Source organism: Pseudofrankia sp. EUN1h, from assembly GCF_001854645.1.
GTDB classification, from domain to species: domain Bacteria; phylum Actinomycetota; class Actinomycetes; order Frankiales; family Frankiaceae; genus Pseudofrankia; species Pseudofrankia saprophytica.
Map to the genome: position 1 here is coordinate 172,665 of NZ_MBLN01000002.1, position 433,198 is coordinate 605,862.

At 72.3% G+C, this 433,198-nt stretch carries 363 protein-coding genes, 5 tRNA genes and 3 pseudogenes (1 of these 371 running past the window's edge); 227 read left to right on the top strand and 144 right to left on the bottom strand.

Annotated elements, in window-relative coordinates; genetic code table 11:
* The 12 genes from BCD49_RS01340 to BCD49_RS01395 form a co-directional block, all read right to left on the bottom strand.
* Positions 1 to 138: the 5' portion of a TetR/AcrR family transcriptional regulator gene (locus BCD49_RS01340; protein WP_007514401.1), read on the bottom strand. 495 nt of this gene lie to the left of the window's left edge; the window shows 138 of its 633 coding nt (coding positions 1-138); the start codon lies at positions 136 to 138; the stop codon falls past the left edge of the window.
* Between the two features lie 120 nt (positions 139 to 258).
* Complete coding sequence (locus BCD49_RS01345; protein ID WP_007514400.1) at positions 259 to 852, bottom strand: carboxymuconolactone decarboxylase family protein; 594 nt, start codon at positions 850 to 852, stop codon at positions 259 to 261.
* A 137-nt stretch (positions 853 to 989) separates the two neighbouring features.
* Complete coding sequence (locus BCD49_RS01350) at positions 990 to 1,841, bottom strand: mycofactocin-coupled SDR family oxidoreductase (protein WP_007514398.1); 852 nt, start codon at positions 1,839 to 1,841, stop codon at positions 990 to 992.
* Positions 1,842 to 1,989: 148 nt separating this feature from the next.
* On the bottom strand, positions 1,990 to 2,547 hold the full coding sequence (locus BCD49_RS01355; RefSeq protein ID WP_007514396.1) for a nuclear transport factor 2 family protein: 558 nt from the start codon (positions 2,545 to 2,547) through the stop codon (positions 1,990 to 1,992).
* A gap of 39 nt (positions 2,548 to 2,586) precedes the next feature.
* Positions 2,587 to 3,855: an acyl-CoA dehydrogenase family protein gene (locus BCD49_RS01360; protein ID WP_007514394.1), complete on the bottom strand. Its 1,269-nt coding sequence runs from the start codon at positions 3,853 to 3,855 to the stop codon at positions 2,587 to 2,589.
* Positions 3,852 to 4,985 carry an acyl-CoA dehydrogenase family protein gene (locus tag BCD49_RS01365; protein ID WP_007514392.1) on the bottom strand — a complete coding sequence of 378 codons (1,134 nt, stop codon included), beginning with the start codon at positions 4,983 to 4,985 and terminating at the stop codon, positions 3,852 to 3,854. Before BCD49_RS01365 ends, BCD49_RS01360 begins: the two co-directional genes overlap by 4 nt.
* Positions 4,986 to 5,098: 113 nt before the next feature.
* A complete protein-coding gene (locus BCD49_RS01370; RefSeq protein ID WP_007514390.1) occupies positions 5,099 to 5,569 on the bottom strand; it encodes a VOC family protein in 471 nt (156 codons plus the stop codon).
* 33 nt (positions 5,570 to 5,602) lie between these two features.
* Entirely contained in the window at positions 5,603 to 6,790 is a 1,188-nt protein-coding gene (locus BCD49_RS01375) for a cytochrome P450 (protein ID WP_007514388.1), read from the bottom strand.
* Entirely contained in the window at positions 6,790 to 7,755 is a 966-nt protein-coding gene (locus tag BCD49_RS01380) for a TIGR03621 family F420-dependent LLM class oxidoreductase (RefSeq protein WP_071041028.1), read from the bottom strand. Before BCD49_RS01380 ends, BCD49_RS01375 begins: the two co-directional genes overlap by 1 nt.
* Before the next feature lie 79 nt (positions 7,756 to 7,834).
* Positions 7,835 to 8,605, bottom strand: coding sequence for an SDR family NAD(P)-dependent oxidoreductase (locus tag BCD49_RS01385; RefSeq protein ID WP_007514385.1), 771 nt, complete (start codon positions 8,603 to 8,605; stop codon positions 7,835 to 7,837).
* The gene (locus BCD49_RS01390) at positions 8,602 to 9,345 is read right to left on the bottom strand and encodes an SDR family NAD(P)-dependent oxidoreductase (RefSeq protein WP_007514383.1); all 744 of its coding nucleotides are present in this window, start codon (positions 9,343 to 9,345) and stop codon (positions 8,602 to 8,604) included. Before BCD49_RS01390 ends, BCD49_RS01385 begins: the two co-directional genes overlap by 4 nt.
* Before the next feature lie 133 nt (positions 9,346 to 9,478).
* Entirely contained in the window at positions 9,479 to 10,678 is a 1,200-nt protein-coding gene (locus BCD49_RS01395) for a cytochrome P450 (protein WP_071041029.1), read from the bottom strand.
* A gap of 256 nt (positions 10,679 to 10,934) precedes the next feature.
* Here BCD49_RS01395 and BCD49_RS01400 point away from each other — a divergent pair, with 256 nt between their 5' ends.
* The 4 genes from BCD49_RS01400 (at position 10,935) to BCD49_RS01415 (ending at position 15,140) form a co-directional block, all read left to right on the top strand.
* Positions 10,935 to 12,152 (top strand): CaiB/BaiF CoA transferase family protein, encoded by a 1,218-nt coding sequence (locus BCD49_RS01400; protein ID WP_007514379.1) that lies wholly within the window; start codon positions 10,935 to 10,937, stop codon positions 12,150 to 12,152.
* A 125-nt stretch (positions 12,153 to 12,277) separates the two neighbouring features.
* Positions 12,278 to 13,570, top strand: a complete 1,293-nt coding sequence (locus BCD49_RS01405; protein ID WP_007514377.1) for an amidohydrolase family protein — start codon at positions 12,278 to 12,280, stop codon at positions 13,568 to 13,570.
* Between the two features lie 378 nt (positions 13,571 to 13,948).
* Entirely contained in the window at positions 13,949 to 14,689 is a 741-nt protein-coding gene (locus BCD49_RS01410; protein WP_007514375.1) for an SDR family NAD(P)-dependent oxidoreductase, read from the top strand.
* Between the two features lie 13 nt (positions 14,690 to 14,702).
* Entirely contained in the window at positions 14,703 to 15,140 is a 438-nt protein-coding gene (locus BCD49_RS01415) for a nuclear transport factor 2 family protein (protein WP_083401182.1), read from the top strand.
* A gap of 639 nt (positions 15,141 to 15,779) precedes the next feature.
* On the opposite strand, the gene BCD49_RS01420 is transcribed toward BCD49_RS01415, so the two are convergent.
* Both BCD49_RS01420 and BCD49_RS01425 read right to left on the bottom strand, forming a co-directional pair.
* Positions 15,780 to 15,855 (bottom strand) — tRNA-Arg (locus BCD49_RS01420).
* Between the two features lie 188 nt (positions 15,856 to 16,043).
* Positions 16,044 to 16,733 (bottom strand): metal-dependent transcriptional regulator, encoded by a 690-nt coding sequence (locus BCD49_RS01425; protein WP_007514373.1) that lies wholly within the window; start codon positions 16,731 to 16,733, stop codon positions 16,044 to 16,046.
* A 169-nt stretch (positions 16,734 to 16,902) separates the two neighbouring features.
* Between BCD49_RS01425 and BCD49_RS01430 the strand changes: the two genes are divergently transcribed.
* Complete coding sequence (locus tag BCD49_RS01430; RefSeq protein ID WP_071041030.1) at positions 16,903 to 17,127, top strand: DUF3039 domain-containing protein; 225 nt, start codon at positions 16,903 to 16,905, stop codon at positions 17,125 to 17,127.
* Positions 17,128 to 17,208: 81 nt separating this feature from the next.
* Here the strand turns inward: BCD49_RS01430 and BCD49_RS01435 are convergent, their stop codons facing one another.
* Complete coding sequence (locus tag BCD49_RS01435; RefSeq protein ID WP_083401183.1) at positions 17,209 to 18,429, bottom strand: C40 family peptidase; 1,221 nt, start codon at positions 18,427 to 18,429, stop codon at positions 17,209 to 17,211.
* A 402-nt stretch (positions 18,430 to 18,831) separates the two neighbouring features.
* Between BCD49_RS01435 and BCD49_RS01440 the strand changes: the two genes are divergently transcribed.
* The 4 genes from BCD49_RS01440 to BCD49_RS01455 all read left to right on the top strand — a co-directional run bounded on the left by BCD49_RS01440 (position 18,832) and on the right by BCD49_RS01455 (position 25,079).
* Positions 18,832 to 20,175, top strand: coding sequence for an ammonium transporter (locus BCD49_RS01440; RefSeq protein ID WP_007514370.1), 1,344 nt, complete (start codon positions 18,832 to 18,834; stop codon positions 20,173 to 20,175).
* A gap of 268 nt (positions 20,176 to 20,443) precedes the next feature.
* A complete protein-coding gene (locus BCD49_RS01445) occupies positions 20,444 to 22,000 on the top strand; it encodes an ammonium transporter (protein WP_083401212.1) in 1,557 nt (518 codons plus the stop codon).
* Between the two features lie 40 nt (positions 22,001 to 22,040).
* Positions 22,041 to 22,382, top strand: coding sequence for a P-II family nitrogen regulator (locus BCD49_RS01450; RefSeq protein WP_007514368.1), 342 nt, complete (start codon positions 22,041 to 22,043; stop codon positions 22,380 to 22,382).
* Between the two features lie 231 nt (positions 22,383 to 22,613).
* Positions 22,614 to 25,079, top strand: coding sequence for a [protein-PII] uridylyltransferase (locus BCD49_RS01455; protein ID WP_007514367.1), 2,466 nt, complete (start codon positions 22,614 to 22,616; stop codon positions 25,077 to 25,079).
* Positions 25,080 to 25,143: 64 nt separating this feature from the next.
* Here the strand turns inward: BCD49_RS01455 and BCD49_RS01460 are convergent, their stop codons facing one another.
* Together BCD49_RS01460 and BCD49_RS01465 are read right to left on the bottom strand one after the other, a co-directional pair.
* Positions 25,144 to 25,977 (bottom strand): SDR family NAD(P)-dependent oxidoreductase, encoded by an 834-nt coding sequence (locus BCD49_RS01460; protein ID WP_007514366.1) that lies wholly within the window; start codon positions 25,975 to 25,977, stop codon positions 25,144 to 25,146.
* Between the two features lie 212 nt (positions 25,978 to 26,189).
* The gene (locus BCD49_RS01465) at positions 26,190 to 26,672 is read right to left on the bottom strand and encodes a DUF1003 domain-containing protein (RefSeq protein ID WP_035924249.1); all 483 of its coding nucleotides are present in this window, start codon (positions 26,670 to 26,672) and stop codon (positions 26,190 to 26,192) included.
* An 84-nt stretch (positions 26,673 to 26,756) separates the two neighbouring features.
* On the opposite strand from BCD49_RS01465, the gene BCD49_RS01470 reads away from it, so the two are divergent.
* Complete coding sequence (locus tag BCD49_RS01470; protein WP_007514364.1) at positions 26,757 to 27,392, top strand: DUF6328 family protein; 636 nt, start codon at positions 26,757 to 26,759, stop codon at positions 27,390 to 27,392.
* On the opposite strand, the gene BCD49_RS45765 is transcribed toward BCD49_RS01470, so the two are convergent.
* From BCD49_RS45765 to BCD49_RS01505, 6 genes are all read right to left on the bottom strand, one after another.
* Positions 27,330 to 28,058 (bottom strand): helix-turn-helix domain-containing protein, encoded by a 729-nt coding sequence (locus tag BCD49_RS45765; RefSeq protein ID WP_007514363.1) that lies wholly within the window; start codon positions 28,056 to 28,058, stop codon positions 27,330 to 27,332. The two genes, BCD49_RS01470 and BCD49_RS45765, sit on opposite strands and share 63 nt — an antisense overlap.
* 348 nt (positions 28,059 to 28,406) lie before the next feature.
* Positions 28,407 to 28,769: a cupin domain-containing protein gene (locus BCD49_RS01480; protein ID WP_007514362.1), complete on the bottom strand. Its 363-nt coding sequence runs from the start codon at positions 28,767 to 28,769 to the stop codon at positions 28,407 to 28,409.
* 5 nt (positions 28,770 to 28,774) lie between these two features.
* Complete coding sequence (locus tag BCD49_RS01485; protein WP_007514361.1) at positions 28,775 to 29,221, bottom strand: MerR family transcriptional regulator; 447 nt, start codon at positions 29,219 to 29,221, stop codon at positions 28,775 to 28,777.
* A 132-nt stretch (positions 29,222 to 29,353) separates the two neighbouring features.
* A complete protein-coding gene (locus tag BCD49_RS46280; protein ID WP_442960455.1) occupies positions 29,354 to 30,100 on the bottom strand; it encodes a MerR family transcriptional regulator in 747 nt (248 codons plus the stop codon).
* A gap of 201 nt (positions 30,101 to 30,301) precedes the next feature.
* The gene (locus tag BCD49_RS01495) at positions 30,302 to 33,451 is read right to left on the bottom strand and encodes a WD40 repeat domain-containing protein (RefSeq protein ID WP_158072922.1); all 3,150 of its coding nucleotides are present in this window, start codon (positions 33,449 to 33,451) and stop codon (positions 30,302 to 30,304) included.
* 120 nt (positions 33,452 to 33,571) lie between these two features.
* A complete protein-coding gene (locus BCD49_RS01505) occupies positions 33,572 to 35,023 on the bottom strand; it encodes a dipeptidase (protein WP_083401184.1) in 1,452 nt (483 codons plus the stop codon).
* A gap of 61 nt (positions 35,024 to 35,084) precedes the next feature.
* Between BCD49_RS01505 and BCD49_RS01510 the strand changes: the two genes are divergently transcribed.
* A complete protein-coding gene (locus BCD49_RS01510; protein WP_035924245.1) occupies positions 35,085 to 36,782 on the top strand; it encodes a hydantoinase B/oxoprolinase family protein in 1,698 nt (565 codons plus the stop codon).
* 130 nt (positions 36,783 to 36,912) lie between these two features.
* On the opposite strand, the gene BCD49_RS01515 is transcribed toward BCD49_RS01510, so the two are convergent.
* Positions 36,913 to 37,167 (bottom strand): hypothetical protein, encoded by a 255-nt coding sequence (locus tag BCD49_RS01515; protein ID WP_131803354.1) that lies wholly within the window; start codon positions 37,165 to 37,167, stop codon positions 36,913 to 36,915.
* Between the two features lie 328 nt (positions 37,168 to 37,495).
* On the opposite strand from BCD49_RS01515, the gene efeO reads away from it, so the two are divergent.
* Positions 37,496 to 39,724: an iron uptake system protein EfeO gene (gene efeO, locus BCD49_RS43360; RefSeq protein WP_241832228.1), complete on the top strand. Its 2,229-nt coding sequence runs from the start codon at positions 37,496 to 37,498 to the stop codon at positions 39,722 to 39,724.
* 161 nt (positions 39,725 to 39,885) lie between these two features.
* The gene (gene efeB / locus BCD49_RS01525; protein WP_007514351.1) at positions 39,886 to 41,169 is read left to right on the top strand and encodes an iron uptake transporter deferrochelatase/peroxidase subunit; all 1,284 of its coding nucleotides are present in this window, start codon (positions 39,886 to 39,888) and stop codon (positions 41,167 to 41,169) included.
* A gap of 93 nt (positions 41,170 to 41,262) precedes the next feature.
* On the opposite strand, the gene BCD49_RS01530 is transcribed toward efeB, so the two are convergent.
* Complete coding sequence (locus tag BCD49_RS01530) at positions 41,263 to 42,117, bottom strand: TylF/MycF/NovP-related O-methyltransferase (RefSeq protein WP_007514350.1); 855 nt, start codon at positions 42,115 to 42,117, stop codon at positions 41,263 to 41,265.
* A gap of 584 nt (positions 42,118 to 42,701) precedes the next feature.
* Here BCD49_RS01530 and BCD49_RS01535 point away from each other — a divergent pair.
* The 3 genes from BCD49_RS01535 (at position 42,702) to BCD49_RS01545 (ending at position 44,775) form a co-directional block, all read left to right on the top strand.
* Positions 42,702 to 43,397, top strand: a complete 696-nt coding sequence (locus BCD49_RS01535; protein ID WP_007514348.1) for a TMEM165/GDT1 family protein — start codon at positions 42,702 to 42,704, stop codon at positions 43,395 to 43,397.
* Positions 43,398 to 43,453: 56 nt separating this feature from the next.
* Positions 43,454 to 44,161 carry a pentapeptide repeat-containing protein gene (locus BCD49_RS01540; RefSeq protein WP_035924243.1) on the top strand — a complete coding sequence of 236 codons (708 nt, stop codon included), beginning with the start codon at positions 43,454 to 43,456 and terminating at the stop codon, positions 44,159 to 44,161.
* Positions 44,162 to 44,367: 206 nt separating this feature from the next.
* Positions 44,368 to 44,775 carry a hypothetical protein gene (locus BCD49_RS01545; RefSeq protein WP_007514344.1) on the top strand — a complete coding sequence of 136 codons (408 nt, stop codon included), beginning with the start codon at positions 44,368 to 44,370 and terminating at the stop codon, positions 44,773 to 44,775.
* 112 nt (positions 44,776 to 44,887) lie between these two features.
* Here BCD49_RS01545 and BCD49_RS44700 read toward each other — a convergent pair whose 3' ends face one another.
* Positions 44,888 to 45,481 carry a hypothetical protein gene (locus tag BCD49_RS44700; protein ID WP_007514343.1) on the bottom strand — a complete coding sequence of 198 codons (594 nt, stop codon included), beginning with the start codon at positions 45,479 to 45,481 and terminating at the stop codon, positions 44,888 to 44,890.
* A gap of 467 nt (positions 45,482 to 45,948) precedes the next feature.
* On the opposite strand from BCD49_RS44700, the gene BCD49_RS01555 reads away from it, so the two are divergent.
* On the top strand, positions 45,949 to 46,329 hold the full coding sequence (locus BCD49_RS01555; protein ID WP_007514341.1) for an STAS domain-containing protein: 381 nt from the start codon (positions 45,949 to 45,951) through the stop codon (positions 46,327 to 46,329).
* A gap of 127 nt (positions 46,330 to 46,456) precedes the next feature.
* Here the strand turns inward: BCD49_RS01555 and mshD are convergent, their stop codons facing one another.
* A complete protein-coding gene (mshD, locus tag BCD49_RS01560; protein WP_007514339.1) occupies positions 46,457 to 47,509 on the bottom strand; it encodes a mycothiol synthase in 1,053 nt (350 codons plus the stop codon).
* Positions 47,510 to 47,641: 132 nt separating this feature from the next.
* Positions 47,642 to 48,388: a winged helix-turn-helix transcriptional regulator gene (locus BCD49_RS01565; protein ID WP_007514337.1), complete on the bottom strand. Its 747-nt coding sequence runs from the start codon at positions 48,386 to 48,388 to the stop codon at positions 47,642 to 47,644.
* Between the two features lie 131 nt (positions 48,389 to 48,519).
* On the opposite strand from BCD49_RS01565, the gene BCD49_RS01570 reads away from it, so the two are divergent.
* From BCD49_RS01570 to BCD49_RS01590, 5 genes are all read left to right on the top strand, one after another.
* On the top strand, positions 48,520 to 49,470 hold the full coding sequence (locus BCD49_RS01570; RefSeq protein WP_007514335.1) for an alpha/beta fold hydrolase: 951 nt from the start codon (positions 48,520 to 48,522) through the stop codon (positions 49,468 to 49,470).
* Positions 49,463 to 49,741, top strand: a complete 279-nt coding sequence (locus BCD49_RS01575) for a MoaD/ThiS family protein (RefSeq protein WP_083401185.1) — start codon at positions 49,463 to 49,465, stop codon at positions 49,739 to 49,741. Before BCD49_RS01570 ends, BCD49_RS01575 begins: the two co-directional genes overlap by 8 nt.
* Before the next feature lie 230 nt (positions 49,742 to 49,971).
* Positions 49,972 to 50,988 carry a hypothetical protein gene (locus BCD49_RS01580; protein ID WP_071041033.1) on the top strand — a complete coding sequence of 339 codons (1,017 nt, stop codon included), beginning with the start codon at positions 49,972 to 49,974 and terminating at the stop codon, positions 50,986 to 50,988.
* A gap of 10 nt (positions 50,989 to 50,998) precedes the next feature.
* Positions 50,999 to 51,763, top strand: a complete 765-nt coding sequence (locus BCD49_RS01585; RefSeq protein ID WP_007514329.1) for an LmeA family phospholipid-binding protein — start codon at positions 50,999 to 51,001, stop codon at positions 51,761 to 51,763.
* Positions 51,764 to 51,810: 47 nt separating this feature from the next.
* Positions 51,811 to 52,173, top strand: coding sequence for a DsrE family protein (locus tag BCD49_RS01590; protein ID WP_027140184.1), 363 nt, complete (start codon positions 51,811 to 51,813; stop codon positions 52,171 to 52,173).
* Positions 52,174 to 52,743: 570 nt separating this feature from the next.
* On the opposite strand, the gene BCD49_RS01600 is transcribed toward BCD49_RS01590, so the two are convergent.
* The 5 genes from BCD49_RS01600 to BCD49_RS01615 form a co-directional block, all read right to left on the bottom strand.
* Entirely contained in the window at positions 52,744 to 53,043 is a 300-nt protein-coding gene (locus BCD49_RS01600) for a DUF1416 domain-containing protein (RefSeq protein WP_007514324.1), read from the bottom strand.
* A gap of 2 nt (positions 53,044 to 53,045) precedes the next feature.
* Positions 53,046 to 53,879: a sulfurtransferase gene (locus tag BCD49_RS01605; protein ID WP_007514322.1), complete on the bottom strand. Its 834-nt coding sequence runs from the start codon at positions 53,877 to 53,879 to the stop codon at positions 53,046 to 53,048.
* On the bottom strand, positions 53,876 to 54,295 hold the full coding sequence (locus BCD49_RS01610) for a DUF4395 domain-containing protein (RefSeq protein ID WP_007514321.1): 420 nt from the start codon (positions 54,293 to 54,295) through the stop codon (positions 53,876 to 53,878). The genes BCD49_RS01605 and BCD49_RS01610 overlap by 4 nt, the downstream gene beginning before the upstream one ends.
* Positions 54,296 to 54,411: 116 nt before the next feature.
* On the bottom strand, positions 54,412 to 54,489 hold the full coding sequence (locus BCD49_RS46285; RefSeq protein WP_425343331.1) for an Ms5788A family Cys-rich leader peptide: 78 nt from the start codon (positions 54,487 to 54,489) through the stop codon (positions 54,412 to 54,414).
* Between the two features lie 112 nt (positions 54,490 to 54,601).
* Complete coding sequence (locus BCD49_RS01615) at positions 54,602 to 55,231, bottom strand: thioredoxin family protein (protein ID WP_007514320.1); 630 nt, start codon at positions 55,229 to 55,231, stop codon at positions 54,602 to 54,604.
* Between the two features lie 875 nt (positions 55,232 to 56,106).
* On the opposite strand from BCD49_RS01615, the gene BCD49_RS01620 reads away from it, so the two are divergent.
* Positions 56,107 to 56,661, top strand: coding sequence for an FABP family protein (locus BCD49_RS01620; protein ID WP_007514319.1), 555 nt, complete (start codon positions 56,107 to 56,109; stop codon positions 56,659 to 56,661).
* A 13-nt stretch (positions 56,662 to 56,674) separates the two neighbouring features.
* Here BCD49_RS01620 and BCD49_RS01625 read toward each other — a convergent pair whose 3' ends face one another.
* Entirely contained in the window at positions 56,675 to 57,190 is a 516-nt protein-coding gene (locus BCD49_RS01625; RefSeq protein WP_027140183.1) for a YbjN domain-containing protein, read from the bottom strand.
* Between the two features lie 121 nt (positions 57,191 to 57,311).
* Positions 57,312 to 58,688, bottom strand: coding sequence for a D-inositol-3-phosphate glycosyltransferase (gene mshA, locus BCD49_RS01630; RefSeq protein ID WP_007514317.1), 1,377 nt, complete (start codon positions 58,686 to 58,688; stop codon positions 57,312 to 57,314).
* A gap of 394 nt (positions 58,689 to 59,082) precedes the next feature.
* Here mshA and BCD49_RS01635 point away from each other — a divergent pair, with 394 nt between their 5' ends.
* Positions 59,083 to 59,907 carry a class I SAM-dependent methyltransferase gene (locus tag BCD49_RS01635; protein ID WP_007514316.1) on the top strand — a complete coding sequence of 275 codons (825 nt, stop codon included), beginning with the start codon at positions 59,083 to 59,085 and terminating at the stop codon, positions 59,905 to 59,907.
* Positions 59,908 to 59,962: 55 nt separating this feature from the next.
* Here BCD49_RS01635 and BCD49_RS01640 read toward each other — a convergent pair whose 3' ends face one another.
* The 5 genes from BCD49_RS01640 to BCD49_RS01660 all read right to left on the bottom strand — a co-directional run bounded on the left by BCD49_RS01640 (position 59,963) and on the right by BCD49_RS01660 (position 65,071).
* Complete coding sequence (locus BCD49_RS01640; protein ID WP_071041034.1) at positions 59,963 to 60,520, bottom strand: O-acetyl-ADP-ribose deacetylase; 558 nt, start codon at positions 60,518 to 60,520, stop codon at positions 59,963 to 59,965.
* A 307-nt stretch (positions 60,521 to 60,827) separates the two neighbouring features.
* Entirely contained in the window at positions 60,828 to 61,775 is a 948-nt protein-coding gene (locus BCD49_RS01645; protein ID WP_027140182.1) for an aldo/keto reductase, read from the bottom strand.
* Positions 61,776 to 61,940: 165 nt separating this feature from the next.
* Complete coding sequence (locus BCD49_RS01650; protein WP_007514313.1) at positions 61,941 to 62,591, bottom strand: hypothetical protein; 651 nt, start codon at positions 62,589 to 62,591, stop codon at positions 61,941 to 61,943.
* A gap of 145 nt (positions 62,592 to 62,736) precedes the next feature.
* The gene (locus BCD49_RS45770; protein WP_083401186.1) at positions 62,737 to 63,549 is read right to left on the bottom strand and encodes a helix-turn-helix domain-containing protein; all 813 of its coding nucleotides are present in this window, start codon (positions 63,547 to 63,549) and stop codon (positions 62,737 to 62,739) included.
* A gap of 319 nt (positions 63,550 to 63,868) precedes the next feature.
* Positions 63,869 to 65,071 carry a DUF349 domain-containing protein gene (locus BCD49_RS01660; RefSeq protein WP_071041035.1) on the bottom strand — a complete coding sequence of 401 codons (1,203 nt, stop codon included), beginning with the start codon at positions 65,069 to 65,071 and terminating at the stop codon, positions 63,869 to 63,871.
* A gap of 244 nt (positions 65,072 to 65,315) precedes the next feature.
* Here BCD49_RS01660 and BCD49_RS01665 point away from each other — a divergent pair, with 244 nt between their 5' ends.
* From BCD49_RS01665 to BCD49_RS01680, 4 genes are all read left to right on the top strand, one after another.
* Positions 65,316 to 66,332: a carbohydrate ABC transporter permease gene (locus BCD49_RS01665; protein WP_007518484.1), complete on the top strand. Its 1,017-nt coding sequence runs from the start codon at positions 65,316 to 65,318 to the stop codon at positions 66,330 to 66,332.
* On the top strand, positions 66,329 to 67,294 hold the full coding sequence (locus tag BCD49_RS01670; RefSeq protein ID WP_007518486.1) for a carbohydrate ABC transporter permease: 966 nt from the start codon (positions 66,329 to 66,331) through the stop codon (positions 67,292 to 67,294). The genes BCD49_RS01665 and BCD49_RS01670 overlap by 4 nt, the downstream gene beginning before the upstream one ends.
* A 216-nt stretch (positions 67,295 to 67,510) precedes the next feature.
* Positions 67,511 to 68,860 carry an extracellular solute-binding protein gene (locus BCD49_RS01675; protein WP_035925895.1) on the top strand — a complete coding sequence of 450 codons (1,350 nt, stop codon included), beginning with the start codon at positions 67,511 to 67,513 and terminating at the stop codon, positions 68,858 to 68,860.
* A gap of 70 nt (positions 68,861 to 68,930) precedes the next feature.
* Complete coding sequence (locus BCD49_RS01680) at positions 68,931 to 70,145, top strand: ATP-binding cassette domain-containing protein (protein ID WP_007518491.1); 1,215 nt, start codon at positions 68,931 to 68,933, stop codon at positions 70,143 to 70,145.
* On the opposite strand, the gene BCD49_RS01685 is transcribed toward BCD49_RS01680, so the two are convergent.
* The gene (locus BCD49_RS01685) at positions 70,142 to 70,735 is read right to left on the bottom strand and encodes a TetR family transcriptional regulator (protein WP_007518492.1); all 594 of its coding nucleotides are present in this window, start codon (positions 70,733 to 70,735) and stop codon (positions 70,142 to 70,144) included. The genes BCD49_RS01680 and BCD49_RS01685 overlap by 4 nt on opposite strands.
* A gap of 359 nt (positions 70,736 to 71,094) precedes the next feature.
* Here BCD49_RS01685 and BCD49_RS01690 point away from each other — a divergent pair, with 359 nt between their 5' ends.
* Complete coding sequence (locus BCD49_RS01690; RefSeq protein ID WP_007518494.1) at positions 71,095 to 71,814, top strand: alpha/beta hydrolase; 720 nt, start codon at positions 71,095 to 71,097, stop codon at positions 71,812 to 71,814.
* Between the two features lie 439 nt (positions 71,815 to 72,253).
* Here the strand turns inward: BCD49_RS01690 and BCD49_RS01695 are convergent, their stop codons facing one another.
* The 3 genes from BCD49_RS01695 to BCD49_RS01705 form a co-directional block, all read right to left on the bottom strand.
* Positions 72,254 to 73,603: a transcriptional regulator gene (locus BCD49_RS01695; RefSeq protein WP_071041036.1), complete on the bottom strand. Its 1,350-nt coding sequence runs from the start codon at positions 73,601 to 73,603 to the stop codon at positions 72,254 to 72,256.
* A gap of 703 nt (positions 73,604 to 74,306) precedes the next feature.
* A complete protein-coding gene (ygfZ, locus tag BCD49_RS01700; protein WP_007518497.1) occupies positions 74,307 to 75,557 on the bottom strand; it encodes a CAF17-like 4Fe-4S cluster assembly/insertion protein YgfZ in 1,251 nt (416 codons plus the stop codon).
* Positions 75,558 to 75,565: 8 nt separating this feature from the next.
* Positions 75,566 to 76,111, bottom strand: a complete 546-nt coding sequence (locus BCD49_RS01705) for a Fur family transcriptional regulator (protein WP_007518499.1) — start codon at positions 76,109 to 76,111, stop codon at positions 75,566 to 75,568.
* Between the two features lie 435 nt (positions 76,112 to 76,546).
* Here BCD49_RS01705 and BCD49_RS01710 point away from each other — a divergent pair, with 435 nt between their 5' ends.
* Entirely contained in the window at positions 76,547 to 77,284 is a 738-nt protein-coding gene (locus BCD49_RS01710) for a phosphoglyceromutase (RefSeq protein ID WP_007518501.1), read from the top strand.
* 58 nt (positions 77,285 to 77,342) lie between these two features.
* Here the strand turns inward: BCD49_RS01710 and phoU are convergent, their stop codons facing one another.
* Entirely contained in the window at positions 77,343 to 77,984 is a 642-nt protein-coding gene (gene phoU, locus BCD49_RS01715; protein ID WP_007518503.1) for a phosphate signaling complex protein PhoU, read from the bottom strand.
* Positions 77,985 to 78,463: 479 nt separating this feature from the next.
* Between phoU and BCD49_RS01720 the strand changes: the two genes are divergently transcribed.
* The 10 genes from BCD49_RS01720 to BCD49_RS44710 all read left to right on the top strand — a co-directional run bounded on the left by BCD49_RS01720 (position 78,464) and on the right by BCD49_RS44710 (position 89,176).
* On the top strand, positions 78,464 to 79,765 hold the full coding sequence (locus BCD49_RS01720; RefSeq protein WP_007518504.1) for a sensor histidine kinase: 1,302 nt from the start codon (positions 78,464 to 78,466) through the stop codon (positions 79,763 to 79,765).
* A 79-nt stretch (positions 79,766 to 79,844) separates the two neighbouring features.
* Positions 79,845 to 80,528: a response regulator transcription factor gene (locus BCD49_RS01725; protein WP_007518506.1), complete on the top strand. Its 684-nt coding sequence runs from the start codon at positions 79,845 to 79,847 to the stop codon at positions 80,526 to 80,528.
* 185 nt (positions 80,529 to 80,713) lie between these two features.
* Complete coding sequence (locus BCD49_RS01730; RefSeq protein ID WP_007518508.1) at positions 80,714 to 81,922, top strand: Ppx/GppA phosphatase family protein; 1,209 nt, start codon at positions 80,714 to 80,716, stop codon at positions 81,920 to 81,922.
* Between the two features lie 400 nt (positions 81,923 to 82,322).
* Positions 82,323 to 83,183: a sugar phosphate isomerase/epimerase family protein gene (locus BCD49_RS01735; RefSeq protein WP_051466555.1), complete on the top strand. Its 861-nt coding sequence runs from the start codon at positions 82,323 to 82,325 to the stop codon at positions 83,181 to 83,183.
* 74 nt (positions 83,184 to 83,257) lie between these two features.
* Positions 83,258 to 84,007, top strand: a complete 750-nt coding sequence (locus BCD49_RS01740) for a class I SAM-dependent methyltransferase (RefSeq protein ID WP_007518512.1) — start codon at positions 83,258 to 83,260, stop codon at positions 84,005 to 84,007.
* A 58-nt stretch (positions 84,008 to 84,065) separates the two neighbouring features.
* Positions 84,066 to 84,866: a pyrroline-5-carboxylate reductase gene (proC, locus tag BCD49_RS01745; RefSeq protein WP_007518514.1), complete on the top strand. Its 801-nt coding sequence runs from the start codon at positions 84,066 to 84,068 to the stop codon at positions 84,864 to 84,866.
* Positions 84,867 to 85,107: 241 nt separating this feature from the next.
* Positions 85,108 to 85,206 carry a 30S ribosomal protein bS22 gene (locus tag BCD49_RS40130; protein WP_003948845.1) on the top strand — a complete coding sequence of 33 codons (99 nt, stop codon included), beginning with the start codon at positions 85,108 to 85,110 and terminating at the stop codon, positions 85,204 to 85,206.
* A 227-nt stretch (positions 85,207 to 85,433) separates the two neighbouring features.
* The gene (locus tag BCD49_RS01750) at positions 85,434 to 86,423 is read left to right on the top strand and encodes an SAM hydrolase/SAM-dependent halogenase family protein (RefSeq protein ID WP_007518516.1); all 990 of its coding nucleotides are present in this window, start codon (positions 85,434 to 85,436) and stop codon (positions 86,421 to 86,423) included.
* 132 nt (positions 86,424 to 86,555) lie between these two features.
* Positions 86,556 to 87,596 carry an NAD-dependent epimerase/dehydratase family protein gene (locus tag BCD49_RS01755; protein ID WP_007518518.1) on the top strand — a complete coding sequence of 347 codons (1,041 nt, stop codon included), beginning with the start codon at positions 86,556 to 86,558 and terminating at the stop codon, positions 87,594 to 87,596.
* Entirely contained in the window at positions 87,593 to 89,176 is a 1,584-nt protein-coding gene (locus BCD49_RS44710; protein WP_241832230.1) for a 1-acyl-sn-glycerol-3-phosphate acyltransferase, read from the top strand. Before BCD49_RS01755 ends, BCD49_RS44710 begins: the two co-directional genes overlap by 4 nt.
* 29 nt (positions 89,177 to 89,205) lie before the next feature.
* Here BCD49_RS44710 and BCD49_RS01770 read toward each other — a convergent pair whose 3' ends face one another.
* Positions 89,206 to 90,096: an HAD family hydrolase gene (locus BCD49_RS01770; RefSeq protein WP_007516856.1), complete on the bottom strand. Its 891-nt coding sequence runs from the start codon at positions 90,094 to 90,096 to the stop codon at positions 89,206 to 89,208.
* A gap of 394 nt (positions 90,097 to 90,490) precedes the next feature.
* On the opposite strand from BCD49_RS01770, the gene BCD49_RS01775 reads away from it, so the two are divergent.
* The 13 genes from BCD49_RS01775 to BCD49_RS01835 all read left to right on the top strand — a co-directional run bounded on the left by BCD49_RS01775 (position 90,491) and on the right by BCD49_RS01835 (position 108,653).
* Positions 90,491 to 90,784, top strand: coding sequence for a glutaredoxin family protein (locus BCD49_RS01775; RefSeq protein WP_007516854.1), 294 nt, complete (start codon positions 90,491 to 90,493; stop codon positions 90,782 to 90,784).
* 241 nt (positions 90,785 to 91,025) lie between these two features.
* On the top strand, positions 91,026 to 91,991 hold the full coding sequence (locus tag BCD49_RS01780) for a redox-sensing transcriptional repressor Rex (protein WP_007516852.1): 966 nt from the start codon (positions 91,026 to 91,028) through the stop codon (positions 91,989 to 91,991).
* Positions 91,988 to 93,403: a glutamyl-tRNA reductase gene (locus tag BCD49_RS01785; RefSeq protein ID WP_071041037.1), complete on the top strand. Its 1,416-nt coding sequence runs from the start codon at positions 91,988 to 91,990 to the stop codon at positions 93,401 to 93,403. Before BCD49_RS01780 ends, BCD49_RS01785 begins: the two co-directional genes overlap by 4 nt.
* Complete coding sequence (gene hemC / locus BCD49_RS01790) at positions 93,400 to 94,578, top strand: hydroxymethylbilane synthase (RefSeq protein ID WP_007516850.1); 1,179 nt, start codon at positions 93,400 to 93,402, stop codon at positions 94,576 to 94,578. The genes BCD49_RS01785 and hemC overlap by 4 nt, the downstream gene beginning before the upstream one ends.
* Positions 94,579 to 94,582: 4 nt before the next feature.
* On the top strand, positions 94,583 to 96,439 hold the full coding sequence (locus BCD49_RS01795) for a uroporphyrinogen-III synthase (RefSeq protein ID WP_071041038.1): 1,857 nt from the start codon (positions 94,583 to 94,585) through the stop codon (positions 96,437 to 96,439).
* Positions 96,436 to 97,461 carry a porphobilinogen synthase gene (gene hemB, locus BCD49_RS01800; RefSeq protein ID WP_007516847.1) on the top strand — a complete coding sequence of 342 codons (1,026 nt, stop codon included), beginning with the start codon at positions 96,436 to 96,438 and terminating at the stop codon, positions 97,459 to 97,461. Before BCD49_RS01795 ends, hemB begins: the two co-directional genes overlap by 4 nt.
* A 160-nt stretch (positions 97,462 to 97,621) precedes the next feature.
* Entirely contained in the window at positions 97,622 to 97,825 is a 204-nt protein-coding gene (locus BCD49_RS01805) for a heavy-metal-associated domain-containing protein (RefSeq protein WP_071041039.1), read from the top strand.
* 57 nt (positions 97,826 to 97,882) lie between these two features.
* Positions 97,883 to 100,432 carry a heavy metal translocating P-type ATPase gene (locus BCD49_RS01810; protein WP_071041040.1) on the top strand — a complete coding sequence of 850 codons (2,550 nt, stop codon included), beginning with the start codon at positions 97,883 to 97,885 and terminating at the stop codon, positions 100,430 to 100,432.
* A 336-nt stretch (positions 100,433 to 100,768) separates the two neighbouring features.
* Positions 100,769 to 101,962, top strand: a complete 1,194-nt coding sequence (locus BCD49_RS01815) for an ATP-binding cassette domain-containing protein (protein ID WP_007516841.1) — start codon at positions 100,769 to 100,771, stop codon at positions 101,960 to 101,962.
* Positions 101,962 to 102,996, top strand: a complete 1,035-nt coding sequence (locus BCD49_RS01820; protein ID WP_083401188.1) for an ABC transporter permease — start codon at positions 101,962 to 101,964, stop codon at positions 102,994 to 102,996. Before BCD49_RS01815 ends, BCD49_RS01820 begins: the two co-directional genes overlap by 1 nt.
* A gap of 402 nt (positions 102,997 to 103,398) precedes the next feature.
* Entirely contained in the window at positions 103,399 to 104,994 is a 1,596-nt protein-coding gene (locus tag BCD49_RS01825; protein ID WP_241832231.1) for a glycosyltransferase, read from the top strand.
* A 594-nt stretch (positions 104,995 to 105,588) separates the two neighbouring features.
* Positions 105,589 to 107,889 (top strand): hypothetical protein, encoded by a 2,301-nt coding sequence (locus tag BCD49_RS01830; RefSeq protein ID WP_232793892.1) that lies wholly within the window; start codon positions 105,589 to 105,591, stop codon positions 107,887 to 107,889.
* 53 nt (positions 107,890 to 107,942) lie between these two features.
* Positions 107,943 to 108,653 (top strand): hypothetical protein, encoded by a 711-nt coding sequence (locus BCD49_RS01835; protein WP_007516831.1) that lies wholly within the window; start codon positions 107,943 to 107,945, stop codon positions 108,651 to 108,653.
* A 9-nt stretch (positions 108,654 to 108,662) separates the two neighbouring features.
* Here the strand turns inward: BCD49_RS01835 and BCD49_RS01840 are convergent, their stop codons facing one another.
* Positions 108,663 to 109,583 (bottom strand): LLM class F420-dependent oxidoreductase, encoded by a 921-nt coding sequence (locus tag BCD49_RS01840; RefSeq protein ID WP_007516829.1) that lies wholly within the window; start codon positions 109,581 to 109,583, stop codon positions 108,663 to 108,665.
* Positions 109,584 to 109,782: 199 nt separating this feature from the next.
* Here BCD49_RS01840 and hemL point away from each other — a divergent pair, with 199 nt between their 5' ends.
* From hemL to BCD49_RS01855, 3 genes are all read left to right on the top strand, one after another.
* Positions 109,783 to 111,162: a glutamate-1-semialdehyde 2,1-aminomutase gene (gene hemL / locus BCD49_RS01845; RefSeq protein ID WP_007516828.1), complete on the top strand. Its 1,380-nt coding sequence runs from the start codon at positions 109,783 to 109,785 to the stop codon at positions 111,160 to 111,162.
* A gap of 92 nt (positions 111,163 to 111,254) precedes the next feature.
* Positions 111,255 to 111,902: a histidine phosphatase family protein gene (locus BCD49_RS01850; RefSeq protein WP_027140176.1), complete on the top strand. Its 648-nt coding sequence runs from the start codon at positions 111,255 to 111,257 to the stop codon at positions 111,900 to 111,902.
* A gap of 288 nt (positions 111,903 to 112,190) precedes the next feature.
* Entirely contained in the window at positions 112,191 to 112,997 is an 807-nt protein-coding gene (locus BCD49_RS01855; protein ID WP_007516825.1) for an SDR family oxidoreductase, read from the top strand.
* A gap of 108 nt (positions 112,998 to 113,105) precedes the next feature.
* On the opposite strand, the gene BCD49_RS01860 is transcribed toward BCD49_RS01855, so the two are convergent.
* From BCD49_RS01860 to BCD49_RS01880, 5 genes are all read right to left on the bottom strand, one after another.
* Positions 113,106 to 114,389: an MFS transporter gene (locus BCD49_RS01860; RefSeq protein ID WP_071041041.1), complete on the bottom strand. Its 1,284-nt coding sequence runs from the start codon at positions 114,387 to 114,389 to the stop codon at positions 113,106 to 113,108.
* Positions 114,390 to 114,402: 13 nt separating this feature from the next.
* The gene (locus BCD49_RS01865) at positions 114,403 to 115,122 is read right to left on the bottom strand and encodes an HAD family hydrolase (RefSeq protein ID WP_083401189.1); all 720 of its coding nucleotides are present in this window, start codon (positions 115,120 to 115,122) and stop codon (positions 114,403 to 114,405) included.
* A gap of 48 nt (positions 115,123 to 115,170) precedes the next feature.
* Positions 115,171 to 115,761 carry a DJ-1/PfpI family protein gene (locus BCD49_RS01870; protein WP_007516820.1) on the bottom strand — a complete coding sequence of 197 codons (591 nt, stop codon included), beginning with the start codon at positions 115,759 to 115,761 and terminating at the stop codon, positions 115,171 to 115,173.
* Between the two features lie 149 nt (positions 115,762 to 115,910).
* Positions 115,911 to 116,672 (bottom strand): cupin domain-containing protein, encoded by a 762-nt coding sequence (locus tag BCD49_RS01875; RefSeq protein ID WP_051466109.1) that lies wholly within the window; start codon positions 116,670 to 116,672, stop codon positions 115,911 to 115,913.
* Positions 116,673 to 116,982: 310 nt separating this feature from the next.
* Positions 116,983 to 117,894 carry a LysR family transcriptional regulator gene (locus BCD49_RS01880; protein ID WP_007516818.1) on the bottom strand — a complete coding sequence of 304 codons (912 nt, stop codon included), beginning with the start codon at positions 117,892 to 117,894 and terminating at the stop codon, positions 116,983 to 116,985.
* A gap of 394 nt (positions 117,895 to 118,288) precedes the next feature.
* Here BCD49_RS01880 and BCD49_RS01885 point away from each other — a divergent pair, with 394 nt between their 5' ends.
* Both BCD49_RS01885 and BCD49_RS01890 read left to right on the top strand, forming a co-directional pair.
* Positions 118,289 to 119,041 (top strand): type 1 glutamine amidotransferase domain-containing protein, encoded by a 753-nt coding sequence (locus BCD49_RS01885; protein ID WP_007516817.1) that lies wholly within the window; start codon positions 118,289 to 118,291, stop codon positions 119,039 to 119,041.
* An 88-nt stretch (positions 119,042 to 119,129) separates the two neighbouring features.
* Positions 119,130 to 119,819 (top strand): type 1 glutamine amidotransferase domain-containing protein, encoded by a 690-nt coding sequence (locus BCD49_RS01890; RefSeq protein ID WP_007516816.1) that lies wholly within the window; start codon positions 119,130 to 119,132, stop codon positions 119,817 to 119,819.
* 8 nt (positions 119,820 to 119,827) lie between these two features.
* Here the strand turns inward: BCD49_RS01890 and BCD49_RS01895 are convergent, their stop codons facing one another.
* Together BCD49_RS01895 and BCD49_RS01900 are read right to left on the bottom strand one after the other, a co-directional pair.
* Entirely contained in the window at positions 119,828 to 120,778 is a 951-nt protein-coding gene (locus BCD49_RS01895; protein WP_027140173.1) for a PfkB family carbohydrate kinase, read from the bottom strand.
* Positions 120,779 to 120,917: 139 nt separating this feature from the next.
* A complete protein-coding gene (locus BCD49_RS01900) occupies positions 120,918 to 121,385 on the bottom strand; it encodes a VOC family protein (protein WP_007516812.1) in 468 nt (155 codons plus the stop codon).
* 205 nt (positions 121,386 to 121,590) lie between these two features.
* On the opposite strand from BCD49_RS01900, the gene BCD49_RS01905 reads away from it, so the two are divergent.
* A complete protein-coding gene (locus BCD49_RS01905; RefSeq protein WP_027140172.1) occupies positions 121,591 to 122,556 on the top strand; it encodes a helix-turn-helix transcriptional regulator in 966 nt (321 codons plus the stop codon).
* Here BCD49_RS01905 and BCD49_RS01910 read toward each other — a convergent pair.
* The 5 genes from BCD49_RS01910 to BCD49_RS01930 form a co-directional block, all read right to left on the bottom strand.
* Positions 122,543 to 123,199: a response regulator gene (locus BCD49_RS01910; RefSeq protein ID WP_071041089.1), complete on the bottom strand. Its 657-nt coding sequence runs from the start codon at positions 123,197 to 123,199 to the stop codon at positions 122,543 to 122,545. The two genes, BCD49_RS01905 and BCD49_RS01910, sit on opposite strands and share 14 nt — an antisense overlap.
* A gap of 73 nt (positions 123,200 to 123,272) precedes the next feature.
* Complete coding sequence (locus BCD49_RS01915) at positions 123,273 to 124,631, bottom strand: sensor histidine kinase (protein ID WP_083401191.1); 1,359 nt, start codon at positions 124,629 to 124,631, stop codon at positions 123,273 to 123,275.
* A gap of 128 nt (positions 124,632 to 124,759) precedes the next feature.
* Positions 124,760 to 125,611, bottom strand: a complete 852-nt coding sequence (locus BCD49_RS01920) for an ABC transporter permease (RefSeq protein ID WP_007516805.1) — start codon at positions 125,609 to 125,611, stop codon at positions 124,760 to 124,762.
* Positions 125,608 to 126,558: an ABC transporter ATP-binding protein gene (locus BCD49_RS01925; protein WP_007516804.1), complete on the bottom strand. Its 951-nt coding sequence runs from the start codon at positions 126,556 to 126,558 to the stop codon at positions 125,608 to 125,610. Before BCD49_RS01925 ends, BCD49_RS01920 begins: the two co-directional genes overlap by 4 nt.
* Positions 126,559 to 126,715: 157 nt before the next feature.
* The gene (locus BCD49_RS01930) at positions 126,716 to 127,681 is read right to left on the bottom strand and encodes a hypothetical protein (RefSeq protein WP_232793891.1); all 966 of its coding nucleotides are present in this window, start codon (positions 127,679 to 127,681) and stop codon (positions 126,716 to 126,718) included.
* A gap of 530 nt (positions 127,682 to 128,211) precedes the next feature.
* Between BCD49_RS01930 and BCD49_RS01935 the strand changes: the two genes are divergently transcribed.
* The 4 genes from BCD49_RS01935 to ccsB are packed head-to-tail and all read left to right on the top strand — an operon-like array spanning position 128,212 to position 133,142.
* Positions 128,212 to 128,820 carry a TlpA family protein disulfide reductase gene (locus BCD49_RS01935; RefSeq protein WP_232793890.1) on the top strand — a complete coding sequence of 203 codons (609 nt, stop codon included), beginning with the start codon at positions 128,212 to 128,214 and terminating at the stop codon, positions 128,818 to 128,820.
* Between the two features lie 46 nt (positions 128,821 to 128,866).
* Entirely contained in the window at positions 128,867 to 129,919 is a 1,053-nt protein-coding gene (locus BCD49_RS01940; protein WP_007516798.1) for a cytochrome c biogenesis CcdA family protein, read from the top strand.
* The gene (gene resB / locus BCD49_RS01945) at positions 129,916 to 131,985 is read left to right on the top strand and encodes a cytochrome c biogenesis protein ResB (RefSeq protein ID WP_007516796.1); all 2,070 of its coding nucleotides are present in this window, start codon (positions 129,916 to 129,918) and stop codon (positions 131,983 to 131,985) included. The genes BCD49_RS01940 and resB overlap by 4 nt, the downstream gene beginning before the upstream one ends.
* Positions 131,985 to 133,142, top strand: a complete 1,158-nt coding sequence (gene ccsB / locus BCD49_RS01950; protein WP_027140171.1) for a c-type cytochrome biogenesis protein CcsB — start codon at positions 131,985 to 131,987, stop codon at positions 133,140 to 133,142. The genes resB and ccsB overlap by 1 nt, the downstream gene beginning before the upstream one ends.
* 79 nt (positions 133,143 to 133,221) lie before the next feature.
* Here ccsB and BCD49_RS01955 read toward each other — a convergent pair whose 3' ends face one another.
* Positions 133,222 to 133,650: a PLDc N-terminal domain-containing protein gene (locus BCD49_RS01955; RefSeq protein ID WP_007520289.1), complete on the bottom strand. Its 429-nt coding sequence runs from the start codon at positions 133,648 to 133,650 to the stop codon at positions 133,222 to 133,224.
* Between the two features lie 393 nt (positions 133,651 to 134,043).
* Between BCD49_RS01955 and BCD49_RS01960 the strand changes: the two genes are divergently transcribed.
* The 8 genes from BCD49_RS01960 (at position 134,044) to BCD49_RS01995 (ending at position 140,542) form a co-directional block, all read left to right on the top strand.
* On the top strand, positions 134,044 to 135,495 hold the full coding sequence (locus tag BCD49_RS01960; RefSeq protein WP_007520291.1) for a menaquinone biosynthesis decarboxylase: 1,452 nt from the start codon (positions 134,044 to 134,046) through the stop codon (positions 135,493 to 135,495).
* Positions 135,495 to 136,397, top strand: a complete 903-nt coding sequence (gene mqnP / locus BCD49_RS01965; protein ID WP_071041042.1) for a menaquinone biosynthesis prenyltransferase MqnP — start codon at positions 135,495 to 135,497, stop codon at positions 136,395 to 136,397. The genes BCD49_RS01960 and mqnP overlap by 1 nt, the downstream gene beginning before the upstream one ends.
* On the top strand, positions 136,394 to 137,275 hold the full coding sequence (locus BCD49_RS01970) for a UbiX family flavin prenyltransferase (protein ID WP_007520294.1): 882 nt from the start codon (positions 136,394 to 136,396) through the stop codon (positions 137,273 to 137,275). The genes mqnP and BCD49_RS01970 overlap by 4 nt, the downstream gene beginning before the upstream one ends.
* Before the next feature lie 11 nt (positions 137,276 to 137,286).
* Positions 137,287 to 137,634 (top strand): hypothetical protein, encoded by a 348-nt coding sequence (locus BCD49_RS01975; protein WP_007520295.1) that lies wholly within the window; start codon positions 137,287 to 137,289, stop codon positions 137,632 to 137,634.
* 115 nt (positions 137,635 to 137,749) lie between these two features.
* A complete protein-coding gene (gene mqnE, locus BCD49_RS01980; RefSeq protein ID WP_007520297.1) occupies positions 137,750 to 138,898 on the top strand; it encodes an aminofutalosine synthase MqnE in 1,149 nt (382 codons plus the stop codon).
* Positions 138,899 to 138,910: 12 nt separating this feature from the next.
* On the top strand, positions 138,911 to 139,270 hold the full coding sequence (locus tag BCD49_RS44715) for a hypothetical protein (protein ID WP_232793889.1): 360 nt from the start codon (positions 138,911 to 138,913) through the stop codon (positions 139,268 to 139,270).
* Positions 139,271 to 139,325: 55 nt separating this feature from the next.
* A complete protein-coding gene (locus BCD49_RS01990) occupies positions 139,326 to 139,595 on the top strand; it encodes a DUF4229 domain-containing protein (RefSeq protein ID WP_007519675.1) in 270 nt (89 codons plus the stop codon).
* A complete protein-coding gene (locus BCD49_RS01995; RefSeq protein WP_007519677.1) occupies positions 139,592 to 140,542 on the top strand; it encodes a menaquinone biosynthesis protein in 951 nt (316 codons plus the stop codon). Before BCD49_RS01990 ends, BCD49_RS01995 begins: the two co-directional genes overlap by 4 nt.
* Positions 140,543 to 140,594: 52 nt before the next feature.
* Here BCD49_RS01995 and BCD49_RS02000 read toward each other — a convergent pair whose 3' ends face one another.
* Positions 140,595 to 141,776 (bottom strand): helix-turn-helix domain-containing protein, encoded by a 1,182-nt coding sequence (locus tag BCD49_RS02000; protein ID WP_007519678.1) that lies wholly within the window; start codon positions 141,774 to 141,776, stop codon positions 140,595 to 140,597.
* 651 nt (positions 141,777 to 142,427) lie between these two features.
* Between BCD49_RS02000 and BCD49_RS02005 the strand changes: the two genes are divergently transcribed.
* The 8 genes from BCD49_RS02005 (at position 142,428) to cobA (ending at position 149,753) form a co-directional block, all read left to right on the top strand.
* A complete protein-coding gene (locus tag BCD49_RS02005) occupies positions 142,428 to 142,799 on the top strand; it encodes a response regulator transcription factor (RefSeq protein WP_232794255.1) in 372 nt (123 codons plus the stop codon).
* A gap of 178 nt (positions 142,800 to 142,977) precedes the next feature.
* Positions 142,978 to 143,073, top strand: coding sequence for a putative leader peptide (locus BCD49_RS46290; RefSeq protein ID WP_442960456.1), 96 nt, complete (start codon positions 142,978 to 142,980; stop codon positions 143,071 to 143,073).
* A 126-nt stretch (positions 143,074 to 143,199) separates the two neighbouring features.
* Positions 143,200 to 144,984 (top strand): nitrite/sulfite reductase, encoded by a 1,785-nt coding sequence (locus BCD49_RS02010; RefSeq protein ID WP_007519680.1) that lies wholly within the window; start codon positions 143,200 to 143,202, stop codon positions 144,982 to 144,984.
* A 1-nt stretch (position 144,985) separates the two neighbouring features.
* Positions 144,986 to 145,222 (top strand): hypothetical protein, encoded by a 237-nt coding sequence (locus BCD49_RS02015; RefSeq protein WP_007519681.1) that lies wholly within the window; start codon positions 144,986 to 144,988, stop codon positions 145,220 to 145,222.
* On the top strand, positions 145,222 to 145,893 hold the full coding sequence (locus BCD49_RS02020) for a phosphoadenylyl-sulfate reductase (protein ID WP_007519682.1): 672 nt from the start codon (positions 145,222 to 145,224) through the stop codon (positions 145,891 to 145,893). The genes BCD49_RS02015 and BCD49_RS02020 overlap by 1 nt, the downstream gene beginning before the upstream one ends.
* Before the next feature lie 319 nt (positions 145,894 to 146,212).
* On the top strand, positions 146,213 to 147,661 hold the full coding sequence (locus BCD49_RS02025) for a serine/threonine-protein kinase (protein ID WP_083401192.1): 1,449 nt from the start codon (positions 146,213 to 146,215) through the stop codon (positions 147,659 to 147,661).
* A gap of 18 nt (positions 147,662 to 147,679) precedes the next feature.
* Positions 147,680 to 147,961: a hypothetical protein gene (locus BCD49_RS02030; protein ID WP_007519684.1), complete on the top strand. Its 282-nt coding sequence runs from the start codon at positions 147,680 to 147,682 to the stop codon at positions 147,959 to 147,961.
* A gap of 10 nt (positions 147,962 to 147,971) precedes the next feature.
* On the top strand, positions 147,972 to 149,753 hold the full coding sequence (gene cobA, locus BCD49_RS02035) for a uroporphyrinogen-III C-methyltransferase (RefSeq protein WP_007519685.1): 1,782 nt from the start codon (positions 147,972 to 147,974) through the stop codon (positions 149,751 to 149,753).
* A gap of 1 nt (position 149,754) precedes the next feature.
* On the opposite strand, the gene BCD49_RS02040 is transcribed toward cobA, so the two are convergent.
* Positions 149,755 to 150,150, bottom strand: coding sequence for a sirohydrochlorin chelatase (locus BCD49_RS02040; protein ID WP_027140169.1), 396 nt, complete (start codon positions 150,148 to 150,150; stop codon positions 149,755 to 149,757).
* 187 nt (positions 150,151 to 150,337) lie between these two features.
* Positions 150,338 to 151,339, bottom strand: coding sequence for an NAD(P)/FAD-dependent oxidoreductase (locus tag BCD49_RS02045; RefSeq protein WP_007519687.1), 1,002 nt, complete (start codon positions 151,337 to 151,339; stop codon positions 150,338 to 150,340).
* Positions 151,340 to 152,005: 666 nt separating this feature from the next.
* Here BCD49_RS02045 and BCD49_RS02050 point away from each other — a divergent pair.
* The 20 genes from BCD49_RS02050 (at position 152,006) to BCD49_RS02145 (ending at position 175,458) form a co-directional block, all read left to right on the top strand.
* Positions 152,006 to 153,760, top strand: coding sequence for a serine/threonine-protein kinase (locus BCD49_RS02050; protein ID WP_442960457.1), 1,755 nt, complete (start codon positions 152,006 to 152,008; stop codon positions 153,758 to 153,760).
* A 51-nt stretch (positions 153,761 to 153,811) separates the two neighbouring features.
* Entirely contained in the window at positions 153,812 to 154,024 is a 213-nt protein-coding gene (locus BCD49_RS02055) for a hypothetical protein (RefSeq protein WP_007519876.1), read from the top strand.
* A gap of 186 nt (positions 154,025 to 154,210) precedes the next feature.
* Positions 154,211 to 155,347: a cyclic dehypoxanthinyl futalosine synthase gene (gene mqnC, locus BCD49_RS02060; protein ID WP_007519874.1), complete on the top strand. Its 1,137-nt coding sequence runs from the start codon at positions 154,211 to 154,213 to the stop codon at positions 155,345 to 155,347.
* Between the two features lie 24 nt (positions 155,348 to 155,371).
* Positions 155,372 to 156,124, top strand: a complete 753-nt coding sequence (locus BCD49_RS02065; protein WP_027140167.1) for a demethylmenaquinone methyltransferase — start codon at positions 155,372 to 155,374, stop codon at positions 156,122 to 156,124.
* A gap of 451 nt (positions 156,125 to 156,575) precedes the next feature.
* Positions 156,576 to 157,904 (top strand): geranylgeranyl reductase family protein, encoded by a 1,329-nt coding sequence (locus tag BCD49_RS02070; protein WP_007519872.1) that lies wholly within the window; start codon positions 156,576 to 156,578, stop codon positions 157,902 to 157,904.
* 187 nt (positions 157,905 to 158,091) lie between these two features.
* Complete coding sequence (locus tag BCD49_RS02075) at positions 158,092 to 158,454, top strand: NADH-quinone oxidoreductase subunit A (protein WP_007519871.1); 363 nt, start codon at positions 158,092 to 158,094, stop codon at positions 158,452 to 158,454.
* On the top strand, positions 158,445 to 159,278 hold the full coding sequence (locus BCD49_RS46295; protein WP_007519870.1) for a NuoB/complex I 20 kDa subunit family protein: 834 nt from the start codon (positions 158,445 to 158,447) through the stop codon (positions 159,276 to 159,278). Before BCD49_RS02075 ends, BCD49_RS46295 begins: the two co-directional genes overlap by 10 nt.
* Complete coding sequence (locus BCD49_RS02085) at positions 159,278 to 159,958, top strand: NADH-quinone oxidoreductase subunit C (RefSeq protein WP_007519869.1); 681 nt, start codon at positions 159,278 to 159,280, stop codon at positions 159,956 to 159,958. The genes BCD49_RS46295 and BCD49_RS02085 overlap by 1 nt, the downstream gene beginning before the upstream one ends.
* Before the next feature lie 40 nt (positions 159,959 to 159,998).
* Complete coding sequence (locus BCD49_RS02090) at positions 159,999 to 161,357, top strand: NADH-quinone oxidoreductase subunit D (RefSeq protein WP_007519868.1); 1,359 nt, start codon at positions 159,999 to 160,001, stop codon at positions 161,355 to 161,357.
* On the top strand, positions 161,357 to 162,178 hold the full coding sequence (nuoE, locus tag BCD49_RS02095; RefSeq protein ID WP_071041044.1) for an NADH-quinone oxidoreductase subunit NuoE: 822 nt from the start codon (positions 161,357 to 161,359) through the stop codon (positions 162,176 to 162,178). The genes BCD49_RS02090 and nuoE overlap by 1 nt, the downstream gene beginning before the upstream one ends.
* A gap of 2 nt (positions 162,179 to 162,180) precedes the next feature.
* Entirely contained in the window at positions 162,181 to 163,497 is a 1,317-nt protein-coding gene (gene nuoF, locus BCD49_RS02100; RefSeq protein ID WP_007519866.1) for an NADH-quinone oxidoreductase subunit NuoF, read from the top strand.
* A 36-nt stretch (positions 163,498 to 163,533) separates the two neighbouring features.
* Positions 163,534 to 166,002, top strand: coding sequence for an NADH-quinone oxidoreductase subunit G (locus BCD49_RS02105; RefSeq protein WP_071041045.1), 2,469 nt, complete (start codon positions 163,534 to 163,536; stop codon positions 166,000 to 166,002).
* Positions 165,999 to 167,321, top strand: coding sequence for an NADH-quinone oxidoreductase subunit NuoH (gene nuoH / locus BCD49_RS02110; RefSeq protein ID WP_007514765.1), 1,323 nt, complete (start codon positions 165,999 to 166,001; stop codon positions 167,319 to 167,321). The genes BCD49_RS02105 and nuoH overlap by 4 nt, the downstream gene beginning before the upstream one ends.
* 3 nt (positions 167,322 to 167,324) lie before the next feature.
* Complete coding sequence (nuoI, locus tag BCD49_RS02115) at positions 167,325 to 167,882, top strand: NADH-quinone oxidoreductase subunit NuoI (RefSeq protein ID WP_007514766.1); 558 nt, start codon at positions 167,325 to 167,327, stop codon at positions 167,880 to 167,882.
* A complete protein-coding gene (locus BCD49_RS02120; RefSeq protein ID WP_071041046.1) occupies positions 167,882 to 168,739 on the top strand; it encodes an NADH-quinone oxidoreductase subunit J in 858 nt (285 codons plus the stop codon). The genes nuoI and BCD49_RS02120 overlap by 1 nt, the downstream gene beginning before the upstream one ends.
* Positions 168,736 to 169,035, top strand: a complete 300-nt coding sequence (gene nuoK / locus BCD49_RS02125) for an NADH-quinone oxidoreductase subunit NuoK (protein WP_007514768.1) — start codon at positions 168,736 to 168,738, stop codon at positions 169,033 to 169,035. The genes BCD49_RS02120 and nuoK overlap by 4 nt, the downstream gene beginning before the upstream one ends.
* Positions 169,036 to 169,328: 293 nt before the next feature.
* Positions 169,329 to 171,302, top strand: coding sequence for an NADH-quinone oxidoreductase subunit L (gene nuoL, locus BCD49_RS02130; RefSeq protein ID WP_007514769.1), 1,974 nt, complete (start codon positions 169,329 to 169,331; stop codon positions 171,300 to 171,302).
* Position 171,303: 1 nt separating this feature from the next.
* Positions 171,304 to 172,863 carry an NADH-quinone oxidoreductase subunit M gene (locus BCD49_RS02135; protein WP_071041047.1) on the top strand — a complete coding sequence of 520 codons (1,560 nt, stop codon included), beginning with the start codon at positions 171,304 to 171,306 and terminating at the stop codon, positions 172,861 to 172,863.
* Positions 172,863 to 174,449 carry an NADH-quinone oxidoreductase subunit NuoN gene (gene nuoN, locus BCD49_RS02140; RefSeq protein WP_007514771.1) on the top strand — a complete coding sequence of 529 codons (1,587 nt, stop codon included), beginning with the start codon at positions 172,863 to 172,865 and terminating at the stop codon, positions 174,447 to 174,449. The genes BCD49_RS02135 and nuoN overlap by 1 nt, the downstream gene beginning before the upstream one ends.
* A 7-nt stretch (positions 174,450 to 174,456) precedes the next feature.
* On the top strand, positions 174,457 to 175,458 hold the full coding sequence (locus BCD49_RS02145) for a polyprenyl synthetase family protein (RefSeq protein WP_071041048.1): 1,002 nt from the start codon (positions 174,457 to 174,459) through the stop codon (positions 175,456 to 175,458).
* 140 nt (positions 175,459 to 175,598) lie between these two features.
* On the opposite strand, the gene BCD49_RS02150 is transcribed toward BCD49_RS02145, so the two are convergent.
* From BCD49_RS02150 to BCD49_RS02165, 4 genes are all read right to left on the bottom strand, one after another.
* The gene (locus BCD49_RS02150) at positions 175,599 to 177,221 is read right to left on the bottom strand and encodes a hypothetical protein (protein ID WP_071041049.1); all 1,623 of its coding nucleotides are present in this window, start codon (positions 177,219 to 177,221) and stop codon (positions 175,599 to 175,601) included.
* A gap of 280 nt (positions 177,222 to 177,501) precedes the next feature.
* Positions 177,502 to 179,415, bottom strand: a complete 1,914-nt coding sequence (locus BCD49_RS02155; protein WP_007514775.1) for a hypothetical protein — start codon at positions 179,413 to 179,415, stop codon at positions 177,502 to 177,504.
* 338 nt (positions 179,416 to 179,753) lie between these two features.
* Complete coding sequence (locus BCD49_RS02160) at positions 179,754 to 180,827, bottom strand: 2-oxoacid:ferredoxin oxidoreductase subunit beta (protein WP_071041050.1); 1,074 nt, start codon at positions 180,825 to 180,827, stop codon at positions 179,754 to 179,756.
* Positions 180,824 to 182,710 carry a 2-oxoacid:acceptor oxidoreductase subunit alpha gene (locus BCD49_RS02165; RefSeq protein ID WP_007514777.1) on the bottom strand — a complete coding sequence of 629 codons (1,887 nt, stop codon included), beginning with the start codon at positions 182,708 to 182,710 and terminating at the stop codon, positions 180,824 to 180,826. The genes BCD49_RS02160 and BCD49_RS02165 overlap by 4 nt, the downstream gene beginning before the upstream one ends.
* Before the next feature lie 574 nt (positions 182,711 to 183,284).
* Between BCD49_RS02165 and BCD49_RS02170 the strand changes: the two genes are divergently transcribed.
* From BCD49_RS02170 to pyrE, 3 genes are all read left to right on the top strand, one after another.
* Complete coding sequence (locus BCD49_RS02170) at positions 183,285 to 184,358, top strand: Rossmann-like and DUF2520 domain-containing protein (protein ID WP_007514778.1); 1,074 nt, start codon at positions 183,285 to 183,287, stop codon at positions 184,356 to 184,358.
* A 190-nt stretch (positions 184,359 to 184,548) separates the two neighbouring features.
* Positions 184,549 to 185,415: a zinc metalloprotease HtpX gene (gene htpX / locus BCD49_RS02175; RefSeq protein WP_007514779.1), complete on the top strand. Its 867-nt coding sequence runs from the start codon at positions 184,549 to 184,551 to the stop codon at positions 185,413 to 185,415.
* Between the two features lie 166 nt (positions 185,416 to 185,581).
* Positions 185,582 to 186,124, top strand: coding sequence for an orotate phosphoribosyltransferase (pyrE, locus tag BCD49_RS02180; protein WP_071041051.1), 543 nt, complete (start codon positions 185,582 to 185,584; stop codon positions 186,122 to 186,124).
* A gap of 173 nt (positions 186,125 to 186,297) precedes the next feature.
* Here pyrE and BCD49_RS02185 read toward each other — a convergent pair whose 3' ends face one another.
* The gene (locus BCD49_RS02185; protein WP_007514781.1) at positions 186,298 to 186,786 is read right to left on the bottom strand and encodes a YajQ family cyclic di-GMP-binding protein; all 489 of its coding nucleotides are present in this window, start codon (positions 186,784 to 186,786) and stop codon (positions 186,298 to 186,300) included.
* A 127-nt stretch (positions 186,787 to 186,913) separates the two neighbouring features.
* On the opposite strand from BCD49_RS02185, the gene BCD49_RS02190 reads away from it, so the two are divergent.
* Positions 186,914 to 186,998 (top strand) — tRNA-Tyr (locus tag BCD49_RS02190).
* A 397-nt stretch (positions 186,999 to 187,395) separates the two neighbouring features.
* Here BCD49_RS02190 and BCD49_RS02195 read toward each other — a convergent pair.
* A complete protein-coding gene (locus BCD49_RS02195) occupies positions 187,396 to 188,415 on the bottom strand; it encodes a hypothetical protein (protein ID WP_051466107.1) in 1,020 nt (339 codons plus the stop codon).
* A gap of 351 nt (positions 188,416 to 188,766) precedes the next feature.
* On the opposite strand from BCD49_RS02195, the gene BCD49_RS02200 reads away from it, so the two are divergent.
* Entirely contained in the window at positions 188,767 to 189,549 is a 783-nt protein-coding gene (locus BCD49_RS02200; protein ID WP_071041052.1) for a TIGR01458 family HAD-type hydrolase, read from the top strand.
* A 41-nt stretch (positions 189,550 to 189,590) separates the two neighbouring features.
* Positions 189,591 to 190,139, top strand: coding sequence for a gamma-glutamylcyclotransferase family protein (locus BCD49_RS02205; RefSeq protein WP_007514784.1), 549 nt, complete (start codon positions 189,591 to 189,593; stop codon positions 190,137 to 190,139).
* Positions 190,140 to 190,345: 206 nt separating this feature from the next.
* On the opposite strand, the gene BCD49_RS02210 is transcribed toward BCD49_RS02205, so the two are convergent.
* Positions 190,346 to 191,989, bottom strand: coding sequence for a GH25 family lysozyme (locus BCD49_RS02210; RefSeq protein WP_007514785.1), 1,644 nt, complete (start codon positions 191,987 to 191,989; stop codon positions 190,346 to 190,348).
* A 560-nt stretch (positions 191,990 to 192,549) separates the two neighbouring features.
* On the opposite strand from BCD49_RS02210, the gene BCD49_RS02220 reads away from it, so the two are divergent.
* The 3 genes from BCD49_RS02220 to rpmG all read left to right on the top strand — a co-directional run bounded on the left by BCD49_RS02220 (position 192,550) and on the right by rpmG (position 193,430).
* Positions 192,550 to 192,622: transfer RNA gene (locus BCD49_RS02220), tRNA-Thr, on the top strand.
* Between the two features lie 90 nt (positions 192,623 to 192,712).
* Positions 192,713 to 192,786, top strand: a tRNA-Met gene (locus BCD49_RS02225).
* A gap of 512 nt (positions 192,787 to 193,298) precedes the next feature.
* Positions 193,299 to 193,430, top strand: coding sequence for a 50S ribosomal protein L33 (gene rpmG / locus BCD49_RS02230; RefSeq protein WP_232794253.1), 132 nt, complete (start codon positions 193,299 to 193,301; stop codon positions 193,428 to 193,430).
* Positions 193,431 to 193,622: 192 nt separating this feature from the next.
* Here rpmG and BCD49_RS02235 read toward each other — a convergent pair whose 3' ends face one another.
* Entirely contained in the window at positions 193,623 to 194,039 is a 417-nt protein-coding gene (locus BCD49_RS02235; RefSeq protein ID WP_027140162.1) for a VOC family protein, read from the bottom strand.
* A 230-nt stretch (positions 194,040 to 194,269) separates the two neighbouring features.
* Here BCD49_RS02235 and BCD49_RS44720 point away from each other — a divergent pair.
* Together BCD49_RS44720 and BCD49_RS44725 are read left to right on the top strand one after the other, a co-directional pair.
* Positions 194,270 to 194,719: pseudogene (locus tag BCD49_RS44720) on the top strand (FAS1-like dehydratase domain-containing protein); the annotation flags it as partial.
* A gap of 54 nt (positions 194,720 to 194,773) precedes the next feature.
* Complete coding sequence (locus BCD49_RS44725) at positions 194,774 to 195,220, top strand: MaoC family dehydratase (RefSeq protein ID WP_063630202.1); 447 nt, start codon at positions 194,774 to 194,776, stop codon at positions 195,218 to 195,220.
* 122 nt (positions 195,221 to 195,342) lie between these two features.
* Here BCD49_RS44725 and BCD49_RS02250 read toward each other — a convergent pair whose 3' ends face one another.
* Positions 195,343 to 196,551: a pyridoxal phosphate-dependent aminotransferase gene (locus BCD49_RS02250; RefSeq protein ID WP_071041053.1), complete on the bottom strand. Its 1,209-nt coding sequence runs from the start codon at positions 196,549 to 196,551 to the stop codon at positions 195,343 to 195,345.
* Positions 196,552 to 196,729: 178 nt separating this feature from the next.
* On the opposite strand from BCD49_RS02250, the gene BCD49_RS02255 reads away from it, so the two are divergent.
* The 9 genes from BCD49_RS02255 to BCD49_RS02295 all read left to right on the top strand — a co-directional run bounded on the left by BCD49_RS02255 (position 196,730) and on the right by BCD49_RS02295 (position 210,923).
* Positions 196,730 to 196,802: transfer RNA gene (locus BCD49_RS02255), tRNA-Trp, on the top strand.
* Positions 196,803 to 196,835: 33 nt separating this feature from the next.
* Positions 196,836 to 197,084, top strand: coding sequence for a preprotein translocase subunit SecE (gene secE / locus BCD49_RS02260; RefSeq protein WP_071041054.1), 249 nt, complete (start codon positions 196,836 to 196,838; stop codon positions 197,082 to 197,084).
* Positions 197,085 to 197,384: 300 nt separating this feature from the next.
* The gene (nusG, locus tag BCD49_RS02265) at positions 197,385 to 198,167 is read left to right on the top strand and encodes a transcription termination/antitermination protein NusG (protein WP_007514793.1); all 783 of its coding nucleotides are present in this window, start codon (positions 197,385 to 197,387) and stop codon (positions 198,165 to 198,167) included.
* A 52-nt stretch (positions 198,168 to 198,219) separates the two neighbouring features.
* The gene (rplK, locus tag BCD49_RS02270) at positions 198,220 to 198,654 is read left to right on the top strand and encodes a 50S ribosomal protein L11 (protein ID WP_007514794.1); all 435 of its coding nucleotides are present in this window, start codon (positions 198,220 to 198,222) and stop codon (positions 198,652 to 198,654) included.
* Positions 198,655 to 198,756: 102 nt separating this feature from the next.
* Positions 198,757 to 199,473 (top strand): 50S ribosomal protein L1, encoded by a 717-nt coding sequence (gene rplA / locus BCD49_RS02275; RefSeq protein ID WP_007514795.1) that lies wholly within the window; start codon positions 198,757 to 198,759, stop codon positions 199,471 to 199,473.
* A gap of 734 nt (positions 199,474 to 200,207) precedes the next feature.
* Entirely contained in the window at positions 200,208 to 200,783 is a 576-nt protein-coding gene (gene rplJ, locus BCD49_RS02280) for a 50S ribosomal protein L10 (RefSeq protein WP_007514796.1), read from the top strand.
* 119 nt (positions 200,784 to 200,902) lie between these two features.
* Entirely contained in the window at positions 200,903 to 201,295 is a 393-nt protein-coding gene (rplL, locus tag BCD49_RS02285) for a 50S ribosomal protein L7/L12 (protein ID WP_007514797.1), read from the top strand.
* Positions 201,296 to 203,512: 2,217 nt separating this feature from the next.
* Positions 203,513 to 206,935 (top strand): DNA-directed RNA polymerase subunit beta, encoded by a 3,423-nt coding sequence (gene rpoB / locus BCD49_RS02290; protein WP_071041055.1) that lies wholly within the window; start codon positions 203,513 to 203,515, stop codon positions 206,933 to 206,935.
* Positions 206,936 to 207,032: 97 nt separating this feature from the next.
* The gene (locus tag BCD49_RS02295) at positions 207,033 to 210,923 is read left to right on the top strand and encodes a DNA-directed RNA polymerase subunit beta' (RefSeq protein WP_007514800.1); all 3,891 of its coding nucleotides are present in this window, start codon (positions 207,033 to 207,035) and stop codon (positions 210,921 to 210,923) included.
* A gap of 81 nt (positions 210,924 to 211,004) precedes the next feature.
* Here the strand turns inward: BCD49_RS02295 and BCD49_RS02300 are convergent, their stop codons facing one another.
* Positions 211,005 to 211,826 carry a MerR family transcriptional regulator gene (locus BCD49_RS02300; RefSeq protein ID WP_007514802.1) on the bottom strand — a complete coding sequence of 274 codons (822 nt, stop codon included), beginning with the start codon at positions 211,824 to 211,826 and terminating at the stop codon, positions 211,005 to 211,007.
* A 228-nt stretch (positions 211,827 to 212,054) separates the two neighbouring features.
* Here BCD49_RS02300 and BCD49_RS02305 point away from each other — a divergent pair, with 228 nt between their 5' ends.
* From BCD49_RS02305 to BCD49_RS02315, 3 genes are all read left to right on the top strand, one after another.
* Positions 212,055 to 212,858 (top strand): SDR family oxidoreductase, encoded by an 804-nt coding sequence (locus BCD49_RS02305; RefSeq protein ID WP_198939416.1) that lies wholly within the window; start codon positions 212,055 to 212,057, stop codon positions 212,856 to 212,858.
* Between the two features lie 174 nt (positions 212,859 to 213,032).
* Entirely contained in the window at positions 213,033 to 213,341 is a 309-nt protein-coding gene (locus BCD49_RS02310; RefSeq protein ID WP_083401193.1) for a type II toxin-antitoxin system CcdA family antitoxin, read from the top strand.
* Positions 213,338 to 213,757, top strand: coding sequence for a PIN domain-containing protein (locus BCD49_RS02315; RefSeq protein WP_007514805.1), 420 nt, complete (start codon positions 213,338 to 213,340; stop codon positions 213,755 to 213,757). The genes BCD49_RS02310 and BCD49_RS02315 overlap by 4 nt, the downstream gene beginning before the upstream one ends.
* A gap of 105 nt (positions 213,758 to 213,862) precedes the next feature.
* Here the strand turns inward: BCD49_RS02315 and BCD49_RS02320 are convergent, their stop codons facing one another.
* On the bottom strand, positions 213,863 to 214,591 hold the full coding sequence (locus BCD49_RS02320; protein ID WP_071041056.1) for an SDR family NAD(P)-dependent oxidoreductase: 729 nt from the start codon (positions 214,589 to 214,591) through the stop codon (positions 213,863 to 213,865).
* Positions 214,592 to 214,663: 72 nt separating this feature from the next.
* Here BCD49_RS02320 and BCD49_RS02325 point away from each other — a divergent pair, with 72 nt between their 5' ends.
* Complete coding sequence (locus BCD49_RS02325; RefSeq protein WP_071041057.1) at positions 214,664 to 215,053, top strand: winged helix-turn-helix transcriptional regulator; 390 nt, start codon at positions 214,664 to 214,666, stop codon at positions 215,051 to 215,053.
* 47 nt (positions 215,054 to 215,100) lie between these two features.
* Here the strand turns inward: BCD49_RS02325 and mug are convergent, their stop codons facing one another.
* Positions 215,101 to 215,742, bottom strand: coding sequence for a G/U mismatch-specific DNA glycosylase (gene mug / locus BCD49_RS02330; protein ID WP_007514808.1), 642 nt, complete (start codon positions 215,740 to 215,742; stop codon positions 215,101 to 215,103).
* An 827-nt stretch (positions 215,743 to 216,569) separates the two neighbouring features.
* On the opposite strand from mug, the gene rpsL reads away from it, so the two are divergent.
* The 36 genes from rpsL (at position 216,570) to truA (ending at position 241,146) form a co-directional block, all read left to right on the top strand.
* Positions 216,570 to 216,944 carry a 30S ribosomal protein S12 gene (gene rpsL / locus BCD49_RS02335; protein ID WP_007514810.1) on the top strand — a complete coding sequence of 125 codons (375 nt, stop codon included), beginning with the start codon at positions 216,570 to 216,572 and terminating at the stop codon, positions 216,942 to 216,944.
* A complete protein-coding gene (gene rpsG / locus BCD49_RS02340; RefSeq protein ID WP_007514811.1) occupies positions 216,944 to 217,414 on the top strand; it encodes a 30S ribosomal protein S7 in 471 nt (156 codons plus the stop codon). The genes rpsL and rpsG overlap by 1 nt, the downstream gene beginning before the upstream one ends.
* Before the next feature lie 6 nt (positions 217,415 to 217,420).
* Positions 217,421 to 219,514, top strand: a complete 2,094-nt coding sequence (gene fusA, locus BCD49_RS02345; protein ID WP_071041058.1) for an elongation factor G — start codon at positions 217,421 to 217,423, stop codon at positions 219,512 to 219,514.
* A gap of 123 nt (positions 219,515 to 219,637) precedes the next feature.
* Positions 219,638 to 220,831: an elongation factor Tu gene (tuf, locus tag BCD49_RS02350; RefSeq protein ID WP_007514813.1), complete on the top strand. Its 1,194-nt coding sequence runs from the start codon at positions 219,638 to 219,640 to the stop codon at positions 220,829 to 220,831.
* A 240-nt stretch (positions 220,832 to 221,071) separates the two neighbouring features.
* Complete coding sequence (gene rpsJ / locus BCD49_RS02355; protein WP_007514815.1) at positions 221,072 to 221,380, top strand: 30S ribosomal protein S10; 309 nt, start codon at positions 221,072 to 221,074, stop codon at positions 221,378 to 221,380.
* 16 nt (positions 221,381 to 221,396) lie between these two features.
* Positions 221,397 to 222,095, top strand: a complete 699-nt coding sequence (gene rplC / locus BCD49_RS02360; RefSeq protein ID WP_007514816.1) for a 50S ribosomal protein L3 — start codon at positions 221,397 to 221,399, stop codon at positions 222,093 to 222,095.
* Entirely contained in the window at positions 222,092 to 222,784 is a 693-nt protein-coding gene (rplD, locus tag BCD49_RS02365) for a 50S ribosomal protein L4 (RefSeq protein WP_007514818.1), read from the top strand. The genes rplC and rplD overlap by 4 nt, the downstream gene beginning before the upstream one ends.
* Positions 222,781 to 223,077 (top strand): 50S ribosomal protein L23, encoded by a 297-nt coding sequence (rplW, locus tag BCD49_RS02370; RefSeq protein WP_007514820.1) that lies wholly within the window; start codon positions 222,781 to 222,783, stop codon positions 223,075 to 223,077. The genes rplD and rplW overlap by 4 nt, the downstream gene beginning before the upstream one ends.
* A gap of 18 nt (positions 223,078 to 223,095) precedes the next feature.
* Complete coding sequence (gene rplB / locus BCD49_RS02375) at positions 223,096 to 223,929, top strand: 50S ribosomal protein L2 (protein WP_007514822.1); 834 nt, start codon at positions 223,096 to 223,098, stop codon at positions 223,927 to 223,929.
* Between the two features lie 87 nt (positions 223,930 to 224,016).
* A complete protein-coding gene (rpsS, locus tag BCD49_RS02380; RefSeq protein ID WP_007514823.1) occupies positions 224,017 to 224,298 on the top strand; it encodes a 30S ribosomal protein S19 in 282 nt (93 codons plus the stop codon).
* A complete protein-coding gene (gene rplV / locus BCD49_RS02385) occupies positions 224,291 to 224,701 on the top strand; it encodes a 50S ribosomal protein L22 (protein WP_007514825.1) in 411 nt (136 codons plus the stop codon). The genes rpsS and rplV overlap by 8 nt, the downstream gene beginning before the upstream one ends.
* Positions 224,701 to 225,699 carry a 30S ribosomal protein S3 gene (gene rpsC / locus BCD49_RS02390; RefSeq protein ID WP_007514826.1) on the top strand — a complete coding sequence of 333 codons (999 nt, stop codon included), beginning with the start codon at positions 224,701 to 224,703 and terminating at the stop codon, positions 225,697 to 225,699. The genes rplV and rpsC overlap by 1 nt, the downstream gene beginning before the upstream one ends.
* A gap of 4 nt (positions 225,700 to 225,703) precedes the next feature.
* Positions 225,704 to 226,120: a 50S ribosomal protein L16 gene (gene rplP / locus BCD49_RS02395; RefSeq protein WP_007514827.1), complete on the top strand. Its 417-nt coding sequence runs from the start codon at positions 225,704 to 225,706 to the stop codon at positions 226,118 to 226,120.
* A complete protein-coding gene (rpmC, locus tag BCD49_RS02400) occupies positions 226,120 to 226,362 on the top strand; it encodes a 50S ribosomal protein L29 (RefSeq protein ID WP_007514828.1) in 243 nt (80 codons plus the stop codon). Before rplP ends, rpmC begins: the two co-directional genes overlap by 1 nt.
* Positions 226,359 to 226,664 carry a 30S ribosomal protein S17 gene (gene rpsQ / locus BCD49_RS02405; protein WP_027140160.1) on the top strand — a complete coding sequence of 102 codons (306 nt, stop codon included), beginning with the start codon at positions 226,359 to 226,361 and terminating at the stop codon, positions 226,662 to 226,664. The genes rpmC and rpsQ overlap by 4 nt, the downstream gene beginning before the upstream one ends.
* 128 nt (positions 226,665 to 226,792) lie before the next feature.
* Positions 226,793 to 227,161, top strand: coding sequence for a 50S ribosomal protein L14 (gene rplN / locus BCD49_RS02410; protein ID WP_007514830.1), 369 nt, complete (start codon positions 226,793 to 226,795; stop codon positions 227,159 to 227,161).
* Positions 227,162 to 227,173: 12 nt separating this feature from the next.
* Positions 227,174 to 227,491, top strand: coding sequence for a 50S ribosomal protein L24 (rplX, locus tag BCD49_RS02415; protein ID WP_027140159.1), 318 nt, complete (start codon positions 227,174 to 227,176; stop codon positions 227,489 to 227,491).
* 9 nt (positions 227,492 to 227,500) lie between these two features.
* Complete coding sequence (gene rplE, locus BCD49_RS02420; RefSeq protein WP_007514832.1) at positions 227,501 to 228,070, top strand: 50S ribosomal protein L5; 570 nt, start codon at positions 227,501 to 227,503, stop codon at positions 228,068 to 228,070.
* Between the two features lie 4 nt (positions 228,071 to 228,074).
* Positions 228,075 to 228,260: a type Z 30S ribosomal protein S14 gene (locus tag BCD49_RS02425; protein ID WP_006539145.1), complete on the top strand. Its 186-nt coding sequence runs from the start codon at positions 228,075 to 228,077 to the stop codon at positions 228,258 to 228,260.
* Between the two features lie 115 nt (positions 228,261 to 228,375).
* Positions 228,376 to 228,783 carry a 30S ribosomal protein S8 gene (rpsH, locus tag BCD49_RS02430; RefSeq protein WP_007514834.1) on the top strand — a complete coding sequence of 136 codons (408 nt, stop codon included), beginning with the start codon at positions 228,376 to 228,378 and terminating at the stop codon, positions 228,781 to 228,783.
* Between the two features lie 12 nt (positions 228,784 to 228,795).
* The gene (rplF, locus tag BCD49_RS02435; RefSeq protein ID WP_007514835.1) at positions 228,796 to 229,332 is read left to right on the top strand and encodes a 50S ribosomal protein L6; all 537 of its coding nucleotides are present in this window, start codon (positions 228,796 to 228,798) and stop codon (positions 229,330 to 229,332) included.
* A gap of 10 nt (positions 229,333 to 229,342) precedes the next feature.
* Positions 229,343 to 229,717: a 50S ribosomal protein L18 gene (gene rplR, locus BCD49_RS02440; RefSeq protein WP_007514836.1), complete on the top strand. Its 375-nt coding sequence runs from the start codon at positions 229,343 to 229,345 to the stop codon at positions 229,715 to 229,717.
* A gap of 28 nt (positions 229,718 to 229,745) precedes the next feature.
* Positions 229,746 to 230,357, top strand: coding sequence for a 30S ribosomal protein S5 (gene rpsE, locus BCD49_RS02445; protein WP_007514837.1), 612 nt, complete (start codon positions 229,746 to 229,748; stop codon positions 230,355 to 230,357).
* Entirely contained in the window at positions 230,357 to 230,539 is a 183-nt protein-coding gene (gene rpmD, locus BCD49_RS02450) for a 50S ribosomal protein L30 (protein WP_007514838.1), read from the top strand. The genes rpsE and rpmD overlap by 1 nt, the downstream gene beginning before the upstream one ends.
* A gap of 2 nt (positions 230,540 to 230,541) precedes the next feature.
* Positions 230,542 to 231,048 (top strand): 50S ribosomal protein L15, encoded by a 507-nt coding sequence (gene rplO / locus BCD49_RS02455; protein ID WP_071041059.1) that lies wholly within the window; start codon positions 230,542 to 230,544, stop codon positions 231,046 to 231,048.
* Positions 231,049 to 231,311: 263 nt separating this feature from the next.
* Positions 231,312 to 232,604, top strand: a complete 1,293-nt coding sequence (secY, locus tag BCD49_RS02460; RefSeq protein ID WP_007514840.1) for a preprotein translocase subunit SecY — start codon at positions 231,312 to 231,314, stop codon at positions 232,602 to 232,604.
* On the top strand, positions 232,604 to 233,257 hold the full coding sequence (locus tag BCD49_RS02465) for an adenylate kinase (RefSeq protein ID WP_007514841.1): 654 nt from the start codon (positions 232,604 to 232,606) through the stop codon (positions 233,255 to 233,257). Before secY ends, BCD49_RS02465 begins: the two co-directional genes overlap by 1 nt.
* Positions 233,258 to 233,661: 404 nt before the next feature.
* Positions 233,662 to 234,498: a type I methionyl aminopeptidase gene (gene map / locus BCD49_RS02470; protein WP_007514842.1), complete on the top strand. Its 837-nt coding sequence runs from the start codon at positions 233,662 to 233,664 to the stop codon at positions 234,496 to 234,498.
* A gap of 370 nt (positions 234,499 to 234,868) precedes the next feature.
* Positions 234,869 to 235,090 carry a translation initiation factor IF-1 gene (gene infA / locus BCD49_RS02475; protein ID WP_006541558.1) on the top strand — a complete coding sequence of 74 codons (222 nt, stop codon included), beginning with the start codon at positions 234,869 to 234,871 and terminating at the stop codon, positions 235,088 to 235,090.
* 330 nt (positions 235,091 to 235,420) lie between these two features.
* Entirely contained in the window at positions 235,421 to 235,534 is a 114-nt protein-coding gene (gene rpmJ, locus BCD49_RS40140; RefSeq protein WP_003956441.1) for a 50S ribosomal protein L36, read from the top strand.
* A 310-nt stretch (positions 235,535 to 235,844) separates the two neighbouring features.
* Positions 235,845 to 236,225, top strand: a complete 381-nt coding sequence (gene rpsM / locus BCD49_RS02480; RefSeq protein WP_007514844.1) for a 30S ribosomal protein S13 — start codon at positions 235,845 to 235,847, stop codon at positions 236,223 to 236,225.
* A gap of 87 nt (positions 236,226 to 236,312) precedes the next feature.
* Positions 236,313 to 236,723, top strand: coding sequence for a 30S ribosomal protein S11 (rpsK, locus tag BCD49_RS02485; protein WP_007514845.1), 411 nt, complete (start codon positions 236,313 to 236,315; stop codon positions 236,721 to 236,723).
* Positions 236,724 to 236,761: 38 nt separating this feature from the next.
* On the top strand, positions 236,762 to 237,388 hold the full coding sequence (gene rpsD, locus BCD49_RS02490) for a 30S ribosomal protein S4 (protein WP_007514846.1): 627 nt from the start codon (positions 236,762 to 236,764) through the stop codon (positions 237,386 to 237,388).
* Between the two features lie 253 nt (positions 237,389 to 237,641).
* On the top strand, positions 237,642 to 238,694 hold the full coding sequence (locus BCD49_RS02495; RefSeq protein ID WP_007514847.1) for a DNA-directed RNA polymerase subunit alpha: 1,053 nt from the start codon (positions 237,642 to 237,644) through the stop codon (positions 238,692 to 238,694).
* A 589-nt stretch (positions 238,695 to 239,283) separates the two neighbouring features.
* Entirely contained in the window at positions 239,284 to 239,901 is a 618-nt protein-coding gene (gene rplQ / locus BCD49_RS02500) for a 50S ribosomal protein L17 (RefSeq protein WP_007514849.1), read from the top strand.
* Between the two features lie 408 nt (positions 239,902 to 240,309).
* Entirely contained in the window at positions 240,310 to 241,146 is an 837-nt protein-coding gene (gene truA / locus BCD49_RS02505) for a tRNA pseudouridine(38-40) synthase TruA (protein WP_083401194.1), read from the top strand.
* A gap of 31 nt (positions 241,147 to 241,177) precedes the next feature.
* Here the strand turns inward: truA and BCD49_RS02510 are convergent, their stop codons facing one another.
* On the bottom strand, positions 241,178 to 242,569 hold the full coding sequence (locus tag BCD49_RS02510; RefSeq protein ID WP_206744924.1) for a hypothetical protein: 1,392 nt from the start codon (positions 242,567 to 242,569) through the stop codon (positions 241,178 to 241,180).
* Positions 242,570 to 243,138: 569 nt separating this feature from the next.
* On the opposite strand from BCD49_RS02510, the gene rplM reads away from it, so the two are divergent.
* The 4 genes from rplM (at position 243,139) to glmS (ending at position 248,091) form a co-directional block, all read left to right on the top strand.
* Positions 243,139 to 243,582 carry a 50S ribosomal protein L13 gene (rplM, locus tag BCD49_RS02515; protein ID WP_007514852.1) on the top strand — a complete coding sequence of 148 codons (444 nt, stop codon included), beginning with the start codon at positions 243,139 to 243,141 and terminating at the stop codon, positions 243,580 to 243,582.
* A gap of 212 nt (positions 243,583 to 243,794) precedes the next feature.
* Positions 243,795 to 244,202: a 30S ribosomal protein S9 gene (gene rpsI / locus BCD49_RS02520; RefSeq protein ID WP_007514853.1), complete on the top strand. Its 408-nt coding sequence runs from the start codon at positions 243,795 to 243,797 to the stop codon at positions 244,200 to 244,202.
* Between the two features lie 393 nt (positions 244,203 to 244,595).
* Entirely contained in the window at positions 244,596 to 245,969 is a 1,374-nt protein-coding gene (glmM, locus tag BCD49_RS02525) for a phosphoglucosamine mutase (protein ID WP_027140156.1), read from the top strand.
* A 142-nt stretch (positions 245,970 to 246,111) separates the two neighbouring features.
* Positions 246,112 to 248,091: a glutamine--fructose-6-phosphate transaminase (isomerizing) gene (gene glmS / locus BCD49_RS02530; RefSeq protein ID WP_007514855.1), complete on the top strand. Its 1,980-nt coding sequence runs from the start codon at positions 246,112 to 246,114 to the stop codon at positions 248,089 to 248,091.
* 71 nt (positions 248,092 to 248,162) lie between these two features.
* On the opposite strand, the gene BCD49_RS02535 is transcribed toward glmS, so the two are convergent.
* Positions 248,163 to 248,687 (bottom strand): SWIM zinc finger family protein, encoded by a 525-nt coding sequence (locus BCD49_RS02535; protein WP_007514857.1) that lies wholly within the window; start codon positions 248,685 to 248,687, stop codon positions 248,163 to 248,165.
* 245 nt (positions 248,688 to 248,932) lie between these two features.
* Here BCD49_RS02535 and alr point away from each other — a divergent pair, with 245 nt between their 5' ends.
* Positions 248,933 to 250,081 carry an alanine racemase gene (gene alr / locus BCD49_RS02540; protein WP_007514859.1) on the top strand — a complete coding sequence of 383 codons (1,149 nt, stop codon included), beginning with the start codon at positions 248,933 to 248,935 and terminating at the stop codon, positions 250,079 to 250,081.
* 78 nt (positions 250,082 to 250,159) lie between these two features.
* Here the strand turns inward: alr and BCD49_RS41875 are convergent, their stop codons facing one another.
* Positions 250,160 to 251,755 carry a hypothetical protein gene (locus BCD49_RS41875; RefSeq protein WP_027140155.1) on the bottom strand — a complete coding sequence of 532 codons (1,596 nt, stop codon included), beginning with the start codon at positions 251,753 to 251,755 and terminating at the stop codon, positions 250,160 to 250,162.
* A gap of 237 nt (positions 251,756 to 251,992) precedes the next feature.
* On the opposite strand from BCD49_RS41875, the gene BCD49_RS43365 reads away from it, so the two are divergent.
* From BCD49_RS43365 to tsaD, 5 genes are all read left to right on the top strand, one after another.
* On the top strand, positions 251,993 to 252,325 hold the full coding sequence (locus tag BCD49_RS43365; protein WP_007518691.1) for a hypothetical protein: 333 nt from the start codon (positions 251,993 to 251,995) through the stop codon (positions 252,323 to 252,325).
* Between the two features lie 87 nt (positions 252,326 to 252,412).
* Positions 252,413 to 252,916, top strand: coding sequence for a tRNA (adenosine(37)-N6)-threonylcarbamoyltransferase complex ATPase subunit type 1 TsaE (gene tsaE, locus BCD49_RS02555; protein WP_035925798.1), 504 nt, complete (start codon positions 252,413 to 252,415; stop codon positions 252,914 to 252,916).
* 123 nt (positions 252,917 to 253,039) lie between these two features.
* Positions 253,040 to 253,744 (top strand): tRNA (adenosine(37)-N6)-threonylcarbamoyltransferase complex dimerization subunit type 1 TsaB, encoded by a 705-nt coding sequence (gene tsaB, locus BCD49_RS02560; RefSeq protein ID WP_007518687.1) that lies wholly within the window; start codon positions 253,040 to 253,042, stop codon positions 253,742 to 253,744.
* Positions 253,741 to 254,367: a ribosomal protein S18-alanine N-acetyltransferase gene (gene rimI / locus BCD49_RS02565; protein WP_007518684.1), complete on the top strand. Its 627-nt coding sequence runs from the start codon at positions 253,741 to 253,743 to the stop codon at positions 254,365 to 254,367. Before tsaB ends, rimI begins: the two co-directional genes overlap by 4 nt.
* Positions 254,364 to 255,443, top strand: coding sequence for a tRNA (adenosine(37)-N6)-threonylcarbamoyltransferase complex transferase subunit TsaD (gene tsaD / locus BCD49_RS02570; RefSeq protein ID WP_007518682.1), 1,080 nt, complete (start codon positions 254,364 to 254,366; stop codon positions 255,441 to 255,443). Before rimI ends, tsaD begins: the two co-directional genes overlap by 4 nt.
* Here tsaD and BCD49_RS02575 read toward each other — a convergent pair.
* The 3 genes from BCD49_RS02575 to BCD49_RS02585 all read right to left on the bottom strand — a co-directional run bounded on the left by BCD49_RS02575 (position 255,426) and on the right by BCD49_RS02585 (position 259,499).
* The gene (locus tag BCD49_RS02575; protein WP_007518680.1) at positions 255,426 to 256,811 is read right to left on the bottom strand and encodes an alpha/beta fold hydrolase; all 1,386 of its coding nucleotides are present in this window, start codon (positions 256,809 to 256,811) and stop codon (positions 255,426 to 255,428) included. The genes tsaD and BCD49_RS02575 overlap by 18 nt on opposite strands.
* A gap of 130 nt (positions 256,812 to 256,941) precedes the next feature.
* Positions 256,942 to 258,588: an NAD(P)H-hydrate dehydratase gene (locus BCD49_RS02580; protein ID WP_071041094.1), complete on the bottom strand. Its 1,647-nt coding sequence runs from the start codon at positions 258,586 to 258,588 to the stop codon at positions 256,942 to 256,944.
* Between the two features lie 41 nt (positions 258,589 to 258,629).
* Positions 258,630 to 259,499: a hypothetical protein gene (locus BCD49_RS02585; RefSeq protein ID WP_007518676.1), complete on the bottom strand. Its 870-nt coding sequence runs from the start codon at positions 259,497 to 259,499 to the stop codon at positions 258,630 to 258,632.
* Positions 259,500 to 259,631: 132 nt separating this feature from the next.
* Here BCD49_RS02585 and BCD49_RS02590 point away from each other — a divergent pair, with 132 nt between their 5' ends.
* Positions 259,632 to 260,336: a DNA alkylation repair protein gene (locus tag BCD49_RS02590; RefSeq protein ID WP_007518674.1), complete on the top strand. Its 705-nt coding sequence runs from the start codon at positions 259,632 to 259,634 to the stop codon at positions 260,334 to 260,336.
* 268 nt (positions 260,337 to 260,604) lie between these two features.
* Positions 260,605 to 263,112 carry a DNA helicase PcrA gene (pcrA, locus tag BCD49_RS02595; RefSeq protein ID WP_071041060.1) on the top strand — a complete coding sequence of 836 codons (2,508 nt, stop codon included), beginning with the start codon at positions 260,605 to 260,607 and terminating at the stop codon, positions 263,110 to 263,112.
* 51 nt (positions 263,113 to 263,163) lie between these two features.
* On the opposite strand, the gene BCD49_RS02600 is transcribed toward pcrA, so the two are convergent.
* From BCD49_RS02600 to guaA, 4 genes are all read right to left on the bottom strand, one after another.
* Positions 263,164 to 264,405: a threonine ammonia-lyase gene (locus BCD49_RS02600; protein ID WP_007518671.1), complete on the bottom strand. Its 1,242-nt coding sequence runs from the start codon at positions 264,403 to 264,405 to the stop codon at positions 263,164 to 263,166.
* 350 nt (positions 264,406 to 264,755) lie between these two features.
* Positions 264,756 to 265,205 (bottom strand): PIN domain-containing protein, encoded by a 450-nt coding sequence (locus tag BCD49_RS02605; protein ID WP_071041061.1) that lies wholly within the window; start codon positions 265,203 to 265,205, stop codon positions 264,756 to 264,758.
* Complete coding sequence (locus BCD49_RS02610) at positions 265,202 to 265,507, bottom strand: type II toxin-antitoxin system Phd/YefM family antitoxin (protein WP_007518667.1); 306 nt, start codon at positions 265,505 to 265,507, stop codon at positions 265,202 to 265,204. Before BCD49_RS02610 ends, BCD49_RS02605 begins: the two co-directional genes overlap by 4 nt.
* 66 nt (positions 265,508 to 265,573) lie before the next feature.
* On the bottom strand, positions 265,574 to 267,157 hold the full coding sequence (guaA, locus tag BCD49_RS02615; protein WP_007518666.1) for a glutamine-hydrolyzing GMP synthase: 1,584 nt from the start codon (positions 267,155 to 267,157) through the stop codon (positions 265,574 to 265,576).
* 524 nt (positions 267,158 to 267,681) lie between these two features.
* Here guaA and BCD49_RS02620 point away from each other — a divergent pair.
* The 4 genes from BCD49_RS02620 to BCD49_RS02635 all read left to right on the top strand — a co-directional run bounded on the left by BCD49_RS02620 (position 267,682) and on the right by BCD49_RS02635 (position 272,995).
* Complete coding sequence (locus BCD49_RS02620) at positions 267,682 to 271,524, top strand: sensor histidine kinase (RefSeq protein WP_071041062.1); 3,843 nt, start codon at positions 267,682 to 267,684, stop codon at positions 271,522 to 271,524.
* Positions 271,521 to 271,943: a roadblock/LC7 domain-containing protein gene (locus BCD49_RS02625; protein WP_007518662.1), complete on the top strand. Its 423-nt coding sequence runs from the start codon at positions 271,521 to 271,523 to the stop codon at positions 271,941 to 271,943. Before BCD49_RS02620 ends, BCD49_RS02625 begins: the two co-directional genes overlap by 4 nt.
* A gap of 127 nt (positions 271,944 to 272,070) precedes the next feature.
* The gene (locus tag BCD49_RS02630) at positions 272,071 to 272,418 is read left to right on the top strand and encodes a DUF742 domain-containing protein (RefSeq protein WP_035925779.1); all 348 of its coding nucleotides are present in this window, start codon (positions 272,071 to 272,073) and stop codon (positions 272,416 to 272,418) included.
* The gene (locus BCD49_RS02635; RefSeq protein WP_007518658.1) at positions 272,399 to 272,995 is read left to right on the top strand and encodes a GTP-binding protein; all 597 of its coding nucleotides are present in this window, start codon (positions 272,399 to 272,401) and stop codon (positions 272,993 to 272,995) included. The genes BCD49_RS02630 and BCD49_RS02635 overlap by 20 nt, the downstream gene beginning before the upstream one ends.
* 168 nt (positions 272,996 to 273,163) lie before the next feature.
* Here BCD49_RS02635 and BCD49_RS02640 read toward each other — a convergent pair whose 3' ends face one another.
* From BCD49_RS02640 to BCD49_RS02665, 6 genes are all read right to left on the bottom strand, one after another.
* Positions 273,164 to 274,720 carry an ABC transporter substrate-binding protein gene (locus BCD49_RS02640; RefSeq protein ID WP_071041064.1) on the bottom strand — a complete coding sequence of 519 codons (1,557 nt, stop codon included), beginning with the start codon at positions 274,718 to 274,720 and terminating at the stop codon, positions 273,164 to 273,166.
* Between the two features lie 165 nt (positions 274,721 to 274,885).
* The gene (locus tag BCD49_RS02645) at positions 274,886 to 278,545 is read right to left on the bottom strand and encodes a hypothetical protein (RefSeq protein WP_131803355.1); all 3,660 of its coding nucleotides are present in this window, start codon (positions 278,543 to 278,545) and stop codon (positions 274,886 to 274,888) included.
* A 201-nt stretch (positions 278,546 to 278,746) separates the two neighbouring features.
* The gene (locus BCD49_RS02650) at positions 278,747 to 280,468 is read right to left on the bottom strand and encodes a hypothetical protein (protein WP_071041065.1); all 1,722 of its coding nucleotides are present in this window, start codon (positions 280,466 to 280,468) and stop codon (positions 278,747 to 278,749) included.
* Positions 280,469 to 280,699: 231 nt separating this feature from the next.
* On the bottom strand, positions 280,700 to 281,824 hold the full coding sequence (locus tag BCD49_RS02655; protein ID WP_071041066.1) for a GuaB3 family IMP dehydrogenase-related protein: 1,125 nt from the start codon (positions 281,822 to 281,824) through the stop codon (positions 280,700 to 280,702).
* Positions 281,825 to 282,194: 370 nt separating this feature from the next.
* Complete coding sequence (gene guaB / locus BCD49_RS02660; protein ID WP_071041067.1) at positions 282,195 to 283,832, bottom strand: IMP dehydrogenase; 1,638 nt, start codon at positions 283,830 to 283,832, stop codon at positions 282,195 to 282,197.
* Positions 283,833 to 284,101: 269 nt separating this feature from the next.
* The gene (locus BCD49_RS02665) at positions 284,102 to 284,509 is read right to left on the bottom strand and encodes a DUF5319 domain-containing protein (RefSeq protein ID WP_007517143.1); all 408 of its coding nucleotides are present in this window, start codon (positions 284,507 to 284,509) and stop codon (positions 284,102 to 284,104) included.
* Positions 284,510 to 284,915: 406 nt separating this feature from the next.
* Between BCD49_RS02665 and BCD49_RS45775 the strand changes: the two are divergent.
* Positions 284,916 to 285,236: pseudogene (locus BCD49_RS45775) on the top strand (WhiB family transcriptional regulator); the annotation flags it as partial.
* A gap of 541 nt (positions 285,237 to 285,777) precedes the next feature.
* Here the strand turns inward: BCD49_RS45775 and groL are convergent.
* From groL to BCD49_RS02690, 4 genes are all read right to left on the bottom strand, one after another.
* Positions 285,778 to 287,421, bottom strand: coding sequence for a chaperonin GroEL (groL, locus tag BCD49_RS02675; RefSeq protein ID WP_007517141.1), 1,644 nt, complete (start codon positions 287,419 to 287,421; stop codon positions 285,778 to 285,780).
* 221 nt (positions 287,422 to 287,642) lie between these two features.
* Positions 287,643 to 287,951 (bottom strand): co-chaperone GroES, encoded by a 309-nt coding sequence (groES, locus tag BCD49_RS02680; RefSeq protein WP_035925775.1) that lies wholly within the window; start codon positions 287,949 to 287,951, stop codon positions 287,643 to 287,645.
* Between the two features lie 256 nt (positions 287,952 to 288,207).
* Positions 288,208 to 289,206, bottom strand: a complete 999-nt coding sequence (locus BCD49_RS02685) for an alpha/beta fold hydrolase (RefSeq protein WP_007517138.1) — start codon at positions 289,204 to 289,206, stop codon at positions 288,208 to 288,210.
* A gap of 100 nt (positions 289,207 to 289,306) precedes the next feature.
* Positions 289,307 to 290,857, bottom strand: a complete 1,551-nt coding sequence (locus tag BCD49_RS02690; RefSeq protein WP_083401197.1) for a carboxyl transferase domain-containing protein — start codon at positions 290,855 to 290,857, stop codon at positions 289,307 to 289,309.
* Positions 290,858 to 291,322: 465 nt separating this feature from the next.
* On the opposite strand from BCD49_RS02690, the gene BCD49_RS02695 reads away from it, so the two are divergent.
* The 8 genes from BCD49_RS02695 (at position 291,323) to purH (ending at position 301,753) form a co-directional block, all read left to right on the top strand.
* A complete protein-coding gene (locus BCD49_RS02695; protein WP_071041068.1) occupies positions 291,323 to 293,161 on the top strand; it encodes a protein kinase domain-containing protein in 1,839 nt (612 codons plus the stop codon).
* 423 nt (positions 293,162 to 293,584) lie between these two features.
* Complete coding sequence (gene sucC / locus BCD49_RS02700) at positions 293,585 to 294,751, top strand: ADP-forming succinate--CoA ligase subunit beta (RefSeq protein WP_007517135.1); 1,167 nt, start codon at positions 293,585 to 293,587, stop codon at positions 294,749 to 294,751.
* Positions 294,752 to 294,830: 79 nt separating this feature from the next.
* Positions 294,831 to 295,703, top strand: a complete 873-nt coding sequence (gene sucD / locus BCD49_RS02705; RefSeq protein ID WP_007517134.1) for a succinate--CoA ligase subunit alpha — start codon at positions 294,831 to 294,833, stop codon at positions 295,701 to 295,703.
* A 204-nt stretch (positions 295,704 to 295,907) separates the two neighbouring features.
* The gene (locus BCD49_RS02710) at positions 295,908 to 296,714 is read left to right on the top strand and encodes a hypothetical protein (protein ID WP_007517133.1); all 807 of its coding nucleotides are present in this window, start codon (positions 295,908 to 295,910) and stop codon (positions 296,712 to 296,714) included.
* A gap of 220 nt (positions 296,715 to 296,934) precedes the next feature.
* Positions 296,935 to 298,296: a cell division protein PerM gene (locus tag BCD49_RS02715; protein WP_071041069.1), complete on the top strand. Its 1,362-nt coding sequence runs from the start codon at positions 296,935 to 296,937 to the stop codon at positions 298,294 to 298,296.
* A gap of 91 nt (positions 298,297 to 298,387) precedes the next feature.
* Positions 298,388 to 299,077, top strand: coding sequence for a helix-turn-helix domain-containing protein (locus tag BCD49_RS44730; protein ID WP_007517131.1), 690 nt, complete (start codon positions 298,388 to 298,390; stop codon positions 299,075 to 299,077).
* Between the two features lie 328 nt (positions 299,078 to 299,405).
* Complete coding sequence (purN, locus tag BCD49_RS02725) at positions 299,406 to 299,993, top strand: phosphoribosylglycinamide formyltransferase (protein ID WP_007517130.1); 588 nt, start codon at positions 299,406 to 299,408, stop codon at positions 299,991 to 299,993.
* 86 nt (positions 299,994 to 300,079) lie between these two features.
* Positions 300,080 to 301,753 carry a bifunctional phosphoribosylaminoimidazolecarboxamide formyltransferase/IMP cyclohydrolase gene (gene purH, locus BCD49_RS02730; protein ID WP_007517129.1) on the top strand — a complete coding sequence of 558 codons (1,674 nt, stop codon included), beginning with the start codon at positions 300,080 to 300,082 and terminating at the stop codon, positions 301,751 to 301,753.
* A 456-nt stretch (positions 301,754 to 302,209) separates the two neighbouring features.
* On the opposite strand, the gene BCD49_RS02735 is transcribed toward purH, so the two are convergent.
* Entirely contained in the window at positions 302,210 to 302,557 is a 348-nt protein-coding gene (locus BCD49_RS02735; protein ID WP_007517128.1) for a hypothetical protein, read from the bottom strand.
* A 342-nt stretch (positions 302,558 to 302,899) separates the two neighbouring features.
* Between BCD49_RS02735 and BCD49_RS44735 the strand changes: the two genes are divergently transcribed.
* Together BCD49_RS44735 and BCD49_RS02745 are read left to right on the top strand one after the other, a co-directional pair.
* The gene (locus tag BCD49_RS44735) at positions 302,900 to 303,157 is read left to right on the top strand and encodes a DUF3017 domain-containing protein (RefSeq protein WP_051466105.1); all 258 of its coding nucleotides are present in this window, start codon (positions 302,900 to 302,902) and stop codon (positions 303,155 to 303,157) included.
* 101 nt (positions 303,158 to 303,258) lie between these two features.
* Positions 303,259 to 305,481 carry an NADP-dependent isocitrate dehydrogenase gene (locus BCD49_RS02745; RefSeq protein ID WP_007517126.1) on the top strand — a complete coding sequence of 741 codons (2,223 nt, stop codon included), beginning with the start codon at positions 303,259 to 303,261 and terminating at the stop codon, positions 305,479 to 305,481.
* A gap of 7 nt (positions 305,482 to 305,488) precedes the next feature.
* On the opposite strand, the gene BCD49_RS02750 is transcribed toward BCD49_RS02745, so the two are convergent.
* Both BCD49_RS02750 and BCD49_RS02755 read right to left on the bottom strand, forming a co-directional pair.
* Complete coding sequence (locus BCD49_RS02750; RefSeq protein WP_007517125.1) at positions 305,489 to 306,859, bottom strand: YihY/virulence factor BrkB family protein; 1,371 nt, start codon at positions 306,857 to 306,859, stop codon at positions 305,489 to 305,491.
* A 124-nt stretch (positions 306,860 to 306,983) separates the two neighbouring features.
* Positions 306,984 to 307,814, bottom strand: a complete 831-nt coding sequence (locus tag BCD49_RS02755) for a serine hydrolase domain-containing protein (RefSeq protein ID WP_027140144.1) — start codon at positions 307,812 to 307,814, stop codon at positions 306,984 to 306,986.
* Between the two features lie 306 nt (positions 307,815 to 308,120).
* Here BCD49_RS02755 and BCD49_RS02760 point away from each other — a divergent pair, with 306 nt between their 5' ends.
* The 4 genes from BCD49_RS02760 (at position 308,121) to BCD49_RS44740 (ending at position 312,734) form a co-directional block, all read left to right on the top strand.
* Positions 308,121 to 309,512, top strand: a complete 1,392-nt coding sequence (locus BCD49_RS02760) for an NAD(P)/FAD-dependent oxidoreductase (protein WP_007517123.1) — start codon at positions 308,121 to 308,123, stop codon at positions 309,510 to 309,512.
* Positions 309,513 to 310,000: 488 nt separating this feature from the next.
* Positions 310,001 to 310,816: a DUF1003 domain-containing protein gene (locus tag BCD49_RS02765; RefSeq protein ID WP_007517122.1), complete on the top strand. Its 816-nt coding sequence runs from the start codon at positions 310,001 to 310,003 to the stop codon at positions 310,814 to 310,816.
* A gap of 108 nt (positions 310,817 to 310,924) precedes the next feature.
* On the top strand, positions 310,925 to 312,355 hold the full coding sequence (locus tag BCD49_RS02770) for a D-alanyl-D-alanine carboxypeptidase family protein (protein WP_071041070.1): 1,431 nt from the start codon (positions 310,925 to 310,927) through the stop codon (positions 312,353 to 312,355).
* 55 nt (positions 312,356 to 312,410) lie between these two features.
* Positions 312,411 to 312,734: an SCO4848 family membrane protein gene (locus tag BCD49_RS44740; RefSeq protein ID WP_007517120.1), complete on the top strand. Its 324-nt coding sequence runs from the start codon at positions 312,411 to 312,413 to the stop codon at positions 312,732 to 312,734.
* Here BCD49_RS44740 and BCD49_RS02780 read toward each other — a convergent pair.
* Positions 312,706 to 313,329 (bottom strand): LysE family translocator, encoded by a 624-nt coding sequence (locus BCD49_RS02780; RefSeq protein WP_007517119.1) that lies wholly within the window; start codon positions 313,327 to 313,329, stop codon positions 312,706 to 312,708. The genes BCD49_RS44740 and BCD49_RS02780 overlap by 29 nt on opposite strands.
* 168 nt (positions 313,330 to 313,497) lie before the next feature.
* On the opposite strand from BCD49_RS02780, the gene BCD49_RS02785 reads away from it, so the two are divergent.
* The 3 genes from BCD49_RS02785 (at position 313,498) to BCD49_RS02795 (ending at position 317,912) form a co-directional block, all read left to right on the top strand.
* Positions 313,498 to 316,116 carry a RecQ family ATP-dependent DNA helicase gene (locus tag BCD49_RS02785; RefSeq protein ID WP_007517118.1) on the top strand — a complete coding sequence of 873 codons (2,619 nt, stop codon included), beginning with the start codon at positions 313,498 to 313,500 and terminating at the stop codon, positions 316,114 to 316,116.
* Between the two features lie 51 nt (positions 316,117 to 316,167).
* The gene (locus BCD49_RS02790; RefSeq protein ID WP_007517117.1) at positions 316,168 to 316,668 is read left to right on the top strand and encodes a GNAT family N-acetyltransferase; all 501 of its coding nucleotides are present in this window, start codon (positions 316,168 to 316,170) and stop codon (positions 316,666 to 316,668) included.
* A gap of 875 nt (positions 316,669 to 317,543) precedes the next feature.
* Positions 317,544 to 317,912, top strand: coding sequence for a hypothetical protein (locus BCD49_RS02795; protein ID WP_071041071.1), 369 nt, complete (start codon positions 317,544 to 317,546; stop codon positions 317,910 to 317,912).
* A 377-nt stretch (positions 317,913 to 318,289) separates the two neighbouring features.
* Here BCD49_RS02795 and BCD49_RS02800 read toward each other — a convergent pair whose 3' ends face one another.
* Together BCD49_RS02800 and BCD49_RS02805 are read right to left on the bottom strand one after the other, a co-directional pair.
* Positions 318,290 to 319,753: a protein kinase domain-containing protein gene (locus BCD49_RS02800; protein WP_007517115.1), complete on the bottom strand. Its 1,464-nt coding sequence runs from the start codon at positions 319,751 to 319,753 to the stop codon at positions 318,290 to 318,292.
* A 300-nt stretch (positions 319,754 to 320,053) separates the two neighbouring features.
* A complete protein-coding gene (locus tag BCD49_RS02805) occupies positions 320,054 to 322,507 on the bottom strand; it encodes a serine/threonine-protein kinase (RefSeq protein ID WP_071041095.1) in 2,454 nt (817 codons plus the stop codon).
* A gap of 214 nt (positions 322,508 to 322,721) precedes the next feature.
* Between BCD49_RS02805 and BCD49_RS02810 the strand changes: the two genes are divergently transcribed.
* The gene (locus tag BCD49_RS02810; protein ID WP_007519645.1) at positions 322,722 to 323,825 is read left to right on the top strand and encodes an adenosine deaminase; all 1,104 of its coding nucleotides are present in this window, start codon (positions 322,722 to 322,724) and stop codon (positions 323,823 to 323,825) included.
* A 122-nt stretch (positions 323,826 to 323,947) separates the two neighbouring features.
* On the top strand, positions 323,948 to 324,568 hold the full coding sequence (locus BCD49_RS02815) for a DNA-3-methyladenine glycosylase I (RefSeq protein WP_051466520.1): 621 nt from the start codon (positions 323,948 to 323,950) through the stop codon (positions 324,566 to 324,568).
* Between the two features lie 26 nt (positions 324,569 to 324,594).
* Here BCD49_RS02815 and BCD49_RS02820 read toward each other — a convergent pair whose 3' ends face one another.
* A complete protein-coding gene (locus tag BCD49_RS02820; RefSeq protein WP_007519649.1) occupies positions 324,595 to 325,110 on the bottom strand; it encodes a GNAT family N-acetyltransferase in 516 nt (171 codons plus the stop codon).
* 54 nt (positions 325,111 to 325,164) lie between these two features.
* Between BCD49_RS02820 and BCD49_RS02825 the strand changes: the two genes are divergently transcribed.
* Complete coding sequence (locus tag BCD49_RS02825; RefSeq protein ID WP_007519651.1) at positions 325,165 to 325,749, top strand: TetR/AcrR family transcriptional regulator; 585 nt, start codon at positions 325,165 to 325,167, stop codon at positions 325,747 to 325,749.
* A gap of 40 nt (positions 325,750 to 325,789) precedes the next feature.
* Here BCD49_RS02825 and BCD49_RS02830 read toward each other — a convergent pair whose 3' ends face one another.
* Both BCD49_RS02830 and BCD49_RS02835 read right to left on the bottom strand, forming a co-directional pair.
* A complete protein-coding gene (locus BCD49_RS02830; protein ID WP_007519653.1) occupies positions 325,790 to 326,443 on the bottom strand; it encodes a response regulator transcription factor in 654 nt (217 codons plus the stop codon).
* Positions 326,443 to 328,737, bottom strand: a complete 2,295-nt coding sequence (locus tag BCD49_RS02835) for a sensor histidine kinase (protein ID WP_083401199.1) — start codon at positions 328,735 to 328,737, stop codon at positions 326,443 to 326,445. The genes BCD49_RS02830 and BCD49_RS02835 overlap by 1 nt, the downstream gene beginning before the upstream one ends.
* A 177-nt stretch (positions 328,738 to 328,914) precedes the next feature.
* Between BCD49_RS02835 and BCD49_RS02840 the strand changes: the two genes are divergently transcribed.
* Positions 328,915 to 329,610, top strand: coding sequence for a hypothetical protein (locus tag BCD49_RS02840; RefSeq protein ID WP_007519657.1), 696 nt, complete (start codon positions 328,915 to 328,917; stop codon positions 329,608 to 329,610).
* Positions 329,611 to 329,690: 80 nt separating this feature from the next.
* Here BCD49_RS02840 and deoC read toward each other — a convergent pair whose 3' ends face one another.
* Complete coding sequence (gene deoC / locus BCD49_RS02845; RefSeq protein WP_007519658.1) at positions 329,691 to 330,494, bottom strand: deoxyribose-phosphate aldolase; 804 nt, start codon at positions 330,492 to 330,494, stop codon at positions 329,691 to 329,693.
* 146 nt (positions 330,495 to 330,640) lie between these two features.
* On the opposite strand from deoC, the gene upp reads away from it, so the two are divergent.
* A complete protein-coding gene (gene upp, locus BCD49_RS02850) occupies positions 330,641 to 331,264 on the top strand; it encodes a uracil phosphoribosyltransferase (protein WP_007519659.1) in 624 nt (207 codons plus the stop codon).
* A gap of 47 nt (positions 331,265 to 331,311) precedes the next feature.
* Here upp and BCD49_RS02855 read toward each other — a convergent pair whose 3' ends face one another.
* A complete protein-coding gene (locus BCD49_RS02855; protein WP_007519661.1) occupies positions 331,312 to 333,048 on the bottom strand; it encodes a serine/threonine-protein kinase in 1,737 nt (578 codons plus the stop codon).
* A 409-nt stretch (positions 333,049 to 333,457) separates the two neighbouring features.
* Here BCD49_RS02855 and BCD49_RS02860 point away from each other — a divergent pair, with 409 nt between their 5' ends.
* The 5 genes from BCD49_RS02860 to BCD49_RS02880 are packed head-to-tail and all read left to right on the top strand — an operon-like array spanning position 333,458 to position 340,801.
* Complete coding sequence (locus BCD49_RS02860; RefSeq protein ID WP_071041072.1) at positions 333,458 to 334,864, top strand: serine/threonine-protein kinase; 1,407 nt, start codon at positions 333,458 to 333,460, stop codon at positions 334,862 to 334,864.
* Between the two features lies 1 nt (position 334,865).
* The gene (locus tag BCD49_RS02865; RefSeq protein ID WP_035924184.1) at positions 334,866 to 336,632 is read left to right on the top strand and encodes a hypothetical protein; all 1,767 of its coding nucleotides are present in this window, start codon (positions 334,866 to 334,868) and stop codon (positions 336,630 to 336,632) included.
* Entirely contained in the window at positions 336,632 to 337,327 is a 696-nt protein-coding gene (locus BCD49_RS02870; RefSeq protein WP_007518032.1) for a hypothetical protein, read from the top strand. Before BCD49_RS02865 ends, BCD49_RS02870 begins: the two co-directional genes overlap by 1 nt.
* Entirely contained in the window at positions 337,327 to 339,822 is a 2,496-nt protein-coding gene (locus BCD49_RS02875) for an Hsp70 family protein (RefSeq protein WP_007518030.1), read from the top strand. The genes BCD49_RS02870 and BCD49_RS02875 overlap by 1 nt, the downstream gene beginning before the upstream one ends.
* The gene (locus BCD49_RS02880; RefSeq protein WP_007518028.1) at positions 339,794 to 340,801 is read left to right on the top strand and encodes an OmpA/MotB family protein; all 1,008 of its coding nucleotides are present in this window, start codon (positions 339,794 to 339,796) and stop codon (positions 340,799 to 340,801) included. Before BCD49_RS02875 ends, BCD49_RS02880 begins: the two co-directional genes overlap by 29 nt.
* Before the next feature lie 76 nt (positions 340,802 to 340,877).
* Here BCD49_RS02880 and BCD49_RS02885 read toward each other — a convergent pair whose 3' ends face one another.
* Positions 340,878 to 342,728: a phospho-sugar mutase gene (locus tag BCD49_RS02885; RefSeq protein WP_442960458.1), complete on the bottom strand. Its 1,851-nt coding sequence runs from the start codon at positions 342,726 to 342,728 to the stop codon at positions 340,878 to 340,880.
* A gap of 218 nt (positions 342,729 to 342,946) precedes the next feature.
* Between BCD49_RS02885 and BCD49_RS02890 the strand changes: the two genes are divergently transcribed.
* The gene (locus BCD49_RS02890; protein ID WP_007518025.1) at positions 342,947 to 343,747 is read left to right on the top strand and encodes an SDR family NAD(P)-dependent oxidoreductase; all 801 of its coding nucleotides are present in this window, start codon (positions 342,947 to 342,949) and stop codon (positions 343,745 to 343,747) included.
* Positions 343,748 to 344,047: 300 nt separating this feature from the next.
* Here the strand turns inward: BCD49_RS02890 and BCD49_RS02895 are convergent, their stop codons facing one another.
* Complete coding sequence (locus BCD49_RS02895) at positions 344,048 to 344,887, bottom strand: purine-nucleoside phosphorylase (RefSeq protein ID WP_051466102.1); 840 nt, start codon at positions 344,885 to 344,887, stop codon at positions 344,048 to 344,050.
* Positions 344,888 to 345,462: 575 nt separating this feature from the next.
* Positions 345,463 to 345,966 (bottom strand): annotated as a pseudogene (locus BCD49_RS46300) (alkaline phosphatase D family protein); the annotation flags it as partial.
* Between the two features lie 504 nt (positions 345,967 to 346,470).
* On the opposite strand from BCD49_RS46300, the gene BCD49_RS02905 reads away from it, so the two are divergent.
* From BCD49_RS02905 to BCD49_RS02920, 4 genes are all read left to right on the top strand, one after another.
* Positions 346,471 to 346,857: a hypothetical protein gene (locus tag BCD49_RS02905; protein WP_007518019.1), complete on the top strand. Its 387-nt coding sequence runs from the start codon at positions 346,471 to 346,473 to the stop codon at positions 346,855 to 346,857.
* A gap of 179 nt (positions 346,858 to 347,036) precedes the next feature.
* A complete protein-coding gene (gene aspS / locus BCD49_RS02910; RefSeq protein WP_007518018.1) occupies positions 347,037 to 348,827 on the top strand; it encodes an aspartate--tRNA ligase in 1,791 nt (596 codons plus the stop codon).
* A 418-nt stretch (positions 348,828 to 349,245) separates the two neighbouring features.
* A complete protein-coding gene (locus BCD49_RS02915) occupies positions 349,246 to 350,406 on the top strand; it encodes a glutamate--cysteine ligase (protein ID WP_007518016.1) in 1,161 nt (386 codons plus the stop codon).
* 80 nt (positions 350,407 to 350,486) lie between these two features.
* Complete coding sequence (locus BCD49_RS02920) at positions 350,487 to 351,854, top strand: amidohydrolase (protein WP_007518014.1); 1,368 nt, start codon at positions 350,487 to 350,489, stop codon at positions 351,852 to 351,854.
* Here the strand turns inward: BCD49_RS02920 and BCD49_RS02925 are convergent.
* Together BCD49_RS02925 and BCD49_RS02930 are read right to left on the bottom strand one after the other, a co-directional pair.
* Positions 351,835 to 352,254, bottom strand: a complete 420-nt coding sequence (locus BCD49_RS02925) for a hypothetical protein (RefSeq protein WP_051466101.1) — start codon at positions 352,252 to 352,254, stop codon at positions 351,835 to 351,837. The two genes, BCD49_RS02920 and BCD49_RS02925, sit on opposite strands and share 20 nt — an antisense overlap.
* A 30-nt stretch (positions 352,255 to 352,284) precedes the next feature.
* Complete coding sequence (locus BCD49_RS02930; RefSeq protein WP_007518011.1) at positions 352,285 to 353,733, bottom strand: NAD(P)H-quinone dehydrogenase; 1,449 nt, start codon at positions 353,731 to 353,733, stop codon at positions 352,285 to 352,287.
* A gap of 581 nt (positions 353,734 to 354,314) precedes the next feature.
* Here BCD49_RS02930 and BCD49_RS02935 point away from each other — a divergent pair.
* Positions 354,315 to 354,755 carry a gamma-glutamylcyclotransferase gene (locus tag BCD49_RS02935; RefSeq protein WP_007518010.1) on the top strand — a complete coding sequence of 147 codons (441 nt, stop codon included), beginning with the start codon at positions 354,315 to 354,317 and terminating at the stop codon, positions 354,753 to 354,755.
* Between the two features lie 63 nt (positions 354,756 to 354,818).
* On the opposite strand, the gene BCD49_RS02940 is transcribed toward BCD49_RS02935, so the two are convergent.
* The 4 genes from BCD49_RS02940 to BCD49_RS02955 all read right to left on the bottom strand — a co-directional run bounded on the left by BCD49_RS02940 (position 354,819) and on the right by BCD49_RS02955 (position 359,707).
* Positions 354,819 to 355,412, bottom strand: coding sequence for a DUF5313 family protein (locus BCD49_RS02940; RefSeq protein ID WP_007518008.1), 594 nt, complete (start codon positions 355,410 to 355,412; stop codon positions 354,819 to 354,821).
* Positions 355,413 to 355,777: 365 nt separating this feature from the next.
* The gene (locus BCD49_RS02945) at positions 355,778 to 357,547 is read right to left on the bottom strand and encodes an acetyl/propionyl/methylcrotonyl-CoA carboxylase subunit alpha (RefSeq protein ID WP_007518007.1); all 1,770 of its coding nucleotides are present in this window, start codon (positions 357,545 to 357,547) and stop codon (positions 355,778 to 355,780) included.
* 216 nt (positions 357,548 to 357,763) lie between these two features.
* Positions 357,764 to 358,015, bottom strand: coding sequence for an acyl-CoA carboxylase epsilon subunit (locus tag BCD49_RS02950; protein WP_007518006.1), 252 nt, complete (start codon positions 358,013 to 358,015; stop codon positions 357,764 to 357,766).
* Between the two features lie 96 nt (positions 358,016 to 358,111).
* A complete protein-coding gene (locus BCD49_RS02955; RefSeq protein WP_007518004.1) occupies positions 358,112 to 359,707 on the bottom strand; it encodes an acyl-CoA carboxylase subunit beta in 1,596 nt (531 codons plus the stop codon).
* Between the two features lie 121 nt (positions 359,708 to 359,828).
* Between BCD49_RS02955 and BCD49_RS02960 the strand changes: the two genes are divergently transcribed.
* Positions 359,829 to 360,722, top strand: a complete 894-nt coding sequence (locus BCD49_RS02960) for a biotin--[acetyl-CoA-carboxylase] ligase (protein ID WP_442960459.1) — start codon at positions 359,829 to 359,831, stop codon at positions 360,720 to 360,722.
* Between the two features lie 56 nt (positions 360,723 to 360,778).
* Positions 360,779 to 361,282, top strand: a complete 504-nt coding sequence (locus tag BCD49_RS02965; protein ID WP_007518000.1) for a PH domain-containing protein — start codon at positions 360,779 to 360,781, stop codon at positions 361,280 to 361,282.
* Positions 361,283 to 361,339: 57 nt separating this feature from the next.
* Here BCD49_RS02965 and fahA read toward each other — a convergent pair whose 3' ends face one another.
* The 13 genes from fahA to rfbD all read right to left on the bottom strand — a co-directional run bounded on the left by fahA (position 361,340) and on the right by rfbD (position 380,162).
* A complete protein-coding gene (gene fahA / locus BCD49_RS02970; RefSeq protein WP_007517998.1) occupies positions 361,340 to 362,593 on the bottom strand; it encodes a fumarylacetoacetase in 1,254 nt (417 codons plus the stop codon).
* Positions 362,590 to 363,918, bottom strand: a complete 1,329-nt coding sequence (locus BCD49_RS02975; RefSeq protein ID WP_007517997.1) for a homogentisate 1,2-dioxygenase — start codon at positions 363,916 to 363,918, stop codon at positions 362,590 to 362,592. Before BCD49_RS02975 ends, fahA begins: the two co-directional genes overlap by 4 nt.
* Positions 363,919 to 363,986: 68 nt before the next feature.
* Complete coding sequence (gene hppD, locus BCD49_RS02980; protein ID WP_071041074.1) at positions 363,987 to 365,222, bottom strand: 4-hydroxyphenylpyruvate dioxygenase; 1,236 nt, start codon at positions 365,220 to 365,222, stop codon at positions 363,987 to 363,989.
* A gap of 167 nt (positions 365,223 to 365,389) precedes the next feature.
* Positions 365,390 to 366,043 (bottom strand): hypothetical protein, encoded by a 654-nt coding sequence (locus BCD49_RS02990; protein WP_071041076.1) that lies wholly within the window; start codon positions 366,041 to 366,043, stop codon positions 365,390 to 365,392.
* A gap of 185 nt (positions 366,044 to 366,228) precedes the next feature.
* Positions 366,229 to 367,461, bottom strand: coding sequence for a hypothetical protein (locus BCD49_RS43370; RefSeq protein WP_071041077.1), 1,233 nt, complete (start codon positions 367,459 to 367,461; stop codon positions 366,229 to 366,231).
* 332 nt (positions 367,462 to 367,793) lie between these two features.
* Complete coding sequence (locus BCD49_RS43375) at positions 367,794 to 369,119, bottom strand: hypothetical protein (protein WP_007519623.1); 1,326 nt, start codon at positions 369,117 to 369,119, stop codon at positions 367,794 to 367,796.
* 596 nt (positions 369,120 to 369,715) lie between these two features.
* Positions 369,716 to 370,216: a GtrA family protein gene (locus BCD49_RS03005; protein WP_035924180.1), complete on the bottom strand. Its 501-nt coding sequence runs from the start codon at positions 370,214 to 370,216 to the stop codon at positions 369,716 to 369,718.
* Between the two features lie 526 nt (positions 370,217 to 370,742).
* The gene (locus BCD49_RS03010; protein ID WP_007519628.1) at positions 370,743 to 372,185 is read right to left on the bottom strand and encodes a UDP-glucose dehydrogenase family protein; all 1,443 of its coding nucleotides are present in this window, start codon (positions 372,183 to 372,185) and stop codon (positions 370,743 to 370,745) included.
* Between the two features lie 302 nt (positions 372,186 to 372,487).
* Complete coding sequence (locus BCD49_RS03015) at positions 372,488 to 373,438, bottom strand: TIGR03089 family protein (protein WP_007519630.1); 951 nt, start codon at positions 373,436 to 373,438, stop codon at positions 372,488 to 372,490.
* Complete coding sequence (locus BCD49_RS03020) at positions 373,438 to 374,988, bottom strand: LCP family protein (RefSeq protein ID WP_007519632.1); 1,551 nt, start codon at positions 374,986 to 374,988, stop codon at positions 373,438 to 373,440. Before BCD49_RS03020 ends, BCD49_RS03015 begins: the two co-directional genes overlap by 1 nt.
* 584 nt (positions 374,989 to 375,572) lie before the next feature.
* The gene (locus BCD49_RS03025) at positions 375,573 to 377,138 is read right to left on the bottom strand and encodes an LCP family protein (RefSeq protein ID WP_071041078.1); all 1,566 of its coding nucleotides are present in this window, start codon (positions 377,136 to 377,138) and stop codon (positions 375,573 to 375,575) included.
* A 341-nt stretch (positions 377,139 to 377,479) separates the two neighbouring features.
* Positions 377,480 to 379,186, bottom strand: coding sequence for a methionine--tRNA ligase (metG, locus tag BCD49_RS03030; protein ID WP_083401202.1), 1,707 nt, complete (start codon positions 379,184 to 379,186; stop codon positions 377,480 to 377,482).
* Positions 379,187 to 379,283: 97 nt separating this feature from the next.
* Positions 379,284 to 380,162, bottom strand: a complete 879-nt coding sequence (gene rfbD / locus BCD49_RS03035) for a dTDP-4-dehydrorhamnose reductase (RefSeq protein WP_071041079.1) — start codon at positions 380,160 to 380,162, stop codon at positions 379,284 to 379,286.
* A gap of 382 nt (positions 380,163 to 380,544) precedes the next feature.
* Here rfbD and BCD49_RS03040 point away from each other — a divergent pair, with 382 nt between their 5' ends.
* Entirely contained in the window at positions 380,545 to 382,560 is a 2,016-nt protein-coding gene (locus tag BCD49_RS03040) for an ArnT family glycosyltransferase (protein ID WP_335341669.1), read from the top strand.
* 377 nt (positions 382,561 to 382,937) lie between these two features.
* Here the strand turns inward: BCD49_RS03040 and BCD49_RS03045 are convergent, their stop codons facing one another.
* The 3 genes from BCD49_RS03045 to BCD49_RS03055 form a co-directional block, all read right to left on the bottom strand.
* On the bottom strand, positions 382,938 to 384,668 hold the full coding sequence (locus tag BCD49_RS03045; protein ID WP_007517715.1) for an MDR family MFS transporter: 1,731 nt from the start codon (positions 384,666 to 384,668) through the stop codon (positions 382,938 to 382,940).
* Between the two features lie 155 nt (positions 384,669 to 384,823).
* Positions 384,824 to 385,516: a TetR/AcrR family transcriptional regulator gene (locus BCD49_RS03050; protein WP_007517716.1), complete on the bottom strand. Its 693-nt coding sequence runs from the start codon at positions 385,514 to 385,516 to the stop codon at positions 384,824 to 384,826.
* 116 nt (positions 385,517 to 385,632) lie between these two features.
* Complete coding sequence (locus BCD49_RS03055; RefSeq protein WP_007517718.1) at positions 385,633 to 387,345, bottom strand: MDR family MFS transporter; 1,713 nt, start codon at positions 387,343 to 387,345, stop codon at positions 385,633 to 385,635.
* Between the two features lie 373 nt (positions 387,346 to 387,718).
* On the opposite strand from BCD49_RS03055, the gene BCD49_RS03060 reads away from it, so the two are divergent.
* Together BCD49_RS03060 and BCD49_RS03065 are read left to right on the top strand one after the other, a co-directional pair.
* Positions 387,719 to 389,350 carry a hypothetical protein gene (locus BCD49_RS03060; protein ID WP_232793880.1) on the top strand — a complete coding sequence of 544 codons (1,632 nt, stop codon included), beginning with the start codon at positions 387,719 to 387,721 and terminating at the stop codon, positions 389,348 to 389,350.
* 147 nt (positions 389,351 to 389,497) lie between these two features.
* Positions 389,498 to 390,424 carry an NAD(P)-dependent oxidoreductase gene (locus tag BCD49_RS03065; protein ID WP_083401204.1) on the top strand — a complete coding sequence of 309 codons (927 nt, stop codon included), beginning with the start codon at positions 389,498 to 389,500 and terminating at the stop codon, positions 390,422 to 390,424.
* Positions 390,425 to 392,724: 2,300 nt separating this feature from the next.
* Here BCD49_RS03065 and BCD49_RS03070 read toward each other — a convergent pair.
* On the bottom strand, positions 392,725 to 393,504 hold the full coding sequence (locus BCD49_RS03070; RefSeq protein WP_007517725.1) for an SDR family NAD(P)-dependent oxidoreductase: 780 nt from the start codon (positions 393,502 to 393,504) through the stop codon (positions 392,725 to 392,727).
* Positions 393,505 to 393,715: 211 nt separating this feature from the next.
* On the opposite strand from BCD49_RS03070, the gene BCD49_RS03075 reads away from it, so the two are divergent.
* Positions 393,716 to 394,276 (top strand): DUF6578 domain-containing protein, encoded by a 561-nt coding sequence (locus BCD49_RS03075; protein ID WP_007517728.1) that lies wholly within the window; start codon positions 393,716 to 393,718, stop codon positions 394,274 to 394,276.
* On the opposite strand, the gene BCD49_RS03080 is transcribed toward BCD49_RS03075, so the two are convergent.
* Positions 394,273 to 394,905 (bottom strand): TetR/AcrR family transcriptional regulator, encoded by a 633-nt coding sequence (locus BCD49_RS03080; RefSeq protein WP_007517729.1) that lies wholly within the window; start codon positions 394,903 to 394,905, stop codon positions 394,273 to 394,275. The two genes, BCD49_RS03075 and BCD49_RS03080, sit on opposite strands and share 4 nt — an antisense overlap.
* Positions 394,906 to 395,033: 128 nt before the next feature.
* On the opposite strand from BCD49_RS03080, the gene BCD49_RS03085 reads away from it, so the two are divergent.
* On the top strand, positions 395,034 to 395,627 hold the full coding sequence (locus BCD49_RS03085) for a peroxiredoxin-like family protein (protein WP_007517731.1): 594 nt from the start codon (positions 395,034 to 395,036) through the stop codon (positions 395,625 to 395,627).
* Between the two features lie 56 nt (positions 395,628 to 395,683).
* Here the strand turns inward: BCD49_RS03085 and BCD49_RS03090 are convergent, their stop codons facing one another.
* Positions 395,684 to 397,024: an RNA polymerase sigma factor gene (locus tag BCD49_RS03090; RefSeq protein WP_007517732.1), complete on the bottom strand. Its 1,341-nt coding sequence runs from the start codon at positions 397,022 to 397,024 to the stop codon at positions 395,684 to 395,686.
* A gap of 54 nt (positions 397,025 to 397,078) precedes the next feature.
* Positions 397,079 to 397,426, bottom strand: coding sequence for a YciI family protein (locus BCD49_RS03095; protein WP_007517734.1), 348 nt, complete (start codon positions 397,424 to 397,426; stop codon positions 397,079 to 397,081).
* Between the two features lie 349 nt (positions 397,427 to 397,775).
* On the opposite strand from BCD49_RS03095, the gene BCD49_RS03100 reads away from it, so the two are divergent.
* Positions 397,776 to 399,647, top strand: a complete 1,872-nt coding sequence (locus tag BCD49_RS03100) for an MFS transporter (RefSeq protein WP_007517736.1) — start codon at positions 397,776 to 397,778, stop codon at positions 399,645 to 399,647.
* A 77-nt stretch (positions 399,648 to 399,724) separates the two neighbouring features.
* On the opposite strand, the gene BCD49_RS03105 is transcribed toward BCD49_RS03100, so the two are convergent.
* The 5 genes from BCD49_RS03105 to BCD49_RS03125 all read right to left on the bottom strand — a co-directional run bounded on the left by BCD49_RS03105 (position 399,725) and on the right by BCD49_RS03125 (position 409,132).
* A complete protein-coding gene (locus BCD49_RS03105) occupies positions 399,725 to 400,915 on the bottom strand; it encodes a glycosyltransferase family 4 protein (protein WP_071041098.1) in 1,191 nt (396 codons plus the stop codon).
* Between the two features lie 63 nt (positions 400,916 to 400,978).
* Entirely contained in the window at positions 400,979 to 402,550 is a 1,572-nt protein-coding gene (locus tag BCD49_RS03110; RefSeq protein ID WP_035925686.1) for a glycosyltransferase family 4 protein, read from the bottom strand.
* Between the two features lie 2,444 nt (positions 402,551 to 404,994).
* The gene (locus tag BCD49_RS03115) at positions 404,995 to 406,662 is read right to left on the bottom strand and encodes a glycosyltransferase (RefSeq protein ID WP_007517742.1); all 1,668 of its coding nucleotides are present in this window, start codon (positions 406,660 to 406,662) and stop codon (positions 404,995 to 404,997) included.
* A complete protein-coding gene (locus BCD49_RS03120; protein WP_116439364.1) occupies positions 406,659 to 407,981 on the bottom strand; it encodes an ABC transporter ATP-binding protein in 1,323 nt (440 codons plus the stop codon). Before BCD49_RS03120 ends, BCD49_RS03115 begins: the two co-directional genes overlap by 4 nt.
* The gene (locus BCD49_RS03125; RefSeq protein WP_007517746.1) at positions 407,981 to 409,132 is read right to left on the bottom strand and encodes an ABC transporter permease; all 1,152 of its coding nucleotides are present in this window, start codon (positions 409,130 to 409,132) and stop codon (positions 407,981 to 407,983) included. The genes BCD49_RS03120 and BCD49_RS03125 overlap by 1 nt, the downstream gene beginning before the upstream one ends.
* Positions 409,133 to 409,639: 507 nt before the next feature.
* On the opposite strand from BCD49_RS03125, the gene BCD49_RS03130 reads away from it, so the two are divergent.
* Together BCD49_RS03130 and BCD49_RS45780 are read left to right on the top strand one after the other, a co-directional pair.
* Entirely contained in the window at positions 409,640 to 412,609 is a 2,970-nt protein-coding gene (locus BCD49_RS03130; protein ID WP_007517748.1) for a hypothetical protein, read from the top strand.
* Positions 412,610 to 412,697: 88 nt separating this feature from the next.
* Positions 412,698 to 415,124 (top strand): hypothetical protein, encoded by a 2,427-nt coding sequence (locus BCD49_RS45780; protein WP_007517750.1) that lies wholly within the window; start codon positions 412,698 to 412,700, stop codon positions 415,122 to 415,124.
* A 208-nt stretch (positions 415,125 to 415,332) separates the two neighbouring features.
* On the opposite strand, the gene BCD49_RS03140 is transcribed toward BCD49_RS45780, so the two are convergent.
* The 4 genes from BCD49_RS03140 to BCD49_RS03155 all read right to left on the bottom strand — a co-directional run bounded on the left by BCD49_RS03140 (position 415,333) and on the right by BCD49_RS03155 (position 423,200).
* Positions 415,333 to 416,814, bottom strand: a complete 1,482-nt coding sequence (locus BCD49_RS03140) for an HNH endonuclease signature motif containing protein (RefSeq protein ID WP_007517752.1) — start codon at positions 416,812 to 416,814, stop codon at positions 415,333 to 415,335.
* 536 nt (positions 416,815 to 417,350) lie between these two features.
* Positions 417,351 to 419,996, bottom strand: coding sequence for a WD40 repeat domain-containing serine/threonine protein kinase (locus tag BCD49_RS03145; protein ID WP_442960460.1), 2,646 nt, complete (start codon positions 419,994 to 419,996; stop codon positions 417,351 to 417,353).
* Between the two features lie 249 nt (positions 419,997 to 420,245).
* Positions 420,246 to 422,390 (bottom strand): ArnT family glycosyltransferase, encoded by a 2,145-nt coding sequence (locus BCD49_RS03150; protein WP_007518576.1) that lies wholly within the window; start codon positions 422,388 to 422,390, stop codon positions 420,246 to 420,248.
* A gap of 135 nt (positions 422,391 to 422,525) precedes the next feature.
* Positions 422,526 to 423,200 (bottom strand): acyltransferase, encoded by a 675-nt coding sequence (locus tag BCD49_RS03155; RefSeq protein WP_007518578.1) that lies wholly within the window; start codon positions 423,198 to 423,200, stop codon positions 422,526 to 422,528.
* 293 nt (positions 423,201 to 423,493) lie between these two features.
* Here BCD49_RS03155 and BCD49_RS03160 point away from each other — a divergent pair, with 293 nt between their 5' ends.
* The 8 genes from BCD49_RS03160 (at position 423,494) to BCD49_RS03200 (ending at position 433,074) form a co-directional block, all read left to right on the top strand.
* Positions 423,494 to 424,474, top strand: a complete 981-nt coding sequence (locus tag BCD49_RS03160; protein WP_007518580.1) for a glycosyltransferase family 2 protein — start codon at positions 423,494 to 423,496, stop codon at positions 424,472 to 424,474.
* Positions 424,461 to 425,792: a glycosyltransferase family 4 protein gene (locus tag BCD49_RS03165; RefSeq protein WP_071041081.1), complete on the top strand. Its 1,332-nt coding sequence runs from the start codon at positions 424,461 to 424,463 to the stop codon at positions 425,790 to 425,792. Before BCD49_RS03160 ends, BCD49_RS03165 begins: the two co-directional genes overlap by 14 nt.
* Positions 425,793 to 425,849: 57 nt before the next feature.
* A complete protein-coding gene (locus BCD49_RS03170; RefSeq protein WP_083401206.1) occupies positions 425,850 to 426,818 on the top strand; it encodes a class I SAM-dependent methyltransferase in 969 nt (322 codons plus the stop codon).
* 111 nt (positions 426,819 to 426,929) lie between these two features.
* Entirely contained in the window at positions 426,930 to 427,640 is a 711-nt protein-coding gene (locus BCD49_RS03175; RefSeq protein WP_071041082.1) for a class I SAM-dependent methyltransferase, read from the top strand.
* A gap of 446 nt (positions 427,641 to 428,086) precedes the next feature.
* Complete coding sequence (locus tag BCD49_RS03185) at positions 428,087 to 429,328, top strand: glycosyltransferase family 4 protein (protein ID WP_007518586.1); 1,242 nt, start codon at positions 428,087 to 428,089, stop codon at positions 429,326 to 429,328.
* 177 nt (positions 429,329 to 429,505) lie between these two features.
* A complete protein-coding gene (locus BCD49_RS03190; RefSeq protein WP_007518587.1) occupies positions 429,506 to 430,636 on the top strand; it encodes a glycosyltransferase family 4 protein in 1,131 nt (376 codons plus the stop codon).
* 143 nt (positions 430,637 to 430,779) lie between these two features.
* On the top strand, positions 430,780 to 431,712 hold the full coding sequence (locus BCD49_RS03195) for a glycosyltransferase (RefSeq protein WP_071041083.1): 933 nt from the start codon (positions 430,780 to 430,782) through the stop codon (positions 431,710 to 431,712).
* Positions 431,713 to 432,000: 288 nt separating this feature from the next.
* On the top strand, positions 432,001 to 433,074 hold the full coding sequence (locus BCD49_RS03200; RefSeq protein ID WP_035924174.1) for a sugar phosphate nucleotidyltransferase: 1,074 nt from the start codon (positions 432,001 to 432,003) through the stop codon (positions 433,072 to 433,074).
* Positions 433,075 to 433,198 lie beyond the last annotated feature (124 nt).

A 433,198-nucleotide genomic window follows, 5' to 3' on the forward strand; every position in this document is an offset into this window, starting at 1 on the left:
CGTCACTCCGGCCTTCGCGGCGAGGCCACGGTAGGTGACGGCGGCGTACCCCTCGTCGAGCATGAGCCGTTCGGCGCTCTCCAACAGGAGAGCGCGCGTCTTCGAGGTCTCCGCGCCGACCCGGCGAGGTGTCGTCATCTGGCGCCTTTCAGGAGCGACTTTCGGAAGATCGCCACGTCCGCTGTGAGATCCAGCCCTGGATGATTCCCGATCCACCATGCTACGCGGCGGTCGCGTATGGCTCCCGATCCATGGCCGTCAGGGCAACGGCAAGATCTTCAGATACTCCGGGATGCGCGGGTCGGGCTCGAGGTCGAGCGAGTTCATTACCCAGGCCATGGTTTCGTAGCAGCCGGTGACGAACAGGATGTCGAGCAGTCTTCTCTCGTCGAGTTCGGTCGCCAACGCCGACCAGGTGTCGTCCGAGATGACACCGTCGTCGATCAGTTCGTCGACCGCCCGCAGCAGGACGCTGTCGAGCGGCGGGAGGAACGGCGCGTTCGGCCCATAGGCCACGCGGGCGATCTCCTCGTCGGTGAGTCCGGCTGCCCGCCCGGCGAAGATGTGCTGGCCCCACAGGTAGCGGGACTGGCGTCGCGCCGCGACGCGCAGGATGAGGATCTCCACCTCGCGGATCGGCAGTTCGGTGTCCAGCAGGGCGTACCCGTTGAACGGCAGGAAGGCCTTCGCGAGCTCCGGGTGGCGAGCGAGCGAGGCGATCGCGTCCCGCCCGGACGGGCGGCCGTCCCTGTTGGGCGCGGGCAGGCCACGGGTGGTCGGGTCGATCGCGGACAATGCCGCGACCACCTCGGCAGGCCACTGTTTCGGGTGCAGAGGTGGGATTCGCGCCATCAAGCTGCTCCTTCACGAGTTGTGTCGCGGTCGGCGGGGACGCAGCCACCCCGGATACCGAGTTGGGGCCGGTAACCGGCCGGTGGCCGGCTGCCAGGATGTGATGCCTCTCGTCCGGTGATGTCCGCGATTCCGGTTCAGAACGAGGGGGGAGCCTTGAGCATCGCGCCGGCGTCGATCCGGAGGTTGAGCCCCGTCATGTAGCGGGACTCATCGCTGGCCAGATACACGACGAGTGCCGAGACATCCTCCGGCTCGATGTACGGGATTGGCATCGCCTGCATCACGGGGAAGGCCAGTTCGGCGTCTGCCCTGGTCGGGTTCTCCAGGTCCGGCCGGAACGCCCGGTACACGTTGTCGTTGTGCAGCAGCGTGGTGTTGACGTTCGTCGGGTGGATCGCGTTCAACCGGACGGAGTGCGGGGCGAGCTGCAACGCGAGCACCTCGACGTACCTGGCGACCAGCTGCTTCGCCAGCGAGTAGCCGACCCCGCCCGGCGCGCCCATCGCGTCCGTCGTCCCCTTGATCATGCCCGCGGTCGACCCGGTCACGATGATCGAGGCGCCGGCGCCCAGGTGCGGCAGGGCCACCGCCACGGTGTTCTGCACGCCGCCGAGGTCGACGTCCATGGCGTCGACGAAACTGCTGCACAGCGACTCGTCCGTCAGCGGGCAGATGCCGGCGTTGGCGCAGACGACGTCGAGCCGGCCGAGTTCGGTGAGGCCGGCGTCGAGGGCGGCTCGCAACTGCCCGCGGTCGCGGACGTCGGCCGGCGTCGCCACGATGCGCCGGCCCAGGGCCTCGACCTCCTTCACCGTCACGGCAAGGTCGTCAGGGGTGGCCAGCGGGTAGGGCACGCTGGCGATCTGCTGGCAGATGTCGACGGCGATGATGTCGGCGCCTTCGGCCGCGAGCCGCACCGCGTGGCTGCGCCCCTGGCCGCGCGCGGCCCCGGTGATGAAGGCGACCTTGCCCCCTAGCTTGCCCATGCGCGTCCTCTCTCCTTCATTGACGGGCTCCCCATCTCGGGGTGTTCTGGCCGCCGCCGCTGGCGGGCCGACGCGTCGGCCCGCCAGCGGCGGCAGATCTTCTGGCGTCCGACGGAGGTCTTGGCCGGCCTGGGTGGGCGGCGCGGTGTCACCAGCGGACGGCGGGCTCCGTGTCGAGGTTCAGCGGACGGGCATACGAGAGGTCGCTGGTGTCCCACGTGCCCTTCAGGAATCCCTTGAAGGCGCCCGAGTGCAGGAAGGACGCGTCGGCGGTGAAGGCCCACTCGATCGTGCAGCGCCGCAGGACGATCTTCCACGCGCCGTCGCGGCGTTCGAGGCGGTCGAGGTAGCGGCCGCCCATGAAGGCGAGCGTCTTGCCGTCCTTGCCGACCATGGTGCCGATGACGTAGCTCTCCGCGTGCGCCTCGTCGCCGTCGATCTCGCAGGTGTGGGTCGTGATGTTGTGCAGGTGGTCGGCGAACACCAGGGAGTGCCGCGCGTTGGCCCATTCCCCGTAGGCGGCGCCGGGGTTCACGTCGGGGCCGTGCTCGTCGATCCCGTCGGCGGCGTAGACGCTCGCCATCAGGTCCGCGTCGTGCCGGTCGTGGCCGCGGGACTGCTTGTTGACGCAGTCGAGGATCTCGATCCGGTCCTTCACGTACCGGATCTCGCGGCGTAGTTCCTCGAGCTCGGTCTCGGCGGTCATGCTGGTCTCCTGCGGTCGACGTGTGGATGGGATGGCGTGTCAGGTGCGGGTGGCCGGGCCGCGGGGGACGTCACGGAAGGGCCGGTCGCGGTCGAGGGCGGGTTCCCGGGGCATGCCGAGGAGCCGCTCGCTGACGACGTTGCGGGCCATCTCCGTGGTGCCGCCGCCGATGCAGGTCGCCTGGCGAACCAGGTAGGCCAGACCGCTGCCGGCGGCCTCGCCGTCCTGCTCGGTCCAGGTGCCGCCCAAGGGGCCGGCGATGTCGAAGGCGATCTCGGTGCGGCGGCTGGTGGCGACGCCGGTGAACAGCCGGGCCACGGCGGCGGCCTGGTCGGACAGCCGGCCCGTGGCGAGGCCCAGCGCGACCCGGCGTTGCAGGGCGTGGGCCGCCAGGTCGAGCATGTGCGCCTCACCGACGAGGCCACGCACGTGCGGGTCGCCCAGCCGGGCAGCGTCACGGGCGACGCCGGACACCCAGCCGGCACCGAAACCGTCGGACAGGCCGGCCGGCATCGTGATGTAGGGCGAGTTGTAGAGCATCTTCTCGTGGAACATCCAGCGGGTACCCACGGTCCAGCCGCCGTCGACCTCGCCGATCCGGTCCGAGTCCGGCACCCGGACGTCGGTCAGGTACTCCTGGCAGAACTCCCGGTTCCCGTTGACCATCTCGATACGCGTCAGCTCGACGCCGTCGCGCAGCAGCGGAAGGATGAACACCGTCAGCCCGCGGTGCTTGGGCACGTCCCAGTTGGTCCTCGCCAGGCACAGCGCCCAGTCGGAGTACCAGGCGCCGGTCGTCCAGATCTTCGAGCCGTTGAGCACCCACTCGTCGCCGTCGCGCACAGCGCTGGTCAGCGCCCCGGCCACGTCCGAGCCCCCGGACGGTTCGGACAGGAACTGCATCCAGATCTCGTCGCCGCGCAGGATGGCGGGGACATGCTGGCGCTTCTGCTCCTCGGTGCCGAACTCCAGCAGCACCGCGAGGCACGGGTTGAACGTCGGCGACTGCAGGTCCATCGGGAACTCGTAGCCGGCGATCTCCTCGTTGAACGCCCGCTGGTGCGCCGGCGTGAGGCCCTGCCCGCCGTACTCACGGGGCACACAGATACCCGCGAACCCGCCGTCGAAGAACACGCGCTGGAGCTGGCGCTGACGGGTGATCTCGGCCAGTTCCTCGTCCTCGCTGCGCCCGAGCCCGTCGAGGTTGTGGGTCGGCGGCCCGCTGACAGCGCGGAGGTTCCCCCGCATCCAGGCGGCGGCGCGCCGCCGGAAGCTCTCGACGTCTTCGACGCCGGCGTCGGCCGTCATGAACGCTCCTTCTCGACGAGGTCCGCGAGGCGGCGGCGGTGCTCGACCGGCGTGCCGAACAGCGTCCGGTTCAGCGCGATCCGGCGCAGGTAGAGGTGCAGGTCGTGCTCGAAGGTCAGGCCGATCCCGCCGTGCAGCTGCACGCAGTCCTGAGCCAGCTCGGAGCCGTACTCACCGGTGAAGGCCTTCGCGGCGCTCACCAGCCTCGCCGCGTCGGACGAGCCCGAGGCGACGGCGACGACGGCCGCGTCGTTGATCGCGTGTGCGGCCTCCAGCCACGACAACAGGTCCGCGACCCGGTGCTTGATCTCCTGGTAGGAGGCAAGCGGCCGGCCGAAGGAGTAGCGGTCGAACGTCCAGCGCAGCGTGAGGTCGAACGCGGCCTGCATCGCGCCCACCGTGTCCGCGCCCGCCAGGACCGCTGCGAGACGCAGCTGATGCTCCACCTGCTCGGCGGCACCGCCCAGCTCCCCCACGACGGCGCCGGCCGGGACCCTGACCTTGTCGAAGCGGACCGTGGCGAACCGGCGGGTCAGGTCGAGACTCCGCATGGGCTCGATTGACAGGCCGGCGGCGTCGGCGGGGACTAGGACCTGTGTCAGCCCATCCCCGGTTCGCCCGGTGACTAGCAGATGGCCTGCCTGGGCGGCGGACTCCACCGGGCGTTTGACACCGGTCAGCACGACGTCGCCGCCGTCGGTCGCGCAGCGCAGGTCGACCTGGCCCAGGCCGTCGGCCGGGGGCGGCTCCGCGAAGCACCAGGAGGCGAGAGCGTCGCCGGCGAGCAGGGACTCCAGCACCGGCGCATGGGTGTCGTCGCCGGCGGCGCCGAGCGCGGCGGCGACGACGTTGGTGACCGCGAGTGGCCCGGGTGCCGCGTGCGCGCCGAACTCATGGGCGAGCAGCGACAGGTCCGCCAGCCCGGACTCGCTCACGGCACCGCCTCCGGACGCCTCCGGCGCGAGCAGCGATGTCCAGCCGAGCTCGGCGCCGCGACGCCACAAATCCAGGTCGAACCCGGCGTCGTCGTCCCGGAGACAGCGAATCTTGTCGACAGGAACCTCGCTCGCGAGGAACCGAGCGGTGGTGTCACGAAGGACCTCCTGCTCGGAGCTGCGCTCCAGCAGCATGGGCCGCTCCTCTCTCCGGCGTGCCCGGGCACCTCGGACCGGGCACGAGGCCGAGGCCGGGACCCCAGGGCGGCAGCGCCCGCGCGCGGGCTTAGAGCGAAGTACGCGCGGGCTTAGAACGGTGGGAACGGTTTGGTGGTGTCCTGGACCAGTTCGATGCGGGTGCCGTCGGGGTCGGCGAGAAACACCATGTCCATCGCCCCGCCGGGCACGTCGATGTGGACCCGGGTGTCCTCCGGCAACGTGGCGCCGAGTGAGACCAGATGCCCCGCGACGGCCGCCAGGTCGTCGACGTAGAACGAGAGGTGCGTGAGCCCGTTCTGGTTCCTGCGCTGCAGTGGCGTTCCACCCGCGGCCGGGGTCGTCCAGCCGATGATCTCCAGCCGGGTCGCCCCCTTCCGGCTGATCTGGGTCCGGGCCTTCATCGGCGGGCTGACCTCGGCGAGCGGGGCGAATACGTCGCCCACCGGCCATCCCTCGGCGAGCTCGAATCCGAGCCCTTCGGTGTAGAAGCGCAGTGACTTCTCGTAGTCGGACACGCAGATGCCGACGTGGGAGAACACAGCGCCGTCGATCACGGCCATTGCTGACTCCTCGGTTCGCTGGGGTGGGGGCGCTCAGCCGACGACGGCCGGCATGCTGTCCCAGCCGCGTACGGTCGATGCCGGGGACCGGACGGCGCTGTCGAGATCGATCTCCCAGTCGGGCCAGCGGTTGAGCACCTCGTCGAGCGCGATACGGGCCTCGAGCCGGGCGAGTGCCGCGCCGAGGCAGTAGTGCGCGCCCTGGCTGAAGGCGAGGTGCTTGTCGATGGCACGGTGGATGTCGTAGCGACCGGGATCGTCGAAGTGCCGCTCGTCGCGGTTCGCGGCGGACAGCATGAGCAGCAGCCGGCTGCCGGCGGGAACCTTCCGGCCATGGAAGGTGAGGTCCTCGGTGACGTAGCGCGCGACGTTCGGCGAGGAGGTCTCGAAACGCAGGAGCTCCTCGATCGCGTTCGGAATGAGGGAACGGTCGGCGACGAGCTCGCGGCGCGCGCCGGGATGCTCGCCGAGGACCTTCCCCATCCAGCCGAACAGACGTCCGGTCGTGTCCACGCCGGCTGCGGAGATGACCGCGAGGAAGATCTGCAGCTCGTCGCGGTGCAGGCGGCGGACCCGGCCGTCGACGTTCTCGAACTCGACCTGGAGCAGCTCGGTGATCAGGTCGTCCGACGGGTTCTTCTCCCGCCACGACACATACTCCGCGAAGCCGCCGCCGGAGAAGTACCGGTCCTTCCGCACGGCCAGCGGCTCGCCGGGGGTGTTGCGCAGCGAGCGGTGGGCCTTGTCCCGCACGACCGGCTGGTCGGAGTCGGGAATGCCGACCAGCATGCCGATGACCCGCATTGGCAGTTGGGCGCCGAGGTCGAGGAAGAAGTCGAACCGGTCGCCGCCGACCAACGGGTCCAGGCAGGCCTGGCAGAAGGCGCGCACCCGGTTTTCGAGCGCCTTCATCTTCCGCGGGGTGAATGCCCGGGAGACCAGCGCGCGGTGCACGGTGTGCAGGGGCGGATCCTCATTGATGAACACGCCGTGCGGCATTGTCGGGTCCGCCTTGATGACCTCGAGGATGTTGCCCTTGCCCGAGATGAGCCGCCGGTGGTCGCGCACCGCGGCCTCGACGTCGTCGAACCGGCTCAGCGCGTAAAAGTCGTGGCGCTCGTTGTAGTACAGCGGTGCCTCGTCCCGAAGCCGCTGGTAGACGGGATAGGGATCCTTCGCGATCTCCTGGTCGTACGGGTCGAAGTACAGCGCGTCGGTCATCACTTGCCCTGTAACCGGCCGACGAGAGGCGCGAAGGTGTCCATCGCGTTTTGGGGCACCGTGACGTAGCTGGTGCCGAAGTTCTCGCGGTTGTCCCGCAGCCGCTGTTCCATCTCGTCGAGCGTTCCCACCAGCACGTTGGGATGGTCGGGCAGGACGTCCGCGTCAACGGAGATCCAGCCGGCGATGTCCTTGTAGGCCGCCGCCGGGTTGTCAGTGAGAATCGTGAAGTAGGGCGAGCCCTCGATCTCCAGATCGGGCAGCCGCCCGCCCGCCGCCGCCCGCACGAGCCCGTACCGGTGGGCGGCCTCCTGCTTGGGGGTGAGCCCGGCCGCGTTGACTGGGTCGAACGGCACGTTCGAGATGCTGACGATCTCGGCCTCCCTGGCCGCCAGCGAGAGCATCCGCTTCCGGTTCCCGCCGATCATCAGCGGCGGTCGCGGCTTCTGCGCGGGCAGCGGCAGCCCTCGGTAGCCGCTGACGTTCACGTGCTCGCCGTGCAGGTCGATCGGCTCGCCCGACCAGTGGGCCTTCAGCAGTGCGATCACCTCCTCCAGCTTGTCGACCCGCGTCCTGCCGGGTGCGAAGGGGAGGCCGAGAGCCTTGTACTCGTTCTMCTGCAGACCGGCGCCGATGCCCATCTCGAGCCGGCCCTCGGAGAGCAGGTCGATGGTCGCGGCCTCCTTCACCAGGGCCGCGGGCACGTGGTAGTCGATGCAGAACACCCGGCACCCGATCCGCAAGGTCGACGTGACCGCCGCGGCCCCCGCCATCGCCGCGATCGGCGCGAGGTGCTGAGGTGGCAGGCTGCACGCTCGGGCCGCCGGGCCGGGCCCGACGTAGTGGTCGGCGACGAACAGCGTCGAGTATCCGAGGTCCTCGATCTTGCGGGCGAGGTCGTACCACTCGCGCGCGGACGTCGCCCGCGTCCCCTGGACGGCGAAACGAAACGGTCTTGTGGTCATTGCCCTCACCTGGGTGGTCGCCCCATGGGCCGGAGGCCGTCGCTCTCCGGCTCGGCGCGGTGTGTGCCGGACGGTCGTGTCAGATGCCTGCGGGTCCGGGGCCGCCGTGGACGTAGAGGGTCTGGCCGGAGCAGAAGCTGGCGGCGTCGGAGGCGAAGAACAGCACGGCGCTGCCGATCTCCTCGGGTTCACCGAGCCGGCCGGAGCCGTTCATCAGGCCGATCGCCTCCGGGTCCAGCCCGTAGCGGGCCGCGTCGTCGGTCAGTGTCGCGGCCCGGACCGCTCCGACGGCGATGCAGTTGACGCGGATGCCCTTGCGGGTCCAGGCGGCGGCCATCGAGGCCGTCAGGTTGTTCACCCCGGCCTTGGCCGCGCCGTAGGGCGCGGCCTGCGGCATGCCGAGCAGGCTCGCACCTGAGGAGATGTTCACGATCGCGCCCCTACCGGCCGCGAGCATCGGGACGGACGCGGCGCGGGACAGGAACCAGACGGAGCCGAGGTTGAGCGCCAGGACTTGGTGCCACTCGTCCTCGGTCCACTTTCTGATCGATTTGGTCTCCGCGCCGCCGGCGCAGTTGACGAGGATGTCGAGCCGGCCGAACTCGGCGACGGTGGCGTCGACGATCCGCTGGCACTCCTCGGCGCTCGTCACGTCGGCCGGCAGGGCGATGGCGCGCCGGCCCAGTGCTTCGATCTCCTTCGCGGTCGACTCCAACGGTTCCAGGCGGCGGGCGGACAGCACGACGTCCGCGCCGTGCTCGGCCAGCGCCAGCGCCGAGCCGCGGCCGATCCCGGTGCCGCCGCCGGTCACGACGGCGACCTTTCCCGCCAGCGAGAACCTGTCGTTCACAGGACCGCACCTCCATTGGCGGCGATGACCTGGCCGGTGATGTAGCCAGCGGCCTCCGAGCACAGGAAGGCGCACGTCGCGCCGATGTCGTCAGGCGTCCCCACCCGGCCCGCTGGGATCATCCGGGCGATGACCTCGGTCTTCGGCAGATTCCGACCACTTTGCTGGCCGCGCAGCAGCGGGGTGTCCACGGCGAACGGCGGAATCGTGTTCACTGTGATCCCCTTGGCCGCGTACTCAAGTGCGACGGTCTTGGTGAGGGCGATCACGCCGCCCTTGGTGGCCGAGTAGTGGCCCTGTCGGGCGGTGCCCGTCTGGCCCGCCGCCGACGAGATCGTCACGATGCGGCCCCAGGAGGCCGCCGCCATGTCCGGGATCGCGGACTGGATGCAGTGGAAGGTGCCGGTGAGGTTCACCGCCACGAACCGGTCCCACAGCTCGAGGGAGATCTCCTCGAACGGGGTGAACCCGGAGATCGCCGCGCTGGTCACGAGGACCCCGACAGGCCCGAGCTTGGCGCGCACCCGGTCGAACGCCGCGTCGACCGACGCGCGGTCCGCGACGTCGACCTCGACCGCGGTCGCCGACGCTCCCACGGCGCGCAGTCGTTCCGCCACCTCCTTGGCAGCGGCGCCGTCCAGGTCAAGGACCGCCACCCGGTGCCCGGCATTCGCCAGGTGCTGGCAGATCGCCAGGCCAAGCCCCGATCCGCCGCCGGTGACGACAGCCACTCGTGTCATGTAACCGTTCCCTTTCAGTACAGGGCTTCCCGCCGGCCCGCGTAGGCAGCAGGATCAGCGATCGCAAAGTCATCCGCCGGCACGCGCCGCTCCGGTAGCAGGCGCGCCGACGAGTTCGGGCGGTGGACCCTGATCACACTGATCTGCCGATGAGGGCGGGCATGGAGTCCCAGCCCCGGACCGTCGAGGTGGGCGCGCGGCGGGCGGCGGACAGGTCGACCTCCCAGTCAGGCCACCGCTTGAGGACCTCCTCGAGGGCGATGCGCCCCTCCAAGCGAGCCAGCCCCGAACCGAGGCAGAAATGCGCGCCGTGGCCGAACGTCACGTGCTGACCGAAGTCGCGATGGATGTCGAACCGCTCGGAGTCGGGGAACTGCCGCTCGTCGTGGTTGGCCGACGAGAGCATGAGCAGCAGCGCGCTGCCTGCCGGGACCGTCTGCCCGTGGAATTCGGCGTCCTCGGTGACGTAGCGGGCCACATGCGGACCGGGCGGCTCGTAGCGCAGCAGCTCCTCGACCGCGCGCGGGATGAGCGTCGGGTCGGCGACCAGTTCGGCGCGCTGGTCGGGATGCTCGGCCAGCACCTTGCCTATCCAGCCGAACAGGCGGCCGGTCGTCTCGACGCCAGCCCCCGCGATGACGCCGACGAAGATCTGAACCTCCTTCCGGGTCAGCGTGCGCACCGTCCCCGACAGGTCGGTGAACTCCAGCGTGAGCAGCTCCGTGATGATGTCGTCCGACGGGTTGTCGACCCGCCACTTCACGTACTCGCCGTAGTTCCCGCCGTCGAAGTACTTCTCCTTGGTGACCGGCAGCGGCTTGCCCGGCTGGTTGCGCAGGGCCCGCTGGGCGGTCGACCGTAGCGACGGCTGCTCCGAGTCGGGAATGCCGAACAGCATTCCGATCGTGYGCATCGGCAGCTCGGCACCGAGGTYGAGCACGAAGTCGAACCTGTCCCCACCCACCAACGGGTCCAGGCAGGCCGCGCAGAAAGCCCGGATCTTCTCCTCCAGCGCCTTGATCTTCTTCGGCGTGAACATCCGGGAGACCAGGGCGCGGTGGATCGTGTGCAGCGGYGGGTCCTCGTTGATGAAGATTCCCGGCGGCATGACGGGCGCGGCCATGACGACCTCGAGGATGTCGCCCTTCGTCGAGGTCAGGCGKTTGAGGTCTTTGAGGGCCGCGACGACGTCCTCGTAGCGGCTGAGGCCCCAGAAGCCGAGGCGCTCGTTGTGGTACAGCGGCGCCTCGTCGCGCAGCCGCCGGTAGACGGGGTACGGATCCGCGTCGATCTCGACGTCGTACGGGTCGTAGTAGAGGTCGCCTGCGCCCACTGCCTGGCCTCCCTGGACATCTCTGTACGAACGTATAGCATCGTGCCCTACGTTCGTACAGGTCGGAGTTCCGAGGAGCAAGCGGACCTTCGCCCGCTCCTCAAGGGCGGAGGAGGCCCATGGGCTGGGGAAGCTCCGTTTTGCTTGACGCCACCACCCGAGCACAGCGCGCACACGCGTCCACGACGGCTCCCGACCGCCGGTAGCCGAGCTCACCCGAGCGGGATCTCATCAGTCGCAGAGCGGAGAAATCGCGATGACCGCGGTGATGCAGGGCGTCCGCGTCCTGGAGGTAGCCGAGCACACGTTCGTCCCGGCGGCGTCCGCGCTGCTGGCCGACTGGGGCGCGGACGTCGTCAAGATCGAGCACGTCGAGCGGGGTGACGCGATGCGCGCCCTCGGGTCCACCGGCGTCGCGACCATCTCCTCCGACGTCCATGTGCTGCTCGAGCACTCGAACCGGGGCAAGCGCAGCCTGGGTCTCGACCTCACCTCCCAGGAGGGCCTGGATGTCCTCTACCGGCTGGCGGCGCAGTCGGATGTGTTCCTGACCAACAAGCTGCCGGGCGTCCGAGCCAAGCTGAAGATCGACCTTGAGGACATCCGCGCGGCCAACCCGAACATCATCTACGTCCGTGGGACCGGTCAGGGCGAGCGCGGACCGGACGCGGACAAGGGCTCGTACGACTCGCTGGCTTTCTGGTCCCGCGCCGGCCTCGCCGTCGGCGTCATGCAGCCGGAGTACGGCCACGTTCCGGTGCCACCGGGACCGGCGTTCGGGGACTCGCTCGGCGCGATGACCATCGCCGGCGGCATCATGGGCGCGCTGTACCACCGGGAACGCACCGGTGAGGCCACCGTCGTCGACGTCTCCCTGCTGGGCACCGGGATGTGGGCCATGGGCGCCGCGATCGCGCTGTCCATGCAACTGAACATGCCGTGGAAGCCGCCACCGGTCGCGGCCACCCGCGCCAACCCGCTGGTGATGAACTACCGGACCAAGGACGGCACCTGGCTGGCCTTGTGCTGCCTGCAGGCGACCAGGTACTGGCCGCCGCTGTGCGACGTCATCGGCCGACCGGAACTCGCGGCGGACCCCCGGTTCGCCGACCACGAGTCCCTGGCGGCCAACAGCGGCGCGGCGATCGACATCCTCACCGAGGCGTTCGCCAGCCGCACGCTAGACGAGTGGCGGGTCGCACTCGCCGACTTCGCGGGCCAGTGGACGGTCGTCCAGGACACCCTGCAGGCGGTCGACGACCCACAGACCGTCGCCAACGGCTACATCCAGGAGTGCCACACGGCGGCCGGCGCGCCGTTCCGGCTCGTCGCCGCGCCCGTCCACTTCGACGAACAGCCCACACCCGCGAAGCGGGCACCCCAGTTCAACGAGCACGGCGACGACCTCCTCGCCGCGCTCGGCCTCGACTGGGACACCGTCATCGACCTGAAGGTCCGCGGAGTCGTCGCCTGAGCACGGCCGAAAGAACGACGCACGGCCCGCGGGCCGCCGCCCCGACATCTCCAGGGCTTCGCGATCCCGGGACATCGCGGACGGCGACCCACGGGCCCGGGCGACCCACGACGGAGAGGACCGCCATGAACAAGGACGACCTGATTCTGATCAGCGTCGACGACCACGTCATCGAGCCCCCGGACATGTTCACGGGCCGGCTCCCGGCGAAGTACACCGACGACGCCCCGCGGATCGTGCGCCTGGAGGGCGGCGCAGACATGTGGAAGTTCCGCGACACCATGATCCCCAACGTCGCGCTCAACGCGGTCGCCGGCCGGCCGAAGTCCGAATACGGACTCGAACCGCAGGGGCTCGACGAGATCCGCCCCGGCTGTTACGACGCCGCCGAACGGGTCAAGGACATGAACGCCGGCGGGATCCTCGCCTCGATGAACTTCCCGTCGTTCCCCGGCTTCGCCGCCCGCCTGTTCGCGACCGACGACCCGCAGTTCTCCCTCGCCCTCGTCCAGGCCTACAACGACTGGCACATCGACGAATGGTGCGGCGCCCACCCCGGCCGGTTCATCCCCATGGCGATCCCGGCCATCTGGGACCCGGAGCTCTGCGCCGCCGAGGTCCGCCGGGTCGCCGCCAAGGGCTGCCACTCGCTCACCTTCACCGAGAACCCGGCGACGCTCGGCTACCCCAGCTTCCACGACCCCTACTGGAACCCGCTGTGGCGGGCCTGCTGCGACACCGGCACCGTCCTGTCGATCCACATCGGCTCCTCCGGCAAACTCGCCGTGCCCGCGCCCGACTCGCCGCCGGACGTCCTGATCACCCTGCAGCCGATGAACATCGTCTCCGCCGCGGCCGACCTTCTCTGGTCCCGGGTGCTCAAGGACTTCCCGGACATCCGGATCGCCCTGTCCGAGGGCGGAACCGGCTGGATTCCCTACTTCCTGCAGCGCGTCGACCGGACCTTCGACATGCACGCCACCTGGACGCTGCAGGACTTCGGCGGCAAGCTCCCCTCGGAGATCTTCCGGCAGCACTTCCTGACGTGCTTCATCTCCGACCCCGCCGGCGTCCAGATGCGCGACCAGATCGGCATCGACAACATCGCCTGGGAGTGCGACTACCCCCACAGCGACTCCATGTGGCCCGGCGCCCCCGAGGAACTCCACGCCACGATGGAGACGTTCGGCGTACCCGATCACGAGATCAACAAGATGACCCACGAGAACGCCATGCGCTGGTACTCGTTCGACCCGTTCGCCCACATCCCACGCGAACAGGCCACCGTCGGCGCGCTCCGCGCGCACGCCGACGGCCACGACGTCTCCATCCGCGCCCTCAGCCACCATCAGATCGACCCGGCCGAACGCCTCGCCGCCTACACGGCCCAGCGGGACTCGATGGCCGCTGGACGCTGAGGGCGGTCGCCAGTTGGCGGGCCGCGGCACGCCCCGGCGTCGCGACGTACGCCGACCTGCCAACCACCGCCTCCTGTCTCGTCACGATGCACCGACCGGCACGAGGCGCTGACCTCCACTGCCCGGGCCACATCCCGGGGCTGGCCAGGACGGTGGGCTCGCGGCGACGCTATCGCTCGCCCCGAGCGACTGCTGGGCTCCGATGAAGGAGCCGGATGTCCAGGAGAACGGAAGCGGACGGGGCCGGACGCACGCCTGCGGGACAGTGAGCGTGCCTGTTCCGACAGATCAAGACGGCATTCCAATCAGGCCGGCGCACGGCGGCGCGCCTCCGGGCGTGTCGCCGGCGCCGCCGGAAGAGGAAATCGGAGTAGAAGCATGGGCAAGTTATCCGGCAAAGTCGCCATCGTCACCGGCGCCGGTTCCGGTATCGGCCGATCGGCGGCATTCCTCTTCGCGCGGGAAGGCGCGCGCGTCGTGTGCGCGGACGTGAGCGGGCGGGAGGCGCTGACGGCCAAGGCGATGGGCGAGGCGGCCGTCGCGGCCCATGTCGACGTGACGTCCGCCGCCGAGGTGGAGGCCATGGTGAAGATTGCGGTGGAACGCTTCGGCCGGCTCGACGTCATCTTCAACAACGCGGGAGTATCGAGCCCGGTCCTCCCACTGGCCGAGACGACCGACGACTATTTCGACGCCATCATGGCCGTGAACGTCAAGGGTGTATATCTCGGAATGAAGAAGGCTATCCCGGCCATGTTGGCGACGGGTGGCGGTTCGATCATAAATACGGCGTCGGCGAGCGGCCTCGTCGGGTGGAAAGGCCTTTCTCTGTATTCCGCGTCGAAGGGCGCCGTCGTGCAGATGACGAAGTCCGCAGCCCTCGACTACGCCAAGAAGGGTATCCGGATCAACGCGCTCTGCCCCGGGCTTACCTGGACGGGCCAGGCAGGAGCGACGGACGACTCGGCCCCGCCCGCGGATCTGGTGCCACCAGCCCCGGTCGGCCGGTGGGGAATGCCGGACGAGCTGGCCGCCGCGGCACTCTTCCTGGCCAGCGACGAGTCCTCCTTCGTCACCGGCACGGCCATGGCCGTCGACGGCGGTTACACGGCTCGTTGAGAGGAGCGCAGGCATGRACCTCGCAGAGATGGCCGACATCGAACAGATCAAGCAGCTCAAGGCGCGGTACTTCCGGCTGATGGACACCAAGATGTGGGACGAGTGGCGTGACGTCTTCACCGAGGACGTCACTGTCTGGGTAGCCGACGTGCCAGACGTGACCTTCGCCGGACGCGACAACTTCGTCGGAACGATGAGCCGACAGCTGGACAAGTGCATCAGCGCCCACCACGGCCACATGCCGGAGATCGCGGTCACCGGACCGGAAACGGCCACCGGAATCTGGGCGATGGAGGACTACGTCCAGATGTTCACCGACGCCTCACGCACCGACCTGAAGGCCACGCTGCGAGGCTACGGCCACTATCACGAGAAGTACCGCCGCGGGTCTGACGGCCGCTGGCGCATCCAGGAGGTGCGCCTGCACCGCCTGCACGTCGATCTTTCCTGACCGCATCGCGGCCAGGACGCGGCGCGAGAGACGGCGCGTCGCGCCGGCCGCTCAGAGGCCTTCGACCGGGGCTGCCGGCTCACGCCAACCGGTGGCTCCGGCCCAGGGCCACGACAACGATCGGTGGCCTCTGGGGTGACCGTCCCCATCACCCCTACGCAAGCCATCAACGAACAGGTTGCCCCGGCACGTTCTCGATCCTGGCCCGGCGGCCCGCCGTGTGGCGACCGCGGGTGTCCTCCGACGTCGCAGCCGCCGGCACCTCGGCGAGGCGGAGGGTTCGCATGGCCGCAACATGGTCGTCCGGGCGAGGCTCGAACCGGCCACCGCAGCCCTGACCAGTACCGATCCATTCGTCGGGGGTTCAAAGCGATAGATCGTAAGCCGCATTTGTGTAGGTCGGACGCATGATCGGCAATATGGTGGTCCGGTTGGGGCTCGAACCCGAAGCTGGCGCGATTGGACTGACGGGGCTGTTACCCCGGAGGGCTCGGACCTACGGCGGCTTGCGATGTGCGAAACCGCTGGTAGAGGCGCCGGTCGGCGCGCCTGAGGGTGAGCGGCAGGGTTAGGACGCAATATTGCTCACCTAGTGTGACCAGCACGAATAACGCGAATAGCGCGATGAAGATCGTTCTTTGGTGCCCCCGGCAGGAATCGGACCTGCGGCCTACCGCTTAGGAGGCGGTCGCTCTATCCACTGAGCTACGAGGGCTTGGCGGTCTCCGCGGCCGCAGATCATCCGGGGTGGGATGATCACAGGTCCGCAGCGACCAAACTAGAGTACGCCGCCTGGGCGGCGACTCGCGGGCAAGGTCGTTCCACGCCGGACTCTACGGTCGTTCCGTACGCGACCTCGGGAAGCACGGGCCGGCCGTGGGGCTCGTGCCTCGCCGGCGGAGGTCAGGTCAGGAGCGGGTCGACGTAGACGAGGGACGCGGTGCGGCGGTCGATCTCGGAGGGCGCGTCGGTCTCCTGGCGGATGCTGACGAGGTCGCCGTGGGACTCGACGACGATCGGGGCGCCGGGGATGATCCCGTTTTCGTGCAGTCGCCTCATCGTGCCCTCATGAGCCTGGAGCCGTTCGGAGATCCAGCCGACGGTGACCGGCCTGCTCTTGCCACCGGCGAGGTCCGCGCTGGCGAGGAGGCTGGTCGGGTTGCCGTTGCCGCCCGTGAGCTGGTCGGTGGGCGGTGGGATCTCGTTCCCGAACGGGCATCGCTTGGGATCGCCGAGGATCACCGTCAGCCGGGCCTCGACCTCGTCGGAGATCACGTGCTCCCAGCGGCAGGCCTCGTTGTGGACCAGGGCCCAGTCGAGACCGATGATCTTCGTGAGTAGCAGCTCGGCGAGCCGATGCTTGCGCATCACCGCGGTGGCCCGGAGGAGCCCCTTCTCGGTGAACTGAACCGTCCGGTCCTCGGCGAGGGAGACGAGCCCCTCATGCGCCAGCCGGGCCGTCGACTCGCTGGCGGCCGGAGCACTGACGTGCAACCGCTCCACCAGGCGCGCGCGTAGCGGCGGGATGCCCTCTTCCCGTAGCTCATACAGGGTACGGAGGTACATCTCGGTACTGTCGATCAGTGCAGTCACCGGTCTCCTTCGTCCGCTCCTAAGAGTACGCCGCCATCGGCCGGGGCAAGAGCCGTGTGGGCCGCGTCGAGGGTGCCGATCGGTCCCCCGGGTGCGGGTGTCCTGCCCGTGCTCCGGCCCCGGCCGCCCAGAGGGTGGCCAACCAGCCGTCGCGACCTACACTCGACGGGTGAGCACGACGCRGATCCGGCCAGAGACGTCCGACACGCGTACCGGCGAKGGGGACGACCACGCCCACTTCGCCCGCCGCGAGGAGATCGTCCGCGCGTCCATCGAGGGCGGTCGGGTGACCGCTCTGTGCGGGTACAAGTTCGAACCAGTCCGGGACCCCCAGCGATTCCCGGTCTGCCCGCGCTGCAAGGAGCTCGTCGACCTGGCCGAGGAGTTCGGGTAGTCGGGTAGTTCGTAGGGGCTGTCGCGAGCTCCGCCCGCCGTCGGGCCGAGCTGGCGCCAGGCTGGGCTGGGCCAGGCTGGCTCAGCCGGCGGGGCGGACGGCCCCCTGGAAACTGGACCACCAGACGTTCTCGACGCGGACGACGGCGCCGGTGTGGGGCGCGTGGATCATCTGGCCGTTGCCGATGTAGACGCCGACGTGGTCCAGCGCCGCGTTGAAGAAGACCAGGTCACCGGGGATGAGCTGGTCGCGGGACACGTGCCGGCCCGCGTTCCACTGGTCACCGGTGTAGTGCGGGAGCTGGGCACCGGCCTTGGCCCACACCCACTGCGTCAGGCCCGAGCAGTCGAACGCGTCCGGCCCCTCGGCCCCCCACACGTACGGCTTGCCGATCTGCCGGTACGCCTCGGCGACGGCGACCGGCGCCCCGCCCCCTCCGACCGGCGGGGGCGGGGCGCCGGTCGCTGCCGGGGCGGGTGCGACCGGGGTGGCGGCGAAGGCGTCGCTCGCCTGCTGGACCAGGCCGGACTGCTGACGCAGCCTCGCCTGCTCGGCGGCGGCGGCCTGGGCGATCCGCGCCGCCTCGGCGGCGGCGGCCTGCTGCCGCGCCCGCTGCGCCGCGGCCTCCCGTTCCCTGGCCTGACGCTCCAGGTCGGCCTGCTTGGCCACCAGACCGTCGAGCAGGGTGCGCTGCCGGCCCGCCGATGCCTGGATGATCCGTTTCTGGTCGGTGACGGCGTCGAAGGCGCTCTGCGCGTCCGCGAGCGTCGTGCGGGCGGTGGTGCGGGCCTCGGTCAGGTCGACGCGGGCGAGCCGTTCCCGGCTCTCGGCGGTGTGGGCCCGGCGGCCCAGCGCGTTCAGCGCGCCGACCCGGTCCAGCACGCTGCCCGGGTCGCCGGTGAGGATCGCCGAGAGCGTGTCCAGTCCGCCGGCGCGGTACGCGGATGCCGCGAGCCCCCGCCTTTCCGCGACGGCGTCCCGCACCGCGGTATCGGCCCGGTCGACGCGGGCTTCGGCGTCGTCGACCGCGGCCCTCGCCTTGCCGAGCCGGATCCGACCCGCGTCGAACGCCTCGGTGGCTTCCGTCAGCTTGGCGTCGAGATCCGCCAGCTCGCCGCGGGCCGCCGCGATCTGGGCCATGATCCCGTCGATCGTCTCGGACGAGCCGCCGTCGTCGTCCCCCGTCGAGGAGCCTCCCACCGAGGCACCCCCGCCGGGCGCCGGAGCGACGGGATTAGCCCACACCGGGGCCACACCGGGAGCAAGGATCAGCCATCCGGAGATCAGGAAACCCAGCGACACCCGGGCGCCGGACGATCGGCCGCGCCGAGTGGGCGGATACCCGGCGCGTTCGAGCCAATTCTTTGTCCTCGGTGAACTCCGAGACAGACCACTGCCCCTATGGGAGCCCTCCGACGGCGTGGTGCGCACGGCGCGTCACAGTAACTGTCTGAAGTTGTGTGGTCACGCATCCGCGCCGGGGGACACGGAGGGTTCCGAGGTACCCACAGTTGGCACACCCGAGTCGACCACGAACCGCCCAATTTGGCGAATTCACACACAAGAAACAGGGCAGTCACTGGCCTGGAACACGCCGTGAAGAACCTTCGACACCGGAGGATCCGGGACGAGTGCCGCGGGCAGYGAACCGGTGGACGTAGTCCGCGCGGCCGCTCGCGCGGGGGGAAGAACGACGGGAGAGATATGTCCCAACAGGAACTAACGGACGCTGTCACTAACGCGGGGCTGTCTGCCAACGACGCCTGGCTGCTCGCCAGCGCGGCGATGGTGCTCTTCATGACGCCGGGTCTCGCGTTCTTCTACGGTGGCATGGTCCGCACCAAGCACGTCCTTGGCATGCTGATGCAGAACTTCTTCTGCATCGGCATCGTGACGCTGCTGTGGACGCTGGTCGGCTACAGCATCGCCTTCGGGCCGGCGACGAACGGCTTCTTCGGCGGCTTCGACTTCGCGGCGCTGCAGAGCATCGGCGACCACGTCACGGCCGTGTACAACCCCGAGGGTGGCGGCGTACACACCGTCGTCTTCATCGTCTTCCAGATGATGTTCGCGATTATCACGCCGGCGCTGATCACCGGCGCGAGCGCGGACCGTCTGAAGTTCGGCGCGTTCGTCGTCTTCATCGCCCTGTGGTCGATCCTGATCTACTCGCCGGTCGCGTACTGGGTCTGGAACGTGAACGGCTGGCTGTTCAAGAAGGGCGCGCTCGACTTCGCCGGCGGCACGGTCGTCCACGCGAACGCCGGTGCCGCGGGTGTCGTCCTGGCACTCGTGCTCGGTCGCCGCAAGGGCTGGCCGGGTGGGGACTTCCGTCCGCACAACGTGCCGTACGTCGTCCTCGGCGCGAGCATCCTGTGGTTCGGCTGGTTCGGGTTCAACGCCGGTTCGGCCCTGGGCTCCGGCTCGCTGGCCGCGTGGGCGTTCCTGAACACGCAGATCGCCACCGGTGTGGCCCTGCTCGCATGGGTCGCGGTCGAGTGGCTGCGTGACGGCAAGCCGACCACCCTGGGTGCTGCCTCCGGTGCCGTCGCCGGTCTGGTCGCCATCACCCCGGCCTGTGGTTTCGTCTCGCCGATGGGCGCCATCGCGGTGGGCGCCATCGCCGGTGCCATCTGCGCCCTGGCCACCTCCATCAAGGGCAAGGTCGGGATCGACGACGCGCTCGACGTCGGTGCCGTCCACCTGGTCGGTGGTGTTCTCGGCGCCCTGCTGATCGGCTTCTTCGGCACCGTCGACGTGAACGCGGCCGGCAAGGACGGCATCTTCTACGGCGGTCCATGGAGCGTTCTCGGCTACCAGGCGCTGACCGTCGGTGCCACGGTCGGTTACTCGGCCGCCGGTACCGCGATCCTCGCCCTGTTCGTCAAGTACGTCCTGAACGGTCGTCTCAGTGACGAGCACGAGGAGATCGGCCTCGACGAGGCGCAGCACGGCGAGACCGCGTACCGGTTCAGCTCGATCGGTGGGGCGGGTTCCGCCTCGACGACCGTCGCGCCGGTCAAGGTGCCTGAAGAGGCGCAGGCCTGAACCCACGGGCCGGCGTCGCGAGCCTGACCGGGGTGAAGGAGTCCAGCTCGCAGCCCCGGTAGGTACACAGCACGGAGGGTGGGGGTGTGTCGGTTGCGGCCGGCACACCCCCACCTTCTTGTGGCGACCTGGTCGCGTCCAGGCATGATTCGCGCCGACTGCCCGGCGCGTCCCGATACCTGGCCGCATGTCCTTTGGGTACCCGGTGAGGGGGTCGCGCACACCCCCGGGCATGCTGCCGGAGCTGGCGCGGGACCGGGGGAGGCACATGAACGCGCAGATCGTTGATCCGCGGCTGCACGGAGCGATCGTCGATGCGCACCTGGCCGCGAACGGCGCCTGGCTGCTCGTGAGCTGCGCGCTGGCGATGTTCGCGGTATTCGGCCTCGCTCTTTTCCACGGCGGCCTGGCCCGGGTCCACCACATCCTGAGCGTTCTGACGCAGAGCCTGATCTGCGTCGGGGTCGGCACGGTGCTGTGGGTACTGGTCGGCTACACGATCGCGTTCGGGCCCGCTGACAACGGGATATGGGGCGGCCTCGGCGCGTTCGCGCTGCGCCACCTCGGCGACCCGGTGACGGCGCCCTACACCGCCGAGGGCGGCGGCACCCCGACGGTGGTCGTCCTCACCTTCCACCTGATGCTGGCGCTCATCGCCGCCACGCTGGTCACCGGCGCGACGGCCGGCCGCCTCCGGCTCGGCGCGCTCGCCGTCCTCGTCACGCTGTGGCTGGCGTTGGTCTACGCGCCGGTCGCGCACTGGGTGTGGAGCCCGCACGGCTGGCTGTTCCGGCTCGGTGCGCTGGACTTCGCGGGCGGCACCACCATCCACGCGAGCGCCGGCGCCGCCGGCGTCGTGCTCGCGGCCGTGCTCGGCCCGCCCCCCGGCTGGCGACGTCTGTGGCGGGGCAGAAGGCGTCTCGCGGCCGACGCGGCCGACGCGGCCACAGCGCGACCCGCGGCACCCAGGCGTCGGCTGGGCGTCTCCAGCGGACTGCCGCACAACGTGCCGCTGGCCCTGGTCGGCGCCGGCATCGTCTGGGTCGGCTGGTTCGGGGTCACCGCCGGTTCGGCGCTCGGCTCGGGCCAGCTCGCCGGCTGGGCGTTCCTGAACACCCAGCTCGCCGCGGCCGCCGCGATGACCTGCTGGGTGCTCGTCGAATGGTTCAGGGACGGCCTGCCGACCCCGGTCGGCGCGGCGTCCGGCGCCATCGCCGGGCTGGTCGCCATCACCCCCGCGAGCGGTTTCGTGTCACCTTTGGGGGCCCTGGCGATCGGGGCGCTCGGCGGGGTCGCCTGCGCTCTCACCACGGCCCTCACGGGCAGGGCCGGGATCGACGACGTGTTCGACGTCGGCGCCGTGCATCTCGTCGGCGGCGTGCTGGGTACCCTGCTCGTCGGCGTGTTCGCCACGGCGGACACCGGCGGCTCGATCAACGAGGGCCTCGTCTACGGGGGGTCGTGGGGGCTGCTCGGCAGGCAGGCGCTGGCGGTCGTGTCCACGGTCGGCTACTCGGCGGCCGTCACGCTGGTTCTCGYGCTGGCGGTCAGGAAGGCCGTGGCCGGCCCAGGCGAACGTCAGGGGAATCCTGGCGGGCAGGTCGGCCGTGCGCTCGCCGCCGTTCGGACCCGGCGCTCGGAACGTTCGCTCGTCGCGCGGTTCAAGTCAATCCTTCGGCCCTCCCGAAACGACGGGGAGGGGAAGTCGACCGAGACTGATCGTTCGTGGCGAAAAGAAGACGCGAACTGGTTCACTTTGTCTGGCGATGACGGTAGCGTCGCCGCCGTCAACTCGGTCAAGATACCCGAGAGGACGCAGGCCTGAGTGAGGGGACACAGGCCTGACAAAAAGAGGAGGAAAAGTAATGACCAAGCTTGTCACCGCGGTGATCAAGCCGTTCAAGGTCGACGACGTCAAGGCGGCGCTGGAGACCCTGGGTGTGCACGGACTGACTATCTCTGAGGTTCAGGGCTACGGTCGACAGAAGGGGCACACGGAGGTCTACCGTGGCGCCGAGTACAAGGTCGACTTCGTCCCGAAGATCAAGATCGAGGTTGTCGTCGACGACGAGGCCGTGGAGGACCTCGTCACCGCGATCACCGGCGCGGCGCAGACCGGCAAGATCGGCGACGGCAAGGTCTGGGTGGTTCCCGTCGAGACGGTCGTCCGTGTGCGGACCGGCGAGCGTGGCTCCGACGCCCTGTAGCACCGGGGAGCGCCGGAGCCTCCGGATGTGACATCGCGAGACGTCTGATCGCTCCTCCTCTGCTTCGGTAGTGCGACCGTGATGGGCGGGGGCGGGCCGGGACCGGCCTGCCCCCGCCTTGTCCGCTCGTCGCGATGCGACGGCGCCCACCGCCGTCCCCGTTGACGAGCGGCACAGGCGTCCGTCGCGCAAGGATCTGACTTGTATGACGGATCTGGAGGTGGGCGCGCGGTGGAGCACGGGGAGTACGGGGTGGACGTGGCTGCCGGGTTCGCGGCGTTGCGCGGGCGGGACGGTGCGTTCCCGGATCTGACCGGAGCGCCGCTGCGGGCCGCGCTCACCGAGAGCGCCGACGCCGCGCTGCGCGCCCTGTTCGGCGAGCCGGGCACCGGCGTCGCCCTGCTCGCCGTGGGTGGCTATGGCCGCGGCGAACCGGCCTTCGGCACCGACCTCGACCTCGTGCTGCTGCACGACGGCCGGCGCGGCGACCGGGCCGTCGCCGCCGTCGCGGACGGGATCTGGTACCCGGTCTGGGACGCCGGTGTCGGCCTCGACCACAGCGTCCGCACGGTCGAGCAGGCCGTCGCCGTCGCCGACGGCGACCTGAAGGCGGCCCTCGGCCTGCTCGACGCCCGCCTGGTCGCCGGTGACGAGGCACTCACGGCCAGGCTCGCCGAGGCCGTGCGGACCCGCTGGCGCGCCAAGGCCAGCCGCCGGCTGCCCGAGCTCGCCGAACTGCACGCCGAACGCGCCCGCCGGTGCGGAGAGGTCGCGTTCCTGCTGGAACCCGACCTCAAGGAGTCCCGCGGCGGGCTGCGCGACGTGCAGGCGCTGCGCGCGCTCGCCGCCGCCTGGGTCGCCGAGACCCCGGGCGAACGGGTGCTCGCGGCCCAGCGGCTGCTGCTCGACGTCCGCGGCGAGGTCCGCCGCCTCGCCGCCGGCCGCGACCAGGACCGGCTGCTGCTCCAGGACGGCACCTCGGTCGCCGAGGCACTCGGCTACCGAGCCAGCCCAGCCGAGGCCGAGGCCGGCGACGATCGCGAACCCGCCCAGACCACCCAGCCCGGCGAGCTGGCCGACTTGGGCAGGCCGGGCGCGCTCGGGGAGCCGGACTCGTTCGCTCTCGCGCACGCCATCGCCGATGCCGGCCGGACGGTCTCCTGGACGTGGGACAGCACCTGGGACCGGGTGTCCGCGGCGCTGCGCTCCCGGTCGCGCTGGCGCTCACACAAGCCGATACGCCGCCCGCTCGCCGCCGGCGTCGTGGAGCAGGACGGCGAGGTCCTGCTGGCCAGGGACGCGGACCCCGCCGCCGACCCGACGCTGGTGCTGCGGGCCGCGGCCGCTGCCGCCCGAGCCGGCATCCCCCTGGGCCGGTTCGCCGTCGACCGGTTCGCCCGCGAGACCCCCCCGCTGCCGGACCCGTGGCCGGACGCCGCCCGGGACGCCTTCGTCGCGCTGCTCGCCGCCGGCGACAAGGCCGTGCCGGTGCTGGAGTCCCTCGACCAGGTCGGCCTGCTCACCCGGATCCTGCCGGAGTGGGCGGCGGTACGCAGCCGGCCCCAGCGCAACCCGTACCACCGCTACACCGTGGACAGGCACCTGATGGAGGCGGCGGCGCGGGCGGCCGAGCACACCCGCGACGTCGACCGGCCCGACCTGCTGCTGCTCGGCGCCCTCCTGCACGACATCGGCAAGGGCTACCCCGGCGACCACACCGATGCCGGCATCGTCATCGTCGAGAAGCTGGGGCCGCGCCTCGGCCTGCCGCCGGCCGACGTGGACGTGCTGATCGCGATGGTTCGCCATCACCTGCTGTTGCCGGACGCTGCGACCCACCGCGACATCGACGACCCGGCCACGATCGAGGCGGTCGCGGCCGCGGCCGGCAGCGCCCAGGTGCTCATCCTGCTGCAGAAGCTGACCGAGGCCGACTCCCAGGCGACCGGCGCCACGGCGTGGAGCGCCTGGAAGGCCCGCCTCATCGGTGACCTGGTCACCCGCGCGCTGGCCGTCCTCGGCGGTGGGCCGGTGCCGTACCCCGGCGAGCTGACCGACCGGCAGCGTGCCCTGCTCGAGCTGCCCGACGAGCACCTCGTCCAGGTCAATGGCCTGCCCGACGAAGGCATGTACGAGATCGTCGTGCTCGCGCCGGACCATGTGGGCCTGCTCGCCGTCACGGCCGGGGTGCTCGCGCTCAACCGCCTCGACGTCCGGCGCGCCTCGGCCCGGGGCGCGAACGGCCGGGCGCTGCTGCAGGCCGCCGTCGCCGGGCGGCACGGACGCGAGCCGGACGCGAGCCGGCTGCTCGCCGACGTGCGCCGCGGGCTCGAGGGCCGGCTCGACGTGGGCGGCCAGCTCGCGGCTCGTGAGGAGGCCTACGCGACCCGCCGCCCGTGGTACACCCCGGGGGCGCCGCGGGCGACGTTCGACGACTCCGGGACGAGGACGGTGCTGGAGGTGCGCGCCCCGGACCGGGCCGGGGTGCTGTTCCGGATCGTGTTGGCGCTCGCCGAGGTCGGCGTCGACGTGCGCACGGCGATCGTCGCGACGATCGGTCTCGACGTCGTCGACGCCTTCTACATCCAGGAATCCGACGGCGCCGACGTCGTCGGCGAGACCCGCCGCCGCGAGGTCGCCGACGCCGTGCTGACCGCACTGGCCACCGACTCCACCGCGCCGCCCGCGCAGGCCTGAGGCCGGCGGGCGGACCGGCGGAGCCGGCTCGTCGACCGGCGTAGCCGGCTGGCGGACCGGCGAACTAGTTGGCGGGCGAGGGCGACGGAGCCTGCAGCCGTTCGAAGGCGGCGATGACATCCGGATAGCGGCGGGTGCGGGCGCCGCCGTCGACGCTGTAGAGGCTGCCGGAGACATAGGAGGCCTCGCTCGAGGCGAGGAAGAGCACGACGTTCGCGATCTCCTCGGGCTCGGCGAACCGGCCGAGCGGGGCGTTCTCGACGTACTCCTCGACGACCCCGGGGACGTCCCAGAGCGGCGTCGTGAGCGAGGTGCGCACGAGGCCCGGCGCGACCGCGTTCACCCGGATTCCGTGCCGCCCCAGCTCCAGCGCCGCGACCTCGGTGAGCGCGACGACGCCGGCCTTCGCCGCGCAGTAGGCGCCCATGCCCCGGCCGGGCTGGACCGCGTTGAGGCTCGCCATCGCGACGATCGAGCCGCCGCGGCCGCCCGCGCGCAGCGCGGCACCCGCGTGCTTGATGGTGAGGAAGGCGCTGTTCAGGCAGAGATCGACGATCCGGCGCCATTCGGCGTAGTCGTGGTCGGGGATCTCCCCGACCGTGCCCCCGCCCGCGTTCGCGACCGCGATGTCGAGACCGCCGAACCGGCTGGCCGCGAGCTGGACGGCCGCGGCGACGTCCTCCTCGGCGGTGACGTCGCACCGGATGGCGGCGACCACCTCTTCGCCGAGCTCCGCCGTCAGCTTGCCTAAGCCCGTCTCGTCGATGTCCGCCGCGACGATCCGCGCGCCTTCGGCGGCGAGCTGCCGGGTCACCGCCCGGCCGATCCCGGACGCGGCGCCGGTCACCAGGGCCACCTTGCCCGCGACCCGTCCGTTCCCCTCGGTCTGACCGCTCATCGTGTCGTCCCCTCGCTTCCTGGCATGGCCGACGTCACAATCCGGTGATCAAGATGCCAGCCTGCCAGCCCGAAATGCCCGAAGCAAGCGACCGGAGCTGGCCGCGGACGCGCGGTTGCGCCAGGTATGGCGAATCGCCGCCCGGCCGGCTTCGGTGGGCGTCCGGATATCTGATGCGGGTGCGGGTGCGGGTGTCCGGGTGTCCCGGGGCGTCAGGGCGAGGGGGCGTCGCTTCGGCGGAGGATCTCCTGGACGCGGGTCTCGACCATGACCGGGTCGATGCCCAGCTGCCGGCCGATGTGCGCCGACCAGACCTCGGACCGCACGTTGGTCTCGTAGTCCAGATCCGCGCGCACGTTCTGACGGCGGGTGTCCCGATTCTGGCTGATCATGACGAACGTCGACAGGAAAATCGCTTCCAGGCTGACGATCATCGTCAGCAGGCCGTATGGAAACGGATCAAAGATGATCCGCTCGCCGAAAGCGCCCTGGTTGAGCAGGATCCAGGCGGTGAACCAGCCGACATGGAGGTAGACAAAGGACATCGAGCCGGCGAAGGCGGTGACGGCGTCGGCGAACCGTTCCTGGCCGGTCCGCCCCACAGCGAGCAGCATTCGCTCGTTAACGACCTTGGGATGAGTCTTGCCGTTGTGCGGCGGCGAGCTGGCGCCCGCGGTGTCCGGTGTGTGCGTCACGTTCCCATGCTCGCAAGCCGGGCAGACGGGGCGGTTCGGCGCCAAGGATTCGCCTCCGGCCGGCGGCGGGAAAGAGGGGATGACATGAACGAGCGATCAGCCGGCCGGTCGCCCACGGCCGCCGGTCGGGCCGGAGACCCGGCGGCGAGCGGTCAGGACACCCCGTCGATCGACGACGTGGGTCTCCGCCCCGGCGAGACGCTGGATCAGCGGCGGGACCGGAACTGGACGGAGCTGCTACAGGAGCTCCGCGTCGCGCAGACGGGCGTGCAGCTGCTGACGGCCTTCCTGCTGGCGCTTCCGTTCCAGCCGAGATTCTCGGATCTCAGCTCGGTCCAGCGGACGCTCTACCTGGTCGTCGTGCTGCTCGCGGTCGCGGCGACGGGCCTTCTGCTGATGCCGGTCAGCCTGCATCGGGCGGTGTTCCGCCGCCATCAGAAGGAACTGCTCATCCAGGCGGCGAACGCAATGGCGCAGGCGGGACTGGCGCTGCTCGCGCTCGCCGTCGCCGGCGTCGTCACCCTCATCTTCGACGTCGTCATCGGCTCGCTTGCCGGGATCATCGCCGGTGCGTTGACGTTTCTGGTCCTTGTCCTGCTCTGGGCCGTCATCCCCGGGATCATCAGAAAACAGGCGGACACGCGGATGCAGACGGCGTCAAAGCCAGACGCGGTGCCCCACGACGCGGGCGGGCACGCGGACCGGGACGACACCGCGTAGACCCGCCGGCCGAGCAGCATGCCCGCGTCCGGACAGGGCCGCCCGGGCGGGCGGCCGGCCCGGCGGCGCGGGAACGATCGGTGCCAGGGCCCGGCGGGGACCGAGACCGCCCGGCGGCCCGTAGCGGCCACGACGCCGAAGCGGGCGGACCGCCCGGGCCGGTGGGGTGTAGGCGGCACCGAGCTGGCAGGTCGGGCCCGACGGGGATGGCGGAGTCGGGATGGCCTGGTCGGCGGCGCGGACGAGACGGCTGGGGACCGTGGGGGACACCGGCCGCGCCGGCGCGGCCGGCCTGGCGGCCGGCGCCTTCGCGCCCGCCAACGGGCGAGTGGGCGCCTTCGAACCGGCCAGCGGCCGAACCGGCACCCGCGACGGCTCCTGGCGGGACTCCTGCCGGGACTCCGCGCTGGGCTCGCGCTCCACCAGCTCGCGGCGCACCTGCTCGAGCAGGTCACTCAGCCGGATGTCCAGGCCGCGGCATACCGCGGCGAGCACCTCGGAGGAGGCCTCCTTGCGGCCCCGCTCCACCTCGGACAGGTACGGGACGGATACCCGCGCGGCGACCGCCACATCACGCAGCGTCCGACCCTGGCCCATCCGGTAGTCGCGCAGCACGTCTCCGACGAGTCGGCGCAGCAGTGGCGGTGACTCGCTCGATTCCGTCATCCGTCGCCTCCCGCCGCCGCCAGCCCGTCTTGCTCGCCCTTCGGAGCCATCCAACCAGTCGGTCGGCCAGCTGTTCAGTCGGTCGGCCGGAGGGCGCCGCGGCGGTTCCCCCCGATCGTAGTCGGCGCCCTGCCCGCCGCGGCCCCGACGCCGACACTCCAGACCAGTAAGCGCAACTTGCTACCGGAGGTGACGGCGCATCAGCGCAGCGCCAAACAAGCCACCTCGCCAGCCCCGACTCGGTCCAGCCACCGTCACAGGCCTCGACCCGGAACCACGTGGGAGGGCGCTCAGCGCCCGACAGGCGGTACCCGGCGGCGGGCGCAAAGCGTCTGCCGCGGGGCCGCCTCAGGCGTCGCGGTGGACGGTGTCGGGGGCGAAGGCGGGCAGGCAGACCGAGATGTAGTCGGCGCCGTCGGCGCCGCGAGTGCTGTACCGCACCCATTCACCGGCCGCCGTGTGGACGGCCTCACCGGCACCGACCTCGATCACGCCACCGGAGTGCTCCACGGTGAGCGTGCCGCGCAGCACCAGCGTGTACTCGTCGAACTCGGGCCGCTGGCCCGGCTCCTCCCAGCCCCCCGGGCTGGTCATGTGCGCGATGCTCACACCGGACGAACCGGTGTTCACCTTGCCGACGTACTCCCGGATGATCTTCGGTAGGGTGCCCGCCGCCTCGACGATGGTCGGCTTCTGAATGAAGGTCGGCATGCGGACTACTCGCCGGCCGCGCGGCGGGCGCGGTGAGCGTCGTCGTGCAGGCCGTGCAGGAACGACTCCGCGATGCGGACCTGCTCCTCGAGCGAGCGCAGCTTCTCCTCGCCGAGGGTGACCCAGGTGTGAAGCCGGTCGAGCAGCTCCTCCCGCCGCTCGGGAGGAGTGCCGGCGCTCGTCGCCTCGTCGCGCAGGTCGATGAGGGCGCGCATCTCCTCGAGGGCGAAGCCGAGCGGCTTCATCTTCTTGACCAGGAGGAGACGGTCGACGGCCTCCTCGTCGTACAGCGGTGCCCCGGCCCCGTCCTCGGCGACGGCGGCGAGCAGGCCGGCTTCGGCGTAGAAGCGCGTCGTGCGCAACGACAGGGTGACCTTGTCCGCTACGTCGCCGATCGGGTAAACCTCGCGTCCGGCGTTGGCGGCGGACGGGATGCTATGCGTGCTGGACAACTGAACCCTTATCGATGCTGGAGGCGGGACGGGTGGGCTCGGCGGGTGCCGCTGGCCGAGCGCGCGGGCACTCGGCGTCCGTTCCGCGTCGATCGGCGACCGCTCGCGGCGGCGCGCCGGCGGCGCGGACGGTCAGGTCCGGTCGGGGCTCGTCTCGGTCGAAGGCGCGTCGTGCTCGGGTGCGGTTGAGCGGTGGGCGGTGACGGCGCGCGCCGCGCCGCCACTACCGCCATCGTCGCAGGTCGTGGCACTGTCCCCGGTGATGGGGGCGGTGTCGACGGCGCCGGAGCGCGTGACGATGTCCGTGAGATCGTCCGTGACATCGGGGTCGTCTGTGACATCGGAGTCGTCCGTGACTTCGGGCAGCCGGGACGCGTCGTCGTGCAGGCCGGCGACGAAGTCCGCGGCGATCCCGGCACGCGCCCGCAGATCGGCGAGCTTCTCCTCCGCCAGCACGGCCCAGGTCTTCAGCCGCTCCCGCAGTTCGTGCTGGCGGTCCGCCGTCAGGTCCGGCACGCGAAGCTCGTCACGTACCGCGAGCAGGGAGCGCATCTCCTCCAGCGTGAAGCCGAGCGGCTTCATACGCTTGATCAGAAGCAACCGGTCCAGGGCGTCCTCGTCGTAGAGACGGAAGCCACCCTGGGTCCGACCGACCGGGGTGAGCAGCCCGGCCTCCTCGTAGAAGCGGACCGTGCGCAGGGACAGACCTACCTGCCGAGCGACGTCCCCGATCTGGAGGACGGTGACCGGGGCCGCCGTGGCCTCCGCCGGCGTCCCGACCTCTGTGAGTGCCGTGGCCTCCGTGGGCGCTGTGGYCCGCTGGGCCGTGCCCTTCGCGGACGCATCCGGATCCCGCCGGGCGGTGAACAAGGCTGCCACCACCTCACTGTCGAGTATCCGAATGCCGAAGACCGGTGGTCTCACCGGTGACTTTACGGCAGTTGGCTCAGCTCGGGCACATCGGCCGCGCCAGGTCGAAACGGTTCTTCGGGCCGCTCCGCCGGCCAGGAACCGCCGGAGCCACGCAGCGTAGGTGACCCGGATAGCCGGCCCGGGTTCTTTGGGTGATGGGAACGTTGCCTATGACGTCGGACGCGTCGGTTCGGGTACGGGCTGGGGGGCCGTCGCGGCACCCTCGGACCCGGCGCCCACCCGGCCACCGAGGCCGTCGTCCTCGGTCCCGACGACATCCATGTCGATGTCATCCAGGCCGGCGAGGTCGAGCGGAAGCGTGGCGTTCAGCGGATCCGTGCCCGCGCTCGGCCGCTGCTCGGTCGGCTCGGTCAGCTCCGTCGGATTCGTTCGCGTCGCCGTCGCCGTCGCCGTCGCCGTCGTTGGGCCGTCGACCGCCGTCCGCGACCCCGGTCGGCGCGGCCGGCTCGCCGAGCGGGTATGCGCACCGCGTGTTCGCCGGCCGGCTGACCGGCTGACCGACCCGTCCGCGCCGGCGGCCCGGCGCGGCCCGGCAGCCATCGGCGCCCAGACGGCCGCCGCCAGCGCCACCCCCAGCGCAGCGACCAGCGCCAACACGACGATCAGTCCGACGATCAACAGCAGCGCCGGAGGCAGCCCAAGCTGGTGACCGAAGACGAGCAGACAGCTCAGGCCGATCGTGGCCCCCCCGACCACCACCGCCCCGCCGTTCGTCCGGCGCCCACGGCGGCGCGTGCCCGGCAGGTCGATGCCGGCGTCGACCGGCGCGTCCCCGGTCGGCCCGAGGGTCGTCAGCGGCCGGACATCGGCCGTGATCTCCGTCTTCTCGGTGTCGGTCGCCTCGACGGCCCATGCCTCGTCAGGGCGCACCGCCGCGTGGCCGTTCGCGCCGCCCGGCTCATGAGCCTGGGCCGGCCGTGTGTCCCGCTCCAGTGAGACCGGCGTCGTCGGGCGCAGCAGGGCCACCGACCCGTCGAGGCTCGCGACGGCGAGCAGGCCGCGCCCGGGAGCGAACGCGACGGCGGTCACCGGCAGGCGCGCGCGCGTCCGCCCGACCGCGGCGGTCGGGTCCCGTAGGTCCCACAGCGCGACGTGCTCCGCGCTCACGGTGGCCAGCCACCGGCTGTCCGCGCCGAAGGTGACAGAGGTGATCCAGCCGGCGTGCGCGTCGATCGAGGCCCGCGGCGCCGGCGCCGACGGGTCGATCGTGTGCCAGAGGTCGACGGTGCCGTCGAGGCGTCCCACCGCCATCGTCCGGCCGTCCGGCGCCACCGCCACGTCGAACAGCGGGCCCTCGCCGGCCGCCAGGTGCATCCGGCGCACCGGCGTGGCCGAGACCTCCCAGAACTCGACCCGTTCGCCCGCGGTCGCGAGCCAGCGCCCGTCCGGGAAGATCGCGGCGGCGCGCACCAGGCGCGAGTCGCCCGCGCGGCCCAGCGGGCGCGGATGAGTGGGGTCCGTGATGTCCCAGATCCGGGCGGCCTCCGCGGCGAAGGTGGCGACCAGCCGTCGCCCGTCCGCCGAGAAGTGCACCCCGGTCAGGCCGCCGGGATGGGTGAGCAACGCGCGCGGGACGGGCCCGGCCAGCTCGCTCATCTCCMAGAGCACCGCGTTGGTGCTGTCGTGGCCGGTGGCCAGCCACGCGCCGTCGGGGGAGAACGCCACGACCGGCCCGGCCGCGAACCTCGTCGAGACCTCCCACAGCCGCGTGGGCGCGCCCGGGTCGTCGACGTTCCACAGCCGGACGCGGCCGTCGCCGCTCGCCGTCGCCAGCCGCCGCCCGTCCGGTGAGAACGCCACCGCGTATACCGGCGTGAACCGTCGGTCGACGTCACCCCTGGCCCAGCCCGGCCGGGACGGCGAGCGCTCGACCGTCGGCCAGCGCCGCACCGCTGGCCCAGGCGGAGCCGATGGCCAGATCAGCGCGGGCAGCAGGTGCCGGGCCGGCGGCCGGCCCATGGTCTCCTCCCAGTCCACGGCGGGGAGCCAGCGCCGGAGCCCCGGCCGGCGCAACGCCCGCTCCCAGCTCATGTCCAGCGACCAGCGCAACGCCCGTGGCCAGTGCCGCGAGAACGGCCCCCGCCCCGCCGGTGAACGGCGCGCGGGCAGCGGCAGGAACGCCAACAGCCAGCGCATCCAGCGCCATCCGCGCCGCCGGTGCGCCAACACCCCGACGACCGTGAACCCGTCCTCGTCCGGCTCGGCGGCCCCGTCCGGCTCAGTGGCCCCGTCCGGCTCGGCGACGCCGCGGGGCTCGGCGGCCCCGTCCGCCCGCGTCGCGGCGGCTGGGGCGGTGGGCCGTTCCGCGGCCGCGGTGGTGGTTTCGCCGGTGGCGCTCCCACCGGTTGGCGCCGTGCCCCGGCTGCCCTGGTCCGCGCCTTCCGGGTTCACCGGCGCGGTGGCGTCGTCCGGCGCGTAGCCAGACGTGTCCTCGGCGTCCCATCCCCGGTACGCGAGCGGAATGGTGTGTGACCCCGTCTCGCCGGCCATCGGCATCAGGAACGGGCCGTAGATCGGGGGCAGGATCAGCGGGCCGGTGTCCGGGGCCGGCGCCGGGATCGGGACCGGGCCGGTCGTCGGGTCATCCGGGATCAGCAGCCGGATCAGCTCGCTGAGATCCCCCGTGCCCGTCGGACCGAGCTGGGGGGAGACCCGCGTCTCGGCCGGCTCCGGCGTCGAGTCGGCGAACCTCGTCATGCCCGGGCCGGCCTGTTGGGCGGGTCTGTCCGGCGCGGGAGCGGCGGTGGGGTCCGCCGCCGTGGGATCGGCCGCCGTGGGGTCCGGCAGCGGCAACTGCCTGGCCGTCGCGGCGGGTGTGGCCTTGGTCCGGCTACGCGTCGACCGGGTGCGGGTCGTCTTCGGCCTCGACGGTTCCGTGGTCGTGGCGTCCGTGGTCGTGGCGTCCGTGGTCGTGGCGTCCGTGGTCGTGGCGCCTGTGGTCGTGGCGCCTGTGGACGCGGTCTGCGAGACGGTCGGGCCCTTGGCGGCCGCCGTTTTGGCCGGCGCGCGCCGGGGGGCCCGCTGGCGGGCTGGCGCCGCGGGCGTGGTCTCAGTCTCGGTTCCGGTCTCGGTTCCGGCCGGCGGGGTCGGCGGGCCGGGCCGGGCCTCGGTCGTCGCGGGCTCGGTCGTGGGCGCCGGGGTCGCGGTCGTCGGGGTCTCGGTCACCACGGGTTCAGGGGAAGTGGCCGGCGCGAGCGCGGGCGGCACGGGCTGGGCGGACAACTGGTCGACGGGCGCGGGATTCGCGGACTGTGGCTCCCCGGACGGGGCCGTCACCGGCGGGGGTTCCGAGGGCATGGCCAACGTGGCCTCATCCCCCCGCGATTCCATGACCCCCAAGAATGGCACCGTGCGATGCCAGGCGCGGAGCTGGGTTGCTCATTTTACGGGGTGATCGTGCTATTCGCCCCGCCCCGATCATGATCTCCCTGCTTTCGCTGGATGGCCGAGCAGGAAGAGCGCCTCGGCCAGGGCGATCTGCTCGATCTCGCTGGGGGCGACGCTCTCATTGGGGGCGTGGATGAGGCAGGCTGGCTCGGAGACGCCGACCAGCATGATCTCAGCGTCCGGGTAGGTCCGCGCGAACGTGTTGCACAGCGGTATCCCGCCGCCCTGCCCCGCCGTGGTGACCGGCCGCCCGTAGGCCGTCGCCAGCGCCGCCGTCATCGCCCGGTAGCCGGGCCCGTCGGTCGCGGCGCGGAACGACGCGCCGGATCCCTCCAACTCGACCTCCACCTGGACACGCCACGGCGCGACCGCGCGCAGATGCTCGGCGAGCAGCCCATAGGCGGCCTCCGGATCGACGCCCGGCGGAACCCGCAGGTTCAGCCGGGCCGCGGCGGCCGGCTGAACCGCCGACGGCGCGCCGGTCAGCGGCGGAACCTCCATGCCGATGACCGTCAGCGCCGGCCGGGCCCACAGCTGGTCGGCGACGGTCCCGCTTCCGAGCAGGCCGACCCCGGGCAGCACGTGCGCGTCGGCGCGCAGCCGTTCCTCGGGGTAGGGCTCGCCGCTCCACACCCCGTCGGTCGCGAGCCCGGGGATGGTGACGTCGCCCGCCTCGTCGTGCAGCGTCGCGAGCATCGCGACCAGCGCCAGCAGGGCGTCCGGCGTCGGGCCGCCGAACATGCCGCTGTGCATGCCGCTGGTGCCGGTGGTCACCCGGACGACGGCGCTCACCAGGCCGCGCAGCGCCGTCGTCAGCGTCGGCACGCCCACGGCGACGTTGCCCGAGTCGCAGATCACGATCGTGTCCGCGGTCAGCAGGTCCGGGTTCTGGTCGACGAACCGCTCGAGCCCCCCGGTGCCCTGCTCCTCGGAGCCCTCGACGACGACCTTGATCCCGACGGGCGGGGCATCCCCGACCGCCCGCAGGGCGGTGAGATGGGCCATCAGGTTGCCCTTGCAGTCGGCGGCGCCCCGGCCGTACCAGCGACCGTCCCGCTCGGTCAGCGTGAACGGCGGGCTGTCCCAGCTCGCCTCGTCGCCCGGGGGCTGGACGTCGTAGTGGGCATAGAGCAGCACCGTCGGCGCGCCGGCAGGCGCTGGTCGGTGGCCGATCGCCGCCGTCGAGCCGTCCGGCGTCTCGACCAGCCGCACGTCCGGCAGCCCGGCGTTGCGCAGCGCGTCCGCGACCAGGTCGGCGCCGCGCACGCAGTCGGCCGACGGCCCGAGCMGGGGGTCGAAGACGGTCGGGATGGCGACGAGCTCGGCGAGCTCCTGGCGGGCACGCGGCATGAGCGCCCGCACCCGCCCGGCGACGTCGGCGGCGAGCTCGGCCGAGACGCCGCCCGGAGGCTCACGGGTGGACAGACCGTTCGACCTACCGGTGGACGGGCCGGCGGGCACGCCGGGGGTGGCGGCTGGCATGGCCTCATCTGACCACGGCCCTCACGGCCCGCGCCGGGCGGGGAGCTGCCACGCTGGGGAGATGGACGCGGTGCCGGCCGGGCTGGACCCGGTGACCCTGTCGGTGCTCGCGAGCGGGCTCGCCGGGATCGCCGAGGAGATGGGGACGCTGCTGGTCCGCAGCGCGTACTCGTCGAACATCAAGGAGCGGCGGGACTGCTCGGCGGCGCTGTTCGACGCGGACGGCCGGATGGTCGCGCAGGCGGCGCACGTGCCCGTGCACCTGGGGGCGCTCTACGAGTCGGTACGGGTGGTCGCCGAGCGCGGCGCGGCGCCAGGGGACGTGTGGGTGCTCAACGACCCGTTCACCGGTGGCAACCACCTGCCGGACGTCACCCTCGTCAGCCCCCTGACCATCCCGCCGATCGCCTCCGCGGGCGGGTCGGAAGGACCGGGTGGGCCGAGTGGGCCGGGTGGACCGGGTGGCGAGATCATCGGCTACGCGGCCACGAGGGCGCACCACTCCGACATGGGCGGCATGCGGCCCGGCTCGATGCCGGCCGACTCGCGCGAGATCTTCGCCGAGGGGCTGATCATCCCGCCGGTCCGGCTGGTCCGGGCGGGCGGATGGCAGGACGACATCCTCGACCTCATCTGCGCGAACTCGCGCACCCCCGACCTGCGCCGTGGCGACCTGCGCGCGCAGGCGGCCGCGAACCGGCTCGCCGGCACCCGCCTGGCCGAGCTCGCCGCGCGGCACGGCCTGGCGACCGTGCTCACCGCCTTCGCCGAGGTGCTGCGCTACGGCGAGCGGCGCGGCCGGGCGCTGGTCGCGCTGCTGCCAGACGGCCGGTACGAGGCGGCCAGCGAGCTGGAGGGCGACGGCGCGGACGACGTCGACATCCCGCTGCGGGTCGCGGTGACGATCGCCGGGGACGGCCTCACGGTGGACTTCACCGGCACCTCGCCGGCCGTCCGGGGCAACGTCAACTGCCCGCGCGCGGTGACCCGCTCGGCGTGCTGCTTCGCGTTGCGGGTGCTGCTGCCCGACGACGTGCCGGCGAACGACGGCACGTACGCGCCGCTCACGGTCGTCACCGAGCCTGGCTCGCTGGTCGACGCCCGTCGTCCGTCGGCCGTCGTCGCCGGCAACGTCGAGACGTCACAGCGGATCGCCGACACCGTGCTCGCCGCCCTGGGCCAGGCGGTCGCCGCCGCTACCGCTACCGCTACCGCCGCCGCCGCGGGCGCGGCGGCGGCGGCGACCGAGACGGGAGAGGACCCGGCGACGCTGCCGGTCCTGCCCGCGCAGGGCCAGGGGACGATGAACAACCTGGTGATCGGCGGCGACGGCTGGACGTACTACGAGACGCTGGCGGGTGGGGCAGGGGGCTCGGCGCGCGGGCCGGGCCCGTCCGGGGTGCACGTCGGGATGACGAACACGCTCAACACCCCGATCGAGGCACTCGAGCTCGAGTACCCGATGCGGGTGGAGCGCTACGAGCTCGACGAGACGACGGCCGGCGCCGGCCTGCACGCCGGCGGCGCCGGCCTGGTCCGCGCGATCCGGGTGCTGGAGCCGGCGACCCTGTCGGTGCTGGCCGATCGCCGTCGCCACGCTCCGCAGGGCGCGGCCGGCGGCGGCCCCGGCGTCGTCGGCCGCGCCGACGTCGACGGCGACCCGCTCCCGCCCAAGGCCAGCCGACCGCTGCCTGCCGGCGCCGTGATCACGGTCCACACCCCAGGCGGCGGCGGCTGGGGAAAGCCAGCTTCCACCTGAGAGACAACCCGGCCCGGGAGGCATGACGCCACGGCCGCTTCTTTGACATCAGAGTGAGAGTGGGGACCACGGCCGTGCGGGGGAAGGTGGCCGTAGGTCCCGCCCCGGCCACCACACGACCGTGGTCCGTCTAGGGGGCCGGCGGGTCACCGGTCGCCGCGGGCGCGGTGTCGATGCCGGAGTGGTCGGGCACGGCCGGGCCGGTGCGGATCTGGACGAACCTGACCGTGCGCCAGTTGACGAGCATCGTGTGGCCGTCGGCCAGGTACAGCTGCTCGACCTCGCCGCGGAAGACCGCCTGGGCGACGCGTCGGCGAAGCCCGTCCGGGTCCGTGTCGGCCGGCAGCTCGAACGTCTCGCCGTCGATCACGATCCGCACTTCCACGCGTCCAACATTCGCACATGCGTTCGACGAGGGCAACGCTGTGGTCGCCCGTTCGGGTCGCGTGTCGGCGGTGAGTTCCGACTGTCCTGGAGGGGTGCGGCCGCTAGCCGTTGGCGGAGGCGATCTTCGCCTGGAGGTGGGGGTGTGGGGACGCCCGCGCGCCTTTCGTTCCTGCGCTGGTCGAGCTGTTGTGAGTCTTGGTCGAGGTGCTCGTGGGCACTCGTTCGGAGGACCCTTGCGTGTAGGTCTTAGGTAGTCCTAAGTTAGGTCGGCCTGCCTTAAGTTAGGTGGTCCTAACTGGATGGGACCTGGGCCCAGTGGAGAGTGCGTGGACAACTTCGTTCCGAACCTACTGATCGGGTTGCGTGAAGGGCTCGAGGCAACGCTGATCGTCAGCATCCTTGCCGCCTACCTGGTCAAGATCGACCGGCGTGACCGGATGGYCCACCTCTCCTTCGGGGTTGGGGCGGCGGTCGCRCTCAGCCTGGCTTTCGGTGCCGCGCTCACGTTCACCTCCGCGAACTTGTCGACCAAGGCGCAGGAGGGACTGGGCGGGATCCTGTCGCTGGTCGCCGTCGTGCTGGTGACCTGGATGGTCTTCTGGATGCGCAAGACGGCGCGCAACCTGTCCGGCGAACTGCGCGGCAAGATGGACGCCGCACTGTCTGTCGGTGCGGGCGCCGTCGTCTTCACCGCGTTTCTCGCGGTCGCCCGCGAGGGCCTGGAGACAGCGCTGTTCCTGTGGGCGACGATCGACTCGACGAACGGCTCGACCGTCGGCCCGATGCTGGGCGCGCTCGTCGGCATCCTGATCGCCATCCTGCTCGGCTACCTGCTCTACAACCGCGTGCTCACGTTCAACCTCGGCAGGTTCTTCACCTGGACGGGTGGCGCGCTGATCGTTGTCGCCGCCGGTGTCGCCGCCTACGGCGTCGGTGACCTGCAGGAGGCCGACCTGCTGCCGGGCCACGAGGCGCTCGCGTTCGACCTCTCCGACCACATCTCGGAGAGCAGCTGGTACGGCGCGCTGCTCAAGGGCATCTTCAACATCAGCCCGGTGTGGTCGTGGGCGCAGCTGGGCGTCTGGCTCGGCTACCTCGTCCCGGTCATGGCGATCTACGTCTGCTACCGCTACCTGTTCAGGTCCCCCGAGCCGGCGGCCGCCCCGGCCCCCGCCACGGCCGAGGCGACGGCCGAGGCAGGCGCGGTTCCGGCCGGGCCGGGCACGGCCCAGACAGACGCCGCCCCGGCCGCCGAGGCCGCCATCCCGACCCAGAGCACCGACTCGCCCAGCGGCCAGCACCGCGACATCCCGGCGCCCGCCGGCAACGACGACACCAGCAAGCCCGCCGACGGCGGCGAGGAAGCAGCTCCCAAGGAGGACGAGGTCATGGGTTGGCGTAGGACGCTCACGACGGTTCCGGTCCTGAGCGTCTCGGTCGTGGGCATGCTCGTGGCTGGTGGGGCGATCGGTTTCGCGCTGAACGGCGGCTCGGACGGCGGCACGGGCGGCACCGCGGCCGGCGCCTCGGTGGTCACCGCCGGCGACGACACATGCGCCTACTCGGGGCCGGCCCTGTCCGCGGGCGCCCACACCTTCAAGGTCTCGAACACCACCGGCAAGGCGATCGAGCTCTACTTCATCGGCGCGAACGACCAAGCCGTCGGCGAGGTGGAGAACGTCGGCCCGGGGACGTCGCGCAACCTGACCGTCGACCTGGCCGAGGGCGACTACACCCTGCGCTGCCGGCCGACCAGTACCACTGGCGACGGCGTGACCTCGAAGCTCACCATCGCCGCGCCCGGTGCGTCCGCCCCGGGCGCCGCCTACGACCCGCGGCTGTACGAGGCCGTCGGCGAGTACCGCGTCTACGTGGAGGGCCAGACCAGTCAGCTGGTCACCGCCACCGAGACGTTCGTCGCGGCGGTCAAGAGCGGCGACGTGGAGGCGGCCAAGCGCCTCTACGCACCGACCCGGGTCTTCTACGAGCGGATCGAGCCGGTCGCGGAAAGCTTCGGCGACCTCGATCCGGCGATCGACGCCCGGGACGGCGACGTCCCAGCGGACGAGTGGACCGGCTTCCACGTGATCGAGAAGGATCTCTGGGTCAACGGGAAGACCTCCGACCCGGCCGTCGCCGACAAGTTGCTCGCCGACGTGAAGAAGCTGCAGACGCTGGTCACCGACGTGAAGCTCACCCCGAGCCAGCTCGGCAACGGCGCGGCCGAGCTGCTCAACGAGGTCGCCACCAGCAAGGTCACCGGCGAGGAGGAGCGGTACTCGCACACCGACCTGATCGACTTCGCCGCCAACGTCGAGGGTGCCCGGGCCGCGTACGAGCCGCTGCTGCCAGTTCTGAAGGACACCGACCCGGAGCTGGCGAAGACCATCGACGCCCGCCTGACCGATGTCGAGAAGGCGCTGGAGCCGTACAAGTCGGGCGACGGCTACGCGGACTACACCTCGCTGAGCGACACCCAGGTCCGAGCACTGTCCGACAAGGTCGACGGCCTGGCCGAGCCGCTGTCCAAGCTGACCGGGGCGGTCGCGGCCTAGCGGGGCGGCCGGACCGGCCCGCCAGTGGGCATCCGCGGCCGGTCCGGCCAACCGCGTTTTCTGGACCAGTCGTAACAAAGGCGCCGTCTGGCGGCCTAGTCAGAAGTCGGGCGGTGCCACCGTCCGGGAGGACGCAGGAACAGGAAGCAGGGGTAAAGAACGTGGCTGGGACACGGGTGTCGCGGCGAGGGCTGTTCGGGCTGGCTGGAGTCGCGGCCGCAGGCGCCGCCACTGCCGGTGGCCTGACCGCCTGCTCGGACGACAAGAGCGGAGGGACCGGGGCCGTCCCCGCCTCGGGGAAACAGCTCGTGGAGTTCCACGGCGCCCACCAGGCAGGGATCGCCACCCCAGCGCAGGACCGGCTGCACTTCGCCGCGTTCGACGTCGTCACCGACAGCCGCGCCGATCTGGTCGAGGTACTCAAGGAATGGACGGCGGCCGCGGCCGCCATGGCCGCGGGTAAGGCGGTCGGCGACGGCGTCGCTGGCGCCCAGGACGCGCCGCCCGACGACACCGGCGAGGCCGAAGGGCTCGCGTCCGGCCACCTCACCCTGACCTTCGGCGTCGGGCCGACCCTGTTCACCACGGCTGCTGGCGTCGACCGGTTCGGACTCGCCAGCCGCCGGCCGGCCGCGCTGGTCGACCTGCCCGCCTTCCCGCTCGACGCCCTCGAGCCGGCGCGCTGCGGCGGGGACCTCGCCGTCCAGGCCTGCGCCGACGACCCGCAGATCGCCGTGCACGCCGTGCGCAACCTGGCCCGGATCGGCCGGGGCGTCGTCGCGGTCCGCTGGTCCCAGCTCGGGTTCGGCCGCACGGCGTCGACCAGCTCCAGCCAGGCGACGCCGCGCAACCTGATGGGGTTCAAGGACGGCACGAACAACATCCACGCCGAGCAGCCGGCCAAGCTCGACGAGCACGTCTGGGTCGCCCCCAACGATGAGAAGAGCGCCGCCGCGTGGATGGCCGGCGGGTCGTACATGGTGACCCGCCGGATCCAGATGCTCATCGAGCGCTGGGACCGCACCTCACTCGCCGAGCAGGAGACCACCTTCGGTCGCACCAAGGTCGTCGGCGCGCCGTTCGGCCGCACCGGTGAGTTCGACGCCGTGGACCTCAAGGGCCACACGGCGGACGGCGAGCTGGTCATCCCGGCGGACGCGCACATCCGCCTGGCCTCGCCGGACACCAACGGCGGCCATGCGATCCTGCGCCGCGGCTACTCGTTCACCGATGGCAGCGATGGCCTCGGCCACCTGGACGCCGGCCTGTTCTTCATCGCCTTCCAAAGAGACCCGCGCAAACAGTTCATCCCGCTCCAGACGCGGCTGGCGAACTCGGACGCGCTCAACGAGTACATCGAGCACACGGGCAGCGCGATCTTCGCCGTCCCGCCCGGCGTCGCCGCCACCGGCGGCGACTACTGGGGGCGCGGCCTGTTCACCTGAGCGGTGTCCGGTGCGGTGGGCGCTGCGCTGGTGCGTCGCCGCCGGAGCGGCCCGTCCTCCCTTCGCGCGGCGAGGACGGGCCGGCGCGCGGCGTCAGGAGGCCCGGGCGCCAACGGATGACGGAGTGGGCTTCGCCAGCGCGGGGAGCGCACCGGTCGCTGGGACCACGCCGATCGCGCCGCCCTCCGGGCCGAGGCGGGTGAGCAGCAGCGGGATCTGGTGGGTCGCGATGTAGGCGTCGACGGCCTGCTGGGAGCCCTTCCACCAGCCGTAGTCATCGATGATCAGCACCCCGCTCGGGCTGATCCGCGGGAACAGGTGCTCCATCTCGTGCCGGGTCGACTCGAACCAGTCGGTGTCCAGGCGCAGCAGCGCGATCTGCTCCGGGGCGCCGGCAGGCACCGTGTCCTCGACCATGCCCTTGACAAAATGGATCTTGTCGGCGGGGTAGCCGATCCGTGCGATGTTCTCCTTGACCTGCTCCAGCGGCACGATCGACCAGGCTGACGCCGGGTCGTCCGGGTCGGAGTTGGCGAGCAGGTGCTCGGCGGTCTGCCCGTCCGGCGCTACGTCGGCACCGGTCGGCGGCGTCATGCCTTCGAAGGTGTCGAACAGGTAGAGATGGCGCGAGGTGTCCCCGAGCTGCAGCAGCGTGCGCGCGGCCGCCATCGACGAGCCGCCGGCCCACACGCCGCACTCGACGATGTTGCCGGGAATCTTGTTCGTCACCAGGTAGCGGACGGCCTGGATGAGACCGAAGACCTTCGACGGGTCGGTCATCGTGTAGGGGGACGTCTCGCGGATGGTCGCGACTGCCAGGGCATCCATGCCGGCGGCGTCGAACCCCGGACGGCGGCGGACGACGTCGAAGCCAGTCTGCTGTACCGCCTTACGCAGGGTCGTCTTAGCCTGGTCGGCGTACGCCTTTACTTGTTTCTTGGAAGCCATGCGCCTCTCCTCGACGGACGGGCTGTACGCCGCTCGCTGCGCCCCCGTGCGATATTCGCGCAGGCTCGRCCGAGCGATGATGTCATAGCGGCCAGCGGTCCTGTCAGCCGGTTGTCGGCGAACCGGCACGGGATGCCAAAGCGGAGATCCTTCGTCCGGGTCGGTGGTTCTGTCACCTGTCGCCGGTCTTGGGTGGTCCTGGGCGGCCCGGGCCGGGCCTGCCGAGCCGCGGTGGGCGGGACCGGCGGTCGGACGCGGCGGGGCCCAACGCCTGGCGGCGGAGGTGGCGACCCGCGGCGGAAGCGTGGATCCGGAGTGTTGGTTCCGCTCCTCCGGTAAGGTGGCTGGCGAAGGGGAGTAGCCCTACTGCCTGGCGCCAAGGCGCTAGGCAGTCCGGCCGTCGACATACTGGCGGCGTCGCGGGCCAGGCCGATCTTGATCGGCTGAGGCTCGGCGACGCAGGCCCGGCGGTCGGGCCCGGTCGATCTTGAGGTCGACCGGGTGGACGAGACCTTCGATCCGGTTCACGTGCCGGGTCGAAGGGACTCGCGCCCCCGGCCCGGCCTGAGAAGAGAGACCAGGCCGTGAGCCTTACCGCCGCGTTCGTTACTTTCGGCATCATTTTTGTCGCCGAACTGCCCGACAAGACGATGGTCGCGAGCCTTGTGATGGGCAGCCGCTACCGGCCTCTCTACGTCTGGGCCGGGGTGGCCGCGGCATTCCTCGTGCACGTCACGCTGGCCGTCGCCGCCGGCAGCGTGCTCACGCTGCTGCCGCACCGCGTCGTCGACGCGATCTCGCTGGTCCTGTTCGCCGTCGGCGCCGTGCTCGTCTACCGCGAGGGCCGCGCCGAGACCGACGAGACCGACGAGATCGGCCAGACCAGTGGGGCCGGCTCGATCCAGGAGAGCCGCGCCGTCGACGTCCGCCCGTCGGCCGGTGAACCGGCACCCACCGAGGCCGCGGTCGCTTCCGAGGAGCGGGAAAGCCCGGCATCTCGTGGCTTCTGGCGAGTGGCGGCGACCTCGTTCACCGTCATCTTCCTGGCCGAGATGGGCGACCTGACTCAGATTTCCACGGCGAACCTGGCCGCCCGGTTCGGTTCGCCGGTGACGGTCTGGCTTGGCGCGTTGCTCGCGCTGTGGTCGGTGGCGGCGATCGCCATCGCCGGTGGTCGCGGCCTGCTGCGGGTCGTTCCGGTAAAGGTCATCACGAGGATCGCGGCGGCTGCCTTCGTGATCCTGGCGATCCTCAGCCTCATCGACGTGATCCGCGGCTGAGTCGCGGGGCGGAGGCCAGACCGAGACGTGTCGGCGGCGTCCGGGATGCTGATGCCATGGCGACCACGCGGCGACGCAGTGACCCGTGGACTCCGGTGGTACCTGACCTGCCGCCTGAGCCAACCCGGCCGGCCGGCGGCGGCGACGGCGGCGGTGGTGGTGGTCGGGGGCTGGCGGAGACGATCGAGTTGGCGGAGCTGCTTGCCGAGGCCGGCGACGGCGACGGGCGTGACCTCCGGCTGGTTGGCGTCCGGGTGGCCGCGCTGCGGGTGGTCGGCGGGCAGCTTGCCGGCGTGACTCTGCGGGACGTGGCGGTGCGGGACGTCGCGCTGGCCGGCACCGTCGTCGACGGCGGCGCGGCGACCAGGGTGACGGTCGACGGCGGCCGGCTTTCGGGGGCCGTCTGGGTGGACGGCGAGATCCGCGACGCGCGGCTGACCGACGTGCGCGCGGACGGCCTGACCCTGCGGTTCTGCCGGTTGCACCGCTCCCGGTTCGAGGGCTGCGACCTGACCGGCCTGGACCTGACGCGTGCCCGGCTCGACCATGTCGAGTTCGTCCGCTGCGATCTGACGGGCGCCGACTTCACCGGCGCGACCGTCGCCGCGGCCCGCTTTGCCGACTGCCGGTTCGACCGGCTGACGGGCGCGAGTGGCCTCGCCGGCGCCGAGATCGACGCCGGCGGCCTCATGGGTCTGGCGCCGTCGCTCGCCGTTGCCCTCGGCATCACCGTCCTCGCGGACCCGGCGACGTCCCGGGCCTAGGCCTGGCTCGCCGTCCGGTCGGAAAGTCCTTCTTGTGTTCGATGGGTGACTTTATCCATACGGAGCGTTTCGACCCGGTGTCCAGGCCTCAGGGCCCCCGTGCTTATATCGGTGCGTCGAGTGGGTCGGCGGTGCTGGGCATCGAGGTTGCGAGGCCGCACGGCCGGGCCGACGGAGGTCGCCGGGAAGGGCGAGGGAGCCGGGACATGGGTGAGACCGTGGACGATGGGGCCTGCGGCGAGTGGCAGCGGGTGCCGGAGGAGATCGTGCAGCGGCTGGGTGACGTGCCGGGTGCCGCCTATGAGGTGCCCGATGAGGTGACCTGCGCGTTGGAGGGCGGTCACGAGGGCAACCACACGGCCGTGCTGCAGGGCTGGGGCGACGACGAGGTGTGGCTGCTCTGGGCGGTGCCGAAGACCGTCGTGAACCCGAGCTGTCGGGCGGATGGGCTGACCTGCCTGCTTCCCGCTGGGCACGCCGGCCGCCACCATGTGATCATGGCGGACGTCGTCGAGGACGAGGGGCCGTACTGGGTCGACGACCGCGCGGAGCTCGACGCCCGGCTCGCCGCGAGCCAGGCGGGGCCGGACCGCGGGTCCGCCAAGCCCGCGTAGGAACTCGCCAGCCCGGCCCCGGCCCCCGGTCCTTGGCACTCGGGATCCGTCCGGCACCCGGGATCCTTCTGTGGGGTTCCCGCTCGGTGACGCTCGGGATCCCGCGGGCTCGCTATGCGTTCGCGCGTGGCGTCGTCGCGAAGATCAGGACGACGTCGGCGTCGGCGCCGAAGTCGACCAGCTCCGCGGATGACGGCAGCGTGCCGAGCGCGTCGCGCAGCTCGGCGGCGCTCGCCCCTTCGCTGGCCGTGACCGTGTGCATCATCGCCAGGCCGTCGTCCTCGCCGTCCTCGCCGTCCTCGCCGATCTTGTAGTTCTTGTCGTTCTCGTCCGGAATGACGCCGTCCCCGCTCGCCGTCGCGGCCGCCGGGTCCGCGGGCTCGGTGCCAGCCAGATTGGGCCGACCCGGCTTCCCTCCCGGGAGACGGTCCGAGCCGCCGTCCGGGTGCGCGGGGGTGGCGGTGACGGCCAGCACGGCGGCGGACGACAGCGCCTCCGCCAGTCGCCGGGCCTCCACGGGTAGCAGGTACACCGCGTTGAGGACATCCAGCAACGACGACTGCAGTCGCAGGACGACGACGCGGGTCGCGTCGTCGATGCCCGGCTGGGTGCCGACCGTGACGGCGCTCCCGTCGAGCTCGCTCACGAGCGTGAGCGGCTTCGTGGGCGCGCCCGGCCGGGGGGCAAGGGCCTGTTCATCGCACATGGCCCCAAGGTCGCACCCGCGCTCGCCTGATCCCACCCCGCGCGGCGGGGAGCTTTTCGCGCTCGGCCGCGCCCGGCCGAAACGAAACCGGGGCGCGGAGGATTGACGGTTGGTCTTCTGTCGTGCACCGAGCGTCAAAACGAAGGGTGAACTCCGCTGACGGGGTGTGAGTCCTGTCGAGGAGGGGTACGACGCTGCTCGGTGACGGGCCTTGCATCCCGCTACGTCACCGACCGAGGTATCCGAACCTGATCACCGTCACGACTACGGTGACCCGGGCCAGGAGCTCTGCCGATCTGCTATCGCCAAGTCAGCGTTGTTCCTTGGCGATGAGCTGATGAGGCGGGTAGCTGGATCGCGCCTGTTCGGGCGTGCACGACGCGAGGCTGTTTCGGCCGCTCCCCGCGCCGCCAGGACGAGGCCGCGTGTCCGCCGGGACGTCCCGGATGGACGTTAAGGCGGGAGCAATGATCCTGAGAGTGCGAGTCGAAGTTACGGGTCCGCATGCAATCGTGATCTGGCCCGAGGGGGACGTCGATTACTCCTCCCTCGATCCACTACGGGAAGCCCTTATGGATGCCCGGATGGCGGGCGTCAGCGAGATCGTCGTTGATTTCACCGAAGTGGGGTTCCTGGACTCGCAGGGCCTGGCTGTCATCCTTTACGCCCACCGGCGGCAGCGCTCCACCGGCGGTCGCCTGATCCTGCGCAACCTCAACGACATGGCCCGGCGCCTGTTGCACGTGACGAACCTGACCACGGTGCTCGACGTCGAGGGCGGCGTGGGCGAGCGGCCGACGGCAGCGGCCGCGGCCGCCGCGTCGCGCGCGGCCTTCCGCGACGAGTAACCCGAACGGACGCCGCCGCGGGAAGGCCCCGCCGTCATGCCTGACTGGCATGCGTCCCGGGCTGGCGTGGCCTGCGTGGGTCGCGTGGCTGGCGTGACGCCGCGGCTGGTGGCGGCCGGCCGGGAGGTCAGCTGACGGCGACGTGCCGGCGGTACTGCGCGTCGACGGCGTAACGGGTGAAGCCAAGGCGTTCGTACATCCGGACCGCGTGGGCGTTGTCCTCGTCGGCGTAGAGCATCACCGTGGCGAGGCCGCGGCCGCGCAGGTAGCGCAGCCCGGCCAGGGTCAGCGCGCGGCCCAGCCCTCCGCCGGCGCCCGCCGGGTCGACCCCGACGACGTAGACCTCTCCGACCGCAGGCGCCTGGCCCTGTCCGGGCCGACCGCCGGGCGGGGCCGGATCCTCGGCGTGCACCTTCGTCCAGTGGAACCCGATCAGCTCGCCGTCCCGCTCGGCCAGGAAGAAGCCCGCCGGATCGAACCAGGGCTCCGCCTCGCGCGGCAGCAGGTCCTGCTCGGTCCAGCGGCCCTGCTCAGGGTGGCTGGCGAACGCGCGGGCGTTGAGCGCGAGCCAGGCCTGCTCGTCGCGGCCCGGCTCGAACTCCCGCACGGTCACGCCCGCGGGCCACGTCGGCTCGGGTAGCTCGTCCTTGGCGGGCTCGTCCTGGGCGGACCCCGCGTCGGCGACGAGCGGACGGCGCAGCTGCAGCAGCACTCGGCCACGCTCGAACCCCACGCGCGCCGCGAGCGCGGCCGCGGCCGCCGAGTCGCCGTGCGCCCAGAGGCTCAGGGTCGCCGGGCTCGCGGGCGCCGCGACCTCGGCCGATGACTCGCCGGCCGCACGCTGGAGGAGGGCCTCGACGAGGGCGGACCCGACTCCCCGGCGCCGCCGGTCCGGGCGGACGACCAGCTCCGCCTCCCACGCGCCGTCACCAGCGTGGGCGAGGTGCGCATAACCGGTCACGTCGCTCGCGGCCGAGCTCGCGGCCGACCCGCCAGCGGCCGGATCGGTGGCGAGCAGGTGGAACCGGCCTGGCGTCGGGCCCGCCCCTGGCCGGACCGTCAGGGCGACGTCATCGGAGACCGGCCCGACACCATCGGCGGCGTGCGCGGCCGCGACGACCGAGTTCACCTCGGCGGACTCGGCCGCCGTCAAACTGTCCGACCAGCCCAAAGACGTCACAGGCAGACGGTAACCACCCGGATGGCGCCGCGCACCCGTCGAGCAAGCAACCTAAGACGACCGTGCTTTTGGGGCGCGCGACGTCCGCGCGCCCCAAAACCACGGTCGCGAAGCGAGCTTTCTCAGACTGGCTCAGACACGCTCGGGGGTGCGCAGCTCGTCGCGCTCGACGCGCCCGGCGGCGTTCGAGTCGGGCAACGGAGTGATCGGCGGGGCGACGAACTTGTAGCCGACGTGCCGCACGGTGCCGATCATCGACTCGTGCTCGGCGCCCAGCTTGGCGCGCAGCCGGCGGACGTGGACGTCCACCGTGCGGGTACCGCCGTAGTAGTCGTAGCCCCAGACTTCCTGCAGCAGCTGGGCGCGGGTGAAGACCCGGCCGGGGTGCTGGGCGAGGTACTTGAGCAGCTCGAACTCCTTGAAGGTGAGCTCGAGGGGCCGGCCGCGCAGTTTCGCCGAGTAGGTCGTCTCGTCCACGGAGAGGTCACCCGAGCGGATGACGCCGGCCTCCGCGGTGCCGCCGGCGGCGGCCACCCGGCCGATCGCGAGCCGCAGCCTGGCCTCGACCTCCGCCGGGCCGGCCGTGTCGAGTACCACGTCGTCGACGCCCCAGTCCGCGGACACGGCGGCCAGGCCGCCCTCGGTGACCAGGGCGAGCAGTGGGGTGGTCAGGCCGGTGGTGCGCAGCAGGCGGCAGAGACCACGGGCGATGACGAGCTCGCGGCGGCCGTCGACGGCGATAACGTCGACCGGCGGGGCGTCGAGCAGGGCGCTGGCCTCCAGCGGGGCGACACGCACGGTGTGGGTGAGCAGCCCCAGCGATGGGAACGACTCGGCGGACGGACCTGGGGCGTTGGTGAGCAAAAGGACGACGCTCAAGACGACTCCTCCATGTGCGGCGGATGGTGGTGGGGCAGCGTCGACCCAAGTGGAGCGGTGTTACCGAACCCGGGCGTCTCACGACCGTCATGGGCATGAAACGCACATCGGTACGTGAGGAGGATAGCGGAGTGCTCCACCGCGCTCCCACCGTCTACCGGCTTCTTCCGACGGCCGATGCTGAGATCCTGGCCACTGCATTTCTCGATCAGGGCTCTTTGGTGGGGTCCGTCACCCCGCCAACAGCGGTCGTGCTGGTCGCGGGCTTCTCCGGGACGATCCGCCGACCAGCCGTACGGTCCGTGGCGGAGGGCCTGCGGTGGCACGCGGGCGTGCTCATGGTCGAGACGCGTGGTCACGGCAGGTCGACGGGTGCCTGTACGTTCGGCGACCGCGAGGTCTTCGACGTGGACGCGGCTGTCGGTGAGGCCAGGCGGCTCGGGTACGAGCGGGTCGTGACCGTCGGCTGGTCGATGGGCGGCGCGGCGGTGGTCCGGCAGGCGGCGCTCGCGAGCTCGCGAGCGCCCGTGTACGGGCATCGACTGCGCCATCGTCCGGACGCCGTGGTCACGATCAGCGCGACCAGCCGATGGTTCGTGCGTGACACCGCTCCGCTTCGGCGCATCCTCTGGATGGCGGAGACCAGGGCCGGGCGGTTGGTCGCGAGGACGGTCTTCGGAGTACGGATCTCGTCGCGGCCCTGGCCGACGCTCGCCACCGAGCGTCCGTCGGCGCCCGTCGACCTGATCGGCCAGGCGGCCTCGGTCCCGGTACTGATCGTGCATGGCGATCTGGACGGATACTTCACTCTGGACCATCCGCGGGCGCTCGCCGCGGCCGCCGGGCCACGGGCCCGGCTCTGGATCGTTCCTGGTTTCGGGCACGCGGAAACGGGGGCCGTGCCAGGACTCGTCGACCGGGTCGGGAGGTATCTCCCATATCTTCTGGACGGCCACCGGCAGGACTCCGTATTCAGCGTCGATAACCCCTGGGAAACCCCTGTGAAACATATCGGCAACCGGCCCGGGGCGCCGTCCAACCACGGCGCGGCTCACCGCGTCGTTCCTATGGCGGATGGGTGAGGTAATCGTGTCGGGTGTGGCGGAAGTTACCGTTCGGTACTGGGCGGCGGCGCGGGACGCGGCTGGAGTGACCGAGGAGTGCCTGATGGCCGACACGCTGGCCGCGGTGATCGAGGCCGCCGTCGCCCGGCACGGCCAGCGGCTCGCCGATGTGCTGACCCGGTGCTCGTTCCTCGTCGACGAGCAGCCCGCGGGCCGGCGCGACCCGGCGACGGTGGCCCTGCGCCCGGGCAGCGTCGTGGAGGCGCTTCCGCCCTTCGCCGGTGGCTGACGGTACCGGCCGGCCGCCGCCAACCGCCGCCCGCTGATGATCATCGAGGATGTCGGGCAGGCTGCCAGCGGGTGACGTGACAGCATGAGGGGGTGCGTGCCCGCGATCCACGGACCTGCGCGCCCGCCGGATCGGCGGGCGTCGAGCCCTCATCGAACCCACCGCTCCCGGACTCGTCGGCCTTGCCAGCTCGGGCCCCGAAGCGGGCCGCCCGCGACGGCGGATGGTGGGTGACGGCCGCGCTGCTCGGCGCGGCGCTGGCCGCCGCCCTCCCGGCCGCTGCGGCGATGGCAGGCACTCCGGCCCTGGCTGCCGTGCTGCTCGTCGAACAGCTGGTGTTCGGCTGGGCCTGGGTCGCCGTGCTCCGGGCCTCCCGGCCGACGGTGCTGCTGCTCGCGGCGGCGGCGCTCACCGCCGACGGCGCGGTGCTCGGCGCCGCCCACCATGACCTCGGCAGCCTCGCCGGCATCGTCGGTGCCGGGATCGCCGTAGTGATCGTCTACCAGCTGGTCCGCCGCCGCCGCGCCGGTGCCATCCCCGCCACGTCGGACGCCTCCACGCCGCCGGCGGCGGACGCGCCGGCCCGGGCCCGGGTGACGGCCGAGCTCGCGGCCGCGCTCGGTGGCGGCACCCTGGTGGCGTTTCTCGCCGGGCTGCTCGCGCTGCGGGCTCAGCCGGGGGCGCCCGCGCCGGGTGAGCTGCTCGTCGCCATCGGGCTGGCCGGCGCTGGCGGGGCGGTGCTCGTCGCGTGGCTGACCGGCCTGCTGGGCGCTGGGACGCTGGTGGCCGGCGGGCTTGGCCTCGCCGCCGGTACCGGGCTGGGCGCGGCCTACGGTGCGTATACGGACGAGCTGGCGGCCGGCTCGGGCGCGCTGCTCGCCGCTGCCGGCGCGCTCGCCGCGGCGGTGATGGGCGTGCTGATCGCCCGGGCCGGCGCGCCCTCGGCGGTCGTCGCCTCATCCGAGTCGGCGGCAGTGCCGGTCGACGCAGCGGTTGCGCCGAGGGACAAGACGCGGCCTGACCCGCCCGCGCGGTCGGCCACGGCGTCCGAGGGCTTGGGCGCATGGGCTCGGCGGGTCGGTGTCGGAGCGCTCGCGGACCTGCGTTCACCAGGCACACCGCTGCTGTCGGGCGGGGTTCGGGTCGGCCCGCTCGCGACCAAGCCAGTCGCGACCGCGCTGCTCGCGGCGGTGGCTCCACTGACCATCGCGGCACYGCTCATCTATCTGGTCGGACGGCATCTGTAAGGATGATCCGGTGGGCAGTCGGGCAATTCGGATCACAGTCGGTGTCGTCGTCGTTCTCCTGGTGCTGTTGTTCATTGGGGACAGGGTCGCGGCCCGGGTGGTTTCCGGCCAGATAGCGACCGAGGCGCAACGCAGCCAGAACCTGCCGACGAAACCGTCGGTGTCCATCGGCGGCGCGCTGTTCCTGCCCCAGGTCCTGCGCGGCGACTACCAGGACATCGACATCGACGTGCGCGGCAGTGTCCAGAACGGCCTGCGGGTCGATCGGGTGCGGTCGCATCTGGACGGCGTGCACATCCCGCTGTCCGACGTCATCAGTGGCGACGTCAAGAAGATCCCGGTCGACAGCCTGGACGCCGACGTAGAGGTGACCTACCCCGACCTCAACGCCTATCTGGCCACTCAGGGCATGAAGCTGACGGTCGCTCCGGCGGGCTCGGCAATCCGGATCAAGGGCACGGCGAACGTGTTCGGAACGGACTACCCGGTGGAGGGCACGGCGAGTATCGGCGTGGAGCCGGCCGCCTTCACCTTCACCCCGCGAGAGTTGGCCGACAGCGTCACCTCGGCGCTCCCGCCCGCGTGGCACGACGAGATCATCAAGCTGCTGACCATCAGGGTCCCGATCGAGGGGCTGCCCTTCAACCTGAAGCTGACGGCGGTCAACGTCCTGCCCGACCGCATGCGCTTCAGCGCCGCGGGCGAGCACGTCATCCTCGACACGACGACGATCCCGACCGGTACCCCGACGACGGCGCCGTCGCCAGCGGGTTAGTGCGCGGCGACGTCGGTGCAAGGACGACGCCGGTGGAAACTGGTCGCATGACTCGATCGCTCGTCATCAAGGTGACCGCCGGGATGGACGCGCCGGAGCGCTGCTCACAGGCGTTCACCGTCGCCTCCGTGGCCGCCAGCAGCGGGGTGGACGTGTCGCTGTGGCTGACCGGTGAGTCGGCCTGGTTCGCGCTGCCTGGCCGGGCGGCCGAGTTCAGCCTGCCGGAAGCGGCACCGCTGCCCGACCTTCTCGACGCGGTGCTCGCGGCCGGTCGGGTGACGCTGTGTACGCAGTGCGCGGCCCGCCGCTCGATCGGCCCAGACGACGTCATCGACGGGATCAGGATCGCGGGCGCGGCCACCTTCGTGGCCGAGGTGATGGAGGAYGGCGCCCAGGCCCTCGTCTACTGACGGCCCTCGTCTACCGGCAGGGCATCGGGCACCCGGCAGGGCATCGGGCACCCGGCGGGGCATCGGGCACCCGGCGGGCACTCGTCTGCTGGTGGGCATTGGGCTACCGGCGGGCGCCGAGTGTCCGTGGACCGGCGCCGTGCTGGACCGCGGACCACTACAGGGGCACTCCGTACTCATCCCGTGACTTTGTGTGGATGAGGTTAGATGATCATATGATGTCCGAGGCGCAGAGTCTGTACGCGGTTATTCAGTACGACGGCGCCGGACGCCAGGACGTCCGGCAGGTGGTCGCGCCCTTTCCCAATCGCGGCGCCGCCGCCACGTTCGCCGTCGACAACGAGATGCGACATTTCACGGTCCGTCCGATGGTTCTCGCCGCCCCGCCCGGCCCACCCTCGATCCCCGCTCCACGCCGCCCGAGCTAGGCAAACTTCGCCGGTTTTCCGTGAAACGCGACGAAGGCGGCGGAGGTCTCCCTCTGCCGCCTTCGCGCTTCTCGTCACAAACCTGGCCAGGAGGCCGACCCGGAATCAGGACCGGCCTGGCCGCCTCATGCCCGGCCTGGCGTTATGCCGCTACCTCGACGCGGGCGTCGACCGGCTCGCCCTGACGGGCGAAGACCTTCTGCTCGCCGCTTCCGCCTGGCACCAGCGCCCGCACGGTCCAGGTGCCCGGGCGGGCGAAGAACCGGAACTGGCCGGTCGCGGAGAGCGGAACCTCGGCGGTGAAGTCGCCGCCCTCGTCGAGCAGCCGCGCGTAGCCGGACGACACCGGCTCGCCGCCCTTGACGACGATTCCCTGGATCACGGTTTCCTTGGCCACGTCAATTCCTTCCGTCGACGGTCCGCCGGCGATAGCTCCACACATGCTCAGGCGCCCTTCTCGATCGGCACGCCGACGAGCGCGCCGTACTCGGTCCAGGAGCCGTCGTAGTTCTTCACGCCCGGCAGGCCGAGCAGCTCGTGCAGCGCGAACCAGCTGTGCGCGGAGCGCTCACCGATCCGGCAGTAGGCGATGATCTCCTTGGAGAGGTCGACACCGGCCTCGCTGTAGAGCTCGGTGAGCTCGTTGTTGCTCTTGAACGTGCCGTCCTCGTTGGCGGTCTTCGCCCACGGGATGTTCTTCGCCGTCGGGATGTGCCCGGCCTTCTGCGACTGCTCCTGCGGGAGGTGCGCCGGGGCGAGCAGCTTGCCGGCGAACTCGTCAGGCGACCGTACGTCGACGAGCGCCTTCTCACCGATCGCGGCGATGACCTCGTCGCGGAAGGCGCGGATGTCGGTGCGCGCCTCCTTGGCCTTGTACTGGGTCGCCGGCCGGGCCGTGACCTCGGTGGTCAGCTCGCGGCTGTCGAGCTCCCACTTCTTGCGGCCACCGTCGAGCAGCCGGACGTCGGCGTGGCCGTACAGGCTGAAGTACCAGTAGGCGTATGCGGCGAACCAGTTGTTGTTGCCGCCGTAAAGCACGACGGTCTGGTCGTTCGAGACGCCCTTGCCGGACAGGAGGGCCTCGAAGGCCTCCTTGTTGACGAAGTCACGGATGATCGGGTCCTGCAGCTCGGACTTCCAGTCCAGCCGGACGGCGCCCGGAATGTGGCCCTTGTCGTAGGCGGACACGTCCTCGTCGACCTCGACGAACACGACCGACGGGTCGGTCAGGTGCGCCTCGGCCCACGTCGCGTCAACCAGCGCCTGCTCGCGGCTCATGCGCGGGCTCCTCTCGCGTTGATGGATCGGATGAACAAGAAAAGATGACAGCCGAGACAGAACTCGAACGCGGCGTTCAGGAACGCGGCGGCGAAGGCGAAGGCCGTCGCCACATATCCCAGCGCGTCGAGCCCGGTCAGGAATCCGACGACGCCGACCGCGGCGAAGACGGCCCCGACGGCCTGGGCGAACCGGGGCGGAGCGGGGTCCTCGGTGGTGGCCGGGGGCCCCAGCCGCGGCCGGATCAGGTGCCGGAAGACCAGGGCGTACGGCGCGCGGCGCACGCCGCCGACCGCGCCGATGGCGAAGACGACCAGCTGAGCGAGCAACACCCACGGACTGCCGGTGATGAGGGCGACGGCGAGCACGAGCGCGGTGATGGTCGCGGCGAACCGCAGACCTCTGGGATCAACCACAGGGATCTTCTCCTGATAGGCGGGGCAGAGGCGGGTGAGGCCAGATCAGCCGGCGCGGTGGCGAGTGCCCGCCCGGCCAGTCGGCCGATCGCGGACATGCCCGGGCTAACGCCCAATCAGGAAAGTCGACACAAGCAGCTGCCCACGCGGCACAGGTCGACCGCGCGGCGCTTGATCAGATGTGTCGAGAACATAACGGTGCCACGTTAGCAGCGAACGTCACGCAGGTGTTAACGGTTGCGGCCCGAATCGAGTGATTTTTCCAGAAGACCACCGCGGCGATCGCACGGGGGTGGGGTGAGGTCGTCACCACCCGGCGGTGTCGGCCTCGGTCCCGGTCGTGAGCGGGCCCAGGGCGGCGATCACGGCCGCTCGGCCCGGCGGCGCACCACTCGCCCTGCTGATCTCCCGTGCGGCGGCGTCGAGCACCAGCACGGTCGGCGTCCGGCGAATCCCCAGCTGGCGGACCAGCTCGAGGTTGGCCTCCGCGTCGACCTCGACGTGCGCCACGCCCGGCACGATCCGGGCCACGTCGGCCAGCACGGCCCGGGTCGTCCGGCAGGGCGCGCAGAACGCGGTGGAGAACTGCAGCAGCGTCGCCCGCTGCCCGGCCCGCCCTCCGAGCGCCGCCAGCTCCGCCGCGAGCGACCCCGACGAAGGCTCCACCGGCTGATCCTCGACCGCGGCAGTCCCGCCAGGCGCCGTCACAGCGGAGCCGGCATCGAGGCCGACCGGCTCCGGGGCGGTCCCGTCCCGCTCCGAGCCACCGGGCATAGCCAGATCACCCGCCCCACCCGGCGCCGGCGCGTCGACCCGCGCGGCATGAGACGAGCGGAAGCGGCCATCGCGGCGCCGCAACGTCACTCCGATCGCGGTCGCGACGACCACAGCCGCCGCCAGCACCCACAGTCCCGTCACGACACCCACAATGACCACCGGTCCCACCCGAATTCCCGGCAACGCCCGTACGAGCGTCGTTCCCGGTCGACATGGTCCAGCGGGGGTCGGTGCGGAAGGTTGTTGCTGGTTCGCTGTGACATTGGTTCGCTCCGTGCGGGCGGCGCGCTCCGGCCCCGTACTCGCTTCGCTCCCACGGGACCTCCGCGCGCCGTCCTCCTGCGCTCACGGGCGCTCCGGCGACCTCGCTGCGGCCCGGCCCCGGTCGCTCCGCTCCGGGGCCGGGCCTCCGCGAGGCGCGCCTCCGCGCCCACACGGTCACCCGCCGCTGAACGTCACCAAACCGCAACAGGCCCATCTGTAGGGGCCACGTCGCTGCGCTCGTGGAGGCGAAGACCGCACGAGCGAAGCGAAGTGCCCCTACGAGCGCCGTGGTTTCGGGTTGGCGAGGTACAGCGGATCGCAACCGAGCTGGCGCGGAGGCGCACCTCGCGGAGGCTTCCCCACGAGCGAAGCGAAGTGGGGAAGCCGCAGCGAGGTCGCCGGAGCGCCCGTGAGCGCAGGAGGACACGGCCCGGAGGTAGCCCGCGAGCCGCCAGGCGAGCGGGCTGCCGGAGGGCCGTGCCCGCACGGAGCGAACCAGGAACAACCTTCTGCACCGACCCCGGGGCTTGCGAAGCGAGTACGGGGCCGGAGTGCCGTGCCCGCACGGAGCGAACCATAAAGTAGAGCGGTGCAGTACGTGTTCACAGGGTTGTTGGCGGCGGTCGCGTTGCTGATCGGGTGGTGCTCGATGTACGCGGCCTACCGGCTCTACCAGGGCCAACGCTGACCTGCCCGAACAGGATGCAATCCTGCCCGTAGGGCAGGCCAGGAAATGCCGCCAACAGGCGCCGTGACGCGAGGAGAACCAGGTGGCGAGCACGACCGGCCCGGCGCCGAGCGGGACGTCGGTCCCCGACCTGCATCCCAGCCTCGCGCCGTTGGCGTTTCTGATTGGGACCTGGCACGGCTCGGGTGTCGGGGGCTACGAGGACCTGCCGGACTTCCGCTACGAGCAGGAGATCACCTTCCTGTCGACCGGCCGGCCGGCGCTCGCCTACGCGTCGACGACCTGGTGGGCCGACGAGCCGCGGGACGGCCGTGAGCCGGGGAGCCCGCTGGCCACCGAGACCGGCTTCTGGCGGCTGCAGGACGACCCGGACAAGCCCGGAAGCAAGATCGTCGAGGTGTCCCTCGCTCACCCGTTCGGCATCGCCGAGATCTACGTCGGCACGCTGAGCGGCACCAGGATCGAGCTCGACTCGAACGTCGTCGTGCGAACCGCCACCGCCCGCGAGGTCACCCGTTCGGTCCGGCTCTACGGCATCGTCGAGGGCGGCGACCTCGCCTACGCGATCGACATGGAGGCCGGCGGCAAGCCGCTTCAGCCTCACCTCTCCGCCCGCCTGCAAAAGGTCGAGGTCTGACCGCGGGACCGCTCTACTCCTGGGCGCGGGCGGCGCGGGCCTCGGCGGCCACCTTGGCGCGCCAGGCCTTCTCGCGGGCGATCGCCTGGGTGAAGCCGAGCGCGATCGCCGGGTCGAAGTTGTCGTCGGCGTAGGTGCCGGCGCAGCCGAGCAGCCGGTCGATCTCGTCGGCGTTGACCGCCGTCAGCGGCACCTGGCCGGTGAGGAAGATGTCGCCGATCCGGTCGATCGAGAAGTGCACGCCGTAGGTCTTGGCGTTCCGGCTGAGCAGGAACCCGTACGTCCCGGCGACGTTCTCCGCCGGCTTGCGCATGAAGAACGCCTCGACGAGCAGCGTGTGGTCCTGGACGACGAGCCAGGTCATCGTCCGCAGCTTGTGTTCGCCTTCGAGCGTGACCAGGAACGTTCCGACCCCGGGGTGCTCGTAGGCCAGCCCCAGATCGTCGAGCGCGTCTCTGATCACTCCGTCCAGCCGGGCGCGCTCCGCCTCGTCGATCCGCCCCACTGTGCCCACAGATGTCACGGTCATGACCGAGAACCTTCCCTGGTTTCGACCGCTCATACTGCCGGTCCTCGTTGCCAGCGGCGTGCTTCGCCGGACGTGAGCCACTCGACGTTCGGCGTGTTGCTCAGTGTGCGCCGCCGGCCGCTCAGTGTGCGCTACCCGTCAGCCTGCGCCGTCCGCGCGACCGGGTCACCGGCATGGGCATCGGCGCCGGGACGCCCGGCGCGGGGGAGAGGGCGGCGCCGTAGGCGGCGAGGACGCCCGTCGCGGTCGCCGACCAGCCGAAGCTGGACGCGTGCGCCCGGGCGCCGGTCGACAGCTGGCGCCGCCAGCCGGGCTGGGCCAGCAGCCTCGCCAGCACGTCCGCGTAGGCCGCCGGATCGCGCTCGCCGATGAGTACCCCCGACTGCCCGTCGGCGACGGCGGTGCGCAGCCCGCCGACGGCGGCCGCGACCACCGGCGTGCCGCAGGCCTGCGCCTCGATCGCGACCAGCCCGAAGCTCTCGCTGTGGCTCGGGACGATGACGGCGGTGGCCGCGCGGAACCAGTCGGCGAGCTCGGCACGTGGCACCGGGGGGCGAAACAGCACGACGTCGGAGATGCCGAGGTCGGCGGCGAGCTTGACCAGCGCGTCCGGCCGGTCCAGCCCGCTGCCGCTCGGGCCGCCGACCACGGCGACGGTGAGCGACTCACGCAGCCGGCCGTCGCGGCGCAGCAGCTCGGCCGTGGCGTGCAACAGCACGTCGGGGGCCTTCAGCGGCTGGATGCGTCCGACGAACAACAACAGGTGACCGTCCTTCGGCAGCCCGATCCGTCGGCGTGCCGCGGCCTGCTCACCGGGCCGGAAGACCTCCAGATCGACGCCGGGCGCGACGACGTCGACCGCGTGTGGGTCCGCCCCGTAGAGCTCGACGAGATGGCGGGCCTCCTCCGTGGTCGAGGCCACCAGCCGGGTCGCGGCGGCGACCACCTCCTGCTCGCCGAGCACCCGGGCCGTCGGCTCTGGCAGGTCCCCGGCGGCCAGCGAGCGGTTCTTGACCTTCGCGAGCGTGTGCGCGGTGTGGATGAGCGGGACGCCCCAGCGGCGGGCCGCAGTCAGCCCCACCTGGCCGGACAGCCAGTAGTGCGCGTGGACCAGGTCGAACCAGCCGGGCTCCCGCTCCGCCTCGGCGCGCAGCACGTCCGCGGTGAAGGCACATATCAAGGGGGGCAGCTCGGCCCGTTGCATCTCCTCGAAGGGGCCGGCCGGCACGTGCCGGACCGTCACGCCGGGATGGAGCTGCGCCACCGGGGGCAGGCCGCTGTTCGTCGCCCTGGTGAACACCTCGACCTCGGTGCCCAGCGCCGCGAGCTGGCGGGAGAGCTCGACGACGTAGACGTTGAGCCCGCCGGCGTCGCCCGTGCCGGGCTGCTCGAGCGGCGAGGTGTGCATCGACAGCATCGCGACCCGGCGGGGTACGGGACACCGGTCGTGCCGTTGGTGGGCCGGGGACGGTTCGCCTCCGCCTGCGACCAGCTGCACGACCACCTCCACGCACGTACCGCGAACCGGCCGACGGGCATCGCCCCGCTGTAGGACCGTCTCGGCGCTTTGTTACTCGGATATTGCTGACCCGGAAGTTGCAACGTGCGTGTCTGGCCGGGCATGYCCGGGTCTTTCCCGGCGCCCGGGGCGACCAGCCGCGGTGACCGTCCCACGAGGCCGACTGCCCACCTTAGGCGGGTTGTACCGGTACTCCCGCTGGTTTGGGCGGCGCGATCCTCCTCACGTTGGCGCATGTCCATCGCCCGACCGCGGCGCCAGCAGCAACCTGTATCCCCCTGAACGCCGGTGGTCATCCCCGTACCGGCCCGGGGCGGGCGGAGGCAGGACAGTACCGACCAACCGGGCCGGTGCCGTCTGTCAAGGTGGGGAGGTGACGGCGACGGCGCCGGGGCAGCGGCCCCCGCGGCTGGCGGCGGGCCGGGCCCGCGCGCTCGGCCTGCCGACCCGGGGCACGACCGCGCCGAACCGGCTGCGCCGGGTCGACCGTTGGCTGGCGGGAACCCAGGCGCCGCGGCTGCGCGCCGCGGCCGACCCACTCGTCGTCGACCTCGGGTACGGATCGTCGCCGGTCACCGCCGTCGAGCTCTACGACCGGCTACGCGCCATCTGCCCACCAGTGCGGGTGCTCGGCCTCGAGCTGGACCCGGAACGGGTCGCCGCCGCCCAGACCGCCGCCCGTCCGCCCGGCCTCGTCTTCGCCCGCGGCGGGTTCGAGCTCGCCGGCCGGCGCCCGCTCGTCATCCGGGCGATGAACGTGCTGCGCCAGTACGCCGAGCCCGAGGTCGAGCCCGCCTGGCGGACCATGCGGTCCCGCCTCGCCCCCGGCGGCCTGCTCGTCGAGGGCACGTGCGACGAGATCGGCCGCCGCGCCTGCTGGTTCGCGCTGCCCGCCGAAGGCCCGGGGACGTTGACACTCTCCGCGCACCTGCCGAGCCTCGAACGCCCGTCCGAGCTGGCTGAGCGGCTCCCCAAGGCCCTGATCGCCCGCAACACCCCCGGCGAGCCCATCCACGCGCTGCTCATCGCTCTCGACGCCGCGTGGGACCGCGCCGCCAGCTATGCCCCGTTCGGCCCTCGAACCCGTTGGTCCCAGGCCGTATCGACACTCCGCGCCGATGGCTGGGCGATCCACCGAACCCCCCGCCGCTGGCGCCTCGGCGAGCTGACCCTTCCCTGGCCGCCGCCCGCCGCCTGAACCGCCGCGGGGAACGACAGCGCCAGCCCGCGGCTCGATCTTGGCGACCGGCAGGTCACTCACCGGTCTGGGTCCGGGGCCGGGCCCGGCTCAGGGAGTAGGCGGACTCGAAGGCTCGGAGGGYGGCGCGGGTGAAGAGGACGAAACGAACCTCCTCGAGGGACGACGGGGTTTCCACAACGGCCCCGACCGCGATGCGGGCGGCGTCGGCCAACGGCCAGGCGAAGGCGCCCGTGCTCACGGCCGGGAACGCGATCGTGCGGGCCTCCAGGGCCGCCGCGACGCGGATCGCCTCGACGTAGCAGGAGCGCAGCAGCGTCGAACGGTCCGCACGCGTCGAGTAGACCGGGCCGACCACGTGGATGACGTGCCTGGCGGGTAGCTGGCCGGCCGTCGTCGCCACCGCGCCGCCCGCTGGCAGACCTTTGGGGTATTCGGTCTCCCGCAGCCGTCGGCAGGCCGCGAGGATCTCCGGGCCGCCGGCCCAGTGGATCGCGCCGTCCACACCACCACCGCCGAGCAGCGACGAGTTCGCCGCATTGACGATCGCGTCGACCTGCTGCTGGGTGATGTCGCCGTGTACGAACGTGACCTTGGCCGTCGACGAGCTCATCCGAGCCGCTCCTCCCATCAGGACCTGGCTCGATTGTTCTCGCCGCGCACGTGACCGAGTGGCCAAGGCCAGCGAGGGTGGCGTCGCGAGGCCGGCGCCGCGGGGCCGCCCGCGGCGGTTCACCCGGTGGACGCGGCTTCGTGACGCCGGGCGTGGGCAGGCTGGGTGGTGCGCGGCGCCCACCGGCGTGCCTTTCCGCCGACGAGCCGGCGGGCGCTCGCGCGATGTCACTCGGTCACACGAGAGGTGACCATGCGGCTCAGCGCCGTGCCCGCACGGAGCGAACCAGAAGCGGAGCGAACCAGCGTCACCCCCGGTAGGTGGGGGCGATCTTGTCGAGGACGGCCAGGTCGTCGGCGCGGGGCTGCCACGCGCCGGCCGTCGCGTTCGCGCGGACCTGGGCGGCGCTGGTCGCCCCGGCGATGACGGAGGCGACGGCGGGCTGCGCGGCGAGGCCGCCGATCGCCACGTCGAGCAGCGAACGGTCCCGTTCCCTGGCGAACGTCTCCAGGGCCTCGACCTGGTCGAAGACCTCGTCGGTCAGCTCGTCCTGCCGGCCGGCCATCCGGGTACCGGCCGCCGGCGGCTCGTCGCGGGTGTACTTGCCGGTCAGGATTCCGTTGGCGAGCGGGAAGTAGGGCAGGACGCCGATCCCGTACTTCAGCGCCGCCGGCACCAGCTCGGCCTCGACGCCACGCTCCATCAGGTTGTAGTGGTTCTGCGCCGAGATGAACCGGGTGCGGCCCGAGGCTCGCGCCGTCCACTCGGCGTCCGCGGCCTCCCAGCCGTCGAGGTTGCAGGACCCGACATAGCGGATCTTGCCTTCCTTGACCAGCTCGTCGAGGGCTTCGAGCGTCTCCTCGATCGGCGTGACGCCGTCGAGGTTGTGCAGCTGGTAGAGGTCGAGGTAGTCGGTCTGCAGCCTGCTGAGCGAACCTTCGACGGCCTTGCGGATGTAACGGCGCGAGGCGCGTGCCCCATAGTCCGGGCCGTAGACGCCGGCCATGTCGTTGCCGAACTTGGTGGCGAGCACGACCTCGTCCCGGCGGGACCGCAGCACGTGCCCGAGCAGGGTCTCCGAGCCGCCCTTGTTGCCGTAGGTGTCGGCAGTGTCGAAGAAGTTGATGCCGGCCTCGATCGCGGCGTCGACGACGGCGCGGGTGCCGTTGAGGTCGACTCTCGACCCGAAGTTGTTGCAGCCGAGACCGACGACGGAGACCAACAGGCCCGAGTTGCCCAAGGGACGGTAGCGCATGACGGCCATACAACACCCGGACCACGACCGCCTGGCGCCCGGTCCGGCGATTCCCACCCCGGTCGATCGTCCGTCGCCTCGGGATGGCAAGACGTGCCCACCGCCCGCCCACGAGGCCGGCGAGCCTTGGGGCGAGGCGCTCCCGCGCCTCGCCCCAAGGACGTCCTAGCGAGTCGTCCGGCGGGGAAGCGGGGCCTGGCTGACGGCGGCCTTGCTGACGGCGTCCGCCGCCCGGCGAGCCGACGTGCTGGCCGCCTTGGTGCGGCTGACCGCGGTCTTCGTCCGGGTGACCGCCTCCTCGGTGGTGGGGTTGCGGCGGATCTCGGTGACCCGCTTCTCGCCGCGGTTCGCCCACGCGTTGTAGAGCTGGGTGGCCCGGCCCTGCAGACCCGACAGCTGGGCACCGACGGTCTCCGGCAGACCGCGGACCGTGGTGCCGACCTGGGTCGGGACCTTCGCCGCCTCGATCGTCAGCTCGCCGACCCGGTCGGACAGCCGACGCACCTCCGTGCTGGCCGTGGCCGGCAGGGCGCGCAGCTTCTCGACGGCCAGGTCCGCCGCGCCGACGTACGCGTAGAGCGGCTTGCGGACCTCGGACAGCTGGGCCCGGCGCTGGTCCGGCGCGGTCTTCGAGGCCGTCGTCGTGGCGGAGGCGCCCGCGCCGCGCGTCGTGGTGGAGGCGCCGGCGCCCGTGCCGCGCGTCGTGCCGCCCGCGCTCCTCGCGCCGCCGCTGGCCGAGGACTTCGGCGACGCCGCGGTGCTGGTGCGCCTGGTCTTGGCCGTGGACGTGGTGGACGTGGTCCGTTCGGTAGCCATCTGACCTCCTCCGCGAGCAGGACCGGTGGTCCCGCCGCGTATGTGTCTGCTGTTGTCGTCCTAGGGGCGGTGCACCACTTTTCGGGGTCAGTCGGGACACACCGTGATCTGAAGGCGGACGTCGGCGAGCCGGGCGCTCACCGAGCTACGGCTGGGGGGCCGTCGTCGGCGAGGCCTTCCCCGAGGATTCCTCGCCTACACCGCCGGGCCCGCCCGCGGCGGCGCCCGCGCCGTCGGTGGGGGCATCCGCCGCCGGACGCCGGGTCGTCGCGCGCCGGGTGGCGGCCCGCCGCGCGGGCTTCGCCGCGGCTGTCTCGCCGGTGGCTGTGGCGCGCGGCCGGCGGCCCGTGGTCCGGGCGGCCGCGGCCGGCGTGCCGCTCGATGCCGAGGCGCGTCGTGGGCGCCCCGTCGTCGTGGTCCGGCCGGCCGCCGGCGCTGCCGCCTCGGCCGCCGCCGGCTTGGGAATCGCCCGCGTGCCCGGAGCGGCGGCCTCCGCCGCCTCGGCCCCGTCCGTGGTGGGCGGCCTGGAGCCGGGTGTCTCGGCGGCGGTGCCGGGTTCCTCGACGGCCACGCCGGATGTCTCGCCGGCACCGTCGTCGGCGGCGGCGGCGGCCGCCACCGCGTTCTCCCGGCGGAACGCGTCGTAGATGTCGAGGATGACCTGCTTCTGGCGGGGGGTGAGGAACTCGTCGGCGAGCACGGCGGCGTGCAGGTTCTCGCCGCCCTCCCGCTCCTCGAGGATCCCGGCCTGCACGTAGAGGACCTCGGCGGAGATGCGGAGCGCCTTGGCGATCTGCTGCAGGATCTCCGCCGACGGCTTGCGCAGGCCCCGCTCGATCTGGCTGAGGTACGGGTTGCTCACCCCGGCCTGCTTGGCCAGCTGCCGCAGCGAGATCTGCGCCGTGCGCCGCTGGTCCCGGATGTAGTCGCCGAGTTCACGGACGTTCAAAGCCGCCACGGGCTCTCGACCTCCTTGCCAGACCGCCGCCGACACCGTCGTCACGCCGAGCCAGCCGGCGGCTGGAAGGCGGACCGGCCAGCTCACCGGCCGAGACGGCGGGTCGGCGCACGTTGCACACCGCGCCGACAATGGCGACGCTACGTCACGGTGCTAACTATGGCAAGCGGACAGTTAGCGCATCGCACGCGTGTCGGCGAGCACCTTCGACATGCCGAAGCCCGCCGACCTGGTGATCGGCGGGCTTCGGCTGGTCGTCTTCGGGTGGTCGTGCCGGGTCCCGGAGGCGCTGGTGTGCCGGTCTAACTGGTACGCCGGTCTAGCGGTCGCTGCCCGGCAGTAGGGCCCGATGGTTGGCGAGCTCGGTCTCTAGCCGGGCGACATCCTTCTCCCTGCCCGCCGCCCTGGCCTTCTGCAGCTTCTCCTCGAGCCGGCGGATGTTCTCGCGCATCTTCGCGGCGAACAGCGAGGTCTCCCCGCCCTGGCGTGACCAGCGGGCGTCGGAGGCTTCGCGGATCCGGTCGCTGATGGAGGCCAGCTGGCGTTCCAGCTGCCCGACCGCCTCGCGGGGCACCCGGCCGATGGCGTCCCAGCGCTCCTGGATCTCGCGCAGCTTGCGTGCCGACCGGTCCGTGTCCGCCGGGTCGAGCTCGGCGRCCTCGGCCAGCAGCGCTTCCTTGGCGGTCTGGTTGTCCCGCGCCTGGGCGTCGCGTTCGGCGTTCACCGCGTTGCGGCGGCTGAAGAACGCGTCCTGCGCGGCCCGGAACCTGGTCCACAGCTCGTCGTCGACGTCCTTGGCCGCGCGGCCCGCCGTCTTCCACTCGGCCATCAACTCCCGGTACCGGGTGCTCGTCGGCCCCCAGTCGGTCGAGCTGGCGAGCGACTCGGCCTCGGAGATCAACGCCTCCTTGCGCTCCTTCGACTTGGCGCGCTGGGTGTCGAGCGCGGCGAAGTGCGCCGTGCGGCGGCGGGCGAACTCCTCGCGCGCGGCGGCGATCCGACGCCACAGCCCGGAGTCGGTCCGCTTGTCGACGCCGGTGATCGCGCGGAACTCGTCGCCGATCGTCCGGAACCGCTCGCTGACCGCCTTCCAGTCGGAGCTCTTCGCCAGCCGCTCGGCCTCGGCGACCAGCTCCTCCTTGGCGGCGACCGCCTGCGCGGCGCGGGCGGCCCGCTCGGCCTGAGCCTGCGCCTTGCGGCCCTCGGTCACGCCGAGCAGCGCCGTCAGCCGGCCCCGCAGGGCATCGAGATCGCCGACGACGGCGGCCGTCGGCAGCCCGTCGAGCAGCCGCTGCGCGCTGGCGGCGATCCCCACGGGGTCGACCCCGGGGATCGTCACCCGCTGTTCCAGCAGCACCACCTCGGCGGAAAGGTCGTCATAGCGGCGCACGAAGTGCGCGAGCCCTTCGTCAGGGCTGCCGGCCCGCCACGAGCCGACAGCGCGTTCGCCTTCGGACGTCCGTACGTAGACGGTGCCGTCGTCGGCGACTCGTCCCCACTCGGAGCCGGTCCCGTCACTCATCGCAATCCCAAGATCGACATCAGGTTGCCTGCCATTCTTGCAGGCATCGGGCCGGAGTGGGATCCCTGCCGGGGATCCCACTCCAACCCTGTCACCGTCATCGCCCAGACCGGTCGTGTTCACCTGCATGTCAGCCACGCTGGTGACCCTGGCACGACGGCCTCCGGTGCGCGAAAGAAGATCATTATTGCGCACCCTTTGGCGCTCTAGGCAGGCGACGTGTGGCGGGCCAAGATGCGTAAGCGTGACGAGAAGGGCGGGCGCCGGACCGCGAACCGGAGCCGGCGGTTGGCGGATCGGGGCGCTGCTGTTCCCCGCGCTCCTGGGGCTGGCCGTGTTCGTCCTCGGCCCCGCGCTGATCTCCGCCTTCACCGCCGGGACCGACAAGTCCCTGACGGGGCCGAGCTTCCACTGGGTCGGCACGGCGAACCTGCGGGAGGCGTTCGGCGACCCGGACTTCGGCAAGTCCGTCCGTAACACGCTGCTGTACTGCCTGCTGACCGTCATCCCCGCGGTGGTCGTCGGGCTCGCCCTGGCGCTGGCCGCGCAGAAGGTAACCCGCGGCTCGGCTGTCCTGCGACTGGCGCTGTTCCTGCCGGTCAGCGCGAACCTGGTGGCCATCGCGGTGATCTTCGCGTACATGTTCGACCCGAGTGGCCACGGGCTCGCCAACACGGTCATCGGCTGGTTCGGCGCCGGGCCGCGCAACTGGCTGGGAGACGAGGCGACCTCACTGCCGGTGGTGGCGCTGGTCGGCGGCTGGCGGTTGACCAGCTTCGTGTTCGTCGTCTACCTCGCGGGACTCACGACCATCCCGGCGTCGGTGTACGAGGCGGCCGAAGTCGACGGAATCCGCGGGTTCGCCCGGCTGAGGCACGTCACGCTGCCCCTGCTCGCGCCCACCACGATCTTCCTCGCGGTGTTCACCACGATCCTCACGCTGCAGACGTTCGAGACGGTCGCGGTGCTGACGCATGGCGGGCCGTTCCGATCCAGCGCGACGATCGTGTACTACATCTACGAGGTCGGGTTCACCGGTTCGTTCCGGATCGGCTACGCCTCGGCGATCGCGCTGCTGCTGATCCTGGGGATCATCCTCATCGGCATCCTCGGCTCCGTGCTCGGCCGACGGGCCAGGACACGGGCCGCCCGTGTCGAGGCCGACGGGGCCGACGCCGGGGTGGACGGCGCCGCGGGCGCCGCGCTGGTGGGCCTCGGCGTCGCCGGCGCGGCCGCCCCGGCGACGGAGGCGGCCCGGTGAGCCAGCCACCCCGCACCCAGCCGCCCGCCGGCCAGCCGCCGACGAGTGAACCCGCCGTGAGCGAGCCAGCATCGACCGAGCCGGTGACAGGTAGACACGCGCACCGGGCCATGCGGCCGGGCCGACCGAACAGCGGCCGGTTCGCGGGACTCGCCGGGCGAATCGTCGTCCTGACCGTTGGTGTGTTCTTCGCCCTGCTGCCGTTCGTCTGGATGGTCCGCACCGCGTTCGGGCCGTCCCAGTCGGCGCTGGGGCTCTCGTCGAACCCGATTCCGGAGTCCGTCAGCTTCGACGCCTTCACGCGCGCCTTCCGGGATGGCCATCTCGGAAGGGCGCTGCTCACCGGGATCGTCGTGAGTCTGGCGATCTTGCTGTTGCAACTGCTGACCGCCATCCCGGCGGCCTACGTATTCGCCTGGCTGCCCTTCCGGGGGCGCGGCGCGGTGTTCGCGCTGGTGCTGGCGACGTTGCTGGTCCCGAGCCAGGTGACCGCGATTCCGAACTACGTGACGATCTCCGCGTTGGGACTTTCGAACACCCGGGTCGGCCTGGTGCTGCCGTTCATGACAAGCGCGGCGTCGATCTTCCTGCTGCGCCAGTACATGACAACCATCCCGGTATCCGTCCTGGAAGCCGCCCGGATGGACGGCCTTGGACTGTTCCGCACGCTGCGGACCATCGTGGTGCCGCTGTCGACGCCCGCGATCGCCACCGTGTCGGTGTTCAGCTTCCTGCTGTCGTTCAACGAGTACCTCTGGCCGCTGCTGGAGGCTCGCTCGCCGGAGATCGCCACCCCGCCGCTGGCGCTGGCCACCCTGGTGGCCTCGCCCCCCACGGGCCTGCCGGACTTCGCGGAGCTGGCGGCCGGAGCGTTGATCATCAGCCTGCCGACGCTCGCCGTGTTCCTCATCGCTCAGCGTCGCCTCACCGCCGGCCTCACCGGCACGGGTGTCGGCGGCTGACCGATGTCCTCAGCCCGCAACCTCAGTCCGCAACCTCGGCGTCGACCTGGACGTCTCGTCGACCGTGCACGTCTCGTCGGTCAGGTACGTCGCGTTCTCGATCAGGGACGTCGTGCGCAGACCGTGCCAGCCAGCGCAGTGGAGGGATAGAACGTGATCCGCATCGACAGGTCCGGCCGCGCCGGAGCGGCCCCGGCGCGCCGGGGCCGAGCCAGGCTGGGCAGCCTCAGGCAGGCGCCGGTGCTGCTCACGGCGACCCTCGCTCTCGTCACCGCGGCCTGCGGCGGTGGCAGCGGCAGCTCCGACACCCCCGATCTGCGGCCGACCGCGCGCACGGCGGCCGCCGGCGTCGCGGGCGTCAACGGCGCGACCGCGTCGCCCGAGTGCGCGGCCAAGGTGAAGACGCTGACGTTCTACGGCGTCGCGTCACTCAGCGACGTGGCCAAGTCCGGCAAGGCGTACATGGAGAAGGCACACCCGGGCCTCACCGTGCAGCTCAACTCGACCGCGCCGAACTACGTCGCGCTCGTCCAGCAGATCTCCGCCGACCGGGCCGCCGGCAAGCAGACCGACGTCGCCGTCGCCGGGTTCGACCTGCTCCCCGTGTTCGCCAAGCAGCTCGGCGCCCAGACCCTCTCGCCCAGCCTGCTGCGCTCCACCTACGACCAGCAGTTCCTCAAGCTGGGCCAGGTCGACGGAAAGCAGATCGGCATTCCCGCGCAGGTCTCGATGCCGGTGCTGGTCTACAACGCCGACATCCTGGCCAAGGCCGGCGTCGACCCGAAGACGCTGACCACGACCGACGGCGTCCTGGCCGCCGCCGAGAAGATCAAGTCCTCGGGCGCGGGCGTCCAGCCGATCGACCTGCCGACCGGCCAGCAGTTCGGCCAGTGGTACCTCGGCTCGCTCGCCGAGTCGAAGGACACCTCGATCCAGAAGCCGGACGGCACGCCCAACCTGACCGCTCCGGCCGTCACCGAGGCCGCCCAGTTCCTCGCCAAGGTCGGCTCCTACGGCCCGCAGTCCGACGACCCGTCGCAGAACGGCCTGCTCCGGTTCGGCATCCAGAAGCAGACCGCGATGGTCGGCGCCACCGTCGCCACGCTCGCCGCCGGCCTGCGCTTCATCCGCGGCCAGGGGGCGAACGGCTTCAAGGCCGGCGCCGTGCCCTTCCCGACCCTGCCTGGCGGCACCGAGCACCTGACCGCCGGCGGCAACGCGCTGACGGTGCTGTCCACCGACAAGTGCCAGCAGGAGATGGCCACCGAACTGCTCGTCTCGCTGCTCGCGCCGGACGTCGTCGCCGCCGGCGTCGAGTCGGTCAGCTACCTGCCGGTGGACACCGCCGCCGCCACCCAGCTGGCCAGCTTCTACCAGGAGTTCCCCGAGCTGGTGCCGTTCAAGAACCTGGCCAGCTCGCTGACCCAGGCGCCGTCGTGGCCGGGCGCCCGCGGCGGCGAGGTCCCGCAGGCGATCACCGACCAGGTCATCCGCGCCATGACGGGCACCGACCCGACGACCGCGATGCGCGACGCGCAGACCAAGGCCGCGGAGCTGACGTCCTGACGGCGATCGGCGGCGCGCCCCGCCGGCGCGCCGGCGGGGCGCGCCGCGCTGGGAACGACGAGGAGCTGGAGTGACCGAGCTGGCCGTGCGGCCCGACGATGACGCGCTGGCGGCGACCGCCGCCGGCACCGCGGGCGTGCCGATCGACATGGAAGGCCTGGGCCGGGACTTCGGCCCGGTCCGGGCGCTTGCCGACATGAGCATGTCGGTACGCCCGGGGGAGATCGTCGCGCTGCTCGGCCCGTCCGGCTCCGGGAAGTCGACCCTGCTGCGGATCTGCGCCGGCCTGGAGGCCCCCACCTCCGGTCGGCTGCTGTTCGCGGGCGCGGACCAGGCCGGCCTCGCCCCGCACCAGCGGGACGTCGCCCTGGTGTTCCAGCACTACGCGCTCTACCCGCACCTCTCGGCGCTGGACAACCTGACGCTGGCGCTGCGCTACGGCCGGAGGATGTCCAAGTCCGCGGCCGTGGCGCGCGCTCGCGAGACGCTGGACATGCTGGGCATCGGGGCGCTCGCCGACCGCAGGCCGGCGCAGATGTCCGGCGGTCAGCGCCAGCGGGTCGCGATCGGCCGGGCGCTGGCCCGGCGCGCCCGGGTGGTGCTGCTCGACGAGCCGATGTCCGGCCTGGACGCGAAACTGCGCGTCGAGCTGCGGGTCGAGATCGTCGCGCTGCTGCGCCGGCTCGGCTCGACCGCGCTGTTCGTGACCCACGACCAGTCGGAGGCGATGGCCGTCGGCGACCGGGTCGCCGTCCTCAACGGCGGCCGCCTGGAACAGCTGGGCACCCCCGACGAGATCTACGACCGTCCCGCGACCCGCTTCGTCGCCACGTTCGTCGGCAGCCCGCCGATGAACGTCCTCGACGGAGCGCTCGCCGACGGCGTCCTGCGCGGCCCTGGCTTCGTCGTCGCCGCCCCCGCGGGTGCCGTCGCGGTGGGCGTGCGCCCCGAGGGCCTCCAGCTCGCCCTCGCGACGGCCGGTTCCCCGGGCGACCCGGGCGACCCTGGTGGCCCGGCGGGCGCGCCCGCCGCGTCGGCGGCCGCCCAGCCGGACAGCTCCCTGCGGATCGTGGGCAGCGTCGTCGTCTCGGAGCGCCTGGGCGCCGAGCGGGTGGCCTACGTGCAGACCGCGGCCGGCGCGGTGGCCGTCCGCGTCCCCGCCCGCCAGACCGAGGCGGGCGGAACGCCGGACGCGACGCGTTCCGGGGCCTCGGTCACGCTGACGGCTCCTGCCGCCGCGCTGGCCTTCTTCGCCGGCGACGGAGCGCTGATCGGCGTCGCCTAGCCGCGGCGGACGGACCGCGAGCCCGCCTCCCGGGCGGCGGGCTCGTTGTTCGCGGTGAGCCGGTACGCGGCGCGCTCGAGCGCCGGCAGGATGGCGGTGTTGTCGAGCTCGCCGGCCGCGAACCGGGCGACCACGGCATAGGCGACGTTGGTCAGGATGAGGGCGATGTCCGCCACGTAGCCGGGCTCACCGGCCGCCAGCACGGCCCGCCCGGCGGGTTCGATGATGGCCGCGGTCTGTCGTTCGAGGCGTTCCCCGCCCGGCGTCGTGCGGGCGCGGTGGTAGGCCTCGAGCATGCGCGGGCTGCGCTCCCACGGTTCGAAGACGTGCCGGAACACCCGCATGAGGCCGTCGTAGAGGGTCTCGTCGGGCGGCGGCGGTGGTACCGGCGCGCAGTTGTTCCTGGCCAACCACCGTTCGACCGCCGCGACGATGAGCTCGTCCCGGGTGGGGAACAGCTTGTAGATCGTGGCGAGTGAGACGTGCGCCTGGCGGGCCACGGCGCGCAGCTGGACGGCGTCGTAGCCCTCGGACTCCAGGAGCGCGAGGACGACGTCGACGATGACGTCGGTCTGCCGTGACTCCGCCACCGGGCCTCCGTGTCTCTGGTTCGCTCCGTGCGGGCACGGCGCTCCGGCCCCGTACTCGCTTCGCTCCCACGGGACCTCCGCGCCGTGTCCTCCTCCGCTCACGGGCGCTGCGGCGACCTCGCTGCGGCCCGGCCCACGTCGCTTCGCTCGTGGGCCGGGCCTCCGCGAGGTGCGCCTCCGCGCCGGGTCGGGACGTCACGCTTGAACCCTCTGGTGGCAAAGGACGGGAAGGGACTGCTTGACGGTCCTAGAGTAACGTGGTTACCTCGGTAACCACGTTACTCGGGTGTCTGGTCCTGGTTCCGGCGAATCCGTCCGGTGCCGCCGACTGGTTCCCTCACCGCGGAGGAGGCAGGATCATGGCGACATACGTCCTGGTACACGGGGGTGGCCACGGCGGCTGGTGCTACCAGCCCGTCGCCCGGCTGCTTCGGGCGGCCGGACACGAGGTCTACGCCCCCACACTGACCGGGTTAGGGGAACGGGCCCACCTCGTCGGCCCGCACGTCGACCTAGACCTGCACATCCAGGACGTCGTCGCGCTGCTGCACCACGAGAACCTGCGCGACGTGATCCTGGTCGGGCACAGCTATGGCGGCATGGTCATCACCGGCATCGCGGACCGGGCCGCCGACCGGGTCGGGCGTCTCGTCTATCTGGACGCGGCGAACCCGGTCAACGGCCAGTCGCTGCTCGACGTCGCCGGGCCGATCATCGCGGCGACCCGCCCGATGGGGAAGGTTGTCGACGGCGTCGAGCTCGTGCTCATCCCGTTCCCCGAGGCAGGCGCCTTCTACGGCGTGACCAACCCCGACGACATCGCCTGGATGGCCGACCGGTTGACCCCGCACCCCTGGCGGTGCTTCGAGCAGCCCCTGACGCTCACCAACGAGGCCGCCTTGTGGGCGATCCCGCAGTACCACATCATCTGCACGTCGACGCTGTCCACCAGGGATCCCGAGCTGATGGGAAAGGCACGCGCCGCCGGCCGCCTCTGGACCATCGACACCGGCCACGACCTAATGATCACCGAACCCCAGGCCACCGCCGACGCCCTTATTGAGGTGGCCAAGGCTTAGCCCGGTTCGCTCCGGAACAAACCTCGGGTCGGGCGGGAAGGTTGTTTCCGGTTCGCTCCGTGCGGGCACGGCGCTCCGGCCCCTTACTCGCTTCGCTCCCAAGGGACCTCCGCGCCGTGTCCTCCTGCGCTCACGTGCGCTCCGGCGACCTCGCTGCGGCCTCCCCACGTCGCTTCGCTCGTGGGGAAGCCTCCGCGAGGTGCGCCTCCGCGCCAGCTCGGGTGCGTGCCGCTGTGACGGCACCAGCCCGAAGCCACAGCGCTCGTCTGGGCACTTCGCTTCGCTCGTGGCGGTCTTCGCGCCCGTTCGGGCACTCCACGAGCGCAGCGAAGTGGCCGTATGGATGGGCCTGCTGCGGGTGGGTGACGTTCAGCGGCGGGTGACCGTGCGGCGCGGAGGCGCGCCTCCGCGGAGGCCCGGCCACGGAGCGAACCAGCAATCAAGCGATTTCGGCTAGTTGGGCGTCCAGGTCGCGGGCGGCGGGGATGGTGGCGTGGCGGCGGAGCCGGCGGCGGACCTCGTCGGCGCGGCGGGCGTTGCGCCGGGACCGAGTGACGATCAGCAGCGGAACGGCCTCGGCGGCCAGGGCGCAGCCGGTGTCGAGGTTGCCGAGGTCGATCTGGACGCCGGCGCGGCGCAGCAGGTAGGTCGCATGGTCGCGGACCTTCTCGGCCGGATGGCTGGCCAGCGCGTTGCCGAGCCAGCGGTCGGCCGACGGCAGATGGCCGAGGTCGATGTAGCAGCAGCCGACCTGGGCCTGGAACTCGGCCTCGTCGAAGTAGACGGCCCACGGCGGCTCCTGCGGCCGGGCGCGGCTGAACGCGGCCTCGGCGACGGCGAGCTCGCGGGTGCAGGCGACCTGGTCGCCGAGCGCCGCGTGCGCCCTGGCCTTGCGCATGTGCAGCATCGCGCCGACCCGGCCGGTGGTGGCGCCAGCGGTGCGGACCGCGGCGTCGGCCAGCTCGATGGCCTCGGYGGGCCGGGAGAAGTCGACGCACTGCAGCGACATGTTCTTCAGCACGTTGGCGCCGAGCAGCCGGTCGCCGCCGACGTGGGCGGCGTGCAGGGCGGTGACCCAGTAACGCTGGGCGGCGGTCTGGTAGCCGGCGTCGAACGACACCCAGCCGGCGAAGCGGGCGAGCTCGGCGGCGACGATGTGCAGCTCGCGGCCGATCTTCTCGGGGTAGCGCCCGCGGGCGAGGAGCTCGGCGACGACGCCGAGCTCCGCGTCGACGAGGCGGCGCACGCTCTCGCCGCCGAGGCGGTCGTCCATCACCCGCAGGCCGGGGATGTTGTGCGCGATCCGGTGCACGATCTGCTCGTCGACCAGGCCGCCGTCCAGCGCGCCCAGGAGGCGGGCCGGCTCCAGGCCGAGCCATTCGGTGGCGAGGCTCGCGACTCCGGGCCCRCTGATGGTGAGGAAGCCCCGGCGGTCGGTCAGTGCGTCCTGGACGACGTCGGTGAGCGCGGACAGGCTGCCGGCCTGGGTCCAGGGGTAATCGGTGCGCACGTTGTCGCCGGTCGGGAGCCACGACGGCCAGGGATGGGATTCCAGCCGCTCGGTGGGCACGCCGAGCTCGGTGGCGAGCGCCAGCTGGGACACCCGGTCGGGGACGACGCCGCGGTGCTCCCAGCGCCATACCTTCTGCCGTTCCGCTGCCATGTTCGCCACCCCCAGGTCGCGGGCCCGTTTGGCGACGACCCGGGCGAGCTTCTGGTACGACCAGCCTCGCTGGGCGCGGACGAAGGCCAGTGGGTGTGCACAGGCCTGGGCGTTCTCCGTCAGCATCGACGATCTCCTCGGAATTGCGTGCACGGTTATCCGTTGGCGACAGCTGTGCTGAGGGGCGGACAGGACGCCGTCGGCTTGTCCGCTCCCGCGACCGTCCGAAGCTCAGGGATCAAGCGCTCCGTGATGGTCGCTGTCTGTCGCCCGATGGACGTTTCGTAGGCGCATGGCAACGCTATGTCGCGACATCTGCTATCGATAGCGCTGAGCGCGGTGCGATGTGTGCATTGGTGTCACAAGGAGCCCACTCAGGGGTCGGAATTGCACACCCCCGGCGGAGGGGGGCCAAGTGCTCAGTCGGCCGGCTCCGGCCTCTAGGCCGCTGACCGGGTCAAACGGTGCCGCGATTGGCGCCGGTGGAAGACGTCCGGCCGCGTGGCGGGACCGTGCAGTCGCGAGTGGCTACTGCACGGGGGCAAAAGACCCGGTTGACTGCACTCGCGGGCGTGCTGGCACTCGCGGGCTACTTATCGCCCGACGTAGCCCGGTCGAGGCGAATTCTCCCGGTTTTTGCCGTACCCGCAGCGCGCGCCGCGACGCGTGCCGGCCCGGGGCTCAATGTCACGATCCGTGATCAAGTTGGTTCTGTGATCAATGGTGGTTCATGAGGGGAGACCTGGTGAAGGGAGACCTAGGGGAGACGTACGGACGTACGGACGGCCGCCGCCCGGCGAAACCAGGCGGCGGGCGTCCGAGGAAGCCGTCAGCGCAGGACGTGACCAGCGGGGCGGTCTGGGCGCACGGGACCGGAGTCGGGGTCGATCTGGGCGGCGACCTCGTGCCCATCCGGGTCGGTGACGACGAGGGCGGCATCGTCCGGCACGGCGCGCTTGAGCATCGCCAGCGCCACGGGGCCGAGCTCGGCGTGCGTCTGGGACGTGCCGACGAACCCGACCTGGCGGCCGGCGGCCGTCACGGGTGAGCCGGGCGCGGCGAGGGCCCCGTCGAGGTGCAGCAGGACCAGCCGGCGGGGCGGCCGGCCAAGGTTGTGGACTCGGGCGACCGTCTCCTGGCCGCGGTAGCAGCCCTTGTCGAGGTGCACCGCGCTGGTGAGCCAGCCGACCTCGTGCGGAATCGTGCGATGGTCGGTGTCGAGGCCGAGCCGCGGCCGGTGGGCGGCGACCCGCTCGGCCTCGAAGGCGCCGATGCCGGCCGGCTCCACCCCGGCGGCGCGCAGCCGGGCCGCGACGTCCCCGAGCCGGGCCCGCTCCACCAGCAGGTCCACGCCGTACGGCATCCGCCGGGCGAGCACGCCCGGTCCGAACCGGGCCAGCGGGTAGGGACCCGCCTCGATGGGGAGTCCCGCGGCGCTTCCGGCCGGCGGGGTGGCCCAGTCCGTGGGCACGCCGCCGTCGCCCTCGGCGACCCCGTCGCCCAGGGCGTCCGCGACCGCCTCGGCGGCGCGCGGGCCGAGGACCGAGAGCACGGCCGTCGTCGCCGTCGCGTCCGCGGGCTCGACCCGCAGCAGGAAACGCATCGACTCCAGGAACGCGAGCAGCGGGCCGGCGCCGCCAGCGGAGGCGGAGGCGCGAGAACGCTCGTCGTCCCCCGCGCCCGCGGGAGCGCCGCGGCCGGGCTCCACGTCGATCCAGGTGGTGGCTCCGTCGTCGGCGATGACCAGGTGGTGCTCGACGTGACCGTGCGGCGAGAGCAGCAGCGCCTCGGTACCGCGCATCGGGCGCAGCGCGCTGAGGTGCTGCGACGTCAGGCTGTGCAGCCAGGTCAGCCGGTCGACGCCGTCGACGCGCAGCACGCCCCGGTGCGAGCGGTCCACCAGGACCGCGCCGGCGGCGGCCCGGCGCTGCTCGCGCAGTGGGTCCCCGTAGTGCGCGGCCACGCCGGCGTCCGGGCCGTCCGCGGCGACCGCCCCGGGCAGGTCCAGCAGCGGCGAGCGGTAGCCGGCGGCTGTCACCGCGTCGGAGTCGGTAGCGGCCTCGGCCGGGGAGCTGCTCATGCCTGTAGTCAACCGCCGGCGCGCGCGGAACAGTCCGCGCACCGGCCGGCGAGCGCGACGTGGTCGACGTTCAGGGTGAACCCGAGCTCCTCGCGCAGCGTGTCGACGAGCCCGGTGAGCCGGTCGGGGGAGAGCTCGCTGATCGTTCCGCAGCCGCCGCACACCAGGTGGATGTGCCGGTCCTCCCCGGTGACGTGGTAGGTCGGCGCGCCGTGGGTGAGGTGGGCATGGGAGACCAGCCCGAGCTCCTCGAGCAGGTCCAGCGTGCGGTAGACGGTCGAGATGTTGACGGTGGCGGCGGTCCGGCGCACCTCGGTGACGATCGCCTCCGGCGTCGCGTGGCCGAGCTTCGCGACGGCTTCCAGCACGAGCTGACGCTGTGGCGTCAACCGGTACCCGCGGTCGCGCAGCCGATCCTGCCAACCCTCCTGGCCGCCAGCGAGGTCCGAGACCCCGGCCGGCGAGGCGGAGGCTGGCATGCCGGGAGGCGGCGCCGAGTGGGCGGGCGCCGTGCCTGCCGGCGTGGCCGGCTGCGGGTAGACCTTGGCGGTCATGCCGTCAAGTCTAGGCGGACAGCGCCTGGGCGATCGCTGGTCGGGGGTCGAGAAAAGGCGTTGCCCTCCCGCCCCGGTCGCGCGTAGCGTCGTCGGTACACGGGAAGGGAGGTGGTCCGAAGTTGTGTAATTCTTGGACTCGTGAGGTGACTGTCAGCTAGCCGGTCTCGTGGTCCTCACCGAGCGGGATACGTCCCGATCCGGGTGCCCATGAGCCCCGGCCGGCGAGTACCAGGCAGTTACCGGGCCCCCGGGTGTCGTCGTAGTCCCGACGGCCCGCGCCGTGTGCCATGCACCGACGCGGAAGCACCCGGGGGTTTTTACGTTTCCGGGCTTGTCGGGCACGGCATGTAATCCTTCTCACACCCACGGCTACCAATGTCGGCCCCGAGTGGGGTCTGGCCGGAGGCGGGGCGTAGCGGGCAGGATCGTGGCATGCCGACCCTCGTCCTGCTCCGCCATGGTGAAAGCACCTGGAACCAGAAGAACCTGTTCACCGGCTGGGTGGACGTCGACCTGTCCGAGAAGGGCGTCAAGGAGGCCACTCGCGGCGGCGAGCTGCTGCGCGAAGCCGGTGTGCTGCCGGACGTCGTGCATACGTCCCTGCTGACCAGGGCGATGCGGACGGCCTGGATCGCCCTCGACGCCGCCGGGCGGATGTGGATCCCGGTTCGTCGTAGCTGGCGGCTCAACGAGCGGCACTACGGCGGCCTACAGGGCCTCGACAAGGCCGAGACGCTGCAGAAGTACGGCGAGGAGCAGTTCATGCTCTGGCGCCGTTCCTACGACACTCCTCCGCCGGAGATCACCGAAGGCCAGGAGAGCGGAGTCGACGAGCGCTACGCGCAGCTCGCGCCGGACCTCGTGCCGAAGACCGAATGCCTCAAGGACGTYGTCATCCGGATGCTGCCCTACTGGTACGACGCGATCGTGCCGGACCTGCGGGCCGAGCAGACCGTGCTGGTCGCCGCGCACGGCAACTCGCTGCGCGCGCTGGTCAAGCACCTCGACGGGATCGGCGACGCGGATATCGCCGCCCTCAACATCCCGACCGGCATCCCATTGCGCTACGAGCTGGACGCCGACCTGAACGTGGTCTCGTCCGGCTACCTGGACCCCGACGCCGCCGCGCTGGCCGCCGCCGCCGTGGCGGCCCAGGGCAAGAAGAAGTAACCCCGGACCTGGAGCCTGGACGGCGGGGCAGGTCGCCCGCCGTCCAGGCTCGCCCGGCTTATTCCTTGACGCCGGTCACGAGGTAGACGACGCGGCGGGCGACCGAGACCGCGTGGTCGGCGTAGCGCTCGTAGAAGCGGCCGCACAGGGTGATGTCGATCGCGGCCTCCATGCCGTGTGACCACGGCCGCTCCAGCAGGATGTGGAACAACTGGCGGTGCAGGTGGTCCATCGCGTCGTCGTCGGACTCGAGCTCGCGGGCGAGGTCGGTGTCGCGACTGGCGATGACGGAGCCGGCCTTGGCGACGATCCGCTGTGCGACCTGGCCCATCTCGGTGATCGTGCCCTGCAGCTCCGGGGGGACGGCCTTGGCCGGGTAGCGGCGCCTGGCCACCTTCGCCACGTGCAGCGCGAGGTCGCCCATCCGCTCCAGGTCGGCGACGATCCGCAGCGTCGTGACGATCACCCGGGCGTCGGTCGCGACCGGGGCCTGGCGGGCCAGGTTGTCGAAGGCGCGCTCCTCGATCTCGTTGCGCAGCAGGTCGACGGTCTCGTCGGCGGTGATGACCTGCTCGGCGAGCTGGAGATCGGCGTCGAGCAGCGACGTGGTCGCGCGCGCCATCGCGGAGGCGACGAGGTTCGCCATCTCGACGAGGGAAGCCGTGATGCCCTCGAGCTCTTCTTGGAAGACGTCACGCACCGGTGGACTCCTCTTCATGCTGTCTGTCGCCATGGTCGTTCGGGTCCAGGTGCCCGCCCGGCGCGCCGCCGTACCCGGCCGCGAGCCGTGATGGCCGGGACGCCGCCGTCGGCGGCGAGGCCGGACACGGCTGTGCCGTGGCATGGCCCGGGACTCGTCGACCCGAGATCTCTGCACTTCGGATGCGTCGAAGATGCGGTGACCCCATCGCGGGCCGGTGAACGTTGACGTTAGTGGGGATGAACACCTGGCGACGAACCACTGATTAGAACCGTCCGACCGCCCGCGGAGGGCCGGACGGCACCTAGCATTCGGCGCGTGGGCGACAGGTCGGTGAATGATGTGACAGGCATGCTACGGTACGCAGTTCCGCCCATGCTGGCCTGCCTCGCCGCGCAGACATCCAACGCGTTGGGTCTGACTGTCCGGCATGACGCCGCCAGGCGCGCGGCGGGCGGCCGGTTCGCGGTGGCAGGCGGATGACGTCGTCGACGCCGCCGCCCGCCGGGGCGGCGCGCTCAGCGGACGTGCGGCCGGCGACGCGGCGGTCGCACGCCGCCCAGGCCGGCGCGCAGGCCGATGACCCCGATGTCACGCTGCCAGCCAGCCAGCTGCGTCGGCTGGTCGCGGCGCTGCCGTCCGGCGTCGTCGTGCTGACCGTGAACGACGAGGTCGCGATGGCGAACCAGGCCGCGCACTCGATGGGCGTGGTCACCGGCAGCAAGGTCGCCGTGGCATCGGTCCTGGCGCTCGTGCAGCGCACCCGGGAGGCCGGCACCGGGCTGGACGGTGAGCTGGACCTGCCGCCTGTGCCTCCACCCCCGCTCACCCGGCCGCGGCCCGACCAGGAGGCGGTCGCCGTGCGAGCGCGAACCCGGCTGCTCGGCGGCAAAGGTCATATAGCGGTCATTCTCGATGACGTCACCGAGTCCCGGCGGGTCGAGGCGGTCCGGCGGGACTTCGTGGCCAACGTGAGCCACGAGCTCAAGACCCCGGTCGGCGCGCTGCATGTGCTCGCCGAGGCCGTGCACGCGGCCAGTGAGGATCCGGTCGCCGTGCGGCGGTTCGCCGATCGGATGACGCACGAGTCGGCCCGGCTCGCCCGGCTGGTGCAGGAGATCATTCACCTCTCCCGGCTGCAGGGCGCCGACCCGCTGCCGGTGATGAGACCGGTCGCGGTGGACAACGTCGTGGCCGAGGCGGTGGACCGCAACCGGCTGGCGGCGCAGAGCCAGGGGATCTCGGTGGCCATCATCGGCCAGACGGATGCCGGGGTGGTTGGGGACGAGGCCCAGCTGGTGACCGCGGTGGCCAACCTGCTGGAGAACGCGGTGAACTACTCGCCGCGCGGCACCAGGGTGGGGCTAGGCGTGCGCTGCATCGGTGACACCGTGGAGATCTCCATCGCGGACGAGGGCATCGGCATCGCGGAGAAGGACCTGGAGCGGGTCTTCGAGCGCTTCTACCGGGCCGACCCGGCGCGCTCCAGGGAGACCGGCGGCACCGGGCTGGGCCTGGCGATCGTCAAGCACATCGTGACCAACCACGGCGGCTCCGTCGGGGTCTGGAGCGCGGAAGGTGCCGGCTCGACGTTCACCTTGCGCCTGCCCGCGTACCTGGACGACCAGGCCGACAACCCGGATTTCGATCTCGACGACGTGGCGGACCAGGACGAACTTAGGGAACAGGGCACGGGTGACCACATGGCACGTAACAATCAGTTAACAGACGGCTCGTCGAAGGACGGCCGGCCGGCAGATCAGCAAGTTCTCGAGCAGTGACCGCCATAGAGCACCGGCCGTCGTCGGCCCGGTCACGCGTGACCACATCGACGACGGCCCGCGAAAGGAAGAGTGACCGGTGACCCGCCTGCTCGTGGTGGAGGACGAGGAGTCCTTCTCGGAGGCACTGTCCTTCATGTTGGAGCGCGAGGGTTTCGACGTCGCCGTGGCGGCGGACGGGCACGCCGCGCTGTCGGACTTCGAACGGCACGGGGCGGATCTCGTGCTGCTCGACGTCATGCTGCCGGGCCTGTCCGGCACCGAGGTGTGCCGGGCGTTGCGGCAGAAGTCCTCGGTGCCAGTGATCATGCTTACCGCCAAGGACAGCGAGATCGACAAGGTGCTCGGCCTGGAGCTCGGGGCCGACGACTACGTCACCAAGCCGTTCTCCTCGCGTGAGCTCGTCGCCAGGATCCGGGCGGTGCTGCGCAGACGCGGCAGCGAGCCGGATGAGACCGCGCCCGTCACCCTGGAGGCCGGCGGCGTGCGGATGGACGTCGAGCGACACGTCGTGACCGTGCACGGCGCGTCGGTTGCCCTGCCGCTCAAGGAGTTCGAGCTGCTGGAGATGTTCCTGCGCAACACCGGCCGGGTGCTGACCCGCGGGCAGCTGATCGATCGTGTCTGGGGCTCGGACTACGTCGGCGACACCAAGACGCTCGACGTTCACGTCAAGCGGCTGCGGGCGAAGATCGAGTCGGAGCCGGGCAACCCACGCCACCTCGTAACCGTCAGAGGACTCGGGTACAAGTTCGAGCCGTAGGCGGCCCGGTCGTATGCCGGGTCCGGTCGGCGTTCGGCGGCCGCGTCCGCCCGAGTCTCGCGGTCACCGTGCGATTGGCGCCGGTGGGCGCGCAGTGAGGGTGCGCGGAGCCCGCGGTGGGGTACGGCGGCCGGCGCGTAGCCTCGTTGGTTGCTCGATGTCCGGCAGGTATGGGGGGACAAGCGATGCGGCTGAGGTTCTCGCCGACGGCCAGGGCGGTGGCCGGGAAGGCTGAGGCACGCGCGGGGGATTCCGACGCTCCGCGCGGCGTGCCGGGTACGGCCGTGGCGCGGCGTCGCCTCGCGGTCGTGTCGGGGTCGCTGGTCCCGGCGGGTCCCGTGGGCGCGGGCGGTGGCGCCGCGGGGGCGGCGAGCTCCGGCGAGGTGGTGCCGGCGGGTGCGGCGTCGTCCGGCCAGCGGCGCGTCACGGCGGTCGCCCTGCCGGCGCCGCCGGGCCAGCCGATGCGGCTGGGTGTCATCGACATCGGCTCGAACACCGTCCACCTGCTGGTCGTCGACGCCCACCACGGCGCGGCGCCGCGGCCCGCGGCGAGTGTGCGGGTGCCGCTGCGGCTCGTCGAGCTGCTGGACGGCGACGGCGGGTTGTCGGTGAGCGGTGAGCACGCCCTGATCGACTGCATCCGCGATCTGCGCCGGCAGGCCGAGGAGCTCGCCGTCTTCGATCTCGTGGCGTTCGCCACGTCGGCCCTGCGCGATGCCACGAACAGTGATGAAGTTCTCGTCCGGCTGCGCTCCGTGACGGGCGTGGCGGTCGACGTGCTGCCGGGCGAGGACGAGGCCCGGCTGACCTTCCTCGCGGTGCGCCGCTGGTTCGGCTGGAGCGCGGGGCGGCTACTGGCGATGGACATCGGCGGTGGCTCGCTGGAGATCGGCGCCGGGATGGACGAGGAGCCGGATGTCGTCGCCTCGCTGCCGCTGGGCGCGAGCCGGCTGACCAGGGACTGGCTGACCTCCGACCCGCCGACCAACCGGCAGCTGGCCGAGCTGCGCCGCTACGTGCGGGCCCAGATCGCGCCGGTGGTGGGCAAGCTCTACCACGTCGGCGAGCCGACCAGGGCCGTCGCCACGTCGAAGACGTTCCGCTCGCTGGCCAGGATCGCCGGTGCCGAGCCCTACAGCCGTGGTCCCTACGTGCGCCGGGTGCTGCGCCGCAGCGACCTGGAGGCCGCGGCGAAGACGGTCTGCCGGATGCCGTCGGCGGCGCGGGTCTCGTTGCCGGGGGTGTCCGCCTCCCGCGCGGGCCAGCTCGCCGCCGGCGCGGTGGTCGCGGCGGAGACGATGGACCTGCTCTCGGTCGACGAGGTCGAGATCTGCCCGTGGGCGCTGCGGGAAGGCATCATCCTGCGCCGGCTCGACACCCTGAACTTCGGCTGACCCGGCCCGTCCCCGTGGCGGCGCCTCGCGTCCGGCCGGTTGGGCCGTTTCGCCCCCTCCATGGAATCCGCGGATACGCAGGGTGAGATCGTCCGGAGACGGTCGGACGGGCGTGCTCTGCTCGATGGCCTAGCCTGAGATGCGGGCCGGTCGCCCGCGGCGGGGGCCCCGCGGTGGCCGTGACGGACCGCGGTGGGCAGATGGTGTGCGCGGATGGTTGCGCCCAAGGCGCGGCCGTGCGGCTCGGGAGGCGGAAGAGGGTGTTCGAGTGCGGGTGAGACGCGACCTCGGACGAGAGGCCACCCAGGTGGCGGCCGTGGCCGACACTGACGGCGCGGGTCACGCCGCGACGTCGCACACCCCGCTGTCGGATCCGGCGAACGGCGTGAAGCCACGGAAGATCGTCGCTGTCCGTAACGTACCGGAGCGGGCGGCGCGCATCCCGGCCGCGAAGATCGCGCTGTCCACCGCGTCGACCTATCCCGAGTCGACACCCGCCGCGTTCGAGATGGCCGCCCGCCTCGGCTACGACGGCATCGAGATCATGGTCTGGACGGACCCGGTCAGCCAGGACGCCCAGGCGCTGCGCCGGCTGGTCGACTATCACGGCATCCCGGTGCTGGCGATCCACTCGCCGTGCCTGTTGCTCACGCAGCGGGTATGGGGCACGGACCCATGGGGCAAGCTCGTGCGCGCGCGGGCCGCGGCCGAGTCCCTCGACGCGTCCACCGTGGTCGTCCACCCACCGTTTCGCTGGCAGCGCGACTACGGCCGCGAGTTCATCGCCGGCATCGAGCGGATGGCGCAGGAGACCGACGTCCGCTTCGCGGTGGAGAACATGTTCCCGCTGCGAGCCCGCGGCCGGGAGGTGTCGGCGTACCTGCCGGACTGGTCGCCCGTCGAGGACGGCTACCGGCACGTGACGCTCGACCTGTCGCACACCTCCGTCTCGCGGTCGGACGCGCTGGCCATGGCCGACGCGCTCGGCGACCGGCTCGCGCACGTTCACCTCGCCGACGGCTCCGGCTCGGCCAAGGACGAGCACCTGGTGCCGGGCCGAGGCAACCAGCCGTGCGCGCAGCTGCTCGAGCGGCTCGCGACCAGGGGCTTCGACGGGACGGTCGTCGTCGAGATCAACACCCGTCGCGCCGAGACGCGGGCCCAGCGCGAGGCCGACCTCGCCGAGGCGCTCGCCTTCACCCGCCTCAACCTCGCGGCCCCCGCCGCGGCCGCCAGCCCCTCGGGCGCGGCCAAGTCCTGACGCCCTTCAGGCCGGCCGCGGCCGGCGCGTCCTGGGCGTAGCCCGCCTTTGGGATGTGGTGCCACGATTGAGGCATGGGCTCACGTTCGCTGTTCGATCCGTTGGTCGACGCCTATGACGCGGCGCGACCCACCTACCCGGACGTCCTGTTCGACGATCTCGCCCGGCTGGCCGGGCGCCCGCTCGCCGGCGCGGACGTGGTGGAGGTGGGCGCAGGCACCGGCATCGCGACCCGGCGCCTGCTCGACCAGGGTGCCCGGGTGGTCCCCCTCGATCTCGGCCCGGCGATGCTCGCCCGGCTGCGGGAGCGCACGCCGGGGATCCCGGCGATGCTCGCCGACGCGGAGGCACTGCCGCTGCGCTCCGGCGTGGCCGACCTCGTCTGCTACGCGCAGGCCTGGCACTGGGTGCGGGTACCGGCCGCGGCCGCGGAGGCGGCCAGGGTGCTGCGCCCCGGCGGGTCGCTCGCCGTCTGGTGGAACGACGTCGACGCCGAGGACGAGCGCTGGTGGGTCCGCCAGCAGGACCGGCTGGAGGCGATGAACCCCGCCTACCAGCGCGGCTACCGGGCCAGGCCGTACGCCGACGAGCTGCGCTGGACCGGCCAGTTCGCCGAGGTCGTCACGCTCGCCGGGCGCTGGTTTCGCCGGATCGACATCGACACGTACCTGACGTGGCTGCGCTCGAAGTCCTACGTCGCCGCGATCGGCGACCGGTTGCCGGACTTCCTGGACGCCGAGCGTCGCTCGATGCTGCGCGCCTTCCCCGACGGGATCATCGAGGAGCCCTTCCGCACCCTGCTGGTGGTCGGCCGCCGCCCCTGACCAGGCACCGGGACCCGTACTCTGGCGGGCGATTGGCGCGTTGGGTGGAGGAGTGGGCATGACTGTGGCGATCGTGGGCGTGGGACGGCTGGGGGAGGCGTTCCTGGCTGGGCTGTTGCGCTCCGGCGTCGAGCCGAAGGAGATCGTCGTCGCGGAGAAGGACCCGGCCAGGGCGGCGGCGGTGTCGGATGAGCACGGCGTCGCCGCGGCCGCGCCGAAGGAGGCCGCGGCGCGCGCGGACGTGGTCGTCGTGGCCGTCAAGCCGCATGACATGGCCACGTTGCTGGCGGAGGTCGGTGGTGCGCTCGCGCCCGGCGCGCTCGTCGTGTCGCTGGCGGCGGGGATCACCCTCACCGTCCTGCAGGACGCGCTGCCGGCCGGGACGCCGGTCGTGCGTGTGATGACGAACACTCCGTTGCTGGTCGGCGAGGCGATGTCGGCACTGTGCGCGGGCCGGTACGCGGGCGACGAGCACCTGGCGCGGACCGAGGCGCTGCTCGGCGCCGTCGGCCGGGTGGTCCGGGTCCCCGAGAAGCAGCTGGATGCCATCACCGCCCTCTCCGGCAGCGGCCCGGCGTACTTCTTCTACCTGCTCGACGCCATGATCGAGGCGGGGGTGCTGCTCGGACTGCCCCGTCCGCTCGCGGCCGAGCTGATGGTGCAGACGGCGCTCGGATCGGCTCGCATGCTGCGGGAAACCGGCGAGCACCCGGCGCTGCTGCGCGAGGCGGTGACCTCGCCTGCCGGGACCACCGCCGCCGCGCTGCTCGAGCTCGATCGCCGGGCCGTGCGCGGGGCCATCCTCGACGCCCTCACCGCCGCCCGCGACCGCTCGGCCGAGCTCGGTCGCTCCAACTAGCCCCGCGCTGGCAAGGCTGCGACGCCGCGCCCGCCGGGCTGCCACGCCGCGCCCGCGGGGCTCAGCCAGGCGCAGCCGGGCGCAGTCGGGCCGAGTCCACCAACCGCGCTGGGTCGTCCCTCCTGAACTCGGTGGTACCGTCCCGTCCACCGCACGCCGTGTCGAGGCGGCCACCCATCCACACCGGCGCTGGGCGGTAGGCTCGTTCGGTAGCTCTCCTCCACACAGATCGGTCGTATTCGTGGGTTCTGTAATCAAGAAGCGTCGTAAGCGGATGGCCAAGAAGAAGCACCGCAAACTTCTCAAGCGCACCCGCGTGCAGCGCCGCAACAAGAAGTAGGGCTACTGGTCACGGCCCCCCGATGTCGCGCCACGCGAGGCCGGGGGGTCGAGTCATGCCCGGGCCCGGATCGCGCGCCCTCGGGCGGAGCCGGTTCCGGCCGGGCGGCAGGCCGTGTATCCAGCTGGTTTCCTCGCAGTGGCCTCGGCGGTTGGCGGCCCGGCCTTGTGGCAGGCTGCCAGACGAGCGGCAACGGGGCCGCCTCGCTGCGGGTTCGGGAGTGCGAGATGACGTCGGCCGGGGTGATGACGGGCGCGGTGGGCGATACCGCGGCGCGACCGGTGGGGTGGATCAGCTTCCTCTCCGACTACGGACTCGAGGACACCTGCGTCGGCGTGTGCCACGGGGTCATCGCCCGGCACGCGCCACAGGCACGCGTCCTCGACGTCTGCCACGCGGTCGCCCAGCAGGACATCGAGCACGGCGCAGGCCTGCTCGCCGACAGCGTCTGCTACCTGCCGGTCGGCGTGCACCTGGCCGTCGTCGAGCGGCTGGACGCGGCGGGCTCCCCACGGCCGGACGGCTCCGCCGTGGCCCGGACGCCCGAGGGCCTTCCCGCGGCCGCGCCCGGGGCGCGGGGCGTCGCGATCCGCACGGCCGACGGCTCGACGTTCGTCACCCCGGACAACGGGCTCACCTCGCTCGCCTGGGACGTGCTCGGCGGGGTGACGGCCGCGCATGAGATCTCCAACCCGGCACTGTGGCTGCCGTTGCCGAGCGCGGTGTTCCGCGGCCGGGACGTCTACGCCCCGGTCGCCGCCCGGCTCGCGGCGGGGCTCGCCCTCGCCGAGGTCGGCCCGCGCATCGACGCGGACTCGCTCGTGCGGTTCACCCGGCCGGCCTGCGTCGTCGATGACGACCACGTCCACGCCCAGGTGCTGGCCGTCGATCACTTCGGCAACCTGTCACTCAACGTGACCAGAGCCGATCTGGAGGCCGCCGGCATGCTGCTCGGTGACCGGGTCGAGATCCGTGCCGCGGGCCGCGAGACGACCCTCCCCTTCACCTACACCTATGGCGACGTCTCGGTGGGTCAGGTGGCGCTGTGCGAGGACTCGTTGCGCCGGGTGATGCTCGCTGTCAACTGCGGCCGTGCTGGTGACCTGTTGAGGCTGCGGCGCGGGGACGCGGTGGTCATCGGCCAGCCTCCGCGCGAGCCGCGGGACGGCGCCGCGGGGGGCGCCGTCCCGGTCGTCCGGCTGCCGGCGCTGACCTGACGGGTCGGGGTGACGGCCCGGTGGCACGGGGGCGACGAGCGGAAGTCTGGTAACGCTACGCAGCGGAACCGCGGGTGGGCAGGGGTACGATGACCACACGGACCGCAGCCGATCGGCGTCCCGGGAGCCCACATGAGACCACGCCGCGTGCTTGTCACCGGTGTGTCCCGTCCCCTTGGCGCCGACGTGGCCCGGGCGCTCGCCGCCAGCCCCCGAGTCGAGACCGTGATCGGTGTCGACACGGTGCCCCCGGGCGATGATCTCGGCCGCACGAGGTTCGTCCGTGCTGACATCCGTAACCCGCTGATCGCCAAGGTGATCGCCACCGCCGAGATCGACACGGTGCTGCACCTCAACCTCATCGCGAACCCGGTCGCCGCTGGCGGCCGGACGGCGATGAAGGAGATCAACGTCATCGGGACGATGCAGCTGCTCGCCGCCTGCCAGAAGTCCGACACGGTCTCCCGCCTGGTGGTCCGGTCGACGACGACGATCTACGGCTCGTCGCCGCGTGACCCGGCGCTGTTCACCGAGGACATGGAACCGCGCTCGCTGCCGCGCGGCGGCTACGGCAAGGACGCCGTCGAGGTCGAGGGCTACGTCCGAGGTTTTAGTCGCCGCCGGCCGGATATCGCGGTCACCGTGCTGCGGTTCGCGAACATTCTCGGCCCCGGGGTCGACAGCCCGCTGGCACGTTATTTCGAGTTTCCCGTCGTGCCGACCGTGCTCGGCTTCGACCCGCGAATCCAGCTGCTGCACTCCAGCGACGCCCTCGCGGTTCTGCTGCGCGCCGCCGGCGGCGGCCACGCCGGGACCTTCAACGTCGCCGGCGACGGGATCCTGCAGCTCTCCCAGGCGATACGCCGAGCCGGCCGGCCGCCGGTGCCGGTGCCGCTCCCGGCGGTCAGCTCGCTGTCCCGGCTCGCCAGCCGCCTGCGGATCGTGGATTTCCCGCCCGAGCAGGTCGGTTTTCTCGCGCACGGCCGCGCGGTCGACACCACCCGGCTGCGCGAGGTGTTTGGCTACACCCCTCGGTACACGACGGCCGCGGCCTTCGACAGCTTCGTGCGCGAGCGCGGGCTGCGTCCGACGATCGACCCTGAACGCGTCATCCAGGCCGAACGCACGTTGCTCAATCTGATGGCCCGTCGCCGACTGGTGAGTGCGTCATGACCACCGCCGAACCACCGCAGGGTGAAGCCCGGATCATCCCGCTGGCACGGCCGGCCCGCCGCGGCGCCGCGGCGGCGCGCGCCGGGGCGGGCCGCTCCGGCGCCGAGCGCCCAGGTACCGGCGAGCGCCCAGGTACCGGCGAGCGGCAGGGCGCCGACGAGCGGCCGGTAGCCGCCGCGGCCGAAAAGGGCGAGGACGGCGCGGGCGGCGGGGGGCCGGGGCGTCCGGCCCGCCCGTCGCCGGGCCCGGAGGCTCAGGCCTCGGAGGTCAGGAGCGTTCGCCCCAGGAGCACGTCCCCCAGGAGCACCTCCGCCAGAAAAACCTCCGCCAAGAACGCCCCCGTCAAGAAGGTCCCCGGCGGGGATGCTGTCGCCAAGGACACCGCTGTCGTCAAGGACACCGTTACCAAGGGACCCGGTACCAAGGGCCCCGTTGCCCGGGACGCGGCCGCCAAGCACGCCGCCGCCGAGAGCCCGGCGACCGGGCGGGCCGGCCCACGGCCCGCGCCGCGCACGGGTGCCGCGAAGCCGCCCACTGCCCGAACCGGCGCAACCGGTGCGGGACGGGGTCGGTCGGCCCGGGCGGTGCCCGACAGGGAGCCGGAACATCCCGAGGATCGGGCCGAGCGGCTGTTGGCGCGCCCGGCCGGGCAGGACCAGGACGAGGCCGCGTCCCACGGGGGCGAACCCGCCGGCGCCGCGGGCGTGGACGCGGACGGCACGGCGCCCATGGCCGAGCCCGCCGGCCTGGAACGGGCGCTCGCCGGGATGCTCGCCTTCCTGCGCCGGCGGATCACCGGCGACTACGAGGTCGACGAGCTCGGCTTCGACCCGGACCTGACCGAGCACGTCGTCGCCCCGCTGCTGCGGCCCGTCTACCGGAACTACTTCCGGGTGGAGACGCGAGGGCTGGAGAACGTGCCCGACACCGGCGGCGCGCTGGTCGTGGCGAACCACTCCGGGACGCTGCCGATCGACGCGCTGATGACGGCCGTCGCGCTGCTCGACCACCACCCCGCGCACCGCTACCTGCGGATGCTCGCCGCCGACCTGGTGTTCTCGCTGCCGTTCCTGGCCCCGATAGCCCGCAAGACCGGCAACACTCTGGCGTGCCAGCCCGACGCCGAGCGGCTGCTCGGCAAGGGCGAGCTGGTCGGCGTCTGGCCGGAGGGCTTCAAGGGCGTCGGAAAGCCGTTCAGCGAGCGCTACAAGCTGCAGCGCTTCGGCCGCGGCGGTTTCGTCTCGGCCGCGCTGCGCACCGGGGTTCCGATCATCCCGTGCACGATCGTCGGTGCCGAGGAGATCTACCCGATGCTCGGCAACGCGAAGACGGTCGCCCGGCTGCTCGGCCTGCCCTACTTCCCGCTGACGCCGACGTTCCCGTGGCTCGGCCTGCTCGGCACGATCCCGCTGCCGTCGAAGTGGCTGATCGAGTTCGGCGAGCCGGTGCCCACCGCGCCGTTCACCGCGGCCGCCGCCGACGACCCGATGCTCGTCTTCGAGCTCACGGACCGCATCCGCGAGACCATCCAGCACACCCTCTACGGCCTCCTCATGCAGCGCCGCTCGGTCTTCTTCTAGACGTCAGACGTGTCTGGTTCTCCTAGACGTCAGACGTCCGCATAGCGGCGCTTGAGGGCCATGCCGGCGGCGACGCCGCCGGCCAGGGCGCCGAGGCCGGCGGCGGTGGGGATGCCGACCTTGGCCGCCTTGCGGGCCGTGCGGAAGTCCTTGATCGCCCAGTCGCGTTCCCTGGACGCCGCCTTCAGGTCCGGATCCGGGTTGACCGCCACCGGGTTGCCCACCAGGGACAGCATCGGCAGGTCGTTGATCGAGTCCGAGTAGGCCCAGCAGCGGGCCAGGTCCAGGTGCTCGCGATCCGCGAGCGCTCGCACGGCCGCCGCCTTGCCCGGGCCGTGCAGCGGGTCGCCGACGAGGTGGCCGGTGTAGCGGCCGTCGATCACCTCGGAGACCGTGCCGAGCGCGCCGGTCAGTCCCAGCCGGCGGGCGATGATCGACGCGAGCTCCACCGGCGTGGCCGTGACCAGCCAGACCCGGTGGCCGGCGTCCAGGTGCTGCTGGGCGAGGGCGAGGGTGCCCGAGTAGATCTGCTCGGCCATCCGCTCGTCGTAGATCTCCTCGCCGTAGCGGACGATCTCGCTGACCTCCCGGCCGGCCACGAAGGCGAGCGCCGCCTCCTTGGCGTTGTGCATGCCGTTCGGGTCCTCCAGGCCCCGCAGCCGGTAGCTGACGTGCTGCCAGCCGAACTTCAGCAGGTCACGGGAGTCGAAGAAGTCGCGGGCGGCGAGGCCGCGAGCGAAGTAGAAGATCGACGCGCCGGCCATCATCGTGTTGTCCACGTCGAAGAACGCGGCGGCCGTCGGGTCCGGCGGCGGCTTCGGCGAGGGCTCGGCCGCCGCCTTCAACGCGGCCGTGGCGGCGGCGTCTGCGGCCGCCGCGTCCGTGGCGATCGGTTCATCCTTGCGTGGTCGCAACCACATCTCATCTCCCGGCTGTCCACGGCGCGTCGTGACCATGGTCGCGTATGTCCACGGTGCGTCGCGGGCGGCGCGGCACGCCGCGCGGCGTGCCGCGCGTCACCCGGTGCGGCGCGCGCCGTCGGCCGGCTGGCCGGTACCGGCCACGATGCCGGCCCACGCCGGTCCCCGCGGCGGGTCTCCGTTGGCCGGTCCGCCCGCGGCCCTGGCGTGTCACCTGAGGACATGCGCACCCGAGCCTACGGCCCGCCCGCCGGTGTGYGTCGCAGGTCGGCGGAGATCTCCCGGGTCGGYCTGGCGATGAGAACCGGACGGGTCGTGCATAAATGGTGATGGCGATGACCAGGCGGCACCGAGGTGGCGGCCGTCGGGCGTGTGGCGGTGGGAGGGTGGGTCCATGGGCGGGACGGACGCGGTGGGCGAGGCGGCCGATGACGCGCCGCGGATCACGTTGCTGACGAGGGTGGGCTGTCATCTGTGTGACGACGCGCGCGCGGCGGTGGTCCGGGTGGCGGAACAGACCGGCGTCGGCTGGCGGGAGCTGGACGTGGACGCCGAGCCCGCCCGCGCGGACGAGTACGGCGACCGGGTGCCGGTCGTCCTGATCGACGGCAGGGAACACGGTTACTGGCGGGTCGAGGAGGCTCGGTTGCGCGACGCGCTCGTCGGGCGCCGCTGGTCGCTGCGCTGAGCCGGTCGCCGCCACCGCCGGGCGGGTCGCGGCTTTCGTCCCGGGCGCTGAAGGCTTTCGACCCGTGGATGTCTGGCCTTGGTCCCTGCCTCCCGCCGGCGCGGACGGGTGCGTCTGCCGAGTTGTCGGCGCAAACTTTGTGAAGGCTTTCACGAAGTCGTAGACTCGACGGATCTCGGGCGGCTCCGGCCGCCGCACGACGCCCTCTCGCGGCCAGATCGACCGACAGGAGCCGCGCGTCATGAGCAAGTCTCGGCGGATAGCCCGGGAGAACCGGGCCGGCGCCGTTCCCGAGGCGACGGTCGCCCGCCTCCCTCTCTACCTGCGGGTACTCACCGCGCTGGGGGACGAGGGGGTCTCGACCGTGTCGTCGGACACGCTCGCCGCCGCCGCCGGGGTGACGCCGGCGAAGGTGCGCAAGGACCTCTCTCATCTGGGTTCCTACGGAACCAGAGGGGTCGGCTACGACGTGGCCGTCCTGCTCGACCGCATCTCGGCGCGCCTCGGGCTGACCGAGGACCGAGCGGTGATGCTGGTCGGAGTGGGTAATCTCGGGCACGCGCTCGCGCGCTACGGCGGGTTCCCAGCTCGCGGGTTCCGGATCGTCGCGCTCGTCGACGCCGACCCGGCGCGCGCCGGCGAGGTCATCGGTGGTGTGCGAATCCGCTCCGTGGACGAGCTGGAAAGGCTGATCGAGGACTTTCAGGTGACGATCGGTGTGATCTGCACCCCGGCCGGGGCCGCGCAGCACGTGTGCGACCGGCTGGTAGCCGCCGGTGTCACCAGCATCCTCAACTTCGCACCGGTCGTCCTGACCGTCCCCCAAGGGGTCGACGTGCGTAAGGTCGATCTGGCCGTCGAACTGCAGATCCTGTCGTTCCATGAGGCGCGCAAGCGCCCGGCCGGTGGCGAACGTGTCCGGCCCGCAACCCTGGGGACGCTGCCGGTGGGAACACCACCCGAGGGCCGCGCGGACACCGCCGGGGCCGCGGGCCTCGGTGACGACAGCCTCGGTAGCCGTGGCCTCACCGACGGCGGGACGGATGCCGCCGTCGGCGGCGTTGGTGTACAGGGCGGCGGCGCGGACGGCGCGGGCGCGGGCGGCAGGACGGACGGGATCGTGCGCATGCAACGGATCACAGCGGCGCAGCGGCGGGACGAGTCCCGCCTGGGCGAGGTAGCCGGCGCCGGCGGTGAGGGGTCGTGAGCCTGCTCGCAGTCGGCCTGAACCACCGGACGGCGCCCAACTCGTTATTGGAGCTCGCCGCGGTGTYGGGCGACGACGCTCCGAAGGTGCTCGGCGATCTCGTCCAGGCCGACCATGTGCTCGAGGCCGTGGTCCTGTCCACGTGCAACCGTACCGAGATCTACGCCGAGGTCGACACCTTCCACGGTGGCCTCGCCGACATCTCCGACCAGCTCGCCCGGGTCTGTGGCGTCGATCTGGCGGTGCTGTCGCCGCACCTGTACGTGCACCATGAGGCGCGCGCGGTAGGGCACCTGTTCACCGTCGTCTGCGGGCTGGACTCGATGCTCGTCGGCGAGAGCCAGATCCTGGGGCAGGTCCGGACGGCGTTTCGCGGCGCCCAGACCACCGGGGCCGCCGGCGGCTCGCTCGCCGCGCTCTTCCAGACGGCGTTGCGGGTCGGCAAGCGCGCGCACAGCGAGACGTCGATCGACGCCGCCGGTGCCTCGATCGTCTCCGTCGGCCTGCAGATAGCGGCCGGCAGCCTCGACGTCCGCCGTCCTCAGCGGCTCTCCACGGACATCACGCCGGCCGACTCGGCCGCGCGCTCTGAGCCGGCGGCGCCGGTTGGCTCGGCGGCCGAGGCGGTGTCGGCCGACCTGCCGCTGGACGGCAGCCGGGTACTGATCATCGGGGCGGGCGCGGTCGGCGGCCTGACGGCGGCGACCGTCCGGCGGGCGGGCGCGACGGAGCTGGTGGTCGCCAACCGGACGCCCGCGCGCGCGGCCGCGATCGCCGAGAACCACGGCGCCCAGGTGGTCGGCCTCGCGGAGCTGCCCCACGAGATCGGCCAGGCCGACCTGGTCGTCTCCTCTACCGACGCGACCGGTCTGGTGGTCACCTACGACATGGTCGAGGCGGCGCTCGCCACCCGGGCGGGCCGGCCGCTGGTGTTTCTCGACCTGGCGCTGCCGCACGACATCGACCCGGTGGTGCGCGAGCTGCCCGGCGTGGTGCTCGTCGACCTGGAGTCGCTGCGCGTCGCGCTGGAGGGCGCGCAGGTCTCGCACGATGTCGAGGCGGTGCGCTCGCTGGTCTCCGCGGAGGTGACCGGCTTCCTCAACCGGCGCGGCGCCGTCCGGGTCACCCCGACGGTGGTGGCCCTGCGCGCCCAGGCCGCCGCGATCGTGCAGGACGAGCTCGACCGGCTGCGCGGCCGGCTGCCCGGCCTGGACGCCCGGGAGTGGGAGATGGTGACCGGTACCGTCCGCCGGGTGGTCGACAAGTTGTTGCACGCCCCCACGGTGCGGGTCCAGCAGCTGGCGAACGGTCCCGGCGGCGACTCCTACGCCGAGGCGCTGCGTGAGTTGTTCGACCTCCCCCGTGAGGTCCCGGCCGTCGTCTCGGCCCCTGACCTGCTGGAGCAGCCTTGACACCCTCGTCCCTGCCATCGCTCACGCCGGTGACGCTCGCGTCGCCCGCCGGGGCACCGGCGCCCGGTGGGATGCGCACCCGGCTGCGGCTGGGCACCCGGCGCTCGGCGCTGGCGCTCGCCCAGTCCGGGATGGTGGCCGCCGACCTGCGGGCCCAGCTCGGCATCGAGGTCGAGCTGGTACACATCGTGACCGAGGGCGACCGGAACAAGGCGGCGATCAGCCAGCTGGGCGGTACCGGGGTGTTCGTGAGCGCGCTGCGCGACGCCCTGCTCGCCGGTGAGGTCGACCTCGCCGTCCACTCGCTCAAGGACCTGCCCACGGCCGCCCCGGAGGGGATCGCGCTCGCCGCCATCCCGCCGCGCGAGGACGTGCGTGACGTGCTGGTCTCGCCGAGCGGGCGGCGGCTCGCCGAGCTCGGCCCGGGCGCGCGGATCGGCACCGGCTCCGCGCGGCGCGCCGCCCAGCTGCTCGCGCTCGGCCTTGGCCTGGACGTGGTACCCATCCGCGGCAACGTGGATACCCGGATCAAGAAGGCGATCGACGGCGAGGTGGACGCCGTCGTGCTCGCCTGGGCCGGGCTCGCCCGCCTCGACCGGCTGGACGCGGTGACCGAGGTTCTGGAGCCGGAGGTGATGCTCCCCGCGCCTGGGCAGGGCGCCCTCGCGATCGAGTGCCTGGCCGCGGCGACGGCGCCGACGGGTGTGGCGACAGGTTGCCCGGTGGTCCCGGACGGCGATGTGACGGGAGCCGGCGGGTCGGCTACTCCGGGAAGCGGAGTTGGGGCTCCGCTTGCTGGGCTGCTACGGTTTGTGCTCGACGATGCACCGTCGTCCGTGGCGGTCAGGGCGGAACGTGCCTTTCTGGCGGCGATCGAAGCGGGTTGCACCGCGCCGGTCGGCGCGTTGGCGCGGGTCGTGCCCGCGACCGGTGACGCCAGTACCGCTCGTGGGCAGAACTCTGCCGACGAGCGGAGCGGGCGCCCAGTGAGCGGGACCGGTCAGGCCACTGTCGCCAGCGAGATTCGCCTGCGCGCGGTGGTCGCGTCGCCGGACGGCCGGGCCGTTCTGCGGCGCGAGCTCACCGGCCCGACCGCCGACCCGGAGGCGCTCGGCAGGCGCCTCGCGGACGACCTGCTCTCCGCCGGAGCACACACGCTGATGGGAACCCGCTGACGTCATGGCCACTCGACGAACGAAGAAGCCCGTGTCCCCGGTCGCCCTCGTGGGCGCCGGGCCCCGTGACCCCGGCCTGCTGACCGTGCTGGCCGTCGAGACCCTCAATGCCGCCGACGTCGTCGTCGCCGACCCGGACGTGGCCCCGGCCATCCTGGAGCCGCTCACCGCCGAGGTGCTGCGGATCGGTGACCTGGACGCGCCGAAGCCGATCCGGGACGCGGAGGCGGCCACCGCCGCGGTGGTCAGCCGTGCCCGCTCCGGCGACAAGGTCGTCCGGCTCTACGGGTCGGATCCATGGCTCACCCGGATCGGCGCGAACGACGCGCAGTCGCTCGCGAAGGCCAAGATCCCGTACAAGGTGATTCCCGGCGTCGCGACCGGCGCGGCCGTCTCCACCTACGCGGGCGTCGCCCCCGGCCTGCCCGTCACCTTCGCGAGTACCAGCGGGGTGTTCTCGTCCAGCGGCGAGCTGCCGGTCGCCTCCCCGTTCGGGCCGGACGCGGTCGGCCTCGGCTCGTCGCCGTTCGGGTCGTCGCGTGGTCTGATCGGCCGCCCGCTGGGCGGCGGGCTCGGCGGTGGCCTCGGTGGCGGCCTGGGCTCGGGGAGCCTGGGGTCCGGTGGCCTGGGCGGCGGGCTCGGTGGCGGCCTGGGCGGTGGCCTGGGCCTTGGCGCCGGGTTCGGCGGGCTCGGCGGCGGGACCGTCGCGGGCATGTCCGACGTGGACTGGGCCGGCCTCGCCCAGACCCCGGGCACCCTGGTGATCACCGCGGCGCCGAACGAGATCGGCAAGGTCGCCACGGCGCTCGTCGAGCATGGCCGGCCAGGTGACACCCCGACGGCCGTCACGGTCGACGGCACCACCACCGACCAGCGCACCGTCAGCTCCACCCTCGACCGGATCGAGGCCGACTGCGCGCCGCTGCTGGCCAACTCGAGCCAGCCGCCGACCCAGATCGTCCTGTCGATCGGCCCGGTGGTCGCGACCCGCGCCAAGCTGTCCTGGTGGGAGACCCGCGCGCTGTTCGGCTGGACCGTCCTGGTGCCGCRCACCAAGGAGCAGGCCGCGATCCTGTCGGATCTCCTGCGTTCGCACGGCGCGAGCCCGCTGGAGGTGCCGACGATCGCCGTCGAGCCCCCGCGCACGGCTGCCCCGATGGAGCGCGCGATCACCGGGCTGGTCTCCGGCCGCTACCAGTGGGTGGCGTTCACCTCCGTCAACGCGGTCAAGGCCGTGCAGGAGAAGGTCGAGGAGCGCAGCCTGGATGCCCGCTCGTTCGCCGGCGTGAAGGTCGCCGCGATCGGCGAGGCGACGGCGGACGCGCTGCGCACCTTCGGCATCCGGCCCGACCTGGTGCCCGCCGGCCAGCAGTCCAGCGAGGGCCTGCTCGCCGACTGGCCGCCCTACGACAGCTCGCTCGACCTGCTCGACCGGGTGCTGCTGCCGCGCGCCGACATCGCGACCGAGATCCTGGAGGCCGGGCTCAAGGAGCGCGGCTGGCAGGTCGACGACGTCACCGCCTACCGGACGGTGCGCGCCGCGCCGCCGCCCGCGCCGATCCGCGAGGCCCTCAAGGGCGGCCGCGTCGACGCCGTCGTCTTCACCTCGTCTTCCACGGTGCGCAACCTGGTCGGTATCGCCGGCAAGCCGCACGAGACGACCGTGATCGCCTGCATCGGCCCGAAGACGGCCGAGACCGCCCAGGAGCTGGGCCTGCGGGTCGACGTGCAGGCGCCGGAGGCGACGACCGCCGCGCTGGTCGGCGCGCTCGCCGAGTTCGCCGCCGAGCACCGCGAGGAGCTCGGCAAGGTCGGCCCGCTGGCCGCCCGCCTGCCCAAGCCGCGGCGGGGCCGGCGATGACGGCCGGCGCCGTCGGGAAGCTCGCGGGCCTGCCCGCCGGCTTCCCGCTGGCGCGGCCGCGCCGGCTGCGGCGGACGCCGGCGCTGCGCCGGCTGGTGGCGGATGTGCGGCTGCACCCGGCGGACCTGGTGTTGCCGGTGTTCGTCAAGGAGGGCGTGTCCGAGCCGGTGCCGGTGGCCTCGATGCCGGGAGTGGCGCAGCACACCCGGGACTCGCTGCGCAAGGCCGCCGCCCAGGCGGCCGAGGCCGGAGTCGGCGGGATCATCCTGTTCGGGGTGCCCGCGGTGAAGGACGGCCGCGGCTCGGCGGCGGACGACCCCGACGGGATCGTCCAGCTGGCCATCCAGGACGTGGTGTCCGAGGTCGGCGGGGACGTCGTGGTGATGGCGGACCTGTGCCTCGACGAATACACCGACCACGGGCACTGCGGGCTGCTGACCGCGTCGGGGGACGTCGACAACGACGCGACCCTCGAGCGGTACGCGAGCATCGCGGTCGCGCAGGCGAACGCCGGCGTCCAGGTGGTGGCTCCGAGCGGCATGATGGACGGCCAGGTCGGCGCGATCCGTGCCGCGCTGGACGGCGCCGGCTACCCGGACCTGCCGATCCTGGCGTACTCGGTGAAGTACGCGTCGGCGTTCTACGGGCCGTTCCGGGAGGCCGCCGAGTGCGCGCCCCAGTTCGGCGACCGGTCGGGCTACCAGCAGGACCCGGCCCGCTCCGCCGCAGAGGCGCTGCGCGAGGTGGCGCTGGACCTGGCCGAGGGCGCGGACGCGGTGATGGTCAAGCCCGCGCTGGCGTACCTGGACATCCTGCGGGCGGTGTCCGACAACGTGGACGTGCCGGTGGCGGCCTACCAGGTCTCCGGGGAGTACGCGATGGTCGAGGCCGCCGCCGCGAACGGCTGGGTCGACCGCGAGCGGATCATCGCCGAGACGCTGACCGCCATCCACCGCGCGGGCGCGGACATCATCCTCACCTACTGGGCCACCGAGTTCGCCACCAGGCTCGCCCGCGGCTGACCGGCCGACCGGCTGGCCCCGCCGCGAGACGCTTCTTCACCGTGATCCCTCCCGGGGTCCGCCGCGGGCGTATGCCTGGCTTCGTGGTACCCCCCAGGGGTATATTCGAAGGGCCGCCGGGGGCACCGGCGGGCTCGGGCGTGAAACGGAGGGGGAAGTCATGGTCGCCAGCACGTACACCGTGACGGGGATGACCTGCGGGYACTGCGTGAACGCCGTGACCGAGRAGATCTCGCACCTGCCGGGAGTATCGGACGTCCGGGTCGACCTCGCCTCCGGCACGGCCGAGGTGGTCAGCGACGCCCCCCTTGATCGCGAGGCGGTGCGGGCCGCCGTCGAAGAGGCTGGCTACCAGCTCGTGTGACGCCAGCTCGTGTGACGCGCGGGCGCGGCGACGCGCCTCGTGGGCGGGAGGACGACGATGGCCGCGATCCGGGAAGTCGACCCGATCGGCGCGGGTGACACCGTCGAGCTGATGGTCGGCGGGATGACCTGTGCCTCCTGCGCCGCCAGGGTGCAGCGCAGGCTGAACAAGCTGCCGGGCGTCGACGCCGCGGTGAACTACGCGACCGAGCGCGCGACCGTCCGCCTGGTCGGCCCCGCCGAGGAGCCGACGACCGTCGTCGACCTCGTCCACGCGGTGGAGGCCGCCGGCTACTCGGCCGCGCCGCTCGCCCCAGCCGGCACGCGCCGGCTGGCGGACGGGCCTGGCTGGGAAGATCAGAAGGGCCAGGCTGGTGGGGCCGACGTGGACCAGCCGCCCACCGTCGACGCGATCGCCGAGGCCGAGGCGCGGGAGGCGGCCGAGACCCGCCGGTCGTGGACGCGGCTGTGGGTGAGCGCCCTGCTCGCCGTCCCGGTGATCGTGCTGGCGATGGTGCCGCCGGCGCAGTTCCCCGGCTGGCAATGGGTGTCGCTGGCGCTCGCCGCGCCGGTGGTCGGCTGGGGCGGGCTGCCGTTCCACCGGGCCACCTGGCGCAACCTGCGCCACGGCGCGCTCACGATGGACACGCTGATCTCCCTGGGCACACTCGCCGCCTTCGGCTGGTCGCTGTACGCGCTGGTCTTCGGGGACGCGGGCATGATCGGCATGCGGCACGGCTTCGACCTGGCCGTCGGCTGGACGGACGACGGCCTCGGGGAAAGCCTCGACACGATCTACTTCGAGGTGGCGGCCGGCGTCACCGTGTTCCTGCTCGTCGGTCGATACCTGGAGCTACGGTCACGCCGCCGGGCCGGGGCGGCGCTGCGGGCGCTGCTGGAGCACGGCGCGCGGGACGTCGCCGTGGTGGGCCCGGACGGGGCCGAGCATCGGGTGGCGGTCGAAGCGCTCGCCGTCGGCGACCTGTTCGTGGCCCGACCGGGCGAGCGGATCGCCACCGACGGGGTCGTCGTCGACGGAGCGGCCGCGATCGACGCCAGCCTGGTCACCGGCGAATCGGTGCCCGTCGACGTCGGCCCTGGCGCGGCGGTGACTGGCGGGACCGTCGCGGCCGGCGGCCGGCTCGTCGTGCGGGCGACCAGGGTCGGCGCGGACACTCAGCTCGCGCAGATGGCCAGGATGCTCGCCGCCGCCCAGTCGGGCAAGGCCGAGATCGCCCGGCTGGCCGACAGGGTGTCGGCGGTGTTCGTCCCGGTCGTCCTCGTGCTTGCCGCCGGAACCCTCGCCGGCTGGCTGGCCACCGGCCGGCCGGTGGCCGCCGCCTTCACCGCCGCCGTAGCCGTGCTGATCGTCGCCTGCCCGTGCGCGCTCGGCCTCGCCACCCCGATGGCGCTGCTGGTCGGCACCGGGCGCGGCGCCCAGCTCGGCATCCTGATCCGCGGGCCGGAGGTGCTGGAGTCGACCCGGCGGGCTCAGGTCATCGTGCTCGACAAGACCGGCACGGTCACCATCGGCCGGATGAGTGTGGTCGAGGTGCGCCCCGCCGCCGGAACCGCCGCCGCCGGTGCCTCCGCGAGCGAGGTGTTGCGCCTGGCGGGCGCCGTCGAGGCGGCCAGCGAGCACCCGATCGCCCAGGCGATCGCCGCGGCCGCCCGCGCGGCTGAGGCAGCCGGCACGGCTGGGGTGGCCGGCACGGCTGGGGTGGCCGGCACGGCTGGGGTCGACGGTGTGGCTGGTGCCGGCCTGGCGATCGCCGGGCCGGCGGTGACGGACTTCGTCGCGCTGCCCGGGCTCGGCGCCGGCGGCATCGTCGACGGGCGTCGGGTGCTCGTCGGCCGGGCACGGCTGCTCGCCGAGCGGGGTGTGCCGGTCGACGATGACCTGGCCGCGTGGCAGGCGGCCACCGAGGCCGCTGGCCGCACCGTGGTTCTCGTCGCCTGGGGCGCCGCGCCAGACCGCGCACCGCGGCCCGGCGACACCGGCGACACGATCGACCTGCGTGCTCGGGGTGCGGTCGTGGTCGCGGACACCGTGCGCCCGAGCGCGGCCGCCGCGGTCGCCGCGCTGCGTGGGCTGGGGCTGCGGCCGATGCTGGTGACCGGGGACGCGGAGCCGGTCGCGCTGGCCGTCGCGGCCCAGGTCGGGATCGACGCCGCGGACGTCGTCRCGGGCGTGCTGCCGGCCGGAAAGGTCGAGACCGTACGTGGGTTGCGGGAGCAGGGGTTGGTCGTGGCCATGGTCGGTGACGGGGTGAACGACGCCCCGGCACTCGCGCTGGCCGATCTCGGGCTCGCGATGGGCACGGGCAGCGACGTCGCGATCGAGGCGGGCGACCTGGTGCTCGTCGGCGGTGACCCGATGGCGGCGGCCGACGCGATCCGGCTGTCCAGGGCGACGCTGCGCACGATCCGCGGCAACCTGTTCTGGGCGTTCGCCTACAACGTGGCGGCGCTGCCGGTCGCGGCTCTCGGGCTGCTCAACCCGATGATCGCCGGCGCGGCGATGGCGTTCAGCTCCCTGTTCGTCGTCTCGAACAGCCTGCGCCTGCGTCGCTTCGCCCGCTGGCGCTCCGTTTCCGTTACCGCCTGACCGGTAGCTGCCACGGGTGCGGTGGGTGGATGGGTTCCCCATATCCACCGCAACGCATAAGTTTGCCCACGCAACGGCACAGACCGGCGTCTCGGCATCGACCGCGGCGCCGGTCTGCCGCGACCCGCATCGGATCCACGGAGCGGGCCGCTGCCCGCGCCGATCAGGGGGCGCCGGGCCGGCCGTTGGGCTGGTCCGCCGAGCGGAGGATCACCAAGACGCGGCATGACCACGACGCATCCGGCGCGCAGACCCGCGTCACCGACGGAACTACCCGGTTCGGCACCTGAGCCGGAGCCACCCGCCGCCGACGAAGGCGAGGCAGCGGGCCCTGCTGTGACCGAAGGCGACGAGGAGACTCCCGCCGGCGGCGAGGCGGCGGCGGAGCCTGACACGGCCGAGGGTGAGGAGCATCCTCCCGCCGAAGTTGGGGGGACAGCGGAGCTCGGCGCGTCCAGGATTGATGACGTGTCCGGGGCTGGTGATCTGTCCGGTGCCGAAGGCGGGGCGGCGGTCGAGCCTCTCGTCGCCGGGGGTGCCGAGCCGGTATGGGCGATCGACGCGCGCGACCTGGTCAAGACCTACCGCGGGCGTCGGCGTGGTGATCCGCGGATTGAGGCTGTTCGCGGCGTGAGCCTGCGCGTTCCCGCAGGCACGATCTTCGGCCTGCTCGGCCCGAACGGCGCCGGCAAGTCGACCATGGTGCGGATGCTCGCCACGCTTTCCCGGCCGGACAGCGGGTCGGCCGTCGTCGCCGGCCACGACCTGCTGCGCAGCCCGTGGGAGGTCCGCCGCGCGATCGGGATCGTGTCGCAGAAGACCAGCGCCGACCTCGACGCCACGGGCCGGGAGAACCTGCTGCTGCAGGGCCGGCTCTACGGCCTCGGCGGCGCCCAGCTCGCCCGGCGCGCGGGTGACCTGCTCGAGCGCTTCGACCTCACCGGCGCGGCCGACCGGCTGGCCCGCACCTACTCCGGCGGCATGCTGCGCCGTCTCGACGTGGCGATCGGCCTCGTACAGCGCCCGGCCGTGCTCTTCCTCGACGAGCCGACGACGGGTCTCGACCCGCACGCGCGGGCGGTGATGTGGGACGAGATCGCGACGCTTATCGCCGACGGGCTGTCGATCCTGCTCACCACCCACTACCTGGAAGAGGCCGACCGGCTCGCCACCAGGGTCGCGATCGTCGACAGCGGCCGGGTGGTCGTCGAAGGCACCCCCAACGAGCTCAAGAGCGAGCTGCGCGGTGACGCCGTCGACGTCGACCTGGCCGCCGAGCCGACCGCCCCGCAGGCCGCGGACCTGCACGCTCGGCTCGCGGCCCTGCCGGGCGTGGTGGAGGTGGTGTTCGACGGCCGCGCGGTGCGGACCCGGGTGAACGAGGGCGCCGCGAAACTGCCAGCGATCTTCGCGGCCGTGGACGGCGCCGGCCTGTCCGTCATGGCGGCCACCGTGGCGCGGCCGTCCCTGGACGACGTCTACCTGCGCCACGTCGGTCACCGGCTCGGTCAGAGCGAGGAGGTGGCCTGATGGCGACGGCGGCGGAGCGGCTCCCGGACCAGCCGGAGCCGGCCATGGTGGGCGTCCCCCGGGATCCGTCTGACATCCCGGCGAGTCCACCGGCGGTCCCGGCGAACGCGTCGGCGGTCCCGGTGAACGCGTCGGCGGTCCCGGTGAACGTGCCGGCAGTACCGGCGAACGTGCCAGCAGTACCGGCCAACGCATCGTCGGGCTTCCCGGTCGAGTTCGCGGCGGCCCCGGTCGGCGTGTTCGAGAGTGGCGCCCCCTACCCCGCCGGGTGGCGGCAGTTCGGCGYGCTCACCGCACGCATGGTGCGCGCGATGCTGCGCCATCCGGCGTTCCTCGCGATCACGCTGGTGCAGGCGGTGGTCTGGCTGCCGCTGTTCGGGTCGTTGTTCCACGGCGTGGCGGCGATCCCGGGGTTCGGCGCCACGAACTACATCGACTACCTGACCCCCGGCGTGGCGACGATGAGCGTGCTGTTCTCGGCCGGCTGGTCGGGGATTCGGTTCATCGACGACATGGAGAGCGGGGTGATGGAGCGACTGCTCGCCTCGCCGACCAGGCGCTGGACGATGGTCGGCAGCATGCTCGTCTACCAGGCGCTGCTCGTCGCCGTGCAGGTGACGCTGGTGGTGCTGCTCGGCTGGGCGCTGGGTGCCAGCTTCCACTCCGGTATCGCCGGAGTACTGGTGATGATCGTCCTGGCGGTCACCCTGGGCTCGGTGGTGACGGCGCTGTCGGGGGCGCTCGCGCTGGTGGTGCGTCGACGGGAGGCACTGATCGCGGCGGCGAACCTGCTGGTGCTGCCCCTGACGTTCCTGTCGAGCGCGATGATGCCCACGCACCTGCTGCCCGGCTGGATCCGCGTGGCGTCCGCCTACAACCCGGCGAACTGGGCAGTTACCGGCTCACGGACCGCCCTCGAGGCACATCCCGACTGGATGTCCGTACTGGGGTACTTCCTCGTGCTCTTCTCGCTGGCCGGCCTCGCCTCGGCGGTCACGGTTCGCGCCTTCCGTGGGTACCTCCGTTCGCTGTGACATTGGTTCGCTCCGTGCGGGCACCGCGCTCCGGCCCCTCACTCGCTTCGCTCCCGAGGGACCTCCGCGCGGTGTCCTCCTCCGCTCACGGGCGCTCCGGCGACCTCGCTGCGGCCCGGCCCACCTCGCTTCGCTCGTGGGTCGGGCCTCCGCGAGGCGCGCCTCCGCGCCGCACGGTCACCCGCCGCTGAACGTCACCAAACCGAAGAGCACAGCGCCCATACAGGTGGCACTTCGCTGCGCTCGGGGGTCGGGCCTCCGCGAGGCGCGCCTCCGCGCCAGCTCGGTCGTTGTGCGCTGAGGAGATACCCGGTCGCCTTAACAACTGACGGAGGCGTGGTCGAGCGGTAACCGGGCACGCGTGGCACGCTACGGAGGGTGACTGAACAGACGGTTCTGACGGTGCTGACGGGCGTAGCGATCGTCGCGCTGGCCTCCTGGGTGTCGCTCGTGACCTGCTGGGGTGGGTACTGGCGGACCGACCAGCGCCTGCCGTCCCGGCGCACGCCGGCGCAGTGGCCCGCGGTCGCGATCGTCGTCCCCGCCAGGGAGGAGGCGGCCGTGCTGCCGGTGACCCTGCCGACCCTGCTCGCCCAGGACTATCCCGGCCCGGTGACGTTGGTGCTCGTCGACGACGCGAGCACCGACGGCACCGCCGAGGTCGCCCGTGACCTCGCCGCGCGGGAGCTGGCCCGCCGGGCCGCGGCGCGCGACGCCGGCGACCCCACCGCGCTCGGTGGCGTCGGGCTCACCGTGCTCGCGTCCACCCCGCCGCCGCCCGGCTGGACCGGCAAGCTCTGGGCACTTCAGCACGGCGTGGAGTTCGCGGGCGAGGCCGAGTTCGTGCTGCTCACCGACGCCGACATCGCGCATCGGCCAGGGTCGCTGCGGGCGCTCGTCGAGGCGGCGATGACGCACCGGCTCGACATGGTCTCCCAGATGGCCCGGCTGAACGTCACCACTCGCTGGGAGCGACTCATCGTCCCGGCCTTCGTGTACTTCTTCGCGATGCTCTACCCGTTCCGCTGGTCGAACCGGCCGCGGTCGGCGATCGCGGCGGCGGCGGGCGGTTGCTCTCTCGTCCGTCGGCGGCTGCTGCGGGACGCGGGTGGGCTCGCCGTCGTGCGCGGCGCGGTCATCGACGACGTCGCGATCGCCCGGCTGGTCAAGAAGGCCGGTGGGCGGACATGGCTCGGCCTTGCCGACCGGGTCGACAGCGTGCGGCCATACCCGGCGCTCGCGGACCTGTGGAACATGGTCGCCCGCAGCGCCTTCACCCAGCTGCGGCACTCGGTGGCGCTGCTCGTCGGGACCGCCGTCGGCATGCTGCTGCTGTTCGCCGTACCGGTGGTGGCGACGGTGACGGGACTCGCGGCCGGTGACCCGGTGCTGGCGGCGCTCGGAGCGGCCGGCTGGCTGGTGCTCGCCGGAACCTACCTGCCGATGATCCGCTACTACCGCCAGCCACCGCCCGCCGCGCTGCTGCTGCCGGTGACGGCGATGCTCTACCTGGCGATGACCGTCGACTCGGCCCGCCGCCACCTCGCCGGCCGCGGCGCCGCCTGGAAGGGCCGCACCTACGGCGCCCCGGCCGCCGCCCAGGCCGCCGATCCGGCTGGCGAGCCCGCCGCCGACGTGTCCGCCGCCGCGGCCGCGGCGCCCACCCGGGCCACGGATCTCGCCGCCGACCAGGTCGACGCGCTGCGCCGGCTTCTCCTCCCCGCGCAGCCACCCACCCGCGACCGCGGCGCGGCCGCCTCGAGCCAGGCCCCCGGCGCCGTCGTCGGCCAGCGCGCCCCCGGGGTTCCTCCCCAATCGGCGGCTGGGTCCCTGCCGGATCGGCAAAGCCCGGGGTCCCTGCCGGATCGGCGAAGCCCGGGGTCCCTGCCGGATCGGCGAAGCCGATCTGGGAGGTCTGCTGGGAGGTCAGCGATGGGGGAGGTCCGCGACGAGGACCCGGAACCCACCGCGCCCGGCACCGGCCACGACCCCCGATAGTGGCGGCTCGTAACCGGCCCGTGCATGAGGTCGGGTGAGCCGGTACTTTCCAGGAAAGGTCACGACCCTGGCGCGCCCGGCCGCTGGCATCCGATCGGCAGGCCGGCGCGCGGCCCGGGCGGTCGGTGACGTCCTACCTGGGGGCGGCGAATCCACGTGAGCAGCAATCCCGGCGATCCCCATCAGGGCGGCCAGCCGACGGACTGGAACTGGCCGCGGACCGCCCCCGACCCCGGGGTCCCTGCCGGATCGGCGAAGCCGATCGGGGAGGTCCGCGAGGGCCCGGTCCAGGCCGCCCCGCCGCCCCCTGTCGGTCCGCCCCCTGTCGGTCCGCCACCCGCTGGCCCTCCGCTCGTGGGTCCGCCGTTCGTCGGTCCGCCGTTCGCTGGGCCACCCATCGCTGGGCCACCCATCGCCGGCATGACGGCTCCCGTGCCCGAGTCCGTCATGGGACCTCCGATGGCCCCCTTCGCTGTCACCTCGCCCACCGTCGTCAGGCCGCCGACTCCGGCACCTCCGGGTCCCGCGCCGCGAGGCGGTCCAGCGCCGGCGCCAGCGCCGGTGCCGGCGCACTGGGCACAGGTGCGGGGCCGGGTGGTGTTCGACAGCGCCTGGTGCCCGCTGCGGGAGGGGCGGACCAGCGGCTTCTCGATGATGGGCAGCCGTCAGCTGCTGCTCACCGACCTGCCTGCGGTGTACGTGCACGACACCGGTGGGTTCGGCGCCGCCGTCCTGAGCACGCTGGAGCCGGCCTTCGACCCGGTCGCGACCGTCGAGCTGTTCGAGGGCGGTACCCGACTCGCCGTCGACGTCGCGTTCCCCGACGGGCGGACCTACCAGGCCGCGACCGTCACCCCGCTGCCGCCGGAGCTGCTCATCGCGCTCACCGGCCTGTTCGGCCGGCTGCTGCCGGACGTGTCGTCGACGGCGTTCGCCAGCCCCTGCGCCATCTCCGTCACCCCGCACTACGAGCAGTCCGCGAATGCCGACGCCACCGGCGGCGTCACCCCGCCCCCGACCGCCGTGACCCCACCCCCGGGGACGGCCGCCCCCGGCGCGCTGTCCACGGCCTCCGTCAAGGGCGCCGCCGCCAAGGTCGCGGCGGCCGCCCGGGGCGCGTCCGCGGGCCAGGGCCAGAGCTCTGCCCAGGGTCAGGGTCAGGGCCCGGCGGGTGTCTCCGGCCCTCCTGACGGGGAACTCACGGCCTATGTCGTCGTGAAGGACGGCCGGCTGGAGCTGCGTTCCCGGGGGCGGTCGATCATCGACTGGCCGCTCAACCGGGTCGCCGTCGAGCCGACCGGTCCCACGAGTGCGGCGGTACGCGGCGGTGCCGTGCTCGACGGCCGGTTCCTCACCGGGGTGACGCTGCACCTGGCCACGCCGGACGTGCTCGGCGCGTTCCTGGCCACCACGCGGGTCGAGCGGCGTGAGGCCGAGCCCACGGCCATCGGCACGTCCGCCCCGGTGTGGGCGGGCGGCCTGGGCGGTGACGCGGCGCGCGGCCGGGCGGACTGCGTGCTCGGCGACACCGTGCTGGAGCTGCAGCCGCGGGAGAGCGCCACGGCGCTGACCCGGTTCGAGCTGACCGACTCCCGGCTGCGGGTCGCCGGATCGGCGCAGCGGTTCGTCATCTTCGACCCGGACCATGGCCCGGTGGTCGTCGAAAGCGACTCGGAGGCGTTCGGCGGGCGGGTGGCGGCTCATCCCGGCGTGCGGGCGGCGGCCGAGCGGACGCTGGCGGTCGGCCCCTACCCGGCGGAGCTGGCCGACGGGGGGCCGGTGGCCTGCGCGGTCGCGGCCGGCGCGCTGCGGGTGAAGGGGCCCGGAGTCGACCTGCGGGTGCCGTTCCCGGCGATCCGGGCCGTCGAGGGCGCGGCCGACGCGGCGCGCGCCAGCCTGCGGGTGGCGGCCGAGGGCGAGGACGTCACGGTCGTCGGCCCGCTGGAGCTGGTCCGGGCGCTGCACACGGACATCGCCGCCGGTAACTACGCCACCGAGGACCCACGGCACCTCCCCGACATGCTGCGGGCGGCCGCGGGCCTCGAGGACGACTACTTCCTCTATACGATCTTCGGCCCGTTCTACGAGCTGCACGCCGCCCTGCTCGGCGACGCGGCCGCGGGCGGCCTCGCCGACCAGGTGGCGCTGCCGGCGGACGACGAGGGCCGGCTGCGCACCGCCGCCGCGCTGTCGGAGGGCCTCGACGAGCTGCGGCGTCACCTCGACCAGGTCGGCTCGGTCCTGCCCGCCTTCATCCGCCACCGCGACGGGTTGCTGCTGGCTCCGGTCACCGGCGGCCGGCCGGAGCCGGAGTGGCTGAAGGCGCACGAGACCCGGCTGCGCGCGGCGCTCGCCCCGGCCCAGCGCGCGGCCGCCGAGACCGGAGCGCTGTCGGCACAGGTGCAGCGCCTGATGGACCTGGACCCGTCCGCGCTGCCGAAGGCCAACTACGCGGGCGCCGCCGTCGCGCTCGGAGCGGCACTGCTGAACCCGGTGTTCCTGGTCTCCGGCGCGACCCAGGCATTCAGCCAGTACAACCAGCGGGCGCAGCGGTCCGCGCTGATGAGCACCCAGGCGGCGAGCGGCTGGGCGAGCGCCCTCGACCGGTGGAACACACTGGTCACCGCCACGATCCCGGTGCTCGGCTACGTCCTGACCGAGAACCTGTTCGCGCTGCGCTGGGAGACCGCCCGCCAGCTCGCCGAGGAGCTGCGGCGGGCGGCGCCGACGGCGCGGGGGGCCGCGATGGGCGGCGTCGCCCGGCGGCTCGCCCGGCTCGACGTGCTGCGTCGCTACCCGGCCAACAGCGGTATCCGGCTCACCCGGGGCGAGATCGCGCACCACCTTCGGGTCGCGCGCGACTCGGTCAGCACCCCCCGGTTCGTCGACTTCTGATTCCCTACCCGAGCCCGATCCCTTACCCGAGCCCGAGCCGCGAGGGAGCCGCCATGTCCATCTTTGCGAGCCAGTTCGACCGTGCTCGGGTCTACACGGGCATGTACACCGGCCGGCCCGACGACACGACCTGGCGAACGCCCCGCGGTGCCGCCACCGGCGGCGGCGGGCTGCTGGCCGGCGGTGTGGTCGCCGCCCTGGCCGCGGGCGGTGTGGTCGCCGGCCTCGCCGCGGCGACGGCCATCGACGCGTTCTTCGGCGATGACTCGGGCTCGGGCGCGGACTCCCACGCTCACCAGGACGCGCCCGCCGATCCGCACCACGACGGCCACCCGGACGCCGGCTCGGACGCCGGCTCGGGTGGCCACGCGGACGCCATGGCCAACGCGCACGCCGGCGCGGACGCCGGTGGGGATGCCGGCGGGGCGGGCGCCCACGGGCACGCCGACGCCTGGGGCGCTGGTTGGGGGAATGGCTGGGACGCCGGGTGGGACGCCGACTCCAGCCATCGGCTGGCCGCCGGCGGCCACGCCGGGACCGTGGACGCCGGCCATGAGACGGACCACCTGGGGGAGGCGTCCGGCCAGGCCGCCCACCAGCTGTTCGCCGAGACGAGCACAGCCGAGGCGGCCGACGACCACCACGTCCACGCCGGCCACGAGGAGGTCTGGACCCACGAGGCCGGCCACGCCGACGCCGGTTTCGGCGGCGACGACGGCTTCTCGGCCATCCACGACGCCGGCATCCACGACGCCGGTTCCTGACGGCGCCGCTCAGCTGGCGCTGGTGAGGCCGCTCAGCAGGGCATGGGTGCGTCGCTCCTCGGCGGTGCCGGGGGCGGCGAACACGTTGGCGATGAAGTCGGTCGTCCCGGCGGACGCGAGCTCGGCGATCCGGGCCGAGACGGTGTCCTCGTCGCCGATGAGCGCGACGTCGGCGGGCCCGGCGGCGCCCTCCCGGTCGAGCATCGCCCGGTACGACGGCAGGTTGCCATAGATCGCGAAGATCTTGCCGGCCTGGGCGTGGGCGGTGGCCGGGTCGTCGGTGACGCAGACCGGCAGGGAGGCGACCACCCGGGGCTCAGGGCGGCCGGCCGCCTCGGCCGCCGCCCGGATCGTCGGCGCGATGTGGTCGCGCACGGTCGCGGGCCCGGTCATCCACAGCACGGTGCCGTCGGCGCGCTCGCCCGCCAGCCGCAGCATCGCCGGCCCGAGGGCCGCGACCAGCACGGGCACCCGCCCGAGCCGGGGTGTCGAGAGCCTGGCCGCGGCCCGCAGCGTCTCGCCCTTCACGTCCACGGACTCGCCGGCGAGCAACGGCACCAGCGCGGACAGGTACTCCGACATGTGGCGGACCGGGCGCTCGAAGCTGTAACCGAGCATGTCCTCGATCACGATCTTGTGTGACAGGCCGATGCCAAGGGTGAGCCGGCCACCGGTCGCGAGCGCCGTCGTCAGTGCCTGCTGCGCGAGTGCGACCGGATGACGCGGGTATGTCGGCACCACCGCCGTGCCCACCTCGATCCCGGGCACCTGGCTGCCGACGACGGCCAGCGTCGTCAGCGCGTCCAGGCCGAAGATGTTCGACAGCCAGGCCGAGGTGAACCCCTCGTCGGCGGCGCGGGCCAGCGTGTCGCGCATCTTCGTGAGCGCGTCCGGCTCGTCCGTGGCCGATAGCAGGATCCCGATGCGCATGGCGACTCCGATCGTCCTGCCCGCGGGGCGCGAGCGAGCTACGCCGGGGCGCGGGCGGTGGTTGGCGCGATGTGCGGCGCCTGTCACTATCGCGGACCGGACCATCGGGGTCGACCGCCGAGGGGCCAACCATCGAGGGAAAGGACTCAATGGCGAGCGGGTCGCGAGCCATGCCCGACGGACCTGCGAGGATCGGGGCATGCACGTTCCAGCGGCCGCCGCGGTGACCCCGTCCGCGGCACCGGCTTCCGAGCATCTGTTCGCCCGCGCCGGGCGGGTCACTCCTGGCGGCGTCAACTCCCCGGTCCGGGCGTTCCGGGCGGTCGGGGGCGTGCCGCGGTTCATGGTGTCCGGCAAGGGTGCCTATCTGACGGACGCGGACGGCCGGCACTATGTCGACCTGGTCTGCTCGTGGGGGCCGATGATCCTCGGCCACGCGCACCCGGACGTCGTCGACGCGCTGCACCGCGCCGCCGCCAGCGGCACCAGCTTCGGCACCCCGACCCCCGGCGAGGTCGAGCTCGCCGAGACGCTCGTCGACCGGGTCGCCCCGTTGGAGCAGGTCCGCCTGGTCAACTCCGGCACCGAGGCGACGATGAGCGCGATCCGGCTGGCCCGCGGGTTCACCGGTCGGTCGAAGATCGTGAAGTTCGCCGGCTGCTACCACGGCCACGTCGACGCCCTGCTGGCCGCCGCGGGCTCGGGCATCGCCACCCTCGGCCTGCCCGACACCCCCGGGGTGACCGGCGCGGCCACCGCCGACACCATCGTCCTGCCCTACAACGACCTCGCCCTGGTCGAGGCCGCGTTCTCGGAGCACGGCGACACGATCGCGGCGGTGATCACCGAGGCGGTGGCGGCGAACATGGGTGTCGTCCCACCCCTGCCTGGCTTCAACGCCGGCCTTCGCCGGCTGTGCGACCAGCACGGGGCGTTGTTCATCTTCGACGAGGTCATGACGGGCTTCCGGGTCTCCCGCGCCGGCTGGTGGGGCCTGGAAGGCGTGGCCGAGGGCTGGGCGCCCGACCTGTTCACCTTCGGCAAGGTCATGGGCGGTGGGCTGCCCGCCGCGGCCTTCGGCGGCCGGGCCGACGTGATGGCCCGGCTGGCGCCGGCCGGCCCCGTCTACCAGGCCGGCACCCTGTCCGGGAACCCGCTGGCCGTCGCCGCGGGGCTGGCCACGTTGCGGGCCTGTACGGACGAGGTCTACGCCACCGTCGACGCCCGCGCYGCCGACGTCGCCGGGATCGTGTCCACCGCCCTGACCGAGGCCGGCGTCGCGCACCTGCCGGCCAGCGCTGGCAACCTGTTCAGCTTCTTCTTCACCGACGCCGCCGCCGTCATCGACTACGCGGGTGCCGCCGCCCAGCACACCGCCCGCTACGCGGCCTTCTTCCACAGCATGCTCGACGCTGGCATCTACCTGCCGCCGTCCGCCTTCGAGGCCTGGTTCGTCTCCGCCGCCCACGACGACGACGCCGTCAACCGCATCGCCGACGCGGCCCCCGCCGCCGCCCGCGCCGCCGCGTCGGTGGCCGACCCGCCGGCCGCTGGCGCGCACGGGGCGGTGGCCCCGTGAACGAGGCGGCGGCGGAGCCAACCCCGGAGGCCGTGACCCCGGAGGCCGCGGCCCCGGTTGTCACGGTCCCGGATGCGGCGCCGCTCCGGGAGGTGGCCGAGCAGGGGACGACGACCGTTCACCTGGTCCGCCACGGCGAGGTGTTCAACCCCGAGAAGATCCTCTACGGCCGGCTGCCGAACTACCGGCTCTCGGAGGCGGGGGAGAAGCAGGCGAAGGTCACCGCGGAGTTCCTCGCCCGGCTCGACGTCGCGGCTGTCGTCGCGAGCCCGCTGATGCGCGCCCAGCAGACCGCCGCGCCGATCGCCGCCGCCCACCGGCTGCCCGTGCTCGCCGACCACCGGCTGATCGAGAGCCGCAACTTCTTCGAGGGCAGGGCGTTCGAGGCGAGCCCCCGCCTGCTGCGCGACCCGAAGATGTGGTCGGTGCTGCGCAACCCGCTGCGCCCGTCCTGGGGCGAGCCCTACACCGAGATCGCCGAGCGGATGCTGGGGGCCGCCGCGGAGTGGCGCGATGCCTTCTCCGGCCGGCACATCGTGCTGGTCAGCCACCAGCTGCCCGTCTGGACCGCCCGCCGGGCCCTCGAAGGTCGCCGCCTCTTCCACCGCCCTGACCGCCGCCAGTGCGCGCTGGCCAGCGTCACCTCCGCCGTCTACGGCGACGACGGCACCCTCCTGCGCGTCGACTACGCCGAGCCCAACGGCCCCACCGCCACCGGCTCCGGCTCCGTCGGCGCCTGATCAAACCCCGCGACTGACCTTGGTCCTTGGTGGTGCGGCGTCATGCTTTGCCGCCGTCGCCCCTCCCCTCGCCCCCGATGATCGCCGTTTGTGCCCTGCCGTGGTTGCCAGCGGGCCAGATCGTGACCACCGGAGGGCGCAACGGCGATCAGGTCGCGGGCCCGACCACCGGGGCGCCGGGCGCAGGTGGCGTTTCGTGCCGGTCCTGGCGTCGCGACGGTTGTCGGTCCGATGATCCTCCTCTTGGCTCTGAACAGGAGCCGTCCTGGCGGTGAAAGAGGAGGAAACATGCGGGTGGAGTTGGGCGAGCGGGTGGCACTGGTCACCGGCGCGTCGCGGGGGATCGGGCTTGCCATCGCGCGGGCGCTGGCCCAGAACGGTGCGCGGGTGATGCTGACCGCCCGCAAGCTGCCCGCGCTGGAGGAAGCAGCCGCGGAGATCTCTGGTGACCTTGCCGATGCCGAGGGGGCCGGCGAGGTGGCGGTGTTCGCGGCTCATGCCGGTAGCCCGGAGGGAGCCGAGGCCGCGGTGGCCGCGACGGTCGAGCGGTTCGGCGGGCTCGACATCCTGGTCAACAACGCCGCGACCAACCCGTACGCCGGCCCGTTGATCGACATCGACCTGCCGAGGCTGGACAAGACCATCGAGGTCAACCTGCGCGGCCCGCTGGTCTGGACGCAGGCGGCCTGGCGGGCGCGGCTGCGCGAGCACGGCGGGACAGTGCTGAACATCGCCTCCATCGGAGGGCTGAAGTACGGCGGGCCGCTCGGCGTCTACGACATGACGAAGGCGGCTCTGATCTACCAGACGCGCCACCTGGCGACCGAGCTGGGACCCGGCGTGCGGGTCAACGCGATCGCGCCCGGCCTGGTCCAGACCGACTTCGCCCGTTACCTGTGGACGGGCGCCGGCCCTGAGGCCGACTACGGCTGGGCGCTCGGTCGTATCGGCCAGCCCCCCGACATCGCGTCGGCCGCCCTGTTCCTGGTGAGTGACGCGGCCGCCTGGATCACCGGCGAGGTCCTGGTAGTGGACGGCGGCAGCCTCCTGGGCCCCCGCCTCGCCCCGACCCCGCTGCCCTCTACCGCCGGCTGACGCAGCTGCTGGTACTTGCTGCCTGCCTGCCTGCCTGCATGCCGGCCGCACGCGACGGGCCCGGTCGCCACGCTGCTCACCCGCCGGTCTGCCTCGAGCCCGATGGTCCTACCGCCCCGCCGGCTTTGGGTCCGTCAGCGCCTGGCGCTTCCGCGTGAGTTTCGTCGGGCCTGGAATCCCGCCCGCCGGGCGCACGGTGCCGACGAGCGCCGCGCCGACCAGCGGCAGGGCGGTAAGGACGAGCAGGCAGGAGTGGTAGGGCAGGCCCGTGACGAGTGCCGGAACCGCCGCCGCACCCACGAAGAGCACCGAGGTGTTCACCCCGACCGCGGCCGTGCGCCGTTCGCCGGCGCTGAGCGTCAGTAGGCCCACCAGGCCGGGGACGACCAGGCTCGTGCCCGCGACGTAGACGACGCTGCCGAGGACCATCGCCGGCAGCGCCCCGAGCTGCAGTACGCCCAGCCCGGCGGCCGCGGTCAGGAAACCGGCCGCGCTCTGTAGCCGTGGAGAACGCCCCACCCTGGTGCGGGCCACCAGTGGAGCCGCCAGCAGCCCCACACAGCCCACCGCCTCGAACRCCAGCAGCAGGCCCGTTCCCGCCTGATGGCCGTGGATCAGGCGTCCATCGACCGCGCGGTACATCGCCACGAAGGTCCCGAAGACCCCGAACGCGGCACCGAACACCGGCCAGATCCGGCGGTCGCCCACCAGTGCCCCGACCGACCGCGCCAGGCCTTCACCCGATCCACCGCCCGACGGCGGATCAGGCGCCAGGACGAGCCAGAGTGCCGCGGCCAGCAGGCCGTAGATCCCCGCGCTGACCCAGAACACCGCCGCCCAGCCGGCCCAGGCGAGAACGCCGGTGCCAAGGAGCTGGCCGACGATGCCGGCACCGAGCAGGCCGGTGGTCAGCAGGGCCAGGGCCGGCCCGCGCCGGGCCGGCGCGGTGCGCTCGGCGGTGAGGACCAGCGCGACCGGCGCGAACATCGCCGCGGCCAGCCCCTGCCCGGCGCGCACGGCGAGGAACACGCCAAAGTCACCGGTCAGCGGCGCCGCCGCGGTCACGACGGCCAATATCCCGGTCGCGCCGGCCAGCGTCCGCCGCGGGCCCCACCGCGCCGCGACCAGCCCCGCGGCGAGGAAGCCCGCCGCGTAGGCCAGCGCGAAGGCGCCGCTGGTCCAGCCCGCCGCCGCGTCGTCGACGCCGAACCGGAGCCCGGTAGGTCCGGCCAGCGGTACCCCGGCGTACAGCGCAGCCGGGATCAGCAGCGCGCAGATCGCCAGCAGGACGGTCGTCGCGTCCAGCGCGGTGACCTGCTCACGGTTCGCCGGACTGGCCGGACTGGCCGGACTGGCCAGAACTCGTACGCGGACTTCGTCGCGGCCGCGCATGAGCCTCAGCCCCCTACACCGTGAGCTCGGCGAGCTCGGCGAGCTCGATCGGTGTGACCCCGTCCCGGTCGGCCAGCCGCAGCTGCTCGGCGGTGTGGTATCCCCACCGGGCCCACAGGCTCGGCACCCCCGCGCGGACCGCGGCGACGACGTTGCCGAGGTTGTCGTCGACGAACAGCACCCGGGCGGGATGCCCCGCCCGCGCCCGCGCCGCGTTGATCGCCGCGGGCTTGTCCACGCAGTCGCCGATGATGTCCGCGACGTGTTCGCGCAGGCCGTGGTGGGCCAGGATCCTCCCCGCCGACACGGCGTCCTTGGCGGTCACGACCACCACCCGCCCGTCGTGGYGGGCGATCGCCGCCCCGACCTGTGGGTACACCCGGTGCGCTTCCAGCCACCGCCGCGGCGCGGTCAGCCGCAGCCTCGTGCGCACCGCGCCCGCCCGCCGCTCGAAGCCCGCGACGTCATCGGCGCTGAACGTMGCGAGCAGCATCTCGTAGCCATCCTGAGAGTCGACGGCGTCGACGTCGGGGTGGTGGGCGACGAGGAACCCGCCGAGGGTGCGGGCATACGGCCTGATCMGCCGGAAGTCGTCCACGAACCGGGCAGGCAGGATCGTGGCGTCCAGCTCCGGCGGCGGCCCGTCCGGGGCCCGGTGGTGGCCGTGCCAGGCGACCACCGCGCATTCGGTGAAGGCGTCACAGATGACGCCGTCGAAATCAAGGAAGAGCATCGTCGCAAGCTCCGTGTTGGATCCGCGTGAACGGGCTCGGCGCCGTCGTCAGCCCGCGGCCAGTACCGGCGCGGCGGCGGTACCGGCGTCGGCGGTGACGGCCTGGGCGGCGAGGGCCGCGGTGGTCTCGAAGACCGCCCGCATGAACCGGCCGACGTAGGCGTAGTAGGAGCAGGTGATGATGTTGCCGTCGACCACCACGTCGCTGTCGATGACATGGGCGCCGGCATTGACGACGTCGTCCCGCAGACCGATGTAGGCGCAGGCGTTGCGGCCGCGCAGCACGCCGGCGCTCACCATGATCCACGGTCCGTGGCACAGCCCGGCGACGACGCGGCCGGACTCGGCCATGCCGGCGACGAACGAGCGCACGCGACGGTCCTGGCGGACCCGGTCCGGTGCCTCGTGGCCACCMGTGCAGATCACCGCGTCGTAGGCGGCGACGTCGAGGTCGTCGAAGCTGATGTTGGGGCTGGCGGTCTTGTCCATCGGCAGGGGAACGCCGTACTTGCCGGTGACGGGCTCGCCATCGCGGGTGGCGACGTCCACCGTCCAGCCCTCCTCCAGCAGTCGGTAGTAGGTGTAGACCACGTCGTGGTCCTGGAAGCCGGGACCGGTGAGGATGACGGCGCTGCTCATGGTGGGTCCTTTCGGAGAGACGACCAGAGGTCCGACGCGCGCCAGGGCGTACTGACGAAGGCGCGGCGGCATGGCAATGACATGGCAATGGCCTGGCTGCCCGGCAATGGCCTGGCTGTCTGGCGAAGGCAGGCGGGGCGGGGCCGGCGCTACTGGGCGCCGCTGATCGACAGGTAGCTCCTGTCGGTGGCGACCTCGTCGCGGGACGCGCCGCCCAGCACGTCGACGCTGCCGTGCACCACACCGCTCATGCCGATGGGAACGTGGAAGAGCTCGGTCGGCAGCCGGCGGTAGTACAGGTCCATCCCGGTTCTGATCTCGTAGCTGAACCGGCGGTCCGGGGACGCCCGGCGGATGACCGCGTGCGGGATGTGCGGGGCGCGGCGCAGCGGGCTGCCGTCGAGATGGCTGGCCGTGGGCTCGTAGGCGGTCGTCGCGCGGTCGTAGCTGTCCGTCAGGCGGACCAGGTCGAACTTGTTGCGCGGCAGCTCCACCTCCACCAGGGCCAGCTGGGCGGAGCCGGTGTTGGTGGTGCCGTGGAAGGCCCCCGCGCCGATGCGCACCGCCGTTCCCGGGCCGACCTCGAACGCCCCGTCCAGTGTCGAGATCTCGCCGGTTCCCCCCAGGCACAGCAGATAGGTCACCTTGCGGGGATGGGCATGCACGGAGGTCGCGTGCCCGGGCTCGATACGCAGCTCCCAGACGTCATGGAAGTCGTCGGCGAAGACCCGGTACTCGCAGCCCCATGGTTTGTCGATATGTTCGTTGAGGTGCTCGTGGTGTTCCGGGTTTTCCTGTTGGGCCCGGCTGCCCCGGCGCAGCAACCGTTCCAGCTCGCGTACGTCCTTTTCGGACGTCCGTATGGCGATACGATCGATCGTCTCGGCGGAGGGCTGCCGGACTATTGTCACCGAAGAAGACATCACGCACTACTCCGATTTACTATCGGCCCGCAATTCGTGGAGGTGTCGGGAGGTGATCGCCTCGGGCAGCATGCTGCCACGGGAATCGCGTCCCGGCCAATAACGAATTGGCGCCGCGTCATCATCGCGGCGATGGCGATGATTAGTAGCCGACAGCGGTGACGGATAGCCGACACGACACGGCGAAGCCTTCGCCGCCGTGGGCCCGGCCCGTTGGCATCGCTGGCCCATCGGCATCGCCGACGTGTCAGTACGGCCTGCCCGTCAGTGCGGCCCGCCCGTCAGTACGGCCGGGCCGTCACCACAGCCGGGCCTGCAGCAGCAGCCGGGTGTGCACCTCAGCCAGGTGAGGCTGGGTCAACGATCCGGCGCGGACCGCGAGGAACAGGGTGTTGATGGGCGGGATCTCCGGGGTGTGCAGCTCCCGCAGGGATCCGTCGGCGAGATGGTCGGCGATCAGGTAGCGCGGCACGACTCCCACCCCGGCCCCCGCCAGCAGCGTGGAGATCACCCCGCGCAGGTCGTCGACGGTCACGACCACCCGCAGCCGGGGCAGCACCCCGAAGGCGAGCGAACAGTACTGGTGCAGCAGTGAGTCGCCGCTGGAGCCGGTGACCACGGCGACGTCCTGCAGCGCGACGGCCCCCCACTGGGAGAACCGCTCCGGGGTGAGCAGGCGGGCCCAGTCGTCGGTGCCGACCAGGACGAGGTCCTCGTCGCACAGGGCGGTCACCTGCAGCCGCCGGTCGCGGCTGTACACGCTGCTGATGACGATGTCCTGGTGGCCCTCGGTCAGGCCTTCCAGCAGGTTCTCCGCCGTCCCGAGCGTCACCTGGATGCGCAGGCCCTGGCGGACCAGGTCGGCCAGGGAGGGCAGTACCCGCGCCGAGGTCAGCTCCGGCGGCCCGCCGAGATGCACCACCCGGCTCAGCGGCCCACCGTCGCCCGTGATGCGCGCGACGATCACCTGCTCCAGCGCGTCGACGTGGTTGGCGATCTCGGTCGCCAGCCGTTCCGCGTCTCCGGTGGGCAGCACGCCCCGGCTGGTGCGGTCGAACAGCGGACGGCCGATGGCGGTTTCCAGGGCCTTGACCTGACCGGTCACCGCGGGCTGGCTGAGCCCGAGCTCCCGCGCGGCGCGGGTGAGCCCGCCGGACCGGTAGACGGCGAGAAAGGTGCGGAGAAGGTCAAGGTCGGGCCTCTGCTGCACGTCTTCCCCCAGCGGTCGGAGTGTGTTTCAGGCTCGTGCCGTTCCTCTTCGTTGCGCGGTCACCGGTATCTCCCGGGCGCGGGCGGATTTCGGCGCGGCCGTGCTTCCGGGCGAAAAGCCGCCGGGCCAGGTCGTTGTTCACCCGGCACCGGTCAATTATCACCACTTCCGATCACGGGCCACTGTGCGCTCCCTCGGGCCGCGGACAAGGTGGTTCCGGACACTTCGTTGTTTTCTTCGGATTGTCAGCGCAATACGGCGCGTTCGGAAGGCATGCGGCGGTGTGTTGCCGCTGCGCCGCGCGGTACCGGCCGGTGAACGCTCACGGCGGCCACCCGCGGCGCGCGCCGGCGGACCGACCCGCCTCGGCCTGCGAGACTCGGCGGGAGGGAGCATGATCGAGGGGATGAGCATGATCCGCAGCTCCGGACCACCACGGGTCCTGATCGTCGTCAGCAGCTGGACCCGGCTGGGGAACACCGGCCGGGCCACGGGTTTCTGGCTGCCAGAGGCCGCGTATCCCTGGTGGGAGGCGAGCGCCGCCGGCTACCAGGTCGACATCGCGAGCATCCTCGGCGGCCGCCCACAGGCCGACGGAGTCGACCACAGCGACCCGGTGCAACGCCTCTTTCTCGGCTCCCAGGACGTCCGCGACGCGCTGGACGGCACTCCGGCGGTGAGCGAGGTCGATCCGGCGGACTACGCGGCGGTCTTCCTCGCCGGCGGATACGCCGCCATGTGGGACATGCCGGACAACCCGGCCCTCGGTGCGCTGGTCGCGGCGGTCTGGACCGCGGGTGGCGTCGTGAACGCCGTCTGCCACGGGCCGGCGGGGTTGCTCCCTGCTCGGCGCGACGACGGAACCCCGCTTGTGCGAGGTCTGCGGGTCACCGGCTTCAGCCACGACGAGGAGCGCAAGGCCAGCATGATCGGCGTCGTCCCGCTGCTGCTTCCCGATGCGCTGACCGCGCTGGGGGCGCACTACGAGTCCGGCCGTAGCTACGCCCCTCGGGTGGTGGTCGACTCGAGGGTCGTCACCGGCCAGAACCCGGCGAGCGCCCCCGAAGCCGCCCGGATCACCATGCAGCTTGTCGCCGATGCCGCCAGCCATAAAAAATCTTATGGCCCGGGCCTTGGCGCACATTAGACGGCACCTGCTCCCGCACCTACCGTCGGCCCCGACAGATCTTCAGCACGACCCAGATCTTCAGGACGACACGGAGAGGCTGCCGACGATGGCTCCGAACAAGCGAATCCTGATCGCCCTCACCAGCCACAGCGACCTGGGTGCGACCGGGCGCGGTACCGGTTTCTACGTCTCCGAGGCCGCGGACCCGTGGCAGGTGTTCCGGGCGCACGGCTACGAGGTCGACCTCGTCAGCACCGCCGGCGGCGAGCCGCCCCGAGACGGCGTGAAGCCCGACGACCCGACCCAGCGGAGGTTCCTCACGGACCCCGACATCGCCGCCAAGCTGCGCGCGACCCCGACCCCCGACCAGCTCGACCCGGCGGCGTACGACGCGATCCTCTACGCGGGCGGCCACGGCACCATGTGGGACTTCCCCGGCGACACCGACCTGGCGGAGCTCGCCCGTCGCATCTACGAGGACAACGAGGGCGTCATCGCCGCGGTCTGCCACGGCCCGGCCGGACTGGTCAACATCACCCTTTCCAACGGCCGCCCCCTCGTCGAGGGAAAGAGCCTCGCCGCGTTCACCAACGACGAGGAGCACGCGGTCGGCCTCGCCGACACCGTTCCGTTCCTGCTGCAGAGCAGGCTGGAGGACCTCGGCGCCAAGCACCTCGGCGCCCCCAACTTCGCGGCGCAGGTCGTCGTCGACGGCCGACTGGTCACCGGGCAGAACCCGGCCAGCGCCACCGGGGTCGCCGAAAAGGTCATCGAGGTCCTCGCGGGCCGTCCCTGACCCAGCGGTCAGGAGAGGTCGGCCCGGGCGGGCAGGGCGTCGTAGGCGCCGGGGCGGGTGATGGTCAGGGCGGCGGCCGACTGTGCCCGGTAGACGGTGTCGGCCTGGGTCGCCCTTGCGACGTGGTGGGCGGAGAAGACCGCGGTGAAGGCGTCGCTGGCGCCGGTCGTGTCGATGACCTCCGTGGGATGCGCCGGGTAAGCGCGGGTCGTCGCGCCGTCGTAGACCGCGCAGCCGCGTTCGGCGAGGGTGACGCAGACCAGTGGGACGGCGAGCATCCGGCCGACGGCTTCGGCCAGGTTCTCGGCGGGACCGTCGCGGGCCGGGTGGCCGTCGGGCAGGAGGGCGCGCGCCTCAAGCTCGTTCGGGATGAGGACGTCGACGAGATCCCACCGCACGGCGTCGAACTGCTGGCGATCGGCGGGTCGCGGCGCGGGGTTGACGATGACCAGGGCGCCCACGGCCCGGGCGATCCCGGCGACGGGGGAGATCGCCTCGGGAGTCTCGAAGGTGAGCAGGACGGCGTCGGCGCCGCGAATGGCCTGCTCCGCCCGGGCGATGACCTCGGACGTGACGGCGTACTCGTCCGGGACGCGCCAGACGAAGGCGTTCCGGCCGTCGGGGGCGGTGAACACGAGACAGATGGGGGTCGGCACGGTCGGGTGCTGGGCGATCGTGGTCACGTCGATGCCCTCGGCGGCGAGCGTCGCGAGCAGCGACGATCCGACCGGGTCTACGCCGAGCACCCCGACGGCCGAGACACGGGCGCCAGTACGGGCGAGGGCGACGGCCTGGTTTAGGCCCTTGCCGCCCGGGACCGTCCGGACCGACTCGGGGCGCAGGTCGTCGCCCCAGTCCGGGAGACGCGGGGTGCCGATCAGGCAGTCGGCGTGGTACGAGCCGACCACGACGAACCGCAGGTCGCGGACCGGTCGCGGCGTCCTGATGTCAGTAGTCAACCCGCCCCCTTCCCCGGACACGATGCGTGATCCTAGGGGCCGGCCGTGCGCTGCCACCGGGACGGTCGGGCCGGCCACCTGGAGCGGCCGCCCGGAGCGGCACGCGGGACGGCCAGGCGGCGACCGGCGACGGGTCCGGTCAGCTGCCGGCGCCGGGCAGTGTCTCGGAGAGTTCGATCATGTTGCCCCAGGGGTCGCGCAGGAAGGCGAGCCGCCGGCTGATGGCCTCGATCTCGAACGGTTCCCCGATCAGGTCGACCCCTCGGGCGGCGAGCTCCGCCCGGGCCCGGTCGACGTTGTCGACATGAAGGCACAGATGCTGGTATCCGCCGTATTCCAGACTGACCGCCAGGTCGTCGAGGACGGGGTTCGGATTCGGCACCGGCCCGCCGAGCAGCTCGAGATGGAAGTCGTCATCCGCGGCCGGGCTCAGATAGGCCAGCAGCAGTTCTCCGTATGGCCATTCCCGTAGGACCCTGAAGTCGAGCTTCTCGGTGTACCAGCGCTTTGCGGCCTCGTAGTCCGGGACGCGGACACCGACGTGGTGTCCGGTGACCGAGGCGAAAGGGCTCGAGGTGTTCTTCGGCGGATGCGGGGGCATCGGCATTGCGGGCTCCTGGGAACGGCGGCTCTCGGTGAGCCGAGGCGGTGGTCCGGGTCGTTCGAAGTCAACACCGGCGGGACAACCGTCCGCCCCACGCTGACCGGCCCTGCTCGGGCGGGGTCCGCTGAACCTGGTTCTGGCCGTACCAGGTTCCGTCTTCCGCCGTGGCCACGGCCGCGCGGATACTCGCGGGATGGCTCTGGAGGCGATGGACCGATCGGCTGAGCTGCGGGACTTCCTACGTTCGCGACGCGCTCGGCTCAGCCCCGCGGACGTCGGGCTTCCCTGGCGGCACGACGGCCGCCGGGTGCCGGGGCTGCGCCGCGAGGAGGTCGCGATCCTCGCCGGGGTCAGCGTCGACTACTACACCCGGCTGGAGCAGGGCCGTGCCCGCAACGTCTCCGACCAGGTACTCGACGCCCTCTCGGCGGCGCTGCGACTCGACGGCCTGGAACGCGACCACCTGCGCCTGCTCGCCCGCCCGCGGCGCTCGATGCCCGAGACCGCTCACCCGGGCGGTGCGGATTTCGGCGCCCGCGGCGTCGGCGGTGTCGATGGCGCTGGCCGCGCCGCGGGCGGTGTGGCCGGGCAGGCACGGCCCAAAGCGTCCGCCGCGGTCCGCGCCATGGTCGACGCACTCGATCCCGTACCGGCGATCCTGCACGGCCCACTGCTGGAGGTGCTGGCGATCAACCGGATGGGCGCGATCCTCTTCGACGACTTCGCGGCCATGCCCGTGCGGGAACGGAACATGGCTCGCTGGACATTTCTGGACCCCCGGGCGCGCGCCGTGTACCCGCGCTGGGAGACCGTGGCCGCGCAGATGGTGGCGATTCTTCGCCGGGCGGCGGGACAGCGGGTCGACGACCCGGCGCTGAACGATCTCGTCGGTGAGCTCACCGTACGTTCCGGCGATTTCGCGCGGTGGTGGGCCGACCACGCGCTCTTCCAGCACACCCACGGGGCGAAGACCGTCCACCATGATCTCGTCGGCGATATGGATCTGCGCTACCAGTCACTAGTGCTCCCGCAGGACCCGGGCCAGAACCTCATCCTGTACACGGCGCTCGCCGGGTCGCCCACGGCGGAGAAGCTCGGTCTGCTTTCCACCTGGGACCCGCGACCCGGCGCGTCCACCGCCGAGCTCGGGGCCCGGCCGGTCAGCTCGGCGTGATGGGTGGGAGGAGGCCGCGTTCGAGGGCGATGGTGACGGCGCGGGTGCGGTCGTCGACCTGGAGCTTGGCGAAGATCCRCAGCAGGTGGGTCTTGACGGTGGCCTCGCCGATGAACAGCTCGCKGGCGATCTCGGCGTTGGTGCCGCCGCGGGCGACCGCCGCGAGCACCTCGGTCTCGCGGCGCGTCAGGGTGACCGGCTCCGGCGCGCGCAGGCGGGAGGCCAGCCGGGCGGCGACGGGCGGGGCGAGCACGGTCTCGCCGCGCGCCGCCGCGCGGATCGCCTCGGCGAGCGTGTCGAGCGGGGCGTCCTTGAGCAGGTAGCCGGCGGCGCCGGCCGCGACGGCGCGGACGATGTCCGCGTCGCCGTCGTAGGTGGTCAGCACGAGCACCGCGACGCGCGGATGGCTCGCGCTGATCCGCTCGATGGCCGCCACGCCGTCCAGGCGCGGCATCCGTAGATCCATGAGCACTACGTCGGGCAGCAGCTCCCCGGTCTGGGCGACGGCCTGCTCGCCGTCGGCGGCGGTGCCGACGATCCGCAGGCCGGGCTGGCTGGCGAGCATCCCGACCAGTCCCGACCGCACCACCGGGTGGTCGTCGGCGACGAGGACCCCGATCGTCGCCTGCTCCTCGCCCGTCATCACGATCTCCGCTTCCATCCGGGTGCCTGTGCCTGTGCCTGTGCCTGTGCCGGTGGTGCAGGTGCCTGTGGCGTCACCGCTGGCGTATGACCCGGGCTACCACCTGCGTGCCGGCGCCCGGCGCCGACGTGACCAGCAGCTCGCCACCGGCCTCCTCCACCCGGCGGCGCATGCCGACCAGCCCGCTGCCGGTCTCGGTACCCACCGCGAAGCCGACCCCGTCGTCCACGACCCGCAACGTCGCCTCGCCAGGCCGGGCCGTGTCCAGGGCGACGGTCACCCCGGACGGCGAGGCGTGCCGACGGGCGTTCGTGAGGGCTTCCTGGGCGGCGCGCAGCAGCATCAGCTCCTCGGCCGGGAGCAGGCCCGACGGGCCGCCGGTGGCGATTGTGCCGCCGTCGCCGTCGCCGTCGCCGTCGCCGTCGCCGTCGTTGCCGGTCGGCTCGGGGGTGAACCGGATGTCGACCTCGATGCCGGTCTCCCGGGTGAAGCGGCCGGCGAGCTGGGTGAGCGCGTCGCGAAGGCTGGTGCCGTCCAACTCGACCGGCGACTGGGCCGCCACCAGGGCGCGTGCCTGCGCCAGGTTCTCGCTCGCGACCTCCTCGACCAGCTCGAGGCGTTCGCGCGCGGCCGCCGGGTCGGCGCCGAGCTGGGCGATGGCGGTGCGGGCCAGCATGAGGATGCTCGTGTAACCCTGCGCGAGCGTGTCGTGGACGTCACGGGCCATCCGGTCCCGCTCGGCCTGCGCGCCGCGCTCGCGCTMCAGCGCCGCGACCTCCGCCCGCGCGCTCTCCAGCTTCTCGATCAGACGCGCCTGCTCGCGGCTGCGGTCGAACAGGCTGTGGACCCAGATGCCCATCAGCAGAGCGAACGCGACCCCGATCGCCTGGTTGGCGATCAGGCTGACGAGATCCGGCCGGTCCCGCGCCGGGCGCAGCGCCATCCCGACGATGCTGGCGGTGACCAGCGCGAGCGACCAGAAGGTGCCCGGGAGTGGCCGGTCGACCAGGGACCACACCTGGGCGTAGACGATGAAGAAGATGAACAGCGTGTCCGGATCGGTCCTGGCCAGCACGCCGATCCCGGCGACGAGCACGACCAGGTAGACGACGATGAGCGCGCGGCCGCGGGGTGACACCCTGGCCGCGGTCAGGCCCACCCGGCCGGCCACCGCGTAGGCGAGCACGATCGCGCCGATCGCGGCCAGCGCCGCCGGGCGGCACCAGGGCTCGGACAGGTCGTTGGTCAGGATCGTGAGCACGGCGAGCGCCGCGAGGATGACGAAGGACCCGTGCAGGCCCACCAGCACCCGGCGCCAGACGCGCGCGCCCATGGGCGGGCCCTCGTGCGTCGACGGGTCGGCCTGGCTGGGCAGCAGGAACGAGCCGACGCCGCGCCAACACCTCGTCACCAGTGCCGCGCCCGAGTTCACCTGTGAACCTCCGCCTCGACCCACTGCGCCACGACAGGACCCATTGCGCCACGACAGATGGTCTAACGACTCTGGGGACAGAGGCCGCCGGGTGCGCGAAGAAGAGCATTTTCGCGCACCCTTGGCCCTTAGGAGACGCGGCGCCAGCGGAAGCGACGGGCGCAGACGATGATGCCGACGACGACCCAGGCGGCGAGGATGAGAGCCGTCCGGCCGTGCTCCCAGCCACCGGCCACCTCTGCGCTCGCGGCGGCGTCGGGCAGGAACACCGAGCGCATCCCCTGTGTCAGCCACTTCAGCGGGAAGATGCTCGCGATCGTCTGCATCCAGCCGGGCAGGTCGCTGTAGACGAAGAAGACTCCGGAGAAGAACTGCAGCACGAGCGCGATCGGCACGATGATCGTGTCCGCGTTCTTCGCTGATTTCGGCAGCAGCGACACGGCGAAGCCGAGCGCCGTCCCGGCCAGCGTGCCCAGCAGCGTCACCCAGCCGAACGTCAGCCAGTGGGCGGCGTCCACGGGGAACGGGACGTCGAAGGCGAAGCGTGCCACCACGACCAGCAGGGCCAGCTGGGAGACGGTCGTCACCAGCACCTGGGCCGCCTTGCCGGCCAGGTAGGAGATCGCCGGCGTGCCGAGCGCCTGCAGCCGGGCCAGCTCGCCGGCGTCTCGCTCGCCTGCGATCCGGATGCCCAGCTGCTGGAACGTGTTGAGGATGATGCCGGTCGCGGCGATGCCGGCGGTGAAGTACTGGACGTAGGTGACGCCGCCCGCGACGTCGCCGCCCATGTCGATCGACCCGAAGATCACCAGCATGATGATCGGGTAGAAGAAGGAGAAGACCAGCGCCTGGCGAGCGCGCAGGTAGAGCCGAAGCTCGAGCGCGGCCCGCGCCCGGGCGATCCGCGCCGCGCTCGGGGGTGCCGCGACCGGGCCGCGGGCGAGGACGGGTTCGGTGGCGGTGGTAGTGGTGGTGGTCATGACCCACTCCTGGTGGTGACGCGCGGCTGGTGCGGCAGGTCGGGTTCGGAGGTCGGGTCGGGCTCGGCTGGCTGGGCGGGTTCGGCCGGTCGCGGGGTCTCGCCGTCGGCGGCGCTCAGCAGCTCGAGGTAGATGTCCTCGAGGGTGGGGCGGCGGATCTCCAGGTCCTCGATCTCATCGCCGCCGGGCGTCTCGGCCAGCAGCTGGCGGACGACCGCCGTCGGGGTCCGGGTGGTGACCTCGTGGACCAGATCGCCGGTGCGCCAGCGGACGGTCGCGCCGTCGCGTAGCTCGCCGCCGAACTCGGCCGTCGGCGCGACCTCGAGCAGCCGCCCGTGCGCGATCACCCCGACCCGGTCGGACAGCCGCGCCGCCTCGTCCAGGTAGTGGGTGGTGAGCAGGATCGTCGTCCCGTCGGCGCGCAGCTTCGTGACCAGCTCCCACAGCTGCCGGCGGCCCTGGGGGTCGAGGCCGGTCGTCGGCTCGTCCAGGAAGAGCAGCTCCGGACGGCCCTGCACGCCGAGCGCGACGTCGAGCCGGCGGCGCTGACCGCCGGACAGGTTGACGATCCGGGTGTTCGCCTTGTCACTGAGACCGACGGCCTCGATCAGCTCGTCGGCGGGCCGCGGCGACGCGTGGTACGCGGCGAAATGGCGGACGGCCTCGGCGACGCTGAGGTCGAGCGCCGCGCCGGTGGTCTGCGCGACGACGCCGATCCGTGAGCGCCAGCCCCGGTTCGCGCTGGCGGGATCGCGGCCGAGCACGGTGACGCCGCCGCCGTCCCTGGAGCGGAACCCTTCGAGGATCTCGACGGTGGTCGTCTTGCCCGCCCCGTTGGGCCCCAGCAGCGCGAAGCACTCTCCGGCCTCGATGGTCAGATCGAGATCATGGACGACGGCCCGCCCGTCATACGTCTTGCGCAATCCCGAAATCTCTATCGCTGGCATACCGCCACGATCTCCGCCGGAATGCCTCTCGCGGAACCACCGGGAGTTGGGCCGTGGTGTCCACCGATCGGTGGACACCACGCACGCGGGCCCGGCGCGTCGGCACCGGTGTGGCAACGGCGGGTCTGCACCCGCCGTCAGTCCTTCGGTAGGCCGCTTAGCGGTTCGAGAGGGTGCCGGTGCCGAAGTTGCACTTGTGCCCGGTACCCCCGAAACCGGGGCGAGAGATGTCGAAATCCAAGGTGTTGTCCCGGCCGGTCATGTTGTGATACACCACGTCGCAGGTATGGCCGGTCGCCTTGTCGGTCACTGTGATCACCTGCGGGCCCTCGTACATCGCTCCAGAAGTCCAGGACGTCTCGCCCGCGCTGTCCCACACCGCGAACGACGAGATCGGGAAGCCGGTGGAGGAGCTGGCGCGACCGCCGAAAACGAGGATCCTGACTCGGTCCTTGGGGATTGCCGTACCCCCATCGGTGATGCTTCCGCTGACACGGGTCGTCCCCGGGTCCGCGAGGGTGGGGACGGCGATTCGCCCGATGGGCGCGGAGTAGGCCCAGCCGTCGGTGTTGGGGTTGAAACGTTCGACTTCGAAGCGCGGGTGAACGTACTCCCGGTCGCGGTTGATGTCGGGGTAGAACTCCACCGACAGGGTTGCGGTGCGCCGACCCCAGTCCGTCCGCACGTAGCGGCCGGTGACGATGTCCCGCTGAATGTTTCCCATGAAGTACCCGAACGGGAAAAGTAGCCCCTGGCCGGCTTGGAACCGGGTGTAGGTGGTATAGCTTCCACGCTCTTCACAGGCATTGATGTATGTTTCTGCCAGATTCTGGCAGGGCAGGTACTTGTTCGTGGGGGAGCCAAGCACCAAATCCACGCCCACCGCGCCGGAAATCGGCAGCAGCCCGCCATGGAGGTCGGTGTAACCCTCGAACGGTATCGCGACGCCATAACGGCGCGATGGGTCTTTCGGGAACTGCGTGGTGTCGGCGGCCCAGGCCCCCGCGGAACTCATCGCCATGAACAGAAGGTTGAGGACCACCGCGAACGCCGCCGCCGCATACGTGACCCGCCGTGTCCGGCCCGAAAGAGTGCCAACCAGGACCGGCTTCCACTTCAGCACGCTTCGCACCCCAGACGCTGCTACGCAGAGTGACAACACAAAGGGTGACCATACATATACGCAGAGCGATGATCTGTGATCGGGCCGTCGCCGTCGCCGTCGCCGTCGCCGTCGCCGTCGCGGTCCGGTGCGTCGACGTCGGCATCGGCGCGTCGCGGGGTCGCCGGCCGGCAGGGAGAGCGGAAGGCGCGTGGCGGGKCCGTTCGRGCCCGATCGATGGCCGGTGAGCTTCACCACGCCGCACCGCCGTCACACCCAACGTCGCGTCCGCGTTCCGCCCATCACGCCTGGGCCCGCATCAACCGAGCACGGGTACGCGACCGTGATGGACCGGGGCCGAGTGGGGCGTGTACGAACGGCGCGACTTACTGTGTAGGGGAAGTTCTACGAGTGGTCGTAGACACCGTGTCGGAGCGGCGGGCGTGGCGCACATACTGGGTGGCGTGCTGGAGATGCGACGGCGGGACTCGTGTGTGCCGCGGACCTCCCAGATCGCTTCGCGATCCGGCAGGGACCCCGGGCGTGCGCCGGTGCCCGATGCGCTGCCGGTGACCCGGCGGCGGTTCGCCAGGATCGCGGGGGTGCCGGCCGCGCTGGCGCTGGTCGTGGGCCTGGTGCTTGCCGGCTGCTCGACGGGCTCGAACGCGGTCGACGCGACCGGCGGCGGCAGTTTCGGGTTCGTGCAGCAGGCCGCCGGGCAGGACTTCGTCCCGCCGGCCGACCGTAAGCCGGCTCCCAGGCTGGCCGGTACCACGCTGACCGGAGAGAAGCTGGATATCGCGTCGCTACGCGGCAAGCCCGTTGTGATCAACTTCTGGGCGAGCTGGTGCGCGCCCTGTCGCGAGGAGACGCCCCACCTCGTCGAGCTAGCGGGGAAGAGACCGGGCGTCGCGTTCGTCGGGGTAAACGAGAAGGAGCAGGGCGTCTCGCCGGGTCTGGCGTTCGCCCGGGACCACGGGGTCACCTACCCCAGCATCTTCGACAAGAACGGCATCCTCGCGGTGGGCTGGCCGATCGCGCTGGGGCTGCCGTCCACGGTCGTGCTCGACGCGAAGGGCCAGATCGCGGCCCGGTTCACCGGCGCCGTCTCGACCGAGGGGCTCACCGCGGTCCTCGACCAGCTGTCGGCCGAGACGTGATCGCCCCGAGCAGCGACTCGCTGGCCCCGCACGCGGGGGACGGCGAGTGAGCGTCACCGGGTTGGTCACCGACGGACCCCTGTTGCTCGCGACCCCGGTCGCCGCCGCTGCCGGCCTGTTGTCCTTCTTCTCGCCCTGCGTTCTGCCGCTCATCCCGGGCTACCTCTCTTATGTCACCGGCCTGTCCGGCGCCGACCTGGAAGGCGAGCCTTCGACGGCGAGGAAGCGACAGGCCGCCGTTTCCTCAGCCTCGGATACGGACGCCGACCCGGCGGACGCGGTGCCTGAGGCGGCGCTCGTGGCCGCCGGAGTGGCCGCGTCGCCGCCGCCCGGCCTGGTCGCCGACGGCGTGCGGCCGGCGCATCAGTCGCCGCCCACCAGGCCCTCGACCGAGGGACCGGCCTCCGGCCAGCGGGTCGCGGGTCGGCCGCGGCCGACCGCGAGCACGACCACGGCTGCGACCACGACGGCCGTCCGGCGCGGGCTGGGCCGGCTGGGCGCCCTTCGTCGAGCGGGGCGGGTGACCGCGGGGACCGGGCTGTTCGTGCTCGGGTTCACGGTGGTGTTCGTGTCCTACGGCGCGGCCTTCGGCGGGCTCGGGCAGTGGTTGACGGTGCACCAGGCCGGGGTCGCCCAGGTGCTCGGCGCGGTCACGATCGCCATGGGCCTGTTGTTCGCCGGCGCGTTCTCCCGGCTCTCCCTGGCCAACCGGGAGTTCCGGATTCACCGGCTGCCCGCCAAGGGCCTGCTGGGCGCGCCGGTGCTGGGCGCGCTGTTCGGCCTCGGCTGGACGCCGTGCCTCGGCCCGACCCTCGCGGCCGTGCAGGGGCTGGCAGTGCAGAGTGGTACTCCCGGCCGCGGCGCGTTCCTGTCCGCGGTGTACTGCCTCGGCCTCGGGGTGCCGTTCGTCGTCGTCGGGCTCGCCTTCCGACGGGTCGCCGGCGCGCTGCGCGTGGTGCGTTCGCACGCCCGGCTGCTGACGGTCGCGGGCGGCGTGCTGCTCGTCGCCGTCGGGGTCCTGCAGGTGACCGGGCAGTGGGCGGACCTGGTCGCGACGCTGCGCCCCTACGCCCCCGGATTCGCGGAGACGCCGCTGTGACGCCACCCTCGACGACTTCCGTACCGAAGGCACCGGCCGCGAACGGGCCGGGCTCGGGAGAGCCGGACGCTCCGCTGCCCGCCGCGGGCGCTGGTACCGACCAGATCGTCGCCCATCCGGATGAGTTCTCCATCCCGGAGACGCCCGCCGCGCGGGCGGCCGCGACGAAGCCGAGGTCGAAGGCGAATGCCACGGCCGCCGGCGCCGGCGGAGGCGCCGCCGGTAGGGACGGCGTGGACGGCGGGGACGGCAGCCCGGCCCGAGCCGGTGGGCGCGGCCAGATCGCGCGGCTGCTCGACCCGCCGCGGCGGGCCTGGCGGGTGCTCACCAGCATGCGCACCGCGCTGATCCTGCTGTTCCTCCTGGCGGTGGCGGCCATCCCCGGCTCGCTCATCCCGCAGCGCACCATCAACCCGCTGAAGGTGCAGGAGTACTACGCCGCCCACCCGACCTGGGCGCCGATCCTGAACCGGCTCGGTGGATTCCACGTCTTCGGGGCGCCGTGGTTCGCGGCGATCTACCTGCTGCTGTTCATCTCGCTGATCGGCTGCCTGTGGTCGCGTGTGCAGTGGCACCTGCGGGCGCTCGTCGGCCGGCCGCCGGCGGCGCCGGCAAGGCCAGGCCGGCTGGCCGGCGGGTCGTCCTGGGCGAGCACGCTCCCGCCCGAACAGGCCGTGGCGTCGGCGGCCAAGGTGCTGCGCCGCCGGCGGTTCCGGGTGGCGGTGGCGCCGCCCGGCGCGACCCGCCCCGGCGGCGGCCCCGACCACTCGGTCGCGGCGGAGAAGGGCTACCTGCGCGAGACCGGGAACCTGATCTTCCACATCGCGCTCGTTGTCGTCCTGCTCGGCGTCGGCCTCGGCTCCTGGTTCGGTTACCAGGGCACCGTCCTGGTGATCCAGGGCGACGGCTACTCGAACACGCTGATCTCCTACGACCAGTTCAGCTCCGGCCAACTGGTCGACACGGCCAAGCTGCGACCGTTCTCCCTCAACCTGGACGACTTCAAGGCCACCTATGAGGCGAACGGCCAGCCCAAGGACTTCGTGGCGACGGTCGCCTACGCCGACGACCTGGACGCCCCGGCGAAGCGCGCCGAGATCCGGGTGAACCACCCGCTGAAGATCGGCAGCAGCAAGATCTACCTGTTGGGGCATGGCTACGCGCCGCACTTCGTGCTGCGCGACAAGAGCGGCAAGACGGTGTGGGAGTCGTACGTGCCGTGCACCCCGCGGGACGCGATGTTCACCTCGACCTGCACCGTCAAGATCCCCGACACCGGGCTGCCGGCCACCGGGCAGCTCAGGACGCCGCAGCAGCTGGCCTTCTCCGGCTTCTTCACCCCGACGACCAGCTTCGACCCGGCCCGGGGCCCCGTCTCGATCTACCCGGGGGCGGTCGCGCCCGGGGTGATCCTCACCGGCTGGGTCGGCAACCTGCACGTCAACGAGGGCATCCCGCAGAACATCTACGCGCTCGACACACGGGACCTCAAGCAGTTCAGCACCAACGGCCCGAGCGGGGACGCGAGGATCGCCCAGCTGCTGGCCCCGAACGACCCGAAGAACCGCACGATGACCGGCCTGCCCGGTGGCCTGTCGCTCGAGGTCGACGGCCTGCGCGAGTTCGCCACCTTCGAGACGAAGTCCGACCCGTACAAGAGCCTGGTGCTCTACGCGGCGATCGCGATCATCGCCGGGCTGGTGACGAGTCTGCGGATTCGCCGCCGCCGGGTCTGGGTCCGCGCCCGCCCGGCTGCCGGCGCGGGGAGCACCGTCGAGATCGGCGGCCTGTCCCGCTCGGACGCGGAGGGCTTCGCGGCCGAGCTCGCCGCCCTCACCGGCCAGATCCGGGTGGCCACGGAGCCTCCCGGCCTGGCCGCATCGCCGCCCCCGGCTCAGCCATCGCCGGCTCAGCCACCCCAGGCTCAGCCGTCGCCAGTTCAGCCATCGGCCGCCCCGGCGGCGACCAGCCCAGCCCGGGACGCCACGGACACCAGCGGGCAGGCGGAACCCTCCGCCGAACCCGATGACCAGAACAACCCCTCCAGCACCAGACGGGAGCCGTGATGGCCGTCAACGAGGGCCTCGCCCAGCTGTCCGATCATCTCTATGGCGGCAGCATGGCGGTCTACGCGGCCGCGATGCTCGGCTACGCCGCCGAGTTCGCCTTCAACCGCTTCGGCCGAACCGCGACGGACGCGGCCGGCGCCGGTGCCGGCGAGGCGGTGGCGGCGGGCGCGGCGCGCGAGCCGGCGCTCGTCGGCGCCGCCGCCCGGTCGGCCGCCGCGGCCGGGACCGCCCAGCTCGCCGGCAGCGCCCCTGGCTCTGAGCTGGCGACCCCAGCCGGGAAGGCGGCGCCAGCCGTCGGCACGACAGCCGGGCGCGCCGGTGGCGACGCCCCGGACTCGGCCGACGGCGAGGCCGAGCCGGCCAGGGCGCGTCTCATCGGCCGGATCGCCGTGGTGCTCACGGTGCTCGGCTGGGGGCTGCACATCAGTTCCATGGCGACCCGCGGCTTCGCGGCCCACCGGGTGCCCTGGGGCAACATGTACGAGTTCTCGTCGATGATCTGCCTGATCGCGATCACGGCGTTCCTCGCGCTGATGATCCGTTACCCGGTGCGTTGGCTCGGCGTGTTCGTCACGTTCCCGGTGCTGGTGTACATGGGGTTCGCCGGGACGGTGCTCTACGTCGCGGCCGGGCCACTGGTGCCGGCGCTGAACTCGTACTGGCTGAAGATCCACGTGGTCGCCGCGATCCTGTCCAGCGGCATCTTCCTGGTGTCCGCGGTGATGACGGTGCTGTTCCTGGTCAGGGACCGCTGGGAGCACAGGCTGGCGGAGGTCGCCGCCGGCCGGGCCGATGTCTCGGGAGCGATGCGCAGCCGAGGCGGCATCGTGATGCGGCTGCCGTCGTCGGGCACGCTCGACACGCTGACCTACCGGCTGATCGCCTTTGGCTTCCCGATCTGGACGTTCGCCGTCATCGCCGGCGCGATCTGGGCCGAGGCCGCCTGGGGCCGGTACTGGGGCTGGGACCCGAAGGAGACCTGGTCGTTCATCACCTGGGTCTGTTACGCCGCCTACCTGCACGCACGGGCGACCGCCGGCTGGCGCGGCCGCAAGGCCGCGGCCGTCTCCCTGGTCGCCTTCAGCGCCCTGTTCGTCGACTACTACCTGGTCAACCTCGTCATCTCCGGCCTCCACTCCTACGCGGGCGTCTGACCGGGACGAGCGGAACCCGGCGAGGCGCTCCGCGTCTCGCCGGGTGACTGCCTCAGCCGGATGGCTGCGGGTGACTGCCTCAGGCGCGGGGGGACGGGCCGTCGGGGTCCTGGCGGCGCAGGCGCTCGGAGAGTTCGAGCAGGAACTCGGGGTCGTCGTCGGGGCCGCGCGGGCGGTCGGGCTGCTCGAGCCAGTGGACGCGCCCCCGCGCACGGCCCAGGCCGCTGGAGCGGCGCGGCGGCACGGCGTCCCACCGGCCGGAGCCGCCGTAGGCCGGGTGCTGGCGACGGGCGGAGCGCGCGCCGCCCCGGCCGATGGCCGACCGCGGCCGGCCGAAGATGAACCAGAGCACGCAGCCGATCGGCCCGAGCAACAGGCCGAAAAGCAGGATGATCATGATCCAGACGGGCTTGGACAGCACCCGGATGTTGTCCCGAGGGGTTCGCGCGATGTCCACGATCACATAGGCCATGGCCGCGCAGACCACGACGTAGAGCAGGAGAACCATCGGCTCGTCGCCCCCCTTTCCGGCTAGCCGTTCCTCTTGCGCCGTTTACGGCCCTTGACCCACCCTACGACGTCGACGAGACGTGCCCCGCCCAGTGGCCGCGTCCGAGCCAGTGCTCTGACCAGGGTCTTCATCTCGGCAGGGGTGGCTCATCGGCTGGGTGCGGGTGGTGTCCCGTTGAAGCCAGTGTGCGCCCTGGCTGGTGGCGCCGTCTGGCCAGTGGCGAGAACCGCCCTTCCCACCGATCGGGCGACCGGTGCCGCGCCACCCGCCCGTTCGTCCTGACCAACGCCGAGTCGTCCACCGATATGCCGCCGGACGGCGAGGTGGGTGACCAGGCGGACGGCCGAGCGCACTGGACGTGGGGAGGAGGTGCGCTGGGAGGATGGCGGCATGGCATGGGCGGATCTGCGCGCGTTTCTGGTCGACCTGGAGAAGCACGGTGAGCTGCGTCGCGTGAAGGCGACGGTGGACCCGGCGCTGGAGGTGACCGAGATCGTCCAGCGGGTCGTGCGCGCCGGCGGTCCGGCCCTGCTGTTCGAGAACCCGGCCGGCTCGGACATGCCGCTGGCCATCAACGTCTTCGGCACCGAGAAGCGGATGGCGAGGGCTCTCGGCGTCGAGCGGCTCGACGACCTGGGCGACCGGATCGCCGACATGCTTCGCCCCGAGCTGCCGCAGGGCTTCTCCGGCATGCGCGAGGCGCTCGGCAAGGCCGCCCGGCTGACGAACATGCCGCCGAAGAAGGTCCGCACGGCGCCCTGCCAGGAGGTCGTCTACAAGGGCGACGAGGTCGACCTGTTCCGGCTGCCGGGCGTCACCTCCTGGCCGGACGACGGCGGCGCGTTCCTCAACCTGGGCCTCACGCACACCCGCCATCCGGAGACCGGCGCCCGCAACCTCGGCATGTACCGGCTGCAGCGGCATGACGAACGCACCGTCGGCATGCACTGGCAGATCCACAAGGACTCCAACGCCCACCACGCGGTCGCCGAACGGCGCGGCGAGCGGCTGCCGGTCGCGATCGCGTTCGGTTGCGACCCGGCGGTCACCTACGCCGCGTCCGCGCCGCTGCCCGCCGACATCGACGAGTACCTGTTCGCGGGCTTCCTGCGCGGCGAGCGGGTCGAGCTGGTCGACTGCGTGAGCGTCCCGTTGCAGGTCCCGGCGAACGCGCAGATCGTGCTGGAGGGCTGGCTCGAGCCGGGGGAACGCCGCCCGGAGGGGCCGTTCGGCGACCACACCGGCTTCTACACCCCGGTCGAGCCCTTCCCCGCGCTGCACGTCGAGGTGATGACGATGCGGAAGGACCCGATCTACCAGACGATCGTCGTCGGCCGGCCCCCGCAGGAGGACGGCCCGATGGGAAAGGCCACCGAGCGCATCTTCCGGCCGCTCATCAGGATGCTGGTCCCCGAGATCGTCGACTACGACCTTCCCGAGGCCGGCGTCTTCCACAACTGCGCGATCGTCTCGATCGACAAGCGCTACCCGAAGCAGGCGCAGAAGGTCATGCACGCCGTCTGGGGCGCCGGGCTGCTGTCGCTGTCCAAACTGGTGATCGTCGTCGACGCCGACTGCAACGTGCACGACTACACCGAGGTCGCCTGGCGGGCGTTCGGCAACGTCGACTACGCCCACGACCTGGTCACGACGATCGGCCCGGTCGACCACCTCGACCACTCGTCCTACGAGCAGTTCTGGGGCGGCAAGGCCGGCATCGACGCCACCAGGAAGCTCCCGACCGAGGGCTATCGCCGAGCCGGCGGCTGGCCGGCCGAATGCGTGATGGACGACGCGACCCGCACCCTGGTCACCAACCGCTGGAAGGAGTACGGACTCTGATGACTGAAGCTGCGTGGTTGCCGGGGGTGACGGCGCGGCCGCGGGCATTCCTGCGGCTGGTGATGATCGAACACTCGGTGTTCGCCTTGCCGTTTGCCTATGTGGCGGCGCTTGCGGCTGGGTTTCGGGTCTCGCGGTCGGTGCACTGGGCCGATCTGGCGCTGGTGACCGTGGCGATGGTCGCCGCCCGGACGTTCGCGATGGCGGCCAATCGGATCATCGACCGGGAGATCGACGCCCGTAACCCGCGTACCGCGCACCGGGAGCTGGTCACCGGTGTGGTGGCCGTTCGTACCGCGATCATCGGGGCGGTCGTGGCGCTGGCGGTGTTCCTCGCCGCGGCGGCGGCCCTCGGCTGGCTGTGTCTGGCGCTCGCCCCGGCGGCCGTCGCCCCGTTGGTCGTCTACCCCTATGCCAAGCGGTTCACGAACTTCCCGCAGGTGGTCCTCGGGGTCGCGCAGGCGGTGGCACCGATCGGCGCCTGGATCGCGATCACCGGCCACTGGTCATGGCACGCCGTGTTGCTCGGGCTGGCGGTCGGCAGCTGGATCRGCGGCTTCGACCTGATCTACGCCTGCCAGGACGTCGAGGTTGACCGCCGGATCGGGGTCAGGTCCGTGCCGGCGCGGTTCGGGGTGCGAGCGGCGCTCGTCGCCTCGGCGGTCACCCACGTCGTGACGTTCGCCCTGTTCGTGCTGTTCGGGCTGGCCGAGGGGTTCGGCGCCCTCTGGTGGGTGGGGCTGGGGCTGACCGCGGTCGCGTTCGGCTACGAGCACGCGATCGTCACCCCGAACGACCTGTCCAAGGTCAACCGCGCGTTCTTCACGGCGAACGGCTTCGTCGGCATAGCGCTGTTCGGCTTCGCGCTCCTCGACCTGATCGCGCGCGGCCTCGCCGCGTGACCGCGTTCCCCGGCGGATGGTCGGGCGACGTCCGCGACGGCGCCGCGTCCAGCGAGGAGCTCGGCGACGGGCCTGGTGAGGGCCCCAGCGAGGCGCGGCGCCCATGGGTCGTCGGGGTCAGTGGGGCAAGCGGGACGCCGTACGCCGCGTCGGTGCTGCGCGGCCTGCTGGCCGCCGACCGACCGGTGGACCTGGTGCTCTCCAGGGCCGCGCGGCTCACCCTGCTGGACGAGACCGGGATCGCCTGGCGCGACGGCGACGGCGCGTGGCCCGGGGCGCTCGCCCAGTGGCTCGGGACGACGCTCGCCGGTGCCGGCCGTCCCGACCGCGGGCTCATCGCCGAGCAGGCCGCTCGGCTGGTGCGGGTGCACGGCGCCGACAACCTGGCCGCCGGGCCGAGCAGCGGTTCCTACCCGACCCGGGGAATGATCGTCGTACCGGCCAGCACCGCGTCGATCGCGGGAATCGCGCTCGGCCTGTCCAAGGACCTGCTGCAGCGCGCCGCCGACGTGACCCTCAAGGAGGGCCGGCGCCTGGTGGTGGTGCCACGCGAGATGCCGTTCACCGGTGCCACGCTGCGCCATCTCCTGGCGCTGCACGACGCGGGCGCGGTCGTCGCCGCGGCGAGTCCCGGCTTCTACGCCGGCGCGGCGGACGCGCAGGCGCTCGTCGACTTCGTCGCCGGCCGGGTGCTCGACGCGGCGGGTGTGCCCAACACGCTTTTCCGGCGGTGGGCGGGAGAACTCGGCGCGGCGCGTACGTACCGGCCGGGACCTGGCACAGTAGACGACACGCCGACCGGCGAGAACGGCGAAAACGGGGCGGACGCGGACGCGGGCACCGGAATGGGCCAGCGCCTCGGCGGACCAAGGGACTGAAGGAGATCGGGATGGCACGCGGGCGGAACCAGGGGGCCGCGGCGCAGCCGAAGGCGTCGGCCAAGTCGAAGGCGTCGGAGGCCAAGGCGAGGCCCGTGACGACGGTGAGGCCGAAGAAGGCGACGGCCGAGAAGCCTGAGAAGCCCGTGCACGAGCCGGCAGACCTGAAGGCGGCGCTTCCCTACTTCCTCATCCGGATCGCGGTCTTCGCCGTGATCACAGTGGTTCTCATTCTCGTCGGCTTCTACGTCCTCTGGGCATTGCTGATCGGGATGATCGCGGCCTCCGTCGTGACCTGGCCGATCGCGCGCATCCAGAAGCGCGTCGCCCACCGCGACACCGCCAAGCCGGGCAAGTAGCTCGGCCAGCTCGGCCGGGTAGGGAGACGCAGGGGGAGGCCGGCGGCCCGGCGTCCCTTGTGCCGGTGGTCTCGTCGTTGATGATCGCGTCGTCCGTGGGTCTACGCTCTTCGTTATGGATGCCGGACTGAAGCGGGAGCTCGAGCAGAAGGTCCTTGCCGGAGAACGGCTGGACCAGGCCGACGGAGAGGCGCTGTACGCGACCGACGACCTCGCCTGGCTCGGCGGTCTCGCGCACGAGGTGCGGACCCGCAAGAACGGGAACCAGACGTTCTTCAACGTCAACCGGCATCTCAACCTGACGAACGTCTGCTCAGCCTCCTGCGCCTACTGCTCCTTCCAGCGGAAGCCGGGCGAGGCCGACGCGTACACGATGCGCATCGAGGAAGCCGTTCGGCTGGCCAAGGAGATGGAGCCGTCCGGCATCACCGAGCTGCACATCGTCAACGGCCTGCACCCGACGCTGCCGTGGCGGTACTACCCCCGCTCGCTGCGCGAGCTGAAGGCCGCGCTGCCGGGCGTCGCGCTCAAGGCATTCACCGCGACCGAGATCCACTGGTTCGAGAAGATCAGCGGCCTGACCGCGGACGCGATCCTCGATGAGCTGATCGACGCGGGTCTGGAGTCGCTGACCGGCGGTGGCGCCGAGATCTTCGACTGGGAGATCCGGCAGCAGATCGTCGGTCACGAGACGCACTGGGAAGACTGGTCGCGCATCCACCGGCTCGCGCACGCCAAGGGTCTGCGCACGCCGTGCACGATGCTCTACGGCCACGTCGAGCAGCCCCGGCACCGCGTCGACCACGTGCTCCGGCTGCGTGAGCTGCAGGACGAGACGGGTGGCTTCACCGTCTTCATCCCGCTGCGTTTCCAGCACGACGCCGCCGGCGACCCGCGCAACCGGCTGATGAACCAGCCGATGGCCACCGGCGCGGAAGCACTCAAGACGTTCGCTGTCTCCAGGCTGCTGTTCGACAACATCGACCACGTGAAGTGCTTCTGGGTGATGCACGGCCTGACGACCGCCCAGCTCGCGCTGAACTTCGGCGCGGACGATCTGGACGGCTCGGTCGTCGAATACAAGATCACTCACGATGCCGACCGGTTCGGCACACCGAACACGATGACCCGGGACGACCTGCTCACGCTGATTCGCGACGCCGGCTTCCAGCCGGTCGAGCGCGACACCCGCTACCGGGTGATCCGCACTTTCGACGGTCCGGACCCGGCCCGCCGCGACGTTCCCCAGCCGATCGACGCGTGAACGAGGGCTGACGTGACCGCCGATCAGGAGAGGACTCCCGCGGCCGCCCAGGCGCCCGGCGGCGCGCCGTCGTCGCCCGCGGTCACGTCCGCGGGCTCGGCGCCGGCCGGCCGGCCGGCGCCCGGCCCGGACCGGGCGGGGCGTCCGGCTCCCCTCCCGCCCGGCCACGCCGGCATCGGGTCCATCTTCGTACTGGCGTTCATCGTGATCCTGGTGCCCGGGATCGCGGTCTACCTTGTCCTGCACGCGCTCGGCCTGGGGCTCGGCCCGGCTTCGCTGCTGGGGTTGCTGACGGTCATCGTCTGCCTGGCCTGTTACCCAAGCGTGCTGCTCCGGCTGGGATGGGTACGTAAGCGTCCCCGTCGTCGTTAGTTCCGGAGAATTCTGGAAATCACCGGATGGCTCGCCGGAAGTACTGGAGGGGCAGATGACCAAGTCCGTGCCGCTGAAGCCCGAGACGGGCCTGGTGGCCTCGTCCAAGGCGCCGCCGGGGCTGCTTGCGATCAACCTCCGCTACTTCGCGCTGCGCGCCGTGCTGTTCGGCGGGGTGCTGGCGGCCGTGCTGTTGCTCGGCGTCAACGGGTGGCTCGCCTTCTTCGCCGCGCTCGTCGTCAGCGGGGTGATGAGTTTCCCGCTCGCGCTGCGCCAGCGACGGGCCGCGCAGCGGGCGTTCGAGGCCCGCCGGGGGCAGCAGTGACGCTGCGGGCAGGTCCCGGCGGCGTCGACGGCGTCGGCGCCTCCGAGGCCGCCGCGGGCGAGGCGCCCGACGGGGCGGACGGCCCACATACCGGGGCGGCCGGCGTCCCGAGCCGGCCGCGGGTGGGTCACATCCAGTTCCTCAACTGCCTGCCCCTCTACTGGGGCCTGGTGCACTCGGGCGCGCTGCTCGACCTCGACCTGTTCAAGGACACGCCGGACCGCCTGAGCGAGGCGCTCGTCGCCGGGGACCTGGACATCGGCCCGATCAGCCTCGTCGAGTACCTGCGGCACGCCGACGAGCTCGTCGTGCTGCCCGACCTCGCCGTCGGCTCGGATGGGCCGGTGCTGTCGGTGGTGCTGAGCACCCAGGTGCCGATCGGCGAGATCCGCTCGGTGGCGCTCGGCTCCACGTCGCGCACCAGCGTGTTGCTGGCCCGGATGATGCTCGAGGACCGCTTCGGGGTGCGTCCCGACTACCTCACGATGCCGCCGGACGTGCCGATGATGCTGCGTGAGGCCGACGCGGCGGTGACGATCGGAGACGTCGCACTGCGGGCCTACTACGAGCACGAGCAGGGTGGGCCGGGCCACCAGCCGACCGTGCTCGACCTGGGCGCGGCCTGGCGGGAGTGGACCGGCCTGCCGATGGTCTTCGCCCTCTGGGCGGCTCGCCGCGACTTCGCGCGGGCACACCCCGGTCTGGTGAAGGAGGTCCACGGCGCCTTCCGGGCGAGCCTCGACCTCGCGCTCGCCGAGGTGACGACGGTCGCGACCAGCGCGGCGCGCTGGGAGGTCTTCGACCCGGCTTCGCTCGTCCGCTACTTCACGACGCTGGACTTCCGGCTCGGCCCCCGTCAGCTCGAGGGCATCACCGAGTTCGCGCGCCGCGCCAGCACCCGCGGCGCCGTCCCCCCGCTGCGCGAGATCCTCTTCGCCGACGTCTGACGGGGGCTCGGACGCCCTCGTCGGACTGGGTCTTCGTCAGACTGAACCCCTGTTAGACCGGGGGGTGGAACGCGCGCGAGATGCCGTACGGCGGGCGTTCGCGCCGCGCGCTGGTGGTGGCGAACCGGGCGATCCGGCCCTTGACCAGCGCGACCAGCCGCGGAGTGCTGGCCCGCCCGCCGGGGGCGGTCATCAGGTCCGAGAGGCCGCGCCACGGCGGGCTGGCCGGCTCGGCGTCGAGAAATGCCCGCTCGTGGGCGTCCGGCCGACCGGCCGCCAGCTCGTCGGCGCGGCGCATGATCGGGTCGGACGACGCCTCGGTGGCGCCGGCGGTGGCCGCGTAGCCGATCCGGTCGGGCTCGTCATAGCCGTCGACATAACCGTCGGCCAGGAAGATCTGGCCGGTGTCGGCCAGCTCGGCCTCGTCGGTGAGCTTCAGCTGGTCGGCGAAGGCGGCCGGGTCGATGAACCGCGCCGGGCCCGCCTCGCGGGACGGGTCCGCGCGGTCGTCACCGTCGCGGTGGACGACCGTTTCCGCGTGCCGCGCCGCCTCACCCACCAGCCGGTTGACCGCCAGCGTCCAGGCCCGCAGCCCCTCGTGGCCGGTGAGCTCGGTGAAGACCGCGGCCTCCAGGCAGCAGGTGCTCGCGCCGCCGAGGTCGCCCATGTCGAGCAGAGCGATCGCGAGCAGCCCCGCCAGGTGCCCGGCGATCATGTAGAGCCGGAACTGCTGGTGCGGCAGCATCGGGGTGCGCAGCAGGGCGTCGACGAACTCCTGCTGGTCGAGGACCTGGTCGCAGACGTCCTGGGGGCTGAGGCCGTCCGCCATCGCGATCAGCTCGCCCACCATGCGGTCCAGGTAGTCGAGGTCATTGTCGCGGCGGCGGTTGTGCAGCAGGTCGTCGACCCGGCGGCGGGACTCACGCTCCGGGTCGCGCGGCCGGCCGGCCCGTTCGGCGCGCGCCGCCATGGCCTGGTCGCGCAGCGCGACCAGCGCCCCGTCGGCGCTCAGCGCCGCGTCGACGGCGACGACCACGGGCCGAGGAGGAATTCCCTTGCTCGGCTGTTCGAGCTGGCTGACGTACTGACGGCTGTAGCCGGTCCGCCGCGCCACGTCGTCACGGGAGAGCCCGCGGGCGCACCTGTGCCGACGAACCTCCTGATGGAAGATCTCCTCGGCGGTGGCCGCGCCTTCCGGGCCACGGCTGCTCTGCCGGTTGCCCGAATGCCGCATCTGCGCTCCACTCGTCCCGGCCGCGGTCATACTGTCGCGATGCGGCAGCCCGCCGCACAGTCGGGCTGTACGGCGACCATGCCGCGAAGGCCGACCGGCGAGGCCCTTCGAGGAGGCCCTACCGACGGGATTAGGTCGCCGCATGACCATGTCGCCACATGACCCACGTGCGTGTCACTGTTGGTGATCAGTCTATTGCGTCGAGCACCATATCCGGCTAGAGGCCAAAGGTCCCATACGCGTACGGTCACCTTGATTACTGGTTGTATGTGGCGCGACTGCACATCGCGACGGCTTCCKGGGCGCCCGGGGCGTGGTGAGGCCCCCGCCCGGGCCATGCGCGAATACCACCCTGAATGACGATGGGCACACCTTGTGTGGTCCGGTAGAACGGTACGAGTGGACCGGCACCTCCAGACGGGCGCCGAGGCGGTTGAGACCGAGGCGGTTGAGATCGAGGCGCTCCAAGCTGTTCGTCGCCGTCCGGACAGCTTCCCCGTCGGAAGCGAGATCCGTCCGGACGGTGTCGCGCGTCCAGGAAGCCCAGGGAGTGGTCCCCGGGTCGTCGAGCCGTCCCGGGCCGTGGGTCCGGGCCTGGCCGGGGCTGGCGCCGAAGGGGCGGTGCCCCGCCACGGGGCGGGCCCGTTGCGAGTGGTCGTCGCGGATGACGCCGACGGCGTGCGCGACCTGATCTGCCTCCTGCTGGACCTGGAGCCGGACTTCACCGTGGTGGGCCGGGCCGCCAACGGCGCCGAGGCGATCGACCTCGTCGCCGAGACCGGTCCCGATCTCGTCATCCTCGACGTCGCGATGCCGGTGCTCGACGGGATCGCCGCGCTGCCCAGGGTCCGCCGGCTGGCGCCGGCCGCCCGGGTCGTCGTCTTCACCGGCTTCTCCGCGTACACCGTGCGCGACGAGGCTCTCGCGCTCGGAGCCGACGACGTGATGGAGAAGGGGCTCGGCTCGGGCCCGCTCGTCGACCGCCTGCGCGCCGTCTGCCGGCGTCCGGCCCCCAGCCGCTGATCCCCGCGATCCGCCGCCCCTGCTGCGCCGGCATCCACTATTCCCATTCATCCGGTGGGTAATTGTGGTTAGCTCAGCGTGCAGAGGATCGATTAGGCCACAACTGCGGCACGGCGGTCACATCTGTGAAACCATAGGTCCCATGTCTGCGCCCCAACCGACCATGYGGCCACTGGCCATGGCGGTTGAGGATGTTCCGGAGCTTCTGCTGGTCGAGCGGCTACACGTCGACCTGCTCCGGGTAGCCAGCGCCTGCTGTCGTCGCGCCTGCTGACCCCGCCGTTCCCTTTCGCCGGTCACGGCCCAGTTCCCTGGGTCCGTCCTGCCTGCCGGGGACGTTCCCGGATCCTGGCGCCGTCCAGCCGTTCGGCGCTCCGCTAACCGCGTCGCGAGAGATCAGATGACTTCTCCTGCACGGCCCGCCCGTCCGGCCCGTCCGAAGGGCCAGGGCCAGTGGGCCCTTGGCTACACCGAGCCGCTCAACGCCAACGAGCGGATGAAGAAGGACCAGGGCGGCCTCGAGGTCCGTGACCGGATTCTCAACCGTTACCCCTATACCGGGTTCGACAGCATCGACCCGCAGGACCTGCGCGGCCGATTCCGCTGGTGGGGTCTTTACACCCAGCGCAAGCCCGGCATCGACGGTGGCCGTACCGCGATCCTGGAGCCCGAGGAGATCGAGGACTCCTACTTCATGCAGCGGATCCGCCTCGACGGCGGCCGGATGACGTCCGACCAGCTGCGGGTGATCGGCGACATCTCGACCCGTTACGGCCGGGACGTCGCCGACGTCACCGACCGGCAGAACATCCAGCTGCACTGGATCCGCATCGAGGACGTCCCCGCGATCTGGGGCGCGCTCGAGGGCGCCGGCATGACCACCGAGGAGTCCTGCGGCGACACCCCGCGCGTCATGCTCGGCTGCCCGCTCGCCGGCGTCGACGGCGACGAGATCATCGACGCCACCCCGGCGATCGAGGAGACCGTGCGCCGCTTCGTCGGTGACCCGTCGCTGGCGAACCTGCCGCGCAAGTTCAAGTCGGCGATGTCCGGCTGTGCCGACCACTGCACGCTCCACGAGATCAACGACATCGCCTTCGTCGGCGTCGTCCACCCGGAGCTCGGGCCCGGCTACGACCTGTGGGTCGGCGGCGGCCTGTCCACGAACCCGAAGCTGGGCGTCCGGCTGGGAACGTTCGTGCAGCCGGAGCGGGTCGCCGAGGTCTGGCATGGCGTCGCCTCCCTGTTCCGCGACTACGGCTACCGCCGGATGCGCACCCGTGCCCGGCTGAAGTTCCTGGTCGCGGACATGGGCACCGAGTGGGTGCGGGCCACCCTGGAGAAGGAGTACCTCGACACGCCGCTGCCGGACGGCCCGCCGCCGGCGCCCCCGCGCTCCGAAGGGCGCGACCACGTCGGCATCCACCGGCAGGCGGACGGCAGGTTCGCCGTCGGTTTCGCGCCGCGCGCCGGCCGGCTCACCGGGACGACGCTGACGACCGTCGCGAACCTCGCCGACCAGTACGGCCAGGGCCGCATCCGTGCGACCACGTCGCAGAAACTGGTCATCCTCGACGTCGCCGAGAGCGACGTACCGGCGCTCGAGCAGGACCTGGCGGCGCTCGACCTGGTGGTGCGCCCGAGCGTGTTCCGCCGCGGCACGATGGCCTGCACCGGCATCGAGTTCTGCAAGCTCGCGATCGTCGAGACCAAGGCCAACGCCGCCACTCTCATCGAGGAGCTGGAGCGGCGGCTGCCCGAGTTCGACGAGCCGATCGGGATCAACGTCAACGGCTGCCCGAACGCCTGCGCCCGTTTCCAGGTCGCCGACATCGGCCTGAAGGGGTCGCTCGTCCCCGGGCCGGGCGGCGAGATGGTCGAGGGCTTCCAGCTGCACCTCGGTGGACATCTCGGCACCCGCTCGCGGCTTGGCCGCAAGTCACGCGGCCTGAAGATCACCTCGGCCGAGCTGGTCGACTACGTCGTCGGGCTGCTGAAGACCTACCAGGCCGAGCGCGCCGACGGCGAGGCGTTCGCCGACTGGGTCGAGCGAGCGGACGAGTCGATCCTCACCCACGACGCGGTCATGGCGCACCTTGTGAGCGCAGGAGCGAGTGAAGCCGGACCTGCCGGATCGGCTCCGCAGGCTCCGCCGATCCGGCAGGCACCCCGGGAGCGAACCTGAGATGGCGAGCACGGGTCGCGCGGTGCCTTTCTACTGCCCGTACTGCGGCGAGGAGGACCTCGTCCCCGACATCCCGGAGGGCGCGACGGGCGAGGGCCACGGCCACTGGGCGTGCCGCGCCTGCCAGCGCTCCTTCCGGCTGAGCCTCACCGCGCTCGCCAGCGCCACCACGACCACCAGCACCACCTCTCGCACCCCGCGCACAACTGGCACCACCGCACCAGAGGAGAACGGCTGATGGACGCCGGATTGAAGACCCGCGCGGAGCACGCCGGCAGGAACCTCGCCGACGCACCCGCCGAGGAGGTGCTGCGCTGGGCCGTCGACGAGTTCGGCACCAAGCTCGTCGTCGCGGCGTCGATGGCCGAAGCCGTCCTCGTCGACATGCTCGCGAAGATCCGTTCGGACGTGCCGGTCGTCTTCATCGACACCGGTTACCACTTCGCCGAGACGGTCGGGACCCGCGACGCGGTGGCCGCCACCTACAACCTGCCGCTGATCAGCGTCCGGCCGCAGCTGACGGTCGCCGGCCAGGACGCCGTCCACGGCAAGGATCTGTACGCCAGCGATCCGGACCTGTGCTGCCGGATGCGCAAGGTCGTCCCGCTGGACCGGGCGCTCGCCCCGTACAAGGCCTGGGCGGCCGGCTCGCGGCGGGCCGAGTCGGCCGGCCGGCGCGAACTGCCGGTCGTCGGCTGGGACGAGCGGCGCGGCAAGGTGAAGATCCACCCGCTCGCGACCTGGACGGACGAGGACGTCGAACGCTACGTCGCCGAGCACAACGTCATCGTCAACCCGCTGCTGTCCGACGGCTACGAGTCGGTCGGCTGCTGGCCCTGCACCCAGCGCGGCGCCGGCCGCGCCGGCCGCTGGGCCGGCTCCACCAAGACCGAGTGCGGAATCCATTGATTGCTCCCCAGCTATTTTTGCGCCAGCAAAGATAGCTGGGTCCCTCGCCGCGGGCCGGGCGGGAGCAATGCCTGTTGGGTGTGACCAGTAGGTGGGGCCCTCGCCCGGATGGTTTGGGCAAGGGCGGAGGTCCGCCGGCGCTCGATCGCCGCCGCCTACCCCCCGCCGCTCGCTCCGAGATGGTCCCGGCGGCCCGATCCCTCACGGCGTCGCGAACGTCGTTTCGCGGCCGATGAGACGGGTAACGCCCCACCCATCCCGATTTGTGCTGGTGACGCGGGGGAGAGCGCCGGTCGAGTGCGCTGTGAGCGAGGTGGCTATGTCGTCGAGCGATGGGACCCGCAAGGTTTTGCGGGCGAGCGACCMGACAGCCGTAGGCCACTATCGGCTCAGTGCTCGGCTTGGCAGCGGCGGGATGGGCATTGTCTACCTCGGCTCGGACCCCTGGGGCGGGCAGGCCGCGGTCAAGGTGCTGCGCGACGACCACCACGGCGACCAGGCCCTGCGCCGCCGGTTCGCCCGGGAGGTCGTCGTCGTCGCGGCGATCGACAGCCCGCGGGTGGCCAGGTTGCTGGACGCCGACCCGCTCGCCGAGCAGCCGTGGCTGGCGACCGAGTACGTGCCAGGGCTGACGCTGACGGACTCGGTGCTGGCGGACGGGCCGATGTCCGATGACGGGCTGCGTGCCTTGGCAGCCGGGGTGGCCGACGCGCTGCGCGCGGTCCACGAGGCGGGCGTGGTACACCGGGATCTCAAGCCCAGCAACATCATGCTGGCCGCCGACGGTCCGAAGATCATCGATTTCGGCATTGTGGCCGGCCTGCCGGAGACGGTGACCGCGTCCGGCATCGTGCTGGGCAGCCTCGGCTACATCGCTCCGGAGCTTCTCGTCGACGGTGGCCGGCCGAGCCCCAAGGCCGACATCTTCGCCTGGGCGCTGACATTGGTCTTCGCCTCGACCGGGCGGTCGCCGTTCGGCGACGGTCCGGTCGAGGCGCTGCTCTACCGGACCGTCAACACCGTTCCGGATTTGCGCGCCATCCGGGGCAGCCTGCGCGGCCTTGTCGCGGCGGCCCTCGACAAGGACCCGCGGCGTCGTCCCACCGCGAGCGAGATCCTGCGGCAGCTTGAGGGAACCCCGGGTGGTCCCGGCGCGGACAGGCCGGTTCTCGACGCGCCCTCGGCGGATGCGCCGACGACGGATCTACGCGTGCGACCCGCGGTGGGCTCGACCGCCGCCGCCGTCCTCGGGCCGACCGAGGGGGCGGCGCGCGGGGACCGGTCCGCCGAATCCCTGCCTGCCTGGGCTGGCCACCCTGCCGACCAGGCCGAGACGAGGCCCGGCCCGCGACCCGCATCCCGGGCCGGGACGGGTGCGCGGCGACGGCGTGTCCTGCTCCCGGCGGCCAGTGCGGCCGCCGCACTTGCCGTCACGGCGACCGCACTGGTCGCCGCGGCGCCGGAAAGCTCTCCCGGAACGGCCAACACGCAGCGGTCGCCGCTGACGGCCTCCGTAGCCCCTGCCTCGACGGTGCCCGCACCGGCCGACCCGGTGACGACCGCCGCGCCCGTCGCTGTGGGAACCGATCCGGCAGGCCAGCGGATCGGCGAGCCGGCGGCATCCCAACCGCTGTCCACCGCGCCCGACCCGTCGCCGAGCGAGCCTGGCTCGGGCAAGCCGAGAACCGCGGCGCGGCCGTCGTCCGTCGGTCAGTCCAGAGGCTCCGGCCGGCCGCACGACTCGAAGCCGCCGCGAGGTCGGGGCTGACCGGTCCGGTTGGGGAGCATGGCCAACGCCGGCAACCTCCTCGAGGAGCTGGAACGCCGCCTGCCGGACTTCGACGAGCCGATCGGCATCAACATCAACGGCTGCCCGAACGCCTGCGCACGCTTCCAGGTCGCCGACAGCCGGCTGGGTCGAGCGCGTCGACAAGTTCGGCACCAAGCTCGTCGTCGCCGCGTCGATGGCGAGGCCGTCCTCGTCGACATGCTCGCGAAGACCCGTGGGTTGGGTGGGAGCAATGCCCTTGGGGCGACTGGGCGGCGGGTTGGCGCCCTAGGTCGGTAACGTTCCGTGGGTGGCCAGCGGGGGGCGGAACGGCGCCGGGACCTCGTCGCGCTCGGGCGGCGCCGGGGGAGGGCGCCGTGGTCACGTCTGGCTGGTCGGCGCGGGCCCCGGCGACCCCGGCCTGATCACCGTGCGTGGTGCCGAACTCCTCGCGGGCGCCGATGTCATCGTCACCGACCTGGCGGCGGATGCCCCCCTGCACGGCTACCTCCGCGCCGGCGCCGAGATCGTGCGCGTCGGCCCGGATGGGGACGTGCGCGGCCAGGACGAGGCGAACGCGGTGCTGGTCGACCGCGCGCGTAGCGGTGCCCGGGTCGTGCGGCTCAAGGTGGGTGACCCCTACCTGCTGGGTCGGGGCGGCGAGGAGTCCGAGATGTGCGCGGCGGCCGGCATCGGCGTGACCGTCGTGCCGGGGGTGTCGTCCGCGCTCGCGGGTCCGGCCTACGCCGGCATCCCGGTCACCCACCGGGGCATCGCCCAGGACGTCGCGATCGTCGCCGGCCATCTGCCGCCGGGCCACCCGGACTCGACGGTGGACTGGTCGGCGCTCGTCTCGCCGTCGCTCACCGTCGTGATCATGATGGGGGTCGCGCACCTGGTCGCGATCGCGGAGGCGCTGCTCGCGGCCGGCCGCGAGCCGAGCACCCCGGTCGCCGTGGTGGAGCGCGCCACCACCCCAGCCCAGCGGGTGCTGCGCACCACGCTGGAGTCGCTGGGCGCGGACGCGGTCGAGACGGGGGTGCGGTCGCCGGCCGTGATCGTCGTCGGTGACGTCGCGGCCCGCATCGACGCCCGCGGCACGGCCTCCCGGCCAGCGTCGGCGCGTCCCCTCCCGCCGCGCCTCCCGGCGCCGGCCAGGACGAGAACGCGGTCATGGCCAGAACCGGGGCCAGAGCCGAATCCCGGGTCGAGGCCACAGCCAGGGTTGGGGCCAGGGCCGGGGCCTGACCGTGAGCAGGAGGAACGCGAGGACGTGGACAGGCGGGGTGCCCCGGAGGAGCGCGGTGGCCAGCCGGGCCGGCTGGCGCTGCCCACGGCGCCGGCGGACGGCGCCGCCTGCCCGCTGACGGGCATGCGGGTGCTGGTGCCGCGCACCAGGGACCGCCCCGGCCTGCTCGCGCGCGACCTGCGCCGCCAGGGCGCCGAGGTGGTCGAGACGGTGGTGTCGCGCCTGGCACCGGTACCGGACGCGGGCGCGCTCCTGGAGGCGCTGCCTGGCGCGGACGCGCTGGTGCTCGCTGACGCGGACGAGGTGTCCGCCGTGGTCACGCTGCTTCGTGGCGCCGGGCGGGACGTCCGGGCGCTCGCCGGCCTCACGCTGGTCTCCGCGTCCGAGTCCGCCGTGGCGGCCCTGGACGCGCTCGGGCTCGCGAACGTCCCGTCCTCGGCCCAGGTGCAGGTGGCACACGTCATAGTCCCCGAGATCCCGGTGACCGGCCTGCGGGTCGCCGTCTGCGCCGCCGCCGCGCCGCCGATGGGCGTCCGGACGGTCCGCCGGATCACCCTGCAGACCGACATCCCGGCGCAGGCGGACCCGATGATCGCCCACGAGCTTCGCCGCGCCGCGCTCCACGCCGTCGCGTTCGCCTCGTCCACGGCCGCCCGGGTGACCGCCGAGCTCTACGGCCCGCTGCCGCCCGGCCTCCTGGTGGCCGCGATGGGCCGGCGCACGGTCGTCGCCTGCCGCGAGGCCGGCATCCGGGTCGACGCGGTCGCCGACGAGCCCGGCATCGCCGGCCTCGTCACCGCCCTCTGCCGCCTGGCGGCGCCCCCCGAGGACCGCCAGACCTGACTTAGGGCAGGCGATCGGCGATGCGGGCCCGGACCGTCGCGACGACGCCGGGATGCAGGCCGAGCGGCTCGGTCACCGTCCAGGTGGTGTGTGGATGCCTCGCCTGGGCCGCCGCCAGCGCGTCCGGAATATCCCGTGCGGTGTGCTTTCCCGCGAACAGGAAGAACGGATGCGCGACGATCTCGGTACATCCGGCCGTGACCAGCGCGGCATACCCGTCGGCGATGTCCGGCCGCAGCACGTCCAGGAAGGCCGCCTCCACCGCGTCCCAGGCCGGCGATGTTCCGGTTGCGGTGTCAACCGTCGGCTCGGCCGCCAGCGCCGTCGCGAGGGCCCGCACGGTCGCGTTGGCCTCTTCCCGTCGCGACCCGTGCCCGATGACCAGCAGCCCACGCATGCCCCCAGTCTGCGCCGCCACACAGGCGTCGCCCCTCAGGGCACTGAAGATCGCCAGATCTGTAGCCGAATCCGAACTGCGAGCCTTCGTTAGTGCGGATTGCCATACAGATATGGCGATCAAGCGCACTCGCCACCGTCTGGTGGGCGGGCGTGGTCCCGGTGGCGATCAACCGCCGCGCGGGGCCTCAGGCGGCGGGGGTGCCGTCGTCGGAGCTGTGGCCGGGGAAGACCTTGAGGGACGGGTCGATGACCGGGGCCGCGTTGTTGACGGCGGTCGCGACCTCGCCGAAGCCGGTGGCGATCAGGCGGACCTTGCCGGGGTACTCGGTGATGTCGCCCGCGGCGAAGATGCGCTCGACGCCGGTGTACATCGTCGTGTCCACCACGATGTGCCGCTTGTCGATGTTGAGGCCCCAGCGGGTGAGCGGGCCGAGGTCGGCGGTGAAGCCGAGGGCCGCGACGACGGCCTGGGCCTCGCGGACCTGACGCTCGCCGGACTTGCTGTGCACCAGCTCGACCTTCTCGATCCGATCGTCGCCGGTGATGCTGGCGACCTCGGTGAAGGTGAGCACCTCGCAGGAGGACGCGTTCACGCGGTCGACGGTGTGCTGGTGGGCGCGGAACTTGTCCCGGCGGTGCACGATGGTGACCGACTTCGCCAGCGGCTCGAGTGCCAGCGCCCAGTCGAAGGCGCTGTCGCCGCCGCCGACGACCACGACGTCGAGGTCGCGGTAGTCGTCCAGGCGAGGCACGAAGTACACCAGACCCCGGCCCAGGTGCTCGGTGCCCGTCGGCAGCGGGCGCGGGGTGAAGGTGCCGAGGCCGCCGGTGATGACGATGACCTTGGCATGCACCCGCAGGCCCTGTGCGCTGGTCACCAGCACGCCATCCGGCTGGTGGTCGATCTCGGCGGCCTGGTGGCCGAGCAGGTAGGTGGGGTTGAACGGCGCTACCTGCTCCACCAGGGCGTTAACCAGCTCACGCCCACGAATGGCGGGAAAGCCTGCGACGTCGTAGATGACCTTCTCTGGGTACATGGCGGTCACCTGGCCGCCGGGCTCGGGAAGTGAGTCCATCAGCGCGACCGACATGCCGCGGAAGCCCGCGTAGTAAGCGCCGAACAGCCCGGCCGGGCCGGCGCCGACGATGAGCATGTCGACCGACTGGTCGACGGACGTGTCACCCATGCCGTATCTCCATCCGCTGGCAGCCGGGCTCCGGCCCTGGGGATCGCTCCGGGCCCGGCTGGGCCCGGACCACCGATGGCCCGACCGTGCCAGAGGGCCAAGGGCGTGCGGAAGTGATCTTCCTATGCACGCCCGGCGGCCGTTGCCCCAAGGATCTAATAGGACAACGCCCCGGCCCGGCGGAGTCCTTCCGCTCGGGCCGCCCAGGCTCCGGTTCGATGCCACTGGAGTACTCCTGGGCCCTCATACTGCCCGACGCCCGGGTCACGTGCCCTGATCCGGCTTGTCGGAGAGTCGGCCGGCTCGCGTCGCGCTGACCGCCGGACGTGGGCGGTAGCGCCCGCGGTGGTCGGCGGTGGCCGGTGGACTGTGACGACCGTCGCGCCTTTTGCGCTGGAAAGGTCAGAACTTAGACAAGTTGCCGGCGGGCGCTGGCCGGCGGGTTACCGTCGGCCAGTACAAGGCCAGAGGTCCAGGATCACCGTCCTCAGAAGACGGACTCAGGAGACCAGCTCAGGAGACGGGTTCAGTGGCCTGGTCCAGTGGTCTTCGGGAGCCTTCGGAAGCTTCAGGCCGCCAGGGAGTCGAGCGCCATGCGATCCGGATCATGGTCCGGATGTGCGGACGATCGTGGACGATAGAATGAGGTCGACGAGCGGGGTGCCAGTGTCGGAGCGATCGGTCTGGACGGAGCGGGCCGCGGGGCCGCCGGTTCCCGGTGAGCCGCTGCGCTCGTCCGACCCGCGCATGATCGGCCGGTACGAGCTGCTGAGCCGGCTCGGCGCCGGTGGGATGGGCGCCGTCTACCTCGGCCGGAACTCCAATGGCCGACGGGTCGCGATCAAGGTGATCCGCGGCGAGCTGGCCAACGACCCCGAGTTCCGGGCCCGATTCGGCGACGAGGTGACGGCCGCCCGGCGGGTCGCGCCCTTCTGCACCGCCGAGGTCCTCGACGCCGACCCGGACGCCCGGCAGCCGTACCTCGTCACCGAGTACATCGACGGCAAGCGGCTGGACACCGTCGTCGAGGAGTCCGGCCCGCTGGGTACGTCCACGCTGCAGGGCGTCGCCATCGGCGTGGCGAGCGCGCTGACCGCGATCCACGGCGCCGGGATCGTGCACCGCGACCTCAAGCCCAGCAACGTCATGCTGTCCTACTCGGGCCCCCGGGTGATCGACTTCGGGATCGCCCGCGCGCTGGACGCCGTCGCGAACCGGACCCGTTCCGGCATCGTGCTCGGGTCGCTCGGCTGGATGGCCCCCGAGCAGATGGAGGGCAGCCCGGTCGGGCCCGCCACCGACATCTTCGCCTGGGGCCTACTGATCGGCTACGCCGCGACGGGCGTGCACCCGTACGGCGAGGGCACCTTCTACGAGATCTCCGAACGGGTGCTCGTCGGCAAACCCGACCTCTCCGGCCTCCCGTCCGAGCTGCGCGCCGTCGTCGCCGCGACGCTGGGCCGCGACCCGCGGCTGCGCCCGTCGGCGGACCAGATCCTGCTGACGCTGCTGGGTGAGACCGGGCGGGGCAACGTCCGGGCGGCCGCGACCCGGGTGCTCGGCGGCACGTGGCCGGGCGTCGAGCAGAGCGCCGCCGGGCTCGACCCGACCCGGATCGGCGGCCCGACGGAGGCGCCCGCGCGCCACGGCGGTGGCGCCGCGGGCCGGCCGGGCGCCCGGGAACGGCCGGGCGCGGCGGCCGGGTACGGCGCCGCCGCCTACGGCGACGGGGCTTACCAGGGTGGGCAGGCCACCCCCCGCCAACCCGCCGGCTACGCCGGTGACGGACGCCACGGCCAGCCCGCCGACCCGCGCGCCGGTGGCCGCCAGGGTGGCGCCGGCTACGTGGCTGGCGCGGGTGCGGGCGGCGCGGTGGACCGGGCGGGTCGCGATGCCGGCCGCCGGCCCCGCGGCGGTGGCTACATCCGTTACGAGGAGCCGCAGGCTCCCGCGCCCGCCCCCGCCGCGCCGGCCAGGCGGCCGGCCGCCCGCGAGCCGGCGCCCTACCGGCCGCCGTACCAGCAGGCTCCGCCCGCGCCGGCCCGTCCGGCTCCGCCCGCGCCGCCGCCCGCGCCCGCTCCCGCGCCGACGCCGCGTCGCGAGCGCCCCGCTCGCCGCCGTCGCGGTTTCCGCCTCCGGATCCCGTTCAAGAAGACGATCATCTTCGTGATCATCGTCTTGCTCCTGCTCTCGGCGGCCGACCAGATCGCGAGCGCGATCGACAAGCAGCGCCAGGCGCTCTGGGACCGTGCCGTACACCGAGTGGAGCAGCAGATCGACGAGTGGCGCGGCAAGGCGACCAACATCGGCGATCAGCTCCCTGGCCAGATGAACCAGCTGCCTGGGCAGGTGCGTGACCGGTTCGAGGACAAATCGGGCGCTGGCGGCACTAGCGGTGCTTCGCCGGGCGGGACGCCCTGACCATTACCTACGCTGGGTAACGACAGTCCAGACAGAAAGTGTTCTGGGCGCATGATGAAGGCGCTTGGCAGGTACAACCCCGTCATGGCGAACTTCACGCAGCGGGTCTCGGAGATGCTGCACAACCCGAAGACCCAGGAGATGATCAACAAGGTCAAGTCGCAGGCGACCAAGCCGGAAAACAAGGCAAAGATCACGCACTTCAAGGACAAGCTCCGCGGCTTCGGCTCGTCCTCGTCTGATCGTGGTGGCCCTCGCTACTGACCCCGGATCCGCCCCTCCGCCCCGGCGCACGGCTGTGCCGGGGCGGAACGGGAGCCTTCGACCCGTGCGGTCGATCTGTGCAACCGATGTGTGCGGTCGATCCCACTGGGCCGCCGTGCCTTTGCGGACGAAGCCGGCGTCGAGGGTCGGGAAGATAGCATCTGGGCGGTGAGCGAGATCCGATCCATGCTGGCCCGGGCCGCCGATGGCGGCCGGATCACGCCCGAAGAGGCGCTGCTGCTCTACCTGCAGGCGCCGCTGCACGAGCTCGGGCAGGCCGCGGACGCCGTGCGCCGGCGCCGCTTCCCGGACGGCATCGCGACCTACATCATCGACCGCAACATCAACTACACCAATGTCTGTGTGACCGCCTGCAAGTTCTGCGCCTTCTACCGAGCGCCGAAGCACCCCGAGGGCTGGGTCCGCGACCTCGACGACATCGTCGCCAAGTGTGGCGAAGCGGTCGAGCTGGGTGCCACCCAGATCATGCTGCAGGGTGGCCACCACCCCGAATTCGGCATCGAGTGGTACGAGAACGCCTTCTCCGCGATCAAGGCCGCCTATCCCCAGTTGGCGCTGCACTCGCTCGGCGCGAGCGAGGTCGTGCACATCGGCCGCACGTCCGGGCTGACGCACGAGCAGGTCATCGTCCGGCTGCGTGACGCGGGCCTGGACAGCTTCGCCGGCGCGGGCGCCGAGATCCTCACCGAACGTCCGCGGGCCGCGATCGCTCCGCTCAAGGAGCCCGGCCACGTCTGGCTGTCGGTCATGGAGACCGCGCACGGCCTGGGCCTGGAGTCGACCGCGACGTTCATGATGGGCACGGGCGAGACCAACGCCGAGCGCATCGAGCACCTGCGGATGATCCGCGATGTCCAGGACCGCACCGGTGGCTTCCGCTCGTTCATCCCGTGGACCTACCAGCCGGAGAACAACCACCTGCGCGGCCGCACCCAGGCCACGACGTTCGAGTACCTGCGTCTGGTCGCGGTCGCTCGGCTGTTCTTCGACAACGTCGCGCATCTGCAGGGTTCGTGGCTCACCACCGGTAAGGAGGTCGGCCAGCTCACGCTGCACATGGGCGCCGACGACCTGGGCTCGGTGATGCTGGAGGAGAACGTCGTCTCCTCCGCCGGCGCGCGGCACCGCACCAACCGGTCCGAGCTGATCCAGCTGATCCGCGCGGCCGACCGGATCCCCGCCCAGCGCGACACCCTCTACAACCACCTGGTCGTCCACCGCGACCCGGCCGAGGACCCGGTCGACGAGCGCGTCGCCTCGCACTTCTCGTCCACCGCCCTCCCGCTCGTCCAGGCGAGCTGACCCGCGGTGGTGGCGGCAGAGCCCGTGCCTAGGACGGAGGCCGGTCGGGGGAAGCGCGCCGGCCTGGACAAGCGGCCGGACGAGGTCGCCGCGATGTTCGACCAGGTGGCGCGCCGCTACGACGTGACCAACGCGGTGCTGTCGGCCGGCATGGACCGCGGCTGGCGGCGGGCGACCGCGAAGGCGCTGCGCCTCGAACCGGGGCAGCGGGTGCTCGACCTCGCCGCCGGCACGGCGACCTCGTCGCGCGCGTTCGCCGCCGCCGGCACGGACGTGATCGCCTGTGACTTCTCCGTCGGGATGCTGCGCGCCGGCCAGGCCCGGCTCACCCGCCGGCCACCCGCGTCGGGGACCGTCCGGCTGGTCGCGGGTGACGGGCTCGCGCTGCCCTTCCCCGACGAGGCCTTCGACCGGGTGACGATCTCGTTCGGTCTGCGCAACGTCGCCGACGTGCCGACCTGCCTGGCCGAGCTGCGCCGGGTCACCCGCCCGGGCGGCCGGCTGGTCGTCTGCGAGTTCAGCCGGCCGACGTGGGGGCCGATGCGGCGGGTCTACCTGGAGTACCTGATGCGCGCGTTGCCCGCGGTGGCCCGCCGCGTCAGCAGCAGCGCCGACTCGTACGTCTACCTGGCCGAGTCGATCCGTGCCTGGCCAGCCCAGCCTGACCTCGCCGACGCCCTGAAGTCCGCCGGCTGGCGGCACGTCGGCTGGCGGAACCTCACGGCCGGCATCGTCGCCCTCCACCACGGCGACCGGGACAGCGCCGGCTCGTCCTGAGCCGGATGCCCGCCGTAACGGTGTGACGTGAATCTCGAAACGGGAGGCGGGCTCGCCCCACTTCGGTGACGGCGCCGTCGCAGCCGCCCCAGCTCAGTCGCCTCGTGGGGGCGAAAACGGCCGAGCCACCGGCGCCTGCCCGCGCCCGAAACCACCTTGGGAAGGCGCTTTGCGCCCGACGGGCGGGCGTGGGGGCAGGCGCTCGACGACTGCCCCCACGCCCGCCCCATCCTGGTTGATGCCAATGGCGGTGTGAGCGCCTACACTCGGCCGTGGCAGGACGCTCGTGAAGAAATTCACGAGCGCAGCGAGGAACGTGCGATCAACAGCCGGTGAACGGCCGAGTACGCATCGCTCCGACCCGGGATCCGCGGCGGAACAACGGATCTCCGGGAAAGGCGGATCAGGTGTGGAACCGGTTGGGTCGTCGGTTGCCGGTGGGGAGAATCGGGTGACGGAGATCACAAAGCGGTCGGATGGCGTGGCACGCGCCGGCGCCGATGCCGACGTGATCGTCGTCGGCGCCGGCCCCGCGGGCTCTGCGGCCGCCTACCACCTGGCGAACACCGGCCTGGACGTGCTGCTCCTGGAGAAGGCGTCCTTCCCGCGGGACAAGGTCTGCGGCGACGGGCTCACGCCGCGGGCGGTCGCGAGCCTGGTGCGGATGGGCATCAACGCTGGGACCAAGGGCGACGCCGCCTCGGCGGACTCCGGCTGGGCGCGCAACAAGGGCCTGCGCATCGTCGGCGGCGGCCTGCGCCTGGAGCTTCCGTGGCCGGAGCTCGCGAGCTTCCCCGACTACGGCCTGGTCCGGCCGCGCTCCGACTTCGACGAGCTGCTGGCCCGCACTGCCGAGAAGGCCGGCGCCCGGCTGCATGAGGGCACCACGGTCGCCGGCGCCGTTCGCGACGAGCGGACCGGCCGGGTGGTCGGCGTCACGGCCCGCGCGGGCACCGACCGCGAGCCGGTCACCTACCGCGCCCCGGTCGTCATCGCCGCCGACGGCAACAGCGCGCGACTCGCGCTGTCGCTGGACATCCGCCGCCGGGACGACCGGCCGCTGGGCGTCGCGGTGCGCCGCTACTACCGCAGCCCGCGCACCCACGACGACTACCTCGAGTCCCACCTGGAGCTCTGGGAGGGCAGGCCGAACGCGAGCCGGCTGCTGCCTGGGTACGGCTGGATCTTCGGCATGGGCGACGGGACGAGTAACGTCGGCCTCGGCATCCTGAACACCACCCCGGCCTTCGGCAACACCGACTACCGCGACCTGCTGCGCCGCTGGCTGGCCGCGTTGCCGCCGGAGTGGGGCTACACCGAGGACAACGCGACCGGCCCGGTTCGTGGCAGCGCGTTGCCGATGGGCTTCAACCGGACTCCGCACTACGCCGACGGCGTGCTCCTCGTCGGTGACGCGGCCGGGATGGTCAACCCCTTCAACGGCGAGGGCATCGCGTACGCGATGGAGTCGGGTGAGCTGGCCGCCGAGGTGATCGCGCAGGCGTTGGCCAGGACGAGCGACGCCGCCCGGGAGAAAGCGCTGCACCAGTACCCCGAGGCGGTGCGGGCCCGCTACGGCGGTTACTACACGCTCGGGCGGGTCTTCGTGAACCTCATCGGCAACCCGACCGTGATGCGGCTGGCCACGAAGTACGGGCTGCCGCACCCGGTGCTGATGAAGTTCATGTTGAAGATCATGGCGAATCTCACCGACCCACGGGGAGGTGATGCGCACGACCGGGTGATCAACGCGCTGTGCCGGCTGGCACCGAGCGCGTAGGGCCCCTGGGCGTGCGTGTAGAAAGCGAGAAAGCTCACCAGCCGCGGATGGCGAGGAATCGCCGCCGCGACCGGCGGGACGGCACCACCAAGACAGGCCTCCGGGGGAAGCGGTCCTGACCGGCCGGAGGCGGGCAGGAAGCCCGGCGCACCGCCGGCCACATTTTCTCTGGGGAGAGGAGCTCGGCATGCTCTCCAACTACGTGCCGATCCTCGTCCTGATCGCGATCGCCACGGCGTTCGCGGCCGGGTCGATCGTGATCAGCATGTTGGTCGGGCCGAAGCGGTTCAACCGGGCCAAGCTCGACGCCTATGAGTGCGGCATCGAGCCGGCACCGCAGGAGGCCGGCCCGCGCCGTTTCCCGGTGAAGTTCTATCTCATCGCGATGCTCTTCATCGTGTTCGACATCGAGATCATCTTCTTGTACCCGTGGGCGGTCGCCTTCGGCGGGCTCGGCGTGTTCGGCCTGGTCGAGATGGTGCTGTTCGTGGCTACGGTGTTCGTCGCCTACGCGTACGTCTGGCGGCGGGGAGGCCTGGAATGGGACTAGAGGAGAAGCTGCCCGGAGGCGTGCTTCTCGCCAGCGTCGAGAAGCTAGCGGGCCTGGGTCGCAAGTCGTCGCTGTGGCCGGTGACGTTCGGCCTCGCCTGTTGCGCCATCGAGATGATGGGGACCGGCGCGGCGCGGTATGACCTCGCCCGCTTCGGCATGGAGGTCTTCCGGGCCAGCCCCCGCCAGGCCGATCTGATGATCGTGGCCGGCCGGGTCAGCCAGAAGATGGCCCCGGTGCTGCGCCAGATCTACGACCAGATGGCCGAGCCCAAGTGGGTGCTCGCCATGGGCGTCTGCGCCTCCAGCGGCGGCATGTTCAACAACTACGCGATCGTGCAGGGCGTCGACCACATCGTCCCGGTCGACATGTACCTGCCCGGCTGCCCGCCGCGTCCCGAGATGCTGATGGACGCGATCATGAAGCTGCACCGGAAGATCCAGACCGGCCCGGTGTCCGGGAAGCTCGACCGCACCGAGATCGGCGAGTCGCCCTACCCGAAGCCGATCGAGGTCGCCACCGCCCAGTCGGCGCTGCCGGCGGGCAGCCTCGACACCCGGACGCTGTCGGTCAACGACCGCAAGCGCTTCAAGATGCCCGCCGACGCCCCGCTGCCGGTCGGCCGTGGCGCCGTCGAGCCCGCGGCCCTGGACGCGCGCCGCCCGGCCGCGGTCGCGCCGCCGTCGGTCTTCGGCCGGCGCAAGCAGCTCCCGGTCGTCGGGCAGCCGGCGACCACCGGCAGGCTCGACGAGCTGTTCGACGTCGAGCCGACCGACGACGTACACGGGCGGGACGGCGGACCGACCACCGAGGACCTGGGCTGATGAGCGAACTGGTACCGAACGGATCGGCGGCCGCGGGCGGCCGCCGCCACGACGCGTTCGGCGCGAAGGGTACGGGCGACACCTCAGGCTTCGGTGGCCTCGTCGCCCCGGCGCCGGTGCTGGGGTCCAGCGAGCGGCCGTTCGGCGACGACGAGGCGGACACGGTCTACGACGCGCTGGAGCGGGCGTTCCCCGGCCTCGACGAGGCGATCGAGCGGGTCGTGTTCGACCGGGGCGAGCTGACGCTGTACGTGCGCCGCGAGCACCTGCTCGCCGTCGGGCGCACCCTGCGCGACGACCCGGCGCTGCGCTTCGAGCTGCTGTCCTCCCTGTCCGGCGCGGACTACCTGGACGACCCGACCGGGCGGCGGCTGCACTCCGTCGTCCACCTGGCGTCGCTGACCTACCGGCGCCGGATCCGGGTGGAGGTGTCCGTGTCCGTCGAGGACCCGGTGATGCCGAGCCTCACCTCGCTGTGGCCGACGGCGGACTGGCACGAGCGGGAGACCTACGACTTCTTCGGGATCATCTACGAGGGTCACCACGCGCTGACCCGGATCATGATGCCGGACGACTGGGTGGGCCACCCGCAGCGCAAGGACTACCCGCTCGGCGGCATCCCGGTGGACTACAAGGGCGCCCAGGTGCCCCCGCCCGAGAAGCGTCGGAGCTACTCGTGACCCAGTTTTTGAACGCCCAGTTTTTGAACGAAGGTGCGTCATGACCGCCGACACGCACACCACGCCCGGGGCGAACCCCTACGAGGCTGGCTTCACCGAGGACGGCGCCAACCGGGTCTACACCGTCACCGGCGGGGACTGGGAGCAGGTGCTCGGCGCCGGCGAGGAGGGCGCCGAGCGGATCGTCATCAACATGGGCCCGCAGCACCCGTCGACGCACGGCGTCCTGCGGCTGGTCCTCGACATCGAGGGCGAGACGGTCCGCCAGACCAGGCTGGTCATCGGCTACCTGCACACCGGCATCGAGAAGAGCAGCGAGTACCGCACCTGGACGCAGGCGGTCACCTTCCTGACCAGGGCGGACTACCTCTCCCCGTTGTTCACCGAGACGGCCTACTGCCTGTCCGTGGAGCGGCTGCTCGGCATCACCGACCAGGTGCCGGAGCGCGCGACCGTCATCCGCGTCCTGGTGATGGAGCTGCAGCGCATCTCCTCGCACCTGGTCGGCCTGGCCACCTCCGGCATGGAGCTCGGCGCCACCACCGCGATGATCGTCGGTTTCCGTGAGCGCGAGAAGATCCTCGACCTGCTCGAGATGATCACCGGCCTGCGGATGAACCACGCCTACATCCGGCCCGGCGGCCTCGCCCAGGACCTCCCGGACGGCGCCGAGCGCGGGATCCGCGAGTTCCTCGTCGACATGCCGAAGCGGATCAAGGAGTACCACCGGCTGCTGACCGGCCAGCCGATCTGGAAGAACCGGCTGATCGACGTCAACTACCTGGACGCGTCGTCCTGCCTCGCCCTCGGCATCACCGGCCCGATCCTGCGGTCCGCCGGCCTGCCCTGGGACCTGCGCAAGACCATGCCGTACTGCGGCTACGAGACGTACGAGTTCGACGTCCCGACGGCCACCGAGGCCGACTCCTTCGCGCGCTACCTGGTGCGGCTGGAGGAGATGGGCGAGTCCCTGAAGATCATCGAGCAGTGCCTGGACCGGCTCGGCCGGCTTGGCCCCGGCCCGGTGATGGTCGCGGACAAGAAGATCGCCTGGCCGGCGCAGCTGTCGATCGGAAGCGACGGCATGGGCAACTCGCTCGACCACATCCGCAAGATCATGGGMACCTCGATGGAGGCCCTGATCCACCACTTCAAGCTGGTCACCGAGGGCTTCCGGGTGCCGCCAGGCCAGGTCTACACGGCCATCGAGGGCCCGCGCGGCGAGCTCGGCGTGCATGTGGTCAGCGACGGTGGGACCAAGCCGTTCCGCGTGCACGTGCGCGACCCAAGCTTCGTCAACCTGCAGGCTGTGCCCGCGATGACCGAGGGCGGACAGGTCGGCGACGTGATCGTCGCGGTCGCCTCGGTCGACCCGGTGCTCGGGGGAGTTGATCGCTGATGCCACTGACGGACGAGACCCGGGCCGCCGCCCGGGAGATTGTCGCCCGCTACCCCGTCGGCCGGCAGCGTTCGGCGCTGCTGCCGATGCTGCACCTGGTCCAGGCGGACGAGGGCTACGTGACCGCCGAGGGGGTCGAGCTCTGCGCGAGCGAGCTCGGGCTCACGGCGGCCGAGGTCAGCGCGGTCGCGACGTTCTACACGATGTACAAGCGCCGCCCGGTCGGCGACTGGCTGGTCTCGGTCTGCACGAACCTGTCCTGCGCGCTGATGGGCGGCCAGGAGGTCTACGACCGGCTCTCGGAGAAGCTCGGCGTCGGCCATGACCAGACGACCGCCGACGGCCGGGTCACCCTCGAGCACGCCGAATGCCTCGCGGCCTGCGACTACGCCCCCGTGATGACCGTCAACTACGAGTTCTACGACGGCGTCGACGAGGAGGCGGCCGAGGGCATCGTCGAGGCCCTGGCGCGCGGCGAGCGGCCCGTGCCCACGCGCGGTGGCCCGCTGTGCACGTTCGCCGAGGTCTCCCGCCAGCTCGCCGGCTTCGAGGACCCACGACCAGAGGGCGTCGCGGGCACAGGCTTCCTCGAGCCGTCGGTGGTGGGCCTCACGGTCGCCGAGCAGGCCGGCTGGCGCGGCGAGGTCGCGCACACGGAGCGGGCCGACGGCCCGACCGGCCCGGCCGGCCCTGCGCCCGTCGGCGACGTGCTGCCGGGCAAGGCGCCCGCGGACGGCGCCCGGTCCGGTGTCAGCCCGGCCGCGGGCRCCCCGACCACGACATCGGCCGCTCCTGCCGCTACGAAGTCAAAGGGGGCGTGACGATGCCCGTCACCCCGGTTCTCACCGCGCGCTGGAAGGTCCCCGGCATCTGGACGCTCGACACGTTCGAGCGCCACGGCGGTTACGACTCGGTGCGCACCGCGTTCGGCATGGGCCCGGACGACATCATCAAGCTGGTCAAGGACTCCGGCCTGCGCGGCCGCGGCGGCGCTGGCTTCCCGACCGGGATGAAGTGGAGCTTCATCCCGCAGGGCGACGGCAAGCCGCACTACCTGGTCATCAACGCCGACGAGGGCGAGCCGGGCACCTGCAAGGACGCCCCGCTGATGATGACCGATCCGCACTCGCTGATCGAGGGAATCATCGTCGCCTCGTACGCGGTGCGGGCGAACCGGGCGTTCGTCTACGTCCGCGGCGAGCTGGTGCACGCCGCCCGGCGGCTGCGCAACGCCGTCGTGGAGGCGTACCGGGCCGGCTACCTCGGCCAGGACATCCTGGGTAGCGGCTTCGACCTCGACCTGGTGATCCACTCCGGTGCCGGTGCGTACATCTGCGGCGAGGAGACGGCCCTGCTCGACTCGCTCGAGGGCCGCCGCGGCCAGCCTCGGCTGCGCCCGCCGTTCCCGGCGACGCACGGGCTCTACAACTCGCCGACGGTCGTCAACAACGTCGAGACGATCGCGTCGGTGCCCTTCATCGTCAACAACGGCGTCGACTGGTTCCGCTCGATGGGCACCGAGAAGTCGCCCGGGCCGAAGATCTACAGCCTGTCCGGCCACGTCACCCGGCCCGGGCAGTACGAGGCCCCGATGGGCACGACGCTGCGCGAGCTGCTGGAGATGGCCGGCGGCATCCGCGGCGGCCGCGCGCTCAAGGCCTGGACGCCCGGAGGCTCGTCGACGCCGATGCTGACCGCCGAGCACCTCGACGTCCCGCTGGACTTCGACGGCGTGCAGGCCGCCGGCTCGCTGCTCGGCACCGCCGCGCTCATGATCATGGATGACACGGTGGACATGCTCAAGGTCGTCCGCCGGCTCACCCAGTTCTACGCGCACGAGTCCTGCGGCAAGTGCACGCCGTGTCGTGAGGGCACCACCTGGATGGTGCAGATCCTGTCCCGGATGGAACGCGGGCAGGGCGACCCGAGCGACATCAACACGCTGACCGACGCCTGCGACAACATCTTCGGCCGGGCGTTCTGCGCGCTCGCCGACGGTGCGGTCTCGCCGATCGTCTCCGGCATCAAGCACTTCCCGGAGGAGTTCGCCGCGGCGGCCCAGCCGCGGCCCGCGGCCCCGGCGCAGGACTCCGCGGGCGGCGTCGTCACCGGGCCTGCCGCCCTGGCGGGGGCGCACTGACATGGGAACGTCACTGATCATGGGAGCGGTCGGAATATGACTGTCACCGCGGACGCCTCGGCCGGACCGGGCGGGCCTCCCGCCCCGCCGCCCGACCACGTCACGCTGACCATCGACGGGCTGCCGGTCAGCGTCCCGAAGGGCACGCTGATCATCCGGGCCGCCGAGCTGCTGGGCATCGAGGTCCCCCGGTTCTGCGACCACCCGCTGCTCGACCCGGTCGGCGCGTGCCGGCAGTGCATCGTCGAGGTGGAGGGCCAGCGCAAGCCGGTCGCCGCCTGCACGACGACCGTCGCCGCCGACATGGTCGTCAAGACGCAGCTGACGTCCCCGGTCGCCAGCAAGGCGCAGGCCGGCACGATGGAGTTCCTGCTCCTCAACCACCCGCTGGACTGCCCGGTCTGCGACAAGGGCGGCGAATGCCCCCTGCAGAACCAGGCGATGGCCAACGGCGGCAGCGAGTCGCGGTTCAAGGAGGAGAAGCGGACCTACCCGAAGCCGCTCGCCATCTCCTCGGAGATCCTGCTCGACCGGGAGCGGTGCGTGCTGTGCGCCCGCTGTACCCGGTTCTCCGAGCAGATCGCCGGTGACCCGTTCATCGAGCTGTTCGAGCGGGGCGCCGCCGAGCAGGTCGCGGTGGCGGGCGACGAGCCGTTCGCGTCCTACTTCTCCGGCAACACGGTGCAGATCTGCCCGGTCGGCGCGCTCACCAGCGCCGCCTACCGGTTCCGCTCCCGCCCGTTCGACCTGGTCTCCACGCCGACGGCGTGCGAGCACTGCGCGTCGGGCTGCTCGCTGCGCACCGACCACCGGCGCGGCACGGTGATGCGCCGCCTCGCCGGCGACGACGGCGCGGTGAACGAGGAGTGGAACTGCGACAAGGGCCGGTTCGCGTTCACCTACGCGCGCCAGGCCGACCGGCTGACCACCCCGCTCATCCGGGACGACGAGACCGGCGAGCTGGTCGAGGCGAGCTGGACCGAGGCGCTCGACTACGCCGCGCGCGGTCTGGCCGAGACCCGCGACCGCTACGGCGTCGGCGTGCTGGCCGGTGGCCGGCTCACCCGTGAGGACGCCTACGCCTACGCGAAGTTCGCCCGGCTGGCGCTGCGCACCAACGACATCGACTTCCGGGCCCGGCCGCACTCGGCCGAGGAGGAGGCGTTCCTCGGGCACGCGGTCGCCGGCACCGGCATCGGCGTCACCTACGCCGACCTGGAGACCGCGCCCACCGTCCTGCTCGTCGCCTTCGAGCCGGAGGAGGAGTCGCCGATCGTCTTCCTGCGGCTGCGCAAGACGGTCCGCAGGCTCGGCACGGCCGTCTACTCCGTCGGCCCGGTCGCGACCCGCGCGCTCGGCAAGCTCGCCGGCACGCTGCTGCCGGTGGCGCCGGGCGGCGAGGCCGACCTGCTCGCCGGCATCGCCGGCGCCCGGCCCGGCCCGGACGGCGAGCTCGCGGCCGGCGTCGCGGAGGCGCTGCGCAAGCCGGGCGCGGTCATCCTGGTCGGCGAACGGGCCGCCGAGGCGCCCGGCACGCTGACCGCTGCGCTGCGCCTGGCCGAGGCGACCGGTGCCCGGCTCGGCTGGGTGCCGCGCCGGGCCGGCGAGCGCGGCGCGCTCGCGGCCGGCGCCTTCCCGTCGCTGCTGCCCGGTGGCCGCCCGGCCGCCGACCCGGCCGCGCGCGCCGAGGTCGAGGCGGTCTGGGGGACCCAGGTCCCCGGCGCCCCCGGCCGGAGCACCGCCGAGATCCTCGCCGCCGCGGCTCTCGAGAACGCCGGGCTCGACGCCCTGGTCGTCGCGGGTGTCGACGTCGAGGACCTGCCGGACCCGGCCGCGGCGCTCGAGGCGCTCGCGTCCGTGCCGTTCCTGGTCTCGCTGGAGATCCGCCGCTCGGCCGTCGCCGAGGTGGCCGACGTGGTGTTCCCGGTCGCCCCGGTCGCGGAGAAGGCCGGCTCGTTCGTCGACTGGGAGGGGCGGCTGCGCCCGTTCCAGCGGGCGCTGGAGACCCTGGCGCTGCCGGACCTGCGGGTGCTGCACCTGCTGGCCGCGAAGATGGGCGTCGACCTCGGCGTCCCGGACGTCGGCGCCGCCGCCCGCGAGCTCGCCGCGCTCGGCCGGGCGGGAACCGCGGTCGCCCGGGTGCCCRCACCCGCCGCCTCGGCCGCCGCGCCGGTCACCCCGCCCGCGGGGCAGGCGGTGCTCGCGAGCTGGCACCAGCTCATCGACGACGGCGCGCTGCAGGCCGGCGAGCCCTACCTCGCCGGTACCGCCCGCCCGGCCGTGGCGCTGCTCTCGGCGGCGACCGCCGCCGAGACGGGCGTGGCCGCGGGTGGCCCGCTGACCGTCAGCACCGAGCGGGGATCGGTCACGCTCCCGGTGGAGATCGTCGACATGCCCGATCGGGTGGTCTGGGTACCGACCCACTCGCCCGGCTCGCACGTCCGCCGGGCGCTGGCCGGGTCCACCGGCGGCATCGTGAAGATCACGGCCGGAGGTGTGGCATGAGCGGATCGGTTTCCACGGTGCTGCTCGCCGCGGGCAGCACCGGCGCCGACCCCGACCTGAGCAGGTTCGGTTCGGACCCGTTCTGGCTGGTCCTGATCAAGGGCGTGGCGGTCTTCGCCTTCCTCATGATCATGACGCTGTTCGGCATCGTGTTCGAGCGCAAGGTCGTCGCCCGCATGCAGGTTCGGCTCGGCCCGAACCGGCACGGGCCGAAGGGCTGGCTGCAGAGCCTCTTCGACGGCGTCAAGCTGATGCTGAAGGAGGACATCATCCCGGCGCTGGCGGACCGGCCGGTGTTCCTCCTCGCGCCGCTGGTGTCGGTGATCCCGGCGTTGATCGCGTTCGCCGTCATCCCGTTCGGCCCCGAGGTCTCGATCTTCGGTCACCACACCATGCTGCAGCTCGCGGACCTGCCGGTCGGCGTGCTMTACCTGCTGTCGGCGGCGTCGCTCGGGGTGTACGGGCTGATCCTGTCCGGCTGGTCCAGCGGGTCGACGTACCCGCTGCTCGGGTCGCTGCGGTCGGCCGCGCAGATCATCTCCTACGAGATCGCGATGGGCCTGGCGTTCGTCGCGGTGTTCATGTACTCCGGGACGCTGTCGACCTCGGGCATCGTGGAGAGCCAGCACGACTGGTGGTACATCGCGCTGTTCCCGTCGTTCGTGATCTACATGATCTCGATGGTCGGCGAGACGAACCGGACGCCGTTCGACCTTCCCGAGGCCGAGGGCGAGCTGGTCGGTGGCTTCCTCACCGAGTACAGCTCGATCAAGTTCGCGTTCTTCTACCTCGCCGAGTACGTCAACCTGGTCACCGTCTCGGCGGTCATGACGACGCTGTTCCTCGGCGGCTGGCAGCCCCCGCCCATTCCGGGGCTGTCGGGTCTCGACCACGGCTGGGTCCCGCTGATCTGGTTCATCGTCAAGCTGCTGATCGTGATGTTCTTCTTCGTCTGGCTGCGCGGCACRCTGCCCCGGCTGCGCTACGACCAGTTCATGAGCTTCGGCTGGAAGATCCTCATCCCGGTCGGGCTGGTCTGGGTGCTGTTCATCGCGGCGCTGCGGACGATGCGGGACAACAACACCTCGGGCCTGCGTCCCTGGCTGATCGCCGTCGCCGTCATCCTCGGCCTGTTCGTCGTCGCCGAGTTCGCGTTCGGCGGCCGGCGGGGTGCGGACGACGACGAGGACGAGGAAGACGTCGGGCCGCCGAGCCTCGAACGCATCCCGTGGCCCCCGCCCGCTGAGAACGGCGCCGCGAACCCCGCCGCGCCACCCATCGTCGTGCCGGCTGGCCCGCGCCAGCGTCAGGAGAGCTGAACAATGGGCTCCTTCGATTTTTTCAAGGGCTTCGGCCTCACCTTCGGCAACATGTTCCGCAAGCCCGTCACGGAGTCGTACCCGGAGGAGAAGAAGGAGACGGCGCCGCGTTTCCACGGCCGTCACCAGCTCAACCGGCACCCGGACGGGCTGGAGAAGTGCGTCGGCTGCGAGCTGTGCGCGTGGGCCTGCCCGGCGGACGCGATCTACGTCGAGGGCGCCGACAACACCGATGAGGAGCGCTTCTCACCGGGCGAGCGGTACGGCAAGGTCTACCAGATCAACTACCTGCGCTGCATTATGTGCGGGCTGTGCATCGAGGCCTGCCCGACCAGGGCGTTGACCATGACGAACGAGTACGAGCTCGCCGATGACAGCCGGAACGACCTGATCTTCACCAAGGAGCAGCTGCTCGCGCCGCTACGGGAGGGGATGGAGGCAGCGCCCCACCCGATGTACCTCGGTGACAGCGAGACCGACTACTACCGCTGGGACCCGAACACACCGTTGCCCGCCTTCCAGGAGCTGGCGCGCGACGGCGGGTCCGGTTCGGAGCACTGATGGACCCGCACCTTCTCGCCGCGGCGGCGCCGATCACCAGCACCTCGGGTGGTGAGGCGCTGACCTTCTGGATCATCGCTCCGATCGCCGTGCTTGGCGCGCTCGGCATGGTGCTCGCGAAGAACGCCGTGCACGGCGCACTGCTGTTGGTCGCCAACCTGTTCTGTGTGGCGGTCTGTTATCTGCTGCAGGACGCGCCGTTCCTCGGCTTCGTGCAGATCGTGGTCTACACCGGCGCGATCATGGTGTTGTTCCTGTTCGTGCTGATGCTGATCGGCGTCGACTCGACCGAGTCCCTCGTCGAGACGCTGCGCGGGCAGCGGCTGGCGGCGGCCGTGCTCGGCCTCGGCTTCGCGGGCCTGCTCGTCTTCCCGCTAGGGAAGGTCATCAAGGGGCAGCCCGCGKCCGGTGTCGCGGACGTGAACAAGGCCGGCGGTGGCAACATCCACGCCATCGCCCGGCTGTTGTTCACCGACTACGTGTTCGCCTTCGAGGCGGTGTCCGCGCTGCTGGTCATCGCGGCCGTCGGCGCGATGATCCTCAGCCACCGCGAGCGGACCGGGCCGAGGCCGTCGCAGAAGGAGACCCTGCGCAGGCGGTTCGAGAGCGGCGGGGTGCTCACTCCGCTGCCCGGCCCCGGCGTGTACGCGCGGACCGACTCGGCCGACCAGCGGCCGATGCTGCCTGGTGGCTCGAACGGCCTGGTCGGCGGCGCGCCGTCCGAGCTGGCGCCCGGCGGCGACGCGGTCGGCGGCGATGCGCCCGGCGGCGAGGACCCATCCGGCCCGGACGCCACGGGGCCCGGCGCGGCTGACGGTACGGCGCCGGTCGGCGCCGGGAAGGGGAGCGGACTGTGAACCCGGGGAACTACCTGGTGCTGTCCGGGCTGCTGTTCGCGATCGGCGCGGTCGGGGTGCTGGTCAGGCGCAACGCGATCGTCGTGTTCATGTGCGTCGAGCTGATGCTCAACGCCGTGAACCTGTCGCTGGTCACCTTCTCCCGGATCCAGGGCAACCTCGAGGGCCAGGTCATCGCCTTCTTCGTGATGGTGGTGGCCGCTGCCGAGGTCGTCATCGGGCTCGCGATCATCCTGACGATCTTCCGAACGCGCAGGTCGGCGTCGGTCGACGACGTGAACCTGCTGAAGTACTGACGGGCCAAAGGGCGTGCGAAAATGATCCTCTTCGTACGTCCGGCGGCCTTGCCTCTGAGGTGCTGACGGGCCTACGGGCGCGCGGAAGAGATCTTCTCCGCACGCCCGGCGGCCGTTGCCTCTGGAAGTACTGACGGGCCCAGCCCGTCCAGCCGCCCCACAAGTGATCCGGACTAGGCCGACGCAGGCGCGCGACGCGTGCGCGCCGCCGGCTAAGCGAAGAACGGACGAACTGCAGTGAAGCTGGAAGTCCTCGACGGCGTTACGCCGTCGCACCTCGGGACCGGTCCGCGATGACGCCGGAGCTTCCCGCGGCCGCCGAGGGCGGCGCCGTGCACTACGCCGCCGCGAGCGGTGCGTTCTCGCTGACCTGGCTGCTCATCGCGCTGCCGCTGGCCGGCGCCCTGGTGCTGCTGCTCGGCGGGAAGCGCACCGACAGGTTCGGCCACGTGCTCGGCACGCTCGCGGCACTGGCGAGCTTCGTCGTCGGCCTGGTCGTCTTCTTCACTCTCGTCGGCCGGGACGGCTCGGACCGCGCCGTCTCCCAGCATCTGTTCACCTGGATACCGGTGAACGGGTTCCAGGTCGACGCGGGGCTGCTCGTCGACCAGCTCTCGGCCGTCTTCGTCCTGCTGATCACCGGTGTGGGCACGCTGATCCACGTCTACTCGATCGGCTACATGGCCCACGACCCGGGCCGGCGGAAGTTCTTCGCCTACATGAACCTGTTCCTCGCCTCCATGCTGCTGCTGGTGCTGGGGAACAACTTCCTGTCGCTGTACGCCGGTTGGGAGCTCGTCGGCCTCTCCAGCTTCCTGCTCATCAAGTTCTGGGAGTACAAGCCGGCGGCGGCCACCGCGGCGAACAAGGCCTTCTACATGAACCGCGTCGGCGACGTCGGCCTGGCGATCGCGATCATGTTCATGTTCAGCACGCTCGGCTCCACGAGCTATGACCACGTCTTCACCGCCGCCGCGGGCGGCGGCATCGGCCAGGGCACCATCACCGCGATCGCGCTGCTGCTGCTGCTCGGCGCCTGCGGCAAGTCCGGCCAGTTCCCGCTGCAGGCCTGGCTCCCGGACGCCATGGAGGGCCCGACCCCGATCTCCGCGCTCATCCACGCGGCGACGATGGTCACCGCCGGTGTCTACCTGATCGCCCGGTCGGCGCCGATCTTCAACGAGACGCAGGACGCCCGCACGGTCGTCGTCATCATCGGCGCGGTCACCATCCTCATCGGGTGCGTGATCGGCTGCGCCTACGACGACATCAAGAAGGTGCTCGCCTACTCGACGGTCAGCCAGATCGGCTACATGTTCCTCGCCGTCGGGCTCGGGCCGGCCGGCTACGCCCTGGGCATCGCCCACCTGCTCGCGCACGGCTTCTTCAAGGCCGGCCTGTTCCTCGGCTCCGGCTCGGTCATCCACGCGATGGACGACGAGCAGGACATGCGCAGGTACGGCGGCCTGTGGAAGTACATGAAGGTCACCTGGGTGACGTTCGGCCTCGGCTACCTGGCCATCATCGGCTGCCCGCCGTTCTCCGGCTTCTTCACCAAGGACAAGATCATCGAGACGGCGTTCGACAAGGGTGGGACATCGGGCTACATCCTTGGGATCGTCGCCCTGCTCGGCGCCGGGATCACCGCCTTCTACATGACGCGGCTGTTCCTGATGACCTTCCACGGCAAGGCGCGCTGGTCCCACGAGGGTGAGGACGCGAAGCACCCGCACGAGTCGCCCGTCACGATGACCGGCCCGATGATCCTGCTGGCCGTCGGCTCGGTGGCCGCCGGAGCGCTGCTCGTCCTCGGTGGCACCCTGCAGGACTGGCTGGCCCCCGTCGTCGGCGAGCACGGCGAGGCCGACCACACGATCTCGCCGACGGTGCTCACGCTGCTCACCCTGGTCGTCAGCGCCGGCGGCCTGGCCGGCGCCGTCCTGCGCTACCAGCTGCGCCCGGTGGACGCGGTGGCCAAGCCCGACGCCGCGGTCAGCCCGCTCACCGTCGCCGCCCGCCACGACCTGTACGCGAACACCTTCAACGAGGCCGCGTTCATGATCCCGGGCAACTACCTGGTCCGCTTCCTGGTCTGGTTCGACAAGATCATCATCGATGGCCTGGTCGGCGGGACCGCGGCGGCCATCGGTGGCCTGTCCGGCCGGCTACGGCGCACCCAGACCGGCTACGTCCGCACGTACGCACTTTCGATGTTGGGAGGCACGGTCCTCGTGGTCGGTGCCCTTTTGTTGGTGAGGGCGGGCTGACGTGCATAGCGTTCCCTGGCTGACGATCCTGCTGGTCATCCCAGTCGCCGGCGCGATCCTGGTCGCGCTGCTGCCCAAGAGTGCGAGCACGCTGGCCAAGCAGGCCACCCTGTTCCTCACGCTCGTCGAGCTGGTGCTCGCGGTGCTCGCCACCATCGCCTACGAGCCCGACAAGCCCGGCTTCCAGTTCGCCCAGCGGTATGACTGGATCAAGCAGTTCGGCGTGTCCTACTCGGTCGGCGCCGACGGCATCTCGATCGTGCTGATCCTGCTGGCCTCGGTCCTGATGCCGGTCGTGGTGCTGGCCTCCTGGCACGAGTCCGAGCAGGGCAAGCGCGGCGTCGGGGCGTTCTTCTCGCTGCTGCTCGCGCTGCAGGCCGGCATGGTCGGCGTCTTCGCGGCCACCGACGTGTTCCTGTTCTACGTCTTCTTCGAGGCGATGCTCATCCCGATGTACTTCCTCATCGGGAGCTACGGGGCGCCGAAGGAGCAGACGCAGCGCTCGTACGCGGCGGTCAAGTTCCTGCTCTACAGCCTGTTCGGCGGCCTGCTGATGCTCGCCGCGGTCATCGGCCTCTACGTGGTCTCGGTGCACCAGCTCGGGCACGGCACGTTCGACTTCGCCGCGCTGCGCCAGATGCACATCAGCGAGGGCACGCAGAAGTGRCTGTTCCTCGGCTTCTTCATCGCGTTCGCCATCAAGGCTCCGCTGTTCCCGTTCCACACCTGGCTGCCGGACGCGGGCGCCCAGTCGCCCACCGGCGGCGCGGTGCTGCTCGTCGGGGTGCTCGACAAGGTCGGCACCTTCGGCCTGATCCGCTACTGCATCCCGCTGTTCCCGGACGCGGCCGACTACTTCGCCCCGCTGGTGCTCGCGCTCGCGGTGATCGGCATCTTCTACGGCGCGCTGCTCGCGATCGGGCAGCGTGACATGAAGCGGCTGGTGTCGTACACGTCGCTCGCCCACTTCGGCTTCATCGCGCTGGGCTGCTTCGCCTTCACCTCGCAGGCCGGCACCGGCGCGGTGCTCTACATGGTCAACCACGGCCTGTCGACCGGCCTGCTGTTCCTGGTGGTCGGCTTCCTGGTCGCCCGCCGCGGCAGCCGGGACGTCGACGCCTACGGCGGCATGGCGAAGGTCACCCCGGTCCTCGCGGGCGTGTTCCTCGTCGCCGGGCTCTCGTCGCTGGCGCTGCCCGGCCTGAACAGCTTCGTGTCGGAGTTCCTCGTCCTGGTCGGCACGTTCACCGAGTACAAGGCGCTGGCGATCGTCGCGACCTGCGGCATCGTGCTGGCGGCCCTCTACGTGCTGCACCTGTACAAGCGGACGATGACCGGGCCGGTCGTGCACGAGGAGAACAAGCTCGTCGCAGACCTCTCCCTGCGGGAGAAGCTGGTGGTCGCACCGGTGGTCGCGCTCATCGTCGCCCTGGGCGTCTACCCGAAGCCTCTGATCGACATCATCAACCCGACGGTCACGGCCACGTTCTCCGATGTCGGGCACCACGACCCGGCACCGAGCGTCCCGGTGGCCGGTGTGACCACCACCGGAGGCCACTAGTGAGCGCCGCTCCCGTCTTCCTCGGCGCCTCGTCCGCGACGACCATCGCCCCGATCCAGACGCCGCACGTCGAGTACTCCTCGATCAGYCCGCTGCTGATCGTGCTCGGGCTCGCGTTCGCCGGCATCCTGGTCGAGGCGTTCGCGGCGCCCGCGGCCCGCCGGCGGATCCAGCCGCTGCTTGCCTTCGCCGGCTTCGCCGCGGCGTTCATCGCCGTCGTGCTGCTGCACTCCCGCCGCTCCACGCTGGTGTCCGGCGCGCTCGCCATCGACGGCCCGACGCTGTTCCTGGAAGGCACGATCCTGCTGTTCGGCCTGTTCACGGTGCTGCTGGTCGCCGAACGCCGGCTGGACTCCTCGGGCGGTGCCATCGTCGCCTCGGCGGCGGTCACTCCCGGCGCGGCGGGGTCGACCGCGATGCAGACCTCCAAGGAGGTCCAGACCGAGGCCTACCCGCTGCTGGCCTTCTCGGTCTCCGGGATGCTGATGTTCGTCGCCTCGAACAACCTGCTGGTGATGTTCGTCGCGCTGGAGATCCTCTCGCTGCCGCTCTACCTGCTGGCCGGGCTCGCCCGCCGCCGGCGCCTGCTCTCGCAGGAGGCGGCGCTGAAGTACTTCCTGCTCGGCGCGTTCTCGTCGGCGTTCTTCCTGTACGGCCTGGCGATGATCTACGGCTACGCCGGCACCGTGCGCCTCGGCGCCATCGCCGACGCGGCCGGCACCGCGGGCGCGAACGACACCTACCTCTACCTCGGGGTGGGTCTGCTCGCCGTCGGCTTCTTCTTCAAGATCGGCGCGGCGCCGTTCCACTCCTGGACGCCGGACGTCTACCAGGGCTCGCCGACGCCGGTCACCGCCTTCATGGCCGCGGCCACCAAGGTCGCCGCCTTCGGCGGGCTGCTGCGGGTCTTCTACGTCGCCTTCGGCGGGCTGCGGTGGGACTGGCGGCCGGTCGTCTGGGGTGTAGCGATCCTCACCATGGCCATCGGCGCCGTGCTGGCGCTGACCCAGCGCGACATCAAGCGGATGCTGGCCTACTCGGCCATCGCGCACGCCGGCTTCCTGCTCGTCGGGCTGGCGGCCGCGAACACCGACGGCCTGTCCGGCTCGATGTTCTACCTGGTCACCTACGGGTTCACGACGATCGCCGCGTTCGCCGTCGTCTCGCTGGTCCGCACCAGCGACGGCGAGGCCAGCGACCTGTCCCAGTGGCAGGGTCTTGGGCGGACATCGCCATGGCTCGCGGGAATCTTCGCCTTCCTCCTGCTCGCGCTCGCCGGCATCCCGCTCACCAGCGGCTTCACCGGCAAGTTCGCGGTGTTCCAGTCGGCCATCGAGGGGGACGCCACCCCGCTGGTCGTCATCGCGCTGGTGTGCAGCGCGATCGCCGCGTTCTTCTATGTCCGGGTGATCGTGCTGATGTTCTTCTCCGACCCGCCGGCCGACGGCCCGGTCGTGGTCACCCGGCCGAGCCTCACCTACGCCACGGTCGGCGTCGGCGCGCTCGTCACCCTGCTTCTCGGCGTGGCTCCGCAGCCTTTGTTGGACCTCGCCAGTCACGCGGCGGCCTCAGGCTTCGTACGCTGATGGCGGTATGAGCAGAACCGGGCTGGACACGATGGGGATCAGGGCAGACCCTGATCTCGAATCCGCCGTGCGAGCGGGCCTCACCGACGTCGAGCGACTCCTGCGCGAGGCGGTCCGCAGTGAGTTCACGTTCGTCACGGAGGCGTCGCGGCATCTCACCGACGCGGGCGGGAAACGCTTCCGTCCGATGGTGGTGCTGCTCGCGGCGCACTTCGCCGACTCGGCCGCGCCGGAGGTGATCCAGGCCGCGGCCGCCATCGAGCTGACCCACCTGTCGACCCTGTACCACGACGACGTGATGGACGAGGCCCCGCTGCGACGCGGGGCCGCGTCCGCCAACGCCCGGTGGACGAACACGGTGGCGATCCTCGTCGGGGACTACCTGTTCGCTCGGGCCTCGGAGATCACCGCGGACCTCGGCCCCGAGGCGACCAGGATCCTCGCGCAGACGATCGCGACGCTGTGCGAGGGCCAGATCCGCGAGACCGTCGGGCCGATGCCGGACGACGACCCCGTCGAGCACTACCTTCGGGTCGTCACCGGCAAGACCGCGTCGCTGATCGCCGCGTCCGGCCGCTTGGGCGCGATGATGGCCGGCGCCGACCCGGTGACGGCCGACATCATGGCCACCTTCGGGGAGCGCATCGGCGTCGGCTTCCAGCTGTCCGACGACATCATCGACGTCGCCTCCGACAGCRCCGCCTCCGGCAAGACCCCCGGCACCGACCTGCGGGCCGGCGTCCGCACGCTGCCGATGCTGTACGCCCTGCGCGGCCGGGACGCGGGGGCGGACCGGCTGCGCGAGTTGCTGGCCGACGGCTTCGCCTCGGACGCGGCGCTCGGCGAGGCGATCGAGATCCTGCGCGCCCACCCCGGAATGGACGAGGCCCGCGCCCAGCTGAGCTCCTGGGCGTCGAGCGCCCGTGACTGCCTGGCTCCGCTGCCGGAGGGCTCCGCCAAGGCCGCTCTCGAGAGCCTGGCCGACTTCGTCGTCGCACGCACGGGCTAGACCGCGACCACCAGCAGACCGACCATCAGCGCGTCCCAACCGGACCCGGACGCAGGCCGGCCCCGTCCCGCGATGCGGGAACGGGGCCGGCCTGCTTTTCGGGCTCCTCGTCGGCTAGGAGAACCAGTCGACCTTGTCGGCTAGGAGAACCAGCCGATCGTCGCCTTGGTGAAATAGTCGACGTTCTCCAGCGGGTCCAGGGTGACGACCGTGATCGGGTCGACGGGCATCGAGGCCGTGGAGTCGGCCGGGGTGCCCGAGTCGGTCGCGGCCGGGGTGGCCGTGTCCTGCGGCGGGGTGGTCGAAGCCTGGTCGGTCCCCTGCGATGCCGGTGCCTGTGCCGGTGCCTGTGCGGGTGCCTGATCGGTCGGCGCCGCGGCGCTGGGGGCGGTGGTGGGGTCGGTCGTGGCGTCCGGCGGGGGCGCCGTGTCGTCCTGCCCCGGCGAGGCCGTGGGCGACGGGCTTGGCGTGCCGGCTTCGGTCTCGGGGACGGTGCCGATCCCGAACCAGTTGAAGACCGAGCCCTCCGTCGGCGGCTGGTCCGCGGCCGTGGTGGCCGGAGTGCCGGTCGTCGGGTCGGGCGCGGACACGTCTCGCGGGGTGAGCGGGATGATCGGAACCCCGCCGCTACCGAGCCCGTCCGTCGGGTACGAGGAGTCCGTGGAGGTGTCCACGGTCGGGTCGTACGTGCCGTCGTATGTCGGGGCGAGGGCCTCGAGCGTCGGGTCGTACCCGGCCGCGGCGTCGAGGTAGCCGTCACCGGCGTCCGAGGAGTCGGACTGGTTGGGCACGAGCGGTATCACCGGCACCGCTGGTGTAAGGCCCGGCGTGATCGGCGACGAGGCACTCGCCGCGGACGAGTCGGCCCCGGAGCCGGACGACTGGACGGCTGGGAACTGGCCCGTCGACGTGCCGCCACCCGGCCCGGCCGGAATGGTCAGCGGTCCGGTGTCCGTGGCGAGCACCGCGCTGCCCACGAGCGCGGACAGACCGGCGAGCGAGGCCGTGCTCGCGATGGCGAGCTTCGCCCTGGCGCTGCCAGGCCGCCCGAGAGGCGCCCGGTGCGCTCCCGGAGCCCGTTGCTGTGCGCCTTCACTCTTCTCGCCTTTTGCCCGGGTGCTGCCGCCGCCCGGCGCGCCTCGCCTGCCGGGGGTACGCGTCTCCTGGTCGGCCCCGGTGTCGAAGGCCCTGGTGTCGGTGCCCCGCGCCGAGCGAGCGGCCGGGGTGGCGGCGACGAACGTCGTGCCCAGTGGAACGGCCGGGATGACCAGTGCGTCGTCGTAGGACGACCCGTCATCGAGGACCGCGTAGTCGGTGTCGTCCGCGTACTCGCTGTCGGCGGCGTAGCCACCGTCAGCGTTCGGGTAGCCGTAGCCGTAACCATCGGCATAGGCCTGGCCGCCCGGCGGGTAGCCGTGGCCGCCCGAGTAGTCGGGGCGGCCGTGGCCGGCGGGGTCCGGGTGGCTCCGATAGCCCTCGTAGCTGTGCCCGTAACCGCCGCCCTGTGGCTCGGCGGCGCGGTCGCGGCGCGCGGAGGTACTGAGCGAGATCGGGCCGGTCACCGTGTCGAGCTCGCCGGGCGKAAGCACCGCCGGGCGCGGTGGAACCGACGCCTGGAAGGTCGGCTGGGGTGGCACGCCCCTGGAGGCGAGGCCGTGCCCGCGAGCGAATGGCCAGCCCGCGGGCTCCTCGGCCGGTGGGTAGGCCAGGTGGGCGTCCTGGGTGCCGGCCCAGCTCTGCTGACCGGCGGTGTAGTTAGCCACGTCGCGCTCCAGTGGGCGTCAGCGCGCCGACGAGCACCAGATGGCACCCGACCGCGTTCTCATGGTGGCGGCAGTTGCGCCTGTGCCAGTCGTGACTGTGCCTGTTACGGCGATGCACGGAGCCTCCGGCTTTGGATCGGTGTGGACCCCCCCGGGCGACACCGCACGCACCCCCACGCGCACACCACACCATACCGGACATCGATCACGTTCGCGTATCGGGGTGCCACCATCGGAAACCGTCCGGGCAGACAACAACTAGTCAACGGATGGCGGATGATCATTCCCCTGGGACCGGGAACGGGGCCGGGGGAGCTGGTGGGAAGTTCCCGCGCACCGCTGGCGTCACGGTCGTCGTCGGCGCCGGCGCCGGCGCGCGCGGCTTCCCCACGCTGGGGGTCGCGCCGGCCTGCGACGGGTGGACGGGGGCACCGACGGCCTGGCCGAAGGCGCCGCCCGGCGGCATCGTCCCGGCCGCCGACGTGGCCGGCGCGGCCGGCGCGCCAGCGGCACCGCGCTGGGTCAGGGCGATCACTGGGAAGGGATAGGTCCTGGTCACGCGCGGCTGCTCACCGCCGGGGGCGAGCGTCCCGGCCGTCAACGCGTCCCGGCCACCCTGGTCATCGCCCGCGCCGACCAGCCGCAGCGCGAGGGTGCCCGCGACCGCGGCCACCAGGAGGCAGCAGACCGCGAGCAGCGCGACCCGCCGCCGCCGGCGCCGCCGCGCCCGTAGACCACGAGTTCCCGTCGGTGCGACGACGGCCCCCGTGGCGGCCGGCTCGTCGCTCGACGCCGCAGGCTCGTCCGCCGACGTCGCGCCGGCCGTCGAGTCGTCCGTGGAGCCTTCGGCCGTTGAGCCGTCCGCCCAGGCTCCCGCGGGGAGAACCGCCGTGGCGTCCGGAGCCGCGAACGTCATCGGTGGCCACGCGTCGCCGGCGTCGGCCGGCCACGTCGAGTATGGCCACGCCGTGTCAGCCGGGGCCAGGTCCGGCGCCGCGGTGGCCTGCTGCGTCAGGTCGTCGGACCAGGCGGGCGCCACCGGCATGATCGGGATGGCGCTGGTGTCCGTCGCGGCGAACCCGCTGCCACCGAGGTCCGCCGGCGGCGGCGGGTAGTAGAGCGGAAACGCGCCGGTCTGCGCCGCGGGGTCCTCCGCCGGCGGGAACGGCGTACTTCCCGGAGCGCCCGGCGGCTGCTGGTAGATCGTCCGCTGGTAGGCGTAGAACTCGACCTGGTAGCCGGTGACCTGGCGGGACTGCTCCGGGTCCGGCTGGTCGCCGTAGGACGGGCTCTGCCCATACGCGCCATACGCGCCGTACCCGCCGCCATACGCGTCCGGCGTGAACTGGCCCTCGTATGGCGGCCCGGGCAGCTGGGTGGGCGGGCCGGCGAACGGGGCGGCCGGGTACTGCTGGGGTACCGGCGGTGACTCGTGGCGGGGACCGATCGGGATCGCGCCGGTGTCGGCGGGCGTGAACCAGTCGCCGGGATCTGGCGGCGACCCCTGGTCGGGCTGCCCGTATACCCACTGGCCATAGGGCGCCGGCGGTGGAATGCCGTAGTCCGCCGAAGCGTCGATGGGCACCGACGCCTGACCGGGCGCCAGGTGCGTCCCGGACTCGCCGTACGCCGGCCAGCCCGGCGGTTCTGGGGCTGGGGAGGCGGCCGGCCAGCTCGACTGCTCCGCCGGGGGAGTCACCGGCCAGCCCGACTGTTCCGCCGGCCCCGGCTGTCCCGCCGACCAGCCCGGCTGCTGCTCCGGGGGAGCCGCCGGCCAGGGCACGGACTGCTCCTGCCAGGGCGAGGGCGGCGCCTGCTCGTGGTAGGACGCCTGCTCGTAGTAAGTGGCGTCGCCCGCGGGCGCCGCGGGATCGGGATACGGCGGCGGGTAGCCGCCTTGGCCCTGAGTCTGTCCCGGATAGCCGGGCGGCGGCGCGGGCGCCACGTAGTCGGCCGGATCGCGGTACGGAGTCTGCAGGTAGAGCGGGCCCAGCGGAATGGCGCTCGTCTCGCTGGGGATGAAGCCGCCGCCGAAGTCGGTGGGCGGGGGTTGGTAGGAGAGCGCGAACTCGCCGGTCCGCGGCCACGGGGAGACGTCGTCCCGGCGGGACGCGGCGCCGTCCGGGCCGGCGGGCTCGGTCGGGTTGCCATCCATCGCCGGTAGCGCCTCCGCGTCCCTGGACCGATCGATCATGCCGCCGTCCGCGAATGGAACGGGGCCTGCTACTGACCATAGTTCCACCGGATACCCGCGACCCTCACGCGGCGGGTGAGTTGGCACAGAGTTCGTGGCCCTACCGTTGCCGGACTAGCCGGTAGAAGCTAGTCGTCCCCGACGACGGTGCGGTACTCGGCGTCATCCGGACCCTTCCGCGGGCTCTGCCGTCGTCTCCGGCCAAAGCTCGATCAAAGTCCGGCCAGAGCCCGGTCAAAATCCAGCCAAAACGGCGATGGCCGGGGCGGCATGTGTGCCGCCCCGGCCATCGGGAGATCGCTGCCCGCTGACCTCGGTTGACCTCGGCCAGCTCCGGATCAGGAGATCGTCCAGGTTTCCTTGCCGGCAATCAGGGACATCAGATTGCCTTCGCCCTGGCGCTCCTTGGCCCGATCGATCTGGGCGTTGAGCTCCTCGTCGTAGCTGGGCACGTCGACGTCGCGGAAGACGCCGATCGGGGTGACACCGTGCGAGTCACCGGTCAGCCGAGACAGGGCGAACTGCTGGCTCGGGTCGACGGCGTGCGCGTCGTGGACGAGCACACCCTCGTCGCTGGCAGCGCCGACCGCCAGGCTCCCGTCGGCGGCCCGGCGGATCGCCTTGCTTCCGTCGGCGCCGAAGGCGAGCGGCTGGCCGTGCTCCAGGCGCAGGGTCACGTCGTCGCGGGTGTCCCGGTCCTTCATGGTCTCGAAGGCGCCGTCGTTGAAGATGTTGCAGTTCTGGAAGATCTCGACGAAGGCCGCGCCGGGGTGCTCCGCGGCGGCCCGCAGCACCGAGGTGAGGTGCTGGCGGTCCGAGTCGATGGAGCGGGCGACGAAGGTCGCCTCCGCGCCGAGCGTCAGCGACGTCGGGTTGTACGGCCGGTCCAGCGAGCCGTGCGGGGTCGACTTCGTGATCTTCCCGATCTCGGAGGTCGGCGAGTACTGACCCTTGGTCAGGCCGTAGATCCGGTTGTTGAACATCAGGATCTTGATGTTCACGTTCCGGCGGAGCGCGTRCAGCAGGTGGTTCCCGCCGATCGACAGCGAGTCGCCGTCACCGGTGATCACCCACACGGACAGGTCCGGCCGCGAGGTGGCGAGGCCCGTCGCGATCGCGGGCGCGCGGCCGTGGATCGAGTGCATGCCGTAGGTCTGCAGGTAGTACGGGAAGCGGGACGAGCAGCCGATGCCCGAGATGAAGACGATGTTCTCGCGGGCTACCCCCAGCTCCGGCAGGAAGCCCTGCACGGTCGAGAGGATGGCGTAGTCACCGCAGCCCGGGCACCAGCGGACCTCCTGGTCCGAAGCGAAGTCCTTGCGGCTCTGCGGACCCGGCGCGGCCGGGACCAGGTCGAGCAGCCGGTTGGTTACCCGGCCAGCGCTGACCTTGCCGTTAGTGGTGATGGTCACTGGTTGATCACATCCTCCAGAACGCCCGCGAGCTCCGCCGCCTTGAACGGGAGGCCTCGGACCTGGTTGTAGCCGATCGCGTCGACCAGGAACTCGGACCGGACCAGGGTGCGCAGCTGACCGAGGTTCATCTCGGGCACGAGCACCCGGTCGTAGGACCGCAGTACCTCGCCGGTGTTGGCGGGGAACGGGTTGAGGTGGCGCAGGTGCGCCTGGGCCACCTGCAGGCCCTTGGCCCGCACGCGGCGGACGGCCGCGGCGATCGGRCCGTATGTCGAGCCCCAGCCGAGCACGAGCACCCGGGCCGAGCCGGACACGTCGTCGACCTCCAGCGGCGCGATGTCGGCGGCGATGCCGTCGATCTTCGCCTGCCGGAGCCGGATCATCCGGTCGTGGTTGTCCGGGTCGTACGAGATCGTGCCCGAGCCGTCCGCCTTCTCCAGGCCACCGATCCGGTGCTCCAGACCCGGCGTGCCCGGCACCGCCCACGGGCGGGCCAGCGTCTGCGGGTCACGCAGGTACGGCCAGAAGTCGCCGTCGTGGTTCGGCTCGGTCGTGAGCTGGACCGGGATCTCCGGCAGGTGCTCCCGGACCGGCAGCAGCCACGGCTCGGAGCCGTTGGCCAGGTAGCCGTCGGAGAGGAGGAACACCGGCGTGCGGTATTTGGTCGCGATCCGGGCGGCCTCGATCGCGGCGTCGAAGCAGTCCGACGGCGAGCGCGGGGCGATGATCGGCACCGGCGCCTCGCCGTTGCGGCCGAACATCGCCTGCAGCAGGTCGGCCTGCTCGGTCTTGGTCGGCAGCCCCGTCGACGGGCCGCCGCGCTGGATGTCGACGATCAGCAGCGGGAGCTCGAGGCTGACCGCGAGGCCGATCGTCTCGGACTTGAGCGCGACACCCGGGCCGGAGGTGGTGGTGACCCCGAGAGAGCCGCCGAACGAGGCGCCGAGCGCCGCGCCGATGCCGGCGATCTCGTCTTCGGCCTGGAAGGTGCGGACGCCGAACTGCTTGTGCTTCGAGAGCTCGTGCAGGATGTCGGAGGCCGGGGTGATCGGGTAGCTGCCGAGGAACACCGGCAGACCGGTGAGCTCACCGGCGGCGACGAGGCCGTAGGACAGTGCCAGGTTGCCGGAGATACGGCGGTAGGTGCCCGCCTTCATCCGGGCCGGCGCGACCTCGTAGGTCACCGAGAAGGACTCGGTCGTCTCGCCGTAGTTGAACCCGGCACGAAACGCGGCGACGTTCGCCTCGGCGATCTCCGGGCGCTTCGCGAACTTCTGCCGGAGGAACTCCTCCGTGCCCTTGGTCGGCCGGTGGTACAGCCAGCTCATCAGGCCTAGGGCGAACATGTTCTTCGCCCGCTCGGCCTCCTTCTTGTTGACCACGCCGGCCACGCCCTCGGTGGCGTTCACCGCGTTGATGGTCATCGAGGTCAGCGGGACCTTGTGCACGCGGTACTTGTCCACCGTGCCGTCGGTCAGCGGATCCGCCGTGTAGCCCGCCTTCTTCAGGTTTCCACCCGTGAAGGCGTCCGTGTTCACAATGAGGTCGGCACCCGGCGGGAGGTCTTTCAGGTAGGCCTTCAAAGCGGCCGGGTTCATCGCCACCAGGACATCCGGCGCATCACCGGGCGTCAGGATGTCGTGGTCGGAGAAATGCAGCTGGAAACCGGACACACCGGCCGGACTACCCGCTGGTGCGCGGATCTCGGCGGGAAAGTCCGGGAGCGTCGACAGGTCGTTTCCGAATGTCGCCGTCTCGCTCGTGAACTGCTCGCCGGTGAGCTGCATACCGTCGCCGGAGTCGCCGGCGAACCGCACGACGACCCGGTCGAGCCGGCGGGTCTCCCGCTCCCGGGCCTGCTCGCGGACCTGCTCAGACACCTTCAGTAACCTCCTCAGGTACCGGCCCAGCCTACCTGGCGGCCTATTTGGGCGCGCGCATAGCGGCGCCTGTGCTGCCGGGGGGTGAGCCGTCCAGCAGGTCGGGGTGGCACCAGCTCGTCCGTAGTCCTATCACGCTCTGTGTTGGCGGCATCTCTGCCTGTCGTGTCACTCGCGCGTTGTCGGATGGGTGACGGTGCCACGAGCCAGGACGGCGTTGGCCAGGACGGCACCCCTGTCGGCGAAATTGTGCACGTCGGCTCCTCGCCGGCCGCCGATGTCGGGTATTTGTCACTCGGGCGATCGCAACCGCCACTTCCCGGCATGGCATGGCGCGAGCCATTCCAGCCAGTCGTCGCACACCTCATCCGATGACTTCGCCCACAGTGTGTGATTCGTCTCTCTCGTGGTCGCGACGGGCTCTGCCCAAGACCCGGCCGCCCAAGACCCGGGCCGCTCGAGACGTGCCGGACCGGTGAAAACCGCGGTCCGGCCGGGCAGGAAGTGGGGACGGACAGCGGGAGACGGACAGCGGGAGAAGGAAGTGGGGTACGGACGGCGGGAGAATCGGCCGGTGGATGCCGACCCACCCAACTCCGCCTCGGCTGGCTCAGCCCCCGTCGGTCTGGCCGGTCCCGACAGGACCGGCCAGACCGGTGACGGCGCCCGTGGGCGTGCCTTCCACGGCACCCCCACGGGCGCCCTCGACGTCGGGTTCGTCGGCTTCGGCCGCGCCGGCGCGGCGTTCGCCGTGGCGCTCGCCGAGGCCGGCCATCGTCTCGTCGGGGTGACAACACACTCCGACGCCTCGGCCGCCCGCGCCCGCCGCTTCCTCCCCGGGGCCCCGCCACTGGCCGCGACGGAGCTGGCCGCCCGCGTCGACGTGCTGATCCTCGCGGTCTCCGACGACGCGATCGCTCCCGTCGCCGCCGAGCTCGCCAGCGCCACCGAACCCGCGGGCCCGCGGGCGGGCAGCGTCGTCGTTCACCTGAGCGGACGGCACGGGCTCGCCCCTCTTGCGCCGGTCGTGGCCCGCGGCGCGAGCCGCGCCGCGATCCACCCGATCATGAGCCTGGCCGGTCTCGACCCGGCCATGGACGCCGCCCACCTGCGCTCCACCACCTTCGGCGTTACGGCCGATCCGGCGGCCGCCTCCGTCGCCCGGCGGGTGGTCACGGACGTGGGCGGCCGGTTCGTCGAGGTGCCCGACGAGGCGCGCACCCTCTACCACGCGGCGCTGGTGCTCGGTGCGAACTACCTGGCGGCGCTGGCCGGCGCGAGCGCCGACCTGCTGGCCGCCGCGGGCGTGACCGACGCGAGCGCGGCGCTTGCCCCGCTGCTGCGAGTGTCACTCGACAACGCGCTGCGCGACGGCGACGTCGCCACCACCGGCCCGGTGCGCCGAGGCGACGCCAGTACGGTCGCCGCCCATCTCGAGGCGCTGCGAGCGGCGGACCCGGCCGCCGTCCCCGCCTACCGCGCGCTTTCCCAGCTCGCGGTTCAGCGCCTGGTGGCCGCCGGTCTCCTCTCTACTCGCGCCGCCGCGGACCTCCGTGCCACGCTCGAAGCCTCCGGCACCTCCGCCGCCTCCGCCGGGCCGGACAGGTCGGACAGGTCGGACGGGCCGAACGGGCCCGACCGGTCATGATCCGAGCCGGGAGGGTTCAGGGCCTCGCGGTCCGGGGATGGTYGGGGAACCTACGAGGCAGGCTCGGCCTGCGGAGATTGCCGTGCAAGCCGGGCGTTACCGACGCAACGGGCATGGATGGGAACGCCTCGCGACGTCTCTGGCGTTGAGCTGGGTGCAACCTTCTGACACGACAGGACAACGGGACGCCATGTCTCACCTCAACGGTCTCAAGACCGCCTTGCTACTCGGAGTGCTGTCGGCCGCCATCCTGGCCGTGGGATCCATCTTCGGACGGAACGGGCTGATCATCGCGCTCGTCCTCGCCGTCCTGATGAACGGCTTCTCGTACTTCTACTCGGACAAACTCGCGTTGCGTGCCATGCGCGCGTACCCGGTGAGCCAGGTCGAGCAGCCACGCCTCTACGCCATCGTCCGCGACCTCGCGACGCGCGCTCGGATGCCGATGCCGCGCCTGTACCTGAGTCCCACCAGCGCGCCCAACGCCTTTGCCACCGGCCGGAACCCTAAGAACGCGGCGGTGTGCTGCACCGAGGGCATCATGGAACTCATGGACGACCGCGAGCTGCGCGGAGTCCTYGGCCACGAGCTCAGCCACGTCTACAACCGGGACATCCTCATCGCCTCGGTCGCCGGCGCGCTCGCCAGCGTGGTCGTCTATCTCGCCAACTTCGCCCAGTTCGCCGCCATCTTCGGTGGCGGACGCAACGAGGACGGCCCGGGCATGTTCGAGCTGCTGCTCCTGATCATCCTCGGCCCGGTGGCCGCGACGATCATTCAACTGGCCATCAGCCGCGCCAGGGAGTACCAGGCCGACGCGTCCGGCGCGACCCTGACCGGCGACCCGCTCGGTCTTGCCAGCGCTCTGCGCAAGCTGGAGGCCGGCACCGCCGCCCGCCCGCTTGCCCAGAGTTCTCGGCTTGCCCCGGTCTCCTCCCTGATGATCGCCAATCCGTTCCGGGCGGGCGGGGTCGTCCAGCTCTTCTCCACCCACCCCCCGATGGACGAGCGCATCGCCCGCCTGGAAGAAATGGCCCGTCTGAACCCCTACCGCTGATCTCGCCGGTTGCCGGGATCTTCTGGCCGATCCGGTCCTTCCGGTCGTCGTCGCGTCGCGCGGCCGGACGTGCCCGCGCCGCGACGTCGTCGCCGCCGCACAAAAGTGATCTTGAAAGGACTTGGCGGCGGTGAGCGGAGGTCGTCGATCGCTAGAGTCGGCAGACGTGGCCGACGACTCCGCGACTGAGATCTCGACGCTGGCTGCCCGGGTTCGGGCGGCGGCGCTGTTGACCGGCAGCTTCGTACTGCGTTCCGGGAAGACGAGCACCGAGTATTTCGACAAGTACCGGTTCGAGGCGGATCCGGTCCTGCTCGCGGACATCGTCACCGCGATGGTCCCGCTGCTGCCGGCCCGAGCCGAGCTGCTCGCCGGCCTGGAACTCGGCGGGGTTCCGCTGGCCACCCTGCTGTCGGCCCGCACCGGGCTTCCGRCCCGCTTCGTCCGCAAGAAGGCGAAGGAGTACGGCACCCGTCAGATCGCCGAAGGCGGTGACTTCGCCGGCCGGTACGTCGTACTCGTCGAGGACGTCGTCACCAGCGGGGGCGCGGTCCTGGACGCGACGAGGGTCCTGCGCGAGCAGGGCGCGACCGTCGAGCACGTCGTCTGCGTCATCGACCGTCAGGAAGGCGGCGCCGAGCGTCTGGCCGACCTCGGTCTGACCCTCCACCCGGCGCTCACCCGCGCCCAGCTCGACGCCGTGGCATAGGCAGGCAGGCGGCATAGTCGGTCCGCATGCCGAAGCCGCATGCCGAAGCCGCATGACCAGGCCGGATGGCCAGGTTCGCGAAGCGGGGGTGGCTCCGGAGATCACTCCGGAGCCACCCCCGCTTCCGCCCCACCGACCGCGATGATCGCGGGATCGGGCGGCTCGACAGTCCGTCAGCGGTAGTTGATGAACTGCAGCGCGACCTCGAAGTCCTCGGACTTGAGCATCTGGATGACAGCCTGCAGGTCATCGCGCTTCTTGCCGCTGACGCGGAGCTGGTCGCCCTGGATCTGGGCCTGCACACCCTTCGGGCCGTCCGCGCGGATCTTCTTGGCGATCGCCTTGGCCTTCTCGTCGGGGATGCCCTGCGTCACGGTGATGGCCAGGCGGAACTCCTTGCCGGCCTGCTTGGGCTCGTCGTGCTGGAGGGCCTTGAGCGAGATGCCGCGCTTGACGAACTTCTCCTGCAGCACGTCGAGCACCGCCTTGACCCGCTCCTCGCTGTTCGCGACCAGCGAAATCGAGTCGCCGGTGTGGGTCGCGGCGGCGTCGGTGCCCCGGAAGTCGAAGCGATTCTTGATCTCCTTGGCGGTCTGGTTGACCGCGTTGTCGATCTCTTGGGTGTCCACCTTGCTGACGATGTCGAAGGACGGGTCCGCCACAGCGAGGAGCCTCCTGTCGGGGTCGGTTGTGAGGGGCAGTCGCCGCTGCCCACGAGGCCAGGGCCGCATACCGGGGACCTCGCCCCGGCGGCACCTCCGCCGCTACCGGTATGCTCATCCACGACACGGCAGGTTGCCCGAGCGGCCAAAGGGAGCGGTCTGTAAAACCGTCGGCTCAGCCTACGATGGTTCGAATCCATCACCTGCCACCACCCCGATCTAGTCGCAAAGCGGCAGGTCACCGGCCCCGGAGCGAACACCGGGGCCTTTTTCATGCCCACGGCCAGTCCTGGTCGATCGTTGCCGTTGCCGTTGCCGGGTGGCCGTGGACGATGCTGGGCCGTGGGCCGTGGGCCGTGGGCCGTGGGCCGTGGGCCGTGGGCCGTGGGCGGTGCGCGGCCGCCGGTCGTCGTCCAGGGCCGGCGCGGCCTCGATTCACCGGCTGGCCACCACGTCGGCGCCGTCGGCGCATGTGGCGTAGACCAAGGACCCCACCCAGGCACGCAACCGCGGATCACCACCGTCGACGCCAACCGGACCATCGCGTTTCGCGCCCGCCGTGAGGTCGCCCGCGTCCCGTGTCTTCCGAGATCAGTCAGACGGTTGGCGTCACCGGCGGCGCGTTCCGTCTGACTGATCGTGGGCTAGGCCGTGACTTGGTCGTTGGCGGTGGGGAAGGGCCTGGCGGGCGGCGCGGGTGAGCTGATCGATGACGATGCCCGGTCTGGTGCGGATGATCAGACTGGGGAAGCGGAGCAGAAATGAGATGTCTGGGCTGGCGATGGTGATCTCGTTCTGGCGGAGCATGTCGTCGCACCAGGTCTCACCGTGCCAGTGGAACCCGCCGTCGATCTCGACCCATAGCCCGAGCCCGGACCAGAACATGTCCAGGTAGCGCCGTCGGCCCGCGGCGTCCGTTCGGACGGCTTGGCGGGTGGCCGGCGGCAGTCCGGCCCGCCGGACGAGCGCGCCCATGCGCAGCTCGGCAAGGGAATGGGCGCCGCCCTCGACGTCGTCGAGAACGAGGGCGAGCAGGCGACGATGGCGCAGCCGGCCCACCGCGCCGAGTTCTGCCCGAAGAGCCGAGACCGGGACGAGCCGCTGCTGCACGGTGGCGGCGATGAGCGCGGCGGCGCGGGTCGCGTTCGCTGACCAACCCGCCGCGTCGATCACGGACCGGGCGGTCCGGGTTCTCGGCGGCATTCGGGTCGGATGGACGTCCGAGGTGAGAAACCGCCGTGACTCATGGACCTGGACGCCGGGCAGCCGTGGGACGCGGGTCCCGAAACCGCGCGGGACCAGGACGTGCACGAGGTGGTCGCTGAATCCGCGCAATCCATCGAGATTCGCGGCGGTCACCCCGCACAGGGCAGCGTGCGGACCGGCCGCGAGCACCGCGACCCATCGTCGCCGCGACTCGCCGACCGGGCCACGATCCAGGAGGACGACCGAGCGGGCGACCAGGCGCCACCGTCGGGCCCGCAGTTGCGACCTGATCAGGTGGCGCGACACGCCGAACAGATGCAGCTGGCCACGCGAGACCACGCCTTCCTGCCGCGCGGCCAGCTCGGCGAGGCTCCGGTCTGGGGACCGGGCCGCCCAGAGGCCCTCCGCCCCGACGTCGTTCACCCTGCGACGGTGATCCGAATCCCGCCGACCCGCCACCCGCACCCGGCCGCCTGTGGACAGCCGCCCGTGGGGCGACCTTTCAAGATCAGTCAGACGCTCCGCGTCATGGGTGACGCGCTTCGTCTGACTGATTCCCGGGCGGCCGCGAGTGAGCGGACGAGCGGACGAGCGGACGAGCGGACGAGCGGACGGGTGGACGGGTGGACGAGCGGACGGGTGGGGATAGGGGTGAGTACGGGTTGAGGTGGGCGCGGGGTGATAGGTGGGTGGACCGGAGGGCGGGTGTTACGGCTGGGTTCCGGGTTGAGGGAGCGGGTTTTCGGGTGCTCGTCGGCGGTTACGGTGCCGGGCATGGGGTGTCGGGCGGTGTTCTTTGACATCGACGGGGTGCTGACCGTCTCCTGGCGGGCGTTGCCGGGGGCGGCGGATGCCGTGYGCCAGCTCCGGGACGCGGGGTTGGCGGTGGCGTTCCTGACGAACACGACCTCGCGGACCAGGGCCGCCATCGGGGCGGCGCTGCGGGCGGCCGGGATCGGGGCCGGCGATGACGAGATCATCACGGCCCCGGTGATCGGCGCCGCGTACCTGCGCCGACACCATCCCGGGGCGCGGGTGCACCTGCTCAACAGCGGCGACATCACCGCGGACCTAACGGGTGTGGCCGTCGCCGGCCCCGACGAGCGACCGGACGTCGTCATCGTCGGCGGGGCGGGACCCGAGTTCACGCACGAGGCGCTGACCACGGTGTTCCGGCACCTGCTCGACGGCGCGTCGCTTGTCGCGCTGCATCGCAACCACTACTGGGCGACCGACGGCGGCCTCACCCTCGATACCGGGGCCTACCTCGCCGGCCTGGAACAGGCGGCCGGTGTGCGCGCGAGCGTCGTCGGGAAGCCGGCATCCGAGTTCTTCCGCGCCGCCTTGGACCTGGTCGGCGTCGAGGCCGCGGAAGCGCTGATGGTCGGCGATGACGTGACCAGCGACGTGCTTGCCGCGCAGGCGATGGGCCTGACCGGAGTGTTGGTCCGTACCGGCAAGTTCCGGGCGGAGACGCTCGCGGCCGCAAGTGGTACCCCGGACCACGTCATCGACTCGGTCGCGGATCTTCCACGCCTCCTGGCCGCGAACCCGTGACGACGGCCGGCGCGGACCGCCAGGGACCGACGGGAGGCGCGATGCGGTCGCGCGAGCGGGCTGGGATCGCCGAGGCGGACATGGCCAAGGCGGAGATAGTCGAGGCGGACATACCGGTGAACGAACGCGCGGGACTCGCGTTGTTCGTCTATGGCACGTTGATGTTCGGCGAGATCGTGGAGGAGCTTCTCGGTCGCCGCCCCGACCTCACGGCGGCGGTGGCCCCGGGTTGGCGCGCCGCCCGGCTGCCGGGGCTGGTGTACCCAGGGCTGGTTCCGGCGCCGGGCCGGCGAGCGTCGGGCCTGGTGTTGTCCGGGCTCAGCGCGGCGGAGTGGGCCGTGCTCGACGACTTCGAGGGCGACGCGTACGTCCTGTGCCCGGTAGAGGCGCACACCCTCGGTGCGGGTGACGGGCTGGACGGCCCGAATGAGGGAGCGGGCCCGGGCAGGGGGGCGACGCCGGGCGCGCTGACCTATGCCTGGCGGGCTGTGGGTGAGGTCGAGGCGGGCGACGACTGGGATCCCGACTGGTTCGCGTCACATTGGCTTCGCCGCTATGCCGACCGCCTGCGCCCGGGCACGGACGTCTGACCGCGGCGAGCCGCGGTCGGGGAGTGACGGTCGGGGGAGCGGCCTTGTCCTGGCCGCCGTATCGCGGCGCGCCCTCGACCCCGCTGGTCGGCATCGCCGCCGAGTGGCATCGCCGCCGAGTGGCATTGGCCGCCGAGTGGCATTGGCCGCCGGCCGGCATCGCTGCCGGCCGGCGGCGCCACGGGGCGACGGCGACCGAGCCTGAGCTACGGCGCGGGTGCCGGGACCGGCGTGTTGTGAATCTCCGTGACCTGGTTCGTGGCGGCGTTCCAGCGCAGCTTGCCGTTCTGGAAGGCGCTCTCCCTGCCGCCGGGCACGTCGTACTCGTCGCTGACCGGCATGCCGAGCCACGAGGCGGAGCCGCCGAGTGCCAGGTACTTGTTGAGGATCTCGCCGCGTACGACGAACGCGCCGAGCGCCGGGTGCCAGTAGATCCGGCCGCCCTCGAACACGGCCTGCAGGCCGTCGGGCGCCGTCGTCCAGGAGACGTCCTCGAGCGGGCGGCGCAGCGAGCCGTTGCTGCCGCCGTAGGCGAGATACTTCTGCGCGATCGGGCCGAACAGCGCGCGTGTGCCGGTCTCGACCGACCAGAACATCAGCCCGTTGGCGTACGGCTGCCACCGGCCGCCCCCGCCGGCCGGGCCCTCGGCGCGGGCCGGCGCTCCCAGGGAGAGGTGTAGCAGCGGCTCGGCGGCGTACCGGGCGGCGATCTCGTCGCGGGTTCCGTCGGCGCTGCTCGTCAGGTCGGCCGCGCTGCAGCAGAACGCGTTGACGTCGACATGCCCGGGGATGCCAGGGACCGCGCCGCCGGAGTCGTACTGCCAGATCAGCCACTTCTGCCAGCCGCCGGGCAGCCAGCCGGGGTCGGCGTTGCTGTTGTAGATCGCGAACCAGAGCGGGTACTTCGCGAACGACTGGGTATTGGCGATCTTGTCGGTCCAGAACGAGCGGAAGGTGTAGAGGATCGGGGTCCGGCCGGTCTGGCTCTCCACCTCGCGCAGGAAGGCCTGGGTCCAGGCGGTCAGGTCCGTGGGGCTGAGGCCACCGGTGATCTCCAGGTCGAGCACCGGGGCCAGCATTCCGGGGGTGTTGACGTTGCCCGCCGCCGCGAGGAAGTGGTGGGCCTGGTCGATGGCCGTGGAGATCGGCAGCGCGGGCCGGGCGTAGTGATAGGAGCCGACCACCAGGCCCGCGGCCTGGGCGCCGGCCTTGTCCGCCGCGTAGCTCGGGTTGGTGTACTTCGTTCCCTCGGTCGCCTTGATGACGGCGAACGAGTTGCCGGCGGCCTTGACGGCGTTCCAGTCGATCGAGGCGCCGTTCTGATGCTGCCAGGACGAGATGTCGACGCCGCGTGGCCAGGCCGGGTTCGGCGCGGCGGCGGCGGCCGTCGCCGTCGTCGAGAGCGCGAGGGCGGTGACGGCCAACAGGGCGATCCGCGGCGCGAGCTGCCCGTTCCGCCGCTGTTCGGCCGCCCGCGGTTCGCGACCGCCTGGAGGACGAGTTCGCGGCAGGCCGCCCGTGCGGCCGGGAGCGACCTTCATCGTGACGGCCGCGACGTCCTGCCCGCGGGTGGAATGCCTGCCGCCGAGGCGCTGGTCGCGGGCGGGCGGCTGCGCCGGTGGCAACCCGCGAAACGGCATGGCACGGTGGTGGCTGTTCTGCCGAGGGTCGCCGAAGGTCGTGCCGGGCGGCAGCGGCGTGCCTGCCGGCACTTGGATGCCGCGCGGTCCACCTTCCACGCCCTGGGTCCACAGCAGGCCGCTGCCTGGCGGCAGATCGTCGGCCGCGCCGCCGAAGGGTGTCGCCTGTCTGTCCTGGTGGTGCCGGCCGGGGTGGTGCGTGAAGCGCATGGGCAACCCTCGCTGCTCGCGGGTTCCGCTCGGGTCCGCTCGGACAGAGCGCGGCCGTGCGTCCGATCAGCGGATGCCGACGGCCGACGACTACGCTAAGCGCGAGCTTGGCTACCTAGCGCAATCAGTTCGCGGGTCGCAACGAGTTTGTCGATGCCCTCACTCGTGATCGCTCGGCATGTCCCGGCGTTTCCGGAAGATCAGGCCATCCGGGCGCCGCCGATGTGCCGCCGCCTCCAGCGCGGGTGAGGACTCGGCGTGGCGGGCCTCGGCGCGCTCGGCGTCGCGGCGTCGCGGCGTTGACCGCCGGTCAGCTGGTCGTCGGCCGACGGCTGGTCGGCTGCCGTCGATCGGCTGCCGTCGATCGGCCGCCGGGCGACGGCCCGCGGTGGATCACGGTCGGCTGGCAAGCGCCTGGTAGGGCGGCGGCGCCAGAAAGGATTGACCTTCGGGAAGGGCCGCGCTGGGCATGGGTTCGACCATGGGCATCGCCGCGGAACCTGCTTCCCACACTGGCCCAGCCATCGTGTAACGTGTGTCCCGCGTGAGCATGAGAGCGCGCCCCTTTAGCTCAGTCGGCAGAGCGTCTCCATGGTAAGGAGAAGGTCTACGGTTCGATTCCGTAAAGGGGCTCGACGGTCCGCCAGTCGCCATGATCAGATTGGTGTCACGCGGCGGTCCCAGCCGGTACGCTGTCGCAGGGGTCGCCGCGTAGCGGTCCAAGGCGGTGTAGCTCAGTCTGGCAGAGCAAGCGGCTCATAATCGCTGTGTCGCCGGTTCAAGTCCGGCCACCGCTACCGAGGCGGGCTTATCCTGCTTGCTCCCCTTCGGGGGAGTTTCGCGGGGCGCCCGCAATGTTTGCCCAGGGGGGCGACCCCCTGGAACCCCGGGTCAGGGGGCTTTGCCCCCGACACCCCCGCCGGCTTGCGCTTCGCGCTTTGCCGGCTTCCTTGTGGGTGCGAGGCCCTCGTTGGGCTTGCGGGGCGCTCTCGGGTGGCTTGCTCCCCTACGGGGAGCTTTGCGGGATGTTCGGTCCTCGGGGGTGCTCACTGGGACCTGGCTGTGGCGTGGTCGGGGTGGGTGGGACGGTGGGAGCGGAGTAGGGGTCTGGCTGTCGGCTAGACTCGTCAGGACTTCGGTTGGGGCTAGTCCCGGGCTGGAGGGGTCGCGCGTAGCGTGCGGCTGGTCGTGGAGTGGCGGGCCCCGGGAAGAGGGGGCGGCTTCGCGGCTGTTGAGAATTGCACCCGATAACCGCTAGAGGAAGAGGCAACACGCCGTGGCCGCCACCGACGTTCGTCCGAAGATCACTATGGCGTGTCAGGTGTGCAAGCACCGGAACTACATCACGCGCAAGAACCGGCGCAACGACCCGGACCGTCTTGAGCTGAAGAAGTTCTGCCCGAACTGCCGGAAGCACACGGAGCACCGCGAGACGCGCTAGTCCTCGGCTCCACCACCGGACGCCGGCGGGAGACGGCTCCCCGCGGCCCCGAGATCGCGCCTCGCGCGTCGGGCCGGTGGTGACAACGACGAGGGTTTCGCACGCGCACCGGCCAGGCCGGCGACCGACGGTCGCCGGCCTGGTTGTGTTTGTCCTAACCGCCTCGATCCTTCGGCCCATACCTCGCGTCGGCTACGGCAGAACCAGCTGACCGATCGGGCCGGGGTTGTAGGCCACCTCCCAGCGGTAGCTGTCGGGATCGGCGAAGTAACCGGTGTAGCCGCCCCAGTCGCGTTCCACCGCGTCGTGCACCGGATCGGCGCCGGCCGCGCGGGCTGTACGCAGGACGGCGTCGACCTCGGCCGTGGTCGGAACGTTGTGGGCGAGGGTGATCGGCGGCACGCCGACTCTGGTCCCGATCGCGCCGACCTCCTTCTCGAACTCCTCCCGAGCCCAGAGCGAGAGGACGAGGCGCTCGCCAGTTCTGATCATGAGCACCTCGCCGGGCACGTCTAGTTCGGCCGTCCAACCCAGCCCGTCGAGGTAGAAGCGACGGGTGGCGGCGAGATCGGCGACGGCCAGGGTGACAAAGCTGATCCGCTGCTCCATATCGGCACGGTGCCATGGCCCGCCGACAGTCCGGGTGGGCTCGGCGGGGCGGGAGGCCTGTTCGACGCGGAACTGGGCGCCGCCCGCCCGCCCCGCACGCGGGCAGTCCACACCTCATCCACGCGTCGGGCGGCTGGGCGGCGCGCGGGACCGACAGGCGCGGTCGCGTGGTAGTGGTAGGGATGGTCGTCCCGGTCAGAGCCGGGACACCTTGTGGATCGGAGCCGTTCATGCCGCTGAGCCAGGCGTTTGTCGGGCGCGAGTTCGCCGCCGCACGGCCTTTTCTGGTCGGCCGCGAGCACATTCGGCAGTTCGCGCGGGCGATCGGGGACCCCAACCCGCTTCACCACGACCTGGCGGCGGCACGGACCGCTGGCTACCCGGACCTGGTGGCGCCGCCGACCTTCCTGGTGGCCGCCATCCCGGGACAGCTGGGCCTGCCGGTCGACGACCCGGCGTTCGGCATGGACTTCTCGCTGATCGTGCACGGCGAGCAGCGGTTCACCCTGCTGCGCCCGGTGGTCGCCGGCGACGAGCTGACCGCGGTGACCACCCTCACCGGGCTGCGGACCGTCGCGACCAACGAGGTGCTGACCGCGGGCTACGAGTTCCGCACGAGCGGTGGTGAGCTGGTGGCGACCGGTCTGTGCGGGCTGGTGTCCCGCGGCACCGCCGACCCGAACGCGGGCCCGGTGCGCGTCGGGGCGCCGGCCGGCGCGGTGGGCGCGGCCGAGGTGTCCGGCGGAGCCGCTCGGGTCGCGCTTGTCCGGTACGACGAGGTCGAGGTCGGTGCGGAGCTGCCCGCGAGGGACTTTCCGATCCGGCGCGCGGATCTGGTCCGGTACGCCGGCGCTTCCGGCGACTTCAACCCGATCCACTGGAACGAGAAGATCGCGGCCGAGGTCGGCCTGCCGGGCGTGATCGCGCACGGCATGCTGACGATGGCGACCGCGGGCCGCGTCGTCAGCGACTGGGCGGGCGACCCGGGCGCGATCCGCGAGTACGGCGTCAAGTTCTCGTCGCCGGTGGTCGTTCCGGGCGGCGACACCGGTGCCCTCGTCGAGGTTCGTGCCACCGTCGAGAAGAAGCTTCCCGACAACGTCGTGGTCGTGAACCTGACCGTCCGCTGCGACGGGGCGAAGGTCCTCATGGCGGCCAAGGCCAAGGTCCAGCTCGCCTGACGAACCGGCCCCACGGCCGGCGAGGCTCAGCGGCCGGCGGGCGGACCTGGAGAAGCGGACGTGGGGAAGACGCGGAGAACCTGCCCCGCGACGGGCGCGGACCGCCCGTCGCGGGGGCGGTCTCAGACCGCTTCGCCCAGGAGGGTGGCGATGCGGCGCACACCCTCGGCGAGGTCGTCGTCGCCGAGGGCGTACGAAAGCCTGGCGTAGCCGGGGGTGCCGAAGGCCTCGCCGGGGACGATCGCCACCCCGACCTCCTCGAGGATCACCTGGCAGAGCTCGTTCGACGACGCCGGCGTCCTGCCACGGATCGTCCGGCCGACGACGTCCCGCAGGGATGGGTAGGCGTAGAAGGCGCCCTCCGGCAGCGGGCAGCGCACGCCGGGAATGTCGCTGAGMATCCCGTGCATGGCGAGCCGGCGCCGGTCGAAGGACTTGCGCATCTCGGCCACCGCGTCCAGCGGGCCGGCGACGGCGGMCAGCGCCGCCACCTGGGAGACGTTCGCGAYGTTCGACGTCAGGTGCGACTGCAGGTTCGAAGCCGCCTTCACGACGTCCGCCGGGCCGATCAGCCAGCCGACCCGCCAACCCGTCATCGCGTAGGTCTTGGCCACTCCGTTGAGCACCACGCACCGGTCGGCGATCTCGGGCACCTCGACCGGCAGCGACGTGAACCGCGCGTCGCCGTACACCAGGTGCTCGTAGATCTCGTCGGTGACCACCCAGAGGCCGGCCTCGACGGCCCACTGGCCGATCGCGCGCACCTCCTCGGGGCTGTGCACCGCGCCGGTCGGGTTCGACGGCGAGCAGAACAGCAGGACCTTCGTGCGCGGCGTGYGCGCGGCCTCCAACTGCTCGACGGTCACCCGGTAGCCCTGCTCGGGGCCGGTGACGACGTCGACCGGCACGCCGCCGGCGAGCCGGATCGCCTCCGGGTAGGTGGTCCAGTACGGGGCGGGCAGCAGCACCTCGTCGCCCGGGTCCAGCAGGGTCGCGAACGCCTCGTAGACGGCCTGCTTGCCGCCGTTGGTGATGAGCACCTGGCTCGGCTCGACGGCGAGGCCCGAGTCGCGGCGGGTCTTCTCGGCGACGGCCTCCTTCAGCTCGGGCAGGCCGCCGGCCGGGGTGTAGTGGTGCATCTTCACGTCCCGGCATGCCTTCTCCGCGGCGGCCACGATGTGGTCCGGGGTCGGGAAGTCGGGCTCGCCCGCGCCGAACCCGATCACGTCGCGGCCCGCGGCGCGCAGCGCCTTGGCGGTGGYGTCGACGGCGAGAGTGGCGGATGGGGCGATGCCGCCGATGCGGCGCGAGATCCTGCTCATGGCGACCATGCTGCCAGAGATGTTGGGAGCCTCGTGTGAGCCAGGCGGGGCCTGCTCGCCTCCAGGGGGTATGCTCGATCCGCTCGGGCCGTCATCGCCGGTGTACGTGCGCGCCTGCTGGTAGCTAACCGCTGGTAGCCAGGCAGCGCGAGTAGTTACCAGGCGGAGTCAGGCCCGGGTAGCTCCAAGGGGCGTGGCTCAATTGGTAGAGCACCGGTCTCCAAAACCGGCGGTTGCAGGTTCGAGTCCTGTCGCCCCTGCGCAGGTCAGACGATCGAGAGTGGTGAAGAGCTGTGGCGGCGACCGACACTGACGCGGCCCCGCGGGCCAAGCAGCCCGCGCKGGCGAGYGRCCGGCGTCGTACGACACCGTTGCGGTTCTACCGCGAGGTCGTGGCGGAGCTGCGGAAGGTCGTCTATCCGAGCCGGACTGAGCTGATCACCTACGTGGTGGTCGTGCTCATCTTCGTGTCCGTGATGACCGCGATCGTGGCCTCCCTCGACTTCGGCCTCACGAAGCTGGTGCTCCAGATCTTCGGCTGACCGGTCCGTGCCCGCCGGATGCGGCGGTGCTGGCGGTCCGTGGCCGGTGCCGACCGGCTCGGAAGGGCGGGCGCGGAGGTTCGACCGTGACCGGTCGGGCCGGTGCCTCGCGCGAGTCGGGGTACTACTGGATGTGGGTCAGACGGTCGCTCCGCCAGCGTCAGCCCGCCAGCACCGACAAGTACGAGCCGCGAAGTCCGAGTCAAGGTCCGAGTCAAAGCCACGAGCCAGCGCATCCGCCCGGAGGCGCACGTAACCGAACGTGCTCCGCGGGCGACCACACGAGTAAGGATCGTCCGCGTGTCCCAGTCTCCCGAGCATGCCGCCTCCGAGCAGGGGGAGGCTCTCGACAGTCTCAGCCCGCTCGCGGCGTTCGAGAACGACGAGGTGGCGAGCACGGACGCCGGCGCCGCGCCGGATGAGGACGACACGGCCGCCGCGCCGGCCGGCCTGACCGCCGGCTCGCCTGCCACCCCCAGCTCCGCCAGCGTCGCCGCCGCCGATGACGAGGACGACGCCGACGAGCTGCGTCGAGCTCTCGAGGACGCACCCGGCGAGTGGTACGTGATCCACTCGTACGCGGGCTACGAGAACAAGGTCAAGACCAACCTCGAGACCCGGATCTCCAGCCTCAACATGGAGGACTTCATCTTCCAGATCGAGGTGCCGCTCGAGGAGGTGCCGGTCGTCAAGAACGGCAAGCGCCAGCTGGTCCTGCAGAAGAAGTACCCGGGCTACATCTACGTCCGGATGGACCTGACCGACCAGTCCTGGTCCGCTGTGCGCAACACCCCCGGCGTGACCGGGTTCGTCGGCCTGACCAACAAGCCCTCCCCGCTGCGCAAGGAGGAGGTGCTCTCCATCCTCGCCCCGGTGGCGAAGAAGGAGAAGAAGGTCGAGACGGTCAAGGTGCAGGAGTTCGAGGTCGGCGAGTCCGTCACCGTGATGGATGGGCCGTTCGCGACGCTGCCGGCGACCATCAGCGAGATCAACACGGATGCCCAGCGGCTGAAGGTGCTGGTCTCCATCTTCGGCCGCGAGACGCCGGTCGAGCTGCAGTTCAACCAGGTCGCGAAGATCTGATCCGTCCCGGTGGGCCGCCGGGCTGGGCCACCGAAAGTTCAGGAAGAACGAGATGCCTCCCAAGAAGAAGAAGATCACTGCGGTGATCAAGCTCCAGATCAACGCCGGCAAGGCCACCCCAGCGCCCCCGGTGGGCCCGGCGCTCGGCCAGCATGGCGTCAACATCATGGAGTTCGTCAAGCAGTACAACGCGGCGACCGAGTCGCAGGTCGGCAACGTCGTGCCGGTCGAGATCACGGTCTACGACGACCGCTCGTTCACCTTCGTCACCAAGACCCCGCCGGCCGCGAGGCTGATCCTCAAGGCCGCCGGTGTCGACAAGGGCAGCGCGACGCCGCACCGTGACAAGGTGGCGAAGCTGAACGCGACGCAGCTGCGCGAGATCGCCACGATGAAGATGCCCGACCTCAACGCCACCACCATCGAGGCCGCGGAGCAGATCATCGCCGGCACCGCCCGCTCCATGGGCATCGTCGTCGAGAAGTAGGCCGGGCGAGAGCACGGCGGTACGGCAAAGGCAGCCAGTCCCACCGGTGGGAGGGCGCCAGGCGTCTGCCTGGGGGGCCCGCCAGGACCACGAGGAGAAGCAATGAAGCGCAGCAAGGCATACCGGGCGGCGGCCGAGAAGATCGACCCGGAGAAGCTGTACAGCCCGCTGGAGGCCGCGAACCTCGCGAGGGAGACGTCGGCCACCAAGTTCGACGCGACCGTCGAGGTCGCCTTCCGGCTCGGCGTCGACGCCCGCAAGGCCGACCAGATGGTCCGTGGCACGGTGAACCTGCCGCACGGCACCGGCAAGTCGCCGCGGGTCGTGGTGTTCGCCGCCGGTGAGAAGGCCGCCGAGGCGCAGGCGGCCGGCGCGGACGTCGTCGGCAGCGACGACCTGGTGGCCCGGATCCAGGAGGGCTTCCTGGACTTCGACGCCGCCGTCGCGACCCCCGACCAGATGGCCAAGGTCGGCCGGATCGCCCGGATCCTCGGCCCGCGTGGCCTGATGCCCAACCCCAAGACCGGCACCGTGACGCTCGACGTCACGAAGGTGGTCAAGGAGATCAAGGGCGGTAAGATCAACTTCAAGATCGACAAGCAGAACAACCTGCACATCGTCATCGGGAAGACGAACTTCACCGCGCAGCAGCTCGTCGAGAACTACGGCGTCGCGCTCGACGAGATCGTGCGAGTGAAGCCGTCCGCGGCCAAGGGCCGCTACCTGAAGAAGATCACCATCGCCACCACCATGGGCCCCGGCATCTCGGTCGACCCGAACCGCACCCGCAACCTCCTGGAGGACGCGGCCGCGAGCTGAGCCGCCCGCCCCCTGGGGCCTACCTCCTGATACGCGCGCCGAGCCGTGCCGGTCTTAGACCGGCACGGCTCGTCCCGTTCGGCGGGTCACGTAATCACCCTGGCCGGGAGACCCGCCACGAGCGAAGCGAAGTGGCCCGACGGACGAGCCTGCTTTGGTTTGGTGACGTTCAGCGGTAGGCGACCGTGCGGGCGCGGAGGCGTGCCTCGCGGAGGCCCGGCCCACGAGCGAAGCGAGGTGGGTCGGGCCGCAGCGAGGTCGCCGGAGCGCCCGTGAGCGGAGGAGGACGGCGCGCGGAGGTCCCTTGGGAGCGAAGCGAGTAAGGGGCCGGAGCGCGCCGCCCGGACGGAGCGAACCAGAAACAACCTTCTGCTCTGACCGGCAAAGCATGTGTGGTTTGAGAGCTGTACCGGGCGTGACCGGTGTGTGGTTTGAGGGATGCGGCCGGGCGCCACCGGTGTGTGGTTTGGGAGCTGTAGTATTGGTAGTAGTTCCACACCACAGACCGCTGGTCGCCGTCCGCCCGCTCCGCCGGGGAGGACGACCGAAGGTCCCGGAGACACGTCCGGGCGGCCCGCGCAGGTGACGGACGCGAACCGTACGCCGAGGCGGCGGGCCCACCAGGTGCCAGCCCCGCGAGTACGGAATCCCGCCCCGAGCGCCTGCGCCGGGGCGTTCGTCGTTTCTCGAGGGGCTTTCGGGTACGGCCGGCACCGTTCCCCACAAGGAGCCCGATGGCGAACCCTGAGAAGAGCGCCGCCGTGGCGGAGATCACCGACCAGTTCCGTGGCTCCACCGCGGCCGTCCTGACCGAGTACCGCGGCATGACCGTCAGCCAGATCACTGAGCTGCGCCGGTCGCTGGGCGCCAGCACCAAGTACGCGGTCGTCAAGAACACCCTCACCAAGATCGCTGCCGAGCGGGCCGGCGTGACCGGCATCGACGAGCTGCTCGTCGGGCCGACCGCCGTCGCGTTCGTCGGCGGCGACCCGGTCGAGGCGGCCAAGGGCCTTCGGGACTTCGCCCGCGCGAACCCGGCCCTGGTCGTCAAGGGCGGCTTCGTCGAGGGCAAGGCGATGTCGGCTGACGACATCCGCAAGCTCGCCGACGTCGAGTCCCGCGAGGTCCTGCTGGCCAAGCTGGCCGGCGCCATGAACGGCTCGCTGGCCAAGGCCGTCGGCCTGTTCGCCGCGCCGCTGTCGCAGGCTGCCCGGCTCGCCGAGGCGCTGCGCGCCAAGCGCGAGGCGGAGGCCGGTGGCGCCGCCGAGGCTTCGGCCGAGACGCCTGCCGAGGCCGTCTCCGTCGAGTAGCCGTCCCGGCCGGCGACAAGCCAGCCAGGTATCACCCGCGACGGCGGCCAGACCATGCGGCCCGGCCGCCGGACCGCACCACGACGATCCAAGTCACAGAACAGGAAGGAACCGCCATCATGGCGAAGCTCTCGACAGGCGACCTGCTCGACGCGTTCAAGGAGATGACGCTGCTCGAGCTGTCCGAGTTCGTGAAGCAGTTCGAGGACACCTTCGGCGTCACCGCCGCCGCCCCGGTCGCCGTCGCGGCCGTCGCGGGCCCGGGTGGCGGCGGCGAGGCTGCCCCGGCCGAGGAGGAGAAGGACGAGTTCGACGTCATCCTCGAGGCCGCTGGCGACAAGAAGATCCAGGTCATCAAGGAGGTCCGCGCCCTGACGAGCCTGGGCCTCAAGGAGGCCAAGGACCTCGTGGACGGCGCGCCGAAGCCGGTCCTGGAGAAGGCCACCAAGGAGGCGGCGGACAAGGCCAAGGCGGCCCTCGAGGGCGCCGGCGCCAAGGTCACCGTCAAGTAGCACCCGCGCGGCCGCTCTGGCCGTGCGACGAAGCGAGCCCGGTGGCCCCGCCACCGGGCTCGCTTCGTGCTTTCCCCGTCTGATCCGTGCCCGTCGACGGCGCATCAGCGCAGCGTCAGCACAACCACGTCGTCAGCCCGGAATCAGCCCAGCCACCGCCAAATACATCAGCCCGGAACCGGCTGGGGAGGCGCTGCGCGCCCGACAGGCTTTCCCGCGGATCTTCGGGAACGGCTTTCGCCGGCAGCCGGGCGCAGTCCCCATACACAACTGGCGATCACCGGGCCGCGACGGCCGAGATCCACCCCATGATTGTCGAGTGGGTATGCGAACTGGCGCACCGTGGCCCGGTTTGTCCAACTTGTGCATACCCAGCCCGCGATCTTCCGGCGGCACAGCTCCTGGGCGCGTCGAAGATCACAAACTGGGTATGCAGACGGGCTTCCAGGCCTCGTCAGCAAAGGTCCACGAGAGTTGGCCTGGCCGTGACTTCGTGCGGCCGGCCTGGGCGGGACCGCCGGGAGYCAATGACCACCATCCTCGGCACCCGGTCTTCGTCGAGGCAGCCAACATTGGGGCCTCGACCGCGCTTTCGCCCCAATTCCACCTGTCTCCGCACGTAGACCCACCCCAACGGGCAGCTGCCACGCCTCGCACGAACCGCGACCGACCAGCCACAGCCAACCGACGAAGTGCCACCAGGGAGGGCGCTGCGCGCCTGGCAGGCGGTGCCCGGCCGGGTGCCTGTCGGATCACGAAGCCGGGGTCCCCTGCCAGATCGGCGAACGGGGTCCCTGCCGGATTGGCGAAGCCGATCTGGGAGGTCGTGATCTGGCAGGTCTGCTGGGATGTCCGGGGCGCGAAGAGTCCCGGACCCGCCGGATCGGCCCCGCAACCTCCACCGATCCGGCGGGAACCCCGGCGGGGCCGCCGCCGCGCCGACCTGGTTGTGGCCTGCCTCTGGCGAGATGCGTTACGGTCCGTCGGGCCGGGCGCCCGCCGGGGACGGCGCATCAGCCCGGCGCCCCGGGTCCCTCGCACCGGCCCACGACAAGGCCGGCCACCGCCAGGTGGCCTCGGCCCGGAACCACAGGGAACGCATTCGGCGTTCAGCGCACAGCGGGCTGGCGCGCACCGCCAGTCCTCCGGAGTGGCCGCGGCCGCCAGGGTGTCCGATGCTGGTGGGACGCTCGGCGTAGGGCTGGGGACAGGCCAGATGGCCGGGCGTTGCCGGCCCGGTGTGACATCGGGACGACACGGTTGCAGCCCGGCGGGGGCGGCAGAACGGTAACTACCCGCACATGGGGTCCGTCTGAGGGGTTGACTCGATCCCCAACAACGGAGTTCCATCATTTGGCGGACCACCGCCGTGATCTGGTGAAGTCGGGCAGGGTATCTCCCATCGGGGCAACCCAGCCGACCAGCCGGTGCGTCGGGTGGCCGGTCGATCCAGGGCTCTGGGGCCCTGGGGTCGGCTGGCCGCGACGACCTCACGATGGCGACACAGCGTGGCGGTGGCCGGAGGGCCGTGGGCGTCAGACGGGCGCGCGGCCGACGGGCGGACAGGAAAGGCGGGAGCGGCGGGCACACGGCAGGTCAGCGGCAGACAGTGAGCAGCGCGAAAGTAGTGCACAACGGACATGACGACGGGGCTTGTCAGCAGTGCGGCCTAGGGCTACACTGCTAGTTTGCGCTGTCCTTTTCGTTGCACTGAGCCGCTCAGACTCGTTCCCGCCAGCCGTGGTGGATCCGCCGGTACTCATCCCGCGGAGCCACTGAAGCCACGCCCCGCCGCCGCATGTTCGGGCCGGTGGGCTCGCGTACCCGTGGGACCTGGTCTGGTGGGCTCTGTGCGGCGAAAAGGGGCCAGCGTGATCGTGCCGGCTACAAGCCGGTGTGGTCCTTGCCCGCCCATCCACGAGAGAACCGCCCAGCTAGTTCGTCCCGCCTGCCGGTGTCAGCCGGCCCGGCGGGCTCCGACGCCCGCCCTCAGACGACTTCGGACCTCCTGGTGCCGCGCCTCGCGCGACCGGGACCGACGGAACACGTCTGACGGTCCCGGCGTTCGAATCGATCTGGCGTGACGGTCACCACAGAGACGAGTTGCGCACTACCCCGCTGGCGCCGCGTGTAAACGCGGCGAGACACTGATCACCTGACCACCCCGACGGCTCCTCGGCGTCTCCCGCCCGACGCCAGGCCCCCGGAAGGACCACCTTGGCCGCCTCGCGCTCCGCCTCCCGCATCTCGTTCGCCAAGATCGTCGAACCCCTCGAGGTCCCGGACCTTCTCGCCCTACAGACGCAGTCGTTCGACTGGCTGATCGGCAGTGATACCTGGCAGGAGAGGGTCCAGGAGTCCATCGACGCCGGCCGTGACGATGTTCCCCTCACCTCGGGTCTGGAGGAGGTCTTTGAGGAGATCTCTCCGATCGAGGACTTCTCCGGTTCCATGTCCCTTTCGTTCCGGGATCACCGGTTCGAGCCGTCCAAGTACTCCGTCGAGGAGTGCAAGGACAAGGACATGACGTACTCGGCGCCGATGTTCGTCACCGCCGAGTTCACCAACAACACCACCGGTGAGATCAAGAGCCAGACCGTGTTCATGGGCGACTTCCCGCTCATGACCCCGAAGGGCACGTTCGTCATCAACGGAACCGAGCGGGTGGTCGTCAGCCAGCTCGTCCGCTCGCCCGGCGTGTACTTCGAGAAGTCGCTCGACAAGACGTCCGACAAGGACCTCTTCTCCTGCAAGGTCATCCCGTCGCGGGGTGCCTGGCTGGAGTTCGAGATCGACAAGCGGGACACGGTCGGTGTCCGCATCGACCGCAAGCGGCGCCAGTCCGTCACCGTGCTGCTCAAGGCGCTCGGCTGGGACGAGGCGCGCATCCTCGAGCGCTTCGGCGACTACCCGTCGATGCGCGTCACGCTGGAGAAGGACCACACCGCCGGCCAGGACGACGCGCTGCTCGACATCTACCGCAAGCTGCGCCCTGGCGAGCCGCCGACGCGTGAGTCCGCGCAGACGCTGTTGGAGAACCTGTTCTTCAACCCGAAGCGCTACGACCTCGCCAAGGTCGGCCGTTACAAGGTGAACAAGAAGCTGGGCCTGCACGTCGAGGGCCCGGTGGGCGTGCTCACCGAGGAAGACGTCGTCCGCACGATCGAGTACGTCGTGAAGCTCCACGAGGGCATCGACCCGGCGTACGAAGTGGACGACATCGACCACTTCGGCAACCGGCGGCTGCGCACGGTCGGCGAGCTGATCCAGAACCAGGTGCGGCTCGGCCTCGCCCGGATGGAGCGGGTCGTCCGCGAGCGGATGACCACTCAGGACGTCGAGGCGATCACGCCGCAGACCCTGATCAACATCCGGCCGGTCGTCGCCTCCATCAAGGAGTTCTTCGGCACCAGCCAGCTGTCCCAGTTCATGGACCAGACCAACCCGCTGGCCGGCCTGACCCACAAGCGCCGCCTCTCGGCGCTCGGCCCCGGCGGTCTGTCCCGTGAGCGGGCCGGCATGGAGGTCCGCGACGTGCACCCGAGCCACTACGGCCGGATGTGCCCGATCGAGACGCCGGAAGGCCCGAACATCGGCCTCATCGGCTCGCTGTCGACGTTCGCGCGGGTCAACCCGTTCGGCTTCGTCGAGACCCCGTACCGCAAGGTCGTCGCCGGCCGGGTCACCGACCAGATCGACTACCTGACCGCGGACGAGGAGGACCGGCACGTCGTCGCCCAGGCGAACGCCCCGCTGACCGGGGACGGCTCCTTCGCCGAGGACCGGGTGCTGGTGCGCCGGAAGGGCGGCGAGGTCGAGTTCATCCCGCCCGACGAGGTCGACTACATGGACGTCTCGCCGCGCCAGATGGTGTCGGTCGCGACCGCCATGATCCCGTTCCTCGAGCACGACGACGCCAACCGCGCGCTCATGGGCTCGAACATGCAGCGGCAGTCCGTGCCGCTGCTGCGCTCGGAGTCGCCGCTGGTCGGCACCGGCATGGAGGCCCGCGCGGCCAAGGACGCCGGCGATGTCGTCGTCTGTCAGCAGGCCGGCGTGGTCGAGGACCTGTCCGCGGACTACATCACCGTCATGCACGACGACGGCACCCGCCGCACCTACCGGCTGGCGAAGTTCCGCCGCTCCAACCAGGGCACCTGCATCAACCAGAAGCCGATCGTCGACGAGGGTGACCGCGTCGAGTCCGGCCAGGTGATCGCGGACGGCCCGTGCACCGACAACGGCGAGATGGCGCTCGGCAAGAACCTGCTGGTCGCCTTCATGCCGTGGGAGGGGCACAACTACGAGGACGCGATCATCCTCTCGCAGCGGCTCGTCCAGGACGACGTCCTCTCCTCGATCCACATCGAGGAGCACGAGGTCGACGCCCGGGACACGAAGCTCGGCCCGGAGGAGATCACCCGCGACATCCCGAACGTCGCCGAGGAGGTCCTCGCCGACCTCGACGAGCGGGGGATCATCCGGATCGGCGCCGAGGTGAACCCCGGCGACGTGCTGGTCGGCAAGGTCACCCCCAAGGGCGAGACCGAGCTGACCCCGGAGGAGCGGCTGCTGCGCGCGATCTTCGGCGAGAAGGCCCGGGAGGTCCGGGACACCTCACTGAAGGTGCCGCACGGTGAGTCCGGCAAGGTCATCGGCGTCCGGGTGTTCTCCCGCGAGGACGGCGACGAGCTCCCGCCCGGCGTGAACGAGCTGGTCCGGGTCTACGTCGCCCAGAAGCGGAAGATCACCGACGGTGACAAGCTCGCCGGCCGCCACGGCAACAAGGGCGTCATCGCCAAGATCATGCCGCAGGAGGACATGCCGTTCCTGGAGGACGGCACGCCCGTCGACGTCGTGCTCAACCCGCACGGTGTGCCGCGGCGTATGAACATCGGCCAGATCCTGGAGACCCACCTCGGGTGGGTCGCCAAGACCGGCTGGCAGGTCGACGCCGGCAAGGAAGAGTGGAAGGAGCGGCTGCGCACCATCGGCGCGGACGCTGCCAACCCGGGCCAGAACGTCGCCACTCCGGTGTTCGACGGTGCCCGCGAGGAAGAGATCACCGGCCTGCTGGACTCCACCCTCCCGAACCGGGACGGCGTCCAGCTGATCGGGGCATCCGGCAAGGCCAAGCTGTTCGACGGCCGCACCGGTGAGCAGTACCCGTACCCCGTCGCGGTCGGCTACATCTACATCCTCAAGCTCCTGCACCTCGTCGATGACAAGATCCACGCTCGCTCGACCGGCCCCTACTCGATGATCACGCAGCAGCCGCTGGGTGGTAAGGCGCAGTTCGGTGGCCAGCGGTTCGGCGAGATGGAGGTGTGGGCGCTGGAGGCGTACGGCGCCGCCTACGCCCTGCAGGAGCTGCTGACGATCAAGTCCGACGACGTCCACGGCCGGGTCAAGGTCTACGAGRCGATCGTCAAGGGTGAGAACATCCCGGAGCCCGGGATTCCCGAGTCCTTCAAGGTGCTCATCAAGGAAATGCAGTCGCTGTGCCTGAACGTCGAGGTGCTTTYCAGTGACGGCGTTCAGATCGAGATGCGCGACACCGACGAGGACGTGTTCCGGGCGGCGGAGGAGCTTGGGATCGACCTGTCGAGGCGTGAGCCGAGCAGCGTCGAAGAGGTCTAACGGTCTGGCCGGGCCGCCCGCTTACCTGGGCGGCCCGGCCGGCACCCGCTGACCCGACTGAGCGTCCCGACTGAGAAAGAGAGAGCAGGCGACAGTCTTGCTGGACGTCAACTTCTTCGACGAGCTGCGCATCGGCCTGGCCACCGCGGACGACATCCGCCAGTGGTCGCACGGCGAGGTCAAGAAGCCGGAGACCATCAACTACCGCACCCTCAAGCCGGAGAAGGACGGGCTCTTCTGCGAGAAGATCTTCGGTCCGACCCGGGACTGGGAGTGCTACTGCGGTAAGTACAAGCGGGTCCGGTTCAAGGGCATCATCTGCGAGCGCTGCGGCGTCGAGGTCACGCGCGCGAAGGTGCGCCGTGAGCGGATGGGGCACATCGAGCTGGCCGCCCCGGTCACCCACATCTGGTACTTCAAGGGTGTGCCGAGCCGGCTCGGCTACCTGCTGGACCTGGCGCCGAAGGACCTGGAAAAGGTCATCTACTTCGCCGCCTACATGATCACCAAGGTGGACGTCGACGCGCGCCACCGTGACCTGCCGACCCTCGAGGCCCGTATCGGCGTCGAGAAGCAGGGCATGGAGGACCGCAAGAACGCCGACGTCGAGGCTCGCCAGCGCAAGCTGGAGTCCGACCTGGCCCAGCTCGAGGCCGAGGGCGCCAAGGGTGACGCGCGCCGCAAGGTGCGGGAGTCGGCCGAGCGCGAGATGCGCCAGATCCGCGACCGCGCCCAGCGCAAGATCGACGAGCTGGACCGGGTCTTCGACCGCTTCAAGGGCATGAAGGTCCAGGACCTGGAGCCGGACGAGCTGCTCTACCGCGAGCTGCGCGACCGGTTCGGCCAGTACTTCGACGGCGGCATGGGCGCGGAGGCGCTGCAGCGCCGCCTCGCCGACTTCGACCTCGAGGCCGAGGCCGAGTCGCTGCGGGAGACGATCCGCACCGGCAAGGGCCAGAAGAAGGCTCGCGCGCTCAAGCGGCTCAAGGTCGTCTCGGCGTTCCTGAACACCCGCAACTCCCCAATGGGGATGGTGCTCGACTGCGTCCCGGTCATCCCGCCGGACCTGCGCCCGATGGTGCAGCTCGACGGTGGTCGGTTCGCGACGTCGGACCTGAACGACCTCTACCGCCGGGTCATCAACCGGAACAACCGGCTCAAGCGGCTTCTCGACCTCGGTGCGCCCGAGATCATCGTCAACAACGAGAAGCGGATGCTGCAGGAGGCCGTCGACGCGCTGTTCGACAACGGCCGCCGCGGCCGCCCCGTCACCGGGCCCGGCAACCGTCCGCTCAAGTCGCTGTCGGACATGCTCAAGGGCAAGCAGGGCCGGTTCCGCCAGAACCTGCTCGGCAAGCGCGTCGACTACTCCGGCCGTTCGGTCATCGTCGTCGGCCCGCAGCTGAAGCTGCACCAGTGCGGCCTGCCCAAGCAGATGGCGCTGGAGCTGTTCAAGCCGTTCGTGATGAAGCGGCTGGTCGACCTCAACCACGCGCAGAACATCAAGTCCGCGAAGCGGATGGTGGAGCGCGCGCGGCCGGTCGTGTGGGACGTGCTCGAGGAGGTCATCACCGAGCACCCGGTGCTGCTGAACCGGGCACCGACGCTGCACCGCCTCGGCATCCAGGCCTTCGAGCCGCAGCTGGTCGAGGGCAAGGCCATCCAGATCCACCCGCTGGTCTGCACCGCGTTCAACGCGGACTTCGACGGCGACCAGATGGCGGTGCACCTGCCGCTGTCCGCCGAGGCGCAGGCCGAGGCCCGGATCCTGATGCTGTCGAGCAACAACATCCTCTCGCCGGCGTCCGGTCGTCCGCTGGCCATGCCGAGCCTCGACATGGTCACCGGGGTGTTCCACCTGTCCCGGACCTCGACGGGCCTCGTCGGTGAGGGGCGGTTCTTCTCGAGCGTCGCCGAGGCGCAGATGGCCTACGACGCGCGCGAGATCGAGCTGCAGGCGCAGATCAAGGTCCGGCTGCGCGACCACACGCCGCCGACCGAGTGGGAGGCGCCGGCGGACTGGATCCCCGGCGACCCGTTCACGCTGGACACGACCTTCGGGCGCTGCCTGCTGAACGAGGCGCTGCCAGAGGGCTACCCGTTCATCAACGCGCTGCTGCACAAGCGGGACCAGGCCGCGATCGTCAACGACCTGGCCGAGCGGTACCCGAAGGCCCAGGTCGCGGCGACGCTGGACGCGCTCAAGAGCGCCGGTTTCTACTGGGCCACCCGGTCCGGCGTGACCGTCGCGATCGAGGACGTCATCGCGCCGCCGAACAAGACCGAGATCCTCAGCAAGTACGAGGACCTCGCCGAGAAGGTCCAGAAGCAGTTCGAGCGCGGTTTCCTCTCCGACGACGAGCGCCGCAGCGAGCTGGTCCAGATCTGGACCAACGCGACGAGCGAGGTCGCGAAGGCGATGGAGGACCACTTCCCGCCGACCAACCCGGTCGCGACGCTGGTCAACTCCGGCGCGGCCGGAAACATGATGCAGATCCGTCAGCTCGCCGGCATGCGTGGCCTGGTCTCCAACCCGAAGGGTGAGATCATCCCGCGGCCGATCAAGGCGAACTTCCGCGAGGGCCTGTCCGTGCTGGAGTACTTCATCTCCACGCACGGCGCCCGCAAGGGCCTCGCCGACACCGCGCTGCGGACCGCCGACTCCGGCTACCTGACCCGCCGGCTCGTCGACGTGAGCCAGGACGTCATCGTCCGTGACGACGACTGCGGCACCGAGCGCGGCGTGCTGACCCGGATCGCGACCAAGAGCGCCCAGACGGGCGAGCTGGTGCGTGACAGGTACGCGGAGACCTCGGCCTACGCGCGGACGCTGGCGGCGGACGCCGTCGACGTCGGCGGCGAGGTCATCGTGCCCGCGGGCGCCGACCTGGGCGACGTCGTCATCGGCCAGCTGCTCGAGGCCGGGATCGAGACGGTCCGGGTTCGCTCGGCGCTGACCTGCGAGTCGCGCCGCGGCGTGTGTGCCCAGTGCTACGGCCGGTCGCTCGCGACCGGCAAGCTCGTCGACGTCGGCGAGGCGGTCGGCATCGTCGCCGCCCAGTCGATCGGTGAGCCGGGCACCCAGCTGACCATGCGTACGTTCCACGCCGGCGGCGTCGCCGGCGACGACATCACGCAGGGTCTGCCGCGAGTGGTCGAGCTGTTCGAGGCCCGTAGCCCCAAGGGCAAGGCCCCGATCAGCGAGGTCGTCGGCCGGATCAAGATCGAGGAGACGGAGAAGACCTTCAAGGTCGTCGTCGTCCCCGACGACGGCTCCGAGGAGATCGCCTACCCGGTGCCGCGGCGTTCGCGCCTGCGGGTCGCCGAGGGCGAGCACATCGAGGTGGGCACCAAGCTCATCGACGGTGCCGTCGACCCGCACGAGGTGCTGCGCATCCTCGGCCCGCGCCAGGTGCAGATCCACCTGGTCGAGCAGGTGCAGGAGGTCTACCGGTCGCAGGGTGTGTCGATCCACGACAAGCACATCGAGATCATCGTTCGCCAGATGCTCAAGCGGGTGAACGTGCTCGAGTCGGGTGAGACGACGCTGCTGCCGGGCGAGCTGGTCGAGCGGGCGAGGTTCGAGGGCGAGAACCGGCGCGTCGTCGAGTCCGGCGGCCAGCCGGCGTCGGCCCGGCCGGTGCTCATGGGCATCACCAAGGCCTCGCTGGCCACCGAGTCGTGGCTGTCGGCGGCCTCCTTCCAGGAGACCACCCGGGTGCTCACCGACGCGGCGATCAACGCCCGGTCGGACTCGCTGGTCGGCCTGAAGGAGAACGTCATCATCGGCAAGCTCATCCCGGCCGGTACCGGCATTCCGCGGTACCGCAACATCCGGGTCGAGCCGACCGAGGAGGCGCGGGCCGCGATGTACACGGTCGGCGGCTTCGACGACGCCGGCACGGTCGAGTACGGCGCCTTCGGCACCGGCACCGGCCAGGCCGTCCCGCTCGATGAGTTCGACTTCGGCAGCCGCGACTACCGGTAGTCGGTAATAACCGGTAACCCCGGCCGCACGAACGACGGCGGGCGTCCCCTCGGGGGCGCCCGCCGTCGGCGTTCGGGACGCTCAGGTTGTGGAGGTCCGGAAGACAGGTCTGCCGATCTCGGTGCGCCAGGCTGTCTCGTCGTCCGTGTCGCGCGGGCCGACGAGGTAGACCTCGCGCACGGGACCGGCGACGCCGAGCGCCTGCTCGGTCACGTACCTGCCGAGAGCGCCGTAGGTCACGTCGATGTCATCGTGCGGCCCGCGGTGCACCGTCACGGCGAGCTCGGCGGCCGGTACGACGAACGGTGTCACCCGGCCGCTGGTCGGCGGTGTCCCGGCGACCGGCAGGTAGACGGCCGCGGAGCCCCGCTCGTCGGTGAACAGAGCGTCGTCGTACAGACCGCCGGGGGGCCCCGAAGAGGCGAGCCCCACGGCCGCCAGCGCCGTCGCGAGCTCGGCCATCGCGCCGTCGTACCACGGCAGGATCTCGTCGTGAGCCACCGTCGCCCGGATCGCGGCGGTCGTGATCGCGGCCGATGCCCGTAGCTGGACCTGGAGCGGTGGCGACGCGGGATCCAGGAGGCGACGCAGCGAGGTCACAGCGGCGCGGGTCGCGTCCAGCTGACGCTCTAGCCGCGCCAGGTGCCCGGCGATCAGGGCGCTTCTCGTCTCCGGGTCGGAGGTGGAGAGGATCTTCTTGATCTCCTGGACGGGCATGTCGAGTTCGCGGAAACGATGGATCACCTGGGCGGTGGGCACCTGCTCGGTCGAGTAATAGCGGTAGCCGGTCGACTCGTCGACCTCATCCGGTTCCAGGAGCCCTGCCTCGTGATAGCGGCGGAGCATCTTCACGCTCAGGTGTGTGATCCGCGAGAAGTCGCCGATGGTCAGGGCAGTGCGCATGGCCGCACTCTGCGCCCTCCCCCCGGGGGGAGGGGCAACTCGGACGGGTCGCGGAACGCGCTTTGACTCTCCCTGCGGGGGAGGCCCGACGGTAGCCCATGTCCCCGCAGGACAGGCGCCGCACCGGGGCGCCGCTGCCGGCGCCACCGAGGAGGTCCTGATGACCACGTCTACCCATACGGCGCCCCCCGCGCCGTTCGCGCTCCTCCTCAACGAGACCGGGCCGCGATGACGGTCCAGGCCGCGATGACGGTCATCGGCGACTCGCTCGCGGGGCGGCGGGCGCTGGTGACCGGTGGGAGCCGGGGCGCCGGTGGGGCGATCGTGGCGCGCCTCGCCGCGGCCGGGGCGACCGTGCTCACCACCGCGCGGGCGATCCCCGACGGGCACCCGGATCCGAGCCTTTTCGTGGCCGCCGATCTCAGCACGCCTGAGGGTGTGCGCGCGGTGGTCAACCGGGTAGGCGAGCGACTGGGGGCCGTAGACATTCTGGTCAACTCCCTTGGTGGCTCGCACGCGAGTCCCGGTGGCTTCGCGGCGCTCAGCGACGACGACTGGCGAGAGGAACTGGATCTCAACCTTCTCGCGGCCGTGCGTCTCGACCGGGCGCTACTGCCCGCGATGATCAATGCTGGCCGCGGCGCCGTCGTGCATGTGWCGTCCATCCAGCGACGGATGCCGTTGTACGACGCCACCCTTGGTTACGCCGCAGCGAAGGCGGCGCTCACCACGTACAGCAAGGGACTGGCGAACGAGGTCGGGCCACGGGGTGTGCGGGTGAACGTCGTGGCGCCTGGGTTCATCCAGACCGACAGCGCCGAGGCGCTCGTCGGCCGCCTCGCGCGCGTCGCGGGTATCGACCGTGACGCCGCGCTCGGACGGCTCATGGACTCTCTGGGCGGCATTCCGATCGGCCGCCCGGCCCGGCCCGAGGAGGTGGCTGAACTGGTGGCGTTCGTGGTCTCCGACCGGGCCCAGTCGATCAACGGTGCCGAGTACGTCATCGACGGTGGCACCGTCCCAACCGTCTGACCGGACCTCAAGAGATCATGCTAACTAACTGCTAGTTAGCATGATGGGTGGCTTGCGCTACCTCTCGGAGGCGGATGATCGATTCCGGGCCGGGCGTTCGCCCTGGTAGGGCCAGGTGTACCGCCGCGCCCTGCTGGAGGTAGGACTGAAGGAGGATGGGGGTAGGATTAGATCGTGATCCGAGAACCTCAGCCTCAGCCCGCGAAGCGGAAGGTCTCGCTGACGCTCGACGCGGACCTCGTCGCGGAGGTGGAGTCCGGCGGCGAGAGCCTGTCGGCGGAGGTCAACCTGGTGCTCCGGGACGAGCTGGCCCGCCGCCGTCGGCGGCGGGCCTTGCGGACTCTGCTGGAGCGTCTCGACGAGCAGGATGGCCCGCTCGACACCRCCGAGGACGAGGAGGAGATCGCGCGGTATATGCGGCTGTTGGGCGGTCCGGCCGACGATGCCGACCAGCCGGCTGCGCGGCGCGGTCCCGTTCGGTGAACGTCGTACTCGACGCGGAGGCGATCAACGCGCTCATTCAGGAGCGGCATCCGGCACGGCTCGCCGTCCGACGCGCGATGACGGCGGCCGAGCGACTCGGCCGTGACGTCGTCGTTCCTACCGTGACACTCGCCGAGCTCTATCGAGGCGCCGGCCGCAACCGTGCTCTGGATGCGATGCTGGCGCGTGAGTCAGCCGCTCTGCTGCTGCGCGATACCGACCGGGGGCTCGCCCGCCTCGTTGGGGCGATCCTCGCGGAAGCGCGCGTCGGTTCTGAATACCTTGCGGACGCCCATGCTGTCGCAGCGGCGGTCGAGGTTGGCGGTGGGGTAGTGCTGACGGGCGATCCCGACGATCTGTCCCGCCTGGCAGCGCCCTATCGGACCGTGGTCATCGAGAAGCTGGACAGCAAATAGCATCGGGCGCCGACGCCAGGGAGAAGCACGGGTCGGCGTACCGAGGCAGGTGAAATTGGGCCGCGACCACGCTTTCCGGCCCAATTTCGCCTGCCTCGATGGAGATCAGGTACCCGAAACCGGCAACGCGCTGGCGACGATCTCGCGCTCGCCGTCGATGGCGATCCGCCAGACGGCGTCGGCCAGGTCGTCGGGGTCGAGGGTCGGATATGCCCMGTCCGGGGCGGCCGCCGTGGCCAGTCGGTGGATGTCGCCACGCTCGATGAGGCCGCCAACGACAAGGGCGCCGGCCTGGATACCGCGTGGGGCYACCGCCTCGGCGACCGTCAGGGCGTACGTCCGCAGCGCCGCCGACGCGGGAGCGAGCGGGCCGAGGAACGGCAGGGGTACCACGRCGCTCAGGCCCGTCACGTACACCAGCGCGCCGGTTCCACGCTTGGTCATGGCTGGCAGCAGGTAGTTCGTGGCCTCGACAGCGGGGCTCACGGCCGCCGCGACCGCCTCGAGGACATCCCCAGGTCCGGTCTGGAGAATGTCGACAGGATAGGCCGCCGGGTTGTCGGCGCCGGGGCCGCAATAGAGGACGTCGATCGGGCCGAGCGCGGACTCCACCACGTCGAGAGCATGGTGCAACTGGCCGGGGTCGCGGGCATCCGCGGCTGTCGCGAACGCGTGCACGCCCGCGCGTCCGAGGTCGGTCAGATAGCCGTCGTGGCGGTCGGCGCCGCGTGAGACCAGGCCGACCGCGTATCCCGCCCCGCCGAACCGGCGGGCCACGGACATCCCCAGGCCCGGTCCCGCGCCCAGTACCAGCAGTGTGCCCGTCGAACCCATGTTGCCTCCCACGTAGCTTCGTCGGAAGCCAACCCTGACCGCCGCGCGCAGGATCTGGAAGAAGGCACTTTCATGTCAGCTGGGAACACGGATGTGACCGCCGCTCGGCTCGCCACGGCGCTCACGGTGAAACTTCCGGAGCAGGTCGAGTCGGCGGAGTACGAGGCCTGCCCAGTGACGAAGATGGTCCGCCTGCTTGGGGACAAATGGATTCTTCTTGTCCTCATGCTGCTGGCAGAGCGGCCGCATCGGTTCAACGAGCTTCGGCGGCGGATCAGCGGGATCAGCCAGCGGATGCTTACTCGCACACTGCAGACGTTGACGGCCGACKGGCTGGTCGCCCGTACGGTCCATCCGACGGTTCCGCCGGCCGTCGACTACTCCCTCACCGACCAGGGGCGGAGCCTGCTGGTGCCACTCACCGATCTCGCCGATTGGGTGGTGCGACGCCAAGCCGCGTGACGGCGACGTGGAGGGGCGCCAAGTGCTCCCAGGCTCGATGGACCTAGCTACGGAAGGGAAGGCCCGTAGGCGACGTCGTAGAGCTCGCGGTAGGCCTCGACGAGAGCCGGGAGCGAGTAGTGGGCGTTGAGGCCACTCGGGTTGGGGAGGAGCCAGACTCCCGTCGAGCCGAGGTGATCTGGCTGGCGGCCGACGGGGGCCTTCTTCTGGCCGAACGCGACGCGGTAGGCGCCGAGGCCCAGGAAGGCCAGCCAACCGGGCTGGTAGCGCTCGACGGTGGTCGTGAGCCGGCCGACGCCGGCGCGGATCTCGTCGTCGTGGATCTCGTCCGCGCGGGCGGTGGCGCGGTTGACGATGTTGGTGATGCCGATGCCGTGGGCGAGCAGCTCGCCCGTCTCGGACGGGTGCAGCTGGCGTTCGGTGAAGCCCGCCTGGTGCAGCGTCGCCCACAGCCGGTTCGCGGTGCCGCCGAAGTGGAAGCCGGTCGCGCCCGCGGCGAGCGACGGGTTGATCCCGCAGATGAGGACCTTCAGGCCAGGGGCGACCAGATCGGGGACGGCCCGTCCGTAGGCGGCGTCGAGCTCGGCCCGGGTCGGCCTGCGGCGCGGGTCGGCGGGTGCGTTCGCGCTGGTCCCGGTACTGGCACTGATGTCCGGTGCTACCTGGGTCGCGGGATTTGTGCTCACCATGCGCGCTCCCATCGTCATCGTTGGGCGAAGGCTCGGTGACCGCCGGTGGGTTCTTAACACCAACCTTGTCATTTCACTCCCACTCGGCCTGCCAGAGCTGCACAATGACTCCCGCAGGACCGACATCGGCAACCCACCGCGAGCTGGCGGGCGCCGTAGCGGCGGAACCGGGCGGCTGGCCCCATAGCCAGCACACGACACGTCAACGGCGACGAACTGACCGGCTGTGCGAGTCGGGGGACATCCCGGACTCGGCAGGTCATCTTGGAGGCGGCGGGCGAGGCGGCCCCAGCTCCGATGGCGCTCGGCGGGCGGCTCTGAGAAGAGCCGTGGGCGCGGATGACACCCGGTTCGACACTTGACGTGGGCGTGGAGTAATGTTGCGTCCTGTGGCCAGAGTCCATGCGGCTCTGGCGTGTGTCCTGCGCCCCGTTGTGGCGCTGTGGCGCCAGACTGACGACCGAGCGTCGCTGCCTGGGGATCTCTTCCCGGGTAGGTGACGCGGGCCGCGGAGCGCGGGTGACCTACGGGTATCCCCGGGCCAACCGCGACCAGGAACGGTCGGCGGGCTGGTTGCCGTCGGCGACTATCGGGCCTGCTTCACCTCAAGGGACGCCGGCCAATGCCGGCGGGACCGCGGTGACGAGCGGGTAGGCGCGCTCCTCTCAGGACGATCGGCCCTCGGTCGATACGTGCTGGCAGGCGCGACACGCCCGACCTCGTGGGTCGGCCAGCCACCTGGAATCCCAGGTGGTGGGCTGTCTTCGGGTGTCCGGCACGCCAGGCGAGAAGAACAGCACCGCGACGGAAGAGGAACGGGAGCGCAGTTGCCCACGATCCAGCAGCTGGTCCGCAAGGGCCGGCAGGACAAGGTCGAGAAGACCAAGACCCCTGCCCTCAAGGGGAGCCCGCAGCGTCGTGGCGTGTGCACCCGGGTCTACACGACCACCCCGAAGAAGCCGAACTCGGCGCTGCGCAAGGTCGCCCGTGTCCGGCTGTCTAGCGGGATCGAGGTCACCGCGTACATCCCGGGTGTCGGCCACAACCTCCAGGAACACTCGATGGTCCTGGTCCGTGGCGGCCGAGTGAAGGACCTCCCGGGCGTTCGTTACAAGATCGTTCGTGGCGCGCTGGACACCCAGGGTGTCCGCAACCGCAAGCAGGCTCGCAGCCGCTACGGCGCGAAGAAGGAGAAGGGCTGATGCCGCGCAAAGGGCCCGCTCCCAAGCACGCTGTCGTCGTCGACCCGGTATACGGGTCGCCGCTGGTGACCTCTCTGGTCAACAAGGTGCTGATGAGCGGCAAGAAGTCGATCGCCGAGCGGATCGTCTACGGCGCGCTCGAGGGCGCCCGTGAGAAGACCGGCAACGACCCGGTCGTGACGCTCAAGCGCGCGCTGGACAACGTCAAGCCGACGCTGGAGGTGCGCAGCCGCCGGGTCGGTGGCGCCACCTACCAGGTGCCGATCGAGGTTCGCGCCGGCCGTAGCACCACGCTGGCGCTTCGCTGGCTGGTCGCCTACTCGCGCGGCCGCCGTGAGAAGACGATGACCGAGCGGCTCATGAACGAGCTGATCGACGCGAGCAACGGTCTCGGCGCGAGCGTGAAGCGCCGGGAGGACACCCACAAGATGGCGGAGTCCAACAAGGCCTTCGCCCACTACCGCTGGTGACCTGTCATGGCTGACGTACGTGCCACCCTGGCCACGACCCGCAACATCGGGATCATGGCCCACATCGACGCGGGCAAGACCACCACCACCGAGCGCATCCTTTACTACACCGGTGTGAACTACAAGATCGGTGAAGTGCACGACGGCGGCGCCACGATGGACTGGATGGAGYAGGAGCAGGAGCGGGGGATCACCATCACCTCCGCCGCCACCACCTGCATCTGGCGCGACCACACCATCAACATCATCGACACCCCCGGCCACGTCGACTTCACCGTCGAGGTGGAGCGGTCGCTGCGGGTGCTCGACGGTGCGGTGGCGGTCTTCGACGCGGTTGCCGGCGTGGAGCCGCAGAGCGAGACGGTGTGGCGCCAGGCTGACCGGTACAACGTGCCGCGGATCGCGTTCGTCAACAAGATGGACCGCGTCGGCGCGGAGTTCCACCGCTGCGTGGAGATGATGATCGACCGGCTCGACGCGACGCCGGCCGTCATCCAGCTCCCGTGGGGCGTCGAGTCCGACTTCAAGGGCGTCATCGACCTGGTCCGGATGAAGGGCCTGATCTGGCACTCCGAGGACAAGGGCGCCTCCTACGACGTCGTCGACATCCCGCGCGACCACGAGGAAGCCGCGCAGGAATGGCGCGACAAGCTCCTCGAGACCGTCGCCGAGAATGACGACGACCTCATGGAGAAGTACCTCGAGGGCACGGAGCCCACCGTCGAGGAACTGCTCGCGGCGATCCGGCGGGCCACCCTCACCGGTGCGATCAACCCGGTCATGTGCGGCACGGCGTTCAAGAACAAGGGCGTGCAGCCCATGCTCGACGCYGTCGTCGACTTCCTGCCCAGCCCGACCGACGTCGGCAAGACCGTCGGTCACAAGCCGGGCAACGAAGAGGTCGAGGTCGTCCGCGAGGCCAGCGAGGACGAGCCGTTCTCCGCGCTCGCCTTCAAGATCATGTCTGACCCGTACGTCGGCAAGCTGACCTACATCCGGGTGTACTCCGGCAAGCTCTCGTCCGGTTCCGCGGTGCTCAACTCCACCAAGGACCGCAAGGAGCGGATCGGCCGCATCCTGCAGATGCACGCCAACCACCGGGAGGACCGGGACGGCGTCGGCGCAGGTCAGATCGTCGCGGTCGTCGGGCTGAAGAACACCACCACCGGTGACACCCTCTGCGACCCGAACGCGCCGGTCGTGCTGGAGTCGATGACATTCCCGGCTCCGGTCATCCACGTCGCGATCGAGCCGAAGACGAAGGCCGACCAGCAGAAGCTGGGCACCGCGATCCAGCGGCTCGCCGAGGAGGACCCGACCTTCCAGGTCCGCACCGACGAGGAGACCGGTCAGACGGTCATCTCGGGCATGGGCGAGCTGCACCTCGAGGTGCTGGTCGACCGGATGAAGCGCGAGTACAGCGTCGACGCCAACGTCGGCCGCCCGCAGGTCGCGTACCGGGAGACCATCCGCCGGAAGGTCGAGAAGGTCGACTACACCCACAAGAAGCAGACCGGTGGTTCCGGCCAGTACGCGCGGGTGATCATCAGCCTGGAGCCTTCCGGCGGTGACGGCGGTGGCTACGAGTTCCAGAACAAGGTCACCGGCGGCCGCATCCCGAAGGAGTACATCCCGAGCGTCGACGCGGGCTGCCAGGAGGCCATGGAGTTCGGCGTGCTCGCCGGCTACCCGCTGGTCGACGTGAAGGTCACCCTGCTGGACGGCCAGTACCACGAGGTCGACTCCTCCGAGCTCGCCTTCAAGATCGCCGGTTCGATGGCGTTCAAGGACGCGGCACGGAAGGCCGACCCGGTGCTGCTCGAGCCGATGATGTCCGTCGAGGTCACCTCCCCCGAGGACTACATGGGTGAGGTCATCGGCGACCTGAACTCGCGGCGCGGGCAGATCCAGGCGATGGACGAGCGCGGCGGCTCCCGGATCATCCGGGCGCTGGTGCCACTGTCGGAGATGTTCGGCTACGTCGGCGACCTGCGGTCGAAGACCTCGGGCCGGGCGAACTACTCCATGCAGTTCGACTCCTACGCCGAAGTCCCCAACAACGTAGCTAAGGACATCATCGCGAAGGCCCGCGGGGAGTAATACCCGCCCGGGGCCCAGCGGTCCCCGGATCTCCGCGCCAGCGGAGGCCCGGGGGCACGGTCCCCCCGGACCCCGAACAAGACGATCTACAGCAAGACACCACCCGTCCTTGGAGGGACACCCGTGGCGAAGCAGAAGTTCGAGCGGACCAAACCGCACGTCAACATTGGCACCATCGGTCACATCGACCATGGCAAGACCACGCTGACGGCGGCGATCACCAAGGTCCTGCACGACGCCCACCCGGACCTGAACCCGTTCACCCCGTTCGACCAGATCGACAAGGCGCCCGAGGAGAAGGCCCGCGGTATCACCATCTCCATCGCGCACGTCGAGTACCAGACGGACGCCCGGCACTACGCGCACGTGGACTGCCCGGGTCACGCCGACTACATCAAGAACATGATCACCGGTGCCGCCCAGATGGACGGGGCGATCCTGGTCGTGTCGGCGACCGACGGCCCGATGCCCCAGACGAAGGAGCACGTGCTGCTCGCTCGTCAGGTCGGCGTGCCGTACATCGTCGTCGCCCTGAACAAGGCCGACATGGTCGACGACGAGGAGATCCTGGAGCTCGTCGAGCTCGAGGTCCGCGAGCTGCTCAGCCAGTACGAGTTCCCGGGTGACGACGTTCCCGTCATCCGCGTCTCCGCCCTGAAGGCCCTCGAGGGCGACAAGGAGTGGGGCGCGAAGCTCCTCGAGCTGATGGCCGCGGTCGACGAGTCGATCCCCGAGCCGGTCCGCGACATCGAGAAGCCGTTCCTCATGCCGATCGAGGACGTCTTCACGATCACCGGTCGTGGCACCGTCGTCACCGGTCGAGTCGAGCGCGGCATCGTCAAGGTGTCGGAGACCGTCGAGATCGTCGGCATCAAGAACGAGACCCAGACCACCACGGTCACGGGTGTCGAGATGTTCCGCAAGCTGCTCGACCAGGGCCAGGCCGGTGACAACGTCGGTCTGCTCCTGCGCGGCATCAAGCGTGAGGACGTCGAGCGCGGCCAGGTCGTCGTGAAGCCGAAGAGCATCACGCCGCACACCGTGTTCGAGGCCCGGGTCTACATCCTGAACAAGGATGAGGGCGGCCGCCACACGCCGTTCTTCAACAACTACCGGCCGCAGTTCTACTTCCGGACGACCGACGTGACCGGCGTCGTGACCCTCCCCGAGGGCACCGAGATGGTCATGCCGGGCGACAACACCGAGATGGTGGTCGAGCTGATCCAGCCGATCGCCATGGAGGAGGGCCTGCGGTTCGCCATCCGTGAGGGTGGCCGCACCGTCGGCGCCGGCCAGGTCCTGAAGGTCGTCAAGTAGTTCCAAGGGGGGCGGCGTGGGCCGGGCGTCATTGGCGCCAGGCCCCGCCGCCCGCCGCTGGCTATCAGCACGACCGCCAGTCGGGGGGTTTCGGCCCCGCGGCTGGTATGCGGCCCTGAACCCGGAGCGCCCGGGGGATGGGCAGAGAAGAAGCGGTAACGCCCGGCGACTGGTGAAAGCCCAGATAGCCCGGTCGCGGTACCCCGGGTGACGAGACAGACAGGACAGGCGAAGCCCACCATGGCGGCACAGAAGATCCGCATCCGGCTCAAGGCCTATGACCACGAGGTCATCGACAGCTCGGCGCGCAAGATCGTCGAGACCGTGACCCGGACCGGGGCGCAGGTCGCGGGTCCGGTGCCGCTGCCGACGGAGAAGAACATTTACTGCGTCATCCGGTCGCCGCACAAGTACAAGGACAGCCGCGAGCACTTTGAGATGCGGACGCACAAGCGGCTTATCGACATCCTTGACCCGACGCCGAAGACGGTCGACTCGCTGATGCGCCTCGACCTCCCCGCCGGTGTCGACATCGAGATCAAGCTGTAAGGGGCCGGGCGCAGCCATGCTCAACCGAAACTACCGAGGGATCCTGGGCACCAAGCTCGGGATGACCCAGGTCTGGGACGCGCAGAATCGCGTCGTACCGATCACCGTGATCGAGGCTGGTCCGAACGTGGTCACCCAGGTGAAGACCCCGGACACCGACGGCTACTCGGCTGTCCAGCTCGGCTACGGCGAGATCGACCCCCGCAAGGTCAACAAGCCGGCCCGGGGACACTTCGGCGTCGCCGGCGTGACTCCGCGCCGCCACCTGGCCGAGCTGCGGACCGCCGACGCGGGCAACTACACCGCCGGCCTTGAGCTCGACAGCTCCGTCTTCGAGGCTGGCCAGGTCGTCGACGTCACCGGCACGTCCAAGGGCAAGGGCTTCGCAGGTGTCATGAAGCGGCACGGCTTCAAGGGCCTGGGCGCCGGTCACGGCGTCGAGCGCAAGCACCGCTCGCCGGGTTCGGTCGGTGGCTGCGCCACCCCGGGCCGGGTCTTCAAGGGCCTGCGGATGGCCGGTCGGATGGGCAACGTGCGGGTGACCGTCGCCGGCCTGACCGTGCACGCGGTCGACGCCGAGCGGGGCCTGCTGCTGATCAAGGGCGCCGTCCCCGGTGTGGATGGCGGGCTGGTCTTCGTGCGCAGCGCGGCGAAGCGGCCGGCTCCGGCCGACTTCCAGCCGGCGGACGCTCAGAAGGCTGAGGTGTCGGCATGACCACGACGTTCCGCAAGGCCGACGCCGGCGAGACGCGCACCGTGACGGTGCACGCGCTGGCCGGCGGCGAGGCCGGTACCGCCGAGCTTCCCGGCGAGATCTTCGACGTGCAGGTGAACGTCCCGCTGATCCACCAGGTCGTGGTGGCCCAGCAGGCCGCGGCCCGTCAGGGCACCCACGACACGAAGACCCGTGGCGAGGTTCGCGGCGGTGGCAAGAAGCCGTACCGGCAGAAGGGCACCGGTCGCGCCCGGCAGGGCTCGACGCGCGCGCCGCAGTTCGCCGGCGGTGGCACCGTGCACGGCCCGACGCCGCGCAACTACGAGCAGCGGACCCCGAAGAAGATGAAGGCCGCCGCGCTGCGCGGCGCCCTGTCGGACCGGGCCCGCGCCAACCGGGTGCATGTCGTCTCCTCGCTGGCCGAGGGCGAGACCCCGTCGACCAAGGCGGCGATCACCGCGCTGAGCACGCTCGCCAGCAGCCGGCACGTGCTCGTCGTGGCCGAGCGCATCGACGAGCTGACCTGGAAGAGCCTGCGCAACGTCCCGGCGGTGCACCTGCTCGACCCGGGCCAGCTCAACACCTATGACGTGCTGATCAGTGACGACGTCGTGTTCACCGAGGCCGCGCTCGCCGCGTTCGTCGGCCGCGGCAAGACGGCGGACGGCGCCGAGGAGGCGGACCAGTGATCCCCGACCCGCGCGACATCATCCTCAAGCCGGTCGTCTCGGAGAAGAGCTACGGCCTGCTGGACGAGAACGTGTACACGTTCATCGTCCGCCCAGACGCGAACAAGACCCAGATCAAGATCGCGGTCCAGCAGATCTTCAACGTCCGGGTGCTGAGCGTCAACACCATCAACCGGCCTGGCAAGCGCAAGCGGACCAAGTACGGCTGGGGCCAGCGCAAGGCCACCAAGCGGGCCATGGTCAGCCTGGCCCCCGGGGACTCCATCGAGATCTTCGGTGGCCCGGGCGCGTAACGGAGAGCTGGATTAGTCATGGGAATTCGTCGTTACAAGCCCACCACCCCGGGCCGCCGCGGTTCGAGTGTCTCCGACTTCGTCGAGATCACTCGTGACCATCCGGAGAAGTCGCTGGTCCGCCCCCTGCACTCCAAGGGCGGCCGCAACGCGCACGGCCGGATCACCACTCGTCACCAGGGTGGCGGCCACAAGCGCGCCTACCGGTTGATCGACTTCCGCCGGGACAAGGACGGCGTGCCGGCCAAGGTCGCGCACATCGAGTACGACCCGAACCGCACCGCCCGGATCGCGCTGCTGCACTACGCGGACGGCGAGAAGCGCTACATCGTCGCCCCGGTGAAGCTCAAGCAGGGCGACGTGGTCAGCTCGGGTGTCGGCGCGGACATCAAGCCGGGCAACGCCCTGCCGCTGCGCAACATCCCGACGGGTACCGTCATCCACAACGTCGAGCTGCGGCCCGGCGGCGGGGCGAAGATCGCCCGCAGCGCCGGCGCGAGCGTGCAGCTGGTCGCCAAGGACGGGCCGTACGCCCAGCTGCGGATGCCCTCCGGGGAGATGCGCAGGGTGGACGTCCGCTGCCGCGCGACCGTCGGCGAGGTCGGCAACGCGGAGCAGAGCAACATCAACTGGGGCAAGGCCGGCCGCATGCGCTGGAAGGGCCGCCGTCCCACCGTCCGTGGTGTGGCCATGAACCCGGTCGACCACCCGCACGGCGGTGGTGAGGGCAAGACCTCCGGTGGCCGTCATCCGGTCAACCCGAAGGGCAAGCCGGAGGGCCGCACGCGGGCCACCCGCAAGGCCAGCGACAAGCTGATCGTCAGCAGCCGCAAGAAGGCGAAGCGCCGATGAGCACGGTGACCGCGGCCCAGGCCGCATCCAGCCACCGCGCCGGCGTTCCCGCCGGGAATCACCGCTGAGCAGGGAGGAGGAGACACAATGCCACGCAGCCTGAAGAAGGGCCCGTTCGTCGACGACCACCTGCTCAAGAAGGTGGACGTGCAGAACGAGAAGGGCACCAAGCACGTCATCAAGACGTGGTCACGCCGCTCGACCATCATTCCGGACATGCTGGGCCACACCATCGCGGTGCACGACGGCCGCAAGCACGTGCCGGTGTTCGTCACGGAGGGCATGGTCGGTCACAAGCTCGGAGAGTTCGCCCCGACGCGGACCTTCCGCGGCCACGTGAAGGAAGACCGGAGGTCGCGCCGTGGCTGACGACCTCGTCGACGGCCTCACCCGCGCCGGCCTGCCCGGCGCCAAGGCCACGGCCCGCTACGTGCGGATCTCGCCGACCAAGGCCCGCCGGGTCGTCGACCTGGTCCGCGGCCGGTCCGCGCAGGAGGCGCTCGACATCCTCACCTTCGCGCCGCAGTCCGCCAGCACCGACGTCTACAAGGTCGTGCGCAGCGCCATCGCGAACGCGGAGAACAACCACGGCCTCGACCCGAGCACGCTGTTCGTCGGCGAGGCGTACGTGGACGAAGGCCCGACGCTCAAGCGGATCCGCCCTCGGGCGCAGGGCCGCGCCTACCGCATCCGCAAGCGGACCAGCCACATCACGATCGTGGTTGAAAGCGTTGCGCCCGCGGAGGATGCCACGAACAGGAGGGCCCGGTAGTGGGGCAGAAGGTCAACCCGCACGGGTTCCGGCTCGGCATCACGTCGGAGTTCACGTCGCGCTGGTACGCCGACAAGCAGTACAAGGCGTACGTCGGTGAGGACGTCAAGATCCGCAAGATGATGTCCAAGGGCATGGAGCGGGCCGGCATCAGCCGGGTCGACATCGAGCGGACCCAGGGACGCCTGCGCGTCGACATCCACACCGCCCGGCCGGGCATCGTCATCGGCCGCCGCGGCGCGGAGGCCGACCGTATCCGCGGCGACCTGGAGAAGCTGACCGGCAAGCAGGTCCAGCTCAACATCCTCGAGGTCAAGAACCCCGAGGTGGACGCGCAGCTCGTCGCGCAGGGCGTGGCCGAGCAGCTGTCCAGCCGGGTCAGCTTCCGCCGGGCGATGCGCAAGGCGATGCAGACCGCGATGAAGGGCGGCGCGAAGGGCATCCGGGTGCAGTGCTCCGGACGCCTGGGCGGCGCCGAGATGAGCCGGTCGGAGTTCTACCGCGAGGGTCGCGTGCCGCTRCACACCCTGCGGGCCGACATCGACTACGGCTTCTACGAGGCACGCACGACCTTCGGYCGTATCGGCGTGAAGGTCTGGATCTACAAGGGCGACGTGGTGCAGAGCCGCGCCGAGCGCGAGGCCCAGGAGGCGCTGACGCGCCAGCACCGGCGTGAGCGTCCGACGCGTCGCGGTCCGCGGTCCGGCTCGTCCGGCACGACGGCGGGCGGCACCGAGGCAGGTCGCGCGGCCGCCGAGCGGCAGCGCGGCGAGCGCCGGGGCCGGGGCGGCAGTGGCGGTGGCGGTGGCGGTGGCGGCGAGCAGGCCGCGACCGAGACGCCGACTACGCCCGAGACGACCCCCGCCGGGCCTGAGGCTACGGCCGCGCCGGAGCCGACGCCCGCCGTGGCGCCGGAGCCGACCGCCGCCGCGGTCACCCCGGACGCGTCGCCGGCACCGGCCGCTGAGTCGGCCGCGCCGGAGAAGGCGGAGGAGTAGGACAATGCTGATTCCCCGTAAGGTCGCGCACCGCAAGCAGCACCACCCGAGGCGGACCGGTGCGGCCAAGGGCGGGACCTCGATCGCGTTCGGCGAGTACGCGATCCAGGCGCTGGAGCCGGCGTACGTGACCAACCGGCAGATCGAGTCGGCTCGTATCGCTATGACCCGGCACATCCGCCGTGGCGGCAAGGTCTGGATCAACATCTACCCGGACCGCCCGCTGACCAAGAAGCCGGCCGAGACCCGGATGGGTTCCGGCAAGGGTTCGCCCGAGTGGTGGATCGCCAACGTCAAGCCCGGCCGGATCATGTTCGAGCTGTCCGGTGTCGCCGAGCCGGTGGCCCGCGAGGCCATGCGCCGCGCGATCCACAAGCTCCCGATGAAGTGCCGGTTCGTGACCCGTGAAGGTGGTGCGTGATGGCTACCGCCACCAGCGCGGACGATCTGCGCGCGCTGTCCGGCGATGACCTCGTGGACAAGCTCCGCGAGGCCAAGGAGGAGCTGTTCAACCTCCGGTTCCAGAACGCGACCGGCCAGCTCTCCAACAACCGGCGGCTGCGGGCCGTCCGGCGTGACATCGCCAAGATCTACACGGTGATGCGTGAGCGCGAGCTCGGCCTGACCGTCGACCCGAGCCTTGCCGACGAGACAGCGGAGTGAGCGCAGTGGCAGACGAGAGCACCAACGAGCCCGGCGGCGCGGACAGCGCCTCCAGGGGCTTCCGCAAGGTCCGTGAGGGCCTCGTGGTCAGCGACAAGATGCAGAAGACGGTCGTCGTGGCGGTGGAGGACAGGGTGCAGCACCCGCTCTACGGCAAGACGATCCGCCGGACGAAGAAGGTCAAGGCACACGACGAGGAAAGCGCGTGTGGCGTCGGCGACCGGGTGCTCCTGATGGAGACTCGGCCGCTGTCGGCCACCAAGCGCTGGCGCGTCGTCCGCGTGCTGGAGAAGGCCAAGTAGTAACAGGCGGTGCCGGAGGCTCCGTCGCGATCGGCGGCGGAGCGTCCGGCAGGATGGCGAAGCCTCCCGGTCGCGGCGGGCTTCAACGGTGATAAGGAAATTCGCCGCAAGCGGGTCAGGAGCTTGAAGTGATTCAGCAGGAGACGCGCCTGAGGGTCGCCGACAACACGGGCGCGCGGGAGATCCTGTGCATCCGGGTGCTCGGCGGTTCGGGTCGTCGGTACGCGGGGATCGGCGACATCATCGTCGGCACGGTGAAGGACGCCTTGCCCGGCGCCGGCGTGAAGCGCGGCGACGTGGTGAAGGCGGTCGTGGTGCGCACCGCCAAGGAGCGCAGGCGGCCGGACGGCTCCTACATCCGGTTCGACGAGAACGCCGCCGTGCTCATCCGGGACGGTGGGGACCCGCGAGGCACCCGCATCTTCGGGCCGGTCGGCCGCGAGCTGCGGGACAAGAAGTTCATGAAGATCATTTCGTTGGCACCGGAGGTGCTGTAGACCGTGGCCGGTTTGAAGATCAAGAAGGGCGACACGGTCCAGGTCATCTCCGGCAAGGACCGCGGCCTGAAGGGGAAGGTCATTCGGGCCATCCCCGCGGAGAACAAGGTGGTCGTGGAGGGCGCGAACCGGGTCACCCGGCACACCCGCGTCCAGACCACGACCCGTGGCTCGCAGTCGGGTGGCATCGTCACCCAGGAGGCTCCGATCCACGTCAGCAACGTGGCGATCGTGGACCCGACCGACGGCAAGCCGACCCGCGTCGGATACAAGATCAACGATGACGGTACCAAGGTGCGCATTTCGCGGCGCACGGGTGCCGAGCTGTAGGGGCGACTAATGACTGTGACTACTGAGGCGCCCGCGCTGCCGCGGCTCAAGCAGCGCTACCGCGAGGAGATCTCGCCGGCGCTGCGTGAGCAGTTCGGCTACGCGAACGTCATGCAGACCCCTGGCGTCGTGAAGGTTGTCGTCAACATGGGCGTCGGCGACGCGGCTCGCGACGCCAAGCTCATCGACGGCGCGCTGCGCGACCTGGCCGCCATCACCGGGCAGAAGCCGGCGGTGCGCCGGGCTACGAAGTCCATCGCCCAGTTCAAGCTGCGCGAGGGCATGCCGATCGGCGCGAAGGTGACGCTGCGCGGCGACCGGATGTGGGAGTTCCTCGACCGGCTCGTGACGATCGCGCTGCCCCGCATCCGCGACTTCCGCGGCCTGTCGCCCAAGCAGTTCGACGGGCGCGGCAACTACACGTTCGGTGTGACCGAGCAGTCGATCTTCCACGAGATCGACATCGACAGGATCGACCGGGTGCGCGGTATGGACATCACGGTCGTCACCACCGCCACCACTGACGACGAGGGCCGGGCGCTCCTGCGCGCGCTGGGCTTCCCGTTCAGGGAGAACTAGAAGCATGGCGAAGAAGGCGCTAGTCGAGAAGGCCGCTCGCAAGCCGAAGTACGCGGTCCGTGGCTACACCCGCTGCCAGCGGTGTGGCCGTCCGCGTTCGGTCTACCGGGTGTTCGGGCTCTGCCGGGTGTGTCTGCGGCAGATGGCGCACCGGGGCGAGCTCCCGGGCGTGACCAAGAGCAGCTGGTAAGATCATTTCGGGCTTTCGGGGCTCTCTTCGAAGGTCTGCTCAGTAACACCACCCATCGCGGTAGGCCCGGCACCCAGCAGGGGCGCGGGAACCCCCGTGAGGAAGGCGTCACCTCATGACGATGACCGATCCGATTGCGGACATGCTCACGCGCGTCCGCAATGCCAACCGGGCGTACCACGACCGGGTGGTGATGCCACACAGCAAGATCAAGGTGCACATCGCCGAGATCCTGCAGCAGGAGGGCTACATCCTCGGCTGGCACGTCGAGGAGCCCGAGAACGACGGGCCTGGCAAGAACCTCGTTGTCGACCTGAAGTACGGCCCCAACCGGGAGCGCTCGATCGCGGGTGTGAAGCGCATCAGCAAGCCCGGCCTGCGGGTGTACGCGAAGTCGACGAACCTGCCGAAGGTGCTCGGCGGCCTGGGCGTGGCGATCATCTCCACGTCCACGGGGCTGCTGACCGACCGACAGGCGGGTAAGCGGCGCGTGGGCGGCGAAGTCCTCGCCTTCATCTGGTAGGGGGACGCCGACATGTCACGCATCGGCCGTCTGCCGATTGAGGTGCCGAGTGGCGTCGAGGTGTCCCTCGACGGCCAGCACGTCACCGTCAAGGGCCCCAAGGGCACCCTTTCGCACACCATCGCCGAGCCGATCACGGTCGCCCAGGAAGAGGGCAAGATCGTGATCAGCCGTCCCAACGACGAGCGCAACTCGCGCGCGCTGCACGGCCTGACCCGGACGCTGGTCTCCAACATGGTCATCGGTGTCACCACCGGGTACTCGAAGACCCTGGAGATCGTCGGCGTCGGCTACCGTGTCCAGGCCAGGGGCTCAGACCTGGAGTTCGCGCTCGGTTACAGCCACCCGGTGCCGGTCAAGGCCCCGGAGGGTATTCGGTTCGAGGTCCAGGCCCCGACCCGCTTCGTCGTGCATGGCATCGACAAGCAGTTGGTCGGCGAGGTCTCGGCCAAGATCCGTGGCCTGCGCAAGCCCGACCCGTACAAGGGCAAGGGCGTGCGATACCAGGGCGAGGTCGTCCGCCGCAAGGTCGGGAAGACCGGGAAGTAGGAGATAGATCATGGCTGTGAGCCTCACCGCCAGCGCTCGGCGCCGGACCGCGCGGCTGCGCCGGCACGTCCGGGTGCGCAAGCGTGTCTCCGGCACCCCGGTTCGTCCACGCCTCGTCGTCAGCCGTTCCTCGCGGCATATCTATGCCCAGGTCATCGACGACGTCGCCGGCCACACCCTGGCCTCCGCCTCCACGCTCGACGTCTCGCTGCGCGGCGCCGAAGGCGACAAGACCGCGCTCGCTCGCGAGGTCGGCAAGCTCATAGCCGAGCGCGCGAAGGCCGCCGGGCTGTCCGCCGTGGTGTTCGACCGCGGTGGGCGTACCTACCACGGCCGAATCGCGGCGCTCGCCGACGCGGCCCGCGAGACGGGGCTGGACTTCTGATGGGTTCTACTAAGGGGATGTTCTAGAGATGCCAGGGCAGCAGCGCCGTGGCGGCGGCGCCGGCGGCGGCTCCGACCGCCGCGAGCGCAGAGACCGCTCGGGAGGCGGCCAGGCGCAGGAGAAGACCGCCTACGTCGAGCGCGTCGTCGCGATCAACCGGGTAGCCAAGGTCGTCAAGGGTGGCCGCCGGTTCAGCTTCACCGCGCTCGTCGTGGTCGGAGACGCGGACGGCACCGTCGGCGTCGGCTACGGGAAGGCCAAGGAGGTGCCCGCGGCGATCGCCAAGGGCGTCGAGGAGGCCAAGAAGCACTTCTTCAAGGTCCCGCGGATCGGGGCGACGATTCCGCACCCGATCCAGGGCGAGGCGGCCGCCGGCGTCGTGCTGCTCAAGCCGGCGTCCCCGGGTACCGGCGTCATCGCCGGTGGTCCGGTGCGCGCGGTGCTGGAGTGCGCCGGCGTGCACGACGTGCTGTCGAAGTCGCTCGGCTCGTCCAACCCGATCAACATCGTGCACGCGACCGTGGCCGCGCTGCGTGGGCTGACCCGTCCCGAGGAGATCGCGGCTCGCCGCGGCCTGCCGCTCGAGGACGTGGCCCCGCCGGCGATGCTGCGAGCCCGGGCCGCGGCGGCTGGTGCGTGATGGCCTCCCTGTTCATCACCCAGGTGAAGTCCGAGATCGGCGGCACCCATAACCAGCGGGCGACGCTGAGGACCCTCGGCCTGCGGAAGATCAGGGCGACCACCACGCGTGAGGACACCCCGCAGGTTCGTGGCATGATCAGGACCGTGGCGCACCTCGTCACGGTTGAGGAAGTGAACTGAAGATGGCGGAACTGACCAAGGACKCCACCGCCGAAGGCACGACGGCGGCCAGCGGTGGCGAGCGCGGTCGCGCGCTCAAGATCCACCACCTGCGGCCGGCTCCCGGCGCGAACCGGCCCAAGATGCGGGTCGGGCGCGGTGAGGGGTCGAAGGGCAAGACCGCCGGTCGCGGTACCAAGGGCTCCAAGGCCCGCAAGCAGGTCCCGGCCACCTTCGAGGGTGGCCAGATGCCCCTGCACATGCGGGTGCCGAAGCTCAAGGGCTTCAAGAACCGCTTCCGCGTCGAGTACCAGGTGGTGAACGTCGCCACCCTCGCGGAGCTGTTCCCCCAGGGCGGCGACGTGACCGTCGAGGCGCTCGTCGGCGCGGGCGCGGTTCGCAAGAACACGCTCGTGAAGGTGCTGGGCGACGGCGAGCTCGACGTCGCGCTGCGGGTGAGCGCGCATGCGTTCTCCGGCTCCGCGCGCGAGAAGATCGCCGCGGCCGGCGGGAGCGTCACCGAAGTGTGAGTTGGGGGACGGGCGTGCACACGCTCGTCCCCTTTCGGTGGACACTGGGCTTGCGCGCCGACTTATCCTCGCCGCGCCGGTCGCCCGGTGAACCGGAAGGACCACGGACACCCGACAGGCGTTGGCCGATGTCATGTCGGGACTCGTGGGCCTCCGGTGCTGTTACAGTCGGCTCACGGCGTCTGGACGATCCATCGGATACCCGCCACGCGGACCCAGGCGCCGTAGCTGTTCGCGTCCTTCCCCCCCCGGCAGGAGGAGCCGTGCTCACCGCCTTCACGCGGGCCTTCCGCACGCCGGACCTGCGCAAGAAGCTGCTGTTCACGTTCGGGATCGTGATTCTGTTCCGGATCGGCAGCGTCATGCCGTCGCCGGGCGTGTCGACCAGGGCCGTGAACACCTGCCTGAGCACGGCGAGTACGGGCGCGAGCAACGTCTACTCGTTGATCAACCTGTTCAGCGGTGGCGCGCTACTGCAGCTGTCGATCTTCGCGCTGGGCATCATGCCCTACATCACCTCGAGCATCATCCTTCAGCTGCTCGTCGTGGTCATTCCGCGGCTGGAGCAGCTCAAGAAGGAAGGCAGCGCGGGTGAACAGAAGATCACCCAGTACACGCGCTACCTGACCATCGCGCTTGGCATCCTGCAGGCGACCGGCATCGTGGCGCTGGCCCGTAGCGGCCGGCTGTTCCCCGGCTGCGACGCGGCCGTCATCCCGGACACCAGCCTGTTCCGGATCGCCACCATGGTCATCACGATGACCGCCGGCGTCGGTGTGATCATGTGGCTCGGTGAGCTGATCACGGCCCGCGGCATCGGCAACGGCATGTCGCTGCTGATCTTCACCTCGATCGCGGCGCGGCTGCCCTCGCAGGGCACCGCCATCCTCCAGGTCGCCGGCGGCGTCGTCTTCACCCTGGTCTGCCTGCTGGGCCTCGCGATCGTGGTCTTCGTCATCTTCGTCGAGCAGTCCCAGCGACGCATCCCGGTGCAGTACGCCAAGCGGCTCATCGGTCGACGCATGTACGGCGGGACCTCGACCTACCTGCCGATCAAGGTGAACCAGGCCGGCATCATCCCGGTCATCTTCGCCTCCTCGCTGCTGCAGCTTCCGCAGCTGGTCGGCCAGGTGTGGAACAACCAGTCCTTCCAGGACTTCGAGTCTCGTTACCTCTCTCGAGGGGACCATCCGCTCTACCTGGCGGCCTACGGCCTGCTCATCATCTTCTTCACGTACTTCTACGTCGCGATCACGTTCAATCCGACCGAGGTCTCCGACAACATGAAGAAGTACGGCGGTTTCATCCCGGGTATCCGGCCCGGCCGGCCGACGGCCGAGTACCTGGATCATGTCCTCTCCCGGATCACCCTGCCGGGCTCGTTGTTCCTGGGGGTGATCACCGTTCTACCGCTCGCGTTGCTGAACCTGACGAAGGACCAGCCCTTCCCCTTCGCAGGGACGTCGGTGCTGATCATGGTGGGGGTGGGACTGGAGACCGTGAAGCAGATCGAGAGCCAGCTCATGCTCCGCAACTATGAAGGCTTCCTCCGGTAGTGCGCCTCGTACTGGTCGGACCACCGGGAGCAGGTAAGGGTACGCAGGCCGCGTTCATCGCCACGGCGCGGTCGATCCCCAAGATCTCCACCGGTGATATCTTCCGTGCGAACGTCCGAGAAGGCACGGAGCTGGGTGTCGCGGCGAAGCGCTACATGGACGCCGGCGACCTCGTACCCGACGAGATCACGATCAGCATGGTCCGCAACCGTCTGGCCGAGGACGACGCCGTCAAGGGCTTCCTGCTCGATGGGTTCCCGCGCAACGTCCCCCAGGCCGAGGTGCTCGGCGGGATGCTCGACACCATGGGCACTCAGCTGGACGTGGTGCTCGAGCTCGTCGTCGATGACGACGAGGTCGTCCGCCGGCTGTCCGGGCGACGCACGTGCCGCTCGTGCGGGCACATCTGGCACGTCGACTTCGACCCGCCGACCGTCGAGGACGTCTGCGACCGGTGCAACGGCGAACTGTTCCAGCGCGACGACGACCTCCCCGAGACGGTTCGGCACCGCCTCGAGGTCTATGCCGAGCAGACGTCCCCGCTCGTGGCCTACTACGCGGAGCGCGGGGTGCTGATCGGTATCGACGCCACCGGCCCGGTCGACAACGTCACCGAGCGGGCTCTGGACGCGCTGCGTCACCACGGCGCCTAAGGCGGACGGGGGCGCCAGGGCGTGCGCCCGAGGTGCCCGAGGTGTTCGCCTGAGGGAGGTCTCGCGTCCCCCATCGCCTGATCCGGCCTGGCATGGACGGGCCGTCCTTGATCCATGTCCTGGTCGCGCGCCTCCTTTTGGGCCGATGCGGCGCGGTAGACAAGATCTACTCGGCGCCCTGCTGGGTGTGGCGGGCTATGGTCTTCTGAACAGGCCGCATCGCGTGACGGGACGGACCGGGTAGAACGTGCCGAAACATCCGGGCCCGGCGCGAGGTTCCCGCTGGGTGGGCTTACGGTCGGGTTGCTGAGCACGTCGGGTGCTGGGCAGCTCGGGCGTTGATGGCCATCGCTGCGCGAGCGGGTCGGCGGGGGCAGCATCGAGAGGCGAGACCGGGACAGAGTATGGCGCGACGAGAGCATGTCCAGATCAAGACGGCGGCCGAGATCGCCAAGATGCGGATCGCCGGCCTGCTGGTCGCGCAGGCCCTCGACCGGCTGCGCGAGGCCGCGGTGCCAGGCGTGACGACCGCCGACCTGGACGCGGTCGCCGAGCGCACGATCCGCGCCGGCGGCGGCATCCCCTCCTTCAAGGGCTATGCGCACCCCCCGTACCCGGCGTCGATCTGCAGTTCGGTCAACGACGAGGTGGTGCACGCGATCCCGAACAAGCGTCGGGTGCTGCGCGACGGCGACATCATCTCTATCGACTGCGGCGCCATCGTCGACGGCTGGCACGGCGACGCGGCGATCACCGTGCCGATCGGCGACGTCGCGCCCGAGGTGCTCGACATGATCCGGGTCTGCGAGGACTCGCTGTGGCATGGGCTCGCCGCGGCACAGCTCGGCGGCCGGCTCACGGACATCTCCTCGGCCGTCGAGCAGCACATCCGCCCGTTCGGCTACGGCATCGTGGACAACTACGGCGGGCACGGCATCGGTACCGAGATGCACCAGCCGCCGCACATCCTCAACCATGGCCGGCCTGGCCGCGGGATCAAGCTGGTCGCGGGACTCGCGCTCGCGATCGAACCGATGATCACCCTGGGGTCGCCGGACACCAAGGTGCTGGCGGACGACTGGACGGTCTCGACGTCCGACGGTTCCTGGGCGGCGCATACCGAGCACACCGTCGCCATCACGCCGCGGGGCCCATGGGTCCTGACCGCCCACGACGGCGGCGCCGCCAGGCTCGCGGCTCTCGGCGTCACCTGCGGCCAGCCGGCCGGAGCGTCCACCTGAGCCCACGCTCGATTAGCCCTTGACGAAGGCGGCGCGTAGACTTTCAAGGCGGTGGTCTCTCGCGTCCACCGATCTGTTGTGCCGTGGCGCAGGTTCGCCTGATCGCTCGCGTGGATGGTCGTTCGCTTGGGCGATCGCCAGGGCGGGTGATCATCAGCGTGTAGAGCGTCCGCGGCGAGCGGACCTCTCGATCGCCCGGTTGCCGTCGGTTGGTGGTACTGGGCGTTCCTGACTGGGCGCGGCTGGATGGGCCACCGAGGCAGCCCAGCATGGTCGCCGGCTTCGGGTCGGCTTCCTCGCGGGCCCGGGATATCGGTCCGGGGAACACCCCGGACCCCCGACAGTCGTATACGTCAGGACAGTGGAGGACATGCCGAAGAAGGACGGGGCCATCGAGATCGAGGGCCGAGTTGTGGAGCCGCTTCCCAACGCGATGTTCCGCGTGGAGCTCCAGAACGGTCACCGCGTTCTCGCCCACATCAGCGGCAAGATGCGCCAGCACTACATCCGGATTCTTCCGGAGGACCGGGTGGTGGTCGAACTGTCGCCCTACGACCTGTCCCGCGGACGCATCGTCTACCGCTACAAGTGACCGGTCGGGGCAACCCTGTTCGCCAACCTTCGGTTGGCTCCCAGGGGACCGGCCACTGATATTGCTCCGGGGGCGACCCCCGGACCCCCGATGTCGAGCTTCGCTCGACCGAGGGGTTCGCTGGATCCGTGTAAATTCAGCGAGTGTCCGGTCGCGGTGACTCTGTTCGCCGACCTTTGGCTGGTCCTCGAGAGTTCTGCCACTGATGTTGCTCCGGGGGCGACCCCGGAGCCCCGGTGTCGAGCTTCGCTTGGCCCCAGGGTGTTCGCTGGATCTGTACAAGTTCACTCAGGCGCGGCTTACGGCTGCGCGCGGGAGGTAACGGCAGCCGTGAAGGTCAAGCCGAGCGTCAAGAAGATCTGCGACAAGTGCAAGGTCATCCGTCGTCATGGGCGCGTGATGGTCATCTGCGACAATCTTCGCCACAAGCAGCGGCAGGGCTGAGCTGAGCCTGCCGCCGGGTGAAGGGCCGGCTCTCGCGCAGCACGCAGTGTGAGAGTGCCGGTCAGGCGGGGAGTAAGCTCGTCCTTGCCCTTGGTGAGATCTTGAGCGAAGGCTCTGCGGAGTCTCACCGGAGCAGCAGCTCTCACCAAGTAGAAGCGTCGTCAGGGCGCGGTGGGGCCGTTCACGCGGAATGCGCGGTCGGCAGCCCGCGTCGCAACCCCCGGTCGGAGGCCGGGGCCTCGTCGGTCATGGGACCGATGGGGGCGGCGACGCCCGAAACCTCCGAAGCAAGCAGGAAGGAACCACCTTCATGGCACGCCTTTCAGGCGTTGACCTGCCCCGCGAGAAGCGGGTCGAGATCGGCCTGACCTACATCTTCGGGATCGGGCGCACCCGCTCCAGGGCGACCCTGGCTGCGACCGGGGTCAACCCGGACACCCGGGTCCGCGACCTCACCGAGGACGAGGTCATCAAGCTGCGTGAGTGGATCGACGCGAACTACCGCGTCGAGGGTGACCTGCAGCGAGAGATCAAGCAGGACATCCGGCGCAAGATGGAGATCGGCTGCTACCAGGGTATCCGCCACCGGCGCAACCTCCCCGTGCACGGCCAGCGGACGCACACCAACGCCCGCACTCGTAAGGGCCCGCGTCGCGCCATCGCCGGCAAGAAGAAGCCCGGCAAGAAGTAGTCACCGGTCCGCCGCCCCCGCCCGTTGGGCCCGGGGCGGCGCCCACCGGCCGACCGACGACCTCGCAGACGGAGACCACGACAGCACATGCCTCCCAAGACTCGCTCCGGCGGTGCCGGTGTCAAGAAAGTGCGCCGCAAGGAAAAGAAGAACGTCGCTCATGGGCACGCCCACATCAAGAGCACGTTCAACAACACGATCGTCTCGATCACGGACCCGAGTGGGAACGTGATCTCCTGGGCCTCGGCCGGCCACGTCGGCTTCAAGGGCTCCCGTAAGTCAACGCCGTACGCCGCGCAGATGGCCGCCGAGAACGCGGCCCGCAAGGCGCAGGAGCACGGCATGCGCAAGGTGGACGTGTTCGTGAAGGGCCCGGGCTCCGGTCGAGAGACCGCGATCCGGTCGCTGCAGGCGGCGGGCCTCGAGGTTGGCACGATCCAGGACGTCACCCCCACCCCGCACAACGGCTGCCGCCCGCCGAAGCGGCGCCGGGTCTGACCAGTCCGAGCCGGACGAGACAGAGAGAAGAAGGACGAATGGCYCGTTACGTCGGCCCGGACTGCAAGCGTTGCCGTCGCGAGAAGACGAAGCTGTTCCTCAAGGGCAGCAAGTGTGAGTCGCCGAAGTGCCCGATCGAGATCCGGCCCTACCCGCCGGGTGAGCACGGTCGTGGGCGCACCAAGGACTCCGAGTACCTGCTCCAGAAGCGCGAGAAGCAGAAGTGCGCCCGGATCTACGGGATCCTGGAGAAGCAGTTCCGCGGCTACTACGACGAGGCGAACCGCCGCAGCGGCAAGACCGGTGACGAGCTGCTGAAGATCCTCGAGTCGCGGCTGGACAACGTGATCTACCGCGCGGGCTTCGCTCCGTCCCGGGACGCCGCCCGCCAGGCGGTGCGGCATGGCCACGTGCAGGTGAACGGCCACAAGGTGGACATTCCCAGCTACCGGGTCAGCGAGAGCGACATCGTCGAGATCGCGCCGAAGGCGCGGGAGCTCACCCCGTTCATCATCGCGCGGGAGACCGCCGGTCAGCGGACCGTCCCCGGCTGGCTCGAGGTGATCTCCAGCCAGATGCGGATCCTGGTTCACTCGCTGCCGGCTCGGGCCGCCATCGACACCCAGGTCCAGGAGCAGCTGATCGTCGAGCTCTACTCCAAGTAACCGCGGAGTAGTGGTCGCTGGCCGCCGGGATTTTCCCGGCGGCCATGGCTGCGTTCCTGCCCGGTCCGCCCACTGGGCGGGACGGGAGCACAATGGAAGACGGCGCGTCGTGGCTTGGGCCCGGCGCGCGTGACGGTGGGGCGGGCGGACAGAGGCCGTACCCCGCCGTGACTCCCTCGGAGTCCTAGTGGCACAGGGGGAGTGCCCTGCACGGCGTCATATGGCGGGCGTCGTGGTTGGAAGGAAGTAGCACATGCTTATCGCTCAGCGTCCCACTCTGACTGAGGAGCCGATCGCCGAGTTCCGGTCCCGGTTCGTGATCGAGCCGCTGGAGCCGGGCTTCGGCTACACCCTCGGCAACTCGCTGCGTCGCACCCTGCTGTCGTCCATTCCGGGCGCGGCGGTGACGAGCATCCGGATCGACGGCGTGCTGCACGAGTTCTCGACGGTTCCCGGGGTCAAGGAAGACGTCACCGACCTGATCCTGAACCTCAAGGAGCTGGTCGTCAGCTCGGACAACGACGAGCCGACGGTGATGTACCTGCGCAAGCAGGGCCCCGGCGAGGTCACCGCGGCGGACATCGCGCCGCCGGCGGGCGTCGAGGTGCACAACCCCGACCTGCACCTGGCGACCATCAACGACAAGGGCAAGCTCGAGATCGAGCTGACCGTCGAGCGCGGCCGTGGCTACGTCAGCGCCGCGCAGAACAAGCAGCCCGGCCAGGAGATCGGTCGCATCCCGATCGACTCGATCTACTCGCCGGTGCTCAAGGTCACCTACAAGGTCGAGGCGACCCGTGTCGAGCAGCGGACCGACTTCGACCGGCTGATCGTCGACGTCGAGGCCAAGCCGTCGATCTCGCCGCGGGACGCGATGGCGAGCGCCGGCAAGACCCTGGTCGGCCTGTTCGGGCTGGCCCAGGAGCTCAACGCCGAGGCGGAGGGTGTCGACATCGGCCCGTCCGCGCAGGACGCCCAGCTGGCCGCGGACCTCGCCCTGCCGATCGAGGAGATGGACCTGACCGTCCGCTCCTACAACTGCCTCAAGCGCGAGGGCATCCACACGATCGGCGAGCTGGTCTCGCGCAGCGAGGCGGACCTGCTCGACATCCGCAACTTCGGCCAGAAGTCGATCGACGAGGTGAAGACCAAGCTTGGGGCCATGGGCCTGCAGCTGAAGGACTCGCCCCCCGGATTCGACCCGCGGCAGGCGGTCGACACCTACGGCACCGACACGTACAACCCGCCGTTCTCCGCCGGCCAGGACGAGGACGGCACCGAGTACGTCGAGACCGAGCAGTACTGAGTTGCTTTGTTCGTGGCGTCCGGGCACGGCGCTACGGCCCCGATCCTCGCTTCGCTCCGGTCGGGACCTCCGCGCCGTGTCCTCCGCCACGAACGGGTCTTCGCTCCGTCGGGTGGGCCAGTGAGGCCACCTCGCTTCGCTCGTGGCCTCCTGGCCCACCCGACTACGCGAAGACCTCGGGCACAGGTCGACTCGTAAGATCTGTAAGGCCTGCTCAACCGGTAAGACCTGTTCGCGGGGAGCCATTTGGCTTCGCTGGTGGCCTGCCGGCGAGGAGCTCGGGTACAGCTCGACCGGTAAGACAGCTCTACCAGCAAGGACTGCTTCATCAGTAGGACCTGTTCGCAGGGATCCACGTTGGGTGGTGTTTCGGAGCCGACCGGGGCTCCGGAACACCAGCCCGACCTGGTCCGCCTGAGGCGACGAGTTCGCAGCGGGCGGGCCGATGCCGCCGGTTTGTCGGAAGACGGCTGGTGGCCGTGGAATGTCCGTCCCGGTCGTGGCTGAACGATGCGTGATCAGGTGTTTCTCGCGCGTCGGGAGGTCGTCCGATAGGTGCTCAGCACCGTGAAAGGAACGAGGGAACTCGATGCCCACTCCGACAAAGGGCGCTCGGCTCGGCGGTAGCCCGGCGCACCAGCGGCTGATTCTCGCGAACCTGGCCACCGCGCTGTTCGAGCACGGCGCGATCACCACGACCGAGACGAAGGCGAAGCGGCTGCGCCCGTACGCCGAGCGGCTGGTCACGCTGGCCAAGCGCGGCGACCTGCACGCGCGCCGGCACGTCATGCGCGTCATCCGGAACAAGTCGGTCGTGCACGAGCTGTTCACCGAGATCGGCCCGCGCTACGAGAACCGGCCCGGTGGCTACACCCGGATCACCAAGATCGGTTTCCGCAAGGGCGACAACGCCCAGCTGGCCCGCATCGAGCTGGTCGAGGCGTTGACCGTCGGCCAGTCGGCCGTGGCCGAGGCCGAGCGTGCCCGCGGCACCCGGTTCGCCGACCGCAAGGCGCCGACCGGCGCGACCGCCGAGGCCGCCGCCGACCTGGCGAAGGAGTCGCCGACCGCGGCGGCCGTCGCCGTCGAGGCCGAGGAGGCCAAGGCCGCCGAAGCCACCGCCGCCGAGTCCGAGACCGCCGAGGTCGAGGCCCCCGAGGCCTCTGAGGCCACGGAAACGGCCGAGGGCGACACCAAGGACGCCTGAGCGTGACCCCCGTCCTCAGCGGGGCGCCGGACCCGAGCCTCGTCAGGGGCTCCGTCAGGACCCGCTGAGGGTGGTCGACGCCGAGGGCAGCCCGTCTCCGTCTGGGTCAACCTCGGCGGCTAGGAAGCCCGTCCCCCGCGAGGGAGACGGGCTTCTCGCCGTTTGGCGCCCATAGCCGGCATTGCACCGGTGATCGCAGGCGCAGGCGCTGGCGCCGGCACAAAGCTGGGCGGGCGGTCCCCGCTGACAAAGAGCAGCCGAAAGTGCGACCATGAGCACTTCCCGGGTCCCGGAGAGCTGTTTCTGATCTATGCGGGCACCGAGCTCACAGAATCCCGTGCGCCAATGGATACGCGGATCGTTCGGACAGTCCCGGGAAGCGCGGGAAGCAAGGAGATAYGAGCCGCCTTGACGAGCATCAGCGCGGACGGCCTCCAGCGGCTGCGGATAGACATCGCCTACGACGGCACGCCCTTCGCCGGATGGGCCCGCCAGCCTGGGCAGCGCACGGTGCAGGGTGAGGTGGAAGACGCCCTGATGCGGGTCGCCCGGCTGCCCGCCGTGCGGCTCACCGTCGCGGGCCGGACGGACGCCGGGGTGCACGCGGCCGGGCAGGTTGCCCACGTCGACATCCCCGCGGAGGTCCCGCTCGGCGGCCTTGCCCGCCGGCTCAACGGGGTGCTCGACCGCGCGGTCCGGGTCACGGGGCTCGCGCCGGCGCCGCCGGGGTTCGACGCCAGGTTCTCGGCCCTGTCCAGGCGCTACGCCTACCGGATCAGCGACGCCTCCTACGGCGCCGACCCACTCCGCCGGCACGACACGCTGGCCTGGCCGCGTCCGCTGGACGCCGACGGGATGCGGCGGGCGGCGCTGGTGCTGCTCGGTGAGCACGACTTCGCCGCGTTCTGCCGCCGGCGGGAGGGGGCGACGACGATCCKGACGCTGCTGCGCCTGGACGTGCGCCGCGCCACGGACGGAGTCGTCATCGCCGACGTCGAGGCGGACGCGTTCTGCCACTCGATGGTCCGGGCTCTCGTCGGGGCCCTGGTCGCCGTCGGCGAGGGTCGGCACCAGGCCGGCTGGGTGTCCCACATTCTGGCCAGGGCCGTCCGTGACCCGGGCGTCACCGTGCTCCCCGCGCACGGGCTCACGCTCGTCGAGGTGCGCTACCCGCCCGACTCCGCGCTCGCCGCCCGCGCGGAGGCCACCCGCGCGGTTCGCGTCTCGCCGACGTTGTCGGGCTGAGGACGCGCGGCTCGGCTCCGGTATGCGTGGCTCAGCCCCGGTAGCCGCGGCCGATCAGCAACCGCTCGTCGAGCGGCTGGTTCGTCAGGGCGTGCAGGTCGGCGGCGGCGTCGGACACCTGCTTGTCGTTCTGCGCGCCCTGGCTCCCGTCGGAGTAGGCGAGCTGAACCATGATCGCGTAGTGACCGTCCGCGAACGCGCCCCGCAGCTCGTTGTCACCGTTCGGCCCGGTGATCTTCGCGCCGGGCAGTGCCCCGTTCGGCAGCGGCAGCGGGCTCACCCCGCCCTGACGGGTCTCGAGCATCTGGGCGGTCTGCCGCGCGGTGTCCGCGTTGTCGACGACGAGGACGGTCACGCCGGCCAGCAGTCGCCGCCCGTTCTTGTCGGGCTCACCGAGGTAGAGCGCCCGGACCTGCTGGCGGCAGGCGGGCCCCGTGAGCGTGGGCGCCGCCGTGGGCGCCGCGGCGGAGGCCGGGCCGGCGGAGGTGGGTGCCGCCGCGGCCACGGAGGTGGGTCCGGCGCTCGGCGCCGCGGGCGCGGGCGGCATCGGCACGGCTGGGTGGTCGAGCGCGCTCTTGATCTGGCCGGTGAGGTCGGGGCAGCCGGTGTCGAGCTTGCGGGCGACCCTGGAGTAGGTGTGGCTTCCGGCTGTGACGGTCGCGTCCCGGAAGAACTCGTTCTCGGTCACGGGATCGGCGTCGGTGGCCGCGGAATTGAGGAAGTCGGCGGGAACCGGCTTGACCGAGGGGATGGGAGCCGCCGGGGTGCTCTCGGTGGGGGAGCCCGTCATCGTTCGGTACGTCACGGCAAGCACCGCCAGCACGCCGACCGCGATGAACAACAGCCGCCACTTCCGTCGCGACGGCCCGCCCACCCGGTCGGCACGTGGCTGATCCGCCTCGTCGTAGGGGTCCCCGTCGGCATCCTCGCCGGGCGGGTCCTCCGACCAGCGCCGAGCCGCGAGGCGCGCCCCTCGGGCACCGAAACGACCGCCGGTCCTGGATCCGCCACCCAGACCCCCGGCACCCAGACCCCTGCCACCAGCCCGGGAATACGGACCCTCGTCCACGCCCTCGGCCTCGTCGAGGCCGTCGAGGCCGAGCGCGTGCGGGGCTGTCGCGTTGCCGGGCTCCTCGTCGCCGAACCCGTCCTCGTCGAACCCCTCCCCGCCAAAGCCGTCGTCCTCGTCGAACCCGTCGTCCTCGAACCCCTCATCGAGGTCTGACTGGTCGTCCGCGGCGTCGTCGCCGTAGTCGCCGTCGGGGAAGCCGCGGCGGCTGTTCCAGGCACGGACGAAGCGAGGGCCGGCCTCGCCCAGTCTGTCCGCCCCGGCGCTGTCGGCCGCGGGGTACGCATCGCCGTCGAAGCGGCCGGGAAGACCGCGCGGCCTGGCCAGGCCGCCCGTGGCGGGCTCGGAGGGCATCGGGCCGAAGAGCGGGTCGTCGCCCGGTGTCCAGCCGCCGGGCGACGCCTGGCGGCGCGGCGACGGTCCCCAACTGTCCCGCGCAGCGTCGTCCGAGGCCCGGGCGCCGCGKGGCACCGAGCCGCCCGTCGGGCTCCGGTCAGCGGGGGTCGCCGCGTCGTGGGCCCCGCCGCCGTGACCGACAGGTCTCGCGCTGTCGTACCGATCGGCGTCCGGCCATGGATCCGTGCCGCTCATTCGACCGACGGTAGCTGACAATTATGATCCTCCCGACGTTGGCTCCGTCGCCGGACATGTCCGGCGATCGTCCGGGCCGGGCACCGGGCACCGGCCCGAGGCGCCGAACACCGGGGCGAGCATCGGGCTGAGCACCAGAACGAGCCGCGCGGGAGACGCCGGCGACGGGAGATGTCCGGAGCCTGGTAACCTCAAGGACTGCGACGCGTGACATGACTGTCGACGTGTCCGTTCCTCACATTCTTGACGTGCTCGTCGTCTGGGGATCAGATCCAATTGGGTCGGACTCGGGTGGGTATCGCGAGCGTCGTCCCGACGAAGAAGGCAGATCTGTGCGCACGTACCAGCCCAAGCCCGCGGATGTCCAGCGTGCGTGGCATGTCATTGACGCCAGCGACGTCGTCCTCGGCAAGCTGGCGAGCCAGGCTGCCCAGCTGCTGCGTGGCAAGCACAAGGCGTACTTCGCCCCACACCTTGACACCGGCGACTTCGTGATCATCATCAACGCCGGCAAGGTGGCGCTGTCCGGGTCGAAGCGGGAGCAGTCGCAGTACTACCGCCACTCGGGCTACCCGGGCGGTCTGCGTAGCACCAGCTACGGCGAGCTGCTCGACACCCGGCCGCAGCTGTTGGTCGAGAAGGCCATCAAGGGCATGCTCCCGAAGAACAGGCTCGGCCACGCCCAGGCGCGCAAGCTGAAGGTCTACGCGGGCCCGACCCATCCGCACCAGGCGCAGCAGCCGCAGCCGTTCGAAATCATCCAGGTCGCGCAGTAGCCGCGGACCCAGCCGGCCTGCCCTGGTCGCCAGAAGGGGTCCCCGCTGATCCGCGAGGGGAACGCCTTCGGTCGGCTTCCAGGGGGCCGCAATGTCTGCCCGGGGGAGCATCTCCCTCGCGGATCCGCTAGCCCGGATCCCCGGGACCCAGGGGCCCCGGACCCCCGATCTCGCGCCTGGCGCGACCACCAAATGTAAGGAAGGAACGCGACGTGTCTGTCGTGACCGACGTCCAGGGCAACCCGAGGGCGACCGGCCGCCGCAAGGAGGCCGTTGTCCGCGTGCGCCTGCTGCCCGGCACGGGGAAATGGACCCTCAACGGGCGCACCCTCGAGAACTACTTCCCGAACAAGGTGCACCAGCAGATGGTCAACGAGCCGCTGAAGGCTCTCGACCGGGCTGAGTCGTACGACGTGATCGCCCTGCTGCACGGCGGTGGCATCTCCGGCCAGGCCGGCGCGCTGCGGCTCGCCGTGGCGCGGGCGCTCCTCATCGTCGAGGACGAGTCCCGGCCGACCCTGAAGAAGGCCGGCTTCCTCTCCCGCGACTCCCGGGTCAAGGAGCGCAAGAAGTACGGCCTCAAGAAGGCCCGTAAGGCTCCGCAGTACAGCAAGCGGTAGCCAGAGCTCCATGGGTACCCGCCCGGCGGGGCACCCAGCACGGCAAGCCGCCCGTCCTCGACGGGCGGCTTTGCTGTGCCCGCCGCGCCCGCCCGCGGGGCCTGCCCGCCCGTCGCGGCGGGCCCGTCCGCCTGCCCGCCCTCCGGGCGAGGCTGGCCGACTCGTGGCGAGGCTCGGTAGGAAGCCGGCGCCAGGTCGGCGAAGATGTGGCGAGCCTGATTGCACCCGCGGGCTCAGGCGTGTCTCTGACGCCAGGGCCGGACGAGGCGGCCCGGGCCTCGGGGCAGGCCGGCGAGCGGCGCCGGCGGCCGCCACAGGACGTGGCGAGCGCGGGGGCGCCGCCGGTGTCCGTGAAGGTGCTCGGCGATGTGCGACTGGTTTTGGGAGATCCCCATGGGGCGGCTGTTCGGTACGGACGGCGTGCGTGGCGTGGCGAACGTGGACCTGACCGCTGAGCTGGCTCTACGGCTGGCGGAGTCGGCGGTCGAGGTGCTCACCGAGGACCGGGCGGCGGACGCGGGCCGGCCGGTGGTGGTGGTGGGGCGGGACACCCGCCCGTCGGGCGAGTTCCTGGAGGCGGCGGTCGTCGCCGGGCTCGCGTCCAGGGGCGCGGATGTCGTCCGCGTCGGCGTGGTGCCGACGCCCGCGGTCGCGCACATCGTCGCCGCGACCGGCGCCGATCTCGGCGTGATGCTCTCGGCCAGCCACAACCCGATGCCCGACAACGGGATCAAGCTGTTCGCCGCGGGCGGCCACAAGCTGCCCGACGAGGTCGAGGACGCCATCGAGACCCGGCTCGCGGCCCCGCCGGCGCGGCGCCCGACCGGCGCCGCGGTCGGGCGTGTCCGCGACGAGCCCGGCTACATCGCCAGGCTCGTCGACGGCTACGTCGAGCACCTGCTGTCCACCCTGCCCGTCCGGCTCGATGGTCTGCGGGTCGTCGTCGACTGCGCCCAGGGCGCCGCGTCGACGCTCGCGCCGCGGGTGCTGCGCGCCGCCGGCGCCGACGTCGTCGCGCTGCACGCTGACGGCGACGGCAAGCTGATCAACGACGGCTCGGGGGCCACCCACCTCGACAGCCTGCGGGCCGCCGTCCTGGAGCACGGCGCGGACGTCGGAATCGCCCACGACGGCGACGCGGACCGCTGCCTGGCCGTCGACGCCGCGGGCGAGGTCGTCGACGGCGACCAGATCATGGCCGTGTGCGCGCTGGCGCTGGCCGAGCGCGGCGAGCTGGCCGACCGGCGGGTGGTCGTCACCGTCATGTCCAACCTGGGCTTCCACCACGCCATGCGGGAAGCCGGGATCGAGGTCCTCGCCACCCCGGTCGGCGACCGGTACGTCCTCGCCGAGATGCGCCGCGAGGGCATCGCGCTGGGCGGCGAGCAGAGCGGCCACGTGGTGTTCCTGCGGCACGCCACCACCGGCGACGGCCTGCTCACCGCGCTCACGCTGGTCGGGCGGATGCGCGAGACCGGCCAGCCGCTCGGCGAGCTGGCCAAGGCGATGACCCGGCTGCCGCAGGTCCTGGTGAACGTGCGCGGGGTCGACCGGGCCCGGGCGTCCACGTCCGCCGGGCTCGCCGCCGCGGTCCGGACCGCCGAGGCGGAGCTGGGCGACGAGGGCCGGGTGCTGCTGCGCCCGTCCGGGACCGAGCCGCTGGTGCGGGTGATGGTCGAGGCGCCCACCGACGCCCAGGCCCGCGCGATCGCCACCCGCCTCGCGGAGGCCGTCAAACGGGAACTGGGCACCGCGGCGGCCCAGTGAGCCAGGACGGGAACGGGCGTAACAAAACTCACGAAACGCGGGCAGGGTCTTCGCGGCTTCTGGGCTGGACTGCTCGTGAAACCGCTCGCGGCTTCGTGGGTCCGTCGGCACGGCGGCGGCGAGGCTGCGTACGCTGAGCCGCATGTGCGGGATCATCGGCTACGTGGGGGAGCAGTCCGCTCTCGAGGTCGCCCTCGGTGGACTGCGCCGGCTCGAGTACCGAGGGTATGACTCGGCGGGAATCGCCGTGGTCGGCGCGGGCGCGCTGCGGGTCGTCCGCCGCGCCGGAAAGCTGGCCAACCTCGAGAAGGCGCTCGCGGAGAGCGACGACGGCGCCGTCGTCGGCGACAGCATGGCCGGCACGACCGGCATGGGCCACACCCGGTGGGCGACGCACGGCGGCCCGACGGACGTGAACGCCCACCCGCACACCGACTGCACCGGCGCGATCGGCGTCATTCACAACGGCATCATCGAGAACTTCACCGCGCTGCGCGCCGAGCTGTTCGCCGCCGGGCACGAGCTGGTCAGCGAGACCGACACCGAGGTGGTCGCGCACCTCCTGGAGGCCGAGCTCGGCCGGCCGGGCTCGGGCGAGGCGAACCTCGCCGCGTCGGCTGGGAGGCTGGCAGGCGGCCAGCCGACGCGGGGCTCGGGCGGTATGGCCGCGGCGGCCGAGGGCGCCGAGGGCGGGCGCCACCCGCTCACCGAGGCGGTGCGCCGGGTCTGCCAGCGGCTGGCCGGCGCGTTCACCCTGGTGGTGCTGCACCGGGACTTCCCAGACGTGGTCATCGGCGCCCGGCGCAACAGCCCACTGGTGATCGGGCTCGGCCAGGGCGAGACGTTCCTCGCCAGCGACGTCTCCGCCTTCATCGCGCACACCCGCGACGCGCTGGAGATCGGGCAGGACCAGATCGTCGAGGCCCGCCGCGACGGCGTGAGCGTCATCGACTTCAGCGGCGAGCCGGTCGAGGGCCGCCCGTACCACGTCGACTGGGACGCGAGCGCCGCCGAGAAGGGCGGCTTCCCGTACTTCATGCTCAAGGAGATCAGCGAGCAGCCGGCGGTGCTCGCCGACACCCTGCGCGGGCGGCTGTCGGCCGACGGGGCGATCGTCCTCGACGAGGAGCGCCTCTCCGGCGAGGACTTTCGCGACATCGACAAGGTGTTCATCGTCGCCTGCGGCACCGCCTACCACGCCGGGCTGATCGCCAAGTACGCGATCGAGCACTGGACCAGGCTGCCCTGCGAGGTCGAGATGGCCTCCGAGTTCCGCTACCGCGACCCGGTGCTCGACCGTTCGACGCTCGTGGTGGCGATCAGCCAGAGCGGCGAGACGCTCGACACCCTGATGGCCGTCAAGCACGCCCGCGAGCAGAAGGCCCGGGTCCTGGCGATCTGCAACACCAACGGGTCGACCATCCCGCGCGAGTCCGACGCGGTGCTCTACACCCGCTGCGGGCCGGAGGTCGGGGTCGCCGCGACCAAGACGTTCCTCGGCCAGGTCGCCGCCTGCCTGCTCGTCGGGCTCTTCCTCGCGCAGGCCCGCGGCGTGCTCTACGGCGACGAGGTCGGCGCCTACGTCGAGAAGCTGCAGAAGATGCCCGACCTGGTCGCCCGCACGCTCAGCACCGTCGGCCCGGTGCGCGAGCTCGCCCGCAGCCTCGCCGGCGCCAAGACCGTGCTCTTCCTGGGTCGGCACGTCGGCTACCCGGTGGCCCTGGAGGGCGCGCTCAAGCTGAAGGAGCTCGCCTACATGCACGCCGAGGGCTTCCCTGCCGGGGAGCTCAAGCACGGGCCCATCGCCCTGGTCGAGCAGGGCGTGCCCGTGGTCGTCGTGGTGCCCTCGCCACGCGGCCGCGCGGTGCTGCACGACAAGGTCGTCTCGAACATCCAGGAGGTCCGGGCCCGCGGCGCCCGCACGATCGTGATCGCCGAGGAGGGCGACCATCTGGTCGAGCCGTTCGCCGACCACCTGATCCGGGTGCCGGCGACGCCGTCGCTGTTCGCCCCGCTGGTGACGACGATCCCGCTGCAGGTCTTCGCCTGCGAGCTGGCGCTCGCCCGCGGCCTCGACGTGGACCAGCCCCGCAACCTGGCGAAGTCGGTCACCGTCGAATAAGGCCGGGCAGGCGTTTCGTCGGCCGGGCAGGCGTTTCGTCCCCGCCCCGCGACCGGGGGCGGGGGCGTCCGCTAGTCCGCCGCCTCGCTGGTGGCTCGGTCGTGATACCAGCGGACGGTCTCGTCCCAGAGCGCGTCCGCGAGGTCCTCGTTGTCGTCGGCCAGGCCGAGCACGAGATCGACGAGCTCCGCCTTGGGCAGGCTCTCCAGGAACACGCCGACGGCGGCGCGAACGTAGTCGTCCTGGTCGTCCTCGTCGTCGTCGGCCTGGATAAGGCCGGTCGCGGCCAGCGCTACCGCGACACCGTGCTGGCACAGCGCCGTCACGGCCGCGCGTTCACAGGTGCACTGCTGTTGCGGGCCGTCCTCGCCCACCGCCAGTTTGACGGTGAACTCGCGGCTGTCCTCGACGGTTCCGGTGGCGTCGCTCGGCCGGATCCGCAGGTCGGCGACCCGGCCGAGGAGCGCGAGCCCGACTCCGCGGCTGAAGGTCTCGGCCCCCGCGAGCTCCGCGCAGGCGGTCTCGGTGAAGGCCGCCTCGAGCGGCGTGAGGACGACCTCGTCGTGCGGGCCGTCCCCGGAAACCCTGATGATCACCGTCCAATCCTACGCACCCGCCCTACCAACCCGCCTCCGCGGGTTCCTTGCTCGGAGGCGCGACCTCCGGGCCCGTCGGTGGTGTCACGCCCAAATGGGCCAGTCCGGAGCGCATCGGGCCGCATCAGGCGTGGACTGTCGGGAACGGAGGGGGCGACGCGGCGGCCAGTAGGGTGCTGGCAGGCCCGTGTCCACCAGGACAGGCCCCCGTCTCACTCCGACCTCGTCCGACCCCTGGAGAGCCGATGAGCCAGCCGGACGCCTCCGTGGCACCGCGTGCCTGCGCGATCGTCGACCTGGACGCGGTGCGCGAGTCGACCGCGACGCTGGTGGCTCGGGCCGGGTCCGCCGCCACGATGGCCGTCGTCAAGGCGGACGGCTACGGCCACGGCATGATCCCGTGCGCCCGGGCGGCGCTTGACGGCGGCGCGACCTGGCTCGGCGTGGCCGTCCTCGAGGAGGCACTGGCCCTGCGCGCCGCCGGCTTCACGGTGCCGGTGATGTCGTGGCTGATGGCGCCCGGTGAGCCGCTGGGCGACGCGCTCGCCGCCGACGTCGACCTGTCCGCGTCCGCGGGCTGGGCGCTGGACGAGATCGCCGCGGCGGCCCGAGCGACCGGTCGCCAGGCGCGGGTACACCTCAAGGCGGACACGGGGCTCGGCCGCGCGGGCGCGGGTCCCGCCGACTGGCCGGCGCTGTGCGACGCGGCGGCCGCGCTGCGCGCCGAGGGGCTCATCGACGTCGTCGGCGTGTGGAGCCACTTCGCGTTCGCCGACGCGCCTGGCCACCCGACGGTGCAGGGGCAGATCGGCCGGTTCACCGACGCCGTCGCGGTGGCCGAGAAGGCGGGGCTTCGTCCCCAGGTCCGCCACCTGGCCAACTCGGCCGCCACCCTGGTCAGCCCCGAGGCCCACTTCGACCTGGTCCGACCGGGGATCTCGGTCTACGGGCTCTCGCCTGGCCCGGAGGTCGGCCGCTCGGCCGAGCTGGGCCTGCGGCCCGCGATGCGGCTGACGGCCCGGGTGACACTCGCCAAGCGGGTGCCACCCGGTACCGGCGTCTCGTACGCCCACCGCTACACCACCGAGGCGGAGACGACGCTCGCGGTCGTCCCGGTCGGTTACGCCGACGGCATCCCCCGGTCGGCGGCGAACGTCGGAGAGGTGCTGCTGGCCGGCCGGCGCCGGCGTATCGCCGGAACCGTCTGCATGGACCAGTTCGTCCTCGATGTCGGCGACGACCGGGTCTCGGCCGGTGACGAGGTGGTGCTGTTCGGGGCGGGCGACGACGGCGAGCCGACCGCCGACGACTGGGCCGCCGCGCTCGACACCATCAACTACGAGATCGTCACCCGCGTCGGCGTCCGCGTCCCCCGCGTCTACCGCGGCGCCTGACGGCGCGCGCCGTCACCGCGCCGCGGCGCCCCCACCCCGCGCTGTCCTCACCTCGCGAGCCGCCCCCACCCCGCGCCGCTACGCGGCGAGGGCGGCGCGGGCCACGCGGGCGAGGGCGGCCGGATCGCCGACCATCCCGGACGGATTGGACGCGGGCGTCGTCGTGGACGGTGCGGGCTGGTCCGGGTCGGGCCGCGGCGTGGCGCACAGCTCGACCCGGACGACCTTCTTGCCGGCGAGGGCGATGAGCCTGCCCGGCGCGCGGGCCGCGTCGTCGCCCACTCCGGTGACCGGGACCGTCGCGGTGCCGCCGGTGCCTGCCCCCGGGTCGCAGTTGAACAGCGGCTGCGCGCCCCCGAGCAGCGCCCGGTCGGCCTCGAACTCGGCCCGGGCGGCCGCGCCGTCCGCGAGCTCCAGCACGTCCACGCTGAGATTTCCCACGCCGTAGCGGTCCGGGTCGGCCTGCCAGGCGCAGGACAGCAGGTGAGCCGGTCGGTCGGTGGAGCCCAGGATCTCGCTCTCCTGCGCGTAGGTCTGGAAGAACGGATCGGATTTCTGCTGGTCGGATGTCCGCCAGCCGAACGCGGCCGCGACCTCGGTGGACGGCAGCAGCGGGCAGACCGGCTGGGCGGCTCCCAGGGGAAGCTCGGCCGGCTGCCACCGGCCCTCGAGGTAGCGGTACGGGGTGAGCTGCGTCGACGACACCGTCTGGAATGGTGGTTGCCCCGGGTTGCGGTCCGCGGAGCCGAGACGGGCGCCATCCCGGCCGACCGTGACCACCTGCCGCTCACCGCCCACCGCCAGCGAGACCTCGAGGCGCCACCGGCAGTCACAGGCGCCGGCGAGGCCGGCCACGAGGATCGACTCGGTCCGGCCCGCGGCCACCTCGACCGTGCGCGGGGACGGCGGGACGGTGACCGTGGCGACTTCCGGCCGCGGCGGGATCAGCTCGGAGGTGATGCGCGCGAGGTCGAGCAGCACCGCGTCGGCGCGGGCCAGCGCCTGCGCCTGCGGGAGCTGGTGGACCGGATGGGAGAACTGGTCCGGCCGCTCGGCCGCCGTGCAGGTGAGCAGGGCGCCCTCCGGCTCGTCGACGTGGCTGGCGTCGATGTGGACCTCGAAGCCGAGCACCTCGACCGGCACGTCCCGCCGGGCGCTGACATCGAGGCGCACGGGCGAGACGTCGGCCTGGGCCGCGCCGATCGAGGCGGCCCAGGCGGCCCGCCCCGCGCACTCGTCGCGACCGCCAGTGGGCGGCGGTGGCAGCGAGTCGACCGGGCGGGTGGTCACGTAGCTCTCGCCGACGGCGCCGGCGACGGCGGGGACGCCGGACAGGTCCAGGATGGCGCGGTCCGGATCCGTCTGGGCGGCGAACCGCGCCTCACGGGTGCAGACCACGCCGGCCGCGTCGCAGCTCGGGCCGGTGGGTGGCGGGTCGGCCGTGGCGACCCAGACGGCGCCGCCCGCGACCGCGAGCAGCAGGACGGCGCCCACCGCGGCCAGGGCCCGGCCACCCGGCCGGGCGAGCACCCGGCGCGCCGCGCCGGACGCCGCGGTCAGCAGGCGCGCCAGCGGGCCGTCCGGCGCGTCGGGGTCTCGCGCCGAGCCGACGTGGTCCCGCCCCGGAGAGCCGGCCGGCTCTCCGGGCCGCCAGGGGCCGTTCATGCCGGCCATGCGTTCCCTCCTTCCAGGAAGGACGCGATCAGCATCCTTTGGAGCATCTCCCCGCCGCGCGCCGTTCGCCAGATCTGTCACAGAGGGTCGCCGCATACGGGCTCGCCGAGACGGCGAGGCGGAGGCGACCTACCTTCGACATGAAGGGCGCGCGTGCGCGGGCGGGCCACGGGTGCCGGATGTCATCGATGGCGAAGACTCCGTGGCTGGCTGAAAAGTGATGGTGGAGGAGACGACGTGAGGCTCTGGCGACGCGGTGAGCGGCGCACGACCACGGCGACTGGTCCGACCGGTGGCGTGGACCTTGACGAGCGCGACGACCTGGATGACCTTGACGAGCTTGGCGCCCTGGACGACCGCGACGGGCTCGACGAGCCCGCGGGGCCGGTTCAGCCGGGCGGGACGGGTGGCGCGGGCGGGCCGGTGATGCTCATGCTGACCACCCGCGAGCAGGTCGAGAAGGCCGCGGTGGCCGAAGCCGCCCCGAAGGTGGTCAGGGTGCGTCCGGGTCGTGGCGCGTTCGGTGGCACCGCCAGCGGTGGTGGCTGCGGTCCCGGCTGCTCGCACTAAAGGCCCGCGCCGTGCGGCGCTTCCATCTCCGGGCGGGCGGATGATGAGCTGGTGACGATCTCACCTTCGCCTGGCGCGCCGCCAGGCATCGCGTCGCCCGCCGGGGCGGACCCGCTGGTCGTGGAGACGCCAGAGCAGATGCGGCTGCTGGGCGCCCGGGTCGCCGATGTCGCGCGGCCCGGGGACCTGGTCGTGCTGGCCGGCCCGCTCGGCGCGGGCAAGACCGTGCTGGTGCAGGGGATCGCCGCCGGGCTGGGCGTGCGCGGGCCGGTGACGTCGCCGACGTTCGTGCTCGCCCGCGTCCACACCGGCGGCCGGCTGCCGCTGGTCCACGTCGACGCCTACCGGCTCGGCGGCATCGCCGAGGTGGACGACCTGGACCTCGACGCGGACACCGACGTGGCGCTGACCGTCGTCGAATGGGGCGCCGGCCGGGTCGAGCAGCTCGCGCAGGAGCACCTGCGCGTCGACATCGAACGCCCCGAGGGCGAGGAGGCCGGCGAGGCGCGCCGCGTCCGCCTGACGCCCACCGGGCCCGACTGGTCGGCCCGCCTCCGCGCGCTGCTCACCGCCGACGGGCCGATCGGCTGACCAGTCGCCCGTCCGCCCGCGGCGCCGACCCGTTGACCGGCTGACGCGGCGGGCCACTGGGGGCGGGCCACTGGATCGGTGCGAGGCGGCACTGGTCGCGGTCCGTAGGCTGGACAGGTGTTGGTGCTCGCCCTTGACACCTCGACGCCGGCCTGCTCGGTGGCGCTCGTCAACGTAGTGGACGCTGCGCCTCGGCCCGCGGCGGTGCGTCCCCTGGCCTTTCGGCAGGTCGTCGACGCCCGCCGGCACGGGGAGCTGCTCAGCCCGCTGACGCGGGACACCCTCGTCGAGGCCGGCGTCAAGCCGGCGGATCTCGCCGGTGTCGTCGTCGGGCTGGGACCGGGCCCGTTCACCAGCCTGCGGGTCGGGATCGTCACCGCCGCCACGTTCGCGGCAGCCCTGGGCCTTCCCTGCCACGGCGTCTGCTCGCTCGACGGCCTCGGCGCGGCGACCGGCGGGCGAACCGGCGTGGTCACCGACGCGCGTCGCCGGGAGGTGTTCTGGGCGGCCTACGCCGACGGCGCGCGGATCGCCGGCCCGGCGGTCGACAGGCCGGTGCGAGCCGCCGAGCTGCTGCGCGCCGACGGAGTGGGCGACGCCACCGGGCCGGGGCTCGCGCTCTACCCGGACGCGTTCGCGGACTTCACCGCGGCTCGGGGCGGCGCCGGTGCCGGCGCCGCGGTGCCCGAATACCCGGATCCCGCGGTTCTCGCCGTCCTCGCGGCACCCGACCTGCTCGCCGGCCGTGCCCCCGGGCCGCTGACCCCGATCTACCTGCGGCGGCCGGACGTGGCCGAGCCGGGCCCGGCCAAGGCGGTGACGGGATGACCGCCGGCGGCGGGCCGCCTCCAGGCCCGCCCGCCGTCGAGCTCACCCCGCTTCGCTGGTGGCACCTGGCAGAGGTCGCCGAGCTCGAGAAGGACGTCTTCGACCTCGACCCGTGGACACCGGAGATGTTCTGGTCCGAGCTCGCTCAGGGAGCGAGCCGGTACTACGTCGCCGCCCTGGTTGGCGGTCGTATCGCCGGCTACGCCGGGCTCGCGATCACCGACGACGAGGCGTTTGTCCAGACCGTCGGCGTGCAGCCGGGCCACCGGGGGCGTGGGCTGGGCGCCCGGCTGATGGTCGCGCTGCTGCGCGAGGCGCGCCGGCGGGGGGCGCGCAGCTGCGGGCTGGAGGTACGTACCGAGAACCTGAGCGCCCGCGCCCTCTACGCCCGGCTCGGTTTCGTCGACATCGGCATACGCCGTGGCTACTACCAGCCGTCCGGCGGCGACGCCTACGTCATGCGCGCCCGCCCCATCGACACCCCCGGTTATGGTGCCCGGCTCGACGCGGCCTGGGCCGCGCTGGTCCAGAAGGACGGCGAGGCCGCCGCGGACGTGGTGAGAGCGGGYGCCACCCCGACCAGCAACCCCGTGGCCAGCAACCCCGTGGAAGGAACGACATGAGCCGGCCGACCCTGACCGGGACGATCCCGGGTACCCGGGCCCCGGGAACGCCGGTCTCGGGAGCACCGGGGCCGCTGGTCCTCGGGATCGAGACGTCCTGCGACGAGACCGGCGTCGGGCTGGTGCGCGACGGCGTGCTGCTCGCCGACGCGCTCGCCTCCTCGGTCGACGAGCACGCCCGCTACGGCGGCGTCATCCCGGAGATAGCCGCCAGGGCGCACCTGGAGGCGATGGTGCCGACGATCGAGCGCGCCCTCGCGTCAGCGGGCGCGAAGGCGTCCGACATCGACGCCGTCGCCGTCACCGCCGGCCCCGGGCTCGCCGGGGCGCTGCTGGTCGGCGTGGCGGCCGCCAAGGCGTACGCGCTCGCTCTCGGCGTGCCGTTCTACGGCATCCACCACCTCGCCGCGCACGTCGCCGTCGACACCCTGGAGCACGGCCCACTGCCGTCGCCGTCGGTCGCGCTGCTGGTGTCCGGCGGCCACTCGTCGCTGCTGCTGGTCGAGGACCTCGCGAGCGCGCCGGTGGTCTCGCTCGGCGCGACCGTCGACGACGCGGCCGGCGAGGCCTACGACAAGGTCGCCCGACTGCTCGGGATGCCCTTCCCCGGTGGGCCCCCGATCGACCGGGCGGCCCGCGACGGGTCGGCGACGATCCCGTTCCCGCGCGGCAAGGCCGGCGACGGGACCTTCGACTTCTCGTTCAGCGGGCTGAAGACGGCCGTCGCCCGCTGGGTGGAGGCGCGCCGCCGCGCGGGCGAGCCGGTCCCGGTCGCCGACGTGGCCGCGTCGTTCCAGGAGGCCGTCGTCGACGTGCTGACGGCGAAGGCGGTCGCGGCGGCGAGGAAGCACGGCGTCGAGACGTTGGTCATCGGCGGCGGCGTGGCCGCGAACAGCCGGCTGCGCGCGCTCGCCGCCGAGCGCTGCGCGGCGGCCGGCATCACGCTGCGTGTGCCGCGGCCCGGCCTGTGTACCGACAACGGCGCCATGGTCGCCGCTCTCGGCTCGCTGAAGGCGGCCGCCGGCGTCGCGCCGTCCTCGCTGGACCTGCCCGCGTCGTCAACTCTCGCGCTCTGAGCCTGAGCCTGCGGCTGACTGGCTGTGCTCGTGGCGGCCTGGGAGCGGCCAGCGCAGGAGTGGGCGGCGGACCGGGTGGGCGCGGGCGATGAGGGCGCGGATCCGCTCGTTGACCGCGTCGGGCCGCTCCAGCGGCAGCGCGTGCCCCGCGCCCTCCTCGACGGCGAGCTCGGCCTCGGGCAGGGCTTCGGCGAGCGTGCGGCTGTGCGGCAGCGGGGTCATCAGGTCGTGGTCGCCCACCATGAGCAGTGTCGGGACGTGGCGCAGCACGGCCGCGGCGGCCAGCTTGTCATGCGAGAGCAGGGTCGGCAGGAATGATCCGATCACCGAGATCGGGGTGCCGGCGATCTCGCCCTCCAGGAACTCGACCACGGACGGCGGGACGTCGGTGGTGCCGAAGCCGACCCGTCGGGTGATCGAGTACGCGAGGTCGCTGCCGCGCAGCCGGGCCCGCTCGAACAGGGACGGGGTGTGCCGCATGCCGACGGCGAGCCCGGGCAGCACCCGCCGGACCGCCGCCGTCACCCCGGCCGGGAGACCGAACGTCACCCGGGCGAGATCGCCGGCGCTGGTCGACAACAGCGCCACCGCGATCACCCGGTCGTCGAAGAACTCCGGGTGGCGCTCGGCCAGGCCGAGGATCGTCATCCCGCCCATCGAGTGGCCGATCAGCACTACCGGCCCGGTCGGCACCGTCGCCGCGAGCACGGCGTACAGGTCGTCGGCGAGCTGGTCGATCGTGCAGCGCGACACCTCCGACGGCCCGGAGCGGCCGTGGGCCCGCTGGTCGTAGAACACCATCGGACCGAGGTCCGCCAGCGCCCGCTGCTGGAAGCACCACGAGTCGGCGGTGTTGCAGAACCCGTGGACGAACACGAATGTCGGGCCGTCCGGCGCCGAACGGCGCCGACGCGCCCGTCGTGTCCAGGCCGCAGTGTGGTGCGAGCCGTCGCCGTCGCCGTCACCGTCACCGTTGCCGTCGCCGTTGGCCCTCGCCCCCGGGTCCTCGTGGCCGGCGGTGGCCGAGGAGTCGGCGCTGGCCGCCTGCCGGGCGTTGCTCGCGGCGGCGACGTCGTCCAGGCCGCTCACGACGACGTGCAGCGGGACGCCGTCGGTCGCGATCACGGTCGTGGCCCGGCCGGCGAGGGGGCCCGGCCGGTGCTCGACGGGAACGTCCGGCAGGGCCCTCGCGCGCCGGACCGCGTGCCGCTCGGCGATCAGGCCGGCGGCGATCACCGCGCCGGCCAGGCCCAGACCGCCGCCCGTCCGCCGGACGGTCTTCGACCCTGCCACGGTGCCCATCAGGTCGACGGCACCCGTCGCCGCGCCCCGCGCGAGACCGCCGACCCCCGTCGCCGCGCCCGCCACCCGCCCACCTCGCCGCTCGTCGACCCACATGGTTATCGACCGGTCGTGACCGGCCCGCACCCGATGATGCACCGGTGAGTACCCCGCTATCCGCCCACCGAGGCATCAACCGGGCCATCGGGCCGAATTCCTACCCRGCGGCGCTCCTGAGGACACGCGCGATCGCGGCGGGAAGCGCCACGGGGAGATCCGCGGCCGACAGCGGGTGGGGGGCGAGCTGACCGGCCACGCCGTGCAGGTAGGCGGCGACGCTGGCGGCGTCGAGAGCGCCGAGACCGGTGGCGAGCAGGGAGCCCGCCAGGCCGGTGAGGACGTCGCCCGTGCCGGCGCTGCCCAGCCAGGGTGTGCCGGTGGTGTTCACCCGAGTGGCACCGTCCGGCCCGACGATGAGCGTCCGGTTGCCCTTGAGCAGCACGGTCGCGCCCAGGGCCGCGGCCGCGCGGCGGACCGTGCCGAGCCGGTCGTCGGCCAGCTCACGCCGGGTCCCGGCGGCATCCCAGCCGAGCGCGGTCGCGGTGAGCCGGGCGAACTCGCCCTCGTGCGGCGTCAGCACCACCGGCCCGGCGCGCCGGGCCAGGACGTCCCGCCCGGTGGACCGGGCGGCGCCGCCCCCGCCGCCCCCGGTGAAGCCCGCGGTGAAGCCGACGCCGACGCCCGCGCCGGCCCGGGCGGGGAAGCCGGCGGCGAACGCGTCGGCGAACGGGTCGAGGGCGCCGGCGTCGAGCAGCAGCGGCACGTCGGTGGCGACGAGGGCATCCAGCAGACGGCGCGCGGCCGCGTCGGGCACGACCCCCGGGCCGAACGCCCAGGCCTGGACCCGACCGGCCGCGAGCATCGCGTCGGCGTCACCCGGCTCGATGACGGTCACCACCGTCTCCGGGTGCGCGCCGCGCACATGCTCGGCCGCCCGCGCCTCGGCGACGACCCGCAGGTAGCCGGCGCCGCCGCGCAGCGCCCCGCCGGTCGCGAGCACGGCCGCTCCGGGGTACCGGTCGCTGCCGCCGACGAGGCCCAGCACGCCGCGCGTGTACTTCGAGTCCGCCGGCCCCGGTGCGGGCAGCAGGGCGGCGACGTCCGCGTCGTCGAGCGCGACCAGGTCGGGGGCGGGCAGGCCCAGGCCGATGTCGACGAGCGCCAGCTCCCCGGCGTGCGCGGCACCGTCGCCGAGCAGCAGGCCGCGCTTGTACGTCCCGAACGTCACGGTCAGGGCCGCCCGGATGGCGGTGCCCGGCGCGGCCCCGGTGTCGGCGTCGACCCCGCTCGGCACGTCGACGGCGATCGTCCGCTCGGGCGGCGTGAGCTCGGCGAGCCGGGCGTGCGCCGCCCGCAGGCCGCCCCGCCCGCCGATCCCCAGCAGCCCGTCGAGGACGAGGTCGGCCCTCGCCAGCAGCGCGGCGACCGTGGCGTCCGGCAGCGCCTCGGAGCCGTCCTCGGTCGGCTCGGCTGGGACCTCGCCCGGCGCGGCGACGGGGTGCAACCGGCCGCCGGCGGCGAGCAGCGCCGCCGTACCTTCCAGGTGGGTCCGGCCAGGGGCCAGCGCGTCCACCCGGGCGCCGCGGGYGGCGAGGCGCGCACCAGTCCACAGCGCGTCCCCGCCGTTGTCCCCGCCGCCCGCGAGCACCACGACGCGGCTTCCGTACACCCGCCGGCCGAGGCGGCGCACGGCGTGGCTGAGCAGCCCGTGCACCGCCCGCTGCATGAGCGCCCCCGGCGGCAGGCCTTCCAGCAACGGAGCCTCGGCGGCGCGCACCTGCGCCACGGTATGAGCAGCACGCATGCCGCCCATCCTGCCCCGCGTCGGCGCCCTTCAGGCGCCCGTCACCACGTACTGCCCAGGAGCGCCTCGGCCACCAGGCGCAGCCCCGCCAGGTCGCCGGGCGCCGCCGGCGCGCGAGCCGGATCGCCGTCGTCGCTCGCGGGGGCGCACACGCTGGCGCGGACGATCCGGTTGCCGGCCCGGGCGACCAGCAGGCCAGGGAAACTGGCCGCTTCGTCGCCGAGGCCCCCGACCGCCGCGAGGCCAACGGGCGGGCGGTTGGACAGGAAGCCACATTGATCCACGGTGGCGGTCGAAAATGAAAATGCCTGCTTCCACGCGGCGAACTCGGTACGTGCCGCCGTTTCGTCCGCCATCGTGGCGCCCACGAGGATGACGGCGCCCAGATCCGTGGACGCGGACGGGAGCCGCCACGAGCAGATCGCCGTCTCCCGCGTGCCAGGGGTGTCCGTGTTCTGGTTCGCCCCGGCGCTGAACCGGGCGGTGCTCCGTGCCGTCACGCCCACCGAGTCCAGCGCCGCGATGACCTCGGAGGTGGACGCGAGCGGGCACACGGGAGTGGCCGGATAGGGCATGGCCGGTTCGGTCCGCCGGTCCAGCTGCCATCGTCCGGTGACGTAGCGGACGGGGAGACCGGTCTGGTCCGCCGTCGTCGTCTCGAAGGACGGCTGGTCGGGATTGTCGGCCGCGGTGCCGGGGCGCGCGCCGTCCGGGCCGACGGTGACCACCTCGCGCTCATCGCCGGCCAGCAGCTCGACCTCGACCCGCCAGCGGCAGTCACAGGTCGACGTCGTCGTGGTGACCGGGAACGACGCGGTCGTGCCGGGCGCGATCGGCAGAGCCTGCTCTCCTGACGTGGCGACGACCGGGTCCTGGGTGGTGGCCAGGCGGTAGTCCAGGCTCAAACTCACCTCGGCCGCCTCGCATTGTTGGCGGACTTCCGTCGGTGATCCCGGCATATCGGCGCGCTGGGGCGGCCCGGCGCCCAGGTGCGGGGTGACCTGGGGAGATCGCCCGTCCACCCCTTGGAAGACAATTCGGCCGTGGACTCCTCTCCGGCGGTGGACCGGCTGGTCGACGCGGTGCGCGCGGCCCTGGCCGCGGCGGCCGACCCGGTGAAGGCGCCGGGGATGCAGGCCTACATGAAGTCCTCGATGCCCTACCTCGGCGTCCCGAAGCCGCCGAGGGAGCTGGCGCTGCGGCCCGTCTTCGCCGCGCACCGGCTGGAGACGATGACGGACTGGCGGACGGCGGCGCTGCGGCTCTGGCGCGACGCGGGCTTCCGCGAGGAGCGCTATGCCGCGATCACGCTCACCGGTCACCGGCCCTACCAGGTGTACTGGACCCCGGCGGCGCTGCCCGTCTACCAGGAGATGATCGTCACTGGTGCCTGGTGGGACTACGTCGACGAGCTCGCCTCGCGCCGCATCGGCCCGCTGCTGGCCGCGAGCCCCGAGGCGCTGCGACCGGTGATGCTGCGCTGGAGCCGCGACCCCGACCGCTGGCTGCGCCGCACGTCGATCATCTGCCAGCTCGGCGCGAAGAAGAACACGGACCTGGACCTGCTCTACGCCTGCATCGAGGCGAACCTCGACGATCCGGACTTCTTCCTCCGCAAGGCCATCGGCTGGGCGCTGCGGCAGTATGCCTGGACGGACCCCGACGAGGTCCGCCGCTACGTCGCGACGCGGGTTGATCGACTCTCCCCGCTCTCCAAGCGGGAGGCTCTGCGTAATGTCGGCGCTTAGCCACGCAATGGTGAGCCGTTGTTACCTGACGGCTCCGAAGCTACGTAGGGTCGACAGATGGCGTCGCCTACATCGCGCCCAGCGGTGCTGAGCGCCCCGAGGTCGCCGCGTGGCGCCCTAGTTCAGTCAGAAGCCGTTGGGGTCCCCGTGGATTCGATCCGCCCCGGCGGATCGAATCCACGGGGCTATGCCTAGTTGGCCAGCGACCGACCCCCGACTTCCGCGGCGGCCAGGGCGGACGGCCTCTCGAACGTACGATCGAGGAATCATGAGCACCCTTTTCGACGACATGGTCCCTGGCGCGGGTGCCCCTGGCGCGGGTGGCTCCAATGCGGGTGCCCCGGCGGGCGATGCGGCCTACGAGCCGTACGACCCGTACGACATGTTCGCGCCCGGAGTGCTGGCCGCTGCCCCGGTCACCCCGCCCGGCGCCGAGGGCCGCCGGCCGGCACCGCGACTGGACCCGGACGCGCTGCTGGCCGAGCTGAATCCGCAGCAGCGCGCCGCCGTGGTGCACGAGGGCGCTCCGCTGCTGATCGTCGCCGGCGCCGGCTCCGGCAAGACCAGGGTGCTCGCTCACCGGATCGCCTACCTGCTCGCCGCCCGCCAGGTGCACCCCGGCGAGATCCTCGCGATCACCTTCACCAACAAGGCCGCGAACGAGATGAAGGAGCGGGTCGGCGCGCTCGTCGGCGGCCGGGTGCGGGCCATGTGGGTCAGTACCTTCCACTCGGCCTGCGTGCGGATCCTGCGCAGCGAGTCGAAGCGGCTCGGGTTCGGCTCCTCGTTCTCGATCTACGACGCCGCCGACGCGCAGCGGCTGATCACCCTGGTCTGCCGCGATCTGGATCTCGACTCCAAGCGCCACCCGGCCCGGGGGCTCGCCGCCCAGATCAGCACGCTCAAGAACGAGCTGATCGACCACGAGACCGCGCAGGCCAAGGCGGCCAGTCACCCCGAGCGAACGGTCGCCGAGGTGTACGCCCTCTACCAGCGCCGGCTGCGCGAGGCCAACGCGCTGGACTTCGACGATCTGATCATGACGACGGTGAACCTGCTGCAGGCGTTTCCCGACGTCGCGGAGCACTACCACCGCCGGTTCCGCCACGTGCTCGTCGACGAGTACCAGGACACCAACCACGCCCAGTACACGCTCATCCGCGAACTCGTCGGCGGCTCGGTCTCGACGGCGGGGCGGGCGGCCGACGAGGGCATGCCGGGGCAGGCCGAGCTCTGCGTCGTCGGCGACGCCGACCAGTCGATCTACGCGTTCCGCGGCGCGGACATCCGCAACATCGTCGAGTTCGAGCAGGACTTCCCGGCCGCGAAGGTCGTCCTGCTGGAGCAGAACTACCGCTCGACCCAGACCATCCTGTCCGCGGCCAACGCCGTCATCGCCCGCAACAGCCAGCGCAAGCCGAAGCGGCTGTGGTCGGACGCCGGCGACGGTGAGAAGATCGTCGGCTTCGTCGCCGACAACGAGCACGACGAGGCCGCGTTCGTCGCCGAGGAGGTCGACAAGCTCACCGACGACGGCCACGCCCGCCCGGCCGACGTCGCCGTCTTCTACCGGACCAACGCGCAGAGCCGGGTCTTCGAGGAGATCTTCATCCGCGTCGGCCTGCCCTACCGGGTCGTCGGCGGCGTGCGCTTCTACGAGCGCAAGGAGATCCGCGATCTGCTCGCCTACCTGCGGGTGCTGGCGAACCCGTCGGACACGGTCAACCTGCGCCGCATCCTCAACGTGCCCCGGCGCGGGATCGGCGACCGGGCGGAGGCGATGCTCGGCGCGTTCGCCGAACGGGAGCGCATCCCGTTCGCCGAGGCGCTCGGCCGGGTCGGCGAGGTACCGGGGCTGGCGACCCGCTCCGCCAAGGCCATCCGCGAGTTCGCCGCCCTGCTCGACGAGCTGCGCGAGACCGCCGACGGTGACCTGGTCGGGACGGCCGAGGCCATCCTCGACCGGACTGGCTACCTCGCCGAGCTGGTCGCCGAGGACACCGTCGAGGCCCAGGGCCGGGTGGAGAACCTCCAGGAGATGGTCGAGGTCGTCCGGGAGTACGTCCAGCGGTTCCCCGAGGGCACGCTCGCCGGCTTCCTCGAGCAGGTCTCGCTCGTCGCCGACGCCGACCAGATACCTTCCGACGACGGCTCGGACGGCGTCGTCACGCTGATGACGCTGCACAGCGCCAAGGGCCTGGAGTTTCCGGTGGTCTTCCTCACCGGGCTCGAGGACGGCATCTTCCCGCACCTGCGCACGCTCGGCGACCCGACACAGATGGAAGAGGAACGCCGGCTCGCGTACGTCGGGATCACCCGCGCCCGCCAGCGCCTGTACCTGACGCGCTCGCTGGTCCGCAGCGCCTGGGGCCAGCCCGCCTACAACCCGCCGTCGCGCTTCCTCACCGAGGTGCCCGAGTCCCTGCTGGACTGGCGCCGCCTCGCCCCCGCCMCGGCGAGCCCCAGCGGCGGGTTCGGCGGTGGCTTCGGCGCGGGCGGTGGCTTCGGGGGTGGTGGCTTCGGTGGCGGGGGCCGCGGCGCGGGCGGGGCCGGCGCCGCGAGCGGTTCCCCGTCCGGGCAGGCCCGTTCCCGCCCGGCCAGCCGCCCGATCATCCAGCTCTCGGCCGGCGACCGGGTCACCCACGACGTGTTCGGCCTCGGCGTCGTCATCGCCACCAGCGGCGTCGCCGAGTCCTCCCAGGCCAAGGTCGACTTCGGCGAGGGCACCGGCACGAAGGACCTCCTCCTGCGCTACGCCCCCCTCACCAAGCTCTGAGGCTCTTCGGCCACCGAGGTCAGCTACCAAAAGCCCGGCCGCGGCGCCGTCTCAGCGGGCGCGGGCGGCCGGGATGGTGGCCGCGGTGGCCAGGGTGGTGACACGCTCGGCGGTGGCGAGATCGAGGTTGCCGCCGGAGAGGACCACCGCGGTCTGGCCCTGGGCGAGGTCCGGGTGGCGCAGCAGCGCGGCCACGCCCGCCGCGCCGGCCGGTTCGACGACGTGCCCACCGGTGCGGCGCAGCAGCACCATCGCCTCCCAGAACGCGTCCTCGTCGACGGTCACGACGTCGTCGAGCAGGGACGCGGCGAGCGCGAGCGTGAGCCGGCCGGGGGTGCGCACCGCCATCCCGTCGGCCACGGTGTCGGCGGCGAGCGACAGCGGCCGACCCGCGTGGAACGAGTCGGCGAAGGCGGGGGCGCCCTCCGCCTGCACGCCGATGACCCTGGTGTCCGCGCCGCGGGCCGCCAGGGCCGCCGCTATCCCGGTCACGAGACCACCGCCGCCAACACCGACGATGACGGTACGCAGGCCGGGTACCTGCTCCAGGAGCTCCAGCCCGACCGTGCCCTGGCCGGCGATCACGGCCGGGTCGTCGAACGGGTGGACCATCAGCCGGCCGCCGTCGGCGGCGAACGCCCCGGCGGTGGCCAGCGCCGCGTCGACACCGCCGTCCACGTGCTCCACTCGGGCACCCCAGCGGCGAGTCCTGGCCACCTTGACCGGGTTGGCACCGGTCGGGACGAAGATCGTCGACTCGACGCCGAACTGGGCCGCCGCGTACGCGACGCCCTGGGCGTGGTTGCCCGCGCTGGCCGCGACCAGGCCGCGGGCCCGTCGCGACGGGTCGGCCTGCGCCACCCGGTTGTAGGCGCCGCGCAGCTTGAACGACCGGGTGTGCTGCTCGTTCTCGCACTTCAGCCAGATCGACGCGCCCGTGCGCAGGCCGAGCCCCGGATGCCTGACGACCCGGGTGAGCCGGGAGACACCGGCGAGGGTGGCGGCGGCCCGCTCGACGTCGACCGTCCGCAGCAGGGTCCCGACGTCGACGCCCTCGGGGCCGTCGTCCGGCTGGCTGGTAGTTCCCGCTACGTCGTCGGCTTGGTCGACGGGCGACGCCGGGGTCGGGGTTCCTGCCGGATCCGGGGTCCCTGCCCGATTGGCGAAGCCGATCGGGGAGGTCTGGGAGCTCGCGGAGTCGATCCGAGAGGTCCGAAACACCCCGGTCTGGCCCGGTTTTCCGGCGGGGTCGGAGGCGCGCGGCGACGGCGTTGTCGCTGCTGGCTGGGTCATCGGGGCTGCTCCTCGGGCCAAAGAGTGTGCGAAAATGATCTTTCTTCGCACACTCGGCGGCCGTGAATCAGAGTGACTGGTGGCTGGGCGGCCACCTGTGCGCCGTGGCCGCGGCAAACAAAAAAGCCCCCCGCAGACGCGGAAGGCTTGGCGCGCGGCCAGATCGTCGTGACGATCTCAGTCGCGCGCCCACGTAATGGCCATGAGGTGCCGCTGCACTCCTCTACGGTGCTCCGCCACCCCTGCGCTCGTCAAACCGGCTACCCATCGTTACTTAACAGCTACTGTAAACCGTTTACGGTAGGACACGTCCGACCCTGGGCCTTGGGTCGTGGCCCGGGACCACGGGCTCAGTGACGTCGCTGCTTGAGCCACGAGTCGCGGTCGGCGGGGAGAAGCGCGAACGGCTCGGAACGCCCGAGCTGGGYCGTAACGCGGTAGTGGCGATGGTCAAGAGTGAACAGCGTCCGGGCGCCGTACCGGGCGGCAAGTGCGACGTTGAGGCAATCCGTGGCGCCGAGTTTCAGGTCCTCGTAGCGGGTGTTGATGGTGACGACGGTGTTGATGTCGTCGGTATCGCTGGCCGCCAGTTCCCACGAGCCTCGGGCGACGTCGGTCAGAAACCGGTTCGCGGCCGCAAGGCCGAACCGGGTGGTGAGCAGGTAGTCGGCCTCGGCGATGACCATGTGCGAGACCAGCATCGGACGCTGGATACGCTTAATGATCTCCGTGCAGGCGGCATGGTCGGCCGCGTGTGTGTCGATGGACGCGAGGATGGCGCTCGTGTCCGCGATGATCACTCGCCGAATCCTCGGAGCTCCTCGGCGGCGCGAGCCGCCCAGTCCGGGTCGCCGCTGTCGACGAACCCTACAGACGGCCGCGTCCATTCCCGAACGCGGACCGGAACCATCCTCGCGATCGGCTCGCCGCGATCGGTGATCGTGATGCTCTCGCCGGCTCGGACCCTGCCCAGGACCTGGCTGGTGTGGTGCGACAGATCGCGAATTCCGACCGTGTGCTCCTCGTCATCCTCGTCGTCGGCATCATCAACATCTCGGGCCGGCCTCGCCATGTGGTAACTGTAGGCCCAATGTGACCACATTGGCGAGGCCGGGTCTCGGCGGCAAAACAGGGCGGGAGTGACGGGCGCGAAGCGCCCGTCACTCCTCTACTCCCATTCGATGGTGCCCGGGGGCTTGGAGGTGATGTCGTAGACGACGCGGTTGACCTGGGGGACCTCGTTGACGACGCGGTTGCTGATGCGTTCCAGCACGTTCGCCGGCAGCCGCGCCCAGTCGGCCGTCATCGCGTCCTCGCTGGTCACCGCGCGCAGCACGACCGGATGGCCGTAGGTGCGCTCGTCGCCCTGGACGCCCACCGAGCGCACGTCGGCCAGCAGGACGGCGAACACCTGCCAGATCTCGCGCTCGAGCCCCGCGCGGCGGATCTCGTCGCGGATGATCTGGTCGGCGGCGCGCACGATGTCCAGCCGTTCCTGGGTGACCTCGCCGATGATCCGCACGGCGAGCCCCGGGCCGGGGAACGGCTGGCGCCAGACGATCTCCTCGGGCAGGCCGAGCTCCTCGCCGAGCCGGCGCACCTCGTCCTTGAACAGCGTCCGCAGCGGTTCGACCAGGCCGAACTGGAGGTCCTCCGGCAGCCCGCCGACGTTGTGATGCGATTTGATCTTCGCGGCGTCCGGCGAACCTGACTCGATCACGTCCGGGTACAGGGTGCCCTGGACGAGGTACTCGATGCGGCTGCCTGCGGCCTCCGCGCGGGCGTCGAGCTCGCGGGCGGCCTCCTCGAAGACCCGGATGAACTCGCGTCCGATGATCTTGCGCTTCTGCTCCGGGTCGGTGACCCCGGCCAGTGCCGCGGCGAAGCGGTCCGCGGCCTTGATGTGCACCAGCTCGACGCCGGTGGACGCGACGAAGTCACGCTCGACCTGCTCGGCCTCACCGGCGCGCAGCAGGCCGTGGTCGACGAAGACGCAGGTGAGCGCGTCGCCGATCGCCCGGTGTACGACCGCGGCCGCGACCGCGGAGTCCACGCCGCCGGACAGCGCGCAGATCAGCTTCGCGTCGCCGACCTGGGCGCGCACCGCGGCGACCGCCTCGTCGACGATGTTGACCATCGTCCAGGCGGGGCGGGCGCCCGCGCCGTGCAGCAGGAACCGGCGCAGCACCTCCATGCCGTGCTCGGTGTGCAGCACCTCGGGATGGAACTGCACGCCGAACAGCCCGCGCCGCACGTCCTCGAACGCGGCGACCGGGGTCGACCGGGTCGACGCGGTGAGGTCGAAACCGGTGGGTGCCGCGGTGACGGCGTCGCCGTGCGACATCCAGACCTGCTGCTGGATCGGCAGGCCGTCGAAAAGCACGCCGGGGCTGGTGACGGCCAGCTCCGTCGCCCCGTACTCGGCGGTGCCGGTGCGTTCGACGGTTCCGCCGAGGGCCTGCGCCATCACCTGATGGCCGTAGCAGATGCCGAGCACGGGGATGCCAGCGTCGAACAGCGCCGGATCCACCCGGGGCGCGCCGGGGGAGTACACGGACTTGGGGCCGCCGGAGAGGATCACGGCGGTGGGGCGGCGGGCGAGCAGCTCCGACACCGGGGTGTTCCAGGGGACGATCTCGGAGTACACGTGGCACTCCCGCACCCGGCGCGCGATCAGCTGCGCGTACTGGGCGCCGAAGTCGATGACCAGGGCGGTGTCATAGCCGGCTCGGCCGGCCGAGGGTGCGCTCACCTCCCAAGTCTACGGAGGCGCGCCCGCGGCGKGTCTTCGCGGACGCGTTGCCGCGATGTCTGGCCATCAGCCGGGGTGGCRGCGAGAGTTGGATCGGAATGTCGAGATTGGCTGGAGCCCCGACCATCCGTATCTGACATGGGACGTTCGGCGACCAGTTTGGGCCTTTGACGGGGAGGAAGTTCCCGTGGCGCCCAGACCACCCCATACTGTTACCGATCTGTGTCGTGGCCGGCGAAGCGGTCGCATCGTGGATGACCCGTGGGTAAGCGGGTGGTGACGCACGTGACATCGACCCTCGGGCTCGGACCCGTCTGGGGTGTCGTCAGGCCTCATGACACTCGCATCAGGGGCACAACTCGTGGCTTCCTAGAACATGGCGTAAGGTAGCCGCCTTTCACGCGCTAACTCGGTACCGCTATGGTGCCGACCGAGGGACATCCGGTCCGATACCGGGCCATCCTGGGAGTGCCCTGTTCCGGGAGGCCGGCGGAGAGGTTGCGAAGTACGTGCGCAGACAACCGATGGCCAGCAGCACGGGCCTCGCCGCGGACTCGATGCCGGTGCCGGCACCGGGTTCCCCCGTTGTGGACGACGGGGGTCACGGCGAGCGGCCCGCCGCGGCCCGACCCCCCGACGACGGCAACGGGACGCGCGCTCGCGGTGGCGTCCTGACCAGCCCGACGAGCTGGCGGGTCCGTACCAAGCTGATCGCGATCCTCGCGATCCCGGTCGTTGCGATCATCGTCAACGCGCTGATCGACGCGAGCTCGGTGCTCACCAGCACCCGTGACATCAACCGGGTGYCCAACCTGGTCACCATCAACCGGGCGGCCATCGAGCTGACCTACGAGCTCGAGCGCGAGCGCACCTTCACCGTCGACTATGTCGCGGCCCAGCTGAGCCCGCGGAAATCGACAGCCACCCTCGACCCGGTCAAAGCCCGTCGTACAGACGTCGACCGTGCCTACAAGGGTTATCAGGATGTCGCCGAGGGCAAGCGCGGGACTTTCGGTGACCAGGTAAACGAGGCGCTCGACGCCGTCGCCCTGCAAATGCAAAACCTGAACACCAAGCGCGACGTGCTGGTGAAGATGACCGAGCCGGCCTCCGTGATGGAGGCCTATGACGCCGTCATCGAGCCGCTCACCGACCTGGTCGCCCTCATCCCGCAGGGCAACGACGACCGTGAGCTCGACAGCTCCGTCGAGGCGACGACGCACCTCGTGCGCGCCACCGACATGCTGGCCCAGCAGCAGGCGCAGATCGAGATCTACCTGTCGTCGCAGCTACCGTTCAACAACGAGGACTTCCGCGCGGCGCTGAGTCTCGACTCCCAGCGCGGCACCGAGCTGGACGAGTTCGCCAAGGCGGCGACGCCCGAGCAGCTGGCGCTGTTCACGTCGACGGTCAACCAGCGCACCAACGGTGACGTCATCAAGACGCAGCAGTACACCGCCCTGGTGCTGAACGCGCTGCCGGACCGGCCGCTCACCGGCGACCAGGGGACGCTTACCGGCGTCAACGGCATCGACCAGACGAAATGGCTGCAGAACACCCGCGCCAACATCGAGCTGAACTACGACGTCGTCGACAAGCTGTTCAGCCAGATCGACAGCCGGGTCGACAACCTGCGCGGTGACATCCAGCGGCGCGCGCTCCTGTCGGCGCTGTTCACCGTCCTGATCCTGGCCGCCGCCCTCGTCATCACCCTGATCGTGGCGCAGTCGCTCATCCGCCCGCTGTTCGCGCTGCGGACCGCGGCGCTCGACATCGCGGACCGGCGCCTGCCGGAGGCCGTCCGGCGGATCCGAGACTCGTCCGAACAGGTGATCGACGACGAGATCGAAACGGTCGGTATCGATACCGACGAGGAGATCGGCGAGGTCGCGCGCGCGTTCGACCAGGTCCACCGCGAGGCGGTCAAGCTCGCGTCCGAGCAGGCGGTCCTGCGGAAMAACGTCAACGCGATGTTCGTGAACCTCTCCCGGCGAAGCCAGGGCCTCGTCGAGCGTCAGCTCCGGCTGATCGACGACCTGGAGAACCGCGAGCAGGACCCGGACCAGCTGTCCAACCTGTTCAAGCTGGACCACCTCGCGACCCGTATGCGACGGAACAACGAGTCGCTCCTGGTCCTCGCCGGCACCGACACCGCCCGCCGCTGGACCCACCCCGTCCCGCTCAACGAGGTGGTCCTCGCGGCCATCTCCGAGGTCGAGCAGTACACCCGGGTCAAGCAGACCAACGCGGCGCCGGTGTCCATCGCCGGTAACGGTGTCAGCGACGTCGTCCACCTCATCGCCGAGCTGCTGGAGAACGCCACGGCGTACTCCCCGCCGGCGACGGACGTCGTCGTCACCAGCCACTCCCTCGGCCCCGGCGCCGGCGCGATGATCGAGATCGTCGACCAGGGCATCGGCATGCCGGCCAAGGACCTGGAGCGGATCAACGAGCGGCTCGCGAACCCGCCGGTCGTGGACGTCTCCGTGTCCCGGACGATGGGTCTGTTCGCCGTCGGCCGGCTGGCCAGCCGGCACGGCATCCGCGTCCAGCTGCGCGAGTCGCCGTCACGCGGCATCACCGCCGTCATCCGGTTGCCAGCCAAGCTGGTCACCGGGGACGGCGCCGGCGGTACCAGCCCGGCCGCCCCCCGGCCGGCGGCGATCGGCCGGACCGGTGAGGCCCCCGCTCGGCCGGCCCAGGCGTTCGGTGCCTTCGGGCCCCCGCCCGCCGGCCGGCCGGAGCTCGGTAGTGGTTCCGTCCCGACCCCGCAGACCGGTCCGCAGCGCCAGCCGGCCTACGGCGGCCCACAGCAGTACGGTCCGCCGACGACCGGCGCCGATGGTGGGCGTGGCGGTCCTCGGCAGCACCCGGACGATCTGCTCGAGGAGATGGGCGACCGGGACCGGTTCGCGCCACCTAGCGGCCCGCTTCCGGCCCTGACCTCGAGGCAGACCCCCCCGACCCCGGGCCCCGCCGATCCGGCGGGACCCCCGGACGCCAGCCGGTTCGGGCCACCGCCGCTGGCGCTCGGTCCGGGCGGACCCCAGCAGCGCGACGGCGCGCCCTCGGGCCCGATGACCGGCCCGCTGCCGAGCCGGGAGCCGGCCAGCCGGTACACCGAGCAGGACACACAGCGGCTCGGGTCGAACCCGTTCACCAACGGGCAGCCGGTGGCCAGGTCCGGTCAGCGGCCGGGCGTCGACGGTCCCGACCGGGCGGAGCAGCCCGGCGGCCCGGCGACCGGCCCGCTGGACACGCGCGGCCCGCGGGATGACTGGAACAGCGGGTTCCAGCGCCCGGCCGCGCCGGAGTCCCCGGGCCAGACCGGCCCGATGCCTCGCCAGACCGGCCCGATGGCCCGCCAGGGTGGTTACGGGTCGAACGGCGCCGGCGGCGGTTACCGACCACCGGAGCAGCCTCCCCAGAGCTACGCCGAGCCGCGGGACTACGCGGACAAGCGCGACTACGCGGGTCAGCAGGCGGACTACTCGGGCCCGCAGGAGAACGTCTTCGCCAGGCCGCCACACCGGCCCGAGCCGGATCCGGTCGACGTGCCCCAGCCTCGCTGGGAGGAGCGGCCGGCCGCGGCGACGGGTGGCTACCCGCGGCCGCAGGCCGAGGACACCGGCGAGATCTACCTCGGCGACGGCGAGGACCTGGACACCACGCCGATCTTCGACTCCGTCTCCGCCTGGTTCCAGCGCCGCTCGCCCAGCGACGAGGTCCGCGCCGTTCCCACGGCGCCGGACCCGGTCGTCGAGGCGACGCCGCCGCCCGCGTTCACCGCGCCGCGGGCATCGGCGGGCATGCGCATCATGGGCAACGGGGCGGGCAACGGCACCACGGATCACCCGATCCAGCGTCAGGAGCCGGCGCCGGCGCCGGCCGCCGTGCCGGTCCGGCCGGCGGCGGCCATGCGGACGCCGGCGCCGGACTCCGGGTACCGCCAGCCCGCCGCGTACGCCGACAACGGTTCGAACGGCTCCGCGACTGGCCCTCGGCCCGTCCAGGCGCCCGTGGAACCGCTGCCGAGGCGCGGTGGCGCAGACAACTCGGGCGGCTGGGAGTCGGCCGGCGACGCCGGCTGGCAGGCGGCCGAGGTGCTGCGCCAGCCCGGTGGGTCGGACACGTCCACGACCAGGGCTGGGCTGCCGGTGCGGGTGCCGATGAGCAACCTGGTGCCCGGCTCGGCCGAGCCGGCAAGCAATCGCAAGGCGGCCCCGCCACGGCCAGCCGACGAGGCAGCCAGGTCCCCCGAGGCGGTAGGCGGGCGTCTTGCCAGCTTCTACCAGGGTGTCCGGCAGGGACRGGACATGGGTGCCGAGACAAGAAGCGCCCGCCGTGACGGGCAGGAGGAACGGTGAGACCGGTGAGCGCAGCGGCGCAGAACCTGAACTGGCTGATCAACAATTTCGTCGACCGGGTTCCAGGTGTCGCGCACACCGTCGTCGTGTCGGCCGACGGTCTGCTCCTCGCGGTGTCGGACGGGTTTCCACGCGACCGGGCGGACCAGCTGGCGGCCGTGTCGTCGGGCCTCGTCAGCCTGACGCAGGGCGCGGCCCGGGTCTTCGAGGCCGGGATGGTCACCCAGACGGTCGTCGAGATGGAGCACGGGTTCCTGTTCATCATGGCGATCAGCGACGGGGCGAGCATGGCGGTGCTGGCCGCGCCGTCGTGTGACATCGGCCTGGTGGGCTATGAGATGGCGCTGCTCGTGCACCGGGCGAAGGACGTACTCACGCCGCAGCTGCGCCAGGAGCTGCAAGGGACGCTCCCGCGATGAGCGAGGGCACGGCCGCCCCGGACCAGTCCGGCGCTAGCGGGCCACCGGGCGCGCGGAAACGGTCCGCCCGCGCGCGCCCGGTGGCTTCTGTCCCCGGAGTTACCACGAKGGAGTCAGCGTGAGTGACATGGGTGGGCCGCCCGGACCGGTGGTCCGGCCGTACGCCATGACCGGAGGGCGAACCCGGTCGCGTTACGAACTCGCCATCGAGGCGCTCGTCATCACTACCCAGTACGGCGAGGAACGCGCGATCGGCCTCAGCATTGAGCAGCAGTCCATCGCTGCGATGTGCCGTCAGGTCCGGTCCGTGGCGGAGATCGCCGCCGGCCTGCGGGTGCCCCTCGGGGTCGCCAGGGTGCTGGTCGGTGACATGGCGGACGAGGGCTTCGTCCGCGTACACCAGCAGCCGGACCGCGACGAGGCACCGGATCTCGCGTTGCTCGAAAGGGTTCTCAGTGGCCTACGAAAGCTCTGACAACAGAAGGGTCAACTCCTCGGTCGCGACCACCTCGGTCAAGATCGTGGTTGCCGGCGGTTTCGGCGCAGGGAAGACCACTTTTGTGGGCTCTGTATCGGAAATCGTCCCGCTTCGTACTGAAGCGGTCATGACCGAGGCTGGCGCGCACGTCGACGACCTGACTCACCTGGTCGACAAGACCACGACCACGGTGGCGATGGACTTCGGCCGGGTGTCGCTGGACGAGGACCTGATCCTGTATCTGTTCGGAACGCCGGGACAGTACCGGTTCTGGTTCATGTGGGACGACATCGTCCGCGGTGCGATCGGCGCGATCGTGCTCACGGACACCCGCCGGCTCGCGGACTGCTTCGCCGCCGTCGACTACTTCGAGCAGCGCCAGCTGCCGTTCGTCATCGGGTTGAACTGCTTCGACGGGGTGCTGCGGCACTCGATCGAGGACGTGCGTGAGGCGCTGCAGATCGGGCCGTCGGTTCCGATCATCACCTGTGACGCGCGCAACCGCGACTCGACCAAGAGCGCGCTGATCGCGGTCGTCGAGCACACGATGTCCCGGGCCGCCCTGCGCGCCTAGGACGACGACGCCGGCAACACGAAGGGGGAGGGCATCGCGCCCTCCCCCTTCGCGTGCCTTCGTATGCCTGGGCGGCGGCACAGAGCCGCTGAACTGACGAGCACGACGAGAAGCCGTCCTCGGCGAGCTGGTCTTCGCCGAGGACGGCTTTCTCGTGCGTGCGACGGCTTAGGCGTCCTGGTTGAGCTGCCTGAGGCTGCCGGTGTTCGGGATGTTCCCGTTACCAGAGTTGTTGATCTGCTCCAGGTCGAACGTGAACGTGTCCGCGTGCCAGCGCCACTGGCCGCCGTTCAGCGGAAGCGTGGCGACGTTCTGCGGCACGTCCCTGCGGGCGCCGAACTTCACGTCGCCGACGATGGTGCGGGCGGTGAAGTTGTTCTTCAGGACGTCCGCGATCGCCTTCTTGTCGTCGAGGGAGTTCACCTTGGCCAGCGCCTGCGCCGCGACGTCGAACAGCGCGAGCGAGGTGCCGAGCTGCTGCGACCATCCCTGGYCGCTCGCCTTCTGGTACTGGTCGGCGAGCTGCGCCGGCGTCCAGTTGGTCAGGAAGCTGCGGGTCTGGAGGCTGYGTGACCAGAACATCTCGGTGGTCAGCGCGTCCGCGACGGTGCCACCGAGGACCTTCAGGTCGGTGTCGAACAGCACCCCCTTGGAGAGGGTGATGATCCGCGGGAAGAACTTCTGGTCGACGGCGTCCCGCTGGAACTGGATGTAGTCCGCCGCGCGGGGGATGCCGGTGACGATCTGGACGTTCTGGTCCTTGAACCGGTCGATGATGTCGGTGAAGCTCTTGGTGCCCGGCGGGTACAGGTGGTAGTCCGTGGTCCCGACCGCGTCGCCCGCGCTGGCCAGCTCGAGGTTCGTGGCCGCGAGGCTCTGCCGGAACGGCAGGCCCTGGTTCGCGAAGGTCCGGCCGTCGACGTCGTCCGGCCACAGGGCGCCGACCGTGTGGTTGCTCGGGACCTCCGCCTGCCCCCACATCGACGAGAAGGCGCTGAAGTACTCGCCCAGGCCGGCGAAGAAGTGGTAGGTCCAGGTGAACGGCTTGTTGATGTCACCGCCGCGGCCGACRAACCACGACTGCCAGGGCGCCATCGTGGAGATGCACGGGACGCCGTTGACCTCGCACTGGTCGGCGACCGGGTTGACGGTGTCCGAGGTGGCGCCCACCAGGACGATGTCCACCTGGTCGTCGGAGATCAGCTGGCTCGCCGCCTTGGCCGCCCTGGCGAAGGTCGACTGGCTGTCCCGGATGTAGATCTCGACCGGATGGGTGGTGCCGCCGACCGACAGTCCGCCGTTGCTCGTGAAGAAGTTCTTCAGGACGTCGGTCACGAACAGGTCGGCGTCGGCGAAGCTGCTGAGCGCGCCGGACTGGGGCGTCACGAGGCCGATGCGTACGGGCCGGATCTTCGAGGTCGACGAGGAGTCGGAGCCGCTGCAGGCGGCGAGCAGGCCACCCGCCGGCGCGGCGAGGGCGGCCGTGCCCGCGAGCCGCAGCAGCGCGCGCCGGTCGACGAACCGGAAACCCTGGCCACCGGCCACGACGGGCTGCCGCTGCCCGTCAGCGGCGGCGGGCGCGGCGAGGCCGTGGGCGGCGTCGACCACCGTCGTGGGGGAGGTCGTGGGGGAGGAGGCAAGCTGAGGACGGGCCGCGGCGTCGCTGCCGTCGGCTGCCTGAGAGATCGGCCGCTTTTTGCCCGTCAACCGGTCAGACCTGCGCATGGCTTCTGATCCTGCCGCACCCCGGTCTAAACCTGTCGACTGGGTCCATTTCGGTGTGGCTGGAACGGCCCGCCGCCGGTCGAGAGAACTCGCTGCGTAGTGCCGCGTGAGCATGCCGCGCCCGTATCCGACGTTTCGCGCTCTATTGGTGACTCTGAGAATCCACTAGTCGAGGGCGCAGGACATGTTGCCACCCTTGGTGACGTACACGGTGGCCTGAACTCGGGCGCCAGCCGGCCAGACGGCGATGCTGTTGCCGACCTGTCCCTGGAGTGGGCCGCTGGTGAACGCCACGGCGGCGATGACGTTGGACGCGTCATCGAACTTCGGGGTGGCGATCGTGTAGTCGCCCTGCTGTCCGTTCCACTGGTACTTCCCGCTCGTGGGCGGGATGACGAGGGCACCCGCATGGGCGCCTGGAGCGGCTCCCCCGGCCGCCGACGGCCCGGCGGTGCCCGGGGTCGCGCCCGCCGCCGCGGTGGCGCTCGCGGCGGGAGCGGCCGGAGCGGCGCCCGCCACGCAGCTGTAGGTGCCATCGACCAGCGCCTTGCCGGCCTTCGCGTCGGCGTTGGTCCCGGCGGGCGAGAGCGTGGCGCTCGCCGCGGCGCCGCTTGCGCCCGAGCGGCCGCCACCCCCGCGCCCCGCGAGCAGCACGTAGATCCCGAGCGAGACAAGCGCCACGACGACCGCGACCGTGAGGGGACCGAGCCAGCCCTGCCGGAACCACGCCAGCCGGTCGTCCGCCGCGTGGTCGCCGTCCGTGGTGGGCGGCCGCCGCGACGTTCTCTCGGCCTCGCCCAGCTCCAACGCGTCCTCGAGGTCGTCCGCGGCGAAGCGGCGTCCGGCACCGCCCGCCGGCTTTCTCGACTGGGTGGCGCCCCGGCCGGCCAGCCGGCCGCCATCGTCCGAGCCAACGGCTTCCTGGGCGCCCCTGGGCCCGGTGAGCGGGTCGAGGCCCGCCCCGGGGTCGTGCGGCCGCGGCCGTGACCCGTCCTCGCGTTGCCCGGCCCGGCCGCCACCCACGCCGGCCCCGGCCTCGAGGCCCCGCGGCGCTCCCGCCAGACCGGCCGAGCGCCCAGGGTCCGCGGGCGGCTCGTCGGATTCACCGGCGCCGCGCGACTTCCTGCCTGGACTGGTCTCGGGGCCGGTTCTGGAGCTGGTCCTCGACCCGGTCGTCGCGCCGGTCTGGTCCTGCCCACCGCGTGCCCGCCGGCCCGCCGAGCGTTCGGGAGCCCCGGGCGACGCGGCGGGCGTGACCGCCTGCAGGCTCATCGAGTCGGTCATCGGGTTCGGCGTCCTGCGCCGGTCCGCCGGCACACTGCGCATCATGCCGCGCCGCGGCAGGCTGGCAGCCGTCCTGGACAGGACGGAGGTCATCTCGACGGGCGCGGGCCGTCGCGACGCCGTCGACCGCTCGCTGGTCGACGTGCCGTGCCCGTCGGCGCCCCGAGCCTCCCGCGGCGCCGACGAGTCGGCTGGCGAGGTCCCGTCGGCGCGTGCCGTCGGCGGCGCGGGCTGGCGCCCCGTCCCAGCCCGCTCGGGCGCCGGAAGCCCGGGTGTCGGAAGCCCGGGCGCCTCCGCGGGCGTCCGCGGGCCGGTCTCTCCATCGCGGCGGCGGCCTCGCCAACCGCCACCGCGAGTCTGGGAGCCGTCCCGCGCGGACGGCACGGCCTCCGCGCCTGTTCTTCCCCACGGGACCGGCGCGGCCGTCCCCGGTGGCAGCCCGCGGTCCGCGGGCCCGGCGTCGGGACGATGCGTCCCCAGGTTCTGGTGGGCTCCGCTGAGCCCGTCGATCGGCTGCCCGGGGAACGGACCGCCGCCGGCCGGACCGCCGGTGGGCCGGCCGCCGGTGAACGGGCCGCCCGTGGCCGGGCCACCTGGTGCCGCGCCGCCGGGCAGCGGGCCACCAGGGGCCGAGGGGCGGCTGGGCATCGGGCCACTCGGCGCACCGGTCGCCTGCGAAGGACGCCGGGGCAGGCCGAGGAGGTCGCCGGTGCCCAGGGGGTCACGCGGGTCGATGACGGGCCTGCCCGCAGGCGTGCTGGCGGCGAGCTCGGGGGGCGCTGGAGACCGCGCGCCGGCCCGATCGGTGACCGGTGGAGGCGGCGAGCGCCAGCCTGTGCCCGGCGGGCCGTCGGAACTCCTCGCGGTCGCGTCCTGGGGCGGCGTCCTGGTGAACGGCGACCATCCGGTGCCGCCCGTGGGCTCGACCCCCGTGGTGGACCTCGGGTCCGTCTCGGGTACCCGCCAGGGAGACGACGGCGGCGCGGACACCCCGGCGGCGCGGTTGCCCTGCCCACCGCCAGGTGGCTGGCTCTCCCCGGGACGGGTGGGGGTACGCGGACCACCGGGTGCGCTGGCCGGCATACCCGCGCCGGGGAAGCCTGGGCCGCCTCCAGGAAAGCCCGGGCCACCCGGGCCACCCGGGCCGGGCGTTCCGGCCGTGGGCCGAGGGAGGCCCCGCGCCGGGGTGAAGAAGATGTTCGGCGCCCGCTCGTCCCTCGCCGGCGGGGGGCTGGAGCCGCCGTCCGCTCGGGACACGGGAGCCTGCGGGGCGGGAGACACCCGCGCCTGAGGAACGCCGGAGCCGGCCGGGCCACCGACAGCCACCACCCCGGCGCCGGTTCCTGGGCCGGGGGGTCCTGGAGACCTCGGCGCGGGCTCCCAGGGCGAGATGCTCCCCGCGGGTGGGTAGCCACTGCCTGGCGTGCCGGCCGAGCGGGCACGGGCGTCGCCGCCGACCCGGACGGACCCCGAGGTGCTCCCTGGGGCGGCGAAGCCCGGGGTTCCGCCACTGTTGGCGAAGCCCGCGGTTCCCGGCCGATCTCCCGGCGGGTCGGCGAAGCCCCGAGACCCTGGCGGATCGGAGACCGGGTTCCCGCCGGATCGGCGAGGTCCGGGGTCCCAGTCGGACCCGGGGCTCCTGCCCGACTGGCGAAGGCGGTCGGGGAGGTCCGGACGCTGATCGGGAACGTCCGCTGGGACGCCGCCGACGCGGGTGGTCTGAAACGGTCCTATCTGGACGGGACCGCTCGCCGGGCGGGGGCCGGGTGCCGCGGCGGCGGCACCGCTGGTCGGCGTGCCCTCCTGGCCGGTAAGTCGCGCCGACCAGGACGACGGCAACAGCGTCGGTGCCGGTGCGACGGCGGCTGGCCGGGGCAACGGCGAGGCCGCCGGGGAGGGGTAGGCGCTCGGGGAGGGGTGCGGGCTCGGCGACGGGTGTGCGGTCGCGGCCGGTGACTGCGCGGGTGGGAGATACGGCGCGGCGGGGGCCGGCGTTCCGTAGTCCCGCGCCGCGGGGCGCGCCGGGCCCGGCTGGTATCCGGCGGTCGACTCGGGGCGTTGGCTCGATGTCACCGGCGGCGGGACGACGGCCGGTGGGGCCGGCCCGACGTCGATCGCCGTGACCGACAGCCCCGTGTCCCCGCTGACGTAGGAGCTGCTCCAGAGGGAGCCGACCGCGAACGGATCGGGACTCGCGCGCGGATCGGTGGGCGCGGGCGTCCCGCTCCAGCCGGCGCCGGTCTGGGTGGCGCCGGTCTGGGTGGTGGCGGCCGGCGGATGGCCCGCCGCGAGCGGGCGCCACGCGGACTCGGGCGCGCCGGGGACGGTGGCCGTGGCGGCCTGGCCGGTATGGGACGGCGTGGGGTAGGCCGGGGTGGGGTGAGCCGGAGCGGACGGTTCGGGCGCGTTGACCCGCTCGACCGCGAAGAAGTCGTCGCGGCGGGTGGTCACCGGTGCGGCGGGGACGGCGGGCTGCTGCGCGCGCGGAACCCATTGGTGGGAAGCCGCGTCCCAGGCCCAGACGCCGTCATCGCTCAGCAAGCGGCCGTGGTCGTCGGTGGGCAACCCCTGCCCCCCTGCTCAGTGCCACGTCGCGTCTAGCGGCCGTGGAGCGTCAATGTCGTGTCTCTCGACGGCGGAACGTCACGAGTCCCGGCGAAGCCGACCAAAGGTCATCAACCAGTATGACTTGCCGCGTCCAGCGCACGAACCTGACCCACCGGGCGCCGCGCGACCCGGCCCCTACTTGAGCTTGTCGCAGGCCTGTCGGATTTCCTTGATCACCCGCTGGGCGGCGGCCGACTCCACGTCGGCGTTCAGGCGCAGGAACTCGTCCTGGCTGTAGCCGGCCTCGAGCTTGGTCAGGGTGCAGTTGCAGTAGTTCGTCATGCCGTTGTTGCCCCCGACGCAGGTGTCGAGGTAGGTCTTGCGGACCGAGGCGTCGTACTGCCGGCCGGCCGTGGTGGACGAGCCGCCAGTCGCCGCGGGCGAACCGCCGTCGTCGCCGGTCGCCTTCAGCAGCAGGATGACAGCGACCAGCACCACGACCAGCGCCGCCGCGCCGAAGACGAGAACCCGGCCACGGCCCGTCCTGAGCCTGCCGACGAGACCGCCGCCGTTCTCCCGGCCGTCGTCCTCGTCGTCGTCATCGTCGTCATCGAGGACGTCCTCGTCGTGGGCGGAACCGAGCCGCCCGCCGGCCAGGCCCCGCAACCGGTCGCGCGCCCCCCGCCAGCCGGGGCCGTCGCTCGGGTCGTCGTCCTCGTCGCGGTCGTCACGGTCGTCGTCATCGAGCAGGCCGGGGGCGTCACGGTCCAGGTCGCGACCGCGGCCCCGGTCGAGGGTGCGACCCTCCGGGGGAGAGGCGGCGCGCGGGCCGGTGCCTACGCCGGTCTTGGCGAACGACGCCGCGGCGAAACGACCCGAACCTCTCGCGTCGGGGTCGGCCGTGGCTCCCGCCGTCTCAGGGAAGCTGACCTGGGAGGCCTGCCGGGCAGAACCCCGAGCGCCGGTACGCGTCGGGTCCTCCGGCAACGGGCCGGTCGCGTCCGGCCGGCCGGTCACGGGGGTGGTCGGCCGGTTCATCGCCTCGGTGCCGGGGCTGTCGAGCGGGCCGGTCAGCGCCGGGCCGCCTCGGCTCACGCCTGGGCCGGTGCCCGATCCGCCCCGGCTCACGCCTGGGCCGGTGCCCGATCCGCTTCGGCCCGCGCCCGGGCCGGTGCCGGGCGCGCTTCCTCCCGGAACGCCCCGGCCCGCGTCCCGCGCCCAGCTGCCGGTGCCGGAACCCGTGCCGAGCGGGTCGGCACGGCCGAACGGTCCCGTCAGCGGGTCGTCGCGGTCGTAGCCACGGCCCGTGCCGGTGGCGAGCGGGTCGGGCCGGTCGTAGGACCCGGTGCCCAACGGGTCCCTGGCCGGCCAGGAGCGGGACTGGCCGGTCGAGCCCGCGCCGCCACCCGTCGACCCGGGAGACGACGGGCCGCCCGGCTCGTGGCCAGTGGGGGATCCGCCGCGCGTCGGCGCCCCGCCCCTGGCCGGGGCCGGGCCGCCGCGCCAGTCGGCGCCGGTGTCCGGAGAGTGGCTGTCGGCCGGGAAGCCGCCGGCCCTGCCGGGCTGCGGATAGGGGCCCGTGACGGGCGACCAGGTCGCCTCCCGGTCCCTGCTCGTGCGTTCCTCGGAACCGAACAGGGGGAAGCTGCCGGTTCTCGGCTCGTTGTAGGCCTGCTGGCCGCCACCCGGACGCCCGCCGTAGCCGCCGGGATCCGCCGGCGTCGCCGCCCGCCCGCCGGTGCCGGCGGAGCCGTAGCCGGGGGCGCCGCCTCCGCGGGCCGCGGCCGCGGGGCCGCCGGCCCCCGGAACCGCCGCACCGCCCGGCGGGCGAGACGTTGGCTGCCAGGTCTGGGCGCTCTCGTCCCACACGTAGGCGCCGTCGTCGCTGACCCAGCGGCCGTGCTCGTCGAGGCGCATTTGTGATCCTTCGGAGTGGAGACGGACGCTCCAAGGGTGCCACGAGCGGCGCGAGCGCAGATTCGGGGGTATTCCATTGTGAAATTGTGAGCAAGAACACTCCTGGCTCACAAGGCTCACGGGTGCCCCGCGCGGGGCACCCGTGAGCGCGGGCGCTAGCCCGTCACGATTTGGACAATATGACCACAACGGACATCTGGCAAGCGCGGCCGATGCCCTGGCATGTACCGGTCAGCCGATGGGTGGGGAGGCGAGCATGATCTCGGCCTTCTGGAACTCCTTGAGAGTCGCATAGCCGGTGGTGGCCATGGCGGTCCGCAACGCACTGGCCAGGCTGGCCCCGCCCGCGGGCCCGGCCGGGTCCGGGCCGACGAGGATCTGCTCGAGCGTGCCGGCCCGCTCCACCGGCTGCCACCGCCCGCGAGGCAGGTCGGAGTGCAGCACGTCCATCGACCACAGGCCGCCCTGCCCCGGGGCGTCCTCGGCGGCGGCGAGCGCGCCGTCGATCATCACGGCGTCGGCGCCGCAGGCCACGGCCTTCGCGACGTCCCCGCCGGTGCGCAGGTCCCCGTGCGCGATGACGTGGACGTACCGGCCGCCGGACTCGTCCAGGTATCGCATCCGAGCGCCGGCGGCGTCGGCGATCGCGGTCGCGAGCCCCACGCCGATCCCGAGCTCCGCGCGGTTTGCGTCGCCACCACCGGTGCCGACCCCGACGATGACGCCCGCCGCGCCGGTGCGCATGAGGTGCAGCGCGGTGGAGAACGACGCGCAGCCGCCGACCAGCACGGGGATGTCGATGTCGCCGATGAAACGCTTGAGGTTCAGCGGCTCGGTCCGTGTCGACTGATGCTCGGCCGAGACCGCCGGGCCATGGATGACCAGCAGGTCCGCCTKGGCGGCGAGGACGTCACCGAACAGCGCCCGGACCTTCTGCGGCCGCAGCGCGGCCGCCGTGACCAGCCCGGCGTCGCGTACCCGCCCGAGCCGCTCGGCGATCAGCTCGGGCCGGATCGGCGCCTGGTAGAGCTCGCGCAGCCGGCGGGTGGCCGCCTGGGCGGGGAGCTCCGCCAGCTCGGCGATCAGCGGCAGCGGGTCCTCGTGCCGGGTCCACAGCCCCTCGACATGCAGGACCCCGAGGCCGCCAAGCTTGCCCATCGTGATCGCGGTGTCCGGTGAGCTGACCGCGTCGGCGGCCGCCGCGACGATGGGCAGATCGAAGTGGTAGGCGTCCACCTGCCAGGCCAGCGAGACGTCCGCTGGGTCCCGGGTACGCCGCGACGGGACGATGCCGACCGCCGCGAGGTCGTACCCCACCCGGGCGCTCTTGCCAATGCCGATCTCAACCTCAGCCAACGCTGGCTCTCTTTCTGGTTCGCTCCGTCCGGGCACGGCGCTCCGGCCCCTTACTCGCTTCGCTCCCAAGGGACCTCCGCGCCGTGTCCTCCTCCGCGAACGTGCGCTCCGGCGACCTCGCTGCGGCCCGACCCCGGTCGCTTCGCTCCGGGGCCGGGCCTTCGCGAGGCGCGCCTCCGCGCCAGCGTAGTCACCGGTTCTGACCGTGAACGTCGCCAACCTAGGCGCAGGCCGGACCGTCCGGGGCCGGGCCTCCGCGAGGCGCGCCTCCGCGCCCAGCGTGGTCACCGGGTTCTGACCGTGAACGTCGCCAACCTGGGCGCAGGCGGGTCCGTGTGTCTTGGGCGAGCTTCAACCCAGCCCGCCCGACTTACCTGCCGGTGTAGTTGGGCGCCTCGACGGTCATCTGGATGTCGTGGGGATGGCTTTCGATCAGGCCGGYGGACGTGATCCGGATGAGCTGGCCATACTCCTGCAGGTCGTGGACCGTCTGCGCGCCCGCGTAGCCCATCCCGGCGCGCAGCCCGCCGACCAGCTGGTGGGCGACGGCGGCGAGTGACCCCCGGTAGGGCACCTGACCCTCGATGCCCTCGGGAACCAGCTTGTCGTCCGAGAGAACGTCGTCCTGGAAGTAGCGGTCCTTCGAGTAGGAGCGCGCCCCGCCGCGGCTGCGCATCGCGCCGAGCGAGCCCATGCCGCGGTACGCCTTGTACTGCTTGCCGTTGATGAAGATCAGCTCGCCCGGGCTCTCGTCGACGCCGGCAAGCAGACCGCCGAGCATGACGGTGTCCGCGCCGACGGTGATCGCCTTGGCGATGTCGCCGGAGTGCTGCAGACCACCGTCGCCGATCACCGGCACGCCGGCCGCCCGGGCCGCCTGCGCGGCCTCGTAGATGGCGGTGATCTGTGGCACACCGACACCCGCGACGACGCGGGTGGTGCAGATCGAGCCCGGCCCGACCCCGACCTTGACTGCGTCGGCGCCGGCGGCGATCAGCCTTGCCGCTCCGGCGGCCGTGGCCACGTTCCCGGCGATCACGTCCAGCGGGCGGCCGTCCGGACCGGTCGGCAGCTCGGCCTTGATCCGCTGGACCATCTCGGGAACTGCTCGGTGCTGCCCGTGCGCGGTGTCGACGACGAGGAAGTCCACGCCGGCGGCGACCAGCACCTGCGCCCGCTTGAAGGCGTCCTCGCCGACGCCGATCGCGGCGCCGACGACGAGCCGGCCGTCCGCGTCCTTGGTCGCCAGCGGGTAGCGCTCCCGCTTGGTGAAGTCCTTGACGGTGATCAGGCCGCGCAGCCGGCCACGGTCGTCGACGATCGGCAGCTTCTCGATCTTGTGCCGGCGCAGCAGGTCCAGTGCCTCGTCCGCGCTCACGCCGACCGGAGCGGTGATCAGCGGCATCGACGTCATCACCGCCCTGACCGGGCGGGAGTAGTCACGCTCGAAGCGGATGTCGCGGTTGGTGACGATGCCGAGCAGCGTCTCGTCCTCGGCGGTCACCGGCACGCCGGAGATCCGGTAGCGGGCCATCAGCGCGTTCGCCTCCTCGATGGAGGCGTCGGGACCGCAGGTGATCGGCGCGGTGATCATGCCGGATTCCGAGCGCTTGACCATGTCGACCTGCTGCGCCTGGTCCTCGATCGACAGGTTGCGGTGCAGAACGCCGACGCCGCCCTGGCGGGCCATCGCGATCGCCATCCGGTGCTCGGTCACGGTGTCCATCGCCGAGGAGACCAGCGGGATGGCCAGCCGGATGTTGCGCGACAGCCGGGTCGAGGTGTCGACCTCGGCCGGCACGACGTCGGATGCCGCGGGCAGCAGCAGGACGTCGTCGTAGGTGAGACCGAGCATGGCGAGCTTCGGCGCGGGGATGATTCCGGCCTCGCCGCCCGGCGGCCTGACGAGTGCCCTGTCAGCGTCGCCGGCCGGCGGGAGCGAGTCCCGGGCCGTGGCCGGCGCGGCCGAGGCCGCGATCGGGGTCGGGGTGGCGACGGGAGCGTCCATGGCACCTTCCGTTCTGGTTACGCCGACCAGCGGCGGGGAGCCGCCCCCGCATAGACATCATGGCCCCCCGTAGGGCGCTATACGCCAGGTAAGCAGGCAAGGCCACAGGGTTCCGTGTGGCCTACCCCTCGCCTGCCAGGGATGCGGCGTTACCTAGCGGCAACAACGTGGGGAGTGTCACCCATGCCCGCGGCCGACAGCCCGGGCCGATCCGCGCTCACCGTGGCCCGACCGCCGGAGCGCGTTCGGCCCTCGAGATCACGTCGGGATCACGCCTCCGACGCTTCGGACGCCTCGCAGACGCCGTCGGCGTAGCCGCGGGCGTAGTCCCAGGAGACGTAGCAGCTCGGGTCTGGGGCGAACGCCGGCTCGTGCACCCGAGTACGCCCCTCGTTGAGGAGCTGGCGCAGGTTCCCGGTCAGCAGGTCCCAGTCGAAGAAGTGCGGCTCCTCGCAGCCCTCGCAGTCCACCACCAGGCCGCGGTATCCCCGCGGCTCCAGCAGCGTCCTGAACACGTCCAGGTCGCCGAGCTCGGCGAGGACTTCCTCCCGCTCGTGCAGCGACAGCGGCTCGAGCAGGTCGACGTCCTCGACCGGGTCCAGCCGGGAGAGCTCGGAAGCGGGATCCTCCGGGTCGCCCGCGAACGGGTCGATGGGCTCGTCGCTCACGCCGCCCACGCTACGCCCCGATCTCCGGCCTGGGCGGGGCCGCGGGCCGCGACGACCGGCGGGTGGCCGGCCGGTTCGCGCGGGATGTGCCCTGATCTGGGAAAACTCCGGCCTGGCTCGCCGGTTGGGTGAGTCGGTGGGGGGTAGCGACAGGACCGTTGCTTTCGGAGGCGCCTTCTGGGCCTGGCGACGCCGAGAGGGGCTGTCGCCTACGGGCTTCCTTGTTCCGAGCGCGCCGCGCGGCCGTGGTCGCGCGGCGCGCGGCCGCGACGCGCGGCACCGCCGGGGGGTGAATTTCCAAGATCGATCAGAGGGGTGAGCCGGCCTACGGTGTGCGGGCGGCGCGCGTCGCCGCCCGGGGCGAGCGCGTACCCGCGTGTGCCTTCGGCTCGTCGCAAAGGGGGGGCTCAGGCCGATGACCGACGTCCGACGTCTACCAGGTCCCGGAGCGGAAAAGTGGGAGTGGCAGCTGCACGGCGCCTGTCGGGGTGAGAGCACCGAGCTGTTCTTTCATCCCGAGGGGGAACGCGGCCCGGCGCGGGCCGCCCGCGAGGCGGCGGCGAAGGCCATCTGTGCCCGCTGCTGCGTCGTCAAGGAGTGCGGTGAACACGCGCTGTCCGCCCGCGAACCTTACGGAGTCTGGGGTGGAATGAGTGAATCGGAGCGCGAGGCGATCCTGACCGGCCGCACCCGCCGCCGGGCCGCCTCCCCGCTCATCGATGGGGGGGTTCCCGCCGGATCCGCTTCGCCGATCCGGGAGGTAGTGGACCGAGGAGGACCGGGTACCCGCCAGGCCCCGGTCCCGGCCGGTTCCGCGGCTGGCTCGATGGCCCACCAGGCGCCCATCGTCGCCTAGGCGGAGGCGCGAAGCGCTCCGACCGTGGGGCGCTTCGCGCCTGGCCGCGGGGTGGCGGGCGGCACGTGACCGGGCGGCCCAGCGGTCGTGCTCCGATGGTCGATGGTCGATGGTCCGACAGCGGATGGTCCGACAGCCGAGTAGTTCCGCCAGATGCCGACATCGCCGCCGCGCCGGCTGGCTCACCCGCGACGGGTGCCGGGGGCGGCCGGCCACCGCGAGTCTGGCGACGTGGTAACGGAGCGGCTATGCTTCCGTCCCTTTGCCAGGCGGAGCTGCCGCCAGCGCGGGTCAGCCACGAGGACCGGCCACGAAGATCGGGCAGCGGAGGCCAGGAAGAGCAAGGCCAGGAAGAGCAAGGCCAGGCAACGAAAAGAGCCCGACCGGTCCCACCGGTCGGGCTCCTTCGTTGGTGCGAGGGCTAGAAGCCGGGGCCGTGGCTGTGCCCGTGCCCGTGCCCGTGACCATGCCCGCCGGCGGCGGCGACGGGCTCGGCCGGCTTCTCCACGACCAGCGCCTCCGTGGTCAGCAGCAGCGCCGTGATCGACGCCGCGTTGGCCACGGCCGAGCGGGTGACCTTGACCGGGTCGATGACGCCGTCCGCGATCAGGTCGCCGTAGGTCTTCGTCGCCGCGTTGAAGCCGTGGTTGACCGGCAGCTCGGCGACCTTGTAGACGACGACCGGGCCATCCAGACCGGCGTTGCGCGCGATCCAGTGGAGCGGCGAGGACAGCGCTGTGCGCACCAGGTTGACTCCGGTGCGCTCGTCGCCGGTCCTGCCCAGGCCACCGTCGAGCACCGTGGCGGCCTGCACCAGGGCGGAGCCGCCACCGGCGACCACGCCCTCGTCGATCGCGGCCTTGGTGGCCGAGACCGCGTCCTCCAGGCGGTGCTTCTTCTCCTTGAGCTCGACCTCGGTGGCCGCGCCGACCCGGATGATCGCGACGCCGCCGGCGAGCTTCGCCAGCCGCTCCTGCAGCTTCTCCTTGTCCCAGTCGGAGTCGCTGGCCTCGATCTCCTGGCGGATCTGCTTGACCCGCGCGACGACCGACTCGCTGTCGCCCGCGCCGTCGACGAGGGTGGTGCTGTCCTTGTCGATGACGGCCCGGCGGATGCGGCCCAGGTCCTCCAGCGTCACGGCCTCCAGCTTCAGGCCGACCTCCTCGGCGACGACCTGGCCGCCGGTGAGCACGGCCACGTCCTGCAGCATCGCCTTGCGACGGTCGCCGAAGCCGGGCGCCTTGACGGCGACGACCTGGAAGGTCTTGCGCACCGAGTTGACGACCAGAGTCGAGAGCGCCTCGCCCTCGATGTCCTCGGCGATGATCAGCAGCGGCTTGCGGGCCTGCACCACGAGCTCGAGCACCGGGAGCAGGTCGTTCAGGGAGCCGATCTTGCCGGGGTGCAGCAGGACGTAGGCGTCCTCGAGGACCGCCTCCATCCGCTCCGGGTCGGTGACGAAGTACGGGGAGATGTAGCCCTTGTCGAACTGCATCCCCTCGGTGAGCTCGAGCTCCAGACCCATGGTCTGGCTCTCCTCGATGGTGATGACACCATCTTTGCCGATCTTGTCGATCGCCTCGGCGATCAGCTCACCCACCTGGGTGTCCTGCGCCGAGATGGCGGCGACCTGCGCGATCGTCTCCTTCGAGTTGACCTCGATCGCCGAGTCGAGCAGCGCCTTCGTGACGGCCTCGACGGCCGCCTCGATGCCGACCTTCAGCGACACCGGCGCCGCGCCGGCGGTGACCGCCTTGATGCCCTGACGGACCATGGCCTGCGCCAGCACCGTCGCCGTCGTCGTACCGTCGCCGGCGACGTCGTTGGTCTTGGTCGCGACCTCCTTGACGAGCTGCGCGCCAAGGTTCTGGTACGGGTCGGTGAGCTCCACCTCGCGGGCGATCGTCACGCCGTCGTTGGTGATCGTGGGCGCGCCGTAGGACTTGTCGAGGACGACGTTGCGACCGCGCGGGCCGAGCGTCACCTTCACCGCGTCGGCCAGGGTGTTCACCCCGTGCTCGAGCGCATGGCGCGCGTCCTCGCGAAAACTGAGGATCTTACTCATCTGATTGGGGGTCCTCCCGCTGCCGTTCCCGGCACAACGCCGAGGGGGTGCGCCCCGAAGGATCGCGTCACGTGTCTTCCCGCCACATTGGATCTCCGGTCACGCCGGCTGGCGGGGGTTCCAGGGGGTCGCCCCCCTGGGCAGACATTGCGCGGGAGCTCGGGAAGGCGGCCAACGGCCGCCGAACAGAGTGATCCCGATCGTGGCACACCCCCGCTCGACTACTTCTCGATGACCGCGAGCACGTCGCGGGCGGAGAGGACCAGGTACTCCTCACCGGCGTACTTGACCTCGGTGCCGCCGTACTTGCTGTAGAGCACCACGTCGCCGACCTTCACGTCGAGCGGGACGCGCTTGCCGTCCTCGAACCGGCCGGGACCGACCGCGAGGACCGTGCCCTCCTGGGGCTTCTCCTTGGCCGTGTCCGGGATGACGATGCCCGAGGCGGTGGTCGTCTCAGCGTCTGACGGCTGGACGACGATGCGGTCCTCGAGCGGCTTGATGGCAACCTTGGTGGCGGTCGTCACGATCGACCTCCCCTTCCTGCGCTGGATGAGAGAGCGACCCTGGCGGCCTGCCGTCGCGGGTGAACAGGCGCCTCTGTCGCTGGCACTCTCACGTGCCGAGTGCCAACTTAGCATCAGTGTCGCACTCGTCAACCGACCCGGTCGTATATGTAGCGTCAGGCGTTGTCCCCGTGCCTGTACGGGGTGGGAGCGAATGTCCGTGGTCGCGGAGCGCCCGGCCGGTTCCCCGATCGAAGGGGTCCGTCTGTTTGCCGGGTTCCTAGGACTCCGGCGGGCAGGTCCGCGCGGGCGGCGGGGCCTGGTGGGTCGGCGGCTCGTAGGGCCAGGCGACCGGGCCGTCGAGGCCGGCGAGGGCGACGGCGATCCCGTGGGCGACGTCCCCGTTGAACGGGAGCGCGTGGTGGCCGAGGCCGGGGATCGTCACGTTGCGCGCGGCGAGATCGGGATGGCTCAGCGCCGCCGACTCCGGGCGTACCACCGAATCCAGGCCGCCGCCGATCGCGAGGAAGCGGGTGCGGCAGCCCGGCGCGGGCTGGGCGAGCTCCGCCAGCAGCGGTGAACCGGGCCGCAGCGACGCGACCAGCCGGTACGGGACGGCCCGGGGCACCAGGTGGGCGAGCCTCGTGCCGCTGTGCGGCGTGCCGAGCGTGACCAGCGTGTGGACCTGCTCGTCGCCGCGGAGCCGCTGCACGTAGTACCGGGCCACCACCCCGCCGAGCGAGTGGGCCACGATGTGGACCTGCTGGTAGCCGGTCCGGGAAAGGATGTCGGCGACGGCGGCCTCGAGCGTGGCGGCCGCCTGCGGGACACCTGTCGCGTACAGCGGCAGATTGATCGTCTCGACGTGACTGAACCCGCGTCGGCGCAGCGTGCGCTGCAGCCGAGCGAAGATCGACCTGTTGTCGACCAGCCCGTGCACCAGCAGGATCGGCATGCCGGCGGCGGCCGGGTGGCCGACCAGCAGGCCACGCTGCAGCGGGCCGAGCCTGGCCAGGCTGTACCGGTCCGCCACGGGGACCCGGCCCGCGCGGACGCCGGCCGGGTAGAAGGCCGCGTGCGTCGCGATGCACGCGGCCTCGGTGACGAGACCGCGTACGGCGGCTGGGGTCGCGCCGATGCGGCGCGTCAGCACCCGGCCGACGCCAAGCGGGGCCGTCGCCACGTCGCGGGTGTACCGGCCGGCGGCCGTGCCGAGCTGGCGCAGCCACGGTCGGGTGCCCTCGCGGCCTTCTAGGGGAAGCTCGGTGTCCGGTCGCACGGCAGCCAGCCCAAAGGTGCCGGCCCGCGGGAGAAGCGAGGCCGGAAGCGGGTGATCATGATCCGTAAGTCGGGTAGTCGGGAAGGAGGGGACAGTGACGTTACAGGTGGCCGGGTAGTGCTGTCGACCACTTCCTCCACCGGGTGGACAGGCGAACGCCCTGGTCAAGGGTGGTGAGCCGGGCGAGCGTCGTGGCGATGGCACCGGCGACGGCGGCCGGGGCCCCCGAGGGGAGGACCTCGTCGGCGAAGCCCAGCCGGAGCAGGTCGATGGGTCGCAGGCCACCCAGGTCGGCGGCTCGCTCGGCCGGAATGCGCAGCGTGGCCGCCGCGCCCTCCGGCGAGAGCGCGGTCAGGTAGCTGTCCGGTGTCATCAGCACGGCGTCGGCGCAGGCGGCCGCGAGCGCGCCGCCGGAGCCGCCCTCGCCGACGATGACCGACACGGTCGGGCTCGGACAGCGCAGCACCGCCTCCATCGCGGAGCCGATCGCCGCCGCGACGCCGTCGGCCTCGGCCTGCGCGCTCGGGTCGGCCCCCGGGGTGTCGACGAACAGGACCAGCGGCAACCGAAGCTTGCCCGCGAGCCGAGCCGCCCGCGCGAGCAGCCGGTAGCCGCCCGGCCCGGGGGCACCCCCCGGCTCGGCCGCCACGGCCACCGCCACGATGCCCAGCGCCCCCGAGCTCGGGGGCGTCGAGCTCGGGGGCGTCGAGCCGGCGAGCAGGCCGAGCCGCGCCCGCACGGCGGGATCACCGCCCGCCAGCTCGACCCCGTGCGCCGTCACGGCGTCGAGCGCCGCGCCGCCGCTCGTCCGGCCCGCCGCCCGGGCGGCGAGCACCTGGGCCCAGCCGCGCACCTCGTCGGCTGCCACGTTCTCGTCCTCCGGCGCTGGGCTGTCTCCCAGCGTCTGGATGGCGCCGGCTGCCGTGGGCGTGCCGGCCGCCGCGGTGAGGGCGGCCGCGAGCCAGGCCTGGATGGCATCCGGTTCGACGACTGCGTCGACCAGGCCGGCCCGCCAGGCGGCCTCGGCGGTGTGGCTGTCGGCACCGGGCGCCGTGCCGGTCACGGCGGCGACGACCCGCGGGCCGGCGAAGCCGACCGTCGCCCCGGCCACCGCGCAGCGCAGGTCAGCCCTGGAGGCGATCGTCACCCACACGCCACCGGTGGTCGGATGGTCGACCACGGCCACATGCGCCACGCCGGCCTCGTCGAGGCCGGCGGCGGCGAGCGTCGCCCTCGGCAGCCCGACCAGTCCGGCGACCCCCTCCTGCAAGCGCGTGCCACCGCTGCGCAGGAAGGACAACAACGGCCGGCGGGTGACGGCGGCGTGCTCGGCCGCCGCGGCGAACGCGGCGGCGTCGACCTCGCCGAAGCTCCCGCCATACACGCTGAACTCCCAGGCCACGACCACGCAGTCGACGCCGGCCACCGGGCCCTCGCCCCACCAGACCGCCTGGGTAGCGGCGTAGCCGGGCCAGCACAGACGGTTGGGTGCCGGATCGCTGCGTGGGCAGCGCGTCACGCTGGCGAGCAGCCGCGCGCGCCAGTCGGCGTCCGCGGACGGGGGCGGCGGAGTGGTTTCGGCGGGGGTGCCAGGGAGCTCCTGCCCAGGCGGGCGGGATGGGCCTGTCGGCGACGCGGCGCGATCGGGCATGTCCGCATCGTCGGACCGACCGAGGCGCCATGTCGTCGCGCGGAGCGGAATGTCACTGCGCGCACCGTCCTTTGGTGGGTGATGGCCGCGCCGCCCTGGTTCTGGCCGACCGCGGCCGGCCAGAACCAGGACCTGCCCGTCCTGGCGCCGTCGGTGCGGTGGACGGCGGAGCGTAACGCCGTGACCCCACCTCCGTGGTGATCTGCGTGTGTGGGCGTGCGGAGGGGTGTGCATACTGTCCGGAGTCGCAATATGCCGATAGCGTCCGGATGCCTACTTCGGCCCGGGCCGTCCGGCTGGTGGAAAACGGTCCAGCCAGCCGGTCGCCGGGCCCCTGCCCTGGCCGCCGGCGCCGTCGGCGTTCGGCGGCGGACATCGGCCGGAGGCCGGCCCGCGAGGCGGTCGGCGCAGCTGGTCCGACGGGGCGCCACACGCCGCCGCGGCTCCGTCAGTGCGAGGGGGGCCATGCTCACACCGCTCACGGACGACGATCCCATCGCCATCGGTCCGTACCGGCTGCAGAACCGGATCGGTGAGGGCGGCATGGGCACCGTCTACCTCGCGTTCACCGACCGGCGGCACCCGGTCGCGGTGAAGGTCGCCTCCGCCGAGCTGTCGGAGGACGTGGAGTTCCGCCGCCGCTTCCAGCGGGAGGTCAGGGCCGCACAGCGGGTCCACGGCGGCGCGGTCGCGGCGGTGCTCGACGCCGACACCACCGCCGAACGGCCGTGGATGGTCACCGAGTACGTGGAGGGCACCAGCCTGGCCGACGCGGTCCGCCAGCGCGGGCCACTGGCGGAGCAACTGGTCCGTGGTCTCGCCGCCGGTCTCGCCGACGCGCTGGTGGCGATTCACGAGGTGGGTGTCGTTCACCGCGACCTCAAGCCGTCGAACATCCTGCTCGCGTGGGACGGGCCCAAGGTCATCGACTTCGGGATCGCGCAACTGGACGGCAACGCGACGCTGACCCGGTCCGGCCACGTCGTCGGGACGCTCGCCTGGATGGCTCCCGAGCAGATGCGTGGCGAGCAGGCCGGCCCCGCGGCCGACATCTTCTCCTGGGGCTGCTGCGTCGCCTACGCAGCGGCCGGCCGGCATCCCTTCCACGCCGAGCGGGCCGAGGCGCTGGCGTTCCGCATCCAGCGCGACCCACCGGACCTGGAGCATCTGCCCGACTATCTGTTCGACACCGTCGTGCCGGCGCTGGAGAAGGAGCCGCGGCTGCGCCCGTCGGCCGCGGCGCTGCTGGCCGCGCTCAGCGGCCAGCCGGTGCGCAGCAGTAGCGACGCGCACCGCGCGACCGAAACGGTGCTGGAACGCGACTGGACCGGTCAGTTACCCAGCGTCGACGCGCGGCGCGRCCTGGCTGGGCACCAGGACCAGGGCGGCTGGGCATCCTCGCCGTTGCCGGTGCCCGTCTCGCCGCCGGTGTCCTTTCCCTCGCCGGCGTCCTTCCCCCCGCCAGTACGAGCTCTGCCGTCCGCCCCGCCCTTGCCGCCCGGGCCCGTCCAGCCGTTGGACGGAAGCCAAGGGGACTGGCGACCCCAGCCGGACCACCGGTATGGCCCGCCCTCCTCATATCCGGAGCCTCCTCAGCTGGAGTCGGGATATTCCGCGGGTCCCTATGCCAGGACCCCGTACCCAGACGCCTCAAGTCCAGGATTTGCGCACCCCGGACCCGCGTATCGCGCGCCCGCGCTCCCCGAACCCGCGCGGGCCGAGGCTCGACACGCGGATCCCGCGTACGCGGACCCCGAGCACTCGTACGCGCAGCCGTCGGCCAGGAAGCCGCCTCCCCCGGAAGCCACCTACGCGGACCATGTCGACCATGTGGACCCCAGGCTGGCGTCCCCGCCAACCCGGCGGGCACCGGACGGGGACTGGCGATCGGCGCGTGCCGGCTCGCTGGGCGTGCCACCGCCGGCGGGCGCGTTCCGCCCGGCGCCGTTGCCGCCGGCATCGTCGCCACCGCCGGTCGGCGCGCCACCGGCCGAGATCGGCCCGGCGGCGGTCAACCGTCCGCCGGGCGCGTCGACCGGCCGGCCGGCGGGGGGCGGCCGGGCCAGGCGCCGCCAGCCCAGTCCCGGGTGGAACATCCCGGCGGTGCTCTCGGCGCTGCTTGCCGTCCTGTGGCTGTTCGGGGTCGGCAGCGCCGCCGGCGTGTACCTCGGCTACCGGGCCCGGGCCGCTGCCCGGGGCGGCCCGCGGCCAGGAGACCGGCTGGCGGTGGTGGGCATCGTGCTCGGCTGGCCCGGCCTCGTGGCGGCGCTGCTCTACCTGGGATATGTCGCGGGCCACGGCTGAGTCCGGGCGGCGCCTGGCCCACCGGTGGCACGCTCCTCACACATCACACCGTGTGAGATCGGACATATGCGTTGGCCGGAGCCGGCGGGCCGTCGGCCGATGCCTGTGGCCGCAGGTAGCCGTCCCCGCCGCCGCGGGCACCCCGCCGGCAGCCGCGCGGGGGGTTTTGTACGGTTCTGCCGCGCGCATACGGGCGGCATCGGCCCTGGCATCGGCGCTTCGGACCGTCGACAGGCGGCCCTGGGCGGCCCAGAGTCGAGCCGGACCGTGTAGCACGGCTCACGCACGGCGCCGCGGCGTCATCCGGCTGGCGCGGAGTCATTTGTGGGCCTCGCCGCGCAGGCGCGCGTCACGGCGGGTGCGTCAGTAGGCTCGCATCCGTTCCGTGCATCCCCTGACCGACCGCACCCGACTGGACGGACCGTGGATCTCTTCGAATACCAGGCGAAGGCGCTCTTCGCCGAGCATGGCGTCCCGGTGCCCACCGGTAAGACCGCCACAACCCCCGACGAGGCCCGCGCGATCGCCGCGGAGCTGGGCGGCAAGGTCGTCGTGAAGGCCCAGGTCAAGACCGGTGGCCGCGGCAAGGCCGGCGGGGTCAAGGTCGCCGACGGGCCGGAGGACGCGTACGAGAAGGCGACCGCCATTCTCGGCATGGACATCAAGGGCCACACCGTGCACTCGGTACTGGTGGAGCAGGCCAGCAACATCGCGGAGGAGTACTACGCGTCGTTCCTGCTGGACCGCGCGAACCGCACCTTCCTGGCGATGGCCTCGCGCGAGGGCGGCATGGAGATCGAGGAGGTCGCGGCCACCAACCCCGAGGCCCTCGCTCGGATCCACCTCGACCCGCTGACCGGCGTCGACCTCGCGAAGGCCCGCGAGATCGCCGTCGCCGCCAAGCTCCCGGAGGCCGCCCTCGAGGGCGCCGCCGAGCTGCTCGTCAAGCTGTGGGAGACGTTCGTCAAGGCGGACGCCACCCTGGTCGAGGTCAACCCGCTCATCCTCACCGGTGACGGCCGGGTGATCGCGCTCGACGGCAAGGTGAGCCTGGACGAGAACGCCGACTTCCGTCACCCGGAGAACGAGGCGCTCGTCGACGTCTCCGCGGTCGACCCGCTGGAGCAGAAGGCCAAGGAAAAGGGCCTCAACTACGTCAAGCTGACCGGCTCGGTCGGCATCATCGGCAACGGCGCGGGCCTGGTCATGTCGACCCTCGACGTCGTCACCTACGCCGGCGAGGAGTTCGGCGGGCAGCGCCCGGCGAACTTCCTCGACATCGGCGGCGGCGCCTCGGCCGAGGTCATGGCGAACGGTCTGTCGATCATTCTGTCGGACCCGTCCGTCAAGAGCGTCTTCGTCAACATCTTCGGCGGCATCACCGCCTGCGACGCGGTCGCCAACGGCATCGTCAAGGCGCTGGAGCTGGTCGGCGAGGTGACCACCCCACTGGTGGTCCGCCTCGACGGCAACAACGCCGAAGAGGGCCGGCGGATCCTCGCCGAGGCCAACCTCGCGGTCGTCAAGCCCGTGGACACCATGGACGGCGCGGCGAAGCTCGCCGCCGAGCTCGCCGCCGCTGCGGCCTGACAATTACCCGGCAGGCCTCCGGGGCGCGCCGAGAAATCGACCGCGCCCCCCACGGCCTGGGTGAAAGGAACCGCTCGCAATGGCCATCTGGCTCGACGAGAACAGCCGGATCGTGGTGCAGGGCATCACCGGCTCCGAAGGCAGCAAGCACGCGAAGCGCATGGCGGCGTCCGGCGCCCAGATCGTCGCCGGCGTGAACGCACGCAAGGCCGGTCAGTCCCAGGACGGCGTGCCGGTGTTCGCGTCCGTCACCGAGGCGATCGAGAAGACCGGGGCGAACGTCTCCGTCATCTTCGTCCCGCCGAAGTTCACCAAGGACGCCGCGATCGAGGCCGTCGACGCGGAGATCCCGCTCGCCGTCGTCATCACCGAGGGCGTCCCGGTGCACGACACCACCGAGTTCTTCGCCTACGCCCAGGGCAAGGGCAAGACCCGCATCATCGGCCCGAACTGCCCGGGCATCATCAGCCCCGGCAAGTCGAACGCCGGCATCATCCCGGCCACCATCACCCCGCCGGGACGCATCGGCCTGGTCAGCAAGAGTGGCACGCTGACCTACCAGATGATGTACGAGCTGCGCGACTTCGGCTTTTCGACCGGCGTCGGCATCGGTGGTGACCCGGTCATCGGGACCATTCACATCGACGCCCTCGACGCCTTCGAGGCCGACCCCGAGACCGACGCGATCGTGATGATCGGTGAGATCGGTGGCGACGCCGAGGAGCGGGCCGCCGCGCACATCGAGGCCCACATCACCAAGCCGGTCGTCGGCTACGTCGCGGGCTTCACCGCGCCGGAGGGCAAGACGATGGGGCACGCCGGCGCGATCGTCTCCGGTTCGTCCGGAACCGCGCAGGCGAAGAAGGAAGCGCTGGAGAAGGCCGGTGTGCGGGTCGGCAAGACGCCGTCGGAGACCGCGCGTCTGATGGCCGACATCATGCGTTCGCTGTAGGGCAGTACTGGTACGAAGTGGGCCACCCGGCCGCGGCGGTTGCCCGGCCGGGTGGCCCACGCTCGTCTGGCAGCCTGGCCGGCGCGTCGGGGCCGGCAGGCGCGCGGACGCCGGCATGGGGAGAATGCGTTAGGACTTTTCGGCGGCGCTTGGTGAACTAGGGTCCGGCGCTTGGGCATTCCGGACGAAGTKGGGTTGGTCCCGATGGTGAAGATCGCTGGTCGCGACGTCGCCACCAGTGACGTCGGCATCGTGGCCGGTGGTGTGGTCGTGCTGATCTCCAGCTTCCTGCCGTGGATGGGGATCGACTGGTTTTACTACCGGGGCAGCATGCACATGGGCTGGGGCAGCGGCCCGCTCGCCGTGTTCGCGATCGTGCTCTCGTTCGCCGCCGCGGGCTTGGTGGCCGCCCGAATGGTCGCCAACCTGAGGCTGCCCGCGATCGGCCCGGTAGGCCCAGCGCTGCTCACTGTGATCCTGGGCGCCGTCGCGACGCTGTTCATCCTCATCCGGCTGGTCACGGTCCACCCCTGGGACTCGCGCTTCGGCCTGTACTTCGGCCTGATCGGGGCCGCCGCGCTGACCGCCTTCAGCGTCGTCGGGCTGCTTGCCAGCGGCGAGCAGATCCCCGGCCGTGGGCCGGCGTCCGGCGCGCCCTGGGGTCAGCGGCAGCCTCCCTACGGGCAGCAGGCGTACGGCCAGCCCTATGGGCAGCCGTACGGGCCCTCGGGCGCGACGCCTTACGGGCAGCAGCCGGCCGCGGGCTACGGCCAGCCGACTCCGGCTCCTGGCTACGGCCAGCCGCAGCCGACCCCCGCGCCGGGCTATGGCCAGCCGACGCCCGCGCCGTATGGACAGCCGCCCCAGACGCCAGCTCCGGGTTACGGCCAGCCGCCGGCGCCGTACGGCCAGGCCCCGGCATCCGGGTATGACCCGTCGCAGCCGCCGTCGCAGCCGCCGTCGCAGCCGCCGTCGCAGCCTGGCACCCCTTACGGCCAGCAGCCCGGCTAGGCCCGGCCGGCACCAGCCGAAGACGACTGAGTAGCGAAGACGACTGAGTAGCGAAAACTGCGCGCCGAAGAGGTCGGCCCGGCGGCGCTGATCAAGAGGATCTAGCCGTTCGAGCGCGACGCTCCTGCCGTGTGGCGATATCTGCTGGATCAGCCCATTTCCGGCTTTGCCCCGGCGTGTTGGCCCGGTGTGGCGGCGCGCGCGTGCGAGCGTCGTCCCCGTGGCCCACCCTGTCGCCTCCCGCGGTGCCGCGGCGCTCCGGCTGACCCGGCTGACCCGGCTCGCGCACGCGTTCGGCGTCGCGCTGCCGGGACCGGCCGTGGCCTGCGCGGCCGGGCTGGTCGCCGTGCAGCTGCTGGTGCTGATCGTCTGGGGAGCCGACACCAGGTCGAGTGCCGGTGCCGGCGCCGCGCTGCGGGTGGGCGCCGACCTGTGGTTGCTCGCGCACGGCGCGACCCTGCGGCTCCCGGACGGCGATATCCGCGTCCTTCCGCTCGGGCTGGCCGCGTTGCCCGTCCTGCTCGCCGCCTCGTCCGGCTACCGGCTGGCCGCCACCCGGGCCGGCGGGGCCATGGCGCGCCCGCTGCGGGAGGTCAACGTCGCCGCCGGCCTGCCGGGGCGGATCGGCTCCCGACTGCGTTCCCGGATCCCCGGCCAGGCCGGCCTCGTGCCGCCACCACCGGCCGGCGGTGGCGGCGGTGGCGGCGGCCAGCCGGGAGTGACCCGACGTCGGGTCCGGCCGCGCCGGGTGCTCCTGGACATCGCGGCGGTCGTGTTCGCGCAGACCGCGCTGGTCTGCGTGGTCTGCTTCGCGGCGTCGAGCCCGGCCGCGCGGCCGGTGCCCGGCTCGGCGGCCCTGGGCGCCGCCGGGCTGTCGGCCCTGGGCGCGACCATCGGCGTCCTGGCCGGCTCCCGCCGACTGGGCGCGGCCTGGCGGCGGATCCCCACGATGCTGCGGGTGCCGCTGGCCGGCGGCCTCGCGGCGACGGCGGCGCTCGTGGCCGTTGGCGCGCTGGGCCTGTGCGTGCTGCTGGTGGTCCGGGCGGGCAGCGTGTCCGGCGCGGCCAGTGGGCTGGATCCGGGTCTGGTCGGGGGCTTCGGGCTGTTCGCGATCCAGCTCGTCCTGCTGCCCAATCTGGCCGTCTGGGCGTGCTGCTACGCGCTTGGCACAGGATTCGCCGCCGGGCCGACGGTCACCGTGACCCCGACGTCCGCCGCGCCGGCCACCCTGCCGGACCTGCCGGTGCTGCGGCTGCTGCCCTCGGACGCGCTTCCCGGCTGGGCCTGGCTGGTGCTCGCGGTGGCRCCGCTCGCGGCCGGGACGGCGCTCGCGCTGTCGGTGCGTCGGGCCACTCCCGGCGCGACCMTGGTCGGCCGCCTCGGGGTCGTGCTGGCCGGCGCGGCCGCCTGCGCGCTCCTGGTCGGGCTGCTCGCGGCGCTCTCTGGCGGCGGTATAGGCACCCAGGCGGCGGCCACGTTCGGGCCGGCGCCTGGCTGGGCGATCCTCGCGGCGCTGATGGAGGTCGGGATGGCCGGCGCGCTGGTGACCAGCGTCGCCGAGCTCGTCCATCGCCGCCCCTAGGCCGGGTCCGACGGCCTCGGGCCGTCCGGTGCGGGGCCTCGCGGGCCGTGTTCCTGAGCGGGCCGCGAGTGTCATAGCTGGTGGCTACGGTGTGATCGTCCGGGCGGTCGCCCGGAGGAGCCAGCCGTCCGCCGAGCCGCGGGAGCTCGCCGCCGCCGGCCAACGAGCAGGCGGCGCGGTCGCCCCACGATGCCCGCCTGGAGTCCGGGAGGCCGTCATCGCACCCACCGCGGCACAGATTCGTGCCCAGTCGACCGATCTGCGCGCCCTGGGCTGGTCATATCGGCGGATCGCCGCGCACTGGCAGCTGGCCCATGGGCTGGGTGCCCGGCTCGCGTTCCGGCTGGCGCACGGCTGGACACAGGAGGATGCCGCCCGCCGCTGGAACGAGCGGTGGCCGGCCTCCCCCAAGACCGGTAAGTCCTTCAGCTACTGGGAGACCTGGCCCGCGTCCGGTGGCCGCGCGCCGTCGCCGCTCGCGTTGGCCCGGCTCGCCGAGCTGTACCTGTGCCGCCCCGGCGACCTGGTGGACGGCCTCGACTACGGCGTCCTCGACCCGGGCCTGGACGCGGGCGGCGGGCGAGACGGCCATGGCCCGCGCGACCACCCCGGCCAGGGCCGCCTCAGCCAGGGCCACGCCGGCCGGGGCCGCCTGGCCCGTGACGGCCGCGGCGGCTGGCCCGGTTCGCCAGCCGGCCCGCCTGACCCGGACTTCGAGCTCGACCTGGGCCTCGCCTTCGGCCAGCAGTTCTGGCACCCCACCGACGCGTTGTGCGGGTAACGCGGATGGCGGCGTCCGGAGGGGGCAAGTCAGTACAGTCGGGGGTCGAGTCACCACCTCGGGCCCAGGCTGGCGGACTGGTCAGCAGCGGGCCCGACTCCAACCCCGACCATGCCAGGAAAGGCGCGCGGCGCCCGAGTCGCCGGACCCAGGCCGACAGCGGCCGTGGAGCCGGCTCGCGGCGCCCGCCGTCAGCCCGGCCCTCTTGTCTGCCCCCGACAGGGCCGACCGCCGCCAGGCGCCCCCGATCCGTGACCGCGTCGAGAGGGCGTGAAACGCCCGATGGCGGGGCGCCCGGCGCCCCGCCCCTGCTGCTTCGGAGAGCCCTGTGCCTGCCCGCTTGGTCGTTCTCGCGTCGGGAACCGGCACCACCCTGCAGGCGGTCATGGATGCCTGCCAGGACCCGGCCTATGGCGCCCAGGTCGTCGCGGTCGGCACGGACCGGGCGGGCACCGGCGCCGAGCGCCGTGCCCTGGCCGCCGGCCTGCCGGTGTTCACCGTCCGGCTGGAGGACCACCCCGACCGGGACGCGTTCAACGCCGCGACGGCGGACCGGATCGCGGTCGAGTGCCCCGACCTGTTGGTGCTCGCCGGGTATATGAAGATTCTCGACAAGCAGGTCATCGGGCGGTTCCGCACGGTCAATACCCATCCGTCGCTGTTGCCGTCGTTCCCCGGCGCGCACGCGATCCGCGACGCCATCGCGCACGGGGTGAAGGTCAGCGGGGTCACCGTGCACTGGGTGGACGAGGGGGTCGACACCGGGCCGATCATCGCCCAGGCGGCCGTGGACGTCCTGCCGGATGACACCGAGGACATCCTGCGCACGCGGATCCAGGCAGTCGAACGCGGGCTGTATGTCACCACGATCGGCGAGATCGCGCGTGGGCGGCCGACGGCGGCCGCCGCCCGCTAGCCGGGGCCGTCGGCCGCCCACATGGGGGCGCGACGGCTTCGGTTGGCGTTGGACTGCGTGGAATGCATGGTCGACAAGGAGGAACTATGACGAGGCCGCAGGATCTGACGACGACGGTCCTAGCCGAGGCCGACGGCCCGGCGGCGGAGTCCTCGGACGCCGATGCCGCGCTGCGCGCCGAGGTGGTCGCCACCGGGCGCCGGCGGCTGCGCCGGGCGCTGGTCAGCGTCTACGACAAGTCGGGGCTGGGTGACCTCGCCGAGGCGTTTCAGGCCGCCGGGGTGGAGGTCGTGTCGACGGGCTCCACGGCCGAGGTACTCGCCAGGCACGGCCTCGCCGTCACCCCGGTGAGCACGCTGACGGGTTTCCCGGAGGTGCTTGGTGGCCGGGTGAAGACGCTGCATCCCCGGGTCCACGCGGGCCTGCTGGCCGACCTGCGCCAGGTGGAGCACGCCGAGGCGCTGGCCGAGCTCGACATCGAGCCGTTCGACCTGGTCGTCGTCAACCTGTACCCCTTCCGGGAGACGGTGGCGGCCGGCGGGACCGAGGACGAGGCGGTCGAGCAGATCGACATCGGCGGGCCGGCGATGATCAGGGCGGCGGCGAAGAACCACGCGTCGGTCGCGGTCGTCGTCGAGCCGGACGACTACCCGGCCCTGATCGAGGCGGTCCGGGGCGCTGGCTTCGACCTCGCCGCGCGCCGCCGGCTCGCCGCCAGGGCCTTCGCCCACACCGCCGGCTACGACGCGGCCGTCGCGTCCTGGTTCGCGAGCGTCGTCGCCCCGGACGAGACCGCGAGCCAGACCGGCTGGCCGGACGTGCTGACGGCCCAGTGGCGGCGCTCGGACGTGCTGCGCTACGGCGAGAACCCGCACCAGCGAGCCGCCCTCTACGTCGCCACCGACGACCGGACCCCGGGGCTGGCGACGGCGAGGCAGCTGCACGGCAAGCAGATGTCCTACAACAACTACACCGACACCGACGCGGCCCGCCGCGCCGTCTACGACTTCGCCGAGCCGACCGTCGCGATCATCAAACACGCCAACCCGTGCGGGATCGCCATCGCGGACGACATCGCCGAGGCCCACCGCAAGGCGCACGCCTGCGACCCGGTGTCGGCCTTCGGCGGTGTGATCGCGACCAACCGACCGGTCACCGTCGAGCTCGCCGACCAGATCGCGGAGATCTTCACCGAGGTCGTCGTCGCGCCGGGTTACGAGCCGGGAGCCGTGGACATCCTGTCCCGCAAGCCGTCGATCCGCGTACTGGAGTGCGCGCCGCCGCCGCACCAGCGCGGCGTCGAGCTGCGCCAGGTGACCGGCGGGCTGCTGCTGCAGTCCCGCGACGCGCTGGACGCGGCCGGGGACGAGCCGTCGGCCTGGACGCTGGAGGCCGGCGCGCCGGCGGACGAGGCGACGCTCGCCGACCTGCGGTTCGCCTGGCGGGCGGTCCGCGCCGTGAAGTCGAACGCGATCCTGATCGCCGCCGGCGGGGCGACCGTCGGGGCTGGCATGGGTCAGGTGAACCGGGTGGACGCGGCCCGGCTCGCGGTCACCCGCGCCGGGGACCGCGCGAAGGGTGCCGTCGCCGCGAGCGACGCGTTCTTCCCGTTCCCCGACGGTTTCCAGGTGCTGGTCGACGCCGGGGTGCGGGCCGTGGTCGAGCCGGGTGGATCGGTCCGCGACGAGCTCGTGGTCGAGGCCGCGCGGGAGGCGGGCGTGACCCTGTACTTCACCGGCGTGCGGCACTTCGCGCACTGACCCCTGGGGCGCACTGACCCCTGGGGGCGCTGGCCCCTGGGGGCGCTGGCCCTGGGGGCGCGCTGACCCACGAACGGGTCACGGGCGCACGGCTGGATCATCGGCGAGGTGGGTCCCGGCGGAAGGACGAGCGGCCGGTGGGGAAGAACCTCACCGGCCCGCGCCGGGCCCGCCTCGTCGGTTCCGCCCACCGCCACCACCGCCGTCACGCCGGCCGGCGCGACGTTCACGCCTCGTGCGCGCGTCATGAGGCAGTGCGCGATCGTCCCCCGTCCCCCCGTTCGAGCCAGGGGGCCTGGGGGTCGCGCCTTGCTGGTCTTTGGCGCCGGCCGGCGGAGGCTCCCGCTCCCGGCCTGGTTCCGCGTGGGGTTCTCCTGGACTGGCCGCCGGGTCCGCAAGAGGGCGCGGGGTGCCCGGCGGCCGGTCGAGGAGAAGGTGGCGGTCGGCGCCAGAGCTTCAGACGCTCGTCGACTCCGCGGCCGTCGTGCCCCGCCGCGCCGCCGGGCTCGTGGCACCCGTCGTCGTGGTGGTGGCGCCGGCGGCCGGGGTGGTGCTGCCGCTGGCGGCGGCGCTGGCCTGGCCGCCGGGCACGTCGCTGTTCGGCACGTAACGCTGCGAGACCCAGTCGAGCGCCTCGCGCCACGAGGCGCCGTAGAGAACGGAGATTCGATCCGCGGTCTGGCGCGCCAGCGCCTGGACGAACACGCGGTCGTCGCTGTCGAGATGCCGGGCGTCCCCGAAGGTCTCCCACGCCCGGAACATCAGCTCCTGAAGCTTCTTGCTGTGTGGCGACTCGTCTGCCACGTCACGCTCCTCCTGCTGTGGGACCTGACGGGGCAGTCTGCCCTAGTCCGGGTGAGCGCCGCGCGGTGGGGGTGCTTAAGGGGCAAAGGAGGCGCGACAATGTCCTTTCTTCGCGCCTCCGGCGGCGCCGTCCGCAGAGGCCCTACGCGGGTGGGTGTGCCCGGTAGTGGCCTCCCTCTTTACACTGCGGGCGTGGCCGGACTGGGCGTGACGCGAGRCCGGCGGCCGGCGCCGCCCGCCGCGCCTCATTCGGCGGCCGGTGGTTCCGCCCCGCGGCCCGGCTCGCGAGCCCAGGCGAAGGCGCTGCGGGCAGCGGAGCGCCGAAGCCGGTCGCCCTGGTTCGTGCGGCAGCTCGTGCTGACCGCGGCGCTGGCCGGCGTGACGCTCAGCCTGGTCATGGTCGTGCAGCAGCGGTGGCGGCAGGGCCTGTTCGGTCTCGGCGCCGTGCTGCTGGTGATGACGCTGGCGCGCCTGGTCCTGCCCACGCGCAGTGTCGGGATGCTCGCGGTGCGGGGTCGGCTGTTCGACGCCGCCACACTACTGATCATGGGCTGTGCTGTGATTGGCCTCACCCTGTTGGTCCCGATCCCCCCTCCGTAAGGGCCACCCCGTCGGTCGCCGTCACGAAGTGTCAGCCCAGCTCGAAGCGAGCGGGACTACCGTTAGGTAGCCAGACGCACCAGACGCGAAGCGGAGTAGCGGTGACAGAGTCAGCAATCATCTATACGTTCACCGACGAGGCGCCAGCCCTGGCGACGTACTCGTTCCTCCCGGTGATCCAGGCTTATGCCGCTACTGCTGGTGTCCCCGTCGAAAGTCGTGACATCTCCCTGGCCGGTCGGATCATCGCGACGTTTCCGGACTACCTCGACGAGTCCCAGCGCATCGGCGACGCGTTGGCCGAGCTCGGTGAGCTGGCCCTGCGGCCCGAGGCGAACATCATCAAGCTGCCGAACATCTCGGCGTCGATCCCGCAGCTGAAGGCGGCGGTCGCCGAGCTGCGGGGCAAGGGCTACGCCCTGCCGGACTACCCGGACGACCCGAAGACCGACGAGGAGCGCGACGTACGCGCCCGCTACGACAAGATCAAGGGCAGCGCGGTCAACCCGGTGCTGCGCGAGGGCAACTCCGACCGACGAGCTCCCGCCTCGGTCAAGAACTACGCGCGCACCCACCCGCACAAGATGGGTGCCTGGAGTGCCGACTCGAAGACCAACGTCGCGACCATGGGTCACGACGACTTCGCCAGCACCGAGAAGTCGGCCGTCATCGACTCGGACGGCGCGCTGCGCATCGAGCTGGTCGGCGCGGACGGCGTCACGACCGTGCTGAAGGAGACCGTCAAGGTCCTCGCCGGTGAGGTCGTCGACACCGCCGTGCTGCACGTCGGACCGCTGCGCGCCTTCGTCACCGAGCAGATAGCCCGCGCCAAGGCCGAGGACGTGCTGTTCTCCGTGCACCTGAAGGCCACGATGATGAAGGTCTCGGACCCGATCATCTTCGGCCACGTCGTGCGCGCGTTCTTCCCGAAGACGTTCGCCGCCTACGGCGACACGCTCGCGGCCGCCGGCCTGAACCCGAACGACGGCCTCGGCGGCATCTTCGGCGGCCTCGCCGCGCTGCCCGACGGCGAGGCGATCAAGGCCTCGTTCGACGCCGAGCTGGCCGAGGGCCCGGCGCTCGCGATGGTCGACTCCGACCGGGGCATCACCAACCTGCACGTGCCGAGCGATGTCATCGTCGACGCCTCGATGCCGGCGATGATCCGCACGTCCGGTCACATGTGGGGCCCGGACGGCAAGGAGGCCGACACGCTGGCGGTGCTGCCGGACAGCAGCTACGCCGGCGTCTACCAGGTCGTGCTCGACGACTGCCGGGCGAACGGTGCCTACGACCCCGCCACGATGGGATCAGTGCCGAACGTCGGCCTCATGGCCCAGAAGGCCGAGGAGTACGGCAGCCACGACAAGACCTTCGAGATCCCGGCGGACGGCACCGTACGGACCGTCGACCTGTCGGGTGCCGTGATCCTGGAGCAGCCGGTCTCCAAGGGCGACATCTTCCGGATGTGCCAGGTCAAGGACGCCCCAATCCAGGACTGGGTGAAGCTCGCCGTCGCTCGCGCCCGTGCCACCGGCGACCCGGCCGTGTTCTGGCTCAACGAGGACCGCGCACACGACGCCCAGCTGATCAAGAAGGTTCGGGCCTACCTGCCGGAGCACGACACCGAGGGCCTGACCATCGAGATCCTGTCGCCGGTCAAGGCGACCGCCTACTCGCTCGAGCGGATCCGCCGCGGCCTCGACACGATCTCGGTCACCGGCAACGTGCTGCGGGACTACCTGACCGACCTGTTCCCGATCCTGGAGCTGGGCACCAGCGCCAAGATGCTCTCGGTCGTCCCGCTGATGGCCGGCGGTGGCCTGTTCGAGACCGGTGCCGGCGGCTCGGCGCCCAAGCACGTCCAGCAGCTGGTCAAGGAGAACTACCTGCGCTGGGACAGCCTGGGCGAGTTCCTGGCCCTTGCCGTCAGCTTCGAGCAGTTCTCGAACGTCACCGGCAACGCCCGGGCCAAGGTGCTTGGCGAGACGCTCGACCGGGCGACCGGCACGTTCCTGGACGAGAACAAGTCGCCGGCCCGGCGCGTCGGCGGGATCGACAACCGTGGCAGCCACTTCTACCTGGCGCTCTACTGGGCCCAGGAGCTCGCCGCGCAGACCGCGGACGCGGAGCTGGCCGCCGCCTTCGCGAGCTTCGCGAAGACGCTGGCCGAGCAGGAGACGACGATCGCCGCCGAGCTGCTCGCCGTGCAGGGCTCGCCGGCCGAGATCGGCGGCTACTACCAGCCGGACCCGGCCAAGGCCACCGCGGTCATGCGTCCGTCGGTGACCTTCAACGAGACCCTCGCGGCACTGACCGTCTGACGGTCAGCTAACGGTCGACACGCCGGCCGCTCCCGCCCCGGCCCGGGGCAGGGGCGGCCGACGCCGTCTCCGGGGCATCGCCCCCCTGGCCGGCGCCGGCCCCGTCGCGGCCGGCCCCCTCGCGGCTGACGCCGCGGCCCGGGTGGCGGCGCGGAACGACCCGACGGAAGCGATCAGCGACCCAGCGTCGATTGTCCTGCTCGGGCTCGGCATCGTCGGGCCCGCCGTGCTGGCTGGGCCTCCCGCCGTTGCCGGCGGGTTCCGCCCGCTCGGGCTGGCGGTCGCCGCTGGTTTCCTCCCGTTCCTCGTCGGCCTCCTGGCCCTCCTGGCCCTCCTGGGCGTCAGCGGCGCCTTGCGCGCCGGCGCCGTCCGCCTGGCCGGCGCCACCTGCCTGGTTGTCGCCATCCTCCTGGCCCGAGTCACCTGGCTGGCCCGAGTCACCTGGCTGGGCCGCGTCGGCGCGCCGGCCGGCGGTGCCGGACGGGCGGATGTCCGAGTTGCCGGGGGCGGTGACCGCCCACGCCGCGACGAAGAGTATCCAGCGCATCAGGATGTTGATCCAGATGAGCAGACCGACGATGACGGCGAACGTGCCGTACACCGGGTTGCCGGTCGTCTTGCCGACCAGCCAGGTGCCGACCAGCTTGAACGCCTCGAGACCGACCGCGCCAAGCAGCGCCGCCCGCACCACCGCCCGCCGGTTCGTCTCCTTCGGCAGCCGCCAGAACAGGTACAGAAAGACCAGCGTGTCGGCGATCAACGCGAGCAGGAAGCCCAGCAGCCCGGCCAGCCAGGCCGCCGCGGAGCTGCCTTCCAGGCCTGTCACCCGCAGTAGCACCCCGTTGGCCAAGGTCGCGACGCTGGTGAGCGCCAGCGACACGATGAGCAGCAGGCCCAGGCCGGCGAGGACGCTGACATCGCGCAGCCGCCGGGTGATCAGGTTGCCCGCGTCGGTGCTCTGGTGCCACATCAGCCGGATCGCGTCGCGCAGCGCGGAGACGCACGCCACGCCGGCGAGCACCAGACCGACGAGACCGATGAGCCCGACACCGATCTTCGCCGAGCCGAGGCTGGACACGTTCAGCTTGTCGGCGAGCCCTGGCAGGTAGCCGTTGATCTGCTTGACGATCTCCTGCTTGACGTCGGGATTCACGGCGACGACGAAGCCGATGACGGCGTATATCAACGCGATGATCGGAAAGAATGACAGGAAGGCGAAGTAGGTGACGCCGGCGGCCAGCCGATCGCCACCGTCGGACGTGTATCGGCCATAGGCGCGGATCGCATGGTCCAACAGCGGGATCCGCCGGCGTGTCGTCGAGACACCGCCGGACACCCCGCGCCAGGTCGCGCCGAACGCCCCGCGGATGTCTGTCACGCAGCGTGCATACCCCTACGGCGCCGATGCGCAACATTCCCTAGGCCACATAAACAGGCTCAGGGGCACCTTGGTCTGGTCGGGTGTGCGTAGTCCGACGGTGGGGTGCTCGGCCCGCGGTGCCTCAGCCTGGCCGTGCTTCGGCGAGGACGGCGTCGGAGAAGGGCGGCCACGCGTCGAGGGCCCAGTGGCCGAAATCGCGGTCGGTCAGGCAGACGCAGGCGACGCCGGCGACCGGGTCCACCCACAGGAACGTGCCCGAGCGGCCGAAGTGGCCGAACGTGGCCGGCGAGCTCGTCGTCCCGGTCCAGTGCGGCGTCTTGCGGCCGCGCAGCTCGAAACCGAGCCCCCAGTCGTTCGGCCGCTGCATCCCGAAGCCGGGCAGCACCCCGTCCAGTCCAGGGAAGGCGACCGCCGTCGCCGTGGCGAACGTCTCGGCCGCGAGCAGCGCCGGCGACAGCAGCTCGGCGGCGAACGCGGCGACGTCGTCGACCGTCGACCAGATCCCATAGGCGGGCGAGGACTCCAGCACGGACGACGTCATCCGGAGCGGCGCGAACACCGCCTCGTCCAGATAGGGGGCGAACCCGATGCCGGTGGCGGCCTCCAACGCCCGCCCAAGCTCCTCGAAACCGGTATTGGAGTAGATCCGGCGGGTGCCCGGGCGGGCGAGCACCCCCGTCCCGGAGAACGCGAGACCAGACGCATGGGCGAGCAGGTGAGCGACGGTGGAGCCCTCCGGGCCGGCCGGGTCGTCGAGAGCGAAGGCGCCTTCCTCGACGGCGACCAGCGCCGCATAGGCGGACAGCGGCTTCGACACGGACGCCAGCCGGAAGCGGGCCGTTACGTCGCCGACCTCGGCCACCCGGCGCACCGACCCGTCGGCGCCGCGCGCGAGCACCGCCGCCGCGACCTGGGGGACGGGCCAGTCGGCAACCTGCTTGAGCGCCTCCACGATCCGCACTCTATGGACAGGACGCGCCAGGGGGTTGGAGTCGGGCGGGCAGCCGGCCTCGGCTGTTTCGGGGATCACAGGGCAGCCTCGTGGCCGGGCACCGGGAGCTCCGGGTCGGAGCACCGGCTGCCAGACTGGGCTGATGCGCCGCGTTCGTGCCCACCGCGGTGCCGTGACGGCCCGTTCGACCGCCGTCGTGGTCCCGGCCTCCGCCGGGACCGTCGTCGCGGCGTCCGTCCCGACCGTGCCAACCGTGCCCGTCTCCTCAGTCGCCCCAGCCGCCGTCCCGACCGCTAGGACCGCCCGATGAGCGCCGCAGCCGCCACGACGCCCGACCAGTCCGTACCCCACGCCTCCCCGCGCCGTCCGGCCGAATCCGCCGAGGCGCCGGCGGTGCCGGTCGGCGACCTGGCGGAGCTGCGCGGGCGCCTCGTCGACGTGCTGGTCGTCGGCGGCGGCCCCGCCGGGGCGGCCGCGGCGCTGGCGGCGCTGCGCCACCGCCCGGACGCCACCGTGGTGATCGCCGACCTGGCCGCCTTCCCGCGTGACAAGACCTGCGGCGACGGCATCGCGCCGCACGGGCTGGACGTGCTGCGCGAGCTGGGGGTGCCCGACGCGGCCGCCGGCTTCCGGTCGGTCGACCGATTGCGCCTGCGCACCCCCGGCGGCGCCGAGGTCGCCACCCCGTCGAGGCGGGCCGCCCATGTCATCCCGCGGAAGGTGTTCGACGCCCGGCTCGTCGCGGCCGCCGCCGCTCGCGGCGCGCGCGTCGTCCGCCACCGGGTCCGTGAGATCGCGGTCACGACCGTCGACGGCGCGCCTGCCGTCGTCGTCGACGGTGGGGCGCTGGCCGCCCGCGTGCTCGTCGGCGCCGACGGCGCGAACTCGGTGGTGCGCCGGGCGCTCGGCATCGAGATGAACCCGCCGGACTCGCTGGCGATCGCGGTCAGGGCCTACGCGGACGCACCCAAGGCCGACGTGCCGCCCGAGCAGTACATCGAGATGACCGACGAGGGCTGGCCGGCCTATGCCTGGTCGTTCCCGATCGGTGACGGGCGGGCGAACATCGGTTTCGGGATGCTGCGTTCTCAGCTGGACGTGCAGACCGCCCGAATCGACCCGGGCGCAGGCCGTGGCGCCAGCCTTGGCGCCGGTGGCGTCGCGGCTGGCGGCGCGGCCACGTCGGGCCGGGCGGTGCTGCACGGGACGCTCGCGAAGATCCTGCCCGAGCAGCCGGCCTATCCCGGCACGCTGCGCGCGCACCATCTGCCGATGTCGACCTGGCGGCCCCGCCAGCCCGACGGCCAGGTCCTGCTCGTCGGCGACGCGGCGTCGCTGGTCAACCCGCTGACCGGCGAGGGGATCTACTACGCGCTGCTGTCCGGCTCGCTCGCCGGCGACGCGGCGATGCGGGCCGTCCTCGACGGTCGGCCGGCCAGTGTGGGGGCCGCCTACCGGCGCGCGCTCGCCGGCGAGCTCGGCCGTCATCTGCGGCACACAGCGCTGCTCGCGGGCCTGGCCGGCCGGCACCGCGTGCTCATGGACGCGGCCGTGCGTTCCGCGAGCCGGCGTACCGAGCTCTACGACACCCTTGTGGAGATCGGCCTGGGCCGGGGCACCATTCCAACGGCCTCGCTCACCCGGTTGGCCGCTCGACGGCTGCTTCCCCACCGCGCGGCCACGCCTGGTTCTGTCTGAGACCACTCGGACTGAGACCGCTCGGGCCTAACCTCCCGAAGGGGCCGAAATCCGCCCGAGAACTGGCGGGCGACGTCGGCTAGAGGACCAATATCACGGTGGCCCCGGGTGGGGAGGCCGGCGCGCGGCCGTTATCCTTGACAAAGACCTGTCGGATCCTCTAGCGAGGACGACCGCGAGGAGGTGGCCGCTGTGAGTTCTAGCGGGTGCTCTAGTTACGGCCACCTCCACCCGACGCTCGACGAAGGGTACGCGGCGTAGCAGCAGCCAGGGCCGGTCAGCCATGACGAGGCCCGGCTCCCGTTCTTCTCCGGGTGCGACCTGCTCGCGCCCGACGCCGCACGCCCCAGCAACGTCCAGCGTCCTGCCTGGGTGGGGTTGGCCGACCAGATGACAGTTCGGCCCGGACCGCCACCGTGCGGCCTGCTCTCGACGTGCGCGCCCGACCGGCTTCGGCCGGTGGTTCKGTGCGCGGAACGGGGACCCCTATGAGCATCACGACCACGGCCAACCGCGTCGTGTCCCGCCGAGCGGCGGAGCGTCTTGACATTCCGGTGGCCAGCCGCGTGACGCTGCTGCCGCGACCGGTCAACCGCGAGGCGTTCAGTCGCGGCGCCGAGCGCATCGCCCGCTACCTCGGGACCGGGCGCTATCTGGCCATCCAGACGGTGATCGTGATCGTGTGGATCGCGCTCAACATCGCGATCCCGCTCATGCGCTGGGACCCGTACCCCTTCATCCTGCTGAATCTCGCCTTCTCCACCCAGGCGGCGTACGCGGCCCCGCTCATCCTGCTGGCGCAGAACCGCCAGGACGACCGGGACCGGGCGGGGCTCGCCGAGGACCGCGCGGCGGCGCTGCGGGCCAGGGAGGACACCGAGTTCCTCGCCCGGGAGGTCGCGTCGCTGCGGCTGGCGCAGAGCGACGCGGCGACTCGTCAGTACCTGCGGGGCGAGCTCGCCCACCAGCTCGACGACCTGCGTGAGGACCTGCGTGGCCTGGTCCTCGACGCGGTGCGTGCCACCCTGTCCGCGTCCGAGACCGTTCCGGCCGGTGCGGGGGCGCCCGGCAAGCTGGACGCCGGGCTCGAGCCGGCTGACACCGTGTCGACCGGGACGCAGGGGCGTCGCGGCGGACGCGGCGGTGACCGGTCCACGGGTGGCCGTGGCGGTGGCCGCCGCGCGAGCGGCGAGCGGCACCGGGCGGCGCCCGGTGCTCCGGCCGCCGCCGCCATGAGGGTGTCGCGCTCGAGCGGTCGCGGACCCGGCGGTGAACCGTTCGGTAATGCCGACCACGGTGGGTGACCCGGGGCGGATCGAGTTCGCGACGACACCGCCCCCCTTGTCTCGTTGTGGTGATCCCATCACGTAACGTAACAGCGTGAATGTTGCCAGCGCTCCCCATCACCTTCGGTGAGCGTGCGTCCGATCGCCAACGCGGCGGTCGCGGTCGTCTCCTTGCTGTTGGCGGTACTGGTGCCCGTGGTGCTGGGGCTCGCGGTACCGGGACTCCTGGTGCTCGGGAGTGGCCCCGCCGCCGCGGCGTCCCTGACCGGACCCCCGAGCGCGGCGGCGCCACCGGAAACCGGTCAGCCCAGGGCCGCGAGTCCGCTGCCGGCGGGTCTCGCCGCCGCGAGCTGGCTCGTCGCCGACGCCGGCACCGGGGAGATTTTGGCGGCCAGCGGCGCGCRCGTGCGCGACCTGCCCGCCAGCACGATGAAGATCCTCACCGCGCTCGTCGTGCTGCCGGCGCTCTCGCCCGACCTGATGGTCACGGTGGGCAAGGACGCCGCCGAGGTCGACGGCACCAAGGTCGGGCTCGTTCCCGGCCAGCGCTACCTGGTCCGCGACCTGGCCACGGCGATGATGATCGCCAGCGGCAACGACGCCACGCTCGCTCTGGTCGACGCCGCCGGCGGCCGCGAGGCCGTGCTGGCCAGGATGAACGCGCTGGCCGCCGCGCTCGGCGCGACCGACACCGTCGCCATGGACCCGACCGGCCTCGACGCGCCGGGGCAGCTCACCTCGGTGCGTGACCTCGCCGTCCTGGGGCGGGCCGCGATCGCGGAGCCCGCCGTGAGCCGGTACCTCACCATCCCGCGCGCGTCGCTGCCCACCCGCGACGGCGGCCGCTTCGAGATCCAGAACCACAACCTGCTGCTCGGCACCTACGAGGGCACCCTCGGCGTGAAGAACGGATACACGGTCGCCGCCGACGCGACCTACGTCGGGGCCGTCCGCCGGGGCGGGCGGACCCTCGTCGTGGCGCTGCTGCGGACCGCGCCGAACTACGCCACCGACGCCCGCGCCCTGCTCGACTGGGGCTTCGCGAACGACGGTCTGGTCGATCCCGTCGGCGAGCTGCCCCCGGCTCGGGCCGTGGGCGCCCGCCCGGGTGCCGACCGCGCCCGGGCCGCCGGCGCGCCTGGCGGCACCGGGCGCGAGGACGCCGGGCAGCGGACCGACGGGGACGGGTACACCGCGCCAGCGGGCGCGGGCCGGGAGCCGCCGGCCGCCGGCAGTCCCGACGAGGGGCACACGGCCGGCGGGGGGGTCGGCTGGGTCACCTGGATGGCGCTTGGCCTGACCGTCCTCGCCAGCGTCCTCACGGCGCTCACCCGTCGCCGCCGGGCCCGGGCCCGGCCGCACCCGTCCCGTGCCCGCCGGCCTCGCCACCTGGCCCATCCGCGTGGTGCCCGCCACCGGCAGGCCCAGCACTGGCACGCCCCGCAGGACCGGCACCGTCCGGCGGGCCGGCAGCCGACGCCGCGCCAACGTCCGCCCGTCGAGACGAACGACGGCTCGGTCACCCGCCGGCGCCGGGAACCGGACGCCCGTCCCTGAGCGATGACGGCTGGCCGCCCCGCCGGCCCGGCCTGGCGGCTGCGAAGGTGGAGGCGTGACTCTGTCGAAGCGTGCGTCCTGGTTCCTGGTCGCGGTGGGTGTGTGGTCGTGGGTGATCTGGCCGACCTTCCTGCGCAACATCTGGAAGGACGACCGTTCCTGGCACGACGGCCCAACCGGTTTCTTTCTGGTCCATCTCGTTCTGACGATCGTGTCCCTCGCCGTCGGGACCGCCGTCGGCTGGCTCGGCGTCCGCGGTCTGCGCGGCTCCACCCGCGCCGCCGTCGACACAGCCGCCGTCGACACAGCCGCCGTCGACGCGGCCGCGCTCGACGCGGCCGCCCTCGACGTCAGTCGTGGGCGGCTGTCCGGGCGGTGAGCAGGCCGGCATAGCCGAGCATGCCCAGACCTGCCAGGACGTCGATCCCGCGCACCGCCCGCGGCGACAGCCGCCGGCGGGTCAGTGCGGTCACCCCGGCCAGCAGGCTCACCGAGGTCAGGCTGCCGAGGCCGATGCCCACCACCAGGGCGATCGCCCCGCTCGTCGTGGCCGTGGCCCCGGCCACCGACGCTCCCGCGAACAGCGCCGCCCACGACGCGATCGTCAGCGGGTTCGACGCGGTGGCGCCCAACGCGGTCACGAACGCCCGCCGCGGCGCGGCGACCTCCAGCTCCGTCTCGCCGCCGGCGCGGACCCGCAGCGCGCTCCACACCGTGCGCAGCCCGAGCACGGCGAGCACACCCGCCCCGCACAGCCCCAGCACGGTCCGCAGGCTGGTGATGGTCAGCACGGGAGCGGCCCCGGCCGCGCCCGCGGCGGCGTAGAGCAGGTCCATCGTGGCGATTCCCGCGCCGATGGCCAGCCCGGTCGTGAAACCGCTGCGCAACGTGGACCGGATCAGGAACAACGACATCGGCCCGATCTGCGCCGCGACCAGCAGCCCCAGCGCCAGCCCGACAAGCAATGCGTGCATGCCGTCATACCCTGGCCGCCGTTCCCAGCGGTGTCGAAGCGATTTCCGCCGGCCCGCCGGGCTGGCGGCCGCCCGGTCAACCCCTGTACGCACAGGACCCGCGGGCGGCCGGCGGTGAGCTGTCGCACGCATGCGATAGACAGGGCCGGGACGGGCGAGGTGATGACGATGCCAGCACAGGCGGATGCCGCGGCGGGCACGGAGCCGGGCACAGCGGTGAGTACGGACGCCGCCCCGGCCGCGGAGATGTTGTCGGTCGGTCCTGAGGCGGCCGGGGTTCCTGCTCGGTCGGCGCGGGCGGTCGGGGAGGTCCGTTCCTCGGGCGGGCGGGAGCGGGCCGAGGAACTGCTGCGGCAGCTCGCCGGCCCGCACGCCCGGCTGCGCGCGGACCAGTGGCAGGCGATCGACGCGCTGGTGAACGGGCGCCAGCGGGTGCTGCTGGTTCAGCGCACCGGATGGGGCAAGTCCGCCGTGTACTTCCTCGCGACCGCGCTGCTGCGGGAACGGGGCGCCGCCGCCTCCCACGGCTCCGCGCCGACCGCCACGCCCGCCGAGCCGGTGCCCGACGAGCCCTGGCCGGACGAGCCGGCGGACCCGGACGACTTCTACGGGGACGGCGGTTACGACAGCGCGTACGACGAGGCCGGGCCGGCCGACTACGACGAGAGCTCCGTTCCGCCGGTGCCGGACGATCTGGCAGCGGGCTGGGCCGCCGGCGAGCTCGGCGCGGCCCGGCGGCCGGCGTGGGCCGCGGCCGCGCGCGACCACGCCCCCAAGGGGGCCACGGGAAGCATGCCGGGACAGCCGCGTGCCGCCTCCGGCCGGGTTGGGCCCACCGTCATCGTCTCGCCGCTGCTCGCGCTGATCCGCAACCAGGCCCAGGCCGCGGCGCGGCTGGGCATCCGAGCCGGTGAGATCCACTCCGGCAACGTGACCGAGTGGGACGAGGTGTACGCGGCGCTGCGCGCCGGCGAGCTCGATGTCCTGCTCGTCGGGCCCGAGCGGCTCAACAACCCGTCGTTCCGGGAGGACTACCTGCCCGAGCTCGCCGCCACCACCGGCCTGCTCGTGATCGACGAGGCGCACTGCATCTCCGACTGGGGCCACGACTTCCGTCCCGACTACCGCCGGCTGCGCACGCTCATCGCGGGCCTCGGCGCCGGCGTGCCGGTCCTCGCGACGACCGCGACGGCGAACAGCAGGGTCGTCGACGACGTCGCCGAGCAGCTCGGCGGCACCGCGGGGCGAGGCGGGGCCGCCGCCGACGGCGGGGGCGATCGGGCGGGGGAGGCCGAGACGCTGGTGCTGCGGGGCTCGCTGGACCGGGAGAGCCTGCGGCTGGCCGTCGTCGAGCTGCCGTCGGCCGAGGCCCGGTTCGGCTGGCTCGCCGAGCACCTCGACCGGCTGCCCGGCTCCGGGATCGTCTACACGCTCACCAAGCCGGCCGCCGAGGAGCTGACCGTCTTCCTGCGCGCGCGGGGCTTTGCYGTCGCCGTCTATCACGGTGGCACCGAGGCGGCCGAGCGCATCGCGGCGGAGGAGGACCTCCTCGCCAATCGGGTGAAGGCGCTGGTCGCGACCTCGGCGCTCGGGATGGGGTTCGACAAGCCCGATCTCGGTTTCGTCGTCCACGTCGGCGCGCCGAGCTCGCCGATCAGTTATTACCAGCAGATCGGCCGGGCCGGCCGCGCCGTCGAGAAGGCGGAGGTCGTGCTCCTGCCGGCCGCCGAGGACCGCGACATCTGGAAGTACTTCGCCGACACCTCCTTCCCGCCGGAGGCGGTCGTGCGCGACGTGCTCGCCACCCTCGGCCAGGCGGGCAGGACGATGTCCACGCAGGCGCTCCTGGCCGCGGTGAACATCGGGTCGGGCCGGCTCGAGTCGATGCTGAAGGTTCTCGACGTCGACGGCGCGGTCCGCCGGGTGAAGGGCGGCTGGACGGCGACCGGGCAGCCGTGGCACTACGAGGCGGAGCGCTATGCACGTCTTTCCGTGGCCAGGGCCGCCGAACAGCGGGCGATGCTCGACTACATCGCCACCACCGGCTGCCGGATGGAGTTCCTGCGCCGCCAGCTCGACGACCCGTACGCCGCGGCGTGCGGGCGCTGCGACCGGTGCACCGGTCAGTCCTGGGACACCGCGGTGTCCCAGGCGGCGCGGGAGCTGGCGCGCGCCGAGCTGCGCCGCCCCGGCGTCGTCGTCGAGCCGCGCAAGATGTGGCCGACCGGGATGAAGACGCTGGGGGTGAGCCTGTCGGGGCGGATCCCGGCCGGCGTCGCCGCCGAGCCGGGCCGGGCGCTGGCCCGGCTCAACGACATCGGCTGGGGCAACCGGCTGCGCCCGATGTTCACCCCGGGCAGCGCGGACGGGCCGGTGCCCGACGACCTGGTGGATGCGGTCGTCACCACGCTCAAGGCCTGGGACTGGTCGCGCCGCCCCGCCGCCGTGGTCGCGATGCCGTCACGGTCCCGGCCCCAGCTCGCCGCGAGCCTCGCCGGCCGGATCGCCGCCGTCGGCCGGCTGCCGCTGCTCGGGGCCCTCGACCGGATCGCCGACTCGCCACCGGCCGGCACCGTCCACAACAGCGCGCACCGGCTCGCCGGCCTGGTGGGCGCGTTCGCGGTCCCGCCGGCCGTCGCCGCCGGCCTCGGCCGGGCCGGCGGCCCGGTTCTCCTGGTCGACGACCTCATCGTCACCGGCTGGACGATGACGGTGGCTGCCCGCCTGCTCCGGGAGGCCGGCGCCCCCGCCGTGCTCCCGTTCGCCCTCGCGCTGGAGACCGGGTGACGTAGGCCCCGCCGAACCGCGCCACAGGTGGCGAGGCGGGACAATCGGCCGATGGGCATGGACGTGCTGATCCGACCGGCTGAGGACGACGACTGGCCGGGGATATGGCCGTTGTGGCACACGGTGGTCGCCGCGGGCGAGACCTATCCCTATGACCCGCAGACGTCGAGCGAGGCGGGCCAGGCGATGTGGTTCGCCGCGCCGCCGGCCTACACCTGGGTAGCCGTCACCCCGGATGGCCGGTTCGTCGGCACCTACCAACTCACGCCGAACCAGAGCAAGCTCGGCGACCACGTCGCGAACGCGAGCTTCATGGTCGCGGCCGAGGCGCGCGGCCTGGGCGTCGGGCGCCAGCTCGGTGTGCACTGCCTGGACGCGGCCCGCGCGCTCGGTTACCGGGCGATGCAGTTCAACGCAGTGGTGACCACCAACATCGCCTCGCTACAGCTGTGGCGCTCGCTCGGCTTCATCATCGTCGGCACCGTTCCCCGCGGTTTTCGGCACGCCGTCCACGGCGAGGTCGATATGCACATCATGCATCGTTTCCTTTGACCTGCCCCGGTCTCGACAAGTGCCGTTTCGATGGCTGTGCGCCGCCGCGCGGCCCGGTCCTGGATGATTCTCGCGGGCTATCGGCCCGGCCACTGACGGACGCCGGCGCCGGCGCGTGGCGTGGGCCTGGGTCGTATACCGAGGCCGAGATGACCAGCGCGTCATCTTCCTAGAAGGATGTATGCGCCACGCGGGCGCCGGTGTCGATTCCTGAAAAAGATATTGGGCGGGCGTCGTGCGACGGGTTCTGGCTCTGGGGCGAGGGCCCATCGTCCGGGGAGCGTCGGCGCGAACAGCTCGGAACACCTGGGGAACGACGCTGGCGGAGGAAGCGAACCTCTCCGTCGGTGTCGGCGCGGGCTGGCCCTGGAACCCGCTCCCACCGCGCCGGTACGCGTCGCGCGTCGACCGGCGGGTCGTGGGAACGGCTGCGCGACGGGCGGAACCGTGGCAGGTGAGCGCGGGTGGGCTGGCGCCGCGCGTCAGCCCGTGGCGGCCTGGCGTCGCCGCGCGCCGCGCGATGTCGGCCGCCGGGCCGGTGAGAACGAGCCGGCCCGGCCTTTCCGTGGTATGTGTCACATTTTTTCAGTCAACGCCAATCGTTGACGGCCGTCGGCCCCACCGAGTTGTCCGCGATTGGTCTGCGGGTTGTCACTCGTTGGTCCTTGAATTGGTGCCGAGCGTGCTCGCCCGCGCGTGTCCGTCCGGCCGGAATCCCACGTCCGGCGATCGTCCGCGGGCGGTCGCGTGACATCCGGATGCCTATGTATCGGCATTGTGAACTTAGTGGGGGCGGCCATGGACATCTGGCCGAGAGCCCCTAGCCTGGTTCCACGGCTTCTTCTGGCTCGCGGACAGGAAGGCGGCAGGACGGCATGGTGTGGGAAGAGGACAACCGCTGCACGGCGACCGTCATGGGCGGTGGCCGTGGTTATGTCGCGCACCGGTGCGGCAAGCGAGCGCTGCGCGGTGACCCCGAGGGCCTGTGCCGGGCGCATCGGCTCGAGCGTGAGGGCAGCCCCGAGAYGGATGCCGAGGCGGAACGTCGCTGGCGGGACCAGAAGGCCGCCGAGCGGCGTCTGTGGGAGCTGTGCCGCCACCTCACCGACTTCTACAGCCTGCCGGTCGACCTCCAGTACGACGAGGCCGACCCGACCCACCCGCCGACCGGCCGTCTGATCATCGAGCCCGAGGACCTGCTCCGGGTGCTGCGAGCCCAGGACCTGATGCCCCGCGCCAGCTGACCTGGCACGGCCCCAGCGCGTCCACCGGAAGATCGCCGCGAAAGCCCTGAAGCTGGCAAGTCCTGAAGCCCGGCGCTGTCCCGCCTACCGTCGTCCCTGCCCACTGTCACCCCCGCCCAGCGTCGCCGCGTGACGCCGGGCTCCGCGATCGTGACGCGGCCATTCGGCGGAGGCCTGTCAGCGAACCGCCGTCCGTGGGCAATCCGCGTTCGTTCCACGCGACGGACCTATACGGCTTGTCCACGTGACGGACCATGCGACTGGCCCACATGACGGGCCCACGGAGCGGACGCCGTCGACGGCTCCCGCCGCCGACCCGACGGCTGGCCCGCTGCCACCGCCTCGCCTCTTGTCTGCGCGTGCCCCGTACCCGCCGCCTACCCCGGGGGGCAGAGCGGCGGCAGCGCCTCGCACGCCGCCGACGTCGGTACCGTCGGTGTCGCGGTCGGGCCGCCGCCCGATGGTTTGCCGGTCGGTGACTTGCTGGTGGACGCCGGGGTGGTGACCGGCGCGCTGGTCGGCGGAGTCGCCGGCGCGCTGGCCGTCGGCGTCGCGGTCGGCGTCGGCGGCGCGGTGGTGCGCGGCACCGCGCCGCGGCGGGTTGGCGTGACGGGCGGCCCGCTCACCGTCGGATCCCCGGCGGGCGGCGGCGAGAAGGCCGGCGCCGTCGTGGGCGCCAACGTCTCCGTGTTGTTCACCGTGATGGGCGCGACGTCGGACGGCTGGCTTCGATTGGTGAGCAGCAGGCTGACCGCGATCGCGGCGCCGACGACGACCGCGGCGGCGATCGCGGCGATCACCAGTGAACGTCTGTTGTCGCCGGAGCGACGCCGGCCGCCCTGGTTGCGCGCCCGGTGGAACGGCTCCTCCGCCGAGACCGCCTCGAGGCCGGAGAGCTCGTCCGAGTTGGTGCTGGAGATCTCCTCCTCGAGCGCGCGCAGATGGGCCGCGGCCAGTGGGGAGCCCACCGGCCGTCCCGCCCCGGCGCGCTGGGTCCCGTCGTCGTCCGTGCCGCTGACGTCCTCCAGCCCGGCGTCGCCACCGCCCTCGGCCCCGGCGATGGCCGGGCCGTTGACCACGAAGGCGGGGACCGGCTCGCTGTTGCGCGCGATCGGGACCAGCCGCTGGCGGATCTCGTCGGCGTTGGGGCGCTCCTCGGCGGCCTTGTCGAGCAGGTCGGCGAGCAGGGGGCGCAGCGGTCCCGCGTTGCGGAAGGGCCGGCGGCGGCCCTCGACGACCGCTGACAGCACGGCGTAGGTCTCCGGGCCCTCGTACGGCGGTGAGCCCTCCACGGCCGAGTACAGGGTCGCGCCGAGGCCCCACAGGTCGCTCGACGGGGTTCCCGACGACCCGCGGATCCGCTCCGGGGCGATGTAGGCCGGCGAGCCGACCAGCGCGCCGGTGCCGGTGAGCGTCATGTCGCCCTCGGTCGCGGCGATGCCGAAGTCGGTCAGCCGGACCCGGCCGTCGCGCCCGAGCAGCACGTTGCCCGGCTTGACGTCCCGATGCAGGACGCCCTTCTGGTGTGCGGCGCCGAGGGCCTCGATGAGCGCGAGACCGATCGCCGCGACCTGGCCAGGCGGGAGCGGGCCGTGGTTGCGGATGACGTCGCCGAGGCTCTCCGCGTCGACCAGCTCCATGATGATCCAGTGACGCTCCGCCTCCTCCGCGACGTCATGGACCGCGACGATGGAGGGGTGGTTCAGGCGCGCGAGCGCGCGCGCCTCACGCAGCACGCGGGCGCGGATCGCGTCCCGTTCGTTCTGCGCTCCGGCCAGGGGAACAAGGATCTCCTTGACCGCGACATGACGTTGGAGGACCTCGTCCTCACCACGCCACACGACGCCGGCGCCGCCACGACCGATCGGTGCGTCAAGGCGGTAACGTCCGGCGACGATGCTAGGTGTGCCGCTCCGGGAGGTCTCCGGCGGCACGCTCGCCGATCTGGCCATCCTGTCAAGTCTGACAGACTGGGTGATAGACGCGCACGGAGCCCTCCCAGGACGGGGGATTCTCGGGGCGGCGGGAGCCGCCTTCGTCGGCCAGCGCGAAGCGCGGCCTCGGGGAACCGCCAGCCGGGGCAGGCACTATGGCCTGCCGCGAGGCCGGATGGTGATTGGCCAGCGGGGCGCGCGGGCCCGTCAAGACGCCGGCCGGAACGAGGCGAACATCTGCTGCCTCAGCGGCTGGTCGACGGTCCATCGCTCTTCCCCGGTCTGCCAGTAGAGCAGGTATCCATGGCCGCCTCGGCTGGCGCCTCGGTCGAGCACATGGACCTTCCCCCCGTCCGTGCGATACGTGAACTCCAGGTCTGCCTCGGACGTGCCCTCGCCACCATCCGCCGGCGCGAGACGCACCTGCTGGAAGCCCGGGTAGCGCTGAGCATCACCGCTAAAGGCCGTCTCGAAGTTCTTCAGCCAGTCGTCGAGCACAGACCGGGGCGCCGACGCGAGACTACCGACCCGCAAGAACGTACCAGTGCCGGGATCGACGAAGTCGACCATTCCTGGGCCACCGGTGCCCACCTGGCGCTGCCACAACGCCGGGTAGGCGAGTGACCAGCCGCTCGGGTCCACATAGGAGACCCAGCCCGGCGGCGCGACCATCGGCGTCGAGTCGGTCGCCAGCGCCGCCGCGGCCGCATCGCCAGGGGTCGCGCCGTTCGCGACGGCCGCGGTGACCGGGGCCGTCGACTGGGCGTCCGGCTTGTCCCCGTCCGAGGACGAGAGCCGTACCACCAGCAGCGCCAGCGCGAGCACCACGATGAGCACCACCAGGATGATCATGACTCGGCGTTCCGCGTGCGACCGCGCGGTCTGCTGCGCCGAGCTCGGCCGCGCCGGCGGGCGCGGCGCCGGCCGGTCCGGCCACCCCGCGCCGCTGCGCTGGYTGGTGCCACCGCCGCCCGCTGGGCGGTCCGTGGCGGGCTCGTCGGCCCCGGGGGGTTCCAGGACCGGGGCCGACGTGGAAGCGCGGTCGATGACCGTCGTGCCCGGGGCCGAGCCGGCCATGGCGACCGTGCCCGTTCCTGTGCCCGCGTCAGCCATGGCGACCGTGCCCGCGTCGACGGCCGCCGTCTCTACGGGCCGCTCGTCGCTCGTCGCGCCGGTCGTCGCCGTGGGCGCCGGGGCGAACGCCGGCGCTGCCGGGCTCGCCGAGGGGGCGGCCGGCGGGCTGGTGACCGGCCCACCGCTCAGGACGGTCAGATCCGCCGGCGCGTCGGCCTCGGCGGGGGCGGGCGAGCCGGAGGTGTCCGTCTCGGGAACAGGTGTCGCCAGGAGGGCCGTCGCGCTCGCCTCGCTCTCCGCGCTCTCCGCGCCGCCGTGGACCTCGGAGGCGTCCCGTAGGACGCGGGTCGGGCCTTCCTCGGTCGACACCGCGGCTGCGGCGGTGGCTCCGGCCGTCGACGCCTGGGCGTCGACGGAGCCGGCCGCGGGCACGCCTGCCGGGTGCGGCGGCGCGACCGTGGCCTTGGTCCGACGGGACGGCTTGGCCGCGGCCTGGCGTGGCGCCGTGGCCGCGGGCGGGGCCGGCGGCGGAGCGGAAGCCGCGGGGGTTCGCGCCGCCACCGGTACCGGCGCCGGCGGCACCGACCGCGGTGCCGGGGCTGGCGGGGCCGACCGGGGCGTGGCCGCCGGCGCCGGCGCCGGCCGAGCGGACGTGAGACCGGCCGCGGCGGGGCGGGACGCGGCGGGGCGGGGCGTCCTGGGCTGGGTGCCCCCGGTGCGGGACGACGTCTCGCCGGACAGGTCGCGCAGCCGGGAGCGCACGACGGTGAGCGAGGGCCGGTCGGCCTCTCGCTGCGCGAGCATCGTCCGCAGGATCGGCCAGAGCGGCCCGGCATGCCTGGGCGGGCGGATCAGGCCCTCGACGACCGACGTGAGGATGTCCACCGGCGTGGCACCGCCGAACGGCGGCTCACCCTCGACGGCGGCGTAGAGCGTGCCGCCGAGTCCCCAGACGTCACAGGCCGGCCCGCCGGCGTCGCCCTGCGCGCGTTCGGGCGACAGGTAAGCGGGCGATCCGATGACCTCGCCGGTACTGGTGAGCCGCGGGTCGCCCTGGCTGACGGCGATCCCGAAGTCGGTCAGCCGAGCCTGCCCGTCGGGGGTGACGATGACGTTGCTCGGCTTGACGTCGCGATGTATCACGCCGAGCCGGTGCGCCGCGTCCAGCGCGTAGGCCAGGGAGATCCCGATCTGGGCGACCCGCTCGACGGGCAGGCCGCCGTCGCGCTCGATCAGGGCCGACAGCGCGTCCCCCTCGACGAGCTCCATCACGATCCAGGGCAGCTCGCCGTCGTCGATGACATCGAGTACCCCGACCGCGCCTGGGTGGTGGACCCGCCCGGCGGCACGTGCCTCCCGCAGCACCCGTTCCCTGGCCTGCGCGACGGCCATCCCGGCGCCGGCGGGCAGCCGGACCTGCTTGATGGCGACAGTCCGGCGCATGATCTGGTCGGTGGCGCGGTGCACCACCCCCATCCCGCCCTCGCCGATCACCTCGTCGAGCCGGTAGCGCCGGCCCACGACGGTCCCGGGGGGGAAGACCGCTGGTCGGCCGRCTCCCGACGCTGACCGGCCTTCGCCTGACATCTCGTGCTCCCTCATTCGTCGCCCCCCGGCCCGCGCGTCCGGYCGTGCCCAGGTTCATCCGAGCACATCCGGCCGCGCGCCGGTACACCTGATGCCCGGCTCGTCCCCACGTGGGTCCCACCGTCCCAGGCCCGATTGTCCGACTCTCCCCGCTCGCGCGCGTCGCCGGATCGGCGAACCGGAATCGTTACAGTTCTGCCCTACGCTCGGGACGATGACGACGACAACGGGTGAGGCACTGCCCACCGTGGAGGAGATCCGGCGGGCGCCGAAGGTGCTGCTGCACGACCACCTGGACGGCGGGCTGCGGCCGGCGACGGTGGTGGAGCTGGCTGACGCGTGCGGGTACACGGCGCTGCCGACCACCGACATCACCAAGCTGGGCGGGTGGTTTCGCGGCGGGGCCCACAGCGGCTCACTGGTTCGCTACCTGGAGACGTTCAGCCACACGGTCGCGGTCATGCAGACCACGGACGCGCTCGCCAGGGTGGCCCGGGAGTGCGCCGAGGACCTCGCCGCCGACGGCGTCGTCTACGCCGAGATCCGGTTCGCCCCCGAGCTGCACACCGAGCGCGGGCTGTCGCTGGACGAGATCGTCGAGGCGGTGATCGACGGGCTGCGGGTCGGCGCGGGTGGCACCGGCCTGCACGCGCGCGTGCTGCTCACCGCGATGCGCCACCAGGCCCGCTCGCTGGAGATCGCCGAGCTGGCGATCCGCTGGCGCGAGCGGGGCGCGGTCGGCTTCGACATCGCCGGCGCCGAGGCGGGCAACCCGCCGACCCGCCACCTCGACGCCTTCCAGTACATCCAGCGCGCCAACGGCCACTACACGATCCACGCGGGCGAGGCGTTCGGGCTGCCGTCGATCTGGGAGGCCGTTCAGTGGTGCAACGCCGACCGGCTCGGCCACGGCGTGCGCATCGTCGACGACATCGCCGTCGACCCGGACGGGCGGGCCACGCTCGGCCCGCTGGCGAACTACGTCCGCGACACCCGGGTGCCGCTGGAGATGTGCCCGTCGTCGAACGTGCACACCGGCGCCGCGGCGAGCATCGCCACCCACCCCATCGGCCTGCTGCGCGACCTGCGCTTCCGCGTCACCGTGAACACCGACAACCGGCTGATGAGTGACGTCACGCTCAGCAGCGAGTTCGCGACGCTGGTGGACACCTTCGGCTACGGCTGGTCGGACATCCGCTGGTTCACCCTCAACGCGATGAAGTCCGCCTTCCTCCCCTTCGACCAGCGCCTCGACCTCATCGACAACGTCATCAAGCCCGGCTACGACGCCCTGTCCGGGAGGGCACCGGGCTGGTGACGCCGTGGGCGCGGACGGAGACCGTCACCGCCGCCACGAAGGCGACTGGCTTGTCGGACCTGGGTGCCATCCTCGCCGTGTCGGGTCCGAGAACGTCCGGGAAGGTCTCCGTGGCTACTGATATTGGTGTGGATGGCCCCGTGACGGCGGTCGACGGTGCCGGCGGGGGGCGGCTGGGCCCGGACGGGCTGGTGCGCTGCCCCTGGGGGATGTCCGCCCCCGACTACGTCGCCTACCACGACGAGGAGTGGGGGCGGCCCGTGCGGGACACGGTGGGGCTGTTCGAGCGGCTCAGCCTGGAAGCGTTCCAGTCGGGCCTGTCGTGGCTGACGATCCTGCGCAAGCGTGACGGGTTCCGGAAGGCGTTCGCCGGCTTCGACCCGGCGGCCGTGGCGGCGTTCGGTGAGGCCGATGTCGAGCGGCTGCTCCTGGACGCCTCGATCGTCCGGAACCGGCGCAAGATCGAGGCGACGGTCGTCAACGCGCGGGCCATCCTCGCGCTGGAACGCCCGCTGGAGGAGCTCATCTGGTCCTTCCAGCCGGACGCGGCGGCCCGCCCCGTCCCGCGCACGCTCGCCGACGTCCCGGCGACGGTGCCGGAGTCGATCGCGCTCGCCAAGGCGCTGCGCCGCGCCGGGCTCGTCTTCGTCGGCCCCACCACGAGCTATGCCCTGATGCAGGCCTGCGGCCTCGTCAACGACCACCTCGCCGACTGCTTCGCCCGGGGCGCGGCCGGCGGATGACCGTGGGCCCGCGCGCCGAGTGACCCTCAGCCCGGGCGCGGGACGGGGTCCGGCGGTCCCAGATCGAGCGCGTACGTCTCCCCGACCAGATCGACGCCGAAGCTGCGATGCGGCTCGCGGGCGACCAGCGTGAAGCCGGACCGCAGGTAGAGCCCGCGGGCCGCGGCGAGGACGTCGTTGGTCCAGAGCGTCAGCCGTTCGTACCCGGCGGATCGGGCGTGTGCCAGGCAGGTGTCGACGAGTTCCCGGCCCACGCCGTAACGCCGAAACCGCGGCTCGACGAGCAGCATCCGGAGCTGGCCGACGCGTTCGTCCGTCTCGAAACAGAAGACGCAGCCCGCGCGCTCGCCGTCGACCTCCGCCACCCAGCCCAGGTCACGCGGGGAGCGCCGGTTCCTCCACTCGGCGACCAGGGAGAGCACGAGCTCCTCGAACGAGGAGTCCCACCCGAACTCGCTGGCATACAGCTCGCCATGCCGCTGGATGACCCAGCCGAGATCGCCCGGCCTGCCGATCTGACGTAAGGACGTCGCCGTGCCCACCCCAGCTCCCTCCGACTGATACGACTGTGTCAGTGACACGACCGTATCAGTACAGTGGTGGCCGTGACCACGTCTCGCCGGCCGGAACTGCTCGAAGCCGCCTATCGCTACGTGCTCCAGCACGGCCTCGTGGACCTCTCACTGCGGCCGCTGGCCGATGCCATCGGATCGAGCACCGGTGTCCTGCGCTTCGTGTTCGGATCGAAGGAGGGCCTGGTGGCCGCGCTGCTGGAACGGGCGCGCGCCGACGAGCTGCGGCTCATGCAGGTCGTCCCCGAGGACGCGGACCTGGCCGTGGTGGCGACGGCCGTCTGGCGATGGCTCGCGGACCCGTCCAACGAGCAGATCCTGCGCCTGTGGGTCGAGTCCTACGCGAACTCGCTGATCCAGCCGGACGGCCCCTGGGGCGGCTTCGCGCAGCGCACCGTCCGGGACTGGTTGGACCTGTTCGAACGAGGCCAGCGCCCCGGCGTGGCCCGCACCCCTGACGGTGAACGGCAGCGAAGCGCCGTGCTGGCGGTGCTCCGCGGGGGACTGCTGGACCTGCTCGGTACCGGCGACGAACCGCGCGTGACCACAGCCGTGGAGTCAGCCATCGACGCGCTCACGACCCCGAAGCTCGGGGCCCTCGACGGCTGACGCCGGTCAGCCGGCCGGGCTGGTCAGGCGGCCGGGCTGGTCAGCCGGCTGGGCTGGCCGGGCCGGAGCCGAGGCCGGCGTCGCGGGCGCGCACGATGGCCTCGGCCCGGGTCGTGACGTCGAGTTTGGCGAGGATCGACGACACCCGGTTGCGGACGGTCTTGTCGGCCAGGAAGAGGCGGGCGGCGATCGACCGGTTGTCCAGCCCGTCTGCCACCAGCTCCAGCACCCGGACCTCGGCCTCGGACAGCTGCGGGAACATCTGTGGGGAGAAGCCGCCGACCGCGTGGCGGACCTTGCTCGCCACCCCCGTCCCGATGACCAGCTCGCCGCGGGCCACGGCCTCTAGTGCCCGCGCGACGTCCTTCTTCGACGACTCCTTCAGCAGGTAGCCGCGCGCCCCCGCCTGCAGGGCGGCCTGCAACGAGGCGGTGTCCTCGCTCATGGTCAGCACGATGACGGCCGTCTCGGGGGCCTGCTCGGCGATGCGGGCCGTCGCCTCGATGCCGCCGAGGCCCGGCATGCGCAGATCCATGAAGACGACGGCCGGCCGGTGGCGCAGCACCGCGTCCAGCGCCGCGCGGCCGTCCTGCGCCTCGGCGACGACCGTCGCCCCCAGCTCGGCCAGCAGGCCGCGCAGGCCGTCCAGGAACAGGGGATGGTCGTCGGCGATGACGACCCGGACGGACGACATCACGACGCCCTCCGCTCGCCGAGCGGCAGGCGGGCCCGCACGACCGTGCCGCCACCCACGACCGTGCCGCCACCCACGGCCGCGGCGCCGTCCACGGCCATGCCGCCGTCCACGGCCGCGGCCGCGGCGGCCGCGGCCCGGTGCACCTCCAGGCGGCCGCCGACCTCGCCAGCCCGCTCCCGGATGCTCTGGAGCCCGACCCCGGGCACGGCGTCCACGGCGAGCCCCATACCGTCGTCGACCACCTCGACGACCAGCCACGGCGGCTCCTGGCGGACGCGGACCACGCACCGCCCGCAGCCGGAGTGCCGGACCGCGTTCGTCACCGCCTCGGCGACGATCCGGTACGCCGCCACCTCGGTCGCGGCCGGCAGCGTGCTCTCCGCCGTCGGGGTGCTCTCCGCCGGCTGGTCGGCCTGCGCCTCATCCGGCAGGTCGAGTGTCACGATCGGCGCGAACGGCGCGACCAACTGGCGCAGCGCGACGGTCAGCCCGCCGTCGTCGAGCGCCGGCGGGCGCAGGTTCTCCACCACGTGGCGGATCTCGCGCACGGTGCCGCGCAGCCGGTCCCGGATCAGGGCGGCCTGCGCCGCCGCCGGGTCGGCCCGGTCCTCCAGCCCGTCGGTGAGGCTGTCGAGCTGCATCGCCATGGCCGCGAGCTGCGGGCCGATGCTGTCGTGCAGGTCCCGGCGCAGCCGCCGGCGCTCCTCCTCACGGGCGGTCACCAGACGGTCCCGGCTGCGCCGCAGGTCGTGCTGCGTCGCGGCGGCGTCGAGGAGGTCGCCGGCGCGGCGGGCGACGTCGTCGAACATCGCCCGTTCGGCGGCGTTGAACTCGTCGGCCGGGTGGCGCCGGCCCACGACCAGCGTGCCGGCCTGCCCGGTCCTGGCATGCAGCGCGGCACGCTCGACCGCGTCGACCGGCGTTCCCGTCTCGATCATCGCCAGCCGCTCGTCCACCGGGTGAATGGCGACATAGGGCACCTTGAGCGCGCGGCGTACACCTTCGGCGAGTTGCGCCAGCGCGTCGATCGGCCCGGTGGCCAGGTCGAGCCGGCCGTGCAGGGCGGCGAGCACCGCGTACGGGTCCCGCGCGGAGCCGAACAGCAACCGGTCCACGAACCGCTGCACCTGGTCGCGAGCGGCCGCCGCGACCAGGGCGGCGACGGCGAGCACGCCGTAGGCGACGCGCTGGCCGGGGACGAGCGCCCCGGCGGAGGCGACCGTCGCCGCGTAGGCGAACAGCAGAAAAACGGTGAGCAGGCCGTATACGACGGTCCTGCTGAGCGCGGCGCCGATGTCGAACAGCCGGTGGCGGACGACGCCGACGCCGATCGCGGCGACCAGCAGCAGCATGCCGACGCCCATGCTCAGGCCGTCGGAGTCCGAGTCGCCCTCGAGGAGGAGCCCCGCGAGGGTGGCGCCGACGAGGCCCACCATGCCGGCGACCAGCCACTGCAGGCGCGCGCGCTCGACGCCGGCCGAGCGGCGCAGCCGGGTGACGACCGCGGCCAGCCCCACCAGCCCACCCCCGAGCATGATCAGATATGCGGTGATCACGGTGGTGTACAGCAACCAGGTGGCGTCGTCGACCGCGAGCGGGTTCGTCAGCTCGKGGGAGACGTCCGTGCTGACGGGGGAGAACATCCGGGCCGTCAGGTGGCAGGCGATGAGCGCCGCGAGGACCGCCGCGACGCGACGCCAGCGCGCCGACGGTAGCCGGCCGTCCGGGAACAGCAGCGGCACCAGTCCCCACAGGACCATGTACGGGACGTATCCCCAGACCGCGAACCAGGTGGCCACCTCCTGCCCCGGCAACTCGGCCTGGCCGGGCACGAGGGCGAGGGCCGCGTACTGGGTCGCCAGCAGGTAGGGCCCGGTCAGCGCCGTCGACAGCAGCACCCAGCCCACCCGGTTGCGCGGCTGGTGGACCAGCACGAGCGCCGCGACCAGCGGGAACGCGGTCGCGAGGACCAGGTCGGCGCTCGACAGCACGGTCCGGTGCGCGGTCCGGTCGGTGACGTATCCATGCAGGGCGATCGCGCCGAACGCGCAGCCGATCGACAGCAGCGTCAGCAGCACGGCGAGGACCGAGGCCGCGACCACCGCCGGCGTCATGGACATCATCGGCGTGATCGATGCCGGCCCTGCCGCGGTGGCGGCGGTGCCCGTGCTCGGGCCGCGCCCCGCGCCCCTCGGCTCCGCGGTGGGCGTGGCCCGGTCGAGGCCGTCATGGACGACGGCCCCGTCGGCACGGCTGTCGCCGTGGTCCAGCGTCAACGTGTGGGCGCCCATGTTCCCCAGGATCCCGCGCGATACCGCTGGTAGCCGTCCTGTCGGTGACCCCGGACCTGTCGGGTGCGCGTCCCCTGCGCGGGCCCGCTGTCCCTCGTTTCCGGGACAGCGGGCGCAGGACCTTGCTTTCAGACGCCGACGGCGACGAGGCCGCCGGCAGACGAGAGGACGGATGACATGACAACCGCAACTGCCCCCGCCCGCCACGCCGCTCCCGCCGCCGGCGCGGTGGCCCGCCCCCGCTGGACCTGGCTGGGCGTCGGCGCCGGCGTGCTCGGCTTCGTCGCGACGGTGGTCACCGCCACCGGCGTGTCCGACAAGCAGGTCGGGCCGGGCGTGATCGACAAGATCTCGCGGACCTCGACCCAGATAGGCGGCGCGATCGGGTACGTGGCCGTCGCGCTTCTGCTGGTGCTGGCCGCCTGCTGGCGCTCGAAGATCATCCAGGCGTTCCCGGACAGGGTGGCGGCCCGGGTGGTGGCGGACGCGTTCGTCGCCTCGGCCGCGGCGCTGACGTTCGGCTACGGCTGGAAGCTGGCCCTCGCCGACTACATGCCCGGCGGGATGGACGAGAAGCTCTTCACCCGCGAGGGGCAGTTCGTCTACTACATGCTCTGCGACTTCGGCCCCTGGATCGGCTACCTGGGCGTCGTCGTGGCGGCGGGCGCCGTCGCCTGGCTCGGGCTGCGCGACCGGCTCGTCTCGAAGTGGCTGGGCATCGTCAGCCTGATCCCGCCGCTCGCGGTGCTGTTCATGGCCTGCACGATGTCGATCGCGGGCTTCCCCGGCATGGTCGGCCCGATCTGGCTGATCATCGCCTTCGCCGGCCTGAGCCTCGGCAAGCACGAGCTCACCGGCACCGCGAAGGCCTGACACCTCGCCTCGGTCGTCGAACGCCGTCGGCCCGCCTGGTTCACAAACCAGGCGGGCCGACGCCATGCCCGGACCATGACTCAGGGCTGCATTTCGGCCAGGACGTCGGCGGTGGACGAGAGACCCAGGCGGGTGGCGCCGGCCTGGACGAACGCCAAGGCCTGGGAGGCGGTCTTGATCCCGCCGGAGGCCTTGATCCCGAGCCGGCCGCCGACGGCGGCGTGCATCGCGCGGATGGCGCGCAGGCTCGCGCCGCCGGCGGGGTGGAAGCCGGTGGATGTCTTGACGAAGTCCGCGCCGCCGGCCAGCGAGGCGCGGCAGGCCGACCGGATCGTCGCGTCCTTCAGCAGCGCCGTCTCGAGAATGACCTTGAGGACGACGGGTGCCGGCACCGCGACGCGGATCTGGTGGATCTCGAACTCGATCGCGGCCCAGTTCTCGTCCACCGCGTTCGCGATGTCGATCACCATGTCGATCTCGGTCGCGCCGTCCGCCACCGCGCGCCGCGCCTCGTCCACCTTGACCGCGGTCAGGTGGTTGCCGTGGGGGAAGCCGACGACCGAGGCGACCGCGTAGGCCGGCGGGCCGCCGTTGCCCACGGACCGCGCCTCCCGGCGGGCGCTGGCCGCCGCCAGGTAGACGTGGGTCGGCGCGACGCAGACGGCGGCGACCTTGAACTTCGCCGCGTCCGCGCACAGCTTGAGGACGTCCTCGTCGGTGGCGTCGGGCTTCAGCAGCGTGTGGTCGATGATCGCCGCCAGTTCCGCCCGGTTCGTCGGCACCGGCGGTAGTGGTGGCGACTCGGGCGCTGGCGGGAACTTGTGCGGGTTGGTCGTTCCCGAGGTGCCGGCTGGCTGGTCAGGTTCGTCGGCTGCCGTCGTCATGGCCCCATCTTTCCGCGCGGTTCGCCCGCGGACGAGGCCCCTGCGCTTTGGATGCCGGTGATGCGGTGGTACACGTCCTTTTGGCCCGCGGCGCGCGCGGTCCCGCCCGCCCGCGGCCGGCGCGGTACCTCCCAAGGAGCATTCTCGTGCAGGTAGATGTCATCGATCACCCGCTTGCCGCGGTCGCGCTCACTCTCCTGCGGGACGAGACGACGCCCCGGGTCGGCTTCCGGGCGGCTCTGCACGACCTGGCGACGATGCTGATCTACGAGGCCACCCGTGAGCTGCCGACGTCCGTCGTCCCGGTGCGTACGCCGCTGACCGAGACCACCGGGACGAGGCTCGCCGCGGAGCCGGTCGTCGTGCCCGTCCTGCGCGCGGGGCTGGGCATGCTGCCGGCGGCGCAGGCGCTCGTGCCGGACGCGGTCAGCGCGTTCATCGGGCTGGCCAGGGACGAGGCGACCTTCCAGCCGACGGTCTACCTGGAATCGGTGCCCGCCGATCTGTCGGGCCGGCCGGTGCTGCTGCTCGACCCGATGCTGGCCACCGGTGGTTCCGCGCTGCACGCCCTGCGGCTGCTCGCCGACCGCGGTGCCCGGGGAACCGTCGTCGTCTCGGTCGTCTCGGCCCCCGAGGGCATCGCCGCTCTCGAGGCCAGCGGCCTGGACATTCGCCTCGTCACCGCCACCATCGACGACGGCCTCAATGAAACGGCCTACATCGTCCCTGGTCTCGGCGATGCCGGCGACCGCCTCTTCGGCGCCGTCTGACCATTGCCGGAGCCGTGCCGTGCCGTGCCGGACGGCCGGTCGGCGCCCTATCCGTCGGAGAGGGCGTGCTGATAACCGGCGTGGACGGCGTTCGTGACGGGAGCGGTGTCGCCGAACACCCGGCGGACGCGGGGCAGGAGTTCCTCGTAGAGGGCGCGCGCGGCTCGCCGGTCGGCGGAACCGAGCAGGTTGAGCGCCGCGTCGGCGCTAATCGTCAGCGTGGTGCGGTTGTTCTCACCCAGAGTTTGCCGCAGGCGGGGGAGAAGATCCTCGTAGAGGGCGCGGGCGGCCTGCCGGTCGCCGCACCTGTGTAGGTTCCGCGCGGCGAAACCGGAAAGCGTCAGTGTGTTGTGGTTGTTTTCTCCGAGTGTTTCGCGCAGGCGTGGGACGAGGTCGTCGAAGAGGGCGCGGGCTGCCTCGTGGTCGCCGTGATCGAGCAGGTTCCGCGCCGCCAGGCCGGTATCGATCAGCGTTGTCCGATGGTTTTCCCCGAACACCTGGCGGGCTCGCGGCAGGAGATCCTGGTACAGGCTGCGTGCCTGGGCCCGACTGCCGGAGTCGGCGAGGTTACGCGCCGCCTCCCCGGCGAAGAACAATGTTCGCGCCTCGTTTTCGCCGAGCGTTTGGCGCAGGCGCGGGATGAGGTCATCGAACAGGGCGCGAGCCGAGGCGTGGTCGCCGGACTCGCGCAGGTTCTGCGCCGCCAGGCCCACGGCGGTCAACGTGTCGGGGTCGTCCTGGCCGAGTACGCGGCGAAGGCGCGGCAGGAGGTCCTCGTACATGGCGCGGGCCGCCGGATGGTTGCCGGCGTCGGCCAGGTCCCCGGCCGTCCTGGCCCGTTCCCTCAGCTGTTCGGGATCACCGTCGTCCCAGCCCTCGGCGGGGGTCTGGCGAGGGTCGATCCGGCGCGTCATGGGTGACGCCGCCCGGGCGGCGGCCCGGACGGACATGTCGACGGCCACCGGGATGCGGCAGTAGTCGAGCCAGTCGGGCGCGAAGACCCGGGCGCCGGCCTCGGCGAGCTCGAGCGCGAGCTGACGGGCGGTGCTCTGGCGTTCGGCCGGCTCCTGCTGGAGCGCCTTCATCACCACCCGGGCGAGCGGCTCGGGGACGGGCGGCGCCGGTGGGACGGCGGCGGTCCTGGCCCACCGCTGCGGGAACGGGAGCCGGCCGGACTGGAGGCGGTAGAGCACCACGCCGAGGCCGAAGACATCCGTGGCCGGACTGAGAATGCCGCCCTGGAGCTGCTCGGGAGCCATGTAGACAGGACTGCCGATGACGTAGCTGGCCTCGCCCTCGGTGCTCTCCAGGATCTTCGCGATGCCGAAGTCGGTGACCTTGGGGGTGCCGTCGGCGGCGAAGAGGATGTTGTCGGGCTTGACGTCGCGGTGCAGGACGCGGGACGCGTGCGCGTGGTGCAGGGCCTCGGCGACGGCGATGCCGACGGCGCAGATCTCCTCAGGGGACAAGCCCGCCCGCCGCCGGGCGCTGAGGGTCCCGCCGGCGAGGAACTCCATGATGAGCAGCCGGAGGCGCTGGTTCGGGACCTCGCGGTAGTCGTACACGCGGGCGACGTGGGGGTGGGCGTCGAGACTGGCCAGGACCCGGGCCTCGAGACTGAACCGGTCCTGCTGGTTGGGCTGGGTGAGGACCTTGATGGCGACCCTGCGGCCCATGGCCCGGTGGTATCCGCCCAGGACGACACCGAATCCGCCCACGCCGATCTCGTCGCCGACCTCGTAGTCGGGCAACGCGGCCTGGACGGCCGCCTTGTAGATCGACATCTGTGTGCTCCCCTGGCGGCGTGAGATCGCCCGTGTCGACGACACTACGACCTCCCGGACCGCCGACCTGCCGGATCGTCGACCTGCCAGATTGCCGACCCGACGGATCGCCGACCGCCGGGAACTCGGTATGGCATGTTATTTGCGCGGGCAACGATTTCTACCCGCGGAACGCCMCTGGCGCGGCCTCGCGGGTTGGCCACCGCTTTCCGCCCGGCGTGGTGGGACGGTCGTCTGCGCGACAACCTCGTCTCTACGCCAACTACGTTGCGCGCCAGACGGTTCGCGGTAAGCTGTCCCCGATCGCCCGGTCTTTCCGGTTGACGCCGTTCCTGCTCGCGCCGTACCCGCTCGATAGCGCCTCGGTGGCTCTGTCACGTTCCGAGGCCTGACCGCGTCTGGACGTTATATGCCGCTGTTGGGCGAGGGGCAGGTCATCCGCGACACCTATCGCGTGGAACGGTTTCTCGGAGAGGGCGCCTTCGCGGAGGTCTACCGGGTCAGGCACCCATTCCTTGGCCGGCAGGCCATGAAGGTGTTTCGCCGTCCCGGCCTGTCGACGAACGACATCGAGAAGGCGCTGGGAGAAGCCGTGCTGCTTTCCCGGCTCGGACATCCCAACATCGTGCGTGTCTTCGACGCGAACACTCTCGAGACCTCGTCCGGGGTGTTCGGCTACTTCACGATGGAATACGTGCCCGGTGGCACGCTGGCCGACCACCTGGCCGCTCACCGCGGGTTCCTCCCGGTCGCCGAGGCCGTGGACATCGCCGTCCAGGTGTGTCGCGGCCTCGCCGTCGCCCACCAGAAGAACCCGCCGATCATCCACCGCGACATCAAGCCGCAGAACCTGCTGATGGGGCACGACGGCGACGCCACCCGGGTGCTCGTCTCGGACTTCGGCCTGGCCAGGGCGGTGAACCCGTGGACGCTGATGGCCAGCACTCGCGGCACCATGGCGTTCAAGGCGCCGGAGACGTTCCTCGACCCGCGCGGCGACTCCCGCGCCGGCGACGTCTGGGCCATCGGCTCGGTCCTCTACCTGCTGCTCACCGCCCAGATGCCGCACCCGGAGCTGGTCGCGGCTGATCCCCTCGCGGGTGCCTGGTACACGGGCCGGCTCATCCCGCCCCGGGAGCTGCGGTACGTCGTCGACGAGCGCCTCGAGAAGATCGTGACCCGGTCGCTCGCGCTGGACCCGTCCCAACGCCATGTCTCCGCGCCCGAGCTGCTCACCGACCTCGAGAGCTGGCGGACCCCGGCCGCGCCCGTCCCGCCCCCCTCCGTCCCGCCCCCCTCCGTCCCGCCCCCCTCCGTCCCGTCCGTTCCGCCGGCGGCTTCCGAGCGCCCGAGCACGCGCGGGCCGGCGCCCCGCGAGGAACCCGCCGGCGCCCAGAACACGGGGCTCGCGGCGGGCGGCCCGGCCCAGCTCACCGGGGCCTCCAGCGCCGCCACGACGTGGGGCCCGCACTCCGGCAGCGGCCCGTCGGGCGGATCCGGCGCCGTGGCGACCGCCGGCCCGCCGGACGCTGACGCCCGGAGCGCGGCGAAGGCGGCCACCGGTCCCGGGCCGGCGTCTCCCGGCGCCGCGGAGCCGGACGACGTCCCCTCCCTGGCCAGCGTCCCCGCGAGTGTCGAGGCCGACGACGTGGCCGGGGCGGCGGCACACCTCGTCGACGAGGCGCTGCGGCTCGCGGGGGAGGGCCGGCCCGTGGCCGCCGCCAACCGCCTGACCGCCGCGTACGACCTGGTCCCGGCCCTGCGGGACCGGCACGGATCTCGGGAACAGCTCTCACGCAGGGGTGTGGTGATGTGACGTGACCTCCGTCGGCGAGGGGCGGGAGATCCTCGGCAAGGTCAGCCTGCCGTGGCTGTACGACGCCAACGCGTTCCGGGTGACGGGCCTGGCGGTGACGGCGAGCCGCCGCGACATCCGCCGGGTCTCCGACCGGGTGAGGATCGCCGAGCGGCTGGGCGAGGCCGCCGCCCCGGCCCATGCCCTGGCCCTCACGGTGCCCGTGACCGCGGCGGCCCTGTCCACCGCGCTCGACCGCCTGCGCGACCCGCGGCTCCGCCTCGTCGACGAGTTCTTCTGGCTCTGGCCGTCCGCCGAGCCTGCCGGCGCGACCACTGCCCCCGGTCCCGCCGCCGCCGCGACGACGACCGGCGGCGCCACCGCCGCCGACCAGGCGGCCGCCGGTGGCGTCACCGGCGACAGTGCCACCGCTGGTGATGACGCCGCTGGTGCCACCGCCGCTGGTGCCACCGCCACCGGCGCCACCACCGGCAGTGCCACCACGGACAGTGCCACCGCCGGCGACCCGGCGCTCGCCGCGTTGGCCGCGGGCGACGTCGACGGGGCCCGGCGCCGCTGGATCGAGGCCGCCTCGACCGACGGGGCCGCCCGGCACAACCTCGCCGTCCTGGCTCATCTACGCGCCCTTGACGCCGAGCGCGCCGGCGCCGGCGCCGCGTCCGGCGCGCCGGACGCGGCCGCGGGGCCCGCCGGCGCGCCGCCCCGGCCGGACTGGCGCGAGGTGTACTGGTTGTGGGCGGCCGTGCTGGCCGACGAGGCCTGCTGGAACGCGTTCGAGGCGCGCATAGCCGCCGCCGGCGACGCCCGGCTCGGCGTCGGGCTCGCCGCCGGGATCCGCTCCGCGCTCCCGGACACCCTGCTCGCCAGCGGCGCGGCACTGGTCGCCGCCGCCGTCGACGCCGGAGACCTGCCGGCCGCCCGTGCCCACCTCGCCGCGCTTCGCGAGCTCGGCGCGGGGGATCTCGACGCGGCGCTGCGGGCGGCCTGCGAGCCCTGGCTCGCCCAGGTCCGGTCACTGTGCGCGGACGCCGACCGGGCGGCCCAGGACAGGCCAGCGACCGGTCTCGACGTCGCCGAACGCGTGCTCACCGACGCCGAGCCGACGATGGCCCGGATCGACGAGCTGCTGCCGCCGAGGAACCTGACCAGGATCGGCATCCGCGACCAGCTTGGCCAGACAGTGCTGACCGCGTTGCTGCTCTATGACCAGACCTTCGTCAACGCCGCCGGCGAGCCGTCGACCACCGAGTTCCCCGACCATTTCCGGATGCGTGAGCTGCTGCGCCGGGTCACCCCGCTGGTCGAGTCGGCGGCGCTCGCCCAACGCATCGGCGAGAACCTCGACATCGTCGAACGCCAGGCCACCGCCGCCGCCTGCTACTACTGCCAGCGCCGGCGCTACGACAAGGCGTCGTCGCTGTCGCGCCCCATGCACCGGGTCAGCCACACCGAGACGACGTGGAACGGCCGGCGGATCCACTACCAGTCGGTGACCGTGACGATCCCTCGCTGCCGGGAATGCGCCCTGAGGCACCAGGAGCGGCGGATCTTCTCGTGGCTCGGCGGTATCGCCGCCTTCCTGGTGATCGTCGCCCTGGCCACGGTGGTCGGGTCGGCCGGGTGGGGCGTCCTGGTGGGCGCGATCGCGTTCCTCATCTCCGTGATCTGGGGGCGCGCGGCGATCAGTGGCAAGACGAATCGTTACCCGCCGCTGATCGAGCTGCGTGCCGAGAAGTGGCTACCTGGCGCCAAGCCGGCGGGGTCGTGATGGCCACGACTCGTGACGGCGCGCGCCCCGACGGACCGCCGCGGCCCGGGCGCCTGGGCGGGGGGTTCATGGCGACGGTGCGCCAGTGGCGCTATCCCCGGGAGTTTCGGATCGCGCCGCCGCGGTGGCCGTCCGAGCTGGTCGCGCTGTCCGACGCGACGGCCCGCGCGGTGGTCCCGCCTGGCCAGGACGCCGCTCTGGACGAGGCGCCCGCCTCGGCGACGCCCGCCGCGGGCGCGGTACCCCACGCTCCCGTCTCGGGGGCGCACGACGTGGCGGCGATCGCCTCGGGGGCGGTACCCGACGTGGCGGCGCTCGAGCCCAGGGACATCGCCCGGGTGGCGACCGAGCTGTGGCGGCTGCGTCGCCAGCTCGTCCCGACAGGCGCCCCGGTCACTCCCGAGGCCCGTCGGGCGCTGCGGCGGCTCGACGCCGTGGGTGACGTGCTCGCCGCGGCCGGCGTCGAGGTGCAGGACCACGACGGCGCTCGCTACGACAGCGGTCAGCAGCTGATGGTGCTGGCGTTCGAACAGACCGACGGCCTCACCGACGAACGCGTCGTCCAGACGCTGCGCCCCTCGGTCTACCTGGCCGGCCGCCTGGCCCAGGCCGGCGAGGTGATCGTCGGCACGCCGCCGCGCCCCGATCAGCAGAACCCCGATCAGCGGGACCCCGATCGGCAGGAGAGGACCTGATGGCACGGTCGACCGTGGACTTCGGGATCGACCTCGGCACGACGAACAGCGCGATCGCGATGCTCGTTGGCACCGAGGCCCAGATCATCAAGAACTCGGCCCAGCGTGACACCACGCCGTCGGCCGTCTACGTGGACCGGCACGGTCGCATCCACGTCGGCGACCGCGCCCGGGAACGCGTCGAGCACGACGTCGACAACACCGCCGCCGAGTTCAAGCTCCAGATGGGCCAGCGCGACTCGGAGAAGCGCTTCCGCGACGGCCAGCTGACGATGAGCCCCGAGTCGCTGTCCGCGGAGGTGCTGCGCCGGCTGAAGGCCGACGCGCAGGCGCGGACAGGCGACGACATCCAGGCGGCCGTCATCACGGTCCCGGCGGCGTTCGACCTCAACCAGTGCGACGCGACCCGCCGCGCCGCGAGGGAGGCCGGCCTGGCCCATGCGCCGCTGCTGCAGGAGCCGACCGCGGCCGCCCTGGCCTATGGCTTCCAGCGCGACGAGGACAACATCTACCGGCTGGTCTTCGACCTCGGCGGGGGCACGTTCGACGCCGCCGTGGTGCACGTCCGCGACGGCGAGTTCGACATCGTCAACCACGAGGGTGACAACTTCCTCGGCGGCAAGCTGATCGACTGGGCGATCGTCGAGCAGCTGCTGATCCCGCCCCTGCTCGCCCAGTACCCGCTGACCGACTTCGCCCGGGGAAACCCGCGCTGGGCGGCGGCCATCGCCCGGCTCAAGCGCGCGGCCGAGGAAGCGAAGATCACGCTGTCGGTCGCGACGAGCGCGACCATCGAGCTGGACGACCCGCCGCTGTGCGTCGACGACCGGGGGCAGCCGGTCGAGTTCGTCCACGACCTGCGCCGCGACGAGGTGGAGCGGCTCACCGACCCGTTCGTCGCCCGGGCGGTCAACATCTGCCAGAAGGCGTTGCGCGACGCGAAGCTCGCGCCCGGCGCCATCGACCGGGTGCTGCTCGTCGGCGGCCCCACCCTGATGCCGTACCTGCGCGAACGGGTCGCGGGCGAGCTGGGCATCCCGATCGACATCACCCAGGACCCGATGACGGTCGTCGCGCGCGGCGCGGCGATCTTCGCGGGGACCCAGCGGCTCGACACCGCCATCCCCACCCCGGCCGTCACCGGCGCCTACACGGTCGAGCTGGAGTACAACCCGATCGGCGCCGACCCGGAGCCGCAGATCGGCGGCGTCGTCCGCGGCCCCGCCGGCGCGGGCGTGGCCGGCCTCACGATCGAGTTCGTCAACGCCCAGGCGCGCCCGCCGTGGCGCAGCGGCAAGATCCCACTGTCGGCGACCGGCGGGTTCATCACGGCGCTGTCGGCGGCCCCCGGGGTGCGCAACGAGTTCGCGATCCTGCTGGAGGACTCCGCGGGGCGCCGCCAGCAGGCCGAGCCCGCCAGCCTGGCCTACACGATCGGCACGGTCGCGCCGGAGGCGGCGATGACCCACTCCGTGGGCATCGCCCTGGAGGGGAACAAGGTCATCTGGCTGCTCACGAAGGGCTCCCGCATCCCGGGCCGCGGCAGTGACGTGCTGCGCACGACGGTGGCGCTGAGCCGGGGCCAGTCCGGCGGGCTGCTGCGCATCCCGGTGCTGGAGGGCGAGTACGACCGGGCCGACCGCAACCGCCACGTCGGCGACCTCGAGATCCTGGCCAGCCAGGTGCGCCGTGACCTCCCGGTCAGCACCGAGGTCGAGGTGACGATCGAGATCGACGCCTCCCGCATCGTCGCGGCGAGGGCGTACGTGCCGCTTCTCGACGAGGAGTTCGAGACCCAGCTCGACCTGCGCTCCCAGGCCGCGCCGAACGCGGGCGAACTACGCAACTCGGCGCGCGTCGAGCAGGCCCGCCGCCGCGAGCTGGAGGACGCCGCCCGACAGGCGAACGACGCCGAATCGCTCGCCCGGCTGGCAGAGATCGACAACGAGCGCGTCGCCGAGCAGCTCGACGACGACCTGGCCGCGTACAACAACGGCGACGCGGACGCGGCTGGCACCGCCGCGAAGCGGTTGCTGGACCTGCAGGCGCGGCTCGACCAGGTGGAGCGGGCCCTCGCCTGGCCGCGGGCGGTGCGCGACGCCGAGGAGCTGCTGTCCCAGGCCCCCCGGGTGATCGAGGAGTTCGCCGACCGCGGCGACCGGCGCCGCTACGACCTGCTCGTGTCCGACCTGCGCGCCGCGCTGGGCTCCCACGACGTCGAGCTGCTGCACACCCGGACCGACGAACTGCGCATCTTCCTCATGGTGCTGTTCAACAAGAAGACCGGCGGCCTCGACGCCGCCCGGTTCGAGGCCCTCAAGGAGCACCGCGCGAGCATGCGCGACCAGGCACTCGCGAACCGGCTGTTCGAGGACGGCGACCGGGCACTGGAAAGCGGCAGCCTGGACCGGCTGCGCAACGTCGTCCGCCAGCTCATCGACCTGCTGCCCAGGACGGAGGGCCCCGATGACCCGTTCGGCCACTTCCGCCGATAGGGCGGACCCGCCCGAGGCGGACCCGTTCGGGGCGCTCGTCGACGAGGCCACCGTCGCCCGGGCCACCGACCTGGCCCGCGCGGGCCAGCACGGGCGTGCCCTGGCCCTGCTCGACGAGCTGGGTGCCCGGCGCGCCCACACCGCGCCCGAGCGTGACCTGCTCGCCCGGATCCACGCCCAGCAGGGCCGGCTCGACGCCGCCGCCCAGCAGTGGCGGCGCGCCGCCGAGCTCGGCGGCCACGAGGCCGAGGCCGTCGCCGGGCTGCGCAGGATCGCGGCCCTGGAGGGCCGGCACGTCACGACCCGTGGCCGGGTCGCCGGTGCCGCGCTCGCCGCCGCCGTGCTGTTCGGCGGCGGGGCGCTGCTCGGCTGGGCGGTCGCCGACGCATCGGCGACCGGCGGGGACAGCGACGCGACGGCGACGGCGGTGCCTCCGGCCGCCCTCGCCGCGTCGGGCGGTCCGGGCACGGCGTCGGCCGGTCCCGGTCTGCCATCGGAGACGACCGCCCCGGCGGCGGCGCCGTCCGTGGGGTCATCTGCGGCGTCGCCCGTGGCCTCGCCGCTCCAGGCGCTCGCCGACGGGGTCGCCGGCCCCGAGGTGACGGTGACCAGGGCCGGCGGCCAGGTCGTCCTGCTCTTCGGCGCGCGGCTGTTCGAGGGCGGCGCGGCCCTGAGCCCGGACGGGGCCGCGGCGCTTGCCCGGGTCGGTGCCCGGATCGCCGCCATTCCCGGGGTCGCCGTCGAGGTCGTCGGCCACAGCGACGACCTGCCGGTCCCCCCTGGCGGCCTCTACGCCGACAACACGGCCCTCAGCCAGGCCCGCGCCGGGGCGGCCGCCGCGGCGCTCGCCGGCGCGGGCCTGTCCCCGGCCCAGATCACCGTCTCGGCCGCCGGCAGCGCCGTCCCCCTCTACCCGAACACGCCGGCCGACCGCGCCCGCAACCGTACTGTCACCCTCCGCCTGACCCCGTCGGCTTAGGACCTGGCTCGGGAGGCGAGACGAGACGGGACGACGGCCGGTGCCCGGGAGCCGCCGTCGTCCCGGGCGGCTCCCGCTACGCCAGGCCGCGGGCCCAGGAGATGAGCGGAGGTAGGCGGTCGGCGGTCGCCTCCAGGTAGATCTTGAGCTTGGGCTCGGTGCCGCTGGGGCGGACGACGGCGCGGGCGTCTCCGGCAAGCGTGAAGATCAGGACGTCGGACGCGGGCAGGCCCGACGAGACCAGCAGGTCCGTGACGATCACGACCTTCAGCCCGGCGACGTCCGCCGGCGCGGTAGCGCGCAGGCGGCGCATCAGCTCGGCGCTGGCGGCCAGGTCGGGGACCCGGATCGAGACCTGGGCGGTGGCGGGCGCGCCGAGCTCGCGGTTCAGCTCGTCGAGGCGGTCGWGGAGGGTCCGGCCGCGGGCGGCCTCGGCGGCAGCCATCCGGGCGACCGTGACGGCCGCGGTGAGACCGTCCTTGTCGCGGACGAGGTCCGGGCGGACGGCGTAGCCGAGGGCTTCCTCGTAGCCGAAGACCAGGTCCGGGTCCCCCCGCATGATCCACTTGAAGCCCGTGAGGGTCGCGGCGTAGCGGACACCCCGGCGCGCGGCCAGGGTGCGCAGGGCGGTCGAGCTGACAACCGTACTGGCGACCGGGCCGGGGGTGCGCAGGAGGATCTCGTCGGCGAGCAGCAGGCCCAGCTCGTCGCCGGTGAGGACCCGCCCGCCGACGGCGACCGCCAGCCGGTCCGCGTCCGGATCGTTCGCGAGGACGACGTCCGCGCCGATCCGGGCGCCGAGGGCCAGCACCCGCTCCATCACCCCCGGTTCCTCGGGGTTCGGGAACCGCGCGGTCGGAAAGTCCGGATCTGGCTCCGCCTGCTCGGCGACGACCACCGGCTCCGGGAGCCCGGCGGCCGCGAAGACCCGCCGCAGCACGCCAAGCCCGACCCCGTGCAGCGGGGTGTACGCGATCCGCGGCCCGGGCCCTGCCGTCGCTTCCCCGGCGGCGTCCCGCCCAGCGCCCAGCTCGCTCTCTCGTGGGGTCGGTGCCGCCGCGGCCGTGACGTAGGCGGCCACGATCTCGTCGCCGAGCTGGGTCCACGTATCGGCGAGCGGCGTCCGCGCGGCCGGCGAGGCGGCGGCGATGGCCGCCTCGATCTGCTCGTCGGCGGGTGAGACCAGCTGGGCCCCGCGGCCGGCATCGCCCAGCGGGCCGCCGAGATAGACCTTGTAGCCGTTGTCGGGCGCTGGGTTGTGGCTCGCGGTCACCATCACGCCCGCGTCGGCGTCGAGATGGCGGACGGCGAACGCCAGCACCGGCGTGGGAAGTGGCCCCGGCAGCAGCAGCACCCGCAGCCCCGCGCCCGCGAACGCCCGCGCGCTGGCCAGCGCGAACGCGTCGCTGCGGCGTCGTGCGTCGAACCCGATGACCACGGACGGCGGCGCGGGATCCGCTGAGCTGCCCGCGGCGGCGTGGGCCATGCCGCGCGCGTCGGCTGACGCGGCGCCGGCGGGCGCCGGGCTCTTCGACCGGTTTGCCACGAGCCAGCTGGCGAGACCGGCGGCGGCGCGCAGGACGACGGCGGTGTTCATCCCGTTGGGGCCGGCCCGCACCGGGCCGCGCAGGCCCGCGGTCCCGAACCGCAGCGGCCCGGCGAACCGGTCCGCCAGGTCCGCCCACGCCACCGCCCCGGCGGCGGCAGCCTCGCCGTCGTCAGCCTCGCCGCCGTCAGCGTCGCTGTCTCCGTCAGCGTTTCCGTCTCTGTCTTCGTCAGCGTTGCCGCCCGTGGCCACCGCGTTCAGCAGCGCCTCGATCTCCGCCCGGTCCGCCGGGTCCGGATCGTCGGCCAGCCAGGCCCGCGCGGCCACGACCAACGACTCGGGTGATGAACCGGGCCCCGGGCGTGCCTCGCTGTCCTCCACGCCCCCATGCTGCCCGCATCGGCCGCGAGCGGGGGCGCGACCCGGGTGGTTCCGACGGCCGGAGCGGGGTCGCCGATCAGGTGGGAACCGCGAGCGGACGCGCGGGACGGAGTCGCCGGGGCAGTCGCCTTACCGATGCGCAGGCGGCCTCGCGAACCTACGGTTGCCCTGCGCGCAACGTGCGTCGGAGCCGATCACCCAAGGTCAGGGGAGACATCGTGGACATGGGACTGCGGGGCAGGACCGCCATCGTGACCGGCGCGAGCCGGGGGATCGGCCTGGCCGTGACGCGAGCCCTGGTGGCCGAGGGCGCGACGGTCGTGGCCGGGTCGCGGGCGTCGTCCGCGCAGCTCGACGAGCTGGTCGCCGCTGGTTCGGCGGTGTCGGTGCTGGTCGACCTCTCCGACCCGAAGGGCCCGGCGGAGCTGGTCACGCGGGCGGCGGAGGTCGCCGAGCGGTCCGGTGGACGGATCGACGTGCTCGTCAACAACGTCGGCGGCGCGCCGCCGAGGCTCGACGGGTTCCTCGCCGTCACCGACGAGCAGTGGCTCGGCTCGATCAACCTCAACCTGATGGTGGCGGTGCGGGCCACGCGCGCGGTGCTGCCGCACATGATCGCCGCCGGGCACGGCTCGATCGTGACGGTCAGCTCGGTCAACGCGTTCCTGCCCGACCCGGCGGTGATCGACTACAGCGCGGCCAAGGGCGCGCTCACGAACTTCTCGAAGTCCCTGTCCAAGGAGGTCGCAGCCCACGGGATCAGGGTCAACACGATCAGCCCCGGCCCGGTGGCCACCGACCTGTGGCTAGGTGCCGGCGGCGTCGCCGAACGCATCGCGCGAAAGAACGGTGTCGCGGCGAAGGACGTCGCGGCCGGGGCGGCGGCCGACGCGGCGTCGGGCCGGTTCACCCAGCCCGACGAGGTCGCCGACCTGGTCGTCCTGCTCGCCGGCGAGCGCGCCGGCAACGTGACCGGCGCCGACTTCACCATCGACGGCGGCCTGATCAAAACCCTGTGACGACGTGGCATTCCGACGACCGGCACCACGCCCTGACCCCCAATGCCCCGACGCCGCGGCGCCCCAGCGCCTGACGCCCCGGCGGCGGGTTGAGGGGAGAGCTCGTGAGGGTTGATCCGGACGGCGCGGAAGATCCCACCGGACCATGGGTCTGATCATGATCCGGTGGGATCTTCCGGGTCAGAGCTCCGAGGAATCCACCAGATCATGGGCGGCCCCTCGCGATACCGGCCGCCGGCAGCTTCCATCGCCGCACCCGACCCGACCCGACCAGGCCGGGGCCGGGCCGGGCCCTGATTGCTAGAGGCGAGAGACGACCTCGGCGAGGAGGGCGCCCATGCGGGTGGCCGCGGCCTCGCCGGCGGCGAGGACCTCGAGGTGATCGAGCGGTTCGCCGGTCATGCCGGCGGCGAGGTTGGTGACCAGGGAGATCGCGAGAACCTCGGCGCCGGCGTTGCGGGCGGCGATCGTCTCGTGCACGGTCGACATGCCGACGAGGTCGGCGCCCAGCGTGCGCAGCATCCGGATCTCGGCCGGGGTCTCGAAGTGCGGGCCGGGGAGCGCCGCGTACACCCCCTCGGCCAGGGTCGGTTCGACCTCGCGGGCGAGCGCCCGCAGCCGCGGCGCGTAGGCGTCGGTGAGGTCGGTGAACGCGGGGCCGACGAGCGGTGAGCGGCCGGTCAGGTTCAGGTGATCGCTGACGAGCACCGGCTGGCCGACGCGCATGTCGGCGCGCAGGCCGCCGGCCGCGTTGGTGAGCACGACAGTGCCGACGCCGGTGGCACACGCGGTGCGCACCCCGTGGACGACATGGGCGAGGTCGTGGCCCTCGTAGGCATGCACCCGGCCGAGGAACAGCAACAGCCGCCGGCCGTTCAGCTCGACGGAGCGAACGCTCGCGCCGTGCCCCGGCACGGTCGTCTCCGGGAAGCCGCCTAGCTCGGCGAACGACACCTCGGCGAGCACCCGGCCCTGGGCCGCGAGGGTCTCGGCGGCGGGCTTCCAGCCCGACCCGAGCACCACCGCCACGTCATGCCTGTCGGCGCCGGTGACCGCGGCCAGGCGGGCGGCGGAGGCGGTGGCGTCGGGTCTGGCTGTTGCCGTCGCGGCTGATGAAGGCGCGGGGGTGTTTCTGCTCACGCCCTCGGAGGCCGAATGGTCAGCATTGCCGGCAAGCTGCGTCACGGGCCCGACTGTACGGCGTGACCGCGGCCGTGCAGGCGACGCCGTCTACTGGCACGAAAGGTCGCCTGAGGCCATGGGTGTTATGTAAAACACAGAGCGTGGCGCCGTGGACACCGCTGAGCGGGCCGCTGACAGCCGGCCAGAGGCGCGTGGACTGATTCCCTGGGCCCGACCGACCTCACCCTGAGGCCCCGCCCCGCCGAGGTCTCGCCCGCCAGCCGAACCGCGGCGTCTCAGCCTGTCTATAGGCACGCCTATCTGACACACACCCAAAGGCGATCGGTGAAGCGTGTCAGATGGCCCTGCCAATAGGCATGCCCAGGTGCCACGGATCGACCTTCAGAGGCCGTGGGCGGGACCGTTTGACTGGCGAGACGTCGCCGGATCGCCGTGGCGGGCCTCGGCGGAGAGCGCGGGCAGGCAAATACCTGGTGGCGGCGGCCTCGTTGCCGCCGCCACCAGGAGTCGGGGCGCCCTGCGGTGCCGCGGCGCGTTGCGTGGTACACGACGCGACACCGGCCGGGGAGCGGTTACCTGGCGGCCGGCAGCTGGTTCGACCAGAGGACGGTGCCGGAAGCGTCCCGCAGCTCCACGGTCAGCGCCCGCGACCAGCCGTCGATCGTGACTCGCCCGAAGAACTGGTACCCGGCCGACGGCGGCAGGTTCGACTGGCCGGCCGGTGGCACCTTCTGGAACACGACCTCCGGCCCGAACGTCCCGTCCGTGCCGTTGGGCCCGAAGGTCCCCGCGTTGGCCGGCCCGGCGACGAACTCCCAGAACTGGTCGAAGTCCTTGAACGCGGCGCGGTCCGGCGTGTAATGCAGGGCCGCCGTGTAGTGCACGTCGGCGGTCAGCCACACGGTGTTGCGCACCTTGTTGTGCTTGATCGATGAAAGGATGCGGGCGAACTCGACCTCACGGCCGAGCGGGACGCCGTTGTCGCCCTGGGCGACACCCTCGACAGCGGTGCCATCCGGGACGACCAGGCCGAGCGGCAGGTCGTTCGCGATGACCTTCCAGGTGGCCTTGCTGCGGCGGACACTTCCACGATCATCTGGGCGGCCCGATCGGCACGTGCCCAGATGACTCCGCTCCTGGCGGTCACATCCGCGGACTGCACGCCGGAGGTGAAGGACGGCAGGCCGCCGAGGTTCGCCCCGCCGGCCCAGGCCGGCCCGCCTGACAGCACGCCGGTGGCCGCCGCCGCCCCGGCCGCGGTCAGGATGACRCCACCCCGGAGGAGATCTCGTCGGCTCACGTCGGGAATGGTGGGCAGCTGCGGCATCGCAGCTCCTTTCGGTCCGGTATGGCTCACGTTCAGCCGTTCTGGGTCCCCCAGCCCGTCCCCGTCCTTCTCCTGGACAGGCTTGTAGACCTGCCTGACGGCGACCGGTCCTGACCGGGGCCAGCCGGTGAACGTTCGCTACCGTTCGCGGGCACCGGCCCGCCGCGCGCCCGCCGGGCTCCCGCGGCGCGGCGGGCGCGGGACGGCACGCGTGGGACGGCACGCGCCGGCCGATGAGGAGCAGACTTGCGGCGTGGCCATCCCGCGTAGCTCACGTCCGCCTGACGTGCCGCTGGAACCGGGGGAGTTCACCGAGGTCGTGCTACGCGGCCGGCTCACCGACCCCGGCGGCGGAGGTCGGCTGGTCGCCAGGGCCGAGCGGTTCATCGGGTACCGGCTCGGCATGTCTCGCTGGATCCTGCTGACCAGCCAGCGGCTGCTCGTCGTGGCGCCGTTCCCACGCGAGGGGGACTGGTTCGACGTCGTCTGGGACCGCCGCGAGGTGAAGGCTTCCCAGGGCGTCAAACACGGCGACGTGATCCGCGTCCAGCTCACCACCCCCGGCGGCCCCCAGGTCCTCCGCGTCCCGGCGGGCATCCGCTCGGAGGTCAGCCGCTTCATCAGGGCGCTTAGACACTGACAACTCGCCGATCCGATCGTCGGCACGGAGCGTGCCGAGGGCAGGGCGTATCGCGCCGGTAGGGTTCTGTGTGGTGTGAAGGTTCGGTGTGGCATCACACCAAGACGCTTTCTCGCTCCCCTTTTGCTCGTACAGGGCCGACGTGAGCGACGAGGRCACACGGACAGGACGGCAGGGCGATGGTGACGGCAGACGGGCACGGCGAGCCGGGGACGCCGCGGGTGCGGCAGACCGCGATGCGTACGCATCGGTGCGGGGACCTTCGGCTGGCTGATGCCGGGGAGACCGTGACGGTGTGCGGGTGGGTGGCCCACCGGCGCCAGCACGGGCAGTCGCTGCAGTTCCTGGACCTGCGGGACTACTCGGGCGTCGTGCAGTGCGTCGTCGACGGCACGGTCGACGTGCGGTCGGAGTACGTGCTGAAGATCACCGGTACCGTCACCGAACGGCCGGAGGGCACCGTCAACCCGCAGCTCGCGACCGGTCAGGTCGAGCTGCGCGACTGCAAGGTCGAGGTGCTCTCGGTCGCGAAGCCCCCGCCGTTCCCGCTCGACGATCGGGCGGACAACGTCGACGAGTCGACCCGGCTGGCCTTCCGCTACCTGGACCTGCGCCGCGACCGGATGCAGCGCAACCTGCGGGTCCGCTCGGCGGCGCTGTCGGCGATCCGCGCCGCGCTCGCCCCGCTGGGGTTCGCCGAGGTCGAGACGCCGCTGCTGATGCCGTCGACGCCGGAGGGCGCGCGCGAGTTCATCGTCCCCTCCCGGCAGTTCCCGGGGAGCTTCTACGCGCTGCCGCAGTCGCCGCAGCTGTTCAAGCAGCTGCTGATGGTCGGCGGGGTGGACCGCTACTTCCAGTTCGCCCGCTGCCTGCGCGACGAGGACCTGCGCGCCGACCGGCAGTACGAGTTCACCCAGCTCGACATCGAGATGAGCTTCGTCGACCAGCAGGACGTGCTCGACGTCATCACGGCGTCCGTGCTGGCCGCGACCGAGGCCGTCGTCGACGTTCCGGTGCCCCCGGTCGTGACGATGACCTGGCACGAGGCGATGGACCGCTTCGGCGTCGACAAGCCCGACCTGCGCTTCGGCATGGAGCTGGTCGAGCTCACCAGCGTCTTCGCCGGCAGCGGCTTCAAGGCGTTCGCGGGCGCCGGCGCCGTGAAGGGCGTCCGGGTGCCGGGCGGCTCGGCGACGCACAACCGCAAGGCGCTGGACACCCTGACCGACACGGCGAAGAAGCTCGGCGCCAAGGGCCTGGTCTGGATGCGGGTCGGCGCCGGCGGTGTGCTGGAGTCGCCGGTGGCGAAGTTCCTCTCGCCCGAGGAGCTGGCCGGGATCGTCACGAGGACCGAGGCGGTCGAGGGCGACCTGCTGCTGCTCGTCGCCGACGAGTGGATGACCGCCTGCGAGGTGCTCGGCCAGCTGCGCAACTCCCTGGGGCGCCCGCCGGCGGGCGAGGGCGGTTTCCGCTACGTCTGGGTGGTCGACTTCCCGCTGTTCGTCGGCATCGACCAGGCGACCGGGCGGCCCAAGCCGGGGCACCACCCGTTCACCCGCCCGCACCCGGACGACGTCGACAAGATGGAGAGCGACCCGCTGGAGGTCCGCAGCCGCGCCTACGACCTGGTCCTCAACGGCTGGGAGCTCGGCTCCGGCTCGATCCGGATCCACGAGCCGGAGCTGCAGCAGCGGATCTTCGGCCTGCTGGGGATCAGCCCGGAGGAGGCGAACGCCCGGTTCGGGTTCTTCCTGACCCCGTTCGGGTACGGCGCCCCGCCGCACGGCGGCTTCGCGTTTGGCATCGACCGGCTGGTGGCGATCCTCGCCGGCGAGGAGAACATCCGCGAGGTCATCGCGTTCCCCAAGACGCAGTCCGGCCTCGACCCGATGACCGGTGCCCCGACCCAGGTGGACGAGCGTCAGCTACGCGAGCTGGGCGTCCGCGTGGTGGCCACGCCGCCGGCCTAAGCGAGGAAGTTCCGCGCTCGGGTATGTACGGCCCGTTTCGGGGAAATAGCCCCGAAACGGGGGTGAGGCGACCTACCGTTACCTCAACGGGGGTGGTGTCTGACCGCTGTTGTGCGTATCGACGGGCCAAGCGGGTAATTCGCCGGCAGCCAGGCCGGACGGACGGACCTTGCCTGCCCGCCGGTGAACCGCATAGGGGGTGCGTGGTCCGCGGGAGAGGCGTCGCCTCACCGAGGTCCCGCCGGGGCGGCTCTCCCGCCGCGGCATCATGCCCACCGACGCGCCATGACCGCCTACCTGTCCTGAAGCCCCCACGTCGTTAGGAGAGCCCGGACACGCAACGACCCGCATGATCGCGTGATTGTGTGATCGCGTCGTCCCGGTTTCCACGCCGACCGCTGACACAGGAGGAGGCAGGGTGCATATTCCCTTCTCGTCGTCGCCGCGCACCAGCCTGGGTATCGAGTGGGAGCTGGAGCTGGTCGACCTCCGGACTCGCCAGCTACGCGGCGCCTCGACCGAGATCCTCGAGGAGCTCGCGGCCAAGGTCGGCGACGAGGATGCGGCCAAAGCCAAGCACGAGCTCTTTGAGTCGACGATCGAGGTCATCACGGGCGTCTGCGATTCGGTGCCGCAGGCGCTCGCCGATCTGACCGGAACGATCGACGTGCTGCGCGGTCTCGCGGAAAGGCGCGGAATCGGGTTGATGTGCAGTGGTACGCACCCGATCAGCGAGTACAGCACGCAGGAAATCAGTGAGAATGAGCGTTATCACCGCCTTGTCGACCAGATGCAGTGGCTGTCCCGCCGGCTGCTGATCTTCGGTGTGCATGTTCACGTCGGCGTCCGCTCCAAGGAGAAGGCGTTCCCGATCGTCAACGCGCTTATGAGCTACATCCCGCACTTCCTGGCGCTGTCGGCGTCGTCGCCGTTCTGGCTTGGGCGGGACACCGGACTTGCCTCCAGCCGGTCGAAGGTCTTCGAGAGCCTGCCGACGGCCGGGCTGCCCTACCAACTGTCGGACTGGGCACAGTTCGAGCGGTTCATGGAGACTCTCGTCGCTTCTGGCACGATCGAGACGATCCGCGAGGTGTGGTGGGACATCCGCCCGCATCCGAACTTCGGCACCGTCGAGCTGCGGATCTGCGACGGGCTGCCGACGCTGCGGGAGGTGGGCGCGGTCGCCGCGCTGGCCCAGTGCCTCGTCGACCGGATGAACAGCCAGCTCGATCGCGGCTACACGCTCCCGGTGCCGCGCCGCTGGGTCGTCCAGGAGAACAAGTGGCGGGCCGCCCGCTACGGGCTGGACGCGGAGATCCTGGTGGACGACCGCGGCACCACCCGTCCGGTGCGCACGGAGCTGGCCGACCTGGTCGACGACCTGCTGCCAGTCGCCCGCCGCCTCGGCTGCTCCGCCGAGCTGGAGGCGGTGCCGGAAATCCTGACGATCGGAGCGAGTTACCAGCGGCAGCGCGCCGCCGCCCGGCGGGCCGGCGGCGATCTCAGCCAGGTCGTCGATACTCTGCTAGAGGAGATGAACATCGGCCGTCCACTGCGGCTGGACAGGTCGGCTGGCTGACCTTCGGGCAGTTCCTGGCGAGTGCGCCGGTGTTTGTTCAACGGACAAGCCGGTGCAGCCGGGGGAAGGTCTATTTCGGGATGTCGGACAACGTGAGTGCGATGCCGGTGGCGCCCGCCGACGCGATGTCGGTGGACGCGCCGTCGGGGGACGCGGAACCCGCCGACTCGGCGGCGACGACCGCGCGGGCGGCCTGGCCGGCGGGCGCGCGGGGAGAACGCGCCGCGGACGTCACCGGATTCGTCCGGGACTGGTTCGCCCGGCACGAGGACGAGCTCATCGCCTTCCGCCGCGACCTGCACATGCATCCCGAACTCGGCCGCCAGGAGCACCGGACAGCCGGGCTGATCACCGAGCGGCTCGCCGCGGCGGGCCTGGCGCCCCAGCGGCTTTCCGACATCCCGGGCATCTGGTGCGACATCGCCACCGGCGGCCCGGGCGACGCGACCCGGACCTCTCCCGACGAGGGCCCGGTCGTGATGCTGCGCGCCGACATGGACGCGCTGCCGCTGCAGGACGCCAAGGACGTTCCCTACGCGTCCATCATCCCCGGCGTCTGCCACGCCTGCGGGCACGACGTCCACACGACCGTCGTGCTCGGGGCGGGCCTGGCGCTCGCCGAGTACGCCCGGTCCCACCCGCTGGCGGGCACCGTGCGGCTGCTGTTCCAGCCGGCCGAGGAGACGATGCCGGGCGGCGCCCTGGAGGTCATCGACGCGGGCATCCTCAAACCGGTCGACGCGGCGCTCACCGTGCACTGCGACCCGGCCCTCGACGTCGGCACCGTCGGGCTGCGGCCCGGCCCGATCACGTCGGCGGCCGACCTGGTGGAGATCATGCTGGCCGGCCCCGGCGGCCACACCTCGCGCCCGCAGAACACCGTCGACCTGGTCTACGCCATCGGTGCACTGATCACCCAGCTGCCGGCGGCGCTGAACCGGCGGATCGACCCCCGGTCCGGGCTCGCGCTGGTCTGGGGCCAGGTGCAGGCCGGCTCGGTGGCGAACGCCATCCCGCGCGCCGGGCAGCTGCGCGGCACCGTGCGGACCCTGTCCCGCGACACCTGGGAGACGGCCCCCGAGCTGGTCGAGGAGCTCGCCCACCAGATCGCCGCGCCGTTCGGCGCGGACATCGTCGTGGACTACCGCCGGGGCGTGCCCCCGGTCGTGAACACCGCCGACATGGTCGACGTCCTCGACGCCGCCGTGACCGAGACGTTCGGCCACGAGGCGGCCACGACCGTCGCCCAGTCGCTCGGCGGCGAGGACTTCGGCTGGTACCTCACCTACGTCCCCGGCGCCCTGGCGAGGCTCGGCACCCGCACCCCGGGCGGCCCGACCTACGACCTGCACCAGGGCGACTACGCCGTCGACGAGCGCGCGATCGGCGTCGGGGTCCGCCTCCTGGCCGGCGCCGCCGTCGAGGCCTTCACCCGGTTGGCCCGCTAGCGGCGGGGCCGGTGGCGAGGCGGCCGGCCAGGGCCAGCTCGTCGGTGCGCAGGCCGACCGGACCGGAGCGCAGCAGCGTCCAGTGGCTCGGTCCATCCGGGCCGACGAGCTCACCGACGGTGAGGGCGCCGTCGATCAGACGCTGTACCTCGGCACGCTCAGTGGGCGGGCTGGCGGCCACCACCCGGACCGTGAGCTCCTCGCCGTCCCGCTCGTCGACGCTGGTGTGGTGCGGCCAGCGGCACGGGCCGTCGTGCTCCCAGTGACCGCACAGGGCCGCTGTCACGGCGCCGCCGGGAGCCCGCTCGTCAGCGCCAGGCGCCAGCCGCAGCTGGGCCTCGTACGCGAAGCCAGCCCGGCCGCCGACGCCGCCGACGTCCACAGTCCGCCTGTCCGTCATGYGGCCATCATCACACCGCTCGCGGCGCTGTCAGAGAGTGTCGTCGAAGGCCGCGAAGAGGTCCTCGGAGCGCATCATCCGGGCGACCTCGGTGATCGAGCCGGACAGCGACGGGTAGATCGAGAAGGTGTTCGCCAGCTGCTCCGCGGTCAGGCCGTTGGAGACGGCGAGCGAGATCGACAGGATCAGCTCGGACGCCCGCGGCGCGACCACGACCCCGCCGAGCACACTGCCGCTGCCCGGCCGGCAGAACAGCTTCACGAACCCGTCGGCGATGCCGAGCATCTTCGCCCGCGGGTTGCGCGCCAGCGGCAGCGTGACGACCTCCGCCGCGATCGTGCCCGAATCCTTCATGCGCTGGGTGACACCGACGGTGGCGATCTCCGGGTCGGTGAAGATGTTGGACGACACGGTGCCGAGCCGCAGCGGTGTCACCGCCTCGCCGAGCGCGTGCCGCATGGCGATCCGGCCCTGCATGGCGGCGACCGAGGCCAGCGGCAGCACGCCGGTGCAGTCGCCCGCCGCGTACACCCCGGGCACCGAGGTGCGCGACATCCGGTCGACGACCACATGCCCTCCGGAACCGAGCCGCACCCCGACCTCGGTCAGCCCGATGTTCTTGGTCCGAGGTACCGATCCGACCGCCATCAGCGCATGCGAACCGGTCACCGTGCGGCCGTCCGTCAGCTCGACGAGCACGCCGTCGCCGATCCTGCGGACGGAGGCGGCCCGGGAGCGGTTCAGCACCTCGATGCCGCGGCGGCGGAACACGTCCTCGATGACCATGGCGGCGTCCGGGTCCTCGCCGGGCAGCACCCGCTCCCGGGACGAGACCAGCGTCACCGCCGCGCCGAGCGCTCGATAGGCGCTGGCGAACTCGGCGCCGGTGACGCCGGAACCGACGACGATGAGGTGCTCGGGAATCTCCGGGAGCTCGTAGAGCTGCTGCCAGGTCAGGATCCGCTCGCCGTCGGGCTCGGCCGTCGGCAGGATGCGCGGGGCCGCGCCGGTGGTGATGAGAACCACGTCGCCGACGAAGCTGTCACCGGTGTCCGTCTCGACCGCCGTGGGCCCGACGAGGCGGCCCTTCGCGTGGACGACCTCCACCTTCTCGCGCCGCAGGCGGGCCTCGATGTCGCGTGACTGCGCCTGCGCCAGCTCGATCACCCGGCTGTTGACGCGCTTCGCCTCGAACGTGAGGACCTCGGGCGGGGTGAGATGCGGCCCCTCGCCCTCCCAGCTGGCGGGCCGGGGGGTCGGCATTCCCTTGCGGGAAAGGCCGAGCGCCGGCGCCCCCGCGACGGACGTCATGGTCTCCGACGTGGCGATCAGGGTCTTGGACGGCACACAGTCCGTGAGTACGCAGGCACCGCCCACCCCGTCCGAGTCGACCAGCGTGACGGTGGCCCCCAGCGACGCCGCGACGAGGGCCGCCTCATATCCGCCGGGCCCCCCGCCGAGGATGACGATCCGGCTCACGGTCCCCTCCTTGCCACTTCTGGTCCCTGCCACGGTTCCTGCCCTGTCGAGTCTCGTACCGCCGCGACCGCTCGCCGCGCCCGGCACCGAGCGGCCGCCCGGCGGCCGTGGGTATCGCCGGCTGGTAGGCCGGCCCACCCAGTAGTCCATCCTGCCTGCCGCCGCGACCGCACCCACCACCGAGCCCCGCCGGGTGGCCTCCGGCTACAACGTCCAGACCGCGCCGGCCCGTCCCGGCGCGAAACCGTCGAGGAGCGGGCGACGAACGCTTGGCGCGCGGATGACGACCGCTCGGCGCCGACGCCGAGCGCTCGGTGAGCGGACCGCGAGCGCTCGGCGAGCGGAGCGTGAGCGGACTCGCCAGGTTCTCGACCGGCCCATTCCCCGGCATGGCCATGATTAGCCGGTGTGGCCAGGCTCTACGGAAAGGCCCGTGTGATCAAGGGGGCCATCGGTCGCATAATGGCGAGGCGAACCGGCCCCGCCGTCACGCGCGTTTGCGGTGCTCACACCGCGCGCCACCGGCCTTGCACCGGCCCCCGCGCCATCCAGGCTCGGGCCATGGGATGAGAGACGCCGACATGAATCTGTACGCAGCGTATGCCAGCAATCTTGATCCGGCGAAGATGAAGGAGCGTGCTCCGCACTCGCCGGTGACCGGGACCGGCTGGCTCAGCGGCTGGCGGCTCACCTTTGGCGGGGAGAACTTCGGCTGGGACGGCGCGCTCGCGACGATCGTCCCGTACCCGGCGGGACGCGTGTACGTCATGCTCTACGACATCGACCGCTACGACCTGGAGCGGCTCGACGTCTGGGAAGGCGCCGACACCGGGCTCTACACCCGCATCCGAGTACGCCTTTCCACCCTCGACGGCGACGTGCTCGCCTGGACCTACGTCCTGGACGCCTACGAGGGCGGCCTGCCTTCCGCCCGCCACCTGGCCGACATCGCCGACGGCGCCGAGAAGGCCGGCGCCCCCAGCGACTACGTCGCCGACCTGCGCGCCCGTCCCACGGCTTGATCCGGTGGGATCTTCGCCGTCACAGCCCCGAGGACCCCATCGGCCACGCGCCAGGTGACCGGGTCAGGCGTTGATGCCGTCCGGGTCGTCCGGGTCGGCACCGCTGCCGCTGCCGCTGGTACCGGTGCTGTCGGGCTGGCTAGGTTCCCTGGTCGCGGGCGTCGCGTCGATGCGGGCCCTCGCCGGGGCCAGGCCGGCCGGCCGCTCGGGCTCGACGTCCTCGACGTCCTCGACGTCCTCGACGTTCAGCTTGATGACGGGCGGGAAGCCGTGCTGGACGAGCCGGCGGTTGCGGAAGTGGCCGCTCATCCCCAGCCCCAGCCCCCCGGCCGCCACCAGCAGGAAGGCGACCAGCAGCGCCCGGACCCCGACCGGCCCCGGCAGTAGCGCGAAGATGACCGCGAACGGCAGCATCATCAGCACCGGCCGCAGCGCCTGCCGTCGCCGCCACCCCGGACCCGTTAGGTCCCGCGACACCCAGGCGACGTACCGGGCGGGCAGCGCCCCGCCGAACACGTATGCGACCCGTCCCGTCAGCGGCGGGGCCTCGGGTCCGCCGGCTGGTGCCGGTACCGTCGTCGCCGCCGGAGATGGCACCGTTCTGATGGGCTTCTCGGCCTCGGCGGTGCCCGTCCGGGCTTCGTTGCCAACGTTCATACGTCCGAGCCTACGAACCACGGGCGGCACCGGCGCCGCTGGCTGCATCACCCGGCTACGTCGTCGCCCAGGCCAGCGCCGGGTCACCCGCGGCCCGCCGTTCCAACAGGCGGGCCGAGAACGTGAAAGCCCTGGGGACCCTGCCCCCAGCAGAGTCCCCAGGGCTCACCCCCCAGCCGCCGCGAGTGCCCCCTAACACATCCGAAGCGGCATACAAATGCCGACTGTCCTGCGCCGGCTCGTCAAGCCGGAATGCGCCTCAAGCCCGGAATGCTCCCCAAGCCCGGAACATGACGAAGCGGCAGCCGCGGGAGGTGCCCGCGACCGCCGCTCTCGACCGAGGTCGGCCAGTCCTTCGAGGTCGGCTAGTCCTTGATCTCGCAGAGGACGGTGCCGCTGGGGACGACCGCGCCGACAGTGGCCGTGAGGCCGGTGATGGTGCCCGCGCGGTGGGCGGTGATGGGCTGTTCCATCTTCATCGCCTCGAGGACGACGATCAGGTCGCCCTCGGCCACGGTGTCGCCGTCGGCGACCCCTACCTTGACGATCGTGCCCTGCATCGGGCTGGTCAGCGAGTTGCCGCTGGCCGCGCCGGCCTTCTTGCCGCTGGCCTTGCGCTTCGGCGCCGCGCCGCGGGCGGCGCCACCGCCCGCGCCCCCGATGGCGCCGAGGCCGGCCGGGAGCACGACCTCCAGCCGCTTGCCACCGACCTCGACGACGACGGTCTCCCGCGCCGCGGAGTCGGCGGTCTCGTCCTGCGCCCCGCCGGTGAACGCCGGGATGGTGTTGATGAACTCGGTCTCGATCCAGCGGTTGTGGATCGTGAACGGCTCGTCGGCGTCGGCCGGGGCGAACGCCGGGTCGCGTACCACGGCCCGGTGGAACGGCAGCGCCGTCGCCATGCCCTCGACGACCAGCTCGTCGAGTGCGCGGCGGGCCCGCTCCAGGGCCTGCTGGCGGGTCGCGCCGGTGACGATCAGCTTGGCCAGCAGCGAGTCGAACGCCCCGCCGATGACGCTGCCGCTCTCGATGCCGGTGTCGACGCGCACGCCGGGGCCGGTCGGCAGCACCAGGCTGGTGACGGTGCCCGGCGCCGGCAGGAACTTGCGGCCGGGGTCCTCGCCGTTGATCCGGAACTCGATCGCGTGGCCGCGGGCCGGCGGGTCGGTGAAGCCGAGTGCCTCGCCCTCGGCGATGCGGAACTGCTCGCGCACCAGGTCGATGCCGGTCGTCTCCTCGGTCACCGGGTGCTCGACCTGCAACCGGGTGTTGACCTCGAGGAAGCTGATCATCCCGTCCTTGGCGACCAGGAACTCGCAGGTGCCGGCGCCGACGTAGCCGGCCTCCTTGGCGATCTTCTTGGAGGCCTCGTACAGCGACGCGCGCTGGGCGTCGGTGAGGAACGGCGCGGGCGCCTCCTCGACGAGCTTCTGGTAGCGGCGCTGCAGCGAGCAGTCGCGGGTGCCGACGACGACCACGTTGCCGTGCGTGTCGGCGAGGATCTGGGTCTCCACGTGCCGCGGCTGGTCGAGGTAGCGCTCGACGAAGCACTCGCCCCGGCCGAAGGCCGCGACCGCCTCGCGCACCGCGCTGTCGAACAGCTCGGCCAGCTCGTCCCGCGTCCAGGCGACCTTCAGGCCGCGGCCGCCACCGCCGAACGCGGCCTTGATGGCGACCGGCAGGCCGTGCTCGTCGGCGAACGCGATGACCTCGTCGACACCGGCGACGGGGTCGGCGGTGCCGGGCGCGAGCGGGGCGCCGACGGCGAGCGCGATGTGGCGGGCGGCGGTCTTGTCGCCCAGCCGGCGGATCGCGTCCGGCGTCGGGCCGATCCAGGTCAGCCCGGCGGCGATGACGGCCTCGGCGAAGTCGGCGTTCTCGGAGAGGAAGCCGTAGCCGGGATGCACCGCGTCGGCGCCCGACTTCGCGGCGACGTCGAGGATCTTGTCGATGCGCAGGTACGAGTCGCCCGGCGTGGATCCGCCGAGTGCGTACGCCTCATCGGCTACGCGAACGTGCAGGGCGTCGATGTCGGGCTCGGCATACACCGCGACGCTGGCATAGCCAGCGTCCTTGCACGCCCGCGCCACCCGGACGGCGATTTCGCCGCGGTTGGCGATGAGGATCTTGCGCACGTTCCTCCCGTCCTCGTTCGGCCTGCCCGAGTCTAGGGCGACTGAGGCCGCTGAGGTTGCTACTGGAATGTCCCTGCTTGCCCGTTGATCTTGTAACTGCGCCGTGGGCTGACGAGAATCCTGCGTCCTAGCTCCGTCAAAAGCCGTCCTGGCTCCGTCAGAAGCATCGGGTCGCCGGGGCTCGCCGGCCGGCGGCCGAGCCGTCAGTGACGACAATCACCCGGTCCGCAGGCCGCCGAGGATGCCCGCGCGCCGCCAGCCGCCCGCTCCCGGGCCACTCGCGACCCGCAACGCCTGGCTTCGGTCGGCCCACACCGACCGGGGCGCGCGCGGCGCCGGCACCGCCGCCGCGGCGGCGGCGTGCGCCGCGAACACCGCGACGATGGCCGCGACCTCCTCCGGTGTCGCGTCGCCGCGCACCAGTTTCAGCAACGGCCGGCGCGGCTCGGCCGGTTCGTTCTCGGCCACCGGCACCTCCTCGAGATGGTCTATGTGTCACTGTGCGGCTGGCGCTCGGTGCTTCAGGAAGCGCGAAGAAAGATCATTTTCGCACCTCCTGGCCCGCTAGAGCGGGATGTTGCCGTGCTTCTTCGGCGGCAGCGTCTGGCGCTTGTTACGCAGCAGCCGCAGCGCGCGGATCACCTCGCGGCGGGTCACCGACGGCGGGATCACGGCGTCGAGGTAGCCGCGCTCGGCCGCGATGTACGGCGTCGCGAAGTGGTGGTTGTAGTCGGCGATCAGCTCGGTGCGGCGGGCGTCCGGGTTGTCCGACTTGGCCAGCTCGCGGCGGTAGACGATGTTGACGGCGCCGCGGGCGCCCATGACGGCGATCTCGGCGGTCGGCCAGGCGAGGTTGATGTCGGCGCCCAGGTGCTTGGACCCCATGACGTCGTAGGCACCGCCGTAGGCCTTGCGGGTGATGACCGTGACCTTCGGGACGGTCGCCTCCGCGTAGGCGTAGATGAGCTTCGCGCCGCGGCGGATGATGCCGTTCCACTCCTGCGACGTACCCGGCAGGAAGCCCGGGACGTCGACGAACGTCAGCACCGGGATGTTGAACGCGTCGCAGGTGCGCACGAACCGCGCGGCCTTCTCGCTCGCGTCGATGTCGAGGGTGCCGGCGAACTGCATCGGCTGGTTGGCGACGACGCCGACGGACCGGCCGTCGACCCGGCCGAAACCGACGATGAGGTTCATGGCGAACTGCGCGTGCACCTCGAGGAAGTCCCCGTCGTCGAGGATCTTCTCGATCACCTTGTGCATGTCGTACGGGGTGTTCGGCGAGTCGGGGATGAAGGTGTCCAGCTCCGGGTCCACCTCGCCCTCGACGTCGGCGACCTCGTCGTAGATCGGCGCGTCGTCCATGTTGTTCGGCGGCAGGTACGACAGCAGCGCCTTGGCCAGCTCGAAGCACTCGGTCTCGTCCGTGGCCTGGAAGTGGGCGACGCCGCTCTTGCTGTTGTGCGTGTGGGCGCCGCCGAGCTCCTCGAAGCCCACGTCCTCGCCGGTGACCTCCTTGATGACGTCCGGCCCGGTGATGAACATGTGGCTGGTCTTGTCGACCATCAGGGTGAAGTCGGTGATCGCGGGCGAGTACACGGCGCCGCCGGCGCACGGGCCCATGATCAGTGACAGCTGCGGCACGACCCCGGACGCCAGCACGTTGCGATAGAAGATCTCGCCATACAGGCCGAGCGCGACGACGCCCTCCTGGATGCGGGCACCACCCGAGTCGTTGATCCCGATGACCGGGCAGCCGGTCCGCACCGCGAGGTCCATGACCTTGACGATCTTCTCGCCGAAGACCTCGCCGAGGCTGCCGCCGAACACCGTCGCGTCCTGGCTGAAGACGCACACCTGACGGCCGTCGACCGTGCCGTAGCCGGTGACGACGCCGTCGCCGTAGGGCCGGTTCGCCTCGACGCCGAAGTCGTGCGCGCGGTGGCGGACGAACGCGTCGGTCTCGACGAAGGAGCCCGGGTCGAGGAAGGCCGCGATCCGCTCGCGGGCGGTCATCTTGCCCTTGGCGTGCTGCGCGTCGACCGCTCGTTGCGATCCGGCGTGCACGGCGTCGTCGTTCACCCGTTGAAGCTGCGCGAGCTTTCCCGCTGTGGTGTGCGGGTCGGGCGTGGGTTCGGAAGCGGGCGCCGGAAGTGCCATGCGCGGCAGCGTACGGCCAGCGTGGGCGTGGGTGCGAGCAACAGTGCACTCTGTCTCACACCCGCGACTAGGGGTTGTGGTCCCGGTGGGCGAAGGTGGCGCGTGCTGGCAAGCTGTGGTCGTGGCTGACCCCAGAAGCGCGGCATCGGGCGGGCAGGGCCCGTCGGCGGCGAACGAGCCGGCGGTGGAAGGGCCGGCGGTGGCGGACCCGCTGGACGCCGCGGAGCTCGCCCAGGCCGGGCGGCCCGTGGGGCTGCGGGTGGTCGTCCTCGCCGAGACCGGCTCCACCAACGCCGACGTCGCCGCCAGGGCCCGCGCCGGCGAGCCGGCCGGGCTGGTGATCGCCGCCGAGCGGCAGAGCGCCGGGCGGGGTCGGCTCGACCGCTCCTGGGTGTCCCCGCCGGGCTCCGGGCTGACCGTGTCGCTGCTGGCCCGGCCGACGGTGCCGACGGCTCGGCTCGGCTGGGTGCCGATGGTCGTCGGCACGTCGCTGGTCGCGACGCTGCGCTCCCGGTTCGCGGTGCCGGCCTGGCTGAAGTGGCCGAACGACGTCCAGGTCGGTGGGGACAAGCTCGCCGGCATCCTGGTCGAGCTGGTCCGCGCCGCGCCGGGCAAGCCGGACGCGCCGAGGGCGTCGCCGCCGGGACTGGTGATCGGCTTCGGGCTGAACGTGCGCACCACCGCCGCGCAGCTGCCCCCGGGCGGCACCAGCCTGGCCGTGCTGGCCGCCGCCGGTCCCGGCGAGGTGCCGCGGCGGACCGATCTGCTCGCCGCGCTGCTCACGGGCCTCGCGGGCGCCCTGGCCCGGTTCGACGCGGATCCAGAGGCCGCCCGGCCCGGCTACCTCGAGGTGTGYGCGACCCTCGGCCGCGACGTCAGGGTCGAGCTGCCAGGCGGCGAGACGGTCGTGGGCGTCGCCACCGACGTCGACGAGACCGGCAGGCTGGTCGTCGGCGGCCGGGCCTTCAGCGCCGCCGACGTCGTCCACCTCCGGCCGGYTCCCGCCACGCCCTGAGCGGCCCGCTCTKGGGCATCTCGCCCGGATGTAACAGGGAGTGCGACGATCGTCGCGTGGCCTTTCCCGAAGACATCCTGACGGATGACGAAGTGGTGGTGCTCGACCTGCACCCGCACTGGATCCGGCTGGTACGGCCGGTGTTCAGCGCTGTCGTGGTGCTCGGTCTAGCCGTGCTGGCGGTCTTCTTCGCGCCTAACGGCGTACTGCAGAAACCGCTGCAGTACCTGGTGCTGATCGTCGCCGTGGTCCTGCTGGTCTATCTGACCATCGTTCCCTGGGTTCGCTGGGTGACGACGCGCTACGTGATCACCAACGAGCGGGTGCTGCTGCGCACCGGCGTGTTCACCCGATCGGGCCGGGACATCCCGCTGGTCCGGCTCAACGACGTCACGTTCGAGCACACGCTCTTCGAGCGGATGGTCGGCTCGGGCACGCTGACGATCGAGAGCGCGGGAGAACGCGGGCAGGTGGTCCTGACCAGCGTTCCCCACGTCGAGCACGTCCACCTGCGCCTCTACGAGCTCGGCGAAGCCCTCCGCGGCTACTCCGGCGCCTAGCGCGTAGGGCGGTCCTTACGGCGGGCGCTAGGCGCCCCGTCCGGAGATCGAGCGTGCTCAGCGGCGGGCGGGCAGGACAGTGCCGGTGACCTCGCCGAAACCGACGCGGGCGCCGTCCGGGCCCGGGGCGGTGGCGGAGATCGTGACCTGGTCGCCGTCGAGCAGGAAGGTGCGCCGTTCGCCGCCGACCGTGATCGGTTCCGCGCCGTTCCAGGTCAGCTCGAGCAGGCAGGCCCGCTGGTCCTTCTCCGGACCGGACACCGTGCCCGAGGCGAACAGGTCGCCGGTGCGGGCGGACGCGCCGTTCGCCGTCAGGTGGGCCAGCAGCTGGGCGGGGGACCAGTACAGCTCGCGGGCTGCCGGGCGGGAGACCACCTCGCCGTTCCAGCCGACGACCAGGTCGACGTCGAGGCCCCACGGCCGCCAGCCGGGCGCGCGCCCGCGCAGGTACGGCAGCGGCTCGGGAACCTGGGCCGGCAGTGGGACCCGGGCGGCGCGCAGCGCGGTCATCGGCACGACCCACGGCGAGACGGAGGTCGCGAAGCTCTTGCCCTGGTGCGGGCCGAGCGGCCGGGACTCCCAGTCCTGCAGGTCGCGCGCGGACCAGTCGTTGACCAGGACGGCGCCGAAGACGTGTTCGTCGAACTCGTCGACGCCAACCCGGTCGCCCAGGCGGGAGCCAGTGCCGATCACGAACCCGAGCTCGGCCTCGATGTCCAGCCGGAGGCTCGGGCCGTAGCTGGGTGTTTCCGCGCCCGGGAGCCGGCGCTGTCCCTGCGGGCGGACGATGCCGGTTCCGGAGACGACGACCGTGCCGGCCCGGCCGTGGTAGGCGACGGGCAGGTGCTTCCAGTTCGGCATCAGCGGCGGCGCGCCCGGGCGGAAGATCTGGCCGACGTTCGACGCGTGGTGCTCGGAGGCGTAGAAGTCCACGAAGTCGGCGACCTGGAACGGCAGGTGCGTGGAGACCTCGTGGACGGGGTGGCACGCCGCGTCGGGGACGTCGCCGGCGAGAAGGTCCGTGATCCGCCGGCGCGCGGCCAGCCAGCGCGCCGAGCCCTGGGCCAGGAACGGGTTCAGCGTCGGCGCCGCGAACACGTCGTCCTGGCTGTCCTCGCCGTCGGCCCTCCCACCGTTCCCGCCATCCTCGTCGTCACGCGGCCGTTCGCCACTCAGCAGGACGGTGAGGTCGACGACGGTGTCGCCAAGCCGCACGCCCACCCGCGGGGCGGTCCCCGCCGTGGAGAAGACGCCGTACGGCAGGTTGTCCGGGCCGAAGGGCGAACCCGCCGGGACCTCGACCACGCTCACGCCTGGGTTCCTCCGCCTGTCGGATGAATCGTCATCTCGGATCGGTGGTCATCGGGGCCCGATGCCGCCCGGACCGGTCCCGCCGGGCCCGGTCCGGTGGTCGGGGCGCGGCCGGACCAGGTCCAGGCGTAGGCCGGGTCCTCGGCCGCGCGGGCGCCCTCGCCGAGCTGGAGCGGTCGGAACGTGTCGACCATGACGGCGAGCTCGTCGACGAACTGCGCGCCGAGCGCGCGTTCGACGGCGCCGGGCTGCGGGCCGTGGCAGTGCCCGGCCGGGTGCAGGCTGACCGAGCCCTGGCCGATGCCGGCTCCTCGCCGGGCGGCGTAGTCGCCGCCGCAGTAGAACATCACCTCGTCCGAGTCGATGTTGGAGTGGTAGTAGGGCAGCGGCACCGCCAGCGGGTGATAGTCGACCTTGCGGGGCACGAAGTTGCAGATGACGAACCCGTCGCCGGCGAACACCTGGTGGGCCGGCGGCGGCTGGTGCACCCGGCCGGTCAGCGGCTCGAAGTCGGCGATGTTGAACGTGTACGGGTAGACGCAGCCATCCCAGCCGACGACGTCGAACGGATGTGTCGAGTAGACGTACCGGGTGCCGGTGACGGTGTGGGCGCCGCGGTGCCTGACCAGCACCTCGACGTCGTCGCCGTCGGCCAGGAGCGGCTCGGCCGGGCCATGCAGGTCCCGCTCGCAGTACGGCGCGTGTTCGAGCAACTGGCCGCGCGGGGACAGGTAGCGCCGCGGTGGCGCGATGTGCGTGCCCGCCTCGATCACGTAGAGCCGCAACGGCCGGACGGCGCCGGTGGCGGCGTCGGCGGCGTCGGCGGCGTCAGCGGGCACCCAGCGGTGCGTCGTCGACCGGGGCAGCAGCACGTAGTCACCCTGGCGGACGGTCAGCGCTCCGAAGACGGTCTCCACCGTCGCGGCGCCGGACTCGACGTACACGCACTCGTCGCCGGCGGCGTTGCGGTAGAGCGGCGAGGAGGCGCCCGCCACGACGTAGGAGATCCGGACGTCGGCGTTGCCGAGCACCAACCGCCGCCCGGTGACCGGGTTGACGCGCTTCCAGCTCTCTTCCGGGAAGAGGGCGGGAAGGCGCAGATGCCGGGGGAGTAGCGGCCGGTTCTCGGTGAGTGTCTGGTCCGGGGGCTCCCAGGGCGTCGCGTCGACGATCGCCGATGGGACGCCACGGTGGTACAGCAACGACGAGTCCGCCGAGAACCCGTCGGCTCCCATGAGCTCCTCGTAGTAGAGGCCGCCCTCGGGCGAACGGTGCTGAGTGTGCCGCTTGGGCGGGATCGAGCCAACCGCGCGGTAGTGCGCCATGTCCTGGCACCCCTCTCACACGCCTCCGGCGCACCGGTCCGACCTCCGGCTCACCGGGCCGCGAACCCCTAGAAGTTGCCGCGACTGGCCTGTTCGCGTTCGATCGCCTCGAACAGGGCCTGGAAGTTGCCCTTGCCGAACCCGAGCGAGCCGTGCCGCTCGATCAGTTCGAAGAACACCGTCGGTCGGTCTCCAATCGGCCTGGTGAAGATCYGCAGCAGGTAGCCGTCCTCGTCGCGGTCGACGAGGATGCCGCGGGTGCGCAGCTCGTCGATCGGCACCCGCACCTCGCCGATCCGCGCCCGCAGCGCCGGGTCGGTGTAGTACGAGTCGGGCGTGGCCAGGAACCCGACACCCCGCGACCGCAGCACATCGACCGCGCGGACGATGTCGTCGGTCGCCAGCGCCAGGTGCTGGACTCCCGGGCCGCCGTAGAACTCCAGGTACTCGTCGATCTGCGACCGCTTCTGGCCGGCCGCCGGCTCGTTGAGCGGGAACTTCACCCGATGGTCGCCGCTGGCCACCACCTTGCTCATGAGCGCCGAGTACCGCGTCGCGATGTCGTCGCCGACGAACTCGGCGAGGTTCGTGAAGCCCATGACCCGGTTGTAGAACGCGACCCAGTCGTCCATCCGCCCCAGCTCGACGTTGCCGACGACGTGGTCGAGCGCCTGGAACAGCGGCGCCCCGGCCCGCGCAGGCGGAGCCGACGCAGCCGCAGCCGTCGGACCCGTAGCCGTCACGGGCTGGACCGCGAGGTATCCGGGCAGGTACGGGCCGGTGTAGCGGGACCGGTCCACCAGGCTGTGCCGGGTGTCGCCATAGGCCGCGAGGCTGGCCAGGCGCACGGTGCCGTGCTCGTCGCCGACGTCGTGCGGCTCGTCCAGCACCACGGCCCCCTGCTCGCGGGCATGGGCGACGCACCGGTCGACGTCCGGGACCTCCAGCGCGACGTCCAGGACGCCGTCACCGTGGCGGCGATGGTGCTCCAACAGAGGGCTGGCCGGGTCCACGCCACCCGTCAGCACGAACCGCGCCGCCCCCGAACGCAGCACATARCCGACATGGTCGCGGTTGCCGGTCTCGGGGCCGGTGTAGGCGACCAGCTCCATCCGGTACACCAGCCGGTAGTAGGCGGCCGCCTGGGTGGCGTTCCCGACGACCCAGACCAGCGCGTCCCACCCGGTCACCGGGAACGGGTCGGCGGCCGGGTCGTGCTCCACCAGCCCGACCAGCCGTCGCAGCTGCTCCGGATCCAGGTGGGCGAGCCGTTCCTGTTCGGTGAGGGTCCGCTGAATGCTCATGGGCCGCCTCCTGCACCGTCCGCCCGGGAGCGCCGCCTGGTTCGCCAGGCTCCGCGTCCCGGACTGTCCCGCCGGGCGCTCGCCCACGCCCGTGCGCGCGCTGCCCGACGCCACCGTCCTACGCCCGCAGACCGGGGCCGTCCACTCCGACGCGAGGTATCGGCTGGCTACGGCTTCGTGAAGTCGCGCCACCAGGCGATCAGGCCGGCGGGATCGGCGGAGGCAGCGGACAGGGCCGTCTGGTCGGCGGTGACGGTCCAGAAGACCGCGAAGCGGGCGTCCGGTGTGCCGGGGGCGACCCGATCGCAGAGGAAGGTGCCGAGCTGGCGCGTCGAGCGCCCCCAGGTCTCGGTGCTCGGCTCGCCGGCGGCGCAGCTGCCGACGTCGTTGATGGCGCCGGTGCGCCGGTCGGCGTCGGCCTTCAGGGCCGCGGCGTCGTGGTAGTGACGCGCGATGACCTCGGCCGGGCCGGGCTCCCCGGCGATGACGTTGGTCTGGCACAGGATCGCGGCGTCGACGCCCTGGTCCAGGCTCGACCCCTGGCCGGGCGGCTCGGTGACCCGCTCGGGCGGCGCCGGCACACAGTCGCGCACCCGCAGCGGCCCGAGCGTCGCGGCAAGCGCCCGCTGCGCCGGCGTCAGGTTGTCGGCCGGGGAGCTCGCCGCCGGCGATGGTRCCGCCTGGGTGGTCACCGCGGGCGACGTGCCCGCGGTCGGCGCCGGCCCGTCGCCGCCGGTGGTGAGCACCACGGCGACCGTGATGCCGGCGGCCACCAGCACCGCCCCGCCGGCCGCCAGCGCCGCGACCTGCCCACGCCGCATCGCGGTCCCCCTTCGCCGTGTCCGGACTTCTCCAGGTCCCGTACGCCGCGTGGTGTGCGACGCCCGCCGCGCGCGGATCGTTGCGCCGGGCCGGTCGCCGCCGACGCGGTGGTGAGCCGACGGACCAGTGAGCCCGCCGGTCTCGTCCCTGTGCCGGCAGGGCGGCTCAGGCCGGCCGGGGGAGCTCAGGCCGGCCGAGGAGCGGCGGTGGGGCCGGCGCGGTCCGGGAAGGGCTCGAACGACTCCCACCAGTCGACCAGGGCCCGAGGGTCGGTGTCGTACGCGAGGAAGGAGACGACGTCGGCGTCCGAGCTCCAGAACAGGAAGGCGTGGCCGTCCCGGTGGTGGCAGACGACCGTCCCACCGGCCGGCGTGCCCGGGCCGGTGTCCCAGGAGAAGACCTCGTTCTCGCCGCGCTCGCACCTGCCCTCGCTGGGCACGCCGTTGGCGCGCTGGGTGACGTCGGAACGCAGCGCGTCCGCGTCCCGGTAGGCGTACACCGCCACCTGGCGGCCATCGGGCGTCGCGCAGAACAGCGCCGCCGTCACGCCGACACCGGCGGGGCTGGGGTTGGGCCGGCAGCCCACCATCTCCGCCGGGTCGAGCCGGTCGGCGAGGGCGCGCCGCTCCGACGTCCAGCCGCCGTCCGCGGCCTGCGGCGTGGCGGCGGCCGGTGTGGCCGCGGCGGCCGAAGTCCCTGTGCCGCCCGAGCAGCAGCTTGGCGCCACGGCGACCCAGGCGAGCCCGACGGCCACGAGCAGCATGGCGAGGCTCACCGACACCGCGGTCAGGGCGGGCCGGCGTCGCCAGAACGGCGCCGCGGGGGCCGACGGGTCGACCGCCCCCGGCCAGGCGCCGTACGCCACCGCGCCGCGGGCGCCGGGCACGCCGCCGGGGCCGGCCGTGCCGCCAGTGCCGGGCGGCGGACCGGGCCAGTTCGCCGGCATTGGCCCGGCGGCCGGCCGTGCTGGCGGCGGGGACGCGACCGGCCGTGAATACGGGGCTGGCGCCGGAGGCGCGGGCCGTGGGAGCCGGGGTGGGACCGGTGCCGGTGCCGGGACCGCGGGAGGGGCGGCGGCCGCGGGACGGGCGGTGCCCGCGGGACGTGCCGGCGGGCCGAGGGGCGCCGGCGGAGGGTGTGCGGCCGGCGGAGCGAGGGGAGCCAGGCGCAGACTGCCGCGAGGCGTGGTGTCGGGGTCGATGTCCTCGAGGCGCAGGCTGGTGGGGGTGACGTCGGCCCAGCCGGCGAGCGACGTCCAGCGGGCGTCCTCGTCCGGTGCCTCGCCCCAGGCGGGCGCKGCCTGACCGGGAAACGTGTCCGACTCGGAAGACGCCGGCGGGTGCCCGGCGGGGCCGGCGGCGCTGGTGGGCGCCAGGCCGTCGGGTCCCGGCGGCCGGTCATCGGATGGGCCTGCCACCGTTCCTCCCGCGGGTTGCGCCCGCGGCCACGCGCGGTCTGGACACGATCTGACACCGGACCCAGCTGGCCGGCCCGATCACATATCCGTTGGCAGGCCTCGGCCGTGGGTTTGACCATTGTTGCGCGGCCGTCGGTTTTCGACCACTGGCGGCCTATGGCTGGAACGAGGCGATTGGTCCGAGAACCCGCCCGAGACGTCCGGCAGGCCAGGAGATCGGCGACCGACTGTGGCCAAGGGTGACCGAGCCGGCCGGCGGCCGAGCGGCGGGAGGCGCGTCGGCCGCCGCCCGTCCCGCGTCGGCCCCCGGCCGGACGATCGGTGGGGATGGATCAGGCGAGCGGGTCGAAGTCGGTCCACCACTGGTAGAGGGCGACCCCGTCCTTGTCGGTGGCGAAGAAGGCGAGCAGGTCGTCGTCGTAGGTCCAGTGCATGTAGAACGAGCCGTCGTCGGTGTGCCCGCAGAGCAGCGCGCCCTCGTCGACCTCACTGTCCGTGAAGTTCCACGTGCCGACCTGGTCCTTGCCGTCCTTGCAGTCACCCGCGTCGTTGATCGTCTTGCTGCGCGCGTCCGTGTCGCGCTTCAGCGCGTCCGCGTCGAAGAAGCTGAACGCGAAGATGCCGCGGCCGTCATCGGTGGCCGAGCACAGCACCGCCGCCTGGACGTCGCTGTCCTCCTGGTCGGACGCTGCCTCGCAGTCCGAGACGGCGTCCGGGTCCAGCTGGGACACCAGTGCTTGCTCGGCCAGGCTGAGCGCGCCGGAAGCCGTGGGCGACGGGGCCGGGGTGGTGGTCGGCGGCAGCGTGGGGCTCGTCGTCGCGGACGCGGAGACCGTTGGCTGCGTGGTCGGCGTGCCCGACGCCACCGGCTTCGGCTTGTCGTCGCCACCGGCCAGGGTTACCCCCAGCACCACGATGAGGATGATCAGCACGACGCCGGCCGCGACCCCGCCGATGATCAGGTTGCGGCGGTTGTTGTTGCGCGGCGGCTGCGGCTGGCCGCCGCCGGGGTAGCCGGCGCCGCCATAGCCCTGCTGCTGCGCGTAGCCCTGCTGGCCGTAGTCGTAGCCCGCGGGCTGCTGACCGTAACCCGGTTGCTGGTAGCCGCCGTAGCCCTGCTGGGTCTGCTGGCCGTAGTCGTAGCCCGCGGGCTGCTGACCATAGTCCGGCTGCTGGTAGCCCTGCGTGGCTCCGTAACCCTGCTGGGGGTAGCCCTGCTGGTCGTACCCCTGCGGAGCCGGCGTCTGGCCCGGGTATCCGCCTGGGGCGGGTGTCTGCGGCGGCGGGTAACCACCCGGCGCGGGCGTCTGCGGCGCCGCGGGGTAACCACCCGGCGCGGGCGTCTGCTGCGGCGGCGGGTACCCACCCGGCGGGGGGTAACCGCCCTGCTGCGGGTAGGGCGTGGTCGGCTGGTAGCCCGGTGTTCCGCCGGGCGCGGCGCCGGGCGGCGTCGCCCCCGGCGTGTTCGCCCGGTACGGGTCGGCGGTGCCGCCGCCGACCATCCGGGTCACGGCGTCCGAGTCGTCCGCCGGCTGGCCGCCTGCGCCGGGCGCGGATGGGCCCTGCCCGTAGGGCGACCGGCCCGGCGCCGCCCCGGACCCACCGACGAGCTGGGTCTCGGCGTCCGAGTTGTCCGGCTCGTGGCCTGTTGGCTGCATGACTTTCCCTCCCAAAGGGTCCCCGGGTGCCCCACGCTCCATCCCCAGGGCCGGTGTCCGATGTTAGGAGGTCGTGCCGTCTTGCGGCATCTCGCGGTCGGTTGTCGGACATCGGACGTCGCGCGTACGACATGACGATGTCGTGCCGGCGGGCCGATGAAGACCGGTTGGTGGGCCGCGCTGGCCGCCTCGCCGAGTAGGCGCCGACGGGGGAAATGCCGGCCGACCGGCGTATGAGAGCGGTTACGGCTTCGTCAGGGCAGAGCCCGCCGCGGCATCTGCGACCGCTTCAGGGTTKGCAAACGAGCGGCAATATTGTGCATCCGTTGCTTATTTCCGAGACGGACCCTGTGTCCAGCTAGCCGGGAAGAGGACCACAGGAATTCGCGCTCCAGCCATCCGGCCGCGGCTTACGGCGGGCATGGGCGGCGCTTCTCACGGGGGGATTACGAGATCGACGGCATCGGCGGAACGCGGGCGTGGCTCTCGTATCGACTACCCCGGTCGGCCGGTGACTGTGTTCGGCTACTCGTGGTTACCACTGGATACCCGACTCGAGCGGAGTGGCGGTACCCGGAGTTGCTCCGGTGTTTCGTTCAGCGCCCGGCTGGCTCGGGCACGCGGGCCGCCCGCTCGTTGGCGGGGCCGGAGACGGCGCGCGGGTGGTCCGGGTGCAGGAACACCCAGCGCTTGTACGCCCAGAAGCGGAAGACCGTACCAAGGCCGGTGCCGAGCACGTTGCCGAACAGGTTGAACGCGAGCGCGCCCTGCAGTCCCAACACGTACTTGCCAAAGCCCAGACAGGCCAAGGCGATACCAAGGCCGATCGCGTTCAGAACGATGAACAACGTGTACTCACGCCGCACGCCGGTGCGTGCGCGGTGGGTGAACGACCAGGTCCGGTTTCCGATGTAGGCGATCGTCGCCGCCACGATCGTGGAAACGGTCTTCGCAGTCAGCTGCTCCATGTGGAGCTGCGAGTGACACAGGTTGGAGACGAGTACGTCGACCACGTACGCGACCGCGCCGACCGCACCGAACTTGCTCAACTCGCGGATGAGCAGCGCCAGCCGTGATGGCCGTGCCCGGTGCTTCACGACAGACAACTCAGGCTGATTTCTGCCACCCTCCGAGACTACCGACGCCACCCGGCGGCCCTTCGACCGCCCCCGCCCGATCCGCTGGGCGCGGCGGCGGGTCGATACGGACGCGGCCGGATCAACGACGGAAGGCAAAGATCCTCCTTGAGGGGTGGGTGTACTTCGTCGACAGACGGTCTGCCCTCGTTTGCTGTCGGTGACACCGTTCCCCTTGTCCCCAACCAGCGGGCGGCCAGATGTCCTGTAGGTCGGGCACCTCGTCGGTCTCTTCACTGTAGAGGGCGCCCGCGCGGGGCGAGTCCGACACCCGGGGCGACGCCCCCGGCACCGGCGGGCACCCCACTTTCGACCCGGGGAAAGTTTCCTGTGGAGCCCGAGTCGGATCATCCGCCGCCCCCCGGGACGCCGAGTGCCCTCCCGGGCATACGGCCGTAGCCGGGCTGGGCCGGGCTGGGTGGGCAGGCCGGGACGCGCCGGGCCGGGCCGGGCCGGGTCTGGTCGGACGACGTGACCCGGCCGCAGGCTAGCCGCCGTGTCCCTGGCCGGCCGACCTCTCGTCGGTCGGCGCCGGCACCCGAGCGTCGCTCGGGCGGCCGAGGCTGTGGTACGCCCAGCCCGCGGCACGCCAGCGGCCCGCGTCGAGGGCGTGCCTGCCGTCGACCACCACTGCGCCGGCCACGTAGGACAGCAACGCGGCCGGGTCGAGCTCGCGGAACTCGCCCCATTCGGTCAGTACCAGCACCGCGTCGGCGCCGGTGACCGCCTCGCGCACCGAGGACGCGTAGTCCAGCGACGGGTAGCGCAGCCGCGCGTTCGGCACCGCCGCCGGGTCGTACACGGTCACCAGCGCGCCTTCGACGGCGAGCGCCGCGGCGATGTCGAGCGCCGGCGAGTCGCGGATGTCATCGGAGTTCGGCTTGAACGCGGCGCCAAGCACGCCCAGGCGCCGGCCGTCGACGGCGCCGCCGAGTGCCGACCGGGTCAGCGTCACCGCCCGCTCGCGCGCCCGCAGGTTCACCGCGTCGACCTCGGCCAGGAAGGCCAGCGAGTCCGTCGCGCCCAGCTCGGTCGCCCTGGTCTGGAACGCGCGGATGTCCTTGGGCAGGCAACCGCCGCCGAAACCGATGCCGGGGCGCAGGAAGCGGCTGCCGATCCGGGCGTCGTAGCCGATGCTGGTGGCCAGCTCCAACACGTCGGCGCCGGCCACGTCGCAGATCTCCGCCATCGCGTTGATGAACGAGATCTTGGTGGCAAGGAAGGCGTTCGCGGCGACCTTGACCAGCTCGGCGGTGGCGTAGTCGGTGACCACCACCGGTGTGCCCGCCTCGATCGTCTGGGCGTACACCGTGCGCAGACGAGCCTCGGCGGCGCCGCCTGGCGCGACGCCGAACACCAGCCGGTCGGGGCGCAGCGTGTCGTTGACGGCGAAGCCCTCCCGCAGGAACTCCGGGTTCCAGGCGAGCTCGACGTCGGGCGCGGCGGCATGGATCCTGGCGGCCAGCGTCGCCGCCGTCCCGGCGGGCACGGTCGACTTGCCGACGACCAGCGCGCCGGGCGCGAGGCCCACGTCGATCAGTGCGTCCACGGCCGCGTCGACGTAGGTCAGGTCGGCGCCGCCGTCGCTGGCGCGTTGCGGGGTGCCGACGCAGATGAAGTGCACGTCGGCCCAGCTGGCGACGTCCCCGATCCCGGCGGTGAACGACAGCCGTCCCGACTCGAGGTTCTTGCGCAGCAGCTCCTCGAGGCCCGGCTCGAAGAACGGCACCTCCCCGATCGACAGCCGCGCCACCTTCGCCGCGTCGACGTCGTAACCGATCACGGTGAAGCCCAGCTCCGCCATGCACACGGCGTGGGTCGCGCCGAGGTAGCCGGTGCCGAGCACGGCGACCCGCGGCCCGGACTCGGCTCCGGGCGGCGCCGTGGCCCGCTCGGACGTGCTCGACGTGCCCACGCTCGACCAGCTCACGGTTCGCTGCCTCTCTGTGTCATCACCGATGTCTGTGCCGGCACCGATGCCTGCGCGGCTGGCGGTTCGGCCCGGCCCGGCCGGCCCGGCCAGCCAGCCGACGGTAACCGGCGCCACCGAGTCCGGTTGGGCCGGTTTGCGCCGTCCGCCAACCTGCCCGCTGGTGGTAACCCCGCGTTGCGGAGGCGTTCGTCCGCGACGACCTCGGCACCCGAATCGGGATCATCCGGGCGCGGAGGCTGGCTGATGGTCACGCTGTGAAATACCCACCTGGAGCGTTCGCCACCTTCCGGGGCCGTCGCTCAGTCCGTATCCGGCGCGCGCCCCGGCGGCGTCGCCGCTTCCGCCAGAGACAGCTGGCGCACGCCGGCGGGCAGCGGACGGCGCGTGCCACAGACGGCCGTCACCCGCTCCGTCGCGATCCGGCGCGCGAGCGCGCCGTCGTCGAGGTGAGTGTCGAGGTGGCGGCACAGCACCACCGACGCGCCGGTCACGAGCGGCGCGAGCACCGCGGCCAGCAGGCCCTCGGCGTCGCCGGGCCCCGCGGCGGCCAGCAGCCGGTCGCCAGGTCCGAGGCCGGCGAACCCCGCCGCCGAGGCGGCGCGGGCGAGCAGGGCCGTCTGGGCCGGGGGTGGCGCGGGCGCGGCGAACCGGTCGCCGTGCGCGGGCACCTCCGCGGCGAAGTCGAGCACCCCGGCCACCGGGTGGGCCATCCGGGCGCCGAACGGGCGCAGCGACAGCGCGACGACCTCGTCCGCGCCGAGCGCCAGCGCGGCGTCGACCCGGCTCTCGGCGACGAAGAAGGCCTGGACATCACCCCCAGCCACCTGGCCGGCCTCGTCCGCTGCTTCTGTTCCGTCCGCCAGCGGCCCGGTCTCCGCGCCCGCGGAGTCGGGGGCGACGAGGACCTCGAGACCGGCCGACCAGGCGGCCAGCAGGATGACGACGGCGAGCCAGTGGGCCGGCAGGTCCACGCCGACGCGGTCGCCCGGTCCGAGGCCGAGGGTGTCGACCAGCAGGTTCGCCGTCTTGGCCACCCAGTTGTCCAGGGTCACGCCCGAGAGCTCGACCCGCTCGCCGGTGGCGTCGTCGTAGAACGTGACCATCGGGCTCGCCCCGTCGGCCCGCAGCCGGGCCGCCAGCGCCGCCGCCACCCCCGGGAACGGCGCCGCGCCGCTCGCGGCGGCCCCGCCGCCCGGCCCCGCCAGGTCGAGCAGCGCTTCGACCGGGATGAGCCGGGGCGCGTCGTCCATCACGGCGTGCACGAGGTGTCGGCCGGGATGCCGCCGGACCCCAGCGGCGCGGTGGTCGTCGGCGCGACCGTCGCAGCCGTCCCCGCCGCGCCGGCCGCGGGAGCCGCGCCGGTGGCGGCGCTGGCGCCCGTCGGCCCGGCGCCGCCCGCGACACCGGTGAACGACGAGCCGAGCACGAGCTCGAGGCCGCTGCCGGTGAGCGTGGCATCGGCCACCGCCCGCGCGCCCGGGATCCTGGCGACGAGGGTCTTGGCGGCGCCCTCCTGGCCTGGCGCGTAGCGGACCTCGGTCGCGCTCTGGTCGGCCGTGGCCGTCGTGGCGGCCATGAAACCGCCGAACCCGAGCGCCCGCAGGTCGGCCGACGTGGCGGCGGCGAGCCCCGTGCGGCCCGACGCGTTGGCGATCGAGGCGACGATGACCTGGGCGGGCGCCACCGGCGGGGCGCTGGCGATCGCCGCGTCCTGCGGCGACGCGGGGCGCAGCGGCGCCAGGATCTGCTCGAACTCCTCGGTGTTGATGAACAACACGGCCCCGTGGACGCCATAGGTGCCGTACATGTCCGAGGCGCCCTCGCTCTCCAGCGGGACGTGCGTCGGCACGGTGACGAACTTGACCTTGCCGGAGCCGAGCTTGCTGACCCGGTCGGCGAGCTTGATCAGCTCCGTCTGGCCGAGGCCCGAGTCCATCTCGATCGCGCCGCCTACGGCACCGAGCAGCGCGGTGATCTTCGCCGGGTTCGTGAGCACGCCGGTGCTGGTCGCCTGCGTCAGCAGCTTGGACAGGAACTGCTGCTGCCGCAGGATCCGCAACCGTTCGTCACCCAGGGCGTGCCTGGTCCGGACGAAGGCCAACGCCTGGTCCCCGTTCAGGTGGTTCTCCCCCAGCTGGCCGTGCCACTGCGAAAAGTTGTCGTTCAGATTCGTGGTGCTGCCGTTTGGCATCCGTGTGACACAGACGGTAACACCACCGATCGCGTCCGTTATCTGCTTGAAGCCGGCCAGGTCGATCTTGATGGTGTGGTCGATGTGCAGGTCCGTCAGCGCCTCGAGGGTGGTGATCAGACCGGGCACGCCGCCGTAGGTCATGACGTTGGTGAGCTTGTCCTTGCCGTCCCGCGGTACGTCCTTCGCCGCGGACGTCGGGACGACCACCTTGACCAGCTCGTCGCGGGGGAACGAGAGCAGCGTCGCGGTGCCGTCCTTGTCGAAGTGGGCGATGATCGTCGTGTCTGACCGGTTGCCCTCGACGGCCTCGCCGCCGTACTCGTTGCCCGTGCCGTCGCGGCTGTCGTCGCCGAGCAGCAGGATGTTGACGCTGCCCGGTACCTCCGCCGGCCTGTCCCCGCCGACGTTCCAGGCGCTGTTGCGGGTGAGGTTCCTGTCGAACTGGTTGTAGAGGAACCAGCCGACCCCGCTCAGCGCGAGCACGAGGGTCGACAGCAGGGAGCAACTGACCAGGGAGAGTCGCCGCAGCGAGGAGCGGCGGCGGCGGGGGGCTCGGGGGTTGAGCTCCGGCGGCAGAGCCGGGCGCGGCAGGGTTGCGTGGCTCACCGGCGGTGCGGCCCTCCTCGGCGGGTCGGACAACCAGACAGACCGGACGGCTGGGACGGTCCCGTCGGCTGGGCCGACGGGACGTGTCCGCTGGCCCGCGTCCCCCCGCGCGCGTCGCGGCCACCGCTCCGGCGCGCCGTGGGCGGAACGATCCCAGACCAGTGTCGTTGTCCCGAGTTAGGACGCATCGCTTCGCTTGGACGTTGCCATCCGGCCATGCGAGCTTAGAGACAACAGACGAGTGTGACGTTGTTGTCACAGAACGTCACGGCAGTGGGGTGCTTGGGCTGGTGCGTGGGCGGTCTGGCGCGCAGGCGGGCAGCCGCGCAGGTCCGCCGGCCGGTGCCGCATCCGACCGAAGGCATCGGTCGTGAGATTCACCACGGCGTCACGGCTGGGTCCGCGTCGGGGGCCCGCGGGCCGCTGACGCGCGGTCCGGAGACCGTTGGCACAGGCTGGTCGGCCGCCCGATCTGTTGTCTTTTTGGAGTTTCCGCGGTGTTTACCTAGCCTTGTGGCGATGGTATCGGCCGCGGGCACGGGCCACGGGCCGCGGCCAGGACGCCCGGGGCCGCCGCCGCGGCGTCAGTACGTGCAGCTGGAGGTGAGATCCGCGGCCGTCCGCGGCGGGGGCGGGGTCGCCGGGGCACTGGTGCCTGTGCCCGTGCCGGCGGCGGTGGGCGACGACGCCCCGGAGCTCGTGCCCGCGGCGGCGCGGTCGAGGCCGGTGAAGCCGGTGCCGAGGATCAGCGTGACCGTCCCGGCGCGCAGCGCCGGGTCCACGGCCAGGCGCGCGTCGGGGACGACCGCCGCGACCGCCCGCGCGTCCGCCTCACGCCCGGGGGCGTACCGGATCTCGCTCGCCGCCGGGGACTCGCCGGTCCAGGTGTGCGCGGCGCCGGTCCTGAAGCCGGCGGTCGACAGCGAACTCGTGGTCGTGTCACCCGTGCCGGCGACGCCGGTGCCGTTGTAGACGTCCACCCGCACGGCGGAGCGCCGCGAGACGGGCCCCGCGGGCACGCCGCCGGGGCCGGCGGTCGCGGCGGAAGAGCCGGTCGGGGGTCGTTCGCCCCGTAGCGGGGCGAGGAACGCGGCGAGAGACCTCTGGTCGTAGATCTGCACGGACCCGTAGACCGGGAGCTCGCCGAGGGCGTTCGCGCCCTCCGCCGGCGTCGGTGGCCGGACCGGGATGGTCTCGAAGCGGATCTGGTCGGCGGAGAGGCCGCGCAGCCGGATGGCGAGCCGCTGCAGATCGTCGATCTTGGTGGAGTCGTCGACGGTCAGCGAGCTGAGCGCCGCCTGCAGCAGCCCCTCCAGGCGGGCCGGGTTGGCCAGCACGCCGGTGCTCGTCGCCTTCTCGAACACGGCGCCGATGAACTGCTGCTGGCGGTGGATCCKGTCGAAGTCGCCACCCGGCAGCCCGTGGCGCTGGCGGACGAACGCCAGTGCCTGCTCGCCGTCGATGTGGTTGGCTCCGACCACCCCGCGCCACTGTGACCACGGGTCACGCAGGTTCGCCGTGGAGCCGTCGGGCAGCGGCCGCAGGCACACCGTCACCCCGCCGATCGCGTTCGTCATCCGGCGGAAGCCATCCAGGTCGACCGAGACGTAGTGGTCGATGCGGATCTGGGTCATCCGCTCGACCGTCTTGATCAGCAGGGACGGGCCGCCGATGGTGATCGCGGAGTTCAGCTTGCCCCTGCCGTGGCCCGGGATGGCGACCAGCGTGTCCCTGGGGAACGAGACCAGCGTGGTCGTGCCGTTCGGCGCCAGATTGGCGATCATGGTCGTGTCGGAGCGCTCGCCGTCGACCGCGCCTTCGCTCTCGAACTCGTTGCCCGTGCCCTCCCGGTTGTCCGAGCCGACGAGCAGGAAGTTCACCGCGCCGCCCGGGTTTCCCGTCGGGCGGTCGCCGCCGAGGTTGAGTTTGATGCKGGAGATCTGCCCGTCGAAGTAGCGGTAGACCGTGTAGCCRCCGACGGCGGCGACGAAGACCAGGCAGGACAGCACCGCGACCAGCGTCACCAGCGCGCGGCGGGCTCGCCCGTGCGGCACGTCGACGCCCCGCGGCCGCGGCCGGCGGCGGGGGTCGAGCTCAGGGGGAAGAACGAGGGAGGCGTCTGTCGGGGGTTTGGGCGGTGCTTCGGTCACCGGGCCAGCACCTCCCACCCCCGCCCGGGTGATTACCCGGCAGGCAGATACTCTCCGAACATGTCTTGATACTTAAAGTACCCGCTGCCGGCCATCGATACCCGTCTCCCGTACGCATGACGTTGTTATTGATGCTTTGAGTGATGATCGCCGGTGAGCCGTGAGACGGTTCACCTCGCTCGGGGGGACAGTCACCCGAGGGAGAGTCACCTGGAGAGGGCGGACAGCTCGCCTGCTCACCCTTATCTGCTCACCCGCGCGGYGCCGGTCGCGGCCGGCCCGAACGAGATCGGCGCGGCCACCCCGGAGGGCGGCCGCGCCGTCCGCGCGGATCCGGAGGTTCAGACCGCCGGGACGTCCAGAGCCTTGGGGYCCAACTTGGTGAACAGCGCGCCCGACCACTCGAGGCGGCGGYCGGCCGGGACCGTCTGGCGCCGCCACACGCTCAGGTCGACGCCGAGCACGGACGCCAGCCGCTCGGAGCTGAACGGCAGGAACGGGGCCAGCGCGACGGCGATACCGGCGATCGCCTGCACCGATGTGGCAAGACTGGCCGCGGCGGCCTCCCGGTCGACCTTCACGGTCTTCCAGGGCTCCTCGCGGTAGAGGTACTGGTTCACCTCGCCGGAGATCTCCATCGCGGCTCGCAGCGCGGCCCGCAGCTCGACCTTGTCCAGCAGCTCGGCGACCCGGACCAGGCCGTCGTCGACCTTCGCCAGCAGCTCGGCGTGCTGGCCGCCCAGCTCCGCGGGGTCGGGGACGGCCGGCAGGACCCCGTCGAAGAACTTGTTGATCTGCGCCATCACCCGGTTGACGAGGTTGCCCCAGTTGGCGATCAGCTCGTCGTTGACCCGGCGGATGATGTCCGCGTCGGTGATCTCGGTGTCGTTCTGCTCGGGCAGCACGGTCGAGACCGCGTACCGCAGTGCGTCCGGCTGGAGGACGTCCAGATAGTCCGGGACCGTCCGTCCGATGCCGGCCGACTTCGAGGCCTTCGCCCCGCCGAAGGTGACGTACTGGTTCGCCGGGACGTCGGTCGGCAGGTTCAGGCCGCCGTAGCCGAGCAGCATCGCCGGCCAGATCACCGTGTGGAACGGGATGTTGTCCTTGCCGACGAAGTAGTACGCGGCCGCGTCCGGGTTCTCCCACCAGGCGCGCCACGCCTCCGGGTCGCCGGCGACGGTCGCCGCCCACTCCTTGCTCGCCGACAGGTAGCCGATCACTGCCTCGAACCAGACGTAGATCCGCTTGCCCGGGCCGAGCTCGTCGGTCGGCAGCGGCACGCCCCACTCGAGGTCGCGGGTGATCGCCCGGTCGTGCAGGCCGTCCTTGACGAACTGGACCGACCAGTTGATCACATGCCGGCGCCAGCCCTGCCTGCTCTGCAGCCACGCCAGCAGCTCGTCGGACAGCGCCGACAGCCGCAGGAAGAAATGCGACGTCCGGCGCTGCTCGGGCACCGCGCCGGTCATCTTGCTGCGCGGGTCGATGAGCTGGTCCGGGTCGAGGGTGCGGCCGCAGTTCTCGCACTGGTCGCCGCGCGCGCTCGGGTAGGAGCAGTAGGGGCAGGTACCCAGCACGTAACGGTCGGGCAGGAACCGCCCCGCCTGGGGGTCGTAGAACTGCGTCGTCTCCTCGACGGAGATGTAGCCGGCGTCGCGCAGCCTGGTGAACACGTCCTGGGTGACCCGGGTGTGGTTGTCCGTCCGGGTGGAGGTGAACAGGTCGAAGGAGATGCCGAGCCGCTCCCAGATGTCCAGGAACATCGGGTGGTAACGGTCGACGACCTCCTGCGGGGTGATGCCCTCCTCCTCGGCGCGCACCGTGATCGGCGTGCCGTGCGTGTCCGACCCGGACACCATCAGCACGCGGTTGCCCACCATCCGCTGGAACCGCGCGAAGATGTCGGCCGGCAGGTAGGCGCCGGCGATGTGCCCAAGGTGCGGTGCGCCGTTGGCGTAGGGCCAGGCGACCGCCACCAGGGTGGGACGGCCCGCGGGCCCGCGGTTGGCCCCCGGCGGTACGGGCGGGCTGATCTGCGCGGTCACGGCTTCACGTTACCCCCCGGGGGGTAACCGATTCTCACCGCGACAACGGGCCAACGGCGCGGCTGGCCCTCGTTCTCGTCAACCGCCCGCGGCGGCGTCAGCCGCGCAGCTCGGCGGGGTGGGCCGCGAAGGCGGCGGCGAGGGCGTCCCGCCAGTGCCGTGGCGGGGTCAGGCCGGCGTCGATCCAGCGGCGGGCGGACAGCACCGAGTAGGCGGGCCGGGGCGCGGGGCGCGGGAACGCCGCCGTGGTCGTCGGGGCGACCTTGGCCGGGTCGTGCCCGAGCTCCTCCATGATCGCCTGGGCGAAGCGGAACCAGGTGGTGTCGCCGGCGTCCGTGTAGTGGTACAGCCCCGGCGAGACACCCGAGAGCGCCAGCTCGATGATCGCGGCGGCGAGATCGGCCGACCAGGTGGGCGAGCCGCGCTGGTCGTCGACGACCGTGAGCTGGTCGCGCTCCCGGGCCAGCCGCGCCATCGTCTTGACGAAGTTCGCCCCGACCGCGCCGTACACCCAGGCTGTACGGATCACGTAAGCCGACGGGCACAGCGCGAGCACGGCCTGCTCACCGGCCAGCTTGGTCCGCCCGTAGGCGGAGACCGGGGCGGTCTGGTCGTCCACCTCGTACGGCTTGTCGGCGGTGCCGTCGAAGACGTAGTCGGTGGAGAGATGGACGAGCGTCGCGCCGGCCTCGGCGCAGGCCGCGGCCAGGTGCGCGGGCCCGGCGGYGTTGGCCGCGTAGGCACCAGCCTCGTCGGTCTCCGCGCCGTCGACGTCGGTCCAGGCAGCGGTGTTCACGACGGTGAGCCCACCCTGGATCTTCGCCGGCCTGGCCTGGTCGCGGATCACCGCCCGGACCCTGGCCGGATCGGTGATGTCACACTCCGCCCTGGTCAGCCCGGCGGAGGCCGGCAGCCGGGGATCAGCGGCGAGCAGCCGGCACAGGTCGGAGCCGACCTGGCCACCAGTACCGATCACGAGTACGCGCACGGTTCGCAGTCTGGCAGACCGACGAACAACCCGGCAGCAACGTTAAGTATGCGCATGCCGCGCCTTCCCGGGCAGGTGCCCGACGCACCGGGCCACCGGGTGCCGCAACCGGGTCGTCTAGGCTGGACCGACGGGCGACGGACCATACCAGGCCGAGCCCCGATGAGCCACGGCCCCCGAGCGGGGACGGTTCGGCCAGAACGGGCACGGAGCCGGCGGAGCCGGGCTCGCACCGGCAGAGCCGGAGGAGGGCGCGCGACGCGCCCGCGATGAAGCGACCACGGAGCCGACGATCAGCGAGCGCACCGACACCCCGCCCCCGGCGCTCACGCCCGGGGCGGGCAGCACGGAGATCCCCTCTCAGCCGACCGTGCCAGACCCGGCCGCCGACCCGACCGCGCCCGACCCGGCCGCCGTCGGCGCGCCAGGCCGTCCGCGGCGCCCGTGGCACTCGCCGCGCCCGCCGCTGGCTCTCGGGAAGGCGGTCCGGGCCGGCGGGGCGCTGGCCCGGCGGGTGCCGAAGGTCGTGCTGCTGATCACCGCGCTGCACGTCGCGCTGCTCGCCACCTACTCGGTGATCTACCCGACCTGGGCCGGCTACGACGAGGCGCAGCACGTCGACATGGTCTACGGGCTCCAGCACGGCTCCGGCTGGCCCGGCCCGGGCGACAAGATGATCTCCAAGGGGGTCGCGGCGACCTCGGACGACTTCGACCGGGGCGACTACGCCGACATGTTCCAGTCCGGCGGCAAGCGCCGCGGCGCACCGTCGTTCGCCGAGATCACCCCGACGCCCCGCCCCGACCGCGGTTCGTTCGACGAGCTCGGCGGGCCGGACCCCGTCACCGACGGCCGGCTGTCGAACCAGATGGTGCAGCACCCGCCGCTGGTCTACGCCGTCGGCGCGGCGGTGCTGTCCGCGCTGCCCGGCTCGGACGACTGGGCCTACGACAAGCAGGTCTACGTCCTGCGGCTGCTCAACATCCTGCTGGTCGCGCCGCTGCCGCTGCTGGCCTGGGCCACGGCGCGCCGCCTCGGCCTCGCCGAGACGGTGGCGCGGGGCGCCGCGGTGCTGCCGCTGGCGGTGCCCGGCCTCACCCGGGTCGGCTCGTCGTTCAACAACGACGGCATCCTCATGCTGTCCGCGAGCGTCCTGACGTTCGTCCTCGCCGGCGTGCTGCTCGGCGACCGGCGCGCGCGCACCGCGATCTGGGCCGGGGTGTGGCTCGCCGTGACCCTGCTGACCAAGGGGACGGCCCTGCTGCTGCCGCTCATGGTCGGCGCCGCCTACCTCGTCGGCTGGTGGCGCACTCGGGACCCGCGGCCGGCCGCCGCGGAACCGCGCGCGGCGCGCCGGCGGGCGGCGCTCGGCTCGCTGCCCTGGCGGCCGGCCGCGATCGCGCTCGGCGTCGGGCTCGCCGGCGGCGGCTGGTGGTGGGTKCGTAACTACGTGCTCTACGGAGCGGTCCAGCCGAACGGCTGGGGCGTCGACCCGCCCCGGCGGGAGCCGTTGCTGCTGCCCGACTCCTTCTGGACCTGGCTGTGGTACTTCGTCGAGACCATGTTCAACCGCTTCTGGGCGGGGTTGGGCATGTTCGAACCGCCTCAGCTGACGCCGATCGCCATCGTCTCCGCGACCGTCGTCGTGGTGGCGGTGGGCCTCGTCGGGCTCGCGACCGGTCTCGCCGGTTCACGCGGGCGTGGTCGCGGGCCCGCGGAGTCGATCGTCGTGGCGATCCCGGCGCAGGCGCCGGCCGACGCGGCGACGGCGACGGCGCCGTCACCGGCCGGGCGGGGCTGGCGGGCCTGGCTGGGCCGGCTGCGTACGCCCGCGGTTCCGGCAGTCCTGCTGCTGCCGGCCGTGTTCGCCTACATAACGGTCGGCCAGCGCAGCTGGGCCGACTACGAGCGTTACACCCGCGGCATCGCCGTCCAGGGCCGCTACCTCTATCTCGGCGTCGTCGGCATCGCCGTGGTCGCCGCGGCGGGTCTCGCCCGGCTGCTCGGCCGGCGCGCACGCTGGACCCCGGTGGTCATGCTCGTCGGTGCGGTCCTCATGCAGGCGTTCGCGCTGCTGGCCATCTGCAGCTACTACTGGCTCGGCCGCGGCGTCGCCCTCACCCCGGCGCGGATCCCGGACGCCGCCGCCGCGATCGCCCGCTGGGCGCCGTTCCCCGTGGGCGTCACCTGGACGATCCTCGCGGCCACCGGCGCGCTCGTGGTTGCGGCGCTCGTCGTCGCCGTCCACTCATCCCTTCAGGACCCGCCGTCGGAGGCGTCCGTGGTGGGCGACGGTTCGACGGCGCCCACCACGGACGCCGCGAGCCCCGCGCCCCTGCGGCCAGCTGACGCCGTCGGCCCAGAAGCCACGGTGGGTTCCCGATAGCCGGTGGCGCCCAGCGGGGGTCGCGGCGAGGCTGCACATCCGCACGCTTTGTTAACAGATGCCCGCTATGTCGGTCGAGATCGCCACGACGCCCCCGGGCTTAGCGGCCAGCTCCAAGACCAATCCGTGTCACCTCAGCCCGTCTATAGGGCAGCTGATCCGACACACTTCACCCCCGGTCGTTTGAGGTGTGTCAGCTCAGGGTGTCTATGGACACGCTGAGCTGACGCGGTCCGACCATCCAGGGAGGCCCGGCGGGGCGGTGTCTCTGGGGGTGGTGGGTGGGCCCAGAGGATCCCCGGGGGGATCAGTCCGGCGGGCTGTGGTCGGCTGCCAGAGGCCCGTTCAGCCGTGTCTGACTGTTCGCTCTCTGTGCGCTACCTGGTGGCCGATCTTGTACCCGCAGTATCGGCCGCGTCTAGGCCGGAGACGGAGCCGTTCGCGGCATCGCCGGCCGCCAGGACCGCCGCGTCGATCGGGGCGGAGTCGGTGGTCGCGACTCCCGGCACGGCGGTCTGCGCCGCCGGGGCACTCTCCACGACGTGCCTGGTCGAACGCATCTGCAGCTGCGGGAGCAGCCAGGCGAGGGCGAAGGCGATGGTCGCGACGGGGCCCGCGACCCAGAACGCGACCTGGATCGCGTCGGTATAGGCCCCCTCGAAGCCCTGGCGTAGCGCCGGCGGGAGGCTCATGACCAGCTTCGGGCTTACCTCCGAGGGGCTGAAGCCCGCCGGCAGCGAGGCACCGTGGAGGTCCGTCGCCAGCTTGGCGGTCAGCTGGTTCGCGAAGATCGCACCGAGGATGGCCGTGCCGAACGAGCCGCCGATCGAGCGGAAGAACGCCGAACCAGATGTCGCCGCCCCGAGGTCACGGAACTCGACGGCGTTCTGCACCGACACGACCAGCACCGGCATGACACCGCCCAGGCCAAGGCCCAGCAGCGACATATAGATGATCAGCTCCGCCGCGCCGATGTCCGGGGTGATCCGTGCGGCGAGCATCACGAGCGCGATCGCCACCAGCGCGCTGCCCACGATCGGGTAGACCCGGTACTGGCCTGTCCTGCTCACGAGCCGTCCCGTGATGGTCGACGAAACGAGCATGCCGCCCATGACGGGTATCAGATGCAGGCCGGACATCGTCGGTTCGATGCCCTGAACCACCTGCAGGAACAGCGGCAGGAAGGTGATGGCCCCGAACATCGAGAAGCCGCACACGAAGCCCATGAGGTTGGAGACGTTGAAGACCCGGTTGGCGAACAGCCTCGGCGGCAGCACCGGCTCGGCCACGCGCCGCTCGATGAAGCCGAACGCGACCAGCAGCACCACGCCGCCGATGACCAGGCCGATGCTGGCCGGGGAGCTCCAGGCCAGCGTCGTGCCGCCGAGGCTGGTGAACAGCACCAGGCAGGTGGCGGCACCGCCGAGCGCGAGCGTGCCGAGGTAGTCGATCGATCGCTTCACCCGGTTGCGGGTCGACGGCAGCGCCGAGGCGACGATGATCAGCGCGATCGCGCCGAGCGGCAGGTTGATGTAGAAGACCCACCGCCAGTTCAGATGGTCGACGAACAGACCGCCGAGCAGCGGGCCGACCACGGACGCGAAGCCGAACAGGCCGCTGAACACTCCCTGGTACCGGCCCCGCTCTCGCGGCGACAGCACGTCACCGATGATCGTCTGCGCGCCGATGATGAGGCCACCGCCACCCAGGCCCTGCAGCGCGCGGAACGCGATGAGCTCGCCCATCGACTGAGCGAGGCCGGCGACCGCCGACGCCACCAGGAAGATGACGATCGCCGCCTGGAAGAAGATCTTGCGGCCGTAGAGGTCGCCGAGCTTGCCCCACAGCGGCGTGGACACCGTCGAGGCCAGCAGGTAGGCGGTGACGATCCAGGACAGGTGCTCCGCGCCGCCGAGGTCGCCGACGATCGTCGGCAGCGCCGTCGACACGATCGTCTGGTCGAGCGCGGCGAGCAGCATGCCCACACCGAGGGCGAGAAGGATCAGTCCGACCCGGTGCCCTCCGGGTTCGACCGGGACGTCCGCCGTCGGTGGTGTGACGGGAGAGGCAGGCTCCGAGGACCGGCTCGCTGTGCTGGGTGACGCCATCACGTTCTCCCTCGGCGGCGGGGCGGGCATGGTCGGCGGGTTCGCGCGCGCTGGGCGTGGCGTGGCTCGCGTTCGGGCGGGTGGAGCTCCTCGGTGGGCTCAGGCGTGCGCGGCGTCGGCCCGCGGCGCGAGCGTCGGCACGGCCGGCGGCGGGCTCATGGGGCCGTGCCCGGCCAGCCGGGCGTGGGCGCCTGGCCGGGGGCGAGCGGCTGGCCGGGCGTGGGTGGCGCGAGGCCGCGCTCGACGTTGTCGAACCCCGCTCGCAGCTTCTCCGAGAGCGCCGCGGCGGAGGGGTTCTCGGTCCGTTGCCAGTGCGAGATCGTCGACCGGACGACGGCCATCGCCACGGCGACCACGGTCGTCGGGTACGGGTGCTCGTCGACCGACAGGCCGGTGCGCTCGGCGATGACCTCGGCCAGGCTGAGCTCGAAGCGGCGCCAGGTGGCGGCGTGCGCGCCGAACAGCTGCGGGTGGCTCTGGTGCATCTGCGCCCGCGCCAGGTTCGCCCGCGGGTCGACCGTCTGGCGTTCCAGCCGGTTGGTCAGGACGGCGGCGAGGGCGCGCAGCGGCGGCTCGTCGGCCGGCCGGGCGCGCAGCGCGGCGCACGCCTCCTCGATGTCGTCCTTGTCGATCCCGGCCAAGGCGTCTTCCTTGGACCGGAAGTAGTTGAAGAACGTGCGCGGGGAGACGTTCGCGGCCTGGGCGATCTCGTCGACGGTCACGCGTTCGAGGCCACGGTCGGCGACGAGGTGGACGGCGGCCTCCCGGATCGCGTTGCGGGTCTGGCGCTTCTTGCGCTCGCGCAGCCCGAGCTCGGTGGGCTCGGCCACGCCCGCACTCACTCCCATCGGGCGTCCCTCCTTCCCCTTCCGCGCTCCTGCTTCCGTATCTTGCGCGCCCTACAAGTTTGCCGTCAATACAAGTTTGCAGCCAGTGAAATCTTTGGGCCAGCTGCCGGTCCGGACTAGCTGTCGTGCCGCCAGTCGTCGTGCCCGCGCGCGCGGCCGACGGGGACCGGATCGCCGGAGAGCAGCAGGTCCACCGGAATCGTGTCCGGAATGGACAGCTGCGGCGCGTCATCGCCGACCGCGGTGGCGCCAGCCGTCGCGGCGGCCTCGGCGCGGGCGTCGAGACCGCTGCTGCGGCGCATGCGCAGCTCGGGGAGGAGCCAGGCGGTCAGGAAGCCGAGGAACGCGATCGGCACCGCGACCAGGAAGACGACCTGCAGTGAGTCGGTGTAGGTCTGGATGAACCCGGTGCGCAGGGCGGCGGGCAGGCTGGCGATGAGCTTGGGGCTCACGTCCGAACCGGTGACACCGGCCGGCAGCGGGGCGCCACCGACCAGGTGCGCCATCTTGCCGGCCAGCACGTTCGCGAAGATCGTGCCGAACACCGCCGTGCCGAACGAACCACCGATCGAGCGGAAGAACGTCGCGCCCGAGGTCGCCGCGCCCAGGTCCCGCGGGTCCACCGCGTTCTGCACCGACAGGGTGAGCACCGGCATGACCAGGCCCATCCCGGCGCCGAAGACGAACATCGACAGGCTGAGCCGCAGGGTCGAGACGTCCGGGGTGAGCAGCGAGAACAGCGCCGTCCCGACCGTCATCAGACCGGTACCGATGATCGGGAACGCCTTGTACCGGCCGAAGGTGGAGATCAGGCGCCCAGTCGTCATCGAGGCGATCATCAGGCCGAGGCTCATCGGCAGCATCTGCAGGCCGGACACGGTCGGGTCGATGCCCTTGACGACCTGCAGGAAGAGCGGCAGGAAGATGATCGAGCCGAACATCGCGAAGCCGACCACGAAGCTCATCAGGCTGGCAACGTTGAACACCTTGAGTGTGAACAGCCGCGGCGGCAGGATCGGCTCGGCCGCCCGGCGCTCGACCAGCGCGAACAGGCCCAGCAGCGCCACACCGCCGACCGCGAGGCCGATGCTCGTCGCAGAGCTCCACGCGATCGAGGAGCCGCCGAGGCTGGTGAACAGGACCAGGCAGGTCGTGGCGGCCGCGAGGACGGCGGCGCCCAGGTAGTCGATCGAGGCCTTCGCCCGGTTGCGGATCGCGGGCAGCACCACGGTGACGACGGCGAACGCGGCCACGCCGACCGGAACATTGATGTAGAAGATCCAGTGCCAGGACAGGTGGTCGACGAATAGGCCGCCCAGCAGCGGGCCGAGCACCGACGAGACGGCGAACAGGGCGCTGAACACGCCCTGGTAGCGGCCCCGCTCCCGGGGGGAGACCAGGTCGCTGATGATCGTCATCGCGCCGACGACGAGGCCACCGCCACCGAGGCCCTGCAGCGCGCGGAACGCGATGACCTCCATCATCGACTGGCTCAGGCCCGCGAGCATGGAGGAGACCACGAAGATCACGATGGCTGCCTGGAAGAAGCGCTTGCGGCCGTAGAGATCGCCCAGCTTGCCCCAGATCGGTGTCGAGACCGTCGAGGCCAGCAGGTAGGCGGTGACCACCCAGGACAGGTGCGTGGCGCCGCCCAGGTCACCGACGATCGTCGGCAGTGCCGTCGACACGATCGTCTGGTCGAGCGAGGCCAGCAGCAGGCCGGTGCCGAGCGCGGCGACGATCAGCCAGATCCGGCGGCCGTTGTCGGCGGCGCCGGCGTTCGTGGCCCGCTTGGTCATGGCCCGGGCGGCGCTGTGTGGCGAGTTCATCTACGTGTCTCCAAAGGTGCGCGTCCGGGCCTTGGGCTCGTGGTTCGCGGCTCGTCGCTCTCGTTTCGGCGGCCCTGCGCGATCGCCGGCCTCGGCCACGGGTCAGGGCTCGCGTCGGTGCTGGACGCGGTGCCGGGCCGGTCGATCGTGCGTGCACTACAACTTTGCCTCTGCTACAAGTTTGCAGTCAACGCAAAAATTCCGAGACTGCAGAGATCTGCGTCACCTCGGGGCGGCGAGAGGGGCGGGTGGGCCCGGAGGCCGGTTGGTGCCACCGGAGGCGCAGGTCGCGCGCGCCGGGAGGCGTAGACACGGCGAGACACCAGGGAGGTCGGAGCGGTCACGGTGGGATCGGCTGGGACACTTGACGACGATGGCCACGCCGCTCGACCAGCCGGTCCCGACCGTGACGACCCAGCCGGTCGTGGGTTCGGCGACCCCGGAGACGCGACGGCGGCTGGGCGCGTGGGCGCGGCGGCACGCGCTGTTCGGCGCGGTCGCCCTGGTGGCACTCGCCGTCAGGGCGCTCGTCGTGGCCACCTACCGGCCGGCGCTGATGTACCTGGGGGACTCGGGCGCCTACCTCGATCAGGCGTGGCACGGCCTGTGGCCGGAGGACTGGCGGCCGTCCGGCTACCCGATGTTGCTGCGGCTGGTCGACGGCCAGGCCCACCTCACCCGGCTAGTGATCATCCAGCACCTGTTGACCTTCGCCGTCGGCGTCGGGCTGTACGCGGTCGCCCTCCGGGTGACCCGGCGGACGTGGGTGGCCACGCTGTGCGCCGCGCCGATGCTGTTGTCGCCCTGGGTGCTCGACCTCGGCCAGTTCGTGCTGGCGGAGGCGCTGTTCAGCGTGCTCACGGGCCTCGGGCTGTTGCTGCTCGCGATGCCCGGCCGTCCACGAATGTGGGCCGTGGTGCTCGCCGGGCTGCTGCTCGGCGCGAGCCTCACCGTCCGGACGGTCGGCTATGGGCCGCTCGCGGTCGCGTTCGTCGTCCTGCTCGTGACCACGACGGCCGCCGCCGTCCGCGCCCGTCGCGAGCACGGCACGGGCAGGCTCCCCGGGGCCCTGCGGGTGCTCGCCGTGGTCTCCTCGTTCGCCGGGGCGGTGGCGGCGCCGGTGTGCGCGTACAGCGGGTGGAGCCTCGCGGAGGGCGGGCACTTCAACGTCTCGGCGCACTCCGGGTTCTTCCTGTACGGCCGGGTCGCGCCGTTCGCCGACTGCGCCGCGCTGCCCGAGGACCGTCCCGTGCTGCGGACCCTGTGCGACCGGCGGCCGGTGGCGCAGCGCTCCCAGCCAGACACCTACCTGTGGCCGGCGAGCTCGCCGCTGCGCCAGGGCCACACCCGCATTCCCAAGGGCCGGGAGGAGCTCGCCGGCGAGTTCGCGAACGACATCGTCCGCGCGCAGCCCTGGATGGTGCTCCGGACGTCGGGCGGCTACCTGGTCGGCTACTTCTCGCCGGCACGGCACGAGACCGCCACGACGTCCCGCGCGGACACCTGGGAGCTGCCGGACACCCTCACCAACGTCCTGCCGGACAGCGACCCGCGCTCGGCCGACGGCTACTACGTCGTGACGTCGATGCGGAGCGGGCTCGCGCAGGGGCTGGCCGGCTACTCGCGGCTCGGCTACGCGCCGATGCCCCTGGTCGGCGCGGGGCTCGTCGCCGGGCTGATCGCCGTCCCGGTGGCCCGGCGGCGCCGTCGGCCCGGCCCGCCGCCGATGTACTGGCTCGCGGGCGGCGGCGGCCTGTCGGTGCTCGCGATCAGCGCGCTGACCGCCGGCTTCGACTACCGCTACCTCTCGTCCGTCATCGGCATCCTCGGCGCCGGCGCCGTCCTCGGCGCCGCGAGCCTCGCGCGTGCCCTGCGGCACGCCCCCGTCCAGACCCGGCCACGGCCCGACGCCGACGCCACCGTCCCCGCGCCGGTTCTCGAGATTCCCGCGCCCGGCCTTCCCTCACCCGGCGTTCCCGCGCCTGGCAGGGTGGTCCGGGGATGAGACAGGCGTCGTAGGTGGTTCGTGACGAGAACGCTCCTGGCGACCGTGCCATGACGACCTGGATCCGTGCTGGTTGGCGGGCGAGGCCGGTTGAGCCGGGTAGGCCATGGTTCGTGGCGGCAGTCGCATGGCGATGGGAGGCCGAACGTGCGGGTGGCATTTCTCGGGATGGGCAAGATGGGCCGGCTGATGGCGGCTCGGGTGCTGACTGGCGGGCATGAGCTGACCGTCTGGAACCGGACGCCCGGGCGGGCGCCCGAGCTGGTCGCGGCCGGCGCCMGCGAGGCCGGTTCCGTCGCGGACGCCGTCGCGGACGCCGATGTGGCCGTCCTGATGCTGTTCGGGCCGGAGTCGGCCGGTGAGGTGATGGAGTCGGTTCACGTCGCCGCGCCCGCCGGACTGTTGGTGATCAACGGGACGACGGTTGGGCCGGAGTCGGCTCGCGAGCTGGGCCGGGCCGCGGCCGGCGCCGGGCTGCGGTATGTGGACGCGCCGGTCGTCGGCACCCTCGCGCCGGCCCGCGAGGGCAAGCTGAAGATCCTCGTGGGCGCGAGCGAGGCTGACCTCGCCGCCGCTCGGCCGACCCTGGAGCTGTTCGGAGACCCGGAGCGGATCGTCCGGGTGGGCGAGGTGGGCGCGGGCAGCGCGTTGAAGCTCGTCGTCAACCTCAGCCTCGCCGAGGCGATGGCCGCGGTCGCGGAGACCGTCGCGCTCGGCGTCGACCTGGGGCTCGACCGCGGGGTCGTGCTCGACGAGCTGGCCGGCGGGTTCCTGGGCGGAGTCCTCGGCTACAAGCGGCCGATGATCGAGTCCGGGTCCTTCGCCCCGCCCGCGTTCACCGTCGAGGCCCTCGCGAAGGACGTCCGGCTGGCCGTCCGCGCGACTCCGCGACCCCTCGGCGTCGCCCAGGCGGTACTCGGCCTCACCGCCGAGGCCGCCCGCCGCGGCCAGGGGGAGGACGACTTCTCCGCCATCGCGGACCTCCGCCCGCTGCCCGCCGCGGGCGAGCCCGGCGCCGCAGACCCGTCGCGTCGCCCCTATTCGACGCCCGAGGGCTCGGCCGCCCAGACCTGAGCGCGAGCTGTTCCAGCGCCAGGTGTTCCAGCGCGAGGTGTTCCAGGTCGTGCCGGTCTGACGTGATTACCCGACTCCGCAGGGTGCGTGCGTCGTCTGTGGAGTGGACCGCTAACGTCTTCTTTGGGCGCATTGGCCGACGAAGGCCCGGCCACCCGCGATGATCGGGATGCCAGGTGGGGACGGCGGGGGAGCGGCGGTCGGAGCACGTTCACGACCACCTCAAGATCGATCACGGCGATGACGGCCATGACAAGCACGGCGACGACGGCCATGACAAGGATGATCACGACACCGGAGCCGGGGGCGTCGACGGTGTCGGTGTCGGCGTGGGCGTCGCCATCGGCGTTGCTGGCCGAGGCAATGGCCGCTCGGCGGTGCGGCGGTGGGTGGTCGTCGGCGTCGCCGGGGCGAGTCTGGTGTTCGCCGCGCTCGCGACGCTGACAGCGCTTGCCATTCCGCCCTTCACCAGCGCAGACGAGGCCCAGCACACCTCCTACGCACTGGACGTCGGCGGCGGCAGCCTGCCGGTGATCGACACCCCGGTCCGGGCCCTCCTCCCTGGAATGCCCGGCATCCCGGCGGACTGCGTCGTCACCCCCGAACAAGTCAGGCTGGGTCTCGAAGCGGCCCGCGCGCGGATCGCCCGCGACGCCGACGCCAGCCGCGGTCCCGGCTCGGCCGCCGGCTTCGGGGAAGGATCGCGAGGGGAGCCTCGTCCGGTCGAGTCCCGCCAGCCCCGAACGACCACCTCGGCCGTCGCCGACAGGACCGACCCGGCCCGGCCGACGGCCGCCGGCGCCGGCGCCGGTGCCAGCGCTGGAACCGTCCGTCCGCCGTCGATGGCCCTGGAGATGGCGTCGGCCGGCGGAATGCCCGCCTGCGCCCGCGGGCCGCGGGGAGTCCACAGCAACACCCAGCTCACCTACACGGCCAACCATCCGCCGTTGTTCTACGCCATCGAGTCGGTGCCCCTCGAGGCCGGAATCCACAGCGGCCACCCGATCGCGGGCTTCCGCGCGGCCCGGCTTCTCAACGTCGTCATGGGCATCGCGGCGCTGGCCGCGGTCGCCTGGCTGGTGCGCGAACTCCTACCCACGCGCCCGGACCTGGCCGTGGGCGCCACGGCGGTCATGGGCACCGTCGGAATGTTCATCAATTCCTGCGGTCAGATCTACAACGACGGGCTGTCTCTCGCCACGATCATCGCGGGCCTGGCGGCCACGGTCGCCCTGTTACGGCGCGGGCCGTCCGCGCCGCGCCTGTTCTGCCTGGCCGTGGTGGTGCTCGCCGCGGCGGCGACCCGGGCGAGCGGCCTGCTCGTGGCGGGGCTGCTCCTGCCCGCCGCCGGGATCGCCGTAGCTCTTCACACCGGTGGGCGGTGGCGCCGGCTCGGGCTCGGAATCGCCACCGTGGCGGGCGGCGCGGCGGGCGTGTGCGCGGGAATCGGCTGGTTCTACTGGCGGAACGACCAGCTCTACGGCGATCCCACGGCGAGCGGGCTGATCGCCAAGATGTTTCCGATCTCGGAAAAGCCGATGACGGTCGACGAGATCCTGCATTCGCGCACCTTCGCCTGGGCCATCTACCGGGGGTTCTACGGCCGTCCGCGCCTGCTCGCCGACGGACGTGACCTGACGGACGGGACGAAACTGGTGCTGCTGGTGCTCGTCACGGGCCTCGTGCTCGCCGCGCTGCGCCGCGCCGCGCGCTGGTGCGCGGCCCGGTGGCCGCGCGCCGCGCGCGGGGCCACCGGGCTGGACGGGAAGGGAGACGGCGCGGCGACGGGCCTCCTCGGTTCGTGGCCGCCTGGCCCCTGGCTGACTCGCCCGTGGCTGCGACGCCGGGCCCCTGGCGTGGTCGCGTGGGCGTTGATCGTGCTGCATGTCGCGGTCGTGGCCGCCACGCTCGTCGGTTACGTCGCCGCCGGTGGCGCCTGGTTCGCCCGTTACCTGTTGCCGGCCGTGCCGATCGGGGCCCTGCTCCTCGCCGCCGCCCTCGCCGCGCTGCCGGGCGCCCGCCGCGGCCTGCCCACCGTCGCCGCGGTCGCCGCGCTCGCCACCGCGGCCGGCGTCATGACAGCACGAGAGCTCGCCTTCAAGCTCCCGGCGCTGCACCTCTATGACACGGTCGGACGCCTCCGGTCGGCGCTGGTCCTCAGTGGCGTCCCGGAGCCCACCTTCACGCTCTGGACCCTCGGCCTCGTCGCGCTCCTCGGCCTGGCCCTCCTCACCGTCGCGATGTGGTCCCTGTCCATCGCCGCCGTCCCCACCTGGCCCGTCCCGCGGTCGCCTGGGCGGCTACCGCACGTAGGCCGCGCCGCCGTCGACCGGAAGGATGGCGCCGGTGATGTAGGCGGCCGCGGGACTCGCGAGGAAGACCGCGGCCTGGCCGATGTCGGACTCGGGGTCGCCGGTGCGCCGTAGCGGGATGGCGGCGAGGACGTCCGCCAGGGCTTGAGGCTCGTCGGCGGCGAAGCGGTCGAGGGCGGGGGAGTGCGCGAACGGCATGATCGTGTTGACGCGAATGCCGTCTGGGCCCCACTCGACCGCCGCGCCGCGTGAGATCGCGTTCAGCGCGGCCTTCGTCGCCGCGTAGACGGCCCGGTGGTGGGTCATCGGCGCGATCGAGGCGCCGGACGAGACGTTGACGATCGCGCCGCCACCACGCAGGTACGGATGACACCGGCGCATCAGGCGGAGCGCGGCGAGCGGGCCCGACTCCCAGCCGGCCGCGATCGTCTCGTCGCCGATGTCCAGCAGCGTTCCGTGCGGCACAATCATGGCGCTGTTGACGAGGATGTCGACGGTCCCGAACGCGGCGACCGTCAGCTCCACGAGCCGGTCGAGGTCGGTGGGCACGGTGACGTCGCAGCGGATGGAGCGGGCGGTGCCGCCGCGCGCCCCGATCTCCTCGCGGACGTCATCGAGCGTCGACTCGGTCCGGCCGCAGACGACCACTCGCGCCCCGGCCGCTGCCAGCGCGAGCGCGATGCCACGGCCGACTCCCTGCCCCCCGCCGGTCACGATCGCGGCCTTGCCCGCTAACGGACCAGCGGACCCGCTGCCTTCCGTCGCCATGCTCACGCCTCTCAACATCCGCTTCGAGTGGGATCCCCTGGGAAACAAACCAGGACAGGTTCGAAGCGTCGCCGGACGACGCCTGGGCCGCAAGACGCGCGTCAAGACACGCACAGGCGGCGCGCCCCGCCCCGGTCGGCCCGCGAAAGTCGACCGTGCTGTTGAGGGGATATGCCGAATGTCGTGGCCATCAGCCCGGGACCATGTAGACATGCGCCTGCCTGTGCACGTCGAAAGTTGGCAGATCGAGTGCTGCATGGACCCGTTCTCGGTGGGAGACCGCGTGAGATGGCAGCTCGTGTTCACCGAACAGTCGGGGCGCAACGGCTCCGACGGGGCCGGGCTGGTCGAGCTGGACCTGGTCGCCGCGCACCTGGACTCCCCGACGGCGCCGATGCCGCCGAACAGTCCCCGCTACGGCACCTGGCTGGGAGCTCCGGACGTCGCCGACGGTCTGTCGCTCTACTGGGTGGCGCGCCAGCCCACGGCGGGTCCGGTCCGGCTTACCGGCTACATCGGTGAGGACCATCACGCCGGTGTTCCGGAGTCGTTCCCGGAGACCCACGGCACCATCCGCGGCATTCGGGTCCAGACTCGCCGCATGATCGAGGTCGGGCCGAAAAGCTGGCAGCCCACCGACGAGCCGCCGTCCTACGAAGACGTGACCACCGCACCGAAACGGTTCCAGACCGCCCTGCGGCCAGGGCAGATAGGGACGGTGCAGACCGGCATCCTCGTCGACCTCGACGTAGGAACCGATCCCGCCTCCTAGGGAGTCAGGCCGTCCAGGAGAAGGGCCACGCCGCCGACGAACTCGTCGTCGCGGCTGACGGCGGCCGCCACGGCCGCGCTGTCTGCCAGGAACGGAAACTCCGACGAGGCGACGGGGCCGGGGATCGGGGCGGTGGCCAGGGCGTCGAGGCCGGATGGGCCGCCGAGGTGCTCGAGCTGGATGGCGCCGATCGCGTAGGCCAGGAGGCTGCGCAACGCGATCACGCGCCGTTCGCCGTCGATGCCGGCGCCGGCCAGGATGGCGAGCACCGTCTCCGACCAGCGCATGATCGCCGTCGAACGGTACCGGCGGGTGAGCGCCAGTGGGACGGTCGACGGGTGGGTGCCCACCGCGGCGCGCAGCCGCCTGGCCATCACCGTGAGCTGCTCCTGCCAGGACGCGGCGTCGCCTGGCCCCGGCTGGTCGGTGTCGATCTCGCCGAGGACGGTCTCGACGACCAGCGCTTCCAGCTCGTCCCGGTCCTGGACGTATCGGTAGAGCCCCATCGTGCTCACGCCGAGCTGGGTGGCGACGGCTCGCATGGTCAGTCCGGCGAGGCCGTCCCGGTCGACGACGTCGAGGGCCGCCGACGCCAGCTGCAGGTGGGTGAGCGAGGGGCGGCGCGGCATCGTGACCGTCCATCGGGTAGTCGGGGCGGTTCGACGGTCGGCGGCCGCCGAGCTGGGGTTGACAGCGTACAACGTACGCCTACTCTGGTAGGCGTACCCCGTACGCCTACGGTGGGAGTGAGCACCTGATGTACACCCCGCGAAACCCGGTGCGGCCCGGTGACCTGGTCGCCGCCCGCGAGCTTGTGCCCGTCGCCGGCCCGCCCGTACCCGTGCCCGACCCGGCTGGCCGGCTGGTCCACCTGCAGTTCCGGCGGTTCGCCGGCTGTCCCATCTGCAACCTGCACCTTCGCTCGGTCGCCCGGCGGATCGCGGAGATCGAAGAGGCCGGGGTACGGGAGGTCGTCGTCTTCCACTCGCCGGCGGCCGAGCTCGCCCGTTACGCCGACGAGCTGCCCTTCACGCTGGTCGCCGACCCGGACAAGCGGCTCTACGCCGACTTCGGGGTCGAGTCGGCCGCCCGCGCGCTGCTCGACCCGCGGGCCTGGGGGGCGGTCATCGGCGGGGTCGCCCGTAGCACCTGGGCAGTCCTGCGGGGGCGGGACCGCCCGCCGGCCCGGCGCCAGCCGCACGGCCGCGTCGGCCTGCCCGGCGACTTCCTGATCACGCCAGACGGCAAGGTGCTCGCCGTCAAGTACGGCGAGCACGCCTACGACCAGTGGTCCGTCGACGAGCTGCTCGCCCTGGCCGCCGCCCCACGGGAGCTGGCCCAGGCCGGCTGACGGTTCCTCCGCCCTCCGCTCTCCGCCCTCTGCCCCCGCCCTTCGAGCCCCGGGCCTCAGGGTCGGTCGAGCTGGTGGAGGCGGGTGGTGAGGAAGTCGCGTTCGACGGCGTTGTCGGTGAGGGCCAGAGCCTCCTCGTAGGCGAGGCGGGCCTCGCTCGAGCGGCCGAGCTGGCGCAGGAAGTCGGCGCGGGCGGCCGGGAGGTAGCCGTAGCCGGCGAGCTGGGGTTCGGCGGCGAGGTCGTCCAGCGCGGCGAGGCCGGCGGCTGGCCCGTCCGCGAAGCCGACCGCGACCGCCCGGTTGAGAGCCACCACCGGCGACGGCCAGCGCGCGGCCAGCAGTCCGTACAGGCCGACGATCTCCCGCCAGTCGGTGTCGGCCCAGCTGGGCGAGCCGGAGTGCACCGCCGCGATCGCGGCCATCAGCGGGTACCGGCCGGGTAGCCGGCCGGGGCCGTGGCCCGGCCCGCGCCGACGCAGCGCCTCGCGGACCAGGGCGACGCCCTCGTCGATCGCGGCCCGATCCCACTGAGCCCTGTCCTGCTCGGCGAGCAGCAGCAGCCGCCCGTCGGGGCCGACCCTCCCGGCCGCCCGGGCATCGGTGAGCAGGATCAGGGCGAGCAGGCCGGCGACGTCCGGGTCGTCGGGCAGGAGCAGCCGCAGCATCCTGGCCAGATCCAGCGCCCGCTCGACGAGATCGCGGCGGACCAGGTCGGCACCGGCGGGCGCGGTGTGGCCGGTCGTGAAGAGCAGGTGGACGACGGCGAGCACCGCGTCGACCCGTTCGGGAAGCTCGGCCGGCGGCGGCACCCGGTACGGGATCCGGGCCGCCGTGATCTTCTTCTTGGCCCGGGTGATCCGGGCGGCCATCGTCGGCTCGCTGACGAGGAACGACCGCGCCACCTCGGCCGTCGTCAGCCCGCACAGCAGCCGCAGGGTGAGCGCCACCCGCGTCTCGGGCGCCAGCGCCGGGTGGCAGCAGGTGAAGATCAGCCGAAGCCGGTCGTCGGCGGCGCCCTCGACCACCGGCAGGTCGGTGAGGTCCAGCGCCGGCATCCCGGGCCGTGACCGGGGACGCGGCCCGGAGAGCGAGGCGACCTCGTCCTCCGGGCCTGGCGCGGCCTCGTTCTCGATGAGCAGCGGCAGGCTGCGGCGCAGGGCCGCGTCCCGGCGGAGCAGGTCGATGGCGCGGCGCCGGGCGACCGTCGTCAGCCAGCCGCCCGGCCGCGCGGGGATCCCCTCGTCCGCCCAGGCCGTCAGCGCTCGGGCGTAGGCCTCCTGGACGCACTCCTCGGCGAGGTCGAGGTCGCGGGTGACGCGGACGGTCGCCGCGAGCACGTACGCCCACTCGCGCCGGTGCGCGTCGGCGACCGCGGCCGCGACCTCGGCGGAACGCATCTCGGACCTCCGGAAACACTCAGAACAGGTCCGCGCCCACCAGGTGTTCCCGGCCTACTCGAAGGTCATGATCGGGCGGACCTCGACACCGCCGTACGGCGCCGGGACCTCCTTCGCGATCGCGATCGCCTCGTCGAGGTCGGCGGCCTCGACGAGGTAGTAACCGCCGAGGGCCTCCTTCGTCTCGGCGAACGGGCCGTCGGTGACGGTGAACCCGCCGGCGCCGTCCGCGCGGACCGACGTCGCGGTGCTGACCGGCTGCAGGGCGTTGCCGCCGCGCAGCGACGCCCCGTTCTTCTCCCCGAACGCCGTGTGCTCGCGCATCGCCCGGTCGTTCGCGGCCTCGCCGCCGGCGACGTAGCCGGCCTCGTCCTCGTAGATCAGGATCAGGTACTGTGTCATCGCGCGTCCCCAGTTGTCGCGCGGCCCGCCTCTCGGGCCGCTCACCGATCCGACGAACGACCTCTGGCCGGATCGACACCGTCCGGGAAAATTCTGCCCGACCGCCCCCGCCCGACCGTCCGACCGCCCGTCTGTGCCCACCACCGGACGCGGCGTGACCTCGGGTGTGACGCCCCTGGAGTCGATCAGTTACGTGAACGTCAGATTTTTGGCCGGGAGGACATGTCGATCGTTAGCTTGTGTTAAGCAAGTATGTGCCGCCGACTCGCCGGGCCTGGTCGGGGGCGCGCGTCCGCGGGTTCACCTCTGACGGCGCTGAATGCCGGCCCGGAGGGGAGCAGCACCGACGATGACCGCGAGGCCGCCCTCACCCGCCAGCCCGGCCGCCCCCGGCGCCAACTCCGCCGACGCCGACTCCACCGGGGGTGGCGGCGCGGCGTCACCCGACCGCGGGCGGCACTACGCCATGATCGCGCTGTCGAACACGACCGTGGGCGTGTTGATGGCGTCGATCGACGCGTCCATTGTGATCATCTCTCTGCCGGCGATCTTCCGGGGAATCGGTCTCGACCCGTTGGAACCAGGCAACATCAGCTACCTGCTCTGGATGCTGATGGGATACATGGTCGCGGTCGCGGTGCTGGTCGTCACGCTCGGGCGGCTCGGCGACATGTTCGGCCGGGTACGGATCTACAACGCCGGCTTCGCCGTCTTCACCGTCACGTCCGCGGCCCTGGCGCTCACCCCGTGGACGGGCTCGAAGGCCGCGATGTTCCTGATCGTGGTGCGGATCCTCCAGGGGATCGGCGGCGCGATGCTGATGGCCAACTCGGCGGCGATCATCACCGACGCGTTCCCCGCGAACCGGCGGGGCATGGCGCTCGGCATCAACCAGGTCGCCGCGCTCGCCGGCTCCTTCCTCGGCCTCGTCCTGGGCGGTGTGCTGTCGGAGTGGAACTGGCGGGCGATCTTCTGGGTGAACGTCCCGATCGGCCTGGCAGGCACCGTGTGGGCCTACATCAGCCTGCGGGACAACGGTCGCCGCACCGCGTCGAAGATCGACTGGCTGGGCAACCTGACGTTCGCCGTCGGCCTGACCGCGCTGCTCGCCGCCGTTACCTACGGCATCCAGCCATACGGCGGCCACCTGATGGGCTGGACGAACCCCAAGGTGCTCACGGGGCTGATCGGCGGCGTGGCCGTGCTCTGGGCGTTCGCCGTCATCGAGACGAGGGTCGCGCACCCGATGTTCCGGCTGCAGCTGTTCCGGATCCGTTCCTTCGCGGCGGGCAACATCGCCCTGCTGCTGACCGCGATCGCCCGGGGCGGCCTGCAGTTCATGCTGATCATCTGGCTGCAGGGGATCTGGCTGCCGCTACACGGCTACGACTACGAGCAGACCCCGCTGTGGGCCGGCATCTACATGCTGCCGCTGACGCTCGGCTTCCTCGTCGCGGGGCCGGTGTCCGGGGCGCTGTCCGACCGGTTCGGCGCCCGGGTCTTCTCCACGGGTGGGCTGGTGCTGTCCGCGTGCTCGCTCGTCGGTCTGCTCCTGATACCCACGAACTTCCACTACGTGCCGTTCGCGCTGCTGTTGCTGCTGAACGGCATAGGCTCCGGCCTGTTCGCCGCGCCCAACTCGGCGGCGATCATGAACTCGATACCGACCGACCTGCGCGGGAGCGGGTCCGGCATGCGGTCGACGTTCATGAACTCCGGCAGTGTGCTGTCCATCGGCGTGTTCTTCTCGCTGATGATCGCGGGCCTCGCCTCGGTGCTGCCCAGGACTCTGACCGACGGTCTGACCTCCCACGGCGTGCCCGCGGACGTGGCGGGCCAGGTCGGCTCGCTGCCCCCGGTCGGCAGCCTGTTCGCCGCGTTCCTCGGCTACAACCCCATCGAGCACCTCGTAGGCCAGGACACGCTCGCGAACCTGCCACCGGGCGATGCCCAGGCCCTGACCGGCAAGGAGTTCTTCCCCTCCCTGATCACCGGCCCGTTCCACCACGGTCTGACGATCGTCTTCACGATGTCGATCGTCATGACGCTGATCGCCGCCGCCGCGTCCCTCCTGCGCGGCGGCCGCTATATCCACGCGGACGGTCCGACCACACCCACGGAGCCCGTACCCGCGACGTCCATCCTGCCCACGGTGGCCGTCATCGACGGCCCGGAGGTCCTGGCCGCCACCGCCGAGTCCACTGCCCGACCCGGCGACTAGCCGGCCGGCCGTCCGGGCGGGCTCGGGCGAGGCCGGGCGAGGCCGGGCGGGTTCGGGCGAGCGGCTCGCCGCGCGGCTCAGGAGCCGGCGGCTCGGCGGTAGACCTCGGCGGTCAGCGCGGCGGTGCGGCGCCAGGTGAAGGTGCGGGCGTGTTCGCGGCCGGCGCGGCGCGGGTCCGCGGGGCCGGCCACGGCGGCGCCGCCGGCCCGCGCCGAGCCGTCGGCCAGACCGCCGTGACCACCGTCGATCACGTCGAGCAGGGCGTCGGCCAGCCGGTCGACGTCCGCGGGCGGGATGAGGCGGACCGCGGCGCCGACGACCGGCCCGGTCACCTCGCGGACCGCCGGGATGTCCGCGGCGATGACAGGTGTCCCGGCGGCGAGTGCCTCCAGCGGCGGCAGGCCGAAACCCTCATAGCGGGACGGGAAGCACAGCGCGATCGCTCCGGCGACGGCGGTACGCAGGTCGGCCTCGTCGAGGTAGCCGGCACTGATGACCGCCCTGGCGGGCAGCCCCGCGGTGTCGAGCGCCGCCCCCCAGCCCGGCGGGCCGACCAGCACCAGCGGCGGGATGTCCGGGTAGGTCCCGTGCAGGCCGCGCAGCGCGGACAGCAGCACCCGAAGGTTCTTGCGCGGCTCGGCGGTGCCGACGAACAGCAGGTAGCGCTCGGGGAGACCGCGCTCCTCGAGCCAGCCAGGCTTGGGCGGCACCGCGTCGAACCAGGCGTCGTCCACCMCGAGGGGAGTGGCGGTGACCCGGTCGCGGTCGATCCGGTAGGCCGCGATCACCTCCTCGGCGACCGCCTGGCTCGGGGTGATGACCTCCGCGGCCCGGCGCAGCCCGCGCGGGACCAGCGTGGTGTAGCGGGCGGAGGYGGCGCTGACCGTGTCCGGGGTGCGCAGGTAGGACAGGTCGTGGATGGTCAGCACGCCGCGCGCGGCGCGCAGCGGCGGYAGCACGAAGTTCGTGCCGTGGACGACGTCGGCCCGCCCGGTGAGCAGCTCGATGGGCAGCCGCTCGCCGCCGGCCCAGATCTCCTGCAGCAGCCGGGCCGGCACCCGCCGCGCCGCGGGGGCGACGCCCGGTGGCAGCGCCTCGGCGAGACCGTCGAGGCCCCGCCAGGTGAACGCCGTGGCGGCGAGCTCCAGCGGACGCGTCGCCGGCTCGTCGCGGGCGGGGTCGGCCAGCCCGGCCAGCAGGTTCTCGACATAGCGCCCGACACCGGTCCGCCGGCCCAGCAGGGGGGTGCCGTCGAGCACGACTCGCAGCGGCGGCACCTGGAGCGGCGGCACCTGGCCGCTCGTCACCCTGCCGTTCGTCTTCAGCGCCCGTCAGCCTTCGTACAGGTGGTGGTGCGCGGCGATCGAACGCCAGCGCTCGGCGAACGCCGCGTCGGAGAAGTGCCCGGCCCGCCCGGCCGCCTCGGTGGCCAGCCGGGCACGCAGATCCTCTTCGGTGGCGAGCCGGCGGGTGAACGACAGCAGCTGGTCCGGCTCCGTCCAGCGGAAGCCGTCGATGCTGTGCCGGACGATCTCGCGCTGACCGGCGCGGTCGATGACCACCGGAACGCAGCCGCCGGCCATCGCCTCGACCGTCGTCATCCCGAAGTGCTCGGCCGTCCACGGCCGGCGCCGCTCGTCCTCGCCCCACCCGGTCGCCGACCAGAACACCGAGCCCGTGGACAGGAGCCGCTCGACGTCGCCGCGGGCCGCGTTCGGGTGCACCTCGACCGGCAGACCGACCGCGGCCTTCTTGATCTGCTCGACGTACGGCTTCTGCGAGTCCTCCATGCCGCCGACGACGTGCATCGTCCAGCCGGGCATCGTCCCACTGGCATGCAGCTCGCCGAACCACTGGACCATCTCCAGCTGGCGCTTCGCGTGCCCGAGGCCGGGTGCGAAGAACCGTCCGACGGTGACGATGGTCTTCTCCCGCGTGGCCGCCGGGTGCAGCCGTTCGACCTGGATCGGCGGGTAGAGGACGTCGGCCTCCTGCCGCCACATCCGCCGGATCCAGCCGCGGGTGTAGTCGGAGTTGGCCATCACCGCGTCGTAGCGGTCGAGCCAGGCCAGGTCGTGCGGGTCGCGCAGCAGCCAGGGGAAGCGCAGCGCCACCTTGGCGCGCGGGCTTTCGTCCGCGTCGGTCACCCGCGGCCGGCTGATGGCCACGCCGAGCTCGCGTACGTCGGCGGGGCCGGGGGTGAACGGCTCGCAGACCAGGGTGATCTCGGTGCCGGTCGGCGACTCGGGCAGCGGGATCTCGTGCGCGACGAACTCCGCACCCACGTCGATCTTGGCGAGCGTCTCACCGTCGGCGTCGATGATCCGCAGCGAGGTGCCGGTCGGAGCGCCGGGCCGGCCGAAGTCTCCGCGCAGCACCCGCTCGCTGCCGGGGGAGATCGAGAGCACCGCGTTCCCGGACGACCAGCGCCACTGGCGCACCCGGCCGCCCTCCGGCGGGTACCAGCCGACGCCGAAGTCGACCGCCGGGCGTACCCCGCGCAGCAACGGCCCGGCCGAGCGCACGGCCGCCTTGCGCCAGGCCGCCATGTCGTGGTCGAACGGCGTCGGGAAGAAGCACAGGTAGGCGGCCTTGCGCGACCGGGTCGGCAGCCGGCTCATGTAGGAGCCGTTGATGAACAGGTCGTACTCACCGGACCGGACCGACAGGTCCTCCTCGCCGCGGTCCGGGATCCGGACGTAGCGGCAGTCCGAAAGGTCCAGGCCGAGGTGCGCGCCGAGGTCGGCGAGATTGACGTCCGAGTGACCGAGGATGTCGACCTCGACGCCGTCCGCGGCCATCACCTGGGCGATCATGCCGTTGTGGCGCTCGCCGCCGCCCATCGAGTGCCAGAACCGGTTGTAGACGGCCGCCCGCACCCGCCGGCCCGCCGGGATGATCATCGATCCGGTCGCCGCCGCCTCGCCCGCCACGGGAGTGCCGACACCCGCTGTGCCGGCGCCCGTCGCTGTGCCGGCGGCGTCAGCGGGCGTCGTCGTGGCCGCGCTCGTCTGGGCGGGCTGCCGCGTCGGGACGTTCTCGTCCTGGGCCACCCGGTAAGCGTCGGCCAGGTCGTCACCGGCCGCCAGCCCGCCCGCGAACCGTGCGCGCAGCGGGACGGCGCCGCCGCTGGAGACGGGTGCCGCGGCGCTCGGCTCGGCGGCCACGGGCGACGGCACGGCCAGGTTCGGCACCGCGCGCTCCGGGATCGCCGGCTCCGGCAGGGTCCCGATCTGGAAACCGACGTGCCGGCGCTCACCGGAGAAACCGGAGTACAGCATGAACGCCCGCTCGGTCGGTTGGCCGGGATGCACCGGCGCTGATGGGTTGGGGGGTTCCGCGGCGTCGTCCTCGCCGCGAGGTCCGGCGCCGTCGGTACCCGTCTCGTCGATGCCCGCTTCGTCCGGGAGATCTGAGAGATCTGAGAGGCCCGTGTCGGCTACGAGCACCGCGTCGTCTATGTGCACCGCGTCGTCCGCCGCGACGGCCGCGACGGCCGCGGGAGTCTCCGGGGCCTCGACGACCTCGGCGGCACCATCCCCGCCCGTCGGTGCCGGCCCGCTCGCGGAAATCTCGTCGACGGGAAGCTCGTCGACGGGAAGCTCGCTCGCGGGAAGCTCGTCGACGGCCTCGAAGACGCCTCTGTCCATGGGGAGATCGACGCCGGAGAGGGCGTCGACGTTGTCGGCGCTCTCGAGGTCGGAGTCGGCGATGTCGTCCGCCTCCGCGTCGGGCAGCTCGATCGCGGGCTCGTAAGTGTCGCTACCGGCCGATGCCGGCCGAGCGTCTTCGAGCCGAGCGTCGTCGAGCACGGGGCCGAGGACATCGGCGGGCAGCGCGTCACCGTAGTCGCCGCCCAGAGCACCGACGAAGCCAAGCCGCTCGTCGAACGAGCCGGGGGCCGGGAACGCCGGGATGTCGTCGAACGAGCCGGGCGCGGGGAACGCCGGACCATCGTCGAGAACCTGGCCGCTGTCGAGAACCCGGCCGCTGTCGAGAACCCGGCCGCTGTCGAAGACCTGGCCGCTGTCGAAGACCTGGCCGTCGTCGAACATCGGGCCGCTGAAGGCGGTGGAAGGGGCCGCGAGGTCGTCGTCGAAGATCCGGCCATCGTCGAACACCAGCCCACCGCCGGAGGCGGCGCCAGGATCCGGGACGAACCCGTCGTCTGGCACGAACCCGCCGTCTGGGACGAACCCGCCGTCCGGGACGAACCCGATCGGGGCCGCGTCCGGGTCGGGGATGACCGCGGGCGGTTGGCCAGCCAGCAGGTCGTCGGCCGGCGTCGGCTCGGCGGTGAGGCCCGCGGCCAGCTCGTCCGGCAGGTCGTCGGAGAGGGGGTCCCAGCGGGGCAGCTCGTCGAGTGGCTCGCGCAGGTCCACGTCGAGCACCGGGTCGACGTCGATCACCTGATCCGCGTCGAGTACCACCGCGTCGAGGACCGAGTCGTCGAGAACCGCCTCGTCGAGAACCGCCTCGTCGAGTACCGCGCCATCGAATATCTGACGCGCCTCGTCGTCCAGCCCGAGGGACACACGGGAGAACACGCCGCCGTGGTCGTCGTCGCCGTCGTCGGCGGGGCCGTGACMGCCCGGCGCCGCGACCGTGCCCAGCCTGGCGTCGGGGTCATCGTCGGCGGACGCTCTCGAGCCGAAGTACGACGCGCCGGCCAGACGGGCGTCCTGGGCGGCGATGTCGACCGGGCGACCGGTGGCCCGGTCGATGACCTGTCCTTCCAGCGGCATGCCGCCACCACGACCCGTGAGCGGTTCCAGGCCGGAGGACGGGCCGAACGGCTCCTGGCCGGCGGAGTCGGAGTCGGTCGGTTCCGTCGGTGCGGCGGCCCGTGGCGACGTCAGCGGCTCGCGGGACGACCATGCCTCGGACAACGGCATGGACTCCAAAGGCGACAGGCGTTCCAGCGAGGAGAACGGGTCCGGGCGTGACCGCGGCGGTGCCGGCCTGGTGCCCTCGTCCGACCGGATGGGAGCGCCCAGCGGCGGCAGCGGCTCCAGCCCGCGCAGGGGCTCCAGCATGCCCGGCCGGTCCAGCGGGTCGAAGGACGAGCCGAGGGGGGCTGGCCGCGCGCTCTCGTCGTAGCGGGTGGGCAGGTCCAGCGGGTCCACACGGTTTGGCGGGTCCAGCCGTCCGAGCCGGCTCAGGCCCAGCGGGTCGAGTGGGTCGAAGTCGATCGGTGCCGACTCCCTCGACGCCGGTGCGGCGAGCGAGTCGGGCCGCTGTGCCGACCATTCCTCACCGGACCAGCCGCCGTCCAAGCCGTCTCGGCCGTCTCGGCCGCGCGCGTCGAAGGGGCGGTCTCTGCGGGTGCTGTCGTCGGGGCGGTCCGTCATCGTGACACCAGCCAGTCCTGCAGCGATCGACGCCGTTCGCTCGCGGTGCGCCCGATCTCCCGGCGCCTCCCGAGCATGGCCGGGAACAGTCGCAGGTATGACCCGATCACCTTGAGTCGCAGCAGCGTGGGCCGCACCGCCGGCCGGCTGCGCGCCCGCCACGCCTGGCGCAGCGTACGTACGGCGATCGACGTGGTGGTCACCGGGTAGCGCGCGACCGCGGACAGGGCGAGCGGCAGCGTCGCGTCCTTGGTCAGCATGAGCAGCCGGTTGCGGTCGGTGTGGAAGACGAACAGCGGCGACCATTCGACGCTCGACGCCGAGTGCACGTGCCGCAGCACGGCACCGGGGACGTAGCGGATGCTGTATCCCCGCGAGCGGATCCGCCAGGACAGGTCCGTGTCCTCGTAGTAGAGGAAGAAGTCGTCGTCGAACCAGCCGAGGTCGTGGCCGAGTGCCGCGCGCATCGCCATTCCGTTCCCGCAGGCTGTGAAGACCTCCTCGGGGTTGGCGAACTGGCCGGTGTCGACCTCCTGGTAACCGCGGTCGGCGCCGTAGCCGTCGCGCAGCACGATCCCGCCGACGTTGTTGATGACGTCGACGCGGGGCGCGGTGTCGTCGATCGTCACCGAGACGGCGTTCGGCTCGGTGCCGGTGACCGGCAGCGCGGCGAAGCGGGCGGCGCCGCCGTCGGCCTCCGCCCAGCCGGGGCCGCCGTCGGCCGGGCCGGTGTGCCCGTCCCAGCTGAGCATGACCGTCTTCGCGGCCTCGGCCGCCCAGGCCAGCCCGAGCGTGACCGACCCGCGCTCGGGCACGGGCACGAGCAGCTCGCCGGTGCCGCGCGTCCAGAAGAACGGCGCGGTGGGCGGCCCTTCGGCCCCGAAGGTCAGCTTCTCCCAGAGGACCTCGCGTAGCACGTCGCGGCCGTTGACCGTCACCGACGAGATTCGCACGCCGAGCGAGCGCGAGTCGTGCGGGCCCGGCGAGAAGGTCGCGGTCTCCAGGCGCAGCCGCAGGAACCGCGGCAGGAACACCACCTTGCCGGTGACGGCGCCGAGCTTGTCCCCGCCGGGCTGGTCGAACGGGGCCAGCAGGTTGGCCAACCAGTCCGGCTCCGGGACCGCGTCGTTGTTCAGCAGCACCGCGTAGGCGGTGTTCACCTGGCGCAGCGCCAGGTTGTTGCCGCCGGCGAAGCCGAGGTTCTTCGGCGACTCGATCACCCGCACCCAGGGGTAGCGCTCGGCGAGCATCGCCCGCGAGTGGTCGCTGGACGCGTTGTCGACGACCCAGGTCTGGAAGCCGAAGGCGGTGTTCTGCTTGGCGACCGCGTCCAGGCAGGGCGGTAGCAGGTGCGCGCCGTTCCAGTTGACGATGACGATGGTCGCCACCGGTCGCCCACCCCAGCCGGCGCCGGACCCGCCGCCGTCGGGGTGGCCGGCGGCGGGCATCGCGCCGTCCCCCGTGGGGGCACCTGAGACGCCGCCGGCGCTCGGGGCGTCCGGCGTGGCCTTGGTCAGCGAACCCGCGGCCACCGTCCCGGGGGCCGGGCCGAGCGCGGCACCCGTCGTCAGGCCGCCGCCGTGGCGGCCGCCGTGCGCCAGGCCGCTGCCGGTCAGGCCGCTGCTGGTTGGGTCGCTGGTGGTCAGGTCGGCGATGTGGCTCATGTCCGCGGCCTTGCCTCGTAGTCGACGTGGACCAGGCCCTCGGCGTGCGAGCTGTTGATCCCGAACAGCTCGTGGAAGCGGCGGGAGGTGATGGGCGTGCCGGTCGCCGCGTCGGCGACCTCCACCCGCACCGCGAACGCGCCGAGCAGCGCTGGTATCGAGCCGATGGTGAAGTCGAGGATGGTGAAGCCCTGGCTGACCGGGATACCCGCGGGCGGAGTCTCCATCACCCAGATCGGGATCTCGTTCTGGCCGACGATGACGCAGCGCGCGCGGACCCGCTCGGGCGCGCCCTCGGTGACCTCGATGCCGACGCTCATCGTCATCGGGTCGCCCGGGTCGAAGGAGATCTGCGGCGCCCCGCCCGGCGACGAGCTGAAGGTGACGGTCTCCGGCCGGACCGTCGCCGTGCCGTAGGCGCCGGCGCCCTCGGTCGGCGAGCTGCCCAGCCGCTGGCGCAGCAGCTTCGTGCCGACCGCCGGGGCGCCGTCGTGGATCACCTTGCCGGCCTCGAGCACGACCACCCGGTCGCACATGTTCTCGATGAGGTCGAGGGAGTGCGTGACGAACAGGATCGTGCGGCCCTGGTTCCGGAACTCGTCGATCTTGGCGAGGCACTTGCGCTGGAACGCCTCGTCACCGACGGCGAGCACCTCGTCGACGAGCAGGATGTCGGGGTCGACGTGCACGGCGACGGCGAAGCCGAGCCGGACGTACTGGCCGGACGAGTAGTGCTTCACCTCGTCGTCGATCTTGTGTGACAGCTCGGCGAAGTCGACGATCGAGTCGAACAGCTTGTCGATCTCACGCTTGGACAGGCCGAGCAGGGAGGCGTTCAGGTAGACGTTGTCCCGGCCGGACAGCTCGCCGTTGAACCCGGCGCCCAGCTCCAGCAGCGAGGCGATCCGGCCGTGCACCTCGACCTTGCCGCTGGTCGGGCGCAGGATCCCGGCGAGCACCTTGAGCGTCGTCGACTTGCCGGAGCCGTTCGCGCCGGCGAGGCCGACGGTCTGGCCGCGAGCGATCTCGATGTTGATGTCGCGCAGCGCCCAGAAGTCCTCGCCGGCCAGGCCGCCGCGGCGGACGAACGCCTCCTTCAGGCTRGTCGCCCGCTTGTGGTACGAGACGAACTTCTTGCTGACGCCGGTCGCGCGGATCACGGTCGGGCCGGYCCCGGCCGCGGGGCCGCCCCTGGCGCTCGCGCCCCCGGTCGGCAGCACCCCGGCGCTGACGCTGGCGGTCGCGCCACCGCCGGCCGGCCGGGCGAGCGCCGACGTCGCGGCCGCGCCGACGGGCAGGGGTGGGGAGGTCTGGCTCACTAGAGGTCCTCGGCGAAGTCGGCCTGCAGCTTGCGGAACACCCAGACGCCGAGCACCAGCACGCCCAGGGAGATCGTCCCCGCCATGGCCAGGCGCTCAAGGTAGTAGAGGTACCCCGGGTCGGCGAGGACCTGCAGCTGGCTGCCGTCGGGCTTGGTGGCGGTGGCGTCGACGTAGATGGCCCGCTGGAACGCCATGACCACCACGGCCATCGGGTTCAGCTCGTAGATCCAGGTGTACTCGTGCAGCCGTTGCTGGATCAGCCCGAACGCGTAGACCATCGGGTTCAGCCAGATCCAGGCCATCAGGGCCACCTCGACGAGGTGCGGCACGTCCTTGAACCGCACCGACAGCGCCGAGACCAGCATCGACATCCCGATGGTGAACACCAGCGCGACCGCGCCGGCCGGGACGAGCAGCAGCAGCCCGCCACCGATCAGCGGGTAGCCGAGCGCCAGGGTGAGCACCAGCAGTACCAGCAGCTGCAGCACGAAGTGCACCGCGGCGAAGCCGACCGCGGACAGCGGTAGTACCTGCAGCGGGAAGCGGACCTTCTTCACCAGGTTCGCGTTGCCGACGACGCTGCCGCAGGCTGTCGACACGCTGCCCGCGAACGCGTTCCAGATGAGCAGGCCGGACAGGAAGTAGATGCCGAACCGCGGCACGCCCGACTTGAACACGACCTGGAAGACGAACGTGTACACCACGAGCAGCAGCAGCGGGTTCGCCAGGGACCAGGCGAAGCCGAGGGTCGAGCCCTTGTACTTGACCTTGATGTCCTTGCGGATCAGGTTGCGCAGCAGCTCCCAGCGGACCCTGCTCTGCGCGCGCGACCGCTTGGCCAGCGCCCCTGGGGCTCCACCCGTCCCGTCGGGGCCCGGGGTCTCTCCCGGACCCGCGAAGGCCGACCGGGAGGCCTGCGGGGAGTTCCTGGCCGCGTGCCGTGGCCCGGCGCCGGACCTGCGCGTCGGCGTCGGCGTCGGCGTCGGCCGCGGCGTCGGCGAGAACGCGGGCGTCGGCGACGACTCGTCCGGCGTCGGCGACGCGGACGGTGAGGGCGGCGGCGTCGCGGTGGTCAACGGCGACGGTGCCGGGGACGCTCCTGCCGCGCCGCCCGGGTCGGCGGCGGGGCCAGCACCTGCGAGCTGCACTCCTCGGCTCCTTCTCGACCCTGTACGACGCCGGACCCTGGACGTCGCGGGACCGTCACGCGCCTTGGCGCGGCCCCGGTTGTTGTCCAGATCGTGCCATGGTCCCGGTTGTGCCCACCGAGGCGGGTGAGGTCCGGATTTGGCGACGGTAGCGCCCTGCGTTCATGTCGCACCCGGATGGCACCACCGTCGCACGGGAAGAGCACGGTGGGCGCACGGCCACCCCACCGTCCGCGTCGCCGTTGACGCCGGTGCCCGCTATCCGGGAAGCGGTTCATAGTATCGGCCAGCCTGCTCCGGCACCGGTCGGCGCCTTGTCCCCGCCCTGGCCGAAGGAGGCGTGACGGTGCAGTCCACCCCGCCGAAGGTAGGGTGGCCGGCTCCTCCCTCGTGACCTGTCGGAGGCGACCGTACGCGGCGGCGCGGACATCTGGGGCTTTCCGGGATGCCACCGGCCGTCTCCCGCGCCGTCACCTGGCCGACGACGTTGGAACGGGGGTGACCGCGGTGTTCACCGACGCGAGGCTGGGGGATGCCTGGTCGCACCTCGACTCGGGCGGGGCCGACGCGCTGGTCGTCGACGTCTTCGACACGCTGCTGTGGCGGCTGGCACCGCGCCCGGCGCACGTGTTCCTGCTGCTCGGTGAGCGGCTCGCCGCCGCCGGCCGGCTGCCGGCCGGCGTCACCCCCGCGCAGTTCGCCCAGCTGAGGATCCTCGCCGAGCGCCAGGCCGGCCGCCGGGCGCTGGCCACCCGCGAGGGCGCGGCCGTCGCCGGCGATGACAACGGCCCCCCGCCGCGGCTGGACGAGATCTGGACGCTGCTGCTGCCCGCGCTGCCGGGCGCTGGTGAGCTCGCCCCGCTGGTGGAGGCCGAGGTCGCCGCGCTGCGGGCGGCCCACCGCGTCGACCTCGCCGCCGCCGAGCTCGCCGAGCTCGCCGCGCTCAAGCTGGGCCTGCCGGTCTACCTCGTCGCCGACACCTGCCTGTCCGCGGCGCAGCTGGAACGCCTGCTGGCCCGTCCGGAGCTCGTGGGCATCCCGTTCGCCGGCCCGTTCACCTCGGCCGACATCGGCGTCGGGACGGCCGACGGCCTGCTCGGCCACGTGCTCGCGGCGACCGGCGCCCCCGCGTCGAGGCTGCTATACCTGGCCGGCGACCCGGTCGGCGAGCACACCGGCTCGGCCGGCCAGGACCCGATCGGTGGGCAGGGCGCGCTGGGTGGTTCGGGTGGTTCGGGTGGGCTGGGCGGTTCGGGCGGTTCGGGTGCCCATGACGGCCGCGGTGGGCGGAGCGTCACGATCATGCGCAGGGGCGGTCCCGCCCGCGACCTGCGCGCGACGCTCGCGATGGAGGGACTGCTCGACGACCCGGACGACGCTTCCCCCGTCGATCTCGAGTACGGCGACTTCGGGCTGACCGCGCTGCGCGCCCGCGTCCTGCACCGGGCCGACGCCGCCGCCGTCCCCCGGGCGCTGCGCCGCTTCTGGGACACCGGGGCGACCGTGTTCGGCCCGGTGTTCACCGGCTTCGCCGAGTGGGTCGTCGAGCGCACCCGGGAGCTGGGCGCCGACGAGGCGTTCTGCCTGATGCGTTCCGGCCGGTTCGTCGCGAGCCTGCTGGAGGGCCCCGGGCGCGACGCCGGCGTCGCCGCCCGGCCGCTGTGGGCGTCGCGCGAGGTGTGCGCGCTGGCGAACGTCTTCGAGGCCTCACCCGAGGAGCTGCGAGCCTTCCTGCGGCATGCCGGCACCGGCCCCGCGCACGCCGGCCCCGGCCCGGCTCCTGGCGCCGGGGGCGCGGTGGGCACCGTCGGGGCGCTGCTGCGCCGGCTACGGGTCGACCTCGCCGCCGCCCCCGGGATCTCCGCCCTCGCCGGCCGCCGGCTGGACGTGCCGGCCGGGCTGCTCGACGAGATCCTCGACGAGCTGCTGGAGACGCTCAGCCGGGACGACCGCGTCCGCGGCGAGATCGTGCTGGCCGCCGAGCGGCTGCGCGAACGGTTCCTGCGCTACCTGGACGAACGGCTGCCCGAGCGGGGCCCGGCGGTGCTCGTCGATCTCGGCTGGGACGGGACCACCCAGGCGCTGCTCGCCCGGCTGCTCACCGCCACCGGCCGCGAGGTCAAACCCGTCGGGCTCTACCTGGCGACCGGTCCCGTCGCGCTCGAGCACCGGCTCGCCGGCCACCGGATGGAGGGCTACCTCGCCTCCGGCGGCCAGCCAGCGCGCCTCGCCGGGCAGCTGCTGCGCGCCCCGGCGGTCGTCGAGCAGGTCGCCATGGCCGACACGGGTCGGCTCGCCTCGTTCGACGAGACGTCCACCCCGCTGCTGGGCCTCACCCGGACCAGCCGCACCCAGCTCGCGCAGCGGGCGGCGGCCCAGGACGGCGCCCGCGCCTTCCAGCAGGAGTGGTTGCGCTGCCGGCGCGCGGAGAGCCTGGACAGCCCCGACAGCGCGCTGCCGTCGCTGGGCGGTGACAGCGCCCGGCTCGCGCTGCTGCGCATGCTGGCCCGCTTCGTCGCCCGACCGACGGCGGCGGAGGCCGCCGCATTCGGTTCCTGGCGCCATGACGGCGACGACGACGAGCCGATCGGCATCCAGGCGTCGAGTGCCCCGGCACCCGCCGGCCGGCGTGGGCCCGCCCAGCCAGCCCAACCCGCCGAGCACGACGGCCGGGGCCTGCTGCCCGCCGAGCTGATCAGGCGGATGCCCTATCTGAGCCCGGCGGGCCTGGCGGAGCTGCCGCTGCGCGAGGCGACCTGGCCCGCGGCCGTCGCCGCCGTCGCGAACCGGCCGCTGGCGGTCGTCACCGAGCTCGCGGCCGCCGCGGGGATCGACCCAGGGGAGCTGTCCGCGCCGGCCGCGGCCGGCCCCGTCGAGGTGTACGTGGACACCGGCGCGGACTTCGCCCGCGGCCCCAAGGCCACCGCGGTGCCCTACGCCGGCCGGGACGGGCTGTCGCTGGTGCGGCTGCGGGTCGTCGACGCCGTCGGCGTGCGCCGCGTCCGGGTCGATCCCGCCGGCCGGCGGGGCCTGCTCCGGCTCGACTGGCTCACCCTCGGCTTCCATGTCGTCGGCTCGGGTGAGCCTCGACAGATCACCATCACCGCGTTCGACGGGCCGGGTTCGCTTCCGGATGTGGTGGGAGGCAGTATCCCCGCCCGGGCGGTCGGCGGCGCCGGATTGGCGGACCGTAGGCGCGGCATTGTTCTCAACCTGGTGGGACTGCGAATACTGCAGCCCAACTTGGTCGAAATCCTCGACGACGACCCGCAACTCGTCTACAACCTGGATCTGCCCGGCATGCCAGAGTTGGGTGGCACGTACGCAATTGACGTCGAGTTCGCCTTTGGTTGGATGGGGATCCGGGGGGACCCAGTGGCCGCTCCCGCGCCTGCCGCGGCGGGCTCGGCCTCCGGGCCGCAGCTGCCTCGCCGGGCTGCCCGCCGGGTGATGCGACAGCTGGGAGGCCTGCGGTGACAGCTGGAAGGCCCCGGGCGGGCGACCCGCCTCGCGGGATCCGGCGCCGGGCCTGGACAGGTCGAGACGGCCGGCTGGGAGGCCCGCGGTGAACGACACACCGAACACTGTCCCGGCCGAGCCGGCAGGCCCCGACGGCCTCGACGGGCCGGATGGCCTGGACGACCAGCCCATCTCCCACACCGCGCGCCCCTACGTCCGTTCGACCGCGTCGGCGAACACCGGCCCCCTGCGCCTTCCCGGTACCGACGGCGCCGGGCCCGGGGAAGGCGCCCTGCGGGCGAGCTTCGCCGACCTGGCGGCGGCCGTCGACGCGGCCGGTGCGGCTGGTTCGCCCGGTGCACCCGGTGCTGGCGAGATCGCCGTGTACGGCCCGGGCGGCCGCGGCGCGGTCCAGGGCTACGACCCGAGCGCCGCGAACCGCGGCGGTAGCCAGCCGATGCCGCTGCGGTCGGTCGTCGACCTGCGGGAGGTGTGGCTGCCCTTGCTGGGCGCGGCCGGCGCCCGCAGCATCACCCTGCTCGGCGCCGAGAACGGCTCGACGACCAGCCTGCTCGTCGACCTGCTCCGCGCCGGCGGCGGCGGCCGGCTCCTCGTCGTCGACCTCGAGCCGGGCCGGGTGCCGAGCGCCGGGCGCGGCCTGGACATCGAGGTGGTACGCGACCACGGCGCCGCCGGGCTCGAGGGGCACACCCCGACCGACGCCTACCTGATCGACGGCGACGCGAACTACGCCACCGTCGCCGCCACGCTCGGCGCGGTCGACGACGCCGTCCACGAGTTCGGCCGGACCACGTTCCCGCTGGTCATCGTCCACGACGTCGGCTGGCCCACCGGCCGGCGCGACCAGTACCGGGCCCCCGACCGCCTCACCGACGCCGACCTTCAGCCGCACTCCTGGGACGCCGGAGTGACGCTCGACGCGTCCGACGCCGTCCTGGGCCGCGGGATGCGCGGCGGCGGCGCCTACGCGTGGGCGCTCGCCGAGGGCGGGCCGCGCAACGGGGTGCGCACCGCCGTCGAGGAGTTCGTCGCCGGCCACCCCGAGCTTCGGTTCTTCACCGTCGCGCCGGTCCTCGGCCTCGGGGTCGTCGTCGACCGGCGGGCACCGTTCGCGACCAGGGTCGCCGAGCTGCTGTCGCCCTGGGTGGCCAACCCGCTGCTGGCCCGGCTGGAGCGCAACCGGATCGAGCTGTACCTGCGGGCCGTGGCTACCCGTGACGATGCGATGGCCGCCGCCCAGCTGCACCAGCAGGAATGGATGAAGCTCGACGCCGAGCGCATGCGCCTCGTCGCGCTCGACATCGAGAAGTCCGACCGGATCGCCCAGCTCGAACGGGAACTCGCCGCCGAGCGGGCGATGGCCGCCGAGGCACTGGGCGCCCGGCTGGAGGAACCGCGCCTGGTCGCCGCCGCCCGCTCCGCCGACTCCCGGCTGCGGGCGAGGCTGCGCCGCGGCCCGAGCCGCTACGAGCAGGCCAGGGCCCGGCTCGCCCAGGAGGAGGAACGCCGCCGCACCCAGCTCGCAGACCCGGCCGCGGCCGGCGCCTTCGGCCGGCTGGCCCTGCCGCCCGGCAGCGGCCCGGGCGCCGACGGCCCCGACGGCGCCGTCCACGGCTCGCTCGGCGGCGACCTCGGCATGAGCGGCGACGGTGACGGTGGGGCTCGGGCGTTGGCCCTTCCGCCAGGCTCCACCGGCGGCGGTCCGGCGGCCGGTGGCACCGCCAGCCGGAGGCCCGGCGCCGGCCAGGAAGCCGACGAGCGACTTCGCGGCCGTCACCGGCCACATCACCACGCCGACGGGCCGGACATCGTCGCCAGCGGCCCAGGCCACCAGGAACCCTCGCTGTGGACCCCCGGCCAGTCCGCCGCCGACCCGCCGCGGCGGGCCCGCGCCGGGTGGTCCGTGCCGCCCTCTCCGCCCGTGCCGCCCGTGCCACCGCCTCCGCCCGTGCCGCCTCCGGGTGAGCCGCTCGCGCTGTCGGTCCCGCCGGGCGCGGGCGCCGGCGCCGTCCTGCTGACCCCGTCGCCGCTGGCGCCGATACCGACTCCGTCACTACCCGCTCCGTCACTACCGCCTCCCTCGCCGTCCCCGCTTCCGTCGTCGCCACCGCTGTCGCCCCTGGCCGCCCCGTCCATGCTCGACCCGGCCTTGTTCGACCCGTCCTCGACCGGTGGCGCGTCCGTCCGGTCGCCGGTGTCGTCGCCGTTTCCCCCGCCGCTGGCCGGTGGGGGACCGTCGAGCCCGGCCCAGTCGGTGACGCCGATCCAGCCGGGTCGGCCGATTCCCGCCGGCCAGTCCATCCCGCCAGGCGCGTCGGTCCATCCGCCGGACTCCGGCCGACCGGCCGAGCTCGGCGCACCCGGCCAGCCACCCCTGTTCGACCGCTCTGGCGTCCCCCGCCGCCGCCGCGGTGCCTTCGCCGCCGACCGGCACGAGCCCCGCCACCGGGCCTCCGGCCGCAACGGTGGTCAGGCCTCCGACCGCAACCAGAAACCCGACCGCCCCTCCTGACCTGTCTCCGGTACCTGTTGCTGGTAGCTGTGGCTGGCACCTGTCTCCGGCACCTGTGGCTAGTCCGGTCGCGGCAGTTGGCGGCTATAGGGGAGGACCTGGCATGGGTGGCGAGTGTCCGCGCTTCGCATCAAAGACGCAGGGCTAGACGGAAACGGAGCCGCACGGAAACAGGGCTGGACGGAAAAGTGGTTATACAGAAACGGAGCTAGAAGGGGCAGGGAGCTTCCCTGCGCGTTCGAGTCTTGTCGCTGGCGCTGAGGCGGGTCGGTGAGTTTGCCAAAGGGGCGGCGGGTTTGGTGGTCCAGTTCTTGGTGTCTTCGTCAGGGAGTAGGCCTTCCTCGTCGTTCGCGGTGGTGTCGACCCGGTGGATCCGGGAAGTTGGACTGGTCCAGATGAAGATTCCTGGTTCTGGTTGGCCCAACGTCCAGCCACCTCGATGTTTTGCCGAATGGTGATGGCGGCAGAGCAGGCCAAGGTTGTCGAGCGCCGTGCGACCGCCCGTGGCGTGAGCGACCGTATGATCGATGTCGCAGCAGGTGGCGGGCATTCCGCAGCCGGGAAAGACGCATCGGGTGTCTCGATGTCGGATGAGCCGGGCAAGCGCCGGGGTCGGGATCCGTCGGTGTCCGAGGTCCAGGACCGTGCCGGTTTCCGGGTCGGTCAGGACACGGCGCCAGTTCGCGTCGGCGGCCAGCGTCCGGCCGACCGTGGCCGGGATCGGGCCATGTCCGACGAGTTCGGCGGGGTTGTCGTCCAGCCCAGCGAGGGTGCCGACGGCGGCGATGACCTGAATCTCGACCTTCACCAGCTCGCGGCGGTTACCCAGCACCAGCGCCGCGAGAACGTCCGCGCGCCGGGCGTCGATCGGCCGTCTGTCGCCGTCGGCACGGGCATCGGCTTTCGCGATCCGGTCGATCCGCTCGAAGATCGCGTGTGCGTCCTGGGCCGTCAACGTCGCCGACAGCAGGCCCATACCGTCTTCGAGTGGCCGGACGGTGACCCCGCGCTGGGCGTGGGCTTCCCTGCGCCGCCGCGCGGCGGCGTCCGGATCGATCCGAGCGACCATCCGGTGCAGCTTGCGGCGCCACTGCGACGGCGACTTCAACCGGCTGCCGGCCAGCATCTGTGTCTCGACGGTGGCTCGTTGCCCGCCGGACAGTGCCTGGGTGACGTCGTGCAGCGCGAGTAGCCGGGGGTAGTCCAGCTGGCCCGACGTCAACGCGTCGAGCGCGTCGGGCACCTGATGGGCGATATCCCAGGCCCGCGCGAGCCGGTCGGAAGCGGTGCGGGGCGACTGACCCAGCTCGGCGGCCAACTCGTCGGCAAGGAACTCCGAGTAGGGCCCACCGTCCTCATCGCCGCAGCCAGGAGGCGCCGGCCGCAGCCTCGCCAGCTGGACCTGCGCCCGGATCGTCAACCCCTGCAGACGGGAAGCCAGCCGGACAAGCCCCGCCACCAGGTCAAACGCCTCCCTCTCGGCGCAGCCAGCCAGCCCGGCCAGTACGGCCTCCAGGGCGGTATCCGCCTGGGCGAGCCACCTCAACGGTCCACCTTCGGGCCCCGCGACAGAAGACCCCGCGTCCAGAGACATCGCAGACCCCGCGTCCAGAGACATCGCGTCCGGCTCTTCCGCCGCGGGGACGGGCATCTGGGCGGCGGCGGCGATCGGGCGGGAGGGACGCGCCACCGATCGGGGCGACGACCGCCGTGGGGCCGGGGAGCCGAACGGGGATGGTCTGGAACCGGTGGGCCGGGAGGGGGGCCCGGATCGGACACCCTTTCGCGGTGGAGCGGTATCCGTGGAAACCGCCGGTGCGTCGGGCGACGACGGAGCATGGCCGTCACGCGTATCGAACATGTGTTCATGATAACTCGGGGAAGGGAAAAATCAACCAGTTCGGAATGCGGGCCGGGTACGTTCAGTCGTGCCGGACCGGTCATTCCCGCTGCCCTCCCCAGCTTGAATGGAGGGGGTAGTCAGAATGCACCCCCGGTCCGCTCATTTGACGATCGAGGCCAGCTTTGCTGTAATATCGGCTGGTCGAGTATTAGGGCCGATTCGGCTGGCGCGGTAGTCGCGTCGATGGTTGACCGTCTGCCGTGACGCGCTGAAGCGAGTCGAAGTAAGCCGTGACGAACCATGGCCCGAAAGTCGGTGCATAAATAGAGCAAAGAACGGCGGYGGTCGTGCCAGCTTAGTGCGCGGTGCCTGCGGGGCCGCCGTCAGCAGACGGGACGGTAGGGGGCGGTGGGAATGTAGTGCTGCCACTGGACGGCATCGAGCTGGTTGGATCCGGTGCGGCAGGCGGTCGCCAGGAGGGTGGCGTCATCGAGCGGGGTCAGCCGCGCCGTGTGGTCCGCGGCGACGGTGAGGGTCGACCGGCCGTCGGGGGTGAAGGCCAGGTCCTGGATCCAGTCGGTGTGGCCGGAGAGCTGCCCGACGGGGGCTGGCCGACCGCTCGTGGTGAGGTCCCAGAGATGGACCGTGTCGTCACGGCCGGCGGTGGCGAGGGTGCGGCCGTCGGGGCTGAAGGCCAGCGCGAGCACCCAGTGGGAATCCGCCCTGATCGTCTCCAGGGGGCGCGGGTGCCCCGGATCGGTGACGTCCCAGAGACGCGCGACGCCGTCGTAGCCGGCGGTGGCGAGCTGGCGGCCGTCGGGGCTGAACGCCACCGCCCACACGTAGTCGGTGTGACCGGACAGCGTGGCGAGCTGGCGGGGATGGCGCGGGTCGCCGATCTCCCAGAGACGGGCCGTGCGGTCCGTGCTGGCCGTCGCCAGCAGCCGGCCGTCGGGGCTGAACGCCACCTGACGTACCCAGCCGGTATGGCCGGTCAGGACGCTCAGCTGTGTCGGGTGTGCCGGGTCGGCGACGTCCCAGATCCGCGCGGTGTCGTCGTACCCGGACGTCGCCAGCAGCCCGCCGTCCGGGCTGAAGGCGACGGACAGCACGTAGCCCTCATGGCCGGTCAGCGTCGCGACCCTCACCGGGTTGGCCGGGTTGCTCACGTTCCACAGGAGCACGGTGCGGTCATAGCCCGCCGTGGCGAGCAGGGTCCCGTCCGGGCTGAAGGCGGCGGCCGTGACCCAGCCGTCGTGACCGCGCAGGACCGCGAGCGGCCTGGGCGGCGTCGCCGTCCCCGCCGTCCCCGCCGTCCCCGCCGGGGCGGCCGGCTCCGCTGGCAGAGCCTCTTGGGAAGCGGGATCCCGGGAGCCGGCTTCCCGGGAGCCCACTTCCCCGGCCTGGCCGGTCAGGGCCGCGAGGTCCCAGAGACGGGTGGTGCCGTCGGCGGAGGCGGTGGCGGCGAGCCGGCCGTCGAGGCTCACGGCGACGCCAAGCACCGACGCGGTGTGGCCGGGCAACGGGGTCGCCGCGGCGCCGGCGAACGAGGTGCGCAGGCTTGCCCGGGCGGCCGGCGCCGGGCTGATCCGGAAGGCGGCGAGGCTCAGCGCGTCGGCGACCTTCGCGTCGGTGGAACGGATCTTGTCGGCGGACGTGGCGACCTCGGTGGCAAGCGAGGCCGGCGTCGGGCTTGGCGCGGGCGAGCGCCCGAGCACCACCGGGATCAGGACGGCGATCAGCATCAGTGCGAGCAGCGGCGTGATCATCAGGGAGCCGTGGCGCAGCCGGTCTCGCCAGGTCCGCGCGGCCGGCCCAGGATACCCACCGCGGGCTTCGGCTCCGGCCGGTCCGTCACTTCCCGACTCGGGACCGTGCCCGCCGGCGCCGGCCGGCCCGCTCGCCGCGTCGCCGGCCTGCCCCCGCGTGCCGGTGCCGCCGGCGGCCGCGGCCCCGCCGGCGGCGAGCGGCGGGTCGGTTTCCGTGGGTGGGTCGGTGGCGCCGGTGGCCGTGCCCGGCGGCTGGCCGGGGATGGCGCCGGAGCGGATCGCCCGGCTCACCGCCGGGTCAGGGTGGGTTGGCGGGCCCATGCTGACCAGGCGCAGGAAGAGCTCCTGGGCGGTCGGGCGCTCCGCGGGATCCTTGCGCATCGCGTGCTCGACGATCGGGCGCAGCGCGGGGCCGAGGCCCTCCAGGTTCGGCTCGAGGTGGACGACCCGGTACAGCTGCACCGGGGTCGGGCCGTCGCCGAAGGGCAGCACGCCGCTGCTGGCATAGGTGACCAGGCCGCCCCAGGCGAAGATGTCCGCCGCGGCCGTCACCGGCCGGCCGTTGGCCTGTTCGGGGGCCATGAACGCCGGTGTGCCGATCCGCTGGATGTCGTGGCTGAGCACGCCGTGAGCGTCGGTCGCCCTGGCGATGCCGAAGTCGATGACACGCGGGCCGAGCGACGAGAGGATGACGTTCGACGGCTTGAGGTCGCGGTGTACGAGCCCGGCGCCGTGGATCGCGGTGAGCGCGGCGGCGACGCTGACGGCCAGCCGTTCCAGGTCGCCGGTACGCAGCGGGCCGCCGGCGAGCACGGCATGGGTCAGCGTCAGCCCGTCGATGTACTCGGTGACCAGGTAGGGCGGGCCATCCGGCGGGTCGACGACCTCGAGCACCTCCGCGGTGCAGAACCGGGCGACCCGGCGGGCCACGTCGGCCTCGCGCAGGAACCGCTCCCGGAACTCCGGCAGCCGGGCCAGGTCGGCCCGAATCATCTTGATCGCGACCAGGCGCAGGTCGCCCTCGATGCCATTCGGCCCGATCTTCGCCGCCCCGCCGGCCGCCGCCCCGGCCGCTGTGGCGTCTCCAGCCGCGGTGTCGCCGGGAGCGGTGTCGCCGGGGGTCGGGCGGCCGTCACGGAGGGGGCCGATGCCCAGGTAGACGGTTCCCATCCCGCCCTCGCCGAGCCGGCCGATCAGCTGGTAGCTACCCAGCTCCTCGGGGTCGTCGGCGGAAAGCGGGTCGGCGGCGACGGCGCCCAGCGGATGCGTCGGGTGGGTCGGGAGGGTGAGTCCGTGGTGCGAGCCGACCGCCAGCGCCTGCTGGCCGGGCAGGCTCGCGGGCACGAGCGGGAAGGCGAGCGCCTGGTGCTGGTTGTGCCGCACAGACCACCCCCGACCTAGCCGGCAGCCCTCTCCCGACAGGTCCCCAGTCTGCGGCCCCACCCGCGACGCCGTGGCGTCACAATCCCGTTGCCGTTGGTAGTTCCTGTTTGTGGCCTCGCCTCGGGATCAGCCGCGGCGGTGGCGATGCGCACCGGGGCGACGGGGGATGGACATCGTCTGCTCCGACTCGCTCGGCGGGTGGTCGGGACCGAGCCTGGACTGACCGCCCAAACCGACCGGGCCGGCGCTGAACCAGTCGTGACCACCCGTCGGACCGTCGACACCGGTGGTGTCGCCGTCGCCCCCGACCGTCGCGAGCGCGAGCGTCCCGCCCTGGCTACTCCGGCTACCCCGGCCGTCCTGGTCGTCGCGCTCGCCCGGGTCGCGCGGCACCGGGCGGATCGCGAAGACCACCGACCAGACGACGGTCGCCAGCAGCGCCAGCGCGCACAGGCCGAGCACGATCTCGACCGCGAGCTTGGGCCACGGCGACCAGGCCAGCAGGTTGGCGAGGCCGGCGCGGGGGCCGCCGCCCGGCCCCTCCCACCAGCGGCGGAACAGCAGCTGGCCGGCCAGGCCCTGCATCGCGAGCGCCGCGGCGAGCGTCAGCGGCGGGGCGAACCGGGAGAACCTGCCAGTCGAGGCGGCCCCCGCGCCGACCGCCACGGCGAGCGACGCGATCCCGGCGAACAGGTACCGGCCGGAGATGCCGCTGACGTAGTACGTCCGGTGGAAGTGCAGGCCGGACTGCAGCGTCATCAACGCGAACAGACCCGCCGTTGGCCACACCATGAGCAGCAGGTCGACCCGTCGGGCCGCGCCGCGCGCCTGGGCGATCCCGGTGGCGATGAGCGCTGCGATCACCGCGGTGCCGATCCGGGCGGCCAGCTCCGGCACATGCGCCTCGAACCAGCCGAAGTCGCCCCACCAGCGCAGGATCGTGCCGTTGACCAGTACGTCGGCGTACTCGCCCCAGCCGGACAGTTTGCTGCCGGGGGTGAACCCGGGCGTCGACGGCTGGAAGGCGTGGTAGCGGACGATGTTGACGACGAACCACCAGGCGCCGAAGGCGACCGCCGCCGCCGAGCCGACCAGCAGCGGTCGCCACGGGAAGCGGGCGGCGCCTGTCGGCACGGCCGGCCCGGTCGCCGCCTCGGCGAGCAGGAACGGGGTGGAGTCCGCGGCCCCGCGCCGCCCGCCCACACCCGCGCCGAGCCCGCCGGAGCCGGAGCCGAGCCCGCCGGAGGCGAGCCCGCCCGCGCCGGGGCCGAAGTCGCCAGTGGCGGAGCCACGGCCGTCCGGGCCTGGCCTGGGACCGGCCGTGTCGGCACCAGCACCAGCGCCAGCACCAGCACCAGCGCCGGCACCGGCTGTCCGGGTCAGGATCTTGCGGGCGCGCCGCCAGGCCAGCAGGTAGGCCACGACCGCCATCGGGACGAACACGACGCCCAACGACTTCGACAGCATGGCGGCGCCGATGAACGCGCCCAGCCAGCAGGCCGTGCGCATCGAGGTGTCGCCGCGCAGCACGTAGCACAGCGTGAGGGTCGCCAGCGCCCCGGTGAGCACCAGCAGGGCGTCGTTGTTCACGCTCGAGCCGATGTGGGTGAGCATCGGCACCGCCAGCGGTACCAGCGCGGCGACCCGGCCGGCCACCCGGCTCTCGGTGAGCCGGTCCGCGCTCGCCCAGGCGAGCAGCGGCAGCGGCGCGACCATCAGCACGCTCATCAGGCGCAGCAGGCCGATGACGAGGTCGAACCGCAGGTCCTGCGGCGCGCCCGGCGGCAGCTTCACCAGCGCCGCGCCGGCGAGGTAGTAGAGCGGCGGGTGCTGCATCATCTGCTGCACGTCGGGTGCCGGCTGACCGGCCCTGGCCAGCTCTCCCCACTCGGGCCGGTCCGTGCGCGCGGGCGCGTCGGCCGCCGTGAACGGCCCGACGGCGAGCTCGCGCGGCTTGTCCCGGGCACCGTATGGCGCGGTGGCGATCGAGCCGACCGTCTCGGGCGAGACGAGGGCGTGCCCCACGGGCGGCCAGCCCTTGCCCTCGGCCAGCCGCATGACGGCGTCGACATGGTGCGGCTCGTCCGGCGCGTGGTACTGCGGCACCAGCACCGACCAGGTGCCCAGCAGCAGGGCGAACGCGGCGGTGATCAGCCAGACGGGCGCCGGCGCGGAGCGCAGCACCCGCCAGGGGCGGAACCGCACCTCGGGCGGCAGCAACTGGCGGGCGTCGGCGACAGCCGTACGCCGGCCTTCCACAACAGTGGGCACAGTGAAAGACCCCCCGGGCGATGGACGCCTGTCATCGTAGGGGTTCAACCGTGCGCCGCCAGCGCTGGATGTACATGATTGGCCCAATTCAAGCGCGGAGTCGGTCCGCGGGCGTGCTTAGGACCGCGGGCGTGCTTAGGACCAAGCGTCGGCGGTACCGACGACCTTCGCGGGCGAGCCGGCGACGATCGCCTTGGCCGGGACGTCCCGGGTCACCACGGCTCCGGCGGCGACGATCGCGCCCTCGCCGATGGTCACGCCCTTCAGCACGATCGCACCGGTGCCGATCCAGACGTGGTCCTCGATCACGACCGGCGCGCTCTGTGGCTGCTGCACGCCGTCGATGACGATCGGGTGGAAGTCGTTGTCCATGATCTGGGTGTTCCACGAGATCGTGCAGTGCTCGCCGATGGAGACCCGGTCGCGGACGAGGATGTTCGCGAAGCCGTTGATGTTCACCCCGTGGCCCAGCTGCAGCAACCCGGAGTCGACGACCACCCGCACACCGCGCTGCAGCGAGACGACGCCCTCGCAGCGCAGCCGGCCCTCGGGATGCACCCGCACGACGGACGAGTCGTGCCTGGTGGAGAGGCCGAACGAGCCGAGCCCGACCCGCATCACCCCGCCCGGGCTGAACTCGAAACGCTCGTGGCCCTCGATGATCGTGCGCGAGCCCGTCCAGATCGGCTTGCCGTAGGCCAGCGGGTAACGCAGCCCGGCGACGAACGCCAGCGCCGACGTCTCCCGGCCCGCGTGCAGGGCACGGACATGCCGGACGTACTCGCGAAGATCGCTCCTGAACGCACCCACGGCATATCAGACTAGGCGCCGCCGCCGGGTCCATCCGCACCGGGGCCACACCGGCCTGGCCGCGCGGCGGCCGTCGTCACCGATCCGGCACCAGGCGGGGCGTGCGCGGAGCCTGACGACGGAGGCGCGCAGCTCGTCACATAACGTGTCCACAGGCCGCCCACCGTCTGAGCTTGCGCCACACCGTGTCACCCTGAAGAGCGCAACAGCCACCGGCGGCGTGACCATGTCCGCCCGCGGGTCCGGTGGCCGAGGCCGCTCAAGTTCCGCACGCGACCGGGAGTCAGACCGACGTGAGTGTCAGCGCCATCCGCCAGCCCCACCCACCGGACGCGTCCATGCTCACCGCGCCCGGCGAAGACGAACGGTTCTCGGCCCAGCGAGACGCGCCGTACGTGACGATCGTCCTGCCTTGTTACAACGAGCAGGACCACGTCGTCATGGAGCTCGAGCGGATCACCAGGGCGATGGACGCCAGCCGCTACAGCTACGAGCTGCTGGTGATCGACGACAAGTCGACCGACAGCACCCTCGCGGTGCTGTACGAGGTGGCGTCCCGGTACCCGAAGATGCGGCTGATGCCGTTCCGCCGTAACGGCGGCTCCGGCACCGCGCGCCGGATCGGCACGCGCGACGCCCGCGGCCAGATCGTCGTGTGGACCGACGCCGACATGACCTACCCGAACGAGCGGATCCCCGAGTTCATCAAGTACCTCGACGACCACCAGGACGTCGACCAGGTCGTCGGGGCCCGGCTCACCGAGGAGGGCACCCACAAGTGGGCCCGGGTGCCGGCGAAGTGGTTCATCCGCATGGTCGCGCAGCGGCTGTCCGGCATGAAGATCCCCGACCTGAACTCGGGCCTGCGCGCGTTCCGCCGCGAGGTGTCGCTGCCGTACCTGCGGCTGCTGCCTCCCGGCTTCTCCTGCGTCACCACGATCACGATGGCGTTCCTGTCCAACCAGCACCCGGTGGACTACATCCCGATCGACTACGCGAAGCGGTCCGGGAAGTCGAAGTTCCACCCGTTCCGGGACGCGCGCCGCTACATCCTGCAGGTCCTGCGGATGGTCATGTACTTCGACCCGATCAAGGTCCTCATGCCGGTGGCACTGTGGATCATGGGTCTTGGCTTCGTGAAGCTGATCTACGACGTCATCCGGTACAACTTCCACGTCACGACGTCGACGATGCTGGCGATCCTGGTCGGCTTCCAGATCGCGGCGCTCGCGTTGATCGGCGACCTGGTGGCCCGCTCCCGTGGCAGCTCCTGAGCCCGTAGGCCGCCGTCGGCGCGTCACGATCGTCGGGCCGACCCACCCGTACAAGGGCGGGATCGCGCAGCACACCACGGAGCTCGCCCACCGGCTGGCCGTGCGGGGCCACGACGTGCGGATCGAGTCGTGGTGTGATCAGTACCCGGCCCGGCTCTACCCCGGGCAGYAGCGCGTCGACGCGCCCGAGATGGAGCCGTTCCCGGCCACCGGCTACCCGTTGTCGTGGCGGCGGCCGGATGGCTGGGTGCGGCTCGGCCGGCGGCTGCGCGCCACCGCCGACGTGGTCATCGTCGTCGTGGTCACCCCGATCCAGGCCCCCGCCTATCTGGGCATCCTCTCCGGCCTGGGCCGGTCCCTGTCGCGGTCGCGGACCGGCACCCAAGCCGGCACGCGCGCCCGCCTGGGCGGGCGCCGCCGCGCTGGCGCGCCGGCCGGGCCGGCGGTGCTCGCGCTCTGTCACAACGTGCTGCCGCATGAGCGCCGGCCGGTCGACGAGCCGCTGATCAGGGCCGTGTTGCGCCGCGCGGACGCCGTCCTCGTCCACACCGACGCCGAGGCGACCCGCGCCGCCGCCCTGACCGGCGCACCCGTGCGCGTCGCCGCGATGGCTCCCCACCTGTGGGCCACGCCGACCCGCCGGGTGCACCAGCACGCCGCCGGGACGGTGGGCGCCGCCGCGACCCCCGCCGCCCCCGCGACCCCCGCCGCCCCCGCCGCCTCCGCCGCCTCCGCCGCCTCCGGTGGCCGGGTGCCGCGGCGGCGGCTGCTGTTCTTTGGGCTGGTGCGTCCCTACAAGGGGCTCGACGTGCTGCTGCGGGCCCTCGCGTCCGGGCCGCCGGACATCGCGCTCACGGTCGCGGGCGAGTTCTGGGGCGGGACGGACGAGACCAGGGCGCTCATCGCCGAGCTGGGGCTCACCGACCGGGTCGAGTTGCGCCCCGGGTACGTCGACGCGGCCGACGTGCCCGCGCTGTTCGACGCCGCCGACGCGCTGGTGCTGCCCTACCGGGCCGGTACCGCGTCGCAGAACGTCGACCTCGCGCACCTGCATGGCCTGCCGGTCGTCGCGACCTCGGTCGGCACCCTGCCGGCGGCCGTCGCCGACGGGGTGGACGGCCTGCTGGTCCCGCCGGAGGACCCCGGGGCACTGGCCGTGGCGCTGCGCCGCCTCTATGAGCCCGGGGTGCTCGCGGCGCTGGCCGCCAAGGTGCGCCCGCCGGACACCGCCGGCGGCTGGGAGCGCTACCTGGACGTCCTGGCGGACGCGGTCGAGGCCGAGGTCGAGGTCGAGGTCGAGCGATCCGAGCGAGGGTAGCCAGGGTAAAGAGCACAATAGGTAAGCGTTAGGAAGCTGTCCGTACTCTCACGCACTGTGAGAGCGACGACACGCACTGCGCCGATACGTCAGACCAGACCCCGCCGAACCAGGACGCGTCCCGCCGAGGCGCGTGGGCGCCAGCTGCGCTACTCCGAGATCGAGCCCCGCTCGCTCGACGAGTTCACCCGCCGCCGCAAGGCTCGCAAGCTCATCGCGGTGCTGGCCCACTTCCTCGGCCGCGACCAGGCCGGGCCACGGGCACTCGCCGGGCTGCGGGTGCTCGACGTCGGCTGCTCCGCCGGCTTCATCTGCGACGAGCTCGCCGCCGCCGGCGCCGACGTGACCGGCGTCGACATCGACGTCGCCGGCCTGCGCCGCGCCAGGGCGCGGTTCGCCAGGCGCGCCTGGTTCGTCCAGGCCGACGGGCTCTCCCTGCCGCTGGCGACCGGCTCCTTCGACGTCGTCGTCATGAACCACATCTACGAGCACGTCGTCGACGCCGACGTGCTCGCGGCGGAGGTGCGTCGCGTGCTCGCGCCGGACGGCATCGCCTACCTCGGCCTCGGCAACAGGCTCGGCATCATGGAGCCGCACCACCGCCTGCCGCTGCTGTCCTGGCTGCCCCGGGGGCTCGCCGACAGCTACCTGCGGGCCGCCGGCCGCGGTGAGCACTACTACGAGCGCTACCGCACCCGCGCCGGCCTGCGCCGGATGCTCGCCACCGCCGGCCTGCGCGCCTGGGACTACACGGTCCCGGTGCTGTTCGCCCCCGACCACTTCCACGCCGAGGCCGACGTGCCGCGCCTTCCGGGCCCGCTGCGCCGACTGCCCCTGCGCGGCAAGGTGGTGGACCAGTTGCCGGTGACCGCGCGCGCCTGGCTCGCGCGCGCCGCGCTGCCGCTCGCCCCGACCTACCTGTGGGTCGCCACGCCCGGCCCGCGGCACCCCGCCGGCGGCCCGCTGCCCATTCCGCCGCGCCCGRTCGACGCCTCCCGCCTGTCCCGAACGTTCGGGGTCTCCTAGGCTTTCGGGGCTCCCTGGGCTGCCGCCTCTTCGGCGCAGGTCGGCGAACGGCGGACTCGCCGGAAGCACCCGACACGTGCGCCCGTGGTGGCAAAGGGCAGACTGGAGGGCATGAACTCGCTGCGCGACGACGCCTTGGCGTACTTCGGGCACCAGGTGCACGTGATGCGCCGCCGGGAGGTTTCCACCCTGCTTCGCTGGGCGGGCGACCTGCGCGGGCGCACCCTGCTCGACGTCGCCGGCGGGGACGGCTACTGGGCCGGCCAGGCCATCCGCCGCGGCGCGCGCGCCGTCTGCCTGGACCTCGCGCGGCACAAGCTGGAGTTCGGCGGGCGGCTGCGCGGCCATCCGGGGCTGATCGAKGGCGACGCGCTCGCGCTGCCGTTCGCGGACGGCTCCTTCGACGTCGTCATGTCCGTCTGCGCGATCGAGCACTTCGACGACGGCGCGGCCGCGCTGGCCGAGATGGCGCGCGTGCTGCGCCCCGGTGGCGACCTGGTGATGTCCGCCGACGCGCTGACCAGGGCCGAACGCTGGCCGGCGATGCTCGCGCGGCACCGGCAGCGTTACCACGTCAAGCACACCTATCCCGCGGACGTGCTGACCAAGCTGCTGGACGCCGCCGGCCTGGACGTCGTCGAGCAGACGCACATGTTCCGGTCGGAGCGCGCCGAGCGGTTCTACCTGACGCTGTCGAGCAAGGGCGGCCGGGCCGGCTGGAACGCCGCAGCTCCGCTGTCCCCGCTGGTAGCGCTGGACGACCGGCGCACCCCCGACGACGGCGGCAGCGTGGTCCTGACCCATGCCCGTCGCCGTGGCTGAGCGCGGGATGGCGAGACACCCGGCGACCATCGCGGCCGGCCGCCGGTGAAGGCGCAGCGGGCACTGGCCGTCCTGCTCACCGTTGGCCTGTTCGGCTTGATGATCTTTGGTATGGGCGCCCTGTTCGCGCTGTTCGACCACCGAACGTGGGGCTACGTCGCCGGCGCGCTCGCCTGCGCGGTGATGGTCGGTGCCGGGGTGAACGCCTCCCGTCACCCCGAGGGGACGGCGGGGCCAGGCGGCCCCGGCGGCCCCGGCCGACAGGCTGACGCCCGCCGCCAGCCGGCCGCGCGCCGCCCGGCCGGCACCGGCCGGGGCGGTGGCTCAGGCGGTTCCGGTGGCTCAGGTGGTTCCGGGCGGTCCTCCGGACGTTCCGGCGGGTCCAGTCGGCCGGGCGGATCCGGTCGGCCGGGCCGCTCCGGGCGTCGCTGAGAGGGGCCGGGCCCGTGCGGGTGGGTTTCCTGGTCGAGCAGCTGTTCGCGCCGGTGCCGGGCGGCACCGGCCGCTACACGGCCGAGCTCGTCGCCGCCCTGGCCCGCACCGCCGCGCCGGGTGACGGCGTCACCAGCTGGTGCGCGTTGCGCCCCGAACATCGTCCGACGGCTCGCCTCACGCGCCTCGGCGGCGCCGCCGCCAGCAGGCTGACCGGCGGCCGGCTCCCGGGCGGGCAGGCGCCGACGGCCGACGCGGCCATCCCCGGGGTGCTCGGCCCGCTACGGCTTCCAGCGGGGCGCAGGGCGCTCGCGGCCGCCTGGGCGCGCGGCGTCGGGCCGGCACCGACCGGCGTCGACGTCGTGCACGCCCCGACGCTGCTGCTCCCGCCTCGGCGGAAGGGCACGGCGCTGGTGGTCACGATCCACGACGCCGTCCCGTGGACCCACCCCCGCACGCTCACTCCGCACGGCGCCCGCTGGCACCAGGAGATGGGGGAGCGCGCCGCTCGCACCGCCGACGCGATCGTCGTCCCCACGCTCGCCGTCGCCGAGGACCTGCGCTCCTTCCTGCGGGTGCCCGAGGAACGGCTGCACGTCGTCGGCGAGGGCATCGCCGAGGCCGTGCTGCGCGTCGGCCCGGACGCCGACGCGCGGGCCCGCCGGCTCGGCCTGCCGCCCAGCGGCTACCTGCTGACGTTGGCCACCCTGGAGCCGCGCAAGGGGCTGGAAGTGGCGCTGGCGGCCCTGGGAATGCTCACCGGCCCCGCAGTCCAGCTGCCGCTGTTGCACGTCGGCCAGCCGGGCTGGGGCGGGCTGGACATCGATGTGGAGGCGAAGAAGCTCGGCGTGCCGATCGGGCGGTTCCGCTCGCTTGGCCGGATCGACGACGCCGACCTCGCGGTGGTGCTGTCGCGCGCGACGATTCTGGTCGTTCCGTCGCGTTCGGAGGGCTTTGGTCTGCCCGTCGTCGAGGCGATGGCGCACGGGGTGCCGGTCGTCGTCTCGGACGTGCCCGCGCTTGTCGAGGTCGCGGGCCCGGCGGGGACGGTCGTGCCGGTGGACGACCCGCAGGCGATCGCCGCCGCCGTGATCCGGATCGCCGGCGATGCGGCGCTGCGCGCCCGGTTGTCGCGCCTTGGGCATGAACGGGCGCAGCACTTTAGCTGGATTGAGGCAGCGCGCGCGTGCTGGGCGCTCTACCGTCGAGTCAATGGTTCCCCGGCCATGTCCGTCGCCGATGACGGGCGGGCGTAGTGTTGCCCCGGTCGCATGCACCGTCCAAAAATTCGGGGGACGTTCCCCGGCGTGGGCGGAGCGGACGGCCATAGATGCGGGCCTATGGGGCGCGACAAGGTGCTGCGCGCTCCCCACAGGCCTGACCCGATTCGGACAGACGAGAGACAGGCAGCACGTCTCGGTGGAAGGAGCGCCGTGGGACCCCGGGTGCTCGTCGACGCCACCTCGGTCCCAGCGGACCGTGGCGGCGTCGGGCGCTATGTCGATGGGCTGGTGGCGGCTCTTGGCGCGGCCGGCGCCGATCTGGCGCTGGTGTGCCAACGGTCGGACGAAGAAAGATACAGCCGGTTGGCGCCGGACGCCACCGTTCTGTCCGGGCCGGCCGCGATCGCGCACCGGCCCGCTCGGCTCGCCTGGGAACAGACCGGCCTACCGCTGGTGGCCGAGCAGGTCGCCGCGGATGTGATCCACTCGCCGCACTACACGATGCCGCTGCGCGCGCAGCGGCCGGTGTGCGTGACGATCCACGACGTCACGTTCTTCACCGAGCCGGAGATGCACACCGCCGTCAAGGGGACGTTCTTCCGCTCGGCGATGCGCACCGCGGTGCGCAAGGCCGACCGGATCATCGTGCCGTCCAAGGCCACCCGCGACGAGCTGGTCCGCGTCCTCGACGGTGAGTCGACCACGACCGACGTCGCATACCACGGCGTCGACACGGCGACCTTCCACCCGCCGACGGACGAGGACAAGAGCCGCGTCCGGATGCGCCTCGGCCTCGGCGGCCGCCGCTACGTCGCCTTCCTGGGCATGCTCGAACCCCGCAAGAACGTGCCCAACCTCATCCGTGCCTGGGCCGAGGCGGTGCACTGGCGTGACGAGCCGCCGGCCCTGGTGCTCGCGGGCGGCTCCGGCTGGGACGACGAGGTGGACGCCGCCATCGCCGCCGTGCCGAGCCACCTGCGCGTGCTGCGGCCCGGCTACCTGCGCTTCTCCGACCTGCCGGGCTACCTGGGCGGCTCGGAGCTGGTCGCCTACCCGTCGCACGGCGAGGGGTTCGGCCTGCCGGTGCTGGAGGCGATGGCCTGCGGCGCCCCGGTGCTCACCACCCCCCGGCTCTCGCTGCCGGAGGTCGGCGGCGACGCCGTCGCCTACACCCAGCCGGACGTCGACTCGATCGCCCGTGAGCTCGGGTCGCTGCTCGACGACGCCGACCGGCGGGCCCAGCTCGCCGTCGCGGGCCTCGCCCGCGCCCGCGAGTTCACCTGGGCGGCCAGCGCCGACGCCCACCTGGCCAGCTACGCCCGCGCCGTCGCCGAGGCATAGGGTCGGTTCGCCCAGGCCCGGTCGGTCGCCGAGGCCTGGTCGCCGTGGCCCAGGACGGGGCGCCTGACCCAGCCAGCAGGTGGATGGGCCGGGCGCGTTACCGTCTTTGGGACGGGGTGGGCAGAGCAGGAAGAGGCTTGTTGGTGAGTGTTGAGCCGGAGATCCGGGTTGTCGTCGTGACCTTCCGGTCCGGTGAGGTCATCGGGAGCTTCCTGGACACGCTGGCCAAGGCGACGGCGCGCAGCTACGAGGTCGTCATCGTCGACAACTCGCCCGAGCTGGACGCGGCCACCGCCGCGGCCGCCCGGCGGCCCGAGGCGCGCCTCGTCCGGCCGGGGCGCAACCTCGGCTACGGTGCCGCCGCCAACCGCGGCGCGGCCGGCGCCCGCGGGAGCTGGATCRTCGTCTCCAACGCCGACATCGCCTTCACCCCGGGCTCGCTGGACGAACTGGTCGACGCCGCCGCGCGCTGGCCGCGCGGCGGCTCGTTCGGCCCGGGCATCGTCACCCCGGACGGCGCGCTCTACCCGTCCGCCCGCGCCCTGCCCTCGCTCGGCCGGGGCGCCGGGCACGCGCTGTTCGGCTGGTTCTGGCCGACGAACCCGTGGACGGCGTCCTACCGGCGTGAGCGCGGCGCGCCGGAGGAGATGACCACCGGCTGGCTGTCCGGCTCGGTCCAGCTRCTGCGCCGGGAGGCGTTCGAGGCGGTCGCCGGCTTCGACGAGTCGTACTTCATGTTCATGGAGGACGTCGACCTCGACCGCAGGCTGGGGCTGGCCGACTGGAGTTGCGTCTACGTGCCGAGCGCGGTCGTCGAGCACCTGGGCGGCCACTCCACGAAGCGCACGTCGCGGCGGATGGTCGTCGCCCACCACCGCAGCATGGTGCGCTACCTGTGCCGCCAGTACGCCGGGCCGGCGTACCTGCCGCTGCGGGTGCTGCTCACGGCTGGCCTGGGCGCTCGGCTCCTGCTCGCACTGGCGTTCGCCAAGGACAGCGCCGGCGCCCGCGCCACCCGTTCCGCCGAACTGCTCACCACCGGCGAGCCGGACGGCGCGCGCCCGGCCGGGCCGTGAGGCCCGGGATGGCTGTGYGGTCCGGGATGGCTGTGCGGTCGGTTTCTTGACGGTTTGGCCAGGTCCTGCCAGCCGAGTTCGATCGAGCGCGGCCTCCGGTTCGGATGATCTCCGCGCCGTTGCCTCAGCGTGGTCGGTAAAATTCGTAGGGCAACGATATTTCGGTGCGCGAGTTCATGCTGTGGCCGATGAACCTCCTACGGCTACCAGGTTTCGTTTTGGGGGCGATCGGCTCCTCTTGGACGGGTGGCAGCATCTCCCTGCTGGGCGTCTGGAAAACTGACGGACATGGACGCAGTGATGCTGGTGGGGGGCAAGGGCACCCGGCTTCGGCCGTTGACGATGTCCGCCCCCAAGCCGATGCTTCCGGTCGCCGGGGTGCCCGTCACCGCGCACATGCTCGCCCGCGCGCGCGACGCCGGGATCGACCGTGTTGTGCTTGCCACGTCGTACAAGGCCGAGGTCTTCGAGGAGTACTTCGGCGACGGCTCGGCGCACGGCCTGGAGCTGGCGTACGTGACCGAGACCGAGCCGCTGGGCACCGGCGGCGCGATCCGCAACGTGGCCGGTCTTCTGCGCTCCGCCCCGGGCGACCCGGTGGTCATCTTCAACGGTGACATCCTGTCCGGCCTCGACATCCAGGCGCTCATCGCCCGGCACACCGACAGTGGCGCCGCGGTCACCCTGCACCTCACCGAGGTCGAGGACCCGCGCGCGTTCGGCGTCGTGCCGACCGACGAGCACGGCCGGGTGACGGAGTTCCTGGAGAAGACCCCCGACCCGCCGACCAACCTGATCAACGCCGGCTGCTACGTGTTCCGGCGCTCGGTGATCGACGACATCCCCGCCGGGCGGCCGGTGTCGGTCGAGCGGGAGACGTTCCCCGGCCTGCTGGCGGCCGGCGTGCCGATCGCGGCCTACCCGGACAGCACCTACTGGCTGGACCTGGGCACCCCGGCCGCCTTCGTGCGCGGCTCCCGTGACCTGGTGCAGGGCCGGATCGCGTCCTCCGCCCTGCCCGGGGCGGTCGGCGAGTCTCTGGTGCTCGGCGGGGCGACCGTCGCCGCCGACGCGAAGCTGCTCGGCGGCGCCACCATCGGCGCGGGCGCCGTGGTGGGCAGCGGTGCGACGGTGGACGGCGCGGTGCTCTTCGACGGCGCTACCGTCGGCGCCGGGGCCATGGTCCGCGACTCGGTGGTCGGCCGGGACGCGGTGGTCTGCGATGGCGTCGTGCTGGACGGCGTCGTCGTCGGCGACGGCGCCCGCATCGAGGCGGGTAACGAGCTGCGCGCCGGCGTGCGGGTCTTCCCCGGCAGCGTCCTGCCGTCCGGCTGCGTCCGCTTCAGCTCCGACCAGGGCTAAGGCCGCCCGTGGCGGTTGGCGAGCGCTCAGCGTCCGTCACCGCCGCGGCACGCGGGGTCTGTGCCGTGTCCTGGCGGCCTCCGTCCACGCGAGGCTCCGCCATCATCGCGTGGACTTTGGTCTA

What these genes read in the sequence shown, in the direction of transcription:
- rpsE (WP_007514837.1), top strand. Translation starts at nt 229,746, where the DNA reads ATGCCAGGGCAGCAGCGCCGTGGCGGCGGCGCCGGCGGCGGCTCCGAC.
- nuoL (WP_007514769.1), top strand. Translation starts at nt 169,329, where the DNA reads ATGACGCCGGAGCTTCCCGCGGCCGCCGAGGGCGGCGCCGTGCACTAC.
- BCD49_RS02630 (WP_035925779.1), top strand. Translation starts at nt 272,071, where the DNA reads ATGGGTGGGCCGCCCGGACCGGTGGTCCGGCCGTACGCCATGACCGGA.
- infA (WP_006541558.1), top strand. Translation starts at nt 234,869, where the DNA reads ATGCCGAAGAAGGACGGGGCCATCGAGATCGAGGGCCGAGTTGTGGAG.
- map (WP_007514842.1), top strand. Translation starts at nt 233,662, where the DNA reads ATGGCGCGACGAGAGCATGTCCAGATCAAGACGGCGGCCGAGATCGCC.
- BCD49_RS02870 (WP_007518032.1), top strand. Translation starts at nt 336,632, where the DNA reads ATGGCCACGACTCGTGACGGCGCGCGCCCCGACGGACCGCCGCGGCCC.
- rplK (WP_007514794.1), top strand. Translation starts at nt 198,220, where the DNA reads ATGCCTCCCAAGAAGAAGAAGATCACTGCGGTGATCAAGCTCCAGATC.
- BCD49_RS02085 (WP_007519869.1), top strand. Translation starts at nt 159,278, where the DNA reads ATGAGCGAACTGGTACCGAACGGATCGGCGGCCGCGGGCGGCCGCCGC.
- BCD49_RS01775 (WP_007516854.1), top strand. Translation starts at nt 90,491, where the DNA reads ATGGGCGGGACGGACGCGGTGGGCGAGGCGGCCGATGACGCGCCGCGG.
- BCD49_RS02925 (WP_051466101.1), bottom strand. Translation starts at nt 352,254, where the DNA reads ATGACGGACAGGCGGACTGTGGACGTCGGCGGCGTCGGCGGCCGGGCT.
- BCD49_RS02975 (WP_007517997.1), bottom strand. Translation starts at nt 363,918, where the DNA reads ATGGCGCACTACCGCGCGGTTGGCTCGATCCCGCCCAAGCGGCACACT.
- BCD49_RS01770 (WP_007516856.1), bottom strand. Translation starts at nt 90,096, where the DNA reads ATGTGGTTGCGACCACGCAAGGATGAACCGATCGCCACGGACGCGGCG.
- BCD49_RS01375 (WP_007514388.1), bottom strand. Translation starts at nt 6,790, where the DNA reads ATGACCGACGCGCTGTACTTCGACCCGTACGACCAGGAGATCGCGAAG.
- nuoF (WP_007519866.1), top strand. Translation starts at nt 162,181, where the DNA reads ATGCCCGTCACCCCGGTTCTCACCGCGCGCTGGAAGGTCCCCGGCATC.
- BCD49_RS02790 (WP_007517117.1), top strand. Translation starts at nt 316,168, where the DNA reads ATGGGCATGGACGTGCTGATCCGACCGGCTGAGGACGACGACTGGCCG.
- BCD49_RS01690 (WP_007518494.1), top strand. Translation starts at nt 71,095, where the DNA reads ATGGCGACATACGTCCTGGTACACGGGGGTGGCCACGGCGGCTGGTGC.
- BCD49_RS03110 (WP_035925686.1), bottom strand. Translation starts at nt 402,550, where the DNA reads ATGATCATCCCGGCGGGCCGGCGGGTGCGGGCGGCCGTCTACAACCGG.
- BCD49_RS02045 (WP_007519687.1), bottom strand. Translation starts at nt 151,339, where the DNA reads ATGGGTGACACGTCCGTCGACCAGTCGGTCGACATGCTCATCGTCGGC.
- BCD49_RS01410 (WP_007514375.1), top strand. Translation starts at nt 13,949, where the DNA reads ATGGGCAAGTTATCCGGCAAAGTCGCCATCGTCACCGGCGCCGGTTCC.
- BCD49_RS01955 (WP_007520289.1), bottom strand. Translation starts at nt 133,650, where the DNA reads ATGGTTCTCCTGCTCTACGTCGTGGTCTGCGCGGCCATGGCCTATGTG.
- BCD49_RS02600 (WP_007518671.1), bottom strand. Translation starts at nt 264,405, where the DNA reads ATGACCCAGCCAGCAGCGACAACGCCGTCGCCGCGCGCCTCCGACCCC.
- BCD49_RS02015 (WP_007519681.1), top strand. Translation starts at nt 144,986, where the DNA reads ATGGCGAGCACGGGTCGCGCGGTGCCTTTCTACTGCCCGTACTGCGGC.
- ygfZ (WP_007518497.1), bottom strand. Translation starts at nt 75,557, where the DNA reads ATGAGCAGCTCCCCGGCCGAGGCCGCTACCGACTCCGACGCGGTGACA.
- ccsB (WP_027140171.1), top strand. Translation starts at nt 131,985, where the DNA reads ATGGCCGTCAACGAGGGCCTCGCCCAGCTGTCCGATCATCTCTATGGC.
- BCD49_RS02075 (WP_007519871.1), top strand. Translation starts at nt 158,092, where the DNA reads ATGCTCTCCAACTACGTGCCGATCCTCGTCCTGATCGCGATCGCCACG.
- BCD49_RS02875 (WP_007518030.1), top strand. Translation starts at nt 337,327, where the DNA reads ATGGCACGGTCGACCGTGGACTTCGGGATCGACCTCGGCACGACGAAC.
- BCD49_RS01755 (WP_007518518.1), top strand. Translation starts at nt 86,556, where the DNA reads ATGAGACCACGCCGCGTGCTTGTCACCGGTGTGTCCCGTCCCCTTGGC.
- BCD49_RS02495 (WP_007514847.1), top strand. Translation starts at nt 237,642, where the DNA reads ATGCTTATCGCTCAGCGTCCCACTCTGACTGAGGAGCCGATCGCCGAG.
- BCD49_RS02205 (WP_007514784.1), top strand. Translation starts at nt 189,591, where the DNA reads ATGCGGTCGCGCGAGCGGGCTGGGATCGCCGAGGCGGACATGGCCAAG.
- BCD49_RS45765 (WP_007514363.1), bottom strand. Translation starts at nt 28,058, where the DNA reads ATGACGGAATCGAGCGAGTCACCGCCACTGCTGCGCCGACTCGTCGGA.
- BCD49_RS01920 (WP_007516805.1), bottom strand. Translation starts at nt 125,611, where the DNA reads ATGACCACCACCACTACCACCGCCACCGAACCCGTCCTCGCCCGCGGC.
- BCD49_RS01530 (WP_007514350.1), bottom strand. Translation starts at nt 42,117, where the DNA reads ATGGCTTCCAAGAAACAAGTAAAGGCGTACGCCGACCAGGCTAAGACG.
- BCD49_RS02510 (WP_206744924.1), bottom strand. Translation starts at nt 242,569, where the DNA reads ATGCCCTCCGAGCCCGCCACGGGCGGCCTGGCCAGGCCGCGCGGTCTT.
- purH (WP_007517129.1), top strand. Translation starts at nt 300,080, where the DNA reads ATGACGAGGCCGCAGGATCTGACGACGACGGTCCTAGCCGAGGCCGAC.
- BCD49_RS01575 (WP_083401185.1), top strand. Translation starts at nt 49,463, where the DNA reads ATGGGTGAGGTAATCGTGTCGGGTGTGGCGGAAGTTACCGTTCGGTAC.
- BCD49_RS02055 (WP_007519876.1), top strand. Translation starts at nt 153,812, where the DNA reads ATGATGAAGGCGCTTGGCAGGTACAACCCCGTCATGGCGAACTTCACG.
- rpsJ (WP_007514815.1), top strand. Translation starts at nt 221,072, where the DNA reads ATGGCGGCACAGAAGATCCGCATCCGGCTCAAGGCCTATGACCACGAG.
- BCD49_RS03055 (WP_007517718.1), bottom strand. Translation starts at nt 387,345, where the DNA reads ATGAACTCGCCACACAGCGCCGCCCGGGCCATGACCAAGCGGGCCACG.
- BCD49_RS03070 (WP_007517725.1), bottom strand. Translation starts at nt 393,504, where the DNA reads ATGGCGACGGAAGGCAGCGGGTCCGCTGGTCCGTTAGCGGGCAAGGCC.
- BCD49_RS02765 (WP_007517122.1), top strand. Translation starts at nt 310,001, where the DNA reads ATGAGCATCACGACCACGGCCAACCGCGTCGTGTCCCGCCGAGCGGCG.
- BCD49_RS01990 (WP_007519675.1), top strand. Translation starts at nt 139,326, where the DNA reads ATGACCAAGTCCGTGCCGCTGAAGCCCGAGACGGGCCTGGTGGCCTCG.
- rpsS (WP_007514823.1), top strand. Translation starts at nt 224,017, where the DNA reads ATGCCACGCAGCCTGAAGAAGGGCCCGTTCGTCGACGACCACCTGCTC.
- rplB (WP_007514822.1), top strand. Translation starts at nt 223,096, where the DNA reads ATGGGAATTCGTCGTTACAAGCCCACCACCCCGGGCCGCCGCGGTTCG.
- BCD49_RS46285 (WP_425343331.1), bottom strand. Translation starts at nt 54,489, where the DNA reads ATGTTCTCGACACATCTGATCAAGCGCCGCGCGGTCGACCTGTGCCGC.
- BCD49_RS03090 (WP_007517732.1), bottom strand. Translation starts at nt 397,024, where the DNA reads ATGCGTTCCGCCGAGGTCGCGGCCGCGGTCGCCGACGCGCACCGGCGC.
- BCD49_RS01960 (WP_007520291.1), top strand. Translation starts at nt 134,044, where the DNA reads ATGGCATGGGCGGATCTGCGCGCGTTTCTGGTCGACCTGGAGAAGCAC.
- BCD49_RS02955 (WP_007518004.1), bottom strand. Translation starts at nt 359,707, where the DNA reads ATGGCACTTCCGGCGCCCGCTTCCGAACCCACGCCCGACCCGCACACC.
- rpmD (WP_007514838.1), top strand. Translation starts at nt 230,357, where the DNA reads ATGGCCTCCCTGTTCATCACCCAGGTGAAGTCCGAGATCGGCGGCACC.
- BCD49_RS03095 (WP_007517734.1), bottom strand. Translation starts at nt 397,426, where the DNA reads ATGACACAGTACCTGATCCTGATCTACGAGGACGAGGCCGGCTACGTC.
- BCD49_RS01840 (WP_007516829.1), bottom strand. Translation starts at nt 109,583, where the DNA reads ATGCGCATCGGGATCCTGCTATCGGCCACGGACGAGCCGGACGCGCTC.
- BCD49_RS01975 (WP_007520295.1), top strand. Translation starts at nt 137,287, where the DNA reads ATGGCACGCGGGCGGAACCAGGGGGCCGCGGCGCAGCCGAAGGCGTCG.
- BCD49_RS01355 (WP_007514396.1), bottom strand. Translation starts at nt 2,547, where the DNA reads ATGACCGCCGAGACCGAGCTCGAGGAACTACGCCGCGAGATCCGGTAC.
- BCD49_RS01605 (WP_007514322.1), bottom strand. Translation starts at nt 53,879, where the DNA reads ATGAGCCGCGAGCAGGCGCTGGTTGACGCGACGTGGGCCGAGGCGCAC.
- rpsH (WP_007514834.1), top strand. Translation starts at nt 228,376, where the DNA reads ATGACGATGACCGATCCGATTGCGGACATGCTCACGCGCGTCCGCAAT.
- BCD49_RS01855 (WP_007516825.1), top strand. Translation starts at nt 112,191, where the DNA reads ATGCGGGTGGAGTTGGGCGAGCGGGTGGCACTGGTCACCGGCGCGTCG.
- BCD49_RS01510 (WP_035924245.1), top strand. Translation starts at nt 35,085, where the DNA reads ATGGACGCGGTGCCGGCCGGGCTGGACCCGGTGACCCTGTCGGTGCTC.
- BCD49_RS02300 (WP_007514802.1), bottom strand. Translation starts at nt 211,826, where the DNA reads ATGCGCACTGCCCTGACCATCGGCGACTTCTCGCGGATCACACACCTG.
- BCD49_RS01555 (WP_007514341.1), top strand. Translation starts at nt 45,949, where the DNA reads ATGATCCTGAGAGTGCGAGTCGAAGTTACGGGTCCGCATGCAATCGTG.
- BCD49_RS01345 (WP_007514400.1), bottom strand. Translation starts at nt 852, where the DNA reads ATGGCGCGAATCCCACCTCTGCACCCGAAACAGTGGCCTGCCGAGGTG.
- BCD49_RS01405 (WP_007514377.1), top strand. Translation starts at nt 12,278, where the DNA reads ATGAACAAGGACGACCTGATTCTGATCAGCGTCGACGACCACGTCATC.
- BCD49_RS01360 (WP_007514394.1), bottom strand. Translation starts at nt 3,855, where the DNA reads ATGACGGCCGACGCCGGCGTCGAAGACGTCGAGAGCTTCCGGCGGCGC.
- BCD49_RS02710 (WP_007517133.1), top strand. Translation starts at nt 295,908, where the DNA reads ATGGTGAAGATCGCTGGTCGCGACGTCGCCACCAGTGACGTCGGCATC.
- BCD49_RS03015 (WP_007519630.1), bottom strand. Translation starts at nt 373,438, where the DNA reads ATGGACGACGCGCCCCGGCTCATCCCGGTCGAAGCGCTGCTCGACCTG.
- rpsG (WP_007514811.1), top strand. Translation starts at nt 216,944, where the DNA reads ATGCCGCGCAAAGGGCCCGCTCCCAAGCACGCTGTCGTCGTCGACCCG.
- BCD49_RS41875 (WP_027140155.1), bottom strand. Translation starts at nt 251,755, where the DNA reads ATGGCCGGCATGAACGGCCCCTGGCGGCCCGGAGAGCCGGCCGGCTCT.
- aspS (WP_007518018.1), top strand. Translation starts at nt 347,037, where the DNA reads ATGGTGACGGCAGACGGGCACGGCGAGCCGGGGACGCCGCGGGTGCGG.
- BCD49_RS02000 (WP_007519678.1), bottom strand. Translation starts at nt 141,776, where the DNA reads ATGCGGCATTCGGGCAACCGGCAGAGCAGCCGTGGCCCGGAAGGCGCG.
- BCD49_RS02010 (WP_007519680.1), top strand. Translation starts at nt 143,200, where the DNA reads ATGACTTCTCCTGCACGGCCCGCCCGTCCGGCCCGTCCGAAGGGCCAG.
- BCD49_RS02610 (WP_007518667.1), bottom strand. Translation starts at nt 265,507, where the DNA reads ATGTGGTCACATTGGGCCTACAGTTACCACATGGCGAGGCCGGCCCGA.
- rplC (WP_007514816.1), top strand. Translation starts at nt 221,397, where the DNA reads ATGCTCAACCGAAACTACCGAGGGATCCTGGGCACCAAGCTCGGGATG.
- rplR (WP_007514836.1), top strand. Translation starts at nt 229,343, where the DNA reads ATGGCTGTGAGCCTCACCGCCAGCGCTCGGCGCCGGACCGCGCGGCTG.
- mug (WP_007514808.1), bottom strand. Translation starts at nt 215,742, where the DNA reads ATGGTGAGCACAAATCCCGCGACCCAGGTAGCACCGGACATCAGTGCC.
- groL (WP_007517141.1), bottom strand. Translation starts at nt 287,421, where the DNA reads ATGAGTAAGATCCTCAGTTTTCGCGAGGACGCGCGCCATGCGCTCGAG.
- BCD49_RS01545 (WP_007514344.1), top strand. Translation starts at nt 44,368, where the DNA reads ATGGGTGAGACCGTGGACGATGGGGCCTGCGGCGAGTGGCAGCGGGTG.
- BCD49_RS01645 (WP_027140182.1), bottom strand. Translation starts at nt 61,775, where the DNA reads ATGCGCTACCGTCCCTTGGGCAACTCGGGCCTGTTGGTCTCCGTCGTC.
- BCD49_RS01460 (WP_007514366.1), bottom strand. Translation starts at nt 25,977, where the DNA reads ATGAGCGGTCAGACCGAGGGGAACGGACGGGTCGCGGGCAAGGTGGCC.
- BCD49_RS01350 (WP_007514398.1), bottom strand. Translation starts at nt 1,841, where the DNA reads ATGGGCAAGCTAGGGGGCAAGGTCGCCTTCATCACCGGGGCCGCGCGC.
- mqnE (WP_007520297.1), top strand. Translation starts at nt 137,750, where the DNA reads ATGGATGCCGGACTGAAGCGGGAGCTCGAGCAGAAGGTCCTTGCCGGA.
- BCD49_RS02425 (WP_006539145.1), top strand. Translation starts at nt 228,075, where the DNA reads ATGGCGAAGAAGGCGCTAGTCGAGAAGGCCGCTCGCAAGCCGAAGTAC.
- BCD49_RS46290 (WP_442960456.1), top strand. Translation starts at nt 142,978, where the DNA reads ATGGCGGTTGAGGATGTTCCGGAGCTTCTGCTGGTCGAGCGGCTACAC.
- nuoI (WP_007514766.1), top strand. Translation starts at nt 167,325, where the DNA reads ATGGGCTCCTTCGATTTTTTCAAGGGCTTCGGCCTCACCTTCGGCAAC.
- hemB (WP_007516847.1), top strand. Translation starts at nt 96,436, where the DNA reads ATGACGGCCGGCGCCGTCGGGAAGCTCGCGGGCCTGCCCGCCGGCTTC.
- glmM (WP_027140156.1), top strand. Translation starts at nt 244,596, where the DNA reads ATGGGGCGGCTGTTCGGTACGGACGGCGTGCGTGGCGTGGCGAACGTG.
- BCD49_RS02940 (WP_007518008.1), bottom strand. Translation starts at nt 355,412, where the DNA reads ATGAACGTTGGCAACGAAGCCCGGACGGGCACCGCCGAGGCCGAGAAG.
- rplL (WP_007514797.1), top strand. Translation starts at nt 200,903, where the DNA reads ATGGCGAAGCTCTCGACAGGCGACCTGCTCGACGCGTTCAAGGAGATG.
- BCD49_RS02840 (WP_007519657.1), top strand. Translation starts at nt 328,915, where the DNA reads ATGACAACCGCAACTGCCCCCGCCCGCCACGCCGCTCCCGCCGCCGGC.
- rpmC (WP_007514828.1), top strand. Translation starts at nt 226,120, where the DNA reads ATGGCTACCGCCACCAGCGCGGACGATCTGCGCGCGCTGTCCGGCGAT.
- rpsM (WP_007514844.1), top strand. Translation starts at nt 235,845, where the DNA reads ATGGCACGCCTTTCAGGCGTTGACCTGCCCCGCGAGAAGCGGGTCGAG.
- BCD49_RS01740 (WP_007518512.1), top strand. Translation starts at nt 83,258, where the DNA reads ATGGGCTCACGTTCGCTGTTCGATCCGTTGGTCGACGCCTATGACGCG.
- BCD49_RS01905 (WP_027140172.1), top strand. Translation starts at nt 121,591, where the DNA reads ATGGACCGATCGGCTGAGCTGCGGGACTTCCTACGTTCGCGACGCGCT.
- BCD49_RS02935 (WP_007518010.1), top strand. Translation starts at nt 354,315, where the DNA reads ATGAATCTGTACGCAGCGTATGCCAGCAATCTTGATCCGGCGAAGATG.
- BCD49_RS01365 (WP_007514392.1), bottom strand. Translation starts at nt 4,985, where the DNA reads ATGCTGCTGGAGCGCAGCTCCGAGCAGGAGGTCCTTCGTGACACCACC.
- BCD49_RS01450 (WP_007514368.1), top strand. Translation starts at nt 22,041, where the DNA reads ATGACCAAGCTTGTCACCGCGGTGATCAAGCCGTTCAAGGTCGACGAC.
- BCD49_RS01540 (WP_035924243.1), top strand. Translation starts at nt 43,454, where the DNA reads ATGGCGACCACGCGGCGACGCAGTGACCCGTGGACTCCGGTGGTACCT.
- BCD49_RS01440 (WP_007514370.1), top strand. Translation starts at nt 18,832, where the DNA reads ATGTCCCAACAGGAACTAACGGACGCTGTCACTAACGCGGGGCTGTCT.
- BCD49_RS02155 (WP_007514775.1), bottom strand. Translation starts at nt 179,415, where the DNA reads ATGATCGATCGGTCCAGGGACGCGGAGGCGCTACCGGCGATGGATGGC.
- BCD49_RS01650 (WP_007514313.1), bottom strand. Translation starts at nt 62,591, where the DNA reads ATGGCTACCGAACGGACCACGTCCACCACGTCCACGGCCAAGACCAGG.
- BCD49_RS01600 (WP_007514324.1), bottom strand. Translation starts at nt 53,043, where the DNA reads ATGTGTGGAGCTATCGCCGGCGGACCGTCGACGGAAGGAATTGACGTG.
- tsaD (WP_007518682.1), top strand. Translation starts at nt 254,364, where the DNA reads ATGAGCCGGCCGACCCTGACCGGGACGATCCCGGGTACCCGGGCCCCG.
- BCD49_RS01705 (WP_007518499.1), bottom strand. Translation starts at nt 76,111, where the DNA reads ATGACCGCCAAGGTCTACCCGCAGCCGGCCACGCCGGCAGGCACGGCG.
- rplA (WP_007514795.1), top strand. Translation starts at nt 198,757, where the DNA reads ATGAAGCGCAGCAAGGCATACCGGGCGGCGGCCGAGAAGATCGACCCG.
- mqnC (WP_007519874.1), top strand. Translation starts at nt 154,211, where the DNA reads ATGCTGGCCCGGGCCGCCGATGGCGGCCGGATCACGCCCGAAGAGGCG.
- BCD49_RS01720 (WP_007518504.1), top strand. Translation starts at nt 78,464, where the DNA reads ATGACGTCGTCGACGCCGCCGCCCGCCGGGGCGGCGCGCTCAGCGGAC.
- BCD49_RS02020 (WP_007519682.1), top strand. Translation starts at nt 145,222, where the DNA reads ATGGACGCCGGATTGAAGACCCGCGCGGAGCACGCCGGCAGGAACCTC.
- BCD49_RS01470 (WP_007514364.1), top strand. Translation starts at nt 26,757, where the DNA reads ATGAACGAGCGATCAGCCGGCCGGTCGCCCACGGCCGCCGGTCGGGCC.
- BCD49_RS01370 (WP_007514390.1), bottom strand. Translation starts at nt 5,569, where the DNA reads ATGGCCGTGATCGACGGCGCTGTGTTCTCCCACGTCGGCATCTGCGTG.
- BCD49_RS02760 (WP_007517123.1), top strand. Translation starts at nt 308,121, where the DNA reads ATGAGCGCCGCAGCCGCCACGACGCCCGACCAGTCCGTACCCCACGCC.
- BCD49_RS01480 (WP_007514362.1), bottom strand. Translation starts at nt 28,769, where the DNA reads ATGCCGACCTTCATTCAGAAGCCGACCATCGTCGAGGCGGCGGGCACC.
- BCD49_RS02780 (WP_007517119.1), bottom strand. Translation starts at nt 313,329, where the DNA reads ATGCACGCATTGCTTGTCGGGCTGGCGCTGGGGCTGCTGGTCGCGGCG.
- BCD49_RS44710 (WP_241832230.1), top strand. Translation starts at nt 87,593, where the DNA reads ATGACCACCGCCGAACCACCGCAGGGTGAAGCCCGGATCATCCCGCTG.
- BCD49_RS01625 (WP_027140183.1), bottom strand. Translation starts at nt 57,190, where the DNA reads ATGACCGTGACATCTGTGGGCACAGTGGGGCGGATCGACGAGGCGGAG.
- BCD49_RS01400 (WP_007514379.1), top strand. Translation starts at nt 10,935, where the DNA reads ATGACCGCGGTGATGCAGGGCGTCCGCGTCCTGGAGGTAGCCGAGCAC.
- BCD49_RS01390 (WP_007514383.1), bottom strand. Translation starts at nt 9,345, where the DNA reads ATGACACGAGTGGCTGTCGTCACCGGCGGCGGATCGGGGCTTGGCCTG.
- BCD49_RS02040 (WP_027140169.1), bottom strand. Translation starts at nt 150,150, where the DNA reads ATGCGTGGGCTGCTGGTCATCGGGCACGGGTCGCGACGGGAAGAGGCC.
- rpsK (WP_007514845.1), top strand. Translation starts at nt 236,313, where the DNA reads ATGCCTCCCAAGACTCGCTCCGGCGGTGCCGGTGTCAAGAAAGTGCGC.
- BCD49_RS43375 (WP_007519623.1), bottom strand. Translation starts at nt 369,119, where the DNA reads ATGCAGCCAACAGGCCACGAGCCGGACAACTCGGACGCCGAGACCCAG.
- BCD49_RS01780 (WP_007516852.1), top strand. Translation starts at nt 91,026, where the DNA reads ATGAGCAAGTCTCGGCGGATAGCCCGGGAGAACCGGGCCGGCGCCGTT.
- proC (WP_007518514.1), top strand. Translation starts at nt 84,066, where the DNA reads ATGACTGTGGCGATCGTGGGCGTGGGACGGCTGGGGGAGGCGTTCCTG.
- rplJ (WP_007514796.1), top strand. Translation starts at nt 200,208, where the DNA reads ATGGCGAACCCTGAGAAGAGCGCCGCCGTGGCGGAGATCACCGACCAG.
- BCD49_RS02860 (WP_071041072.1), top strand. Translation starts at nt 333,458, where the DNA reads ATGCCGCTGTTGGGCGAGGGGCAGGTCATCCGCGACACCTATCGCGTG.
- rplE (WP_007514832.1), top strand. Translation starts at nt 227,501, where the DNA reads ATGACTGTGACTACTGAGGCGCCCGCGCTGCCGCGGCTCAAGCAGCGC.
- BCD49_RS02030 (WP_007519684.1), top strand. Translation starts at nt 147,680, where the DNA reads ATGGCCAACGCCGGCAACCTCCTCGAGGAGCTGGAACGCCGCCTGCCG.
- BCD49_RS03050 (WP_007517716.1), bottom strand. Translation starts at nt 385,516, where the DNA reads ATGGGAGTGAGTGCGGGCGTGGCCGAGCCCACCGAGCTCGGGCTGCGC.
- BCD49_RS02210 (WP_007514785.1), bottom strand. Translation starts at nt 191,989, where the DNA reads ATGCGCTTCACGCACCACCCCGGCCGGCACCACCAGGACAGACAGGCG.
- BCD49_RS03075 (WP_007517728.1), top strand. Translation starts at nt 393,716, where the DNA reads ATGCGCCTGCCTGTGCACGTCGAAAGTTGGCAGATCGAGTGCTGCATG.
- BCD49_RS01925 (WP_007516804.1), bottom strand. Translation starts at nt 126,558, where the DNA reads ATGCCAGCGATAGAGATTTCGGGATTGCGCAAGACGTATGACGGGCGG.
- BCD49_RS01900 (WP_007516812.1), bottom strand. Translation starts at nt 121,385, where the DNA reads ATGCCGATGCCCCCGCATCCGCCGAAGAACACCTCGAGCCCTTTCGCC.
- BCD49_RS03045 (WP_007517715.1), bottom strand. Translation starts at nt 384,668, where the DNA reads ATGGCGTCACCCAGCACAGCGAGCCGGTCCTCGGAGCCTGCCTCTCCC.
- rplD (WP_007514818.1), top strand. Translation starts at nt 222,092, where the DNA reads ATGACCACGACGTTCCGCAAGGCCGACGCCGGCGAGACGCGCACCGTG.
- rpmG (WP_232794253.1), top strand. Translation starts at nt 193,299, where the DNA reads ATGGCGTGTCAGGTGTGCAAGCACCGGAACTACATCACGCGCAAGAAC.
- BCD49_RS02855 (WP_007519661.1), bottom strand. Translation starts at nt 333,048, where the DNA reads ATGTCGATCTACAAGGCGGCCGTCCAGGCCGCGTTGCCCGACTACGAG.
- BCD49_RS02235 (WP_027140162.1), bottom strand. Translation starts at nt 194,039, where the DNA reads ATGGAGCAGCGGATCAGCTTTGTCACCCTGGCCGTCGCCGATCTCGCC.
- BCD49_RS03200 (WP_035924174.1), top strand. Translation starts at nt 432,001, where the DNA reads ATGGACGCAGTGATGCTGGTGGGGGGCAAGGGCACCCGGCTTCGGCCG.
- BCD49_RS03085 (WP_007517731.1), top strand. Translation starts at nt 395,034, where the DNA reads ATGTACACCCCGCGAAACCCGGTGCGGCCCGGTGACCTGGTCGCCGCC.
- BCD49_RS01835 (WP_007516831.1), top strand. Translation starts at nt 107,943, where the DNA reads ATGTCCATCTTTGCGAGCCAGTTCGACCGTGCTCGGGTCTACACGGGC.
- sucD (WP_007517134.1), top strand. Translation starts at nt 294,831, where the DNA reads ATGGCCATCTGGCTCGACGAGAACAGCCGGATCGTGGTGCAGGGCATC.
- alr (WP_007514859.1), top strand. Translation starts at nt 248,933, where the DNA reads ATGAGCCAGCCGGACGCCTCCGTGGCACCGCGTGCCTGCGCGATCGTC.
- BCD49_RS02880 (WP_007518028.1), top strand. Translation starts at nt 339,794, where the DNA reads ATGACCCGTTCGGCCACTTCCGCCGATAGGGCGGACCCGCCCGAGGCG.
- rplF (WP_007514835.1), top strand. Translation starts at nt 228,796, where the DNA reads ATGTCACGCATCGGCCGTCTGCCGATTGAGGTGCCGAGTGGCGTCGAG.
- BCD49_RS46295 (WP_007519870.1), top strand. Translation starts at nt 158,445, where the DNA reads ATGGGACTAGAGGAGAAGCTGCCCGGAGGCGTGCTTCTCGCCAGCGTC.
- rplP (WP_007514827.1), top strand. Translation starts at nt 225,704, where the DNA reads ATGCTGATTCCCCGTAAGGTCGCGCACCGCAAGCAGCACCACCCGAGG.
- BCD49_RS03080 (WP_007517729.1), bottom strand. Translation starts at nt 394,905, where the DNA reads ATGCCGCGCCGCCCCTCGCTCACCCACCTGCAGCTGGCGTCGGCGGCC.
- glmS (WP_007514855.1), top strand. Translation starts at nt 246,112, where the DNA reads ATGTGCGGGATCATCGGCTACGTGGGGGAGCAGTCCGCTCTCGAGGTC.
- BCD49_RS02650 (WP_071041065.1), bottom strand. Translation starts at nt 280,468, where the DNA reads ATGCGCCTCGACGAGCACGGCCGCTGGGTCAGCGACGACGGCGCCTAC.
- BCD49_RS03060 (WP_232793880.1), top strand. Translation starts at nt 387,719, where the DNA reads ATGGCCACGCCGCTCGACCAGCCGGTCCCGACCGTGACGACCCAGCCG.
- BCD49_RS02810 (WP_007519645.1), top strand. Translation starts at nt 322,722, where the DNA reads ATGACGACGACAACGGGTGAGGCACTGCCCACCGTGGAGGAGATCCGG.
- BCD49_RS01730 (WP_007518508.1), top strand. Translation starts at nt 80,714, where the DNA reads ATGCGGCTGAGGTTCTCGCCGACGGCCAGGGCGGTGGCCGGGAAGGCT.
- BCD49_RS01750 (WP_007518516.1), top strand. Translation starts at nt 85,434, where the DNA reads ATGACGTCGGCCGGGGTGATGACGGGCGCGGTGGGCGATACCGCGGCG.
- BCD49_RS02830 (WP_007519653.1), bottom strand. Translation starts at nt 326,443, where the DNA reads ATGTCGTCCGTCCGGGTCGTCATCGCCGACGACCATCCCCTGTTCCTG.
- BCD49_RS02920 (WP_007518014.1), top strand. Translation starts at nt 350,487, where the DNA reads ATGTCGGACAACGTGAGTGCGATGCCGGTGGCGCCCGCCGACGCGATG.
- BCD49_RS01885 (WP_007516817.1), top strand. Translation starts at nt 118,289, where the DNA reads ATGATCGAGGGGATGAGCATGATCCGCAGCTCCGGACCACCACGGGTC.
- BCD49_RS03115 (WP_007517742.1), bottom strand. Translation starts at nt 406,662, where the DNA reads ATGAGCCACATCGCCGACCTGACCACCAGCGACCCAACCAGCAGCGGC.
- BCD49_RS01890 (WP_007516816.1), top strand. Translation starts at nt 119,130, where the DNA reads ATGGCTCCGAACAAGCGAATCCTGATCGCCCTCACCAGCCACAGCGAC.
- BCD49_RS02690 (WP_083401197.1), bottom strand. Translation starts at nt 290,857, where the DNA reads ATGCCCGATCGCGCCGCGTCGCCGACAGGCCCATCCCGCCCGCCTGGG.
- BCD49_RS44700 (WP_007514343.1), bottom strand. Translation starts at nt 45,481, where the DNA reads ATGTGCGATGAACAGGCCCTTGCCCCCCGGCCGGGCGCGCCCACGAAG.
- BCD49_RS03100 (WP_007517736.1), top strand. Translation starts at nt 397,776, where the DNA reads ATGACCGCGAGGCCGCCCTCACCCGCCAGCCCGGCCGCCCCCGGCGCC.
- deoC (WP_007519658.1), bottom strand. Translation starts at nt 330,494, where the DNA reads ATGACGACGGCAGCCGACGAACCTGACCAGCCAGCCGGCACCTCGGGA.
- rplQ (WP_007514849.1), top strand. Translation starts at nt 239,284, where the DNA reads ATGCCCACTCCGACAAAGGGCGCTCGGCTCGGCGGTAGCCCGGCGCAC.